At 69.9% G+C, this 455,662-nt stretch carries 415 protein-coding genes, 6 tRNA genes, 7 pseudogenes and 2 riboswitches (1 of these 430 running past the window's edge); of the genes and pseudogenes, 147 read left to right on the top strand and 281 right to left on the bottom strand.

Annotated elements, in window-relative coordinates; translation table 11 throughout:
* The 3 genes from C8E87_RS11310 to mca form a co-directional block, all read right to left on the bottom strand.
* A protein-coding gene (locus C8E87_RS11310; RefSeq protein ID WP_133873054.1) for a putative bifunctional diguanylate cyclase/phosphodiesterase crosses the window boundary here: on the bottom strand, positions 1-1,647 show its 5' portion. The gene continues 897 nt to the left of window position 1, outside the view; 1,647 of the gene's 2,544 nt are visible here — the first part of the coding sequence; the start codon lies at positions 1,645-1,647; its stop codon lies beyond the left edge, outside the window.
* 249 nt (positions 1,648-1,896) lie between these two features.
* Entirely contained in the window at positions 1,897-2,250 is a 354-nt protein-coding gene (locus C8E87_RS11315; RefSeq protein ID WP_133873055.1) for a hypothetical protein, read from the bottom strand.
* Positions 2,251-2,310: 60 nt separating this feature from the next.
* Positions 2,311-3,192: a mycothiol conjugate amidase Mca gene (gene mca, locus C8E87_RS11320; RefSeq protein WP_133873056.1), complete on the bottom strand. Its 882-nt coding sequence runs from the start codon at positions 3,190-3,192 to the stop codon at positions 2,311-2,313.
* 110 nt (positions 3,193-3,302) lie between these two features.
* Between mca and C8E87_RS11325 the strand changes: the two genes are divergently transcribed.
* Positions 3,303-3,722, top strand: a complete 420-nt coding sequence (locus C8E87_RS11325; RefSeq protein ID WP_239079950.1) for a DUF4307 domain-containing protein — start codon at positions 3,303-3,305, stop codon at positions 3,720-3,722.
* Positions 3,723-3,828: 106 nt separating this feature from the next.
* Complete coding sequence (gene greA, locus C8E87_RS11330; RefSeq protein WP_438866045.1) at positions 3,829-4,377, top strand: transcription elongation factor GreA; 549 nt, start codon at positions 3,829-3,831, stop codon at positions 4,375-4,377.
* 44 nt (positions 4,378-4,421) lie between these two features.
* On the opposite strand, the gene ilvA is transcribed toward greA, so the two are convergent.
* The 3 genes from ilvA to C8E87_RS11345 are packed head-to-tail and all read right to left on the bottom strand — an operon-like array spanning position 4,422 to position 8,210.
* Positions 4,422-5,669: a threonine ammonia-lyase gene (gene ilvA, locus C8E87_RS11335; RefSeq protein ID WP_133873059.1), complete on the bottom strand. Its 1,248-nt coding sequence runs from the start codon at positions 5,667-5,669 to the stop codon at positions 4,422-4,424.
* Between the two features lie 15 nt (positions 5,670-5,684).
* Positions 5,685-7,043 carry an amidase gene (locus C8E87_RS11340; RefSeq protein ID WP_133873060.1) on the bottom strand — a complete coding sequence of 453 codons (1,359 nt, stop codon included), beginning with the start codon at positions 7,041-7,043 and terminating at the stop codon, positions 5,685-5,687.
* A 15-nt stretch (positions 7,044-7,058) separates the two neighbouring features.
* A complete protein-coding gene (locus C8E87_RS11345; protein ID WP_133873061.1) occupies positions 7,059-8,210 on the bottom strand; it encodes a cystathionine gamma-synthase in 1,152 nt (383 codons plus the stop codon).
* A gap of 24 nt (positions 8,211-8,234) precedes the next feature.
* Between C8E87_RS11345 and C8E87_RS11350 the strand changes: the two genes are divergently transcribed.
* The 5 genes from C8E87_RS11350 to C8E87_RS11370 all read left to right on the top strand — a co-directional run bounded on the left by C8E87_RS11350 (position 8,235) and on the right by C8E87_RS11370 (position 10,467).
* Positions 8,235-8,648, top strand: a complete 414-nt coding sequence (locus tag C8E87_RS11350) for an HIT family protein (RefSeq protein ID WP_133873062.1) — start codon at positions 8,235-8,237, stop codon at positions 8,646-8,648.
* Positions 8,649-8,695: 47 nt separating this feature from the next.
* Positions 8,696-9,355: a peptide-methionine (S)-S-oxide reductase MsrA gene (gene msrA, locus C8E87_RS11355; RefSeq protein ID WP_133876765.1), complete on the top strand. Its 660-nt coding sequence runs from the start codon at positions 8,696-8,698 to the stop codon at positions 9,353-9,355.
* A gap of 44 nt (positions 9,356-9,399) precedes the next feature.
* Positions 9,400-9,600 (top strand): hypothetical protein, encoded by a 201-nt coding sequence (locus C8E87_RS11360; protein WP_133873063.1) that lies wholly within the window; start codon positions 9,400-9,402, stop codon positions 9,598-9,600.
* Entirely contained in the window at positions 9,597-10,001 is a 405-nt protein-coding gene (locus C8E87_RS11365; protein ID WP_133873064.1) for a type II toxin-antitoxin system VapC family toxin, read from the top strand. Before C8E87_RS11360 ends, C8E87_RS11365 begins: the two co-directional genes overlap by 4 nt.
* A 136-nt stretch (positions 10,002-10,137) precedes the next feature.
* Entirely contained in the window at positions 10,138-10,467 is a 330-nt protein-coding gene (locus C8E87_RS11370; RefSeq protein WP_133873065.1) for a hypothetical protein, read from the top strand.
* Here the strand turns inward: C8E87_RS11370 and C8E87_RS43650 are convergent.
* Positions 10,464-10,631 (bottom strand): hypothetical protein, encoded by a 168-nt coding sequence (locus tag C8E87_RS43650; protein ID WP_166661150.1) that lies wholly within the window; start codon positions 10,629-10,631, stop codon positions 10,464-10,466. The genes C8E87_RS11370 and C8E87_RS43650 overlap by 4 nt on opposite strands.
* 118 nt (positions 10,632-10,749) lie before the next feature.
* Here C8E87_RS43650 and C8E87_RS11375 point away from each other — a divergent pair, with 118 nt between their 5' ends.
* The 4 genes from C8E87_RS11375 (at position 10,750) to C8E87_RS11390 (ending at position 14,866) form a co-directional block, all read left to right on the top strand.
* On the top strand, positions 10,750-12,162 hold the full coding sequence (locus C8E87_RS11375) for a CYTH and CHAD domain-containing protein (protein WP_133873066.1): 1,413 nt from the start codon (positions 10,750-10,752) through the stop codon (positions 12,160-12,162).
* A 30-nt stretch (positions 12,163-12,192) separates the two neighbouring features.
* Positions 12,193-13,158, top strand: coding sequence for a polyphosphate kinase 2 (gene ppk2, locus C8E87_RS11380; protein WP_133873067.1), 966 nt, complete (start codon positions 12,193-12,195; stop codon positions 13,156-13,158).
* 281 nt (positions 13,159-13,439) lie between these two features.
* Positions 13,440-14,351, top strand: a complete 912-nt coding sequence (locus tag C8E87_RS11385) for a ribonuclease Z (protein ID WP_133873068.1) — start codon at positions 13,440-13,442, stop codon at positions 14,349-14,351.
* Positions 14,351-14,866 carry a GNAT family N-acetyltransferase gene (locus tag C8E87_RS11390; protein WP_133873069.1) on the top strand — a complete coding sequence of 172 codons (516 nt, stop codon included), beginning with the start codon at positions 14,351-14,353 and terminating at the stop codon, positions 14,864-14,866. Before C8E87_RS11385 ends, C8E87_RS11390 begins: the two co-directional genes overlap by 1 nt.
* Positions 14,867-15,179: 313 nt before the next feature.
* On the opposite strand, the gene C8E87_RS11395 is transcribed toward C8E87_RS11390, so the two are convergent.
* Entirely contained in the window at positions 15,180-15,461 is a 282-nt protein-coding gene (locus C8E87_RS11395) for a hypothetical protein (protein WP_239079949.1), read from the bottom strand.
* A 244-nt stretch (positions 15,462-15,705) separates the two neighbouring features.
* Between C8E87_RS11395 and C8E87_RS11400 the strand changes: the two genes are divergently transcribed.
* Together C8E87_RS11400 and C8E87_RS11405 are read left to right on the top strand one after the other, a co-directional pair.
* Positions 15,706-16,650 carry a S1C family serine protease gene (locus tag C8E87_RS11400; RefSeq protein ID WP_133873071.1) on the top strand — a complete coding sequence of 315 codons (945 nt, stop codon included), beginning with the start codon at positions 15,706-15,708 and terminating at the stop codon, positions 16,648-16,650.
* A 172-nt stretch (positions 16,651-16,822) separates the two neighbouring features.
* Positions 16,823-17,128, top strand: a complete 306-nt coding sequence (locus C8E87_RS11405; RefSeq protein WP_133873072.1) for a DUF1330 domain-containing protein — start codon at positions 16,823-16,825, stop codon at positions 17,126-17,128.
* A gap of 3 nt (positions 17,129-17,131) precedes the next feature.
* Here the strand turns inward: C8E87_RS11405 and C8E87_RS11410 are convergent, their stop codons facing one another.
* The 3 genes from C8E87_RS11410 to C8E87_RS11420 all read right to left on the bottom strand — a co-directional run bounded on the left by C8E87_RS11410 (position 17,132) and on the right by C8E87_RS11420 (position 21,603).
* The gene (locus tag C8E87_RS11410) at positions 17,132-19,360 is read right to left on the bottom strand and encodes a TPM domain-containing protein (RefSeq protein ID WP_275408970.1); all 2,229 of its coding nucleotides are present in this window, start codon (positions 19,358-19,360) and stop codon (positions 17,132-17,134) included.
* 535 nt (positions 19,361-19,895) lie between these two features.
* A complete protein-coding gene (locus tag C8E87_RS11415; RefSeq protein ID WP_133873073.1) occupies positions 19,896-21,254 on the bottom strand; it encodes a cystathionine beta-synthase in 1,359 nt (452 codons plus the stop codon).
* A 4-nt stretch (positions 21,255-21,258) separates the two neighbouring features.
* A complete protein-coding gene (locus C8E87_RS11420) occupies positions 21,259-21,603 on the bottom strand; it encodes a YkvA family protein (protein WP_133873074.1) in 345 nt (114 codons plus the stop codon).
* Between the two features lie 142 nt (positions 21,604-21,745).
* On the opposite strand from C8E87_RS11420, the gene C8E87_RS11425 reads away from it, so the two are divergent.
* The 3 genes from C8E87_RS11425 to C8E87_RS11435 all read left to right on the top strand — a co-directional run bounded on the left by C8E87_RS11425 (position 21,746) and on the right by C8E87_RS11435 (position 24,951).
* Positions 21,746-22,819, top strand: coding sequence for an SGNH/GDSL hydrolase family protein (locus C8E87_RS11425; RefSeq protein WP_438866046.1), 1,074 nt, complete (start codon positions 21,746-21,748; stop codon positions 22,817-22,819).
* An 18-nt stretch (positions 22,820-22,837) separates the two neighbouring features.
* Positions 22,838-23,629, top strand: coding sequence for an SGNH/GDSL hydrolase family protein (locus tag C8E87_RS11430; protein WP_133873075.1), 792 nt, complete (start codon positions 22,838-22,840; stop codon positions 23,627-23,629).
* 77 nt (positions 23,630-23,706) lie between these two features.
* Entirely contained in the window at positions 23,707-24,951 is a 1,245-nt protein-coding gene (locus C8E87_RS11435) for an acetyl-CoA C-acetyltransferase (RefSeq protein ID WP_133873076.1), read from the top strand.
* Between the two features lie 63 nt (positions 24,952-25,014).
* On the opposite strand, the gene C8E87_RS11440 is transcribed toward C8E87_RS11435, so the two are convergent.
* The 19 genes and pseudogenes from C8E87_RS11440 to eno all read right to left on the bottom strand — a co-directional run bounded on the left by C8E87_RS11440 (position 25,015) and on the right by eno (position 39,816).
* The gene (locus C8E87_RS11440; RefSeq protein WP_133873077.1) at positions 25,015-25,311 is read right to left on the bottom strand and encodes a hypothetical protein; all 297 of its coding nucleotides are present in this window, start codon (positions 25,309-25,311) and stop codon (positions 25,015-25,017) included.
* Between the two features lie 68 nt (positions 25,312-25,379).
* Positions 25,380-26,204, bottom strand: coding sequence for a Bax inhibitor-1/YccA family protein (locus C8E87_RS11445; protein ID WP_133873078.1), 825 nt, complete (start codon positions 26,202-26,204; stop codon positions 25,380-25,382).
* Positions 26,205-26,333: 129 nt separating this feature from the next.
* A tRNA-Leu gene (locus tag C8E87_RS11450) sits at positions 26,334-26,417 on the bottom strand.
* A gap of 74 nt (positions 26,418-26,491) precedes the next feature.
* Positions 26,492-27,850 (bottom strand): NAD(P)/FAD-dependent oxidoreductase, encoded by a 1,359-nt coding sequence (locus tag C8E87_RS11455; RefSeq protein WP_133873079.1) that lies wholly within the window; start codon positions 27,848-27,850, stop codon positions 26,492-26,494.
* 100 nt (positions 27,851-27,950) lie between these two features.
* Positions 27,951-28,514, bottom strand: a complete 564-nt coding sequence (locus C8E87_RS11460; RefSeq protein WP_133873080.1) for a hypothetical protein — start codon at positions 28,512-28,514, stop codon at positions 27,951-27,953.
* The gene (locus C8E87_RS11465; RefSeq protein WP_133876768.1) at positions 28,514-29,845 is read right to left on the bottom strand and encodes a DUF58 domain-containing protein; all 1,332 of its coding nucleotides are present in this window, start codon (positions 29,843-29,845) and stop codon (positions 28,514-28,516) included. Before C8E87_RS11465 ends, C8E87_RS11460 begins: the two co-directional genes overlap by 1 nt.
* A 14-nt stretch (positions 29,846-29,859) precedes the next feature.
* A complete protein-coding gene (locus C8E87_RS11470) occupies positions 29,860-30,870 on the bottom strand; it encodes an AAA family ATPase (RefSeq protein ID WP_133873081.1) in 1,011 nt (336 codons plus the stop codon).
* A gap of 13 nt (positions 30,871-30,883) precedes the next feature.
* The gene (locus tag C8E87_RS11475; RefSeq protein WP_133873082.1) at positions 30,884-31,459 is read right to left on the bottom strand and encodes a hypothetical protein; all 576 of its coding nucleotides are present in this window, start codon (positions 31,457-31,459) and stop codon (positions 30,884-30,886) included.
* Positions 31,456-32,151, bottom strand: coding sequence for a DUF4129 domain-containing protein (locus C8E87_RS11480; RefSeq protein WP_133873083.1), 696 nt, complete (start codon positions 32,149-32,151; stop codon positions 31,456-31,458). Before C8E87_RS11480 ends, C8E87_RS11475 begins: the two co-directional genes overlap by 4 nt.
* Before the next feature lie 56 nt (positions 32,152-32,207).
* On the bottom strand, positions 32,208-32,948 hold the full coding sequence (locus C8E87_RS11485; protein WP_239079943.1) for a uracil-DNA glycosylase: 741 nt from the start codon (positions 32,946-32,948) through the stop codon (positions 32,208-32,210).
* Between the two features lie 10 nt (positions 32,949-32,958).
* Positions 32,959-33,345 (bottom strand): LppU/SCO3897 family protein, encoded by a 387-nt coding sequence (locus C8E87_RS11490; protein ID WP_133873085.1) that lies wholly within the window; start codon positions 33,343-33,345, stop codon positions 32,959-32,961.
* Between the two features lie 72 nt (positions 33,346-33,417).
* The gene (locus tag C8E87_RS11495) at positions 33,418-34,176 is read right to left on the bottom strand and encodes an LppU/SCO3897 family protein (RefSeq protein ID WP_133873086.1); all 759 of its coding nucleotides are present in this window, start codon (positions 34,174-34,176) and stop codon (positions 33,418-33,420) included.
* An 87-nt stretch (positions 34,177-34,263) separates the two neighbouring features.
* Positions 34,264-35,307: an HAAS signaling domain-containing protein gene (locus tag C8E87_RS11500; protein WP_133873087.1), complete on the bottom strand. Its 1,044-nt coding sequence runs from the start codon at positions 35,305-35,307 to the stop codon at positions 34,264-34,266.
* Positions 35,304-35,633: a PadR family transcriptional regulator gene (locus tag C8E87_RS11505; protein WP_133873088.1), complete on the bottom strand. Its 330-nt coding sequence runs from the start codon at positions 35,631-35,633 to the stop codon at positions 35,304-35,306. The genes C8E87_RS11500 and C8E87_RS11505 overlap by 4 nt, the downstream gene beginning before the upstream one ends.
* Before the next feature lie 70 nt (positions 35,634-35,703).
* A pseudogene (locus tag C8E87_RS11510) lies at positions 35,704-36,602 on the bottom strand (Ppx/GppA phosphatase family protein).
* 2 nt (positions 36,603-36,604) lie between these two features.
* Positions 36,605-37,099 carry an amino-acid N-acetyltransferase gene (locus C8E87_RS11515; protein WP_133873089.1) on the bottom strand — a complete coding sequence of 165 codons (495 nt, stop codon included), beginning with the start codon at positions 37,097-37,099 and terminating at the stop codon, positions 36,605-36,607.
* Positions 37,100-37,101: 2 nt separating this feature from the next.
* Positions 37,102-37,599 (bottom strand): DUF501 domain-containing protein, encoded by a 498-nt coding sequence (locus C8E87_RS11520; RefSeq protein WP_133873090.1) that lies wholly within the window; start codon positions 37,597-37,599, stop codon positions 37,102-37,104.
* A 1-nt stretch (position 37,600) separates the two neighbouring features.
* Positions 37,601-38,443 (bottom strand): FtsB family cell division protein, encoded by an 843-nt coding sequence (locus C8E87_RS44575; RefSeq protein ID WP_239079942.1) that lies wholly within the window; start codon positions 38,441-38,443, stop codon positions 37,601-37,603.
* A gap of 89 nt (positions 38,444-38,532) precedes the next feature.
* A complete protein-coding gene (gene eno, locus C8E87_RS11530; protein WP_133873091.1) occupies positions 38,533-39,816 on the bottom strand; it encodes a phosphopyruvate hydratase in 1,284 nt (427 codons plus the stop codon).
* Positions 39,817-40,014: 198 nt separating this feature from the next.
* Here eno and C8E87_RS11535 point away from each other — a divergent pair, with 198 nt between their 5' ends.
* The 4 genes from C8E87_RS11535 to C8E87_RS11550 are packed head-to-tail and all read left to right on the top strand — an operon-like array spanning position 40,015 to position 42,590.
* The gene (locus tag C8E87_RS11535; RefSeq protein WP_133873092.1) at positions 40,015-40,644 is read left to right on the top strand and encodes a PilZ domain-containing protein; all 630 of its coding nucleotides are present in this window, start codon (positions 40,015-40,017) and stop codon (positions 40,642-40,644) included.
* 42 nt (positions 40,645-40,686) lie between these two features.
* Positions 40,687-41,358 carry a hypothetical protein gene (locus C8E87_RS11540; protein WP_133873093.1) on the top strand — a complete coding sequence of 224 codons (672 nt, stop codon included), beginning with the start codon at positions 40,687-40,689 and terminating at the stop codon, positions 41,356-41,358.
* Positions 41,359-41,406: 48 nt separating this feature from the next.
* Positions 41,407-42,153, top strand: coding sequence for an RNA polymerase sigma factor (locus tag C8E87_RS11545; protein ID WP_133873094.1), 747 nt, complete (start codon positions 41,407-41,409; stop codon positions 42,151-42,153).
* On the top strand, positions 42,150-42,590 hold the full coding sequence (locus tag C8E87_RS11550; protein ID WP_133873095.1) for a hypothetical protein: 441 nt from the start codon (positions 42,150-42,152) through the stop codon (positions 42,588-42,590). Before C8E87_RS11545 ends, C8E87_RS11550 begins: the two co-directional genes overlap by 4 nt.
* A gap of 279 nt (positions 42,591-42,869) precedes the next feature.
* Here the strand turns inward: C8E87_RS11550 and C8E87_RS11555 are convergent, their stop codons facing one another.
* The 4 genes from C8E87_RS11555 to mfd all read right to left on the bottom strand — a co-directional run bounded on the left by C8E87_RS11555 (position 42,870) and on the right by mfd (position 50,012).
* On the bottom strand, positions 42,870-44,486 hold the full coding sequence (locus C8E87_RS11555) for a DUF885 domain-containing protein (protein ID WP_133873096.1): 1,617 nt from the start codon (positions 44,484-44,486) through the stop codon (positions 42,870-42,872).
* A 10-nt stretch (positions 44,487-44,496) separates the two neighbouring features.
* The gene (locus C8E87_RS11560; protein ID WP_133873097.1) at positions 44,497-45,495 is read right to left on the bottom strand and encodes a nucleoside triphosphate pyrophosphohydrolase; all 999 of its coding nucleotides are present in this window, start codon (positions 45,493-45,495) and stop codon (positions 44,497-44,499) included.
* Positions 45,496-45,574: 79 nt separating this feature from the next.
* Positions 45,575-46,321 carry a hypothetical protein gene (locus tag C8E87_RS11565; RefSeq protein ID WP_133873098.1) on the bottom strand — a complete coding sequence of 249 codons (747 nt, stop codon included), beginning with the start codon at positions 46,319-46,321 and terminating at the stop codon, positions 45,575-45,577.
* A 70-nt stretch (positions 46,322-46,391) separates the two neighbouring features.
* On the bottom strand, positions 46,392-50,012 hold the full coding sequence (gene mfd / locus C8E87_RS11570) for a transcription-repair coupling factor (RefSeq protein WP_133873099.1): 3,621 nt from the start codon (positions 50,010-50,012) through the stop codon (positions 46,392-46,394).
* A gap of 183 nt (positions 50,013-50,195) precedes the next feature.
* On the opposite strand from mfd, the gene C8E87_RS11575 reads away from it, so the two are divergent.
* The 6 genes from C8E87_RS11575 to C8E87_RS11600 all read left to right on the top strand — a co-directional run bounded on the left by C8E87_RS11575 (position 50,196) and on the right by C8E87_RS11600 (position 61,072).
* On the top strand, positions 50,196-51,950 hold the full coding sequence (locus C8E87_RS11575) for a hydrogenase maturation protein (protein WP_133873100.1): 1,755 nt from the start codon (positions 50,196-50,198) through the stop codon (positions 51,948-51,950).
* A complete protein-coding gene (locus C8E87_RS11580; protein ID WP_166661151.1) occupies positions 51,950-53,701 on the top strand; it encodes a glycosyltransferase family 2 protein in 1,752 nt (583 codons plus the stop codon). The genes C8E87_RS11575 and C8E87_RS11580 overlap by 1 nt, the downstream gene beginning before the upstream one ends.
* Positions 53,698-55,650 carry a radical copper oxidase GlxA gene (gene glxA / locus C8E87_RS11585; RefSeq protein ID WP_133873101.1) on the top strand — a complete coding sequence of 651 codons (1,953 nt, stop codon included), beginning with the start codon at positions 53,698-53,700 and terminating at the stop codon, positions 55,648-55,650. The genes C8E87_RS11580 and glxA overlap by 4 nt, the downstream gene beginning before the upstream one ends.
* The gene (locus C8E87_RS11590; RefSeq protein ID WP_133873102.1) at positions 55,650-56,657 is read left to right on the top strand and encodes a glycoside hydrolase family 6 protein; all 1,008 of its coding nucleotides are present in this window, start codon (positions 55,650-55,652) and stop codon (positions 56,655-56,657) included. The genes glxA and C8E87_RS11590 overlap by 1 nt, the downstream gene beginning before the upstream one ends.
* A 101-nt stretch (positions 56,658-56,758) precedes the next feature.
* On the top strand, positions 56,759-59,554 hold the full coding sequence (ppc, locus tag C8E87_RS11595; protein ID WP_133873103.1) for a phosphoenolpyruvate carboxylase: 2,796 nt from the start codon (positions 56,759-56,761) through the stop codon (positions 59,552-59,554).
* 141 nt (positions 59,555-59,695) lie between these two features.
* Positions 59,696-61,072, top strand: a complete 1,377-nt coding sequence (locus C8E87_RS11600) for a cellulase family glycosylhydrolase (RefSeq protein ID WP_133873104.1) — start codon at positions 59,696-59,698, stop codon at positions 61,070-61,072.
* Between the two features lie 64 nt (positions 61,073-61,136).
* Here C8E87_RS11600 and C8E87_RS11605 read toward each other — a convergent pair whose 3' ends face one another.
* Both C8E87_RS11605 and C8E87_RS11610 read right to left on the bottom strand, forming a co-directional pair.
* A complete protein-coding gene (locus tag C8E87_RS11605) occupies positions 61,137-62,852 on the bottom strand; it encodes an ATP-binding protein (RefSeq protein WP_133873105.1) in 1,716 nt (571 codons plus the stop codon).
* 115 nt (positions 62,853-62,967) lie between these two features.
* Positions 62,968-63,735, bottom strand: coding sequence for a hypothetical protein (locus C8E87_RS11610; RefSeq protein ID WP_133873106.1), 768 nt, complete (start codon positions 63,733-63,735; stop codon positions 62,968-62,970).
* 119 nt (positions 63,736-63,854) lie between these two features.
* Here C8E87_RS11610 and C8E87_RS11615 point away from each other — a divergent pair, with 119 nt between their 5' ends.
* From C8E87_RS11615 to C8E87_RS11635, 5 genes are all read left to right on the top strand, one after another.
* Positions 63,855-64,769: an ABC transporter ATP-binding protein gene (locus C8E87_RS11615; RefSeq protein WP_133873107.1), complete on the top strand. Its 915-nt coding sequence runs from the start codon at positions 63,855-63,857 to the stop codon at positions 64,767-64,769.
* Positions 64,762-65,625 (top strand): ABC transporter permease, encoded by an 864-nt coding sequence (locus C8E87_RS11620; protein ID WP_133873108.1) that lies wholly within the window; start codon positions 64,762-64,764, stop codon positions 65,623-65,625. The genes C8E87_RS11615 and C8E87_RS11620 overlap by 8 nt, the downstream gene beginning before the upstream one ends.
* Positions 65,622-66,533 carry an ABC transporter ATP-binding protein gene (locus tag C8E87_RS11625; protein WP_133873109.1) on the top strand — a complete coding sequence of 304 codons (912 nt, stop codon included), beginning with the start codon at positions 65,622-65,624 and terminating at the stop codon, positions 66,531-66,533. The genes C8E87_RS11620 and C8E87_RS11625 overlap by 4 nt, the downstream gene beginning before the upstream one ends.
* Positions 66,533-67,243 carry an ABC transporter permease gene (locus tag C8E87_RS11630; protein WP_133873110.1) on the top strand — a complete coding sequence of 237 codons (711 nt, stop codon included), beginning with the start codon at positions 66,533-66,535 and terminating at the stop codon, positions 67,241-67,243. Before C8E87_RS11625 ends, C8E87_RS11630 begins: the two co-directional genes overlap by 1 nt.
* Positions 67,244-67,306: 63 nt before the next feature.
* Positions 67,307-67,867: a DUF4352 domain-containing protein gene (locus C8E87_RS11635; protein WP_133873111.1), complete on the top strand. Its 561-nt coding sequence runs from the start codon at positions 67,307-67,309 to the stop codon at positions 67,865-67,867.
* A gap of 6 nt (positions 67,868-67,873) precedes the next feature.
* On the opposite strand, the gene C8E87_RS11640 is transcribed toward C8E87_RS11635, so the two are convergent.
* Positions 67,874-69,193, bottom strand: a complete 1,320-nt coding sequence (locus tag C8E87_RS11640) for a glycoside hydrolase family 26 protein (protein WP_133873112.1) — start codon at positions 69,191-69,193, stop codon at positions 67,874-67,876.
* A gap of 141 nt (positions 69,194-69,334) precedes the next feature.
* On the opposite strand from C8E87_RS11640, the gene cysC reads away from it, so the two are divergent.
* From cysC to C8E87_RS11680, 8 genes are all read left to right on the top strand, one after another.
* Positions 69,335-70,855, top strand: coding sequence for an adenylyl-sulfate kinase (gene cysC / locus C8E87_RS11645; RefSeq protein WP_133873113.1), 1,521 nt, complete (start codon positions 69,335-69,337; stop codon positions 70,853-70,855).
* Positions 70,856-70,950: 95 nt separating this feature from the next.
* Entirely contained in the window at positions 70,951-72,708 is a 1,758-nt protein-coding gene (locus C8E87_RS11650; RefSeq protein WP_133873114.1) for a Wzz/FepE/Etk N-terminal domain-containing protein, read from the top strand.
* A 5-nt stretch (positions 72,709-72,713) separates the two neighbouring features.
* On the top strand, positions 72,714-74,078 hold the full coding sequence (locus C8E87_RS11655) for an O-antigen ligase family protein (protein WP_239079941.1): 1,365 nt from the start codon (positions 72,714-72,716) through the stop codon (positions 74,076-74,078).
* The gene (locus tag C8E87_RS11660) at positions 74,075-75,304 is read left to right on the top strand and encodes a hypothetical protein (protein ID WP_133873116.1); all 1,230 of its coding nucleotides are present in this window, start codon (positions 74,075-74,077) and stop codon (positions 75,302-75,304) included. Before C8E87_RS11655 ends, C8E87_RS11660 begins: the two co-directional genes overlap by 4 nt.
* 11 nt (positions 75,305-75,315) lie before the next feature.
* Positions 75,316-76,191 (top strand): sulfotransferase domain-containing protein, encoded by an 876-nt coding sequence (locus C8E87_RS11665; protein ID WP_133873117.1) that lies wholly within the window; start codon positions 75,316-75,318, stop codon positions 76,189-76,191.
* A complete protein-coding gene (locus C8E87_RS11670) occupies positions 76,179-77,711 on the top strand; it encodes a lipopolysaccharide biosynthesis protein (RefSeq protein WP_133873118.1) in 1,533 nt (510 codons plus the stop codon). The genes C8E87_RS11665 and C8E87_RS11670 overlap by 13 nt, the downstream gene beginning before the upstream one ends.
* Positions 77,708-78,442 carry a methyltransferase domain-containing protein gene (locus C8E87_RS11675; RefSeq protein ID WP_133873119.1) on the top strand — a complete coding sequence of 245 codons (735 nt, stop codon included), beginning with the start codon at positions 77,708-77,710 and terminating at the stop codon, positions 78,440-78,442. Before C8E87_RS11670 ends, C8E87_RS11675 begins: the two co-directional genes overlap by 4 nt.
* The gene (locus tag C8E87_RS11680; RefSeq protein WP_133873120.1) at positions 78,435-79,430 is read left to right on the top strand and encodes a glycosyl hydrolase; all 996 of its coding nucleotides are present in this window, start codon (positions 78,435-78,437) and stop codon (positions 79,428-79,430) included. Before C8E87_RS11675 ends, C8E87_RS11680 begins: the two co-directional genes overlap by 8 nt.
* A 126-nt stretch (positions 79,431-79,556) precedes the next feature.
* Here C8E87_RS11680 and C8E87_RS11685 read toward each other — a convergent pair whose 3' ends face one another.
* Positions 79,557-80,354 carry a WecB/TagA/CpsF family glycosyltransferase gene (locus C8E87_RS11685; protein ID WP_133873121.1) on the bottom strand — a complete coding sequence of 266 codons (798 nt, stop codon included), beginning with the start codon at positions 80,352-80,354 and terminating at the stop codon, positions 79,557-79,559.
* Between the two features lie 62 nt (positions 80,355-80,416).
* Here C8E87_RS11685 and C8E87_RS11690 point away from each other — a divergent pair, with 62 nt between their 5' ends.
* From C8E87_RS11690 to C8E87_RS11710, 5 genes are all read left to right on the top strand, one after another.
* Entirely contained in the window at positions 80,417-81,349 is a 933-nt protein-coding gene (locus C8E87_RS11690) for a sulfotransferase (RefSeq protein WP_133873122.1), read from the top strand.
* Positions 81,346-82,260: a glycosyltransferase family A protein gene (locus C8E87_RS11695; protein ID WP_133873123.1), complete on the top strand. Its 915-nt coding sequence runs from the start codon at positions 81,346-81,348 to the stop codon at positions 82,258-82,260. The genes C8E87_RS11690 and C8E87_RS11695 overlap by 4 nt, the downstream gene beginning before the upstream one ends.
* Positions 82,261-82,341: 81 nt before the next feature.
* Positions 82,342-83,118, top strand: a complete 777-nt coding sequence (locus C8E87_RS11700; RefSeq protein WP_133873124.1) for a DeoR/GlpR family DNA-binding transcription regulator — start codon at positions 82,342-82,344, stop codon at positions 83,116-83,118.
* Positions 83,115-84,203 (top strand): galactose-1-phosphate uridylyltransferase, encoded by a 1,089-nt coding sequence (galT, locus tag C8E87_RS11705; RefSeq protein ID WP_133873125.1) that lies wholly within the window; start codon positions 83,115-83,117, stop codon positions 84,201-84,203. The genes C8E87_RS11700 and galT overlap by 4 nt, the downstream gene beginning before the upstream one ends.
* Positions 84,203-84,541: a TraR/DksA family transcriptional regulator gene (locus C8E87_RS11710; RefSeq protein ID WP_133873126.1), complete on the top strand. Its 339-nt coding sequence runs from the start codon at positions 84,203-84,205 to the stop codon at positions 84,539-84,541. The genes galT and C8E87_RS11710 overlap by 1 nt, the downstream gene beginning before the upstream one ends.
* Positions 84,542-84,974: 433 nt before the next feature.
* Here C8E87_RS11710 and C8E87_RS11715 read toward each other — a convergent pair whose 3' ends face one another.
* On the bottom strand, positions 84,975-86,192 hold the full coding sequence (locus C8E87_RS11715) for an NADP-dependent isocitrate dehydrogenase (RefSeq protein ID WP_133873127.1): 1,218 nt from the start codon (positions 86,190-86,192) through the stop codon (positions 84,975-84,977).
* A gap of 482 nt (positions 86,193-86,674) precedes the next feature.
* Here C8E87_RS11715 and C8E87_RS11720 point away from each other — a divergent pair, with 482 nt between their 5' ends.
* Positions 86,675-87,472 (top strand): MBL fold metallo-hydrolase, encoded by a 798-nt coding sequence (locus tag C8E87_RS11720; RefSeq protein ID WP_133873128.1) that lies wholly within the window; start codon positions 86,675-86,677, stop codon positions 87,470-87,472.
* Positions 87,473-87,589: 117 nt separating this feature from the next.
* Here C8E87_RS11720 and mdh read toward each other — a convergent pair whose 3' ends face one another.
* The 4 genes from mdh to purN form a co-directional block, all read right to left on the bottom strand.
* The gene (gene mdh, locus C8E87_RS11725; RefSeq protein ID WP_133873129.1) at positions 87,590-88,540 is read right to left on the bottom strand and encodes a malate dehydrogenase; all 951 of its coding nucleotides are present in this window, start codon (positions 88,538-88,540) and stop codon (positions 87,590-87,592) included.
* 90 nt (positions 88,541-88,630) lie between these two features.
* Positions 88,631-89,224 carry a pentapeptide repeat-containing protein gene (locus C8E87_RS11730; protein ID WP_133873130.1) on the bottom strand — a complete coding sequence of 198 codons (594 nt, stop codon included), beginning with the start codon at positions 89,222-89,224 and terminating at the stop codon, positions 88,631-88,633.
* Positions 89,224-90,792 carry a bifunctional phosphoribosylaminoimidazolecarboxamide formyltransferase/IMP cyclohydrolase gene (purH, locus tag C8E87_RS11735; protein WP_133873131.1) on the bottom strand — a complete coding sequence of 523 codons (1,569 nt, stop codon included), beginning with the start codon at positions 90,790-90,792 and terminating at the stop codon, positions 89,224-89,226. The genes C8E87_RS11730 and purH overlap by 1 nt, the downstream gene beginning before the upstream one ends.
* Positions 90,789-91,406 carry a phosphoribosylglycinamide formyltransferase gene (gene purN, locus C8E87_RS11740; RefSeq protein WP_133873132.1) on the bottom strand — a complete coding sequence of 206 codons (618 nt, stop codon included), beginning with the start codon at positions 91,404-91,406 and terminating at the stop codon, positions 90,789-90,791. Before purN ends, purH begins: the two co-directional genes overlap by 4 nt.
* A gap of 148 nt (positions 91,407-91,554) precedes the next feature.
* Between purN and C8E87_RS11745 the strand changes: the two genes are divergently transcribed.
* Positions 91,555-91,899, top strand: coding sequence for a DUF4190 domain-containing protein (locus tag C8E87_RS11745; protein ID WP_203720487.1), 345 nt, complete (start codon positions 91,555-91,557; stop codon positions 91,897-91,899).
* Between the two features lie 43 nt (positions 91,900-91,942).
* Here the strand turns inward: C8E87_RS11745 and C8E87_RS11750 are convergent, their stop codons facing one another.
* The 4 genes from C8E87_RS11750 to icmB form a co-directional block, all read right to left on the bottom strand.
* Entirely contained in the window at positions 91,943-93,376 is a 1,434-nt protein-coding gene (locus C8E87_RS11750; RefSeq protein ID WP_133873133.1) for a cell division protein PerM, read from the bottom strand.
* 113 nt (positions 93,377-93,489) lie between these two features.
* Complete coding sequence (gene sucD / locus C8E87_RS11755; RefSeq protein ID WP_133873134.1) at positions 93,490-94,371, bottom strand: succinate--CoA ligase subunit alpha; 882 nt, start codon at positions 94,369-94,371, stop codon at positions 93,490-93,492.
* Between the two features lie 5 nt (positions 94,372-94,376).
* Complete coding sequence (gene sucC / locus C8E87_RS11760) at positions 94,377-95,555, bottom strand: ADP-forming succinate--CoA ligase subunit beta (protein ID WP_133873135.1); 1,179 nt, start codon at positions 95,553-95,555, stop codon at positions 94,377-94,379.
* Positions 95,556-96,090: 535 nt separating this feature from the next.
* Positions 96,091-96,495 (bottom strand): coenzyme B12-dependent isobutyryl CoA mutase small subunit, encoded by a 405-nt coding sequence (gene icmB, locus C8E87_RS11765; protein WP_133873136.1) that lies wholly within the window; start codon positions 96,493-96,495, stop codon positions 96,091-96,093.
* Positions 96,496-96,883: 388 nt separating this feature from the next.
* On the opposite strand from icmB, the gene C8E87_RS11770 reads away from it, so the two are divergent.
* Both C8E87_RS11770 and C8E87_RS46320 read left to right on the top strand, forming a co-directional pair.
* Complete coding sequence (locus C8E87_RS11770; RefSeq protein WP_133873137.1) at positions 96,884-97,621, top strand: M23 family metallopeptidase; 738 nt, start codon at positions 96,884-96,886, stop codon at positions 97,619-97,621.
* 166 nt (positions 97,622-97,787) lie between these two features.
* The gene (locus tag C8E87_RS46320; RefSeq protein ID WP_275408964.1) at positions 97,788-98,699 is read left to right on the top strand and encodes a M23 family metallopeptidase; all 912 of its coding nucleotides are present in this window, start codon (positions 97,788-97,790) and stop codon (positions 98,697-98,699) included.
* Positions 98,700-98,891: 192 nt separating this feature from the next.
* On the opposite strand, the gene pcrA is transcribed toward C8E87_RS46320, so the two are convergent.
* Positions 98,892-101,315, bottom strand: coding sequence for a DNA helicase PcrA (gene pcrA, locus C8E87_RS11780; protein WP_203720486.1), 2,424 nt, complete (start codon positions 101,313-101,315; stop codon positions 98,892-98,894).
* Positions 101,316-101,450: 135 nt separating this feature from the next.
* Here pcrA and C8E87_RS11785 point away from each other — a divergent pair, with 135 nt between their 5' ends.
* Complete coding sequence (locus tag C8E87_RS11785; RefSeq protein ID WP_133873138.1) at positions 101,451-103,298, top strand: bifunctional metallophosphatase/5'-nucleotidase; 1,848 nt, start codon at positions 101,451-101,453, stop codon at positions 103,296-103,298.
* 225 nt (positions 103,299-103,523) lie between these two features.
* Positions 103,524-103,814, top strand: a complete 291-nt coding sequence (locus tag C8E87_RS11790) for a chorismate mutase (protein ID WP_133873139.1) — start codon at positions 103,524-103,526, stop codon at positions 103,812-103,814.
* 275 nt (positions 103,815-104,089) lie between these two features.
* Here the strand turns inward: C8E87_RS11790 and C8E87_RS11795 are convergent, their stop codons facing one another.
* From C8E87_RS11795 to C8E87_RS11825, 7 genes are all read right to left on the bottom strand, one after another.
* A complete protein-coding gene (locus C8E87_RS11795; RefSeq protein WP_133873140.1) occupies positions 104,090-105,073 on the bottom strand; it encodes an ABC transporter ATP-binding protein in 984 nt (327 codons plus the stop codon).
* A complete protein-coding gene (locus tag C8E87_RS11800) occupies positions 105,066-106,094 on the bottom strand; it encodes an ABC transporter ATP-binding protein (protein ID WP_133873141.1) in 1,029 nt (342 codons plus the stop codon). Before C8E87_RS11800 ends, C8E87_RS11795 begins: the two co-directional genes overlap by 8 nt.
* Positions 106,095-106,101: 7 nt before the next feature.
* Positions 106,102-107,040, bottom strand: coding sequence for an ABC transporter permease (locus C8E87_RS11805; RefSeq protein WP_133873142.1), 939 nt, complete (start codon positions 107,038-107,040; stop codon positions 106,102-106,104).
* Positions 107,033-107,959, bottom strand: a complete 927-nt coding sequence (locus tag C8E87_RS11810) for an ABC transporter permease (RefSeq protein ID WP_133873143.1) — start codon at positions 107,957-107,959, stop codon at positions 107,033-107,035. The genes C8E87_RS11805 and C8E87_RS11810 overlap by 8 nt, the downstream gene beginning before the upstream one ends.
* 104 nt (positions 107,960-108,063) lie before the next feature.
* On the bottom strand, positions 108,064-109,698 hold the full coding sequence (locus tag C8E87_RS11815) for a peptide ABC transporter substrate-binding protein (protein ID WP_166661152.1): 1,635 nt from the start codon (positions 109,696-109,698) through the stop codon (positions 108,064-108,066).
* 215 nt (positions 109,699-109,913) lie between these two features.
* Positions 109,914-110,582, bottom strand: coding sequence for a response regulator (locus C8E87_RS11820; RefSeq protein WP_133873144.1), 669 nt, complete (start codon positions 110,580-110,582; stop codon positions 109,914-109,916).
* Positions 110,579-111,835 (bottom strand): PspC domain-containing protein, encoded by a 1,257-nt coding sequence (locus C8E87_RS11825; RefSeq protein WP_133873145.1) that lies wholly within the window; start codon positions 111,833-111,835, stop codon positions 110,579-110,581. The genes C8E87_RS11820 and C8E87_RS11825 overlap by 4 nt, the downstream gene beginning before the upstream one ends.
* Positions 111,836-111,989: 154 nt before the next feature.
* Here C8E87_RS11825 and C8E87_RS11830 point away from each other — a divergent pair, with 154 nt between their 5' ends.
* Genes C8E87_RS11830 through C8E87_RS11840 form a run of 3 tightly spaced genes read left to right on the top strand, consistent with a single transcriptional unit; the run spans position 111,990 to position 115,405 of the window.
* A complete protein-coding gene (locus C8E87_RS11830; RefSeq protein ID WP_133873146.1) occupies positions 111,990-113,774 on the top strand; it encodes a PspC domain-containing protein in 1,785 nt (594 codons plus the stop codon).
* Positions 113,771-114,133 carry a phage holin family protein gene (locus C8E87_RS11835; protein WP_133873147.1) on the top strand — a complete coding sequence of 121 codons (363 nt, stop codon included), beginning with the start codon at positions 113,771-113,773 and terminating at the stop codon, positions 114,131-114,133. The genes C8E87_RS11830 and C8E87_RS11835 overlap by 4 nt, the downstream gene beginning before the upstream one ends.
* A gap of 27 nt (positions 114,134-114,160) precedes the next feature.
* Positions 114,161-115,405: a phosphatidylserine decarboxylase gene (locus tag C8E87_RS11840; RefSeq protein WP_133873148.1), complete on the top strand. Its 1,245-nt coding sequence runs from the start codon at positions 114,161-114,163 to the stop codon at positions 115,403-115,405.
* A gap of 49 nt (positions 115,406-115,454) precedes the next feature.
* On the opposite strand, the gene C8E87_RS11845 is transcribed toward C8E87_RS11840, so the two are convergent.
* The 3 genes from C8E87_RS11845 to C8E87_RS11855 all read right to left on the bottom strand — a co-directional run bounded on the left by C8E87_RS11845 (position 115,455) and on the right by C8E87_RS11855 (position 118,451).
* On the bottom strand, positions 115,455-116,327 hold the full coding sequence (locus C8E87_RS11845; RefSeq protein WP_133876774.1) for a CDP-alcohol phosphatidyltransferase family protein: 873 nt from the start codon (positions 116,325-116,327) through the stop codon (positions 115,455-115,457).
* Between the two features lie 265 nt (positions 116,328-116,592).
* Positions 116,593-117,495, bottom strand: coding sequence for an NUDIX domain-containing protein (locus C8E87_RS11850; RefSeq protein ID WP_133873149.1), 903 nt, complete (start codon positions 117,493-117,495; stop codon positions 116,593-116,595).
* Complete coding sequence (locus tag C8E87_RS11855) at positions 117,492-118,451, bottom strand: NUDIX domain-containing protein (RefSeq protein WP_133873150.1); 960 nt, start codon at positions 118,449-118,451, stop codon at positions 117,492-117,494. Before C8E87_RS11855 ends, C8E87_RS11850 begins: the two co-directional genes overlap by 4 nt.
* Positions 118,452-118,655: 204 nt before the next feature.
* Here C8E87_RS11855 and C8E87_RS11860 point away from each other — a divergent pair, with 204 nt between their 5' ends.
* Positions 118,656-119,063 carry a PspC domain-containing protein gene (locus C8E87_RS11860; protein ID WP_133873151.1) on the top strand — a complete coding sequence of 136 codons (408 nt, stop codon included), beginning with the start codon at positions 118,656-118,658 and terminating at the stop codon, positions 119,061-119,063.
* A 70-nt stretch (positions 119,064-119,133) separates the two neighbouring features.
* On the opposite strand, the gene guaA is transcribed toward C8E87_RS11860, so the two are convergent.
* The 3 genes from guaA to C8E87_RS11875 all read right to left on the bottom strand — a co-directional run bounded on the left by guaA (position 119,134) and on the right by C8E87_RS11875 (position 123,960).
* Positions 119,134-120,681: a glutamine-hydrolyzing GMP synthase gene (guaA, locus tag C8E87_RS11865; protein WP_133873152.1), complete on the bottom strand. Its 1,548-nt coding sequence runs from the start codon at positions 120,679-120,681 to the stop codon at positions 119,134-119,136.
* A 58-nt stretch (positions 120,682-120,739) separates the two neighbouring features.
* Complete coding sequence (locus C8E87_RS11870; protein ID WP_133873153.1) at positions 120,740-122,044, bottom strand: S8 family serine peptidase; 1,305 nt, start codon at positions 122,042-122,044, stop codon at positions 120,740-120,742.
* Between the two features lie 104 nt (positions 122,045-122,148).
* Positions 122,149-123,960 (bottom strand): S8 family serine peptidase, encoded by a 1,812-nt coding sequence (locus C8E87_RS11875; protein WP_133873154.1) that lies wholly within the window; start codon positions 123,958-123,960, stop codon positions 122,149-122,151.
* A 131-nt stretch (positions 123,961-124,091) separates the two neighbouring features.
* Between C8E87_RS11875 and C8E87_RS11880 the strand changes: the two genes are divergently transcribed.
* Positions 124,092-125,159 (top strand): LCP family protein, encoded by a 1,068-nt coding sequence (locus C8E87_RS11880; RefSeq protein ID WP_133873155.1) that lies wholly within the window; start codon positions 124,092-124,094, stop codon positions 125,157-125,159.
* Positions 125,160-125,161: 2 nt separating this feature from the next.
* On the opposite strand, the gene C8E87_RS11885 is transcribed toward C8E87_RS11880, so the two are convergent.
* Genes C8E87_RS11885 through guaB form a run of 3 tightly spaced genes read right to left on the bottom strand, consistent with a single transcriptional unit; the run spans position 125,162 to position 129,262 of the window.
* Positions 125,162-126,577 carry a M1 family metallopeptidase gene (locus C8E87_RS11885; protein WP_133873156.1) on the bottom strand — a complete coding sequence of 472 codons (1,416 nt, stop codon included), beginning with the start codon at positions 126,575-126,577 and terminating at the stop codon, positions 125,162-125,164.
* Positions 126,578-126,597: 20 nt separating this feature from the next.
* On the bottom strand, positions 126,598-127,716 hold the full coding sequence (locus C8E87_RS11890; RefSeq protein ID WP_133873157.1) for a GuaB3 family IMP dehydrogenase-related protein: 1,119 nt from the start codon (positions 127,714-127,716) through the stop codon (positions 126,598-126,600).
* 58 nt (positions 127,717-127,774) lie between these two features.
* Entirely contained in the window at positions 127,775-129,262 is a 1,488-nt protein-coding gene (gene guaB, locus C8E87_RS11895; RefSeq protein ID WP_133873158.1) for an IMP dehydrogenase, read from the bottom strand.
* Positions 129,263-129,383: 121 nt separating this feature from the next.
* On the opposite strand from guaB, the gene C8E87_RS11900 reads away from it, so the two are divergent.
* Positions 129,384-129,785, top strand: coding sequence for a DUF5319 domain-containing protein (locus C8E87_RS11900; RefSeq protein ID WP_133873159.1), 402 nt, complete (start codon positions 129,384-129,386; stop codon positions 129,783-129,785).
* A 153-nt stretch (positions 129,786-129,938) separates the two neighbouring features.
* Here the strand turns inward: C8E87_RS11900 and C8E87_RS11905 are convergent, their stop codons facing one another.
* Positions 129,939-130,790 (bottom strand): response regulator transcription factor, encoded by an 852-nt coding sequence (locus tag C8E87_RS11905; protein ID WP_133873160.1) that lies wholly within the window; start codon positions 130,788-130,790, stop codon positions 129,939-129,941.
* 231 nt (positions 130,791-131,021) lie between these two features.
* Here C8E87_RS11905 and C8E87_RS11910 point away from each other — a divergent pair, with 231 nt between their 5' ends.
* Positions 131,022-131,411, top strand: a complete 390-nt coding sequence (locus C8E87_RS11910) for a WhiB family transcriptional regulator (RefSeq protein ID WP_133873161.1) — start codon at positions 131,022-131,024, stop codon at positions 131,409-131,411.
* A 166-nt stretch (positions 131,412-131,577) separates the two neighbouring features.
* Here C8E87_RS11910 and C8E87_RS11915 read toward each other — a convergent pair whose 3' ends face one another.
* The 9 genes from C8E87_RS11915 to C8E87_RS11955 all read right to left on the bottom strand — a co-directional run bounded on the left by C8E87_RS11915 (position 131,578) and on the right by C8E87_RS11955 (position 142,632).
* Positions 131,578-133,092 carry a molybdopterin-dependent oxidoreductase gene (locus C8E87_RS11915; RefSeq protein WP_438866048.1) on the bottom strand — a complete coding sequence of 505 codons (1,515 nt, stop codon included), beginning with the start codon at positions 133,090-133,092 and terminating at the stop codon, positions 131,578-131,580.
* A gap of 72 nt (positions 133,093-133,164) precedes the next feature.
* A complete protein-coding gene (locus tag C8E87_RS11920; RefSeq protein WP_133873163.1) occupies positions 133,165-134,850 on the bottom strand; it encodes a M16 family metallopeptidase in 1,686 nt (561 codons plus the stop codon).
* Positions 134,847-135,791, bottom strand: a complete 945-nt coding sequence (locus C8E87_RS11925) for a hypothetical protein (protein WP_239079940.1) — start codon at positions 135,789-135,791, stop codon at positions 134,847-134,849. The genes C8E87_RS11920 and C8E87_RS11925 overlap by 4 nt, the downstream gene beginning before the upstream one ends.
* Before the next feature lie 127 nt (positions 135,792-135,918).
* A complete protein-coding gene (locus C8E87_RS11930) occupies positions 135,919-137,097 on the bottom strand; it encodes an ROK family transcriptional regulator (RefSeq protein WP_133873165.1) in 1,179 nt (392 codons plus the stop codon).
* Between the two features lie 34 nt (positions 137,098-137,131).
* Entirely contained in the window at positions 137,132-138,385 is a 1,254-nt protein-coding gene (locus C8E87_RS11935; RefSeq protein ID WP_133873166.1) for a sugar ABC transporter permease, read from the bottom strand.
* The gene (locus C8E87_RS11940; RefSeq protein WP_133873167.1) at positions 138,382-139,197 is read right to left on the bottom strand and encodes an ATP-binding cassette domain-containing protein; all 816 of its coding nucleotides are present in this window, start codon (positions 139,195-139,197) and stop codon (positions 138,382-138,384) included. The genes C8E87_RS11935 and C8E87_RS11940 overlap by 4 nt, the downstream gene beginning before the upstream one ends.
* A gap of 160 nt (positions 139,198-139,357) precedes the next feature.
* Positions 139,358-140,464, bottom strand: a complete 1,107-nt coding sequence (locus C8E87_RS11945; protein ID WP_133876775.1) for a sugar ABC transporter substrate-binding protein — start codon at positions 140,462-140,464, stop codon at positions 139,358-139,360.
* A gap of 376 nt (positions 140,465-140,840) precedes the next feature.
* The gene (ybaK, locus tag C8E87_RS11950) at positions 140,841-141,326 is read right to left on the bottom strand and encodes a Cys-tRNA(Pro) deacylase (RefSeq protein ID WP_133873168.1); all 486 of its coding nucleotides are present in this window, start codon (positions 141,324-141,326) and stop codon (positions 140,841-140,843) included.
* A 10-nt stretch (positions 141,327-141,336) separates the two neighbouring features.
* A complete protein-coding gene (locus C8E87_RS11955) occupies positions 141,337-142,632 on the bottom strand; it encodes a class I SAM-dependent methyltransferase (protein ID WP_498368238.1) in 1,296 nt (431 codons plus the stop codon).
* Between the two features lie 234 nt (positions 142,633-142,866).
* Here C8E87_RS11955 and groES point away from each other — a divergent pair, with 234 nt between their 5' ends.
* From groES to C8E87_RS11970, 3 genes are all read left to right on the top strand, one after another.
* Positions 142,867-143,175: a co-chaperone GroES gene (gene groES / locus C8E87_RS11960; protein ID WP_498368237.1), complete on the top strand. Its 309-nt coding sequence runs from the start codon at positions 142,867-142,869 to the stop codon at positions 143,173-143,175.
* 71 nt (positions 143,176-143,246) lie between these two features.
* Positions 143,247-144,896 (top strand): chaperonin GroEL, encoded by a 1,650-nt coding sequence (gene groL, locus C8E87_RS11965; protein ID WP_133873169.1) that lies wholly within the window; start codon positions 143,247-143,249, stop codon positions 144,894-144,896.
* A 92-nt stretch (positions 144,897-144,988) separates the two neighbouring features.
* On the top strand, positions 144,989-145,285 hold the full coding sequence (locus tag C8E87_RS11970; protein WP_133873170.1) for a DUF1707 SHOCT-like domain-containing protein: 297 nt from the start codon (positions 144,989-144,991) through the stop codon (positions 145,283-145,285).
* Positions 145,286-145,291: 6 nt separating this feature from the next.
* Here the strand turns inward: C8E87_RS11970 and C8E87_RS11975 are convergent, their stop codons facing one another.
* From C8E87_RS11975 to C8E87_RS12030, 12 genes are all read right to left on the bottom strand, one after another.
* Positions 145,292-147,067: an ABC transporter ATP-binding protein gene (locus C8E87_RS11975; RefSeq protein WP_133873171.1), complete on the bottom strand. Its 1,776-nt coding sequence runs from the start codon at positions 147,065-147,067 to the stop codon at positions 145,292-145,294.
* The gene (locus C8E87_RS11980) at positions 147,064-148,755 is read right to left on the bottom strand and encodes an ABC transporter ATP-binding protein (protein ID WP_133873172.1); all 1,692 of its coding nucleotides are present in this window, start codon (positions 148,753-148,755) and stop codon (positions 147,064-147,066) included. The genes C8E87_RS11975 and C8E87_RS11980 overlap by 4 nt, the downstream gene beginning before the upstream one ends.
* Positions 148,756-148,805: 50 nt before the next feature.
* Positions 148,806-149,060 (bottom strand): hypothetical protein, encoded by a 255-nt coding sequence (locus tag C8E87_RS11985; RefSeq protein WP_133873173.1) that lies wholly within the window; start codon positions 149,058-149,060, stop codon positions 148,806-148,808.
* Between the two features lie 9 nt (positions 149,061-149,069).
* Entirely contained in the window at positions 149,070-150,122 is a 1,053-nt protein-coding gene (tsaD, locus tag C8E87_RS11990) for a tRNA (adenosine(37)-N6)-threonylcarbamoyltransferase complex transferase subunit TsaD (protein WP_133873174.1), read from the bottom strand.
* Positions 150,115-150,552, bottom strand: a complete 438-nt coding sequence (gene rimI / locus C8E87_RS11995; RefSeq protein WP_133873175.1) for a ribosomal protein S18-alanine N-acetyltransferase — start codon at positions 150,550-150,552, stop codon at positions 150,115-150,117. The genes tsaD and rimI overlap by 8 nt, the downstream gene beginning before the upstream one ends.
* Positions 150,552-151,457, bottom strand: coding sequence for a tRNA (adenosine(37)-N6)-threonylcarbamoyltransferase complex dimerization subunit type 1 TsaB (tsaB, locus tag C8E87_RS12000; RefSeq protein ID WP_133873176.1), 906 nt, complete (start codon positions 151,455-151,457; stop codon positions 150,552-150,554). Before tsaB ends, rimI begins: the two co-directional genes overlap by 1 nt.
* Positions 151,458-151,467: 10 nt before the next feature.
* Entirely contained in the window at positions 151,468-152,151 is a 684-nt protein-coding gene (gene ung, locus C8E87_RS12005) for a uracil-DNA glycosylase (protein ID WP_133873177.1), read from the bottom strand.
* Positions 152,148-152,618 carry a tRNA (adenosine(37)-N6)-threonylcarbamoyltransferase complex ATPase subunit type 1 TsaE gene (gene tsaE, locus C8E87_RS12010; protein WP_133873178.1) on the bottom strand — a complete coding sequence of 157 codons (471 nt, stop codon included), beginning with the start codon at positions 152,616-152,618 and terminating at the stop codon, positions 152,148-152,150. Before tsaE ends, ung begins: the two co-directional genes overlap by 4 nt.
* Positions 152,615-153,682, bottom strand: a complete 1,068-nt coding sequence (locus C8E87_RS12015; protein ID WP_133873179.1) for an alpha/beta fold hydrolase — start codon at positions 153,680-153,682, stop codon at positions 152,615-152,617. Before C8E87_RS12015 ends, tsaE begins: the two co-directional genes overlap by 4 nt.
* Positions 153,679-154,797 carry an alanine racemase gene (gene alr / locus C8E87_RS12020; RefSeq protein WP_133873180.1) on the bottom strand — a complete coding sequence of 373 codons (1,119 nt, stop codon included), beginning with the start codon at positions 154,795-154,797 and terminating at the stop codon, positions 153,679-153,681. Before alr ends, C8E87_RS12015 begins: the two co-directional genes overlap by 4 nt.
* 10 nt (positions 154,798-154,807) lie before the next feature.
* A complete protein-coding gene (locus C8E87_RS12025) occupies positions 154,808-156,262 on the bottom strand; it encodes an NAD(P)H-hydrate dehydratase (RefSeq protein ID WP_133873181.1) in 1,455 nt (484 codons plus the stop codon).
* A gap of 235 nt (positions 156,263-156,497) precedes the next feature.
* Entirely contained in the window at positions 156,498-156,866 is a 369-nt protein-coding gene (locus C8E87_RS12030; RefSeq protein WP_133873182.1) for a holo-ACP synthase, read from the bottom strand.
* 134 nt (positions 156,867-157,000) lie between these two features.
* Here C8E87_RS12030 and C8E87_RS12035 point away from each other — a divergent pair, with 134 nt between their 5' ends.
* Positions 157,001-157,288, top strand: coding sequence for a hypothetical protein (locus C8E87_RS12035; RefSeq protein ID WP_133873183.1), 288 nt, complete (start codon positions 157,001-157,003; stop codon positions 157,286-157,288).
* Entirely contained in the window at positions 157,285-158,874 is a 1,590-nt protein-coding gene (locus C8E87_RS12040; protein ID WP_133873184.1) for an alpha/beta hydrolase, read from the top strand. Before C8E87_RS12035 ends, C8E87_RS12040 begins: the two co-directional genes overlap by 4 nt.
* 188 nt (positions 158,875-159,062) lie before the next feature.
* Here C8E87_RS12040 and glmS read toward each other — a convergent pair whose 3' ends face one another.
* Entirely contained in the window at positions 159,063-160,946 is a 1,884-nt protein-coding gene (gene glmS / locus C8E87_RS12045) for a glutamine--fructose-6-phosphate transaminase (isomerizing) (protein WP_133873185.1), read from the bottom strand.
* 171 nt (positions 160,947-161,117) lie between these two features.
* On the opposite strand from glmS, the gene C8E87_RS12050 reads away from it, so the two are divergent.
* Together C8E87_RS12050 and C8E87_RS12055 are read left to right on the top strand one after the other, a co-directional pair.
* Complete coding sequence (locus C8E87_RS12050) at positions 161,118-161,906, top strand: MmpS family transport accessory protein (RefSeq protein WP_133873186.1); 789 nt, start codon at positions 161,118-161,120, stop codon at positions 161,904-161,906.
* Positions 161,907-161,916: 10 nt separating this feature from the next.
* Positions 161,917-163,095 (top strand): pyridoxal phosphate-dependent aminotransferase, encoded by a 1,179-nt coding sequence (locus C8E87_RS12055; RefSeq protein WP_133873187.1) that lies wholly within the window; start codon positions 161,917-161,919, stop codon positions 163,093-163,095.
* 103 nt (positions 163,096-163,198) lie between these two features.
* Here C8E87_RS12055 and glmM read toward each other — a convergent pair whose 3' ends face one another.
* From glmM to rplM, 3 genes are all read right to left on the bottom strand, one after another.
* On the bottom strand, positions 163,199-164,551 hold the full coding sequence (glmM, locus tag C8E87_RS12060; protein ID WP_133873188.1) for a phosphoglucosamine mutase: 1,353 nt from the start codon (positions 164,549-164,551) through the stop codon (positions 163,199-163,201).
* Between the two features lie 110 nt (positions 164,552-164,661).
* Complete coding sequence (gene rpsI / locus C8E87_RS12065; protein ID WP_133873189.1) at positions 164,662-165,159, bottom strand: 30S ribosomal protein S9; 498 nt, start codon at positions 165,157-165,159, stop codon at positions 164,662-164,664.
* A 20-nt stretch (positions 165,160-165,179) separates the two neighbouring features.
* Positions 165,180-165,623: a 50S ribosomal protein L13 gene (gene rplM / locus C8E87_RS12070; protein WP_133873190.1), complete on the bottom strand. Its 444-nt coding sequence runs from the start codon at positions 165,621-165,623 to the stop codon at positions 165,180-165,182.
* A gap of 637 nt (positions 165,624-166,260) precedes the next feature.
* On the opposite strand from rplM, the gene C8E87_RS12075 reads away from it, so the two are divergent.
* Entirely contained in the window at positions 166,261-167,406 is a 1,146-nt protein-coding gene (locus C8E87_RS12075) for a uroporphyrinogen-III synthase (RefSeq protein ID WP_133873191.1), read from the top strand.
* A 314-nt stretch (positions 167,407-167,720) separates the two neighbouring features.
* Here the strand turns inward: C8E87_RS12075 and C8E87_RS12080 are convergent, their stop codons facing one another.
* The 4 genes from C8E87_RS12080 to C8E87_RS12095 are packed head-to-tail and all read right to left on the bottom strand — an operon-like array spanning position 167,721 to position 172,085.
* Positions 167,721-168,341, bottom strand: a complete 621-nt coding sequence (locus tag C8E87_RS12080; protein WP_133873192.1) for a GTP-binding protein — start codon at positions 168,339-168,341, stop codon at positions 167,721-167,723.
* Positions 168,322-168,684, bottom strand: a complete 363-nt coding sequence (locus C8E87_RS12085; RefSeq protein WP_133873193.1) for a DUF742 domain-containing protein — start codon at positions 168,682-168,684, stop codon at positions 168,322-168,324. The genes C8E87_RS12080 and C8E87_RS12085 overlap by 20 nt, the downstream gene beginning before the upstream one ends.
* A 30-nt stretch (positions 168,685-168,714) precedes the next feature.
* A complete protein-coding gene (locus tag C8E87_RS12090; RefSeq protein WP_133873194.1) occupies positions 168,715-169,122 on the bottom strand; it encodes a roadblock/LC7 domain-containing protein in 408 nt (135 codons plus the stop codon).
* Positions 169,119-172,085 carry a sensor histidine kinase gene (locus tag C8E87_RS12095; protein ID WP_133873195.1) on the bottom strand — a complete coding sequence of 989 codons (2,967 nt, stop codon included), beginning with the start codon at positions 172,083-172,085 and terminating at the stop codon, positions 169,119-169,121. The genes C8E87_RS12090 and C8E87_RS12095 overlap by 4 nt, the downstream gene beginning before the upstream one ends.
* 459 nt (positions 172,086-172,544) lie before the next feature.
* Between C8E87_RS12095 and C8E87_RS12100 the strand changes: the two genes are divergently transcribed.
* From C8E87_RS12100 to C8E87_RS12110, 3 genes are all read left to right on the top strand, one after another.
* Positions 172,545-173,660: an ABC transporter substrate-binding protein gene (locus C8E87_RS12100; protein ID WP_133876777.1), complete on the top strand. Its 1,116-nt coding sequence runs from the start codon at positions 172,545-172,547 to the stop codon at positions 173,658-173,660.
* Complete coding sequence (locus C8E87_RS12105) at positions 173,657-174,406, top strand: ABC transporter ATP-binding protein (RefSeq protein WP_133873196.1); 750 nt, start codon at positions 173,657-173,659, stop codon at positions 174,404-174,406. The genes C8E87_RS12100 and C8E87_RS12105 overlap by 4 nt, the downstream gene beginning before the upstream one ends.
* A gap of 92 nt (positions 174,407-174,498) precedes the next feature.
* Positions 174,499-175,689 (top strand): hypothetical protein, encoded by a 1,191-nt coding sequence (locus tag C8E87_RS12110; RefSeq protein ID WP_133873197.1) that lies wholly within the window; start codon positions 174,499-174,501, stop codon positions 175,687-175,689.
* Between the two features lie 163 nt (positions 175,690-175,852).
* Here the strand turns inward: C8E87_RS12110 and thiC are convergent, their stop codons facing one another.
* The 9 genes and pseudogenes from thiC to C8E87_RS12155 form a co-directional block, all read right to left on the bottom strand.
* Positions 175,853-177,403, bottom strand: coding sequence for a phosphomethylpyrimidine synthase ThiC (thiC, locus tag C8E87_RS12115; RefSeq protein WP_133873198.1), 1,551 nt, complete (start codon positions 177,401-177,403; stop codon positions 175,853-175,855).
* 54 nt (positions 177,404-177,457) lie between these two features.
* Positions 177,458-178,210, bottom strand: a complete 753-nt coding sequence (gene thiD, locus C8E87_RS12120) for a bifunctional hydroxymethylpyrimidine kinase/phosphomethylpyrimidine kinase (protein ID WP_133873199.1) — start codon at positions 178,208-178,210, stop codon at positions 177,458-177,460.
* A complete protein-coding gene (locus C8E87_RS12125; RefSeq protein ID WP_133873200.1) occupies positions 178,207-178,899 on the bottom strand; it encodes a thiamine phosphate synthase in 693 nt (230 codons plus the stop codon). Before C8E87_RS12125 ends, thiD begins: the two co-directional genes overlap by 4 nt.
* Complete coding sequence (locus C8E87_RS12130) at positions 178,893-179,645, bottom strand: thiazole synthase (RefSeq protein WP_133873201.1); 753 nt, start codon at positions 179,643-179,645, stop codon at positions 178,893-178,895. Before C8E87_RS12130 ends, C8E87_RS12125 begins: the two co-directional genes overlap by 7 nt.
* A complete protein-coding gene (gene thiS, locus C8E87_RS12135; RefSeq protein ID WP_133873202.1) occupies positions 179,642-179,839 on the bottom strand; it encodes a sulfur carrier protein ThiS in 198 nt (65 codons plus the stop codon). The genes C8E87_RS12130 and thiS overlap by 4 nt, the downstream gene beginning before the upstream one ends.
* A gap of 87 nt (positions 179,840-179,926) precedes the next feature.
* Entirely contained in the window at positions 179,927-180,931 is a 1,005-nt protein-coding gene (gene thiO, locus C8E87_RS12140; protein ID WP_133873203.1) for a glycine oxidase ThiO, read from the bottom strand.
* A gap of 167 nt (positions 180,932-181,098) precedes the next feature.
* Positions 181,099-181,671, bottom strand: a pseudogene (locus tag C8E87_RS12145) (thiamine phosphate synthase); the annotation flags it as partial.
* Positions 181,665-181,776: riboswitch (TPP riboswitch) on the bottom strand. Its footprint overlaps the pseudogene before it by 7 nt.
* A gap of 35 nt (positions 181,777-181,811) precedes the next feature.
* On the bottom strand, positions 181,812-183,458 hold the full coding sequence (locus C8E87_RS12150; RefSeq protein WP_133873204.1) for an ABC-F family ATP-binding cassette domain-containing protein: 1,647 nt from the start codon (positions 183,456-183,458) through the stop codon (positions 181,812-181,814).
* Positions 183,459-183,490: 32 nt separating this feature from the next.
* On the bottom strand, positions 183,491-184,105 hold the full coding sequence (locus tag C8E87_RS12155; RefSeq protein WP_133873205.1) for a class I SAM-dependent methyltransferase: 615 nt from the start codon (positions 184,103-184,105) through the stop codon (positions 183,491-183,493).
* 96 nt (positions 184,106-184,201) lie between these two features.
* Between C8E87_RS12155 and C8E87_RS12160 the strand changes: the two genes are divergently transcribed.
* On the top strand, positions 184,202-185,050 hold the full coding sequence (locus tag C8E87_RS12160) for a hypothetical protein (RefSeq protein WP_133873206.1): 849 nt from the start codon (positions 184,202-184,204) through the stop codon (positions 185,048-185,050).
* Here C8E87_RS12160 and truA read toward each other — a convergent pair.
* From truA to C8E87_RS43655, 57 genes are all read right to left on the bottom strand, one after another.
* On the bottom strand, positions 185,047-185,859 hold the full coding sequence (gene truA / locus C8E87_RS12165) for a tRNA pseudouridine(38-40) synthase TruA (RefSeq protein ID WP_133873207.1): 813 nt from the start codon (positions 185,857-185,859) through the stop codon (positions 185,047-185,049). The two genes, C8E87_RS12160 and truA, sit on opposite strands and share 4 nt — an antisense overlap.
* Before the next feature lie 135 nt (positions 185,860-185,994).
* Positions 185,995-186,576: a 50S ribosomal protein L17 gene (gene rplQ / locus C8E87_RS12170; protein WP_133873208.1), complete on the bottom strand. Its 582-nt coding sequence runs from the start codon at positions 186,574-186,576 to the stop codon at positions 185,995-185,997.
* Positions 186,577-186,609: 33 nt separating this feature from the next.
* On the bottom strand, positions 186,610-187,632 hold the full coding sequence (locus tag C8E87_RS12175) for a DNA-directed RNA polymerase subunit alpha (protein WP_127499772.1): 1,023 nt from the start codon (positions 187,630-187,632) through the stop codon (positions 186,610-186,612).
* Positions 187,633-187,721: 89 nt separating this feature from the next.
* Positions 187,722-188,348 carry a 30S ribosomal protein S4 gene (gene rpsD / locus C8E87_RS12180; protein WP_133873209.1) on the bottom strand — a complete coding sequence of 209 codons (627 nt, stop codon included), beginning with the start codon at positions 188,346-188,348 and terminating at the stop codon, positions 187,722-187,724.
* 17 nt (positions 188,349-188,365) lie between these two features.
* Positions 188,366-188,773: a 30S ribosomal protein S11 gene (gene rpsK / locus C8E87_RS12185; RefSeq protein WP_014440747.1), complete on the bottom strand. Its 408-nt coding sequence runs from the start codon at positions 188,771-188,773 to the stop codon at positions 188,366-188,368.
* 17 nt (positions 188,774-188,790) lie between these two features.
* Positions 188,791-189,171, bottom strand: a complete 381-nt coding sequence (gene rpsM / locus C8E87_RS12190) for a 30S ribosomal protein S13 (protein ID WP_133873210.1) — start codon at positions 189,169-189,171, stop codon at positions 188,791-188,793.
* A 153-nt stretch (positions 189,172-189,324) separates the two neighbouring features.
* Positions 189,325-189,441 carry a 50S ribosomal protein L36 gene (gene rpmJ / locus C8E87_RS12195; protein ID WP_015619018.1) on the bottom strand — a complete coding sequence of 39 codons (117 nt, stop codon included), beginning with the start codon at positions 189,439-189,441 and terminating at the stop codon, positions 189,325-189,327.
* 55 nt (positions 189,442-189,496) lie between these two features.
* Positions 189,497-189,718: a translation initiation factor IF-1 gene (infA, locus tag C8E87_RS12200; protein ID WP_007073013.1), complete on the bottom strand. Its 222-nt coding sequence runs from the start codon at positions 189,716-189,718 to the stop codon at positions 189,497-189,499.
* Positions 189,719-189,959: 241 nt separating this feature from the next.
* Positions 189,960-190,601: a DUF1707 SHOCT-like domain-containing protein gene (locus C8E87_RS12205; protein WP_239079938.1), complete on the bottom strand. Its 642-nt coding sequence runs from the start codon at positions 190,599-190,601 to the stop codon at positions 189,960-189,962.
* A gap of 30 nt (positions 190,602-190,631) precedes the next feature.
* Positions 190,632-191,048: a DUF1707 SHOCT-like domain-containing protein gene (locus C8E87_RS12210; protein WP_239079937.1), complete on the bottom strand. Its 417-nt coding sequence runs from the start codon at positions 191,046-191,048 to the stop codon at positions 190,632-190,634.
* Positions 191,049-191,085: 37 nt separating this feature from the next.
* The gene (gene map / locus C8E87_RS12215) at positions 191,086-191,919 is read right to left on the bottom strand and encodes a type I methionyl aminopeptidase (protein WP_133873211.1); all 834 of its coding nucleotides are present in this window, start codon (positions 191,917-191,919) and stop codon (positions 191,086-191,088) included.
* Between the two features lies 1 nt (position 191,920).
* On the bottom strand, positions 191,921-192,574 hold the full coding sequence (locus tag C8E87_RS12220) for an adenylate kinase (RefSeq protein ID WP_030436520.1): 654 nt from the start codon (positions 192,572-192,574) through the stop codon (positions 191,921-191,923).
* Between the two features lie 65 nt (positions 192,575-192,639).
* The gene (secY, locus tag C8E87_RS12225) at positions 192,640-193,986 is read right to left on the bottom strand and encodes a preprotein translocase subunit SecY (RefSeq protein ID WP_133873212.1); all 1,347 of its coding nucleotides are present in this window, start codon (positions 193,984-193,986) and stop codon (positions 192,640-192,642) included.
* 404 nt (positions 193,987-194,390) lie between these two features.
* On the bottom strand, positions 194,391-194,840 hold the full coding sequence (rplO, locus tag C8E87_RS12230; RefSeq protein WP_133873213.1) for a 50S ribosomal protein L15: 450 nt from the start codon (positions 194,838-194,840) through the stop codon (positions 194,391-194,393).
* The gene (gene rpmD / locus C8E87_RS12235) at positions 194,840-195,022 is read right to left on the bottom strand and encodes a 50S ribosomal protein L30 (protein ID WP_014687772.1); all 183 of its coding nucleotides are present in this window, start codon (positions 195,020-195,022) and stop codon (positions 194,840-194,842) included. Before rpmD ends, rplO begins: the two co-directional genes overlap by 1 nt.
* Positions 195,022-195,645 (bottom strand): 30S ribosomal protein S5, encoded by a 624-nt coding sequence (gene rpsE / locus C8E87_RS12240; protein ID WP_133873214.1) that lies wholly within the window; start codon positions 195,643-195,645, stop codon positions 195,022-195,024. Before rpsE ends, rpmD begins: the two co-directional genes overlap by 1 nt.
* A 13-nt stretch (positions 195,646-195,658) precedes the next feature.
* Entirely contained in the window at positions 195,659-196,054 is a 396-nt protein-coding gene (rplR, locus tag C8E87_RS12245; protein ID WP_133873215.1) for a 50S ribosomal protein L18, read from the bottom strand.
* A 64-nt stretch (positions 196,055-196,118) separates the two neighbouring features.
* Positions 196,119-196,658: a 50S ribosomal protein L6 gene (rplF, locus tag C8E87_RS12250; RefSeq protein ID WP_133873216.1), complete on the bottom strand. Its 540-nt coding sequence runs from the start codon at positions 196,656-196,658 to the stop codon at positions 196,119-196,121.
* 17 nt (positions 196,659-196,675) lie between these two features.
* Positions 196,676-197,083 carry a 30S ribosomal protein S8 gene (gene rpsH / locus C8E87_RS12255; RefSeq protein ID WP_133873217.1) on the bottom strand — a complete coding sequence of 136 codons (408 nt, stop codon included), beginning with the start codon at positions 197,081-197,083 and terminating at the stop codon, positions 196,676-196,678.
* A gap of 71 nt (positions 197,084-197,154) precedes the next feature.
* A complete protein-coding gene (locus C8E87_RS12260) occupies positions 197,155-197,340 on the bottom strand; it encodes a type Z 30S ribosomal protein S14 (protein WP_014440734.1) in 186 nt (61 codons plus the stop codon).
* A 2-nt stretch (positions 197,341-197,342) separates the two neighbouring features.
* Positions 197,343-197,912 (bottom strand): 50S ribosomal protein L5, encoded by a 570-nt coding sequence (gene rplE / locus C8E87_RS12265; RefSeq protein WP_133873218.1) that lies wholly within the window; start codon positions 197,910-197,912, stop codon positions 197,343-197,345.
* Positions 197,912-198,232, bottom strand: a complete 321-nt coding sequence (gene rplX, locus C8E87_RS12270) for a 50S ribosomal protein L24 (RefSeq protein ID WP_133873219.1) — start codon at positions 198,230-198,232, stop codon at positions 197,912-197,914. The genes rplE and rplX overlap by 1 nt, the downstream gene beginning before the upstream one ends.
* On the bottom strand, positions 198,229-198,597 hold the full coding sequence (gene rplN / locus C8E87_RS12275; protein WP_015619002.1) for a 50S ribosomal protein L14: 369 nt from the start codon (positions 198,595-198,597) through the stop codon (positions 198,229-198,231). The genes rplX and rplN overlap by 4 nt, the downstream gene beginning before the upstream one ends.
* Before the next feature lie 93 nt (positions 198,598-198,690).
* Positions 198,691-198,966 (bottom strand): 30S ribosomal protein S17, encoded by a 276-nt coding sequence (gene rpsQ, locus C8E87_RS12280; RefSeq protein ID WP_133873220.1) that lies wholly within the window; start codon positions 198,964-198,966, stop codon positions 198,691-198,693.
* On the bottom strand, positions 198,963-199,196 hold the full coding sequence (gene rpmC / locus C8E87_RS12285) for a 50S ribosomal protein L29 (protein ID WP_133873221.1): 234 nt from the start codon (positions 199,194-199,196) through the stop codon (positions 198,963-198,965). The genes rpsQ and rpmC overlap by 4 nt, the downstream gene beginning before the upstream one ends.
* A complete protein-coding gene (rplP, locus tag C8E87_RS12290) occupies positions 199,196-199,621 on the bottom strand; it encodes a 50S ribosomal protein L16 (protein ID WP_097322770.1) in 426 nt (141 codons plus the stop codon). The genes rpmC and rplP overlap by 1 nt, the downstream gene beginning before the upstream one ends.
* A 3-nt stretch (positions 199,622-199,624) precedes the next feature.
* Entirely contained in the window at positions 199,625-200,482 is an 858-nt protein-coding gene (rpsC, locus tag C8E87_RS12295) for a 30S ribosomal protein S3 (protein WP_133873222.1), read from the bottom strand.
* Positions 200,482-200,946 (bottom strand): 50S ribosomal protein L22, encoded by a 465-nt coding sequence (rplV, locus tag C8E87_RS12300; protein WP_133873223.1) that lies wholly within the window; start codon positions 200,944-200,946, stop codon positions 200,482-200,484. Before rplV ends, rpsC begins: the two co-directional genes overlap by 1 nt.
* 31 nt (positions 200,947-200,977) lie before the next feature.
* Complete coding sequence (gene rpsS / locus C8E87_RS12305; protein WP_014440726.1) at positions 200,978-201,259, bottom strand: 30S ribosomal protein S19; 282 nt, start codon at positions 201,257-201,259, stop codon at positions 200,978-200,980.
* Positions 201,260-201,272: 13 nt separating this feature from the next.
* The gene (gene rplB, locus C8E87_RS12310) at positions 201,273-202,112 is read right to left on the bottom strand and encodes a 50S ribosomal protein L2 (RefSeq protein ID WP_097322774.1); all 840 of its coding nucleotides are present in this window, start codon (positions 202,110-202,112) and stop codon (positions 201,273-201,275) included.
* Between the two features lie 14 nt (positions 202,113-202,126).
* Entirely contained in the window at positions 202,127-202,429 is a 303-nt protein-coding gene (gene rplW, locus C8E87_RS12315; protein WP_133873224.1) for a 50S ribosomal protein L23, read from the bottom strand.
* Positions 202,426-203,076 (bottom strand): 50S ribosomal protein L4, encoded by a 651-nt coding sequence (gene rplD, locus C8E87_RS12320; protein ID WP_133873225.1) that lies wholly within the window; start codon positions 203,074-203,076, stop codon positions 202,426-202,428. The genes rplW and rplD overlap by 4 nt, the downstream gene beginning before the upstream one ends.
* Positions 203,073-203,726, bottom strand: a complete 654-nt coding sequence (rplC, locus tag C8E87_RS12325) for a 50S ribosomal protein L3 (protein ID WP_133873226.1) — start codon at positions 203,724-203,726, stop codon at positions 203,073-203,075. The genes rplD and rplC overlap by 4 nt, the downstream gene beginning before the upstream one ends.
* Before the next feature lie 13 nt (positions 203,727-203,739).
* Positions 203,740-204,048: a 30S ribosomal protein S10 gene (gene rpsJ, locus C8E87_RS12330; RefSeq protein WP_007073037.1), complete on the bottom strand. Its 309-nt coding sequence runs from the start codon at positions 204,046-204,048 to the stop codon at positions 203,740-203,742.
* A gap of 326 nt (positions 204,049-204,374) precedes the next feature.
* Positions 204,375-205,568, bottom strand: a complete 1,194-nt coding sequence (gene tuf / locus C8E87_RS12335; protein ID WP_133873227.1) for an elongation factor Tu — start codon at positions 205,566-205,568, stop codon at positions 204,375-204,377.
* Positions 205,569-205,699: 131 nt separating this feature from the next.
* Positions 205,700-207,796: an elongation factor G gene (gene fusA / locus C8E87_RS12340; RefSeq protein WP_133873228.1), complete on the bottom strand. Its 2,097-nt coding sequence runs from the start codon at positions 207,794-207,796 to the stop codon at positions 205,700-205,702.
* Between the two features lie 84 nt (positions 207,797-207,880).
* Positions 207,881-208,351 (bottom strand): 30S ribosomal protein S7, encoded by a 471-nt coding sequence (rpsG, locus tag C8E87_RS12345; protein ID WP_133873229.1) that lies wholly within the window; start codon positions 208,349-208,351, stop codon positions 207,881-207,883.
* Between the two features lies 1 nt (position 208,352).
* Positions 208,353-208,727, bottom strand: a complete 375-nt coding sequence (gene rpsL / locus C8E87_RS12350; protein ID WP_014440718.1) for a 30S ribosomal protein S12 — start codon at positions 208,725-208,727, stop codon at positions 208,353-208,355.
* 410 nt (positions 208,728-209,137) lie between these two features.
* On the bottom strand, positions 209,138-209,599 hold the full coding sequence (locus C8E87_RS12355; RefSeq protein WP_133873230.1) for a hypothetical protein: 462 nt from the start codon (positions 209,597-209,599) through the stop codon (positions 209,138-209,140).
* A gap of 42 nt (positions 209,600-209,641) precedes the next feature.
* On the bottom strand, positions 209,642-209,953 hold the full coding sequence (locus tag C8E87_RS12360; RefSeq protein ID WP_133876781.1) for a hypothetical protein: 312 nt from the start codon (positions 209,951-209,953) through the stop codon (positions 209,642-209,644).
* 103 nt (positions 209,954-210,056) lie between these two features.
* A complete protein-coding gene (locus C8E87_RS12365; RefSeq protein ID WP_133873231.1) occupies positions 210,057-213,947 on the bottom strand; it encodes a DNA-directed RNA polymerase subunit beta' in 3,891 nt (1,296 codons plus the stop codon).
* Positions 213,948-214,035: 88 nt separating this feature from the next.
* Positions 214,036-217,476: a DNA-directed RNA polymerase subunit beta gene (gene rpoB / locus C8E87_RS12370; protein ID WP_133873232.1), complete on the bottom strand. Its 3,441-nt coding sequence runs from the start codon at positions 217,474-217,476 to the stop codon at positions 214,036-214,038.
* A 572-nt stretch (positions 217,477-218,048) separates the two neighbouring features.
* A complete protein-coding gene (rplL, locus tag C8E87_RS12375) occupies positions 218,049-218,432 on the bottom strand; it encodes a 50S ribosomal protein L7/L12 (protein WP_133873233.1) in 384 nt (127 codons plus the stop codon).
* Between the two features lie 54 nt (positions 218,433-218,486).
* Complete coding sequence (gene rplJ / locus C8E87_RS12380; protein ID WP_133873234.1) at positions 218,487-219,032, bottom strand: 50S ribosomal protein L10; 546 nt, start codon at positions 219,030-219,032, stop codon at positions 218,487-218,489.
* Positions 219,033-219,482: 450 nt separating this feature from the next.
* Positions 219,483-220,163 (bottom strand): hypothetical protein, encoded by a 681-nt coding sequence (locus C8E87_RS12385; protein WP_133873235.1) that lies wholly within the window; start codon positions 220,161-220,163, stop codon positions 219,483-219,485.
* Positions 220,160-220,912, bottom strand: coding sequence for an ATP-binding cassette domain-containing protein (locus C8E87_RS12390; RefSeq protein ID WP_133873236.1), 753 nt, complete (start codon positions 220,910-220,912; stop codon positions 220,160-220,162). Before C8E87_RS12390 ends, C8E87_RS12385 begins: the two co-directional genes overlap by 4 nt.
* Positions 220,913-220,974: 62 nt before the next feature.
* Entirely contained in the window at positions 220,975-221,685 is a 711-nt protein-coding gene (gene rplA / locus C8E87_RS12395; RefSeq protein ID WP_133873237.1) for a 50S ribosomal protein L1, read from the bottom strand.
* Between the two features lie 65 nt (positions 221,686-221,750).
* Entirely contained in the window at positions 221,751-222,512 is a 762-nt protein-coding gene (gene nusG, locus C8E87_RS12400; RefSeq protein WP_133873238.1) for a transcription termination/antitermination protein NusG, read from the bottom strand.
* Positions 222,513-222,550: 38 nt separating this feature from the next.
* Positions 222,551-222,916 carry a preprotein translocase subunit SecE gene (secE, locus tag C8E87_RS12405; protein ID WP_133873239.1) on the bottom strand — a complete coding sequence of 122 codons (366 nt, stop codon included), beginning with the start codon at positions 222,914-222,916 and terminating at the stop codon, positions 222,551-222,553.
* Between the two features lie 109 nt (positions 222,917-223,025).
* Positions 223,026-223,098, bottom strand: a tRNA-Trp gene (locus C8E87_RS12410).
* Between the two features lie 119 nt (positions 223,099-223,217).
* Positions 223,218-223,613 carry a MaoC family dehydratase gene (locus C8E87_RS12415; protein WP_133873240.1) on the bottom strand — a complete coding sequence of 132 codons (396 nt, stop codon included), beginning with the start codon at positions 223,611-223,613 and terminating at the stop codon, positions 223,218-223,220.
* A 64-nt stretch (positions 223,614-223,677) separates the two neighbouring features.
* The gene (locus tag C8E87_RS12420; RefSeq protein WP_133873241.1) at positions 223,678-224,124 is read right to left on the bottom strand and encodes a MaoC family dehydratase N-terminal domain-containing protein; all 447 of its coding nucleotides are present in this window, start codon (positions 224,122-224,124) and stop codon (positions 223,678-223,680) included.
* Positions 224,125-224,199: 75 nt separating this feature from the next.
* The gene (rpmG, locus tag C8E87_RS12425; protein ID WP_133873242.1) at positions 224,200-224,367 is read right to left on the bottom strand and encodes a 50S ribosomal protein L33; all 168 of its coding nucleotides are present in this window, start codon (positions 224,365-224,367) and stop codon (positions 224,200-224,202) included.
* 103 nt (positions 224,368-224,470) lie between these two features.
* Positions 224,471-224,543 (bottom strand) — tRNA-Met (locus tag C8E87_RS12430).
* 47 nt (positions 224,544-224,590) lie between these two features.
* Positions 224,591-224,663, bottom strand: a tRNA-Thr gene (locus C8E87_RS12435).
* Positions 224,664-224,757: 94 nt separating this feature from the next.
* Positions 224,758-227,295 carry a putative bifunctional diguanylate cyclase/phosphodiesterase gene (locus C8E87_RS12440; protein ID WP_133873243.1) on the bottom strand — a complete coding sequence of 846 codons (2,538 nt, stop codon included), beginning with the start codon at positions 227,293-227,295 and terminating at the stop codon, positions 224,758-224,760.
* 56 nt (positions 227,296-227,351) lie between these two features.
* Positions 227,352-227,495 (bottom strand): hypothetical protein, encoded by a 144-nt coding sequence (locus C8E87_RS43655; RefSeq protein ID WP_166661154.1) that lies wholly within the window; start codon positions 227,493-227,495, stop codon positions 227,352-227,354.
* A gap of 260 nt (positions 227,496-227,755) precedes the next feature.
* Between C8E87_RS43655 and C8E87_RS12445 the strand changes: the two genes are divergently transcribed.
* Positions 227,756-228,073: a hypothetical protein gene (locus C8E87_RS12445; RefSeq protein ID WP_133873244.1), complete on the top strand. Its 318-nt coding sequence runs from the start codon at positions 227,756-227,758 to the stop codon at positions 228,071-228,073.
* A 34-nt stretch (positions 228,074-228,107) separates the two neighbouring features.
* Here the strand turns inward: C8E87_RS12445 and C8E87_RS12450 are convergent, their stop codons facing one another.
* From C8E87_RS12450 to C8E87_RS12460, 3 genes are read right to left on the bottom strand one after another with little or no spacing between them, the layout of a single operon-like run.
* The gene (locus C8E87_RS12450; RefSeq protein WP_133873245.1) at positions 228,108-228,917 is read right to left on the bottom strand and encodes a sulfurtransferase; all 810 of its coding nucleotides are present in this window, start codon (positions 228,915-228,917) and stop codon (positions 228,108-228,110) included.
* A 10-nt stretch (positions 228,918-228,927) separates the two neighbouring features.
* Entirely contained in the window at positions 228,928-229,230 is a 303-nt protein-coding gene (locus C8E87_RS12455; RefSeq protein WP_133873246.1) for a hypothetical protein, read from the bottom strand.
* 30 nt (positions 229,231-229,260) lie between these two features.
* The gene (locus tag C8E87_RS12460; RefSeq protein ID WP_133873247.1) at positions 229,261-229,755 is read right to left on the bottom strand and encodes a YajQ family cyclic di-GMP-binding protein; all 495 of its coding nucleotides are present in this window, start codon (positions 229,753-229,755) and stop codon (positions 229,261-229,263) included.
* 148 nt (positions 229,756-229,903) lie between these two features.
* Between C8E87_RS12460 and C8E87_RS12465 the strand changes: the two genes are divergently transcribed.
* Positions 229,904-229,987: transfer RNA gene (locus C8E87_RS12465), tRNA-Tyr, on the top strand.
* A 46-nt stretch (positions 229,988-230,033) separates the two neighbouring features.
* Here the strand turns inward: C8E87_RS12465 and C8E87_RS12470 are convergent.
* On the bottom strand, positions 230,034-230,702 hold the full coding sequence (locus C8E87_RS12470; RefSeq protein ID WP_133873248.1) for an MOSC domain-containing protein: 669 nt from the start codon (positions 230,700-230,702) through the stop codon (positions 230,034-230,036).
* A 380-nt stretch (positions 230,703-231,082) separates the two neighbouring features.
* Here C8E87_RS12470 and C8E87_RS12475 point away from each other — a divergent pair, with 380 nt between their 5' ends.
* Entirely contained in the window at positions 231,083-233,248 is a 2,166-nt protein-coding gene (locus C8E87_RS12475; RefSeq protein ID WP_133873249.1) for an acyltransferase family protein, read from the top strand.
* Here the strand turns inward: C8E87_RS12475 and C8E87_RS12480 are convergent, their stop codons facing one another.
* From C8E87_RS12480 to htpX, 3 genes are all read right to left on the bottom strand, one after another.
* Positions 233,249-233,698 (bottom strand): DUF1707 SHOCT-like domain-containing protein, encoded by a 450-nt coding sequence (locus tag C8E87_RS12480; RefSeq protein WP_133873250.1) that lies wholly within the window; start codon positions 233,696-233,698, stop codon positions 233,249-233,251.
* Positions 233,699-233,818: 120 nt separating this feature from the next.
* Positions 233,819-235,075 (bottom strand): MFS transporter, encoded by a 1,257-nt coding sequence (locus tag C8E87_RS12485; RefSeq protein WP_133873251.1) that lies wholly within the window; start codon positions 235,073-235,075, stop codon positions 233,819-233,821.
* A gap of 141 nt (positions 235,076-235,216) precedes the next feature.
* On the bottom strand, positions 235,217-236,107 hold the full coding sequence (htpX, locus tag C8E87_RS12490; protein WP_133873252.1) for a zinc metalloprotease HtpX: 891 nt from the start codon (positions 236,105-236,107) through the stop codon (positions 235,217-235,219).
* A 94-nt stretch (positions 236,108-236,201) separates the two neighbouring features.
* Here htpX and C8E87_RS12495 point away from each other — a divergent pair, with 94 nt between their 5' ends.
* The gene (locus tag C8E87_RS12495) at positions 236,202-237,362 is read left to right on the top strand and encodes an MFS transporter (RefSeq protein WP_239079936.1); all 1,161 of its coding nucleotides are present in this window, start codon (positions 236,202-236,204) and stop codon (positions 237,360-237,362) included.
* Between the two features lie 55 nt (positions 237,363-237,417).
* Here C8E87_RS12495 and C8E87_RS12500 read toward each other — a convergent pair whose 3' ends face one another.
* From C8E87_RS12500 to C8E87_RS12560, 13 genes and pseudogenes are all read right to left on the bottom strand, one after another.
* Positions 237,418-238,881: an NADH-quinone oxidoreductase subunit N gene (locus C8E87_RS12500; RefSeq protein ID WP_133873253.1), complete on the bottom strand. Its 1,464-nt coding sequence runs from the start codon at positions 238,879-238,881 to the stop codon at positions 237,418-237,420.
* On the bottom strand, positions 238,878-240,338 hold the full coding sequence (locus C8E87_RS12505; RefSeq protein ID WP_133873254.1) for a complex I subunit 4 family protein: 1,461 nt from the start codon (positions 240,336-240,338) through the stop codon (positions 238,878-238,880). The genes C8E87_RS12500 and C8E87_RS12505 overlap by 4 nt, the downstream gene beginning before the upstream one ends.
* Positions 240,335-242,224 (bottom strand): NADH-quinone oxidoreductase subunit 5 family protein, encoded by a 1,890-nt coding sequence (locus tag C8E87_RS12510; protein WP_133873255.1) that lies wholly within the window; start codon positions 242,222-242,224, stop codon positions 240,335-240,337. Before C8E87_RS12510 ends, C8E87_RS12505 begins: the two co-directional genes overlap by 4 nt.
* A complete protein-coding gene (gene nuoK, locus C8E87_RS12515) occupies positions 242,221-242,595 on the bottom strand; it encodes an NADH-quinone oxidoreductase subunit NuoK (RefSeq protein WP_133873256.1) in 375 nt (124 codons plus the stop codon). Before nuoK ends, C8E87_RS12510 begins: the two co-directional genes overlap by 4 nt.
* 569 nt (positions 242,596-243,164) lie before the next feature.
* A pseudogene (locus C8E87_RS12520) lies at positions 243,165-243,722 on the bottom strand (NADH-quinone oxidoreductase subunit J family protein); the annotation flags it as partial.
* A gap of 113 nt (positions 243,723-243,835) precedes the next feature.
* Positions 243,836-244,546 (bottom strand): annotated as a pseudogene (locus tag C8E87_RS12525) (NuoI/complex I 23 kDa subunit family protein); the annotation flags it as partial.
* 38 nt (positions 244,547-244,584) lie between these two features.
* Entirely contained in the window at positions 244,585-245,544 is a 960-nt protein-coding gene (locus C8E87_RS12530) for a complex I subunit 1/NuoH family protein (RefSeq protein WP_133873258.1), read from the bottom strand.
* Entirely contained in the window at positions 245,544-246,161 is a 618-nt protein-coding gene (locus C8E87_RS12535; RefSeq protein ID WP_133873259.1) for an NADH-quinone oxidoreductase subunit C, read from the bottom strand. The genes C8E87_RS12530 and C8E87_RS12535 overlap by 1 nt, the downstream gene beginning before the upstream one ends.
* A gap of 24 nt (positions 246,162-246,185) precedes the next feature.
* Positions 246,186-247,487, bottom strand: a complete 1,302-nt coding sequence (locus C8E87_RS12540) for a DUF2252 domain-containing protein (RefSeq protein ID WP_133873260.1) — start codon at positions 247,485-247,487, stop codon at positions 246,186-246,188.
* Between the two features lie 10 nt (positions 247,488-247,497).
* Complete coding sequence (locus C8E87_RS12545; RefSeq protein WP_203720484.1) at positions 247,498-248,034, bottom strand: NADH-quinone oxidoreductase subunit B; 537 nt, start codon at positions 248,032-248,034, stop codon at positions 247,498-247,500.
* 192 nt (positions 248,035-248,226) lie between these two features.
* Positions 248,227-248,619 (bottom strand): annotated as a pseudogene (locus tag C8E87_RS47090) (aspartate aminotransferase family protein); the annotation flags it as partial.
* A gap of 330 nt (positions 248,620-248,949) precedes the next feature.
* Positions 248,950-249,993, bottom strand: a pseudogene (locus tag C8E87_RS12555) (pyridoxal phosphate-dependent decarboxylase family protein); the annotation flags it as partial.
* 88 nt (positions 249,994-250,081) lie between these two features.
* Positions 250,082-251,416, bottom strand: coding sequence for an MFS transporter (locus C8E87_RS12560; protein WP_133873261.1), 1,335 nt, complete (start codon positions 251,414-251,416; stop codon positions 250,082-250,084).
* A gap of 49 nt (positions 251,417-251,465) precedes the next feature.
* Here C8E87_RS12560 and C8E87_RS12565 point away from each other — a divergent pair, with 49 nt between their 5' ends.
* Positions 251,466-252,857 (top strand): gamma-glutamyltransferase, encoded by a 1,392-nt coding sequence (locus C8E87_RS12565; RefSeq protein WP_133873262.1) that lies wholly within the window; start codon positions 251,466-251,468, stop codon positions 252,855-252,857.
* A 215-nt stretch (positions 252,858-253,072) separates the two neighbouring features.
* On the opposite strand, the gene C8E87_RS12570 is transcribed toward C8E87_RS12565, so the two are convergent.
* On the bottom strand, positions 253,073-254,002 hold the full coding sequence (locus C8E87_RS12570; RefSeq protein ID WP_133873263.1) for a Rossmann-fold NAD(P)-binding domain-containing protein: 930 nt from the start codon (positions 254,000-254,002) through the stop codon (positions 253,073-253,075).
* 101 nt (positions 254,003-254,103) lie between these two features.
* Here C8E87_RS12570 and C8E87_RS12575 point away from each other — a divergent pair, with 101 nt between their 5' ends.
* Complete coding sequence (locus C8E87_RS12575; protein WP_133873264.1) at positions 254,104-254,793, top strand: TetR/AcrR family transcriptional regulator; 690 nt, start codon at positions 254,104-254,106, stop codon at positions 254,791-254,793.
* A gap of 6 nt (positions 254,794-254,799) precedes the next feature.
* Here C8E87_RS12575 and C8E87_RS12580 read toward each other — a convergent pair whose 3' ends face one another.
* Complete coding sequence (locus C8E87_RS12580; protein ID WP_133873265.1) at positions 254,800-255,102, bottom strand: MGMT family protein; 303 nt, start codon at positions 255,100-255,102, stop codon at positions 254,800-254,802.
* A 12-nt stretch (positions 255,103-255,114) separates the two neighbouring features.
* On the opposite strand from C8E87_RS12580, the gene proB reads away from it, so the two are divergent.
* Entirely contained in the window at positions 255,115-256,275 is a 1,161-nt protein-coding gene (proB, locus tag C8E87_RS12585) for a glutamate 5-kinase (RefSeq protein WP_133873266.1), read from the top strand.
* Positions 256,276-256,286: 11 nt separating this feature from the next.
* Complete coding sequence (locus C8E87_RS12590; protein ID WP_133873267.1) at positions 256,287-257,534, top strand: glutamate-5-semialdehyde dehydrogenase; 1,248 nt, start codon at positions 256,287-256,289, stop codon at positions 257,532-257,534.
* Positions 257,535-257,582: 48 nt separating this feature from the next.
* Here the strand turns inward: C8E87_RS12590 and C8E87_RS12595 are convergent, their stop codons facing one another.
* From C8E87_RS12595 to C8E87_RS12615, 5 genes are all read right to left on the bottom strand, one after another.
* The gene (locus C8E87_RS12595) at positions 257,583-258,389 is read right to left on the bottom strand and encodes a prenyltransferase/squalene oxidase repeat-containing protein (protein ID WP_133873268.1); all 807 of its coding nucleotides are present in this window, start codon (positions 258,387-258,389) and stop codon (positions 257,583-257,585) included.
* Positions 258,390-258,479: 90 nt separating this feature from the next.
* On the bottom strand, positions 258,480-259,661 hold the full coding sequence (gene moeZ / locus C8E87_RS12600) for an adenylyltransferase/sulfurtransferase MoeZ (protein WP_133873269.1): 1,182 nt from the start codon (positions 259,659-259,661) through the stop codon (positions 258,480-258,482).
* Positions 259,662-259,767: 106 nt separating this feature from the next.
* Positions 259,768-260,622, bottom strand: coding sequence for a DUF3152 domain-containing protein (locus tag C8E87_RS12605; RefSeq protein ID WP_133873270.1), 855 nt, complete (start codon positions 260,620-260,622; stop codon positions 259,768-259,770).
* A gap of 70 nt (positions 260,623-260,692) precedes the next feature.
* Positions 260,693-261,655 carry an alpha/beta hydrolase gene (locus C8E87_RS12610; protein WP_133873271.1) on the bottom strand — a complete coding sequence of 321 codons (963 nt, stop codon included), beginning with the start codon at positions 261,653-261,655 and terminating at the stop codon, positions 260,693-260,695.
* The gene (locus C8E87_RS12615; protein ID WP_133873272.1) at positions 261,652-263,946 is read right to left on the bottom strand and encodes a hypothetical protein; all 2,295 of its coding nucleotides are present in this window, start codon (positions 263,944-263,946) and stop codon (positions 261,652-261,654) included. Before C8E87_RS12615 ends, C8E87_RS12610 begins: the two co-directional genes overlap by 4 nt.
* Positions 263,947-264,100: 154 nt before the next feature.
* On the opposite strand from C8E87_RS12615, the gene C8E87_RS12620 reads away from it, so the two are divergent.
* The 3 genes from C8E87_RS12620 to C8E87_RS12630 all read left to right on the top strand — a co-directional run bounded on the left by C8E87_RS12620 (position 264,101) and on the right by C8E87_RS12630 (position 267,145).
* Positions 264,101-264,760 carry a TetR/AcrR family transcriptional regulator gene (locus tag C8E87_RS12620; protein ID WP_133873273.1) on the top strand — a complete coding sequence of 220 codons (660 nt, stop codon included), beginning with the start codon at positions 264,101-264,103 and terminating at the stop codon, positions 264,758-264,760.
* A 37-nt stretch (positions 264,761-264,797) separates the two neighbouring features.
* Positions 264,798-265,025 (top strand): DUF3107 domain-containing protein, encoded by a 228-nt coding sequence (locus C8E87_RS12625; protein ID WP_133873274.1) that lies wholly within the window; start codon positions 264,798-264,800, stop codon positions 265,023-265,025.
* Between the two features lie 263 nt (positions 265,026-265,288).
* Positions 265,289-267,145, top strand: coding sequence for a DEAD/DEAH box helicase (locus C8E87_RS12630; RefSeq protein WP_133873275.1), 1,857 nt, complete (start codon positions 265,289-265,291; stop codon positions 267,143-267,145).
* A gap of 56 nt (positions 267,146-267,201) precedes the next feature.
* Here C8E87_RS12630 and C8E87_RS12635 read toward each other — a convergent pair whose 3' ends face one another.
* Both C8E87_RS12635 and C8E87_RS12640 read right to left on the bottom strand, forming a co-directional pair.
* Positions 267,202-267,501 (bottom strand): DUF2470 domain-containing protein, encoded by a 300-nt coding sequence (locus C8E87_RS12635; RefSeq protein WP_133873276.1) that lies wholly within the window; start codon positions 267,499-267,501, stop codon positions 267,202-267,204.
* Positions 267,498-268,163, bottom strand: a complete 666-nt coding sequence (locus C8E87_RS12640) for a biliverdin-producing heme oxygenase (RefSeq protein WP_133873277.1) — start codon at positions 268,161-268,163, stop codon at positions 267,498-267,500. The genes C8E87_RS12635 and C8E87_RS12640 overlap by 4 nt, the downstream gene beginning before the upstream one ends.
* A 135-nt stretch (positions 268,164-268,298) precedes the next feature.
* Here C8E87_RS12640 and C8E87_RS12645 point away from each other — a divergent pair, with 135 nt between their 5' ends.
* Positions 268,299-269,435: a class I SAM-dependent methyltransferase gene (locus tag C8E87_RS12645; RefSeq protein ID WP_133873278.1), complete on the top strand. Its 1,137-nt coding sequence runs from the start codon at positions 268,299-268,301 to the stop codon at positions 269,433-269,435.
* 3 nt (positions 269,436-269,438) lie between these two features.
* Here the strand turns inward: C8E87_RS12645 and C8E87_RS12650 are convergent, their stop codons facing one another.
* The 4 genes from C8E87_RS12650 to C8E87_RS12665 form a co-directional block, all read right to left on the bottom strand.
* Entirely contained in the window at positions 269,439-270,419 is a 981-nt protein-coding gene (locus tag C8E87_RS12650; protein ID WP_239079933.1) for a DUF8832 domain-containing protein, read from the bottom strand.
* Between the two features lie 130 nt (positions 270,420-270,549).
* Positions 270,550-270,762: a heavy-metal-associated domain-containing protein gene (locus tag C8E87_RS12655; RefSeq protein ID WP_133873279.1), complete on the bottom strand. Its 213-nt coding sequence runs from the start codon at positions 270,760-270,762 to the stop codon at positions 270,550-270,552.
* A 49-nt stretch (positions 270,763-270,811) separates the two neighbouring features.
* Positions 270,812-271,117: a metal-sensitive transcriptional regulator gene (locus tag C8E87_RS12660; protein WP_127499846.1), complete on the bottom strand. Its 306-nt coding sequence runs from the start codon at positions 271,115-271,117 to the stop codon at positions 270,812-270,814.
* Positions 271,118-271,164: 47 nt separating this feature from the next.
* Entirely contained in the window at positions 271,165-273,354 is a 2,190-nt protein-coding gene (locus C8E87_RS12665; protein WP_133873280.1) for a RecQ family ATP-dependent DNA helicase, read from the bottom strand.
* Positions 273,355-273,503: 149 nt separating this feature from the next.
* Here C8E87_RS12665 and C8E87_RS45460 point away from each other — a divergent pair, with 149 nt between their 5' ends.
* On the top strand, positions 273,504-274,361 hold the full coding sequence (locus C8E87_RS45460; RefSeq protein WP_239079932.1) for a hypothetical protein: 858 nt from the start codon (positions 273,504-273,506) through the stop codon (positions 274,359-274,361).
* Positions 274,362-274,413: 52 nt separating this feature from the next.
* On the opposite strand, the gene C8E87_RS12675 is transcribed toward C8E87_RS45460, so the two are convergent.
* Entirely contained in the window at positions 274,414-275,139 is a 726-nt protein-coding gene (locus C8E87_RS12675) for an SDR family NAD(P)-dependent oxidoreductase (RefSeq protein WP_133873281.1), read from the bottom strand.
* A 186-nt stretch (positions 275,140-275,325) separates the two neighbouring features.
* Complete coding sequence (locus C8E87_RS12680; protein WP_133873282.1) at positions 275,326-276,864, bottom strand: MFS transporter; 1,539 nt, start codon at positions 276,862-276,864, stop codon at positions 275,326-275,328.
* A 272-nt stretch (positions 276,865-277,136) separates the two neighbouring features.
* On the opposite strand from C8E87_RS12680, the gene C8E87_RS12685 reads away from it, so the two are divergent.
* Positions 277,137-278,921 (top strand): serine/threonine-protein kinase, encoded by a 1,785-nt coding sequence (locus C8E87_RS12685; RefSeq protein WP_133873283.1) that lies wholly within the window; start codon positions 277,137-277,139, stop codon positions 278,919-278,921.
* Between the two features lie 201 nt (positions 278,922-279,122).
* On the opposite strand, the gene C8E87_RS12690 is transcribed toward C8E87_RS12685, so the two are convergent.
* The 8 genes from C8E87_RS12690 to C8E87_RS12725 all read right to left on the bottom strand — a co-directional run bounded on the left by C8E87_RS12690 (position 279,123) and on the right by C8E87_RS12725 (position 286,977).
* Positions 279,123-280,613, bottom strand: a complete 1,491-nt coding sequence (locus C8E87_RS12690; protein WP_166661155.1) for a fused MFS/spermidine synthase — start codon at positions 280,611-280,613, stop codon at positions 279,123-279,125.
* Positions 280,614-280,648: 35 nt separating this feature from the next.
* Positions 280,649-281,677 (bottom strand): VldE C-terminal domain-containing protein, encoded by a 1,029-nt coding sequence (locus C8E87_RS12695; protein WP_133873285.1) that lies wholly within the window; start codon positions 281,675-281,677, stop codon positions 280,649-280,651.
* Positions 281,678-281,727: 50 nt separating this feature from the next.
* Entirely contained in the window at positions 281,728-282,501 is a 774-nt protein-coding gene (locus tag C8E87_RS12700; RefSeq protein WP_133873286.1) for an SDR family NAD(P)-dependent oxidoreductase, read from the bottom strand.
* Positions 282,502-282,505: 4 nt separating this feature from the next.
* Entirely contained in the window at positions 282,506-283,315 is an 810-nt protein-coding gene (locus tag C8E87_RS12705) for an inositol monophosphatase family protein (RefSeq protein ID WP_133873287.1), read from the bottom strand.
* On the bottom strand, positions 283,308-283,763 hold the full coding sequence (locus tag C8E87_RS12710; protein ID WP_133873288.1) for a response regulator: 456 nt from the start codon (positions 283,761-283,763) through the stop codon (positions 283,308-283,310). Before C8E87_RS12710 ends, C8E87_RS12705 begins: the two co-directional genes overlap by 8 nt.
* On the bottom strand, positions 283,760-285,367 hold the full coding sequence (locus C8E87_RS12715) for a sensor histidine kinase (RefSeq protein WP_133873289.1): 1,608 nt from the start codon (positions 285,365-285,367) through the stop codon (positions 283,760-283,762). The genes C8E87_RS12710 and C8E87_RS12715 overlap by 4 nt, the downstream gene beginning before the upstream one ends.
* Positions 285,364-286,566, bottom strand: coding sequence for a PP2C family protein-serine/threonine phosphatase (locus tag C8E87_RS12720; protein ID WP_133873290.1), 1,203 nt, complete (start codon positions 286,564-286,566; stop codon positions 285,364-285,366). The genes C8E87_RS12715 and C8E87_RS12720 overlap by 4 nt, the downstream gene beginning before the upstream one ends.
* A 75-nt stretch (positions 286,567-286,641) precedes the next feature.
* A complete protein-coding gene (locus tag C8E87_RS12725) occupies positions 286,642-286,977 on the bottom strand; it encodes a hypothetical protein (protein WP_133873291.1) in 336 nt (111 codons plus the stop codon).
* A 74-nt stretch (positions 286,978-287,051) separates the two neighbouring features.
* Here C8E87_RS12725 and C8E87_RS12730 point away from each other — a divergent pair, with 74 nt between their 5' ends.
* Positions 287,052-289,409 carry a M28 family peptidase gene (locus C8E87_RS12730; RefSeq protein ID WP_133873292.1) on the top strand — a complete coding sequence of 786 codons (2,358 nt, stop codon included), beginning with the start codon at positions 287,052-287,054 and terminating at the stop codon, positions 289,407-289,409.
* 22 nt (positions 289,410-289,431) lie between these two features.
* Here the strand turns inward: C8E87_RS12730 and C8E87_RS12735 are convergent, their stop codons facing one another.
* Positions 289,432-289,716, bottom strand: coding sequence for a Smr/MutS family protein (locus C8E87_RS12735; protein ID WP_133873293.1), 285 nt, complete (start codon positions 289,714-289,716; stop codon positions 289,432-289,434).
* On the bottom strand, positions 289,713-290,087 hold the full coding sequence (locus tag C8E87_RS12740; protein ID WP_133873294.1) for a tetratricopeptide repeat protein: 375 nt from the start codon (positions 290,085-290,087) through the stop codon (positions 289,713-289,715). The genes C8E87_RS12735 and C8E87_RS12740 overlap by 4 nt, the downstream gene beginning before the upstream one ends.
* Positions 290,088-290,217: 130 nt before the next feature.
* On the opposite strand from C8E87_RS12740, the gene C8E87_RS12745 reads away from it, so the two are divergent.
* Positions 290,218-292,401: a hypothetical protein gene (locus C8E87_RS12745; RefSeq protein ID WP_133873295.1), complete on the top strand. Its 2,184-nt coding sequence runs from the start codon at positions 290,218-290,220 to the stop codon at positions 292,399-292,401.
* On the opposite strand, the gene C8E87_RS12750 is transcribed toward C8E87_RS12745, so the two are convergent.
* Positions 292,379-292,681 (bottom strand): RCC1 domain-containing protein, encoded by a 303-nt coding sequence (locus C8E87_RS12750; RefSeq protein WP_133873296.1) that lies wholly within the window; start codon positions 292,679-292,681, stop codon positions 292,379-292,381. The two genes, C8E87_RS12745 and C8E87_RS12750, sit on opposite strands and share 23 nt — an antisense overlap.
* Before the next feature lie 131 nt (positions 292,682-292,812).
* Between C8E87_RS12750 and C8E87_RS12755 the strand changes: the two genes are divergently transcribed.
* The 5 genes from C8E87_RS12755 to C8E87_RS12775 all read left to right on the top strand — a co-directional run bounded on the left by C8E87_RS12755 (position 292,813) and on the right by C8E87_RS12775 (position 299,812).
* Positions 292,813-293,550: a response regulator transcription factor gene (locus tag C8E87_RS12755; protein WP_133873297.1), complete on the top strand. Its 738-nt coding sequence runs from the start codon at positions 292,813-292,815 to the stop codon at positions 293,548-293,550.
* A 1-nt stretch (position 293,551) separates the two neighbouring features.
* Positions 293,552-295,078 carry a sensor histidine kinase gene (locus tag C8E87_RS12760; protein ID WP_133873298.1) on the top strand — a complete coding sequence of 509 codons (1,527 nt, stop codon included), beginning with the start codon at positions 293,552-293,554 and terminating at the stop codon, positions 295,076-295,078.
* A 184-nt stretch (positions 295,079-295,262) separates the two neighbouring features.
* Positions 295,263-296,333, top strand: a complete 1,071-nt coding sequence (locus C8E87_RS12765) for a 3-deoxy-7-phosphoheptulonate synthase (protein WP_133873299.1) — start codon at positions 295,263-295,265, stop codon at positions 296,331-296,333.
* Between the two features lie 85 nt (positions 296,334-296,418).
* Positions 296,419-298,434, top strand: coding sequence for a glycosyltransferase family 39 protein (locus tag C8E87_RS12770; RefSeq protein ID WP_133873300.1), 2,016 nt, complete (start codon positions 296,419-296,421; stop codon positions 298,432-298,434).
* 142 nt (positions 298,435-298,576) lie between these two features.
* Positions 298,577-299,812 (top strand): bifunctional glycosyltransferase family 2/GtrA family protein, encoded by a 1,236-nt coding sequence (locus C8E87_RS12775; protein ID WP_133873301.1) that lies wholly within the window; start codon positions 298,577-298,579, stop codon positions 299,810-299,812.
* Between the two features lie 66 nt (positions 299,813-299,878).
* Here the strand turns inward: C8E87_RS12775 and C8E87_RS12780 are convergent, their stop codons facing one another.
* The 3 genes from C8E87_RS12780 to C8E87_RS12790 form a co-directional block, all read right to left on the bottom strand.
* Complete coding sequence (locus tag C8E87_RS12780) at positions 299,879-300,190, bottom strand: DUF3040 domain-containing protein (RefSeq protein ID WP_133873302.1); 312 nt, start codon at positions 300,188-300,190, stop codon at positions 299,879-299,881.
* Positions 300,191-300,576: 386 nt separating this feature from the next.
* Entirely contained in the window at positions 300,577-301,647 is a 1,071-nt protein-coding gene (locus C8E87_RS12785) for a DNA glycosylase AlkZ-like family protein (protein ID WP_133873303.1), read from the bottom strand.
* A 44-nt stretch (positions 301,648-301,691) separates the two neighbouring features.
* Positions 301,692-302,300 carry a GNAT family N-acetyltransferase gene (locus C8E87_RS12790; protein ID WP_133873304.1) on the bottom strand — a complete coding sequence of 203 codons (609 nt, stop codon included), beginning with the start codon at positions 302,298-302,300 and terminating at the stop codon, positions 301,692-301,694.
* 206 nt (positions 302,301-302,506) lie between these two features.
* Between C8E87_RS12790 and C8E87_RS12795 the strand changes: the two genes are divergently transcribed.
* Positions 302,507-303,142, top strand: a complete 636-nt coding sequence (locus C8E87_RS12795) for a TetR/AcrR family transcriptional regulator (protein WP_239079928.1) — start codon at positions 302,507-302,509, stop codon at positions 303,140-303,142.
* A 13-nt stretch (positions 303,143-303,155) separates the two neighbouring features.
* Here C8E87_RS12795 and C8E87_RS12800 read toward each other — a convergent pair whose 3' ends face one another.
* A complete protein-coding gene (locus C8E87_RS12800; RefSeq protein ID WP_133873306.1) occupies positions 303,156-304,394 on the bottom strand; it encodes a saccharopine dehydrogenase family protein in 1,239 nt (412 codons plus the stop codon).
* A 166-nt stretch (positions 304,395-304,560) separates the two neighbouring features.
* Positions 304,561-304,706, top strand: a riboswitch (cyclic di-AMP (ydaO/yuaA leader).
* A gap of 1 nt (position 304,707) precedes the next feature.
* Here C8E87_RS12800 and C8E87_RS12805 point away from each other — a divergent pair.
* Positions 304,708-305,283: a LysM peptidoglycan-binding domain-containing protein gene (locus tag C8E87_RS12805; protein WP_133873307.1), complete on the top strand. Its 576-nt coding sequence runs from the start codon at positions 304,708-304,710 to the stop codon at positions 305,281-305,283.
* Between the two features lie 24 nt (positions 305,284-305,307).
* Here the strand turns inward: C8E87_RS12805 and C8E87_RS12810 are convergent, their stop codons facing one another.
* Positions 305,308-305,988 carry an FAD-binding oxidoreductase gene (locus C8E87_RS12810; protein WP_133873308.1) on the bottom strand — a complete coding sequence of 227 codons (681 nt, stop codon included), beginning with the start codon at positions 305,986-305,988 and terminating at the stop codon, positions 305,308-305,310.
* A gap of 121 nt (positions 305,989-306,109) precedes the next feature.
* A complete protein-coding gene (locus C8E87_RS12815; RefSeq protein ID WP_133873309.1) occupies positions 306,110-307,114 on the bottom strand; it encodes a zinc-dependent alcohol dehydrogenase in 1,005 nt (334 codons plus the stop codon).
* Between the two features lie 24 nt (positions 307,115-307,138).
* Here C8E87_RS12815 and C8E87_RS46790 point away from each other — a divergent pair, with 24 nt between their 5' ends.
* The gene (locus C8E87_RS46790) at positions 307,139-307,651 is read left to right on the top strand and encodes a class I SAM-dependent methyltransferase (RefSeq protein ID WP_369077058.1); all 513 of its coding nucleotides are present in this window, start codon (positions 307,139-307,141) and stop codon (positions 307,649-307,651) included.
* Between the two features lie 152 nt (positions 307,652-307,803).
* Here C8E87_RS46790 and C8E87_RS12825 read toward each other — a convergent pair whose 3' ends face one another.
* Positions 307,804-308,991, bottom strand: coding sequence for an MFS transporter (locus C8E87_RS12825; protein ID WP_133873310.1), 1,188 nt, complete (start codon positions 308,989-308,991; stop codon positions 307,804-307,806).
* A gap of 83 nt (positions 308,992-309,074) precedes the next feature.
* Between C8E87_RS12825 and C8E87_RS12830 the strand changes: the two genes are divergently transcribed.
* Positions 309,075-310,997 carry a hypothetical protein gene (locus C8E87_RS12830; protein WP_133873311.1) on the top strand — a complete coding sequence of 641 codons (1,923 nt, stop codon included), beginning with the start codon at positions 309,075-309,077 and terminating at the stop codon, positions 310,995-310,997.
* On the opposite strand, the gene C8E87_RS12835 is transcribed toward C8E87_RS12830, so the two are convergent.
* Positions 310,987-311,658 carry a TetR family transcriptional regulator gene (locus C8E87_RS12835; RefSeq protein WP_239079927.1) on the bottom strand — a complete coding sequence of 224 codons (672 nt, stop codon included), beginning with the start codon at positions 311,656-311,658 and terminating at the stop codon, positions 310,987-310,989. The two genes, C8E87_RS12830 and C8E87_RS12835, sit on opposite strands and share 11 nt — an antisense overlap.
* Positions 311,659-311,739: 81 nt before the next feature.
* Between C8E87_RS12835 and C8E87_RS12840 the strand changes: the two genes are divergently transcribed.
* Both C8E87_RS12840 and C8E87_RS12845 read left to right on the top strand, forming a co-directional pair.
* Complete coding sequence (locus C8E87_RS12840; protein ID WP_133873313.1) at positions 311,740-313,170, top strand: MFS transporter; 1,431 nt, start codon at positions 311,740-311,742, stop codon at positions 313,168-313,170.
* 18 nt (positions 313,171-313,188) lie between these two features.
* Positions 313,189-313,482: an Rdx family protein gene (locus C8E87_RS12845; RefSeq protein ID WP_133873314.1), complete on the top strand. Its 294-nt coding sequence runs from the start codon at positions 313,189-313,191 to the stop codon at positions 313,480-313,482.
* 4 nt (positions 313,483-313,486) lie between these two features.
* Here C8E87_RS12845 and C8E87_RS12850 read toward each other — a convergent pair whose 3' ends face one another.
* From C8E87_RS12850 to C8E87_RS12900, 11 genes are all read right to left on the bottom strand, one after another.
* Positions 313,487-314,263: a DinB family protein gene (locus tag C8E87_RS12850; RefSeq protein ID WP_133873315.1), complete on the bottom strand. Its 777-nt coding sequence runs from the start codon at positions 314,261-314,263 to the stop codon at positions 313,487-313,489.
* Between the two features lie 28 nt (positions 314,264-314,291).
* Positions 314,292-315,104 (bottom strand): ABC transporter ATP-binding protein, encoded by an 813-nt coding sequence (locus C8E87_RS12855; protein ID WP_133873316.1) that lies wholly within the window; start codon positions 315,102-315,104, stop codon positions 314,292-314,294.
* Complete coding sequence (locus C8E87_RS12860) at positions 315,101-316,132, bottom strand: FecCD family ABC transporter permease (protein WP_239079926.1); 1,032 nt, start codon at positions 316,130-316,132, stop codon at positions 315,101-315,103. Before C8E87_RS12860 ends, C8E87_RS12855 begins: the two co-directional genes overlap by 4 nt.
* A 109-nt stretch (positions 316,133-316,241) precedes the next feature.
* Positions 316,242-317,261 (bottom strand): FecCD family ABC transporter permease, encoded by a 1,020-nt coding sequence (locus tag C8E87_RS12865; RefSeq protein WP_133873317.1) that lies wholly within the window; start codon positions 317,259-317,261, stop codon positions 316,242-316,244.
* Between the two features lie 6 nt (positions 317,262-317,267).
* Positions 317,268-318,278: an iron-siderophore ABC transporter substrate-binding protein gene (locus C8E87_RS12870; RefSeq protein WP_133873318.1), complete on the bottom strand. Its 1,011-nt coding sequence runs from the start codon at positions 318,276-318,278 to the stop codon at positions 317,268-317,270.
* Between the two features lie 75 nt (positions 318,279-318,353).
* Positions 318,354-319,733, bottom strand: coding sequence for a M14 family zinc carboxypeptidase (locus C8E87_RS12875; RefSeq protein ID WP_133873319.1), 1,380 nt, complete (start codon positions 319,731-319,733; stop codon positions 318,354-318,356).
* A gap of 16 nt (positions 319,734-319,749) precedes the next feature.
* Positions 319,750-321,885, bottom strand: a complete 2,136-nt coding sequence (locus tag C8E87_RS12880) for an FtsX-like permease family protein (RefSeq protein WP_133873320.1) — start codon at positions 321,883-321,885, stop codon at positions 319,750-319,752.
* A gap of 14 nt (positions 321,886-321,899) precedes the next feature.
* On the bottom strand, positions 321,900-322,616 hold the full coding sequence (locus tag C8E87_RS12885; protein ID WP_133876787.1) for an ABC transporter ATP-binding protein: 717 nt from the start codon (positions 322,614-322,616) through the stop codon (positions 321,900-321,902).
* A gap of 114 nt (positions 322,617-322,730) precedes the next feature.
* Positions 322,731-323,375 (bottom strand): response regulator, encoded by a 645-nt coding sequence (locus C8E87_RS12890; protein WP_133873321.1) that lies wholly within the window; start codon positions 323,373-323,375, stop codon positions 322,731-322,733.
* Positions 323,363-324,562, bottom strand: coding sequence for a sensor histidine kinase (locus C8E87_RS12895; protein ID WP_133873322.1), 1,200 nt, complete (start codon positions 324,560-324,562; stop codon positions 323,363-323,365). Before C8E87_RS12895 ends, C8E87_RS12890 begins: the two co-directional genes overlap by 13 nt.
* Before the next feature lie 6 nt (positions 324,563-324,568).
* Positions 324,569-325,789, bottom strand: a complete 1,221-nt coding sequence (locus C8E87_RS12900) for a VTT domain-containing protein (protein ID WP_133873323.1) — start codon at positions 325,787-325,789, stop codon at positions 324,569-324,571.
* Positions 325,790-325,911: 122 nt separating this feature from the next.
* On the opposite strand from C8E87_RS12900, the gene C8E87_RS12905 reads away from it, so the two are divergent.
* The 4 genes from C8E87_RS12905 (at position 325,912) to C8E87_RS12920 (ending at position 329,317) form a co-directional block, all read left to right on the top strand.
* Complete coding sequence (locus C8E87_RS12905) at positions 325,912-326,487, top strand: copper resistance CopC family protein (protein WP_133873324.1); 576 nt, start codon at positions 325,912-325,914, stop codon at positions 326,485-326,487.
* Between the two features lie 187 nt (positions 326,488-326,674).
* The gene (locus tag C8E87_RS12910; protein WP_133873325.1) at positions 326,675-327,802 is read left to right on the top strand and encodes a Gfo/Idh/MocA family protein; all 1,128 of its coding nucleotides are present in this window, start codon (positions 326,675-326,677) and stop codon (positions 327,800-327,802) included.
* 58 nt (positions 327,803-327,860) lie between these two features.
* Complete coding sequence (locus C8E87_RS12915; RefSeq protein ID WP_133873326.1) at positions 327,861-328,643, top strand: polysaccharide lyase family 7 protein; 783 nt, start codon at positions 327,861-327,863, stop codon at positions 328,641-328,643.
* A 98-nt stretch (positions 328,644-328,741) separates the two neighbouring features.
* A complete protein-coding gene (locus C8E87_RS12920) occupies positions 328,742-329,317 on the top strand; it encodes a hypothetical protein (RefSeq protein ID WP_133873327.1) in 576 nt (191 codons plus the stop codon).
* Positions 329,318-329,319: 2 nt separating this feature from the next.
* Here the strand turns inward: C8E87_RS12920 and C8E87_RS12925 are convergent, their stop codons facing one another.
* The 3 genes from C8E87_RS12925 to C8E87_RS12935 are packed head-to-tail and all read right to left on the bottom strand — an operon-like array spanning position 329,320 to position 332,188.
* Positions 329,320-330,483 (bottom strand): ABC transporter permease, encoded by a 1,164-nt coding sequence (locus C8E87_RS12925; RefSeq protein ID WP_133873328.1) that lies wholly within the window; start codon positions 330,481-330,483, stop codon positions 329,320-329,322.
* The gene (locus tag C8E87_RS12930; RefSeq protein ID WP_133876788.1) at positions 330,480-331,112 is read right to left on the bottom strand and encodes an ABC transporter ATP-binding protein; all 633 of its coding nucleotides are present in this window, start codon (positions 331,110-331,112) and stop codon (positions 330,480-330,482) included. The genes C8E87_RS12925 and C8E87_RS12930 overlap by 4 nt, the downstream gene beginning before the upstream one ends.
* Before the next feature lie 26 nt (positions 331,113-331,138).
* Positions 331,139-332,188: an RND family efflux transporter gene (locus C8E87_RS12935; RefSeq protein WP_133873329.1), complete on the bottom strand. Its 1,050-nt coding sequence runs from the start codon at positions 332,186-332,188 to the stop codon at positions 331,139-331,141.
* A gap of 92 nt (positions 332,189-332,280) precedes the next feature.
* Here C8E87_RS12935 and C8E87_RS12940 point away from each other — a divergent pair, with 92 nt between their 5' ends.
* Positions 332,281-332,973: a response regulator transcription factor gene (locus tag C8E87_RS12940; RefSeq protein ID WP_133873330.1), complete on the top strand. Its 693-nt coding sequence runs from the start codon at positions 332,281-332,283 to the stop codon at positions 332,971-332,973.
* Positions 332,970-334,757: a sensor histidine kinase gene (locus C8E87_RS12945; RefSeq protein WP_133873331.1), complete on the top strand. Its 1,788-nt coding sequence runs from the start codon at positions 332,970-332,972 to the stop codon at positions 334,755-334,757. The genes C8E87_RS12940 and C8E87_RS12945 overlap by 4 nt, the downstream gene beginning before the upstream one ends.
* Positions 334,758-334,797: 40 nt before the next feature.
* Here the strand turns inward: C8E87_RS12945 and C8E87_RS12950 are convergent, their stop codons facing one another.
* The gene (locus C8E87_RS12950; protein ID WP_239079925.1) at positions 334,798-335,367 is read right to left on the bottom strand and encodes a TetR/AcrR family transcriptional regulator; all 570 of its coding nucleotides are present in this window, start codon (positions 335,365-335,367) and stop codon (positions 334,798-334,800) included.
* Positions 335,368-335,428: 61 nt separating this feature from the next.
* Here C8E87_RS12950 and C8E87_RS12955 point away from each other — a divergent pair, with 61 nt between their 5' ends.
* The 10 genes from C8E87_RS12955 (at position 335,429) to C8E87_RS45465 (ending at position 345,090) form a co-directional block, all read left to right on the top strand.
* The gene (locus C8E87_RS12955; protein WP_133873333.1) at positions 335,429-337,150 is read left to right on the top strand and encodes an ABC transporter ATP-binding protein; all 1,722 of its coding nucleotides are present in this window, start codon (positions 335,429-335,431) and stop codon (positions 337,148-337,150) included.
* Between the two features lie 750 nt (positions 337,151-337,900).
* On the top strand, positions 337,901-338,299 hold the full coding sequence (locus C8E87_RS12960) for a YbaB/EbfC family nucleoid-associated protein (protein ID WP_133873334.1): 399 nt from the start codon (positions 337,901-337,903) through the stop codon (positions 338,297-338,299).
* Complete coding sequence (locus C8E87_RS12965; protein WP_133873335.1) at positions 338,296-338,604, top strand: type VII secretion target; 309 nt, start codon at positions 338,296-338,298, stop codon at positions 338,602-338,604. The genes C8E87_RS12960 and C8E87_RS12965 overlap by 4 nt, the downstream gene beginning before the upstream one ends.
* Positions 338,601-339,641 (top strand): WXG100-like domain-containing protein, encoded by a 1,041-nt coding sequence (locus C8E87_RS12970; RefSeq protein WP_133873336.1) that lies wholly within the window; start codon positions 338,601-338,603, stop codon positions 339,639-339,641. Before C8E87_RS12965 ends, C8E87_RS12970 begins: the two co-directional genes overlap by 4 nt.
* 68 nt (positions 339,642-339,709) lie before the next feature.
* Positions 339,710-340,048, top strand: coding sequence for a DUF6444 domain-containing protein (locus C8E87_RS44580; protein WP_203720477.1), 339 nt, complete (start codon positions 339,710-339,712; stop codon positions 340,046-340,048).
* Between the two features lie 11 nt (positions 340,049-340,059).
* The gene (tnpC, locus tag C8E87_RS12975) at positions 340,060-341,070 is read left to right on the top strand and encodes an IS66 family transposase (protein WP_203720476.1); all 1,011 of its coding nucleotides are present in this window, start codon (positions 340,060-340,062) and stop codon (positions 341,068-341,070) included.
* A 357-nt stretch (positions 341,071-341,427) separates the two neighbouring features.
* Positions 341,428-342,468, top strand: coding sequence for an IS630 family transposase (locus C8E87_RS12980; protein ID WP_133873337.1), 1,041 nt, complete (start codon positions 341,428-341,430; stop codon positions 342,466-342,468).
* Positions 342,469-342,473: 5 nt separating this feature from the next.
* Positions 342,474-342,815: a SitI3 family protein gene (locus C8E87_RS12985; protein ID WP_133873338.1), complete on the top strand. Its 342-nt coding sequence runs from the start codon at positions 342,474-342,476 to the stop codon at positions 342,813-342,815.
* Between the two features lie 450 nt (positions 342,816-343,265).
* Positions 343,266-344,552 (top strand): group II intron reverse transcriptase/maturase, encoded by a 1,287-nt coding sequence (ltrA, locus tag C8E87_RS12995; protein WP_133873339.1) that lies wholly within the window; start codon positions 343,266-343,268, stop codon positions 344,550-344,552.
* Positions 344,553-344,730: 178 nt separating this feature from the next.
* Positions 344,731-345,090 (top strand): hypothetical protein, encoded by a 360-nt coding sequence (locus C8E87_RS45465; protein ID WP_243755183.1) that lies wholly within the window; start codon positions 344,731-344,733, stop codon positions 345,088-345,090.
* A 360-nt stretch (positions 345,091-345,450) separates the two neighbouring features.
* On the opposite strand, the pseudogene C8E87_RS45470 reads toward C8E87_RS45465, so the two are convergent.
* Together C8E87_RS45470 and C8E87_RS13005 are read right to left on the bottom strand one after the other, a co-directional pair.
* A pseudogene (locus tag C8E87_RS45470) lies at positions 345,451-345,939 on the bottom strand (site-specific integrase); the annotation flags it as partial.
* Between the two features lie 354 nt (positions 345,940-346,293).
* A complete protein-coding gene (locus C8E87_RS13005) occupies positions 346,294-347,187 on the bottom strand; it encodes a replication-relaxation family protein (RefSeq protein WP_133873340.1) in 894 nt (297 codons plus the stop codon).
* 2,019 nt (positions 347,188-349,206) lie between these two features.
* On the opposite strand from C8E87_RS13005, the gene C8E87_RS13010 reads away from it, so the two are divergent.
* Positions 349,207-349,503 carry a helix-turn-helix domain-containing protein gene (locus tag C8E87_RS13010; protein WP_133873341.1) on the top strand — a complete coding sequence of 99 codons (297 nt, stop codon included), beginning with the start codon at positions 349,207-349,209 and terminating at the stop codon, positions 349,501-349,503.
* A gap of 127 nt (positions 349,504-349,630) precedes the next feature.
* Here C8E87_RS13010 and C8E87_RS13015 read toward each other — a convergent pair whose 3' ends face one another.
* The 10 genes from C8E87_RS13015 to C8E87_RS13055 form a co-directional block, all read right to left on the bottom strand.
* The gene (locus C8E87_RS13015; RefSeq protein ID WP_133873342.1) at positions 349,631-349,879 is read right to left on the bottom strand and encodes a hypothetical protein; all 249 of its coding nucleotides are present in this window, start codon (positions 349,877-349,879) and stop codon (positions 349,631-349,633) included.
* 433 nt (positions 349,880-350,312) lie between these two features.
* Positions 350,313-351,119, bottom strand: coding sequence for a protein kinase family protein (locus C8E87_RS13020; protein ID WP_133873343.1), 807 nt, complete (start codon positions 351,117-351,119; stop codon positions 350,313-350,315).
* Between the two features lie 77 nt (positions 351,120-351,196).
* Entirely contained in the window at positions 351,197-351,358 is a 162-nt protein-coding gene (locus tag C8E87_RS43660) for a hypothetical protein (protein WP_166661156.1), read from the bottom strand.
* The gene (locus C8E87_RS13025) at positions 351,355-352,476 is read right to left on the bottom strand and encodes a radical SAM protein (RefSeq protein WP_133873344.1); all 1,122 of its coding nucleotides are present in this window, start codon (positions 352,474-352,476) and stop codon (positions 351,355-351,357) included. The genes C8E87_RS43660 and C8E87_RS13025 overlap by 4 nt, the downstream gene beginning before the upstream one ends.
* A 71-nt stretch (positions 352,477-352,547) precedes the next feature.
* A complete protein-coding gene (locus tag C8E87_RS13030; RefSeq protein WP_166661157.1) occupies positions 352,548-353,180 on the bottom strand; it encodes an SAM-dependent methyltransferase in 633 nt (210 codons plus the stop codon).
* Positions 353,114-353,356 (bottom strand): SAM-dependent methyltransferase, encoded by a 243-nt coding sequence (locus tag C8E87_RS46795; protein ID WP_133873346.1) that lies wholly within the window; start codon positions 353,354-353,356, stop codon positions 353,114-353,116. The genes C8E87_RS13030 and C8E87_RS46795 overlap by 67 nt, the downstream gene beginning before the upstream one ends.
* Positions 353,357-353,561: 205 nt before the next feature.
* On the bottom strand, positions 353,562-354,077 hold the full coding sequence (locus tag C8E87_RS13040; RefSeq protein ID WP_133873347.1) for a hypothetical protein: 516 nt from the start codon (positions 354,075-354,077) through the stop codon (positions 353,562-353,564).
* Between the two features lie 370 nt (positions 354,078-354,447).
* Positions 354,448-355,062, bottom strand: coding sequence for a GNAT family N-acetyltransferase (locus C8E87_RS13045; RefSeq protein ID WP_133873348.1), 615 nt, complete (start codon positions 355,060-355,062; stop codon positions 354,448-354,450).
* A gap of 15 nt (positions 355,063-355,077) precedes the next feature.
* Positions 355,078-356,565 (bottom strand): APC family permease, encoded by a 1,488-nt coding sequence (locus C8E87_RS13050; protein WP_239080757.1) that lies wholly within the window; start codon positions 356,563-356,565, stop codon positions 355,078-355,080.
* A 73-nt stretch (positions 356,566-356,638) separates the two neighbouring features.
* On the bottom strand, positions 356,639-357,460 hold the full coding sequence (locus tag C8E87_RS13055; RefSeq protein WP_133873349.1) for a GPP34 family phosphoprotein: 822 nt from the start codon (positions 357,458-357,460) through the stop codon (positions 356,639-356,641).
* A 469-nt stretch (positions 357,461-357,929) separates the two neighbouring features.
* On the opposite strand from C8E87_RS13055, the gene C8E87_RS13060 reads away from it, so the two are divergent.
* Entirely contained in the window at positions 357,930-359,282 is a 1,353-nt protein-coding gene (locus C8E87_RS13060; RefSeq protein ID WP_498371094.1) for an NsdA family TPR-like regulatory protein, read from the top strand.
* On the opposite strand, the gene C8E87_RS13065 is transcribed toward C8E87_RS13060, so the two are convergent.
* From C8E87_RS13065 to C8E87_RS13080, 4 genes are all read right to left on the bottom strand, one after another.
* Positions 359,236-360,671, bottom strand: a protein-coding gene (locus C8E87_RS13065; protein ID WP_438866173.1) for an IS3 family transposase whose coding sequence is annotated in 2 segments (ribosomal slippage) — positions 359,236-360,314 and positions 360,314-360,671 — 1,437 coding nt in all. Because the reading frame shifts where the segments join, the coding sequence is not laid out codon by codon here. The genes C8E87_RS13060 and C8E87_RS13065 overlap by 47 nt on opposite strands.
* A 218-nt stretch (positions 360,672-360,889) precedes the next feature.
* Positions 360,890-361,873: an ISAs1 family transposase gene (locus C8E87_RS13070; RefSeq protein ID WP_133873351.1), complete on the bottom strand. Its 984-nt coding sequence runs from the start codon at positions 361,871-361,873 to the stop codon at positions 360,890-360,892.
* Positions 361,764-362,102, bottom strand: a complete 339-nt coding sequence (locus C8E87_RS13075; protein ID WP_133873352.1) for a transposase family protein — start codon at positions 362,100-362,102, stop codon at positions 361,764-361,766. Before C8E87_RS13075 ends, C8E87_RS13070 begins: the two co-directional genes overlap by 110 nt.
* A 495-nt stretch (positions 362,103-362,597) precedes the next feature.
* Complete coding sequence (locus tag C8E87_RS13080; protein WP_133873353.1) at positions 362,598-362,921, bottom strand: hypothetical protein; 324 nt, start codon at positions 362,919-362,921, stop codon at positions 362,598-362,600.
* 262 nt (positions 362,922-363,183) lie between these two features.
* Here C8E87_RS13080 and C8E87_RS13085 point away from each other — a divergent pair, with 262 nt between their 5' ends.
* Both C8E87_RS13085 and C8E87_RS13090 read left to right on the top strand, forming a co-directional pair.
* On the top strand, positions 363,184-363,621 hold the full coding sequence (locus C8E87_RS13085) for a hypothetical protein (RefSeq protein ID WP_133873354.1): 438 nt from the start codon (positions 363,184-363,186) through the stop codon (positions 363,619-363,621).
* Positions 363,622-363,918: 297 nt separating this feature from the next.
* On the top strand, positions 363,919-365,619 hold the full coding sequence (locus tag C8E87_RS13090; RefSeq protein ID WP_133873355.1) for a DUF262 domain-containing protein: 1,701 nt from the start codon (positions 363,919-363,921) through the stop codon (positions 365,617-365,619).
* Positions 365,620-366,174: 555 nt separating this feature from the next.
* On the opposite strand, the gene C8E87_RS13095 is transcribed toward C8E87_RS13090, so the two are convergent.
* The 5 genes from C8E87_RS13095 to C8E87_RS13115 form a co-directional block, all read right to left on the bottom strand.
* Complete coding sequence (locus C8E87_RS13095; protein WP_203721013.1) at positions 366,175-367,083, bottom strand: pentapeptide repeat-containing protein; 909 nt, start codon at positions 367,081-367,083, stop codon at positions 366,175-366,177.
* Positions 367,080-368,075 carry a hypothetical protein gene (locus tag C8E87_RS13100; protein WP_133873356.1) on the bottom strand — a complete coding sequence of 332 codons (996 nt, stop codon included), beginning with the start codon at positions 368,073-368,075 and terminating at the stop codon, positions 367,080-367,082. Before C8E87_RS13100 ends, C8E87_RS13095 begins: the two co-directional genes overlap by 4 nt.
* Positions 368,076-369,041: 966 nt before the next feature.
* Entirely contained in the window at positions 369,042-369,287 is a 246-nt protein-coding gene (locus C8E87_RS13105; protein WP_133873357.1) for a hypothetical protein, read from the bottom strand.
* A gap of 423 nt (positions 369,288-369,710) precedes the next feature.
* Complete coding sequence (locus C8E87_RS13110; RefSeq protein WP_133873358.1) at positions 369,711-369,890, bottom strand: hypothetical protein; 180 nt, start codon at positions 369,888-369,890, stop codon at positions 369,711-369,713.
* Positions 369,891-369,900: 10 nt separating this feature from the next.
* Complete coding sequence (locus C8E87_RS13115) at positions 369,901-370,785, bottom strand: hypothetical protein (RefSeq protein WP_133873359.1); 885 nt, start codon at positions 370,783-370,785, stop codon at positions 369,901-369,903.
* Positions 370,786-371,304: 519 nt separating this feature from the next.
* Between C8E87_RS13115 and C8E87_RS13120 the strand changes: the two genes are divergently transcribed.
* The 4 genes from C8E87_RS13120 (at position 371,305) to C8E87_RS13135 (ending at position 374,305) form a co-directional block, all read left to right on the top strand.
* Complete coding sequence (locus C8E87_RS13120) at positions 371,305-371,868, top strand: hypothetical protein (protein WP_133873360.1); 564 nt, start codon at positions 371,305-371,307, stop codon at positions 371,866-371,868.
* A 1,117-nt stretch (positions 371,869-372,985) separates the two neighbouring features.
* Positions 372,986-373,061: transfer RNA gene (locus C8E87_RS13125), tRNA-Arg, on the top strand.
* 15 nt (positions 373,062-373,076) lie between these two features.
* Positions 373,077-373,661, top strand: a complete 585-nt coding sequence (locus C8E87_RS13130) for a SigE family RNA polymerase sigma factor (RefSeq protein WP_133873361.1) — start codon at positions 373,077-373,079, stop codon at positions 373,659-373,661.
* Positions 373,658-374,305 (top strand): hypothetical protein, encoded by a 648-nt coding sequence (locus tag C8E87_RS13135; protein ID WP_133873362.1) that lies wholly within the window; start codon positions 373,658-373,660, stop codon positions 374,303-374,305. Before C8E87_RS13130 ends, C8E87_RS13135 begins: the two co-directional genes overlap by 4 nt.
* Positions 374,306-374,348: 43 nt before the next feature.
* Here the strand turns inward: C8E87_RS13135 and C8E87_RS13140 are convergent, their stop codons facing one another.
* The 3 genes from C8E87_RS13140 to C8E87_RS13150 all read right to left on the bottom strand — a co-directional run bounded on the left by C8E87_RS13140 (position 374,349) and on the right by C8E87_RS13150 (position 382,129).
* Positions 374,349-374,777 (bottom strand): hypothetical protein, encoded by a 429-nt coding sequence (locus tag C8E87_RS13140; RefSeq protein ID WP_133873363.1) that lies wholly within the window; start codon positions 374,775-374,777, stop codon positions 374,349-374,351.
* A 13-nt stretch (positions 374,778-374,790) separates the two neighbouring features.
* The gene (locus C8E87_RS45475) at positions 374,791-378,858 is read right to left on the bottom strand and encodes a polymorphic toxin-type HINT domain-containing protein (protein WP_133873364.1); all 4,068 of its coding nucleotides are present in this window, start codon (positions 378,856-378,858) and stop codon (positions 374,791-374,793) included.
* A 394-nt stretch (positions 378,859-379,252) separates the two neighbouring features.
* The gene (locus C8E87_RS13150) at positions 379,253-382,129 is read right to left on the bottom strand and encodes an EAL domain-containing protein (RefSeq protein ID WP_239080715.1); all 2,877 of its coding nucleotides are present in this window, start codon (positions 382,127-382,129) and stop codon (positions 379,253-379,255) included.
* 343 nt (positions 382,130-382,472) lie between these two features.
* On the opposite strand from C8E87_RS13150, the gene C8E87_RS13155 reads away from it, so the two are divergent.
* Positions 382,473-384,089 (top strand): chitinase, encoded by a 1,617-nt coding sequence (locus C8E87_RS13155; RefSeq protein ID WP_166661158.1) that lies wholly within the window; start codon positions 382,473-382,475, stop codon positions 384,087-384,089.
* Positions 384,090-384,159: 70 nt separating this feature from the next.
* On the opposite strand, the gene C8E87_RS13160 is transcribed toward C8E87_RS13155, so the two are convergent.
* On the bottom strand, positions 384,160-384,975 hold the full coding sequence (locus C8E87_RS13160) for an ATP-binding cassette domain-containing protein (protein WP_133873366.1): 816 nt from the start codon (positions 384,973-384,975) through the stop codon (positions 384,160-384,162).
* Positions 384,965-387,727, bottom strand: a complete 2,763-nt coding sequence (locus tag C8E87_RS13165) for an FtsX-like permease family protein (RefSeq protein WP_133873367.1) — start codon at positions 387,725-387,727, stop codon at positions 384,965-384,967. The genes C8E87_RS13160 and C8E87_RS13165 overlap by 11 nt, the downstream gene beginning before the upstream one ends.
* A gap of 249 nt (positions 387,728-387,976) precedes the next feature.
* On the opposite strand from C8E87_RS13165, the gene C8E87_RS13170 reads away from it, so the two are divergent.
* Complete coding sequence (locus tag C8E87_RS13170; RefSeq protein WP_133873368.1) at positions 387,977-391,192, top strand: DEAD/DEAH box helicase; 3,216 nt, start codon at positions 387,977-387,979, stop codon at positions 391,190-391,192.
* On the opposite strand, the gene C8E87_RS13175 is transcribed toward C8E87_RS13170, so the two are convergent.
* From C8E87_RS13175 to C8E87_RS13185, 3 genes are all read right to left on the bottom strand, one after another.
* Positions 391,189-392,712 (bottom strand): plasmid pRiA4b ORF-3 family protein, encoded by a 1,524-nt coding sequence (locus C8E87_RS13175; RefSeq protein ID WP_203721012.1) that lies wholly within the window; start codon positions 392,710-392,712, stop codon positions 391,189-391,191. The two genes, C8E87_RS13170 and C8E87_RS13175, sit on opposite strands and share 4 nt — an antisense overlap.
* A gap of 240 nt (positions 392,713-392,952) precedes the next feature.
* On the bottom strand, positions 392,953-393,843 hold the full coding sequence (locus C8E87_RS13180) for an NAD-dependent epimerase/dehydratase family protein (protein ID WP_239080714.1): 891 nt from the start codon (positions 393,841-393,843) through the stop codon (positions 392,953-392,955).
* A 94-nt stretch (positions 393,844-393,937) separates the two neighbouring features.
* Positions 393,938-395,914 (bottom strand): glycosyl hydrolase family 28-related protein, encoded by a 1,977-nt coding sequence (locus C8E87_RS13185; RefSeq protein WP_133873370.1) that lies wholly within the window; start codon positions 395,912-395,914, stop codon positions 393,938-393,940.
* Between the two features lie 278 nt (positions 395,915-396,192).
* Between C8E87_RS13185 and C8E87_RS13190 the strand changes: the two genes are divergently transcribed.
* Positions 396,193-397,386 (top strand): CehA/McbA family metallohydrolase, encoded by a 1,194-nt coding sequence (locus C8E87_RS13190; RefSeq protein ID WP_133873371.1) that lies wholly within the window; start codon positions 396,193-396,195, stop codon positions 397,384-397,386.
* A gap of 7 nt (positions 397,387-397,393) precedes the next feature.
* Positions 397,394-398,614 (top strand): EAL and HDOD domain-containing protein, encoded by a 1,221-nt coding sequence (locus C8E87_RS13195; protein ID WP_239080713.1) that lies wholly within the window; start codon positions 397,394-397,396, stop codon positions 398,612-398,614.
* Between the two features lie 186 nt (positions 398,615-398,800).
* Here the strand turns inward: C8E87_RS13195 and C8E87_RS13200 are convergent, their stop codons facing one another.
* The 4 genes from C8E87_RS13200 to C8E87_RS13215 all read right to left on the bottom strand — a co-directional run bounded on the left by C8E87_RS13200 (position 398,801) and on the right by C8E87_RS13215 (position 403,221).
* The gene (locus C8E87_RS13200; protein ID WP_133873372.1) at positions 398,801-399,943 is read right to left on the bottom strand and encodes an RNA polymerase sigma factor; all 1,143 of its coding nucleotides are present in this window, start codon (positions 399,941-399,943) and stop codon (positions 398,801-398,803) included.
* A gap of 1 nt (position 399,944) precedes the next feature.
* Positions 399,945-400,274 carry a YciI family protein gene (locus C8E87_RS13205; protein ID WP_133873373.1) on the bottom strand — a complete coding sequence of 110 codons (330 nt, stop codon included), beginning with the start codon at positions 400,272-400,274 and terminating at the stop codon, positions 399,945-399,947.
* A 142-nt stretch (positions 400,275-400,416) separates the two neighbouring features.
* Positions 400,417-401,436 carry a LacI family DNA-binding transcriptional regulator gene (locus tag C8E87_RS13210; protein ID WP_133873374.1) on the bottom strand — a complete coding sequence of 340 codons (1,020 nt, stop codon included), beginning with the start codon at positions 401,434-401,436 and terminating at the stop codon, positions 400,417-400,419.
* A 276-nt stretch (positions 401,437-401,712) separates the two neighbouring features.
* A complete protein-coding gene (locus tag C8E87_RS13215; RefSeq protein ID WP_133873375.1) occupies positions 401,713-403,221 on the bottom strand; it encodes a HAMP domain-containing protein in 1,509 nt (502 codons plus the stop codon).
* A gap of 819 nt (positions 403,222-404,040) precedes the next feature.
* Here C8E87_RS13215 and ahcY point away from each other — a divergent pair.
* The 3 genes from ahcY to C8E87_RS13230 all read left to right on the top strand — a co-directional run bounded on the left by ahcY (position 404,041) and on the right by C8E87_RS13230 (position 408,237).
* Complete coding sequence (gene ahcY, locus C8E87_RS13220) at positions 404,041-405,516, top strand: adenosylhomocysteinase (RefSeq protein ID WP_133873376.1); 1,476 nt, start codon at positions 404,041-404,043, stop codon at positions 405,514-405,516.
* 56 nt (positions 405,517-405,572) lie between these two features.
* Positions 405,573-407,246: a cation:proton antiporter gene (locus C8E87_RS13225; RefSeq protein WP_133873377.1), complete on the top strand. Its 1,674-nt coding sequence runs from the start codon at positions 405,573-405,575 to the stop codon at positions 407,244-407,246.
* Positions 407,247-407,343: 97 nt separating this feature from the next.
* Positions 407,344-408,237 carry an ABC transporter ATP-binding protein gene (locus C8E87_RS13230; protein WP_133873378.1) on the top strand — a complete coding sequence of 298 codons (894 nt, stop codon included), beginning with the start codon at positions 407,344-407,346 and terminating at the stop codon, positions 408,235-408,237.
* Positions 408,238-408,250: 13 nt separating this feature from the next.
* On the opposite strand, the gene C8E87_RS13235 is transcribed toward C8E87_RS13230, so the two are convergent.
* Positions 408,251-409,117, bottom strand: coding sequence for an ABC transporter substrate-binding protein (locus C8E87_RS13235; protein WP_239080712.1), 867 nt, complete (start codon positions 409,115-409,117; stop codon positions 408,251-408,253).
* Complete coding sequence (locus C8E87_RS13240) at positions 409,114-411,066, bottom strand: putative bifunctional diguanylate cyclase/phosphodiesterase (protein ID WP_239080711.1); 1,953 nt, start codon at positions 411,064-411,066, stop codon at positions 409,114-409,116. The genes C8E87_RS13235 and C8E87_RS13240 overlap by 4 nt, the downstream gene beginning before the upstream one ends.
* 141 nt (positions 411,067-411,207) lie before the next feature.
* Between C8E87_RS13240 and C8E87_RS13245 the strand changes: the two genes are divergently transcribed.
* Both C8E87_RS13245 and C8E87_RS13250 read left to right on the top strand, forming a co-directional pair.
* Positions 411,208-411,762, top strand: a complete 555-nt coding sequence (locus tag C8E87_RS13245; RefSeq protein WP_133873379.1) for a hypothetical protein — start codon at positions 411,208-411,210, stop codon at positions 411,760-411,762.
* 4 nt (positions 411,763-411,766) lie between these two features.
* On the top strand, positions 411,767-412,495 hold the full coding sequence (locus tag C8E87_RS13250; protein WP_239080710.1) for a LamG domain-containing protein: 729 nt from the start codon (positions 411,767-411,769) through the stop codon (positions 412,493-412,495).
* Here the strand turns inward: C8E87_RS13250 and C8E87_RS13255 are convergent.
* From C8E87_RS13255 to C8E87_RS13265, 3 genes are all read right to left on the bottom strand, one after another.
* Entirely contained in the window at positions 412,474-413,037 is a 564-nt protein-coding gene (locus tag C8E87_RS13255; protein WP_239080709.1) for a DUF1707 SHOCT-like domain-containing protein, read from the bottom strand. The genes C8E87_RS13250 and C8E87_RS13255 overlap by 22 nt on opposite strands.
* Before the next feature lie 111 nt (positions 413,038-413,148).
* Complete coding sequence (locus C8E87_RS13260) at positions 413,149-413,796, bottom strand: LutC/YkgG family protein (protein ID WP_133873380.1); 648 nt, start codon at positions 413,794-413,796, stop codon at positions 413,149-413,151.
* Positions 413,793-415,223 (bottom strand): LutB/LldF family L-lactate oxidation iron-sulfur protein, encoded by a 1,431-nt coding sequence (locus tag C8E87_RS13265; protein WP_133873381.1) that lies wholly within the window; start codon positions 415,221-415,223, stop codon positions 413,793-413,795. The genes C8E87_RS13260 and C8E87_RS13265 overlap by 4 nt, the downstream gene beginning before the upstream one ends.
* A gap of 179 nt (positions 415,224-415,402) precedes the next feature.
* Between C8E87_RS13265 and C8E87_RS13270 the strand changes: the two genes are divergently transcribed.
* On the top strand, positions 415,403-416,671 hold the full coding sequence (locus tag C8E87_RS13270) for an IS110 family transposase (RefSeq protein ID WP_133872118.1): 1,269 nt from the start codon (positions 415,403-415,405) through the stop codon (positions 416,669-416,671).
* Between the two features lie 17 nt (positions 416,672-416,688).
* On the opposite strand, the gene C8E87_RS13275 is transcribed toward C8E87_RS13270, so the two are convergent.
* From C8E87_RS13275 to C8E87_RS13290, 4 genes are all read right to left on the bottom strand, one after another.
* Positions 416,689-417,426, bottom strand: coding sequence for a (Fe-S)-binding protein (locus tag C8E87_RS13275; RefSeq protein WP_133873382.1), 738 nt, complete (start codon positions 417,424-417,426; stop codon positions 416,689-416,691).
* A gap of 3 nt (positions 417,427-417,429) precedes the next feature.
* The gene (locus C8E87_RS13280; protein ID WP_133873383.1) at positions 417,430-418,755 is read right to left on the bottom strand and encodes a rhamnulokinase; all 1,326 of its coding nucleotides are present in this window, start codon (positions 418,753-418,755) and stop codon (positions 417,430-417,432) included.
* The gene (locus C8E87_RS13285; RefSeq protein ID WP_133873384.1) at positions 418,755-420,773 is read right to left on the bottom strand and encodes a bifunctional aldolase/short-chain dehydrogenase; all 2,019 of its coding nucleotides are present in this window, start codon (positions 420,771-420,773) and stop codon (positions 418,755-418,757) included. The genes C8E87_RS13280 and C8E87_RS13285 overlap by 1 nt, the downstream gene beginning before the upstream one ends.
* 486 nt (positions 420,774-421,259) lie before the next feature.
* Positions 421,260-422,294 carry a LacI family DNA-binding transcriptional regulator gene (locus C8E87_RS13290; RefSeq protein ID WP_133873385.1) on the bottom strand — a complete coding sequence of 345 codons (1,035 nt, stop codon included), beginning with the start codon at positions 422,292-422,294 and terminating at the stop codon, positions 421,260-421,262.
* Between the two features lie 329 nt (positions 422,295-422,623).
* On the opposite strand from C8E87_RS13290, the gene C8E87_RS13295 reads away from it, so the two are divergent.
* The 5 genes from C8E87_RS13295 (at position 422,624) to rhaI (ending at position 428,642) form a co-directional block, all read left to right on the top strand.
* On the top strand, positions 422,624-424,294 hold the full coding sequence (locus tag C8E87_RS13295; RefSeq protein ID WP_239080726.1) for a sugar ABC transporter ATP-binding protein: 1,671 nt from the start codon (positions 422,624-422,626) through the stop codon (positions 424,292-424,294).
* A gap of 40 nt (positions 424,295-424,334) precedes the next feature.
* Positions 424,335-425,336: an ABC transporter permease gene (locus C8E87_RS13300; protein ID WP_133873386.1), complete on the top strand. Its 1,002-nt coding sequence runs from the start codon at positions 424,335-424,337 to the stop codon at positions 425,334-425,336.
* The gene (locus tag C8E87_RS13305; protein WP_133873387.1) at positions 425,329-426,360 is read left to right on the top strand and encodes an ABC transporter permease; all 1,032 of its coding nucleotides are present in this window, start codon (positions 425,329-425,331) and stop codon (positions 426,358-426,360) included. Before C8E87_RS13300 ends, C8E87_RS13305 begins: the two co-directional genes overlap by 8 nt.
* Before the next feature lie 79 nt (positions 426,361-426,439).
* Positions 426,440-427,456: a rhamnose ABC transporter substrate-binding protein gene (gene rhaS / locus C8E87_RS13310; RefSeq protein ID WP_239080727.1), complete on the top strand. Its 1,017-nt coding sequence runs from the start codon at positions 426,440-426,442 to the stop codon at positions 427,454-427,456.
* Positions 427,457-427,475: 19 nt separating this feature from the next.
* Positions 427,476-428,642, top strand: a complete 1,167-nt coding sequence (rhaI, locus tag C8E87_RS13315) for an L-rhamnose isomerase (protein ID WP_133873389.1) — start codon at positions 427,476-427,478, stop codon at positions 428,640-428,642.
* Between the two features lie 82 nt (positions 428,643-428,724).
* Here the strand turns inward: rhaI and C8E87_RS13320 are convergent, their stop codons facing one another.
* A complete protein-coding gene (locus C8E87_RS13320; protein WP_133873390.1) occupies positions 428,725-429,957 on the bottom strand; it encodes a L,D-transpeptidase in 1,233 nt (410 codons plus the stop codon).
* 612 nt (positions 429,958-430,569) lie between these two features.
* Here C8E87_RS13320 and C8E87_RS13325 point away from each other — a divergent pair.
* The gene (locus C8E87_RS13325; protein WP_133873391.1) at positions 430,570-432,774 is read left to right on the top strand and encodes a discoidin domain-containing protein; all 2,205 of its coding nucleotides are present in this window, start codon (positions 430,570-430,572) and stop codon (positions 432,772-432,774) included.
* 52 nt (positions 432,775-432,826) lie between these two features.
* On the opposite strand, the gene C8E87_RS13330 is transcribed toward C8E87_RS13325, so the two are convergent.
* Positions 432,827-434,077 carry an ATP-binding protein gene (locus C8E87_RS13330; protein ID WP_438866174.1) on the bottom strand — a complete coding sequence of 417 codons (1,251 nt, stop codon included), beginning with the start codon at positions 434,075-434,077 and terminating at the stop codon, positions 432,827-432,829.
* A gap of 283 nt (positions 434,078-434,360) precedes the next feature.
* Between C8E87_RS13330 and C8E87_RS13335 the strand changes: the two genes are divergently transcribed.
* From C8E87_RS13335 to C8E87_RS13345, 3 genes are read left to right on the top strand one after another with little or no spacing between them, the layout of a single operon-like run.
* Positions 434,361-435,395 carry a sugar ABC transporter substrate-binding protein gene (locus C8E87_RS13335; RefSeq protein WP_133873392.1) on the top strand — a complete coding sequence of 345 codons (1,035 nt, stop codon included), beginning with the start codon at positions 434,361-434,363 and terminating at the stop codon, positions 435,393-435,395.
* Between the two features lies 1 nt (position 435,396).
* Entirely contained in the window at positions 435,397-436,410 is a 1,014-nt protein-coding gene (locus tag C8E87_RS13340; protein WP_133873393.1) for an ABC transporter permease, read from the top strand.
* Positions 436,407-437,183 (top strand): ATP-binding cassette domain-containing protein, encoded by a 777-nt coding sequence (locus C8E87_RS13345; protein ID WP_133873394.1) that lies wholly within the window; start codon positions 436,407-436,409, stop codon positions 437,181-437,183. The genes C8E87_RS13340 and C8E87_RS13345 overlap by 4 nt, the downstream gene beginning before the upstream one ends.
* Before the next feature lie 10 nt (positions 437,184-437,193).
* Here the strand turns inward: C8E87_RS13345 and C8E87_RS13350 are convergent, their stop codons facing one another.
* From C8E87_RS13350 to C8E87_RS46325, 3 genes are all read right to left on the bottom strand, one after another.
* Positions 437,194-437,415, bottom strand: coding sequence for a hypothetical protein (locus tag C8E87_RS13350; RefSeq protein WP_133873395.1), 222 nt, complete (start codon positions 437,413-437,415; stop codon positions 437,194-437,196).
* A gap of 80 nt (positions 437,416-437,495) precedes the next feature.
* Positions 437,496-439,040: an integrase gene (locus tag C8E87_RS13355; protein ID WP_133873396.1), complete on the bottom strand. Its 1,545-nt coding sequence runs from the start codon at positions 439,038-439,040 to the stop codon at positions 437,496-437,498.
* 248 nt (positions 439,041-439,288) lie between these two features.
* Positions 439,289-441,961: a DEAD/DEAH box helicase gene (locus C8E87_RS46325; protein ID WP_133873397.1), complete on the bottom strand. Its 2,673-nt coding sequence runs from the start codon at positions 441,959-441,961 to the stop codon at positions 439,289-439,291.
* A gap of 95 nt (positions 441,962-442,056) precedes the next feature.
* Here C8E87_RS46325 and C8E87_RS13365 point away from each other — a divergent pair, with 95 nt between their 5' ends.
* Entirely contained in the window at positions 442,057-442,788 is a 732-nt protein-coding gene (locus C8E87_RS13365) for a hypothetical protein (protein WP_133873398.1), read from the top strand.
* On the opposite strand, the gene C8E87_RS13370 is transcribed toward C8E87_RS13365, so the two are convergent.
* Together C8E87_RS13370 and C8E87_RS13375 are read right to left on the bottom strand one after the other, a co-directional pair.
* Entirely contained in the window at positions 442,760-443,431 is a 672-nt protein-coding gene (locus tag C8E87_RS13370; protein WP_341771733.1) for a phosphotransferase, read from the bottom strand. The two genes, C8E87_RS13365 and C8E87_RS13370, sit on opposite strands and share 29 nt — an antisense overlap.
* 245 nt (positions 443,432-443,676) lie before the next feature.
* Positions 443,677-444,261: an HD domain-containing protein gene (locus C8E87_RS13375; protein ID WP_133873400.1), complete on the bottom strand. Its 585-nt coding sequence runs from the start codon at positions 444,259-444,261 to the stop codon at positions 443,677-443,679.
* Positions 444,262-444,355: 94 nt separating this feature from the next.
* Between C8E87_RS13375 and C8E87_RS13380 the strand changes: the two genes are divergently transcribed.
* Positions 444,356-444,754 (top strand): hypothetical protein, encoded by a 399-nt coding sequence (locus C8E87_RS13380; protein WP_307870884.1) that lies wholly within the window; start codon positions 444,356-444,358, stop codon positions 444,752-444,754.
* On the opposite strand, the gene C8E87_RS13385 is transcribed toward C8E87_RS13380, so the two are convergent.
* Entirely contained in the window at positions 444,755-445,357 is a 603-nt protein-coding gene (locus C8E87_RS13385; protein ID WP_133873401.1) for a hypothetical protein, read from the bottom strand.
* A 255-nt stretch (positions 445,358-445,612) separates the two neighbouring features.
* Here C8E87_RS13385 and C8E87_RS13390 point away from each other — a divergent pair, with 255 nt between their 5' ends.
* Together C8E87_RS13390 and C8E87_RS13395 are read left to right on the top strand one after the other, a co-directional pair.
* Entirely contained in the window at positions 445,613-447,022 is a 1,410-nt protein-coding gene (locus C8E87_RS13390; RefSeq protein WP_133873402.1) for an NsdA family TPR-like regulatory protein, read from the top strand.
* Entirely contained in the window at positions 447,019-447,576 is a 558-nt protein-coding gene (locus tag C8E87_RS13395; RefSeq protein ID WP_239080729.1) for a GNAT family N-acetyltransferase, read from the top strand. Before C8E87_RS13390 ends, C8E87_RS13395 begins: the two co-directional genes overlap by 4 nt.
* Here C8E87_RS13395 and C8E87_RS13400 read toward each other — a convergent pair.
* Positions 447,542-448,624 carry an NAD-dependent epimerase/dehydratase family protein gene (locus C8E87_RS13400; protein ID WP_239080730.1) on the bottom strand — a complete coding sequence of 361 codons (1,083 nt, stop codon included), beginning with the start codon at positions 448,622-448,624 and terminating at the stop codon, positions 447,542-447,544. The genes C8E87_RS13395 and C8E87_RS13400 overlap by 35 nt on opposite strands.
* A gap of 812 nt (positions 448,625-449,436) precedes the next feature.
* Positions 449,437-450,606 carry an ISAs1 family transposase gene (locus C8E87_RS13405; RefSeq protein WP_166661159.1) on the bottom strand — a complete coding sequence of 390 codons (1,170 nt, stop codon included), beginning with the start codon at positions 450,604-450,606 and terminating at the stop codon, positions 449,437-449,439.
* 193 nt (positions 450,607-450,799) lie between these two features.
* On the opposite strand from C8E87_RS13405, the gene C8E87_RS13410 reads away from it, so the two are divergent.
* From C8E87_RS13410 to C8E87_RS13425, 4 genes are read left to right on the top strand one after another with little or no spacing between them, the layout of a single operon-like run.
* Positions 450,800-452,149, top strand: a complete 1,350-nt coding sequence (locus tag C8E87_RS13410) for an APC family permease (RefSeq protein ID WP_133873404.1) — start codon at positions 450,800-450,802, stop codon at positions 452,147-452,149.
* Positions 452,142-453,143 carry an acetamidase/formamidase family protein gene (locus tag C8E87_RS13415; protein WP_133873405.1) on the top strand — a complete coding sequence of 334 codons (1,002 nt, stop codon included), beginning with the start codon at positions 452,142-452,144 and terminating at the stop codon, positions 453,141-453,143. The genes C8E87_RS13410 and C8E87_RS13415 overlap by 8 nt, the downstream gene beginning before the upstream one ends.
* 5 nt (positions 453,144-453,148) lie before the next feature.
* Positions 453,149-453,853, top strand: coding sequence for a GPP34 family phosphoprotein (locus C8E87_RS13420; protein WP_133873406.1), 705 nt, complete (start codon positions 453,149-453,151; stop codon positions 453,851-453,853).
* Positions 453,854-453,907: 54 nt separating this feature from the next.
* Positions 453,908-455,599 (top strand): ISAzo13 family transposase, encoded by a 1,692-nt coding sequence (locus tag C8E87_RS13425; protein WP_133873407.1) that lies wholly within the window; start codon positions 453,908-453,910, stop codon positions 455,597-455,599.
* The last annotated feature ends 63 nt before the right edge of the window (positions 455,600-455,662 follow it).

Below are 455,662 nucleotides of genomic sequence, written 5' to 3' on the forward strand. Positions count from 1 at the left end.
CGACGCCCGCCGCACCATCTCCGCCAGGTCGACCCGCCCGGCCGCCCCGGCCGCGACTCCGACAGCCACCTCGACAGCCAGCCGTACGCCGGACACCTCCATCGGCGCCATCAGGTGCTCGACCACGTCGCGCGCCCGCCGCAGCGCCATCGGGATCCCGGAGGGCGTGGACCCGGCCGAGCCCGCCCCGGCCAGCGTGGTGACGGTCGGGATGAGCAGCGCGAACTCGTCGTCGCCGGTACGGGCGACCAGCTCGTCGGCGCGGGCCAGCTCGGTCAGACGTTCCGCCACCGTACGCAGCACCTCGTCGCCGTGCCGGTGGCCGAGGGTGCCGTTGACCTCACGGAAGTCGTTGATGTCGAGCAGCAGCAGCGCAACCGGGCGGCGCCGGTCGAACGAGCGCAGCAGCCTGTCCCCTTCGGTCAGCAGCGTGCCTCGGTTGAGCAAACCGGTCAGCCTGTCCTGGGTGAGGTCTCGGGTGATCCGTTCCTCCAGTTCGGCCAGCCGGGTGCGGGCCGCCGCGTCGTGCAGCGCGCCGGCCAGGGCGTCGCCGAAGGCCGAGATGGCGGCCTCGTCGCGCGGCACGGGCAGGGTCGGGTCGGCCAGCCAGACGGTGAGCTCGCCGACCGCGTCCCCGGCGACCGCCATCGTCCGGGTGATCGCCGGGCCGGGCAGGCCGGCCACCACGTTGTCCTGGCCGGGGCCGTCCTGGGCGTAGCGGCGTTCGCCGTCGCGCCCGCGGACCTCGATCTCGACCCGGCGGGCGCCGAACACGTCGAGCGCGGCACCCAGCCCGGCCCGTACGACCTCGGCCTCGGTGCCGGCCGGCAGGGTCGCCGTGGCCGCCGAGAACGCCTCCCACATGCGGCGTTCCTCCTCGGCCCGCAGGTGGAACCGGTAGGTGCGCTGGAGCAGCCAGAGCGCGGGGGCGAACGCGAGGAGCCACAGCGGGCCGTCGACCAGCGCGTGCACGGCGCCCAGGCCGACCGCCACGTTGCCGACGAACATCGGGATCTTCGCGTACGAGGCCCGGACCAGGATCTGCCGGGCCGGCGCGTCCCGGTGCAGCGTGAGGGTCAGCGTGGCCAGGCCGAACGTGATGAGCTGATAGGTCAGGGCGCCGGCGATCAGTCCGATCGCCGTCACGGTGCTCAGCACGGGCGCGTTCCCGGCGACCAGGGTTGCCACCAGCGCGGCGCCGGCCGAGCCCAGGCTGAGCGAGGCGGCAAGGTGTGCCATCTCGGCCAGGTTGCGCTGCGAGTCCCACCAGGACAGCAGCGCCCAGCCGGCGAGCGCGCCGGCCAGTGTCGCGGCGGGCAGCCAGCCGGGCGGCGTCGTCACGAAGCCGATGATGAAGGCCGCCTCGCCCCAGCTCACGGACACGAAGCCGCGGCCCAGCCGGAACCGCAGCCGGGCCAGCTGACCGGCCATGACAAGCGTCACGGCGAGCGCGACCCCGGTGACGGGGGTGAGTGGACGGTCGGCCGGCAGGCCCGCGGGAAGCAGCAGCCCGGCGACGGCGACCAGGAGGGCCGCGCCGGAGACCGCGGCGGTCAGCGCGCGGACCCCTCGGGAACGGCCGGCCAGGCCCGCCGCGTCGAGCAAGGAACGGCGGACACGGGCGCCGGCGACCGGCGGGGCGCTCATGCGGAACCCCATCGGAACAGCGGCACTCGCGGATGCACGTGCATCTGCAGTGGAGAAATACGCGGGCGGGGAATGGTCATTTTCGGCGCCCCCTTCCGCGCAGGGATCGGGGGCGGTTAAGCCCCCGGCGGAAGGCTAAATCAATACCGATGAACGCAACAGGGCTTGACGCACGACGCGTGTGGCCCTTACGTCAGACCAATACGGTGAGTGCTGTCGCCCATCGTGACGACACCGCCCACCACGTGGTCAAACGCGGCGGTTGTCGCCGTCCGCCGAGCCGCCGTCACGTTGCGTAGTAACGCCCGTGACCTCGTCGTCCACACCGGCGGCGGGTTCGTCGGATCGATCCGCGTCAACGTCGTGCGTGGCCTCCCGATTGCCGGAACGCTCGAGATCGGCATTCAGCCGGGCAATCTCAGCCTCACGCTGCGTCTGCTTCGCGTCAGGAAAACTGTCGGGAAGCCGACGCAAGCGCTTGTTCATGTTGCGGATCAGCAGAACAGTCGCTATGGACATGAGCACGATGACGAACAACCCCATCGGGCCGGCCAGGCCGCCCGACCGGGTGTCGCCGAAGTTGTTGACCGCGATGAGGTCCATACCCACGAGAGTACTGACCTGCGGTCCGCTCATGGACGGGCGGGCAGGGGCTCGAGGAGGTCAGCGAGCCTCGACCGACTCGCGGATGCCCGCGAACAGGTCGGACTCGGGCACCGGGCTGTCGACCAGCGAGCGGGCCAGCTCGAAGTCTTCCGTCGGCCACACCTTCTGCTGGAGGTCGAGCGGGATCTTGAACCAGAACCCGTCGGGGTCGACCTGGGTGGCGTGGGCGCGCAACGCCTCGTCGCGGGTCTCGAAGTACTCGCCGCACTCGACGCGCGTGGTGATCTTGTCGCCTCGGTCGTCGCGGTCGGACCACTTCTCGAGCCACTCGGTGTACGGCGACTCCAGCCCGGCCGCCAGCATGCCCTCGTGCAGCGCGAGCATGCGGGCCCTGGTCCAGCCCGAGTTGTAGTACAGCTTGAGCGGCTGCCACGGCTCCCCCAGCTCGGGAAAACGCTCGGGATCGCCGGCGGCCTCGAATGCCACAACGGAGACGTTGTGGCACATGATGTGGTCGGGGTGGGGATAACCGCCGTTCTCGTCGTAGGTGGTCATGACGTGGGGGCGGAACTCGCGGATCAGCTTGATCAGCGGGATCGCGGCGGTCTCGGGGTCCTGCAGGCCGAAACAGCCCTCGGGCAGCGGGGGCAGCGGGTCACCCTCGGGCAGACCCGAGTCGACGAAGCCGAGCCACGACTGCTCGACGCCGAGGATCTCGCGCGCCCTGTCCATCTCGGCGCGGCGGATGGCGGAGATGTTCTCCAGGACGTCGGGGCGGTCCATCTTCGGGTTGAGGATGCTGCCGCGTTCGCCGCCTGTGCACGTCGCAACCATCACCCGGACACCCTCGGCGACATAGCGCGCCATCGTTGCGGCGCCCTTGCTGGACTCGTCGTCGGGGTGGGCGTGAACCGCCATGAGACGCAACTGCTCGGCCACTGAAGTCTCCTCGGACCTGACCCGCGACGAGCGAGCCGGTGTCGACTGCGAAGATGGACCCTGCCATTCTTGCGGATCCCCCCGACAAGAAACGCACGAGAGGTGCTCAGGTGAGCGAGACGCGCACCACAACCCCGGTGTTCCCGCCGGGACGCTACGGCAGGCGCCGCTCCGGCCGACGCCGGCCGGTGCTGCCGGTCCTCGTGCTCGTGGTCGTCGTGGCCGCCTCGCTCGTGCTCTCGGTCCGCCTCTTCCAGCAGTTCGGCCAGACCGACTACGACCCGCAGATCGTCGGCTGGTCCGAGCCGTCCGACACCGTCATGACCATCAAGTTCAAGGTGCGGGTGCCCGCGGGCGGGGCCGCCGAGTGCATCCTGCGCGCCCGCGACTACGACGGGTTCGAGGTCGGGCGGCGTACGGTGGTGGTTCGGGCGACCGGCGACGCGAGGTCGATCGACGCCGAGGAAGACGTGCCCACCACGTCCCGGGCCAGCGTCGGCGACGTGCTGAAGTGCCGCGAGGCCGCATAAATACCGCGCACGACCCGTCGTCATCGGTGCAAGATCGTGCAAAACCGGCCCCACGCACACCGCTGGTAAGCTAAGTAATTCGCTCCGTTCAGCATCCCCGCCAGAGATGTTGGGCGATTTTCCTTTTTGTCTCGTGCCCGTTCCAGCAAGGAGATCGACCGTGACCAGTTCAGAAGCGCCCAAGACCTGGCTATCTCAGGACGCTTACGACCGGCTGCAGGCCGAGCTCGACGAGCTGATCGCCGGTCGCCCCGCCATCGCGGCGGAGATCAACGCGCGTCGCGAGGAGGGCGACCTTCGTGAGAACGGTGGGTATCACGCCGCCCGCGAGGAGCAGAGCCGCCAGGAAGGCCGGATCCTGTACTTGAAGGAGTTCCTGCGCAACGCCGAGGTCGGCGAGGCGCAGACGGCCAACGAGGTCACTCCCGGCTCGGTCGTGACGATCTACTTCGACGACGACCAGAGCGACACCGAGACCTTCCTGCTCGGGTCGCGTGAGATCGCCTCCACCACCGACCTCACGGTCTACAGCCCCGAGTCGGCCCTGGGCACCGCCATCCTCGGCGCGCGCGAGGGCCAGACCGTCACCTACACGGCCCCCAGCGGCGCCGACATCAAGGTGACCGTGGTGAAGTTCGGCCCGTTCGAGGGCTGACCCGGCCAGGAAGGCCCGCGGCACCCCGCGGGCCTTTTCCACATCTAGGGCGTGGTGTCGGCCAGCAACGACACCCGGTAGCCCGAGTCGCGCAGCGTGCTGATCAGTGCGGCCGAGTGGTCAGGCCCGCGGGTCTCGACGGAGAGCGCCACCTCGGCCTCGCCGAAGCTGAGCCGCGGGCTCTGCCGTGAATGCGCCACGTCGACCACGTTGGCCCGCTGCTCGGCGATCTCGCTCAGCAGCCGGGCCAGCTCGCCGGGCCGGTCGGTGCAGCGCACCGCCAGCCGCAGGAACCGGCCCGCCGAGGCCAGCCCGTGCTCGATGACCCGCAGCAGCAGCATCGGGTCGATGTTGCCGCCGGACAGGATCGCCACCACCGGGCCGTCCGCCGGCGGACTGTACGCGCCGGTCAGCAGCGCCGCCACGGCCGCTCCCCCGGCCGGCTCGACCACCATCTTGTGCCGCTCCAGCAGCACCAGGAGAGCGGCGGAGAGATCCTCGTCGGTGACCGTGACGATCTCGTCGACCAGCTTGCTGACGTGGGCGAAGGGCAGCTCGCCGGGGCGCAGCACGGCGATGCCGTCGGCGATCGTGACGGCCCGGTCGAGCTTGGCCGGCGCACCGGCGGCCAGCGAGGGCGGGTACGCCGCCGCGCCCGCCGCCTGCACCCCCACGACCCGGATGCCGGGCCGCAGAGCCTTGGCCGCCACCGCGACGCCCGAGATCAGCCCGCCGCCGCCGACCGCGGTGACGATCGTGGTGGCCTCGGGGCACTGTTCCAGGATCTCGAGCGCGACGGTGCCCTGGCCGGCGATCACGTCGGGATGGTCGAACGGGTGGATCAGCACGGCCCCGGTCTGCTCGGCGAAGCTCTGCGCCGCCTCGAGGGAGTCGTCGACGCTGGTGCCGGCGTACTCGATGGCCGCTCCGTAACCCCGGGTGGCGGTGACCTTGGGCAGCGGCGCGCCCTCGGGCATGAACACCGTGGCGCGGATGCCCAGCAGCCCGGCGGCCAGCGCGACCCCCTGCGCGTGGTTGCCGGCGCTGGCCGCGACCACCCCGCGGGCGCGCTCGGCCGGCGAGAGGCGAGCGATCCGCGTGTACGCGCCGCGGACCTTGTAGGAGCCGGCGCGCTGCTGGTTCTCGCACTTGAGCCAGGCCTCGGCGCCGGTGATCTCGGTGAGCGGGCGCGACGGGATCAGCGGGGTCGTCTTGACCACGTCGCCCAGCAGCTCGCGGGCGGCCCGGATGTCGGCCAGCCCGAGCAGATCGAGCGGGTAGGGGGTGTGCATGCCTGAATACTGCCCCTACACGAAGGCGTGCCGCTGCCAGGGGTTGAGAACCTCGAACTGCCCGGCCACGGCCAGCAGCAGCGCCTCGGAGTCGGGCGGGCCGACGAACTGCACGGCCAGGGGCAGGCCGTCCGGGCGCAGGCCGACCGGCACCACGATCGCCGGCAGGCCCGCGACGTTCCACGGGCCCGCGAACGGGGCGTACTTCATGCTCACCGACATGTTGTGCCGCCACGACCCGCCCGCGTGCCCGTCGGCGAGCGGGGGCGCCGAGGCCAGCGCGGGCATGAGCAGCAGGTCGATCGAGTTGTCGGCGAAGAACTGGATAGACGCCTCGCGGAACGCGTCGCGCTGCGACTGCCGGACCAGGCCGCTGCGCAGCGCCCACTTGCCCAGGCGGATGTGCTGCCGGGTGCGCGGCTGCAGGTCGGCCAGGTGATAGTGCTCGGCCTCGCGATACGCCGACGCGAACCAGGTGGCCAGGGTGCCCAGCCCCAGCGCCGGCGGGTACTTCGGGTCGGCCGTACGGGTGTCGTGGCCCGCCTGCACCAGCAGCTTGGCCGCCGAGCTCACCGCGCTCATGTTGGGCTCGTCGGCGCGTACGCCGGGAAGGGGTGACCGGGTCGAGACACCGACCCGCAGCCGGCTCGGCTGCACCAGCTTGATCGGATCGCGGCCGGCCAGCACCGAGAAGCCCAGCGCCGCGTCCGCCACCGTGGTCGTGAGCACGCCGTGCTCGACCAGGCCGTACCAGTTGGTCAGGCCCAGCTCGGGCGGGACCACGCCGCGGCCGGGTTTGAGGCCGACCAGCCCGCAGCAGGCGGCCGGGATGCGGATCGAGCCGAGCCCGTCGTTGCAGTGGGCGATCGGCACCAGTCCGGCGGCCACGGCGGCGGCCGCACCCCCGGAGGAGCCGCCCGGGGTGCGGTCGCGGTCCCACGGGTTACGGGTCGGCGCGTCGGAGGCGTCGGTGACCGCCCACAGCCCCATCTCGGGCATGCGGGTCGTTCCTACGACCACCGCCCCGGCCCCGCGCAGACGGCGGACGACCTCGTGATCCTCCTCCGCCACGCCGGTGCGTGCCGCCGCCGACCCGTTCCAGGTCGGCAACCCGGCGACCGGCGTGTTCTCCTTCACCGCCACCGGCACGCCCGCGAGCGGCAGGTTCGACAGGTCTTCCTGGTCGTCGACCTTCTCGGCCTCGGTGATCGCCTCGCCGGCCCGGATCACCCGGAACGCGTCCAGCGACGGGTCGGTGATGGCGATCTGTTCCAGGTGGTCGGCGACGACCTGGGTGGCGGTGATGTCGCCGCGCCGCACCGCGCGCGAGATCTGCTTGGCGGTGGCGCCGACCCAGGTCGTCCCGTCCGTCATTTCGTGCTCCGTAGCTCAGCCGAGTGCCTGCTCCAGGTCCGCGAGCAGATCGTCAACGGTTTCGATGCCGACAGACAGTCGCACGAGATCGGCGGGGACTTCAAGCGCGGAGCCCGCAGCGGACAGGTGTGTCATCTGCCCGGGGTGCTCGATCAGCGATTCGATGCCGCCCAGCGACTCCGCGAGCACGAAGAGCTTTGTCCGGTTGCAGATCTCGACGGCCTTTTCCATGCCCCCGTTCGCCCGGAACGACACCATCCCGCCGAATCGCTGCATCTGCTTGGCCGCGACCTCGTGCCCGGGGTGCGAATCGAGACCGGGATAAAGGACGTCGGACACGGCCCGGTGCTCGCGAAGATAAGAGACGATGCGCTCGGCGTTGTCACAGTGCCTTTCCATCCGTACGCCCAAGGTCTTGACGCCCCGCAGGGTGAGCCACGCGTCGAAAGGACCGTTGACCGCGCCCATCGCGTTCTGGTGGAAGGCCAGCGTGTCGCCGAGCTCGTCGGACGCCGCGACCAGGGCCCCGCCGACCACATCGGAGTGACCGCCCAGGTATTTGGTGGTCGAGTGCACGACCACGTCGGCCCCCAGCGCGAGCGGCTGCTGCAGGTAGGGCGAGGCGAACGTGTTGTCCACCACCAGCAGCGCGTCGTACTCGTGGGCCAGCCCGCCCAGCGCCGCGATGTCGGCGATGTTGAGCAGCGGGTTCGTCGGCGTCTCGGCCCAGATCATCTTCGTCACGCCGGGCCGGAACGCGGCGCGCACCTGGTCGAGGTCGTCGAGGGGCACTGCCGTCCACGACAGCCCCCAGTTCTCGGCCACCTTGGCGAAAAGGCGATAAGTTCCCCCGTACGCGTCCCCGGGGATCACCACGTGGTCGCCCGGACGGCAGACGGCTCGGAGCAGCGTGTCCTCGGCGGCCAGACCGCTCGCGAAGGCCAGGCCACGGCGGCCGCCCTCGATCGCGGCCAGGCATTCCTGCAGCGCGTCGCGGGTGGGGTTGCCGGAGCGGCTGTATTCGTAACCCAGCCGGGGCGCGCCGACGGCGTCCTGGGCGTACGTGCTCGTCTGATAGATCGGTGGCACGACCGCGCCGGTCCGGGGGTCCGGATCCTGGCCGGCGTGGATGGCAAGGGTGTCGAACCCGTAGTCGTAAGCCGTCATGTTGCGCAAGGCTAGTCTCGCCAGGTGGCATCGTGCGTGTTCTGCGACATCGTGGCGGGATCGGTGCCCGCCTTCAAGGTCATCGACTCGCCCGACGGCGTGGGGTTCCTCGACGTGCGGCCCGTGTTCAAGGGGCACGTGCTGGTCGTGCCCCGGGCCCACGTGGTGACCCTGCCTTCATTGCCCCTTACCGATCTGCCCGGATATTTCAACCTCGTGCAGCGGGTCACGGCGGCGGTTCCCGAAGCTTTGGGGGCGCAGGGGACATTTGTGGCGAACAACAACATCGTCTCGCAGTCGGTGGCCCACCTGCATTTCCACGTGGTGCCGCGGACAAAAGGTGACGGTTTGCGCGGTTTCTTCTGGCCCCGGCACAAGTACGCGAGCGACGACGAGGCCCGGGACTACGCGAGCCGCATCGCCGCGAAACTCGGGTAAGGATCAGGCCGTCCCCGGTGTTACATCACCGGATGAAGGGAGTGACCGTGTTCCTGCGGCACAAGAAGCTCGAGCTGATTACCCCCGACCAGGCCCTGCCCGGCCGGCTCCTGGAGATGCCGGTCGCCGCCGAGCACACCGTTCTCGGCACCCCGCTGAAGGGCCCGTGGCCGGCCGGCCTCGAGGTCGCCGTGTTCGGGATGGGCTGTTTCTGGGGCGCCGAGCGGATCTTCTGGCAGCTGCCGGGTGTCTACTCGACCTCGGTCGGCTACGCCGGCGGGTTCACCAGGAACCCGACGTACGAGGAGACCTGCTCCGGCGCGACCGGCCACGCCGAGGTGGTCCAGGTCGTCTACGACCCCACCAAGATCCAGTACGAGGACCTGCTGAAGGCCTTCTGGGAGAACCACGACCCGACCCAGGGCATGCGCCAGGGCAACGACGTCGGCACCCAGTACCGCTCCGCGATCTACACGACCACGGACGCGCAGGCCGCCACCGCCGAGGCCAGCTTGGAGGCGTTCCAGCCGGTGGTCACCAAGGCCGGCCACGGCCCCATCACCACCGAGATCCGGCCGCTCGGCACGTACTACTACGCCGAGGACTACCACCAGCAGTACCTGTCCGACGCCAAGAACCCGTACGGCTACTGCAACCACGGCCCCAACGGCATGACCTGCCCGGTCGGGGTCGCCCGCACCAACTGACGCACGTGCGAGAATGGCGGTGACCGACCGACCGGAGGTGAAGGATGTCCAGCAACGCTGAACCGATGCCCGCGTGGCCCCCGGCTGCCGAGCACGTGCCGGCCGCGGAACTGGCCCGTCGCCAGGGTGTTCAGCCGGTCGCCGCCATCGATGACCTCGCCCGGCCCGAGTTGTTCCAGTCGGACGACGAGTTGGACGAGTTCCTCACCGACCTGTATGCCTCTCGGCGGGCGGGGCTCGCTTGAGCCTGGTCGTCCTGGACACCGACGTCGCGTCGGCCATCCTGCGCGGCAGGTTGCACGACCGGCTCAGGGCCCGGCTAGCCGGTAAGACCTTGTGCATCACGTTCGTCACTCTTGGCGAACTGACCAAGTGGACCGTTTTGCGCAGCTGGGGCCCGAGAAAGCTGGCAGACCTGGCGGATTGGCGCTCCAACGTCGTGGTCTTGCCGTTCGACGAGGCGGTCGCGACCACTTGGGGTCATCTGCAGGCACGCGCACAGCACCGTGGGCGCCCCCGTCCCATGAACGATTCGTGGATCGCGGCCTGCTGCCTGGTGGACCGGCTGCCCTTGGCAACGTTCAACGGCAAGGATTTCGCCGACTTCGCCGAGTACGACGGCCTGCGCCTCTTCGACGTGTCCTAGGCAACCGTCCCGATTCGGGCCGTGCAATCGCGGCAACCGCCGGGGGTGGTTTTCATGCCTGGGGGTGGAAAAGATCGACATGTCCCGACATCGTCCGCACACTGGGGATCGACAGCGGTACAGCGGGAGGTGTGACGTGCGGACCTTTTACAACGACGACGAGCGCCAGGCCTGGAACCTCGCGGAGTCGCTCACCGAGCAGGCCGAGGAGTCGATGCGGGAGGCCGAGGAGGCCCTCGAGACGTGGAAGACCGGCAAGGAGATGAACCGGCTGCGCTGCATCCGTAAGGGCATCAGCGAGTCGGACGCGGAGATCCGCTGGTCGGCGTCGACGAATGCGAAGAACGCGATCACCAACAACGGTTTCTACGTCGGGCTGGCGACCATGTATTACGGCGCGGCCGCCGCCAATTACACCCGGGCGCTCTATCTGCGCAGCCTGGGCGGCCGGCCGATGGCGGCCTAACTGCCCTCTTCGTCGGCCGTCGCGGCCTGCGCGGACTGCGGGCGGGGCTGCGGGTCGGCCGGCGCCGCCGAGGCGGGATTGGCCAGGGCCAGGCCCAGCACGGCGCCGGCGCTGATCAGACCGAGGCCGGCCAGCGAAACCGGGCGGCGTTCGGACTTGTCCATGCGTACCTCCATCGCGGGATGGCTTCCCACGGTGACAGCGCTTCCTGTGACGCCCCTGTGCAGAACCTGCCAAAGACTTGGTCTGTGTCAGGGTCATCCGTTCGGGCACTATTAACCGATGGAGATCGCCAGCGAGACAGAGCGTAAATACGACGTGGCCGCCGAGTTTCAGCTGCCCGATCTCGCCGGCCGGGCGGGGATCAGCAGCACCGACGGCGCGCAGACCCACGAGCTCGACGCCACGTACTTCGACACCGACGATCTGGCGCTGATGAAGAACCGGCGGACGCTGCGGCGCCGTACGGGCGGAGAGGACGCCGGCTGGCACCTCAAGACCCCGGGTGACGGCGGCAGTCGTACGGAACACCGGATGCCCCTCGACGGTGAGCTGGTCCCGGCCCAGCTCACCGGCCTGGTCCGCGCGATCATCAGGCGGGAGCCGCTCAAGCCGGTCGCGCGCCTGCGCACCCACCGGGTCGAGACGCCGTTGCGCGACGCCGCCGGCAACACGCTGGCCCTCATCGCCCAGGACCAGGTGATCGCCGAGCGCGACGGGCGTGAGCAGCGCTGGCAGGAGGTCGAGGTCGAGCTCGTCGAGGGCGGCCCGAAACTGCTCGCCGCGATCGAGAAGCTGCTGCTCAAGGCCGGCGCCACGCCCGCGTCGGGGCCCTCCAAGGTCGCTCGCGCCTTCGGCAACCCGCCCCCTGCCGCGCCGGCGCCCACCCCGCAGAACCCCGTTCTCCGGTACGTCCGGGACCAGCGCGACGCGATCACCGGGTTCGACCCGGGGGTGCGGCAGGGTGATCCGGAAGCGGTGCACAAGATGCGCGTCGGCACGCGACGTCTGCGCAGCACCCTGAAGACGTTCAAGCGTTCCTTCCCGGAGGCGGCCGACCTGAACGGCGAGCTGAAGTGGCTGGCCGACCTGCTGGGCCAGGTACGCGACGGTCAGGTGCAGGAGGCCAAGCTGCTCGCCGGGCTCGACGACGCCGGGCCGCAGTTCGTGCCGGTGGCCGCCCGGATCCGCGAGCACCTGGACAGGCAGGTGGCCGACGGCCGGGCCGCGCTCGACGACGCGCTGGAGAGCGAGCGCTATCTGACCCTGCTCGACCGCATCGACCAGCTGGCCCGGCAGACCACCGCCGAGAAGGACCCGATCAACCGGGCCCGTAAGAGCCTGGCCAAGGCCGACGGGCTGCTCGACGAGGCGCTGGCCCACGGCGAGGACCACGAGCTGCACGACGCCCGCAAGGCCTACAAGCGGGCCCGGTACGCCGTCGAGGTGTTCGAGCCGCAGGCCGGCAAGCCCGCCAAGCGGCTGGTCAAGGCGCTGACCACCCTGCAGGACGGGCTCGGCGCGCATCAGGACTCGGTGGTCGCCCGCGAGCTGCTGCTCGAGCTCGGCGAGGACAGCTTCTGGTTCGGCGTCCTGTGGGCCCGGCAGGAGCAGGTCGGCCGGGACACGTACGCGGAACTGCCCCCGGTGGTGAAGAAGTCGCGCAAGACGAAACTTCGCCGGTGGTTGGCCTGATTGTCACCCGGCGCGGGTATGTAGTCCGGCATGCAGGCGGAGGCAGAGCAGAACGGTCACGTCGAGGACACCGATTCCACGACCGAGCCGTATTCGGGACCGGTCGCCGAACTGGGTGGATACCGGGTCGCGGACGATGACGACGACGACCCGGTGCTGCTCAACGCCGACGGCTCGCCGGTCGACACGTGGCGCGAGGACTACCCGTACGACGAACGCATGCCCCGGCAGGAGTACGACCACCACAAGCGGCTGCTGCAGATCGAGTTGCTGAAGCTGCAGAACTGGTGCAAGAGCACCGGTGAGCGCCTGGTGATCCTCTTCGAGGGGCGCGACGCGGCCGGCAAGGGCGGCACGATCAAGCGCTTCATGGAGCATCTGAACCCGCGCGGCTCGAAGGTCGTGGCGCTGGAGAAACCGAGCGAGCGGGAAAGCACGCAGTGGTATTTCCAGCGCTACATCAGCCACCTGCCGGCCGCCGGTGAGATCGTGCTGTTCGACCGGTCCTGGTACAACCGGGCCGGCGTCGAGCGGGTGATGGGCTACTGCACCCGCCAGGAATACCTCGAGTTCATGCGGCAGGCCCCCGAGCTGGAGCGCATGCTCGTACGCTCCGGCATCAACCTGGTCAAGTTCTGGTTCTCGGTGACCCAGGGCGAGCAGCGCACCCGCTTCGCCATTCGCCAGGTCGACCCCGTACGGCAATGGAAGCTCTCCCCCAACGACCTCGCGTCGCTCGACAAGTGGGGCGACTACACCGAGGCCAAGGAGGCGATGTTCTTCTACACCGACACCGCCGACGCGCCGTGGACCGTGGTGAAGAGCAACGACAAGAAACGCGCGCGGCTCGAGGCGATGCGGCACGTGCTCAACCGCTTCGACTACGACAACAAGGACGAGAGCGTCGTCGGCAGGCCCGACCCGCTGATCGTCGGCCCGGCGGCACTGGCCGTCGAGGGCACCGAGATGTCGCCGCGCGTATTCCCGCGTCTGTAGTGATTCAAAATTCCTTGGCGGCTCGGCCTTCGCGTAGTTAACGTAGCCGTACACGTGAAGGGAGGTGGTCCGAAGTTGTATAGCAACGGGACTCGTGAGGTGGCTGTCCGCTAGCCGCTGTCCTCGACAGCTTCGTAGTACTACGTCGAGACCGTGTGGCAGCGGTGCGGCGAATTCAAGGTAGCCACCCGACCCCTGGGGATCCGGCCTTGTCCGACCGGACCGTGCATGCGTGTGCGGAAGTCCCCAGGGGTCGCTTCATTTCCGCCGGGGGTGCTCCAGTGCGTGAATTGGTTCTGCTCGGCACGGCGAGCCAGGTGCCGACCCGGCTGCGCAACCACAACGGCTACCTGCTGCGCTGGGACGACGAGGTGATCCTCTTCGACCCGGGTGAGGGCACCCAGCGCCAGATGCTGATGGCCGGGCTCGCGGTCACCCCGATCAAGCGGATCTGCATCACCCATTTCCACGGCGATCACAGCCTCGGTCTCCCCGGCATCCTGCAGCGGATCTCGCTCGACAAGGTGCCCCACCCGGTGACGGTGCACTACCCGGCGGCCGGCCAGGAGTTCTTCGACCGGCTGCGGCACGCCACGAGCTACTGGGACAACGCCGAGATCATCCCTTCGCCCGTGTCCGGCGCGAGCACGGTGGTGGAGACCTCGGCGGGGCGCCTCACGGCGCTGCCACTCCTGCATTCCCTGCCCACGTACGGGTATCGACTGGACGAACCGGGCGGGCGCCGGATGGTTCCGGGGCTGCTGGCCGCCCACGGAATTGCCGGGCCCCTGGTCGGCGAGTTGCAGCGGGCGGGCCGGATCGGCGATGTGACGCTGGAACAGGTCAGCGTCGAACGGCCCGGGCAGAGCTTCGCCTTCATCATGGACACCGGGCTGTGCGACAACGTGCACGAGCTGGCGGCCGGCGTCGACATGCTGGTCATCGAGTCGACCTTCCTGACCGAGGACGCCGAGATGGCTGCGCAGGTCGGGCATCTGACGGCGGCGCAGGCCGGAGCGGTGGCGCGCGACGCGGGCGTACGGGCGTTGGTTCTGACGCACTTCTCGCAGCGCTACCAGGACGCGTCGCGCTTCCTCGACGAGGCAAGGGGCACGTTCGACGGCGACATCGTGGTCGGGGCGGATCTCGGGCGCGTGCCGGTGCCGCCGCGGCGGGAGGCTACGGTCGCCTGATGACGGTCTCCCTGCGTACGGCAACGGAATTTGATCTTGTCGCGGTGGGTGCGGTTCACCAGCGCTCGCGGGTCGCGGCCTACGCGGGCATTCTTCCGGAGCAGACGCTGGCCCGGCGCACCGAGGAAGCCTTCGGCGAGTGGTGGAGCGAACGGTACCGCTGGGAGAAGGACACGCATCGGATGACGGTCGCCGTCGACGACTCCGATCAGGTGGTCGGGTTCTCGTACGTGGGGCCGTCGGAGACGCCGGATGCCGTCGAGCTGTACGCGATCCACGTGCTGCCGTCGGTGATCGGCGCAGGGGTGGGGCGGCTGCTGATGATCAACGCGCTCGAGTCCCTCACGGCGCTCGGCAGGTCGCGGGCGGTGCTGTGGGTGCTCGAGGAGAACGTACGGGCTCGGGCCTTCTACGAGGCCGGCGGGTGGCGGCCCGACGGCGCGACGCGGAACGAGCCGGTGAACGGGGAACCGGTGGCTCAGCTTCGTTACACGCGGGAACTGCCTGGTCGTTGACCTGCTCCTCGTCGTGCTTCGGCTGGGCGGGAGCGCGGGACCGATATGGAACGGGGGAACCTGTGGCCCCACGCTCCCGCCAACCGTCCCGCCCGAATCGGGGTCGCGTCTGGCCGGAGACGCTGGACCGGCGGAGGCATGCCGGTCCTGTTCGATTCCAGGGCGGGTCTTGCGGCGGGTGATCGCGGCGCTGGCGGGGCGCAGCGGACTCACCGCCGGACGACGTCATCCCGGGCCGGGTAGCCATGGCCTGCCGGGGGAGGTCAAGCTGACGGGCGACGTCGGAGGCTCGATGGAGTTGTCTGGTCGTGCCTTACCGGTCGAAGGGCCCGCGGTTCGTCGGGCGGCGGGGCTCCTCACGGCCGGCTCGCATGGTCGGCATGTCCCGGATGCTGTTCAGGTCGTGACGGACGGTCCACGCCTCCCGCCACGGCCGGCGTGAAGCGGCGTCGGCCCGTTCGGCGAGCCGGCGTGGCGCGCACGGCCAGCGCCATCCACACCAGACACAGTTGTTGTCGCGGTCCGGCTCGGCGTGCCGCCCGAGCATCTGCTGAGCGTCCTCCCACAGGAGGCGATCCACAATGTCCGTCGGCATCGGCTGGGCGATGACCATTCCGTACCCCTCCGTCGGCGAATCGGGTGTCGGTCGGGTCGTCATATGTCCGTCACGAGCTATACAACCGCGAGGCGCCATCCCCCGGTCGGACTTTCTGTGCGATTAGCGCGACCCTGAGTGACTGGTTCGTGTGGCGCCTTTTGCACACACGCTCTTGGCCGCTGTTCGCCGTGGGCGGACGCCACCGGGGATTGGCGCCGGTCAGGGCCGCGTTGAAGCACTCATGGATACCGAACACACGGGTGTCGACTCAGGGGCACTCGATGCCTACAGCCGTGTGGTGACCGGCGTCGCCACCAAACTGCTCCCGTCGGTTGCGGCCCTCTCCGTGCGTACGGCGCGCGGCCAGGGCGCCGGATCGGCGGTCACCTTCACCGACGACGGTTTTCTGCTGACCAACGCACACGTGGTGGCCGGGGCGAACGGCGGAACAGCCGACTTCGCCGACGGCACCGAAACCCGCTTCGACGTGGTCGGGGCGGACCCGCTCTCCGACCTGGCCGTCGTACGGGTGCACAACCCGGGCGCGCCGGCCGCCCCACTGGGCAACGCCGACGAGCTGAAGATCGGCCAGCTGGTGGTGGCCGTGGGCAACCCGATGGGCCTCGCCGGTTCGGTCACGGCGGGCGTGGTGTCGGGGCTGGGCCGCTCGCTGCCGGCCCGCGACGGCCGCCGCTTACGCATCATCGACAGCGTCATCCAGACCGACGCCGCCCTCAACCCGGGCAACTCGGGCGGCGCTCTGGCCGACTCGACGGGCACCGTGGTCGGGATCAACACGGCGGTGGCCGGGTACGGCCTCGGCCTCGCCGTCCCGATCAACTCGACCACCCGCTCGATCATCGGCGAACTGGTCGCCAACGGGCGCGTCCGCCGGGCCTGGCTGGGTGTGGCCGGGGTACCCGCCCCGCTGCCGCCGGCCCTCGCCGAACGCCTCAACCAGAAGCTCGGCCTGCGCGTGGTCGAGGTCGTCCCCGGCAGCCCCGCCGGCAACGCGGGCATCTATCTGGGCGACATCCTGATCACGGCCGGGGGCCAGTCGACGCAGAGCGTGCAGGCGTTGCAGCGCCTCATGCTGGGCCCGGCGATCGGCGCCGACCTGCCGATCACGCTGCTGCGCAAGAACGCCCTCGTCGACGTCGTCACCGTTCCCGCCGAACTCAACTGATGCGCAAGAACGCCCCCGTCCACGACGCCATCGTTCCCGCCGAACTCAACTGATGCGCAAGAACGCCCCGTCCACGACGCCACCGTCCCCGGGCCGAACTCAACTGACACCGCCGCCGCGCTCCGGCCGCTCAGAGCCGCCTCACCGAGCGATCAAATGGGATACTCCGCGGATGATCGATTCCGGTGAGGCGGACGGCCTCCTGCTCGTGGCCGTGGTGGACATGTCGCCCGGCGATCCGGCGCGGGGCAAACAATACGAGGACGCCGTTCTCGCCTTGCTGCCGCGCCACGGGGGCACGCTGCAGCAACGCCTCCACAGCACCGACGCGCGTTCCGAGGTCCACGTGATCCGCTTCGAGTCGCGGGCGGGCTACAACACCTTCATGAGCGACCCCGACCGCTTGTCCCTGCGGGCGAGCTTCGCCGAGGCGGCACCCACCACCCGAGTGATCGAGGTCGCGGAGCCCCACATCTGATGCTCAAAAACGGCCACCTCCACCCCGTCGCCCGCCTCCCCCGCCGCCGCCGCCCGTACGGCGTCCCCGTGATCCACTGCCCCCGAAACCGCCGCCGCTGAACCCACCGGAGCGGCCGCCGTGGGTCCGCCCGCCCCCGGACAGGATCCCGCCCAGCACCGCACCCGCGAACGCGCCCGCGTCGAAACCGCCTGGGTGCCCCGGGCCGCCGCCCCATCCGGAGCCCCCACCCCAGCCGGAGCCGCCGCCCCATCCGGAGCCCTCGCCCCAGCGCTGCACGTCGAGGCGGGCCGCCTGACCGGCGTTCGCGGCAAGTCGACGGGCCTGGCGCGCCTCGGCCAGCGCGGTCGCCGGGTCGGTGGCGGCCAGGCTCTCGGCAGCCGCCAGGTGGCGCAGTGCCTCGGACAGCGTCGCCCGCGCACCGGAGTCGACCGCCCCGCGACGAGTGGTGATGAAGTCGTTGGTCGCCGCCACCTCGGCCCGCGCCACCGGCAGTTCCCGAGCGAGCAGACCGCGGTCGTGGGCCAGCCGCTCGGCCACGTCGCGCGCCTCGGCCAGCGCGGCGTCCAGAGCCGCGTCGGCCGCCTGCAACGTCGCCACGGCCTCGATCGGATCCGGCCGGGACGCGGCCAGCGCCGTCGACACCTCGGCCAGCGCCTGCTCACCGCCTTCGACAGCCGCGCCGAGCCCCGCGGGCGCCGGACCGCCGGCCGTCAGGGCCGCCCGCCCCGCCGCGATCTCCCCGGTGATCTCGGCGATCAGTGCCTCGGCAGCGGTCCGCGCAGCGGGCAGATCAGAAGCGGCTCGCCCCACCGCGGCCACCAGCTGTTCCGCCTGGTCGACCGCCTGCTCGGCGGCCCGCACTGCCAGCGCCGCCTCAGCCCTGTCGCCACCGGGCACCTGCGCCGCTCCGCCGACTGCCGCTGCCTCACCCCGCGCTGCCCCGCCAGCTGTCTGGCCCACGCCGTCACGCCCGGCCGGATCCGCCCCACCCGCCATTGTTCCCGCGACGCCGTCGGCGAGTCCAGCCGCTGGCCCGCCTCCCGCCGCCGCTGCCCCGCCTCCCGCCGCCGCTGCCCCGCCTCCCGCAGCTGCTGGGCCGCCGGCTGCGTCGGACAGGGCGGCGCGGGCCTCGGCCAGGGCTGACGCCGCGAAGGACAGCCGTTCGCGGGCCTGGTCCACATTGGTGGCGATGGAGGTGACCGTGCCGCCGGAGTAGGCGGTCAGCACCTTTTGCGCGGTGGCCTCGGTGGCCGGCAACGACGCCTCGATCGCCGCCCGGCGCTTGTCGATCTCGTCGGCGGCCTCGGCGGCCCGGCCCTCCAGGTCGCGCAACCGGTCGAAGGCCTCGGACTCGGCATCCAACCGGGCGTCGGCCCCCTGGCACAGCTCGATGATCCTGGCCAGGGTCTCGCGACGGCGGGCCTCGTCGGGCGCGGGCACTTCCTCGAGGGTCATCCGCAACCGGAACGCCTCCGCCACGTCCTGCCGGGACGTCTGCAGAGCCGCCTGGAACGGCGCTGTCGCCTCTTCGCCGTACTGTGCGGTGGCCAGCGCCAGCTCTCGTTCCCCGGCCCGCAGGTCATCGTCGAGCTCGATCAGCAGCGCGTTGGCCTGGCCGGTCAGCTCTTCCAGACTCGGACCTGCCGGGGCGTCGGGGGCCGCGCTGGGGGCGGGCCGGCGCTTCCGGCGCAGCCAGAGCCATGCCAGCGCCACGACCGCCACCAGCACGACGATCAGCCACACCCAGCCGAACCCGCCCGGGCTCGCCGCGTCGGCATAACCCTGGGCGCCGGCGATCACCGCCCCCGACCAGTCGTTGCGGCTGAGGGCGGGCTCGATGTCGTTCTCCGCGACGTCGGCAAGCTCGCGGTCGCTGAGCCGGGAGTCGTCGGGGAACGAATACGCGTACGCCCGATCTCCGACCGCCACGGCCAGCAGCGCGTCCCGATCGCCCAGGTCGCTCAGGCGGGCCGTCTCGTCCGTCCACTCCTGGGCCGGCTGACCGTCGAACGAGTCGACCATGACAACGAACAGCTGCAGCCCCGTCTTCTCTTGAAGTTCGCTCAGCGCCGCGTCGACCGCGCCCCGATCGCCGAGCACGCCGGCCTGATCGGTCACCTGGGTGGCGAGCCGCTCGGGGGCCTGAGCGGCGGCAGGACACGCCATCAGCACGACGGCGGCCGCTGCCACCAGCGGAAGGACGACGAGACGACGCAGCTTCGATGTCACCAGCCCAAACTAGGCCACTGCGCTGGGCTTCGTCCGCTCCGATCCCCTGGCCTGTGGATAACTCGAAGCGCCCGTTTCCGTTTTCCGGCATCCTGTGGACAGGCGAATCCGCGACAGCCGCCGCTGTTTTAGGGTGGGGGTCCCCCTAGGTCGGGCGGGTCAGGGCTAGTTGGGAGCCGGTTGCGACGACGGGCAAAACGCGCATACGCGGCCGGCGCAGCGCACAGCCACAGCGATCAGCTGGCACAGCGCACAGCCACAGCCAGAGCGATCAGCAGGCCAGCGCACAACCACAGCCAGAGCGATCAGCAGGCCAGCGCACAACCACAGCCAGAGCGATCAGCAGGCCAGCGCACAACCACAGCCAGAGCGATCAGCAGGCCAGCGCACAACCACAGCCAGAGCGATCAGCAGGCCAGCGCACAACCACAGCCACAGGCACAGCGGTCATCCGCAGGCCGAGCGACCCAGGCGAGCGGAGCCAAGCAAAGGGCCGGCACAGCATCAGCCGCGCCGGCCCAGAAAAGCCGCCTCTTCAGGAGAGATGCGTCAACAGATCCTGCCGGGTCAGCACCCCGGCCGGCTTCCCGTCGATCAGAACCATCGCCGCGTCGGACTTTTCGAGGAGGGTTACTGCCTCGCTCACCGGCTGGCCGCCGCCGATCATCGGGAGGGGGTCGCCCATGTGGCGCTCTATCGTGTCGTGCAGGTGCGCCTGCCCCGTGAACAGCGCGTCCAGCAGCGCCTTCTCCGCGATCGAGCCCGCCACCTCGCCGGTCACCACCGGGGGCTCGGCCTTGAGCACGGGCAGCTGCGAAACCCCGTACTCGCGCATGTAGTCGATCGCGTCGCGCACCGTCTCGGTGGGGTGGACGTGGACCAGCGGCGGCATCGCGCCGTCCTTGCCTTCGAGAGCGTCGGCCACCGTGGGGGTGCCGTCGGCCCGGTGCAGGAAGCCGTAGCGGGCCATCCAGTCGTCGTTGAAGATCTTGGACAGGTAGCCGCGGCCGCCGTCGGGGAGCAGGACCACCACGACGTCGTCGGCCGAGGCGCGGCGGGCCACTTCGAGCGCGGCCACCACGGCCATCCCGCACGAGCCGCCGACCAGCAGGCCTTCCTCGCGGGCGAGCCGGCGGGTCATCTCGAACGAGTCCGAGTCGGAGACCTCGATGATCTCGTCGCAGATGTCCCGGTCGTACGTGGTGGGCCAGAAGTCCTCACCCACGCCTTCGACCAGGTAGGGCCGTCCGGTGCCGCCGGAGTAGACCGAGCCTTCCGGGTCGGCGCCCACGACGCGTACGGGGCCTTGCTCTTTGAGGTATCGCCCGACGCCGGTGATCGTGCCGCCGGTGCCGACGCCCGCGACGAAGTGCGTGATCCGTCCGTCGGTCTGTTTCCACAGCTCGGGGCCGGTCTCCTCGTAGTGGGAGCGCGGGTTGGCGGGGTTGCTGTACTGGTCGGGCTTCCACGCGCCCGGCACCTCGCGGGCGAGGCGGTCGGAGACGTTGTAGTAGGAACGCGGGTCCTCCGGGGCGACCGCGGTGGGGCAGACCACAACTTCCGCCCCGTACGCCTTCAGCACGTTCCGCTTGTCCTCGCTGACCTTGTCGGGGCAGACGAAGATGCACTTGTAGCCGCGTTGCTGGGCCACCAGCGCCAGCCCGACCCCGGTGTTGCCGCTGGTGGGCTCGACGATCGTGCCGCCCGGCTTGAGCAGGCCGTCACGTTCGGCGTCGAGCACCATCCGCAGGGCGATCCGGTCCTTCACCGAGCCGCCGGGGTTGAAGTATTCGACCTTGGCCAGCACGGTGGCGGAGATGCCCTCGGTGACCCGGTTCAGCTTGACCAGGGGGGTGTCCCCGATGATGTCGACGACGTTGTCGTAGTAGCGCACAACCTCAGGGTACGACTATCCGATCCTGGGCCCGCTCCCACTCCAGGAAGCGCTCCGTTTCGGCGAGCACCGACCCGGCCAGCCAGGCCACCATCACGGCGTCGTCGGCCAGCCCGACGACCAGCAGAAACGCCTCCGGGATGACGTCGATCGGCGAGAGCACGTACGCCGTGGCGGCCGCCATCATCGCCAGACGCAGCCCACCGTCGTACTGGCCGCGGGTTGTCGCCTTCATCATCCGCGGGATCGCCGCGATGCGGGTGGACAACGACGGCCCTCCCCTGGCGCCCGCCATCAGCGCCTTGGCCAGCGCGGTGAACGCCGCCGTTCGTTTCAGCGTCTTCGCCATGCTGTTCCCCTTCCGATGCGGGTTCGGCCCGGTAGTTCCAGCATGACTTGTCCGCGCCATGATTGCCTCTCGCCGCCGCGCGATAGCCTCGAATTCCCCTGCCGGTTCCGGGAATCTGAGATGAGCGACAGCGAGGGAGCCCGTGAGCACCATTCAGATCACCGCGGACGACTGGCGCCGGATCAAGCTGGCCGGGCAGATTCTCGGCGGCGTGACGGGTGCGCTGGCCACAGTGACCGCCGTGTCGGTGGGGCTGCTGCTGCGACAGGCCTCACACGCCCGGCGGGTCATTCCGATGGCCGAGGCGCCCCCGCCGCGCGGCGACGGCCTGTACGGCGGGAAGTTCGGCGGCCGGCCCATCAACATGGTCATTCTGGGTGATTCGACAGCGGCCGGGTACGGCGTGCACCGTCCCCGCGAGACACCGGGCGCGCTGCTGGCCACGGGCGTGTCGCGGCGGCTGCGGCGGCCCGTACGGCTGCACCGGCTCGCCGTTGTCGGGTCGATGTCGTCCGGCCTGCCCTATCAGGTGGACGCGGCGCTGGAGTACGAGCCGGACGTGGCCGTGATCCTGATCGGCGGCAACGACGTCACGCATATCTCCGACCGGGCCGCCGCCGTACGCCACCTCGGTGACGCCGTGCGACGCCTGCGCGAGGCGGGCTGCAAGGTGGTCGTGGGCACCTGCCCCGACGTCGGGGCGATCCAGCCCATCAAGCGGCCGCTGCGCTGGCTGGCCCGCAAGTGGAGCCGTGACCTGGCCGCCGCCCAGACGGTGGCCGTCGTCGAGGCGGGCGGGCGTACGGTGTCGATCGGCGGCCTGCTCGGCCCGATGTTCGAGGCCGACCCGGTACGCATGTTCGCCTCCGACCGTTTTCATCCGTCCGCCGAGGGTTACGCGCGGGCCGCGGCTGTGGTGATGCCGACCCTCATGGCGGTGCTCGGCGAGGACGATCGCACGGTTCTTCCGGCCGCTGACGGGGTACGCAATCTCCAGGAGGCCGCGCAGGAGGCGGTCCAGGCTCCGGGCACCGAGGTCAGCGCGGCGGGCCGGTGGGCGGTGCTGCGCCGGCACCCTTGGTTCGGCGAGCCGCGCACCTGGTTCGGCCACCGCGCGGCGCAGACCCCGGCGCCGGGGTCGCCCGCTGTTCCCACCGGCCGCTCGGCGTCGAGCGCCGTAGGGTGGACTCCAGAGGATCAAGAGCAGGCAACGTGACGCAGGGAGGCGAGCGAGATGGCGGGGCTGAACGCACGGATCGGCAAGGCGGCCGCCACCGGTCTGCTCGCTGGGGCGGTCGGTGGGGCCGCGCTGCTGATCGGTGAGGTGCTGGCGGCCAAGGCGCGCCGCTACGCGAAGCCGACCATGGGCCTCGCCCTGCGCACGTCGATGGGGCCGGTGGCGGCGCCGCCGCTGCGCCTGGTGCTGCTGGGCGACTCGGCCGCGATCGGCGTGGGTGTCGAGTGGCTGAGCGAGACCGTGGGCGGGCACCTGGCCCGTCTGCTGGCAGAGGGCAGCCCCGGGACCGGCGAGCGGCACGTGCTGTTGTCCAGCGTCGGCGTGGCCGGTTCCCGCTCGTCCGACCTGGCCACCCAGGTGGCCCGGGCGCTGCTGGGCGACCGGCCCGACGTGGCCGTGGTGCTGATCGGGGCGCACGACGCGGCCGGCCTGCGCAGCCCCGAGGAGGCAGCGGCCCAGCTGGGCACGGCGGTGCGCCGGCTGCGGGAGGCGGGCGTCCGCGTGGTGGTCGGCACCTGCCCCGACCTGGGCGCACTGCGGGCCATCGCTCCGCCGCTGCGGCAGATCGCGGCCGTGCTGGGCCGCCGGATGGCGAAGGCGCAGGCCAAGGCCGTGACGGCCGCGGGCGGTGCGGTGGTCGACCTGGGTGAGAAGACCGGCGCCGTCTTCCGGGCCGACGCGGGCACCCTCTGCTACGACGGTTTCCACCCTTCGGCCGACGGCTACCGGGTGTGGGCCCACGCGTTGTATCCGGCGGTGGCCAAGGCGGCGATGACCCCGGCGGGCTGAAAAGCAGTAATCGGACATGCCACCTGTGTGACGAACTTGTACTACCGACTAAGTTACCGGCCAGTTAAATTGGGCAGATGCCGGAAGCTGTCATCGTCGCCACCGCCCGATCCCCCATCGGCCGTGCAGCCAAGGGATCCCTGCGGGACCTGCGTCCCGACGACCTCGCCACCACCATCATCGACGCCGCGCTCACCAAGGTGCCGCAGCTCGACCGCACCCTGATCGAGGATCTTTACCTCGGTTGCGGGCTGCCCGGCGGTGAGCAGGGTTTCAACATGGCCCGCGTGGTCGCCACCCAGCTCGGTCTGGACGGCCTGCCCGGCGCGACGGTCACCCGTTACTGCTCGTCCTCGCTGCAGACCACCCGCATGGCCTTCCACGCGATCAAGGCCGGCGAGGGCGACATCTTCCTCTCGGCCGGCGTCGAAACCGTTTCCCGGTACGCGCGGGGCAGCTCCGACGGTCTCCCCTCGGCGCTGCAGGCCCAGGTCGGCGGCGGCTGGGAGAACCCCAAGTTCGCCGAGGCCCAGGCCCGTACGGCGCAGTACGCCGAGGGCGGCCGCACCTGGCACGACCCGCGCGACGACGGTCAGATCCCGGACGTCTACATCCAGATGGGTCAGACCGCCGAGAACCTCGCCCAGATCAAGGGCGTGACCCGCGAGGACATGGACGAATTCGGCGTACGCAGCCAGAACCTCGCCGAGAAGGCCATCGCCGACGGCTTCTGGGAGCGCGAGATCACCCCGGTCACGCTGCCCGACGGCACTGTCGTCTCGCAGGACGACGGCCCCCGCGCCGGGGTCACGCTCGAGGCGGTTTCGCAGCTCAAGCCCGTTTTCCGCCCCGACGGCCGGGTCACCGCCGGCAACTGCTGCCCGCTCAACGACGGCGCCGCCGCTGTGGTGATCATGAGCGACACCAAGGCACGCGAGCTGGGCATCACCCCGCTGGCCCGGATCGTGTCGACCGGTGTGACCGCGCTCAGCCCCGAGATCATGGGCCTGGGCCCGGTCGAGGCGTCGCGGCAGGCGCTGCGGCGGGCCGGGATGACGATCGACGACATCGACCTGGTCGAGATCAACGAGGCGTTCGCGGCCCAGGTCATCCCGTCGGCTCGCGACCTGGGCATCCCGCTCGAGAAGCTGAACGTCAACGGCGGCGCGATCGCCGTGGGCCACCCGTTCGGCATGACCGGCGCCCGCATCACCGGCACCCTGCTCAACGCCCTGGACTGGCACGACAAGAGCATCGGCCTCGAGACGATGTGCGTCGGCGGCGGCCAGGGCATGGCGATGGTGCTGGAGCGGCTCAGCTGACACGCTGAGCACCCGAGTTACCGCCGGGTCCGGTCAGCCACGAGCGGCCGGGCTCGGCGGTTTTTACCTGTTGAGCGCGGCCCGCAGCTCGTCCACCGCCGCGGCCGCCTCCACCAGCACGGATTCCGGCCCGGCGGCGAGCAGGTCGTCGGCCAGCACCCGCACCTGGTCGGGCAGGATCATGTCGTGCTCGCGCGGCACCTCACGGCGGGGGCGGCCCTCGGCGTCGGCCCCGAGGTCGGCCAGCCTCTGCACCAACGCGAACGTACGGGCGGCGCGGTCGTCCTGGTTCCAGCGCGGCTGCTCCCACACGCGGATCTGGTTGAGCAGCCGGTCGACGGACGTCGCGAAGTCGGTCACGCGACCAGGTTAAAGAAAACGCCCGGACCACCGTACGGGGGTCCGGGCGTTCTTGATCCTGGTTGGTGTCAGTCGTCGCCTTGCAGGAAACTCAGCAGGCGCAGGACCTCGAGGTACAGCCAGATCAGGCTGACCAGGATGCCGAACGCGGCCACCCAGGAGTAGCGCTGCGGCAGGCCCATGCGGACGCCCTCTTCGACCTCGTTGAAGCTGAGGATGAAGCTGAGGGCGGCCACCACGATGCAGACGATGCTGAACAGGTAGCCCAGCGGGCCGTTGTCGCGCAGGCCGGTGCTGAAGCCGAACAGCGACAGCACCAGGTTGATCAGGATGACCGCGAACAGGCCACCCATCACGATGATCATGCCGCGCTGGAACTTCGGCGTCGCCCGGATGACCTTGGCCTTGTAGAGGAAGGCCGTCAGGAAGAAGACGCCGAACGTGGCGATGACGGCCTGCAGCACGACGCCCTGATAGCCGGCGATCACCGAGAAAACCTTGGACGCCATGCCGACGAAGACACCCTCGACGACCGCGTAACCCACGATGAGCGCGGGGTTGGCCAGGCGCATGAACGAGATGACCAGGCCCAGCACGAGGCCGATGACCGCCGCGCCGATCCAGGCGGCACCGGTCATCGATTCCGGGATCACATTCCAGGCGACAACCGCGGAGGCGCCCGTGATGCCGAGCAGTGTGACCGTCTTGACGACGACGTCGTCGACTGTCATGGGCTGAACGGCGGGCGGGGCGGCGGGATAGTCCGTCGCGCCGGGATACGGCTGACCGTAACCCGGGGCGGCACCGGCGGGGCCGTAGGCCCCGTACCCGGCCGTACGCTCCCGCTCGGCCGCCTGGCCGAGGCGCGAGAGCACCGGGTTGGAAGTCTTCACTGTGTCCAGCCTCCCTTATGAGGTTGAGGCACGTTGACGTGCCGTTCCAGAGTACGGGAGCAAGCTGATCAGGAAAGCCTCGGATTGCTGTGAACAGGCTGAATGTACGACCGTCAAAGCTTTGTGAGGTGCCCGGGGCGGGTCTCGAACCCGCACGCCTGCGTGAGGCAGCCGCTTTTAAGGCGGCCGTGTCTGCCGTTCCACCACCCGGGCAGGGTCAGGGCGTCACCGCGCGCGGTGACGCCCTAGACACCGTATACGCCCGAGCGTTCGGAGAGGAGACCGCCTCAGCGGGACCCGGCTTCCGCCTTGGGACGTTCGGCCGGGCGCTGCACCGGCGGGGTCACCCCGGTGAACTCCTCACGCGGGGCGTGCAGCTGGCGGACGGCCACCGTCTCGCGCTGGAACAGCATCGCAAGGGTCCAGTCGGCGACCACCCGGGCCTTGCGGTGGAACGACGGGATGTGGCTGACGTGGTAGGTGCGGTGCATGAACCACGCCGGCCAGCCCTTGACCTTGATGCCGTAGACGTGCGCGACGCCCTTGCCGAGGCCCAGGCCGGCCACGCTGCCGATGTACTTGTGCTTGTATTCCTTGGGCTCGCCGCCGAGGACGACCTGCCGGATGTTGTCGGCCAGCACCCGGGCCTGCCGGACGGCGTGCTGGGCGCTAGGTGAGCACCAGCCGCCGGGGTTGGTCAGGTCGGGCACCTGGGCGCTGTCGCCCGCGCTCCACGCGCCCTCGAGCACGGTGCCGTCGAGGTCGGCCACCTGCAGTGTCGGCAGGCAGTTGACGTGACCCTTGGGGCCGCGGGGCAGGTCGGTGTTGTCGAGCATCGGGGACGGCTTCACCCCGGCCGTCCAGACCAGGGTCTCGGCGCGGAACGTGTCGCCGTCGGAGAGCACGATCTCGCCGTCGACGCACGAGTTGAGGAACGTGTCGAGGCGCAGCGAGATGCCGCGCTTGGCCAGCTCGCGAGCCGCGTACGCGCCCATCTTGGGGCCGACCTCGGGCAGGATGCGGTTGGTCGCCTCGACCAGGACGAACTTGAGCTCGTTCTTGTCGAGCTCGGGGTAGTACTTCAGGGCGTCGCGGACGACGTCCTCCATCTCGGCCAGCGCCTCGATGCCGGCGAACCCGCCGCCGACGAAGACGAACGTCAGCGCGGCCTTGCGGACCTCGGGGTCGGGCGTGACGGCGGCGACGTCGAGCTGGTCGAGGATGTGGTTACGCAGGTAGGTGGCCTCGCCGATGGTCTTGAGGCCGATGCCGCGCTCGCTCAGGCCGGGGATCGGCAGCGTGCGCGAGACCGAACCCGGCGCCACGATGATGTGGTCGTAGCTCATCTCGGTGGGCGGGCCCTCGATGGGCTGGATGGTCACCGTCTTGCGCGCGTGCTCCACCTTGGTGACCTCGCCGGCCACCACGCGACACTTCTTGAGCTCGCGGCGGAGCGGCACGACGCTGTGCCGCGGGGAGATGTTGCCGGCCGCTGCCTCGGGGAGGAACGGCTGGTACGTCATGTGCGGCTGCGGGTCGATGACGACGACCTCGGCCCGGCGCCGGTTGAGCTTCTTCGACAGGCGCAGGGCGGCGTAAAGACCGACGTGCCCTGCACCAACGACGACGATGCGCTGCGGATTCACGTGAGCCATTCTCGCGCGCCCAGGGGCTCCCGCGCCTCCTGGTGTGACGTACAACAATGCCGTTTGTCAAGTGCCGTCAGGCACATATTACGGGCAGATTTCATGCACGATGCACGAGCCGTGCTATGAGCAGCGTGGCGGTTGCGGCGCCGATCAGGCCGACCACCGTGGCCACGAGGAACGGCCCGCCGGCGAGTTCGGCGGAGAGTCCCAGGGCGAACACGGTGAGCACGGCCGAGACCAGCACCACGGCCAGCGCCCGCAGCAGCCACAGGCCCACCACGTCGAAGTTCACGATCGCGTCGTACGGGAGGACAGCCGCCAGCGCCGTGAGCGAATGCCCCAGGTAGAGCGCGGTGGCGATGCTCAGAACCCGCCAGAGCGACACCTCGGCGTCCTCGAAGGCGGTGTCGGCCAGCCAGCCGCCGACCACCACCAGGGCGGCGAAGGTGGCGCCCCGGCCGCGCGGCGCGACCGCCGGATAGAGGGCGACCAGCGCCGGCAGCACGAAGAACTGCGTGCCCAGCAGCGCCGCCGGCCAGGCCACCGCCATGGCGATCAGCCCGCACAGGCCGATGGCACAGCGCACCAGGAACGGGAGGACGGTCGCGCGGGTCAGGGTGCGCCGGGCGCCGGCCAGCCGCCGGGAGATCATGTCGAGCATCAGCGCCCCCGCGGCGCCGAGGCGAGGCGGGAGACGTCCCGCAGGACCAGGTCGAGGCTGCCCGCGCCGGCCCACTCCACGACCGGGACGCCGTGCTCGCGCAGCCGGCCCAGGACGTTCTCGCGCTCCAGACGCCACAGCCGGGTCGCCAGCGGGGTCCACGGGGTGCGCGCATCGGGCGCGGCCTGCGCGGGCAGCGTGTCGACGGCCACCACGAACCGGCCGGCCTGTGCCAGGGAGGCCAGCATGTCGGCCGCCCGCGGGTCGATCAGCGGGGTGAACACCACGACCAGCGCGTCGGACGACACGTGGTGCGCGCCGAAGTCGCCCTCGTGCTCCATCGGGTCGGGCCGGACGTCGAGCAGCCACTCCAGCACGATGAGGTACTGCCGGCGGCCGGTGGCGGGGCGCAGCCGGCGGGCCGCCGCGCCGTACTCGAGCAGCGAGACCCGGTCGCCGCGCTGCAGATAGTGCTCGGCGATGGCGGCCGAGGCCCGGACCGTGGTGTCGAGCACCGACGCGCTGCCGCCGACCCCGCCCGAGAGGCCGACCTCGCCCAGCACGTCGAGCAGCAGCACCACCTCGGCGTCGCGGTCGGAGAGCGTGGAGGCGACGTGCAGGTCGCGGGTGCGCAGGGAGACCCGCCAGTCGATGCGCCGGAGCCTGTCGCCGGGTGCGAACGGGCGGACCCCGGCCAGTTCGCCGCCCTCCCCCATGCGCCGCGACCGGTGCGCGCCGACGAGACCGGCGGCCGCGGGCATGGCCTCGATGGCGTTGAACGGCTCGGTGACGGGATAGACCCGCACCCCGTACGCGGGGGTCACGACCGGACGGCACGCGAGCAGTCCCCCGCAGGCGGCAACCCGCGCGGCGGCCGGACCCACGTCTTGCCGGCCCCAGCGCAGCGCGTCGCCGGGCAGGTCGACCGCGGCCCAGCCGTCCGAGGCCACGGTGAGGCCGAACGGGCGGTCGGCGTGCTCCAGTTTGAGCCAGCGCGACGTACGGGTGCGGACCACCACCAGGTCGTACGGGATGACGTCCGGGTTGGAGACGGTGACCGAGGCCTGCACCTGACCGCCCTCGACCAGCAGTTCCTCGTCGGCGGTGACCGTGAGCTCGGGCGTCGCGCGGGGCATCCGGCGCAGGTGGACCGCCGCGCCGATCGCGAACGGCGCGGCCAGCAGCACCAGGTCGACCCGGCCCAGCGCGACCCCGAGCACCAGCAGCAGGCCGGTGAGCAGCACGGCACGGCCGAGCGCGCGGGTCGGCGCCCAGGCGGGACCGTGACCCGGATCGCCCGGCACGGCCGGCGGCACGGCTCGGCGCAGCAGCGGCTCGGGAACCGTCACGTCGCGGTGTACCCCGTCGCGTAGGTGGGCAGGGCGCCGCTGGCCGGGGCGGGAGTGTTCTGCAGGACCTCGTCGACCACAAAGGACGGATCGACGCGGCGCAGCCACATCTCGGGGCGCAGCGTGATGCGGTGGGCCAGCGCGGGCACGGCGACGTCCTTCACGTCCTCCGGCACCACGAAGTCGCGGCCGGCCATCGCCGCGCGGGCCCGGGCCAGCAGCAGCAACGCGAGCGAGCCGCGCGGGGACGAGCCGACCAGCACCGACGCGTGCTCACGGGTGGCCGCGGTGAGCGACACGATGTAGCGGCCGATCGAATCCTCCACGGTGATCGCCTCGAGCGCCGACTGCATCGACTGAAGCGCGGCCGAGTCGACCACCGGCTGCAGGAACGCCTCTTCCTGGCGGCGGGACATGCGGCGCTGCAGCACATCCCACTCCTCCTCGGCCGTGGGGTAGCCGAACGACACCCGCAGCAGGAATCTGTCGAGCTGGGCCTCGGGCAGCGGATAGGTGCCCTCGTACTCGATGGGGTTGGCCGTGGCCAGGACGTGGAACGGCGGGTCGAGACGGTACGTGACGCCCTCGACCGAGACCTGCTTTTCCTGCATGGCCTCGAGCAGCGCGGCCTGGGTCTTCGGCGGTGTCCGGTTGATCTCGTCGGCCAGCAGCATGTTGGTGAAGACCGGGCCGGCCCGGAACGCGAAGTCACCCTTGCGCTGGTCGTAGAGGAACGAGCCGGTCACGTCGGCGGGCAGCAGGTCGGGGGTGAACTGCAACCGGCGGAAGTCGAGGCCGAGCGCCTGCGCGAAACAGCGGGCGGTCAGGGTCTTGCCGAGACCGGGCAGATCCTCCAGCAGCACGTGCCCGCCGGCCAGGATCCCGGCCAGCACCAGCTCGAGCGAGTCGCGCTTGCCCACGACCACGCTGCCGACCGAGTCCAGGACGGCACCGGCCAGCCTTCCCACCTCGTACGGGGGAAGGGGCTGCACGCCTGTCTCCGTCACCACGGCACCTTTCTCACAGTCGCTCCAACACATCCACGTAGGACTCGAGATCACGCGCCTTCGGCATGCGCCGGCCGCGGTCGTGCAACGTCGCCCAGAGCGGGTCGCCGAGCAGCTGACGGGCACGCCGCGGGTCGGACGCCCGGGTGATCCCGTGACGCAGCCGCAGGCGCTCGTCGGTGAGCTCGGCCAGCACCGGCAGAACGTTACGCGAGTACAGATCGTCGTCGGCGGCGGCCCGCTCCAGAGTCTGCTCCCAGCGGCGCACGGCCGCCCGCAGCGAATCCGTGCCGCTGCCGGTGTCGGAACCGCCGCGCCGGTCGGAGCGCTTGGGCGCAGGGGGCGGGCGCACCTCGGCCACCGCCAGCAGGACCAGCCGCAACCCGGCCAGGGCGGCGACCACGAAAATGATCGAGATGTCGTAGTCGGCCGAGCGCATGACGGCCACGACGACCACGGTGGCCAGGGCGACCAGCAGCAGGTTGCGCAGCACCCAGCCGGTCCACGACCGCCGGCGCTCGGGGGCCGGCTCGTCGGCGATCACCTCGTCGCGCTCGCCGAACAGCGACTCCAGCCCGCCCGTGCTCACGCCGGGACCCCCGCGCCCAGGTCGGCGCGGAGCCGCTCAAGGGCCGAACGGGCCTGCCGGCGCATCTGGTCGTCGACCGTGTGGGTGGCGTACCGGGCCTGGCGATAGACGTCGAGCAGGGCGGCCAGCACCCGCGCGTCGACCTGCTGTTCGCTCAGCAGACGGCCGACCAGGTCGGTGGGGCTGTCGCCGGGGTGCCGGGGAGTGCCCGCGGCGGCGGCGGCCTGCTCGAGGCGCACCCAGCAGGCGATCACGGCGCGGCGCGGGTCGCGGTCGGTGTCGGACAGCTCCTCGAGGCCGGCGTCGAGGGCGGCGACCAGTTCCTCGGCCGTACGGGGCTGGTCGGCCGGGCGCTTGCGGTCACGCTTGTTCCGGCCCTTGCGGCGCCGGCGGTCCCGCAGCAGCGAAACGATCAGCAGGACCAGGACGATCACGACGACCACACCGAGCACGACCAGGGCGGCCGTGTTGATCCAGTCGGGCAGGCCGCGGGCCGGCTCGGGCGGGGGCGGCGGGCTGGTCTGCACGCCGGACGGAACCGCGGTGGGCAGCAGCGGCGCCTGGGCCGTCGGCTCGTCGCGGACGATCTGCTCGAGGCGGGGCTCGGACCTGGTCGCGGCGAGCGCGGTGCCGAAGAGCAGCACGAGGACGGCGGCCACGGGCCACCATCGTCGCACTGCCGCGAGGGTCATCTGTCCTTACCTTGAGGCTCTACGAAATACCTTGGGGCTCTACATACCTTGGGGCTCTACGAAATCTGGGCCAGCCGCTTCGCCTCGGCGAAGACGTCGTCGAGCATGGCCGGGGTGAGCTTACCGGTGAAGGTGTTCTGCTGGCTGACGTGGAAGCAGCCGAGCAGATCCGGCACACCCGGCAGGCTGACCCGGGCGCCGTGACCGAACTTCGGGCGCGGCACCGGCGGCCGGGTGCCGTAGACCGCGGTCATCGCGGGCCACCACGCCTGCCAGGCGAAAGCCCCGAGCGCGACGACCGCCTTGAGGGTCGGGCGGATCAGTTCGAGCTCGCGGTGCAGCCAGGGGGCGCAGGTGTCGCGCTCCTCCGGCAGAGGTTTGTTGTCGGGCGGGGCGCACCGGACGGCGGCGAAGATCCGCAAGTGGCGCAGCGTGAGACCGTCGTCGGCGGAGACGCTCGTCGGCTGGTTGACCAGGCCCGCGCGGTACAGCGCGGCGAACAGGACGTCACCCGAACGGTCGCCGGTGAAGATGCGGCCGGTGCGGTTGCCGCCGTGCGCGGCCGGCGCCAGGCCGAGGATGGCGATCTCGGGGTCGGCAACGCCGTAACCGGGGACCGGGCGCCCCCAGTAATCCTGGTCGCGGAACGAGGCACGCTTGGTGACGGCGACCTCCTCACGCCAGGCGACCAGGCGCGGGCAGGCGAAACAACCCGCGACCTCGGCGTCCAGCACGCTGAGTGAGGCCGCCTGGGCCGCGGCGGCTTGCGCTTCTTCGGGCGTACGAGTGGGGCTCACCCGGATCTTTCTACGCCCTGGGCTTGAGACACAGGAGGTAGCCCTCGTCATCGCGGGAGGCGTAGACGTAGAACTCCTCTTTCTCCTGGAAGAACTTGTTACAGGAATCGCTCTGGGTCGAGTTCTCGCCGTCGACCCGCGCCACGACGCTGAACCGCGCCTCGGCCGACGAGCAGTCGACCAGGTCGGCGCCGGTCTCGGTGGTGCCCTCGTCCTCGACCTTCTTGTCGGAGGCGATGCAGTCACCGGCCTTGGCGTCGCGGGCGCCGTCACCGCCGAGGAACAAACCGCTGAGCGCGTAGACCGCCGCCGCCACGACCAGCCCGGCGACGACGGCCGCGACCACCATGCCGCCCCGGCGGGACGGGGACGCTTCGGCCTTAACTGCAGTGCTCACGGGGGGTCCTCCTCCAGCGGGTGGTCGCAGCCGCGACTTTAGTGACCGGCCCGTGGTGTGGCGAGCCTGCCGTCAGCCATTCGGGCGCAGGCAGAGGACGTAACCGTCGCCCGCGGTGCTGCCGTAGACGTAGAAGGGCTCGTCGGCGGGGAAGAACCTGTCGCAGGCGGTGCTGTTCGGGGAGCTCTCGCCCTCGACGCGGGCCACCACCGTGTACTCCGCTCGCGCCGACGAGCACTCGACCACCTCGGCGGAGGTCTCGGTGGTGCCGGAGCCGGCCACCGGGCCCACGGCGGCAAGGCAGTCGCCGGCCTGGGCACCCTTGGCCGGGTCGGCCGCGGCGGCGACGATCGCGCTCACCCCGAAGACGCCGAGGCCGACCAGCAGCACCCCGGCCAGGCCGACCGCCAGCAGCACGATTTTGAGGACGCTGGTGTTCCTGGTGCCGGGCGCGCCCGGTTGCGGGTAGCCGGGGTAGGGCTGACCCGGGAAGGACTGGCCGGGATAGGGCCGGCCGGCGGATGGATAACCGGGCTGACCGAGCGGCGGGCCGGGGGGCGGGTAGCCGGTGTGGCTCGGCGGCGCACCGTAGGCAGGCTGCCAGAAGCCCGGCCCGCCGGGGTGCGGCTGACCGGGCTGCGGCACGGGCGGGCTCTGCAGGGCGCTCGGCTGCGATGCGAGCGGGCTCTGCGAAGCGCCCGGCTGCGCGTATTCCGGGGCCGGGGCCGGCGGGACGGCCAGGCCGTCGGTGGGTGGGGGTTGAACCGGAGGCGGGAAGGACGCTTGCGGCGCGAAGGTGGGGTCGGGAGGCGGCGGGGGCGCGTCGCTCACAGGGTGGTCCTTTCCGCGGCCCGGCCCTGGGGCGGCCGGATCAGCGGAGCAGACAGTAGCGACCGCGAAGAATCCTCGCGACCCCGTTCAGCGGCCGGCCGGGGTGGGCGGCGTCACGGTCGGCGCGCCGGGCGACTCGGGCGGTGCTGCGGGCGAACTCGGAGCCGACGGTGACGTCGCCGAGCCGGCCGGAGCGGGCGGCCTCGCCGAGCCGTCGTCCGTGGCGTCCGGCTCGGGAACACCGCCGCTGCCCGCGGAGGGCGCCCCGAACGGCGCCGCCTCGGGGCAGTACGGGTAGCCCATCGAGCGGGAGTGGGAACCCTCGCCGGTTTCCGGGTCCTCGCACCAGGCGTTGCCCATCTGGATCGGCGCGCCCTCCTGGTCGAACAGGCGCGCGCCAGGCACCAGCTTGCCCGTGCTGTCATAGACGAAGACGTCGGTGATGTAGTCGTACGGGTTGCCACCGGAGTAGCCCGCGTCGTCGTAGCCGGGGTTGCGCACGTCGCTGTCCGCGCTGAAGAACACGCCGATCGCGAACAGCACCAGGAACACCGCGCCGACGTTGAGCACGTAGCGCTGCCAGCCCTCGCGGCCCAGGCGGCGCTGTCCGACCAGGATCGACGCGATGACACAGCCGGCCAGCAGGATCAACGCGACCAGCGTGCTGCCGCCGATGCGGGGCAGCAGGCCGGGCCGGTTGCCGCTGGCGTCGAAGAGGTAGGCCACCGCCATCGCGCCCAGGTAGCCGCGCAGCACCCACCACGCGGGGAGCAGCAGCCGCAGGAAGTCGCTGGCCCGGGGGTAGCCGATCACCGGACCGATCCTGACGTCGGCAGGCTCGAGCACCCGCATCACCTGCGCCCGCACCTCGGCCGGGGTCACCCATGGGCTCTTGGGCGGCTCGGGGAAGCCGCCCACGTAACCTGCCGCGGTGGCGCGCAGCTCGGCCGCGTACGCCTCCGGGGTGCCCAGCCGGTCGGTCAGGGTGACCGTGTCCTCGGCGCGGATCTCGGCCAGGTGCTCCGGCAGGTCTTCGAGGAGCTCGGCGCGGGTGGCCTCGGGCAGGTCGGCCAGGGCCGCGCGGACCCGCTCGACGTACTCGGTGATCTCGTCCTGTGCCGTGGAGTTCACGCCGTCTCCCGCTCGCGAAGCAGATCGTCCATCGTGGATGCGAAGCCGTGCCACACTTTGCCCGATCGCTGCAACTCGGCGCGGCCGGCCGTGTTGAGCCCGTAGTACTTGCGGTGCGGGCCCTCGATGCTCGGAACGACGTAGCTGTTCAGATAGCCCCCGGCGAACAGGCGGCGCAGTGTGCCGTAAACCGAGGCGTCGCCGACGTCCTCGAGCCCGGCGGCGCGCAGGCGGCGCAGGATGTCGTAGCCGTAACCGTCCTCGTCGCGCAGGGCGGCGAGCACGGCCAGGTCGAGGACCCCCTTGAGCAGCTGGGTCGTATCCACGCGATGGACAGTACTTCGCAATGCGAAATACCGTCAAGACGACAGTAGTACCCGCCCGGCCACGGACAGTTCAGGCGAGGCTGAAGCAGATGCCGTCGAGGATGTCGTGCTCGGAGGCGATGACCGACTCGTGACCGGAGCGCTCCATGATCGTGCGGAGGATGAGGGCGCCGGCGCCGATCACGTCCGCCCGGCCCGGGTGCATGACGGGCAGCGCGAGGCGCTCGGCGACCGGCATGGCCAGCAGCTCGGCGGTCACGCGGGACACGTCGGCCAGGCTCACCTCGGCGTGGTGGATGCGCGAGGGATCGTAGAGGGAAGGTTTTGCGCCAGCGCCGTGACGGTGGTGACCGTGCCCGCCAGGCCCACCAGGGTCTTCGCCTCGCGACCCGGCACAGCGGTCAGCGCGATGTCGACCGCGGCGGTGATGTCCCGTACGGCGTTGTGGATCTCCGCAGCCGAGGGCGGGTCACTGTGGATGTGGCGCTCGGTCATCCGCACGCAGCCGATGTCCATCGAGATCGCGTGGTCGACGCCGTCCGAGCCGGTGACGAACTCGGTCGAGCCGCCGCCGATGTCGACCACGAGGCAGGGCCGCTCGGCGCTCAGGCCGGCGACCGCGCCCGTGAACGAGAGCCGGGCCTCCTCGTCACCGGTGATCACCTCGGGGTCGACGCCGAGCACACCGCGCACCATGTCCCGGAACTCCTGCGCGTTCTCGGCGTCGCGCGAGGCCGACGTCGCGCACATGCGCACCCGGTTCACGCCCAGCTCGGCGATCTCCGCGGCATAACCCAGCAGAGCCTTCCGCGTACGGGATATGGCGCCCTTGGACAGACGCCCGGTGCGGTCGACCCCCTCGCCCAGGCGAACGATCTCCATGCGGCGGGCGACATCGGTGAGCCCGCCGTCGCCGACGTCCGCGATGAGCAGGCGGATCGAGTTGGTGCCGCAGTCGATCCCGGCCACCCTCATAGGTGCAGCAGCATTCTCGTGTTCCCCAGCGTGTTGGGCTTGACCCGTTCCAGGTCGAGGAATTCGGCCACACCCTCGTCGTACGAGCGAAGAAGTTGCTCGTAGACGGCGTGCGGGACGGGAGCGCCGTCGATCTCGGTGAACCCGAACGAGCCGAAGAACCGGGTCTCGAACGTCAGGCAGAACACCCGCGCCACCCCCAGCTCGCGGGCCACCTCGATCAGGCGGTCGACAATGCGGTGACCGATCTTCTGCCCCCGGTGAGCCGGATCGACCGCGACCGTACGGATCTCGGCCAGGTCCTCCCACATCACGTGCAGGGCGCCGCAGCCGACCACGCGATCGCGCTCGTCGACGGCGACCCAGAACTCCTGCACCGACTCGTACAGGGTGACCGTCGCCTTGCTGAGCAGCCGCCGGTCGGCCGTGTACTCGTCGACCAGGGCGCGGATCGCCCGGATGTCCTGGGTGCGCGCGCGCCGGATCTCCACCGTCAGTCTTCCCGTTTGACGCAGGGGCCCTCGGCCCACCACGGCTCGACGACGTCGCGGACCTCGTCCCCGAAAGGATTCACGCCGCGCCCGGCCGCGAGCGCGTGCCCGAGATGGACATGCAGGCACTTCACCCGATCGGGCATGCCGCCCGCGGCGACATGTGAGATCTCCGGCACGTCCTCGATGGCCTTGCGGCGGGCCAGGTAGTCCTCGGCGGCCCGCGCGTAGTGCGCGGCCAGCTCGGGGTCGGTCGCCAGGCGGTCCTGCATGTCACGCATGACCCCGGCCGACTCCAGACGGCTGCACGCGGCGGTGGCGTGCGGACAGGTCAGGTAGTAGAGCGTCGGGAACGGGGTGCCGTCGTCGAGGCGGGGAGCCGTCTCGACCACGTCCGGATTGCCACAGGGGCAGCGGTGCGCGATCGCACGGGTGCCGCGGGGAGGGCGGCCGAGCTGGGCCTTGACGATTTCCAGATCTTCTTCGGTGGGTTCAGGCATTTCAGTCGGGGGACTCCGCGTCGGCGGCTCGGACGCTGCTCCACAGCGTGTCGTACCAGCGGTCGGGTGCGGCCGCCGGGGCTTTCTGACCGGCCTCGGCGGCGGCGCCAGCCGGGTCGGTGAACACCAGGAGAGGGGTCTCCCCCGATCGTACGTAGAACAGGATCTCGCGGGCCTGGGCCCGGATGTACTCCGGGTCCTGCCACTTCTGCAGCTCCTGCGCCTTCTGTGCGATCAGCTCCCGCTGCTCGGCCTGGTCGGCCTCGAGCTGGGCGATCTGCGACTCCTGGGCCAGGTAGACCCGCAGGGGGTAGGTGTAGGCGAGGGCCAGCGCGACGAAGATGACGATCAGAACCGTCGCGCGGCCGGTCAGTGCTCGCGGCCGCGGGGCGACGGTGCGCTTGGTGGCGCCCCGGCCTGCGTTTCCCGTACGCCGGGAGGCCGCGGGACGATTGAGCGCGGTCCGCTTGACGCTCCTGGTCGGGCCGCCCGCCCTGCCGTTGCCCGTCCGGCCGGCACCGCTTCGGGTCGCGCCGCCACGGAACCCGTCGCTCGCGCCGCTGCCGGACCTGCTACCCGCGCGGCCACCATCGCCGCCGGCGCCTCCGCGTCTCGTCTCACCGGATTTATCGCCATCCTTGGCGCTTTTACCGATTTGCCGGTTTTTTCGTGACTTATCGGTCGGCTCGGGATCGCGCTTCGAACTGTCGCGGCCCGCGTCGCTACTTCCGCCACCGCGCCGAATATTTCCGGTATTCCGGACAGGGCCGGTGGTGTGGGCGCGCGACGATCCGGGGCGGCGGGACGGACCCTGACCGCTCGGTGATCGTCGCTGTGTCGTCACCCCAACCCCTCCGTCACGTGTTGCGGCGCCCGCTGAAACCTATGCCCGTTTCCGCGGACGCCACAACTCCATGATCTAGCGGGCGTTCGTCACGCGGTGCGGTAACGCGGGAAAGCGCCCGCACCGGCGTACCGGGCCGCGCCTTCCAGCTGCTCCTCGATGCGCAGGAGCTGGTTGTACTTCGCGACCCGGTCGGACCGGGCCGGGGCGCCGGTCTTGATCTGGCCGCTGCCCACCGCGACGGCCAGGTCGGCGATCGTGGTGTCCTCGGTCTCACCGGAACGGTGGCTCATCATCGTCTTGAAACCCGCCCGGTGGGCCAGGTCGACGGCGTCGAGCGTCTCGGTCAGCGAGCCGATCTGGTTCACCTTGACGAGCACGGCGTTGGCCGCGTTCTCGGCGATGCCCCGGCCGATGCGGGTCGGGTTGGTGACGAACAGGTCGTCGCCCACGATCTGGATCTTGTCGCCCAGCTCCGTGGTCATCGCGCTCCAGCCGGCCCAGTCCTCCTCGGACAGCGGGTCCTCGATCGAGACGATCGGGTAGTCGGCGGCCAGCTTGGCGTAGTACGCGATCATCTCGTCGGTCGACTTCGGGTTGCCCTCGAAGACGTACGACCCGTCCTTGAAGAACTCGGTCGCGGCGACGTCCATGGCCAGGACGATGTCGCTGCCCAGCGAGAAGCCGGCGGCCTGCACGGCCTCGGCGATCAGGTCGAGGGCGGACGCGTTGGACGGCAGGCTCGGGGCGAAGCCGCCCTCGTCGCCCAGGCCCGTCGAGAGGCCCTTCTTCTTCAGCACCGACTTGAGCGCGTGGTAGACCTCGGCGCCGGTGCGCAGGGCCTCGCGGAAGGTCGGGGCGCCGATCGGCGCGATCATGAACTCCTGCACGTCGACGTTCGAGTCGGCGTGGGCGCCACCGTTGAGGATGTTCATCATCGGCACCGGCAGCACGGCGGCGTTGGGGCCACCGACGTAGCGGAACAGCGGCAGCTCGGCGCTCAGCGCGGCCGCCTTGGCCACCGCGAGGGACACGCCCAGGATCGCGTTGGCGCCCAGCTCGCTCTTGTCGGCGGTGCCGTCCAGGTCGAGCATCTTCTGGTCGATGAGGCGCTGCTCGCTGGCCTCGTAGCCGACGAGCTCGTCGGCGATCTTGTCTTCGACGTTCGCAACCGCCTTCTCGACGCCCTTGCCCAGGTAACGGCCCTTGTCGCCGTCCCGCAGCTCGATCGCCTCGAAAGCGCCGGTGGAGGCGCCCGAGGGCACCGCGGCGCGGCCGACCGTGCCGTCGTCGAGCCCCACCTCGACCTCGACGGTCGGGTTGCCCCGGGAGTCCAGGATCTCGCGCGCGACGATCGCTTCGATGGTGGCCATGTGTCGTGTCGCTCCCTCTGTCAAGGCAGCCATCACTGAAATGCCGGCTGCCGTTACCTCTTGCCGAGGCTGCTGTTCACCGACCGCGACCCTGCGGCCGACCACGGCACTGAGCGTATCGAGCCGTCCCCGCGCTCGTACGGTTGCCCTTGGGTTTTGTCTCAGGTCCGGCCCGGGGTCACCGATTACCCGGGCACTATGAGCACACCTACGCTTCCCGCCGACGGGTCGTTCATCGAGATGACCTCGTACGGCGAAACGCTGCCCGGAGTTCGCGTCGTGCAGACCGCCGGCCCGGTCCTCACGCTCTCGCTGGCCCTCGACAACATGCCACCGGCCGACTCGACGGTGACGCTGCGCTGGGCCACCGCCCCGCGCGGCCGCTACGCCTCCCTCGCGAACGTGACCGCGATCGACGGCAACCGGGTCGAGGTACGGCTGGCCGGGGAGGCTTCCCTGGAACAGAGCCGGGACTTCGTACGCGGCGGCGGCGGCGAGCCGGTCGTGCTGATGTTGCCGGAGGGCCCGGCCCAGGGTTTCGTCCGCGACCTCAGCGAGCGGGCCGTCCGGGCGCAGTTCACCGACGTCGAGGTGCCCCCGGGCACCGAACTGACGCTGCGCATCCAGCTCGGCGACGAGGTGGTCGAGTTCGCCGCCCAGGCTGTCAAGGTGAGCTCGATGCGCCAGCAGCTGCCGCACCGCGGCCCGATGATCGTCGAGATGGTGGCCGTCTTCGCCGGGGCCGACGAGCACTCGGCCCGCGTTGTCCGGCGCTATATCATGCGCGAGCAGTTGATGGCACGTGCACGTAGCGCAGCCTCGCAGTAACTGGTTTGCCTGGGGTTGCGGGCATGAGCCATGGTGTCAGACGTGCCCATCGTCTCGCGCCTGACCGCCGCCGGCCTGACCGCGGCGTGCCTGGCGCTGCTCGGCACGGCGGGCTGCGGTGAGGTCGGCGAGGCGAGCGCGGCCCCGCTGAGCCGCGACTCGCTGATCACCGAGACGGCCGGGCAGCTGGCGACCGGCTCCGGCCTGACATACTCCGCGAAATACCAGGTCACCGGCGGCGAGATCGCCACCGTGCACCGCGCTCAGCAGCCGTTCCGGGCGTCGTACGTCTATCCCGGCGGCCGCCTGATCGCGACCTCGACGGTGACCGTCAGGTGCGCGGGTTCGACCTGCGAGTCGACCGCCGCCGACCCGGCCGCCGCCGCCTCGCTCGACACCGGCCCCCTGATCTCGGCCGAGGCCGTCCAGGCGATGCTCGCCACAGCCGCGCTCGACCCGGTGGTCGAAACCGCCCAGCACGACACGACGATCGCCGGCCGCCACGCCACCTGCCTGTCGCTGAGCGGCGTCGACGGCGCCGCGGCCGACGCCTTCGACCTGTGCGTGACCAACGAGGGCGCGCTGGCCAGCTTCACCGCCACCATCGCCGGCAAGCGCATCGACCAGGCCCTCACGGCCTACCGCGAGGACGTGCCGGACGACGCCTTCCAAGTGCCGCCCACGGCCAGGCTGATCGACAAGTCGACGAAGTAGCGAACCTTTCGCAGGTCCCTCCCGACTGAACTCTGCAGGGAGGTGCACATGACCGACGAATTGGTGGTCGTCCGCTGTCAGCTGGGCGAACGCGACGCCTTCGCGGAACTGGTCCGCACATGGCACGGCCCGGTCGAGCGATACGTGACCCGGATGCTCGGCCGCGGTGACGACGACGTGGTGCAGGAGGTCTGGCTGGCGGTCGTCAAAGGGCTGCCCCGGCTGCGGGAACCGGGACGTTTCGCGCCCTGGCTGTTCACGATCGCCCGCCGGGCCGTGATGAACCGCCTTCGCGAGGCCTACGCGAGCCCTTCCTCGCCGTCGCTCTCGCCATCGTCGCCGCCGCGGTCATCGCCATCGTCGCCGCCGCCGTCATCGCCATCGTCGCCGCCGCCGTCATCGCCGTCATCGCCGTCACCCTCGCCGTCGTCGTCACCCTCGCCGTCGCCGTCGCCGTCCTCGTCGCCCTCGCCCTCGCGGCCGTCATCGTCGCCCTCGTCCGGGGCGGCCTTGCCGGGCACGCCCTTGCCGAGGGCGTCCTTGTCGGGGGCGCCTTCACCTGGGAGCGCTTACGACGACATCTCGGCGGTGATCGACCGGGAGGTGATCGCGGGGGCGCTGGCGGCGTTGCCGCCCCCGGAACGCGAGGTGCTGCTGCTCTTCCACCTCGAGGACCAGCCGCTGGACGTCTGCGCGCAGATCTGCGGGGTGCCGGTCGGCACGATCAAGTCGCGGCTGCACCGGGCCCGGCGGCTGCTTCGGGAGGAACTGACACGAGAGGGGTACGAGGCATGACACCGGAGGACGTGCTGGGACGACTCGACGCTCGGCTGTCGCCGGTGCGCCGGATCGCGTACGTGGTGGCGGCCCTGACCGGCTTCGTCGGCAGCGCGCTGATCGCACTGTTGTGGGCGACCGAGCCCGCGCTCCCGACCCGTACGGGCGTGGCCTTCGCCGTCCTGATCGCCATCGGGCTGAGCTGGACGGTGGTCGGCTTGTGGGCGATCACCCGCCGGACACCGCTGTACGCGCGTGACCGTGTGGTGGCGGGCATGCTGGCCCTGGCCGCGTGGGCCGTGTTCACGCTCGGCGCCGTGATCGTGGCGCCCCCCGTACGGCCGTGGTTGATCGCCGTCATCGGCGCACTCGGCCTCGCGGCGGTGACCAACCTGCTCACGGCGCTGCGCAAACGTTCCACCCTGCTGCGCCGCAAAGCCGAACTCGGCGGCTGACCGCCAGCAACCCGCCCGGCCCGGGGCACGGTCATCAGTCCCGCAGCCCTGCCCCCGGCCGGCGCGGCTCATCAGCTTCCACAGTTCCGCCCAGCTCGGCTCGTCGGCCTCACAGCCGCACCGCACAGCTCATCGGCCCTTACGCAGCCCGCCCCGTCAGCGCAGCTCGGCCAATCCGCACCCAACGCCACCCCTCCCGCGCCCCTGCCGTACGGCGCGCCGACCCCTATTGCCTACGTGGCCCGGTGGCGCACATCAGGGGTGGGCGGTGTGGGCTGGTCAGACGCCGAGGAGGGTGCGGAGGTGGCGTGGGGGTGGGGAGCCGTGGGCGAGCATGGCGTCGTGCCAGGCCTTGGGGGTGGCGCCGAAGGGGCGGGCCGCGGCGATGGCGGCGACCTCGGTGTAGCCGACGAAGTAGGTCGAGAGCTGGGTTGAGGTGAGCAGGGCGCGGCGCCACTTTCCGGCGGCCTCGCCTTCCTCCTGGAAGCCGCCGCCGGTCATCAGGGCCATGGCATCGGCCTCGGGCAGGTCGTCGCAGTGGACGAGCTGGTCGATGATCGCGTTGAGGCTCATGCGCAGCTGCATCTTGAGCTGCTGCAGACGCACCGGCAGGCCGCCGAATCCGAGGTCGGCCATCGCTTCCTCGGAGTAGACGGCCCAGCCCTCGACGAACGGGCCGGACCAGCCGAGCGCGCGCACCCTGGTCGCAGCCCGGAAACGCCGGGAGTGGGCGAGCTGCAGGAAGTGGCCGGGCATCGCCTCGTGCACGGTGAGGTCGCGAAGCATGTGGTCGTTGTACTCGCGGTAGAACGACTCGACCCGCTCGGCCGGCCAGTCGGACGGGGTCGGCGAGATGCAGTAGAACGTCGGCACGTCGGCGGTTTCGAGCGGGCCGGGCGGGTCGCAATAGGCCACGGCGACGCCGCGGGCGAACTCCGGCATCTCCTCGATCACGCACGGGTCGTCGATCAGCGACACGATGTCGTGCTTGCGGACGAACTCTGTCGCCTCCCGCATCGTGACCTGCGCCAGGCCGACGATCGTGTCGTTGGCCGGATGCTGCTCGCCGAGCATGTCGAGGGCCTGGCGGACCGTCTCGGCGGTGGCCGGACCGCCGGTCAGCTCGGCAGCCGCCTCACGCAGGCGCTCGCTGACCCGTTCGAAGTTGGCCCCGGCGCGTGACAACACCTCGGCCGCGGGCAACTCGGTGTCGAGCGTGTGCCAGAGCCGAGCCTCCCACAGGGGGCGGCCCAGACGCGGATCACGGCCGGGCTCGCCGCTGTCGATCAGGCCGCGCAGCCAGCCGTCGAACTCGTCGAGGGCCTTGAGCGCGGCCGCCGACGACGGCTCGAGGGCGCTGCGCATGCCGGGTTCCTGCTCGATGAGGGCGGGCAGGTCATCGCGGATCAGCGCGGCCGTGCCGGCGAACTGGCCGATCGCCGTCTCGGCGTGGATGCGCGGCACGTCACGCAGCACGGCCCGAGCCGTGGCCAGCGCGTCGGGAATCGCCGCGAGCCGGCCGCCGAGGCCGGCCAGGCGTTCCTCGGCGGGGGCGAACTGGCGCGAGATCAGCGCGTGCAGCAACGGGCCGGGATTGTGCTCCAGCGGATTCCACTCGTGCTCGCGGACGTCGCCCAGCTCGAACAGGCCTCGCTCGGCCATGGCACTGAGAATGGCGTGATCGACCTGATCCTCCGGCTCGAGCGCGTCGGCATCGACCCCGGACAACGCGTCGGTCGCGTCGCGCAGCATGGCCACCTGGGCGTCGACCGCGCCGGGCGACAGGTCGGGCAGACGGTCGTCGAACCGGTGATCACCCGAATAGGTGGCCAGCCCGGGGTTGCTTTCGAGCAGGGCGTCGACGATGCGCTCGGCGAGCGGTACGAACTCCGGCATGTCGTGAAACCTACTCGGCGGGTCCGACAATTCTGGGTTCTGCCGCCTTGGCTGTGCTTTCCGCCGCCCGTACGGCCTCCGCGTACTCCAGTGCCGTGCGCCGGAGTGCCTGCTCGGCGTCGCCGCCCTCGGCCACGATCCGGAACAGCCGGGCACCGACGTCGGACCCGTCGGGCAGCGGGGCGGTGAGCCCGGCCCGGCCCGTACGCTGAAGGATCTTGGCGGCCAGGGCGAGGGCCGGCTGACTGAGCGCGATGCCGTCGAGCGCCGAGTCGCGGACTTTCTCGGCCTTCTTGATGGAGTCCCAGTTGCGGGTGATCTCCTCGATGTCGGCCACCTCGACGCCCGCGAACACGTGCGGGTTGCGGCGCACCATCTTGTCGACCAGCCCGCCCGCGACGTCGTCGATGTTCCAGGCCTCGTCCTCGGGGAGTTCCTCGGCCAGGCGCGCGTGCAGGACCACCTGCAACAGCACGTCGCCCAGTTCCTCGCGCAGGGCGTCGGTGTCGTCGGACTCGATCGCGTCGTACGCCTCGTAGCTCTCCTCGAGCAGGTACGGCGCCAGCGTGCGGTGCGTCTGGGCCCGCTTCCAGGGGTCGCCGCCGGGCGAGGCCAGCCGGTCCATCACCGCGACGGCGTCGAGCAGCCGGGCCCCGGGCGGATCCCACGAGCCGTAGATCAGCTCCAGCTCGGCCAGTCCCGGCTCGCGCGCCAGCCGGAGCCCCAAGCCGCGCGCGAACGCCTCGTCGCCCGTCGGCCCCGCCAGCCACACAACCCCTCGGTCCCCGGCCCCGTGGTGGTCGTCAACCGCCGCCAGTTCGGCGATCAGCCGCTCGGGATCGCTGTCGACCACGGTGACCGGAACACCGCTTTTGCGCAGCGCCTCGGCCTGCTCGCTCTCGGCCCCGGCAAACACCGGGTGGTTCCGCACGACATCCCAGGCGGCCGCGGTGAGCAGGCCCGCAGGGAGGCGGGGTGATGTGACAAGCAGAAAGATCCGTGCGGTCATGCCCGCAACTCTGCCACCCCCGGATTGAGCCGGAACGGGCCCGGCCTTCGTGGAAGACCGGGCCCGTTTACGGAAGCCGTCAGGAGATGTCGGTGACCGGGCTGTCGGTGGCCTCGCCCAGCGGAACGTTGACCAGGGGCTTCAGCTGACCCTGCTGGGTCTGGAACTCCAGGACGGGGATGCTGAGCGGCTGATACCGCGGGTTCACCGTGATGTCCAGCGTGTCGGTCAGCTCGGCGACCTCTTTGCGCACCGCGGCGGCCGTCTTGACCAGGGCCAGGTTCTCGGCGGGCAGCTGGGTCTTGAACTGGTCGAACGTCGTGCCCGCGGGGACCTCGCCCGAGGTGATCAGGACGTTGAAGACCTGGCGCAGGTCGTCCTCGGTGGCGTCGGGCGCGCCGGCCTGCACCTTGGCGCGCAGGGCACGCAGCAGGCCGTCGGTCTCGGCGTACAGGCGGACGTATTCAGCGGTCGGGGGCAGGCGCAGCTGGGTGGCGTAGTCGGACAGCGCCAGGTCGGCCGGCGCTGTCACGCCCTCGCGCTCGGCCACGTCGGCCAGCACGTCATGGCCGACCAGCGTGCGGACGATCTCGGCACGGGTGATCGGCATGGCCGGGGCGCCGTCGCGGGCGTCGGGCTGCTCGGCCACCGCGCGGGTCAGCTCGGCCGACGCGTTGTCCCAGACCTCCTGCACCCGGGCCTCGGTGACCTTGACGCTGTCGCCGACGTACGCGGCCACGGACGGCTCGGACCGGCAGGCGGAAAGCCCGCCCACCCCGAGACACGCAACGACGACGATGGATGCCAGTCGGCGAGCACGCTGCATGACGTTGACTCTCTCACGAAGGTTATGAGACAGATCACCCGGCCCCGGCAGAAGCGCCGGCAGACTGGAGCTATGAAGCCGTGACAGGCGCCGGCACCTCCCCCAGCACGTCCTTGAGCAGCTGGGCGCACCACTCCAGCAGGGCCTGGTCGCGCAGCGGCTCGCCGCCCACGCGCCGGGTGCTGGGCCGGGGCACACTCACCTGGTCGGTGGCGTGCTTGTAGACCGAGTCGGGGTGGTAACGCTTGAGCCGCAGCTGCTTGGAGTCGGGCAGCGGCAGCGGGGAGAACCGGATGTGCTTGCCCTGCATCGACACGTCGGTCAGCCCGTACGCCCGGGCCAGCTGGCGGAACCGGGCGACCGCGATGAGGTTGGTCACCTGGGCCGGCGGCTCGCCGTACCGGTCGGTCATCTCGGCCACGACCTCGTCGAGCTTGGCGTTGTCGCGGGCCTCGGCCAGCTTGCGGTACATCTCGAGCCGCAGCCGTTCGACCGAGACGTAGTCGACCGGCAGGTGCGCGTCCACCGGCAGGTCGATCTTGACCTCGGGCTCCTCCTCGGGGCGTTCGCCCTTGAACGCCTGCACGGCCTCGCCGACCATCCGGACGTACAGGTCGAAACCAACGCCCTCGATGTGGCCGGACTGTTCGCCGCCGAGCAGGTTGCCGGCGCCGCGGATCTCGAGGTCCTTCATCGCGACGTACATGCCGGCGCCGAGCTCGGTGTGCTGGGCGATGGTGGCCAGCCGCTCGTGGGCCTGTTCGGTGAGCGGCTTCTCACGGGGGTAGAGGAAGTACGCGTACGCCCGTTCGCGCCCCCGGCCGACCCGGCCCCGGATCTGGTGCAGCTGGGCCAGGCCGAGCAGGTCGGCCCGCTCGACGATGAGCGTGTTGGCGTTGGGGATGTCGATGCCGGACTCGACGATCGTGGTGCAGACCAGGACGTCGAACTCTTTCTCCCAGAACCCGACCATGACCTTTTCGAGCTGTTCCTCGCTCATCTGGCCGTGCGCCACCGCGACCCGGGCCTCGGGCACCAGCTCGCGCAGCCTGCGGGCCGCCTTGTCGATCGACTCGACCCGGTTGTGCAGGTAGAAGACCTGTCCGTCGCGGAGCAGCTCACGGTGGATCGACGCGGCCACCTGCTTGTCGTCCTGGGCGCCGACGAACGTGAGCACCGGGTGGCGTTCCTCGGGCGGGGTGGCGATCGTCGACATCTCGCGGATGCCGGTGATGGCCATTTCCAGCGTACGGGGAATGGGGGTGGCCGACATGGTGAGCACGTCGACCGAGGCCCGCAGCGACTTGAGCTGCTCCTTGTGTTCGACGCCGAACCGCTGTTCCTCGTCCACGATGATCAGGCCGAGGTTCTTGAACCGGGTCGAGTTGGCCAGCAGCCGGTGGGTGCCGATCACGATGTCGGCCGTGCCGTTGCCGGCTTCCTCGAGGGTCAGCCGCGCCTCGGACGGGGTCTGGAAGCGCGACAGCTGCTTGATGGACACCGGGAACTGGCTCATCCGCTCGGTGAACGTGTTGTAGTGCTGCTGGGCCAGCAGCGTGGTCGGCACCAGCACGGCGACCTGCTTGCCGTCCTGCACCGCCTTGAACGCCGCCCGTACGGCGATCTCGGTCTTGCCGTAACCGACGTCGCCGCAGATCAGCCTGTCCATCGGGACCCGCAGCTCCATGTCGTGCTTGACCTCGATGATCGCCGCCATCTGGTCGGGCGTCTCGGTGTAGGGGAACGCGTCCTCCAGCTCGCGCTGCCACGGCGTGTCGGGGCCGAACGCGTGGCCCTGCGAGGCCTGGCGGGCGGCGTACAGCTGGATGAGCTGCGCGGCGATCTCTTTGACAGCCTTCTTGGCGCGGGCCTTGCTCTTCTGCCAGTCGGCCCCGCCCATCTTGTGCAGCGTGGGCGACTCGCCGCCGACGTAGCGCGAGAGCTGGTCGAGCTGGTCGGTCGGCACGTAGAGCCGGTCGCCGGGCTGGCCGCGCTTGGAGGCGGCGTACTCCAGCACGATGTACTCGCGGTCGGCGCCGTTGACCGTACGCTGCACCAGTTCGACGTAACGCCCGATGCCGTGCTGCTCGTGCACCACGAAGTCACCCGGCTTGAGCTCGAGCGGGTCGATGGTGTTGCGCCGCCGGGACGGCATCTTGCGCATGTCTTTTGTGGACGCGCCCCGGCCGCCGGTGATGTCGTTGCCGGTGATGACGGCGAGCTGCGAGGTGGCGTCGACGAAGCCGTGGTTGAGCCCGCCGCAGGTGACGAGCAGCTGACCGGGCTCGATCGGGGCCTCGATGGAGTCTGCCGGGGTGACGCCGAGCCCGGCGTCGCGCAGCAGCTCGGTGGCCCGCTGGGCGGTGCCGTGGCCCTCGAAGACCAGCGCGATGGCCCAGCCCGCGGCGGCCCAGTCGCTCAGGTCGCCGGCGAGCTTGGCGGTGTCACCGTGGTAAAGCGGCACGGGCTGCGCGGCCAGGGCCACCGCGTCACCCAGGTCGGGCGAGACCTCGACCTCGGGCTTCTCCAGCCAGGGTTGATCATCGGGTTGATCCTGACCATCCGAAGCGAGGCCGAACGGCGAGAGCGTCCACCATGGCTGCTTCAGGGTCGCCGCGTGAGCGCGTACGTCGGCCAAGGTCCTGAAGGCGACGGCGCCCACGTCGATCGGGGCCTGACCGCCGACAGCCGCCGCGGCCCAGGACGCCTCGAGGAACTCGTCGGACGTGCGGGTGAGGTCGTGCGCGCGGGTGCGGATCCGCTCGGGGTCACAGAGCAGCACGTGGGTGCCCGAAGGCATGCAGTCGATCAGCAGCTCCATGCTGTCGGTGCCGTCCAGCAGCGCCGGGGCCAGCGACTCCATGCCCTCGACGGGAATGCCCTCGGCCAGTTTGTCCAGAATCTCGGCCAGCTCCGGGTGTTCGGCGGAAAGCCGGGCAGCGCGCGACCGAACAGCCGGGGTCAGCAGCAACTCACGACAGGGCGGCGCCCACAGGGACGTGACCGGGTCGATCGTGCGCTGGTCGGCGACGGCGAAGGTGCGGATCTCCTCCACCTCGTCGCCCCAGAACTCGACACGTGACGGGTGCTCGTCGGTGGGCGGGAAGACGTCGAGGATGCCGCCGCGTACGGCGAACTCGCCGCGCTTGGTGACCAGGTCGACCCGCGCGTACGCCATGTCGGCCAGCCGGCGGGCCACCGCTTCGAGCTCGGCCTCGCCGCCCGTGGTCAGCTCGACCGGCTCGAGGTCACCCAGGCCCTTGAGCTGGGGCTGCAGCAGTGAACGGACCGGCGCGACGACGACCTGAAGCTCCTCACCGGACGCCGGGTGGGCCAGTCGGCGCAGCACGGCCAGCCGGCGGCCGACCGTGTCGGAGCGGGGGGACAGCCGCTCGTGGGGCAGCGTTTCCCACGACGGGAAGACGGCGACCCGGGACGGGCTGATCAGGCAGCCCAGCGCGTCGGCGAGGTCGTCGGCCTCACGGGTGGTGGCGGTGACGGCCAGCACCGGACGGTCGGCGCCGCCGATCTCGGCCGTCCCGGCCACGGTGGCCACGACGAACGGCCGCAGCGAGGCGGGCGCGGTGAGGTCGAGGGCGTCGGAGGAGACGAAGCCCTGGCGCGCCAGGTCGCGGGCACGCGCGAGACCGCGGTCGCGGAGCGCGGCGGGAATGAGACCGGAGAGCTGCATCTGAAAGACCCCAAGCACGTCAATTAACCCCAGCGCCCGGAGGGGGCGGGGGTACGACGACGAGTTTAGTCCGCCCCACCGACATTCACGGGCGGCGGCGCAACAACGCACAGCATGTCCGACATAGCCATTGATAACGGGGCAATAGTGGCGGCTGCAGAAAGCATTCCCTGGGGAGGAAACGTGCGGATCCTGCTGCTCGTTACGGCGTTCAACGGTCTCAGTCAGCGGGTCTGGTGCGCGCTGCGCGAGGCCGGGCACGACGTGGGCGTGCAGCTCGCGACCGGCGCGTCGGACATGACCGATGCGGTGCGGGCCGCGAATCCCGACCTGATCCTGTGCCCGTTCCTCAAGGACAGGGTGCCGGCCAAGGTCTGGCGGAACTGGCGCACGGTGATCATCCACCCGGGCCCGGTCGGCGATCGTGGCCCGTCCTCGCTGGACTGGGCGATCGCCGAGGGGCTGCCCGTGTGGGGGGTCACGGCGCTGCAGGCGGTCGAGGAGATGGACGCCGGGCCGATCTGGGCCACCCGGACGTTCGGCCTGCCGGCCACTCCGCCGCGCAAGTCGTCGCTCTACAACGGGCTGGTCGCCGACGCCGCCATGGAGTGCGTGTTCGAGGTGGTGGCCAAGGCGGCCGACCCGGGCTTCGAGCCGGCGCCGGCCGGCCAGGTCGCGGGCGGGGTGCCGGACGCGCGGCTGCGACCGTCGATGACGCAGAAGGACCGCGCCTTCGACTGGTCGGAGTCGACCGAGCGGATCCTGCGCAAGATCCGGGCCGCCGACGGTTCGCCGGGGGTGCGCACCGAGATCGCCGGGCTGCCGGTGTTCGCGTACGACGGCACGCCCGGCCCGGCCCGTGACCCGCGGCCCGGTGTGCTGCTCGGCCGCCGGCAGGGCGCGGTGCTGGTCGGCACCGGCGACGGCGCGATCTGGCTGGGCCACCTGCGCGCCGCCGAAGGGGAACGCCGGATCAAGCTGCCGGCCACCACCCTGCTCGGCGCGCGGCTCAGGGGCGTTCCGCACTCGCCGCTGCCCGTCGGCGCCGAGCCCGAGGCGCCGCAGACCTATCGCCAGGTGCGCTACCGCCGTACGGGGAAAATCGGCTGGCTGACCTTCGAGTTCTACAACGGCGCGATGTCGGCCGGGCACTGCCGGCGGATGCTGGCCGGACTGCGGCACGCGGTCGCCCAGGACACCGAGGTGCTGGTGCTGCAGGGCGGCCTGGACGCGTTCAGCAACGGCATCCACCTCAACGTCATCGAGGCCGCGTCCGACCCTGCCGCGGGCGCGTGGACCAACATCCGGGCGATCAACGACGTGTGCCGCGAGATCGTCACCTGCACGCGGCAGGTCGTCGTTTCCGCGTACACGGGCAGCGCCGGCGCCGGTGGCGTGATGCTCGGCCTCGGCGCCGACATCGTGGCCGCCCGCGAGGGAATCGTGCTCAACCCGTACTACGAGATGGGCCTGTACGGCTCCGAGCTGCACACCTTCACGCTGCCACGGCGGGTCGGCGCGGGTCAGGCGCAGCGGCTGGTCGACGACAAGCTCCCGATCAGCGCCGACCACGCGGTCTCGATCGGGCTGGTCGACGAGGTCGGGCCGCGCCACCCCGAGGCGTACACACAATGGCTGACCGATCTGGCCGAGCGCGAGGCCGACCCTCGCACAGCCCGCCGTCGTCGTCAGGCCAAGGCTCGTGGCCTGGCCGCCGAGCGCGTGCCGCTGGAGGTGTTCGAGGCCCGTGAGCTGGCCGAGATGAGCCGCGACATGTTCGGCGACCGGTCCGGTTTCGCCGCCGCCCGGCACGCCTTCGTCACCAAGGCCAAGGCCACGACCACGCCGCACCGGCTGCGGTTCGCCTCGCCGGTGACGCGCATCGGGTCCAAGGAGCGCCGTCTCGTGGTGCGCCCGGCCGTACCCCTGTCCGCCTGATGCGCAAGGTCCAGGAGAAGGTTCCCGCACCCCGCCGCCCGACCGGCCGGGTCAGCGTCAGCCCGGCGTTGCAGGCGGCCACGATGTTGCTGCCCGCGCGCTACAACTACAGCGCGTACAGCGTGCTGGCCGGCCCGGCCGATCCGGCGCCGCAGGGTCAGGAGCCCTATCGCGTACGGATGAAGCGGCTCGCCCGCCGGCGTCCGTTCCTCACCGTCCTCATCACGATGTTCGCGTTCGCGTTCGAGAGCACGTTCTTCGGCTGGCTGATCGCGTCGATCGAGCTGCCGGACCGCTCGCTCAACCCGGCGCACTACGCCGGCGCGCTGATGATGATCGGCGCGACCGCCGCGATCGAGCTGTTCCGGCTGGTCAACGTCGTGACGCTGTGCCTGTCGACGCTGTGGGCGCGCGACCCCGTGCCGGTGGTGCCGGACCCGACGCTGCGGGTGGCCTTCCTGACCACGATCGTGCCGGGCAAGGAGCCGGTGGCGATGGTCGAGCGGACCCTGCGCGCGGCCCGCAACGTGCGCTACGGCGGCACGTACGACGTGTGGCTGCTCGACGAGGGCGACGACCCCGAGGTCAAGGCCATGTGCGAGCGCCTGGGCGTCCGCCATTTCAGCCGCAAGGGCCGCGAGGAGTTCAACACCGCCTCGGGCGCGTTCAAGGCCAGGACCAAGCACGGCAACTACAACTCGTGGGTCGAGGTCAACGGCGACGACTACGACGTGTTCGTCTCGGTCGACCCCGATCACGTGCCGATGCCCAACTTCTGCGAGCGGCTGCTGGGCTACTTCCGCGACCCGGACGTCGGTTTCGTGGTCGGGCCGCAGATCTACGGCAACTATGACAACCTCGTCACCCGCTGGGCCGAGTCGCAGCAGTACCTGTTCCACTCGCTGCTGCAGCGGGCCGGCAACCGCCGCGGGATCGCCATGCTGGTGGGTACGAACAACGCCGTACGCATCAAGGCCCTGAAGTCGATCGGGGGGCTGCAGGACTCGATCACCGAGGACATGGCGACCAGCCTGGCCCTGCACGCCGGCAAGTGGCGTTCCGTCTACACGCCCGACGTGCTGGCCGTGGGCGAGGGCCCGTCCTCGTGGACCGACTACTTCACGCAGCAGCACCGCTGGTCACGCGGGACCGACGAGGTGGTGCTGCGCAAGTTCGCCCGGCTGGCGCTCAAGCTCGGCCCCGGCAGGGCGCTGCACTACGGCCTGCTGATGTCGTACTACCCGCTGACCGCCCTGGCCTGGCTGCTGGGGGCGATCAACGCGTTCTGCTATCTGGCGCTCGGCGCCCAGGGCGTGCACGTGCCGCAGGAGGTGTGGCTGATGCTCTACATCGACGCCGCGCTGTTCCAGGTCGGGCTGTACGTGTTCAACCGGCGCCACAACACCAGCCCGCACGAGGAAGCGGGCTCGTCGGGGCTGACCGGCATGGTGGCGTCCACGCTGTCCACGCCGATCTACGTCTCGTCCTTCGTCGGCGCGCTGCTGCGCCGTACGGCCGGCTTCGTGGTCACGCCCAAGGGCGACTCCACCAGCCCCGACCGGCTGGCCACCTTCGCACCCGGGCTGCGCTGGGCCGGGTTCTACGTCGTGCTGCTGGTGATCGCCGAGGTCACCGGGCACGTCGACAACGCGATGTTCGTGTGGCCCGCGCTCAACCTGCTCATCTGCCTGACCCCGCCGGCGCTGTGGTTCGCGCAACGCCGGCAACGAAAAAAGGAGCCCGCTGCATGAAGCCCCGCCCCCGCCCCAGTCTCGCGCGCCGGATGGCCAGCGGAACCGTCGCGGTGGTGGTGCTCGCCGTGGTCGCGTTCGCGAACCGCCCGGTCCTCGCGGCCGGATCCGAGGCGTTGCACAACTACAACATCAACCGCCAGTCCTACAAGGAGAAGTACGGGCACTGGGCCAAGCTGCCGGTGCCGGCCGGTTTCCGGGTCAACGCCATCCACGCCGCCCTGCTCAGCACGGGCAAGGTGCTGATCGTGGCGGGCAGCGGCAACAACCGCGAGCAGTTCGAGGCGGGCACCTTCCGGACGATCCTGTACGACCCCCGTACGGACAAGTTCAGCGAGGTCGACACGCCGACCGACGTGTTCTGCGCCGGGCACAGCTTCCTGCCCAGCGGCAACCTGCTGATCGCGGGCGGCACCAAGTCGTACGAGGTGCTCGAGTCCGACGTCAAGCGGGCCGGCGGCGTGATGAAGGTGAAGAACGAGTCGGCCGACCACGGCGCGCGCCGGTTCGCCAAGGGCACCCGGTTCCGCTCGGCCTCCGGGCACGAGTACGCCAGCCGTACGGCGTTCACGGTGCCGCCCGCGCGCAAGGTGGTGCACGGCCCGCACGTCGCCGTCACGGCCGGCGAGCAGGAGGTCTGGGTCGACGCCGTACGCGCCGGCGACGCCCCGGTCGTCCGCGAGGGCGCGCAGTACACGATCCCGTCGCTGACCGGTTCCGACCGCCGCAACCTGTACGGGGTGGCCGACAAGATCACGCGGGAGAAGCAGGAGTACGGCGGCGACAAGACCTCGTACGAGTTCGACCCGCGCACCGAGCGCTACGTCCGTACCGGCGACATGACCGACCACCGCTGGTACCCGACCCTGGTCACGATGACCGACGGCAACGTGCTCGCGGTCTCCGGCCTCGACCAGTACGGCCGGATCATCCCGGGGCGCAACGAGGTCTACGACGCGCGCACGAAGACGTGGTCGCGCGCGCCCGAGCTGCAGCGCTACTTCCCCACCTATCCGAGCCTGCACCAGCTGGCCGACGGACGGCTGTTCTACTCCGGCGCGAACAGCGGCTACGGCTCGGACCAGGAAGGGCGTACGCCGGGCATCTGGGACCTCGGCCGCAACCGCTTCCAGCCCGTGCCCGGCCTGCGGCAGCCCGAGCTCAACGAGACCGCCACCTCGCTGCTGCTGCCGCCCGCCCAGGAGCAGCAAGTGATGATCTTCGGTGGTGGCGGGGTGGGTGACTCGCCGGTCTCGACGGCCCGCACCGACATCGTCGACCTGCGCCGCAAGAAGCCGGCGTACCGCCCCGGACCGGATCTGCCCAAGCCGGCGCGTTACCTGTCCACCGTCGTGCTGCCCGACGACACCGTGTTCACCAGCGGCGGCTCGTCCGGTTACCGCGGCGGGCCGTACCGGGGGCAGCCGCGCAGCGACCTGTTCAACGCGCAGTTCTACGTGCCGTCGGCCAACTCGTTCCGCACCGCAGCCGAGTCGACGGTCGGCCGCAACTACCACTCCGAGGCCATCCTGCTGCCCGACGGCCGGATCATCACGATGGGCAGCGACCCGCTCTACGACCGTACGGGCACGGCGCCGGGCACGTTCGAGCAGCGCATCGAGGTCTACAGCCCGCCCTACCTGTTCCGTGGCGACCGGCCGGCGATCACGGACGCCCCGGCCGAGATCACCCGCGGCGGCTCCTTCCCGGTCGCGTCGCCGCAGGCCGCGCGCATCACGTCGGCCCGCCTGATCCGGCCGAGCTCGGTCACCCACGGCACCGACACCGACCAGCGCTCGGTCGCGCTCGGCCTGCGGCACGACGGCGACGGCCGCCTCGAGCTGCGGGCGCCCGCGCAGGCCGGGATCGCGCCGTCCGGCTGGTACATGCTGTTCCTCGTCGACGACCAGGGGCGCCCGTCGGTGGCCCACTGGGTCAAGGTCCGGTGATGCCCCGCCGGGCCCGGTTGTCCCTGCTCCTGGCGGGCTCCCTGATCGGCCTGGGCACGGTGGCGGTCGCCGCCGGGGCCCGGGAACTCGACCGCGAGCTGCACATCCCGCAACCGCCGCGGGCCGTGAGCCCGCACCTCTACGTCGACCCGAACGGCGCGGCGGCCGTCGCCGTACGCGCCCTGGAACGGGCCGGGCGGCGCGGCGAGGCGGCCCTCATCCGCCGCATCGCCGACCAGCCGACCTCGGTCTGGTTCACCGACGGCGCGCCCGGCTACGTCGAGCGGGCGCGCCGGCTGGTCGCCGCGGCCACCGCCGCCCGGCGCACCCCGGTGCTCACGCTCTACAACATCCCGCACCGGGACTGCTCGGGGCATTCGGCGGGCGGGGCGTCCGACGCCGCCGCCTACCGGGGCTGGGTGAACGCGCTGGCGGGGGCCCTGCGCGGGCACCGGGCCATCGTCGTGCTCGAACCGGACGCGGTGGCACAGGCCGTACGGGGGTGCCTGTCCGCGGAGCGCGCGGCCGAGCGCTTCGGTCTGCTGCGACACGCCGTGGCGGCCCTGCGGATGGCGTCCCCGGGCGTGCGCGTCTACGTCGACGCGGGCAACCCGACCTGGGTCCCGGCGGCGCAGCTCGGCCCGGCCCTGCGCTCGGCCGGTGTGGGGACGGCGGCCGGGTTCGCGCTCAACGTGGCCAACTTCGAGACCACAGCGGACAACGTCGCGTACGGGAATACGGTCTCGCGGAGTCTCGGGGGCAAACATTTCATCGTCGACACCAGCCGCAACGGCAACGGGCCGGCCCAGCGCGGCGCGGGCGACCGGCACTGGTGCAACCCGGCCGGACGCCGCCTCGGGCCGGCGCCCACACTGCGGACGGGGCACGCGCTGGTCGACGCGTACCTCTGGGTGAAACGCCCCGGGGAGTCCGACGGCGCGTGCGGGCCGGGTCACCCCCCGGCGGGGCATTGGTTCCCTGCGTACGCCCTCGCTCTGGCCAAGTGAACCTTATCCCAATTCCCCCCTTCGGCCGGTCACGCCGATACGATCGGCGCAGTCGGGACAGCGCTGTCCTGGAGCACCTTGAGGCGAAGGAGCGCCCCCCGATGACCGACCAGCACGGCCACCTCGACCCCGACGGTCCTGACGCCGCCCTGCGCGCCGACATCCGGCGGATCGGCACCCTGCTCGGGCAGACCCTGGCCCGCCAGGAAGGCCGTCCGCTGCTCGACCTGGTCGAGGAGATTCGCGCGCTCGTCCGGCAGGAGCCCGAGGCTGCCGCCGACCGGCTCGCGGCCATGGACGTCACCACCGGCACCAAACTGGCCCGCGCGTTCTCGACGTATTTCCACCTGGCCAACATCACCGAGCAGGTGCACCGCTCGCGTGACCTGCGCCGGCGCCGGGCCCGCGACGGCGGCTGGCTCGACCAGGCGGCCAAGCTGATCGCCGAGCGGGGGGTGCCGTCCGACGAGATCGCCGCGGCCGCCCGCCGCCTCGCGGTCCGCCCGGTCTTCACCGCGCACCCCACCGAGGCCGCCCGACGCTCGATCCTGTCCAAGCTGCGCCAGCTGGCCGACGCGCTCGACGCCGAGGCCGCGGCTCAGGTGCTCTACGGCCAGTCCGACACAACCGCCTCGACGCGCAAGTTCGCCGAGCTCATCGACCTGCTGTGGCAGACCGACGAGCTGCGGCTGGACAGGCCCGACCCGACCGACGAGGCCCGCAACGCGGTCTACTACCTCAAGGACCTCTACGCCGAGGCCGCGCCGCAGGTGCTGGCCGACCTGGCCGAGACGCTGCGGCAGCTGGGCGTCGAGACGGCGCCGACGGCCCGCCCGCTGACCTTCGGCTCGTGGATCGGCGGCGACCGCGACGGCAATCCGTTCGTCACTCCGGCCGTCACCCGCGACGTGCTGCTGATCCAGCACGAGCACGGCATTCAGGCCACCGAGGCCGCGATGGACCAGCTCATCGACGTGTTGTCGGTGTCGCGGCGGCTGCGCGGGGTCTCGCTCGACCTGTCCGCCTCGCTTGCCAAAGACCTGGACAACCTGCCCGAGGTCGCGCCCCGGTTCCGCCGCACCAACGCCGAGGAGCCGTACAGGCTGAAGGTCCGCGCGATCAAGGCCAAGCTCGCGAACACCCGGGCCCGGCTGCGCAACGGCACCGCGCACGTCGCCGGCCGCGACTACCTGGGCAGCGACGAGCTGATCAGCGACCTCGAGCTGATCCGGGCGTCGCTGGCCCGCAACTCCGGCCAGCTCACCGCCGTCGGTGTGGTCGCCACCGCGATCCGTACGGTGTCGGCGTTCGGCCTGCAGCTGGCCACGCTCGACGTCCGCGAGCACGCCGAGAAGCACCACGAGGTGCTGCAGCAGATGTACGCCCAGGTCGGCGAGGTGGAGGACTACGCCGCGCTCGACCGGGCCGAGCGCACCAAGCTGCTCGCCACCGAGCTCGCCGGGCGGCGCCCCCTCGCCAGCGCCGACACGCCGCTGACCGATTCGGCCCGCAAGACGTTCGACGTGTTCAACACGATCCGCGACGTGCAGGACAGGTTCGGCGCCGACGTCATCGAGACGTACATCATCTCGATGACCCTGGGTGTGGACGACGTGCTGGCGGCGGCCGTGCTGGCCCGCGAGGCCGGCCTCGTCGACATCCACACCGGGCGGGCGCGGGTCAACATCGTGCCGCTGCTGGAGACGCCGGCCGAGCTGGACGCGGGTGGCGACCTGCTCGACGAGATGCTGACGCTGCCGGCGTACCGCGAGATCGTGCGGGCCCGCGGCGACGTGCAGGAAGTGATGCTCGGCTACTCCGACTCCAACAAGGAGGGCGGCATCACCACCAGCCAGTGGGGCATCCACAAGGCACAGCGCTCACTGCGTGACGTGGCCGCCCGGCACGGCGTACGGCTGCGGCTCTTCCACGGCCGCGGTGGCACAGTGGGCCGTGGTGGCGGCCCCACGCACGAGGCGATCCTGGCCCAGCCCTACGGCACGCTCGACGGCGCGATCAAGGTGACCGAGCAGGGCGAAGTCATCTCCGACAAGTACACGCTGCCGGCCCTGGCCCGGGAAAACCTCGAGCTCACGGTGGCCGCGGTGCTGCAGGCGACCCTGCTGCACACCTCGCCGTCGGTCGACCTCGAACGGCTGGCTCGCTGGGACCGCACGATGGACACGGCCTCCGACGCGGCGTACGCGCAGTACCGCTCGCTGGTCGAGAACCCGGACCTGCCCGCGTACTTCTGGGCGGCCACCCCGACCGAGCTGCTGGGCGCGCTGAACATCGGCTCCCGCCCGGCCAAGCGCCCGAACACGGACGCCGGTCTGGGCGGCCTGCGGGCGATCCCGTGGGTGTTCGGCTGGACCCAGACGCGGCAGATCGTGCCGGGCTGGTTCGGCGTCGGCACCGGGCTCAAGGCGGCTCGCGAGGCCGGGCACGCCGAGGCGCTGCGCGAGATGCACGCCAACTGGCAGTTCTTCCAGACGTTCCTGTCCAACGTCGAGATGATGCTGAACAAGACCGACCTGACCATCGCTCACCGCTACGTCGAAACGCTGGTGCCCGAGCACCTGCACCCGATCTTCGAGACGATCCGGGCGGAGTACGAGCTGACCGTGCGCGAGGTGCTGGCGATCACCGGCACGTCGGAGCTGCTGGAGAACCAGCCCGAGCTCAAGCGCACGCTGGGCGTCCGCGACACCTATCTCGAGCCGCTGCACCACCTGCAGGTGGCGCTGCTCCGGCAGTATCGCGAGGCCGGTGAGGCGGACCGCCAGGCCATGGTGGCGCCGGGGGCGCGCCGGTCGCCGTCCGACTCGACGGCCCTGGAAAGGGCGCTGCTGACCTCGGTCAACGGCATCGCCGCCGGTATGCGCAACACGGGCTGATTCAGCCCGTTTCGGGGGCCGGGGCAATGACGCCTCGGCCCTCCTCCATGTTTGCGGCCATCGATGGTTACGGCTATGGTCCGTGGGAGCGCTCCCACGCATCCTCCCCGTTCCCCTCCCCCGATGGAGCATCGATCCCCCATGCGCAGATGGAGAATCCTCGCCGGTGTCGCCGTGGCGGCGGTCGCCGCGACGGCGGCCACGGCCATCGCCCTGCCGGCCGGCGCCGAGACGGCCGTCTTCACCGTGGCCAGCTCGTGGAGCAACGGCTATCAGGGCCAGGTCGAGGTCAGGAACAACACCTCGTCCACGATCAGCACCTGGCGGGTTCAGCTGACTTTGCCCGCCGGAACGACGGTCGTCAACTCCTGGAACACCACGCAGTCGGCCTCCGGCTCGACCTACACGTTCACGCCGGCCGGCTGGAACGCCACGCTCGCGGCGGGCGCGTCGACGTCCTTCGGGTTCATCGCCGGCGGCGCCGGTCGTCCCACGTCGTGCACGGTCAACGGCGTCTCCTGTGACGGGTCGACCACCCCGCCGACCTCTGCCCCGCCGACCACGCCGCCCACCTCGGCTCCCCCGACCGGCACCACCCCGGTCGCGATCAACGGGCAGCTGCGGGTCTGCGGCACCAAGCTGTGCAACTCCAACGGCAAGGCCATCCAGCTGCGCGGCATGAGCACCCACGGCCTGCAGTGGTTCGCCAAGTGCTACAACAAGAACTCGCTGGACGCGCTGGCCAACGACTGGAAGGCCGACCTGCTGCGCATCTCGATGTACGTGCAGGAGGGCGGCTACGAGACCAACCCGGCCGGCTTCACGTCGCAGGTCAACGGGCTGGTCGACCAGGCCGAGAGCCGCGGGCTGTACGCGCTGATCGACTTCCACACGCTGACCCCGGGCGACCCGAACTACAACCTGGCCCGCGCCAAGACGTTCTTCAACGAGGTCTCGGCCCGCAACGCGAACAAGAAGAACGTCATCTACGAGATCACCAACGAGCCCAACGGCGTCAGCTGGGCCGGCATCAAGAGCTACGCCGAGCAGGTCATTCCCGTGATCCGCGCCAACGACCCGGACGCCGTGATCATCGTCGGCACCCGCGGCTGGTCGTCGCTGGGCGTCTCCGAGGGCGGCAACTCCAGCGAGATCACCGCGAATCCGGTCAACGCGAGCAACATCATGTACGCGTTCCACTTCTACGCCGCGTCACACCTGGACAACTACCGCGCCGAGGTGCAGCGGGCGGCAGCCTCGCTCCCGCTGTTCGTCACCGAGTTCGGCACCGTCACCTACACCGGCGGCGGCCAGGTCGACCTGCAGAGCACCGGCACGTGGCTCGACCTGCTCGACCGCCTGCAGATCAGCTACGCCAACTGGACGTACTCCGACGCCGACGAGAGCAGCGCCGCCTTCCGGTCCGGCACCTGCAACGGCTCGGACTACAGCAGCGGCGTGCTGAGCGAGTCGGGCACGTACCTGAAGAGCCGCATCAGCACCCCGGACAACTTCTGACGGTGCCGCGCGGCCTTTGACCCACGTGTGCCCCCGGGTACCCACCAGCCCGGGGGCACACGTGTCACCGCGTCAGCGTCCATTTCGCGCTGGGTGAGCGCGGCTTGCCCAACATCCGGACCCGCCCGCCGTCACGAAGCCGGCGCAGTGCCCGATGCACGGGATCGGTAGCCAACCCGGACGCCATCTCTATCTCGGCCCGAGAGCGTGGCCCATCCGCGAGCGCCTTGAGTACCGCCAAGTCGGCGTTCGCCAGACCGGAATCCTTCTCGGACAAGCCACCGGGATGGTCCGCGGAGATCACACGATACGTGGTCGAGCCTCGGGTGCCGAGTTGCTCGACGACGCCGGACTCGGCGAGTTCCCTGAGCTCACGGCTCGCAGTCCGACTGTCCTGGACTCCCGTGAGCGTGCGATAGGTCGCGTTGGTCAGTACCGACCCGTCCCGCATCATCGCGAGCGCCATCATCTGGGACCGCGACAACGGCCCGATCGGCAGTGATGCGAGCCAGTCGATGGAGTCCTGGTCGAGAAGCGTGTGATTCGGGAACTCGACGGTGAACGAGGAGATCGTGTCGGTGAAGCGCGGCGGTTCCATCCCGGCCTCGGCCAGACCCATCAACATCCGCGCGATGCCGGTCCCGCGATTCTCGCAGACCATGCGACCGTCACCCAGGGGCGTGTCCTCAAGGATCTTCAGCAGAACCTTGTTGCGCGAGGCTGTGATCGTCGTCGTGCCGAGAGAGCTGACATCCACCGGACCGTAGAGACCACCGGGGTTCCGAATGACCAGACGATCGGGATACAACTCCACCTGGACTTGGGTGCCACGAGCCATCTCCGAGTAGTCGCGATGCACCAGAGCGTTCACCAGGGCTTCGCGCAGCACCTCTTCCGGGTATTCCCACTCGTCGACCCGGAAGATCCCGGACACGATGCTGCGCCGTTTCATGTTGTGTTTCAGCGCCTGGATGCACTGGGCCACCATCAGGGGAATGGGCCCATCGATGGATCGGTTGTCGATGAACCGCTCACCGAAGCGCCCGACCGCGCCGGCCTCGGCTTCTGGGTAGGCGACGAAGGTGACGTTCAACTGTGGCTCGAAGGTTTGCGGATAGATACCGAAGACCAGAAGCCCGGCAAGCGTCGGTACGGTCCGGCCCTCGTACGATGTCAAAACGTTGAGCATCCGGAGCGCCCGCTCATCGTCCACTCGTCCAAAGGTTTCCTTGGTGCTGCGAATCCGCCGGAGAAAGGCCGCCAGGAGTTCCTGATCGAGATCTTCGGGCGTCGCGCGCGGGACAGGGCTGACATCGAACCGAGGCTCAGATCGATTCGACAGCAGAATCGCTACCTCATAGTCCGTCATCTTCCGATCACCGTCGGCAACCCGGACGCGAGATCCTTGGTGAGGGCCGAGAGATCGTTTGAAGCACGGACGCTGATTGCGAGGCACCGGCGGCACTACACAGAGAACGACGTTTCGGCCCTCAAGCCGAACGGTACGGATCTCGGCGCGGACCGGGGGCTCCATCTCCGAGCAGACAGCAGCGACCTGGGCCTCCATCTGGGCCGGGTCGTCGACCCCCACAACGGTGAAGCCACTCTTCTCATCGACTCCGAGCAAGATGCATCCGCCGTCGACGTTTGCGAAGGCGCTGATTGACTCCCACAGCGTGACCGGAAGTCCGCCCCTAGCCCTCTTGACCTCGCACTCGAGATGGTCGGCGCCATGCCCGCGGAGATTTTCCAAGAGGGTGTCGAGATCGTCTTCGTTCATGCCGACCCACCTCAGCTATAGCAACCAGCCGTGCAACAGCGTGCCACAGCTGTGCAACAGTTGGCAACAGCTTGCCATAGCTGACAACAGCTGACGAGAAGTGCCGGGTCAGGGGCTATCGGCGGGGCTCAGCGGAGGTTTCGGTGAGGCGTTCGGCGATGAGCAGGGCGGGGCGGGTCCAGGCGGCGAGCAGGGCGTCGAGGTCGGGGGTCTCGCCGAGGAACCAGCCCGAGTGGAAGGTGCCGGTCGGCCACTGCAGCGTGTGGGAGAGCCGGTTCACCTGGGTCAGGCGGGGTTCCAGGGCCAGCCGCTTCGAGACGAAGATGTCGGTGCCGAGCTGGCGGCCCACGCTCAGGGCGGCCGGCGTGGGGGTCGAGCCCTCGGAGTGCAGGACGGCGTAGGCCGGGTCGAGGGCCGTACAGCACGCCTCCAGGTAGCGCAGCACCACGGCCTGGCGGGCCTCGGCGGCCGCCCGCTCGCTCTCGTCCCACAGCGGCCGCGGGATGGCGAACGCGCCGGCTTCCACGGTCACCTCGACCGGATGCCGTTCGGGTGGGACGTCCTCGCCGGGGGTTGCCTCGAACGAGATCGCCGCCGGGCCCACGCCGGGCAGGGACATCGCCACGCGGTAGCCGCCGCCGTCGCGCAGGCAGCGCCGAACCTCGCGGGCCGAGCGGACCCCCGCGTACGTGATCCCGGGCGCGCCGGGGACCCGCGAGAACGACAGGCCGGGCGGGCCGTGGAACATCGCCCCGGCGTACGTGGCGCCGTTCTCTTCCAGGACGTCCCCGACCGCGGCCAGCGCCGGCTCGTCCAGCGGATGGTCGAACCAGAGGCCGAACGACAGGAAGACCCCACCCGGCCACATTGACACCAGTCCCATGTCTGGTGAACGCGCGGACCACCGATCAGGTAATTCTGAGAGGACGCTGAGAGACCCCCGAACGCTTCTCAGGGTTTAACCGGATCCGGGCGGGTGCGCGCCCTTCCTAGGCTGATGCCGTGACCATCATCGCGACACAGTCGCTCACGAAGACGTACGGGGGCGGGGTGACCGCCCTCAGCGAACTCACCGTCGACGTCGAGGCGGGCGTGATCGGCCTCGTCGGCGCGAACGGTGCCGGTAAGAGCACCCTTATCAAGATCATGCTCGGCCTCACGGCGCCCACCAGCGGGGAGGTGCGGGTGTTCGGGCTCGACCCGGTGACCGACACCGACAAGGTGCGGGCCCGGGTCGGCTACATGCCCGAGAACGACTGCCTGCCGCCGGACGTCTCGGCCTCGGAGTTCGTGACCCACCTGGGCCGGCTCAGCGGGCTGCCGAAGACGGCGGCGCGCGAGCGGGCCTCCGAGGCGCTGCGCCACGTCGGCCTCTACGAGGAGCGTTACCGGCAGATCGGCGGCTACTCGACCGGCATGAAGCAGCGGGTCAAGCTGGCGCAGGCGCTGGTGCACGACCCCGACCTGCTGCTGCTCGACGAGCCGACCAACGGCCTCGACCCGGCCGGCCGCGACGCCATGCTCAACCTGGTGCACCGCATCGGCAACGAGTTCGGCATCTCGGTCGTCGTCTGCTCGCACCTGCTCGGCGAGGTCGAGCGCATCTGTGACTCGCTGATCGCGATCGAGGGCGGACGCCTGCTGCGGGCGGACCGGATCTCGGCGATGACGGCCGCCTCCGACGTGCTGGCCGTGGAGGTCAGCGAGGGCACCGACGAGCTGGCCGACGTCCTCGTGCAGCGTGAGCTGTCGGTGACCCGCGAGGGCCGGATGCTGCTCGTGCCGCTGACCAACGAGGCCGCGTACGACGAGATCCTGCGCGCCGTGGCCGAGCTCGACCTGCCGCTGCACCGCCTCGACCAGCGACGCCACCGCGTGGCCGAGCTCTTCACGACGAAGGAGACCGCCGATGTCTGATGCGGGCGTCATCCACGACATCGGATACCAGCGGTACGAGGGCCCACGCCTGGGCCGGGCCGCGGTGTTCGGCGCGATCTACCAGCACGGCCTGCGTGCCGCGTTCGGGCTGGGCCGCTCGGCCAAGGCGAAGATCTTCCCGTGGCTGGTGGCGGGCATCGTCCTGCTGGTCGCGGTGATCAACGCCGCGGTCAAGGCGCAGGCCAACGTCATCCTGTTCGACTACTTCTCGTTCGACGACACGATGAGCTGGCTGGTCATCTTCTTCGTCGCGATCGTCGCGCCCGAGCTGGTCTCCCGGGACATGCGCTCGGGGGTGCTGCCGTTGTACTTCAGCCGGCCGCTGCGCGCCTTCGACTACATCGGGGCCAAGTTCGCCGCGCTGGCCACGGCGGTCTTCCTGCTGCTCGGCGTGCCCCAGCTGATCATGTTCCTGGGCGGGGCGTTCACCACCAAGAAGGGCGCGAGCGGCGTCTGGAACGAGTTCCTCGACCTGCTGCCGGGCTGGGGTTACAGCGTGCTCTGGGCGCTGTTGTTCGCGTCGATCAGCCTGCTGGTCGCCTCGATCACCGGCAAGCGCGCGTTCGCGGCGGGCGGCATCGTCGCCGTCTTCCTGATGACCGCCCCGGTGGTCGGCGTGCTGAGCATCCTGCCGTCGACGACCGCCCAGCACCTGGCCGGCCTGGCCAGCCCGATGTCGCTGCTGACCGGCGTGCAGTCGTGGCTGCGCGGCAAGAACGACCTGGGCCTGGACATCGGCGAGTTCGGTGTCATCTACGGCATCGAGTTCTTCTGCCTGGTCGCCGCCTGTCTCCTGCTGTTGCTGGCCCGCTACCGGAAGGTGGCCTCGCTGTGAGCACCGTCGAACTGCAGAACGTCTCCCGCTGGTACGGCAACGTCGTCGCCGTCAACGACATCAGCATGACCTTGGAGCCGGGCGTCACCGGCCTGCTCGGCCCGAACGGCGCCGGCAAGACCACGGTGCTGCACATGATGGCCGGCTTCCTCGCCCCGTCGAAGGGCACGGTCACCATTGACGGCTCGCCGACCTGGCGCAACCCGGGCATCTACCGCTCGCTGGGCCTGGTGGCCGAACGCGAGGCGGTGCACGGCTTCCTGACCGCGTACGAGTTCGTCCTCGCCTGCGCCAAGATGCAGAAGCTGCCCGACCCGGCGGCGGCCGCCAAGCGCGCGATCGAGCTGGTCGAGATGACCCCGGCGCAGGACAGGCGGATCGACACCTTCTCCAAGGGCATGCGGCAGCGCACGCGGGTGGCCGCCGCGCTGGTGCACGAGCCGCGGGTGCTGCTGCTCGACGAGCCGTTCAACGGCATGGACCCGCGGCAGCGCATGCACATGATGGAGCTGCTGCACACGCTGGGCGACCAGGGGCACACGATCCTGTTCAGCTCGCACATCCTCGAGGAGGTCGAGCAGCTCTCCGGCCTGGTGCAGGTGATCGTGGCCGGCCGGCTGGCGGCCTCGGGGGACTACCGGCGCATCCGCCGCCTGATGACCAACCGGCCGCACGTGTTCGCCGTGCAGAGCTCGGACGACCGGCGGCTCGCGGTCGCGCTGATCGGCGAGAAGTCGGTGAGCGGCATCGAGGTCGAGGCCAACGGCTTGACCGTACGCGCGTCCGACTACGGCAGCTTCACCCGCGCGCTGCCGCGCATCGCCCTCGGCGAGGGCATCCGGCTGCGCAAGCTGCTGCCGTCCGACGAGTCGCTGGAGAGCGTCTTCTCCTACCTGCTGGAGGCCTGATGTCCACCGTCGCCTACATCACCGCACGGGGCCTGTTCGGCCGCCGGCGGGTGCTCATGCTGCTGCCTCTGCCGCTGCTGCTGATCGGCCTGGCGGCGCTCTGCCGGGCCTACGACGTGGACCCCGACCAGTGGGGCCAGGCGGTTGTCGTCGGGCTGGGCCTGGCCGTCGTCCTGCCGGTGATCTCGCTGATCGTCGGCACCGGAGTGCTCGGCTCCGAGGTCGACGACGGCACGATCGTGCACATCCTCACCAAGCCGCTGCCCCGGCGCGACATCATCCTGGCCAAGCTGCTGGTGGCGGCCGGGGTGAGCGCGCTGACCGCGGCCGTCCCGCTGTTCGTGGCGGGCCTGCTGGCCGACTCGGTGCGGTTCGGGCTGGCCCTGGTGGTCGGCGCGATGGCCGGGGCGATCGCCTACTCGGCACTGTTCCTGCTGCTCAGCCTGGTCACCCGGCGGCCCGTGCTGCTCGGCCTGGCCTACATCCTGGTGTGGGAGGGCCTGCTGGGCCGGTTCGTCAGCGGCACCCGGGTGCTCTCGATCGAGCAGTACGTCATCTCGATCGCCGACAGGATCGCGCCGACCGGCATGCTGGAGGGCAAGGTCTCGGTGCCGGTGGCCATCGTGATGAGCGCCGTTTTCGCCCTCGGTGGCACGATCTACGCGATCAACCGGCTCGGCTCGTTCAGCGTGGCCGGCGAAACCAGCTAGACCGGCGGCGCTTCTGACCGATCGGCCCGCCACCCGAGGTCGGAGCGGTGTTTTGATGGGGTCATGACCGACGCCGAGGTCGCTGACGAAGACGAGGACGCCGGCCCTCCGCAGCCCTTGTGGCCGTGGGTGGCCGGCGTCCTGGTTCTCGCCGTCGTCGCCGCGTTCAGCTGGTTCCTGGTGCTGCGCGACGACGACGGCGATCCGGAAGTGGTGAGCACGACCGGTGGCGAGATCGGCCGGCCGGTCCGCGACGGCCGGTTCGTCTTCACCGTCACCGCGCTGCGCTGCGGCGTCGGCAAGGTCGGCGACGAGTTCGTCAACGTCGAGCCCAAGGGCACGTTCTGCCTGCTGGACCTGACGGTGAAGAACGGCGGGACCACGGCCGAGCTCTTCGACAGCACGTCCCAGAAGGCGTACGACGCGAAGGGCGCCGAGTTCTCCACCGACCTGCAGGCCGAGGTGTTCGTCAACAACGAGGCGCGCAACCTCATGGACGAGATCCCGCCGGGCAGCCAGGTCAAGGGTTCGCTGGTCTTCGACGTCCCCGAGGGGTCCAGCCTCACGACCGTGGTGCTGCACCAGAGCTTCTCCTCGCCCGGCGCCCGGATCTCGCTGACCTGACGGCGCCTACCGCCGTGGCGTGACGGACACCTGGAACAGCGGCAGGCTGCCCAGTTTGCGGTACGCGTGCAGCGCGGCCGGCGTGCTGTCCACCGAGGAGTCCTGACCCTTCTGGTTGCTCGGCGTCTCGAACTGCACCATCGCCTTGATCCGGGGGAACTCGCGGATCTCGCGGCCCAGCCGGCGATAGAACTCGGCCTTGTACTGCGGGTTGCGCTTCGACGACCAGACCCCCCACTCGGCCAGCATGAGCGGCTTGCTGGGGTGCCTCGTCCTGGCCCAGTTGTAGAAGCCGGGCCAGCCGGGTTTGCCCTCCAGGCGCCGGTTGAAGACCTCGGAGAACTGGCCGTGGCCGTAACCGGGGTCGCTGTACGCGTAGGTGTCGAGCCCGATCCAGTCGACCACGTCGTCGCCCGGGTACATCCTGTTGAACCAGGGCTTCTGGGCGTGCGGCACGTACGCCATGTGCACGAGCACGCTGACGATGTTGTCGGCGCCCTTGGCCCGGAGCCGCTTGATCACGTGCCGGTACATGGCGGCGTAGTCGCGCGCGGTGTACCCGGAGCCGGCCTTCTCGCGTACGTCGTTCTCGCCCTCGTGATGCACGGCGAAGAAGAACTGCTCGGGGAAGTTCTTCTTGATGTGCTTGGCCAGCCGGTCGAGGTACGCGTCGGTCCGCTTGTCCCCCTTGGCGATCTTGGCCCAGGACGCCGACTCGGGTTTCCAGTTGAGGAACAGGATGCGCCGCTTGCCGCGCTCGTGCGCGATCGCGATCTCCTGTTCGGTCGGGAACAGCTGCCGGATCCCGCCGTGGTACGCGTGGTAGATGGCCTGATGGCGGCCGGTCTTGCGCTCGAAGCGGGCGAGGGCCGAGGCGCCCCGGCTCTCGGTGTGCGCACCCGGCGCCACACCCCACAGCACGCCGCAGGTGGGCACGAGCTTGTGACCCGTACGGCAATGTTCCTGGCGCCGCTGCTGGGTGACGTTGACGCTGCCGGCCTGCGCCCGCCGTCCCTGCGGCACGGGAGTCGTGGGCGTGGCGGCGGGGCTTGTCGCCGTGGTGACCGCGGCCGAAGGCGAAGCGGCGGCGGGCGCTGAGGAGGGACGACGCGCCGGGGCGAGCGCGTCCGGGATGCCGGGTTGCTGGGCGGTGGGCGAGAGCACGGGCACCGAGACGGTCGGGTCGCCGAGTGCCCCCACCGGGAGTCCGATCTGGTCGACCCCGCCGGTCCAGGCCCACGCGAGCGTGGTGGCGACGGAAAGTGCGAAGGCGGTGGGAACGGCAGCTATCTGAACGAGCCGGAAACGGCGAGGACGACGATTCACGATCAGCCAGTATTGTGACTTTTATCCGTTTTGTCTATTACCGGACGACCGGGAACGGGAAACCGGGGCGGGATACCCGTCTCGACCACGATCAGCGAGGCTGAGAAACTGTCTCCTAATCGGCCTCAGGGGGATACGGAAGTGAATGGTTCGGTGCTGCCCGAGGACGTGCTGCGCGACGCTCCGTCGTACACACCGCACCCGCATGAGCTGGCAGATCTGGAACTCCTGCTGTCCGGCGCGTACGCGCCGCTGACCGGTTTCCTGGGCCGCGACGACCTGAACGCGTTGCGCCGCCGGGGCCGGCTCGCGGACGGCACGCCGTGGCCCGTGGCGGTCACATTGGAGCTGCCGCGCGAGCTCGCCGAGCGGCTGACGGTGGGTGACCCGCTGCGCCGCGCGATCATCCTCACCGACCCCGAGGGCGCGCCGGTCGCCGCGCTCGAGGTGAGCGATCTGTGGCCGACAAGCGAGCGCACGTTCGCCGCCGGCGGCACGGTCCGCCGGATGGGTGACGGCGGGCACGGCCCGTTCCAGCGGCTCAAACGCACCCCCGAGGAGGTGCGGGCGCTGCTGCCACCGGGCCGGGTGCTGGGCGTGATCGCCGACCGCCCGCTGCACCGGCCGCAGCTGGCCCAGATCGCCCACGCCGCCCGCACCCTCGGCGCCCATCTGCTGATCATGATTCCGGTCAGCGGACCCGGGCCCGACGGCCTGCCGCCCGAGGCGCTGGTCCGCGCGGTGTTCGCCGCCCGCGACCGGATGCCCCCGGCCACGATCGTCGCCGTCCCGCTGCTGACCCGCGGCGACGAGATACGTGACGCCCTGCTGCGGGCGCGCGTCCTGGGGTCGTACGGGGTCACCCATGTGCTCTCCACCGGCGAGATGCTCTCCGGCGGCAACCTGCGGGTGCTCGTCCCGCGCGAGCTGGCCTACGACAACCGGGACGGGCAGTGGCGCTGGCGCGACGACATCCCGCTGCGCAACCGCCGCCTCGCGATGACCCCGGCCGAGATCGACGACCTGCTCGACCGCGGCTTCCCGCTGCCCGAGTGGCACACTCCCCCGGCCGTGGCCAAGGAGCTGGTCCGGGCCCGCCCGCCACGCCGGCACCGGGGCCTGGTCGTCTTCTTCACCGGCTTCTCCGGTTCGGGCAAGTCGACGATCGCCCGTGGCCTGGCCGACTCGCTGCGGGAAACCGGCGAGCGCACGATCACGCTGCTCGACGGCGATGTGGTGCGCCGCGAGCTCTCGGCCGGTCTGGGCTTCAGCAAGGCCGACCGTGACGCCAACGTGCGCCGGATCGGCTGGGTCGCCGCCGAGGTGGGCCGGCACCGGGGTATGGCGGTCGCCTGTCCCATCGCGCCCTACGAGAAGGCCCGGGCCGCCGTACGCGCGATGGCCGTCGAGGCCGGGGCGGGCTTCGTGCTCGTGCACGTCAACACCCCGCTCGAGGTGTGCGAGCAGCGCGACCGCAAGGGCCTGTACGCGCGGGCACGCGCCGGGCAGCTGCGCGGCATGACCGGCATCGACGACCCGTACGAGGAGCCGGCCGACGCCGAGCTGACCATCGACACGACAACCATCACCGTGCCCGAGGCGATCGAGCTCGTGGTCGCCTATCTCGTGGACAACGGCTGGGTGGAGCCGAAAATGCAATAAACCCATTACGCAGGCGGGAGTGAGACGTTTACCCCTCCGGGGGCGAAACGCCCGATTGCCACTTCTCACTCCACCCCCGAAAGGGCCGCCAGCCGATGGAAGCCTCACGCCCTGCCGATGTCTCGCACTATCTCGGCGTGTTCCGCCGGCACTGGTGGATCGCGCTGATCGCGACGGGGGCCGGGCTGGGCGGCGGCGCGGCGCTGACCTCGGCCATGCCGAAGGTCTACCAGTCCTCCACCGCCGTGCTCGTCCAGGCCGTCGACCAGGACACCAACGTCCAGGGCGGCCGGACCAAGGGCATGGTCAACCTCGACACCGAGGCGCAGCTGGTCGGCTCGGGCGCTGTCGCGGCCAGGGCCACGGCCCTGCTGCGCAGCTCCCGTTCGCCGATCGAGCTGGCCCGCGACGTCTCGGTCGAGGTGCCCGCCAACACGACCGTCCTCATGGTCACCTTCAAGGCCGGCACCCCCGAGGAGGCCCAGGCCGGGTCGCACGCGTTCGCCGAGGCGTACCTGCGCAACCGCGAGGAGACCGCGCAGAACAGCCTCAACCAGCAGATCAAGACGCTCACCGCAAAGATCAAGCAGCTCACCACCACGCTGGCCGGGATCAACGCCCGGCTGGCGCGGTCGGCCAAGGGCAGCTCGGACGAGAGCAACCTGCTGAGCCTGCGGTCGAACTCGCAGAATCAGCTCAACGGCATGACCGGCAAGCTCAACGAGCTGACCACGACCACGATCGGCGCGGGCAGCATCATCAGCGACGCCCGCCTGCCCGAGACCCCGACCAGCCCGAACCCGATGGTCAACCTGGCCACCGGCGGCATGCTGGGCCTGCTCCTCGGGCTGGGGCTGGGCTTCGTCCGGGAACGGTACGACCGCCGCCTGCGCTCGGCCGCCGACGTGCGCGACCGCGGGCGCATGCACGTGCTGGCCGCCCTCGACGAGCGCACCACCCCGCACTTCGAGGACATCCTCCAGCCTTACGGCGCAGGTGGCCGGGTCTTCAACCGGCTGCGCAACGAGGTGCTGGCCACCATGCCGCCGGGCGACCAGGTCATCGTGGTCACCGGCGCCAGCCGCGGTTCGGCCAGCACGCTGGTGGCGGCCAACCTGGCGGCGGCCCTCGCCCGTACGGGCAGCGACGTCGTGCTGATCGGCGCGCACCTGCCCGACAGCGTCGTGGACGCCGCCCCGATCGCCCGCATGCTCGGGGTGGCGGCCGTCCCGGGCCTGTCCGACCTGCTCGCCGGGCGCGTCGAGCTGGCCCGGGTGCTGCAGCGCACCCCGCGGATCCCGTCGCTGCGGGTCGTCACCACGGGCGGCGCGGCAACGGCGGCCGGTCTCATGCAGTCGCAGCGGCTCAAGGACACCCTGCAGACGCTGCGCGGCCAGGGCGGGTACATCGTGATCGAGGCGCCCTCGACGTCCAGCAGCGCCGACGCGCAGAGCCTGGCCAGCCTGGCCGACGCCGCGATCGTGGCCGTCGAGCTGCGCCGCGCCCACCGCCCGGCCCTGCTCGACGCGGCCGAGCAGCTGCGGCGGGTCGGAACCCCGCTGCTGGGCGCCGTCGTGATGCCGCGCCTGTCGCAGATGCGTGCGGCCGAATCGGCGGGCCCGGCGGTCACGCTGACCCCGCCGGTTCCGTCGTCCGGCCCGCGACCGGACGAGACCGCCGTGCTCGATCGTGACCTGATGCCGCCCAAGCGCTTCCCGACCAACACGATGTCGGCCGCCGACAAGGCCGCCCAGCAGGTGCGCCCGAGGGTCGCCGACAGCGCGGAGGAGATCACCGCGGTGATCGACATGTCCGGCGTGGACGTCAAGACGCAGGACGGCGACAAGCAGTGACCCAGGTGTCTGCGGCCGCGGTGCCCAGCACCGCCGGCCCGGCCCACGGCGTACGAGCGAAGACGGGCCTGCCGGCCTGGCCGGTGGCGAGCATCCTCGCGTTCTATCCGATCTGGTGGGCGCTCGGCCTCGGCGTGCTGATCTTCGCCGTGATGGCCGTGCCGATGCTGTTCCTGCTGCTCAGGCGGCGCGCGGCCGGACGCCCGCTGCTCCTGCCGCCCGGGTTCGTGTGGTGGGCCGTCTTTCTGATCGCCGTAGTGGTCAGCATGGGCGCGCTCGGGGCCGACCCGGCGGGCACGGTGGCCGGGCACGCGACGGGCCGCCTGCTGCCGGCCGGTTACAAGGCGCTCATGTACGCCTCCCTGACCGTCCTGCTGGTCTACGCGGGCAACCTGACCGAGGCCGAGCTGCCCCGTAGACGCCTGGTCAAGCTGCTGGGCTGGCTGTTCGTGGTGACCGTGCTGGGCGGCCTGCTGGGCATGGTGGCGGGCACCTTCGAGTTCACCTCGCCGGTCGAGTGGCTGCTGCCCTCGGGGGTGCGCAACAAGGGCTTCGTGCAGTCGCTCGTGCACCCGTACGCGGCTCAGATCATGGACATCGTCGGCGACAGCAAACCCCGCCCGGCCGCGCCGTGGGGTTACACCAACACCTGGGGCAACAACTTCTGCCTGCTGGCCGGCTGGCTCGTGGTCGCCGCGTGGCAGAGCGGAAGCGGCAAGGCCAAGTTCTGGACCGTCGTGTGCCTGGTCGTCTCGGTCGTGCCCGCCGTGGTGTCGCTCAACCGCGGCCTGTGGATCGGCATCGGCGTGCTCGTCGTCTACGTTGCCACCCGCTACGTGCTGGCCGGCAAGCTCTGGATCATCGGGGCGGTGGTGATGGCGGCAGCCCTGCTCGGGGTCGCGCTGATCGCCACCCCGCTCGGCGAGGTGGTCGGGGCCCGGCTCGACAACGGCAAGTCCAACGGCGTGCGCTCGTTCCTGATCGAGCGGGCGCTCGACGGCTTCCAGGACTCACCGGTGATCGGCTACGGCGGCACGCGCAGCACGCTCGGCGGCCGCAACTCGATCACGGTCGGCGAGAGCGCCGGCTGCGAGCGGTGCGGCAACTTCACGGTCGGCGGCAACGGGCAGCTGTGGCAGTTGCTCTACGCACACGGCGCGGCCGGCGCCGTGGGTTATCTCGGCTTCTTCGCGTACGGGCTGTGGCGGTTCCGGCGTGACCGCAGCGCCATCGGGGTGGCGGCCGGGGGTGCGATCGTCACGTCGTTCTCGGCCATGCTCTGGTACAACTCGCTGGTCACCCCCCTGGCCTTCATGGTTCTGGCCTTCGCGCTGCTCTGGCGCAATTCGATCGAGGGGGAAACCACATGAGTCCGGTCCGGACAGCGCCCGCCGAACTGACCGCCGGGGACGCGGAGCTGCGCACCCGTTACCTGAACGAAGTGCTCGGCCTCCTCTACCCGTCACCGTGCCGCACCGACGGCTCGCCCGGCACCCCGATCGCCGAGTACCTGGTGGTGCCGGACGCCCGCCGCCCCAAGCTGCTGGTGCCCTCGGGTTCACGCCGGGTGGCCGCGGCCGCCGTACGCCGGTACGCCGAGCCGCAGTCACGTTCGGCCAAGCTCAAGCGGGAGGCCGTCGTCGCCGCCGTGCGCACCGGCGCGTCCGGCGTGCTGCTGCGCGACCGGATCCGGGTCACCGGCCCGTTCTCGCACAGCATCGACGGGCACCTGAGCGAGGCGCTCGGCCGTGAGCTGTCGGTCAGTGTGCACATCGGTCCGGCGCGAGCCAACCGCAAGCCGGTGCTGCAGCTGATCGGGCCGGACGGTGACACCTTCGGTTTCGGCAAACTCGGCGCCGGCCCGCTCACCCAGGCCCTCGTACGGGCCGAGACCGCGGCCCTGACCTCGCTGGCCCACAGCGGCCTGACCAAGCTGATCGTGCCCCGGGTGCTGCACGCCGGGCAGTGGCGCGGCCTCGAGGTGCTGGTGCAGTCGGCGCTGCCGGTGTGGCTGCCCCGCGCTCCGCTCAGCCAACGGCGCCTGGTCGCGGCCATGCTGGACATCGCCGGGTGCTGCGGTTACACCACCGGCGCGCTCTCCGGCAGCCTGTACTGGCACGACCTGCGCGCGCGGCTGGCCGAGCTGGCCGACCGGCCCGAGGGGGTCGCGCTCGCGTCGGCGGCCGAGCTGCTGGTCCAGCGGTCCGGCGACATCGTCTTCCGGTACGGCGCGTGGCACGGCGACTGGGCCCCCTGGAACATGGCGAACATCGCCGACGGGCTGCTGGTCTGGGACTGGGAGCGGTTCGCCTCCGGGGTGCCGCTGGGCTTCGACGCCGTGCACCACGAGCTGCAACGGCGCATCCAGTCCACCGACGACGCCAAGGACGCCGTCGAGGCCACCGTCAAGCGCTCGGCCGAGCTGCTGGCGCCGTTCGGCGTGCCGGTGGCCGGGCGTGACGTCACCGCGCTGCTCTACCTGGTCGACCTGGCCACCCGCTATCTGACCGATCGCCAGGCCGAGGCCGGCGCCCGCCTGGGAGTGCTCGGCACGTGGCTGCTGCCGGTGCTGATCCGGCGGGTCGAGGAGCTCTGAGGAGACCAACCATGGACGTACGCAAGCTGCCGGCGCCGATGAAGCGCGTCGTGCACCTGGGGTCCCGCTCCTACGGCCGGTTGACCGCGCCGGGCCGGATGACGCCCACCTTCCTGATCTGCGGCGGGCAGCGCTGCGGCACGACGTCGCTGTACCGCGCGCTGGCCGGGCACCCGGTCGTGCTCAAGGCCGTCCTGCACAAGGGCGTGCACTACTTCGACGTCTCGTACGACCGCGGGATGGCCTGGTACAAGGCGCACTTCCCGCTGGTGCGCAGCGGCGAGAAGATCGGCGAGCGCTACGGCGTGCCGCCGCAGACCTTCGAGTCGAGTCCGTATTACATGTACCACCCGCAGGCGGCCGCCCGGATCGCCCGCGATCTGCCCGACACCAAGCTGCTCGTGCTCGTGCGTGACCCCGTCGAGCGCGCGTACTCGCAGCACCACCACGAGGTGGCCCGCGGTTTCGAGACCGAACGGGACTTCGGGGCCGCGCTGGCCCTCGAACCGGCCCGCCTGCACAAGCAGGAGGAACGGCTGGCCGAGGACCCGGGGTTCTACAGCTTCAGCCACCAGCACCACGCCTACCGGGCGCGCGGGGAGTACGCCCGCTACCTGAGCGTGATGGCGCAGCATGTGGGCCGGGAACGGATCCACGTGATGGAGAGCGAGCGCTTCTTCAGCCACCCCGAGGACGTCTACGACGAGGTGTGCGAGTTCCTCGGCCTGCCCAGCTATCTCGAACGGCCGGTCTTCGAACGGCACAACGCCCGCCCCCGCCAGAGCGACATGGACCCGGCCTTGCGGCGCGAGCTGACCGACTACTACCTGCCGCACGACGAGGCCCTCGCCCGCTGGCTGGGACGCAAGCCGGTATGGCGGTCCTAGACAAGCCGGCCGCCGGCGCGCGCGGGGCGGCCCGGGGCGGGCTGGCCAACATGGCCGGCTCGGCGCTGGCCGGCGGCACCGGGGTGGCGGTCACCTGGATCGTGGCCCGTTCGCTGGGAGCCGAGCAGGCGGGCGCCTTCTTCGCCGCCACCGCCGCGTTCGTGCTGGCCGGCGGGCTGGCCAAGCTGGGCACCCAGACCGGGCTGGTCTACTGGCCGGCCCGCCTGCGCGCCACCGGCCGTACCCACCTGCTCGGCGCCTGCCTGCGTACCGGCCTGATGCCGGTCATGGTGCTGTCGGTGGTGCTCGCGGTGGCGATGTGGCTCGCCGCGCCCGCGATCGCCCGGCTGACCGCGGGCGAGTCCGCACACGTGGTCGGCGCGCACACCGCAGGTCTGCGGGTGCTGGCGCTGTTCCTGCCGTTGCAGGCGATGACCGACGCCCTGCTCACGGCCACGCGCGGTTACCGGGCGATGCGACCCACCGTGACCCTCGACCGGCTGCTGCGCAGCGGCATGCAGCTCGGGCTCGTCGGCCTCGCCGGTGTCACGGCACTGTGGACGGCCGCCTCACTCCCGATGTTCGCGCTGGCCTGGGCCGCCCCCTACCTGCCGGTGACAATCCTTTCCGCGTACGCCCTCAGACGCCTCTACCGCGAGGCCAAGGCGCCCGGCGTGACCACTCGGCGGGCCGAACGGTCCGCGTTGCGTCGCGAGTTCTGGCGGTTCACCGGGCCCCGCGCGATCGCCAGCGTGGCGCAACTGGCCCTGCAGCGCATCGACGTGCTGCTCGTGGCGGCGTTCGGCGGCCTGGTCGCGGCGGCCGTCTACGCGGTGGCGGGCCGGTTCGTGGTGCTGATCCAGTTCGCCAACCAGGGCATCTCGCAGTCCGTGCAGCCGCGACTGGCCGAGGCACTGGCCGTGGGTGACCGGCGGGCCGCGAACGACCTCTACCAGACCGCGACCGGCTGGTTGGTGCTGGTCACGTGGCCGGTCAACCTGCTGGTGATCTTCTTCGCGCCGGTGTGGCTGCGTCTCTTCGGCGACCGGTACGCCGCCGAAGGTGTCGCGGTGGTGGCCGTGCTGGCCGGCGCGATGCTGGTCGCCACCGGCTGCGGGATGGTCGACATGGTGCTGGCGATGGCCGGGCGTACGTCGTGGAACCTGGTCAACGTGCTCGTCGCGCTGGCCGTCACGGTGGTTCTCGACGTGCTGCTCATCCCCCGGTACGGCGCCCTCGGCGCGGCGATCGGGCTGGCCTGCTCGATGGTCGTCAACAACCTGCTGCCGCTGATCCAGGTGGGGCGGTCGGCCGGGCTGCACCCGTTCGGCCGCGGCACCCGGGCGGCCGGACTGCTCGCGGTCGCCTGTTTCGGCGTACTGCCGTGGTGCCTGACCGCCGTGTCCCTCGGCCGGACCTCGGCCGTGCTTGTCGCCGTGCCCGTTTTCCTGGCCGGCGCCTGGCTGTTGCGCGTCCCGCTCGCTCTGGACGCGTTCAAACCCATGAGGAGGACGAGTTGACCACCGACTACACCAAGGTGTTCCAGGACACGGACGCCGTCGAGAAGTACGAGAACATCACCTACGCGCCCGACAGCTACGCCTCGCAGATCAACGAACGGCAGCAGGACTACCTGCGTACGCTGGTGCGCCGCGAATTCGGCGACCTGGCCCCGGTGCAGCACGACTTCGCCTGCGGCACCGGCCGGGCCATCCGCACCCTGCACGGGCTGGTCCGCGAGGCGCACGGCTACGACACGTCGGCCGAGATGATGGCCAAGGCGGCCGAGGTCGGGTCGCGGGCCAACTGGCATCAGGTGGCCGCCGACGGGCCCGTGCCGCACCCCGCGCCGGCCGGCTTCCCCGCCATCGTGACCATGTTCCGCCTGCTCCTCAACGTCGACGAGGCCGTCCGCGACCGGGCGCTCGCCTTCGCGGCCAAGGCCCTGCCCAGCGCCGACTCCGGCATCCTGGTCGTCGAGAACCACGGCAACGCGGGCTCGGTGCGGCACCTGCGGGCCCGTCGCCACCGGGGTGAGCGCTGGTTCGCCGAGCTGTCCCACGAGCAGGTCGCGACCCTGCTCGACCGGCACGGCTTCGTGATCGTCGAACGCCGTGGCTTCTCGATGATCACGCCGTCGCTGCACGGCAACCCGGTCGCGCGGGCCGCCGACGCCGCCGTGCGCCGGCTGCCGGGCAGCGACGCGTACGCGGTGAACGTCCTCTACACCGCCCGGCGAGTCCATGCGTAGGCTCCTCGTCATCCTCCTGGCCCTGGCGCTGCTGGGCGGCTGCTCGTTCGGCAAGAAGGACGAGAAGCCGCCGCAGCCACCGGCCCCCGACCTGACCAGCGCGCCCCGGGCCGTGGCGGTGAACAAAGGACCCTTCAGGTCGGGGCCGGTGCGGGCGCCCGCCCGTGGCGCGCTGTTCGGGGCGTGGATCAAGCCGGACGCGCTGACCCACGTGGGCCGGCTGGCCGCGGTCGAGAGCCTGCAGTCCGACCTGGGCCGCCCGCTGCACATCGTGAACACGTACCGGCGCTTCGAGCAGATGGTCGGGACGCCGTCGGACAAGGAGTTCCTGGCCCGCGGCGCCACGCTGATGGTCAGCTGGGCCACCGGCGACAACCGGTCCATCCTGGACGGCGAGCACGACGACCTGATCCGCAAACAGGCCAAGGCCGTACGGAAGATCAAGGTGCCGGTGCTGCTGCGGATGCGCTGGGAAATGGACCGGCCCAACCTGCGCGCGACGATGTGGTCCGGCGCCGACTACATCGCGGCGTGGAAGTACGTACGGGCGATCTTCGAACGGGAACGGGCGACCAACGTGTCATGGGTGTGGTGCCCGACCGCCGAAGGCTTCATGCGCGGCGACGCCCCGGACTTCTACCCCGGCGACGACCAGGTCGACTGGACGTGCGTCGACGTCTACGCCGGCGAACGGTTCGAACCGATCGGCACGTTGATGGGCCCGTTCCTGACGTGGGCCGCGCAACGCCCCAAGCCCATCGTCATCGGCGAGTTCGGCGTGGCCAAGGCGTGGGGCTCGGCTGGCCGGGCCGCGTGGCTCAAGGACGCGCGGCGCACGTTCAAGGCGAACCCGCAGATCAAGGCGATCGCCTACTTCGAGTCGAACCCGGAGGGCAACGGCCCGAAGAAACAGTTCCAGCTGACCGGCGACAACCCCGCGTTTCAGGAGTTCCACCGGATGGCGAAGGACCCCTACTTCACTCCCTGACGGGCTCCAGGAATTCGAGCCGGTTGCCCGGGAAGTGGGGATCCCACCGCACCGGGCGACCGGCGGCCTCCAGTCCGGCGGCCAGCCCGTCGAGGTCGTCGACGAGGACCCCCGGATGCGTCCGGCTCAGCGGACGCGTGTGCGCTGGACCGGGGCCTGGGCGAGCAGCCGCAACGCGTACGGGGCGTCGTGTTTCAAGTAGCGCCCCGCCAGCCGCCGGGGTTCGGTGCCGAGGCGGTGGGCCCACTCGAGGCCCGTGCGTTGCATCCAGCGCGGCGCGCGTTCGATGTCGCCGGCTACGAAGTTGACCGCGGCGCCGCAGCCGATGAACCAGGTGCCGGGCAGGTCGGGGCGCAGCCGCGAGATGAGGCGTTCCTGCTTGGGGTAGCCCAGCCCGACGAAGACCAGGTCGGGCCGCGCGTCGACGACCTTCGCGCAGTGGTCGGCGTACGTCTGCGGGTCGTTGTCGAAGCCGTAGGGCGGGCAGGACGTTCCGGCCAGGCGCAGCCCGGGGCAGGCGGCCAGCAACCGGTCGGCGGCCCGGGTCGCGCCGTCGGCGGTGGCGTCGTCGGCCGCGGGAGTGCCGCCCAGCACGAAGATCGAGCGCTGGTCGCGGCCCAGCCCGGCCGAGAGCGACCAGATCAGGCTGCTGCCCGCCACCCGTTCGGGCAGCGGCGCGCCGCGGAGCTTGCTCGCCCACACCAGCGGCATGCCGTCGGCCACGATCAGGTCGGCGTCGTCGAGGTGGCGGCGGCATTCGTCGTCGCGTTGCGCCCGCCGGAGGATGTCGACGTTCGGGGTGAAGATCCGCCCCCCGCGTCCGTGCGCGAGGGCGTCGCGGACGACGGCCACCACCTCGGCCTCGGTGATCCGATCGATGCCGGTTCCGTCCAGCTCGACCCGGTCGAAAGCCTCGACTGACACGCAACGCCTCCTTCACGGTTGTTGGCTCGTTATACGAGCGAAACGAGCGAAGGTAGGCCAAAGTGGCACGTGTGCTTTTTCTGGGTGGATTAGGGCGAAGTGGGACAACACTCGTCGAACGCCTGCTAGGCGAACTGCCCGGAGTCTGCGCACTGGGCGAGGTGGTCCACCTCTGGCAGCGCGACATCCGTGACGACGAGCGTTGCGGCTGCGGCGCCCGGTTCTCGGCCTGCACGTTCTGGCAGCGGGTCGGGCGGCACGCCTTCGGCGGCTGGCACAACGTGGACGTCGACCGGGTGCACGCGCTCCGCGACGCCGTCGAGCGCACCCGGCACATCCCCCGGCTCGCGACCGCGGTCGAGGCGCCCGACGAAGTGCACGAGTACGCGCATTTCTACGCGCGTGTCTACAAAGCAGCCGCCGAGGTCTCCGGGGCCCGGGTCGTCGTGGACTCGTCGAAGCATTCGGCGCTGGCCCACGTGCTGCGCTGGGCGCCCGAGATCGACCTGCGCGTGGTGCACGTCGTCCGGGACGCGCGCGGGGTGGCGTACTCATGGACCAAAAAGGTGTCGCGACCCGAGACGGACGGCGCCGAGGAGATGACCCGCTACTCCCCCGGACGTTCGGCCCTGTTGTGGAACGCTCACAACGCCGCCTTCGGACTGCTCGGAAAACGAGGAGTGTCGATGCACCGGCTGCGGTACGAGGAGTTCCTCCACGACCCCCGGTCGCGCCTGTCCGCGATCAGCGACTTCGCCGGTCTGCGCCTGATGCCCGAGGACCTCGACTTCGTCGGCGACGGCTACGCCGACCTGCGGGTGGGGCACAGCGCCGCCGGCAACCCGATGCGCTTCACCGTCGGCCGGGTGCCGCTGCGCCGCGACGACGCCTGGAAACGCTCGCTCCCCCGCAACCAGAGGCGCCTGGTCGGAACGGTCTGCGGGCCGATGCTGCGCGCGTACGGATACCCGCTCTCACTGGAGGAGACCCGATGAACTGGCCGTCCGTAGGCGTCGTCATCCCCACCCGCAACCGCCCAGAGCTGGTGCGCAAGGCGATCGGCGCGGTCCGGGACCAGCGCTATCCGGGCGAGATCAAGGTGCTGGTGGTCTACGACCAGACCGAGCCGGACTACCTGCTCGCCTCGACCGAGGGCGTACAGGTGCTGGTGCTGACCAACTGGCGGACCTCGGGGCTGGCCGGGGCGCGCAACACCGGGATCCTCGCGCTGGACACCGAGTTCGTGGCGTTCTGCGACGACGACGACGTGTGGCAGCCGGACAAGCTGCGCCGCCAGGTCGCGGCCGTGCTGGCCGAGCCGGAGGCGGAGTTCGCCACCTGCGCCATCGAGGTCGAGTACGAGGGCAAGTGCACCCCGCGGCTGGCCGGGCGCAGCCGCGTCACGGTCGACGAGCTGGCCCGTTCCCGGATGGCGATGCTGCACTCGTCGTCGTTCCTGATCCGCCGCTCGGCGCTGGCGCCGGAGGCGATCGGGCTGGTCGCCGAGGACGCCCCGGGCAGCCAGAACGAGGACTGGGACCTGCTGCTGCGCGCCGCCCGGCGGGCGCCCGTCGTGCATGTCGACGAGCCCCTCGTACGGGTCCTGTGGGGCCGCACGTCGCACTACGCCTACGAGTACGCGACCAAGATCAGCTCCCTGCGCTGGATGATGCAACGGCACCCGGAGATCAGCGGCTGCCGGCCCGGTGCGGCCCGCGTCTACGGGCAGCTGGCGTGCTGGTCGGCGGCCACGGGCAACCGCAGTCAGGCGTGGCAGTTCAGCAAGGAGGCCGTACGGGCGAACTGGAAAGAACCCCGTACGGCGATTGCTCTTGCGGCAATGACCGGAGCAGTGAAGGTTGAGAACGTTCTCTCCGCGTTGCACAAGCGAGGGCGAGGTATCTAACTTACTCTTTCGCTCACGCCCATACGCCAGGTAGTGTTCGGGCGTGTTCGATTTAGTGCGGTTCCCGGCGGAGGTCCGCTGATGCTTGCTCAGCAGCGCCAGGCAGCCATTCTCGACCGGGTCCGGGCCGCCGGCGGCGTCCGGGTCAGCGAGCTCGCCGCAGAATACGGCGTCTCCGACATGACCATCCGCCGCGACCTCGAGTCGCTGGCCGACCGCGGCCTGCTGGCGAAGGTACACGGCGGGGCGACAACGGTCAGCCCGGGCTCGGCCCACGAGCCCGGTTTCGCGGCGAAGAGCGTGCGCCAGCGTACTGAGAAAGCGGCCATGGCCATGCGGGCCGCCTCGCTGGTCTCCCCCGGCGACGCGATCGCGCTCTCCGCGGGCACCACCACTGCCGGCCTCGCCCAGCGCCTGGTCGACGTCCCCGCGCTGACCGTGGTCACCAACTCGATCCCGGTCGCCGACGTCTTCTACCGCGCCGGCCGCCCCGACCAGACCGTGGTGCTGACCGGCGGCACCCGTACGCCCTCGGACGCGCTGGTCGGCCCGGTGGCGGTCGCCGCGATCGGCACGCTCCACCTCGACATGCTGTTCCTCGGCGTGCACGGGATGAGCGAGCGGGCCGGCTACACCACGCCCAACCTGATGGAGGCCGACGTCAATCGTGCCCTCGTCGAGGCGGCCGAACGCCTCGTCGTGCTGGCCGACCACACCAAGTGGGGCACGGTGGGCATCTCCTCGATCGTCCCGCTCGAACGAGCCGACGTGCTGATCACCGACGACGGGCTCGACGACGCCGCCCGCACCCTGCTGTCCGAGACGGTCCCCGAGCTTGTGGTTGTGAGCGCGCAGTGAGTTTCAAAAGCCGTACGGCGATCCGTCTGTCCGACGGTCGTGAGCTGATCTACTTCAACGAGGAGGCGCAGACCCACCGGGCCGACCACCCGGACACCCGGCAGCTGCCGCCCCCGCCGCCGACGTCGCAGCTGCGGTACGACCCGCTGGTCGACGAGTGGGTGGCCGTCGCCGCGCACCGGCAGACCCGTACGTTCCTGCCGCCGAGCGACGCCTGCCCGCTGTGCCCGACCACCGAGCGGTTCGCCAGTGAGATCCCCGCGCCCGACTACGACGTCGTCGTCTTCGAAAACCAGTTCCCGTCGTTCAGCGACCGGGTGGCCGCCGACGAGATCACCGAGGTCACTCCCCTCGTGCCGGTGCGTCCCGGCGTCGGGCGGTGCGAGGTCGTGTGCTTCACGAGCGATCACAACAGCTCGTTCGGCGCCTTGACCCCTTCCCGCGTACGGACGGTGGTCGACGCCCTGGCCGACCGGACAGCTGAGCTGTCCACGCTGGAGGGTGTGGCGCAGGTCTTCCCGTTCGAGAACAGGGGCGTCGAGATCGGCGTGACGCTGCACCACCCGCACGGCCAGATCTACGCGTTCCCGACAGTGCCGTCGCGCACCCGGGCCATGCTGGCCGCATCGCGGGCCTACCTGGCGCGCACCGGCCGTGATCTGTACACCGATGTGCTGGCGGCCGAACGGGCCGACGGCGTACGGGTCGTCGCGGCCAACGAGCACTGGACGGCGTACGTGCCGGCGGCCGCGCGCTGGCCGTTCGAGGTGCAGCTGGCCCCGCACCGCAAGGTCGCCGACCTCCCGGCGCTGTCCGACGCCGAGCGGGACGCGTTCGGGCCGCTCTACCTCGACGTGCTGCGCCGCTTCGACGGCTTGTTCGGCCGGCCCATGCCGTACATCTCGGCCTGGCACCAGGCGGTCGTCGGGGAGGGCCGCGAGCTGGGTTACCTGCACCTGCAGCTGTTCAGCATCCGCCGGGCCGCCGACAAGTTGAAATACCTGGCCGGCTCGGAGTCGGCGATGGGCTTCTTCGTCAACGACATCGTGCCCGAGCGAGCCGCCCAGCTGCTGCGCGAGATCTGATGGACCACCGCGCAGCCCTGCTCGGCCTGCGCAGCCGCGCGGTAGCCGAGATCGCGACCCTCGACGCCGATCTGCACGCGCTGTTCGAGGCGTCGCGGTCCGACAACGCCGACGACGAGCACGACCCCGAGGGCGCGACCATCGCGTACGAACGGGCCCAGCTGACGTCCGTCCTCAGCGCCGCCCGCGCCCAGCTGTCCGCGGTCGAGGAGGCGCTGTCCCGCCTGGACGCCGGCACGTACGGGGTCTGCGAGTCGTGCGGGCGGCCGATCCCGGACGAGCGCCTGGAGATCCGGCCGTTCGCGACCACCTGCGTTTCCTGCGCGAGCCGTCGCTGACCTGCTTCGTTTCCAGCAGTGGCCATCGTCGGCCCATGGTCGGCGCATCGCTGGCGCATCGTCGGCGCGTCGCTGGCGCGTCGCTGGCACATCGTCGGCGCATCGTCGGCACATCGTCGGCGCATCGTCGGCGCATCGTCGGCGCGGAGTTTTCCACAGGCTGTGGACAGAGGGGCGGGGGGCCCGGGACAGGACCCCCCGCAGGAAGGGACGGCAGGCGCGTGCGGGCGCCTACGCAGGTCACGAGCGCCGCAGGGAACCGGTCGGCGCCCGGGACAAGGCGGCCGGACCGGTGGGCGACCCCTCGGCGTCGCGATCGTCATCCGTTCTGTCATGAGAAACGACGCGTATAACCACAGGTTACGCAAATAAACATGCGATTCGCCGCATGAAAAGGGCCGCCGAGGGTGTTCCCGGCGGCCCTTCACGGTGCTCAGGCGCCGAGCTTGCGCGCCAGGTTCTCGTCGAGCGCGTTCATGAACTCGTCGGTCGACAGCCACGGGGCGTCGCGCGAGATCAGCAGCGCGAGGTCCTTGGTCATCTGGCCGCCCTCGACCGTCTCGACGCAGACCTTCTCGAGCGTCTCGGCGAACTCGGTCACCGCGGGGGTGCCGTCGAGGACACCGCGGTGCTTGAGGCCACCGGTCCAGGCGAAGATCGACGCGATCGGGTTGGTCGACGTCTTCTCGCCCTTCTGCCACTGGCGGTAGTGCCGGGTGACAGTGCCGTGCGCGGCCTCGGCCTCGACGGTCTTGCCGTCCGGCGTCATCAGCACCGAGGTCATCAGGCCGAGCGAGCCGAAGCCCTGGGCCACCGTGTCGGACTGCACGTCACCGTCGTAGTTCTTGCAGGCCCAGACGTAGCCGCCCTCCCACTTGAGCGCGGCGGCGACCATGTCGTCGATCAGCCGGTGCTCGTAGGTGAGGCCGGCCGCCTTGAACTGGTCGGCGAACTCGGTCTCGAAGATCTCGGCGAACAGGTCCTTGAACCGGCCGTCGTACGCCTTGAGGATCGTGTTCTTCGTCGACAGGTAGACCGGGTAGTTGCGGGCCAGGCCGTAGCGGAACGAGGCGCGCGCGAAGTCGCGGATCGACTCGTCGTAGTTGTACATCGCCATCGCGACGCCGCCACCCGGGTAGTCGGCGACGTGGAACTCCATCGGCGCCGAGCCGTCCTCGGGGGTGAACGTGACGGTCAGCTTGCCCGCGCTCGGCACCACGAAGTCGGTGGCCTTGTACTGGTCGCCGTGGGCGTGACGGCCGATGATGATCGGCTTCGTCCAGCCCGGCACCAGCCGCGGCACGTTCTGCATGATGATCGGCTCGCGGAAGACGACGCCGCCGAGGATGTTGCGGATCGTGCCGTTGGGCGACCGCCACATCTTCTTGAGGCCGAACTCCTCGACGCGGGCCTCGTCCGGGGTGATCGTGGCGCACTTGACGCCGACGCCGTGCCGCTTGATGGCGTTGGCCGCGTCGATCGTCACCTGGTCGTCGGTCTCGTCGCGGTACTGGATCGACAGGTCGTAATACTCGAGCGGGACGTCCAGGTAGGGCAGGATCAGCTGCTCCCGGATCTGCTTCCAGATGATGCGGGTCATCTCGTCGCCGTCGAGCTCCACGACCGGGTTTGTGACCTTGATTTTCGCCATGCGGCCGGCGCTCCTCTCCCGAAAACCGTGCTTAGCAGTACGAGCGTACTGCAGGACCCTTCGCGTTCGCCGGGCGACCCCGGCCCGGTTCCCCGGCGGCCGGAGCACCAGTCCCAGTCTGGCCTCTCCCGGACGCGCTGTGACCAGAACGCGGCCGCATCGACCAATGCCACTCCCGGAATGGCCGTTCGCCTGCGCGTCAGGACCGCTGTTGCGCCGACCGCGGCCGCCCCCGCGCGCCGAGGCGGGTGCTCCCGTTCAGGAGCACGCGGCCATGGTTGTCCACAACCCCCGCCACGCCCCCTTGACAGGGGATAGTCTCTCCATCACCCCCAGGGTGGGGGTTTGGGATGGCTGCTCCGCATGGGAAAACCGACAAAACCGGCTGCAGGGGGTGGCGATCTGGCCCTGGTCGTGGTCAGCGCGGGAAGTCTGACGGTTGCCTGCTGCGGACGGGCTGATCGCCCGCCCAGAATGGTGGGATGGCGCTGACCCGATCGATCGGACCCATCACTGTCATCGCTGTCGAGGATGCCGCTGGGCCATACTTCGGGCCGCGCTCGGAGGCCTTTCCGACGGCGACCGCCGAGCAGTGGGCCGTAGCCGACGCGCTCGACCCGGCAGCGCGTACGGGGGATGGCGAGTGGCTGCTGCGGTTCCGGAGTTATGCCGTACGCGTCGGAAACGGCCCCGTGATTCTCGTCGACGCGGGTATCGGGCCGGCAGGCTCACTGGCCGCCGACTGGGCGCCGGTGCCGGGGCGCCTCCCCGAAGCGCTGGCCGAGGCGGGCATCGAGCCGGGTGACGTGTCGGCCATCGTGCTGACCCACCTGCACAACGATCACATGGGGTGGGCGGTGCCGCGCGATTCGCCGTTCACCGAGGCGCGCGTGGTGGCGCATCAGGACGACCTCGACCTGTACGCCGCCAACCGTGAGCATGCCGGGCAGCACGACCTGCTCGTCGAGCCCTTGCGTGCGGCCGGGCGGCTCGAGGCGCTCGACGGCGAGCGGCTGCTGGCTCCGGGCGTACGGGTGGTGCCGACTCCCGGTCACACTCCGGGGCATCAGTCGGTGTGGGTCGAGGCGGGTGGCGATTCGCTGTTGGTCACCGGCGATCTCCTGGTCCACGCCATCCAACTGGTCAATCCCGATCTGCCGTACGCCGGTGACACCGACCCGGCGCGGGCCGGCGCAACCCGGGAGGCGGCACTCGCCGAGGCGCGGAGGCGGGGAGCGACGCTGGCCGTCTCGCACGTCGGGCCGGAGTTCATCTCATGAGCGTGAGATGGACGGGCGCGAAGGGCCCATAACGCGCTGCATGCGTCTGCCGCTCGGCCGGGTCGTGTACGAGGAAAGGCCGGAACCGAAGTCCCGGCCTTTCCTCACGACGGCGAATCAGAGGTTCGCGACGTCCGCCTGCTTGGCGCGCACGGCCTCGGCGGCCTCCTTGAGACCGGCCAGCTCGGTGTCGGTCAGCTTGTCCTCGACGACCTTCTTGATGCCCTCGGCGCCGATCTGGGCCTCGACACCCAGGTAGACGCCGGAGATGCCGTACTCGCCCTCGACCCAGGCGCACACCGGCAGCACGGCGCCGGAGTCCTCGACCACGGCCTTGGCCATGCGGGCGGCGGCGGCCGACGGGGCGTAGTAGGCAGAACCGGTCTTGAGCAGCGCGACGACCTCGGCGCCACCGTTGCGGGTGCGGACGACGAGCTCCTCGATCTTGTCGGCCGGGAGCAGGTCGGACAGCGGCTTGCCGTCGACGGTGCAGCGCGACGGCACCGGCACCATGGTGTCGCCGTGCGAGCCCAGCGTGAGCGCCTTGACGCTCTTGACCGGCACGCCCAGGGTCTCGGCGATCGAGTTGGTGAAGCGGGCCGTGTCGAGCACGCCGGCCTGGCCGAACACCCTGTTCTTGGGGAACTGGGTGGCGAGCTGGGCGAGCGCGGTCATCTCGTCGACCGGGTTCGAGACCACGATGACGACGGCGTTGGGGGCGTACTTGGCGATGTTCTCGGCGACCTGGCGCACGATCTTGGCGTTGACCTCGAGCAGGTCCATGCGGCTCATGCCCGGCTTGCGCGGCAGGCCCGCGGTGACCACGACGACGTCCGAGCCCTCGATGGCCTCGTAGCCCTCGCCGTTGGGGCCGGTGGTGACGCCGACGACCTTGGTCTCGAAGCCCTCGATCGGCCGGGACTGGTTCATGTCGAGCGCCAGACCGGCCGGCTTGCCGTCGATGATGTCGGTGAGCACAACGGTGGAGAAGATGTCGTACTCGGCCAGACGCTGCGCGGTCGTCGAGCCGTAGAAACCGGCGCCTACGACGGTTACCTTCTTGCCCATAGCTCTTCCACTCCCAGCTTCCAGGGACGATTTTTCCGGACGCTATCAGTCGGTTACCGGCGTATTACCGGCCGGTCGCCGTAACGCGAGTTAAGCCACTGTCGCGCCGTACGCGACGGCGAACTGCACCGCCTGCCCCATGTCGATCTTCGCGCCGGCGATGTCGACCCCGCGCAGCTCGACCCCGTCGAGGTCGGCGCCGCGCAGGTCCGCGCCCTTGAGGATCACGTCGGTGAGCCGGGCGTTGGACAGGTCGGCCCCGCGCAGGTCGGCCCGGCTCAGGTCGGCGCCGGCCAGGTCGGCCTCCCGCAACCGTAGTCCGCCGAGCCCGACACCGGTCAGGTTCTGGCGGCTCAGCGAGACGAAACCCCAATCGCCGCCGGTGATCCGGATCGGTCGCAGCCCGCACTCGACGAACCGCGAGCCGGTCAGCTTGCAGTCGGTCAGCTCGGCGTCGAAGAAGGAGCAGCGCTGCAGGGTGGACTGCAGGATCGCCACCCGTTCGAGCACGGCCGCGTTGAACCGGACGTTGCCGAACGTGCAGTTGGTGAAGACGCAGCCGGTCAGCCGCGCCTCCGACCAGTCGACGTCGTGGAACGCGCAGTCCTCGTACCGGACACCGGCCACCTCCTCCAGCGCCCAGTCCTGGCCGCGGAAGGTGGTGTCCTGGACGAGATCGGTCATCAGCCGTGGTAGAAGTGCCGGGTGCCGGTGAGGTAGACGGTGATGCCTGCCTTCGCCGCCGCCTCGATCACCACGTCGTCGCGGATCGAGCCGCCGGGCTGCACGACGGCCTTGACACCCGCCGCGATCAGCACCTCGAGCCCGTCGGGGAACGGGAAGAACGCGTCGGACGCGGCCACGCTGCCCTTGGCCCGGTCGGCGCCGGCCCGGTTGACCGCCAGGTGCGCCGAGTCGACCCGGTTGACCTGGCCCATACCGACACCCACGGTCGCGCCGTCACGCGCCAGCAGGATCGCGTTGCTCTTGACGCTGCGGATGGCCCGCCAGGCGAACGCGAGGTCGGCCAGGTCGTCGGCCGTGGCGGGTTCGCCGGTCGCCAGCGTCCAGTTGGCCGGGTCGTCGCCGGGCGCGTCGATCCGGTCGGCCGTCTGCACCAGCATGCCGCCACCGACCTGCTTGACCTCGGCCGCGGCCGGGGCCCAGGCGGGGGCGATGAGCACGCGCAGCTTCTTCTTGGCGCGGAAGATGTCGAGCGCGGCCTCCTCGTAGGCCGGGGCGACGATCACCTCGGTGAAGATGCCGTCGAGCTGCTTGGCCAGGGCCTCGGTGACCACGCGGTTGGCCGCGATGACCCCGCCGAACGCCGAGACCGGGTCGCAGTCGTTGGCCTTGCGGTGCGCGTCGGCGATGTCGGCGCCGACCGCGATGCCGCACGGGTTGGCGTGCTTGATGATGGCCACGCAGGGCTCGTCGAAGTCGTTGGCGCTGCGCCAGGCGGCGTCCGCGTCGACGTAGTTGTTGAACGACAGCTCGCCGCCGTGCACCAGTTCGGCCTGGGCCAGCCCGGCCGGAGCGTTCGGGTCGACGTAGAGCGCGGCTTGCTGGTGCGGGTTCTCGCCGTAGCGCAGGGTGTTCTGCTTCTTGAGGGCGACACCGGCGAACGCGGCGAAGCCGGCTTCCTCGACGAGGGTGCTCGCCGTCCAGTTGGCCACGGCCACGTCGTACTCGGCGATGTCGGCGAAGGCCCGGGCCGCGAGCGCCTTCCGCTGGGTCAGCGTGAAGCCGCCGTTCTCCAGAGCTTCCAGGATCAGCCCGTACGCCTCCACGGACGTGACCACGGCGACCGAGGGGTGATTTTTCGCGGCCGCGCGCACCATGGCCGGGCCGCCGATGTCGATCTGCTCGACGCACTCGTCGACGCTCGCGCCCGACGCCACCGTCTGCGTGAACGGGTAGAGGTTGCTGACCAGCAGCTCGAACGGCTGGACGTCGAGCTCGGCCAGCTGCGTGGCGTGGCTGTCGAGCCGCAGGTCGGCCAGCAGGCCGGCGTGCACGCGGGGGTGCAGCGTCTTGACCCGGCCGTCGAGGGTCTCGGGGAAGCCGGTGAGCTGCTCGACCCGGGTGACAGGGACGCCGGCCGCCTCGACGGTGGAGGCGGTCGAGCCGGTGGAGACGATCTCGACACCGGCGGCGGCGAGCGCCTGGGCCAGCTCGACGAGGCCGGTCTTGTCGTACACGCTCAGCAGCGCCCGCTTGATCGGCCGGCGGCCCTCGTCAAGGGTCGTCATGGAATGCGTACCTTTCTGTTCTCGATGGTCCAGCCCTCGCGCACCAGACGGCCGACGTACTCGACCAGCTGGGCCCGCTCGGCCACCTTGATCCGCTCGGTCAGCGTGTCCTCGGTGTCGTCGTCGAGCACGGGAACAGCGACCTGGGCGATGATCGGTCCGGTGTCGACACCGGCGTCGACGAAGAAGAGCGTCGCGCCGGCGATCTTGACGCCGTAGGCGAGCGCGTCACGCGGGCCGTGGATGCCGGGGAACGACGGCAGCAGCGCGTTGTGCGTGTTGATGTAGCGGTCGCCGAACGCGGCCAGGAACCGCGGCCCGACCAGCTTGAGAAAGCCGGCCGAGACGACCAGGTCGGGCTTGAACTCGGAGACGTGGGCGGCGAGGGCGGCGTCCCAGTCGTCACGCGTCTCGTAGGCCTTCACCGAGTCGACGAAGGTCGGCACACCGGCGGCCGCGGCCCGGTCGAGACCGGCGATGCCGTCACGGTCGGCGCCCACGGCCACGACCTGGGCGCCGTAGGCGGGCTCGGCGGAGGCGTCGAGCAGTGCCTGCAGGTTGCTGCCCGAACCCGAGACGAGGACGACCAGGCGGGCGGGCGCGGGGTCGGTCACCTGAGCACCCTATCGCCGTGCCCCCGAAAGGCCGACAACGGGTGGGCCGATGGGCAGGCGAAACAGCTGATCATCGGTTACGCTGCCGGTCCTCAGAGATTCGATTCGCACGCATGGCTGGTCGCCATATCCACAGGAGGAACAGCTCTTGACTACCCCACCCCCGTACTACGGTCCCCCTGGCGGCGAGCCGGGCGGGGCGCCGGCAACTCCGGAGAACACCCAGGGCCTCGTCGGCATGATCCTCGGCATCGTCGCGATCCCGCTGGTCTGCTGCTTCTACCTCGGCATTCCGCTGGGCATCGCGGGCGCGATCGTCAGCTGGCTCGGCCTGCAGAAGGCGAACGCGGGCCGCGCCACCAACCGCAGCCAGGCCATGGCCGGTCTCATCTGCGGCGCGATCGCCGCGGTGCTCGGCATCGCCCTGCTGATCTGGGCGGTCACCGCGGGCAGCAGCATCAACTGGGAAGACTTCCAGAACTCGAACAACTGAGTTCCGTTCATCGGGAAAGGGCGTCCGGCCGGGCGCCCTTTTCTCATGCCTTCGGCACCGGGCGTAACGCTTTCGCGGCGGACGCGCCCACGGCCGCCGAGACTCCGAGCACGGCGGCCGCCACGAGGCCGACCGCCCACGGGTCGGGCCCGATGGTGGCCATCCGGCCGTCGCCGAGCGGCCCGCCGGAGAATTCGGCTAGCAGGCCCAGCACCAGGCCGGCGACAGGACCGGCGAGCAGACCGCCGCCGATGACGATCGGCCACCTGGGAGCGGCCTTCCCGTCGTGTGCCTCGCGGCTGAGGCGCAACATCATCAGCCACCCCGCGGCCAGGCCGGCCAGCACGGGCAGCGCCAGCAGCAGGGCGCCGGTCGCCCCCATCGGGCCGTTGGGCAACCCGGCCAGCAGCGGCAGGGTGGGCAGCGGGCCGACGGTCACCTCGGTGAGGCGGACGACCGAGCCCGTGCCGAGCGCGAAGCCGGGCCCGAGCAGGTAGGCCGCCGCCCAGATCGCGCCGTTCACCCCGTACGCGAGGCTGACGAGGGTGATGCCGGCCTGCCCGGCCACGCCGGTGCGATACGCCGAGATCATGTCGGCCGCCTGTCCGCCGCCGAACGCGACCGAGAGCCCGGCGACCCCCGCGCCCGCGGCCACCACGAACAGGGCCACCACCATTCCCGTACGCAAGCCGTGGCGCAGCGGTGTGGGCAGGCGCGCCGCCCACACGCTGAGCGCGTCGGTGCCACGCAGCGAGCCGACGAGCGAGCCGAGCCCGCCGATCAGGAAGAAGTTGAGCGCCGCCCGGCCCGCGGTGACCTCGGTGCCCCGCCCGTCGACCAGCAGCGCGCAGATCGAGCCGAGCAGCGAATAGCCCAGGGCGATCGCGAACGCCACGGACAGCGCCCGCGCCGTCGAGCCGGAGCGGCGGGCGCCGACGGCCCGGGTGACATGCAGGCCGGCCCGGTTGAGCCGCCAGGCGACGAGCATGCTGAGCAGCAGCGGGGGCAGGCCGAGGGAGCCGATCGAGGTGCCGATGGGCACCCCGTGGCCGAGCAACCAGCTGGCCAGACCCGCGTGGGCGGCGCCGGCCAGGCCCCCGCTGCCCTCGAGCGTACGGGCGAGGCCGATGACGGCCGCGACCGGAAGATAGGACAGCAGGGCGGCCCAGAGCGTGGCGAAGGCGGCCGCCACCGGCAGCGGGGCACGGCTCGTACGCTGCGGCGGGCGGCGCTGCGCGGGCAGCTTGACCGTCTCGCGGCCGGCCTGCACCTTGTCGTCGACCAGGACGGTGCGCTGTTCCCTGGCCTCGGCCGCGTCGACGGCCTCGGTGGGCCGGTCGACAGCCTCGGTGGGCCGGTCGATGCCCTCGGCCGGGCGCTCGACGTCGACCGGCACGGTCTCGTGGGCGACCTGCGCCGCCTCGGCGACCGCGAAGGGGTCGTCCGAGTCCACGGGACGGTCGGGAGTGGTCGGCATCGGCGCCTACTTTTCCACGCCGGAGGCGGGCGGGCGACGCAGATACAACGGCGCGCCGTCATTCGGGTCGCGGGGACCCGGACGACGACGCGCCGATCGCATGGCGTGCAGCGTCAGCTCATGATCTCGCGCATGAGCCGGGCGGTCTCGCTCGGCGTCTTGCCGACCTTGACGCCCGCGGCCTCGAGGGCCTCCTTCTTGGCGTCCGCGGTGCCCGCGGAGCCCGAGATGATCGCGCCGGCGTGGCCCATGGTCTTGCCGGGCGGGGCGGTGAAGCCGGCGATGTAACCGATCACCGGCTTGGTGACGTTGGCCTTGATGAACTCGGCGGCCCGCTCCTCGGCGTCGCCGCCGATCTCACCGATCATGACGATGGCGTCGGTGTCCGGGTCGTCCTGGAACGCCTTGAGCGCATCGATGTGGGTGGTGCCGATGATCGGGTCGCCACCGATGCCGACGGCCGTCGAGAAGCCGAAGTCACGCAGCTCGTACATGAGCTGGTAGGTCAGCGTGCCGCTCTTGCTGACCAGGCCGATGCGCCCGCCCGGGGTGATGTCGGCCGGGATGATGCCGGCGTTGCTGGCGCCCGGCGACGCGATGCCCGGGCAGTTCGGGCCGATGATCCGGGTCTTCTGACCACGGTCCAGGTTGTAGGCCCAGAAGGCGGCCGAGTCCTGCACCGGCACGCCCTCGGTGATGACCACGGCGAGCGGGATCTCGGCGTCGATGGCCTCGACGACCGCGGCCTTGGTGAACGCGGGCGGCACGAAGATGACCGACACGTCGGCGCCGGTCTCCTTGATGGCCTCGGCCACCGACGCGAACACCGGGAGCGCCGTGCCGTCGAAGTCGACGGTCGTTCCGGCCTTGCGCGGGTTCACGCCGCCGACCACGTTGGTGCCCGCGGCGAGCATGCGCCGGGTGTGCTTCGAGCCTTCCGAGCCGGTCATGCCCTGAACGATGACCTTGGAGTCCTTGGTGAGCCAGATTGCCATGAAAGTCACTTCCCCGCAGCCGCGAGCTCGGCGGCCCGCGCGGCCGCTCCATCCATCGTGTCTACTCGCTCGACCAGCGGGTTGTTCGCGCGATCGAGGATGGCCCGGCCGGCCTCGGCGTTGTTGCCGTCGAGACGCACCACGAGCGGCTTGGTGACCTGCTCGCCGCGCTCGCCCAGCAGGGCGAGGGCCTGGACGATGCCGTTGGCGACCTCGTCACAAGCGGTGATGCCGCCGAAGACGTTGACGAAGACCGACTTCACGGCGGGGTCGCCGAGCACGATCTCGAGGCCGTTCGCCATCACCTGGGCGCTGGCGCCGCCGCCGATGTCGAGGAAGTTGGCCGGCTTGACGTTGCCGTGCTGCTCACCCGCGTACGCCACCACGTCGAGGGTGGACATGACCAGGCCGGCGCCGTTGCCGATGATGCCGACCTCGCCGTCCAGCTTCACGTAGTTCAGGTTCTTGGCCTTCGCGGCCTGCTCCAGCGGGTCGACCGCGGACTGGTCGATCAACGCCTCGTGGTCGGGGTGCCGGAACGACGCGTTCTCGTCCAGGGTGACCTTGGCGTCGAGCGCGAGCACGCGGCCGTCGCCCACCTTGGCCAGCGGGTTGACCTCGACCAGGGTGGCGTCCTCGGCGACGAACGCCTGCCACAGCTTGACCGCGATGTCGGCGACCTGGTCGGCCACCTCGGCCGGGAACTTCGCCTGGGCGACGATCTCGCGGGCCTTGGCCTCGTCGACACCCTTGCTGGCGTCGATGGCGACCTTGGCCACCCGGTCCGGGTCCTCCTCGGCGACCTGCTCGATCTCCATACCGCCGGCGACGCTGGCGATGCAGAGGAACGTGCGGTTGGCGCGGTCGAGCAGGTAGGAGAAGTAGTACTCCTCCTTGATGTCGGCCGTCTCGGCCAGCATCACCTTGTGAACGGTGTGGCCCTTGATGTCCATGCCCAGGATGTCGGTCGCACGGGCCTCGGCCTCGTCGGGACCGCCGGCCAGCTTGACGCCGCCCGCCTTGCCCCGGCCGCCCACCTTGACCTGGGCCTTGACGACGACCTTGCCGCCGAGCCGCTCGGCGATCGCCCGGGCCTCCTGCGGGGTCTCAGCGACGCCACCGCCCAGCACGGGCAGCCCGTGCCGTTCGAAGAGGTCGCGCCCCTGATACTCGAACAGGTCCACGTGTCTCCTTTCGCTCGCGACGCCAAGCGCCGGCAAGCCGCACCATTGCGTCCCGACCTGTGTGCGCGGCGGCCTCTTGAGCGGCATCGCCGGCGTGAAGAATGAGGGTTGTTCAGGGCCAACCGTGACCAACAACGAGCCGCAGCCCTGCTGCCGAGGTCTCCACCGCCCTGAACAATCCTCACTGTCCGGCCCTGCGGGCCTTCATTCGCAGACTAGCGACCTGGGCACCCGCTACGGAGGCGCGGGTACGCGGTGTGCAAGACCGCACACCAGGTGCGCCCGGGACCGGCGTGACCGGAGTTGTCCCAGTGGTCCCTGAAATTTCCGCAGAAGCCGCGTAACCAGCCTGTCAGGGCCTCGTTGAGTGTGATGTCGGAGCGCTACGGCGCGGCGGCACGAAGGCGGCCGATGCCCTGTCGGTCGAGGGGTGGCGGCGGGGCATCGTGCATGGAGAGGCCGGACGTGTGAGGGGTGCGTCCGGCCTCTCCCCTTGCCTTGCCCTTTACCTACCCGGCTGACCAGTAACGGCTGGTCAGGCCACCGGTGAACTCACATTGGCGCGTACCCATTCGATGATGGACGCGGTAGTGGCGCCGGGAGTGAATATGCGGGCGACCCCGAGCTTTTCCAATTCGGCGATGTCGTCGGCCGGAATGATGCCGCCGCCGAATACGACGATGTCGGCTGCGTCACGTTCCGCCAACAGTTCAATTACTCGGCGGAACAACGTCATGTGCGCGCCGGACAAGACGGACAAACCGATCGCGTCGGCGTCCTCCTGAATAGCGGTCTCGACGATCTGTTCGGGCGTCTGATGCAGGCCGGTGTAGACGACCTCCATGCCGGCGTCCCGCAGCGCCCGGGCCACTACTTTCGCCCCGCGATCGTGCCCGTCCAGCCCCGGCTTCGCCACGACGACCCTGATCCGTGCCTGCATCCTGCCCCTCCGAGCGCTGACCGCGATGCCACCTGAACCAACGTTAACCCGAGCGGGGCCCAGGGGGTAGCAGGCCCGCCGAACACGTGATCACCTGCCGTGACGAGAAATGTATTCTGCGTCACCTCACTATCTGTTTTATAGGCCATTACTCCGCGTGCGCGAACAACTGCGCGAGGAAAGGTGACCAATTCGGACATTCGCTGCGCAATGCGGACCCGGAAGTGTCAGCGATTTGGCGCTTCGACTTGTGGGCCTGGGGCCATTTCGTTACCGTGGCTCCCGGCTGTCAACCAGTTAACGCTGATCTGACAGCCCCGACGAGCAGGGTCCACCGGAATTCCGGCGCCACGCTCGTCGCCGATTTGCCACCGACGGAGGGTTGTTCGTGCGCCAGCGCTTGTCGTCTGAGCCCGATCGCTATCGGGGTCGTCGTCGCGTACCCACCCCTCCGCGCAGCCGCTACGCCGTCGCTGTCACCGCGGCGTTCGCCGGCGCCGGTGTCGTCGCCATCGGAGCGGCCTCCAACTTCCCCGACCAGAAGAACGTCGACCCTCAGGCACTGCAGTCCCACGGCGCGGTTCAGTCGATCGACGACGCCATCGCCGATCGCGCCGCCGACGATGCCGCCTCCCGTGGCGACAGCCGCACCGAGACCGCCAAGACCAAGGTCAGCGCGGAAGAGGCCGCCGCCGACGTCTGGCTCCTCCCGATGGAGGACTACCAGTTCACTTCGGCGTACGGGGTTCGCTGGGGCAAGCTGCACGCCGGCATCGACCTGGCCGGTCCCGAGGGACTGCCCTACAAGGCGATCCACGCGGGCAAGGTCACCAAGGCCGGTTACTACGGCGGCTACGGCAACTCGATCACGATCGAGGACACCGAGGGCAACGAGGTCATCTACGCCCACTCGCGGCGACTGCTCGTCAAGGTGGGCGACGAGGTCAAGGCGGGCCAGGTGATCGGCCTGGTCGGCAACACGGGCGCCTCGTACGGCACCCACCTGCACCTCGAGATCCACGTCAACGGCACCCCGACCGACCCGATCCCGTTCCTGCGCGATCGCGGCGTCGACATCAAGCTTCGGGTCGAGTCGGTGTTCGCCGGCGTCGCCGCCGCTTCTTGATCACTGTGGTACCCGCCCGCGGGCGGTGAAATCCGCCGGGTGATGTGACCCCGGACACTCCCCTGGTTGCAACTCGGTTGAACCGGGCCACACCTTTCTCACAAACCGTTCAGGCAGGCCGACAGGCAGATGTCGGTGATCAGTTCTGCCTGGGAGGTCGTGCCGCGTGGCGCATCGAGACGAGACCCGTTCCGCCGGTCGCCACCGCCGGAACCAGGTCGGCCGTCACCGCGCGCCCAGCGCCGTCCCCACCCCGCTCGTGCCCTCCACAACGGCCGCCAGCACGCGCTCCGACGCGTTCTCCAACACCTTCCCCCGTACGGTCGTCCCCGGCGCGCGCTCCAGCACGTCCTCCAGCACCTTCACCCGTACGGTCGTCTCGGGCGTCTTGTCCAGCGGCCGGGGCCGGGCGGCGCTGCTGACGGCCGCGTTGAGCGCCGCCCTGGCCACGGGGATCGCCGGTGGCTCGGCCGCGGCGGCCGCCGACAAGCAGGTCGTGCCCGCGGCCGGCCTCGCGCCCGTCGAGACCATGGCCGTTCCCGCCCCGATCGTGGACGCCGGCCCGTGGAAGCCGCCGGCCGCCGGCGAGGCCGCGGCCGCGCGCGGCCGGCTCAAGGCCAAGCCGCGCGTGGTCGTCACCAAGGCCCCGGCCGCCGCCGGCTGGGTCAACCCGAACCCGTCCGGCCGCGTCACCTCGTGTTTCGGCCCCCGCTGGGGACGACTGCACGCGGGCGTCGACATGGCCGGGCCGAACGGCTCACCCATCCTCGCCGCGGGCGCCGGGGTGGTGGTCCGCGCCGGCGCGGCTCAGGGCTACGGCAACGCCGTGCTGATCGACCACGGCAACGGCTACCTCACCCATTACGGGCACATGTCGGCCATCGCCGTTCACGAGGGGCAGCGCGTCGAACCCGGCGAGCAGATCGGCGACGAGGGCTCGACAGGCCACTCCACCGGGCCGCACCTGCACTTCGAGGTGCATCAGGGCTTCTACAAGAACCCGGTCGAGCCGGTGCGCTGGCTCCACGACCGCGGTGTAACCCTGAACGGCTGCGAGGCCGCCCTCACCCCGCGCTGACCGCACACGCCCCCACCGTCGGCCGCCCAACCCGCCCGGCACCGCCGAGAGCAGGGCAGCACCGGCCAGAAAGACCACGCCGCACCGCACGACCCTCCCGGCGCCGCGCCCGAGCCGGAGCACGACCCTCCCGACCCGGCGCAACCCTCCCGGCTAGCGCATCCCAGCCCCGCACCGCGTACGGGGAAGGGGTTAGATCTTTTCGATCGGGGCGTGGCGCAGGACCAGCCACATCACCTGGTCGCCGAAGTCGATCTGGGCTCTCGCGCCGGGGCCCTGGCCCTCGACGGTGATCACGCGGCCGAGGCCGTAGCGCTGATGGTTGACCCTGTCGCCGGCCGAGACCTTGGGGGCCTGGGGCAGCTCGCTGGCCGTCGACAACCGGCTGCCGTCGATGCCCAGCCGGCTCGCCAGCTGCTGCGCCTTGGGTGTGCCGCCGGAGAAGCCACCGCCCCGGTAACGGTCTCCCCCGCCTCGCCCGCCCACACCGCCTCCGGTGCCCGACCACGACGTGTAGGAGCCGGCCGTACGCTCCCAGCGGATCAGCTCGGGCGGCAGCTCGTCGGTGAAACGCGAGGGCGGGTTGTATTGCGGCTGGCCCCACGCACCCCGGGTGACCGCGCGGGAAAGGTAGAGCCGCTGACGGGCGCGGGTGATGCCCACGTAGGCCAGGCGGCGTTCCTCTTCGAGCTCGTTGTTGTCGCCCAGCGCGCGGGTGTGCGGGAAGACGCCGTCCTCCAGGCCGGTGAGGAAGACGACCGGGAACTCCAGCCCCTTGGCCGTGTGCAGCGTCATCAGCGTGACCACACCCTGGTGGTCGGGGTCGTCGTCGGGCAGCTGATCGGCGTCGGCGACCAGCGCGACCTGCTCCAGGAAACCGGCCAGCGTGGCGACGGGGGCCTCGTCCTCGTCGGCCTGGGCCTCGACGCGTTCGGTGTACTCGCGGGCGACGCTGACCAGTTCCTGCAGGTTCTCGACCCGGCCCTGATCCTGGGGGTCGAGGCTTTCCTCCAGCTCGGAGAGCAGGCCCGAACGCTGCAGGGCCAGCTCGAGCACCTCTTCGGGAGGGGCGCCCTGGGCCAGCTCGCGCAGGTCGTCGAGCAACTGCACGAAATCGGCGATGCTGTTGGCCGACCGGGCGGCGATGCCGGGCGCGTCCTTGGCGTGGCGCAGCGCCTGGCCGAACGAGATGCGGTCGCGCGCCGAGAGCGCCTCGATGCAGGCCTCGGCCCTGTCGCCGATGCCGCGCTTGGGGGTGTTGAGCACGCGGCGGATACTCACCGTGTCGTCGTCGTTGACCACGGCTCGCAGGTAGGCCAGCGCGTCGCGCACCTCTTTGCGCTCGTAGAACCGGACACCGCCGACAACCTTGTACGGAAGGCCGACGCGGATGAACACTTCTTCGAAGACACGCGACTGCGCGTTGGTGCGATAGAAGACGGCCACGTCACCCGGGCGGATGCCCTCGCGGTCGCTCAGCCTGTCGATCTCGCGGGCGACCCAGTCGGCCTCGGCGTGCTCGGTGTCGGCGACATAACCCACGATCTGCTCGCCGGCGCCCTGATCGCTCCAGAGGCGCTTGGGCTTGCGCGAGGTGTTGCGGTCGATCACCGCGTTGGCCGCCGACAGGATCGTCTGGGTGGAGCGGTAGTTCTGCTCGAGCAGGATCGTGCGGGCGTCGGGATAGTCGCGCTCGAACTCCAGGATGTTGCGGATCGTGGCGCCGCGGAACGCGTAGATCGACTGGTCGGCGTCGCCCACCACGCACAGCTCGGCCGGGGGGACCTCGCCGCCCTTCTCGCCCACCAGTTCCTTGACCAGCATGTACTGCGCGTGGTTGGTGTCCTGGTATTCGTCGACCATGACGTGGCGGAAACGGCGACGATAGGTCTCGGCGACGTGGGGATGCGACTGGAAGAGGTGGACCGTGGTCATGATGATGTCGTCGAAATCGAGCGCGTGCGCTTCCCGGAGGCGGCGCTGATAGAGCTCGTACGCCTCGGCGACCGCACGCTCCTGCGGGCCCTTGGCCTTTTCCTTGAACTCCTCGGGCTCGACCAGCTCGTTCTTCAGGTTCGACACCTGGGCCGCCAGGCCGCGCGCGGAGTACCGCTTCGGGTCGAGGTCGAGCTCGCGGATCACCAGCGTCATGAGGCGGCGCGAGTCGTCGGCGTCGTAGATCGAGAAGGTGCTCTTGAGGCCGGCGTGCTCGTGTTCGGCCCGCAGGATCCGCACGCACGCCGAGTGGAACGTCGAGACCCACATGAGCCGGGCCCGCGGGCCGACGAGCTGGGCGACGCGCTCCTTCATCTCACCGGCGGCCTTGTTGGTGAAGGTGATCGCGATGATCTGGCCGGGGTGCACGTCGCGTTCGGCCAGCAGGTAGGCGATGCGATGGGTGAGCACACGGGTCTTGCCCGAACCGGCGCCGGCCACGATCAGCAGCGGCGAACCCGCATGGGTGACCGCGTCACGCTGCGGGCCGTTGAGGCCGGTGAGCAGCGATTCCGGATCGATCCGGGGCTGGGGGCGCCGGGGCTGCGCCGCCTCGGCCGGAGGGCGCGTGGCGGGCACGGCGAACAGGGCGCCGTCGGGGGTCTCAGAAGAAGGTCGCATCGCGGGGTGAAGTCTATGCCGACCCCCCGACAAGAATTCCGCCCCTTGCTGACCGCACGGCGGTAGCGCTCACGAGCGTCGATCCACCAGTCTGTCGTAGTTGACATCACACCGCTGATCGGGAGACCGAACAACATGGACCGTCCCCGCTTCCGCCGCCGGGCGGCGCTGCGTCACCTCGCCGCGCCCGCCCTGGCGCTGGCCATCATCGCCGGGTTGCCCCTGGGCAATTCCGCCGCCGCGGCCCCGCCGCCCGAGTTCGCGCCCGTCAGCGTCAGCTACGGGCTGCCCAAGGGCGCGACCGCCAAGGGCCAGTTCCTCAGCTACAACGACTTCCACGGCGCCATCGACCCGCCGGCAGGCAGCGGCGCGGTCGTCAACGCGTCCGGCACGTCGACCCCCGCGGGCGGCGTCGAATACCTCGCGACCTATCTGAAGAAGCTGCGCGCCCAGGCCAAGACCGAGAGCCGGACGACGCTGACCGTCGGCGCCGGCGACCTCATCGGCGCGACCCCGCTGGTCAGCGCCGCCTTCCACGACGAGCCGACGATCGAGCTGATGAACCAGGTCGGCCTGCAGATCAGCTCGGTCGGCAACCACGAGTTCGACGAAGGCGTCATCGAGCTGCTGCGCATGCAGCGCGGCGGATGCCACCCGGTCGACGGCTGCCAGGACGGCGACGGCTTCGGCGGCGCCAAGTTCACCTATCTGGCGGCGAACACCATCGACAACCGCACCAAGCTGCCGATCCTCCCGCCGATCGACATCCGGCTGGTCAACGGCGTGCCGGTCGGCTTCGTCGGCATGACGCTGGAGGGCACGGCGGGCATCGTCAACCCGGCCGGCATCAAGAACGTGCACTTCACCGACGAGATCACCACGGCCAACAAGTGGAGCAAGGTCCTCAGCGGGCTGGGCGTCAAGGCACAGGTGCTGCTCATCCACGAGGGCGGAACGCAGGCCACGGCCACGCCGACGCCGGGTGTCTCCGACTGCGCCGGCTTCACCGGGCCCATCGTGCCGATCGTGGCCGGGCTCAACCCCGAGTTCGGGGTGGTCGTCTCGGGGCACACGCACAGGTTCTACACGTGCAAGCTGCCCAACAAGAAGGGCACCTCGGTGGTCACCAGCGCCGGCACCAACGGCCAGCTGATCACCGACATCGACTGGGCGGTCGACAAGCGTACGGGTCGCTTCTCGGAGATCACCGCGAAGAACGTGGTCGTCGAGAACGGCGTGCCCGACGGCAACGGCGGCTGGAAGAGGGATGCGAACGGCGTCTACCTCAAGAACCCGGAAACCGTCGACGCGGGCGCCAAAAAGATCGCCGACAAATACCGTACGGCCGTCGCGCCGATCGCCAATCGCGTGGTGGGCCGCATCGCGGCTGACATCACCCGTACGGCGACCCCGGCCGGGGAAAGTCCGCTCGGCGACGTGATCGCGGACGCCCAATTGGCCCGTACGACCGGGGACGGCGCACAAATCGCGCTGATGAACCCGGGCGGCATCCGGGCCGACTTCGACGCCGAGGCCTCCGCCGGTGGGGAAGCGAACGGCGAGGTCACGTACGGGGAAGCCTTCACCGTGCAGCCGTTCAACAACCTCGTGGTCACCCAGACCTTCACCGGCACGCAGCTCAAGGCCGTGCTGGAACAGCAGTTCGCCGGGCACGAGGGGCAGACCACCACCAAGATCCTGCAGGTGTCGAACGGCTTCACCTACACGTGGAGCGCCTCGGCCCCGCTCGGCTCGAAGGTCTCGAACCTGGCGCTGAACGGGACGCCGATCGACCCCGCCGCCTCGTACAAGGTGACGACGAACGACTTCCTGGCCAACGGCGGCGACGGCTTCACGACGCTCACGGCGGGCACGGGACGGACCACCGCGCCAGGCTTCGACGTCGACGCGCTCGTGGCGTACCTGGGCGCGGGTGAACCGGTCGCACCCGGGCCGGCCAACCGCATCACCACGGTTTCGTGACGTCGATGTCGTCCCACGGATCGGGCGGTTTTCTTGCGGAGCCGCTCGTGACGGGGGCATACTCGGCCTCGTGATCCAGCAGACGCGATTTTTCTATGGCACCGGGAGTCCGGCTGCCGTAGGCGTCTGAACGTCAGACCTACATCGAGCCCCGGGCTTCCCAGCCCGGGGCTCGATGCTGCCCGGGCCGGGCCGACCGGGGCGCAAGCACCCGAGGAGCACGACATGACCGCCGACGTGATGGACCAGAACACCGGCGCTGGCGAGCCGCTGGCCGCCGACGAGATCCGCGCCATGCGCGAGCGGATCGACGAGATCGACCAGGCGATCATCGACCTGTGGCTGGAACGCGCCCGCCTGTCGCAAACCGTGGGCAAGACCCGCATGGCCAGCGGCGGCACCCGCTTGGTGCTGTCCCGCGAGCGCGAGATCGTCGAACGCTTCCGTCAGGCCCTGGGCGCCGACGGAGCCCAGGTCGCCCTGATGATCCTGCGCGCGGGCCGCGGCCCGCTCTAGGCGAACAACTCCTCGGGGAAAGGCACACCGAGGATCTCGAACTCCTGCCGCAGCCGGCGATCCCGACTCGGCACGGCGGGCCCGAGCCCGCGGGTTGACATAGAGGTCGGCAGTGGACGGTAGCGTCACGCCGTCGGGCAGGTCGCCGAGCGAGAGGAGGTCGAAACGGCTGAGGCCCGCGCGGCGCTCACGCAACGACCGCAGGGCCGACTGTCCCCATGCGACCAACTCGTTGCGGGCCGCGAGCAGGTCGACCGAGCTCAAAGTCTGGCAGGTCAGAACCGGCGCATGACGTCCCGGACTTCGGCGTAGTGGCAGGCGCTCGGGTGGGGTGAGCGCTGGCGGATCTCCAGCAGCGGCTCGTGTTCGGCGCAGCCGGGCTGGGCCTTCCAGCAGCGTGTGCGGAATCGGCAGCCGGACGGCGGGTCGGCCGGGGAGGGCACGTCGCCGGTGAGCATGATGTGGTCGCGGCGGCCGCGCAGGCGGGGATCGGGCACCGGGACGGCCGAGAGCAGCGCCTGCGTGTACGGGTGGGTCGGCTGGTCGTAGATCGCCACGTGGTTGCCGATCTCGACGACCTTGCCGAGGTACATGACGGCGACCCGGTCGGAGATGTGGCGTACCACCGACAGGTCGTGCGCGATGAAGATGTAGGACAGGCCGAGTTGCCGCTGCAGGCCCTCGAGCAGGTTGATCACCTGGGCCTGGATCGACACGTCGAGGGCCGAGACGGGCTCGTCGCACACGATGATCTCGGGGCGCAGGGCGAGCGCGCGGGCGATGCCGATGCGCTGGCGCTGGCCGCCGGAGAACTGGTGCGGGTAGCGGTTGATGTGGTCGGGGTTGAGGCCGACGAGGTCGAGCAGTTCCTGGACGGCGCGCTGCTTGCCGGTGTGCGGCACCGCGTCGGGGTGGATGTCGTACGGCTCGCCGATGATGTCCCCGACGGTCATCCGCGGGTTGAGCGACGTGTACGGGTCCTGCATCACCATCTGGATGTTGCGCCGGGCCCGCCGCAAGCTGCCGCCGCGGAGCGTGGCCAGGTTGTCGCCGCGCACCCGGATCTCGCCGCTGGTCGGCCGTTCCAGCCCCACCAGCAGTTTGGCCAGCGTCGATTTCCCGCAACCGGACTCCCCGACGACGCCCAGGGTCTCACCGCGGCGCAGGCTCAGATCGACCCCGTCGACCGCCCGCACCGCGCCGGTCCGGCTCTTGAAGTGTTTGATCAGTCCCCGGGTCTCCAGCACAACATCAGACACCGAGGACCTCCCGTACGAAGTGACAGCTCGCGATCCGCTGCGGCGCGATCTGATACGCGGGTGGCGGTTCCAGCCGGCAGATCTCCCGCGCGTACGCGCATCGCGGGTGGAAGGCACAGCCCCGCGGGATGTCCGTGAGCGCCGGTGGCAGGCCGCTGATCACGTTGAGCGCCCGCCCCTTGTGGTCGAGCCGCGGGATCGATTCGAGCAGGGCCTTCGTGTACGCGTGGGCCGGCCGGGCGTAGATGTCGTAGACCGGCGCCTCCTCGACGACCTTCCCGGCGTACATGATCGCGATCCGGTCGGCGACGTCGGCCACCACGCCCATGTCGTGCGTGATCAGCATCAGGCCCATGTTGCGCTGGCGCTGCAGCTCGGCCAGCAGGCTCATGATCTGGGCCTGCACCGTCACGTCGAGGGCCGTGGTGGGCTCGTCGGCGATCAGCACCTCGGGGTCGAGGGCGAGCGCCATCGCGATCATGACGCGTTGCCGCATGCCGCCGGAGAACTGGTGCGGGTAGTCGCCGACGCGGCGCCGGGCGTCCGGGATGCGTACCTGGTCGAGCAGGTCGACGGCCCGGCGCTTGGCCTCGCCGCGGGACGTGCCGCGATGCACCCGGAACAGCTCGGCCAGCTGGAACCCGACCGTGTAGACCGGGTTCAGCGCGCTCAGGGCGTCCTGGAAGATCATCGCGATGCGGTTGGCGCGCACCTTGCGCCGGTCGCTCTCGGGCAGCCGCAGCAGGTCGACGCCGCGATAGAGCACCTGCCCGCCGGTCACGTGCGCGGGCGGGGTGTCCAGGATGCCCATGATCGCTTGGGCGGTCACCGACTTCCCGCAGCCGGACTCGCCCAGCACGGCAAGCGTCTCGCCCGGGTGCAACCGCAGGTTGACGCCGTTGACCGCGCGGGCGACGCCGTCCCGGGTGCGGAACTCGACCTGCAGGTCGCGCACGTCGAGCAGCGGGGCATACGGGTCGACGCCGGGGACAGCGTCCATCCGTGCCGTGATGTCGGTCATCGGCGTCTCACCGCAGCCTCGGGTCGAAGGCGTCGCGGATGGCGTCGCCGAGCATGATGAAGGCGAGCACGGTGGCCGCCAGGAACAGCGAGGGCCACACCAGGGGGGCCGCCGCCGTACGGGCGTACGGGCCGTTCTCGGCGATCGCGAGGCCCCAGCTCACGGCGTCGCCCTTGAGGCCGACGCCGAGGTAGGACAGGGTGGCCTCGCCGGCGATGTTGACGCCGAGCAGGATGGTCAGCACGACGACGAACGGGCTGATCGCGTTGGGCAGGATGTGCCGGAGCATCAGTCGCCCGGGGCCGGCGCCGAGCATCCGCGCGGCGGCCACGTAGTCCTGGTTCTTCGCGGTCAGCACGGCCGAACGCAGGACGCGGGCGGCCGTCGTCCAGCCCAGCACCCCGAGCGTGATGGTCACCGCGAGCACGCCGTTGCTCTCCGGGTCGGCCGACAGCCTCTTGGCCAGCACGATCGCGCCGAGCAGGAACGGGATGCCGAGCACGACGTCGATGAAGCGGGACAGCAGCGCGTCGAGCCAGCCGCCGAAGTAGCCGGCGGCGAGCCCGACGACCAGCGCGATCACGCCGGCGATCAGGGTGGCGCCGACCGCGACCAGGACGGAGTCACGGGCGCCGTACACGGTCTTGGCGTAGACGTCGCAGCCCTGGAAGTCGAACCCGAAGATGGCGCCGCCGTCGGCCCCGGCGTTCTTGCGGGCGAGCAGGCAGTCGCGCGGGTCGGCCGAAGTGAACAGCGACGGCCAGGCCGCCATCGCGAGCACCACCACGACCAGCGCGGCGGCAGCCCAAAAGATCTTGCTCGTACGCAGGTCGAGCCAGGCGTCGGCGGCCAGGCTGCGCGGCCGGTCGGAGCGGCCGGCCCGGTGCGGGCGGTCGGGTGACTGTCCCGGCGCTTCAGCCGTGGTCACCGCGTTGAGGTCACTCATAGCGGATCCTGGGGTCGAGGGCGGCGTAGAGCAGGTCGACGATCAGGTTGATCACCAGGAAGACGATCACCAGAACGCTGACGAAGCCGATCACCAGCGGGCCGTCCTCACTCCGGATGGCGCGGAACAGGTTGAAGCCGACGCCGGGGATGTTGAACACGCCCTCGGTCACGATCGCGCCGGACATCAGCACGCCGATGTCAACGCCGATCAGGGTGATCACCGGGATCATCGAGTTGCGCAGCACGTGCACGCCGATCACCCGCTTGGGGGCGAGGCCCTTCGCCCGGGCCGTACGCACGTAGTCGGCCCGCAGGTTCTCGGCCACCGACGAACGGGTCACCCGCAGCTCGGTCGCGACCACCAGGCTGCCCAGCACCAGGGCCGGCAGCAGCAGCTCGTACAGGCCGGCGTCGCGTCCGGAGGTCACCGGGAACCAGCCGAGCTGGATGCCGAGGACGAGCTGGGCCATCGGGGCGAGGACCACGATCGGCAGGGCCAGCACGACCAGGGTCAGCACCAGGGTGACGGTGTCGAACGCGCCGCCGCGCCTGATGCCGGAGAGCACACCGGCCCCGACGGCGATCACGGCCGCGATGACGATCGAGAGCAGCGCCAGCTTGATGGTGACGGGCCAGGCCTGCGCCAGCATGTCGCCGATCGGGCGGCCGGTCATCGACTCGCCGAGGTCGCCGGTGAGCAGGCCTTTCAGGTAATGCCAGTACTGCGTGAAGAAACCGTCGCCGAGGTGGAAACGGGCCTCGAGCGTGGCGCGCTGGATGTCGGAGATGGGACGGTCACCGACCAGCACCTGATAGGGATCGTCGACGTAGGCGAACAGCAGGGCGTAGACGACGAACGTCGCTCCGAAGAAGGTGATGACCATCTGGAGCAGACGCCGCACGATGTAGCGGAACATGTGGTGAAGCCTTTTGGGCGAGGGGCACGAGGACGGGCACGAAGCGGTGGCGCCACGGTTTCACCTTCAACCGTGGCGCCACCAGTGTTCGAGTGGTCAGAAATCTAGGACGCGATGTCGACGGAATAGATGTCGACCTTCGAGTAGAGGTCCATCGTCACGTCGGTGACCCGCTCCGACCAGCCGAAGACGTTCTGCCCGAACCGCAGCGGCAGCACCGGCATGTCCCGTACGAGCTGGTTCTCGGCCTCGTTCCAGAGCTGTTCGGCCTGCTTGGTGTTGTTCGCGACCGAGCCCTGACGCACCAGGCTGTCGAACGTGCTGTTCTTGTAGCCGTAGTAGTTCGACGAGCCGTCGCTGGTGTAGAGCGGGCCGAGGTAGTTCTCCATCAGCGGGTAGTCCATCGACCAGCCCAGCCGGATCAGGCCGATGTCCTCGCCCGCCGACGCCTTGGCGATCACGTCACGCAGCTTGGGCAGGCCCGAGCCGGTGCAGTTGATCGCGAGGGACGCCTTGATCTGGTTGCACATCGCGTCGATCCAGGCCTTGTGCCCGCCGTCCACGTTGTACGTGATCTTGATGTCGCGGGGCCCGTTGGCCGCGGTGTAGAGCTGCTTGGCCCGGGTCGGGTTGTACTCGCACCACTGGCCGCAGCTGTTGGACCGGGCGCCCTCGACGGCCGGCGACACGAACGAGGTGGCCGGTTTCTCGGACCCCAGGAAGATCTGGTCGGTCATCTCCTCGCGGTTGATCGCCATGGAGATCGCGCGCCGGACGTTCACGTTCTTGTACTTGTCGAGGTACATCGGGAAGCCGACGAAGGAGAACGACGAGCTGTCGGAACGGCCGAGACGGTCGCCGAGGTCGCCGGAGGCCGACGCCAGGTTCTCGATCGGGATCGTCGTCTGAATGTCGAGGTTACCCGCGATCAGGTCGGCGTACTGGGCGCCGAGCTCCTGATAGATCTTCCAAGTGATGCCGTTGACCTTGGGGATCGTGCCCTTGAAGTCGGCGACCTTCTCTACGACGATCTTGTCGTCGTGCTGCCAGGTGCCCTTCATCTTGAACGGGCCGTTGCCGATCGGTGCCTCGCCGAAGTCCTTGTTGAGCACGCCGTCGCTGGAGAAGGCTGCCTTGGGCAGCGGGTAGAAGGCGTCGTAGCCCATCACGGCCATCCAGCCCGCGAACGGCTCCGACAGCGTCACGGTGAAGGTCAGGTTGTTGACCTTCTTGAGCCCGCGCAGCTTGTCGGCCTGGGGTTGGGGCGCCTTTTCGGGGCCGTCGCCGTCGGGGTCCTCCGACTGCAGCTCGGCGAAGCCGTCGATGCGGCTGTAGAAGTAGGAGGCGGCCTGCCCGTTCGGGCCGTACGCACCGTAGTTCCAGGCGTCGATGTAGTTGTCCGCGGTGACCGGCTCACCGTTGCTGAAGGTGAAACCCGGTTTGAGGCGTACGGTCCAGACCTTGTTCGACTTGTCGTGCGTGATCGACTGGGCGGCGACCATGTACGGCTTGTTGGTCGGGTCGAACCGGACAAGCGGGTAGAACAGCGACGCCAGCACCTGAGAGGCGTTCACCTGGACCGCGTTCGACGGGATCAGACTCGGAGGCTCGCCGATACCGATGCTGATGCTGTTGGGCAGGACCTCGGTGTCATCCGAGCTGCTGCCACTGCAACCGGCCGCCAGCAAGGCGATGACAGCCGTTATGGCCACCATCTTCCACGGGCTTTTCCCAGGCATGTGGGGGGTGCCTCCTTCAGGGCGCTCACGGGGGTCGTGTGAGACGCCAGCAACTGTGACACAGAGCCAACGACAGCCCGAGCCCCGTTATCAAGCCGATACTCGCCGGTAAGCGGTTGGACGCTTTTTCCTCGGCGTGTTTTATGGCCCTGAGCAGCAACGATGTCGGTGAGTGCAGGAGTCGCGACCCACCGCAGCGTTGGGATTAGGGCCGATCAGACGAGGCGTCGATCAGCCGCCCATCGTGACAATTCGTAACGGTTGCTCATCTGCAGTTTGCGCAGGACGTTGGAGACGTGGGTCTCCACGGTCTTGATCGAGATGAACAGTTCCTTCGCGATTTCCTTGTACGCGTAACCGCGCGCGAGCAGGCGCAACACCTCGCGCTCGCGATTGGTGAGCTGGTCGAGCTCGGGGTCGGCCACCGGCACGTCGGGGCGGGAGGCGAACGCGTCGAGCACGAAGCCGGCAAGCCGGGGGCTGAACACCGCATCGCCGTCGGCCACCCGGCGGATCGCCGCGGCCAGCTCGTCGGGCGAGATGGTCTTGGTCACGTAGCCCCGGGCGCCCGCCCGGATCAGGCCGATGACGTCCTCGGCGGCGTCGGAGACCGAGAGCGCCAGGAACTTCACGTGCGGGTGGCTGCGGCGCATCGCGTCGAGCACCGCACGGCCGCCGCCGTCGGGCATGTGCACGTCGAGGAGCACGACGTCCGGCTCGATGGCGGCGATCTTGCTGACCGCCTCGGCCACCGAGCTCGCCTCGCCCACGACCTCGACATGGGCCCCCAGCTCGGCGCGGACGCCGGCCCGGAACATCGCGTGGTCGTCGACCAGGAAGACGGTGAGCCGCCGCTCGGTCTCGGTGCCCTGTGGCTCGGTCATCGTGCTGCCTCCTTAGCGGCCGACACGCTCTCCCGGGACGCGGGGAGGGTCAGCCGTACCTCCGTGCCGTCGCCGGGAGCGCTGCGGATCTCCGCCTTGCCTCCGTGACGCTGCATACGCCCGATGATGGAGCCTCGCACGCCGTGCCGGGACTCCTTCACACCGGCCATCTCGAAACCGGCGCCGCGGTCACGCACGAACACGCTCAGCTCGCTCTCCTCGACCTCGGCGTAGAGCGAAACGGTCGACACCCCGGCGTGACGGGCCGCGTTGACCAGCGCCTCACGGGCTGCCGCGACCAGGGCCGCCACCCGCTCGTCGCACTCGGTGTCGCCCACCACGACCGTCTCGACACTGATCGCGTACGTGTCCTCGACCTCGGCCGCCGCCTGCTCGAGGGCCGCGGCGAAACGCTCGGTCGGCGAGGCGGCCGGCTTGTAGAGCCAGTTGCGCAGGCTGCGCTCCTGGCCCCGGGCGAGCCGCTGCACCTCTTTGATGTCGGCCGAGTTGCGCTGGATCAGGGCGAGCGTGTGCAGCACCTGGTCGTGGATCATGGCGGCAAGCTCGGCGCGTTCCTGCTCGCGGATGCGGCCCTCACGCTCGGCCCGCAGCTGGTTGAACATGCGCCACAGCAGCGGCGCGGCCACCACCCCGACACCGAGCAGGCCGACCAGCGCGAAGATCACCCCGTTGATCACGGCGGTCAGGCTGCCGGCCGGGGCGTAGACGGCGACGACGCCGATGATGCCGGTGGCGACCAGCACCCCGCCGCCGATGAAGCGGAACAGGAAGAAGCGGCGGTCGCTCTCGGCCACCACGGCGGCCAGCCAGGGCTGCTGTGGCACGGCGCCGCCGAGGTGACGGCGCGTGGGGTCGGACTGATGCCAGATGATGCCGGCGCCGACCGCGACCACCGCGATGAGCCAGCCGACCGTTCCGGCGACGCTGTCCTGGAAGACCAGCGACTGCAGCAGCACGACACCCAGGCCGATGGCGCCGAACGGCAACAGCATGGCCAGGTCGCGGCGCTGGGGCGGGTCGGCCGTGACGACCTGCTGCGGGAGCACGGCCCAGAAGGCGGCGTACAGGAGCAGGCCGAGGCCGTTGAAGCCGAGCAGCACCACCAGCGCGATGCGCACGACCAGCACGGGAACGCCCAGGTGCTGTGCCAGGCCGGAGGCGACGCCCGCGACGATGCGGTGGTCGCGCGGCCGGTACAGCCGGCGTGGCGGCGGGTTGACGGCGGTGGTGATGGCTCCTCCTCGGTTGTGTCCCCCCGATCGTCACACGTTCGGGCGGCTCGGACCACGGGGAACAACCCCCGGTATCCGGGTGCCAGGATCTCAGGGTGGTCTCAGGGTCGCCGCCCGAGGCGGTTCGGGTGTCCGCACGACGAGGATCGGTGTCATGAACGACGAAGCTGCCGAGTCGCGGGGCCCGTCCCGTCCTTCGCAGGACGTGCCGGCGTCCGCCGCCGACGCACCCACCCCGCCGGCGACTTCAACGCCGGCTCCAGACGAGACCCAGGCCACCCCGGAGGCCCCGGCCACCGCGGAAATGCCGGCGCCGGTGGAGACGCCGGCCACCGTGGAAATGCCGGCCACGGAAACGGCGCCGGCCACCGTGGAAATGTCGGACAGGGAAACGGCGCAGGCTGCGGAAACGGCGCAGGCTGCGGAAACGGCGGCCTCGGCCGGGACGGCGGCCGGCTCCGACGAGCCGCCCACGGCCGACCTGCGCACCGAGGCCGTGCCGGACGACCCCCAGCCCGAGACCGGCCCGAGGGCACAGCCCGGCGCCGGTGATCCGCCGCCGTGGTTCCCGCCGGCCGGCGACCCCCACGCGGGTCCCTTCTTCTCCCGCGACGCCTTCTCCCGCGAAAAGCTGGTGCGCCCCCGCCAGGGCCGCTACGTCGCCGGCGTCTGCGGCGCCCTGGCCCGGGCCACCAACACCGACCCGGTCCTGTGGCGGGTGCTGCTGGCCGTGCTGGGCCTGCTCAGCGGGGTCGGCGTGCTGCTCTACCTGATCGGCTGGCTGGTCATGCCGGCCGAGGGCGACACCGCCTCGCCGATCGAGTCGCTGCTCGGCAAGGGTCGCGCCGGGATGGCGCCGGCCTCGGTGGTGCTGCTCGGCGGCGCGGCCGTGCTCACCTTCGCCTTCATCGTGCAGGACGGGGTGCGCGCGAGCCTGCTGGCCTGCGCGGTCATCGTCGGCGCGATCCTGCTGATCAAGCGCACCGGGACACCGCAGCAAGGGGGGCCGGCCGGCACGTTTCCGGGCGCCGGGCAGCCCCCGACCGCCCCGCCCGCGACCCCGCCCGGCCCGTTCGAGCCGACCGCGTTCGACAAGACAGCCCAGTTCGGGGCGGTTCCCCCTCCGCCCGGTCCGGCGCCCGCGACCGCACCGCCCACGCAGCCGGTAGGCACGCCCTCGGCGCCCCCGCCGCCCCCGCCGTACGCGCCGCCCACCAGCGGTTACCGGCCTCCGTTCGCGCCGCACGGCCCGTACGCCCGGCCCACGCCGGTCACATACCCGCCGGCGCCCCCGGCCCCGCCCGTCCCGCCGCTGCGGGTCAAGCCGCCGAAGCCGCCGCGCGAACGTTCCAAGCTGGGGCGGCTCACGTTCTTCGCCGCGCTCATGGTGATCGGCGTGATCGCCGCGATCGACACGGCCGGCGCGAGTGTCGCCGTCTCGGTGTACTTCGCGGGCGCCCTGATCACCGTGGCGCTCGGCTTGATCGTCGGCGCCTGGCTGGGCCGGGCCCGCGGGCTGATCGCGCTGGGCATCCTGCTCTCGATCGGCCTGATGATCTCGACCGGCGCCGAGCGCTGGGGCGGTGAGGTCGGCAACAGCGTCTACCGTCCGGTGTCCCCGGCCGCCGTGGCCGACCGGTACGACTTCACCGCCGGCAGCGCCACGCTCGACCTCCGTCAGGTGAACTTCACCGGGCAGGAGCAGAACGTGGTCGTCACCATGAAGTTCGGGCAGATCCGCGTGCTGCTGCCCGAGAACGTCGACACCACGGCGCTGATGCAGGTCAAGAACGGCCGGGCCGTGATCTTCGGCAAGGAGTTCCAGGACGGCGAGATCAACGGCGAGAGCCTGACCGACCTCGGGCGCGACGGCGCCGGCGGTGGCACCCTGAAGCTGGACCTGCAGATGGACACGGGCAACGTGGAGGTCATCCGATGAAGCCGCATCGCATGGACGGCGTCTCGCTCAGCTTCGGCGTCCTGTTCCTGCTGGTCGCCGCATGGTGGGCGGTGTCACAGGTGATCACCGTCCACCTGCCCGCGGTGGGCTGGCTGGTCGCCGGGGGCCTGATCGTCTTCGGGGTGATCGGGCTGCTGGGCGCCCTGCGTTCGGCCCGCACCCCGGCCGAGCCGGTCTCGGTCCCGGCGACCGTCGAGCGTCCGGCCGAGCCGGAGCTGCCCGGCGACCTGACCCCCGAGATGCACGCCTCGATCGTTCAGGAGCTGATGGACAACTCGGTGGACCGGATCACCAAGGAGCATCCGAACCTGGCATCGGAGCAGCCCCGCAAGGATTGACCGGGGCGGCGCAATAAACTCGTCGTCATGACTCCGTTCCCCGCCGTGTCCCAAGCACCGATCGTCGGAGTCGGCGCCACGGCCGCCCGCGCCCTCACCGCCGAGTTCGCCCGCCACAACGCGGCCACCACCGCGATCGTGGCGGGCGCCGACCATTCCTCGCCCGTGGTGGCGAGCGCGGTCGAGGCCCTGCTGCCCGGCGACCGGCTCACCCTGGTCGCCGGCGAGCGCAGCACGGCCGATCTGCTGCGTGATCACATCTCCGGGCTGGGCAGCTGGATCGCCGACCGGGTGCAGGTGGTCGAGACGCTCGACGAGGCCGGCCAGGCCGACGTGGTGATCGTCGGCGAGCCGCTCACCGGCACCGCCTCCGACGTGCGTGACCTGCTCGATCGGATGGGCAAGCACCTCACCGACGGCGGCGTGGTCACGCTGGCCGTCCCGGCCACCCCGGGTCGCACCGGCGGGGCCGCGGCCGAGATGTTCCGGCAGAGCGCGCTCTTCGGCGTCGGCTCCGACCTGGTGGTTCGCAACCAGCCGCCGCTGCGCGTGCACAAGCTGCGGTTCACCGCGGCCGATGTACGGGTTGCGGCCACGCTGGCCCCGGCCTATCGCCCGTCCAGCGTGCCGTTGACGCGGACCATGCACATCGACTCCAACGGCGTGGCCGCCGCCGGCATCGCGCTGGGCCTGGCCGCCGCGGCCCGCATCGCCCGGCCCAAGTCGAAGCTCTGGCTGCTGCCCGCGCTGGCCGCGGCCCCGGTCGCCGCGTTCTTCCGCGACCCCGAGCGGGACCTGCCGGACGACCCGCGGGCCGTGGTGGCGGCGGCCGACGGGCGGGTGCTGTCGATCGAGCGGATGACCGACGAGCGGTTCGGCCCGGGCGAGTTCCTGCGCATCGCCGTGTTCCTGTCGGTGCTCGACGTGCACGTCAACCGGGTGCCGGTGGCCGGGCGCGTCACCGACTACTTCGTCGAGGACGGCGGCTACGCGAACGCGATGACCGCCGCCGCCGAACACAACGTCGCCGCGTACACGGTCCTCGACACCGACCACGGCACGGTGGCAGTCGCCCAGCGCACGGGGTTGATCGCCCGCCGCATCGTCCAGCGGGTCCCGGTCGGCACCCTGGTGGCCCGCGGCGAACGCATGGGCCTGATCCGCTTCGGCTCCCGCACCGACGTCTACCTCCCCGCCGACAAGGCGGACCCCCAGGTCAGCGTCAACGAAAAGGTAGTAGGCGGCTCCTCGGTAATCGCCCGCTGGCGCTGACCGACGTCGAACGGCCGCCCCTTCGGGGACGGCCGTTCGACAGGCAGAACTAGACGCGCTTGGCGCGGGCCCACATGATCGGGCCGCTCACCAGGTAGACCGCGACCAGCATGACGAAGGTCAGCCGGGCGTCGACCAGGGCGCCGACCACCGGGAGCAGCCAGAACCAGGCCGGCAGCTTGACCAGGCGAGCGAGTTTCGCGTACGGGAAGCTTGAGACCATCGCGAACGCCAGCAGCGCCACCCCGCCCAGGATGACCACGCCGGGCAGCGGCAGGTCGATCAGCACGGTGAGCGCGAGCACGGCCGCGACCAGTGTCGTCGGCACGCCGCTGAAGAACCGGCCGTCCTTGGGCGAGACGTTGAAGCGGGCCAGGCGGATCGCGGCACAGCCGGCGACCAGCATGCACGCCACCGCGGCGGCCGGGGTCGGCACGGTGTGGGCCAGCGAGGCGTAGACCACCACGGGCGCGGCCAGGCCGAACGAGCACATGTCGGCCAGCGAGTCCATCTGGGCGCCGAACGGGCTGGACACGCCCAGTTTGCGGGCGAGAGCGCCGTCGAGACCGTCGAAGGCCACGCAGGCGACCAGGAAGGCGGCGGCGAGGCGAACCTCGTCGTGCATCGCCAGCACGATGGCCAGCATGCCCAGGGCCAGGCTGGCCAGGGTGCACGCGTTGACGACGGCGAAGCGGAACCGGCGGGCCGCGGTGTGCTCGCCGGGAAGAAGCGAGGAGCTCTCGGCGGCCGGCTCGGCGGGCGCCGGGATGGCCAGGTGGGGAGCGACGGGAACGAGGGACCGGCCTGGGTCGACTCCGGTGTAGATGACCTCGGCACGGGTCGCGGTGGCGGCGCGGCCGGAGTTCCGGCCACCCACCCGCACCATCAGGGCCTGCCGCGCGATGGTTCCGCTGCGGCGCAGACGACCTGCCCAACGACGACCAGCGGGACGGGGGCTGTCCGTCGTCCGACGCCGGCGCCAAGGGGTTCTCGGCACGTGCTTCCTCCATGGGATCGGTGGGCCACCGACTGTCGCGGTGGGTTGTGGCCCGGTAGCCCGCCGCACATGCGGAGCCGGGAAAATTGCGGCTTACACCTTCGCATACCCGAACGATGTTGGCGAGCAGTCAATTCCGACGGCCCACCCCGCGGGACAGGCCACCTGATCACCTCTCCCCGGCCCGATTTTACCTCGCCTGTTCCGCACCGACGCGAGCTACGGCGTCGGCGGCCAGCTCCGTGAGACGCAGCCGCCTCGCCTCGGCCGGCGTGAACCAGCGCGCCTCCGCGGTCGATCCGCCCGCCTCCTCGGTCACCACAGGTACCGTCGGCAGGTCCACCTGGACCCTGAACAGCACCCGGATGACGTGCCAGTCGATCGGCACCCCTTCCGGCCCCAGAGCTGCGGGATCGTGCCGATGGGAGATGCCCAGCAGGCCGGTCGCGCGGCCACGCTGAGCGGTTTCCTCGAACAGTTCGCGGGTCAGCGCCGCCTCGGGTGTCTCGCCGTGGTCGGTGCCGCCGCCGGGCAGATGCCAGCGGCCGGCGCCGGGGTATCCCTCGGCGATCCGGGTGAGCAAGATCCGCCCGTTCGGGTCCGTCGCCACCCCGTACGCGCCGAAACGCTGCACCCGCGACGGACGTGACAGTTCCTCGTCTTCGTCCGGTTTGTCGGAGACGGCCGCGGAGCCGCCCAGCATGGCCGATGTGAACGACATCAGCGGAAGCTCGGCGATACGGGCGGAAGTCACCCATTCGACCGACTCGGTAGTGCCGCCGACCTCGGGCCGCAGGGCTCCTCCGGTCACCGAGACGTCGTAGACGATGCGATCCGTGTGCTCGAGGTCGCCACCGGGTAGCCGGAAGACGTCCGCGGTGACGGCGTGCAGTGCCTCGATCCGTACGGACAGACCGGTCTCCTCACCGAATTCGCGCACCACCGCGGCATCCGGGTGCTCCCCCTGCTCGACGCCGCCGCCGGGCAGGGTCCAGAGGCCGGGGAACTCGCTCAGCGGCGAGTTCCGGGCGAGCAGCACCCGCCCAGAATCGTCGCGACAGATCCCGTACGCCCCGACTCGCCTGATCTTCACCGGGACCAGATTAGTCCCGCCTTGCGCAGCGCCTCGGCCGTCACCTCGGTGAGCTCGTCCTCGGGCAGGTCGGCGACCTGCTTGACCGGAACCCAACGGGCCTCGGAGGTGGAGCCGCCGACATCCCTGATCTCGACGTCGGTGGGCCTGTCGACGATCACCCGGTAGAAGGCGCGTACGCCGTGCCAGTCGATCGGGTAGCCCTCGGGGCCGAGCGAGGCGGCGTCGCGGTGGCTGGCCACGCCGAGCAGTTCGACCAGCCGGCCCTCCTGCCCCGTCTCCTCGACCAGCTCGCGGATCAGGGCGGTGCCGGGTTGCTCGCCGTAGTCCGTGCCGCCGCCGGGCAGGTGCCAGCGGCCCTCGCCGGGATAACCCGGGGCGATCCGGGTCAGCAGCAGGCTGGCGTCGTGCGGGTCGGTGGCGATGGCGTACGCCGCGAAGCGCTGAGCGCGGTGCAGCCCGTCCGGCCCGGGATGGGCGTAGAACGACGGGAAGGTCGGCGCCGTGTCGGGGCGCAGGTCGGCCGAGGCGCTGCCGAGCCCGAGCGCGTCCGCCGTGAACTGCCGGAGCTTGAGGCGCTCGGCCTCGGCGAGCGTGTGCCACCGGGCCAGGTCGGTGGGGTGGCCGACCCGGTCCACGATCGTTCCACCGCGGATCGACACCGAGTAGATGAGCCGGTCGGTGTGGATGGTGACGCCACGGTGCGGCAGCGAACGCATGTCGGCCAGCACGTCGCGCAGCCCGGTGACGGCGACCGAGAGCCCGGTCTCGGCGGCCGTCTCGCGGACGACGGTGTGATTCGGGTCCTCGCCGTGATCGACGGCGCCACCGGGCAACGACCAGACGCCCGGCGTACCGGACTTGCTGGAGGCGCGCACGAGCAGCACCCGGCCGTCGTCATCAGTGGCGACGGCGTAGGCAGCGATCCGGCGGAGCGGTTCCAGTGCGGGGGTCACGGGCGGCATTCTGCCCGGAATATGTTAAGTCCAGAAAACGTCTGTCGGATTCCTGACAGGTGGTTCGCGCTGCGTAATCGCTGATCAGAGCAGCATTAGGCACATTCGGCCCTCGATCCACTACAATGCGTAATGGGCATCTCAGGGTCGGTATCCGGGGGCTCACCGAGGTCGCCGGGGCCCTTCCGGGGCCACCATGGGGACATGACACAGCTCCCCGACGGCGGCCTCCAGACCCCGTACAAGCAACTCCGCCGGCCTCTCGACGACCGCCTCGCCGCGGGCGTCTGCAGCGGTGTCGGGCGCTACTTCGGCGTCGACCCGGTGCTCGTGCGCGTCGGCTTCGTGCTGCTCGCCGTGATCACCGCGGGCGCGGCGCTGCTCGCCTATCCCATCATGTGGTTCCTGATGCCCGAGGACTCGGTGGGCGCCTGGAACGCCGCCACCACGACCCCATGGAACGAGAGCACCCCGGACGCCTGGAACCCGAGCACCCCCGGCACCTCGGCCGAGGGCACCTCGAACGCCTGGAACCCGAGCGCTCCGGGCAGCCCGGACGCTTCGAACCCCGGCGCCCCGGGCACATCCAACGACGGCACCCCGAACGCCTGAAACATCAGCGCCCCGGCGCCTCACAAAAGAGGCGCCCCGAACGACGGCACCACCGAGATCCGAGACCGCGTCACTCCCACTCGATGGTGCCCGGCGGCTTGCTCGTGACGTCGAGGACGACCCGGTTGACCTCGCGCACCTCGTTGGTGATCCGGGTCGAGATCTTCGCGATCACGTCGTAGGGCAGGCGCGACCAGTCGGCGGTCATCGCGTCCTCGCTGGAGACCGGCCGCAGCACGACCGGGTGCCCGTACGTCCGGCCGTCGCCCTGCACGCCGACGCTGCGCACGTCGGCCAGCAGGACCACCGGGAACTGCCACACGTCACGGTCGAGGCCGGCGGCGGTCAGTTCCTCGCGCGCGATCAGGTCCGCCGCACGCAGCAGGTCGAGGCGTTCCCGGTCGACCGCGCCGATGATGCGGATGGCCAGGCCGGGACCTGGGAACGGGTGCCGGTGGACCATCTCGTCGGGCAGGCCCAGCGCCGAGCCGAGGGCACGCACCTCGTCCTTGAACAGGGTGCGAAGCGGCTCGATGAGCGCGAACTGCAGGTCGTCGGGGAGGCCGCCCACGTTGTGGTGGGACTTGATGTTGGCCGTGCCGGTGCCGCCGCCGGACTCGACGACGTCGGGATAGAGCGTGCCCTGCACCAGGAACTCGATGTGCCGCTCGGCGTCGAGCTCGCGGGCAGCGCCCTCGAACGCGCGGATGAACTCGCGTCCGATGATCTTGCGCTTCTGTTCCGGGTCGGTGACGCCGGCCAGGTGCCCCAGGAACGTGTCGGCCGCGTCGACCACCTTGAGCCGGATGCCGGTGGCGGCGACGTAGTCCTTTTCCACCTGCTCGGCCTCGCCCGCGCGCAGGAGGCCGTGGTCGACGAAGACACAGGTCAGCTGGTCGCCGATCGCCTTGTGAACGAGCGCGGCGGCCACCGCCGAGTCGACGCCGCCGGACAGCCCGCAGATCACCTGCTTGTCGCCGACCTGCTCGCGGATCGCGGCCACCTGGTCGTCGATGATGTTGCCCGGCGTCCAGGTCGGCTCGATGCCGGCGATGTCGTACAGGAAACGCTTGAGCATTTCCTGACCCTGCTCGGTATGCGCCACCTCGGGGTGGAACTGCACGCCGGCGCGACGGGCCGTGAGGTCCTCGAAAGCGGCCACGGGCGCGCCCGGCGTCGAAGCGGTGACCGCGAAGCCCTGCGGCGCCACGGCCACGCTGTCGCCGTGGCTCATCCAGACCGGCAGGTCGTCGGGCAGCTCGCGCAGCAGCGTGCCGCCCTGGGCGGTCAGGTGGGTGCGCCCGTACTCCCGCGAGCCGGTGTGCGCGACAGTGCCGCCGAGCGCCTGAGCCATCGCCTGGAAGCCGTAACAGATGCCGAAGACCGGCACCTCGTTGTCGAACAGCTTGGCGTCGAGCACGGGCGCGCCGGGCTCGTAGACGCTGGACGGGCCGCCGGACAGGATGATGGCGGCCGGGTCCTTGGCCAGCATCTCGGCGACGGGCATCGAGTGCGGGACAATCTCGGAATAGACCCGCGCCTCACGGACACGGCGGGCGATCAGCTGGGCGTACTGGGCGCCGAAGTCGACGACGAGAACCGGGCGGGGAGTACTCACCCGCCGAGTTTACCGTTGACGACCCGTACGTTCCCGGCCCGGTCGACCGCTCGAACCTTCACCGTACGTGCTCGTCCGGGCACCGTGAACTTGCGGACGCAGCCGCCGTACGGGCAGTGACCCTGCCGTTCACGACCAGCTCGAGCCGAGCCACGCCGGACTGGTCGGCGGCACGCGCGGTGAAGGTCCGGCCCTTCCTGACCAGCCGGAGCGTGGGCGCGGTGTTGTCGGCGCGCACGTTCCGGCGTACGACGGTCAGGTTGCCCTTGCGGTCGTAGGCGCGCAGCTCCAGCGGCACCAGGCCCGTACGGGGTGCTGACTGCCATGTGAACGAGTACGGCGCGGTGGTGTCGGTGGCGATCAGGCGGCCGCCGGCGAACAACTGCACCCGGGAGACGCCGTGCTGGTCGGCCGCCGTGGCGGGAATCGTGACCCGGCCGCGCATGATCGAGCGGAGGGCGCCGAACGCGGCCGCGGGACGGGTGACGTCGCCGTCGTACGGCAGGGCCCGCAGCGCCGCAGCCGCGTCGACACGACCCGAGGGCCGGGACCGGGTCGAGATCAACGCGGTGCGGATCCGGGCCGCCGTGGGCGCCGGGTCGGTCGACGCGAGCAATGCTGCCACCCCTGCGACGAACGGCGTCGCCGACGAGGTGCCGCAGTACTGCCCGATGGCGCCCGAGGGGCCCTGGGCGGGGTTGCAGCCGGGCGCGGTGACGCCGACCCAGCTGCCGTGGTTGGACCAGCTGTAGCGCGCGCCGGTTGCCGTGACACCGCCGACCGCGAGCACGCCCGGAATCGCCGCCGGATAGTGCGCTACCGAGACGCCGCTGTTGCCGGCGGCGGCCACCACCAGGGCGCCCTTGCTCTCGGCGTAGGCGACAGCGTCGCGCAGCAGCGGGCTGTCGTCCGCCCCGCCCAGCGAGAGGCTGATCACCGCCGCGCCCCGGTCGGCGGCGTAGCGGATGCCCAGGGCGATGTCGGTGTAGCTCCCGCCGCCCTTGGCGTTGAGCACCTTGACCGGCAGGATCCGGCAGTTCCCGCAGACACCGTCGACGCCTGCGCGGTTTCCGGCGGCCGCGGCGACCACGGTGGCGGCCATCGTGCCGTGCCCGTTGTCGTCGGCCGCGTTGTCGTCGTGGTTGACGAAGTCGCGCCCGGGCAGCAGGCGGCCGGCCAGGTCGGGCAGCGGGCTCACGCCGGTGTCGACCACCGCGACGATCACCCGGGAGGCGCCGCGGGTGGCCTTCCAGGCCTCGGTGACGCGGGCCTGGGCCAGGCCGGGCTGCGCGACGGCGGCCTCGGCGGGCGCCCCGACGAGCATCGAGCCGGCCGCGACCAGACCGGCGAGCAGCGTACGCATGCTGACGACCTCACAAAACGAAGGAGCCGGCCCATGTGGCCGGCTCCTTCACGTTCGGTCTTCTGCTCGATCACCCGGTTGGTTCGCCGGTGCGATCCGGTTGTTCAGCGGGTGTAGCTGTACTTGCTGGACAGGGCCGAGTTGCCGGCCTTGTCGTACACGCGCACCTGCACCGTGAACTTCTTCGGCACCGCCGAGGTGGCGAACACGAAGGCCGCGGTGTTCGTGTGCTTCTGGGCCACCTTGCCGTTGATCAGCAGCTCGAAGCGGTTGAGGCCGATCGCGTCGGCACCGGTGTACTTGATCGTCACCTTGCCGCTGAGCTTCTTGCCGCTCTTGGGCGCCGAGGTGATCCGTACGGTCGGCTTCACGTTGTCGATCGTGATGTTGTGCGCGATGACCTTGCTGTTGCCGGCCCGGTCGAACATGCGCAGCTCGATCTTGGTCGAGCCCTTGAGCGTGCCGAAGTTGTAGCTGACGCCGAACGGGGCGACCCGGCTGGAGCCGACGAACTTGTTGTTGACCCAGAGCGTCACCGCCCGGATGCCGGAACGGTCGTCCTTGAGGTTCACCGGGGTGACCGAGAAGGTGCCCCGCTTGTATGAGCCCTTGGGCGGGGTGATGCCGGTGGCCGTCGGCGCCTTGACGTCGGTCGGCACGTGCAGCGAGGCCGGGATGTCGACCAGGCCGTAGTTGACCCCGCCGTTGGCGAGCTTCCGCTTGGAGGCGCCGTTGTAGATCGCGTTGGCCAGCGACCAGCCGCTGTAGCTGGGGTTGAGCGATTTGATCAGGGCGGCCGCGCCGGCCACGATCGGCGACGAGAACGACGTGCCCTGGATCCCGGTGCTGTAGTTGCCGAACCGGTCCATGCTCAGCACGGTGCCCGGGGCGGCCACGTCGACCCACTTGTCGCCCGCCTTGTTGTACGACGAGAACGCCGAACGGGTCGTGGTGCCGGAGGTGCAGTCGGGGTCGGAGGCGAACGCCGGGCAGCGGTTGGTCGCGGCAACGGTGAGCACATCGCCGTAGGCGGCCGGGTACTGCTTCACGGTGTTGCCCGCGTTGCCCGCGGCCGCCACCACGAGGGCGCCGTTCATGTTCGCGTAGGCCACCGCGTCGGACAGCACCTTGGTCGACTGCGGCGAGCCGAGCGACAGGTTCAGGATGCGCGCGCCCTTCTGGACGGCGTAGATGATGCCCTGCGCGACGTCGCTGTCCCAGCCGCTGCCGTCGGAGTCGAGCACCTTGACCGGCAGGATCTTGCAGGTCCAGCAGACGCCGGCCATGCCCTCGCCGTTGTTGCCACGAGCGGCGATCAGGGCGGCGACGGCCGTGCCGTGGCCCTCGTCGTCGGCCGGGTTGGCGTCGCCGTTGACGAAGTCGTAGCCGGGCACGGTCACGCCGGCCAGGTCCTCGACGGCGGCCACGCCCGTGTCGATCACGGCAACGGTGACCGGGCTTCCGCCGCCGGTCGTCTCGTCCCAGGCCAGCGGGGCCTTGACCGTGTACATCTCGTTCTGCAGCCTGAACGACGGGTCGTTCGGCGTCGTGTCGAACGCCTTGACCTGCACGTCCTGCTGGACATAAGCCACGTTCGGGTCGTTGCGCAGCGCCGAGATGGTCGCTTCGCTGCGGGCCGACGGCACAGACACGCGGGAGGCATTGATGGCGGACAGGGCCGCGGTGGCTTCACCGGCGGTGGTCACGCGCGCACCCGCGGCAGACAGGGTCTGACTCGCGGCGCTGCGGTCGGCGCCGAGCTTGTACCCGACGACGAGGCGGACGGCCGACGGTGACGATGAGGCCGTGACCTTCTCGTTGTCGGCAGCCAGCGCCCAGGTGGTCACGCTCGTCATGGAAACGACGACCGCGGTGGAGATGAGACCGACGGTGATCCGTCGCTTGGTGAGCTTCATTGAAGCGTTTGCCTCCCCCGTTGATTCGCGGCGGTCAGCGTACGGGCGAACACACGGAAAGCAATGACCAGTTTCACATTGCGAGATCAGCAGAGATTGAGCTGCGGATCATGCTCGCCTACTGTTCCGGCATGCGGAACAAGAGGCTCGGACCCGTGATCGGCGCGGCGGTCGTCGTGGCGCTCGCCGCCGGAGGTGGCATCGCGTGGGCCGTCAGGTCGGGATCGGACAAGCCCGCGGCGACGCCGATCGTGCCGGCCCCGCCCTCGGCCTCGACCGTGCCCACCAGCCCGCCGCCCCCGCCGGGAGCCGACATCACCGGGCCGCTCGACCTGGTGCTCGTCGGCGTCGACACCCGCGTCTCGATCCCGGGCTGGGAACCGCACGCCGACGCCATCATGCTGCTGCACGTCGAGCCGGGGCTCGACGCGGCGTACCTCTATTCGATTCCAAGGGACACCCGGGTGCCGGTCCCCGGGCACGGCACCCGCAAGATCACCGAAGCGATGAGCCTGGGCTCCCGGGTCGCGGGCAGCAAGGAGCCGGACGTCGGAAAGGGTTACGAGCTGCTGACCCGGGCCCTCAGCGGCTACACCGGCATCAAGGAGTTCCAGGCCGGCGCGATCCTCAACTTCGGCGGGTTGGCCCGGCTGACCGACCAGCTCGGCGGGGTCGACCTGGTGATCGATCAGACGGTCAAGTCACGGCACCGCAAGCCGGACGGCTCGCTCCGGCCGCTGCGCGGTGGCGACTACATCGGTCCGCAGGCCGTCTATCAAAAGGGTCGCCGGCACCTCGTCGGCTGGCAGGCGATCGACTACGCCCGGCAGCGCTACGGCCTGCCGGACGGCGACTACGACCGGCAACGGCATCAGCGCCAGCTCGTCACGGCGCTGCTGGCCAAGGCGCTCGAGCAGGGACTGCCCACCGACCCGGACAAGGTGGATCAGCTGATCGGGGCGCTCGGGGACACGTTGGTGTACCTCGGCGGGCGCGAACCGGTCGAATACGCGTACGCGTTGCGCGATCTGTCGCCCGAGAAGATCACCCGCGTCAGCCTGCCCGGCAACGGGGTCGGCCGGGGCAGCGGCTACCTCGGCGAGCGGCTCACCGCCGAGGGGCGTGGTTTCCTCAAGGCCGTCGCGCAGGACAAGGCCGCCGCCTATCTGGCGAGCCACCCCAAGCTCGTGGACAAATAGCGTCAGGGCCTGGCCGGCTTCTCCGTCGAGAACAGCCAGGCCTGGAACAGGTCGTCGAGCTGCTTGCCGGAGATCTCCTCGGCCATCGCGATCAGGTCGTCGGTGTCGGCGTTGCCGTCCTTGTGCTCGCTGGTCCAGCGCTGGAGCAGCTGGTCGAACGCCTGATCGCCGATGGCCTTACGCAGCGCGAACACCGTCATGCCGCCACGTTGATAGACGGCGTGGCTGAAGATGCGGCTCGCCCCCGGGTTGCCGGCCTCACCGGGCTGGTTCCACGGGTACGAGTTGTAGACGTTGTCGAAGCTCGCCTGCACACTGGCGCGGCCCGAGTGCTCGGCCCACAGCCACTCCGCGTACGTCGCGAAGCCCTCGTTGAGCCAGATGTCCTGCCACTTCTCGAGGGCCACGCTGTCGCCGAACCACTGGTGGGCCAGCTCGTGGGCGACCACACCCTCGTTGGCGCCGCCGGTGAAGAAGGCGGGACCGTAGACCGGGCGGCTCTGCGTCTCGAGCGCGTACCCGATGCGCTGGTCGTCCACCGCGACCCCGCCGTTGGCGTCGAACGGGTAGGGACCGAACTTCGTGGCCAGGAAGTCGGTGATCTCGGCCGTCCTGGCCAGCGACTGTGCGGCGGGACCGTTCACGGGCAGCTTCTCGGAGACCGCGACGACCATCGGCTTGCCGTTGTGCGTGCTGGTGGTCACCCGGTACTGCCCGATCACCACCATCGCCAGGTAACTCGCCATCGGCGCGCTCTCCGACCAGGTCCACGTCGTCCAGCCGCCGGTGGAGCGCCGCGGGCCGGGCACGCCGTTGCTGATCGCCTCGACGCCCTCGGGCACGGTCATCTCGAGCTTGAAGGTGGCCTTGTCACGCGGGTGGTCGTTGACCGGGAACCACGTGCTGGCCGACTCGGGCTGCCCCAGCGCGACGGCGCCCTGCGGGTTCTTGAGCCAGCCGCCGTCGCCGAGCACCGCGTTGTGGAACTGGCTGGGCTCGCCGCCGTACTCGATCACGGTGGTGAACGCCTGCCCGGTGCGGATGCCGGCGGCCGGGGTGACGGTCAGCTCGGCGCCCGCGGCCGACGAGCTCGCCCGTACGCCGTCGACCGTCACGTTCCGGACGGCCAGCTTGGACAGGTCGAGGTTGAACCGGGACAGGTCCTGCTTCGCGGTGGCGGTGATCGTCGCCGTGCCGGTGAGCTTGCCGTCGCGCGGGTCGTACCGCAGCTTCAGGTCGTAACCGGCGACGTCGTAACCGCCGTTGCCGTACTTCGGAAAGTACGGGTCGCCGATGCCCTCCGCGCCGGGGCCGAAAGCCGGCGCGGAGGACGTGGCCGGCGCCGGCTCGTCGTCGGTGGAACAGCCGGTCACCGCCAGCACGACACACAGAACACCGGCCACACCCGTACGCCTCATGGCGCGAGGTTAGCTCGGGGTCACTTGTCGAGAACGAGCGCTACCTTCTGGAACTCCTTGAGGTCGCGATAGCCGCACTTGGCCATCGCCCGCCGCAGCCCGCCGAAGAGGTTGAGCTGGCCGTCGGGCCGGTCGGCCGGGCCGTAGAGCAGTTCCTCGAGCGTGCCGTCGGGCTCGCCGGCGATGCAGAACCCGCCGCGCGGAAGCTGCGGGTGGCTCGCTGAGGAGTGCCACCAGGCGCCACCGGCGGGCGCGCCCTCGGCCAGCGAGAGCGGCTCGCCGAGCATCACCGCGTCGGCGCCGCAGCCGATCGCCTTCGCGATGTCACCCGACGTCGAGATGCCGCCGTCGGCGATCAGGTGCACATACCGGCCGCCGGTCTCGTCGAGGTAGTCGCGGCGGGCGGCCGCGGCGTCGGCGATCGCGCTGGCCATCGGCACCCGGATGCCGAGCACGGTGTCGGTGGTCGACCACTCGTCGGCGCCGACCCCGACGATCACCCCGGCCGCACCCGTTCGCATGAGGTGCAGCGCGGTCTTGTAATCGGTGCAGCCGCCGACGATGACCGGCAGGTCGAGGTCGGCGATGAACTCCTTGAGGTTCAGCGGCTCGTCCGTCGTGGACACGTGCTCGGCGCTGACCAGGGTGCCCTGGATGACGAGCAGGTCGACCCCGGCGTCGAGAACCACCGGCGCGAGCGCGAGGGTGTGCTGCGGCGACACCCGGACGGCGACAGTTACGCCGCCCTCGCGCATCGCCCGCACCCGCTCGGCGATCAGCTCCGGCTTGATCGGTTCGGAGTAGACCTCCTGCAGGCGCCGGGTGGCGTCGGCGTCCTCGTCGAGCGAGGCCAGTTCCTCCAGGATCTTGGTCGGGTCCTCGTAGCGCGTCCACAGGCCCTCGGCGTTGAGCACGCCCAGGCCGCCGAGGCGGCCCAGGGCGATCGCGGACTCCGGGCTCATGGTCGCGTCGGACGGGTGTGCGACGCAGGGGATCTTGAAGGGGTAGGCGTCGACGCGCCACTCGGTGGACACGTCGTCCACGTCGCGGGTGCGGCGGCTCGGGACGATGGCGATGTCGTCCAGGTGGTATCCGCGCTGAGCGGTCTTGCCGAGACCGATCTCCACGACGTCACGCATAATGTTTCAGCCCTTCAGGTCGTTCTATGGGCGGGGGGTGGGGAGGTGGACGTCTTCTCTAGCGGGAGTGGTAGTTCGGGGCCTCGACCGTCATCTGGATGTCGTGCGGGTGGCTTTCCTTCAGACCCGCAGCGGTAATCCTGATGAGCTGCCCGCGCTGCTGCAAGTCGGGGATGGTCTCGGCTCCGGCGTAACCCATCGCGAGCCGGACACCACCGACGAGCTGGGCCACCACGCGCGAGAGCGGGCCGCGGTAGGGAACCTGGCCCTCGACGCCCTCGGGAACGAGTTTCTCCTCCGGCACATCATGCTGGAAGTAGCGGTCCTTCGAGTACGACTTGGCCTGACCGCGTGACTGCATGGCGCCGAGCGAGCCCATGCCCCGGTACGACTTGTACTGCTTGCCGTTCACGAAGATGAGGTCGCCGGGGCTCTCTTCCGAGCCGGCCAGCAGGCCGCCCAGCATCACGGTCTCGGCGCCGGCCACGATCGCCTTGGCGATGTCGCCGCTGTACTGGATGCCGCCGTCGGCGATCACCGGAACGCCGAACGGCGCGCACGCGCGCTGCGCCTCCATCACCGCGGTGATCTGCGGGACGCCGACACCGGCCACGATGCGGGTCGTGCAGATGGCACCCGGACCGACACCCACCTTGACCGCGTCGGCGCCGGCCTCGGCCATCGCCTTGGCCCCGGCGTAGGTCGCGACGTTGCCGCCCACGATGTCGGTGGTGGTGTCGCGCTTGAGCCGGGCGATCATGTCGAGCACCTGGCGCTGGTGACCGTGCGAGGTGTCCACGATGATCACGTCGACACCCGCGTCGATCAGGCCGCGGGCCCGCTTGTAGGACTCGTCGCCGACACCCACCGCGGCGGCGACCCGCAGGCGGCCCTGCGCATCCTTCGTCGCGTTGGGGAACTGCTCGCTCTTGGTGAAGTCCTTCACCGTGATCAGGCCGCAGAGCTTGCCGCTGTCGTCGATCAACGGCAGCTTCTCGATCTTGTGCTGCTGGAGCAGAGCGAGCGCCTGGTCCTTGCTGACCCCGACCGGCGCCGTGATCAGCGGCATCTTGGTCATGACATCGCGGACCTTGGCCTCGGAGTCGGTCACGAAGCGCATGTCGCGGTTGGTCACGATGCCGACCAGGGTGCCGTCGGCGTCGGTGACCGGCACGCCCGAGATGCGGTAGCGGCCGCACAGCTGGTCGACCTGGCGCAGCGTGTCGTCGGGGCTGCAGGTGACCGGGTTGGTGATCATGCCGGACTCGGAGCGCTTCACCAGGTCGACCTGGGCCGCCTGGTCCTCCGGGGAGAGGTTGCGGTGCAGCACGCCGATGCCGCCCTCGCGGGCCATGGCGATCGCCATGCGGGCCTCGGTGACGGTGTCCATCGCGGCCGACAGCAGCGGGATCGTCAGGTCGATATTGCGGGTGAGCCGTGTGTTCGTGTTGACCCGGCTCGGCACGATGTCCGATTCGCCGGGCTGGAGGAGCACGTCGTCGAAGGTCAGACCGAGCGGAACCGTGCGGGCCGAGTCAGTTTCCACGGAGCATCCCTTAAGCCGGAAGACGGATGGTTCATCGTACCCATCCGTCGTCGGCCGCCCCGCGGGACGGACAGGACGTGCGGGCCAGCACACATCCGCCCGGGGTGAGTACGGTAAGGGGGTGCAAGAAGAGCCGATCGACCCGTTCAACGGCGACCCCACCGACCCGGCCGCCGGCCTCGACGACCTCAGCGAAGACGCCGAGGCCGAGCCGCTGACCGACGCCGAACGGCAGGATGTCCTCGAGGATCTCTCCGACCTGGAGATCTATCAGGCGCTTCTGAGCCCGACCGGCATCCGCGGCCTCGTCATCGAGTGTGAGGACTGCCACGAGCCGCACTATTTCGACTGGGATCTGCTCCGCGGCAATCTGCGGCATCTGCTCAGCAGCGGGCGTCCCCGGGTGCACGAGCCGGCCTACGACCCGGATCCCGATCACTACGTCACGTGGGAGTACGCGCGGGGCTACGCCGACGGCGTCCACGACACGCTGACCGAGGGCAACGAGGACGAAAAGGAATAAAAAAGGGGCTGAGCTGCTGGCTCCGCTTCGCTCCGCGGGCGACCGCCTTGAGAGGCCGGTGAGTTGGCAGTCGGTTTTCCGCCACCCGCAAACCCCGCGGGCGTCGAAAAACCGAGTGCCAACTCACCGGCGGCGGCCGCCGGGGGTCAGGCGTTACGCAACCAGCCCGGCCCGGAAGCCGGCCGCGACCGCGTGGGCGCGGTCACGGGCCCCGAGCTTCCGGAAGAGCCGCCGGGCGTGGGTCTTGACGGTGTCCTCCGAGACGAAGAGCTCCCGGCCGATCTCGGCGTTGCTCTTGCCGTCGGCCATCCCCCGCAGCACCTGCAGCTCGCGCTCGGTGAGCGTGAGCCGCCGCCCGGCGGGCGCCGGGTCGGCCACCCCGACCTGGGACTCGTTCCCGGGCCAGGCCACCATCGGCCGGCCGGTCGCCGGGTCGATCGGGGCGTCGCCACGCTGCGACGGCACCATCGGAGCGTTCGGTCCGAGCACGGCCGGCACCGCGGCGGCGTTCGGCGCCCCCATGGCGAGGCCGTTCTGATAGGCGGCGCGGGCCGCGGTCGAGTTGTTGTTGCGGGCACCGCCGGCCACCGCGGCCGGCTGGGCATTCGCTCCGTTGATCGGCATGCCCTGCGGGCGCACCGGGAGCAGCAGCAGGAGCAGCGCCTTGGCCACGACGCTGACCAGGTCGTGCTCGACGCCGCGGATGACACCACGGGCGCCGGCAGCGACGGCCGCCGCGGCCACCCGGGGGTCTTCGGCGCCGAAGAGCACCACCTGCGCCTGCGGCGCACGGGCGAGCACACGCCGGGTGAAGCCGACGCTGTCGGGACGAGTTACGGCGGTGTCAGCCAGGACCACTTCAGCCGGCCGTTCAGCCAGGCGGATCATGGCCTCGGTCTCGCTGACCGCTGTCCGGACGACGCCGGTCATGCCGAGCCGGGCCGCGGTGGACGCGACGGTCTGGGCCGCCAGCGGGGTACGGACGCACACGAGGACGGTACGCACAGTGATCCTCCTTCTCTCTCAGAGGAGATCACGCGAGGGCCGCAGCATTACGCGCTTTAGATGGAAAAAATGGGAAAGATCGGTATCAGTTGGTTGCCCGATGTCATGCGGCCTCAGAAGACATCGACATGTTGCGTGTGAGCCGGGGATCACCGGGGTAACACCGCGGCAGGCCTGAGCAAGGGCCCTCATGACGACACTCCGCGGTGCCGCGCGGGAGGAGGGTTTTTCATGTCGAACGTACGCAGACTGCCCGGGCCCATCGCCGACCTGTGGGACTGGCAGCGACTGGGCTTGTGCCGGGGCCGGGACAGTGCGCAGTTCTTCCACCCGGACGGCGAGCGCGGTTCGTCCCGCAACCGCCGCGAGGCCAAGGCCAAGAGCGTCTGCGGCGCGTGCCCGGTTCGGGCCGAATGCGCCGCGCACGCCCTCGCCGTCCGGGAGCCGTACGGGGTCTGGGGAGGTTTCAGCGAAGCGGAGCGGCTGCGGCTGCTCGCCGTCGGCTGGGAGGACCTCGCCGACCGTCATCACGGACGTGTCGACCTTGCTCGTCTCGAGGCCCGGCTGGGCCGGCCCCACAAGTCCGCCGTTCCCGCACAGCGGCAGGCGCCGGCGGCCTGACGCCGCCGGCCCGGCATCACCGTGACGATCCGGTCCCCTGTCGGGGGCCGGGCAACGTTGTCAGACGGCTCTTCTTCAACCGCATTGGTGGACATGCAAGCCACCGTATGAGCGACTTGCGCACGAACGACGGACCACTGGTGCGGCCTTCAAGCAACCGGCACGTTCACTCGACGGTGACGCTGATCTGATGCCATCCCGACGCCCCGTCGGGCGCGGGCGGGGCCGGCGTGCTGGTCTGCACGGCCCCCGCGCCGTCGGTCGCGCGTACCCGGAGTGTGTGCTCGCCCGCAGTCGCCGGCCACGACCAGCTCCACTGGCGCCAGGTGTCGCTGGAGACGGTGTCGGCCAGGCTCGCCTCGGACCAGGCCCCGCCGTCCACCTGAACTTCGACCTTGGTGATCCCGCGGTGCTGGGCCCACGCCACGCCGCCCACGACGACCGTGCCCGCCGGACGTCTGCCACCGTCGCGCGGCGTGTCGATCCGCGACTCGGTCTTGATCGGCCCCTGCGCCGACCAGCCCCGCGGCACCCAGTAGGCGTCGAAGTCGGAGAACCGCGTCAGCTCGATCTCCGTGATCCACTTGCAGGCGCTGACATAGCCATACAATCCCGGCACGACCATGCGTACGGGGAAACCGTGGGCGACCGGCAGCGGCTCACCGTTCATGCCGACCGCGAGCAGCGCATCCCGCCCGTCCATGAGCGCCGCGGTCGGGCTTCCGCAGGTCCAGCCGTCGATCGAGCGCTGCACCACCTGGTCGGCCCCCGGCAGCGGCCCCGCCTCCTCCAGCAGCTCGCGGATCGGGGCGCCCAGCCAGAGCGCGTTGCCGATCAGGTCGCCGCCGACCTCGTTCGAGACGCAGGCCAGCGTCACGTAGCGCTCGATCATCGGGCGTTGCAGCAGCTGTTCCCAGGTGATCGTGAACGGGTTGCGGACCATGCCGTGGATCCGCAGTTCCCAGGTCGCGGGGTCGACACGCGGCGGGATGAGCGCGGTGTCGATCCGATAGAAGTCCCTGTTGGGCGAGACGTACGGCGTCACCCCCGGCACCTGCACCCCCGCGGGCAGGGGCGGCGCGGTCTGACGGGCCGCGGGCAGCACCACCTCGCCACGGGCCGCGTTCACCGCCTGCCGTGAGGTCAGCCAGCGTCCGGCGAGCCCGGGGACAGCCGCCACGCCGGCCGCGATGCCCAGCCCCTTGAGAAAACCCCGACGGCCTTCCCCGTACGCGTCCTGACCGGCCCCCTGCTCCTCGGCCGCTCGGGTCAGCAGCAGCCGCAAGGTCCACACGGCGAGGGCCGCCCCTGCCACCGTGGGCAGCCAGGCGAACACCCCCGCGTCGTGCCGGGTCACCGCCGCCGCCACACCGACCGCCGCGAACAGCGCAATCCCGCCCACGGCCAGCCGCCACGACCGCAGCGCCACCACTCCGACGCCGTATGCGTACGCCGCGAGCAGCACCGACGTCCCCACGATCAGCGCCGTCTTGTCGTGCACGCCGAACACCCGTACGCCGAAATCCTTTACCGGCCCCGGCACGTTGTCGACCACCACGCCACCGACGGCGATCAGCGGTGCCGAGAGCGGCCCGGTAAGCACCGCCACCACTTCGGCCACACCCACGGCCACCGCGGCCGCCGCCACACCGGCCAGGCCCCCACGTACGGAAAGCTTCACGCCTCTCATCGTGCTCCGGGCGCGCGCGAACGACGACGGCCGAGGCCCTGACGTGAGGAAATCGAAAGAACTTCAGCGGATCCGGGCGACGTTGCGGTAGACGGTGATGCCGCCGTACACGGCGAGCGCGGCGAGGGTCACCACGGTGCCGACGGTAACGGCGAGGTCGGCGCCGCCTTCGGTCGGCGCCATCGCCAGCAGCACCGCGATACCCACCGCGACAAGCGTCAACGGAACCTGGAAGATCAGCTTGAGGTAGGTCCATGACCGCTCGCCACTCGCGGCCGCCTGAACCGTGGCCACCCCCGCGGGCTCCGGCTGAGGAATCCGTTCGGAGTCGCGGGCCGGCTGCTCGACCCGGACGGCGTCAGGAATCAGCGGTTCGAGCCGGCGCCGGGCGGCGGGGCCGTCGGTCAGCAGGGTGGGTTCGAACGAGACCCCGATGCCGTCGTTCCCGATGAACCGGCGGCCGCCGTCGGGCCAGGCCAGCACGATGGCGCAATCGGCCCAGCGCACGGTCGCGCGACCGTGCTCCGAGACGTGGCTGATCCCCTCGGCGCCGATGATCAACCGCTCGGCCCGGTTGTCCTGCGTCCCGTACTCGACGCCCTCGGCCACGCTGCCGGACTCGGTCGGGGCCTCTGCCGCACCGGTCCAATCGCCCCGCACCCGCGGCGTCATGAGCAGGCCCGTTCCACACGCCTCGGCGGCGGTCGCGGCCACCTCGGCCGCGGCGACCTCGCGCAGTTCGGTGAGCATGTCCTCGGCCTCGCGCACCGGGCGGCCCGACAACAGCCCCAGGGCCTGACCCGGCAGGCGTCCGCCGTGCTCCTCGGCGTGCGTGATCGCCTCGGCCTGCTTCTTGATCACGCTGGCCACGTCGGCCTCGTCGACCCGGCCCACCCGCAGCGCGTTCAGCACGTCGACGAAGCCGCCGAGCACCGCGCCGTGCTTCCCGGACGCCGCGTCGGCGACCGCGGTGACCAACGCCTGATCGGCGCCGACGAGGTCGTAGCCTGCGTGCACGGTGTAGGAGAGCCCGCCTTCCTGCCGCAGTTCGCGGAACATGGCCCGCTCGAGCACCCCGGCGAAGACCGACGTACGCGCGGCCCGGGGCACCAGGGCGTCCCAGACGAGCGACCCGTGCCCGCCCGCGAACCAGGCCGGGGTGACCGGCAACGTCGAGGTCAGCTCGGGCGACGGCCGGCGGACGCCGCTGGGCAGGTCGAGCCGCAGCCCGGCCGGCACGTCGTCGCCGACCACCCAGAGCACGGCGTTCTCGCGGGTGAAGAACCGGGCCACCCAGGCGCGCAGGTCGTCCTCCGTGATCGCGGGCAGCCCCCACTCGGGATAGCTGGGGGTGCCGTAACCGGTCGCGCCGTGCCGCCACATCGGCATCTGATCGGCCGGCCGGCGGTTGCGCCCGTTCTCCTCCGCGCGCAACAGGTCCTTCTCGATGCCGAGCCGGTGCAGGGGCAGGTCGCGCAGCGAGGCGCAGACCCCCGTGAGGAAGTCGGCGATCTCGTCGCCCGAGCCCTGCATGTGGAAGTACGTGTGCTCGACCCCGGTCGCGCCGTTGTAGTGGTAGTCGGCGCCGCCGGTGGAATGCAGCGCGAGATGCTCCACCAGGTGGGTGATGCCGCGCCGGTACAGCGGCTCGTCGGCGAACCCGACCCGGAAGGCCAGCCCCGCGTGCGCCGGGCCGCTGGTCGGCGAGAGCAGCGCCGGGACCCCGTCCACCTCGAACTGCTTGATCATTGCGCTCCTCCCCCGAGCATGCGGCGACGGTGCCGCTCGAAGTGCTCGGCCGGGTCGCCGGGCAGGTAGTGCCACGGGTGTTCGGCGGCGAAGTCGCCCAGCAGGGTGAAGAGCCGGGCCGCGTGGCGGCGGTCGCCGGTGAGGCTGAAGACGAAGGCGAACGCGCTGACCGCCACCACCCAGCCGTGGACGCGGCCGAAATCGGGGTGCAGCACCGAACGCTCGGCGGCCTCCCGCAGCTCCTGGCGCACCGCGGGACTGTTGAGGTAGGCGGTATCGGAACCCTGGGGCAGATCGAACCAGTGCTCGATGTGCGCCTCGGCCACCAGCGAGCCCTGCACGGAACCGGGTGGGGCGGCCAGCATCGCCTCCCGGGCGAACGGGTGCAGCAGCTCCCAGCTGCCGCTCCACTTGGGGCAGAGCGACTGCAGCAGCTGCCACTGAGCGGGCAGATGGTGCGGGTCGAGCGCGGCAACCTTGTCGTAACGGCGGCGCACCTCGGCCAGCCCCAGCTCGAGTCCACGGGCCGTCATCAGGCGGGCCGTCCAGAGAGCGGGGTCACGCGGGCTGCGGGCCACCGCGTCGATCAGCACCGCCTCGGCCCGGCACAGCCACTCCCGGAAACTCGCGAACTGTTTGCTGCTGACGTGCTCGGCCCGATGTCCCGTACGGATCTCCCAGCCGATGTCGATGAGCCGGTACGCGAGGGCGGCTGCAGCGGCCGAATCGGCTGGGTCACGGTCGACCACCTCACGCAGGAAGTCCTCGCACCCGTCCAGCTCGCCGGCGAACCGCAACGCGTACGTCCGCCCGGCCGGCGGCAGGCCGTCGACCACCTGACGCGCACCGCCCCAGTCCCGTGCGGCCACCCGTTCCCGCGCCGCCGCGTACGGGGGATAGGCGGTCGTCTCGTTGAACGTCACCGACGCCTGCGCATTCACGGCAGGCAGCATAGATGATGTTGATCATTGGCGAAGCCCCATGCCGCCGTCGGTGGCCGGGGCCGTTCCGCAGCGGCGGAACGACCCCGTGTGCACATGAGGGCGGGCGGAACCCCGTACGGCGAAATCAGGTGATCAAAGGGTCTTCGAGGAGGCGCTCGAAGGCGAGCTCGGCCGCCCCGATCAGGGCCGCGTTGTTGCCCAGCTCCGGGGTGCGCAGGCGGATGTGCTCGCGGCAGGCCGGCAGGGCGATCGCGTTCAGGCGGCTGCGAATCTGCGCCGCGGCCACCAGGTACACGTCGCGCAGGGTGCCGCCGAAGATCACCGCCTCCGGGTTGAAGATGTTGACCAGGTTGCCGACGCCGAAGCCGATCCACTCGCCGACCTGGCGCACGGCGAACTGGGCCTGGCTGTCGCCGCGCATGGCCGCGTCGACGACCTCCAGCACCGCCTCGCGACCGCTCCGCTCGGCCCGCCCGGCGTGCTTGAGCAGCGCGTACTCGCCGATCTCGGTCTCCCAGCAGCCGCGCGAGCCGCAACTGCACTCCCGGCCGTACGGGTTGACGACCATGTGCCCGACCTCGCCGCCGTACCCGCCGTGCCCGGCGACGCGCCGGCCGTCGGCGATGATGCCGGCGCCCACCCCGACGTCGCCGTACAGGTAGATGACGTTGTCGCAGCCGGCGGCGGCGCCCCGGCTGTGTTCGACCAGGGCCGACACGTCGGCGTGGTTGCCCAGGGTGAGTTCGCCGAGTTCACCGAGCTCGCCGCGGAGGGCCGCACCGACCGGTTCCTCGACCCAGCCGATGGTGGGGGCCAGGCGCACCACGCCGTCGGTGCGGCGCACCAGGCCCGCGACGGCCACGCCGGTGCCGACGCAGCGCGTGTCCTCGGGCACGTCCGCACGCATCTCGCGGACGAACTTCGCCAGCGGCTGCACCGCGTCGAGCACCTGCATGCCGCGCGGCCTCGAGGTCTCCCGGCGGTCCAGGATCCGCCCGCCCAGCCCGACGCGGGCCGCCCGCAGACGGTCCACCTCGATGCTGAGCGCGTACGCGTACACGCGGGACGACTCGGGCCGGACAACCAGTGACGGTCGCCCGGCCCGGCCGGTTTCGCGTGGTGCCGCTTCGGTGACCAGTCCAGCGGTGGTCAGGTCGGCGGTCAGGGCCCCGATGGTGCTTCGGTTCAGGCCGAGCCGGCTGGCGAGTTCCGCCCGGGAGGTGGCGCCGTGCACGTGCACGTAACGCAGCAGTGTCCCGAGGTTGTGCCGGCGGACCTCCTCCTGGCTGGGGCCGGCCCGCATCAGCGTGCCGTCCCCGGAACCAGGTGGATGTCGTTCATCGGTTGCCGGTTGCGGCCGCTCTACGCCGGGCCAGGGCGTCGACGCTAGCGGCGATCAGCAGGATGACGCCGGTGAAGATGAACTTCTGACCGGAGCTGAAGCCGAGCAGACCCATGCCGTTGTCGATGACAGCGATCACCGCGCCACCGACGACGGCGTTGATGACCTTGCCCTTGCCGCCGAAGAGGCTGGTGCCGCCGATGACGGCCGCGCCCACCGAGTACAGCAGCACGTTGCTGCCACCGGTGTTCGGGTCGACCGAGCTGGCCCGGCTGACGGCCATGAGACCGCCGATCGAGGCCATGAACGAGCCGATCACGAAGACCGAGATGCGGATCCGGTCGACCGGGATGCCGGCGCGGCGGGCCGCCTCGGTGTTGCCGCCGACCGCGTAGATGTGCCGGCCGTAGCTGGTGCGGCCGAGCACGAACGTCCACAGCACCAGGAAGAACCCGATGATCGGGACGACGATCGGCACACCCTTGAGCGAGTTGATCGCCGGGTTGATCGCGCGCTCCTGGGTCAGGATCGCCGTCGCCACGATCAGCAGCACGGCCAGGCCGCCGATGCGCATCAGCACGATGCCCATCGGGTCGGTGACCAGGCCGCGCGCGGCCCGGCTGCGGACGCGGCTGAACTGCGCGGCCGCGTAGCCGAGGATCGCGACGATCGTCAGGATCCAGCTCCACGACACCGAAAGGTTGTCGTTGTTGAGCGAGTTGAAGAACTCGTTGCGCGTCGAGATGTTCGTGCCGCCGCCGAGCAGCACCAGCAGGACGCCCTGGAAACCGAGGAACGCGGCCAGCGTGACGACGAACGACGGGATGCCGATCTTCGCCACCAGGAAGCCCAGCCCGAAGCCGATCACGATGCCCGTGAGCAGGGCCACCGGGATGGCGGTGTACCAGTCCCAGCCGTGGTTGGTCAGCAGGATGGCGACGACGGCGCCGCACACGCCCGAGGTGTAACCCGCGGACAGGTCGATCTCGCCCAGCAGCAGGACGAAGACCAGGCCCATCGCGATGAAGATGTAGATGGCGCCCTGGTTGAACAGGTTCGCGAAGTTGAGCCCGCTGAAGAACGTGTCCCGGGCGACGCCGAAGATCAGGCTCAGCACGACGAGGCCGAGGATGGCCGGCAGGCCACCGAGGTCACCGCCGCGGACCCGGCCCCAGTAGTCGTTGATGTAGCTGGTGACGGTCGGCTTGACGACCTTGACGCCGCCGGCCGTAGTGGTCGTGGTGGTCACTTGTCGCCTCCCGGCGTGATGTCGACGACGTCCCCGCCGAAGTCAGCCGGCTTCTCGGGAGGCAGGCCGATGTTGCCGCTGCGGCCGCCGGTGATGAGCTCGACCACCTGGGAGTGGGTCACGTCGGTGGTCTTGACCTGGGCCGCCATCCGGCCGAGGTAGAGCGCCGCGATGCGGTCGGAGACCGCGAACACGTCGTTCATGTTGTGCGAGATGAGCACGACGCCGAGACCGTTGTCGGCCAGGCGGCGGACGAGCTCGAGGACCTGGGCGGTCTGGGCCACACCGAGGGCGGCGGTCGGCTCGTCGAGGATGACCACCTTCGAGTTCCACAGCACGGCCTTGGCGATCGCCACGGTCTGTCGCTGCCCACCGGAAAGGCTGGCGACAAGCTGCCGCAGCGACTTCAAGGTGCGCACCGAGAGGCTGGCGAGGGCGTCGCCGGCCATCTGTTCCATGGTCGGCTCGTCAAGCACGATGCCGCGCTTCTTCTCGCGGCCGAGGAACATGTTCTGGACGACGTCCAGGTTGTCGCAGAGCGCGAGGTCCTGGTAGACGACCTCGATGCCCAGGGCGGAGGCATCGCTGGGGGCGTGGATCGCGACCTGGTTACCTTCGAAGGTCACCGTGCCGGAGTCGATCTGGTAGATGCCACTGATGCACTTGACCATCGTCGACTTGCCGGCGCCGTTGTCGCCCACGAGGGCGGTGACTTCACCGGGATAAACGCTCAAGCTGACGTCGTGCAGGACCTGAACGGGGCCGAAGGCCTTGTTGATCCCGTTCAGCTCCAAGAGGGGTGTCGCGGCCACGGTGGTTCTCCTTCGCTAAGTGACCGGGTTGCCGCCCGCGGCACGGCCGTGGGCGGCGGATTGGGGGGAAACCCAACTCCGGCGCCGCCCCCGTCCCCGTACGGGGAGGTGGGCGACGCCGTCGTCAGTTCGGGTCCAGCCCGTGATCAGTTGAGGATTCTCAGCTGATTCCCGCCTCCGTGCAGAACTTGGCGAAGTCGGCGGTGCAGACCGCGTCCTTGGTCACGAAGCCGTCGGCGATGACGTCCTTGACGGTCTCCTTGGTGATCGACTGCGGGTCGAGCAGCACCGAGGGGACGTCGGCGCCCGACTCCGGGTCCTTGGTGGTGCCGGTGGCCGTGGTCGGCTTCTGCTTCTTGGCCAGGGCAACCGCGAGCTCGGCGGCCGCGTCCGCCTCCTTCTTGATCGCCTTGTAGACCGTCATGCACTGGTCGCCGGCGAGGATGTTCTGCAGGCCCTGAACGGTGGCGTCCTGGCCGGTCACCGGGACCTGGCCGTTCAGCTTGTTCTTCTTCAGCACGGTGATGGCCGCGTTGCCGAGGCCGTCGTTCGCCGCGAGAACGCCCTTGATGTTCTTGTTCGACGTCAGCATCTGCTCGAAGATCGTGGCGGCCTGCGCGTTGTCCCAGTCCGGAACGTCCTGGTTCGGGCCCTTCTGGAAGGTGCCGTCGGCGTACTTGGGGTCAAGCACGCCGTCGTAACCCTCGGCGAACAGGGTGGCGTTGTTGTCGGTCGGCGAGCCGTTGAGCTCGGCCACGACCGGCTTGACGTACTTCTTGTCCTCGAGGCACTTGACCAGGCCCTCGCCCTGCAGCTTGCCGACCTTCACGTTGTCGAAGGACACGTAGTAGTCGGCGCCGCCGCTCAGGGTCAGACGGTCGTAGTCGATCGTCGCGATACCGGCCTTCTTGGCCTTCTCGAGGACGGCCTTACCGGTGCCGGAGTCGAGGTTGACGATCATGAGGACCGCGACGCCGCTCGAGATCATGCCGTCGGCGATGGTCTGGAACTGCGTCTTGTCGCCCTGCGCGTTCTGAATCTCGACCGGAACGCCGGCCGCGTCGAACGCCGCCTTCAGGAACTTCGGGTCGTCGGTGCCCCAGCGCTGCGAGCTCTTGGTGTCGGGCAGGATGATGCCGACCTTGCCGGCGGCGGTGCTGCCGCCGCCCGAGCTGCCGGAGTCGCTGCCACTGTCGTCGCCACAGGCGGCGATGCTGCCGGTCGCCAGGAGGCTGACCGCGGCAAGGGCGAACATTCCCTTACGCATTCCTAGTAGTCCTTTCGGGTAAATCCGGGCCTTCATCGGATTCGATGGTGTGCGCTGCGGGAGTGTCGCTCCCCGAGACGCCGAATGATCAAAGTGATCAGGAGCTAGTTTGTTGTGCCCGGCAACGTATTCCTGTTGCGGCCGGATACACAAGCCGTGCCGCCAGCCGATCTCGTAACCCGGCATAACAATCCGGCAACACGGCAGTGATAGAAGGCGTACGGCCCTGGCAACGGCCCACCAAGCGCTCTCCATCGATCGCTGACATGACTCACGATGTGACGCTAAGTCAGGTCGCTGCCCGAATCGCCCCGTTCTAGAGATAAAGATCCCCCACGCGCGTAACGTTGTCGTAACGGCTCGCGATCGCCGGGGCTTATGTCCGGATTGTCGCCGTAACCGCTTCCGTGAGGCGGATGAGATCACCCGGCGCCAAGGCCACCTGAAAACCACGGCGTCCGGCCGAGACGTACATCCGGTCGAGATCGAGCGCCGAGTCGTCGACCACCGTGGGCAGTTTCCGGCGCTGCCCGAGCGGACTGATCCCCCCGCGTACGTAGCCACTGCTGCGCTCGGCGGCGGCGCGATCGGCCAGGTTTGCCCGTTTGCCCCCGGCGGCGTGCGCGAGCGCCTTGAGATCCAGGTCGCCGGTCACCGGCACGACGCCCACCACGAGGCCGCCGTCGACCTCGGCGATCAGCGTCTTGAAGACCCGCTCGGCCCCGACCCCGAGAGCCTCGGCCACGAGCGCGCCGTAGTTCGGCGAGTCGGGCGAGACCTCGTACGGGTGCAGGGTGTGCTCGACCCTCTGTGCGGTGAGCAGCGCGGTGGCCGGGGTGCCGGCCGCGGCCTTCTTAGCCATGGCGCGCAGGCTACCGGCACAGGAGCACAGTCGGCGCGCCCATTACCCGGGTCAGCACCATCGAGGCCGATTCCGGGCCGGAGAGGCGCAGATCGCGACGCAGTTGCTCCGGTTCCAGGGCCGAGCCGCGCTTACGGATCTCCAGCCGTCCCACGCCACGCTCCCGCAGCAGCGCGCGCACCCGCTTCAGCGAGAAGCCCAGCACATCCGTGACCTCCAACCTCCGCCCGTACGGGGTCACGTGCGGCTCGTCGGTGTAGACGTACGCGATGTCGGGGTCGGCCAGGCGGCCGTTCACGATCTCGGCGAACTCGGCCACCAGGTGCGACCGCACCACGGCCGGATCGGGGTCGTAGAGATACGCCCCGACGGGCCCGACGGGCGCCTTGCGTGTCCCGCTGCCGGTCAGCTCGGCTCCCCCGCCCGCGTCTTCCCGCTCCGCACCCTCCCCCCGTACGCCGTACCCGCTCTTTTCGTCCGTACCCTCCCCGGGCGCGCTGTTCCGCTCACCGCTCTTTTCGCCCGCGCCCCGACCCGGCTCGCCCTTCGCGGGCAGCAGCGTCGCGCGGCGGGGGGCCTCGGCCAGCGGGCCGCACCAGAACGCGGCCTCGACCAGATCGCCCCCGACGCTCACCCACTCCCCCTCGGCTCCGGGCGGCAGCAGCTCGTGGTCGATCCCCGGAGCCAGCTTGAGCACCGTCCGCGGCACCCGCTCGGGCAGCCCGGCGACGAAGTCCCACGGCGGCGAATAGGACCGGGGGTCGAACACCCGGCCACGACCGGCCCGGCGGCGGGCCGGATCCGCGAAGACCGCGTCGTACCCCTCCACCGCGACCGTGGTGGCGTCGGCACACTCGACCTTGATCATCTGGTCGAGCCCCAGGGCGGCCACGTTGGCCGCAGCGGTCTCGGCGGTGACCGGGTCGGCATCGACCGCGTACACCTCGATCCCGGCGCGGGCGGCGGCGATCGCGTCGGAACCGAGCCCGCAGCCGAGATCGGCCAGGGTCCGCACCCCGGCCGCGGCCAGCCGGGCCGCCCGCCGCCGCGACACGACCGACCGGGTCGCCTGCTCCAGACCCGCCCGGGTGAAGAACATCAACTCCGCGTCCGGGCCGAATTTCGCGGCCGCCCTGCGGCGCAGATCGACCTGCGTCAGCGCCGCGGCGGCCAGGGCGGGCGGCACCCCGCGCGAGCGCAGCGCCGAGGCGGCGGCGAGCGGGTCCCCGGCGGCGATCTCGCTCGCCATGGCCAGGGCGTTCACCCCTTCGGGCGTACGCAACGAGGTGGTCGGCTCGGCAGTCACCCGGGCATTGTCCACGGCCCGACTTCACCTAGCACTCTGGTTGACGGAGTGCTAGTTCCGGCCTAATCTCCGATTAGCACTCTCAACATGAGGGTGCCAGCCGCGAGCCCATCCGGGCCCGCGGCTTGGCACCAGGCGGACCGGCACCCGCGACGACGGCCCCGCCCGGTGGCATGAGGCATCAGCCCGGCCAGATTCTCTGGTCGGCAAACCTGTACCCAGGAGGGTATGCCCGTGACTACCGCGACCAAGGTTGCGATCAAGCCGCTCGAGGACCGCATCGTGGTCCAGGCGAACGAGGCTGAGACGACCACGGCGTCGGGCATCGTGATCCCCGACACCGCCAAGGAGAAGCCGCAGGAGGGCACCGTCCTCGCTGTCGGCCCCGGCCGCATCGACGACAAGGGCAACCGCATCCCGGTTGACGTCCAGGTCGGCGAGACGGTTCTTTACTCGAAGTACGGCGGCACCGAGGTCAAGTACGCCGGCGAGGAGTACCTGGTGCTCTCCGCCCGCGACGTCCTCGCGGTCATCGAGAAGTGACCTACTGACAGTGCTGACCGCCCTGGCTCGTTGTTGACGGGCCAGGGCGTTGGTGCGTGAAGGGACCACATATGGCGAAGATTCTCAGCTTCTCTGACGACGCCCGCCACCTGCTCGAGCACGGCGTCAACTCGCTCGCCGACACGGTCAAGGTCACCCTCGGCCCGCGTGGCCGCAACGTCGTCCTGGACAAGAAGTTCGGCGCGCCCACGATCACCAACGACGGCGTCACCATCGCCAAGGAGATCGAGCTCACCGACCCGTACGAGAACCTCGGCGCGCAACTGGTCAAGGAGGTGGCGACCAAGACCAACGACGTCGCCGGCGACGGGACCACGACCGCAACGGTGCTCGCCCAGGCGCTCGTGCGCGAGGGTTTGCGCAACGTGACCGCGGGCGCCAACCCGATCGGCCTCAAGCGCGGCATGGACCAGGCCGCCGAGACCGTGTCGAAGGCGCTGCTGGCCAAGGCGGTTGAGGTCGCCGACCACAAGGCGATCGCGAACGTGGCCACCATCTCGGCCCAGGACGCCACGATCGGCGAGCTGATCGCCGAGGCGATGGACCGGGTCGGCCGTGACGGTGTCATCACCGTCGAGGAGGGCTCGGCCATGGCGACCGAGCTCGACGTCACCGAGGGTCTGCAGTTCGACAAGGGCTTCATCTCGCCGAACTTCGTGACCGACGCCGAGTCGCAGGAGGCCGTCCTGGAGGACGCGCACATCCTGATCACGACGCAGAAGATCTCCAGCATCGAGGAAATGCTCCCGCTGCTGGAAAAGGTTCTGCAGGACGGCAAGCCGCTGCTGATCATCGCGGAGGACGTCGAGGGCCAGGCCCTGTCCACGCTGGTGGTCAACTCGCTGCGCAAGACGCTGAAGGTCGCCGCCGTCAAGGCGCCCGGCTTCGGCGACCGGCGCAAGGCGATGCTGCAGGACCTGGCGATCGCCACCGGTGGCGAGCTGATCGCCCCCGAGCTCGGTTACAAGCTCGACCAGGTCACCCTCGACATGCTGGGCACCGCCCGGCGGATCGTGGTCGACAAGGAGAACACCACCATCGTCGACGGTGGCGGCAAGTCCTCCGAGATCACCGACCGGGTCGCGCAGATCCGCAAGGAGATCGAGGCCTCCGACTCCGACTGGGACCGCGAGAAGCTGCAGGAGCGGCTGGCCAAGCTGTCCGGCGGCATCGCGGTGATCAAGGTCGGAGCCGCGACCGAGGTCGAGATGAAGGAGCGCAAGCACCGCATCGAGGACGCCATCGCGGCGACCAAGGCGGCGGTCGAGGAAGGCACCGTCCCCGGCGGCGGTGCCGCCCTGGCCCAGGTGGCCACGGAGCTCGACGGCAACCTCGGCCTGACCGGCGAGGAGGCGATCGGCGTCACCATCGTCCGCAAGGCGCTGGTGGAGCCGCTGCGCTGGATCGCGCAGAACGCCGGCCACGACGGCTACGTCGTGGTGGGCAAGGTCGCCGAGCTGGGTTGGGGCCACGGCCTCAACGCGGCCACCGACGAGTACGTCGACCTGGCCGCGGCCGGCATCATCGACCCGGTCAAGGTGACCCGCAACGCGGTCTCCAACGCCGTCTCGATCGCCGGCCTGCTCCTGACCACGGAAAGCCTCGTGGTCGACAAGCCGGCCGAGCCTGAGCCCGCCGCCGCGGGCGGCCACGGCCACAGCCACGGCGGCCACGGCCACCAGCACGGCCCCGGCTTCTGATCCACGGCAGCACCGAAAGGCGCGTCCCCCGGGGGCGCGCCTTTTCGCATTCGTCCGTTCCGGGGGTCGCGTGGCGGCGGTAGAGTGCGGCCGTGGAAATCCGGGCTTCCGACGAAGATCGCGAGCGCACGGTCGCCGACCTCGAACGGCACGCGGGCGCGGGACGCCTCACGCTCGACGAGTTCGCCGAGCGCGCCAAGCTGGCCCACGGCGCGCGCACCCTCGACGAGTTGGCCGCCGTCGTCCACGACCTGCCCGCCGACGCTCAGCCGGCCGGATCAGTCGCCGCCCAGCCCGAGGAGCCCAGCCGCGACCTGCTCATCCTCTTCGCCGTCGCCGCCGCCACCCTCGTGCTGCTCGGCTTCTTCATCGCCCTGATCCGCTCCTGACCCACGTCAGCGGGCCGCGGCCGGCTCGCCCGGGTCGGGGATGCGTTCGCCGTGCCAGGAGCGCCACAGGGCCGCGTACGGGCCGTTGGCCGCGACCAGCTCGTCGTGCGAGCCCAGCTCGGTGATCCGGCCGTCCTCGACCACGGCCACCCGGTCGGCGTCGTGGGCCGAGAACAGCCGGTGCGCGATCGCCACCACCGTACGGCCGTGCAGCACAGCAGCCAGCGACCGTTCGAGGTCGCGCGCCGCCCGCGGGTCGAGCAGCGACGTCGCCTCGTCGAGCACCAGCGTGTGCGGGTCGGCCAGCACCAGCCGGGCCAGCGCCAGCTGCTGGGCCTGCGCCGCCGTCAGCGGATGGCCACCCGCCCCGACCACGGTCTCCAGCCCCTCGGGCAGCGCCCGGACCCACTCCAGCGCGTGCACCGCCGCCAGCGCCGCCCGTACGTCCACCTCCGCCGCGCCCGGCCGCACCATGGCGATGTTGTCGCGGACCGAGCCGATGAAGACGTGATGTTCCTGGGTCACCAGCGCCACCTCGGTGCGCAGCCGGTCGAGCGGCAGGTCGTGCAGCGGCACTCCGCCCACCGTGATCGTGCCGCCGGTCGGCTCGTGCACCCCGGCCAGCAACCGGCCCAGCGTCGACTTGCCCGCGCCCGACGGCCCGACGACTGCCAGCCGCTCCCCCGGCTCCAGGGTCAGGTTGAGGCCGTGCAGCACCTCACGGCCGGGCACGTAGGAGAAGCGCACATCACGCACCTCGATACGGGAACCGTCGGGCTCGGCCGCCGCCACGGCCGGCGGCTCCTCATCGGTCGCCACCCCCAGCAGCCGGGCCAGCGAAGCCGCGCCGACCTGCACCTCGTCGAGCCAGCCGAGCAGCCGGTCGAGCGGGTCGATCAGCAACTGCACGTAGATGACCGCCGCGGTGAGCTGCCCCAGCGACACCGTGCCGCGCAGATAGAGCCAGCCGCCCACCAGCAGCGTCGCGACCACGGGCAGCACATAGCTCACCTCGATGACCGGGAACCACACCGTACGGAGGAAGAGGGTGTATTTCTCGGCGATCCAGGAGTGGCGCAGGTCGGCGTCGGACCGTTCGATCCGTTGCTGCCGGCGGCGTAGCGCGTCCACCGTCCGCGCACCCTCGACCGTCTCTGCCAGGCCGTCGGTCACTGTGGAATAGGCCGCGTTCTCACGCAGATATCCCGCCGGAGCTCGGCGCAGATACCACCGGGTGCCGACCACGATGATCGGCACGGCGACGAACAACGGCAGCGCCAGCAGCGGTCCGGTGAGGACAAGAGCGCCGATCACCAGTGCCACCGTGATCAGGGCGATCACCGTCTCGGGCACCGCGAGGCGGACACAACGGGACAGGGCGTCGACGTCCCGGGTGGTACGGGTCAGCAGGTCTCCGGACCCCGCGCGTTCCACCGTGGACAGCGGCAGCGCGAGCACCCGATCGACGAACTCCTCCCGGAGACTCGCCAGCACCCGTTCGCCGAACCGCGCCGACGCCAGGTATGCGAACCGGATGAGAATCGCCTGCAGCACCACAAACCCGGCGATGGCCGCGGCCAGCCGGTCGATGACGCCGACGCCCTCGCCGTGCCGGATCGCCTCGACCAGATCACCCAGCAACCGGGGTCCGACGAGACCGGCCACGGCGGCGAGCACATGCAGCCCGAGCGTCAGGCCGAGGGCTCGCGGATAGCGGCGCATCAGGTCACGGGCGTACCGCCGGACCTGCGCGCTGTCGGCGACCGGCAGCAGACTGCTCACGCGTCCTCCTCTCGCAACACCGTGCGGGCGTAGCGCGGCTCGTCGTCGAGCAGGGCACGATGGGTGCCGGACGCCACCGCCCGGCCCTGGTCGACGAAGATCACCCAGTCGACGCGGTCGAGCACGAGGGGGCTGGAGGTGCAGATCACCGTCGTGCGGCCGGCCCGGGTGGCCGCCAGCCGGTCGGCTATGCGGGCCTCGGTGTGGGCGTCGACCGCGCTCGTCGGCTCGACCAGGATCAGCGTCTCGGGGTCGGCCACCAGCGCCCGCGCCAGCCGCAACCGCTGCTGCTGGCCGCCGGAGAAGGTGCGGCCACGCTCGGCGACCTCGCTGTCGAGGCCGTCGGGCAGCGCCTCGACGATGTCGGTGGCGGCCGCCGTGTGCAGCGCCTCGGCCAGCCGGCCGTCGCCGCCCGGGTCGAGGTCGGCGCGCAGGGGACCGGTGAACAGGCGGGCGTCGTTGTCGGCGACCAGGATCCGCTCGCGGACGGTGGCCAGCTCGAACTCGCCGAGCGGCACCCCGTCGATCATCGCGCCGTCGGCGTACCGGCCGAGCCGGTCGGCGATCGCGGTGGCCTCGGCGGGCACGGTGGCGACGATCGCCGTTGTCCCGCCGGGAAGGATCGTCACGCCCGACGTCGGGTCGGTCAGCGGGCCGCGGAACCGGGCGGGGTTGACGGGGGAGGCGGGATCGGGCAGGTCTGTCCGCGAGCGCAGCATCGACACCACCCGGCGGGCCGAGACGTGGCCGCGGGTCAGCTTGTCGATCGCCTCGGTGAGCTGCCGCAACGGCATGACCAGGAAGGCCGCGTACGCGTAGAAGGAGACCAGCTGCCCCACGGTGATCTGCCCGTCGAGCGCGAACCGGGCGCCCAGCCACGTGACCAGCACGAGGAAGCTGCCCGGCAGCAGCACCTGGGCCGCCTCGAGCAGCGACTCGACCCGAGCCGTCCGCACCCCGGCCTCCCGCAGCCGTTGCGAGTCCTCCCGATAGCGCTCGCCCATGACCGCCTCGCCGCCGATGCCCCGCAGCACCCGCAGGCCACCCACCAGATCGGCCGCGCGCCCGGTGAGCAGGCCCTGCTGCTCGCGGGAGGCCTGCTGACGGCGGTGCAGCGGGCGGATGAGCAGCCCGACGATCGCCATCAGCAGCGGCACGCCGAGCACCACGACCAGGCCGAGCTGCACCGACGTGGTGAGCAGGATGATCGACACGGCGACGACGGCGATCAGCGAGCCGGTGCCCCGGGCGGTGATGTCGATCGCGGCGCCGATCTGGCGGATGTCGGACGTTCCGATCGCCACCACCTCGCCGGTGTCGAGCCGCCGCGACAGCGCCGAGCCGAGCCGGCCCACCTGGCGCACGGTGACCTGGATGGTGGTGAACATGCCGCCCAGAAAGTTGACTACCGCGAACCGATGCCGGCTGACGCCGAAGACCGCCTGGCCGACGCCGGCCGCGAGCAGCGCCAGGCTCCACGTCAGCAACCCCGCACGGTCACCCCGGGTGGCGGCGTCGATCGCCTTGCCGACGATGGCGGGGACGAACGCCTGGCAGAGCATCCACAGCACGGCGAGCACGATCGCCGCATACACCGGACGCCAGGCGCGGCGGATCAGCCAGCGGAGATATCGGACGGGTGAACGGTCGTCGGGGGTGCCGGGATCGGCATCGGGCAGCTTCTTCATCGCAGGCCCGACGTTACGGCCGGGGTACGACGTTCGCGACGCGATTTTGCCTAGCGGTCGACCGGTGTGAAGTCCCACACGTGCGCGGCTCGGGCGATCAGGTGGGGCGGCGGCGCGGGCAGGCTTTCCGGGCTGTGCCGCCACTTGGTGATGACCACGATGCGGTTGTCGGTGGACGAGTAGACGTCGCTCGACACGTGCTGCGGCAGCACCTCGACCCGCGGCACGGCCACGTCGCACACCCACGACAGCAACTCGTCGAAGCCGCTGAGCGAGGCGCGTATCTCCCACATCCGCGCGATCATGATGGCTTCCTACCCCGTCACGCTGACCGCGGTCAATGGCATCACCGAGTCTGCCGGCAGATCGAGACGACTCGGCGCCACCCCGGCCGCCACCAGCCGCGAGCCGAGCGCCGCCACCATCGCGCCGTTGTCGGTGCACAGCGCGGGGCGGGGCACCCGCACCTCGATGCCGTGCTTGGCCGCGCGCTCCTCGGCCAGCGCCCGCAGGCGCGAGTTCGCCGCCACGCCACCGCCGATCACCAGGGTTCGGACGCCGTTCACCCGGCAGGCCTCGATCGCCTTGGCGGTGAGCACATCGCAGACCGCTTCCTGGAACGAGGCCGAGACGTCGGCGATCGGCACCGGCTCGCCGGCGCGCTCGCGGGCCTCGACCCAGCGGGCGACGGCGGTCTTGAGCCCCGAGAACGAGAAGTCGAACCGGTGGGCGGCCAGGTCTTTCGGGGCGGTGAGCCCGCGCGGGAACCCGATCGACGCCGGGTCGCCTTCCTTGGCCGTACGGTCGATGACCGGTCCCCCGGGGAAGCCGAGCCCCAGCAGGCGCGCCACCTTGTCGAACGCCTCTCCGGCGGCGTCGTCGATGGTGGCCCCGAGCGGCGTGACCCCGTTGGTGAGGTCGTCGACCAGCAGCAGCGAGGAGTGGCCGCCCGAGACCAGCATGGCGACCGCCGGCTCGGGCAGCGGGCCGTGCTCGAGCGTGTCGACCGCCACGTGCGCCGCCAGGTGGTTGACGCCGTAGATCGGCTTGTCGGCGGCCAGGGCGTACCCCTTGGCCGCGGCGACCCCGACGAGCAGCGCCCCGGCCAGACCGGGCCCGCTGGTCACCGCGATCGCGTCGATGTCGGCCAGGGTGACCTTGGCCTCGTCGAGCGCGCGCTGCATGGTCGGCACGAGCGCTTCGAGATGGGCGCGGCTGGCCACCTCGGGCACGACACCGCCGAACCGGGCATGCTGATCCACGCTGGACGCCAGCGCGTCGGCCAGCAAGGTGTGCCCCCGGACGATGCCGACGCCGGTCTCGTCACAGGAGGTCTCGATCCCGAGGACCAGGGGCTCGTCAGCCATTGCGCATCATCACCAGGGCATCCGTGTTGCTCGGTTGGTAGTAGCCGCGCCGGATGCCGACGGGCTCGAAATCGTACCCGGCGTACAGGCGCTGGGCGGGCTCGTTGTCGACCGCCACCTCGAGCAGAGTCTGCTTGATGCCGAGCCGGTGAGCCTCGTCGAGCAGCGCTTCGAGCAGCTTGCGCCCGGTGCCGCGGCGCTGCCCGGACCGGCGTACGGCGATGTTCTGCACCCATGCCTCGTCGAGGGTGGCCGCCAGCCCGCCGTAACCGAGCACCTCGTCGTGGTCGTCCAGCGCCACCACGTAGAAGTTGCGCTGCGCGAGCTCGTTCCAGAACATGGCGGCCGTCCATTTCTCGTCGCCGAACAGATCCGCCTCCATCGGGACCACCTCGGCGATGTGCCACCAGCGGAAACGCTCGACCCGCATCAGGTCAGCACCGGTTTGCGACCGGCCGGCTCGACGGCGTCCGGCCGGCGCAGGTAAAGCGGGGTCAAGATCTCGGACGGGGCGCCCGCACGGACACGGTCGGCGGCGAGCGCGACCAGGGCGGCGCCGGGCGGATAGAGCAGGTGCTCCTCGACAGGCACGCCGAACACGTCGCCGTACTTGAGGGCGCCCTCGCCCGCGACCCGGTCGACCAGGCCCTGCACACCGGCGCCAGGAGTTTCGGGCTGCCGGCCGGTCAGGTCGACGCCGTCGTCGCGGGCGGTGGCCTGCCCGATGAGGTCGGCCGCCTCTGCTCGGGCCAGCGCCGAGGCGACCCGCGCGGCGTCCACGCCGGCCAACGAGATCGCGGCCTCCAGGGTCTCGGACTCGGCGAGGGCGGCGGCGTCGGTGGCGGCGCTGTTGCGGGCGCGGCTGCGGGCCGGGGTGCCGGCGCGGACGATCGCGGCGGCCACGTCACCCGGCCGGGCGACGTCAGGCCCCAGCACGCGTACGCCGTCGGAGTACGTCGCGAAGTAGACCTCGCGCCGCCGGGCGTCGGTCGCGATCAGCACCCGGCCCGGACCGGCCGCCCGCCCCAGACCGTCGAGCGAGCAGACCCCGTACGTCGCAATGCCGAGCGCCTGGCCCATGCTCGCCGCCGTGACCAGGCCGACCCGCAGGCCGGTGAACGGGCCCGGCCCGAGCCCGGCGACGATCGCCCCCAGGTCACGCGGACGCACCCCCGCGTCGGCGAGGGTGGCCTCGATCTCGGGGGCCAGCTTCTCGCCGTGCGCGCGGGGGTCGACCGTACGCCGTTCGGCGATGCCGCGCAGGCCGTCGGCGGTCACCTCCACCAGCGCGGCGGTCGACGCGGGCGTTGCGGTGTCCAGAGCCAGTACGAGCACGTTGCAGACCCTAACCCGCGGCGCGCGGATCCCAGTCGACGACCGGGCGACCGCCGTCGGCCAGGGCCTTGTTGGTCGCGCTGAACGGACGTGCGCCGCGGAAACCCTCACGGTTGAGCGGGCTGGGGTGCCCGGCCTCGAGCACCACGTGGGCCGGGTTGGTGATCAGAGCCGCCTTCTTGCGCGCGTAACCGCCCCAGAGCAGGAACACCACGCGCTCGTCGCGAGCGTTCAGCGCCCGGATCGTGGCGTCGGTGAACGCCTCCCAGCCCTTGCCCGCGTGGGACGCGGCCGCTCCCGCACGCACGGTCAGGACCGCGTTGAGCAGCAGGACGCCCTGTTTCGCCCAGCCGGTGAGGTCGCCCGCCGCGGGCGGGACGACCCCGACGTCCTCGGCCAGCTCCTTGAACACGTTGCGCAGCGACGGCGGGATGCGTACCCCCTCACGCACGCTGAAGCTGAGCCCGTGCGCCTGGCCGGGACCGTGATACGGGTCCTGCCCCAGGATCAGCACCCGGGTCTGCTCGGGAAGGCACAGCCGGTACGCCGTGAAGAGGTCCTCGATCGGCGGATAGATCGTGTGCGCCGCGTACTCGGAGGCGACGAACTCGCCCAGCGCGGCTGTGGCCTTCTCGTCGAGAAAACCAGCCAGCTCGGCCTGCCATGCGGCCGGCAGCAACTCCGCCAGGTTCAAGGTCGCTCCTCCATGTCGGTAAGGTCCGCGATGCGTGCGGCCCAGTCTCCGCCGTACGGGATCAGCTCGGCGACCCGGGTGTCGTCGTCGAGCCGGTCGAGCCGCACCAGCAGGTATTCGTCGTTCAGCTGCTCGACCAGGCCGGCGCCCCACTCGACGACGGTCACCGCGTCCTCGGCGGAGGCGTCCAGGTCGAGGTCGTCGATCTCGGCGCGCGGGTCGGGGCTGTCCCCCAGCCGGTACGCGTCCGCGTGCACCAGCGGAATCCGTCCCCGATGGACCCGCGCGATCACGAACGTCGGCGACGTGATCGAGTCCGTCACGCCGAGCCCAGCCCCGATGCCCTGCACCAGCGCTGTCTTGCCGGCGCCGAGCGGCCCGGTCAGCAGCACCAGGTCACCCGGGCGCAGGATCGAGGCGAGCCGTCGGCCGAACGCGCGGGTGTCGTCCACGGTGGGCAGCTTCACGAGATCTTCTCCAGGAACGGCATCAGGGCGGCGTTGACCTCGTCGGCCTTCTCCAGCATCACGACGTGCCCGCTGTTGGCGACCTTGACGAGCTCGGCGTCGGGCAGGTACCGCAGGATCTCCTCGGAGTGGGTCACCGGGGTCAGGTAGTCGCGGGTGCCGACGATCACCAGCACGGGCGTGCCGCGCAGGGCCGACAGGGCCGGGAAACGGTTGTGGGTGTAGAGCGTGCGCAGGTATTTCGTCAACGTCTCGACCGACGTCCGGGAGTTCATGTTCTCCACGAACGTGACCAACGACGGACTGGGCTTGGGCTCACCGAAGCCGTACCGGCGGGTGAGCAGCCAGGCCAGGTCGGACGAGACCACGCGGGCCCGGTCGATCCGGCTGCCGCCCAGGTGGGCCGCCTTGCCCCAGAGCGGGAAGAAGGGCGCGCTGGCCCGCGCCACCAGCGAGGGGATGCCGAGCTTGGTCTTGTCGATCAGGCCGGCCGAGGTGGACATGAGGACCACGCCGGTGACGCGTTCGCCGAACCACTCCGGGTACTCCTCGGCGAACGCCATGATCGTCATGCCGCCCATCGAGTGACCGACCAGGAGGATGTGGCCGTCGGGCACGGCGGCGTCGAGCACCGCGGCCAGCGACTTCCCGAGCGCCGCGATGTCGTAGTCGCCGGACTGCAGCCGGCTCGAGCGACCGTGGCCGGGCTGGTCGTAGAAGACCAGACGGTGGTCGCCACGCTCTGTCAGGGCCTGGCGCTGGAAATAGAAGGTCCCCATGTCGAGCGCGAAGCCGTGCACGAAGACGATCGTGGGCCTGGGTTCCTCCGGCTCGGACCGGGGCTCGACGATCTCGACGTGCAGCTCGGTGCCGTCGGCCGCCGTGACCGTCATCTCGTGGTCGAACGGCTGGTCGCCGAACGGCTCGTCCGCGTACGGGTCGCCGGGCGCGCTGATCGATCGCCGCACCAGCACCCGCTCGACGGCGAACGCGGTGGCCAGCCCCGCGGCGACCACACCGACGGCCGCGCCGGCGATCCCGACCTGTTTGGCCCGCTTGCTCACGCAGCACCCCCCTGATAGACGCGGGGCACCCGGGAACTGCCGAAACGGGTCACGATCTCGTAGTTGATCGTGCCGATGACCGCGGCCCAGTCGTCGGCAGTGGGGCCGCCGTCGTCGCCCGCCCCGAACAGCGTGGCCACGTCACCGGCGACGACCGGGTCATCGCCGACGTCGAGGACGATCTGGTCCATGCAGACCCGCCCGGCCACCGTACGGCGTTTGCCGCCGAGCTGGACCGGGCCTGCGTTGGACGCCGCGCGGGGCACCCCGTCCGCGTAGCCCAGCGGCACCAGCGCCAGGGTCGTGTCGCGCTCGGTGAAGTAGGTGTGGCCGTAGGACACGCCCTGACCGGCCGGCACCCGCTTGGTCAACGCGACCCGCGCCCGCGCCGTCATGGCCGGCCGCAACCCGTACGACTCGCCGGCCACCGGGGACAGCCCGTAGACCGCGATGCCGGGGCGTACGAGGTCGTAATGCGCGTCGGGGCGGGTCAGCGTCGCCGCCGAGTTCGCGATGTGCCGGTAACGCGGGGTGATACCGGCGCGCTCGGCCGTCGCCAGCCCCTCGGCGAAGAGGGCCAGCTGGTGGTCGATGGTCTCGTGACCGGGCTCGTCGGCGTAGACGAAGTGGCTCCAGACGCCGACCACGTCGATGTCGCCGTCGGCCTGCGCCTTGGCCGCCGCCTCGAGCAGCGCCGGCCACTCCGCCGGGGTGGCGCCGCCACGGGACAGACCGGTGTCGAGCTTCAGGTGGACCCGAGCCGTCCGCTCGGCCCGCCGGGCGGCCGTGACCAGCTCGCCGAGCAGCTGCACGCTGCCAGCGTTGAGGTCGATGCCGGCCGCCACACCCTCGTGCAACGGCATTCCGGGCGAGTGCAGCCAGGCCAGCACGGGCACCTCGAACCCGGCCCGGCGCAGCGCCAGGCCCTCGCCGAGCGTCGCCACGCCCAGCCACGTCGCCCCGCCCGCCAGCGCGGCCCGGGCCGAGGGCAGCATGCCGTGCCCGTAGCCGTCGCCCTTGACGACGGCCATGACCTCGGCGGTCGTCCTGGCGCGCAGCAACGCGACGTTGTCCCGGATAGCGTCCAGATCGACCCGGACCTCGGCCTGCCACATGATTCCCAGCCTACTGACCGGTCAGGTCACGAACGGTGGGGCGCAGAGCGGCGGCTATGTCGGGGGCGGTCACCGGGCCGTCCTCGGCGGCTCGGCGGCCGGCCAGGCCATGCGCGTACGCCGCCGCGACCGCCGCCCGCTCGGCCGGCACACCCGAGGCCAGCAGCGACCCCAGCAGCCCGGCCAGCACGTCGCCGCTGCCCGCCGTGGCCAGCGCGGACGTGCCCGTCGGATTGGCCCAGACCTCGCCGCCCGGGGTGGCCACGATGGTCCGGTCGCCCTTGAGCAGCACCACCGCGTTCATCCACGAGGCGAGTTTGAGCGCCGCGCCGGCACGGTCGTGACCGGGCGCCTCCCCGGCCAGGCGCTTGAACTCGCCGTCGTGCGGCGTGACCACCATCGGAGCGTCACGGCGCAGGTCCTCCGCGTGCTTGCCGTCGATCAGCAGGGTCAGCGCGTCGGCGTCGAGCACGACCGGCAGCGCGGTGGCGAGCACGCTGCGCAGCGTCGTGCGGGCCTGATCGTCGGTGCCCAGTCCGGAACCGCACACCCAGGCCTGCACCCGCCCGGCAACGGCCACGCGGGGCGAGGCGACCACCGACGGGTGCGCACGCACGACCTCCTCATGGGCGCTGCCCGCATAGCGGACCATGCCGGTGGGGCCGGCCAGGGCGCCGCTCACACCGAGCAGGGCGGCCCCCGGATAGGTCGCCGAGCCGGTGGCGATGCCGACCACGCCCCGGGTGTACTTGTCGGAGGCCGGCCCTGGATGCGGCCACCAGGAGGCGACGTCGGCCGCGTCGGGCACGGAGACGGCCGGGCCGGCACGCAGCACCGGGCCCAGCCCGATGTCGACCAGCTCGATCTGACCGCAGCGCACCGCGGCGGGGCCGAGCACGTGGGCCGGCTTGAGGCAGCCGAACGTCACCGTGACATCGGCCGTGACGGCCGCGCCGGGCACGTCACCGGTGTCGACGGCCACGCCGCTCGGCACGTCGACCGCCACCACGACGGCCCGCGCCCCGGATCGCCCGCGCAGCTCGCCCAGCCTCTCGGCCACGGCCGCCGCGGGCTTGCGCAGGCCGCCGCTGGCCCCGATGCCGACGATGCCGTCGAGCACGAGGTCGGCCCGCTCGGGCAGCTCGGCGACGGTGAAGCCGCCCGCCGCGCGCAGCGCCCGCAACCCGGCCAGGTGAACGCGGTCGGGCCGCATGAGCAGGGCACGCACCTGGGCGCCGCGCCGGGCCAGCGCGGCCCCGGCGTAGAGCGTGTCGCCACCGTTGTCACCGCTGCCCACCAGCAGAACGACACGCGCGCCGTAGACACCGCCCGCGTCCTGCAGCAACAGCGCGCAGCGCCTCGCCAGCCCGGCCGCGGCCCGCTGCATCAGCGTGCCCTCGGGCAGAGCCGCCATCAGCGTCTGCTCGGCCGCGCGCACATCCGCAACCCGCCATGCCTGCCGCATCGGTCCTCCAGCCATCTCGGTGTTGCCGACGGTTCTAGCGCACCCCTGCGACATTTTCCCGCCGCGCCACCCGGATGCCGCTTCCCCACAACGCCGCCGGCACACCGTTGTCAGCCGGCGCCGCCCACGTCCCGGCGTGCCGGCGCCGCCCACGTCCCGGCGTGCCGGCGCCGCCCACGTCCCGGCGTGCCGGCGCCGCCCACGTCCGGTGTGCCGGCGCCGCCGGGCTTCCCGGTCAGGATTCGGCGACCACCATGGCCGAGGCGATGCCACCGTCGTGCGAGAGCGACAAATGCCACCTGTTGACCCCGCGCTCGGCGGCGACCGCGGCCACCGTGCCCGACACGGTCAGCCAGGGGCGGCCATCGGGATCGGCCACGATCTCGCAGTCGTGCCAGAGCATGCCCGCGGGAGCGCCCAGAGCCTTGGCCACCGCCTCTTTGGCCGCGAACCGGGCAGCCAGCGACTCGGCCGACCGCGGGTTGCCCGTGGAGCTCACTCGCTCGCCCTCGGTGAAGAGCCGGGTCGCCAGCAGAGGCGTCCGGTCGAGAGCACGGGCGAAGCGCTCCACCAGAACAACATCGATGCCGACAGCCACGATCACGGCCCAACCTTATCGGTAGTCGCCCCTGCACACCCGGCCTGTGGACAACCGCCGGCGTTGTCCACAGGCCACTCCGTGGCCGCCTTGCGACCCCTAAATTCCTCGCATCCGTTCGCCCCATCCGGAGGTTGCTGATGAATCCCGATCTCGAGGCCGACATCGAGGCCCTGCGACGCGCGGCCTCAGGCGTGGCGGCCACCGGCGCCCGGGTGACCGCCGCAGCCGCCGACGAGCCGGCCCCGCCACAGGTCCCGCGCTGGGCCACCGTCGACGCGGCCCAGCTGGCCGCTGATGCCGCCCGCCGGCAGCTGACGATGATCGGCGCCGAGATCGAAGAGACCGCCCGCCGCATCACCGCGGCCGCCGAGGCTTATGAGCTGGCCGACGCCCGTGCCGCCACCCGCCTGCGGCTGACCCGATGACCACCGCCGTGCAAGCTCGCCTGCAGGCGACCGACCCGGCACGATGGCTAGCGCTGGCGCTTTCCTGGCGCCGCTGGGCCGAGCTGGCCGGTCACCTGATCGCCGAGCTGGTTCCCCGCCTGGCCGCACTGCCTTCGGCGTGGCGTGGCACCACGGCGACCGCCGCCTCGCACCGTCTGCACGAGTTGCGCCGCCGGCTGATTCTGTTCCGCCTGCACTGCTGGCGTGCCGACCAGACCGCCGGTGAGTTCGCGGCCGCCCTGATCAGGGCGAAAGCGCTGCTGGCGCGGGCCCTCGCCGCCGCATCCCGGGCCGATTCGCTGACGCCGCGGCCGAATTCGGAGGCCGCGGCCGGGCAGGCTGCCCACGGGCCGGTCGCGAAAGCCCGTGCTTTCGGGCCGGCGTGGGGTTTCCATCCGGACTTGACCGCGGCGCTCGCGCTGGCGGCCCGGTCCGACACCGAGGCCGCCGAGCGGCTGCGCAGCCTGGCCACGGCGATACACACCCCGGCCGAGCCGCCCGGCCCGGATCCCGGCCGGCCCGACTGCACCACCTCCCCCGCCGGGGTGCGGCGCTGGTGGGGCGGGCTTCCGGCGGGGCAGCGCAACTGGCTGCTCGCCACCGAGGCGGCGTGGCTGGCCCGGCTCGACGGCCTCCCCGCGGCCGACCGCGACATCGCGAACCGTCTGCTGCTCGACGAGCGGCTGGCCGAGGTGGACAGGGCGATCGCCGGAGCAAGTGGCAGAGAGCGCGACAAGCTGCGGAAACTCCGTAACGGGTTGTTCGCGCTCGACCGCCGGCTCGCCGACGGGGCCGGCCCGCGCGCCTACCTGCTGCGGCTCGACGTGGCCGAGGAGGGCCGTGCGGTGGTGGCGCTCGGCGATCCCGACCGGGCCGGCAACGTGCTCACTCACGTTCCGGGGATGACCGCCGACCTGGCCTCGTTCGGCGGGGAGCTGGCCCGGTCCGAACGGGTCGCCGTGCGCGCCGCCGAGGTACGGCCGGCCGTCTCAACCAGCGCGATCATGTGGCTCGACTACGACGCACCCGACTTCGTCGACGAGGCGGCGAGCGCCCGCCGGGCCGAGGCCGGCGCACCTGCGCTGCGGCATTTCCAGGAGGGTCTGCGGGCCGCGCACGAGGGCCCGCCGGCCCGGCAGGTGGTGCTCGGCCACAGCTACGGCTCGCTGGTCGTGGGCAAGGCGGCTGCCGGGGGTCTCGACGCCGACAGCGTGGTCTTCGTCGGCTCACCGGGTGTCGGCGTCGACTCGGCCCGTGACCTGCGGGTGCCCTCGGGTGAGGTCTGGTCGAGCACGTCCCGCAGCGACGTCATCCAGTACGTGGCGGTGTCCCCGGCAAGCCTGGTCCGCGATGTGGGCACAGCCGCCGCCGTGCCGGGCATCGGCGCGCTCATGGCTTTCGGCCGCCCGGAAAGCGACCTGTGGTTCGGTCACAACCCGAGCGACCCGGCGTTCGGCGCGCACGCCTTCGCCGGCGCACCCGGCGGTGGTCACGTCGGTTACTGGGAGCCCGGCTCCCCGTCCTTGGAGACCCTCACCGCGATCACCCTGGGGACAGCCCGATGAGACCACCGTGACACGCCAACGGCCGTCACCGACGCCGCCAAGCGACGCGGTGACGGCCGGACAATCCGGGCGACGCCGTAAAGCGGTGACCGCCGGGCAGATCGCGCGACGCCGTAAAAGCGGTGACCGCCAGGCAGGTCGCGCGACACCGTGATGCGGTGACGCCCGGACAGGATGGGCAGCGTTGCTTACTCGACGGTGACGGACTTGGCCAGGTTGCGGGGCTGGTCGACGTCGTGCCCGCGGGCGGCTGCGATCTCGCACGCGAGCACCTGCAGGGGCACGGTGGTCATCAGGGGAGCCAGCAGCGTCGGGGTCGCGGGCACCGGGATCAGGTGGTCGGCGTAGGCGCGGACGTCCTCGTCGCCCTCCTCAGCGATCACGATGGTGCGGGCGCCGCGGGCGCGGACCTCCTGGATGTTGGAGACGACCTTGTCGCGCATGACACCGCGGCCGGCCGGGGAAGGCACCACGCAGACGACCGGCGTGCCCTCGTCGATCAGGGCGATCGGCCCGTGCTTGAGCTCACCGGCGGCGAAGCCCTCGGCGTGCATGTAGGCGAGCTCCTTGAGCTTGAGCGCGCCCTCCAGGGCCACCGGGAAGCCGACGTGCCGGCCGATGAACAGCACCGTCGAGGCGGTCTTGAGGTCACGGGCGAGCTCGCGCACCTCCTCCATGCGGCCGAGCAGCGTACGCAGGCTGTCGGGGGTCTGCTGCAGCTTCTCGACCACGGCGGCGACCTCGTCGGCGTACATGACGCCGCGGATCTGGGCCAGGTGCAGGCCGATCAGATAGCAGGCGACCAGCTGGGTCAGGAACGCCTTGGTCGACGCCACCGCGACCTCGGGCCCGCCGTGGGTGTAGAGCACCGCGTCGGACTCGCGCGGGATCGTCGAGCCGTTGGTGTTGCAGATCGCCAGGACGCGGGCCTTCTGCTCCTTGGCGTGACGCAGCGCCATCAGCGTGTCCATCGACTCGCCGGACTGGCTGATGGCGACCACCAGCGTCGAACGGTCGAGGATCGGGTCGCGGTAGCGGAACTCGCTGGCCAGCTCGACCTCGCACGGGATGCGCACCCAGTGCTCGATGGCGTACTTGGCGACCATGCCCGCGTGGTACGACGTGCCGCAGGCCACGATGAAGATCTTGTCGACGTCGCGGAGGTCCTGGTCGGTCAGGCGCACCTCGTCGAGCACGATCTCGCCGCGGTCGGAGAGACGGCCGAGCAGGGTGTCGGCGATCGCCTGCGGCTGCTCGGCGATCTCCTTGAGCATGAAGTAGTCGTGGCCCCCCTTCTCGGCGGCCGAGGCGTCCCAGTTGATGTGGAACTCGTGGCCCTCCTGGGCCGAGCCGTCGAAACCGGTGATCTCGATGCCGGCCGGGGTGATCAGGACGACCTGGTCCTGGCCGAGCTCGATCGCCTCGCGGGTGTGCTCGATGAACGCCGAGACGTCGCTGGCCAGGAAGTTCTCGCCGTCGCCGCGGCCCACGACCAGCGGCGAGTTGCGGCGGGCGGCGACCACCGCGTCGGGCACCTCGACGTCGACGGCGAGCAGCGTGAACGCGCCCTCGAGCCGGCGGACGGTGCGGCGCATGCCCTCGGCGAGCAGCTGCGGGCCGTCGGCCTGACCGGACTCGCGGAGCCGGCGCATCTCGGCCGCGAGCAGGTGGGCGGCGCACTCGGTGTCGGTGTCGCTGCTGAACTCGACGCCGGTCGCCTCGAGCTCGGCGCGCAGCCGGGCGAAGTTCTCGATGATGCCGTTGTGGATGACCGCGACCCGGCCGTCCTGCGAGATGTGCGGGTGCGCGTTGCGGTCGGTCGGGCCGCCGTGCGTCGCCCAGCGGGTGTGCCCGATGCCGGTGAGACCGGCGGCGATGCGCGATTCGCCGGACTCGGCCAGCGCCTTTTCCAGGTTGGCCAGCTTGCCGGCCTTCTTCTCGGTCAGAACGGTGCCGTCGTCCACGACAGCCACACCGGCGGAGTCGTACCCGCGGTATTCCAGCCTGCGCAGTCCGTCAAGAACGATGCTGAGCGCCGGACGACCGCCGACGTACCCCACGATGCCACACATAGCCCTGAGCCTAGCGGACTTCCGCTCATCCGTCATGCTCGAGAAGCACCCTTTCGAGCACACCGGCTGCGCAAAAAGAGCCGAACAGCCGACCGGGCCATCCCACGGCTGGCGTCGCCGGCGTACCGTCGGCTACCGCGCCACAACAGCGCGCTCGCACCGGGAGAAACGTTGAGCAATCAGCAGCCGGACGGCACCTCTGAGCCGACCACCCCCCTGCCGCCCGCCCCGCCGTCGTTCAGGCCCGGCTCCGCGCCGCTGCCGCAGCCGCCCAACCCGGACTATCCGCCGACCTCCGAGTTCCCGGCCGCGCCGACGGAGCACTATCGGGTGCAGTCGTACGAGCCCCCACCCGACTACGGGCCGCCGCAGGCTTACGAGCCCCCACCGGGATACGGTCCGCCGCCCGGATACGCCCAGCCCAGTTACCAGCAACCTCCGCCGCCGCCCCGCCGGAGCAAGATCCCCATGGTCCTGCTTGTCCTGGCGATCACGCTCCTGCTCTGCGGCGGCGTCGCCACCGCGGGCGTGCTCTTCGTGCGCAATGTGACGGATCGGGCCAAGGAGGCCCTGCCCGAGCTGCCCCAGCTGCCCTCGGCCGCCCCGCAGATCCCCGACCTGCCCACCGAGCTCCCCAGCCTGCCGGGAAACGTGCCCGACGTCACCGGCCGCAAGATCACGGTCACGTACGAGGTGAAAGGCACCGGCCAGGCCTCCCAGATCCTGTACACGGAGAAGCTCGGCGCCCCGCCCAAGCGGCTGCAGGACGTCAACCTGCCGTGGAAGATCACCACCGAGATGGACACACCGGCTCTCGTGTCGGTCGTCGCGATGCGCGTCGGCACCTCGGAGGGGACGATCGAGTGCCGGGCCCTGGTCGACGGCGCCGAGGTGAAACAGCGCACCTCCAGCCCGTCGAACGTGGCCACCGCGACCTGCACCCACTTCGCCATCGAGTGAGACTGATCCCGTGACAAGTGATCCCTTGGTCGAACGCATGCGCCCGTTCGGCACCACGATCTTCACCGAGATGTCCGCCCTCGCCCTGCGCACCGGCTCGATCAACCTGGGCCAGGGCTTCCCCGACACCGACGGCCCGCCCGAGATGCTCGAGGCGGCCGCCAAGGCTCTGCGCGACGGCGCGAACCAGTATCCGCCGTTGCCCGGCATCCCGGCCCTGCGTGCCGCCATCGCCGAGCACGAGCAGCGCTTCTGGTCCCTGCCCCGCGACCCCGGCACCGAGGTGGTCGTGACGGCGGGAGCCACCGAGGCGGTCGCCGCGGCGATCCTGGCCCTGTGCGAGCGCGGCGACGAGGTCGTCACCTTCGAGCCCTACTACGACTCGTACGCGGCCTCGATCACGCTGGCCGGCGCCGTCCGCCGGCCCGTCACGCTACGCCCCGGCCCCGACAGGCGGTACGGGTTCGACGAGGGTGAGCTGCGGGCGGCGTTCGGGCCCCGCACCCGCCTGGTGCTGCTGAACTCGCCGCACAACCCGACCGGCAAGGTCTTCACCCGCGCCGAGCTCGACCTGATCGCGCGGCTCTGCCAGGAGTTCGACACCTACGCCGTCACCGACGAGGTCTACGAGCACCTGGCCTTCACCGACGCCGCCGAGCCGCACGTACCGCTCGCGACCCTGCCCGGCATGCACGAGCGCACCCTGCGGATCTCGTCGGCCGGCAAGACGTTCTCGTGCACCGGCTGGAAGGTGGGGTGGGCGACCGGCCCGGCGCGGCTGGTCTCGGCCGTGACCCGGGTCAAGCAGTTCCTCACGTTCGTCAACGCCGGGCCGCTGCAACCCGCCGTGGCCGTGGCGCTCGGACTGCCCGACTCGTACTTCACCGGTTTCCGCGCGGAACTGCAAGCCCGCCGTGACCACCTGACAGCCGGGCTGACCGAGGCCGGGTTCGCCGTCCAGCCGTCCGAGGGCACGTACTTCGTGACGGCCGACATCACCCCGCTGGGCGGCGCCGACGGCATCGAGTTCTGCCGCGAGCTGCCGGAGCGCTGCGGTGTCGTGGCCGTCCCGACCCAGGTCTTCTACGACCACCAGGAGGCGGGCCGGCACCTGATCCGGTTCGCCTTCTGCAAACGCGAGTCCGTGATGGAGGAAGCGGCCCAGCGCCTGTCGAAGCTGGGCCGCTGAAAAAGACCGACGAAGCGGACAAGTCCCCTAAAGCCGCCTGTCGAAGCTGGGCCGCTGAAAGAGACCGACGAAGCGGACAAGTCCCTCAAATACGGCTGAGGAACTAGGCGGGAGAGGCGGAGCGCACCTCGTCGGCGATCCGCTCGGCGACCGTACGGGCCTGCTCCTCGGTGGCCGCCTCGACCATCACCCGGACGAGCGGCTCCGTGCCCGAGGGACGCAGCAGCACCCGGCCGGTCTCGCCCAGCTCGTTCTCGGCCAGCGCCACCGCGGCCTGCACGGCGGGAGCCGCCGCACCCGCGTCCCGGTCGCCGACGCGTACGTTGATCAAAACCTGGGGCAGCGGGTGCACGACCGACGCCAGGTCGGCCAGCGACTTGCCGGACGCGGCCAGCTGCGCCATCAGGTGCAGGCCGGTCAGCACGCCGTCGCCGGTGGTCGCGTAGGCCGGCATCACGATGTGCCCGCTCTGCTCGCCGCCCAGCGCCAGCCCGCCCGCGTTGAGCTCCTCGAGCACGTAGCGGTCGCCCACCTTGGTCTCGAGCAGCTTGATCCCGGACTGCTTCATGGCGATGCGCAGCCCGAGGTTGCTCATCACGGTCGCGACCAGCGTGTTGTCGGTCAGCGTGCCCGCGTCGCGCATGGCCAGGGCCAGGATCGCCATGATCTGGTCGCCGTCCACCACGTCACCGGAGGCGGTCACCGCGAGGCAGCGGTCGGCGTCGCCGTCGTGGGCCAGCCCCAGGTCGGCCCCCTCGGCCAGCACGGCGTCGCGCACCTTGTCGAGGTGGGTCGAGCCGCATCCGTCGTTGATGTTCAGCCCGTCCGGGTCGGCGTGGATCGCGATGACCTCGGCGCCGGCCTCCTCGTACGCCACCGGGCCGACCTCGCTGGCCGCGCCGTTCGCGCAGTCGACCACGACCTTGATGCCGGCCAGGCTGTGCGGGGTGGAGCCGACCAGGTGCTTCACGTAGTGCTCGGCGCCGTCGAGGAGGTCGTGCACCCGGCCGATGCCGGCGCCGGTGGGGCGGCCGACCAGCCCGTGGCCGTCCTCGATGGCCTGCTCGATGCGCTCCTCCAGCTCGTCGGGAAGCTTGGTGCCCCCGGCGGCGAAGAGCTTGATCCCGTTGTCGGGCATCGGGTTGTGTGACGCCGACAGCATCACGCCGAGGTCGGCGTTGGTCTGCCCGACCAGGAAGGCCACCGCGGGCGTCGGCAGCACCCCGACCCGTACGACGTTGGCGCCCGCGCTGGTCAGGCCGGCGACGACGGCCGCCTCCAGCATCTCGCCGCTGGCCCGCGGGTCACGGCCGACGATGGCCAGCGGCTGGTGGCTGCTGTCGCTCTCGACCAGGACGCGTGCGGCCGCGACCGCCACTTTGAGGGCCAGTTCCGGGGTGAGCAGCTCGCCGTTCGCGAGCCCCCGTACGCCGTCGGTGCCGAACAGTCGCCCCATGGCGGTTTCCTTTGCGGTGCGTCGTAAAAGGGGAGGGAACGCAAACGGCCGGGCCGGCCCCCAGGGAAACCCAGGGGCACAACCCGGCCGTTGTCAGACTCGGCGCAAAATCAGCGCTTCGAGTACTGCGGAGCCTTACGGGCCTTCTTGAGGCCGTACTTCTTGCTCTCCTTGACGCGGGCGTCCCGGGTGAGGAAGCCGGCCTTCTTAAGAGCGGGGCGGTCGTCGGGCTCGTTCGTGATGAGCGCCCGCGCGATGCCGAGGCGCAGCGCACCGGCCTGGCCGGTGATGCCGCCGCCGCGCAGGTTCGCGATCACGTCGAACTGCTCTTCCTTCTCAGCCGTGACGAGCGGCTCACGGATGAGCTGCTGGTGCACCTTGCTGGGGAAGTAGGCCTCGAGGTCACGGCCGTTGCAAACGATCTTGCCGCTGCCGGGCACGAGACGCACTCGGACGATGGCCTCCTTGCGGCGGCCGACGGTCTGGATCGGACGGTCACCGGGACGCGGGGCGCGGACCGGGGCCGGCGCGGGCGTCTCGACGACGACGACCGTCTCAGCGGGCTCCTCGACGGTCTCGACGACCTCGGGCTCGATGATGTCGGACATGCTGCTGCCTTCTCCCGCGCTCACTGCGCGATCTGGGTGATTTCGAACGGCTGGGGCTGCTGGGCCGCGTGCGGGTGCTCGGCGCCCGGGTAGACCTTCAGCTTCTTGATGATCTGCCGCGCGAGCTTGTTGTGCGGGAGCATGCCCTTGACGGCCAGCTCGATCGCCTTCTCGGGGCGCTTGCTCAGCAGCTCCTCGTAGCCGACCTGCTTCAGACCGCCCGGGTAGCCCGAGTGGCGGTAAGCGACCTTGGTCTGCCGCTTGTTGCCGGTCAGGGCGACCTTGCCGGCGTTGATGATCACCACGAAGTCGCCGGTGTCGACGTGCGGGGCGAAGGTCGGCTTGTGCTTACCGCGCAGAAGGTTCGCGGTGTGGGTGGCCAGGCGGCCCAGAACGACGTCGGAAGCGTCGATAATGTGCCACTGACGCTCGATCTCACCCGGCTTCGGGCTGTACGTACGCACAGAATTACCTTGTCTTGTCGTCGGTCTGGGGTCGCGCGCTGGTCGCGGTGAACGCGAACATCAAGCCTACCCGGAGGGCGGGCTCGCAGCTGTCGCACAACAGCAGGCAACAATACCCGGCTGCGCGGCGCGTGGTCAAAACGTGCGTGGAGCGACACGATCGGTGGCCCCGTCGTAGGAACTGACGCGACCTCCAAACATAACCTCGACCAGCATACCCGGCCCTCCGACGCGCCCGGCAGCGGGATCCAAGGTCACCACCGCCCGTAGCGAAGGTCACAGCTCGATGCCTCTTAGCAGGCTCGAAACAAACGGGACGCGAGGGCGAAATTCCCCGACGGCACGCTTCCGATATGAGCAATGGTGCTGACACCTCGACGACGCGGGCCCGGCGTGGCCCGCACGTGCGGGGACAACGCACTATTGAGAAGCCACCGTCAGGGTTGAGGACGGACCTGACGGTGACCGCTGGACCGGCTTCCTGGTTCGGCGAGGAGGAGTCGTGGCGCGCGCCGGGCGGAGGTACGGCGGAGAACGCAGGCGTGACATGGGAGCGGGTCGACGCTGAGGACGGCGGACTCCGAGCGTGCCCTTCGGTGGACCGTTCGGCCGCGCCGCGACTTCTCGAAATACCGATATGACCGACCGCACGGGGGGAACGCGCCGGACGGTGATCACGGCGGCCGCACTGGCCGAGCCGGCCGCTTCGCTGTCCGGTTACACGATCGGGGTGACCGCCGACCGTCGCCGCGACGAGCTGGCCACCCTGCTGGAGAGCCGGGGCGCCCGGGTGGTGCTGGCCCCGGCGCTGCGGATAGTCCCGATCGCCGACGATGCCGAGCTGCGGGCGGCAACCCGGGCCTGCCTCGACACCCCACCCGACATCGTGCTGGTCAACACCGGCATCGGCATGCGCGGCTGGCTCGAGGCGGCCGAGGGGTGGGGGCTGGCCGAGCCGCTGCGCGCGGTGCTGTCCCAGGCCTATCTGGTCGCCCGGGGGCCCAAGGCGCGCGCCGCTGTCCGCTCGGCCGGGCTGCACGACCAGTGGTCCCCCGAGGGCGAAAGCTACGACGAGGTGGTCGACCACCTCAAGGCCCGCGGGATAGCCGGCCTGACCGTGGCGGTGCAGCTGCACGGCGAGAGCCAGCCCGAATACACCGAGGCCCTGGAGCGGGCGGGCGCCCGGGTGATAGAGGTCCCGGTCTATCGCTGGGCCCCGCCGACCGACCCGGCCCCCCTGCACCGGCTGGTCGACCTGATCACCGCGCGCCTGGTCGACGCGGTCACGTTCACCGCCGCCCCCGCCGTTCAGGCGCTGCTGCGGGCCGCCGGCCCCAGCTCCGACGCCGTCCTGGAGGCCCTGCGCGGCGACGTGCTGGCGGCCTGCGTCGGCCCCGTCACAGCCGCCCCGCTGCGCCGCCACAATGTTCCGGTGGTCGCGCCGTCCCGCGCCCGGTTGAGCGCGCTGGTCCGCACGATCGTCGACGAACTCCCCAAACGAGCCGTCTCTCTCGAGGTGGCCGGCCACTCGCTGACCCTGCGCGGCCACGCCGCCATAGTCGACGGCGAGCTTCGTCCCCTGGCCCCCGCCCCGATGGCCGTGCTGCGCGCGCTGGCTGCCACCCCCGGCCGCGTCCTCTCCCGGGCGGCCTTGCTGCACGCCCTCCCCCGAGGCGCCGACGAACACGCCGTAGAAATGGCCGTGGCCCGCCTCCGAGCCGGCCTCAGCGCCCCCGGCGTCATCCAAACCGTCGTCAAACGTGGCTACCGCTTACCCGTCTGAAACCGAAGAAGACGTACGCCTCGTCGCCTCGAACAACCGCACCAGCCCCGTCCCGGGGGCTCCTCGCGGCCTCCCTGCAACTCAAGGCCGCAGCCGCGCCTCTCGCGTGACCGGGCACTCCCGGTTTTGGGCGCAACCACTTACGCACGTCGCCCGGGTGGGTTGAGCGTTCTGGGCGCGCCGGCGCCCTGCTCAGCCCACCCGGGCCCTCGGCGGGAGCGACGGTCTGAACCCACCACCCCGCTACGACATCTGGTTTTGAAGTTTCGGGATCCGCGGTCACCCACCGCCCCGATACGACATCTGCCTTTGACTTATCCAACCGTTGCCGGGTAGCCGCCTGACTGCTCCGCCACCAGTGTCGCCATGGCGTGTTCGACGACCGCCACCAGCACCTGCTTGACCGATTCGCGGTGGCGGGCGTCACACATGACCAGCGGCACGTGCGGCGGAATGGCGAGCGCTTCCCGCACCTCGTCCGGCTCGTAACGCGGAGCGCCGTCGAAGCAGTTCAGCGCCACCAGGTACGGCAGGTGGCGGTTCTCGAAGTAGTCGAGGGGGGCGAACGCGTCGGCTATCCGGCGGGTGTCGACGAGCACTGCCGCGCCGACCGCGCCGCGGATGAGCTCGTCCCACATGAACCAGAAACGAGTTTGTCCGGGGGTGCCGAAAAGGTAGAGGATCAGGTCGTCGGCCATCGTGATGCGGCCGAAGTCCATCGCCACCGTGGTGGTCCCCTTGCCGGGCACCTTGGAGGCGTCGTCGACCCCTTGACCGGCCGAGGTCATGACGGCCTCGGTCGTCAGCGGCTCGATCTCGGAGACCGCCCCGACCAGCGTCGTCTTGCCCACGCCGAAACCGCCGGCGACGACGATCTTGGCGGAGGTGATCTCTTTGGGTTGCGCCCCCGCCCGCTCAGAGCTTGCGAAGTCCACTCAACACCCTTTCCAGCAGGTTCATCCGCTCCGAGAACCCAGTCTTGGGAGCGGCGCTGTGCAACGAGAGCAGTCCGTCGGCCACCATGTCGGCGACCAGGACCCGCGCCACACCCAGCGGTAGCCGGGAAAGCGCTGCGAGCTCGGCCAGCGATTGCGCCTTCGCCTCGCACAGCACGGCGATGCGGTACTTGTCATGCCCGGCGAACCGGGCCTCTTGCAGACCGGCCTGGCTGGCGACCAGGACTGCCTCGATCGGGATGTCTCGGCGCGGCTCGGTGCGTCCACGGGTGACCGCGTAGGGACGCACCAGGTTGCCTCTCGGATCCTGCGGCTGGCCCATCGCGATCACCCCCTTCCGTCGAACCGGCGACTAGTGATTGACAGTTTCCCGGGGTGCGGGCGACAGCGACGCGCCGACCCGTTCCACCAGCAGCGCCATCTCGTAACCGACCTGGCCCACGTCGCAGCTGCGCGCGGCCAGCACGGCCATCGAGGACCCGTCGCTGATGGTCATGAGGAACAGGTACCCGGAGTCCATCTCGATGATCGTCTGCTGGACCTCGCCCGCGTTGAACATGCGGGACGCGCCGTCGGTCAGGCTGACCACACCGGACGTGATGGCCGCGAGCTGGTCGGCCCGGTCGGTCGGCAGGTCTCGCGACGCGGCGAGCAGCAGGCCGTCCGCGGACACCGCCACGACGTGCGCGATGCCGGCGACGCTGTTGGCGAAGTTGTTGAGCAGCCAGCCCATGTCCTGCATGGTGGGGGGCCTGGTCACGGTTGGTTCTCCTTAGCCTGGGAGGCGGCGGACTCGGCGGTGCCGTCCGTCCGCCCGCGTTGCACTCCACGGTGATACGCGGAAAGCAGTCCGCGGACCTCATCGGGGCTGCGACGGTTTTGGTTTTTGGGCCCGGGCTGCACGCCTCCGGGCACGAGCTGCGCTTGGGGAACACGCTTGGGCAGGCCCGACCGTGTCGTGCCGGCGTCAACCGGCTCGGCCGCTGCCATCGCCTTCTGCCACCCCTCGTCGGCCGACGTCTTCCACCTGTCCTCGGCCGCAGCGCGGGGCTTCGGAACCGACGGTCCATTGTGCCCTTTCGACGCGGCGGACGGCGTCGGGGGTGGCGGTGCGGCCACCGGTGCGGGCGCCGCCTTGGCGGGCGCGGGAGCGGGAGCCGGTGAGGCCTGCGCGGCCGCAGCCGGCTTCGCGGGGGAACCGTTGGGCGGCGGGGCGTAACCGGCGGTCGGCATGCCCCACTCCTCGCTCGTGTTCTCGTGGTTGCGGAACCAGCTCTGCTGCATCTGCACGAAGATCGGCGCGTCGCTGCGGTCCTCGGCCGACGGGGCCACCGGCGGCGGGGGCGGTGGCGGCATCGCGGCCAGGGCGGCGCCCCAGCCGTTGCCGGTGGGGGCGGGCGGCGCGGAGGCGGGCTGCGCGGAGACCGGCTGCGCGGAGGCGGGCGACGCCGGGGTGGCCGCCGCGAACCCGTTCATCGTGGTCGACGAGTTGGTCGCGTCGATCGTCTTGGTGACCCGGGTCGGCAGCGGTGGCCGGTTCGGCGTGGGCTGGGTGTCCGGATCGGACGGTGGCCGCTGCGACGGGAACATCGGCAGCTGCGGGTGTGCCGCGGGCGGCGGCGGGGTCGGTTCGCGCCACGCCGGCTCGGGCGCGGACGAGATCGTCGGCAGCGTCGCCGTGGCCGCGCGGGAGGACCGCGCGTCCCAGCCATCACTCCCGTACGGGGCGGTGCCCAGTTCCTGCGGCCGGACCGGCGCGTCGAGGCGGCGGCTCGGCAGCACGACGATGCTGCTCGGCAGCGTGACCTGGGCGACCGTGCCGCCTTCGAGGTTCGCCCGCAGCTCGACGCGGATGCCGTAGCGGGAGGCGAGACGGCCGACCACGGCCAGACCCATCAGGCGGAACGCGGCCACGTCGACGTTCGGCGGCTCGGCCAGCCGGCGGTTGAGCTGGTCCATCTGCTCCTCGGACATGCCGAGGCCGCGGTCCTCCACCTGGATCACGACGTAGTCGCGGATCCGCCGGCCGTCGGCGACCACGATCGTCGTCGGCGGCGAGAAGCGGGTGGCGTTGTCGAGCAGCTCGGCGACCAGGCGCACCACGTCGTTGACGGCGAGCGCGGCGATCGAGATGTCGGTGTCGACGGTGCCGAACTCGATGCGGTTGTAGAGCTCCACCTCGGACTGTGCGGCGCGCAGCGCGTCGACCAGCAGCGCGTCCTCGCGGCGGGGGGCGCTGGAGTCGGCGCCGGCCAGCACGAGCAGGTTCTCGTCGTTGCGGCGCATCCGGGTGGCGAGGTGGTCGAGCTCGAACAGCTGGGCCAGGCGCTTCGGGTCCTCCTCGGTGCGCTCGATCTGGTCGAGCTCGCCGATCATCCGGTCGACCAGCGACTGACTGCGGCGGGCCAGGTTGAGGAACATCGTCGACACGCTGGTGCGCAGGGCGGCCTGCTCGGCGGCGATGCGGACCGCCTCGCGGTGGACCACGTTGAACGCCTGGGCGACCTGGCCGACCTCGTCCCGGTTGGGCAGCTGGATCGGGTCACGGACCTGCCGGACCAGCTCGTCGGCACCGCCCTCACCGAGGTTGCGGGCGTCGCGCAGCATGGCCACGGCGTCGGGCAGGTCGCGGTTGGCCACCGCCAGGGCGCCCTCACGCAGCCGGCGCAGCGACATGTTGAGCGAGCGGGCCAGGATGACGGCCAGCGCGATGGCGACGATCAGCACGAGCAGGACCAGCGCGGCCTCGATCGCGGTCTGGCGCACGACGGCGTCGCGTTCGGACGAGGCCAGATCGACCACGTCGGACTCGAGTTCCTGTTCGGCCCAGCGCATCAGGTCGACCACGGACCCGAAGGTGCGGGTGACCTCGTCGGGGTCGGTCACCCCGCCGTTGCCGGCCCGGCTGAGCTGTGCCGACACGCCGTCGACCAGGTTGACCGCGTCGCCGGAGACGACGTTGTCGACCAGGGTGGTTTGCTCGGGGCTGGCCACCAGCGAGAAGGCGAGCAACGCCTCCTGCTGGGCGGTCTGGGTGGCGATGAAGGTGACGCGTTGCTCGGCGCTGAGGTCGCGGGTGACCACGGCGGCGTACGAGACGGCTTCCTGATCGGCGGTGCCGGCCTTGGCCCGGGCGAACGCGGCGATCGCCCGCAGGCGGTCGGCGATGTCGCCGTCACCGGCGAACTGGCTGACGGCCTCGCCGTACGAGACCAGGTCGGTGATCACGACGGTGTAGCGGGAGACGGCCTCGGCGACGGCGATGCCGTTGCGGTCGCCGACCGCCGACCTGGTGGCGTCCATCGTGTTCAGGTGGTCGTCGATGCGTACGAGCCGGGCCTTCACGGTGGCCGGCGGCTCGCCGATGTCGTTGCGGTGGGCTCGGTAGACCTGGATCTGCGCGTCGCTCGCCCGGACGGCGGCCCGATAGGCCTGGGTGCGCTCGTCGCTCACCCGGTTGCCCAGGAAGGCGGCGGCGGCCATCCGCTCGATGTGCAGCAGCTGGGTGAGGGCGGAGACGTCGGTCTCCAGTTTGGTCAGTTCCTCCACTTGCCCGGCGTCGGCAGCGCGCTGTCCGACGTCGACCAGACGCGTGGTCGCCAGGGCGATGACCGCGACCAGCGGAACCACCAGAATGAGACCCAGTTTGGCGCGGATCCGGGCGTCTCGCAGTCGGGGAAAGACACCACGGCGCGTCACCTGGGTCGAAGATCCGGTGCTCACGACTTCTCCTCCGTGGTCGTCCCCGTGGCTCTTCGCCCGCAGAACCTCGCGCGGCCCGGGAATTTCATCAGAACGGACATCGCTTTGGGAAGTCTGGAAACACCCGGAAACGAACTGCGTGTCCGGGTGCAAGGATTCCTGGCAGTTCCACTTTCGACAAAGAATGCGCTTTGACGTGCGCGAATATGTCGACCGACACATCCGGTAACCACGCAGTCACTCGAAACCCCCAAGATTCCAACCAATATATGGGACAACCGTCCCGATCCATCGATGACGACCCGCTTGACCAGGGGGCTTCACGTTGGCAAGGTTTGGCGCGATCGAACGGACACATTGTCCGTGTCGGAGCGCCCGGCGGCGGACCACGATGCTGCGGGCACCCCAGCCTTCCCGCCCCCCATAGGAGGCACCGCAGTGCGGCACCCCCGCATCACCGCGGCCACGGCCGTGGCATCGATGCTCCTCGCCGGCGCGGCCGGATGCACCTCCGACGACGACGCCCCCTCGGGCGCCGAAGTCGTGGTCATCGCGGCCGACCTCAACAACTCGTCGGTCGACACCGCGTACGCCCGGGCCCTGCAGTTGCGGGTCGACCAGATCAACGCCTCGGGCCGGCTCGGCAACCGCGAGCTGCGGCTGGTGACGAAGGACAACCGGAACGACCCGGCGTCGTCGCTGCGCAACATCACCTCGTTCGCCGACGACCCGGCCGTGGCCGCGGTGGTCACCGGCTCGTGCGACCAGTGCGTGGTCCAGGCGGCGAAGACGATCAACGACAAGGCCGTCCCGACCATCGCGCTGGCCGCGTCGGACGAGGTCTCGTCGCCCGTCGCCGACCGGCAGTACGTCTTCAAGCTCGGCCCGAACGCCGCCGACAGCACCGCGGCGCTGGTGGCGGAGCTGGTGCGGGCGCGCACCCGTTCGATCTCGGTGCTCTACACGGCCGACCTCTACGGCAAGGGCGCCAACACCGCGCTCAACGACGCGCTGCGCAACCTGAACATCAACGTGAAGGCGGCCCGCGCGGTCAACCCGGGCGCGTCCGACATCGCGCAGTCCGTCGGCACGCTGACCGACGCCGAGCCGGACGCCCTGATCGTGCTCGCGCCGCCCGAGCTGTCGCTGCTGGCCGCCCAGGACGCGCGCAACGCGGGCTTCGGCAAGAAGATCTACTTCGACGCCGCGGCCGCGGGCGACCTGTTCATCGCCCAGGAGGCGGCCGCCGCCACCAACAACGCCACCATGGTGTTCACCCAGATCCTGGCGATCGACGACGTGATCGCGACCACCCCGGCCAAGTCGTCGCGCAAGCAGTGGTTCCGGGACTACACCTCCCGGTACGGCAGCTACTCGGGCGTGGCCTCGTTCGCCGCGGACGCCGCCGACCTGATCGCCGAAGCGGTGGCGCGGGTCGGCACGGACCGCCCGCGGATCCGCGAGATCATCGAGACGTCGCAGGTCGACGGCCTGTCCGGCCCGATCCGCATGACCCCCGACAACCACTCGGGCCTGATGCCGCAGGCGCTCACCCTGCTGGTGGCGCGCAGCGGCCGGTGGCGACTCTCCTCATGATCAAGATCGATCGGGTCTCCCGGACCTTCACCGGCCGTTCGGGCACGGTCGAGGCGTTGCACGAGGTCAGCCTGCAGGTCGCCGACGGCGAGTTCGTGGCCGTGGTGGGCCGCTCGGGCTGCGGCAAGTCGACGCTGCTGCGGATGATCGCCGGGCTGCTCCCGCCGACAGGGGGCGTCATCGAGGTGGGTGGCGCCGCGGTGGCCAAGCCGCGCCGCGACGTGTCGATGATGTTCCAGCGGCCGGCCCTGCTGCCCTGGCGCTCGGTGCTCGACAACGTGCTGCTGCCGGTGCAGTTCTTCGGCAAGCGCAAGTCGGACTACCGCGAGCGCGCCCAGGAGCTGCTGGTCATGACCGGGCTGAACGGCTTCGAGAAGAGGCTGCCGCACGAGCTCTCCGGTGGCATGCAGCAGCGGGTTGCGCTCTGCCGGGCGTTGATCGCGAAGCCGCAGGTCATGCTCATGGACGAGCCGTTCTCGGCGCTCGACCCGCTGATCCGCGAGGAGCTCTCCGGCGAGCTGCAGCGCATTCACATGGAGCAAAGAGCGACCACGGTCTTCGTCACCCATTCGATCGACGAGGCGGTGCTGCTCGCCGACCGGGTCGTGGTGCTCAGCCCGCGGCCGGGCCGGGTCCGCGAGATCGTCGACGTCCGGATCCCGCGTCCGCGCACGCTGGGGCGTACGGCGCACTCCGACGAGGTGGCCCGCTGCAGTGGCCTACTCCATGATCTTCTGATGGCCTAAGCTGTCACTCTCCGTACAAATAACTAAGCGGGATTTTAAGAATCGAGTCCCGCTGTTGAGCGCGCAGGCGAGGGAACCGTAACGTGCCGGGCATGGCTTTTCGGACCTGGGTGAAGTTGTTGGGGGCCGCGTTCGGCGCCGCGGCGCTGGTCGGCGCCGGTCAGCTGGGGCTCGCCTACGGGCTGGGCATCCTCAACTTCACCCGTGTCGTGGACGCTACCGCCCGTGATCAATGGACCGCTCAGCTGGGCTGGGTCGCGTGGTTCGCGCTCACCGCGGCAGCCGCCGGTGGGCTGGCCGGCCGGACCCGGCTGCCCCTGACGGCGGGCGCTGGCACCCGGATGATCGGCGCGATCGCGGCCGGTGTGGGCGCGGCGGCGATCGTGCCGCTGACCATGCAGCCGGCCCGCAGCGCCGAGATCGCGGGGGTCAACGCGGTCTTCGTGATCGGTTCGTGTGCCCTGATCGGCGCGGCCGGGGGCATCTTCGCCGCGTACGCCGCCCTGGGCCGTTCCGTGTCGCACTGGAGCCTGGTGACCCTGTCCGGCGCGGTCTGGCTCGTCGCGCTCACATCGGTGGCGCCTTCCCTGCGTTCGGGTGAGACCCTTCCCCCCGTACGCCTCGGCGTGCTCGACGCCGATTTTGTGCCCGACAGCCTCATCGAGCGGGCCGCCCTGTTCACCATGCCGGTGCTCGCCCTGCTCAGTGGCTTGGTCATCGGTCTTGCGGCCCGCCGCCGCGGACTGTCCACGACGGCGATCGCCCTGGCCGGCCTGCCCGGTCCGGCCCTGCTCACGGTGGCCTACCTGATCGCCGGGCCGGGCGCGACCCGCTTCCAGGAGGTGCCGTACTACGGCGCCATGACCGCGGCCGGCGCCGGCGTGTTCGGCTCGGTGATCGCCGCCATGCTGCGTCGCGGTCCTGCTTCCGACCAGCCCGGCTCCCCGCTCGACCCGGAACCCACCGCCGACCGTCCGCCGCTGCCGCAGCGCGACGCCCAGCCCGACTCGGCGATCGCTCAGGCCGGCGGCGGCCCGCTGCCCGGCACGGGCGCCGCCCAGGCCATCACCGGACGGGCGTCCGTCGCGGCCCGGTCCACCGTGGCCGCCCGTGCGGCGGTCGCCGCCCAGCGCCCGGAGCACGAGCTGAAACCGTCCGACACCGGCGTGATCACGATGCCCCCGTTCGACGGTTTCACCCCGCCCTCGCAGCAGCAGCGACCCGCCCGGCCGGACAATCCGGACGGCGAGATCGCCGATTGGGTGAGCGGGCTCGGCCGCTAATTCCGTCGTCCTCGATATCTGGCACAACGAGGATCGGAAGCACGGAGCCGCCATTTCCCGTGAATCCGCAATCGGAGCCGATCACGGATTCACGGAAATCGAACTCCCTATTGGCGTTCGGCCAAGAGGTTCGTTTCCTGGAATGGCTCCAGGAACCGCGCCACTAGGTGATCTCGCCTTTACCGGAGTGCGCGGGAACGACGGGCAACGGAACATAGACCCGGCCGCCGGAGGCGACGAACTCCTGCGACTTCTGGCCCATCCCCTGCGCCTTGAGCTCGTGGCTGATCTTCATCGAGCAGAACTTGGGCCCGCACATCGAGCAGAAGTGCGCAGTCTTCGCGGCCGAGGCCGGCAGCGTCTCGTCGTGGTAGGCCCGCGCGGTCTCCGGGTCGAGGGCGAGCTCGAACTGGTCCTCCCAGCGGAACTCGAACCGGGCCTTGGACAGCGCGTCGTCCCACTCCTGCGCGCCCGGGTGCCCCTTGGCCAGGTCGGCCGCGTGCGCCGCGATCTTGTAGGCGATCATCCCGGCCTTGACGTCGTCCTTGTCCGGCAGCCCCAGGTGCTCCTTGGGCGTCACGTAACAGAGCATCGCCGTGCCGAACATCCCGATCATCGCCGCCCCGATCGCCGACGTGATGTGGTCGTACGCGGGAGCGATGTCGGTCGTCAGCGGCCCGAGCGTGTAGAAGGGTGCGCCGCCGCACAGCTCGACCTGCAGGTCCACGTTCTCCTTGATCTTGTGCATCGGCACGTGGCCCGGCCCCTCGACCATCACCTGCACGTCGTGCTCCCAGGCGCGGTGGGTCAACTCCCCCAGCGTGCGCAGCTCGGCGAACTGCGCCTCGTCGTTGGCGTCGGCGATCGAGCCCGGGCGCAGGCCGTCGCCGAGCGAGAACGTGATGTCGTAGTCGGCGAAGATCCGGCACATCTCGTCGAAGTTCGTGTAGAGGAAGTTCTCCTCGTGGTGGGCGAGACACCAGGCCGCCATGATCGAGCCGCCGCGGGACACGATGCCGGTCACCCGGTCGGCCGCCAGTGGCACGTACGGCAGCAGGACCCCGGCGTGGATCGTCATGTAGTCGACACCCTGCTCGGCCTGCTCGATGATGGTGTCGCGGAACAACTCCCAGGTCAGCTTGACCGGGTCGCCCTTGACCTTCTCGAGCGCCTGATAGATCGGCACGGTCCCGATCGGTACCGGTGAGTTCCGGATGATCGCCTCGCGGGTCTCGTGGATGCGCGGACCGGTCGACAGGTCCATCACCGTGTCGGCGCCCCACCGCGTGGCCCAGGTCAGCTTCTCGACCTCCTCGGCCACCGACGACGTCACGGCCGAGGTGCCGATGTTCGCGTTGACCTTCACCAGGAACCGCGACCCGATGATCATCGGCTCGGACTCGGGATGGTTGCGGTTCGCCGGCAGCACGGCCCGGCCGGCGGCGATCTCCGCGCGAACCAGTTCGGCCGGCACGTTCTCGCGGATCGCCACGAACTCCATCTCGGGCGTCACGACGCCGGCCCGCGCCGACGCGAGCTGGGTGCGGCCGCTCACCCAGGGCGCGCGCAGCGGCGGCAGGCCCTTCTCGGGTTCGCTGCCCGGCCCGGAGGTGTCGTAGAGCCGTACGGGGTCGTTGCCGTCACTCAGCTCGACCGACGCGAACGGCACCCGGATGTCCGAGCTCGACCCCTCGACGTACACTTTGCGCCTCATATCCCATTCCTCCCCTTCGGAGGACGCACTGATCCCCTGTGGACGGCGCCCTCGTTAAATCGCGAAGTGGTTCAGCGGCCCGGGGCCGGCGCCCAGCTGCCAGTCGCGCCCACCGGCGAGCGCGGCGGTCACGTACTTCTTGGCCGCCCGTACGGCCTCCGGCACCCGATCACCCAGGGCCAGCCGCACGGCGATCGCCGACGAGAAAGTGCAGCCCGAGCCGTGGTTGTTGACCGTCGCCACCGGCTCGCCCGCGATCGTCTCGGTCACGCCGCCGAAATGCAGCACGTCAACGGCCAGCTCGCTGCCGGTCACCACGACGGCTCGTCCGCCCAGCTTCTGCGCCGCGGCGGCCATCTGCGGCACGGTCTCCACCGGCTCCCCGACGAGAGCCGCGGCCTCCTGCCTGTTCGGGGTCAGCACACACGGGCTCTTCAGAAGCGGCGCAACCGAGGCGGTCTCGGCCAGCCGGGCCCCCGAGGTGGCAACCAGCACCGGATCGACGACCAGGTTGGGCAGCCGGTCGGCCCACGACGCGAGCAACTCGCCCACGGCCGGGTCACCGATCATGCCGACCTTGACCGCGGCGACCGGCAGATCCGCCAGCACCGCCTCCAGCTGCGCCGCCACCACATCAACCGGGATCGGATGGATCGCGGTCACGCCCAGGGTGTTCTGCGCGGTGACGGCGGTCAGGACCGAGGTCCCGTACGCCCCCAGCGCCGCGAACGTCTTGAGATCGGCCTGGATGCCGGCCCCACCCCCGGAGTCCGACCCCGCGATGGTCAACACCACCGGCGGCGTCATGACCGCCACACCCCGCCTCGGCCCGCAGCCTGTGGATAATCCGCCCCACCCGCTTGACAGGGTGTACTTTCATCCCTCTCCCCAGGGAGGGTGGGGGCTGGGGATGGCATTACAGCACCCAGACGATCTTGGAAGGCCGTGATCAGCTCGGCGGCCACGCCCGCCGGATCAGCGGCGCCCATGATCGCGCCCATCACGGCGATCCCCCTGGCTCCAGCGGCCGCACACTCCGCGGCCCGCGAAGCGGAATCCACCCCACCGAGCGCCAGCCACGGCACGTCCCCCGCCACCCCAGCCGCCGCAGCGGGCCCCAGCGGCGGCCCATACCCCGGCTTCGAGCGGGTCGGATAGATCGGCGACAACGTCACGTAGTCCGCAGCCGACATATCCGAGAAGTCGTGGCAAGACCGCCCCACCAGGGTCACCCGCCCGGAAGGCAACGGATCCACCGCCGCCAGATGCACAGCGTCCCCATCGAGCGGGTCGGGCCCGGCCACGATCAGCCGCCCCGCCGGCAGCAGCGCCCGCAAGGAAGCCGCCAGCGCAGACCTTTCCCCGTACGGCAGATCCCGCTCCCGCAGAATCACCCACGAGGCGCCACCGCGAACCGCCTCCCGCACCACCCAGGTCAGCGGCCGGCGAGCCATCCGCCGGTCGGTCAGCACCACGAGCCCGCCCGGCGTCACCACTCCGCGATCCCCTCGTCCGATGTGGACGCCAGCGCGTGGAACCGCCGCGGTATCCGACCGGCCGTGAAGGCGAGCCGCCCGGCGATCACCGCATGACGCATCGCGGAAGCCATGGCGGCCGGCGATTCGGCCCGGGTGATGGCGCTGGCGATCAGCACGGCGTCGCAGCCCAGCTCCATCGCCAGCGCCGCGTCCGAGGCCGTCCCGATGCCCGCGTCGAGCACCACCGGCACGTCCACGCTCTGCCGGATCAGCCGGATGTGGTGCGGGTTCGAGATGCCCAGACCGGAACCGATCGGCGACCCGGCCGGCATCACCGCCGCACAGCCCACGTCGGCCAGCCGCCGGGCCAGGATCGGGTCGTCGCTGGTGTACGGCAACACCCGGAACCCGTCCGCCACCAGCGTCTCGGCCGCCTTCAGCAACTCCACCCCGTCGGGCAGCAAGGTTCGCTCGTCGCCGATCACCTCGAGCTTGACGAGGTCGGTCTCGAACGCGTCGCGGGCCAGGTGGGCCGTCTTGACCGCGTCCCCCGCGGTGTAGCAACCGGCCGTGTTCGGCAGCACCGCCACCCCGAGCCTGTCGAGCATCGGCAGCAGGCCCGGCCCGGCCGCGTCGACCCGGCGCAGCGCCACGGTGACCAGCGCGGTCTCGGACGCGGCGATCGCCTCCTCCAGCGCGGCCAGGCTGTTCGCCCCGCCGGTGCCGAGGATGAGCCGCGACTTCTCGAACAGGTCCACAGTCATCCTCCCTGCGCCGCGGTCAGCACTTCGACCCGGTCGCCGTCCGCCAGTTCGGTCTCCACCCACGTCGAGCGGGGCACGACCTCGCCGTTGACCGCGACCGCGACTCCCCGCCGGGCCTCGGTGATCGTCTGAACGAGCGCCTGCACAGTTCCGGCGTCGCTCTCGATCGCCGTCCCGTTGACCGTCAAACGCATCAGACCCTCCGGATCTCGTCGCCGAACATCCCGGTCACCAGCAGCATCAGAACCTCCGGACCTGGTCGCCGAACACCCCGGTCAGCATCAGAACCTCCGGGGCGAGAAGTCGGCCGACATCGGATCGTCCGCGCCGTCCAGCACCAGCCCGGCGACGATGTCGGCGGTCACCGGCGCCAGCAGCACCCCGTTGCGGAAATGCCCCGCCGCCACCACCACACGGTCGTCAAGCCGCCCGAGCAGCGGCGCGTTGTCGGGTGTGCCGGGCCGGTGCCCGACCGTGGTCTCGGTGAGTTCGAGTTCGGCCAACCCCGGCACCAGGTCGAGCGCCGCGCGCAGCAGCTCGTGCACTCCACCCGCCGTGACCAGCCGGTCGGTCCGCTCCTCCTGGGTCGCGCCCACCACCACTTCGCCGTCCGCGCGCGGCACGATGTAGACCTCACGCCCGTCGACAGATGCGTTGAGCACGTGCCGCAGCAGCCCCGGCTCGCCGCGCAGCCGCAGCACCTGGCCCTTGACCGGCCGGATCGGCAGCCCGGTCAGCGCCGCCGTGCCACATCCGGCAGCCACCACAACAGTCGCCGAATCCACATCGGACAGCGCCTCGACCCGTTTGGGCACCACCCGCGGCCCGAGCTTTTCCCGCAGCGCGCTCACCACCTTGCGCGGGTCGACCTGGGTTTCCCGAGGATCAAAGACCCCAGCCCGTACGCGGGGAGACAGTGCCGGCTCGAGGTCACGCAACTCGGAGGGCCGCAGCAGGGCCAGCTCCTGCCGTTTCCAGACGCGCGCCCGCTGAGCCAGGTCGTCCGCCGTCATCGCCAGGCTGAGGGTGCCGGCGTCGTCATAGCCGACATCAACCCCCAGTTCCTTCGCGTACGCGGGCCACAGCTGGGCCGATCGCTCCAGTAACCGGATCAGGGCCGGGTCCTCGTGCTCGGATTCCCCGCCCGGCGCGAGCATCCCCGCCGCGACGTGCCAGGCGCCGTCGTCCCCGCCGTCCAGCACGGTCACGTCCGCACCACGCTGCACGAGCCGCCACGCAACAGAAAGCCCGACGATCCCGCCCCCGACCACCGTGACGTCGCTCATTGGCGATCCCCGGCCCGCGAAGCCGAAGCAGACGCACCAGCCGCCGAATCCGATACGCCCGATGAATCCGACTCGCCAAGGGCGGCGGCCCACGAGTCCGACCCGCCAAGACCCGGATGCGACGCGCCAAGAGACAAATCCGACACACCGAGGCCCGGATGGGCGGCCAGCGCCCGCAGGAACTCGACCGTCGCCCCCGCCGGATCCGCCGCGACAGCCGAGATCACGGCCACCCCGTAACAGTCCAGCTCCGAGACCCGACCCGCTGTGATGCCCGCGATGGCGATCACCGGCGTACCCGGCACGGCCCGGCTCACCGCCGCGATCCCGTCCGGCCCGATCGGATCCGGCAACCCGCTCTTGCTGCCGGTGGCGAACGCCGGCCCGACACCGAGGTACGACGCCCCGTCGGCCACAGCGGCCCGGGCGGCGGACGGGTTCCGGCAGGTGGCGCCGATCACCGGTCCGGGCCCGAGCACCCGGCGCGCGGCCGCCACCGGCAGGTCGTCGGCGCCCACGTGCACGCCGTCCGCCCCCGCCGCGAGGGCCACCCCGATCCGATCGTCGACCAGGCACAACGCCCCCGCCGGCCGGCACAGCTCAAGCGCCGCGCAGGTCAGGGCGTACGCCTCGCGGTCGTTGGTCTTGACTCTGATCTGGACAGCCACGGGACCGTGCCCGAGGACGCCCCGCACGATGTCGAGCGAGTCGGTGACGATGTGCAGACGCGGCAACAACAACGGTGGCTCCTCCCTGCGCCGGCATGATCCGGATCAGGTTCGACGGTCGGGGGCCGCGTCAGCCCCCCTCTCAGCCCGGTGCACCGGACTCCCGTGGGGTTGTGTTGCCTCGGACCATAACCCGGCCGAGGACGAAAAAACTAGCGCACGTCCCAAACCGGCTCCGGCGTCTCCACCACCTCGCCGTCGCCCTGGAACAGCACGAAGCGATCGAACGACCGGGTGAACCACCGGTCATGCGTGACCGCGATCACCGTACCCTCGAACTTGTTGAGGCCCTCTTCGAGAGCTTCGGCCGAGGCCAGGTCGAGGTTGTCGGTCGGCTCGTCGAGCAGCAGCACCGTCGCCCCCGACAGCTCCAGCAGCAGCACCAGGAACCGAGCCTGCTGCCCGCCGGAGAGCGTGCCGAACCGCTGGTCGCCCTGCGCCGACAACTCGTACCGGTTGAGCGCCTTCATCGCCCCCGCCCGGTCCATTCCGGAGCGGTGGTCGTCGCCGCGCCACAGGATCTCGACCAGGGTGCGGTCGACCAGCTCGGGCCGGTCGTGCGTCTGCGAGAAATGCCCAGGCCGCACCCGCGCGCCCAGCCGGGCCACGCCGTTGTGCGCCACGTGCGCCAGCGGGGCGCCGTCAACCGGTTTGTTCTCCGGCGCCGGGTCGCTGCCACCGGCCGCGAGCAGCCGCAGGAAGTGTGACTTCCCGGTGCCGTTGGCGCCCAGCACGGCGACCCGATCGCCGTACCAGATCTCCAGGTCGAACGGGAATGTCAGGTCTTCCATCTCGAGCTGTTCGCAGATCACCGCGCGTTTGGCCGTACGCCCGCCGCGCAGGTTCATCCGCAGCGACTGCTCCTTGGGCGGCAGCGGTGGCGGACCGGCTTCCTCGAACTTGCGCAGCCGGGTCTGTGCGGCCTGGTAGCGCGAGGCCATGCCGTCGTTGAAGGTCGCCTTCTGCTTGAGCGACAGCACCAGATCCTTGAGTTTCTGGTGCTCCTCGTCCCAGCGCCGGCGGTTCTCCTCCATCCGGTCGTGACGGTGCACGCGGGCCTCGTGCCACGACGCGAACCCGCCCGGATGCGTCCAGGCCGTGCCGCCCTCGACAGCGACCACCCGGTCGGCCGTCTGGGCCAGCAGCTCACGGTCGTGGGAGACGTACAGCACGGATTTCGGCGACTCGCGCAGCCGGGCCTCCAGCCAGCGCTTGCCGGGCACGTCGAGGAAGTTGTCCGGCTCGTCGAGCAGCAGCACCTCGTCGTCGCCGCGCAGCAGCAGGTCGAGCGCGAACCTTTTCTGCTGGCCGCCCGAGAGGGTCCGGACCGGACGGTGGCGCACCTCGTCCCACGGCTTGCCCAGGATGGCCACGGCCACCGTGTCGAACAGCACCTCGGCGTCGTAGCCACCGGCCTCGCCCCAGTGGGCCAGAGCATTGGCGTACGCCAGCTGGCTGCGCTCGGTGTCGTCGAGCCCGGCGGCTGCCTTGGCGAGGCGCTCACCGGCCGCCCCGAGTTCGGGTTTCACCAGCGAAAGAGCCAGGTCCTCCAGCGTACGGTCGTCGCCGATCATGCCGATGAACTGGCGCATCACGCCCAGGCCGCCGGATCGTGCGATCGACCCCTCGGGCAGCGCGAGGTCACCGGCGACCATGCGCAGCAGCGTCGTCTTGCCCGCGCCGTTCGGCCCGACCAGCGCGACCTTGGCCCCCTCGCCGACCCGGAACGCGACGTCGGCGAACAGCCGGCGCCCGTCGGGCAGCACGAAACCGGCGCCGGCGACATCCACGTAACCCATGCCGGTCATCATCCCGGCCCGGACCGGGATCGTCAGTCGGTTTTCCGGGCCACCCGTAGCACCCGGAAGCCCTTCTGGCTGGCCGTACGCTCCACGTCCCAGCCGTTCTCGACCAGCCAGGTGTGCAGCGAATCACCGCCGAGATGCCGGTTGATCACCAGCCAGGCCACGCCGCCGGGCGCGAGCCGCGGCAGCCACCGTTGCATGAGCGCCCGCAGCTCGCTCTTGCCGACGTGGGTGGGCGGGTTGCTCCAGATCTGGTCGAACGTCACCTCCTCCGGGACCTCGCCGGGCTCGGCCACCCGCACCCGGCCGGCCAGCCCCAGCGTCTCGGCGTTCAGGGCGGTCAGCTCCCTGGCCCGCGCGTTCACGTCCACCGCGTAGACCGTCGCCCCGGGCGCCTCGCTCGCGAGCACGCAGGCGATCGGCCCGTAGCCGCAGCCGAGGTCGAGGAACGTGCCTCCGGCATCGGCCACGGGCAGGTCGCCCTTGCGCAGCAGCACGGCGGTGCCCGGGTCGAGCCGGCCCGCGCTGAAGATGCCGGACGCGACGGCCAGCCGGTAGCCGCGTCCGGCGACGCTGAACTCGATCTCGCCGCGGCGGTCCGGCGTGGTCGGCTCGGCGCTGAAGTAATGATCGGCGCTCACCGGACCAGTCTGCCGCCGGTCAACGCGCGAGCGCGCACGGGGGTGCCGCACAGAATGTGCGTTCATTGATCACGGTGCGCTCCTAGCCTGGTCGGCATGCGGTACGGCACCCCTTCCCGAGCAGCCCACCGCGCGACCGCCGACGGCGGCCTGATGCTCCTGGTTCGCGGCATCGGATCGGGCGGACAGCATCGGCCGCCGCCGGCGTCACCCCTCCCGCGCATCCCTCAGCAACGCGGCCGGCGGCGAGCCCCCGTCACCCGGCCCTCCGTCGAGCCGCAGCGCGCCGTGCAGTGGCTCACCCAGGGCCTGGCCGGGGTCATCCTGCTCGGCCTGGTCCTGATGATCGGCTTCATGATGACCGCCTCGGACAGGCGTCAGAGCTCACCGACCACTGTCGCACCGGGTGAGCCGGCCACAGTGCCGCTGGGTGACGTCTTCGGGCAGCAGGACGTGTTGCGACCGGTGGGCGCCACGGGGGCGTACCGGATCGAGATGCGGCACTACGGCACGGACTGCGCCGAGGCGACCAACGGAAGTCTGGGAGCGCTGCTCACCGGCAACGGCTGCAGCGAGGTGGTCCGGGCCGGTCTCCTTTCCCCGTACGAGGGTTATCAGGTCACCGCCGGCGTCTTCACCCTCGCCGACGCGGAGGCCGCCGCAACGGTCGACGGCCTGGTCCGAGGGCAGGTAGTGAGCGGCAACGGGGGGTTCCGCACCCTGCCCGAGGCGACCGGCGGCGACCCGGCTTCCGCCTCGGTGGGCTGGCACGTACGCGGTAACTACCTGCTCTACTGCGTGATCACCCGACCGGACGGGGCGTTGGTGCCCGACGACGACCCGTACGCGGAAAGAATCACCGCCGAGATCGTGGACGACCACCTCGGCGCGGCGGTCCTGGGCGGCAGGACGGCTCCGCCACAGCCGCCCGGCGCGCTCCCCTAAGCCCTCAGCCTGCGGGTCGCCTCGGCCCGGCTGGCATAGGCCGCCTCGTCCGGGTACCCGACCGCGATCAGCGTGAGCCCGTGCGCGGGCGCCACGGTGACCTCGCTCGACCGTTCCGTACGCGTGAGCAACGTCGACGGCCAGCCCGGGTCCCGCCGCCCGTCCCCCACGGCCAGCAGCGCCCCCACCAGGCTGCGCACCATCGACTGGCAGAACGCGTCCGCCTCGACCGTGGCCACGACCACGCCGTCCGGGTCACGTCGCCAGTCGAACCGCGTGATCGCCCGGACCGTGGTCGCGTGCTCCTTGCGCTTGCAGTACGCGGCGTAGTCGTGCTCGCCGGTCAGCCCGGCCGCGGCCACGGTGAGCCGGTCCACATCGAGCGGCCGCACCCACCCGATCGTGTCGTGCCGCCGCAGTGGTTCCGGCCCCCACAGCGTGTCTGCCACCCGGTATTCGTAGCGCCGGAAGGTGGCCGAGAACCGCGCGTCAAAGGTTTCCGGCACCGGCGTGATCGCCTTGACCCGCGCGTCCGCCGGCATCAGCGCCGCGAGCCGCCGCAGCAGCGACGACTCGAGTTCCGCATAGGTGTCGGCGGGGAGGTCGATGTGGCATACCTGCCCCGAGGCGTGCACCCCGGCGTCCGTACGTCCGGCGACCGTCAGGCCGAGCGGTGTGTCCACACCGGCCAGCCGTCCCAGCGCCTCCAGCAGTACGCCCGCCACGGTGCGGCGACCCGGTTGCACGGCCCACCCCGAGAAATCCGCGCCGTCGTACGAGACGTCCAGTCGCAAGCGGATGGATCTCATGAGCGCAATCGCCCCTCCTCGGCCCGAACCACCCACGGCGCCGGGGAACACTCCGACGTACTCGTGAGCACCAGAACTCGTACATGAAAGGAGCCCGGCACCCCACTGAGGGTGCCGGGCTCGATTCAGGGAAAGCTACGCCTTGGCGTCGGTGTCTTCGCCCTCGGCCTGGTCGCCGGGACCCTCGGCGCCCTTGTCACCGGAGGCGTTCACCGGCGGCTCGGCGTCCTGGTCGTCGGCAGCGTCGGCCTTGGAAGAGGCGGGCGCCTCGTCCTCGCGGGCCAGCGCCTCGACCTTGTCCTGCTGAGCGGCGGCCTTGCGGGCCGTCTTCTTGGCCGGGGCGGTGGTCGCCGCGACCTGCAGCTCCTCGACCAGCTCGATGACGGCCATGGGAGCGGCGTCACCCTTGCGCGGGCCGGTCTTGGTGATCCGGGTGTAGCCACCCGGCCGGTTGCCGTAACGCGGAGCGATCTGCTCGAACAGGGCGTACACGACGTCCTTGTCCTTCACCGTGGCCAGCACCCGGCGACGGTTGTGCAGGTCGCCGCGCTTGGCCTTGGTGATGAGCTGCTCAGCCAGGGGGCGCAGCCGGCGCGCCTTGGCCTCGGTGGTCTTGATCTTCCCGTGCCGGAAAAGCTCGGTGGCCAGGTTGGCCAGGATGAGCTTCTCGTGCGCCGGGCTGCCGCCGAGGCGGGCTCCCTTGGTGGGCGTGGGCATTTCCAATGCTCCTTGTAAAAGGCGGCCGGGCTCTTAGAGCTGCTCGGTCTCGCGGTAGTCGTCGGTGTCGTAGTCCACGTCGCCGAACGAGTCCACGACGTGCGCGGGGTCGAAGGACGGCGCGCTGTCCTTGAGGCCCAGGCCCATACCGGCGAGCTTCATCTTGACCTCGTCGATGCTCTTCTGACCGAAATTCCTTATATCCAGAAGGTCGGCCTCCGTCCGCCCGATGAGTTCACCAACGCTGTTGATGCCCTCACGCTTGAGACAGTTGTACGACCGGACGGTCAGGTCGAGCTCCTCGATCGGCAGAGCCAGGTCGGCCGCGAGCTGCGCGTCCTGCGGCGACGGGCCGATGTCGATGCCCTCGGCGGTCTCGTCCAGCTCCCGGCACAGGCCGAACAGCTCAACCAGGGTCGAACCGGCCGAGGCCAGAGCGGTACGGGGTGAGATGGACGCCTTGGACTCGACGTCGATGATGAGGCGGTCGAAGTCGGTGCGCTGCTCGACACGGGTCGCCTCGACGCGGTAGGTCACCTTCATGACCGGCGAGTAGATCGAGTCGACCGGGATGCGGCCGATCTCGGCGCCGGCGCTCTTGTTCTGCGCCGCCGTGACGTAGCCACGGCCCCGCTCGACGGTGAGCTCCATGTCGAGCCGGCCCTTGCTGTTGAGCGTGGCCAGCTTGAGGTCGGGGTTGTGCACGGAGACACCGGCCGGGGGCTGGATGTCGCCTGCGGTGACGTCGCCGGGGCCCTGCTTGCGCAGGTACATGCTGACCGGCTCGTCGTGCTCGGAGCTGACGGTGAGCTCCTTGACGTTCATGACGAGCTCGACCACGTCCTCCTTGACACCGGGGATCGTGGTGAACTCGTGCAGGACACCGTCAATCTTGATGCTGGTGACCGCCGCGCCGGGGATGGACGACAGCAGGGTACGCCGCAGCGAGTTGCCGAGGGTGTACCCGAAACCCGGCTCCAGGGGCTCGATGGTGAACCGGGAGCGGGTCTCGCTGATCGACTCCTCGGAGAGGGAGGGCCGCTGGCTGATGAGCACGCTGTTCTTCTTTCTGTCAGGCCACCCACTATTTGATGGCCGTCCGGATGGTGCAGCCGGGGCGCCGGCGAGGCGCCCCGGCGAGAGCGCTACTTGGAGTAGAGCTCGACGATCAGCTGCTCCTGGACCTGGGTGTCGATGACAGCCCGGGCCGGGAGCGAGTGAACGAGAACCTTCATCTCGCTCGGGATGGGCTCCAGCCACGCCGGCACGGGCCGCTGACCGGCCTGGGCCTGGGCGACGACGAAGGGGGTCATCTCCTTCGACTTCTCCCGCGTGGTGATGATGTCGTGCTCCTTGACGCGGTACGACGGGATGTCGACCTTCACGCCGTTGACCAGGAAGTGGCCGTGCTTGACCAGCTGCCGGGCCATGTCCCGGGACTGCGCGAGGCCGGCCCGGTAGATGACGTTGTCGAGACGCGACTCGAGGATCTGCAGCAGCACCTCACCGGTCTTGCCGGGCTTGGTGACAGCCTCCTCGTAGTAACCGCGGAACTGCTTCTCGAGCACGCCGTAGACGCGGCGGGCCTTCTGCTTCTCGCGGTGCTGGAGCAGGTACTCGGTCTCCTTGGTCCGGCCACGGCCGTGCTGGCCGGGCGGGAAGGGACGCGACTCGAACGGGCACTTGGGCCCGTCGCACTTGCTGCCCTTGAGGAACAGCTTCATCTTCTCGCGGCGGCAGCGCTTGCAGTCCGCACCTGTGTAACGAGCCATTGCTTCCTGTCTCTCCCTTAGACCCGGCGGCGCTTCGGCGGACGGCATCCGTTGTGCGGCTGCGGCGTGACGTCACTGATCTGCCCGACCTCGAGGCCGGCGGCCTGCAGCGAGCGGATCGCGGTCTCGCGGCCGGAGCCGGGACCCTTGACGAAGACGTCGACCTTGCGCATGCCGTGCTCCATCGCCCGGCGAGCGGCGGCCTCGGCGGCCAGCTGCGCGGCGAACGGGGTCGACTTGCGGGAGCCCTTGAAGCCCACCTGGCCGGAAGAAGCCCAGGAGATGACCGCACCGGTCGGGTCGGTGATCGACACGATGGTGTTGTTGAAGGTGCTCTTGATGTGCGCCTGCCCGTGGGCGACGTTCTTGCGTTCCTTGCGCCGGACCTTCTTGACTGCGGCCCCTGCGCGTGCCTTCGGTGGCATAAGTCAGTGCGCTCCTATTACTTCCGACCCGGCTTCTTCTTACCAGCGACCGTGCGCTTCGGGCCCTTGCGCGTACGCGCGTTGGTCCGGGTGCGCTGACCCCGCACGGGGAGACCCCGGCGGTGGCGGATGCCGGCGTAGCAGCCGATCTCGACCTTGCGGCGGATGTCCGCGGCGACCTCGCGGCGAAGGTCACCCTCAACCTTGAAATTGCCCTCGATGTAGTCGCGGAGCTGAACCAGCTCCTCGTCCGTGAGGTCCTTGGCGCGCTTGTTCAGGTCAATCGCGGTAGCGGTCAGTGCCTCGACGGCACGGGTGCGACCGATCCCGTAGATGTAGGTGAGCGCGATCTCCATCCGCTTCTCGCGGGGAAGATCGACGCCGACGAGTCGTGCCATAAGTGGGCTAACTCCTGTCGATTCCTTCGGAGGTCTGTGCCCCTCCCACCCCGTCTGCCCGGACGGGCCCCGGCCTCCGCGCCGGGGGTGTGGCCACTGACGTGGCTGGGACGAGCTTGTTCAGGTGCCGGATCTGGCAGCTTTACCGGGGACTCAGCCCTGGCGCTGCTTGTGGCGCGCGTCGGTCTTGCAGATGACCATGACGCGCCCGTGCCGCCGGATGACCCGGCAGTTGTTGCAGATCCGCTTGACGCTCGGCTTGACCTTCACGGTTTGCCTTAACTCTCAGTCGGACGGGAACTTAGTTGCCCCCGGCTCCCGCAACTCACTTGTAGCGGTAGACGATGCGCCCACGGGTGAGGTCGTACGGCGAGAGCTCGACGACGACTCTGTCCTCGGGAAGGATGCGGATGTAGTGCTGCCGCATCTTGCCGGAGATGTGTGCAAGAACCTTGTGACCATTGGCGAGCTCAACGCGGAACATGGCGTTCGGCAGGGGCTCGATCACACGGCCCTCGATCTCGATGGCTCCGTCTTTCTTAGGCATGTCCTCCGCTACCTGACATTGGGGTTCGGGGCTGGCTGTGCAACGTCTTACCCGAGTACGTTGACCGGACTCGGACCAGCCGCGGCTCCCACCGCCTTCGAAGCGCTGAAGACATGCGGGAGTGGACGCTGCGCGCCAGCTAGCCAGTGTACGCGCGCCTTACGGGCCACGCCAAACCGAGGTCGCCCTGACCCGGAGTCGGGTGTGTCGCCCCGTCAGAAAACGGACAAACATCTACTTTTCACTCGCCGACGGCCGGTCGGCGGGGCTTCGGCGGCAGCTCGCCCCTCGCGATGGCCTCCGCGATGAACGCCTTGCGCTGCTCCTTGGTCGGTTTCGCGGGCAGCTCCCCGGCCGCGATCGCCCGGCGGTACAGCGTCTTGCGTTCCTGCTTGTGCTCGCGCAGGCGGCGCCGGTGCTCCGACTCGGCCGCGTACTTGCGGGGCTCCCCCTGAGCCAGGCCGGCCGCCGTACGCAGCAGGAGCACCACACCCCAGGGGCCGAGCACCCAGACCGGCCAGTAGAAGACCAGATCGTTGCTCGCCAGCGACGTGACGCCCCAGATCAGCGTGAAGAACACCAGCGCCTTGGGCCACGAACCCCACACGTGGGCGAGCCAGACCCGGGTGGCCTTCTCCGCCTGCTTGTCGTCGACCAGCAGCTCGCCGGGCGGCGGGACCGGCACGACCGGCGCGGCGTTGGGCAGGTCGGTCAGCAGCCCGTCGAGGTCGGCGTACGTCTTGGCCGAGTACGCCTGCTGCACGCGCTCGTCGTACTCGTTGAGGTCGAGACGGCCCTCCTCGAGAGCCAGCCGCAACTGCTCAGCCACGTTGCGACGGTCCTCGTCCGCCGCGCGCATCTGCTCCCGGCCCATACCGTCCATGGTGACAACCCTCGTCCAGTACGGGCCGGGTCAGCGCCGGCGGCTGAAGAAGCCCAGAATCAGCGGGATCAACGTCCAGACGGGCCACGGATAGATCCAGTGTCCCGAGGCGACCATGGTGAAGAGCCAGATCAGCGTGCAGACGACCACGACGCCCGCGTAACCGCCCATCCAATGCCGGGGGTCCGGGGCCTTCGGCGTGCCGACCGGCGTCATCGAGGCAGCCGGGGGCGCGGCGGGCTGGATCTGCGAGTGCTGCACGGGCACCGTGCCGGGCAGGTCGTCGAGCAGGCCGTCGAGTTCGCCGTAGGTCTTGGCCGCGTAGGTTCGCTGCAGCCGCTCGTCGTACTCGTCCAGGTCGAGACGTCCCTCGTCGAGCGCGGCCTTCAACTGGTCCGCGACCTGTTTGCGGTCACCGTCCCCGGCGCGCATGTCTTCCCGCCCCATGCGTCCCAGCATGCCTGAGAGAAATACTCGTGTGTAGTCAGGACTGCCGTGACGTGACCAGATCGCCCAGCCGGGCCCGGCCGCCGTCGACGGCCGTGGTCACCCAGACGCCGTCCTCGAGCAGGCACATCGTGTGCTCGACGTGCGCCGCCATCGAGCCGTCGCGCGTCACGACCGTCCAGCCGTCGGACAGCTCGGCCGTCCGCGGCGAGCCCAACGTGATCATGGGCTCGATCGCCAGGCACAAACCGGGCTGCAGGCGCGGACCCTTGCCGGGCTTGCCGTGGTTGAGCACGTGCGGGTCCTGGTGCATCTCGGTGCCGATGCCGTGCCCGCCGTACCCGTCGACGATGCCGTAGCGGCCCGCCTTGCGAACGGTCTTTTCGACGTTGAACGAGATGTCGGTCAGCCGGCCCCGGCCGTTGGCCGAGCCCCGCGCGGCCGCCGCGATGCCGGCCCACATCGCGTCCTCGGCGACCTGGGACATCTTGAGCAGCGCCGGATCGGTATCGCCGACACCGACGGTGATCGCCGAGTCGCCGTGCCAGCCGTCGAGGATCGCGCCGCAGTCGAGCGAGATCAGGTCGCCCTCGCGCAGCACCTGCTCGGCGCTGGGGATGCCGTGCACGACCTGCTCGTTGACCGAGGCGCAGATGGAGGCCGGGAAGCCGTGGTAGCCCTTGAACGACGGGATCGCCCCCGCGTCGCGGATGACCTTCTCGGCGATCGCGTCGAGGTCGGCCGTCGAGACGCCGGGCGCCACCGCGTCCCGCATCGCGTCGAGCGCGGCGGCGACGACCAGGCCGGCACCGCGCATCTTCTCGATCTGATCGGGTGTCTTCAGCTGGATGTCCAGCTGCTGGCGCCGCATGTCAGCCCCCGTACGACCGCAAGGCGTCTATGGCGCGCACGGTGACGTCCTCGACCGGCCCGGTCGCGTCGATCCCGACCAGCTTGCCCTGAGCGCCGTAGAAGTCGACCAGCGGAGCGGTCTTCTCGGCGTACTCGACCAGCCGGTTGGCGATCGTCTCGGCCTTGTCGTCGTCCCGCTGGAACAGCTCCGACCCACAGCGGTCGCAGATGTTCTCCTTGCTGGTCGGGTCGAACTCGACGTGCCAGATCTTGCCGCAGCCACGGCAGGTCCGGCGGCCCGAAAGCCGCCGGATGACCTCGTCGTCGTCGACCACGAGCTCCATCACCAGGTCGAGCGCCGTGCCCAGGTCGGCCAGCAGCTTGTCGAGCGCCGAGGCCTGCGGCACCGTCCGCGGGAAGCCGTCGAGCAGGAAGCCGTCACCGGCGTCCGGCTCGGCCAGCCTGTCCCGGACCATGTTGATGGTCACCTCGTCCGGAACCAGTTGCCCCGCGTCCATGTACCGCTTGGCCTCGACGCCCAGCGGCGTGCCCTGGGAGACGTTCGCCCGGAAGATGTCGCCGGTCGAGATCTTCGGTACGGCCAGATGGGCGGCGATGAACTCAGCCTGGGTCCCCTTGCCGGCCCCCGGAGGGCCCACCAGCACCAGCCGCACCTACATCGCCTCGCTTAGGTGAGTTGAGATCCTCGACGCAAGAGCCCCCCGGCTCCGCGGCGCCACTACCGGAGGAACCCTTCGTAGTTGCGCTGCATGAGCTGGCTCTCGATCTGCTTCACCGTCTCCAGACCCACACCCACCATGATCAGCACTGCCGTACCGCCGAACGGGAAGTTCTGGTACTGCTGCGCATTCAGCCAGATGAAGAAGAAGTTCGGCAGGACCGAGATCAGACCAAGGTACAACGCGCCCGGCAGCGTGATCCGGCTGAGGATGAAGTCCAGGTAGTCGGCGGTGGGCTTGCCCGGACGGATGCCCGGCACGAATCCACCGTACTTCTTCATGTTGTCCGCGACCTCGGTCGGGTTGAACGTGATCGAGACGTAGAAGTACGTGAAGAAGATGATCAGCAGGAAGTAGACGCCGATGTACAGCGCGCTCGTCGGGTCGGCGAGCCACTTCTGGATCCACAACTGGTAGCCGTTGAGGTTGTTCGGGTCGAAGAACTGCAGGTAAAGCTGCGGCAGGTACAGCAGCGACGATCCGAAGATGACCGGGACGACACCGGCCTGGTTGACCTTCAGCGGGATGTAGGTCGACGTCCCGCCGTACATCCGGCGGCCGATCATGCGCTTGGCGTACTGCACGGGGATGCGCCGCTGCGCCTGCTCGATGAAGACGACCAGGGCGATGATGACCAGGACCAGGGCGATCACCAGCGAGAACTTGCCCCAGTTGGTCGACTCCTTGATCGTCCAGCCCTCACCGGGAAGGCGGGCGGCGATCGAGGTGAAGATCAGGACCGACATGCCGTTGCCGACGCCGCGGTCGGTGATGAGCTCGCCGAGCCACATCACCATGCCGGTGCCGGCGGTCATGGTCAGCACCAGGACCGAGAGCGTGAGCCACATCGGCAGCCCGGTGTTCTCCGGGATGATCTGCAGCGTGGGGTCGTTCTGGTCACAGGCGTTGCCGAAGAGCTGGCCCGTCCGCGCCAGGGCGACGAACGCCGAGGACTGCAGGACGGCGAGGCCCAGCGTGAGGTAGCGGGTGTACTGCGTGATCTTTGCCTGGCCGGACTGGCCCTCCTTGCGAAGCTGCTCGAGGCGGGGAATGACCACGGTCAGCAGCTGCAAAATGATGGAGGCCGTGATGTACGGCATGATGCCCAGCGCGAACACCGACAACTGGAGCAGCGCGCCACCCGAGAACAGGTTCAACAGGTTGAGCACGCCGGCATCGGCGTTCTGAGAGTTCACGATGTCAAGGCACTTCTGCACGTTGGTGTAGGACACACCAGGACTGGGCAAGGTGGCGCCCAGCCGGTACAGCGCGATGATGAAGATCGTGAACAGCAGTTTCTTGCGCAGGTCAGGCGTCCGGAACGCACTGGTAAAGGCGGAGAGCAACTTCTTCCTCCTGCGCGAGGTTACCGCCGCAATCGGCGGATGGGGGAAGGCATCGGTCCGGACGACCGATATCCCTAGCTGGGAACGGACTCTAACAGTCTTGCCGGACCGCGGTGAGTCACGGTAGCGCTCACCGCGGGTGAGCATCTGACCTGCCGATAAAAGAGCAGGTCAGACGCCACAAAGGGGATGCTGCCCGAGCTACGCCGTCGCGGCGCCAGGGCAGGCACCCCCATAAGCCTCATGACCTGGCAGCGACAACAATCGACACACAGGCCACCAGCGGAGCAGTGTATCAGCTCGACCGCGTGGAGCGACGATCGACCCCGAATCTCCGCCGTAAAGGGGCGAAACAGGCAATGGCCCGGCACTCGTCGAGTCCCGGGCCACCCCATTGTCGAAACTTACAGCTCGCTGACCGAACCACCGGCTGCGGCGATCTTCTCCTTGGCCGACTCGCTGAACGCGTGCGCCTTGACAGTCAGCGACACGCCGCCCAGCTCGCCCGAGCCGAGGACCTTGACCGGCTGGTTCTTGCGGACAGCGCCCGCCTCCACCAGCTCGTCCGGTCCGACCTCGCCGCCGTTCGGGAACAGCTCGGCGAGACGGTCCAGGTTCACGACCTGGAAGACGACCTTGTTGCGGGGCTTGTTCTTGAGCCCCTTCATCTTCGGCAGACGCATGTGGAGGGGCATCTGCCCACCCTCGAACGCCGCCGAGGTGTTCTTGCGGGCGCCGGTGCCCTTGGTGCCGCGGCCAGCGGTCTTGCCCTTGGAGCCCTCACCACGACCCACGCGGGTCTTGGGGGTCTTGGCTCCGGGCGCCGGACGCAGGTGGTGGACCTTGATCGCCATTACTCGACCTCCTCAACAGTCACGAGGTGGTTCACGGCGAAGATCATGCCCCGAATCTCGGGACGGTCCTCCTTGACCACCACATCGTTGATCCGCTTCAGGCCGAGCGACCGCAGGGAGTCCCGCTGGTTCTGCTTACGGCCGATCTCGGACCGGATCTGGGTGACCTTCAAACGCGCCATCAGTGCACCGCCGCTTCCGCACGCGCCGCCAGCATGGCCGCCGGCGCCACGTCCTCGACCGGCAGGCCACGACGGGACGCGACCTGCTCGGGCGACTCGAGACCCCGCAGGGCCGCGACGGTCGCGTGCACGATGTTGATCGGGTTCGACGAGCCCAGGCTCTTCGAGAGCACGTCGTGGATGCCCGCGCACTCGAGCACGGCACGCACCGGGCCACCGGCGATGACGCCGGTACCGGCGGAGGCCGGCTTGAGGAGCACGACGCCCGCGGCAGCCTCACCCGTGATCGGGTGCGGGATGGTGGCGCCGATCCGCGGAACCTTGAAGAAGTGCTTCTTGGCCTCCTCGACGCCCTTGGCGATGGCCGCGGGCACCTCCTTGGCCTTTCCGTAGCCGATGCCGACGGTGCCGTCGCCGTCGCCCACGATCACCAGAGCGGTGAAGCTGAAGCGACGACCGCCCTTGACGACCTTGGCGACACGGTTGATCGCGACGACCCGCTCGAGATGCGGGGTCTTGTCGACGGGCGCGTTGCCGCGGCCGCCCTCACGGCGGTTGTCCCGGCGGTTGCCACCCTCGGTGTTACCGCCGGACCCGCCGCCTCGGCGCTGCTGACCAGGCATTGGTCAATTCCTCCTAGAACTCGAGTCCGGCTTCGCGAGCGGCATCGGCAAGCGCGGCGATACGCCCCGCGTACTTGTTGCCACCGCGGTCGAAGACGACCTTGGACACGCCCGCGGCCTTGGCCCGCTCGGCGAGGAGCGAGCCGACCTTGCCGGCCAGGGCGCTCTTGTCACCCTCGGTGCCCCGCAGGGACGAGTCGAGGGTCGAGGCCGAGGCCAGCGTGTGGCCCTTGAGGTCGTCGATGATCTGCGCGGTGATGTGCCGCGTGGAACGGGTGACGACCAGACGGGGGCGCTCGGCGGTACCGCGAAGGTTCCGACGGACCCGGAAGTGCCGACGCGCCTTTCCGACAGCCCGCTTGGCGGCGGCACCCGCGCCGTTGCGACGCTTGAGCAGCGTGGCGGTCACTTCTTACCTGCCTTTCGTGCCTTGTTACGGCCGGCGGATGACCTCGCCCAAATGTCGGCGGCGATCACTTCTTGCCCGCCTTTCCAGCCTTACGGCGGATGACCTCGCCCTGGTACTTCACGCCCTTGCCCTTGTAGGGCTCCGGCGGGCGGATCTTCCGGATGTTGGCGGCGACCTCGCCGACCAGCTGCTTGTCGATGCCCGCGACCGTGAACTGGGTCGGCTTCTCGACGGAGAACGTGATACCGGCCGGCGGCACGACGTTGACCGGGTGCGAGAAGCCCAGGGCGAACTCGAGGTCCTTGCCCTTGGCCGTGACCCGGTAACCGGTGCCGTTGATCTCCAGCGTCTTCTTGTAGCCCTCGGTGACGCCGACGATCATGTTGGCGACCAGGGTACGGGAGAGGCCGTGGAGCTCCTTGGCCTTGCGCTCGTCATTGGGGCGGTTGACGTGCAGCTCGCCACCCTCCTGCTCGACCGTGATCGGCTCGGAGACGGTGTGCGACAGCTCGCCCTTGGGGCCCTTGACCTTGATGGTCTGGCCCGTGATGGTGACATCGACGCCGGCCGGGACCGGGATCGACTTACGTCCGATTCGCGACATGGTTTCTCAGTCTCCAGTTACCAGACGAAGGCGAGGACTTCCCCGCCAACGCTCCGCTTGCGGGCCTGCCGGTCGGTCAGCAGCCCCTGGGACGTCGAAATGATCGCGACGCCCAGGCCGCCGAGCACCCGCGGGAGCTCGTCGGACTTGGCGTACACCCGGAGGCCGGGCTTGGAAACGCGCTTGATGCCGGCGAGGCTGCGCTCGCGGTTCTGGCCGTACTTGAGCTCAACGACCAGACGCTTGCCGACAGCGCCTTCCTCGGGCTCCTCAGCCGTCCAGGAGGCGATGTAACCCTCGGCCTTGAGGACCTCGGCGATGTTCGCCTTGATCTTCGAGAAGGGCATGGTCACCTTGTCGTGGTACGCCTGGTTGGCGTTACGCAGACGCGTCAGCATGTCTGCGATCGGGTCCGTCATCGTCATGGGTGTTCGTCAACCTTTCTCGCCGGGGTTCCCGCAGGCGGGCCTACGGCGAAGCGGTGTTGCTGTAAGGGTTACCAAGAGGCCTTCGACACGCCGGGCAGCTCACCGCGGTGAGCCATGTCCCGCACGCAAACGCGGCACAGGCCGAACTTGCGGTAGACCGAGTGCGGGCGACCGCACTTCTGGCAGCGGGTGTATGCACGCACGGCGAACTTCGGCTTCGCGGCCGCCTTGATGATCAGCGCCTTCTTGGCCATGCTCAGTTCTCCTTGAACGGGAAGCCCAGGAGCTTGAGCAGCGCCCGGCCCTCGTCGTCGGTCTTGGCGGTCGTGACCACCGTGATGTCCATGCCCCGCGGACGATCGATCCGGTCCTGGTCGATCTCGTGGAACACCGACTGCTCGGTCAGACCGAACGTGTAGTTGCCGTGGCCGTCGAGCTTGCGACCGTCCAGACCGCGGAAGTCACGGATACGCGGCAGCGCGATCGAGAGCAGCCGGTCCAGGAACTCCCACATCCGGTCGCCGCGGAGGGTGACCTTCGCGCCGATCGGCATGCCCTCGCGCAGCTTGAACTGCGCGATGGACTTGGTCGCCCGCCGCACCAGCGGCTTCTGACCGGTGATGGTGGTGAGGTCACGGACGGCGCCGTCGATCAGCTTCGCGTCCCGCGCGGCCTCGCCGACACCCATGTTCACGACGACCTTGACCAGGCCGGGGATCTGCATGGGGTTGGCGTAGTTGTACTGCTCCTTCAGGCCCGCGACAACCTCGTTGCGGTACTTGTCCTTGAGACGGGGCAGCGTCTTGGTCTCGGTGGCGGCAGTCATCAGAGTTCCTTACCGGTCGTACGCGCGATACGGATCTTGTTGCCGTTCTCGTCGACCTTGTATCCGATGCGCGTCGGCTTGCCCTGGTCGTCCACGATCTGCACATTGGAGATGTGGATCGGGGCTTCCTGGGTGACGATGCCACCGGTCTTCGAACCACGCTGGGTGGTGCGGATGCGTTCGTGCTTCTTGACGCGGTTGACGCCCTCGACCAGGATCTTGTCCTGCCTCGGGTAGGCCGCGATGACCTTGCCCTTGGCGCCCTTGTCCTTGCCGGCGATGACGACGACCGTGTCGCCCTTCTTGATCTTCACGGTCAGAGCACCTCCGGCGCCAGGCTGATGATCTTCATGAACCGCTTGTCGCGCAGCTCGCGCCCGACCGGGCCGAAGATGCGGGTACCGCGGGGGTCCCCGCCGTCCTTGATGATGACGGCGGCGTTCTCGTCGAACCGGATGTACGAGCCGTCGGGACGACGCTTCTCCTTGGCGGTGCGAACGATGACCGCCTTGACGACGTCACCCTTCTTCACACCGGCGCCCGGGATGGCGTCCTTGACCGTGGCCACGATGACGTCGCCGATGCTCGCGTAACGGCGACCGGAGCCGCCGAGCACGCGGATGCACAGGATCTCCCGCGCACCCGTGTTGTCAGCGACGCGCAGTCGCGACTCCTGCTGAATCACGTCTGTCTCCTATGTCTGCCAGTTCTCCGGTCAGCGACCGAAGCTTGGCGGAACGCTGGTGGGCTGGGCCGGCATGAGCCGGCCCAGCCGCACTCACTTGGCCTTTTCGAGGATCTCCACGACACGCCACCGCTTGGTGGCCGACAGCGGACGGGTCTCCATGAGCAGAACCCGGTCGCCGACGCCGCACGCGTTCTGCTCGTCGTGCACCTTGAGCTTGCGGGTGCGGCGCAGAACCTTGCCGTAGAGGGCGTGCTTCACACGGTCCTCGACCTCGACGACGACGGTCTTGTCCATCTTGTCGCTGACCACGAGACCCTCGCGCACCTTGCGGTTCGCGCGGACCGTGGCCGTGCTCTCGTCACTCATGCTGTCACCTCATCCGGCGCAACCGAGAGCCCCAGCTCGCGCTCACGCATGATCGTGTAGATCTTCGCGATGTCCTTGCGGACCACCTGCAGCCGACGGTGATTGTCGAGCTGGCCGGTCGCGCCCTGCACGCGAAGGTTGAACAGCTCCGCCTTGGCCTCCCGCAGCCGCGAAACCAGCTCCTCGCCGGAGAGTTCGCGCAGCTCGGATGCCTTAACGCCCGCTGCCATCAGCTTTCACCCACTTCGCGTGTCACGATGCGGCACTTCATCGGGAGCTTGTGGATCGCGCGGCGCATCGCCTCGCGCGCAATCGTCTCGTTCGGGAACGACATCTCGAAGAGGATGCGTCCCGGCTTGACGTTCGCCACCCACCACTCGGGAGAACCCTTACCGGAACCCATGCGGGTCTCGGCCGGCTTCTTGGTCAGAGCGTTGTCGGGGAACACCGAGATCCAGACCTTGCCACCACGCTTGATGTGACGGGTCATCGCGATACGGGCCGACTCGATCTGCCGGTTGGTCACGTACGCGGGCTCCAGCGCCTGGATACCGAACTCGCCGAAGACGACCCGGTTGCCGCCCTTGGACGCGCCGTGGCGGTCCGGGTGGTGCGGCTTGCGGAAGCCCTTCGGGGGCTTACGCGGCATCAGCATCTGTCAGCCCTCCTGCTGCGTTTCGGCCTGCGCCGGAGCCGCGGCAACCGCGGCGTCGTTCGTGTTCTCACCGGTCGGGGTGTCCCCGGTCCGGGCCTGGGCGGCCGCACGGCCGGCCTCGGTGCCACCCGCGGTCGTGCCGGACGAGCCGGAACGGCCACGGCGCGGACGCTCGGGACGGTCACCACGGTCACGGCGCGGACGCGCGGGCGCCTCCTGCACGGCCTCGCGGCCGGGCACGGCGTCGCCCTTGTAGATCCAGACCTTCACGCCGATGCGGCCGAACGTCGTACGGGCCTCGAAGAAGCCGTACTCGATGTTGGCGCGCAGCGTGTGCAGCGGAACGCGACCCTCACGGTAGAACTCCGTGCGGCTCATCTCCGCGCCGCCGAGGCGGCCGGAGACCTGCACCCGGATGCCCTTGCAGACCGGGTTCTTCATCGCCGACTGCATGGCCTTGCGCATCGCCCGGCGGAAGCTCACCCGGGAGGACAGCTGCTCGGCGACGCCCTGCGCCACCAGCTGAGCGTCCGACTCCGGGCTCTTCACCTCGAGGATGTTGAGCTGGACCTGCTTGCCGGTGAGCTTCTCGAGCTCGCCGCGGATCCGGTCGGCCTCCGCGCCCTTACGGCCGATGACGATGCCCGGCCGGGCGGTGTGGATGTCGACCCGGACCCGGTCACGGGTCCGCTCGATGTCCACCTTGGAGATGCCGGCACGCTCGAGGCCCTTGGACATCATGCGGCGGATCTTGACGTCCTCGCCGATGTAGTCCTTGTAGAGCTTGTCGGCGAACCACCGGGACTTCCAGTCGGTCGAGATACCGAGGCGGAATCCGGTGGGGTGAACTTTCTGGCCCATTACTCGGACTCCTCCGTCGTCTGGGTCTCGGCGGCCGGCTCAGCCTTCTTGGCCGGCGTCGCCTTCTTCGCCGCGGCAGCCTTCTTGGCCGGCCGGGCGACCTGGACCGCCTCGACGGCGATCGTGATGTGGCTGGTGCGCTTGCGGATCCGATACGCCCGGCCCTGCGCCCGCGGACGGAACCGCTTGAGCGTCGGGCCCTCGTCGACGAACGCCTCGCTGACCAGGAGCGCGTCCGGGTCGAGCCGCTCGTTGTTCTCCGCGTTCGCGATAGCGCTCGCGAGCACCTTGTAGACCTGCTCGCTCGCGGCCTGCGGCGCGAACTGCAGCACGGTCAGAGCCTCCTTCGCGGGCAGACCGCGGACGAGGTTGACCACACGGCGTGCCTTGTTCGGCGAGATGCGGACGTGCTTCGCAACCGCGCGACTACCCGGCAGAGCCGGAGCGTCGTTCTTCGTTGGCATCGCTGTGACCCCTTTCTTGTCCGTGGACTGACTAGCGACGACGGCTCTTGCGGTCGTCCTTCTCGTGACCCTTGAACGTGCGGGTCAGAGCGAACTCCCCGAGCTTGTGACCGACCATGGCCTCGGTGATGAACACCGGGACGTGCTTGCGCCCGTCGTGCACGGCGATCGTGTGCCCGAGCATGTCGGGGATGATCGTCGAGCGCCGCGACCAGGTCTTGATGACGTTCTTCGAGTTCTTCTCGTTCTGGACTTCCACCTTCTTGATCAGGTGGTCGTCGACGAACGGGCCCTTCTTCAGGCTGCGTGGCATCTTCTAACTCCCGTTACCCGCGCTTGCGGGTGGCGTAGCGGCGGCGAACGATCAGCTTGTCGCTCTCCTGGCCCTTGCGGCGGGTACGGCCCTCGGGCTTACCAGCCGGGTTGACCGGGTGGCGACCACCGGAGGTCTTGCCCTCACCACCACCGTGCGGGTGGTCGATCGGGTTCATGGCGACACCGCGGACGGTCGGGCGCTTGCCCTTCCAGCGCATGCGGCCGGCCTTGCCCCAGTTGATGTTCGACTGTTCGGCATTGCCGATCTCGCCGACCGTGGCGCGGCAACGGATGTCGACCCGCCGGATCTCACCGGAGGGCATACGCAGCGTGGCGTACGCGCCCTCACGGCCGAGCAGCTGGATACCGACACCGGCCGAACGGGCCAGCTTGGCGCCACCGCCGGGACGAAGCTCCACACCGTGGACCGTCGTACCGACCGGGATGTTGCGCAGGGGAAGGTTGTTCCCCGGCTTGATGTCCGCGCCCGGGCCGCTCTCGACGCGGTCGCCCTGCTTCAGGTCCTTCGGCGCGAGGATGTAGCGCTTCTCGCCGTCGGCGTAGTGCAGCAGTGCGATGCGGGAGGTGCGGTTCGGGTCGTACTCGATGTGAGCGACCTTGGCCGGCACGCCGTCCTTGTCGACCCGCTTGAAGTCGATCAGCCGGTACTGCCGCTTGTGGCCGCCGCCCTGGTGCCGCGTGGTGATGCGGCCGTGGACGTTGCGACCACCCTTCTTGGGCAGCGGAACCAGCAGAGACTTCTCCGGGGTGGACCGGGTGAGCTCGGCGAAGTCGGCGACGCTCGAGCCGCGACGGCCCGGCGTGGTCGGCTTGTACTTACGGATAGCCATTGTTCACAAACCCCTTAGCTGACCGGGCCGCCGAAGGCCTCGATACGGTCGCCGTCAGCCAGCTTGACCATCGCGCGCTTGGTCGCCTTGCGCTGACCGAAGCCGGTGCGGGTGCGCTTACGCTTGCCCTCGCGGTTCGCGGTGTTCACCGTCAGCACGCGGACGTTGAAGATCTGCTGGATCGCGATCTTGATCTCGGTCTTGTTCGCGTCCGGGTGCACGAGGAACGTGTACCAGTTCTGGTCGAGAACGCTGTAGCTCTTCTCGGAGACGACCGGCTTGATGATGATGTCGCGCGGGTCGGCGATGGTGCTCACTTGTTCTCCCCCTCGGCGGTCGCCGGAGCAGCGCCCAGGAACTCGTCGAGCGCGTCCTTGGTGAAGACCACCTCGTCGGCCACCAGCACGTCGTACGTGTTGAGCTGGCCGGCCTCGAGCAGGTGCACGGTCGCCTCGTTGCGCAGCGAGAGCCAGTTCAGCTCGTCGGTGCTGCTCAGCACGACCAGGACCTTGGTGGACTCGGTGGCCTTGCGCAGCGTGGCGATCGCGGCCTTGGTCGACGGCTTGTCGCCGCTGACGAACGCCTCGACCACGTGCACGCGGCCGTCGCGGGCCCGGTCCGAGAGGGCCCCACGCAGGGCGGCGGCCTTCATCTTCTTGGGGGTCCGCTGCGAGTAGTCGCGCGGCACGGGACCGTGCACGACGCCACCACCGGTGAACTGCGGCGCGCGGATCGAGCCCTGGCGGGCGCGACCGGTGCCCTTCTGCTTGTACGGCTTCTTGCCGCCACCGGCGACCTCGCCGCGGGTCTTGGCCTTGGCCGTGCCCTGACGGGCGGCGGCGAGCTGGGCCACGACGACCTGGTGCATCAGCGGGATGTTGGCCTGGACGTCGAACACCGAGTCCGGCAGCTCGACCGAGCCGGCCTTGTTGCCCTCAACGTTGATCACGTCAACCGAGCTCACTTGGCGCCGCCCTTCTTCTTCGCCGCGGTGCGGACGAGAACGAGCGCGCCCTTGGGTCCGGGCACAGCGCCCTTGACCAGGATCAGGTTGTTCTCGGTGTCGACCGCCTGCACGGTGAGGTTCTGCACGGTGAAGCGCTGGCTACCCATGCGACCGGCCATCCGGACGCCCTTGAAGACGCGACCCGGGGTCGCGCAGGCGCCGATGGAGCCGGGCGAGCGGTGCTTGCGCTCGACACCGTGGCTGCTCTTGAGACCGTGGAAGCCGTGCCGCTTCATGACACCGGCGTAACCCTTACCGCGGGTCTTGCCCGTGACGTCGATCGAGGTGCCGACGGCGAACGTGTCAACCGTCACCTCCTGACCGAGCTCGTACTCGCCGGCATCGGTCGTGCGGAGCTCGACGACGTGCCGCCGGGGCGAGACACCGGCCTTCGCGAAGTGGCCGCCCTCGGGCTTGTTGACCTTCCGAGGGTCGATCGCACCGTACGCCAGCTGGACGGCGGCGTAGCCGTCCTTCTCATCTGTGCGGACCTGGGTCACGACGCAAGGGCCGGCCTGCACCACGGTCACCGGGACGACTTTGTTGTTGTCCCAGACCTGGGTCATGCCGAGCTTGGCGCCCAGGATCCCCTTAACTTGCCTGTCCATCAGTCGCAGATCCCTACAGCTTGATCTCGATGTCGACGCCAGCCGGCAGGTCGAGGCGCATGAGCGAGTCGACCGTCTTGGGAGTCGGGTCGATGATGTCGATCAGCCGCTTGTGCGTGCGCATCTCGAAGTGCTCGCGCGAGTCCTTGTACTTGTGCGGCGAGCGGATGACGCAGAAACGGTTGATCTCCGTGGGCAGCGGCACCGGGCCAGCAACCTGCGCCCCGGTACGCGTCACCGTCTCGACGATCTTCCGAGCCGAGGAGTCGACGACCTCGTGGTCATAGGCCTTGAGCCGGATGCGGATCTTCTGTCCCGCCATGGTGGCTTCTGTTTCCTTCTCTCGATGCCGCTACGTGCGAGAGCGGTGGCTCTCGCATGCCCGCAGGACCGTTGATCCTGCGTTGTCCGACCCCCGCGGTCGGGCGTGTCGCGTTGTACCTCAGAGAACTGCGCACAGCAGCTATCCAGATCGCGGGGATCTTGAGGTGCCCCGGGCTCTTCACAGCCCGAACGGGTGGCTCGTAAACACACCCAGACACCCGGCGAGGGTGGTCACCTGCACAAGGCAGCTGACCACCCCGCTCGGACGCAACCTGACTAGTATGCCGGATTGAGGCCGGCAATGCTAATCGGGGTCAGCGGCCCCTAGGCGTTGATCTTCGTGACCGTGCCGGCGCCGACGGTGCGGCCACCCTCACGGATCGCGAACTTCAGGCCCTGCTCCATGGCGATCGGCTGGATCAGCTTGACCGACATGCTGGTGGAGTCGCCCGGCATGACCATCTCGGTGCCCTCGGGCAGCGTGACGACGCCGGTGACGTCCGTGGTGCGGAAGTAGAACTGCGGGCGGTAGTTCTGGAAGAACGGCGTGTGACGGCCGCCCTCCTCCTTCGAGAGGATGTAGACCTGGCCCTCGAACTCCGTGTGGGGAGTCGTGGTGCCCGGCTTCACAACGACCATGCCGCGCTCGACGTCCTCGCGCTTGATACCGCGGAGCAGCAGACCGACGTTCTCGCCCGCGCGGGCCTCGTCGAGCAGCTTGCGGAACATCTCGATGCCGGTGCAGACGGTCTTCGTCGACTTCTCGCGGATGCCGACGATCTCGACCTCCTCGTTCGGCTTGAGGATGCCGCGCTCGGCGCGACCCGTGACCACGGTGCCGCGGCCGGTGATCGTGAAGACGTCCTCGATGGGCATGAGGAACGGCTTCTCGGTCTCGCGCTCGGGCTGCGGGATCGCGGTGTCGACCGCGTTCATCAGCTCGAGGAGCTTGCCGGTCCACTCCTTGTCACCCTCGAGCGCCTTGAGCGCCGAGACCCGCACGACCGGCAGGTCGTCACCCGGGAACTCGTAGGTGCTGAGCAGCTCGCGGACCTCGAGCTCGACGAGCTCGAGCAGCTCCTCGTCGTCCACCATGTCGCTCTTGTTCAGGGCGACGACGATGTACGGAACGCCGACCTGGCGGGCCAGGAGCACGTGCTCCTTGGTCTGCGGCATCGGGCCGTCGGTCGCGGCGACCACCAGGATCGCGCCGTCCATCTGGGCGGCACCGGTGATCATGTTCTTGATGTAGTCAGCGTGGCCGGGGCAGTCCACGTGCGCGTAGTGCCGCGCCGCGGTCTGGTACTCGACGTGTGCGATCGAGATCGTGATGCCGCGGGCCTTCTCCTCCGGCGCCTTGTCGATCTCGTCGAACGGGGTGTACGGGTTGAGGTCCGGGTACTCGTCGTGCAGGACCTTCGTGATGGCCGCAGTCAGCGTCGTCTTACCGTGGTCGATGTGACCAATGGTGCCGATGTTGACGTGCGGCTTAGTCCGCTCGAACTTCGCCTTCGCCACTTGTGTCCTCCTGTGGACTGTGGAATTACTTGCGCCCGGCACGCCCGATAAGGCGATGGGGACTCTGTCGACTGCTCGTGCGCGTGCGGCCCTCGACGGACCGCACGCGCCTCATCGATCAAGCGCAGGTATCAGGCACCTGTTGCCTTGGCGATGATCTCCTTCGCGACGCCCTGCGGGACCTCGGCGTAGGAGTCGAACTGCATGCTGTAGCTGGCCCGGCCGGCGGTCTTGGACCGCAGGTCGCCGACGTAGCCGAACATCTCCGACAGCGGCACCAGAGCCTTGACGACGCGGGCGCCGGAGCGCTCCTCCATCGACTGGATGATGCCACGGCGGGAGTTGAGGTCGCCGATCACGTCGCCCATGTTGTCCTCGGGCGTCGTGACCTCGACGGACATCATCGGCTCGAGCAGCGCGGGGTCGGCCTTGCGAGCCGCCTCCTTCATTGCCATCGAACCGGCGATCTTGAACGCCATCTCGGACGAGTCGACCTCGTGGTACTGACCGTCGACCAGCGTGAACTTCACGCCGACCAGCGGGTAGCCCGCGAGAACGCCGTACTGCAGGGAGTCCTGCGCGCCCGCGTCCACCGAGGGGATGAACTCCTTGGGGATGCGGCCACCGGTCACGGCGTTGACGAACTCGTAGGTCGGGCCGTCCGCCTGGAGCGGCAGCGGCTCGATCGTGACGACGACCTTCGCGTACTGGCCGGAGCCACCGGTCTGCTTCTTGTGGACGTACGTGTACTTCTCCACGGTGCCGCGGATCGTCTCACGGTACGCCACCTGCGGCTTACCGATGTTCGCCTCGACGTTGAACTCGCGGCGCATGCGGTCCACCAGGATGTCCAGGTGGAGCTCGCCCATGCCGGCGATGATCGTCTGCCCGGTCTCCTCGTCGTTGAAGACGCGGAAGGTCGGGTCCTCCTCGGCCAGACGCTGGATCGCGGTGCCCAGCTTCTCCTGGTCCGACTTGGTCTTCGGCTCGATGGCGACCTGGATGACCGGCTCCGGGAAGGTCATCGACTCCAGGATGACCGGGTTCGCCGGGTCGCTGAGCGTGTCACCGGTCGTGGTCTGCTTGAGACCCTGGACGGCGATGATGTCGCCGGCCTGCGCGGTGGCGCGCTCCTCACGCTTGTTCGCGTGCATCTGGTAGATCTTGCCGATCCGCTCCTTGCGGTCCTTGGTGGAGTTGACCACCTGGGAACCGGAGTCGAGCGTGCCGGAGTAGACCCGGACGTACGTGAGCTTGCCGAGGTGCTTGTCCGTCTGGATCTTGAACGCCAGGCCGGAGAACGGCTCGGAGTTCGACGGCTTGCGCTGGATCGGGGTCTCACCGTCGGTCGCGGTGCCCTCGATGGCCGGGATGTCCAGCGGCGACGGCAGGTAGTCGACCACGGCGTCGAGCATGGGCTGAACGCCCTTGTTCTTGAACGCCGAGCCGCACAGCACCGGGTTGGCCTTGCTGGCGATCGTGGCACGCCGGATGGCGGCCTTGATCTCGCCCACCGAGAGCTCCTCGCCCTCGAGGTACTTCTCCATGACCGCGTCGTCGACATCGGCCAGGGTCTCGATCAGCTTCTCGCGCCACTCGGCCGCGGAGTCGGCCAGGTCGGCCGGAATCTCCTCGATCGCGTAGTCCTCGCCCTTCTGGGTCTCGCCGCGCCAGGTGAGGGCACGCATCTCGACCAGGTCGACGACGCCGATGTGGTCGCCCTCGAGCCCGATCGGGATCTGCAGAACCAGGGGGGTGGCGTTCAGCCGGTCGATCATCATCTGCACGCAGCGGAAGAAGTCGGCGCCGGTCCGGTCGAGCTTGTTGACGAAGCACATCCGGGGGACGTGGTACTTGTCCGCCTGGCGCCACACGTTCTCGGTCTGGGGCTCCACGCCGGCCACGCCGTCGTAGACCGCCACCGCACCGTCCAGCACACGCAGCGACCGCTCCACCTCGACCGTGAAGTCGACGTGGCCGGGCGTGTCGATGATCTGGATCGTGTGGCCCTTCCACTCGCACTTGGTGGCGGCGGAAGTGATCGTGATACCGCGCTCCTGCTCCTGCTCCATCCAGTCCATGGTGGCGGCGCCATCGTGGACTTCACCGATCTTGTACGTGATGCCGGTGTAGAAGAGGATTCGCTCAGTAGTCGTGGTCTTACCAGCATCGATGTGCGCCATGATGCCGATGTTGCGTACGTTGGCGAGCGCGTCTGCGGCGGCCACTTCAATCCCTACTTTTCTTCGTCGTCGTCTCGTGGACCGGTACGACTTGCACCGCGGCCCGGCGGCTGCCGGGCCGAGCGGGTCTTACCAGCGGTAGTGCGCGAAGGCCTTGTTGGACTCCGCCATCTTGTGGGTGTCCTCGCGCCGCTTGACAGCAGCGCCGAGGCCATTGCTGGCGTCGAGCAGCTCGTTCTGGAGGCGCTCGATCATGGTCTTCTCGCGGCGGGCCTTGGAGTACTGGACCAGCCAGCGCAGACCGAGGGTGGTCTGACGCGGCGTGCGGACCTCGACCGGAACCTGGTAGGTCGCGCCACCGACGCGGCGGCTGCGGACCTCGAGGGTCGGCTTGACGTTGTCCATGGCGCGCTTGAGCGTGACCACGGGGTCGGTGCCGTTCTTCTCACGGCAGCCCTCGAGGGCTCCGTACACGATGCGCTCAGCGAGCTGACGCTTGCCGCCGACCAGGATCTTGTTGACCAGCTGGGTCACCAGCGGCGAGTTGTAAACCGGGTCCGCGACCACTGGGTGGCGCGGAGCGGGGCCCTTGCGCGGCATGTCAGCTCTTCTCCTTCTTCGCGCCGTAACGGCTGCGAGCCTGCTTGCGGTTGCGGACACCCTGGGTGTCCAGCGAACCACGGACGATCTTGTAGCGGACGCCCGGCAGGTCCTTCACACGGCCGCCACGCACGAGCACGATCGAGTGCTCCTGCAGGTTGTGGCCGACGCCGGGGATGTACGCCGTCACCTCGATCTGGCTGCTGAGCTTCACACGAGCGACCTTGCGCAGCGCAGAGTTCGGCTTCTTGGGGGTGGTGGTGTACACGCGCGTGCACACGCCGCGCCGCTGAGGGCTACCCTTCAGCGCCGGCGTCTTGGTCTTGCTCGTTTTAGCCTGACGGCCCTTTCGGACCAGCTGCTGGATCGTGGGCACCGGGTTTCTCCGCTCCCTTCGGCCGCTTCCTAGGCGGCCGCACCGTCTTGAGTCTGCCTATGTGCTGGTCAATCCCCCCGCCCGGGAGGACTGTCCGGCACCCGCGGTCGGGCGTGTCGTCCGGCTCACGGTCCCGCCGCGCGTCTGTCAACGCGCACCGGGTCTTGTCTTGGTCGACACCCCGAGGGGGGTGCCGGCTCGGCGTAGCGCCGCCGAGTCGCTTGACGCGGACTCGGGCGCACGCACGAGTTGCCCGGGCAAGCCCGGGCACGAAGGGAAAGATTACCCACCCCGAGCACCCAGGTCAAAATGAGCACTGGGATCGCGCGACGGATATCTCCGATGCAAGTGTACCGGGTGCCCTGCGGCAGCAACGCCGCGGTGCCGTATCGGCAGGTGAACAGCGTGGCTCAAGCCGAGATCTGCAACACCAGAGTCAACGCAAGAGACAGCAGAGCAATTCCCGCGCCACACGCGCCGCAGACAATCCCCGACATCCCCAGGCCGGCGCCGGTGAACCGCACCTGCCCGGTCTGGCCGGACGTGCGGATCTGTCGGCGGGCCACCGCGCCGAGCGCGATCGCTCCCCCGCCCACCAGCACGCTGAGCAGTGTGAAGGCGCCCGAGACCCAGCCGCCCCAGCCGGCCGCCGAACCGGCCACGCCGAAGCAGAGCACGAGCAGTGCAGCCAGGATCGACCCGATCCCGGCGATCAGCGAACCGATGGCCAGGCCCGAGGTGATCGGCTCGACCCGCAGCTGGACCAGGCTGAACTCGGTGCCCGGGAGCACGTCGACCCGTTCCGGGCGCCAGCGGCCCGAGGGCGGCGGCGGGGGCACGGCCTGCTGGTAGGGCGAGGGCGGGACCGTCATGACAAGAGCATGTCACCCGTACGGGACCGGCCGCACCCCGCCTCAGTCGGTGCCTGGCGAGAAGTCGGCGCCCGCCGGGCCGGCCAGGTGCAGCAGGCCGGCGATCGACGCGATGACCAGTGACGTGAGCGCCAGCACTATGCCCGCCCAGGCCAGCCGACGGCCCCGCCTGATCCACGCCGAGCCGGTCAGAAAGCCCTTCGCCTCGTACGCCTGCCGAGCCGCCTGCCGAGCAAGGAGAAGCGCGATCGTGGCGGGAATCACACCACCCACAAAAGCACCGGTCAGGAAGCCCAGCAGGCCCAGCGCGAAAACCGCGCGCGCCTTCGACGAGGGCTCCGGATCGGGGTCCATCGGGTGGCGGGCCGGCACGGCCGCGGGAAGCGTCACCCGACCATCTTAGAAAGCCCGAAGGGCGGCCGCGCAGTGCGCGGCCGCCCTTCGGTTTGTCACAACCTCAGCGGTACGACCCGAAGTCGAAGTCGTCCAGCGGCACAGCCTGCCCGCTGGCCGGCCCGAAGCCGTAGTCGGTCTCCGGGTACCCGGTCATCGAGTACACCTTGGCCTTGGCCTCCTCGGTCGGCTCGACCCGGATGTTGCGGTACTTGGAGATACCGGTACCGGCCGGGATGAGCTTACCGATGATCACGTTCTCCTTGAGGCCGACGAGCGAGTCGCTGCGCGAGTTGATCGCCGCGTCGGTCAGGACCCGCGTGGTCTCCTGGAAGGAGGCCGCGGAGAGCCAGGAGTCGGTGGCCAGCGAGGCCTTGGTGATACCCATGAGCACCGGGCGACCGGCGGCGGGCTCGCCACCCTCGCCGACGAGCCGGCGGTTCTCCGACTCGAACAGCGCCCGGTCGACCAGCACGCCCGGCAGGAACTCCGCCGCGCCCGAGTCGATGACCGTCACCCGCTTGAGCATCTGGCGAATGATGATCTCGATGTGCTTGTCGTGGATGAGCACACCCTGCGAGCGGTAGACCTCCTGGACCTCAGAGGTCAGGTGGACCTGGACCGCCCGCGGACCCATGATCCGCAGAAGCTCGTGCGGGTCGATGGTGCCCTCGGTCAGCTTCTCGCCGACGCCGACGTGGTCGCCGTCGTGAGCACGGAGCTTGACGCGCTTGGAGATCTTGTCGTAGACGATCTCCTCGCTGCCGTCGTCCGGCACCACGATGATCTTGCGCGAACGCTCGCCGTCCTCGATGCGGATGCGTCCCGGGGTGTCGGCGATGGGCGCCTTGCCCTTGGGAACGCGGGCCTCGAAGATCTCCTGCACACGCGGCAGACCCTGGGTGATGTCCTCACCCGCGACGCCACCGGTGTGGAAGGTGCGCATCGTCAGCTGCGTGCCCGGCTCACCGATGGACTGGGCGGCGATGATGCCGACCGCCTCACCGATGTCCACGCCCTTACCGGTCGGCAGCGAACGGCCGTAGCAGGCCGCGCACACGCCGAGCTTCGACTCACAGGTCAGCACCGAGCGCACCCGGACGTTCTCGACACCTGCCGCGACGAGCTTGTCGACCAGGATCGAGTTGAGGTCCGAGCCACGGGCGACGACCAGGTTGCCGTTGGCGTCCTTGATGTCGTCGGCCAGCGTACGGGCGTGCACACCGGTCTCGGCGTGCACGTGGACGTGCAGCTTGCCCTCGGCGTCGCGCTCGCCCACCTGCATCGGGATCGCGCGGTCGGTGCCGCAGTCCTCCTCGCGGATGATGACGTCCTGCGAGACGTCCACCAGACGACGGGTCAGGTAACCCGAGTCGGCGGTACGCAGCGCGGTGTCGGCCAGACCCTTACGAGCACCGTGCGTGGAGATGAAGTACTCCAGCACGGTCAGACCCTCGCGGTAGGACGAGGTGATCGGCCGCGGGATGATCTCACCCTTGGGGTTGGCCACCAGGCCACGGATAGCGGCGATCTGCCGCAGCTGCAGCAAGTTGCCGCGAGCACCCGAGTTGATCATGACCCAGAGCGGGTTCTCGTGCGGGAGCGAGTTCTCCATCTCCTTGGAGATCTCGTTCGTCGCCTTGGTCCAGATCTCGATGAGCTCGCCGCGACGCTCCTCGGCGGTCATGAGACCACGCTGGTACTGGTTGTCGATCCGGTCGGCCTCGACCTGGTAGCGCTGCAGGATCTCCGGCTTGCGCTCCGGGCCGATGACGTCGCCCATGCCGATCGTCACACCGGACCAGGTGGCCCAGTGGAAGCCGGCCTCCTTGAGCGCGTCCAGGGTCGCCGCGAGGCTGACCTTGGGGAAGCGCTCGGCGAGGTCGTTGACGATCGCCGACAGCTGACCCTTACGGATCTCGTAGTTCACGAAGCGGTAGCCCGGAGGCAGCGTCTCGTTGAAGATGACCCGGCCGAGCGTGGTCTCGACGAGCAGCGGCTCGCCCTCGGTCCAGCCCTCCGGCGCGGTCCACGCGGCGCTCTTGGCGCCGTTGTCCACGCCGATGACCTCGCGGAGCCGGATCTTCACCGGCGCCTGCAGGTGCAGTTCGCCGTTGTCGAAGGCCATCCGCGCCTCGGCGTCCGAGCTGAACACCCGTCCCTCGCCCTTGGTGCCGGGCGTCTCGTGGGTCAGGTAGTACAGACCGATGACCATGTCCTGGGTCGGCATGGTGACCGGCTTGCCGTCGGCCGGCTTGAGGATGTTGTTCGACGAGAGCATCAGGATCCGGGCCTCGGCCTGCGCCTCGGCCGACAGCGGCACGTGCACCGCCATCTGGTCACCGTCGAAGTCGGCGTTGAACGCCGTACACACGAGCGGGTGGATCTGGATCGCCTTGCCCTCGACCAGCTGCGGCTCGAAGGCCTGGATGCCCAGGCGGTGCAGGGTCGGCGCGCGGTTCAGCAGCACCGGGTGCTCGCTGATGACCTCTTCGAGGACGTCCCACACGACCGGCCGCTGACGCTCGACCATGCGCTTGGCCGACTTGATGTTCTGCGCGTGGTTCAGATCGACCAGGCGCTTCATCACGAACGGCTTGAACAGCTCCAGCGCCATCTGCTTGGGCAGACCGCACTGGTGCAGCTTCAGGCGCGGGCCGACGACGATGACCGAACGGCCGGAGTAGTCGACGCGCTTGCCGAGCAGGTTCTGACGGAACCGGCCCTGCTTGCCCTTGAGCATGTCGGACAGCGACTTGAGCGGGCGGTTACCCGGACCGGTGACCGGCCGGCCGCGGCGGCCGTTGTCGAACAGCGCGTCGACGGCCTCCTGCAGCATCCGCTTCTCGTTGTTCACGATGATCTCGGGCGCGCCGAGGTCGATGAGCCGCTTGAGGCGGTTGTTGCGGTTGATCACGCGGCGGTACAGGTCGTTCAGGTCGCTGGTGGCGAAACGGCCGCCGTCGAGCTGCACCATCGGGCGCAGGTCCGGCGGGATGACCGGGACGCAGTCCAGCACCATGCCGAGCGGCGAGTTGCGCGTGTTCAGGAACGCGGCGACGACCTTGAGGCGCTTGAGCGCACGGATCTTACGCTGGCCCTTACCGGTGCGAATGATCTCGCGCAGGTTCTCGGCCTCAGCGTCCAGGTCCATGTTCTGCAGCAGCGCCTTGATCGCCTCGGCGCCCATGCCACCGGTGAAGTACTCACCGAAACGGTCCCGCAGCTCGCGGTAGAGCAGCTCGTCGGTGACCAGCTGCTTGGAGTCGAGCTTGCGGAAGGTGTCGAGCACCTCGTCGAGCCGGTCGATCTCGCGCTGCGCCTTGTCACGGATCTGGCGCATCTCGCGCTCGCCGGCCTCCTTGACCTTGCGGCGCACGTCCGCCTTCGCGCCCTCGGCCTCGAGCTCCGAGAGGTCCTGCTCCAGCTTCGCGGCCCGCTTCTCGATCTCGGAGTCACGGCTGTTCTCGGACTGACGCTTCTCGGCGAAGATCTCGTTCTCGATGGTGGACAGGTCGCGGTGACGCGCCTCGGCGTCAACGCTCGTGACCACGTACGAGGCGAAGTAGATGATCTTCTCGAGATCCTTGGGCGCCAGGTCGAGCAGGTAGCCCAGGCGGCTCGGCACACCCTTGAAGTACCAGATGTGCGTGACCGAGGCGGCCAGCTCGATGTGGCCCATGCGCTCACGGCGGACCTTGGACCGGGTCACCTCGACGCCGCAGCGCTCACAGATGATGCCCTTGAACCGGACCCGCTTGTACTTGCCGCAGTAGCACTCCCAGTCCCGCTGAGGGCCGAAGATCTTCTCGCAGAAGAGTCCGTCCTTCTCGGGCTTGAGCGTGCGGTAGTTGATCGTCTCGGGCTTCTTGACCTCGCCGTGCGACCACTGCCGGATGTCGTCAGCGGTGGCCAGGCCGATGCGCAACTCGTCGAAGAAGTTGACGTCGAGCACTTGGTCTATCCCTCGTATTTCGTTGCTCGAATGGGTTCCAGGCCGGCGGTGGCGTTCCCCGGCTCACATGAGCCGGGGAACGCTTCCGTCAGATCTCTTCGACGCTGCTGACGCCCTCGTTCGGGCGTCGGGACAGGTCGATACCGAGTTCCTCCGCGGCCCGGAAGACCTCGTCGTCCGTCTCGCGCATCTCGAGGGCCACACCGTCGCTGGAAAGCACCTCGACGTTCAGGCACAGCGACTGCAGCTCCTTGAGGAGCACCTTGAAGGACTCGGGGATTCCCGGCTCCGGGATGTTCTCGCCCTTGACGATGGCCTCGTAGACCTTCACGCGACCGAGGACGTCGTCGGACTTGATGGTGAGCAGTTCCTGCAGCGCGTAAGCGGCGCCGTAGGCCTGCATCGCCCAGCACTCCATCTCGCCGAACCGCTGGCCACCGAACTGCGCCTTACCACCCAGCGGCTGCTGCGTGATCATCGAGTACGGGCCGGTCGACCGAGCGTGAATCTTGTCGTCGACCAGGTGGTTCAGCTTGAGGATGTAGACGTACCCGACCGAGACCGGGTCCGGCAGCGGCTCGCCGGAGCGGCCGTCGAACAGCTGCGCCTTGCCGTCGCCGTTGACCAGCCGCTTACCGTCGCGGTTGACCAGCGTCGACTCGAGGAGGCCCTTGATCTCCTCCTCCTGCGCACCGTCGAAGACGGGGGTCGCGACGTTCGAGTCCTTGGGGGACTCGTGCGCCTCGATCGCGCGCAGCTGGCGCTTCCACTCGGCGTCCTCGCCCTCGACCTCCCAGCCCGTCTTGGCGATCCACCCGAGGTGGGTCTCCAGGACCTGGCCGATGTTCATACGCGAGGGCACACCGAGCGGGTTGAGCACGATGTCGACCGGGGTGCCGTCCTCGAGGAACGGCATGTCCTCGACCGGCAGGATCTTGGAGATGACGCCCTTGTTGCCGTGGCGGCCCGCGAGCTTGTCACCGTCCTGGATCTTGCGCTTCTGGGCCACGTAGACCCGGACGAGCTCGTTGACACCGGGGGGCAGCTCGTCGCCGTCCTCACGCGAGAACGTGCGGACGCCGATGACCGTGCCGGTCTCACCGTGCGGCACCTTCAGCGAGGTGTCCCGGACCTCCCGGGCCTTCTCACCGAAGATCGCGCGGAGCAGCCGCTCCTCGGGGGTCAGCTCGGTCTCGCCCTTCGGCGTGACCTTGCCGACCAGGATGTCGCCGGGGACGACCTCGGCGCCGATCCGGATGATGCCGCGCTCGTCCAGGTCGGCGAGCATTTCCTCGCTGACGTTGGGGATGTCGCGGGTGATCTCCTCCGGGCCGAGCTTGGTGTCCCGGGCGTCGACCTCGTGCTCCTCGATGTGGATCGAGGTGAGGACGTCCTGCTGCACGAGGCGCTGCGACAGGATGATCGCGTCCTCGTAGTTGTGGCCCTCCCAGCACATGAACGCGACGAGCAGGTTGCGGCCGAGGGCCATCTCCCCCTCGTCGGTGCACGGGCCGTCGGCGATGACCTGGCCGGCCTCGACCCGGTCACCCTCGAACACGACCGGCTTCTGGTTGACGCAGGAGCCGGCGTTGGAGCGGCGGAACTTGTGCAGCAGGTACGTACGGCGGTGGCCGTCGTCCTGGTGAACCGTCACGTAGTCGGCGCACAGGTCCTCGACCACGCCACCGACCTCGGCGACGACCACGTCACCGGCGTCGACCGCGGCGCGGTACTCCATGCCGGTGCCGACCAGCGGCGCCTCGGCCTTGACCAGCGGCACGGCCTGACGCTGCATGTTCGCGCCCATGAGGGCACGGTTGGCGTCGTCGTGCTCGAGGAACGGGATCATCGCGGTCGCGACCGAGGTCATCTGACGCGGCGACACGTCCATGTAGTCGACCTCCGCGCCGGGCACGTAGTCGACCTCACCGCCCTTACGGCGGACCAGGACGCGGTCGTCGGCGAAGGTGCCGTCGCTCTTCAGCGTGGCGTTCGCCTGCGCCTTGATGTACCTGTCCTCCTCGTCAGCCGTGAGGTAGTGCACCTCGTCGGTGACGATGCCGTTCTCGACCTTCCGGTACGGCGTCTCGATGAAGCCGAACGGGTTGACCCGGGCGAACGTGGACAGGGCGCCGATCAGGCCGATGTTCGGGCCCTCGGGCGTCTCGATCGGGCACATCCGGCCGTAGTGGGACGGGTGCACGTCGCGGACCTCGAAGCCGGCCCGCTCACGCGAGAGGCCACCGGGGCCGAGCGCGGACAGACGACGCCGGTGGGTCAGGCCCGCCAGCGGGTTCGTCTGGTCCATGAACTGCGACAGCTGCGACGTGCCGAAGAACTCCTTGATCGCCGCCACGACGGGACGGATGTTGATCAGGGTCTGCGGCGTGATCGCCTCGACGTCCTGGGTCGTCATGCGCTCACGGACGACGCGCTCCATCCGGGACAGGCCGACACGCACCTGGTTCTGGATGAGCTCGCCGACAGTGCGCAGACGACGGTTGCCGAAGTGGTCGATGTCGTCGGGCTCGTAGCCATCCTCACCGGCGTGCAGCCGGCACAGGTAGTCAACGGTCTTGACGATGTCTTCCTCGGTCAACGTGCCCCGGACGATCGGGACGTCGATGTCGAGCTTCTTGTTGAACTTGTAGCGGCCGACCTTGGCGACGTCGTACCTCTTCGGGTTGAAGAAGAGGTTGTCGAGCAGGGTCTGCGCGTTCTCCCGGGTCGGGGGCTCGCCGGGGCGGAGCTTGCGGTAGATGTCGAGCAGGGCCTCGTCCTGCCCGGCGATGTGGTCCTTCTCGAGCGTGGTCATGAGCAGCTCGGACCAGCCGAACCGCTCACGGATCTGGTCGGCCGACCAGCCGATCGCCTTGAGCAGGACGGTGACGGCCTGCCGGCGCTTGCGGTCGATCCGGACACCGACGGTGTCGCGCTTGTCGATGTCGAACTCCAGCCAGGCGCCCCGGCTGGGGATGACCTTGACGCTGGAGAGGTCGCGGTCGGAGGTCTTGTCCGGCTCCTTGGTGAAGTACACGCCCGGCGAGCGGACGAGCTGGCTCACCACGACGCGCTCCGTGCCGTTGATGACGAACGTCCCCTTGGGGGTCATCATCGGGAAGTCACCCATGAACACGGTCTGGCTCTTGATCTCGCCAGTCGTGTTGTTGGTGAACTCCGCGGTCACGAACAGCGGCGCGCAGTAGGTCAGATCCTTCTCCTTGCACTCCTCGATCGAGGCCTTGACCTCGTCGAATCGGGGAGACGAGAAGGACAGCGACATTGTGCCGGAGAAGTCCTCAATGGGACTGATCTCTTCGAGGATCTCTGCGAGGCCCGAGTGGGCGTGCGGGTCGTCCGTCGACCGGGCCTGCCAAGCCTCGTTCCCGACCAGCCAGTCGAAGGACTCCGTCTGGAGGGCGAGGAGGTTGGGGACCTCAAGTTGCTCGGTGATCCTGCCGAAAGAGACACGGCGGGGTGCGTAAGCGCTCGACGTACGGCTGGTCTTCGCAGGGCGGGAAGCTGCCAAGATGCGTCCTTCCGAGGACCGGTGCTGCTGATGCGGCTGCAGCTGCGGTATGCAACTGTCTGCGTGCACTCCAACGAGCCCTCGGGAATTCATCCGGGTGGATGTCCCGACAGGGCTCAAGACAGAAGGCAGCGCAAACTAGCAGTGTAGCCGCTCGGCTAACCGCTGTCCAGCCCACACCTGAGGGGGCCTGCGGAACGTGTCCCCGCGGCCTCTGACCTGCGCCTCCAAGGGGCCAGGGCCAACAGCGGGGCCGCTCGGAACGCGGCAACTCTCCCTCTGGCGCCTCGCCGCGGGAGCCGGTAAAACCGGACTACCCACCGCTCGGCTGTCGCAAGCGCGGAAACTTGCTGTCATCAGCGTGCCTGTCAGCGGACACACAGTCAAGGGTTGCGACGCGGGTCGCCCCTTCGCCGTCGCCCGCCCGGCGCGCTGTAGCGACCATACTCCACGGCTTGCCCGGTTGGACCCGCTTTGTACGTCGGCACCCGGACAGCCCCCGGACGACGGATGGCGAGGACCCCACGTACGGGGTCCTCGCCATCCGGGAGGTGAAACGGTGGAGCGTCAGGTCACTTGAGGGTGACCTTGGCGCCCTCGCCCTCGAGCTTGGCCTTGGCAGCCTCGGCCTTCTCCTTGTTGACACCCTCGAGGATCGCCTTGGGGGCGGACTCGACGGCGTCCTTGGCCTCCTTGAGGCCCAGGCCGGTCAGCTCACGCACGACCTTGATGACCTGGATCTTCTTGCCGCCGTCGCCCTCGAGGACAACGTCGAAGGAGTCCTTCTCGGCCTCGGCCTCGGCCGGAGCCGCACCCGGGGCAGCGGCCGCGACGGCGACCGGAGCAGCGGCGGTGACCTCGAAGGTCGACTCGAACTGCTTCACGAACTCCGACAGCTCGATCAGCGTCATCTCCTTGAACGCGTCGAGCAGCTCGTCGGTGCTGAGCTTCGCCATGTCTGGCAACCTTTCCTAGCTTCTGATCAAAAAGTCTTGCTGGTGCGCGGTGGCTCAGGCCTCCGCGGGACCGTCCTTCTCGCGCTTCTCCTGAAGAGCGGCCGCGAGGCGCGCCACCTGCGACAGCGGGGCCTGGAAGAGGCCGGCCGCCTTGGTCAGGTTGCCCTTCATGGCGCCGGCCAGCTTGGCCAGCAGAACCTCACGCGACTCGAGGTCAGCGATCTTGTTGACCTCGTCAGCCGTGATCGCCTTGCCCTCGAAGACACCGCCCTTGATGACCAGGACGGGGTTGGCCTTGGCGAAGGCACGAAGGCCCTTGGCCGCCTCGACCGGGTCGCCGTTGATGAAGGCGAGCGCGGTAGGACCGGTGAACAGCGTGTCGAGGCCCTCAATGCCCGCGTCGCTCGCGGCGCGCTTCGCCAGGGTGTTCTTCGACACCGCGTACTTGGTGTCGCCGCCCAGCGAACGGCGCAGCTCGGTGAGCTGCTTGACCGTGAGACCGCGGTACTCGGTCAGCACGGCGGCCGACGAGTTACGGAAGTTGTCCGTCAGCTCCGCGACGGCACTGGCCTTGTCGGCCCGGACCGGCTTGTCCGCCATGTCCCTCCTCTCTCAGTGCTCGAGCCACTGGCCGAACTCGAAGGAGGGGCAAAATGAGAAACGCCCCGGCGCAGGGCGCACGGGGCGGAGCGGGCGCGGCTCTCACCGGCCTGATCACGAACCGTTCTCCCCTGCGCGGGCCGCCCGCATCATGCGGGGCCTTCGACCATGGCCTGAGCGATCAGGCATGGCGACCAGCGGTCTATGGGTGGAACTTCGATTGGCAAGAGTACGCGACCCGGCACCAACCGCCAAATCGCCCCTCGTCTACGCGCGCTTACTTCTCCCAGCCCAGACCCCACCCACCCGGGGTGGCCACCCACTTCTCAGCCTACGGGCTCGTCCGAGTGGGGTTGGAGTTGTCCACAGTTGCGGGTTTTCCACAGGGCTCGAGCGGGATCTTGGCCTCCTGAGGCACGATCGCCGCTTCAGGAGAGGGTCGGGCCGGCATCAGGAACGAGAGCGGCGGAGGTGGGCGTAGACGGCCAGCGCGACGGTGCACCAGACGGCGGCCCAGCCGGTGAGCAAGGCCAGCGTGGCGGCGGGTGGCGGGTCGACGTCGTTGAGGGCGCGTGCCGTGGCCATGACCGGCGGGACGAGCCACGGCGCGAACGAACCCCGCAGACCGAGCACGACCACGAGGACGGCCGCCACGACGAGCACCGCTACGCCGTTGCGGGTGCCACGGGTGACGGACCGGCTGGCCAGGGCGCCGACCGCCACGGCGGCGGGGATGGCGAGCAGGTGGGCCAGGGTGCCGAGCAGGACGCCGGACAGGACGGGCTTGCCGGTGTCGATGCCCTGGAACAGCCAGGGGGCGCCCATGGCGAGGGCGCAGACGATCAGCGCGAGCACCCCCGCGGCCGCCAGGCCGGCCACTGCTTCGGCGGGGGCGCCGACCGCCACGCGGGCCAGGCGGCGCTGCACGTCGGGTTCGGTGTCGAGCAGCAGCTTGCTCTGCCAGGCCAACACGGGGAAGAGGGCCGCCGCTGAGTAGCCGTAGGCCACGGAGGCGGGTGACGCTCCTCCGCCGTAGATGATGCCGAGCACGACCAGCACGGCGATCGCGGGCGGGAGGATGCGGCCGCCGCGCACGAAGCCGGCCAGGCGCATGCGGACGAGCGCGCTCATCGGGAATCTCCGCTTCGGGGACCTTTCACGTCGCGTACGCCCAAGACGGCGTGACCGGAAGCACGCAGCCGGACCACCGCTTCGTCGGCGGAGGCGCGGGGGACGGAGATCTCGATGACGACCTCGTCGCGGGAGGGAGCGGGCGGGGCCGCGGTTGGCTGCACCGTCGCGTCGGTAACAGACCAGTGGATCGCGCCGGGAAGGTGGGCTGTCTCGCCACGGTGGTCGCTGAGCAGGGCCATGCCGCCGGTTGCGGTCACCTCGGCGACGATCTCGGGAATCAGGGTGCGCGCGACGGCGTCAAGGCCCTCCCACGGCTCGTCCAGGATGAGCAGCCCGGGGCGGCCGGTCAGGGCCTGAGCGAGGCCGACCTTTTGGGCGGTGCCCTTGGAGAGGTCGCTCAGCCGGGTGCCGGTGTGGCCGGTGAGCAGCAGACGCTCGATCCACTCGTCGGCCTCGGCGGGGTCGTGACCGCGCACGGAGGCCATGCGGTGCAGATAGTCGCCCGCAGTGAACGGCTGGTCGGCCGGGAAACGCTCGGGCACCCACCCGACGGTGGGCGGGCGGTCACGGACGGCGCCGCGTCCCGGGCGGAGGACACCGGCGGCGAGCTGGAGGAGCGTCGACTTGCCGGCGCCGTTGCGGCCCAGCACGACGACCGTCTGGCCGGGCTCGACGACGGCGTCGACCGCGCGCAGCGTCCAGTCGGCGCGGCGGGCGTAGCGGAACCAGACCCCGTCGAAACGCACGACGGAACTTTGCCACAGAAAAACCCCCGGGGATGTCCCCCGGGGGCCGTCCTGATGCGGGATCAGGCCTCGGTGCTGGTGAAGCCCTTGACCACGTTCGGGTCGACCGGCACACCGGGGCCCATGGTGGTGGTGACCGTGACCTTCTTGAGGTACTTGCCCTTGGCTGCGGACGGCTTGGCCCGCAGCACCTCGTCGAGCACGGCGGCGTAGTTGTCGGTCAGCTGCTCCGGCGTGAACGACGCCTTGCCGATGATCAGGTGCAGGTTCGAGTGCTTGTCCACCCGGAACGTGATCTTGCCGCCCTTGATCTCGTTGACCGCCTTGGCCACGTCCATGGTGACGGTGCCGGTCTTCGGGTTGGGCATGAGACCACGCGGGCCGAGGATGCGGGCGATACGTCCGATCTTGGCCATCTGGTCGGGGGTGGCGATCGCGGCGTCGAAGTCGAGCCAACCACCCTGGATGCGGGCGACGAGCTCGTCGGTGCCCACCTCGTCGGCGCCGGCCGCGACGGCCTCCTCAGCCTTCGCGCCCTGGGCGAAAACGATCACGCGGGCGGTCTTGCCGGTGCCGTGGGGCAGGTTGACCGTGCCGCGGACCATCTGGTCGGCCTTGCGCGGGTCGACGCCCAGACGCATCGCGACCTCGACGGTGGCGTCGAACTTGGTCGGGCTGGCCTCCTTGGCGAGCTTGATCGCCTCGGCCGGCTCGTAGAGCTTGTTCGCGTCGATCTGCTCGGCGCCCTTGCGGTAGCCCTTGCTGCGCTGCATGTTCACTTACTCCTGTTGTGGTAGATGGCGGACCTGTTCATCAGGCCCTCCCACTGACGTGCTTGTCAGATCTTGGCGACCTGGTTGAAGTTCAGCTCCACCGGCGTCTCGCGGCCGAAGATGGAGACCAGAACCTTCAACTTCTGCTGGTCGGCATTAATTTCGCTGATCGAGGCGGGCAGCGAGGCGAACGCGCCGTCGGTGACCGTGACCGAGTCGCCGACCTCGAAGTCGAGCACCTTGACCTCCGGCTTGGCCTTCTTTTCCTCCTGCTCGACCGCCGGCGCCAGCCACTTCAGCACCTCGTCGAGCGAGAGCGGGGCGGGCCGGTCGACGCGGTCGGTCGCACCCACGAAACCGGTCACACCGGGCGTGTTCCGGACACAGGAGTACGACTCGGGCGTCAGGTCCATCCGGACGAGGATGTAGCCCGGGAAGACCTTGTTGTTGACCTGGACGCGCTTGCCGCCCTTGACCTCGACCTCTTCGCGGGTCGGCACCTCGACCTGGAAGATGAAGTCCTCCATGTCGAGGCTCGTGATGCGGGTCTCGAGGTTGGTCTTGACCTTGTTCTCGTAGCCCGCGTAGGAGTGCACGACATACCAGTCGCCCGGCGCGTACCGCAGCTTCTGCCGAAGCTCCTGCACCGGGTCGAAGTCCTCATCGTCCTCGACGGCCGGCGCGGGGGCGGCCGTCGCCTCGACCGCGTCCTGCGGCTCGGCGGACTCCTGCGGCTCGGCGGCCTCGACCGACTCGTCGTTGTCCGCCGTGGCCACCGACGACTGCTCGTCGACGGACTGCGCGGTCTCGTCGTCGTACTCAGGCACGCTCGCTCACTTCCAGCTATGTCTTCTCAACGGCGGGGTCAGCCGCCGAACGCCCAGAGGATGGCCTTGCCCAGGCCGAGGTCCAGCAGGCCGACGATGGTGGTCACGACCGTCACGAAGACGATCACGATCGTCGTGTAGGTCAGGAGCTCCTTGCGCGTGGGCCAGATGACCTTACGCAGCTCGCTGACGACCTCACGGAAGAAACCGCCGATCCGCCCGAAGAAGCCTGTCCGGCGGACCTCTTTCTTCGGCCGGGCCGAACGCTCCGCGACGGCGGTGCCGCCGCGGCCTACGGGCTCGTCGCCGTCGGCGGCGTCCTTGTCGTCCTCGACGGCGTCGTCGAACACCTCGTCGTCGGCAGGGTCGCCGGCGTCACCGGGTCGTTTCCTGTCGTCGGCCATGGCGCCCTACTTCCGTCATCGGTGGTGGGGATTTCCCCTGTCGGCGCTCGCCACGGGCGCGGAGGTCGTGCGGACCGCGCACCGGGCGGGCACGTCTAGGAGGATTGCGCAGGGGTGACAGGACTTGAACCTGCAGCCTGCGGTTTTGGAGACCGCTGCTCTGCCAATTGAGCTACACCCCTGTGCGAGGCAACTGAAACCCCGGTCCAGGCAGCCTGGTCCGGGGGGTCATTGCCCCACGGCGCACCAGTGTACGGGTTCACACCGGGTTCGCCCAACCCGGGCTCGCCCGAACTGGGAGCTAGCGCTTACGGATCGTCGCCTGAGCCAGGGAGAGCACCTTTTCGCCCTGGCAGGTGGCCGTGAGCGCCAGCTTGGTCAGGCCCTCGTCGGTGGTCCCCTTGACCGTGCCGGTGACGACCACCTCGGTGCCCTCGTCGGTGTCGGGGACGGGAACCGGGCGGGCGAACCGCACGCTGTATTCCACGACGGCGTCGGGCGCGCCGGCCCAGGCGGTGACCGCCCGGCCGACCAGGGCCATGGTCAGCATGCCGTGGGCGATGACCCCGGGCAGGCCGACGCTCGTGGCGATCCGGTCGCTCCAGTGGATGGTGTTGAAGTCGCCCGAGGCGCCCGCGTAACGCACCAGGTCGGCCCGGGTGACCCGAAAGGTCTGCGGTTCCAGCGTCTCGCTCACTCCGTGCCTCCGTGGTCGTGCTCTCCTGGCCCTACGCCTGCTTCGCTCGCTCCGGTGCAGTCGATCACTCCGTACCTCTTTGCACCAGCTTGGACCAGACCGTGACGACGGGCTCGCCGGCCACGGTGGTGACCTCGGTGCGGGTGGTCAGGAAGTCGTGACCGCCGCGCGAGGTGATGTCGTCGACCGAGTTGACGCAGACCAGCTCGTCGCCGGCCACGACCGGGCGCTTGTACGCGAACCTCTGGTCGCCGTGCACGACGCGGCTGTAGTCGAGCCCGAGCGCCGGGTCCTCAATGATCTGCCGGTTCGCCGCCATCGTGATCACGACCGGGAACGTGGGCGGGGCCACGACGTCGGCGTAGCCGATGGCCCGGGCCGCCTCGGGATCGTGATATTCGGCGTCGGCGGCGCCGATCGCGCGAGCGAACTCGCGGATCTTTTCGCGTCCGACCTGGTAGGGCTCGGTGGCCGGCCAGCTGCGGCCGACGAAGGACGGGTCCAGGGGCATACCCAAGAACTTACTTCGGCCGAAACGACTCTGCGCCGCCCGGTCCAGGACCGAACGGCGCAGAAGTACGGAAGATCAGCGGGTCTCGCGGTGCAGGGTGTGCTTGCCGTCACGCGGGCAGAACTTCTTCAGCTCGACCCGGTCGGGGTCGTTACGCCGGTTCTTCCGGGTGATGTAGTTCCGGTCCTTGCACTCCGTACAAGCCAAAGTGATCTTCGGACGGACGTCGGTCGCCTTGGCCACGACGGGTTGCCTTCCTGCTAACGGGGTTGAACGACGCTCCAGATTACTCCGGAGGAGCGCCGACATGCAAAGCGGGACCCCGGGAGGGATCCCTATTGCAAAGTAGCGGTGGCCGGACTTGAACCGGCGACACAGCGATTATGAGCCGCTTGCTCTGCCATCTGAGCTACACCGCCAGAGCCAGGCTCAAGTCCGACGCCTGTGGCGGGAACGAACCCGGTAGAGCCCCCTTACGGAATCGAACCGTAGACCTTCTCCTTACCATGGAGACGCTCTGCCGACTGAGCTAAGGGGGCTTGCGCACGATCTCTCGCTTGTTGCGCAGACAGAAGCTTACACGGCCCGGGGCAGGGGGTGAAATCGCCTCCCCGATACCCGTGTCGGCGCAGGTCAGATCACCGCGCGGAGCCTTCTGACCTCGCCCGCGTCGGTGGTCGCAGGCTCGGTCTGGGCGCTGAACCAGGCCTCCAGCCGCTCGTACGGCAGAGGGCGGCTGAACAGGTAGCCCTGGCCGATCTCGCAGCCCATCTCCTCGAGCAGGTCGAGGGTGAGCTCGCTCTCCACCCCCTCGGCCACCACGGTGAGACCGAACTCACGAGCCAGGCTGATCACGGCGCGCACGATCGCGAGGTCACCGGTGTCGGTCGCCATGCCCTGGACGAAGCTGTCGTCGATCTTCACCTCGTGCACCGGCCACTGCCGCAGATACGACAGTGACGACGCGCCAGTGCCGAAGTCGTCGACACTGAGCCGGACCCCGAGGTCGCGCAGGCGGTAAAGCGTGGGCAGCACGCGCTCGATGTCGTTGAGCATGCCGGGCTCGGAGATCTCGAACGTGACCTGGGCCGCGGCCACGCCGTACTGCTCGAGCAGCGCGGCGACCTGACCGGGGAAGCGGGAGTCGAGCAGCGTACGGACCGACAGGTTCACCGCGATCGAGAGCGGGCGCTCCTGGTCGGCCCACTCACGGCAGCGCCGCAGCCCCTCGGTCAGCACGACCTCGGTCAGGCGGGAGAGCTGGCCGGTGTGCTCGGCGACGGCCACGAAGTCTTCCGGCGCCACCTCGCCCTGGGCCGGGTGCTGCCACCGGGCCAGGCACTCGACGCCGACGAGGTGACGGTCACCCAGCGTGACCTTGGGCTGGAAGTAGACGTCGAGCGCGCCGCTGTCGAGGGCCGTGCGCAGATCGGCCGCGATGCCCAGACGACGGACGGCGCGCGACTCGAGCGCGGGGTGGAACAACTGCACCCCGTACGGGAGGACCTTGGCCGCATTGCCCGCGAGCTCGGCCCGTTGGAGCAACATCTCGGGGTCGCCGCCGTGGTCGGGATAGACGGACACGCCCACGGCGGTGTCGACGTCGAGGGTGAGCGTGCCGACCGTCATCGGGCCGCGCAGCTGTTCGCGCATGTCGGTGGCGAGCTGGACGGTGGCGTCGGTGCTCTCGGCGCGCATCGTCACCACGAACTCGTCACCGCCGATGCGGCCGACCAGGGCGCCCGGCCCGGCGATCGAGCGCAGCCGCCCGGCCACCTCGGCCAGGAGCTTGTCGCCGGCGGCGTGGCCCATCGACTCGTTGACGTCCCGCTGACCGTCCACGTCGAAGAGCAGGACCGCGACCACCTCGTCCTCGGCGCGCACCTTGACCGACTCGGCCAGCGCGTCGGTGATCCGGCGCCGGTTGGGCAGGCCGGTCAGGCGGTCGTGATACGCGTCGTAGCGCAGCCGTTCGACCAGCCGGGCGTTCTCGACCGCGACCGCGACGTGTGCGGCGATCGTCTCGAGCACCTGCACGTCGGCCGAGCGGAAGGTGCGGGAGTCGCCGAGCCGGTTGACCACCTCGAGAGTGCCGATCGGGGTCTGACCCGACCGCAGCGGCACGACGATGACGTCCTTGACCTTGGAGTCGCGCAGGGTGGGGCGCAGCGACTCGTGCTCGGCGAACTGGGGACCGACGGCGGCCGTGTGCCCGTCGGCGACCGCGCCCTCGCGGACCGCCGCGGGTGTCGGGGAGATGTCGAGCAGGCCCTTGTTCTCGACGCGCGCGGTGAGCAGCACCTCGGGGTGCAGTCCCTGCGGCGCTATCCAGAGGGTGGCGTACTCCGAGCGCATCAACGCCTGCACCCGGCCGAGCATGACGTCGGGCAGGGCGGTGCTGCTGCCCTCGTCACGGACCGCCCGGGTGAGCTCGTAGACGTCGGCCAGCGTGCGATGCTGCCGGAAGAACTCGGCGAACGAGCGCAACATGAGGATCAGCGCGACCACCAGCACGGCCAGCAGCAGCGCCGACCAGCGGGTGGCGACCAGCGCGACCAGGAAGACCAGGCCGATCACGGCGTTGACCCCGGCCATCGCCCAGACCGGCAGGGAGCCGCGCAACACTTCCTGACCGGCCCGGGGCCCCTGCACCACGGCCATCACAGCCGCCATGCTCAGGACCTCGACCAGCACGAAAACGCCGACAGCGGCGAACAGGATGGCCCAGGTGCCGGGCCCCGCGCCGCGCATCCGGGGGGCCGCCTCGATCACCAGGACGGCCGCAGCGGCGCCGGCGGCCGATTTCGCGACGTTGAACCAGAGCTTGCTCGCCACCACCGGGGCGCGCCGGGTGAGCTGGACGATCAGCACCGCCAGGGTCACCACGAGGATGACCACGGTCGGCGGGAGGTAATAGAGCGCGAGGAGGAACGGCACCTCGGTGATGTAGATGCTGAACGTGCTCCGCCGGATCACGACGTTGATCACGCCGATGTACGCGACGATGATTCCTACGAGCGCGACAAGGCCACCGAGCCAGGAGTCTGTCCACCACCTCGGGTCATGGACCCAGAAGGCGATGACGCAGACGAGCGCGAAGAGACCGAGCGGGTTGGTGATCAACCAGGCGTACTGCGCGGAACGCTTTGCTCGCCGCGGTTGCCCGCCCATCGCGCTCCCTCGTCAACCGACGCGAACCGATGCCGTGTGGTCGGTCAGCCGAATCGTCAGTCCCACTCGATGATGATGTTGGTGCTGTTGACGGCGCCCGACTCCGACGGGTGCGCACCACTGAAACCTGCGATGCCGCCGATTGCGACGACAACCGCGAAAACCAAGCCTGCATAACGGCCCAGCTTCCTACCGAACATGTTTGGCTCCTGCGTTGGTTACGCGCTGCGGTGGGGGGTCACATGATGGTGCCACACGCGGTGTGCGACTGGCAGTGTCCATCGGCGGGTCGAAACCGCACATTCCGAAATCCTGACCGAACGGCTGAGTTCCGTCCCCCTCGGTTACGCGCAGAATTGACGACTTTACGTCCGAAATAACGGGAGAAGTGAGGGCAATTCGCGTGTCCGACGTCAGGTGATCTTGACGTCAAGCGGTCCTGACGCCATGCTGGCTCGCCGTGAACGCCTCACCGGACGATCTCGAGCGGCAGCACACGCTGTCCACGGCTACAACGCGGTACGACGAGCTGAGGATGCGCGACGCCCTCGCGGCGGTGGCCGGGGAAGGCGGCGCGAACGCTGTCCCGCTCACCCGCGAGGAGACGCTGGAGATGCTGGCGCTCAGCGAGGTCGTCATCCGCAAGGCCGGTTACGCCCGGCAGTCGATGGTGCGGGTGGCCCGCGACGCCGGCGCCTCGTGGGCGCAGATCGGCGCCGCCCTCGGCACCACCAAGCAAGCCGCCTGGGAGGCGCACAACCGGCGCCCGGAGGCCTAGCCCCGTCCGGCCTTCCCCGTCGCGGCCGGCAGGCCTACTCTCCCGTCGCGGCGGGCAGAGCGGTCGAGCTGTACTGCGACCAGGATCCGGGATAGAGGCGGCCGGGGGCGAACCCGGCGCGCTCCAGGGCCAGCAGGTTGTGGCAGGCGGTGACGCCCGAGCCGCAGTACGACACCACGTCCACACCGTCGCCGACGCCGGCCGCGAGGAACCGCTCGCGCAGGATCTCGGCCGGGTGGAAACGGCCCTCGGCGTCGACGTTCTCGCGGCAGGGGACGTTGCGGGCGCCGGGAATGTGGCCGGGCCGGGGGTCGATCGGCTCGCTCTCGCCCCGGAAGCGCTCGGGCTGGCGTGCGTCGAGCACGACGAAGTCGCCGGACGTCGCGTCGGTCAGGCTCGCCAGGCGGTCGGCGGGCCACGGGCGTACGGGGAAATCCGCACGCGGACGCCGGGGGGTGCGGGTCTCGCGTTCCTCCCCGTACGCGTTGATCCCGCCGTCGAGCAGGGCGGCGTCCTGCCCCAGCGCACGCAGCATCCAGACGAGCCGGGCCGCCATCACACCGCCCGCGTCGTCGTACGCGATCACGGTGTCGTTCACCCCGATGCCCAGCGCCGACATCCGCTCGGCGAAGCGCGCGGGGTCCGGCAGCGGATGGCGCCCGTCGGACGCGGTGGGCGGGGCCGCGAGATCCGTGTCCAGGTCGACGAAGACAGCGCCGGGCAGGTGCCCCCGGGCGTACGCGTCGGCGCCCTTGCGCCCGTCGAGGTAGGCGCGGACGTCGGCCAGGATCACCCGGTCGTGATGACTGCGAACCCACTCGGGGCTGACGACCGGCTCGATCACGGCTACCTCTTTATCTGTTGACGGGTCTCTGCCGGGGGCGCGGGCGGAACCGGACCAGGGCCGTGCCCGCCATGATGACCGCGAGCACGGTGATCGTCGTGGTCACGACGGGACTGTTGATGCCCGTGGCGATCACCACCAGGCCCAGGGCCACGCCGAACAGGAAGTGGTAGAAACCGGCGTCGCGTACCGAACGGAAGGCCCGAGCGGTGGGCGCCGGCGCTCGGCCGGTCACCAGGATGACCAGGCCGAACACCGCGAGCCCGGCCCCGGCCACCCCACCGGCCACCATGGTCCAGAAACTGGTGCTCATGGCCCCAGTCTGGGGCCACGAGCGGCACGATCAGCGGTAATTGGTGAACTGGAGCGCGACTCCGAAGTCCTCGGCCTTGAGCAGGGCGATCACGGCCTGCAGGTCGTCCCGCTTCTTGCCGGTGACCCGCAGCTGGTCGCCCTGGATCTGGGCCTGCACGCCCTTGGGGCCCTCGTCGCGGATCTTCTTGCTGATCGCCTTGGCCTTGTCGGTCTCGATGCCCTCGACGATCTTGCAGTCGATCTTGTACGTCTTGCCGGACTGCCGGGGCTCCCCCGCGTCCAGGGACTTGAGCGAGATGTTGCGCTTGACCAGCTTCTCCTTGAAGACGTCGAGCGCGGCGCTCGCCCTTTCCTCGGTCTCCGAGGTGATGGTGACCCCGGAGTCACCCGACTTGGCGAGGCTGGTGCCGGTGCCCCGGAAGTCGAACCGGGTGCCGAGCTCCTTCTCCGCCTGGTGGAACGCGTTGTCCACCTCCTGCTGGTCGACCTTGCTCACGATGTCGAAGGACGGGCTGGCTGCCATGATCAGGACTCCTGCGATGCTGGCTTCGTCGATGAAGGCGGGCCCGCGGAACGGACGCCGACATGCCGACCGTACCCGGTTGCGAATCCGCTCCGCGGTACGGCTAAGCTGTTCTCCGCTGCCACGGGCGACCGTGGTGGTGTGCCCAGGCGGGTTGCCCGAGCGGCCAATGGGAGCGGACTGTAAATCCGTCGCGAAAGCTTCGAAGGTTCGAATCCTTCACCCGCCACCAGGCGCACGAGAGGCCCCTGACCAGTCGGTCGGGGGCCTTCTTCGTGTCAGCCCCGGGCCACTCGGCGCTCGATCTCGTCACGCAGGTCGGCCGGCAGCGCCTCGGCGACCAGCAACCGCTCGAGCTCCTCGGAGCGGTGCATGTAGATGTCGAAGGCCTCGGAGACGCCGATGCTCGTCGCCGGGCGGTGGACGATCTCGATCGGGTCACCGGCGCGCAGCGGGCCGGGCGTGACCACCCGCAGGTAGGTGCCGGTGCGGGCCTCGCGGGCGAACCTTTTCAACCACTGCTTCTCACCCATCTTGGTCTGGAACGTGGCGCACGGGATCCGCCCGAACGTGGGCTGCAGCTCGAGCACGTCGCCGACCCGCCAGACCTCGCCGATCAGCGTCCGGTTGAGGTCGAGGCCGGCGGTGGTCATGTTCTCGCCGAACATGCCGGCGGGCAGCGACCGGCCCAGCGACGCCTCCCACCAGTCGTAGTCCTCGCGGGAGTACGCGTACACGGCCTGGTCGTCGCCGCCGTGGTGGCGGATGTCGCCGATCGGGTCGCCGACCACGCCGCTGTGCAGGCCGGTCGTCTTGGGACCGGGGGCGCGCACGTCGACAGCGTGGTCGACCGGCAGTTTGTCGATGCCGGTCAGGCCGGTGTCGCGCTTGGCCGGGTTGGGGCGGGCGACGCCCACGTTCACCGAAAGCACCTTGCCGTCTGTCATCCCGCACTCCCCGATCGCTCGATCCACCCGGCGGAGCCGGGGCGTTGGTTAGAAGCATGACCGGTCGGGCACGTCAGGGTCAGCGGGCGGCCTCCGTGACGCCCCGCGAGCGGAACGTCCCGGGATGGAGTGCTTGGCGAATGGCGAACAGGCCGGTAGGCCCGAATGGCCGGGTATCGGGGTATCACGCGACCCGATCGCGACCGAATCGTTCTTTTTGTGCGGCCACCGAATCAACCCGGGCAGGAGCGCCCTGTACGTACCGTGACTCGGTCGGGAACAGACAGTTGATCGACAGCGACCAAGGTCACACTCCCCGCGTAGCGCGAGCCGGTTCCGGTCGACCCGTCCTCGCCTCCTGAGTATCTTTGTGCGGCGACATGAATTCTTCAGTCCACACGCCCCTCGTCAGCCGGCAGCCTCCGCTGCCGCGCCCCGACGGCGCAGGCTCCGGGGCTTCCCCGGCGTCCTCGCCCGCTTCGGGTCCGCACATCGGGTTCCGGCCGGACATCGAAGGACTGCGGGCCATCGCGGTCGTGCTCGTGGTGCTCAGCCATGCGGGGATCCACGTCTTCGCCGGCGGCTACGTCGGTGTGGACGTCTTCTTCGTGATCTCCGGCTTCCTGATCACGACGTTGCTGCTCAAGGAACTGGGCAAGACCGGCACGATCTCGCTCCCCCGCTTCTATGCCCGGCGCGCGATCCGGTTGCTGCCGGTCTCCACCGTGGTGCTGGTGGCCACGGTCGTCGGGGCGTGGCTCTGGCTGCCCGCGACCCGGTTCCCGTCGATCTCGCTCGACGCCCTGTTCAGCACGTTCTACGGCATCAACTGGCGGCTCGCGTACGAGGGGACCGACTACCTCAACGCCACCGCCGCGCCCTCGCCGCTGCAGCACCTGTGGTCGCTCGCGGTCGAGGAGCAGTTCTATCTGATCTGGCCGCTGCTGCTGCTCGTCGTCTGGGCCGGGCGCCGGGCCAATCGGCGGGCCCTCTTCGCGCTGAGCGCCCTGGTCGTGGTCTCGCTCGCGGTCAGCGTGCAGCAGACGACCAGCGCCGCGCCGTGGGCCTACTTCGGCTCGCACACCCGTGCCTGGGAGCTGGGCATCGGAGCGCTGGTCGCGGTGGGTGGCAGCTTCCTTCGCCGTACGCCGAAAGCCTTGGCCGCCGTGCTCACATGGGGCGGCCTCGCGGCTGTCGTCATCGCCGCCGTCACCTACGACGAGGCGACCGCTTTCCCCGGCTATCACGCCCTGCTGCCCGTGCTCGGCACCGCCGCGGTGATCGCCGGGGGCACGAGCGCCGAGGGATGGGGCGCCGGCAAGCTGATCGGCACCGCCCCGTTCCGGTTCGTCGGCAAGCTGTCGTACGGCTGGTACCTGTGGCACTGGCCGGTCCTGATGATCTGGCCGGCCGCGTTCACGCGCGACCCCGGCGTCAGGAGCAATCTGATCTTCGCGGTCGCTGCCCTCGGCCTGGCGTGGGTGACCTACCACACGGTGGAGAACCCGATCAGGACGCGGCCGGCGCTGCGCAGGCGCGCTCGCAACGGTTTGACGCTGGGCGTGATCCTGTCCGCCTCGGCAGCGATCTTCGCAGTGCTCGTCAGCCAGTTCCCGCCGTCGCTGCCGACCGGCCCGGTCGCCGCCGACACCCGAGCCGAGGTGGCCGCCGCGGCCGACCCGCAGGCCCGCCTGACCGAGCTGATCACCGCCTCGGTCGGCGGCGCCACACTGCCCCGGAATCTGAACCCGAAGGTCACGGACGCCGGGGCGGAGAGCCCGCGGATCTACGACGACCAGTGCCACTTCAACTACACGCAGGTCAAGCAGAACAGGAAGTGCGTGTACGGCGACCCGGCGGGCACCCGGACGATGTACCTGATCGGTGACTCGCACGCCGCCCACTGGTTCCCGGCGATGGACGACGTGGCCCGCGACAACGGCTGGAAGCTGGTCGCGCTGACCAAGGCGGCCTGTCAGTTGCCGCAGGTGCTGACCTACAACTCGGCCCTCAAGCGGAACTACACCGAGTGCGTGAAATGGCGCAACCAGATCCTGGAGCGGGTCGTCGCGGCCAAACCCGACCTGCTGGTGATGGCCTCCAACGATCTCGACAACGGCGGCATCGTCGGCGACGACGGCCGCATCATCGACATCGCCGGCTTCGAGGACGACCCGGTCTGGGTGCAGCGGTGGGAGCAGACCTGGGCCAAGCTCGACGGCATTCCGAAGGTGCTGCTGCAGGACACGCCGTGGCCCAGCCAGGACGCTCCCGAGTGCGCGGCCGAGAACGCGCGCCGGCTCGCCAAGTGCGACCGGTCGCTGACCAAGGCGATCGCCGAGCAGAACCGCCGTACGCTGGTGGCCGAGGCGGCCCGGGGAGCCGGGGTCCGCGTGATCGACCCGACGCCGTGGTTCTGCAGCGACACGAAATGCCCGGTCGTGGTCGGCAACGTCCTGGTCTACAAGGACAACAGCCACATGACGCCGGCTTACGCCCACGCGATCGCGCCGCTGCTCGACCGGGCGTTGTTCCCGCCTCGCTGATCAGCGCTGCTGGTGGCGGATGACCTGCACTCCGACGGTCACCGCCGCCAGCGCGGCGCCGGGGACGAGCATCCAGACCGGCCACGGATAGACGTCGTCGGCGCCGAGCGCGACCAGGGCGTAGACGACCAGGTTGACCACCGTCAGTGAGGCCCAGATCGTCCACAGCACCAGCATGGCGGTGGGCAGGCGGCGGGCGGCCCGGCGTTGCTCGGCCTCGTGGCGGGCGCGCACCTCGCTCGCGCTCAGACCCGGCCGGGGCAGATCGGTCAGAAGCATCAGCAGCTCCTGATACGTCTTGGACGAATAGGCCAGCGCGACTCGCTCGTCATATTCGTGCAGCGTGAGCCTGCCCTCGTCGAGCGCCGTCTTGAGCTGATCGGCAACCTTTTGACGATCAGCATCGGCGGCCCGCATCGTCTCGATGTCGGCCCGGACCTCTTTCGCCATGGTCGCTCCTTCACACCCCCGACCGGGTCAGGCTATCCGAGTGACCCTTTCGATCGGCAGGGGGAAAACCATGAGTTTCCCCCTGCGATCACGCGGCCCTTCTTGCGAGCGCGGGACGGGTCAGCGGCTCAGGGCCTCGGTCAGGCGAGCCGTGGCCAGGCGGTCGGCGCGGGCGATCGAGCCGTGCGGGACGGCCGCGACCAGGGCAGCCACCATCAGGACCGCCGCGGCGAAGGCGAACGCCCAGCCCAGACCGCCCGGCTGGTCGACGATCGCGCCGGCCAGGGCGCCACCGGCGGCGCTGCCGGCCACCGAGACGGTGACGACCCAGGTGTACGCCTCGTTCAACATCGCCGGCGGGGTCAGGCGGCCGACGAGGTTGGTCTCGACGGTCAGGGCCGGGGCGATGACCGCACCGCCCAGCACCAGAGCCACGCCGAGCCAGAGCGGGCTCGGCATGAAGGCCAGCACCAGGAAGCTGAGCGAAACCGCGCCCAGCAGCCACGCGAACTGCCGCGGCAGCTCCATGGCGGGGCGCCGGGTGCCGAACCAGATGCCACCGATCGCGCTGCCCACACCCCAGATGCCGAGCAGGACGCCGCCCAGGCCGTCGCCGCCACCGTGCTGGCCGGCGTACGCCGGGACGATGACGCCGGCCGCGCCGAACGCGATGCCGAGCGCGATCACGCAGATCAGCAGGGCCGGGAAGCCCGACACCTTCAGCGGGCCGAGGCCTCGGGCCGCGTCGTCGGCGACGGACCGGTGCGGGCGACGCATGACCGGCAACCGCGAGATCCACAGCGTGCCGATCAGGGTCGCCACGGCCGCGCCGAGCAGGGCCGTCGCCGGGCTGGTGACCACGACGAACGCCGCCACCAGGATCGGGCCGAGCACGAAGACCAGCTCGAACAGCGAGGTCTCGGCGGCGATCGCGGCGCCGCGCAGGTGATGCTGCCCGCTGCCGGGTTCGGTCATGTCTGTCCAGGCACGCCGGATGGCCGCGGAGAGCGGCGGGTAGGTGGCGCCCGCGACGGCCGCGATCACGAAGATCCAGGGCAGGACGCCGGCCCCGCCCCGGCTCGTCAGGACCAGGGCCACGAGGGCGAGCGGATGCAGGACCGCGGTGACGGCGAGGATCGGCGCCGGGCCGATGCGGTCGGCCAGCCGGCCCGCGACCGGGCTCAGGGCCGCGCCGGCCAGCGCGTAGACCCCACCCGCGAGGCCGGCCGCTGCGTAGCGGCCGGTGGCCTGCTGCACCAGCAGGAGCAGGGCCAATGGGGTCATGCCGATGCCGAGCCGGGCCAGGATGCCCACGCTGAGCAAGACCCGCCCGCCCGGCAGTTGCCAAACGCCCAGGTACTGACGCAACGCGGCCACTTTCCGTCTCCCCACTCAATCGGTAACGCTTGTTACGGACCCTAACCTCAGGAGCCTCACAACACATCCGAAATATCAGTGGTGGTGTCCGGAAACACAGCAGGGCCGCCCGGTTCCGGGCGGCCCTGCGGGTTCGGTGGATCAGCGGGCGTACTGGATGGCGCCGGCCTGCTGGCGCAGCCGGGCGACACGCTCCGCCATCGGCGGGTGCGTCGAGAACAGCTTGGCCAGACCGCCGCCCGAGAAGGGGTTGGCGATCATCAGGTGGGCGGCGCTGGTGAGCCGGCCGTCGGCCGGCAGCGGCATCCGCTGCGCCCCGTAGTGAATCTTTTCGAGGGCGCCGGCCAGGGCCAGCGGGTCACGGGTCAGCGTGGCGCCGTCCGCGTCCGCCTGGAACTCCCGGTTACGGCTGATCGCCAGCTGGATGACCGACGCGGCCAGCGGGCCGAGGATCAGCATCAGCAGCAGGCTCGCCGGGTTGGGGCCGTCCTCGTCGTCCGAACCGCCGAGCGGCAGGAAGATCGCCAGCTGGGCGAACATCGTGATGATGCCGGCCAGCGCGGCGGCCACGCTCGAGATCAGAATGTCGCGGTTGTAGACGTGCGACAGCTCGTGCCCGATCACGGCGCGCAGCTCGCGCGGGCTGAGCAGGCGGACGATCCCCTCGGTCACGGCCACCGCCGCGTGCTGCGGGTTACGGCCGGTCGCGAAGGCGTTGGGCTGCGGCGTCGGCGAGACGTAGAGCCGGGGCATCGGCTGCCGCGCGGCCTGCGACAACTCCCGGACCATCGCGTACAGCTCAGGGAACTGCGCCTCGCTGACCGGCTGCGCGCGCATCGCCCGCAGGGCCAGCTTGTCCGAGAAGAAGTAGCTGCCGGCGTTCATGGCCAGCGAGATGAGAACCGCGAAGACCAGACCGCCACTGCCACCGAGCCAATAGCCGGCGCCCAGGATCAGGGCGGTCAGCAGGCCCAGCAGAGCGGCCGTCTTGAGGCCGTTGTGATGGCTGTGCAACTTGGGCTCCTTAGACATGTGACCCGGTCGGGCCACACCTGCCACAACTCCTCCGGCCAGGCGTTTCATCCCCACCGAGCTGTGAGTTCGCTGAACCGGTACGGTCGTTCACGTGAGGACTTGGCCCCTGTACGCGGCCGGTTTCACGACGGCCTTCGGCGCGCACGCCGTCGCCGCCAACCTCGGCGGGGCCACCTCGCTGATGGTTCTCGGCGCGCTGCTCGCCCTCTACGACGGCGCTGAGGTGCTGCTCAAGCCGATCTTCGGCAGCCTGGCCGACCGGGTCGGCCCGCGTCCCGTCCTGCTCGGCGGGCTGATCGCGTTCGCCGCCGCCTCGGCCGTCTATGTGATCGCCGACAGCCCGGGGTGGCTGTGGGCCGCCCGCCTGGGCCAGGGCGCGGCTGCCTCGGCGTTCTCCCCGGCAGCGTCGGCGCTGGTGGCCCGGCTCAGCCCGGCGACACAGCACGGGCGGGCGTTCGGCTCGTACGGGTTCTTCAAGTCGATCGGATACACGCTCGGCCCCCTGCTCGGCGGGGTGCTGGTGTATGCCGGCGGCCTGCGGCTGTTGTTCCTGGTCATGACGGTGCTGGGGGCTGCGGTCGCCGTCTGGGTAGCTGCGGTCGTGCCGCGGGTGCCGCCGCTGCCCAGGACTCGGCAGACGGTGGCCGGCCTGGCCCGGCGACTGGCCGACCAGGCATTCCTCGGGCCGACGAGCGCGCTGGCGGCGGCGACCGCGGCCCTGTCTGTGAGCGTCGGCTTCCTGCCTGTCCTGGGCCGCGAGGCGGGCCTTGGCCCGATCGCCACCGGCGCCGCGGTCTCGGTGCTGGCCCTGTGCGCCGCGCTGGTGCAGCCGCGGACCGGGCGGGCGCTCGACTCGGGGCGCCTCACGACCCGTACGGGATTGTTCGTGGGTCTGCTGCTGACCACGGTGGGTCTGGCCGCGGTGGTTCTGCCGGGTCCGGTCGGCATCCTGCTCTCGGCTGTCCTGACCGGGGCCGGAACTGGGCTGATCACGCCGCCGGCTTTCGCCGCCCTGGCCGCCTCGACCCCCGAGGCCCGGCTGGGGCAGACCATGGGCTCGGCCGAAGTGGGCCGGGAACTGGGCGACGCAGGCGGGCCGCTGCTGGTGGCGGGGGTGGCTTCGCTGACCACCCTGACGGCCGGGTTCGGGGCTTTGGCGCTGCTGATCGCGGGGCGGGCCGCCCTCAGCCGACCGGCCCGCCGCCAGAAAAGCACATCTCCGGAACGCGAGCCTCGGGGCGGTGCGTCCTAGAACAACGGATCTCCGGCCGGCGCGGAGCACCGGGGCACGTCCAGGGACGGCGGGGTCAGGACAGGGCGTCGAAGAGGAACTGGGGGGCGAAGCCCAGGGCCACGGCCGCGGCGGCTGCGGTGATCAGGGCTGCGGCTACCGGGCGGGTCACGGGGAGGCGTGGGTGGGTGGCGGCCTCGAGCAGCTCGGGGTCGGCCACGGCGAGGCCGACGCGGGGCGGGGCGGAGTAGAGCAGGGCGGCGACCCGGACGTAATAGGCCAGCGCGATCACGGCGTTGAGGGCCACGATCACGGCCAGCCACGTCTGGCCGCCGTCGATCAGCGCGTCGACGACGGTGACCTTGGCGAACAGGCCCGCCAGGCCCGGGGGAAGGCCGGCCAGACCGGCCAGGGCGAGCACGAGCGCGGCGCCCAGCCAGGGGGAACGACGGGCGGCGCCCCGGTAGGCCGTGATGTCGCCGCCGTCGGCGCGGGGCGGGCGCAGGGCCACCACCACGCCGAACGCGATGAACTCCAGGATCACGAAGAAGACCGCGTACGCGATCGCGGCTTCGACGCCGTCCGCACCCAGGGCCAGCGGGGCCAGGATGTAGCCGGCCTGGGCGATCGACGACCAGGCGAGCAGGCGGACCATGCGGGTCTGGCGCAGCGCGACCAGGTTGCCGACCGTCATCGTCAGCAGGGCCAGCAGCGCGGTCAGGGTGGCGGCGTCGAGGCGGGTCACGACCGCGGCCAGCGCGAGCACGCCGCCCAGCTTCGAGGCCGTGGACAGGTAGGCGGCGACCGGGAGCGGCGCACCCTCGTACGTGGGTGGGGCCCAGGCATGCAGCGGGACGGCGGCCACCTTGAACGCGAGACCGATAACGAGCAGGGCCACGCCGGCCTGGGCGACCGGCTCGGCAGGACCGGCCCCGTTGATCAGGCGGTCGAAGTGCAGCGCGCCGGTGGCGGCGTAGTTGAGGGCCGCGCCGAGCAGGGCGATCGTCGTGGACAGGACGCTGATCAGGAAGAACGTGACCGAGGCGGACGCGGCCGAGGTGGTCACCGGCTCCCCCGGCGCGAACCGGCGCAGGCCGACGAGCAGGTAGAGCGGCAGGGTCAGCGTCTCCAGGCCGACAATCAGCGTGATCAGGTCGCCGGAGTAGCCGACCACCACGCCACCCGTCATCGAGGCGGCCAGCAGGAAACAGAACTCGCCGGCGGGCGCCGTGCCCAGACGCAGCGACGGGATCGAGAGGGCGAGCACGCCGACGGTCAGGGCGGCGAAGACGACCGCGGCGGTGGCGGCCACCGGGCTGGGCACCCACGAGCAGGCGCCGCCGGTGGGATCGCAGAACGTGCCGGCCCGCGAACCGGTGACGATCGCGGCGACGACGGTGGCCGCCCCGCCCACGAACAGGGTGCCGAAGACGGCCGTACGGCGGGACAGCAGCAGATCGGCCAGCAGGACGAGCACCGCTGTGCCGGCCGCGGCGTACAGGGGAAGCAAGGAGACGTGGTCGACGGACTGAGCCCTCATCGAAGTGCCTCCGTCAGGGCTCGCACGGGCGCGCTCGTCGCGGCCAGCACCAGGAGCGGCGCGACGCCCACGGCCAGGGTCAGGGCGGCCAGCGGCGACCAGGCCAGCCACTCGACGCCGGTGATCGCCGACGGCACGGGTCTGGTGGACGGGCCGTGCGTGACCTTGCGGAGCAGCCGCAGGAAGTAGGCGGCGGTGAGGGCCCCGCCGATCGCGGCCAGCACGGCCAGCGTCACCCACAGGCCGCCGCCCCGCTCGACCGCGGCGACCACGGCGAACGCCTCACCCCAGAAGCCGGCCAGACCGGGCAGGCCGAGCGAGGCGATGGCGGCGAAACCGAGCAGGCCGGCCAGCCGGGGCGCCGACTCGCGCAGGCCACCCAGGTCGGCCAGCTCGCCGGTGTGCGCCCTGTCCTTGATCGCGCCCGCCAGGAAGAACAGCAGTCCGGTGATGACCCCGTGCGCGACGTTGCCGAGCAGCGCCGCCTGGATTCCGGTGGCGGTCAGCGTGGCGATGCCGAGCAGCACGAACCCCATGTGACCGACGCTCGAGTAGGCGATCAGGCGCTTCAGCTCGGTCTGTCGCAGGCAGATCAGCGAGCCGGCCAAGACGGCGGTCACGGCCAGAATGCCGAGCACAGGAGCGGCCCACTCGGCGCCCAGCGGTGTGACACCGACACCGATCCGGATCAGGCCGTACGTGCCCATCTTCAGCAGCACGCCGGCCAGGATCACCGAGCCCACCGTCGGGGCCTGGGTGTGCGCGTCGGGCAGCCAGGTGTGCAGCGGCCAGAGCGGGGCCTTCACCGCGAACGCGATGGCGAACAGGGCGAACGCGCCGTACTGGGTGGATCGGCTCAGGCCGGAGCCGCCGGTGAGCTGGACGATGTCGCCGGTGCCCGCCTCGACGGCGACCAGCACCACGCCGAGCAGCAGCAACACCGAGCCGAACAGCGTGTACAGGACGAACTTGCGGGCGGCGCGACGTCTGTCCTCGCCACCCCAGCCCACGATCACCGCGTACATGGGGAGCAGGACGACCTCGAAGAAGAGGAAGAAAAGGATCAGGTCGAGGGCCAGGAACGTGCCGAGGATGCCCGTCTCGAGGACCAGGAGCAGGGCCACGAGCGTACGGCCGGAGCCGCCGTCGGGAACCTTGCGAACGGTGTACGCGCAGCAGAGCAGGGTGAGCAGGCCGGTGAGCGCGATGAGGGGGTAGGACACCCCGTCGACGCCGAGGTGGAAGTCCAGGTGCAGGGCGGGAACCCAGGACCGGTCGACCTCGGCCCACGTTCCGGTGGTGCGGGCGAAGGCCAGCATGACGATCGGGACCATGGCGGCCGCGGCGAAGATCGTGCCGGTGATGCGGGCCGCGTGGTCCTTGTCCCGGGGGAACAGCGCGAGCACGCTGGCGCCAAGGGCCGGGATGAGGAGAAGAACGACAAGGGCCGCGTTCATGCGGCGGCTCCGAACAGGACGACGGCGACGCCGAGCAGCAGGGCGCCGGCGAGGACGACGGCGGCCGCCACGGGCAGGGGGATGCGATGGGCGTACGCGAGGGCGGTGCCGACGGTCGAGGTGGTGGCGCCAGTGCCTTCGACGGCCGCGTCCACGACCTTGTCGTCGACCGTGGTCACCGCCCGGGCGAGTGCGCGTGTCGGGCGTACGAGGAAACGGTCTTGAATGTCGTCGAGGCGGAACCCGGCCGCCAGCAGGGGACGAGCGCGCCTGAGAGCCGCCGCCGGATCGACCCCGGGCACCTCGCGCCACAGCCACCAGGCGGCCGTCGCCCCGGCCGCCAGCAAGATCAAGGGCAGCACGACGGCGACGCTGAGATGAGGCTCGTCGAGCTCGAGGGCGGTGCGGAAACCGGGCGCGTACGCGATCAGGCCGAGCAACGCCGACGGAACCGCGAGCAACAGGATCGGCCAGCGCATCAGCCCCGGCGGGTCGTGCGGCGCGGCGGGTTCGGTGTACCGCGCGTCGTCGAAACCGACCTCCCAGTCCGGGCCGTCGGGGCCGTGTGCCCGGGAGACGCCGAGGAACGCCCAGAGCAGCAGACGGGTGGCGTACCAGGCGGTGATGCCCACGGCGAGCAGCGCGACGATCCAGACCAGCCAGCCGACCCAGACCGGCGTCGCCTGACCGGCCTCGGTGGCGTGCGTGGCGGCGGTGACCACGTTCTCCTTCGACCAGAACCCGGCGAGCGGTGGCAGACCGGCCAGCGCGCCGAGGCCGACGACGAACGACCAGAACGTGACGGGCATGTGTTCACGCAGGCCACCCATGCGGGACAGGTAGTTGGTGCCGACGGCGTGGATCACCGCGCCCGCCGCGAGGAACAGCAGGGCCTTGAATGCGGCGTGCGTGAGCAGGTGGAACAGCGCGGCGGCGGGTGAGCCGACGGCCAGGGCGCCGGTCATGTAGCCGATCTGACTCACCGTCGACCAGGCCAGAACCCGCTTCAGGTCGTCCTGGGCCATGGCGCTGAGCGCGCCGAGCAGGATCGTGATCGCGGCCATGACCCCGAGCACGGCCAGGGCGGCCGGCGACTGCTGATAGAGCGGGTAGAGCCGGAACACGACGTAGACACCGGCGGCGACCATCGTGGCCGCGTGGATCAACGCCGAGATCGGGGTCGGGCCGGCCATCGCGTCGGGCAGCCACGTGTGCAGCGGGAACTGGGCGCTCTTGCCGGCCACCCCGGCCAGGATCAGGATCAGCGCGGCGGTGTGCGGCGGCTCGGCCAGCACGGCGGAGATCTGGCTGGTTCCGGTGTCGACGATCAGGATCGCCACGCCGAGCAGGAAACCGACGTCGCCGACCCGGGTGACCAGGAACGCCTTGACCGCGGCGGCCGGGGCCTCGGGCAGCCGGCGGTCGTGGCCGATCAGCAGGTAGGAACAGGCGCCCATCACCTCCCAGCCGATCAGCAGCGTGATCAGGTCGCCGCTGGTGACCACCAGGAGCATCGCGCCGGTGAAGAGGCTGATCTGGGCGGCGTACGGGGCGTACCGGGGGTCGTCGTGCAGGTAGGCGACCGAATAGACCTGGACGGCGAGGGCCACGGCGCAGACAGCCAGGGCGACGTAGAGGGCCGCGTGGCCGGCGCTGATGCCGAGCGTGAGCCGGATGTCGCCGAAGCTCACCCAGTGTGTTGTCCACTCGACGGGCTTGGTCGCTGTCAGTAGGACGCCGAGAGTCACCAGGAGTGAGACGGCGGCGCCGGTGATGCCGAGGACTGCGGCGGGGCGGCGGCGGGCCCGGTTGTCATCGGGGGGCAGCAGAAGACCCAGAAGGCCCAAGAGCAGCGGTACGCCGGGAATCAGCGCGGCGGCGGTCATGGGGTCACCCGCCGCTCGTGGTCGTGCTCGTGCAACGCCACCTCGTCGAGCACCACGGAGCGGTGCAGCCGGTAGTACTGCAGCACGATGGCCAGACCCACACCAACCTCGGCGGCGGCCAGGACGATCACGAACAACGCGAAGATCGCACCGGCCCGGGGCTCGGGAACGGCGTTGGCCCAGGCCTCGGGCTGCACGTCGGTGAGGGTGGACTTGATCGTGCTGTCGGCCGCGACCAGGATCAGGTTGACGGCGTTCAACATGAGCTCGACGGCCATCAGGACGAGGATGGCGTTGCGCCGGCGGAGGACGCCGTAGACCCCCAGGGCGAAGAGCAGGGCGGCTACGACGTACGGGATGACCGCGTGCATCAGGTCCCCTCGCCCTCGGCCGTGGGGTCCTCGGCCGTGGGGTCCTCGCCGCTGGACAGTGCGCGATCTGGTTCCCGCTTGGGCAGCGCTCGGGTTTCGTTTTTGGGCAGCGCTCGGGTTTCCTCTTGAGGCAGCGCTCGGGCTTCCTTCTGAGGTAGCGCTCGGGCTTCCTTCTGAGGTAGCGCTCGGGCTTCCTTCTGAGGCAGCGCTGGTGTGGACGGCTCTCCGCTTGGGAGGGCGGGGCCGCCACGGCTTGTCTCGGTGCTGGTGCCCTCGATGATCCCGGGCTCGCTGCCTCTCTCTTTCGACCTGCCGCCCTTCCCGCTGCCCACTCCCCCCGAATCCGACATTTCCGATTCATCCGGCACGCCGAGTTTAGGGGCGGACTCGCGAGCGCCGAAAACGACGTCACGGGCCTGATCCTTGAGGACGTCCTCGCGGGTGGGTTCGCTCTTCGGCGTGGGCTCACCGGCCCGATCTTCGGCTGCCCGTTCGGCGGCATGCTGGGCTCGCACTCGCGCCTGGGCGGCGGCCTGACGAGCGGCGATCCGCTCCAACCGGGCGACCACCTCGGGCGACTCCGCGACCGGGTCGGGCGGTGGCGGCTCGGCGCCGGCGTTGGGGTCGGGCCGGGCGCCGATGTCGGGGCGCGACAGCACGATCGCGCCGACGAGGGCGGCGAGCAGCAGGATCGACAGCACCTCGAACGGCAGCACCCAGGCGCCGAAGATCTGCTCCCCGACCCGGCGGCCGTCCCCGGGCGGGGGCAGCTCGAACTCCGTCCAGCGGAACGCGTCGACCAGCAGAACCGTGAGACCGAGCCCGACACCGGCGCCGATGATCGCGGCGGGCAGGGCGGGCCGGTCGAGATCCTTGGACGGCCCGATCGGCGCCCGGGTCAGCATGACGGCGAAGAGCAGCAGCACCACGACCGCGCCGACGTACACGAGGATCTGCACCCAGGCCACCAGCTCGGCCCCGAGCACCAGATAGAGCCCGGCGACCGCCCCCAGGCTGACCACCAGATAGAAGCCGGCACGGACCAGGTGCGCGCTGGTGACGACGAGCGCGCCGGACCCGACCGCGATCGCGCCGAGAGCCAGCATCAGCGCGTCCGCGACCGTCACCGCTCCCGCTCCGCTTCACCGGCGGACGGGTCGGCCGGCGGGGTCGCCTTCGCGGGCGGCGTCGTCTTCGTAGGTCGCGTTGCCTCTGCCTCTGCCGGCATTGTCGGTGCTATCGGTGCTGTCGCCTCCGCCGGTGCTGTCGGCGCTGCTGGCGCTGTCGGCGCTGCTGGCGCTGTCGATGCGGTCGGTGCTGTCGCTTTTGTCGGCCGGGTCCCTGCGGGGGACGCGCCAGGACGGCGGGCGGTCTTGGCCGCCGTGGCCGCACCCGGGCCGGCCGCCTTTCGAGCCGCCGTGGCCTCTTCCTTGGACGGCTCGCCCAGCACGTCGTGGGCGGGCGGCGGAGGCACCGTACGCATCCAGTCGCCCAGGCGGTCCTTGGAGTGCAGCAGGTCGAGGACGTCGGTCTCGGCGTACTCGAATTCCGGGGTCCAGTGCAGCGCGTCGAAGGGACAGACCTCGATGCAGATGCCGCAGTACATGCAGAGCGAGAAGTCGATGTCGAACCGGTCGAGCACGTTGCGCTGCCGCGAGCGCGCGGCCCCCGGGACCACGACCTCTTCCTTGTGCGAGTCGATGTAGATGCACCAGTCGGGGCACTCCCGGGCGCACAGCATGCAGACCGTGCAGTTCTCTTCCAGGAGCGCGATCACGCCGCGGCTGCGCGGGGGCAGCTCGGGTTCGACGTCCGGATACTGCTGGGTGATCGACCGCTGGGTCATCGTCTTGAGCGTGACCGCGAGCCCCTGCACAAGGCCCTTCCCAGGCGTGCTCCGCTCCCCGTCGTCACTCACAAACGCATATCCTGCCCCGTCGCCCCCTTTCATGCGAGCACACCCCCAACAGATCTTCCGCCGGGTTGTGCCTAGAGGAGCACCTTGACCGCGGCGGTCAGCACCAGCTGGGCCAGCGCCAGCGGGACAAGGATCAGCCAGCAGAGCCGTTGCAGTTGGTCCTCGCGCAGGCGGGGGAAGCTGACGCGCAGCCAGATGATCACGAAGGAGACGGCGAAGATCTTCGCCAGCGTCCACAGCCAGCCGAGCTGGTCGGCGAACGGGCCGTGCCAGCCGCCGAGGAAGAGGACGGTGGTCAGGGCGGCGATCACGATGATGCCGACGTACTCGGCGAGCAGGAAGAACGCGAACCGCAGGCCGGTGTACTCGGTCATGTAGCCGAAAACCAGCTCCGAGTCGGCGATCGGCATGTCGAACGGCGGGCGGCGGATCTCGGCCAGGCCGGCCACGAAGAACACGACTGCGGCGGGGGCCTGCCAGAGCAACCACCACGGGCGCCAGGCCTCGACGATGCCGGGCAGGCTGAGCGTGCCCGCGGCCATGGCGACGCTGGCCGCGGCGAGCACCAGCGGCAGTTCGTAACCGAGCAGCTGAGCGGCGCCGCGCAGGCCGCCGAGCAGGCTGTACTTGTTGGCCGAGGCCCAGGCGGACATGAGGACGGCGAGCACGCCGACACCGAGAACGGCGAGCACGAAGAACAGGCCGACGTCGAGCGCCTGGGCGACGAGACCGTTCGGGCCGAGCGGGATGACGAGCAGGACCAGCAGATACGGGAAGAGGGCGACGATCGGGGCGAGCCGGAACACCCGGCTGTCGGCCGCGCCGGGCGCGACGTCCTCCTTCTGCACGAACTTGACGCCGTCGGCGACGAGCTGCGCCCAGCCGTGGAACGCGCCCGCGTACATCGGGCCGAGGCGACCCTGCATGTGGGCCATGACCTTGTGCTCGGCCTGGCCGACAACCAACGGGAGCAGCAGGAACGCGACGACGACGGCGACCACCCGGACGACGAGGTCGAGCCAGATCGGCATCAGGCGCCCTCCCCCGCCCGAGGACCCCACTCTTTCGGGTCGGGAACGCCGGGCGGGCGCATCGGGGCGCGTTTCGTCGTGCCGGCCTCGGACTCGCCGGGTTCCTTGGCGCCGGGCCACGCCTTGGCGACCCGGGAGGCCAGCACGAACTCCTTGCGCAGCGGGTGACCCTCGAAGCCGGGCGGCAGCAGCAGGGGACGCAGGTCGGGATGCCGGGCGAAGGTGATGCCGAACATCTCGTACGTCTCCCGCTCGTGCCACGAGGCGCCCGGGAAGAGCTCGACAACCGACTCGATCACCGGGTTGTCACGGGCCACAAGCGTGCGCAGCAGCAGCGCGTGCCGGCGCCGGGTCGACCACAGGTGCGCGACCAGGCGGAAACCGTCGTCGAGTTCGTCGACGGCGGACAGCCAGTCGAAATAGTCGCAGCCGAGGGCGCCGTTGTGCTTGGCCGTGCCCACCGCCTCCCACCAGCGGGCGACCGGCACGTCGACCACCGCGCGCTCGTGCCCGGGGCCGCCGCCCGAGAGGCCGGCCACGATCTCGCCCGGAGGCGCGTCCGGCGAGTCGTCCGTCAGCAGCGCGACGAGGCGCTCGCCGACCTCTTCAGGCGTCATGGGGTCATCCTAGGGTTTCTCCGGTCACAGCCCGGGGAGTCGGCCGTTGCGGAAGACGTCGACGAAGTCCTGGTGGTCCTCACGCGCCTGATCGCCGTAGCGGTGGGCGAACTCGACCAGGTGCTGCACGAAACCGGCCTCGTCCTTGTCGATCGCGGCCACGATCGTTTCCTCGGTGGAGAAGTCGACCAGGTCGTGACTGGACTCGTCGTCGGCCACCGAGTGCATGCGGGCGACGGCCCGGCCCAGGTCGGCGATCACCCCGGCCAGCTCGTCGGGTTCGTTGACATCGGACCAGTCCAGGTCGGCCGCGTACGGCGAGACCTCGGCGACGAGCTGCCCCACGCCGTTCAGCGTCGTGTAGCCCACCCACGGGTCGGCGTGGGCCTGCAACGCGTGCTGTGACTCGGCCGTACGGTGGCCCTGGTGCTCGAAATAGCCCCGGACCCGCTCGTCGTCGATCCAACGGGCGACCGCCGGGACCTGCGCCTGCTTCATGTAGATGATCACGTCGTTCTCGAGCGCCTGGGTGTGCCCCTCGAGCAGCATGTTGTACGACGGCAGGCCGGCCGAACCGATCCCGACGCCCTTGCGCAGCTTGATGTCCTTGATGTGACTGGCCACCGGCCGGGTCTGCTCGGGCAGGGTCGGCAGATATCGCTCGTACGCCTCGAGCACCGCCGCCCGGGTGGCCTCGTCGACCTCGTAGACGCCGTCGGCCAGAGCGAACCGGCGCTCGTAGTCGTCAATCGTGGTCTGGGAGTTGAGCAGGTCGATGCGGGTGCTGAGGCGGGCCCGCTGCAACACGCGGCGCAGTACGCCGTCCGCGTTCTCCAGGGTGATCGAGCCGATGGCGTCGTCGCCACCGTGCGCGAGCGCGCGAAGTTCGGTCAGGTAGGACTGCGCGAACCCGGTGACCAGCGCGGTGATGAGCTCGTCGGAGAGGGCTTTGGAGTAACCGATCAGGGCGACGCTGGCCGAGAAGCGCTTGAGATCCCACGAGAAGGGACCCACGTACGCCTCGTCGAAGTCGTTGACGTTGAAGACGAGCTGCCCGGACGCGTTCATGTAGGTGCCGAAGTTCTCGGCGTGCAGATCGCCGTGGATCCACACCCGGCTGGTGTGCTCGTCGAGGAAGCTGTTGTCGGCGTACGCCCCGGACAGGTCGGCGTAGAACAGCGAGGCGCTGCCGCGGTAGAAGGCGAAGGGCGACGCCGCCATCTTGCGGAACTTCCGCCGGAAAGCGGCCGGATCAATGGCGATCAGCTCGCCGAATTCCCTGTTCAGAACGTCGATGATGAAGTCGGCACGCGACTGGTCCGTCATGGTGCGGACACTAGTCCCCACTTGATCGCGGCGGAGTCACCAAAGGGGCAGTCAACGCCAGCGGATCGGGTCGCGACACACCACCCGGACCGGCCTGCTCGGCGGCGATCTTTTCCTGCAGGCGGAGGATGCCGTGCAGCAGGGCCTCGGGCCGGGGCGGGCAGCCGGGGACGTAGACGTCGACGGGGATGATCTGGTCGACGCCCTTGGTCACCGAGTAGGAATCCCAGTAGGGACCCCCGCAGTTGGCGCAGGAACCGAACGAGATCACGTATTTCGGCTCGGGCATCTGGTCGTAGAGCCGCTTGATCGCGGGGGCCATCTTGTCGGTCACCGTGCCCGAGACAACCATGAGGTCGGCCTGGCGCGGGCCGTGCGCGAACGGGATGACGCCCATGCGCATGAAGTCGTGGCGGCTCATGCTGGACGCGATGAACTCGATCGCGCAGCACGCCAGCCCGAAGTTGAACACCCAGAGGGAGTAGCGCCGCCCCCAGTTCAGCACGAACCGGATGGGTTCCCCGAGCACTCCTGGCAGACCGGACACGACGTCAACCTACTCCGTCTCACGAGCCGACGCGTCCGGACCAACCCCGCTCGCGGCGGCCGGACCATCCGGGCCGGGCCTGCTCGCACTAGCCGGACCACCCGGACCGAGCCCGCTCGTGGCGGCCGGACCACCCGGACCGGGCCCGCTCGCACCGGCCGGACCACCGGGACCGGGCCCAGTTGGGTCAGCCGGGCGTTGGAGCAGGCTCAGGAAGCCGGTGAGCAGGGCCTCGCGCAGCGCCGGCGGGGCGACATTGAGCAGCGAGTTGACCGCTGCCATGCGGGTGAAGTCGCCCCCGCCCAGCCCGAGGCCCTGAGCCAGACCGGCGATCAGCTCGGGCGTGACCATCTCGGGGGTGAGCGCGCCTGCCGCCTCCAGGAGGACGGGTGGGATGTCGGCAGGGCCGGCCGCGCGGGCTGCGGCCACGGCCACGGCGAGATCGGGTGCGAACTCGGCGACGGTCGATGCCACGGCGGCGGTCACGGTGAGGTGGATGGTGGCGGGCATTTCCCCGTACGCCATCTGGGGCTGGGTGTGCCAGCCACGCGCCGCAAGCTCATCGGCCAGGACGAACAGGTCCACGGCGGCCGCTGTCACGGCACGGGTGTCGCCGGCGTTGTCGGAGCGGGGCTCAACCGCTCCGGCGTCGGGACGGGGCTCAACGGCTCCGGCGGCGGGACGGGGCTCGACGGCTGCGGCGGCGGGACGAGTTTCGGCGGGACGAGTTTCGGCTGCTGCGGGACGCGTGTCGGCGGCTGCGGCGGCGTGACGGGTGTCGGCTGCTGCGGGACGCGTGTCGGCGGCGTGACGGGTGTCGGCTGCTGCGGGACGCGTGTCGGCGGCGTGACGGGTGTCGGCTGCTGCGGGACGCGTGTCGGCGGCGTGACGGGTGTCGGCTGCTGCGGGACGCGTGTCGGTGGCTGTGGTGTCGGCGGCCAGGCAGACGACGCTGGTCTCGGGTGGGGCGAACAGGCGTACGCCATCGGTCTGGCTCACCGCCTCGGCCAGTGTGGCGACCGCCTCGCGGGTGCGGGCGGCCAGCTCGAGGTAACCAGCGTCGCCGATGTGGCGCAGGGTGGCCAGAGCCGCGGCGATCGGGCCGCCGGAGCGCGTCGACGAGATGACCGGGTTGATCATCGTGTAGCCCGGCCAGCCCGCGTACGCGAAATACTGCGGGAGGCGCAGCCCTTCGTCGCGGTGGAGCAGGATCGAGACACCCTTCGGCGCGTACGCGTATTTGTGCAGGTCAACCGAGATGCTGGTGACCCCGGGGACGGCGAAGTCGAACGCGGGCAGGTCGGCCCCGAGCCGGCGGAGGTAGGGCAGCACCCAACCGCCGAAGCACGCGTCCACATGGAAGCGGACGCCCCGCTCGGCGGCGATCGCGGCGAGCTCGGGAATGGGGTCGACGACGCCGTGGGCGTAGGAGGGCGCCGACGCGGCGACGAGAACGGTGTCGGAGGCGATGCGCTCGGCGATCGCGGCCGGGTCAGCGCGCAGATCGGCCCCGACGGGCACCACGTCGAGAGCGACCCGCAGATAGTGGGCGGCCTTGGCGAACGCGGCGTGGGCCGTCGACGGGATCACGAGACGCGGGGTGACCAGCTCGGGCCGGGAGTCGCGGGCGGCCTTGACCGCCAGGATCAGCGACTCGGTGCCGCCGCTGGTGACGCTGCCGACCGTGCCACCGTCACCGTTGAGCAGGCGAGCGGCCGCGCCGACGAGAGCGTTTTCCATCGCCAGCAGGGACGGGAACGCAGTCGGGTCGAGGCCGTTGACGTGCGCGGAGATCGCATAGGCCTGCCGGGCCAGCTCGTCGAGCCCGTCGAGCGCGGGGTCGTAGACATAGGCGAAGAGCCGGCCGCCGTGAGTGGGCAGGTCGGCGGACCGCAGCTCGCTCAGCTCGGCGAGGATCTGCTCCCCCGGAACACCCTTCTCGGGCAGCGCCTCCAACATGCCGATCACGCTATCCCAGGGCGGGAGCGGTGAGGACCGCCGGAAGTAGGGCCTCGCACCAGTACCGAAGTAGCTGTTCCGGCCACGCTCACGGGTGTCGAATGACGTCGCGATAAGCCCGCAGCAGCACAACCGCGACGCCGACGAGAAGGGCGGGGACGACAGTGAAACCGAGCAGCACACCCAGACGAGCGGTGTCGTCCTGGCGTGCCGCCTCGCCGGTCGACGATGAGACGTATCCGAAAAGCTGGAGGATCAGGGCGTACAGACCGGGTCCGAGGGCGAGTCCGAGGGTCTCCCCAGCGGTCCACAGGCCGGTGAAGACCCCGGCCTGACGACGGCCGGTGCGCTCGGTGTCGTAGGCGATGCAGTCCGGCAGCATCGCCATTGCGAAGACCTGCTGGCCGGCGTACCCGACGCCGATCACCGCGACGACCAGATAGACGGCCACCGGGGGCAGCGCGGGCGCGGAGAGCAGGGCGAGGGCGCCCGCCGCAAAGAGCAGCGACCCGACCGCCAGCGACGCGGGCTTGCCGAGCCGGCGGCCGACACGGGTCCAGAGCGGCATGACCAGCAGCGCCGGCCCGACGAAGGCGGCGAACAGGAAGGTGGCACCGGAGTCGCGCTCGACGACGTGGTCGGCGAAGTACTGCACGCCGGCGAGCATCGTGCCGATCCCGACGGCCTGGATGATCCAGAGGAGAAGCAATGCCCGGAACGGCCGGTTGGCGACGGCAACACGTATCTGCGCGCGCAGGTCCGGCTCGATCGCCTCGACCGAGCGGGAGTCGGCCGAGCGTGTTCCGAGGTAGACACCCAGCGTGCCGACGGCGATGAGCGCGCCGACGAACAGGCCCGCCCAGCGGTGCCCGGTCAACCCGTCGCCGGTTTGCTCCACGACCAGCGGGGCGAGGGCGCCCGAGATCAGAATGGCCAAGGCCAGCACGGCGACACGCCAGGTCATCAGGCGGGTGCGCTCGCCGTAGCCGTCAGTGAGCTCGGCCGGCATCGCGACATAGGGGACCTGGAAGAAGGCGTACGCGGTGGCGGCGGCGAGGAAGGCGAGAGCGACATAGAGGCCCGCGCCCGCCCCGCTGCGTACGGGCCCGGCGAAGATTGCCGTGAACAAGACGGCAAGCAGCAGGCCTGCGCCAAGCAGGAAGGGCCGCCGGTCGCCTCGGCGGTCGGAGATCCGGCCGGCGACGGGGTTGACCAACACGTCCCACGCCTTCGGCAACAGCACCAGCAGACCCGCGACGCCAGCCGCCACACCTAACGTATCGGTCAGATAGGGCAGGAGGAGCAATCCCGGCACGGTTCCGAAGGCGCCCGTGACCAGCGAACCCAATGAATATCCGGCCAAAACCCGACGAGGCAGCACGGCCGTCTGCCGTACATCGGGAGTGGGATCAGCCGTCGCCATGAACGCGGATGGTAACCACGATCATGAGTTCGCGCCTACGCTTCGCCAGATGAAAAAGGTTGCGGCCGGGGTCGCCGCCAGCCATCCGGCCACGGCCGCGACCGCGCTGCGAATCCTGCGGGACGGCGGAACGGCGGCGGACGCGGCGGTCGCTGCCGTGCTGGCCTGCTGCGCGGCCGAGACGATCTACACCGGGCTGGGCGGCGGAGGCTTCGCCACCTACTTCGACGCTGCTCGGGGCGAGGTCACCTGTCTCGACTTCTTTGTAGCGGTGCCAGGCACCGACGGCGATCGCGAGGCCGGGCCGATGGTCGCGGTCGACGTGTTCTTCGGCGGCATGCCGCAGGTCTATTCGATCGGCGGCGCGAGCGTCGCGGTGCCCGGCGTTCCGGCGGGCTGCGGCGAGGTGCACCGGCGCTGGGGCCGGCTGCCGTGGTCCGAGGTCGTGGCGCCCGCGGTCGAACTGGCGACCGAGGGCGTGCCGGTGCCGGCCGCGCACGCCGAGACGCTCGAATCGTGCGCGCCCGCGCTGGCCTGGGGCGAGGGGGCCGAGGTCTACACGCCGAACGGCCGGCGGCTGCGAGGCGGCGACCGGCTGTTCCACCATGGACTCGGCACGGCGATGGCCCGCCTGGCCGAGGCAGGGCCGGACGTCTTCTACACCGGCGAGTACGCGACAGTCATGGTCGACGCGGTGCGCGCGGCCGGCGGTTCGCTGGGCCCACGTGACCTGGCCGGCTATCGGGTGCTCGAGACACCGGTCGACCAGGCGACACTGGCCGGGCACCGGGTCCTCGCCCGCCACGACATGAACCGCACGGTCGACACGATCGCGGCTCTGCCCGCCGACCTGTCCCGCCCCGGCCGGGCCGTTGCCGTGGCCACGGCGTTGCGCGACCGGGGCCGGCAGAAGATCGGCGACACGACCAACGTCTCGGTGGTGGACGCGGACGGCAACGCCTGTGTGATCACGACGACGCTGGGGCTGGGATCCGGGGTGTGGTTGCCCGGGCTCGGCATCAACCTGAACTCCATGCTGGGCGAGGGCGAGCTGGTCACCGGCGACATGCAGCCCGGCCGGCGGATGTCGTCGAACATGTGCCCGCTCGTGGTGATCGACCCGGACGGCGACCTCGCCGTGGCGGCCGGGTCGGCCGGGGCCAGCCGGATCCGGACGGCCCTGGTCGACACGCTGCTCGGGACGCTCGTCGACGGCCTGGACATGACTTCGGCGATCGCGCGGCCCCGGTTCCACGTCGTCGACGACACCGTGCACGTCGAACCGGGTTACCCCCGTGACGAACTCGGCGCCCTGGCCATGGCGGGCTGGCCGATCAGGCAGTGGCCGGAGCTGAACCACTACTTCGGCGGGGTGACCGCGGTCGGCCAGGCCGGCGCGGCGGGGGATCCTCGCCGCGCGGGCGTCGGCCTGTTGCTGTGAACCGTCTGCTCGCCTGTGGACAACCCGGTTCCGGGGCTTGACACGGCGTAGCCTCTACGGCATTTCCCAGGGCGGGTGGGGGAGGCGGCGGCTGCTCCCGACAATGATCACTGCCGGCGGGATGCAGGCGCCAGTTCAGGCGATCACACGCGGCGGGATGCAGGCGCCCGATCAAGCGATCACACGCGGCGGGATGCGGGTGCCGGATCAAGCGATCACATGCGCCGGGCGGCGATGGCTTCGGCGTCTCCGGCTGTCTCGCGGATGCCGACCTCGATCGGGGTGGGCCGCAGGTCGAAGGTGCGCTCGGTCAGCGAGCTGTCCAGGTGGAACGGCCGGTAGAACTGGTAGTCCATCTCGGCCAACTCGCGGGCCATCGGCGCGACCAGCCCGGCCGTACGCATCACGAAGCGCGGCATCTTGTGCATCGTCAGGTGCGGCCGGCCGATCAGGTCGCAGTAGCGGGCGGCCAGTTCGCGGATCGTGATGGCGGGCGCGGTCGGCGCGTGCCAGGCCTTGCCCCAGGCCCGCTCGTCGTGGGCCAGCGCGACCATCGTCCGAGCCATGTCGCCGGTGTAGGTGAAGCTGTGCGGCAGGTCGGGGTCGCCGGGCACCCACGCCGCGCGGCCGGAGGCGATCGCGGGCAGGATGCTGTACGAGAAGACGCCCACAGCGCCCGCGCCGATGTAGTCGGAGCCGCGGACCTCGACCGTGCGGACACCGCCGGCCAGGGCGTCGCGCCACATCTTGGTGCGTACCTGGCCCTTGCGGCCGACGGCGGCCAGCGGGCTGTTCTCGGTCATGTGCCCGCCGGGCTGGGGGCCGTAGCCGTACAGGTTCCCGGTGATCATGTAGACGGCGCCGGCCGCCTTGGCCGCTGCGATCATGGCGTCGTTCATTGGGAACCAGAGCTTCTCCCACTCGGTGTAGCGCGGGTTGGCGCTGTTGTAGAGGGTCTCGGCGCCCTGGGTGAGCTCGGTGAGGCGCCGGGTGTCGGCAGCGTCCGCGGCCACGAGCTCGATCAGCGGGTGCGACGGACCCCGGCCGCTCCGGGTGATCATGCGGACCCGGTCGCCGCGCTCGGTGTGGAGACGGGCGATGGAGGCGCCGATGGGACCGGAACCGACGATGACATGAGTCGACATTGCTGTTCTCCCTTGCGATCAGTGCTCTCTAACAAGAACAACGATTCCACGCCGTCACGCGAAATGCAAGAGCAGTGCTCTCGGTATGGCACACTGGCCGCATGAGCGCCTCCGGAGTACGCGCCCGAGTGCGGGCCGAGATGACCGAAGAGATCAAGACCGTGGCCCGCCGGCACCTCGCCACCGACGGTGCCAACCTGTCGCTGCGAGCGGTCGCCCGCGACCTGGGGATGGCCTCGTCGGCGGTCTACCGGTACTTCGCGAGCCGCGACGAGCTGCTGACCGCGCTGATCATCGACGCGTACAACTCGGTCGGTGAGAGGGCGGAGCAGGCCGCGGCCACCAAGACCGACGAGCTCGGCAAATTCCTCGCGCTGACCCACGCCGTACGGGAATGGGCCCTGACCGACCCGCACCAGTGGGCGCTGATCTACGGCAGCCCGGTGCCCGGCTATCAGGCGCCGCAGGACACGGTCGGCCCCGCCACCCGGGTGATCCTGCTGATCGCGAGCCTGGTCGAGTCCGCGTACCGCAACGGCCGGATCGCCGAGCGGGCGCCGGTCACCGGGCGCTACGCCGAGGAGCTGGCCGTGGTCGCCGAGCAGTTCACCGCGGGCGCTCCCCCGCGCCTGGTCGCGGCGGCGATGTCGGCCTTCCTGCACATGAGCGGCGCGATCAGCGGCGAGCTGTTCGGGCAGCTCAACAAGTCGGTCGACGAGGACCGGAGGGGCTTTTTCGAGTTCCAGATGCGCGGGGCGGCGTACCTCATCGGGCTGACCGACGCGCTCTGAGCCAGGTCAGGGCTGCCAGCCCGCGCGCGACATGTCCACCTTTTCGCCTTTCAGCGGCACGCCCTCGGACAGCAACCGCTGACGGGCCTCCTGCTCGTGGCCCGGGGGCAGACGACCCGAGCTGTTCACCACCCGGTGCCAGGGGACGCCGCCACCGTGCCGGGCCATGATCGTGCCGACCTGCCGGGCGGAGTTACGGCCCGACACGTCGGCCAGCGCGTCGGCGATCGCGCCGTACGACATCACGCGGCCCTCAGGGATGCGCTCCACGAGGGAAAGCACCTCTTCGACGTACTCCTGTGGTGTCACGCGGGCCACGATATGGGATCTCGGCCCGGTTCCGCCGGTCCACCCGAGCACAATTGGCCGGTGCGTGAACTGGTGACCGGAGCGCGCCGGATCGTGGTCAAGGTGGGCTCGTCCTCACTGACCACGGCGTCCGGCGGGATCGACGAGCAGCGCGTCGACGAGTTGGTCGACGTGCTCGGCGGCCTGGCCGCGGGCGGACGTGAGGTGGTGCTGGTCTCGAGCGGCGCGATCGCGGCGGGCCTGTCCCCGCTCAACCTGCCCAGCCGGCCGCGCGACCTGGCCACTCAGCAGGCGGCCGCTTCGGTCGGACAGGGCCTGCTCATCGGGCGGTACGCGGCGGGTTTCGCGCGGCACGGCCTGCAGGTCGGCCAGGTGCTGCTCACCGCCGACGACGTGACCCGCCGCGCGCACTATCGCAACGCGTACCGGACGCTGCGAAAACTGCTCGATCTGGGCGCGCTGCCGATCGTCAACGAGAACGACACGGTGGCCACCGACGAGATCCGTTTCGGCGACAACGACCGGCTCGCGGCCCTGGTCGCCGCCCTGGTCGACGCCGAACTGCTCGTGCTGCTCTCCGACGTGGACGCCCTCTACACGGGCAGCCCGTCCGATCCGTCGTCCCGTCGCATCGCGTACGTGGGAACCGATCTTGACCTTGAGGGCATCAACATCGCGTCGCCGAGCAAGTCCAAGGTCGGCACGGGCGGCATGGTGACCAAGGTCGAGGCGGCCCGGATAGCCACCGGTTTCGGGATCCCGGTCGTGCTCACCGCCGCTCCCCTCGCCGGCGCGGCGCTGGCCGGTGACGAGGTGGGCACGCTGTTCCGCCCGGCCGACAGCCGTCCCGCGGCCCGGCTCTTCTGGCTCGCGCACGCCACCGCCCCGCGCGGACGCCTCCATCTTGACCCGGGCGCGGTCGCGGCGGTGGTCGCGCGTCGCAAGTCGCTGCTGCCCGCCGGCATCACCGCGGTCGACGGCTCGTTCGCCGCGGGTGACCCGGTCGACCTGGTCGACGCCGGTTCGGGCGCACCGGTCGCCCGCGGCCTGGTCAATTACGATGCGATCGAGCTGCCCGCCCTGCTCGGCCGCACCACCGGGGAACTGGCCGCCGCCCTCGGGCCGGGATATGAACGAGAGGTCGTGCACCGCGACGACCTCGTCCTCCTATGAAGGAATTCGTCATGACGACCGTCCTCCAGCAGGCCGCCGACGCACGGGTGGCCGCCATCGAACTGGCCGCCGCCACCCGCACCGACAAGGACAACGCCCTCCTGCTGATGGCCGAGCGCCTGGTCGAGCGCTCGCCCGACATCGTGACGGCGAACGAGGTCGACGTGCACAACGCGCGCGCGGCCGGGCTGACCGAGGCGATGATCGACCGGCTCACGCTCACGCCCGCGCGGGTCGAGGCGATGGCCGAGGGGCTGCGTGAGCTGGCGGCGCTGCCCGACCCGGTGGGTGACGTGGTGCGCGGCTCGACGCTGGCCAACGGGCTCGAGCTGCGGCAGGTCCGGGTGCCGTTCGGCGTGGTCGGCATCATCTACGAGGGCCGGCCCAACGTGACGGCCGACGCCGCGGGCATCTGCCTCAAGTCCGGCAACGCGGCGCTGCTGCGGGGTTCGGGGTCGGCGCTCAGCTCCAACGCGGCGATCGTCTCGGTGCTGCGCAAGGCGGTGGCCGACAGCGGGCTCCCGGCCGACACGATCCAGCTGCTCGACGCGACCACGCGCGACTCGGTGAAGGAGCTGATGCGTGCCCGGGGTCTGGTCGATGTGCTGATCCCGCGAGGTGGCGCTTCCCTCATCCGTACGGTCGTGGAGGAATCGACAGTGCCGGTGATCGAGACCGGGGTCGGGAACTGTCACGTCTATGTGGACGAATACGCCGACCTCGAGAAGGCGCTGGCGGTCACCGTCAACTCGAAGACGCAGCGTCTGTCCACGTGCAACACGGCCGAGTCGCTGCTGGTGCACGTGTCGATCGCCGACCGGTTCCTGCCGCTGGTCCTGCCGTCGCTGGCCGAGGCGGGCGTGACAGTGCACGGCGATCCGCAGGTGATGGCGTACGACTCGGCGGTTGTGCCCGCCACCGAGGAGGACTGGGGCACCGAGTACCTGTCGGCCGATCTTTCGGTCGCCGTCGTCGACTCGCTGGACGACGCGCTCGACCACATCCGCCGGTACGGCAGCGGGCACACCGAGGCCATCGTGAGCGAGTCGGTGACGGCGACGCGCCGGTTCGCCGCTCGGGTGGACGCGGCCGCGGTGATGGTGAACGCGTCGACCCGGTTCACCGACGGGGGCGAGTTCGGTTTCGGCGCCGAGATCGGCATCAGCACGCAGAAGCTGCACGCCCGTGGTCCGATGGGCCTGCCCGAACTGACGTCGACGAAGTACATCGTGACGGGCAACGGCCACATTCGGCAGTGAGCCCGCCCACCTGGTGGGTGGGGGCTGATCATGGGTGCGAGTTGGCTGTCAGCGACAGGCGCGCAGAACCGTGAGCGTGGTGTTCACGTCGAAGTTCGGCCCCTCGGCGCTGTCCCACCCGCCGTCGGTGCGCTGAGTCTCGCCGAGTCGTTTGCGTGCGCTCTGCAGCAGCCAGTCGTCACCGAGGTTGACCCGGCGCAGCGCGGCGGCCATCGAGGCGATATCGGCCGGTTCCATGTCCGGCAGCCGGTCACCCAGCACGAGCTGCACGCGGGCCGACTCGTAGAAGTACTGCTGGCCGTAGAGCAGACCAGCGGCGTGCCAACCGGCGGCGAGGAACGACGGCCAGGTGCCGTCCGGCCGGAGCTGACCCACGACCCACTGGGCGGCCGCACCGAGCGTGTGACCGTAGCGAGCCGGGACGTCGAACTGGGGGTGCGCCTCGAATTCGGCGACGGTCATCCAGAAGCCGGCCACCGCGGTGAGATAGAGCGTCGCCTCGGGATCGCCCGGCATCGCCCAGGCGGGCGCCTCGGCCGCCAACGTCTCGGATTCCTGCCACGTGCCGTCGCGGCGCTGCACGCTGGCCAGCCAGGCCAGGGCCCGGTCGACCGGCTCGCCGTGCAGGCCGCCCAGGTCGTCGAGCTCGTTGAGCCGGAAGCAGGTGGCATCGACCGAGTCGACCGGGCCGTCGTGGGTGGCGGGCCAGCCACCGGCCTCGGACTGGCCGGCGGTGATGCGGTCGATCACCTGCGGATCGGGCGCTTGACCGGTGCGCAGATATGACAGGCGGGCCCGTTCGACGGGGTCGCCGTGCGCGACCACATAGCCGATCGCAGCGTCGATATCTACCACGACGGTGACGCTACAACCAGTGCGGGAAAAGCGCTGCTGGGAAGCCACGGAAGCGACTCCCCAGCAGGTGTGGAACAGCGTGAAACGGGATCAGTAGGACGGCTGCGAGGGGTCGATGGTGTTGACCCACGAGACGATGCCGCCCTGGAGGTGCACGGCGTCCTTGAAGCCGGCCGCCTTGAGGGCCGCCAGCGCCTCGGCCGAGCGCACGCCCGACTTGCAGTGCAGCACGATCTGACGGTCCTGCGGGAAACGCGACAGCGCCTCGCCCGAGAGGATCTCGCCCTTGGGGATCAGGGTCGCGCCCGGGATCCGGTTGATCTCCCACTCGGCCGGCTCGCGGACGTCGACCAGGAACAGGTCCTTGCCGGCATCCTGCCAGTCCTTGAGCTCACGGGCCGTGATCGTGGCGTTCAGTGTCGCCTCCTCGGCCTCGGCCGAGACCGCGCCGCAGAAGTCCTCGTAGTCCTCGAGCAGGTCGGTGACGGTCGGGTTGTCGCCGCAGAGCGCGCAGTTCGGGTCCTTCCGGACCTTGATCTTGCGGTACTCCATCTCGAGGGCGTCGTAGACCATCAGGCGGCCGACCAGCGGCTCGCCGATGCCGGTGAGCAGCTTGATCGCCTCGTTGACCTGGATCGAGCCGATCGAGGCGCAGAGCACGCCCAGGACGCCTCCCTCGGCGCAGCTCGGGACCATGCCGGGCGGCGGGGGCTCGGGGTAGAGGCAGCGGTAGCAGGGGCCGTGCTCCTCCCAGAAGACGGAGGCCTGGCCGTCGAAGCGATAGATCGAACCCCAGACGTACGGCTTGCCGAGCAGCACCGCGGCGTCGTTGACCATGTAACGCGTCGCGAAGTTGTCGGTGCCGTCGACGATCAGGTCGTACTGGCTGAAGATCTCTTTGACGTTGTCGCGGTCGAGCGCGGTGTTGTGAATGACCACGTTCACCAGCGGGTTGACCTCGGCGATGCTCTCGGCGGCCGACTGCGCCTTGGGCTTGTCGATGTCGGAGACGCCGTGAATGATCTGGCGCTGAAGGTTCGACTCGTCGACCGTGTCGAAGTCGACGATGCCCAGCGTGCCCACACCGGCGGCGGCCAGATAGAGCAGCGCCGGCGAGCCGAGGCCGCCCGCGCCGACAACCAGGACCTTCGAGTTCTTCAGTCGCTTCTGACCGTCCATCCCGACATCCGGGATGATCAGGTGCCGCGAGTAACGGCGGATCTCATCGACGGTCAGCTCTGCGGCCGGCTCGACGAGCGGGGGCAGTGCCACGTTAACTCCCCGGGTTGAGGTAAGGATCGGTCACCATTGTCACTCGCGACCGCGGTGAACGGCCATGACGTTGAACACCGGCCCGGCATGCGGGACACGGGAATAGTCACAGACGCGGGCCGCTCAACATCTTCCCATTCCACCGGGGCCACGCGTACGCCTTACAGCCGCGCAACGTGAGGGTTTGCTGCACCATCACCGGGGCCGGTCCGCCCGCCCGCGGGCACCCCTCGTGCCGATGCCCCAGTTCGTGGCCGACCTCGTGGTTCACCACGTACTGCCGGTACGTGCTGAGCGGAACCTTCGCGCTCACGAACGGCGTGGCCGACAGCCGCCACCGGTCCAGGTTGATGATCGCCTTCCCGATCGTCCGGCACGACGTGTACGGGCGGCCTCCGACACTGACGTTGGTTCCACCCCGTAGGCACAACTTCCCGGTGGTCTCCCGCGTGGCCAGGTAGACCGTGAAGTCGGCCGCGTCGGAGCCGCTCACCAGCTGCAGGCGCACCCGGCCGCTCCCGGTCCAGCCGCGCGGGTCCCCGAGCGTGCCGGCGACCTGCGTGGCGAAGTCCTCGGCGTTCTCGTTGCTGCCCTTCTCGACGGCCACGCGGAAACGCCGCAGCTGACCTTTGCTTCCGAACACCGGGCCGCGGGAGGCGGCGTACGTGAATTGGCCGGAACCCCTCGCGGGCACCGGGCCGGGCATTTGCAGGATGATCTTGGCCGGGGTTTTGGACGGCGTCGGCGTCGGGCTGGGACTCGGCTCCGGCGGCGTGGAGGCAGCCGACGGGGAGGGCACGACCGGTGGCGCGGCGTTGTTGCCCTGCTCGATGCGCCGGCCCACCGCGAAGCCTCCGCCGACGAGGATGACCAGCGCGAATGTGGCAAGCCACCACTGGCGCCACCGGTCCTGACCGGCCGTTGGCGGCGTTGCGGGCGGCGCCGTGACCTCGTCGATCATCGTTCGTAAGCGTCGCACACGCCGCTGAACACTGTCTGCCCTAACGGATCTTGTGAGATCCGCGTCGCGGTCACCCCCGTACGGGTGAACCGAGCTCGTCCAGCATGCCCACCACCGCGCGGGCAACCAGGCGCGGCACTTCCATCTGGGCGACGTGGCCGACGCCGGGCAGCATCAACAGCCGCGAGTCGGGGATCGTGCGGGCCACCACGGCCGGCACTCGCGCGTCGACGAGCTTGTCGTTGAGACCGCCGATGACCAGGGTCGGCGCCTGCACCCGCGCGGCCAGCCGCCACTGCGAGTTCTCCCCCGGCAGGTAGGCCCGCAGGAAGCTCGACACCAGACCACGCAGAGTTCCCAGGTACGCCTTCGGGTAGTGCTCCACCGTGTAACGCAGCCGGATCTCTTCCATCGCCTCGGCCCGGCGCTGCGGGGTGACCTTGCGGGTGTCGCCGAAACACGCGGCTAGCACCTGCTCGGCCATCTCCTCGGCGGTCAGACGGGCGAACGCCCACCCGAGCACCCGGTCGGCCCGGGGCAACGCGAGCAGCGGCAAGGCCCGGGCCTGAGCCGTACGCCGGACGTCCAGGAACGGCATCGCCGGGGAGATCAGCGTCAGCGTGCGGACGAGGTCGGGGCGCAGGGCGGCCGTACGCACCGCGATCGACCCGCCGAGCGAGTTGCCGACCAGGTGCACCGGCCCACGCCCGGCATGCTCCAGGTAGCCGATCAACGTGGACGCGAAGGCCGGGATCGAATAGCGCGGGCTGGGATCGCTGTAGCCGAAGCCGGGCAGGTCGACTGCCTGGGCGTCGAACCGGTCGGCGAGCAGGCCCGCGACGTCGGTGAAGTTCTGCGACGACCCGCCCAGCCCGTGCACGTAGACGGCCGGCTCGGCGCCGGGCAGGGTCGCGGGGGTGTCGCGGACGTGCAGCATCGCCCCGCCGATGGTGACCCGCCGCGCGGGCCACGGTGCTGGTGCTTCGCCCTCCGGCAGCAGCTCGCTGTCGGCGGCCAGTTTGGCGCCTCTCATCGGGTCAAGAGTGCCTCAAGCCGCCGGTTGACCGCGGCCAGTGTGGCGCGCACCATGGCGTGCCGGTCGTCGCTGGTCACCACAGCCGAGCCGGCCAGCTGCTCGACCCAGCCACCGCACGAGAGCAGCAGCACGACAACCGCGACCTGGGCGGCCCCGAACGGGACGGCGGCCGCGTGCTCGACGAAGCAACGGGCCGGGCCGTCCGGGTGCTCGGAGTGCGACAGCAACTCGTCGACCGCGCCGGCCGTCGCCATCGCGCACAGCCGCAGCAGATAGCCGTCGACCGCCGGTCCGCTGGCCGTTCCGGACGCCGTACGGCCGCCCACGGCCAGCTTGACCTCCACCGTGGCGTCGGCGCCGAACGTGTTGACGTGCACGTTCTCGATGACGACACGCGGGCCGGGGTGCTCGTTGGGATAAAGCGGGCGGGGCGGTCCGCAGTCGACCTCGGTCGGCACGACCTCGGCCGACTCGTCGACCTCGGGAATGAGCCGGGCCGCGGCGGCATGCCGATCACGAGCCTCACGCTCCCGGGCCTCACGTTCCCGGTTCTCCCGCTCGCGGTGCTCCCTTTCCCGGGTCTCGCGCTCGCGCGTTTCACGTTCCCTGGTCTCGCGTTCCCGTTCCGGGGCGATGCTGTCGGCCAGTGGGGTCTCCGACGCAGGCGGGGCCGAGATCTGCGTGGCCGACCGAACCCGCGGCGCGAGGGGTGACGGCGAGACCGGTGCGGGGGCGTCGGCGGGCGGCGCCTCGCCGGGCATGGCCGCGTCCAGACCCATGCGATCCTGCAGCAGGCGGGCCACCTGGCGGCTCACCTCGGCCGGGTCGGCGCCCTCCGCGAGGTCCAGCCGCAGGCTGTGAGCGCCGGTCGGGGTCGAGCGCAGCGAGGCGTCGCGCACGCCGTCGACCTCACGCACGGCGGCCAGGATCGCCTTGACGTCGAAGCCCTCCTCGCGTTCCTGTGCGGGCAGCACGTCGCCGCGGCGCAGGTGGGTCGCTATCCGGGCGAGGGCGGGGGTCTCGGCGGTGGCTTCCACGAGAGGCGGCTCCGGAACGCCCTTGGGCACGTCGGGTTGCGCGGGGACACGCTGCGGCAGACCGCCCTCGGCGGCGGGGTCGACGCGCGCGGTGGCCGCGCCGAAACCCGGGTACGCCGGCTGTTGCGGCGGGGCCGGGGGTTCGTACGGCTTCGGGGCGTCGTACGGCGCCGGGGGCTCGTACGGCGCGGGGGGCTCGTACGCGAGGCGGCGCGGGAAGCTCGACGGGTCGTAGGCCGGGCGGGCCGGGCCGGGCTCGTCGGAGGCAACCCGGGGCACGCCCTGGACGGGGGCGCCGCGGTTGAGCGCGTGCCGGGGGTCGGCGGTGCTGTGCTCGGCGGTGCCCCAATCGGCGCGGCGGCCACCCCCGGGCGTGGCCGGGCGCACCAGCGGGACGGCGGTGCGTTGCTGCACGATCGACGGGGGCGGGGACGGCGGCTGATCGTCGTCGAGATCACCCTCGTACGGGTAGGGGGGTGCGCTGTTGGGGGTGGGCACGTCGAAGGCGCGCACCGGCGCCGGGCGGGGCACGCTGCCGCTGGCGGCGCCGGGTTCGCGCAGCTCACCGAGGCCGGGGCGGCGATCGCCGGTGCCGAGGCCGGGCTCGCGTTCGGACTGACGGGCGCCGGTGCCGAGGCCGGGCTCACGCTCGGGTTGCCGAGCGCCGGTCCCCAGCCCAGGTTCACGATCGGGCTGCCGAGCGCCGGTGCCCAGCCCGGGCTCACGCAGGCCGGGGTCACGCAGGCTCGGGTCGCGAGTGGGCGGCTGGGCCGGCGAGGCCGGTGCGGCATGCGGGCGGGGCAGGTCGGGGCTGTCCCCACGGGACTGTTCGGGCCGGGTCTGTTCCGGCGGCGTCAAAGGGCTCAGCAGCTCGGAGAAGCGCGATCTGTCCCAGCGGGACCCCGGCGACGACTCCCCGGACGGGGGAATTTCGCCGCCCGGCTTCGCGTCGACGAAACCCGGCGGGACCGGCGCGGGGGCGGGGATGCTCGAGGCGGGCTGAGGCGAGACGGGCGGGGCCGACGCCGGTATGCCCGATGACGGAAATGCCGGATTACGCGGAAACGAGCGCGTCTCGGCCCCCGTACGCCGCCAGGACGGCACGTCGCTGTCGGTCTCGGCCCCTGTCCCCTGATAGGACCATGGGCTGTCGGACGTCGCCCAGCCGTTCACCCGGGCACGCTCACGCGAATCGGCGCCGTCGCCGCCCTCTGCGGCTCCGGTGTCGCCGGAATGCCCTGATTCATCCACCGCGCGCTCCTTGCTATTCCCCGCTGAGGCTACCGTGTGCTTGCAGTGGCGATAAGTTGCAGCGTCGCGACAATTGCTCAAGGAAGCAACACTCGCCGATACGGGCAATCCACGCCGGCAAGACGGGGTAACGACCCCCTGGAGGTTCTCAGACATGACCGCTGCGTCCGGCGGAGCTCAGACGGCCCGACCCACCCGGCTGCCTCGCTCCGCGCGCCGCAAGCAGCTGCTGGCCGCCGCCCAGCAGGTCTTTGTGGCGCACGGTTACCACGCCGCCGCGATGGATGACATCGCCGAGCGCGCCGGGGTTTCCAAGCCCGTGCTCTACCAGCACTTCCCGGGCAAGCTGGAGCTTTATCTCGCGCTGCTGGACACCCACTGCGACGCGATAATCGCCAAGGTTCGAGACGCCATGCTCGCCACCACAGACAACAAGGAGCGGGTCAAGGGCGCCGTCCGGGCGTACTTCGACTTCATGGATCACGAGAGCGAGGCGTTCCGGCTCGTCTTCGAGAGCGACCTGCGCAACGATCCCCAGGTGCGCCAGCGCGTCGAACGGGTCGAGCAGGGCTGCATCGCCGCCGTCACCGACACGATCATCTCGGACACGAACCTCAGCTCCGACGCCGCCCAGTTGCTCGCGTCGGGTCTGGTCGGGGCGGCCGGGCAGTCCGCGCAGTACTGGCTGGCCAACGGCCGGCGTACGCCCAAAGCTGAAGCGGAAGCGCTCGTAGCTGCGCTTATCTGGCGCGGGATCGCCAGCTTCCCGCTCCAGGGCGGCGCATCCGGCGGAACACCGGCCGAAATCGGATAACCTTTCGACGGTAAGAGCCACGAAAAGGGAGGGCCCCGTGGAGGTCAAGATCGGCGTGCAGCACACGCCGCGTGAGCTGGTGCTCGAGAGCGCTCAGACCCCGGCGGAGGTTGAGCAGGCCGTGGCCGAGGCGATGGCCAAGGACAGCGTGCTGTCGCTCACGGATGAGAAGGGCCGCAAGGTGATCATCCCGATCGCCAAGGTGGCATACGTGGAGATCGCCGAGTCGAGCGGTCGTCCGTTCGGTTTCACCGCGGTTCGATAGTTCTCCAGTCGCCGAGGGCGCCCCTGTTCACGGGGACGCCCTCGGCGTGCTTCGGGGCTGAAGTCCGCTCTGAGGTGCGCGATCGTCCTGTCGGGTAGAATGGCGCTGTTGCCGTCGACGTCGATCTTCACCGATCGCCGCGGCGACCCGCGCGTGCGGCCCGCTGCGCTTGAGAGAGCTCAGCAGCGTGTGGCCCGCGCCCTACCCACACCGCGCCCCAAGACTTCCCACGGGCGCACCACGAGAGGCACCCGTAAAACTTCATGACCGACATCGAAAACAACAACGAACCCGCTCTGGTACCAGTGACCAACCGCGCGCCCGTCCGGCCGGACAGCCCCACCTTTGCCGAGCTGGGTGTCCGCGCCGAGACCGTCGAGGCGCTGGCCAAGGCCGGGATCACCCGCGCCTTCGCCATCCAGGAGTACGCCCTTCCGATCGCCCTGCGGGGCACCGACCTGATCGGTCAGGCGCCCACCGGCACGGGCAAGACCCTGGGCTTCGGCCTGCCCATCCTCGAACGGCTCACGTCGCCCGGTGAGGGCGCCGACGGCCGCCCTCAGGCACTCATCGTCGTCCCCACCCGCGAGCTGGGCCTGCAGGTCGCCCGTGACCTGGCCGCCGCGGGCAGCACCCGGGGCGTCCGCGTGCTGCCGATCTACGGCGGCGTGGCGTACGAGCCGCAGGTCGACGCCCTCAAGAAGGGCGTCGAGATCCTCGTCGGCACCCCCGGCCGCCTGCTCGACCTGGCCAAGCAGAAGCAGCTCAAGCTCGACTCGGTGCAGGCGCTGGTGCTCGACGAGGCCGACCGCATGCTCGACCTGGGCTTCCTCGAGGACGTCGAGAAGATCCTGGCGATGCTCCCCGAGCAGCGGCAGACCATGCTCTTCTCGGCCACCATGCCCGACCCGATCGTCGCCCTGTCCCGCCGCTTCCTGCGCCACCCGGTGACGATCCACGCCGGCCACACCGCCGACAGCGGCCCGTCGCCGCTCACCAAGCAGGTCGTCTACCGCACCCACCCGCTCAACAAGGTCGAGATGGTGGCGCGCATCCTGCAGGCGCGCGCCCGGGGCCTGACGATGATCTTCACGCGGACCAAGCGGGCCGCCGACCGCCTCGCCGAGGATCTCGACTTCCGCGGGTTCGCGGTGGCGGCGGTGCACGGCGACCTCAACCAGGGCGCCCGTGAGCGGGCCCTGCGCGCGTTCCGCAGCGGCAAGATCGACGTGCTGGTGGCCACCGACGTCGCGGCCCGCGGCCTGGACGTCTCCGGCGTCACCCACGTGATCAACTTCGACTGCCCGGAGGACCCGGAGACCTACACGCACCGCATCGGCCGCACCGGCCGGGCGGGCGCGACCGGCGTCGCGGTCACCTTCGTCGACTGGGAGGACATGCCGCGCTGGGTCCTCATCGACAAGTCGATGGGGCTGAGCATGCCGCAACCCCCCGAGACGTACCACACGAGCCCGGCGCTCTACAGCGACCTGGACATCCCCAGCGACGTGTCGGGCACGCTGCCCACCGCCGACCGCAGCCGGGCCGGCCTGTCCGCCGAGGTCGAGGAAGACCTGGGCGGTGGCGGCCGTCGCCGTCGTGAGCCGAGCGGACGCGGCGGGCGGGGCAGCCGGTCGCGGGGCGGCTCCGACTCGCCGGCTCCGTCCTCCGAGGGCGGCGACACCGAGCGTCCCAAGCGGCAGCGTCGCCGGCGGCGGGTCGAGGGCGACTCGCCGTCCGAGGTGGTGGCCGGGTCCCCCGTCGAGGAGTCTTCCGCCGACACGGGTGAGGAACGCCCCGCCCGTACGCGGAGCCGCCGTCGCGTGGCTACGCCGGTGTTCTCGGACGGTGACTCCGGTCCCGCCCTTGCCTCGGTGTCCACCGACGTCGACGCCCCAGCCGAATCGGGCTCCGCCGCCGGCTCCGGATCAGCCGGCGACGACGAGGGCGACTCCGACCGTCCTCGCCGCCGACGTCGTCGCGGGGGTCGCGGAAGTCGTGGATCCGGCTCCGGGCCCGCCTCCGAGGACGCCGGAGACGCGGCGCGTTCGGCCTCCGGGGACGTCGCGCCCGTCGACATGAGCGGCGGGTCGGAAGCCGGCGTCGGCACCACCGCCTGACCCCGTACGCGGGACGCCCCTCGGTCTTCGCTCGATGGCTGAGGGGCTTTCGCGTGTCAGTGGCGGGGCTCGACCCCCAGGGCCCGGCACGCCTCGTGATACATGCGGACGGCCTCCGCGCGCACCTGACGGCGCTCGGTGAGCCGCTCGGAGAACGGCACACGAACAGGCACCTCGATGCCGTCGACCACGGCCCGGAACTCCATCGCGTCGGCGTCGAGGCCGGACATGCGGGCGGCGCTCGCCATGGGCACCCCGCCGAGCGCGCGGACGATCAGCACGTTGTCGTCCGCGTGATCATCGTTCATGTGCCGGGCGATCTGCTCGACCACCTCGGGCGGAAAGGGATCGGTCACCGCCGCCCCCAGCGACTCTGCAGCTCGCTGAGCATGGCGATGTTGAGCCTGTACGCCTGGGCCACCTCGGCGATGAACGCTTCCTGCTCGGCGAACGACCAGGGGACGGTGTCGAGCAGGCCACGATAGTGATTCTTGAAGGCCCGCGGGTCGACGCCGTTGAAGATGAAGAAGCGGTGCCCCTCGGCCTCGGGCAGCCCGTACGCCTGGGCGATCGCGGGGCCGAGGTATTGCCCGCCGGACAGGTCGCCGATGTAACGCGTGTACTGATGGGCGACGAACCCGGTGGATCCGCGGTGAGCAACGTCACGCAGGCGGGTGCAGTAGACAGTGGTGGCGGGCAGGGCGAACAGATGGTCGGCCCACCTCGGCCCGTACAGGAAGCGCAGGTCGGACTCGATCGACGGGAGCCGGCGCAACTCGGGGAAGAGGAACGTGCCGACCACCGGGTCGTCGGCCATCGTGGTGGCGGCCGACTCGAGAGCCTCGTAGACGAACCAGTGCTGCGCGGACAGGTCTGCGTAGGCCTCCCAGGGCAGCCGACCGGCCGCGAGCGCGTCGAGGAAGCCGCTGCGCTGGGCCTCGTCGTGGTCGCCGACTGTGTTACGGCGCACACGGACGGAGAGCCGGTCAGCACCCGGCGGGTCGGCCATCAACGACATCGGCACGGCACCTCGCTTCCCGGCCCGTCAGCCTATCCATAGATCGACTTGGCACCGACGGCGGTCCTCACGCCGCGTGTGGGGCGGGATCTTACGCCGCGATCGTTACGGGAGGACGCGGGGCAGAATGGAGGCATGCCGCAACCGCTTGATTCCGCTTTGGCCGATGTCCGAGAACTGCTGCTGAGCCCCGAATTGACCCGGGCCGTGGCGGCCGGGCGCCGACGCGGTTTCACCCCTTCGGTGACCAGGGCCGAGGTGCGGCCGGTGACGCTCAAGGCGGGCGCCCGCTTGCAGATCGTGACCGACGACGGCTCACGGCCTCTGACCCGGAACGTCACCCCGGGCGCCGAGGCCGCAGCCGCGATCGACGAGCTGCTGGCTCAGCCGTTCGGCAACTGGCACGTGGAGACCACCGCCGTGACGCTGCAACTGCGAGTGACCAAGAAGGGCGACGCCCAGCTCCACCGAGCCCCCGTCGCCTCCTCCGCCACGCCACAAGATCACGACAGGGAGAAGCAGTGGCTGCTCGATCCCGGTGATCCGCTGTTCCAGGTGATCGGGGGCAACGCGGCCAAGCGCCGGCAGATCGACGCCTTCCTGCGGGCGCTTGCCGCCACGCTGCCCAAGGCGCTGCCCTCGTCGTTGCGCGTGGTCGATCTCGGCTGCGGCAACGCGTACCTCACGTTCGCCGCCTACCGCTATCTGGCCGAGCGGGTCCCTTCGGTGCAGGTCGTGGGCGTCGACGTCCGAGAGGATCAGCGCGTACGCAACACCGCCGTCGCCGCCTCGCTGGGCTGCGCCGACGACGTCACGTTCGTGGCGGGCACGATCGAGGACGCGCAGCTGCCGTTCGAGCCCGACCTGGTGCTCGCGCTGCATGCCTGCGACACCGCGACCGATCAGGCGCTGGCCCGTGCGGTGGGCTGGCAGGCGCAGTGGGTACTGGCCGCGCCCTGCTGCCACCACGACGTCGCCGCCCAGCTCAAGAGCCGTCCCGCGCCGGCGCCGTTCGGTGAGCTGACCCGGCACGCGATCATGCGGGAACGTTTCGCGGACGTCCTGACGGACTCGTTGCGGGCTGCGCTGCTGCGCCTGAACGGTTACAAGGTCGACGTCGTCGAGTTCATCGACTCGGCCCACACCCCGCGCAACCTGCTGCTGCGGTCGCGCCGCACCGCCGCTCCGCCCACCGAGGCGCAGCGGGCGGAGTACGAGGCGCTCACCTCCGAGTGGGGCGTGACCCCGGCTCTGGAGAAGATGCTTCCGTAGCCGCTATTCGATCCTGGAGGTCCAGGCCGCGGTGTGCACCTGGCCGGCCACCTGGAAGTCGAAGAACATGCGGTACGTGCCGGGGCTGGGCGCGGTCAGCCAGAACTTGACCTTGCCGTCGACCAGGGTTTCCTCCGGGTGGACGTGCACGTAGGCGAGATCGCCCTCGCGCATCACGACCAGGTGGCCGAACGCGCCCAGGTACGGGTCGAGCTTCGCCGTCCTGCCGTCGGGGCCGGTCACAGTCATCAGCAGCGGCTGAGTGGCCTGGATGTTCGGCGTCCCCTCGTACGACACCGTGAACGTGTCCGGTTTGTCGGTGCGGGCCGGTTCGGGCAGTGCCCGGGGCGCGTAGTCGCCGGCCACGGTCAGGTCGCCGCCGAGCGTGGTGGCGATCTGCTGCCCGCCGACGACCGCGGTGAAGTCGGCGATCATGCGGTAGATCCCGGGTTCTGCCAGCGTGAGGTCGATTTCCCAGGTGCCGTCCGCGGCCATGACGGGGTGCAGATGCTGGAAGCCGGACAGATCCCGCCGCACGATGATCAAGTGCAGCGGTTTGTCGTGCACCACCGCATACGTGGTGACCGGCGCCCCACCGGCCCCGGCAACCCGGAACGCGAGCCGCTGTTCCCGGCCGGCCGGGAAAGTTGTCGTCTCGGGCACCAGCGTGAGCCCGTCGGAACTCAGCGAGAGCCCACCGACAGTCGCACCCCGCGGCTGTGCCGGGTCGGCCGTCTCGCCGGAGGTGTGCTCGTGCGGCCGGCTCTCGTCGATGGACATGCCCGGCATCGCGGCCGCGCTCGGCACGGCCGTCAGGGGCGGCGCCGAAGCCGAGGCCGTCGAGTCGTCGTTCAACCGCCCCAGCCCGTACCCCGCGAACAACACCACCACGAGCACCGCCCCGAACGCGGCCAGCCGGAACCCGGCCCGATCTCCCGCCGGCGTCTCCCCGGCCGCCGCCAGGTCAGCCGCGTCAACGCCCACGGGTCCTGCCTCGCCGGCACCTACGGCGCCGGCGGGATCAGCGCCCGTCTGGTCAGCGCCCGCCGGGTCAGCGCCCGCCTGGCCGGCCGCGTCCGCCGCGTCGGTCGCCCGATTGTCGTGGTGTTGGCCGTCAGGCATTCGAGAGCTCGTAGCCGGCCTCGTCCACCGCGGCCCGCACGGCCTCGTCCTCGAGCGGAGCCTCACTGGTGACGGTGACCGCGCCCGAGGCGAGGTCGACCTGCACGCCGTCCACCCCCGGAAGGGCGGACAGTTCCCCGGTCACCGCTTGCACGCAGTGTCCACAGGTCATGCCGGTCACGGTGTAGGTGCTGGTCACAGCCATGGCCAAAAATCCTTTCGGGCCGAATCTCGCAGCGACGGAACGCAAAGCCTCAGGAACGGACGAGCCGGGCGATCGCGTCCGACGCCTCTTTCACCTTGGCGCTCGGGTCACCCGCACGCGCCGCGTCGACGACGCAGTGGGCCAGGTGGTCCTCGAGCAACCCGACCGCCACCGCCTGCAGAGCGCTCTTGGCGGCCGAGATCTGCGTCAGGACATCGATGCAGTATGTGTCCTCGTCGACCATCCGCTGAAGCCCGCGGATCTGCCCCTCGATGCGCCTGAGGCGACCGAGCAGCGCCGCCTTGTCACCGGAATAGCCATGCGGACCGTGCTGCGGCGTCGACTCATCGGACATGACGCCAGCATACCCCCTCCCCGTATACGACTCGTAGCACCCGGCGTTCAGCCGGCCACCGCCAAGGCCAGCGGCAGCACCCCCTCGGCACCGGCTCGGCGCAGAGCGCGGCCGGCCAGCGTCATCGTCCAGCCGGAGTCGACCAGGTCGTCGACGAGCAGGACGGGACCGGACAGCCCTGGCAGCGCGGCGGCGACCTCGGCCGGAACCATGAACGCGTCGTGCAGCACCCGGACCCGCTGGGCGCTGTTCCCCCGCCCGTCGGACTCGGCACTCGGGGTCACCTCGACCGTTCCCAGCAGGGGGAGCCGGCCGATCTTCGCGATGTGCCCGGCCAGGGTGCTGATCAGGGTGGGGCGGCGGCGCGACGAGACCGCGACCACGGCCGCCGGGCGCTGCGCCCAGGCATCGTCGCCGTGCGCCCAGTCCTTGAGGATTTCGACGACGGCGCCCGCGAGATCGTCGGGGACGGGCGCGTCGGGCGACTCGGGGCTGACCAGCCCGCGCAACCGGCTGCCCCAGCCCAGGTCGGACAGGCGTCCCACCGCGCGGCCGGGCTCGATCTGCTCCCCCGCGGCGATCTTGCCCTTGAGCCCGACGCCGACGACGGCCAGACCGGTGGGCCACATCTTTTTGGGAGCGATCACGACGCCCGGATGGCCCAGGAACGCGTCGGCCGCGGCCACCGAGGCGGCGGACACCTCGGCGTCGAACAGCGGACCGGCGCAGTTGTCGCAGCGCCCGCACGTGGTGGCCCCGGCGTCGTCCAGACAACGTCGAAGGAACTCCATCCGGCAGTCGCTCGTGGCGGCGTACTCGATCATGGTCTTTTGCTCGGAGGCCCGGGCCTCGGCGACGCGACGCAGCCGGGCGGCGTCGTAGGTCCACGGCTCGCCCGTCGCCAGCCAGCCGCCGCGCGCCCGGCGGACCGCGCCGTCGACGTCGAGCACCTTGAGCATCATCTCGAGACGGTTGCGGCGCAGATCGACCAGCGGCTCGAGCGCCTGGGTGGACGTCGGGCGGTCGGCGTGAAGGTTGGCCAGCACCGAGCGCACCTGATCCTCCGGCGGGAAGGCCAGCGAGGCGAAGTAACGCCAGATCGCGACGTCCTCCTTACCGGGCAGCAGCACCACCTCGGCGTGTTCGACGGCTCGGCCCGCCCGGCCGACCTGTTGGTAATACGCGATCGGTGACGGCGGCGCGCCAAGATGCACCACGAAGCCGAGGTCGGGCTTGTCGAAGCCCATGCCCAGCGCGGACGTGGCGACCAAGGCCTTGATCTTGTTGTCGAGCAGATCCTGCTCGGCGGCTCGGCGGTCGGCGTCCTCCACCTGCCCGGTGTACGACGCCACGGCGAACCCGCGCGACCGTAGGAAGTCGGCCGTCTCGGTCGCCGCGGCGACGGTGAGGGTGTAGACGATGCCCGAGCCGGGCAGCCGATCGAGATTGTCGGCCAGCCAGGCCAGCCGATGCGCCGGGCCGGGCAGGTCGAGCACTGCCAGGCGCAACGAGTCACGGTCGAGCGGGCCGCGCAGCACCAGCGCATCGCCCAGCTGGTCGGCCACATCGGCGGTCACGCGAGCGTTGGCCGTCGCGGTGGTGGCGAGCACCGGCGTCCGACCGGGAAGGCCGGCCAGGAAGGTGCGGAGCCGGCGATAGTCGGGACGGAAGTCGTGACCCCAGTCGGAGACACAGTGCGCCTCGTCGACCACGAGCAAGCCGGTCTCGGCGGCCAGGCCGGGCAGCACGTTGTCACGGAAGTCGGGGTTGTTGAGCCGCTCGGGGCTGATCAGAAGCACATCGACCTCGCCGGCGCGGATCTCGTGCTCGATCTCGGACCACTCGTCGAGATTCGCCGAGTTGATCGTGCGGGCCCGGATGCCGGCGCGAGCCGCGGCGTCGACCTGGTTGCGCATGAGAGCGAGCAGCGGGGAGACGATGACCGTCGGGCCGGCGGCAGGGGTCTCGCCACCGGGCACGGCTCCGCCGCCCGTCGCCCGGAGCAGGGCGGTCGCCACGAAATAGACGGCGGACTTGCCCCACCCTGTACGTTGCACGCACAGCACCCGCCTGCGGTCGACGGTGAGCGCCTCGATCGCCCGCCACTGATCCTCGCGGAGTGTCGCGTGGTCACCGGCGAGCCGGCGCAGCACCGCCTCGGCCCGCTCACGCACGGCGGCGCGGTCGGCTGCGGTGGCTTGCTCGGCGGAAACGGCTGACGCTCGGGTCTCGGTCACCCGGCATGTCTATCAGCCCGGTCCGACAGAACTCCGAGTTATCCACAGGCCGTCTGGTTGTCCACAGGCAGCGAAGAAGGATGCACGGCACCGGGACGGTTCAGCCCACAATCGGGCTCGCCCTCGCACCCGCGCTCAAGGAGCAAGCCGTGACACCTCAGCTCGGTTCTTCCAGGTCAGCCCGCCAGGTGACCGCTGGAAAGGGTCCCGCCCTGGGCCGCCGTCGTCGTCGCCGGGCCCGGGCGCTGGGCCGTGCGCAAGCCGGCCCTGCCCTCTTCGACAACGTGGGCGAGCCGCTGCCGCTGTGGCCGCACACAGCGCCGCTCGCCGCCGCACGCCCGCTCCGCCTCGTCGATCGGGACGACGGCAATTCGCCCGAGAAAGCCGGCAGTCGGCAGCCGCCACACGGCTCCGGGCCCGAGCCCTCGACGGTCGCCGTGCCTCGAAACCTTGCGCTGCGGCGCAGCCGAGATGGCGCCCGGCTCGGGTCCCTCGGCTTCCCCGAGCCGCCGCGGCGGGTGGGGCCGGCCCGCCGGGCCCCTGCTGTGAACTGGCCGGATGCCTGGCGAGTCCTTGACAACTTTTCTTGTCGGTGCGAGTCTCGGGGCATGTCGAAGACGATTGCCGAGAAGCTGCTGATCAAGCCGAACACCACCGTCTGGCTGTCGGACCCCGCGCACGTGGCGCTCCTGACGCCCATGCCGGAAGGGGTTCGCGAGGCCGGCGCGCTGGCGACGGCGAGCACGGCGGTGCTCTTCGTGGAGGACGCCGCGAGCGCCCGCAAAAAGCTCGACGAACACCGCGCCGACCTGACAAAACCCGCGGCTTTCTGGGTGGCCTACCCCAAGGGCAACAAGGCCGACATCAACCGGGACACGTTGTGGCCGATCGTCGCCGATTTCGACATGCGCCCCTGCGGGCAGGTCGCGATCGACGATCGCTGGTCCGGCCTGCGCTTCCGGCCCAACCGTGAAGGCGAGGAGCGCTTCACCGGCGGCGCGAAGTAGGCGTCGGCCGACGACAGCGCCGGCGGTCAGCGGGTGCCCTCGGCGCGGCGCGTCAGCGGCCGAGGACCGAGCCGCCGTTGACGTTGACGATCTGGCCGGTCACGTAACGGCCGCCGGGGCCGGCCAGCCAGCGGACGGCCTCGGCGATGTCGTCGGGCACGCCGGGGCGCTTGAGCAGGGTCGCATCGACCCGGGCACGGTGACCTTCGGGGGTCATGCGGCCGGCGAAGAACTCGCTGTCGGTGACGTAACCGGGGGCGATGACGTTGGCCGTGATGCCGTCCTCGCCCAGTTGGGTGGCCAGGTCGAGGGCGTAGCCGTGCAGCGCGGCCTTGGCGGCGGAGTAGGGGCCGCCACCGCCACGCTGGGCGGCGATGGAACTGGTCAGGATGATCCGGCCGCCGGGGCGACGCAGACGAGGCAGGAGGGAGGTGGTCAGCAGCACCGCGGTGAGGACGTTCGAGTCGAAGTTGGCTCGCCACTGTGCGGCGATGTCGTCGAGAGTGGAACCGGCGCCGGAGACGAACGCCCCGGCGTTGTTGACCAGGACGTCGACCGGGCGGTCGCCGACGGCGGTGACCACCGTCGCGACCTGGGCCGGGTCGGAGACGTCGGCGGTAACCGCCGAAGCCTGCGGACCGATCCAGGCAACGGCCTCGTCCAGCACCTCGGGACGACGGCCGACGATGATCACGTCGTAGCCCTCGCCCGCGAGCATTCCGGCCGTCGAGCGCCCGATTCCGGTACCGCCACCGCTGACCACCGCAAGCCTTGACATGCCGTAACCCTATCGACGTCCGCGGGCAATGGGCTCCTCGTTGAGGTCGAAGCCCCACGCCGTCGGGTGGGTGAACAGCCAGTACAGCCCGTAGCGTCGATCCACGGCCCGTCAGCCCCGCTTCCGGCATCAGTGAAGGGGAGTGGCGGGGCACCGGTTGCCGGCCGGCACCCCGCCGATGAGTTGTCAGGCGGCCGTGAGTTCGCGGGTGAGGGTGGCGGAACGCAGCGGTCGCCAAGCGAAGACGACGACCAGGGCCATGGCGATCGCGGCGGCCCAATACGTGGCGACCAGGCCGAAAGCGGTGGCCACCACCCCGCCCAGCAGGGAACCGAGGGCGGCGCCGCCCAGGTCCAGGAAGGCGTAGACGCTGGTCACCCGGCCGAACATCGTGGAGGGAACGTCGCGCTGGCGGATGGTGGTTACCACTACGCCCCAGACAGTGGTGTGGACGCCGAAGATGACGATCATCGCGGCGGCGGCCCAGGGTTCCCGGGTCAGGGCCAGGGTGGCGTGCAGGGCCACCTCGATCAGCAGGCCCAGCCTGAGCAGCGGGGAGGCGTCGAAGCGACGGATCAGGCCGGGTGCGACCAGCGTGCCCAGGAAGCCGCCGGCCGCGAACGACAAGAGCAGGGTTCCGTAGCCGACCTCGCCCAGGCCCAGGCGCTGAGCGGCGTAGAGAACAAAGACCGCGAAGGCGGCGCAGAAGACAAGGTTGCCGATCGCCATCGTGAGGGCCAAGGTGCGGAGCAAGCGGTGTCTTGACAGCCAGCGCACGCCTTCGGCGATCTCGGCCCGCAGTCCGGGGCGGTCCGAGGCGTCCGGGGGAACCGTTCCGGCGGGAGGCCAAGCATCAGCCGGAGACACCGCGAGGCCGGTCGGCGGGGAAGAGTCGGCCGGTAGAGAAGGATCGGCCCGCACTGATAGGTCCGTCGGCGCCGATGTGTCCGGCGGCACGGAAAGGTCCCCGCGCGCCGATGTGTCCGGCGGCACGGAAAGGTCCCCGCGCGCCGATGTGTCCGGCGGCACGGAAAGGTCCCCGCGCGCCGATGTGTCCGGCGGCACGGAAAGGTCCCCGCGCGCCGATGTGTCGGGCCGCACGGAAACGCCAGCCGACCTGGAAGGGCCGGCCGGCGGGATTGTGGATACGGCTCGGATGGTGGCGATCAGGGCCGCCGAGACGGCGAACGTGACGGCGTTGACGGCGAACGGCACCGCCGCGGCCAGGACGAACAGCCAACCGCCGACCGGCTTGGCGGCGAACTGGTTGAGGACGTTGAAATTGGCGTACATGAGGGAATTGGCTTGTGGCCGCGATGCCTCGGGAACGATCACCGGGACGAAGGCGGCCGATGCGGTGTCGGCCAGCGTCTCGCCGGCGCCGAGCAGGAAGAAGACGGTCAGGATCAGCGGGACGCCGGCCACGTCGGCGGCCACCGCCAGAGCCAGAACGGCCAGGGCCGCGGCACGCATGACGTTGACCGACACCACCAGGCGGCGACGGTCGAGGCGGTCCGCCCAAGCGCCGCTGATCAGGGCGAACAGGAGCCAGGGCAGCTGCTGGGCAAAAATCGCGCCGGCCACCGCGGCGGGGTTGGACGTGATCGAGGCGACCAGCAGGGGGCCGGCCACCATGGTGATGCCGTCGCCCAGGTTGGTGACGGCGGAAGCGGTCCAGAGTTTCCAGAAATCCGCACCCAGCGGTGCGGCGAAAAGGGCACGCAAAAGGAGCTCCTCGAGCGAGGGAAGCAGTCGAAGGCGACTGCCCCGAGGCGAGGAGTGACGGCGACTCGCGCCCGATCAGCGGGCGGTGGCGCGTCCTCGCGTCGAGGCGAAGACCTTCACCGAGTTGCGTTGCATGCGAACCCCCGACGTAGCCGAAAGCCGAAGCCGGCCGGACGCCGCCAGAGTAGCGGCAATCCCGGCATCTGGGCACGAGCGTTACGGGTTTCCCGGGACGGCTCCGGGCGGCCCGTCCCTCGGGTCACAATCGGCACATGGGGCGGACGGAGCGAAAAGGGCAGATCGCATCGCTCCGTATCGGGCGGTACCGGCTCGTCGAAAAGCTCGGCACCGGCGGCATGTCCGAGGTCTGGCGCGGTTACGACGAGACCCTCGGCCGAGCCGTCGCGGTCAAGGTCCTCTCGCCACGCCTCGCCGGCGATCAGATGTTCCGCGACCGCATGCGGCAGGAGGCGCTGGCCGCCGCGCGCCTCGCCCACCCCCACATCACGGGCATTTTCGACTTCGGCGAGTCCCCTCTCGACGAGCGATTTTCCCTCCCGTACGTCGTCATGGAGCTCAACGACGGCGAATCGGTCGCTTCACGGATCGCACGGCAGGGGCCGCTGCCCTGGCGGGACGCGGTCACGGTGGCCGTGGAGGTCGCGTCCGCCCTGGCCACGGCCCATGCGCGCGGCGTGGTGCACCGGGACGTCACCCCGGCCAACGTGATGCTGACAGGCGGCGGCGCCAAGGTCGTCGACTTCGGGATCTCGGCGATCGTCGGCCAGCGCGACGCCGCACCCGACGGCAGCCTGCTCGGCACCCCGGCCTACCTCGCGCCCGAACGCCTCAGCGGCGCGCAGGTCTCCGCGACGGCCGACGTCTACGCGCTCGGGTTGCTCCTCTACCGCTCACTCTGCGGCCGGCTGCCCTGGCAGGCCGACACCACGTCGGAGGCGCTTCGCGCTCACCTGTACGCCGCGCCGGAGCCGCTGCCGTCGATCTCGGGTCTGCCCGCGGCGGTCGCGGATCTGTGCCTGCGCTGCCTCACCAAGGATCCGGCCGACCGTCCCACGGCCGCCGAGGTGGCCCGCGACCTGGCCGTCGTCGTCGGCATGCAACCGGTCGTCCCGCCGGTGATCGAGCGAGCGGCCGACGCCCCCGACCCCGTACGCGGCACCGCCTACCCACCAGCGGTGAAACCGCAACGCCGTGCCGGAGCTGGCCGAGTCCTGCTCGCCTGTCTCGGCTTGCCCGGCGGCATACCGGGTCCCCGCCCACCCGCCCGGGTGCTGCGCTTACGGGCCGGCTTGAAGATCGGAGCAGTGTTGCGACTCGCCGGTCCGCAGCCACTGGGCGGGGGCTTGTTCCTGGCCGGCAGCTCCTTCGGGGGCGGGCGCGCCAACACCGCCGCGGCGGCGGTTTCCCCGCGCCGGCGGCCTCGGGTGCAGACCGCGCTGATGACGCTGGCGGTGGTGGCCACGGCCGGAATCAGCTGGGCGGCCACCCGCGACAACCCGGACTTGAAAGAGGCCCAGGCTGCCGGTTCCGGAGTGGTGGCGGCCGGACCGGGCGACGACCTCGGGTGCGCGGTGCGCTATCAGCTGCGGCGAGACTCGGGCCGGGTTTACGAGGCCCGGCTGACCGTGGTCACCACCGAGGAACTGGCGCACAACACGTGGCGGGTGCAGTTCGTCTACCCCGGCACTCAGCAGCTCACCGGATTGTCGAAGGCGGTCACCCAGAAGGGCCGCAAAGTGACCGCGAAGGGTCACGGCAAACTCGCGTCCTTCACGCTCCGTGGCGAGTATCGCGACTACAACCCGTTGCCCCTGGCGTTCGCGGTCGACGGCGTGAAGTGCCGTGCGGAGGTGCTGGCCAACGTCCCGGTGAGCCGCCACTCGCGGAAAAGCCCGCCCTTGACCGCCACCGCGGAAATCAGCGAAGACGGCGCCCACCATCCGCCTCGCAGAAACGGCACCCCACAGAAGCGGGTCGGCACCCCGAGCACTACCGCACCCCCGACAGACACCCCGGGCCTCTCCCTCGCCATGTAGCCCCGACAAAACCTCCGTCGTAAGTAAGTACTCACATCACGCGGCCTGCAACGGGGCTCGGAGGCAGGAAGTGCTGGGCGCGAGGCAGGAAGCGGAGGACGCGGGACGAGGACCGCGAAACGGGAGTCGCGAGACGGCGCAAGACTTGGAAGACGACGCAAGCAGCGAGAGCTGGGGAACGCTAGGTACAAGGGGCGGGGGTCAGCCGGCCAGGAGCTGGTCGACGGGGGCGTAGTCGTCGGTCAGGATGCGGGCGTTGTCGACGAAGTCGGACAGGGCCGCGCCGGTCAGCATCACTGCGGGGTCGTTCAGCTCGGGCAAGCGGCGGCTCACCTCGTCAACGGGGAGCGGGCTCGCCGACGCCATGATGACGAAGTTGGCGCCCACCTCGCCGTCCAGGGCTTCTTGGCTGCTGATCAACGCGACGTGCGGGAACGCCGCCGCGACCGTGGCCACCTCGGCACGGAGGAAGCGGCCGGGGGGATAGTCGATCACGTTCTGCACGTAGATGCCGGTGGGGCGCAGCACGCGGGCGATCTCCTGCGCCATCTCGCGGGTGGCCAGGTGCCATGGCACGGTCAGGTGGCCGAAAGCGTCGCCGACCACGAAGTCGTAGGAGCCGGTCGGCTGGTCCGTCACCCCGACGCGCGCATCCCCCACCCGTACGCGGAGATCAGGCCCCGTCCGCAGGCCGAGCTTCCGCCGATCCAGGTCGACCAGACCGCCGTCCAGTTCGATCACCAGCTGGTCGCTGCCGGGGCGGGTGGCTCGGACGTACGCGGGCATCGTGAACCCGCCGCCGCCCAGGTGCAGCGCGTCCACCGGCCCGCCCGGCAGCACGTCGGCCACCGCGCCGATCCACTGGATGTACGCGAACTCCAGGTTGCGCGGGTTGTCGAGGTCGACGTACGAGTGCCGCGCCGAGTTGAGGATCAGCTCGCGTCCCCCGGGCTCGGACGGGTCTTCCTGCACCCGCGCGCAGTGGTACGCCGTCTCGACGTCGCACGGGTTCGGCGACGCCACCCCGAGCCCCGCCCCGACCAGGCCCACCGTCACCAGGACCGCCCGGGTGCGCGGCTTGCCGGGCAGAGAGGTCCCGCGCAGCCACCAGGCCAGCCCGCCGCCGGAGAGGGCGAGCAGCACCGCCAGCGAGATGATGATCCAGCTCGACGGCACCGCGGCCACGAAGACGAACCCGGTCGCCAGCGTCGCCGTGATCGCTCCCAGCGTGCCCATGCTGGACAGCCGCCCGACCACCGACCCCGTCCTGTTCAGGTCGCTGAGCTGAAGTTTCACCACCAGCGGGGTCACCGCGGAGAGGATGAACGCGGGCAGGAAGACGGCCAGGGCGGCGAGCAGCAGCACGGCCGGCGCGGCCCCGCCCCGCAGAATCTCGCCGCCGAACCGGACCAGGGGCAGGGTCACGGCCGTGAAGATCGCCCCGAGCAGCAGCGCCGGCACGAGCAGCACGCGCGGGTCGTACCGGTCCGCGAGGCGGCCACCGAGCCACGTCCCGTACGCGATGGCGGCCAGCGCGATCCCGATCACGGAGCTGCTGACCTGCAGCGTCACGCCCACGTACGGACCGACGAGGCGCAGCGCGACGATCTCGAGGACGAGGACCGCCCCGCTTGCGCCGAAGACCAGGGCGGTGGCAAGACCGGACGGAAGGGCACGCGGCGGGGTTTCCACCCGACGGATGCTAGCCGCACCAACCTGGGAAAAACCTACAGCATCGAGACGTGTACGTGGTTGGTGTGCTCCGCCGACGCCCCGCCGCTGCCGCTGTACTTGCGCCAGCCGTCACCCGGCAGCCAGATCTGACGGAACCAGATCACATACATCACGCCGAGCCGGTCCGCGTTCTTCACGAAGTAGGCGGCGAGCCTGTCCCCGTACGTCCGGTCGTCGCCGGTCGCTGCCGAGTTCTTGAAGGTGGACTCGTTGGACGACATGTCGCAGGCCCGGCCCTTGGGGTGCTCGCCGGAGTTTCGCTGGCTCCAGCACACCGTGTAGCGCTTGAACCCGTCCGACTTCGCCTCCTGATAGGCGTGCAGGGTTCGCGGCGTCAGGCAACCACCGCTGGTCGGGTCGTCGATCGTGCACTTCTCGTTGGGCCAGGAGCCGTCGGAGTTGCGCGGGGCCGGCTTGGCCAGCGGCGAGTTGACCGAGACGAAACCGCCGGCGACCTGGCCACCGCCCACACTGGCCAGCGCGCGCTCAGCCTCTTTCTTCTTCTTGCCGAGCGCGGCGACCTGCTTGGTCTGCTCGGCGATCTCGCGGTCGATGGCCGCCTTGGCCGCCTTGGCCTTGTCGAGCTCGGCCCGGTACTGCCCGAGGATCTGGCCGTCGAGCTGGGCCATCATGTCGAGCTGCTGGATGCGTTCGAGGAAGACGTCGGGCGAGGTCGAGTCGAGCAGCATCGAGGCGGTGCTGGGCCGGCCGAGCCGGTAGGACCGGGCCGCGATCTCGTTGACCTGGCCTTCCATGGCTTTCGCCCCGGCCGTCGCCTGCTTGACCGTGTTCTGCAGCGCCACGGCCCGCTTCTTCGACGCGTTCAGCTTCTGGATCGCGACCGCCTGGCCCTTGGCCGCGGACTCGAGCGCGCTGCGCAGCGTCTTGTCGTCGCCCTCGTCGGGGTCGGCGTAGGCCGCCCCCGTCGTGGCCGTCAGCAAAAGCGCGCACGCCGCCACGATCAGCACGAGCACACCACGGAGCCGGCGCTGGAAAACCGCCGCCACGGATACCTCCCCCATCGTCAGCGCGGGCAGACTCTACCGTGATACGTAAGGGAGCGGCAGATCGATCAACCGGCCGAGTAACCGCCGTCGACGAAGAGTGTCTGGCCTGTCACGGCGACGGCGGCATCGCTTGCCAGAAAGACCGCGCACGCCCCGAAATCATCCGGTACGCCGTTTCTGCCGATCATCGTGCGCGCCGCGTGCTTGGCGACCACCACCGGATCCGCGAACACCGGTTCGGTCAGCGGGGTGTGCACCACTCCGGGCGCGATCGCGTTGCAGCACACGCCGTGCGGTGACCAGGCCTCGGCCTGTGACCTGGTCAGACCCACCAGGCCGGCCTTGGAGGCGCCGTAGGCCCCGCTGTTCCCGTACGCGCGGAACGCCTGTTGCGACACCACGTTGATGATCCGTCCCCAGCCGCGCTCGGCCATCCGCGGCCCGAAGGCCTGACCGAGCAGGAACGGGGCGGTGAGGTTGGCCGCCAGGGTGACGTCCCAGTCGTCCTCGGTGAGGTCGTTCATGGGCGGGCGACGGTTCACCGCGGCCGAGTTGACCAGGACGTCCGGAGCCCCGTACGCCTGCAGGGTCTGTTCGATGAGGACGGTCACGGCCTTGCGATCGGCCAGGTCGGCCGCTATGGCGTGCGCCTCGGCGCCGAATCCGCGCAGCTCCCCGGCCACCTCGGCCAGCGGCCCCGGACGGCGGGCGACCAGCAGCACGCGCGCGCCGGCCCGCCCCAGCGCGATCGCCATGGCCCGGCCGATGCCCGAGCTGCCGCCGGTCACCATTGCCGTGCGGCCGCCAAGGCCGAAAAGGCTTTCCAGGTACGCCGACATCGCTCTACAAAATCGAGGTGTCGGGGAAGAGCGTGTCGCGGACCGTACGCCAGATGTCGTCGTTCGCCGCGACCAGCAGGCCGCGCTCGCTGTCCGTCGGGCGGTAGGGCTCGCCGTCCAGATGCAGCGCAGTGCCGCCGGCCTCCTGGACGATCAGCGAGCCGGGCACGTGGTCCCATGGCAGGATCCGCCAGAACAGCGCGAACTGCTGCTCGTCGAGGGCGACCGCGGGGTATTCGTAGCCGGCGCAGTGGCGGCCCTTGGTGACCTCGCCGAACGCGCCGGTGTGCGAAGCCGCCACCTTGCGCAGCTCTTCCGGCAGGTAATGGGTGGCCACGACGCCTCGCAGCGTGTCCGCGCCGGGGTCGTCGGTGCGGGTTTTCACCCGTACGCCGTCGCGGTAGGCGCCCGAGCCCAGTTCGGCGACCGTGAGGTGATCATCCACCACGTCGAGGATCCACGAGGCCGTGGGCTCGCCGTCACGCAGCAGGGCCACCATCACGGCGAACGGGGTTTTGCCGGCCGCGAAGTTGTTGGTGCCGTCGACCGGGTCGACGATCCAGACCGCGCCCGCGTCGCCGAGCCGGTCGAGCACCCGGGGGTCGGCCGCCACCGATTCCTCGCCGACCACGGCCGAACCGGGCAGCAGGGCGGTCAGGCCGCGGGTCAGCGCCTGCTCGGACTCCTTGTCGGCGATGGTTACCAGGTCACCGGGCGACTTCTGGGCGATCTCGTCGGTGGACAGGTGACGGAAGCGCGGCAGCACGACGGTGGCCGCGACCTCCCGGATGAGCTCGCCGACCTGATCAAGCACGCGGCGGCAGCTTCACGACGCTGACGAAGAACTCGTCGATCTGGCGGATGACCGTGATGAACCGCTCGAAGTCGACCGGCTTGGTCACGTACGCGTTCGCGTGCAACTGGTAGCTGCGCAGGATGTCCTCGTCGGCGGACGAGGTGGTGAGCACGACGACCGGGATACGGCCCAGTTCCTGGTCCTTCTTGATCTCTTCGAGCACCTCACGGCCGTCCCGCTTGGGCAGGTTGAGGTCGAGCAGGATCAGGTCGGGGCGTACGGCGTCGGCGTAGTCGCCCTCGCGCCGCAGGTAGGCCAGCGCCTCGGCGCCGTCGGAGACGACGTTGAGCCGGTTACGAACCTTGTGTTCCTCGAACGCCTCCTGGGTCATCAGCACGTCGCCCGGATCGTCCTCGACCAGCAGCACCTCGATGGGGGTGCCGTCGGCCCGTGTCGCAGCCGTCATGCGGTGACCTCTTTCTGTGTTTCCTGCGCCGGCGCCGTGGGCTTTTCGTCCGCGAAGCCCGGCAGCACCGGAAGGGTGAACCAGATCGACGTGCCTTCCTCGACATCGAGGTCGAGCCAGATCCGTCCGCCATGATATTCGACGATCTTCTTGACGATGGCCAGGCCGATGCCGGTGCCCTCGTACGCGTCCCGGGCGTGCAGCCGCTGGAAGATGACGAAGACCTTGTCGGCGAACTCGGTCTCGATGCCGATGCCGTTGTCCCGGACGTTGACCCGCCACTCGTCGCCGTCGCGCTCGGCGCTGACCCGGATCACGGGCGGCACGTCGGGGCGGCGGAACTTCAGCGAGTTGCCGATCAGGTTGACGAACAGCGTGGTGAGCAGCGGCTCCTCACCCTCGACGGTCGGCAGCCCGGTCCAGCTGATCTCGGCGTCCTCCCCGGCTCGGGGCTCGAGCTGCGACTTCACGTCGGTCAGCACCTGATCGAGCGGCACCTCGGTGAACCCGGCCGTGAGCCGCCCGATCCGGGAGAACGCGAGCAGGTCGTTGATCAGGCGTTGCATGCGCTGGGCGCCGTCGACGGCGAACGCGATGTACTGGTCGGCGCGCTCGTCGAGCTTGCCCGCGTACCGGCGTTGCAGCAGCTGGCAGAAGCTGGCCACCTTGCGCAGCGGCTCCTGCAGGTCGTGCGAGGCGACGTAGGCGAACTGCTCGAGGTCGCGATTGGACCGGGTCAGTTCCTCGGTCTGCGCCTTGAGCTGGTCGTTGACCCACTCGATCTGGGCGCGGGCCTCGCGGACCTCGTTCAGCTCGGCCGAGATCTTGCGACGCATGCCGTCGACGTCGTCGGCCAGGCCGGCGAGCTCGGGCGAACCGCTGCTCACGATGCGCTTGCCGTAGTCGCCGTCGGCCACACCCCGCACCTGCTCGGCGAGCTCGGTCACCGGGCGGCTGACCATCCGGTCGAGCAACAGCAGCAGCGCCGACCCGGCCAGGATGATGATCGCGGCGGCGGCGATCTGGATGGCCACCATCGTGCGGCTGCCGGCCTTGGCCGCGTCCGCCGACTCCGTCCGCAGCACCTGGATGTCGCCCTGCATGGCCGCGATGGCGTTGCGCAGCGCGTCGAACTGGGCGGTCGAGGTGCCCTTGATCTCCTGCTGCGCGGCTTGGGTGCCCTCGGAGCGGACGGTCGCGATGACTGGCTCGGCGACCTCGCGGCGCCACTCGTCGGCTCGCTGCCGCACGACGTCGAGCGCCTGACGGACCTCGGTGTCCTCCGGGTGGATCAGCCTGTCGAGAGTGGTGATCAGCCGGGCCTCGTCCGCCAGGCCCCGCGTGTACGGCTCGAGGTTGGCCTCTTCCCCCGTGATCGCGAAGCCCCGGACGCCGGTTTCCTGATCGACGTACGCCGTGTTGAGCATCTCGCCGTTGGCCCGCATCGGGCTGGCCCGGTCGAGCACGTCGTCGAGCTGGCGGTTGTTCTGCGCGGCAGTGATCGCGGCGAGGACGCCGAGCGCGCTGAGCAGCACCCCGACCGTGACGCAGAGGGCCAGGATGCGCCGCCGCAGGGTCCAGCTGTGCAGGTTGAGCAGCCTCATCGCCCATTCCCTCGCGAGATCAGCAGCATGGCCACGTCGTCGGCCAGCGGTCCGCCGTTGGCGTGCTCCGCCCGGCCGACCAGCCAGGCCGGCAGGGCGGGCAACGGCACCGTACGGGCGGCGGGCTCGTCGAGCAGGGCACAGAGGCCGGACACGTCGAGCCGCTCGTTGCCGGCGCCGGTGTGCCCCTCGATCAGGCCGTCGGTGTACATCAGCAAAGACCAGTCATCTCGGGAGAACTCGACCTCGGTGGCGGGAGTGGGCCGGGGACGGACCCCGAGCACGATCCCGGTGCGGGCCTGGACGGGACCGACCCGGCCGTCCCGGAGCAACACCGGAGGGGGATGCCCGGCCAGCCGGACCACCGCCTTGTTCCCGTCGAGGTCGATGGTCACCGCGGCGACGGTCGCGAAGACCTCGCGGGCCCGGCGCTCGCTCATCAGCACCTGTTCGAGCGAGGGCAGGATCTGCTCGTCGGCCACGCCGGCCAGGACCAGCGCGCGCCAGGCGACCCGGAGCTCGACGCCGAGCGCGGCCTCGTCGACCCCGTGGCCGCAGACGTCGCCGACGATCACCTGCAGCTTGTTGTCACCCACCTGCACGACGTCGAAGAAGTCACCGCCCAGCAGCCCCAAGGCCCGGCCGGAACGGTAGAACGTGTGCACCGCCACCCGATCGGTGGACATCAGGGGCTGCGGCAGCAGGCCGCGCTCGAGGCGGGCCGACTCGGCCTGGCGCAGCTCGACCTCCCGCAGCCGCTGAGCGTTCTCGTCGGCCCGCTTGCGCTCGACCGCGTACCGCAGCGCCCGGGTCAGCAGAACGCCGTCGACCTGGCCCTTGACCAGGTAGTCCTGCGCGCCCTCGGCCACCGCGGCGACGCCCAGGTGCTCGTCGGAGCGGCCGGTGAGCACGCAGACCGCGGCGCTGCCTGCCATCGCGAGCAGCTTGCGCAGCCCGTCGATGCCCTCGGCGTCGGGCAGGCCGAGGTCGAGCAGCACGCACTGAATGCCGGTGAGCAGGCCGCGGGCCTCACGCAGGCTGGTCGCCACGCGCAGGTCGAACGGCGCGTCGGCCTCGTGCAGCAGCTCGCGGACGAGGAACGCGTCACCCTCGTCGTCCTCGACGAGCAGCACACGCAGGCGCTCCTGGTAGGCCGGGACGACGGGGCGGGCACGGGGCGCGACCGAGTGCTCAGTCATGCCGCCCCCCACCTCGTCCGACTCTCGGCCCCTGCCCGCTGATCGTGTACCACCGGGTGCGGGCGCACAACACTCTCACGTGGCCTCCTCGGCGGCCACACGACGGGCGTGCTGCGCGATGACCTCCCCGAGAATGCCGTGCAGCCGCCCGCACTCCTGGCAGTGCAGATTTTCGTCGAGGTGACGTCCGCCGCACTCGACACAGGTGCCTCGGTCGGCCGGGTCGCGGTAGGCCGCGAGCGCCTTGCACATGGCTCGGATGACGTGGTCGCTGACCGGGAAGACGCCCTCGCCCATGGCGGTGCGCACGCCCACCATGGCGACCGGCGCGGCCTCGGGATGGGGGTCGTAGGGCGCGACAGCGTCGATGAACGCGGCCACCACGGCGGCGGGGTCGAACGGCGTGCTCACCCCGACAACGCTAGGCCACGCCCTGAACGATCTTCCGGCTACCCGGTGTCGTACCCAACCGCTTAGATACACCCATGCGTGTTCCCGCGATCACCGACCCGGCCCACCGCGCCCTGGCTGCCCTCGTCGCCGTGGTGGTGCTGGCGCTGGCCGGTGTGGCCGGTCTCGCGGCGATCCGGCCGCCGTCGGCCCGGCCCGCCTCGGCGCCGGCCGCCGAGTTCAGCGCCGGCCGCGCGTTCGAACAGGTCGAGGCGATCGCCCGGCGGCCGCACCCGGTCGGCAGCCCGGCCAACGACGAGGTGCGCGAACACCTGCTGACCACGCTGCGGGGCCTGGGCCTGAGCCCCGAGGTGCAGGACACGGTGTCGATCGAGGGCGCCCGGCTGTCGGCCGGCGCGGGCGGCGCCGGTCTGGCCCGGGTACGCAACGTCGTCGCCCGCATCCCCGGCACCGGCTCGACCGGCCGGATCTTCCTGGTTGCGCACTACGACTCGGCCCAGGTCGCCCCGGGCGGCAACGACGACGCGGCCGGCACTTCGACGATCCTTGAGGTGGCCCGGGCCCTGCTGGCCGGGCCGCGCCCGCGCAACGACGTGGTGCTCGTGCTGACCGACGGGGAGGAGGCCTGCGTCTGCGGCGCCAAGGCGTTCGTCGATCAGCACCCGCTGGCCCGTGACGGCGGGGTCGTGCTCAACATCGAGGCCCGGGGCAGCAGCGGCCCGGCCATCATGTTCGAGACCTCGGCCGGCAACGGTGGGCTGGTCGGGGCCTACGCGCACGCCGCCAGGCCGGTGGGCACGTCGTTCGCGGTCGAGATCTATCGGCTGATGCCCAACGACACCGACTTCACCCCGTTCCGCGAGTCGGGCTTCGCCGGCATGAATTCGGCCTACATCGACGGCGCGGCGGTCTATCACGCGCCGACCGACGTGCCCGCCGCGATGAACCGCGACAGCCTGCAGCATCACGGCGACAACACGCTGGCCGTGACACGGGAGCTGGCCGGCCGCGACCTGGCCACGCTCAAGGACACCGACGGCGGGGACGCCACCTACTTCCCCGTGCCGGGCCTGCTGGTGCGCCACCCCGGCTCGCTGGTCTGGCCGATCGCCGTGCTGGCCCTGGTCGCCGTGGCCGCGCTGGCCTGGGCGGCCCGCCGCCGTGAACTGATCACCACCCGGCGGGCCCTGGTGGCCGGCGCGCTGGCCCTGGCGCCGATCGTGCTGGCCCCGGTGCTGGCCCAGGCTCTGTGGCTGTTCCTGGCAACCATCAGGCCCGCGTACGCCGGCATGCCCATCGACCCGTATCAGCCGGGGCTCTATCGGCTGGCCGTCATCCTCATGTCCGCGGCCGTTGTCCTGGCCTGGTTCGCGTTGCTGCGCCGCCGGCTCGGCCCCGCCGCCCTGGCCATCGCGGGCCTGGCCTGGCTCGCTGTGCTCGGCCTGGTGCTGGCCGCGGTGGTGCCCGGCGGTTCCTACCTGGCCGCCGTGCCCGCCCTCGCCGGGGCGCTGACCGGCCTGGTCGCCGTGCTGACCCGCGGCTGGGTGCCGGTGCTCGCCGTGGCCCTGGGCGGCGCCGTGGCCACGGTCATCCTGCTCCCGACGGTGATCATGCTGTTTCCGGCGCTGGGCCTGGGACTGGGCGCGGCCGGGGCGTTCCTCACGGTCCTGCTCGGCCTGGCCCTGGTGCCGGCGCTCGACCTGATCCACCCGCGGGCCGGTGGTCAGCGCGGTCTCGAGGCCCTGCGCAGCCGCCGCCGGGGCGCCCTGCCCGCGCTGGTCGCCGCCGTGGCCGCGCTGGCCTGCGCAGTGGCCGGGCTGGCGGTCGACCGGTTCGACGCCGAGCACCCGGCCCTGACCCACCTGATGTACGCGCTCGACGCCGACAACGGCACCGCCCGCTGGGTCAGCGCCGAGTCGAGGGTGCAGGGGTGGACCGGTCAGTTCGTGCACGGCGACCCGCATCGGGTGGACGACACGCTGCCGTCGTTCGGCCCCGAGCAGGTGCGCACCGGCGACGCCCCCGCCGCGAATCTGCCCGCGCCGCAGCTCACCGTCGAGTCGGACACCCGTACGGGGGAATCCCGGGCGCTCGTGCTCCGGCTGAAACCGCAGCGTCCGGCCCGCCTGGTCACCCTGCACGTGGCGGCCGGGACGCAGGTGGAGTCGGCGACCGTGGGCGGCCGCCCGATGCCCGCCCGCGAGCCGATCGACGGCGCCTGGGCGTGGGGGTTCATCTTCCACGCCCCGCCCGCCGACGGCATCGAGATCAAGCTGACCGTCCGCGGCACGGGCCAGGTCAAGTTCCGGGCCATGGACGGCAGCGACGGCCTGACCGAGCTGCCCGGCTTCAGGCCCCGCCCGCCCGCGATCGGCGTCGTCGGCTCCCACACGAGCGAACTGCTCGGCGTGGCCAAGACCTACACGTTCTGAGCGAAGGGCCGATGACCGCGATCTATCGACCGCGGCCGCGGCGGCCGGTGGACTCGTTGTGGCGGAAGTGCACGAAGAGGCGGCCCCAGTTGTCGCCGTCCTTCTCGACCCGGTGGTAGAGCTGCTTGATCTCCTTCTGGTCGAGGAAACGCAGCACCTTCTTCTTCAACGCGCCGCTGCCCTTGCCCGGGATGATCTCGACAGTGCTGGCCTTCTTCTGTACGGCCTCGTCGATGATCCCGCGCAGCGCACGGTCGATCTCTTGCCCCTTGTTGAAGATGTCGTGCAGGTCGAGCTTCAGCTTCACTGGGAGTCCTCTGCTTTGCCGAGCCACTGCTCGACCCGGTGCAATGCGTCCTGGTAGTCGGAATGATGCTTCATCGCCGCGGCCAGCCTCAGGTGGGGCAGCGCCTCGCGGAAGCGACCGTCCCGTTCCAGTGTGCGACCCAGCACGTGGTGCGCGTAGTGGTCGGACGGATCATGCGCGACGAGCGCCCGCAGATGAGCCTCGGCCCGGCCGAGCTGGGCCGAGTTGAAGTAGGCGCGGGCCAGCAGCTGCCGCACGGCGGTGTTGCGCGGCTCGGCCTCGACTATCGGCTCGAGCAGCTTGGCCGCCCCGAGCGGGTCGCCGGACTCGAAGAAGAAGGTGGCCCTGCGGTACTCCTCGAGAAGGTCCACGTGTCACTCCCCACGCTCGCGCCGGCTACCCAACGCTGGCACAACAAAGGGCCGACGGCGAGTGTTCCGATGATCCAAGCTTCCCGACAAAACGGCCCATAGGCCAACGCAGTCGTCAGACAATGCCTGCGTGGGCGACTTTCCGAGCCATCTCGTGACCGAACCGGCCCGGCGCAGATCCGGGCGATTCAAGGCGTCCGCGATCGGGGTCTTCGTGCTGGGCCTTTGCGCGCTGCTGGCCGGCGGCGCAGCGTCACCCGCGCTCGACACACCGGCCTTCCTGATCTCGGGGATGAGCGAGATCCCGTCGCCGCCACGGGGCACGTCGTGGGCGCCGGCGCCACGCGAGGCCGGCGGCCTGCGGATGGTCGCCCGCTCGGTCGGGCAGGACTTCAACCTCTACACGGCCGGGGGCGACCGCACCTTTCTGCCCGGCGTCGACCTCGGCGACACCACTCCGGGTGGCCTGCCGCGCGAGGGCTCGATCTCGGCCGCCCAGTACCGGGCGTGGTTCGCCGGGATGAGCTGGCTGGGGCTGCGCGTGGTGCGGATCTACCGGATCCACCCGCCCGCTTTCTACGAGCAGCTGGCCGCGTGGAACGAGGCGAACCCGGACACCCCGCTGTACCTCGTGCAGGGGGTGGCACTGCCGGATCAGACGTACGTGGCCAAGAAGAACCTCTTCGACCAGCGCGTCACCACCGCGTTCCGCCAGGAGCTGCAGGCGGCCGCCCGGGTGGTGGCGGGCGACTACCGCCGGACCACGGTGCCCGGCCGGATCGGCGGCACGTACACCACCGACGTCACGCCGTGGCTGGCCGGCTGGATCGTGGGCGACGAGATCGACCCTGCCGCGGCGGTCGCCTCGGACAAGCGCAACGCCGGTGTGCCGCGGTTCGCCGGCAAGTACTTCCGCAACACGCCCCGGTCGACACCCACCGAGCGCTGGCTCGCCGCGCGGATGAACGACCTGGCCGGGTTCGTCGCCGAGCACGGGGTCAGCCAGCCGATCGCCTTCGTGAACTGGCCCACCACCGATCCGCTGCGCCACCCCGGGGAACCCCTCGAGCAGGAGGACCTGATCGGGATCGACGCCAACCACGTGCTGCCCACGGCGGAGTGGCCGGCCGGGACGTTCGCCAGCTATCACGCGTACCCGTTCTATCCGGACTTCCTGCGCCACGAGCCGGATCTGGTCGCGTACGAGTACGGCGGGCGCGCCGACCCGTACGCGGGATACGTGGCAGGCCTGCGCCGGCACCACTCGTCGATACCCACCCTGATCACCGAGTTCGGGGTGCCGTCGTCGATCGGCTCGGCCCACAACGCTCCCCTGGGCCGCACCCAGGGCGACCACAGCGAGCAGGACGCGATGCGGATCAACGCCGAGTTGCTGCGCCTGATTCGCGACCAGGGCCTGAGCGCCGGGTTCGTGTTCAGCTGGGCCGACGAGTGGTGGCGTTACACGTGGAACACGGAGGGCGTGCAGGACCCGCGGCGCCGGCAGCTCTGGCACGACCCGATGACCAACGAGCAGAACTTCGGCGTGCTCGCGATGGACGCGCAGGGGCAGCCTGACACCGCCGAGCAGCACCTGCTCAACGGCGGCGGGTGGCCGGCCACCGACGTCGACGCGTGGGTGGACGAGACGTACCTGCATCTGGAGATCGGACTCGGGGACTCGCCGCCGGGAACCATGATGGTCAACTTCGACGTGCTGCCGGGGGTGACCGGCCCGCCGATGCCGGGCAGCTCCGACCGGCGGCCGGACGCCGTCTTCGCGCTCAACCTGGTCGGGCGCAACGGGCAGGCGTACGTGCGCAATCAGATCGACCCGATGCGGGTGGACTTCTCGGTGCCGGCCGCCGAGCGTGGGCAGTCCCCGACCGGCTGGAAGCCCTTCGAGTTGATCGTGAACCGGGCGCTCACCGTGCCGCCGAGCGGCGTCAAGCTCCCGGTCGAGCTGCAGAACGCCGGGTGGCTGCGGCACGGGACGTGGGACACCGGCGACGCCGCCGCGGACAGCCGGGCGCTGTGGCGTCTCGACGGCGACAACCTGACCGTACGGGTGCCGTGGGCGATGCTGGGTTTTGCCGACCCGTCGGCCCACCGGGTCGCCGTGCCGAAGGACGGGAAGCTGACCATGCAGGTCAGCCCGGGTGTGACGGTGTCGCTCACCGCATCGGGAACCGACCAGGTGATCGGGCAGGTGCGGTGGTCGGACTGGTTGCGCCCGCACTACTCGGAGCGGATCAAGCAGGGGGCCGCGAGCCTGCGGGACGCCGCGCTGGCTACTGCCGCCGGCTCAGCTTGAGCAGACCGGCGCCGGCGGCGATCAGCAGGACTCCGGCCACGACCAGCAGCAGCGGGTTCCGGGCGGGCCGGTACGGCCGGGGGTAGCCGGCGCCCCAGCAGTACACCTCGCCGTCCTCCGTCAGCGCGCAGGTGCTGTCCCCGTCGGCGACCAGTTGCACCACCTTGCCGTCGAGACCGACCTCGACCAGACCGCCCCGGTCGGCGTTCGCGGGCGTCCCGGCCAGGGACAACGCCACCACGACGGCCAAGATCGCCAATACCCGTCGCGTGATCGTCATGCAAGCATTATGGGCGTTTTGTACGCTTTAGTGGGGTTTCGACACACCGGCGATCAGCCTCGCGCGGCCCTCACAGGTGGTACACAGGAACGCGAAAGGAAGCGCATAGCGTGGCCCGCGACAGTAGGGGCATGACGATGGCGAACTCAGACTCGAGCACCGATCTCCGCCGGTCCGACGGGAGCCCCGTACGGGTCCTCGTGGTCGACGACGAGCCGACGCTGGCCGAGTTGCTGAGCATGGCGCTGCGCTACGAGGGCTGGGAGGTTCGCAGCGCGGGCGACGGGCAGACCGCCGTACGGACCGCTCGTGAGTTCCGCCCCGACGCCGTCGTCCTCGACATGATGCTTCCCGACATCGACGGGCTCGAGGTGCTGCGCCGGTTGCGCGGCGAGTCGCCCGAGGTGCCGGTGCTGTTCCTGACGGCCAAGGACTCGGTGGAGGACCGGATCACCGGCCTCACCGCGGGCGGCGACGACTACGTGACCAAGCCGTTCAGCCTGGAAGAGGTGGTGGCCCGGCTCCGCGGCCTGATGCGCCGGATGGGCCGCTCCCACCTGCGGGCAGAGTCGCAGCTGATCGTCGGCGACCTCACGCTCGACGAGGACAGCCACGAGGTGCGCCGCGGCGGCGATCTGGTCACGCTGACCGCCACCGAGTTCGAACTGCTGCGTTACCTCATGCGCAACCCCCGCCGGGTGCTGAGCAAGAGCCAGATCCTCGACCGGGTGTGGAACTACGACTTCGGCGGGCAGGCCAACGTGGTCGAGCTCTACATCTCGTACCTGCGCAAGAAGATCGACGCGGGCCGCACCCCGATGATCCACACGATGCGCGGGGCGGGTTATGTCCTCAAACCGGCCGACTGAGATGACCTGGACGCACCCGTCGCGTTGGCGCAGCCCCGCCGGGTGGCCCCTGCGTACGCGGATCGTGGCCATCATCATGGTGCTGCTCACGGTGCTGGGCCTGGTCGTCGGCGGCACCGCGTACGTTTTCCTCCGCGACACCCTCTACACCCAGGTCGACGCGAAGCTCGACACGGCCGGGCGGCCCGGTCCCGGCGGCGGCAAGTTCACGTTCCCGTTCGACGACACCCACCCGTTCCGCGGCGCCGAGATCGGGTCGATCACTATCACCTACACCGGTGTGAGCGACGTCGAGGGCGGGCTGGTCGAGGGCTTCACCAACACCGACGGCTTTCCCGACACCCGCTACAAGCCGCTCGGCGACGTCGCCACCGCGCAACTGCTGGCGGTTCCGGTCAACGGCGAGAAGTCGACGGTCGGGCTGGACGGCTACGGGTCGTACCGGGTGGTCTCCGAGACGACCAACGAGGGCACGATCCGGGTCACCGCGATCTCGCTCAAGAACACCAACTTCACGCTGTTGCGGATCGCCCTGGTCACCGGCGGCGCGGTGCTGATCGCCCTGGGCATCGCCGGGTGGGCCGGCGCCCTGATCGTGCGCCGCACCCTGGCCCCGCTCGACCGGGTCGCCACCACCGCCACCCGGGTCTCCGAGCTGCGGCTCGACCGCGGCGAGGTCAGGCTGGCCCAGCGCGTGCCCGACCGCGACACCGACCCGCGCACCGAGGTGGGCCAGGTCGGCGCCGCCCTCAACCAGATGCTGGACCACGTCGGCAACGCGCTCGAGGCCCGGCACGCCAGCGAGATGCAGGTACGCCAGTTCGTCGCCGACGCCAGCCACGAGCTGCGCACGCCGCTGGCCGCCATCCGCGGGTACGCCGAGCTCAGCCGGCGCAGCCCGGTTCCGGTCCCGGGCGAGATCGCTCACGTGCTCAACCGCGTCGAGTCCGAGGCCAAGCGGATGACCGGCCTGGTGGAGGACCTGCTCCTGCTCGCCCGCATCGACGCCGGCCGTCCGCTCGCGCAGGACCCGGTCGACCTGACCATGCTCGTCGTCGACTCGGTCAGCGACGCCCACGCGGCCGGTCCGCGCCACCTGTGGCAGCTCGACCTGCCCGAGGAGCCGGTGACCGTCATCGGCGACGGCGCGCGGCTGCACCAGGTGCTTGCGAACCTGCTCGCCAACGCCCGCACCCACACCCCTGAGGGCACCACCGTCACGGTCTCGGTCGCCTCGACGCCCGCCTCGGCCGTGCTGCGCGTCGCCGACAACGGACCCGGCATCCCGTACGAGCTGCAGCCGAACATCTTCGAGCGGTTCGCGCGCGGTGACAGCTCACGCTCGCGCGCCGCCGGCAGCACCGGCCTCGGCCTGTCCATCGTCGCCGCCGTCGTGCAGTCCCACGGCGGGCAGGTCTCGGTCGAGAGCAATCCCGGCCGTACGGTCTTCACGGTCGTGCTGCCACTGGGGCCGGCCTCCGTCTCACCAGCTGAGCAGTTGGCGCAAATAGCGCCCCGCGGGAACTGAGGCGCTATGCTGTCCGACGTGACTCAGGCGTTTTATTGGTTTACGAGGCCGGCTCCCGCCGGTGCCTCAGCCATGACCATCGTCTGAGACACCACGCCAGAGCCGGCCCGGGCAGCGACACGACGTCGCTGCCTTTTTGTTTGCCGGCTCTCAGGGTGAGGCCGGCGGAGAAGTGGAGACCACCGTGACTGCCCCCGAGGTTCAGCGCGTTCGTGACCAGCGCATCGAGGCCGTCGTCCCGCTGATGAGCCCCGCGCTGCTGCACCACGAGCTGCCGCTGACGAGCGAGTTGCACGACACCGTGCTGGAGGGCCGCCGCCAGGTCGAGGACGTGCTGAACGGACGAGATCCGCGACTGCTCGTCGTCGTCGGCCCGTGTTCCGTGCACGATCCCGTCGCCGCCGGCGAGTACGCCTCACTGCTGGCCAAGGCGGCCGACCGGTTCTCCGACGACCTGCTGGTCGTCATGCGGGTCTACTTCGAGAAGCCGCGCTCCACGGTCGGCTGGAAGGGCCTGATCAACGACCCGGCGCTCGACGGCACCGGGGACGTCGGCGCCGGCCTGCGGATCGCCCGGCGGCTCCTGCTCGACATCGTCGGCCGAGGGCTGCCGACCGCCGTCGAGTTCCTCGACCCGATCACCCCGCAGTACATCGCCGACACCGTGAGCTGGGGCGCGATCGGAGCCCGTACGGTGGAATCGCAGGTGCACCGGCAGCTCTCGTCGGGTCTGTCGATGCCGATCGGCATGAAGAACCGCCCCGACGGCAGCATCTCCACCGCCATCGACGCGATCCACGCCGCCGCCGTGCCGCACGTCTTCCCCGGCATCGACTACTCCGGCACCCCGGCGATCCTGCACACCACCGGCAACCCCGACACCCACCTGGTTCTGCGCGGCGGCGGAGGCAAACCCAACTACAGCGCCGCCGACGTCGCCCACGCGCTGACCCTGCTCCGCGAGGCCTCCCTTCCCGAGCGCCTGGTGATCGACTGCTCGCACGGCAACAGCGGCAAGGATCACCGCCGCCAGCCCGCGGTGGCCGACGACGTGGCCCAGCAGATGGAGGCCGGGCAGCGCGGCATCAGCGGCGTCATGCTGGAGAGCTTCCTCGTGCCCGGCCGGCAGGACCTGGGCGGGGAACTCACGTACGGCCAGTCGGTGACCGACGCGTGCATGGGCTGGGACCCGACCGTCGAGGTCCTCGAGCGCCTCGCCGTGGCCTCGGCCAAGCGGCGCGCAACTCACAGTTAGCGCACAGGTTCGGCATAACGGCGGGACAGGGCGCACGCCGAATCTAGTCGAGGTAAATATCCGCTTTTCTGTGGAGAGAGCCTCGATGACCACGACGTTGCCCGTCCCGCTGCCTGACCGTCCCCGAGTGTGGGTGCGGCCCGCCCTGGCGGCGTTGCTGCTGGCCACCGGCGTTCTTTACCTCTGGGGGCTCAGCAGGAACGGCTGGGCCAATGCCTTCTACTCGGCCGCCGTGCAGGCCGGGTCGGAGAGCTGGAAGGCCTTCTTCTTCGGCTCCTCCGACGCCGCCAACTCGATCACGGTCGACAAGACACCGGCCTCGCTCTGGGTGATGGCCCTGTCGGCCCGGGTCTTCGGCGTCAACTCGTGGAGCATCCTGGTGCCGCAGGCACTGATGGGCGTCGCGAGCGTCGCCCTCCTCTTCGCCACGGTACGGCGCTGGTACGGCCCGGCCGCGGGTCTGCTCGCGGGCGCGGTGCTGGCGCTCACCCCGATCGCGGTGCTGATGTTCCGGTTCAACAACCCGGACGCGCTGCTCGTGCTGCTCATGGTGGCCGGGGCCTACGCGACCGTACGGGCCGTCGAGAACGGCTCCACCAAATGGATCGTCCTGGCCGGGGTCTTCGTCGGGTTCGGCTTCCTGGCCAAGATGCTGCAGGCGCTGCTGGTGGTGCCGGCGTTCGCCCTGGCCTACCTGATCGCGGGGCCGCCCAAGCTTGCCAAGCGCGTCGGGCAGCTGCTGCTCTCGGGGCTGGCCGTGGTCGTGTCGGCCGGCTGGTACATCGCGATCGTCGAGCTGGTGCCGGCGTCGATGCGGCCCTACATCGGCGGCTCGCAGAACAACAGCATCCTGGAGCTGACCCTCGGCTACAACGGGCTGGGCCGGCTCAACGGCAACGAGACCGGCAGCGTCGGCGGGGGCGGCGGCTTCGGCGGCGGGGGGACGTGGGGGTCGAGCGGCCTGACCCGCATGTTCGACAGCGCTCAGGGCGGGCAGATCTCCTGGCTGCTGCCGGCGGCGCTGATCCTGCTGGTCGCGGGACTGGTGATCACCGTACGGCGGGAGCGGACCGACCGGCAGCGAGCCGGCCTGATCCTGTGGGGCGGCTGGCTGCTCATCACCGGCCTGGTCTTCAGCTTCATGCAGGGAATCTTCCATGCGTACTACACCGTGGCGCTGGCGCCGGCGGTCGGTGCGGTGGTCGCCATGGGGGTGTCGCTGCTCTGGCGGCGGGGCCTCGTGGCGTCGGTGACGCTGGCGGTGACGGTGGCGATCACCGCGTGGTGGTCGTGGCACCTGCTGGGGCTGAGCGCCGACTTCCTGCCCTGGCTGCGGTGGGTGGTGCTGATCGGCGGGCTCGTCGGGGCGGTGGCACTGCTGCTGCCGGCTCGGCTGGTCGCGGTGGCGGCAGGGGTTTCGCTCGTCGCTGTGCTGGCGGGGCCGGCCGCTTATGCGGTGCAGACCGCCTCCGAGGGGCACAGCGGGTCGATTCCTTCGGCCGGGCCTGCTGTCGCCGGCGGATTCGGGGGCGGCCCTGGTCGGGGCGGTTTCCGCGGGACGCGCGACGACGGCGGCGGGCCGGGCTTCCCCGACGGCGGGGGACAGGGTTCGCCGAACGGAGGCCAGGGCCTCCCCGGCGGCGGTCAGAGCCTCCCCGGCGGTGGTCAAGGCTTCCCCGGCGGCGGCGACGGCGGCAACGGTGGCGGCGGGATGCGTGGCGGCGGCATGGGCGGCCTGCTCGACGCCGCAACGGTCAGCGACGAGATGAAGACCCTGCTGGAGGCGAACGCCGACCAATACACCTGGGTGGCGGCCGCGGTCGGGTCGCAGAACGCGTCCGGCTACCAGTTGGCGACCGGCGAACCGGTCATGGCAATCGGCGGTTTCAACGGAAGCGATCCCTCCCCCACGTTGGCCCAGTTCCAGCAGTACGTGGCCGAGGGCAAAATCCACTACTTCATCGGCGGCGGCGGCTTCGGCGGCCGCGGCTCGGGCGGCAGCAACGCCAGCTCGGAGATCGCCTCCTGGGTGGCCGAACACTTCACCGCCCAGACCGTCGGCAACACCACGCTCTACGACCTGACCCAACCCACCGCCTGACCACACCAAAACCGACAAACGGCCGATTTCCCGTACGGGGAACCGGCCGTTGTCCTTTGCGGACAGTAAAGCCCGGCGGGTTCACAGGGTAGGCACAGGGCCGCCATAAATCGCCCTCAGGCGGCGCGATCATCGTGTCGGCATGAGCCTTTCGACGCAGCCCTCGCCCGCCGCTGACCCGGTCCGCCTGGACGCCCCGGTGCTCGACGTGGTCGTGCCCGTCCACAACGAGGAGGTCGACCTCGAGCCGAGCGTGCGCCGGCTGCACGAATACCTCAGAACACATTTCCCGTACGGGTTCCGCATCACGATCGCCGACAACGCCAGCACCGATTCGACGGCAGCGGTGGCGGAGCGGCTGACCGGCGAGCTGACCGGGGTCGCCTGGGTGCACCTGCCCGAGAAGGGACGCGGGCGCGCCCTGAAGCAGGTGTGGACGCGCTCCGACGCTGCCGTTCTGGCGTACATGGACGTCGACCTGTCAACCGACCTCGACGCGCTGTTCCCGCTGGTCGCACCGCTGATCAGCGGCCACTCCGACCTGGCCGTCGGCTCGCGGCTGGCTCGGGGCTCCCGGGTTGTGCGGGGCGCCAAGCGGGAGTTCATCTCGCGCGGCTACAACCTGATCCTGCGCGGCACCCTGGCCGCCCGCTTCTCCGACGCGCAGTGCGGCTTCAAGGCGATCCGTTCCGAGGTGGCGGCGCAGCTGCTGCCGATGGTCGAGGACACGGGCTGGTTCTTCGACACCGAGATGCTGGTGCTGGCCGAACGGGCCGGCCTGCGCATCCACGAGGTGCCGGTCGACTGGGTCGACGACCCCGACAGCCGCGTCGACATCCTTTCGACAGCGGTGGCCGACCTGCGCGGCATCGCCCGTTTGCTGCGCGCCTTCGCCTCGGGCCGGCTCCCCCTGGCCACGCTGCGCGAACAGCTCGGCCGCAACCCCCTGCCGGTGGCGGGGGTGCCGACCGGCCTGACCGGGCAGTTGATCCGCTTCGCCGCCGTGGGAGTGATCAGCACGCTGGCCTACCTGGCCCTTTACGCCCTGCTTCGCCAGGGAATGAACCCGCAGCCCGCCAACCTGCTGGCCCTGCTGGCCACGGCCCTGGCCAACACAGCTGCCAACCGCCGGCTGACCTTCAACGTACGGGGGTCCGCCGGCGCCTGGCGTCACCAGGCCCAAGGCTTGATCGTCTTCGCCGTCGGTTTGGGCTTGACCAGCGGATCCCTGGCAATGCTGGACGCCCTGCACTCGGCGCCCGCGAAGCCGGTCGAACTGGCTGTCCTCATCCTGGCCAACCTGCTGGCCACCGCGGTCCGCTTCCTGCTGCTCCGGAGCTGGGTCTTCCGTACCCACCGAGCCCGGGCCACGTCGTAACCACACTGCACGTCCACCGCCGGTCCGGATGGCAGCACACCCGACAAGCCCACTACGGAAACGGAGTCAGTGTTCCGGGGGAAGCTGGTCGGGCGTGATGCGACGGGGGCGGCCCGGTGGGCGACGCAGCACGGCGACGGCGATCACCAACATGGCCATGAACGCGGCCGCCGCCGCGGCGACCCACCAGCCGAGCACGCCGAGAATGACGGCGGCGGTCCAGATGACCACGGCGGTGAGGATCAGCGACAGGGACGGGCGTTTCCGGCGGGGCGGCTCGAGCCGGCCGCTGGTCATGCGGGCGCAGAACTCGGGGTCGTCACGCCTCAGCTGACGCTCCAACTGCGCCAGACGTCGGCTGTCTTCCCTGCTCAACATGTCGCCACCTCCGGTCGGGCCGCGGCCACACTCGATCGAACGGCACGCACTCCGATCGATGCCATTGTTACTCACGTGTTGCCTTTCGGATACCTCCAGAATTCCGTCCGGCCCACTGACCGGGATACCGACCGCCTCGCCGATCCCAGAATCGCCGAACCTGTCCCAACCAGTGGACCCCGGCCACCGCCGGCCGGGATCGGGCCACCGCTCGGCCGGAAAGTACGCCGGATCCGCGACCGGTCGGCCGGAAAGGAAGATCAGGGCGAGACGTTCCGGTGTGGTGACGGGTGGGTGTGTCCCCCGGATCGGCGGTTCGCATCCCGCCGGATCCCGCTGCCGATCGGCCGGGGCACCCGCCTGAAGCCGCCTGTCGCGGGCAGCCCTCAGTCGAAGGCGACCGTCGCCTCAGGGACCCCGCGGGCTCGCGCCACCTCGGCCGATTCCTGTTCGACCTGTTTTCGGCGGGTACCGGGCAGCGACCGGAAAAGCGTGACACTCAGGTCGACCCTTTTCTTGCCGGCCATCTTGGCCCGCCAGACCCCGGCCACCTCACCGTCGACCAGGAGCACCCCGGGGTTGCCGAGGATGCGCCACACCTCTTTCTGCTGCTCACGGTCGGGCACCAGGACGTCACGATCACGCGCCTGGAGCAGCGGATCCATCGGTGGGACGAACCGGACACCCGACGGGCTCGACGCGGCCCGCAGGTCGTCGACGGCGTCGAGGGGAAGCCAAGCCTTACGACCCTCCACACTCACCTGTGCCAGCCGATCCTCCGGCCAGACGGTCTTGAGCACGGCGGCCGAACTGCCCAGATATTTCCCTGCCTCGAGCGGACCGGCCGGCCCCAGCAAACGCAGACAGGTCAGGATCAAGTCGTCGATTCCCCTGTTCGCGGAAGGGATCGGCGGCGCGTCGGGCAGCGGGCCGAGCATCGCGTCGCGCCCGCGGGACTGGACCTCGACGCCACCGGCCAGGCCGGCGTGCTGCCAGACAGTGCCCGCGATGTGCCGCGCCCGGCAACTGCGGCACTCGTACGTCAGAGCCGCCGGCACCCGCTTGGTCACCTCGGTGCTCACGTCACCGCGAAGCATCGGCTCGCGCACCACTTCGCGGAACGCCTCGGCGGTGACGCGGAAGGCCTCGACGCCGAGTTTCGCGGCATCGGGAATCTGGCCGCTCTTGATGCGTACGGAGGCATCGGCGTCGCTGACCGGCCAGAGCTGCTGGACGAGCGCCGCCAGATCGGCGCGCCGGTGCAGGTGCGGCGCCCCGCGCGTGGCCCAGACGGTGATCAGCCGCGCGTCGGCCAGGTCGGCGCTGGTGCGGGCGGCCAGCGCGACCCGGGCCGAGCCGGGCGTGTACTCCTGCACGCCGAGATCGAGGACGGGCAGGTCGGAGGGCAGGTCGGAGCCACGCTCGGCGAGACCGAGCGCGTCGACCCGATAGGCCATGACTTGTGCACGATCAACGTTGACCACGGCACCCCCTGAGACGGCTAGGTGCGACGACCGTACCGCCGGGCTGCGACATTTCTCAGACGGTCACGGCGGCTGTCGGCCTGGCGTTCGACCAGCTCCCACGTGTCGAGGCGGCTCGAGCCGTACGGGCCTTCCTGCAGGATGGGCGGCTCGCCGGTGAGCCGATAACCACAGTGCCGGGCGACGGCCGTGCTGCCGACGTTGCGCGAATCGATGCGCAGCAGCAGACGGCCCAGCTGGAGACTGCTTTGCGCGTACGCCGAGAGAAGTGACAACGCGCTGGACGCGAGCCCCCGCCGCCGTTCGCGCGCGTCGACCAGATAGCCCAGCTCGGCTTCCTTGAGCCCGTGGTCGACGCCGAACAGAGTGACCTCGCCGAGGGGCCGCGAGCCGTCGGTCGTGATCGCGAGCTGGATCCGCCGGCCGCCGACCCGGTTCTGATAACAGCGTTTGAGGTACGCGATGCCGGCCTCGACGTCGAACGGCGACGGCATCGGCGACCACCGGGCGATCTCGGGTTCGTCGAGCATGCTGACCAGGTCGTCGAGGTCGTCCGACCGCCACTCGCGCAGGATGATGCCGTCCCCCGTCAGTGTGAGCGGATAGGGCAGACGGCTGGCGGCCATGATTGAATCCTGCCCGTAAGGACCGGTTGCGGCCAGTAGCGCTGGATATGAAGCCGATGAGGGATTGGTCATGCCGGCAGCGTCGGATTGCCGCTATCGCTCCCGGCACGTTCGCGAGATGATGCACGGATCTTGACACACCCGACTTTTGCCCAATGTGGAGGGTTTTCGGGTGGCGTGATCGAGGAAGTCGTAACGTTGACACCGTGGAGAAACAAACCACGACGACCGGGCGCGGCGAAACGTACGCCGGACGATCCCGCGAGCAGCGGTCCGCCGAGCGGCGCGCGCGGATCATGACGTCGGCGGTCCACCTGTTCGGCACCCGCGACTACGACGATGTCACGGTCGCCGACGTCTGCACCGCCGCGAAGGTCTCCAAACGGTACTTCTACGAGCATTTCGACGACCGCGCCGACCTGCTGGTCAAGGTCAATCGCGAACAGAACGAGTGGCTGCTGCGAGGTGTGGCCAAGGCTGTCCCCGAGCGGCCGGCCACGCTCGGCGAGGTCTTCCGGCCCGCGCTGCACACCCTCGTCGACATGTTGCGCAACAACCCCGAGAGCGCCCGCGTGATCTACGTGAACGCGCCCCGGATGGAAACGCGCCGCCGCGGGGTGCTGCGTGAGGACGCCCAGTTCGTCGCCGCCATGCTCAGCCGCGCGGTGGGCAAACCCAAAGACCAGAGAGGCTTCGACCGTACGCTTCTCGCGCTCGTCGCCGGCCTCAGCGAGGTGATCATCGACTGGATCTCGCACGACATGGACGGCGACCCCGACCAGCTCGCCGAGCACCTGACCGGAATCGCCCTCGCCCTCGCCACCAGCGCCGCCGCCCTGTAGCCACGCGGGAGCGTCAGAGGCGGCGGGCTGTGATCTCCACTCCCGCCGCTCGCAGGCGCTCGACGAGGGCGTCGCCCAGCCCGGTGGCCGGGGTCAGCACACCGCCGTCCGAGGGCGGCAGGACGTCGCGATCGTGGACCAAGGCCAGCGCCGACTCGGCGAGCATGAGGGCGGTCGCCGCGTACCCGGGGTCGCCCTTGGCCCGGAACCGCGCGGTGTAACGGGCGCCGGTCGTCGTCGTGGTGAAGAAGTCCATCGTGAAGTGGCCGTCCCGCTGCGCGCGCTCGGTCGGGCCGCTGCCCGGTTTGGGGAGCAGCCGGTCGAGGACGAACCGGGTCGGCGGCAGCATCATGCCCGCGACCAGGGCGCCGAGGCCGAGCTTGACCCCGTTCGCCACGAGCGGCGACAACGGGGAGGCGCCGACGCTCATCAGCTCGCGATAACGGAAGCGACGACCGTACCGCCAGTTGTGCAGCGCGTTGCTGCGGCGGACCACCCGGGTGTTGTAGGACGCCATGAAGAACGGAGCGAGGGTGCCCCGCAGCGTGGGATGCACGTCGGCGCCGGCAACGGTGGCCGCGTCGCCCTGCCGGCCCAGGTCGGGCTCGCCGGCGCGATCGGGACTGAGCGAATAGGGGCCGGCGGCGAGCCGGCGCAGGCCACGATCGTTCTTGACCGCGTCGAGTTGCTGGCGCATCGAGTCGATCGTGCCGCCGCTGATGCCACCACGCATGCTGGTCACGACCATCGTGGTGTCGGTGAGCTCGCCGGCGCCGTCGGCCGCGACCTGCTGGGCCAGGACGTGCACGCCCAGGTCGGACGGGATCGAGTCGAACCCGCACGAGTGAACGATCCGGGCCCCCGTACGGGCGGCCGGCTCGTGATTGGTGTCGATGCTCTGCCGGGCAAAGATCACTTCACCGGTCAGGTCGACGTAGTCGGTGCCGGACTCGGCGCACGCCCGGACCAGTGCCTTGCCGTACTTGAGGTAGGGCCCGACGGTGGTCAGCACCACGCGGGTCGAGGCGGCCAGCCGGGCCAGCGCCTCGGTGTCGGCGGCGTCGGCCACCAGGATCGGCCAGTCGACGCCGAGCTTGTCGCGGATCGCGGCCACCCGGGACTCGGACCGGCCGGCCAGGGCGAGACGGGTACCCGCCGGGGCGTGTCCGGCGAGGTAGCGAGCGGTCACCGCGCCGACGAACCCGGAGGCGCCGTAGACGACGATATCGTGATCCCTGGCTTGATCGGTCATGGTTCTGGATTCTGCATCAGCGCTCCGGAAACCGCTCGGGCGGTTTAGTCTCAAGCCGCTTGTTCCCTTACCGATTCGGCTGGTCACGGGCTTTCCAGGCGCCGGAACCGGCCCTGTCCGCGCTCGCGGACACCGCGGGCGGAACGCCGAGTCCTGCCGCCGCCCGACGGGACGAACACCCACGGCATGGAGCGGGGGACCCACGTTCCTCGGCGCGTCCGCGCGCCTCGGGGTGAAGCCGCCACACTCGCGCGGCCGGGCGCCTCAGCCCGAACCCGACAGCTGACCTCGCAGGCGTGGAGGGTTCTCTGTCATGACACGAGTCTGCAAACCTGCCCGCACAGCGCTTGTTCTCGCCACGGCGGGCATCACCGGCATCACCTCCCTCATCGGCCCGGCCGCTGCCGCACCCTCGCCCACGGCCGACGTCAACTGGGACGCCATCGCCGCATGCGAGTCGGGCGGAAACTGGAGCATCAACACCGGCAACGGCTACTACGGCGGCCTCCAGTTCAGCCGCAGCACCTGGCGTGCCTACGGCGGGTCCCGTTTCGCCCGTACAGCCGACCGGGCCAGCCGTGCCGAGCAGATCGCCATCGCCGAACGGGTGCGCGACGGCCAGGGCCTGGGCGCCTGGCCCACGTGCGGCCGCCGGGCCTCGTCGACCAAGCAGTACCGAGCCGCCCAGGCAGCGAGAACAGCCGGCGTACGCACCGAGCCGGAACGCTCGTCCCAGCGCGTCTACATCGTGCGAGCCGGGGACACGCTCGCCGTGATCGCACAGCGGACGAGATTCCCCGGCGGCTGGCGCGCCCTGCACCGCCTCAACCGCGACGTGCTCCCCAGCCCGCACCGGATCTACCCCGGCCAGCCGCTCGCGCTCGCATAGGTGGCGCGATGCCGCAAGAGGTGGTCACGGCCGGCGGGCCGCCGGGGCGTCGAAGTGGATCCGTGAAAGCGGCACCAGCGCGCCCTCCAACCGGCGCAGTGCCGTGGCCACCATGGTGGGCGGCCCGCTCAGATAGAAGTCGTGGTCGGGCCAGGGCCCACGAGCGGCCACGAGCGCGGCGACGTCGCCCACGGCCCGCGTGACGGTCAGCCACGGGTGCCGCTGGGCCAGCAGGTCGACGGCCTCGCGGTCGTAGAAGGCGGCCTCGTCCGGTTCGCCGCGGAAGAGGTGGATCCAGCGGGTCCGGTTGAATCGGGACAACTCGTCGATCAGCGCCTTCGCGGGGGCGAGCCCGGTGCCCGCCGTGACGAAGACAAGGTCACGGCGGGAGTACGGGTCGAGCGTCAGGGAGCCTCGTGGGGAGCCGATCCGCAGGGTGTCACCCGGTTTGAGGCGCTCGACGAGCGCGGCCGACACACCGTCCGGCCTGACCGTGCGTACGTGGAACTCGAGCCGGCCGTCGGGGCGGGGCGCGTTGGCCACCGAGTAGTCCGCCCAGCGCCACGGCACGTACGGGCATTCGATGGCGACATGCTGGCCGGCCCGGAACGGCAACGGTCGCGGTGTGCGGCAGGTGAACACCGCGACGTCGGGGCCGCGCCGGTCATGATGCAGAACCTCGGCGGGCCAGAAGTCGGTCAGCACCGTACGCGCCTCGATGTCGGGTCGTCAGAGAGCTTTTACCCGATCAGCGTCACCGACATGATCGGCGGGCAACGGACAACCGGTGCGAACCTGCAGTTCGCCACCCGGATCGGCAGACCGGTCAGAACCGCGGATCGATGTGGATCTTCGGTGCGGACCCGTGACGCTTCCCGACGAGCACGTCGGCCGCCTCCGCCAGCCCGACCGTCTCGGCGATCAACGGCCGAGGATCAACGGCGCCTGAGGCGTACGTCTCGATGGTCTCGCCGAGTCCGCCCGACGCGCTCAAAATGCCGGCGACGGTGACGTCCTTGAGCACGGCCTGCCGAGTGTCCACCAGCGACGGCTCGCCCGAGATGCCGATGCAGACGACCCGTCCGCCGGGCTCCACCCGGTTGACAGCGAACGCCGGCAGGTCGTACGCGTTGGTGGCGTCGATGATCGCGTCGAACGGCACGGACGGCAGGTCGGTCCGGGTCCACGCCTCGGTGAACCCGAGCCCCCGCGCGAAAGCGAGCGATTCGGCGGTGGCGCCGAGCAGGTGGACGACCGCGCCGTGGGCCCGAGCGAACATGGCAGCGAGCAGCCCGATCGTGCCCGGGCCCATGACCAGCACCGTCTTGCCCGGGGCGGGGCCGGCGGCCCGGACCGCACGCAGGGCATTGCCGCCCGGCTCGACCAGCGCGCCGAGGGCCGGGTCGACGGAATCGGGCAGCTCGAACAGCGCCTTCGCCGGCACGGGCAGGCTCTCGGCCAGTGCGCCCGGCCAGCCGTTCCGGATCCCGATCTCGTAGCGGTCGGCGCACAGGTGCTGGCGACCGTTCCGGCAGCGGGCGCAGCGACCACAGCCCAGCATCGTGTCGCCGGTGACTCGCTTGCCCACCCACGAAGGGTCGACCCCGGCGCCGGCAGCGGAGACGACACCGCTCCACTCGTGGCCGATGCGGACCGGGTACGCGGCGTCGCCGCTCGCCAAGTAGGCCATGTCGCCGCTGAAGAACTCCATGTCGGTGCCGCACACCCCGGCGCGCTCGACGTCGACAACCACCTCACCGGGCCCGGCCACGGGCGGGTCGACCTCGACGACCTCGGAACGTCCCGGCCCGGTGATCACGAATGCGCGCATGCCGACAGTCTGCCGCCTGAATCGATCACACAACCGGGATGCCCCGGTAGCGGGGTCAGGGATGCGGCCTTCGACCTGATCGTGTCGTCGTTGAGTCAGCATCACCGGTCTGATGCGGAGGATGGAATTCGCGATCTGCGGCGAGTTCTGCGTCCCGGGGGAATGTTGTGGATTTATGACCTTCGGTGGGTTTCGGGGCGGGCTCGGAGAGCGGCTGAGCGGGAGTTCGAGGAGGTCCGGCGGGGAGGGGGTTCGGGGATTGGGGTGGGTGATCGGGCGGTTGTGGGCTCGATAGGGGTGTGGCGCCGGCCCGTTACGGTCGCGCGGCGGCTCGGGGCGGGATTCGGCCTGCATCTGTTGTGGGTGGGCTCGCTGCGGCCCGTGACGGTTCCATGGCGGTTGAGGAGGGTGCCGGGCGGGCGTCGTGGCCGGTCTTGCTGCCGCCGGTCACTGTCGCGTCGTGGTTGCGCAGGGTGCCAGGCCCGCACCCGTCGTGGGCCGGCTTGCTGCCGCCCGTCGCCCTCGCGCTGCGGTTGAGCAGGGTTGCAGGCCCGCATCCGTCGTGGGCCCGCTTGCTGCCGCCCGTCGCCCTCGCGCTGCGGTTGAGCAGAGTTGCAGGCCCGCATCCGTCGTGGCTGGGGCCCGTCACGGTTTCGCGGGGAAAGGTGGACGTGGCGGCTGTGGTGTGGTCAGCGGGCCGGCTCTGGGAGGGGGCGGGAGCGGCGGGTGGTTGCCAAGCGGGGTTCGGCCAGGACGACCAGGACGGCTGCCGTCGTGAGGAGGGCGCCGGCCAGTGTGGGGGCCTCGGGGCCGACGGCGGTGAGGAGCCCGCTTCCCAGCAAAGCGCCCGCTGTGATGCCGATGTTGAAGGCCGTGGAGGTGCCCGCGGCGGCCATGTCTGTGCTGCCAGGGGCGACCTCGAGGACTCGGGTGCTGAGGATGGACGCTGTGCCGGAGAGGGCGAAACCGGCCACCGCGGTGGTGATGACGGCGGTGAGCGGGCTGGCGCCGAAGGTGAACTGGACGGCCAGCGTCACGGCCTGCAGCGCGGTGGCGGCCAGGAAGCTCGGCCAGCCCCACCCGCCCACGACCAGGCCGGCCACGACCACGCCGAGCAGGCCGGCGATGCCGCGCAGGGCGAGGATCGGGCCCAGGGCCGCAGGGTCGAGGCCGCTCACACGGGTCAGGAAAGGGTCGATGTAGGTGAAAGCGGCGAATGCCCCGGCGACCGCGAGCGCGCTGGCGACCACGAGCGTGCGGTAGCGGCCACGGTCGGGAGCGGTGCCGCGGTCGGCGTCGCTCGCGCCGCGTGGGGTTTCGGGGAGGAGGGCCAGCACGACGACCAGGACGAGCACGCCCAGCAGGCCCAGGAACAAAAACGGCAGCCGCCAGCTGGACTGCTGGCCCAGCCACGTGCCCAGGGGGACGCCGACCAGCGGCGCGGTGGAGGCCCCTGCGAACACCATGGACAGTGCCCGGCCGCGCAGGCGTTGCGGGAACAGGCCGGCCGCTGCGGGGGTGACCACGGCCCAGAAGACGGACTGGCTCAGGGCGATCACGACCCGGGCCGCCAGCAGGGACAGATAGTTCACGGCCAGGGCGGACAGCGACGTCGACACCACGAAGACCGCCAGGAGCAGGACGAGCAGGCGGCGGCGCGGCCAGGTGGCGGTCAGCCGGACCAGTGGCAGCGTGGCGATCACGACCACGAGCCCGTACGCCGTGACGAGCAGGCCGATCGAGGACTCGCCGACGCCGAGGTCGCCGGCCATGGCAGCGAGCAGGCCGATCGGCAGGGTCTCGACCGTCACGAAGAGGAAGGCGCCGATCGACAACGCCGCCAGGGTGACCCAGGCACGCGTACGGCTCGCTTCCACGTGGACGACGTTACCGACGGGGTGTGACAGAGAGCCCGTTCGGATGAGCAGAAGTCCCTGGCCCGGCCCTTACGATGCCCTCCGTGTCGCATCGGATGGTTCGCGCAGCGTTGACGGCCGCCCTGGTCGCGGGATCGACCGCGGCCGTCCTCGGCGTGCCGGGCCCGGCCCGTGCCGTTGACCTCACCACCACGCTACCGATCGCGTCTTTCGGCGACATCGTGGTCAACCCCGAGAGCCGGCTGATCTTCATCAGCGACCCGGTCGGCGGCAAGCTGATCACCACCGACTACGCCGGTGTCGTGAAGAAAACCACCATCAATCTGCCGGGCATCGCCGGTCTGGCGTTCGACGCGGACGGCGGCGAGGTCTACGCCGCGCGCCCCGATGCCAAAGAGATCAGCGTCTTCAAGAAGGACGGCTCTCCGACTCAGAACTTCACGGCGTCGGGCAACGCCAAGCCGGTCTCGTTGGCCGTCGCGGGCGGCCGCGTCTGGTTCGGCGAGGCGGACGGCGGGATCGGCCGCCTCGACCCGGGCGGCGACGAGCCCGATCTCACGCCCGACGTCGTCACCACCGGCCTCGACGCCACCCCGGTGCTCATCGGGGAGGGCGACCTGCTGGCTGCCGCCGACCCGTCCGCGACCCCGGGCGCCGTCGCCGTCGTGAACGTCGCGGCAGGCACCCCGGCCGTCGTCTCCGCGCCGGTCGGGGCGGGGCAGGCGAAGGCCCTGGCGTTCAGCCCCGACGGCGACCGGCTGCTGGTGGCCGGCAGCGAGGGCCTGGCCCGCGCGCTGAAACCGGCCGACGTGAGCACGCTGCAGAACTACACGGCCGCCGCCGACAACAATGCGGTCGCCGTCGGCTCGACCGGCGCCGTGGCGGTCGGCACGAGCAAGGCCGTGTCCGTGTTCGCGCCGGGGTCGGCCACCGCGACCAAGCAGTTCACCGTCAAGACCCCGGGCGTCCTGCAGCCGGGCAGCCTGGCCTGGGAGCCCGGCGGCCCGCGCCTGTTCGGCGTCTCCGGCGAGGCCGGTCGTTTCGACCTGCAGATCTTCGGCGACCCGGCCAAGCTGGTCACGAAGGTCACGCTCACCGCGCCGGCCAAGCTGGAGCTGGGCAGGACGGCCACGCTCGCGGGCTCGTTCGCGGCGCCGATCCCGGCCGGCCTGCCGGTGGTGATCACCCGTAAGGACGCGGCCGGCAGCCGTCGCGTGTCGCCGAACGTTGTCCCGGCGAACGGCCAGTTCACGATCACCGACAAGCCGGCCCGGAGCGGCACGGTGACCTACACCGTCGCGTTCGCGGGCAACGCCGACTACTCCCCCGCCACGGTCACCAAGTCGTTCGCCGTCGGCACGACCAAACCCACGACGCTCGCGCTGGCCCGCGGTGGCAGCGGGGTTCTCGCGTACGGGAAAACGGTCTCTCTCACGGCGAGACTGGGCTCGACCCATTCGAACCGCGTCGTCGAGATCTGGGCCGACCCGTTCGGCGGCGACCAGGTGAACCGGCTGGTGCGCAGGGCCACGGCGAACAAGCAGGGCGTGGTCACGGCCACCTTCAAGGTCACCCGCAACACCACGTTCTCGGCGGTCTTCGCGGGCGACGCGTTCACCCCCGCGCGCACGGTCAAGACGACCGTTCCGGTCAGGACGAGCGTGACGACATCGATCAGCCGGTCCTACAAGGTCGCCAAGATCGGCGGGGTGTCGTATCACCACCTGCGCAAGACGGTGGACCCGTACATCACCACCAAGAGCCCCGCTGTGCCGGGGCGGAGCGTCTATCTGCAGCTCGAATACTTCAACGGCCAGAAATGGAAGGTGTGGCAGGCCGGCTATTTCGGGATCAACGAGTACGGCAACCTGTACAACGAGCTGTCGGGCACGCACACGGCCGGCGTCAGATATCGGATCCGGGCGATTTACCTGTACGCCAAGTCGGGCGACACGTTCAACGCCACGACCTACGGCAACTACCAGTACTTCACATTCACGAAGTAGCCGAGCGGGCCGCCGCCATCGCCTCGACGCCGGCCATCAGCAGCTCGATGCCGAACATGTAATACCGCTCGGGGTCGGGCTCGTCGGCGTACAGGGAACCGATCTGGACCATCATCGGGAACTTGTCGGCGGGCAGGCACTCGAGTTCGATCCGTCGCATACGGCGCCACTCGCCGACCTCCAGCCCTTCGGTGGGCGTGGGGGTCTCGACCTGGGCGTGGACCAGGCCGATCACGCCGTGCAGCAGATAACTGCCCACCCAGTACGCCTCCTGCGGGGTGAAGCCGGCCTCGGTGAGCAGCACGAGGGCGTCTTCGGTGGCGCGGTTGAAGCTGGTGGCCCGCGCCTTGTCGGACTGGTGCAGCAGGTCGGGCAGGATCGGGTGCCGCCGCATGGCCTGAACCAGCGACTCGACCATCGCGCGCAGCTGTTTCTGCCACGGGTCGGACACGCTGCGGTCGGCCCGGACGTCGGCCAGCCCGTGGTCGATCACGCCCAGGAACAGCTCGTCCTTGTTCTTGAAGTGCCAGTACAGCGCCATCGGGGTGACCCCGAGCTCCTGCGCGAGCCGGCGGATCGTCACCGCGCCGAGGCCGTGCTCGTCCCCCAGGCGTAACGCCGTCTCGGCGACCGTCGCTCGGCTGAGTCGTTCTGCTGCCACTTGACAACCATACAACGTACAGGTGTCATGTACGCGGTACATGTACGTTGTACACGGACGCCGTACAGGAGGGTGACCCGCATGAGGGCACAGACAAATCGCAGGTGGTGGGCGCTCGCCGCGGTGGCGCTGGCCACCTTCATGACCTATCTCGACAACAACGTGGTCAACGTGGCCCTCCCGTCGATCCAGCGCGATCTGCAGCTGAGCATCGAGGGCCTGGAGTGGATCGCCAGCTCGTACATCCTGGTCTTCGCCGGCCTGCTGCTGGCCGGCGGCCGCATCGCCGACGTGCTCGGCATGCGGGGCGTGTTCTTCGGCGGCCTCGCCGTCTTCACGGTGGCCTCGGTGGTCGCCGGCCTCGCGCAGAACCAGGAGATGCTGATCGGCGCGCGGGCCGTGCAGGGCGTGGGCGCGGCCCTGCTCACCCCGGCTTCGCTGGCGCTGCTGACGCAGTTGTTCCCTGACGCTCGCGAACGCGCCACGGCGGTCGGCATCTGGGGTGGGGTCGGCGCGCTGGCGCTGGCGTTCGGCCCGTTGACCGGCGGGTGGCTCAGCGAGAACGTGTCCTGGGGCTGGATCTTCCTGATCAACGCGCCGATCGGTGTGGCGACCGCCGTGGTCGGCGCCCTGAGCATCCCGGCCGGACGCCGGGGCACGAGCCGCGGTCTCGACCTGCCCGGCCTCGTCGCGTCCTCGCTGGCGCTGTTCGCCCTGACCTTCGCGCTGATCGAGGGTGAGTCGCGCGGCTGGACCAGCGGCTGGATCCTGGCCGGTTTCGCCGTCGCGGCGGCGGGGGCGATCGCTTTCGTCGTCATCGAGTCGCGTTCGGCCAACCCGATGATGGACCTCAGCTTCTTCCGGCTGAGGGTCTTCACCGGCGGCCTGCTCGCGATGGGCCTGTGGGCGTTCGGCGTGTTCGGCATCTACTTCTACACGGCGATCTACATGCAGAACGTGCTCGGTTTCACGCCCACTGAGGCGGGGGCCGCGTTCGTGCCGATGGCGCTGGTCATGGCCGTGCTGGCGACTGTCGCGCCGAGGCTGGAGGCCCGGTTCGGCGCGGGCAGCACGGTGGCGGCGGCGCTCGCGCTCATGGCCGTCTCGGTCGCGGGCATCTCCTCGTACGGGGAAGGAACCACGTATCTCGACCTGCTGCCGTGGTTCCTGGTTTACGGCGTCGGCGGCGGCATGCTCGTCCCGCTGAACAACGTCGTCCTCGGGGCGCTGCCGGCCGCCCGCGCCGGGATCGCGTCGGGCATGCTCAACGTCTCGCGTGAGGTGTTCGGCCTGCTCGGCATCACGATCCTCGGCGCGATCCTGACCAACCGCTCGAACGCGGCCACCGGCTCCGAGCTGCACCGCTACCTCGAGGGCTACCAGGTGTCACTGGTGGTCGCGGCGGCCCTGGTCGCGGCGGGCATCCCCATCGCGCTGTGGGCGCTGCGCTCGGTCAAGGCGGCCGGGCCGTCCCGGGCCGAGCAAGAGGAGCCGGTGCTGGAGCCGGCCTGACCGGCATACTGAACAGCTGTGAGAACCCCTCGGTTGGAGATCGAGTACTGCACGCAGTGCCGCTGGCTGTTGCGGGCCGCGTGGACGGCGCAGGAACTGCTCACCACGTTCCAGAAGGAGCTGGGCGAGGTGGCGCTGGCGCCGGGCACCGGTGGCGTGTTCGAGATCCGTCTCGACGACGAGTTGCTCTGGTCCCGCAAGGAACAGGGCGGGTTCCCGGAGCTGCCCGAGCTGAAGCGGCTGGTGCGCGATCGCGTCGCGCCCGGCCGTTCCCTCGGCCACACCGACCGGGCCGGCACGACTCCGGCCTGAGCGGTCAGGCGCCGCGCTGCTCGAGGACGGCCAGGTCGCGCTCGGCGTACAGACGGTGATGCCACTCCTCGTTCAAGACGGTCAACAGGCATTCCCGTACGGGGTAAGCCCGCGGCCGTGGCCAGCCCGGCGCCTCGACCGGCGCGGTGGCGGCCGCCAGCGACTCGTCGGTCAGCTCGTCGATCACGCGGCGTACGGTGGCCATCCGGTCGAGCCGTAACGCGAGCGCCTCGTCCAGCGACGGACGGACCTCCCGGTCGCGCGGCACCCCCGGCGTGTCCGGCATCCCGTCCCACGGCAGGCTCAGCGGATGCCACGGGGACGGGTCGCCGAGGATCGCCCGCGACACCCACGACTCGGTCGCGAACGCGAGATGCCGCAGCGTCTCGATGAACGACCACTCCCCGTCGACCGACTCGTACAGCCGCTCAGCCGGCAGTTTGCGGGCCCGCTCGACCGTCTGCGACCAGAGCCGCTCGACGATGTCCCACGCCTCGCGGAAACCGGCCGGATCGGACGGGCGCATCTTCACCCGCAACGGCTCGCGCCGGTCGAGCTCGGCCTCGATCAGCGGCGCCACGTCGACCCCGTTGATCACCAGGTTCCCGATGTCGCCGTCGATGGTGACATCCCACATCTCGACGCCGCGCATGGTCGACCTGGAGATGTCGACGTCGCGGAACACCGAGCCCGAGAGGTCGACGTCGCGGAAAACCGAGCCGGTGAGGCCGGTGGACGTGAAGTGCGAGCCGCGCAGGTCTTCGCGGTTGGTCTCAGCCATGAGCGCACGGTAGACCCGGAACCGGACGTTACGCTTCCCCATCCCGCACGCGATGCCGTCCGATCGGGACGATCATCGGGGTGTTCGAGATCGGGTCGTCGACCAGCCGGCAGCGCATGCCGAACACGTCCGCGATGATCTGCTCGGTGAGCACCTCGTTGGGGTCACCCGCCGTCACCACCGCGCCGTCCTTCATCACCACGACGTGGTCGGCGTAACGGAAGGCCAGGTTGAGCTCGTGCAGCACGATCACCACCGTCGTGCCCTCGGCCTCGTTCAGGTCGGTGAGCAGGTCGAGCACCTCGACCTGGTGGCTGATGTCGAGATAGGTGGTGGGCTCGTCGAGCAGCAGGATCCCGGTGCGCTGGGCCAGCGCCATCGCGATCCACACGCGCTGCCGCTGCCCGCCGGAGAGCTCGTCGACCGGCCGCGCCGCCAGCGCCAGCGTGCCGGTGGCGGTCAGGGCGGCGGTCACGGCGACGTCGTCCTCGCTGCTCCACCGCCGGAACCAGCCCTGATGCACGTGCCGGCCCCGGCTGACCAGATCGGTGACCGTGATGCCGTCGGGCGCGATCGGCCCCTGCGGCAGGATGCCGAGCCGCAGCGCGACCTCGCGGCTGGGCGTCGAGTGGATCGATTTGCCGTCGAGCAGCACCTCACCCGACGCCGGCGCCAGCAGGCGGGCCAGGCCCCGCAGATAGGTCGACTTCCCGCATGCGTTGGGCCCGACGATGATGGTGACCTTGCCGGTGGGCACGTGCAGGCTCAGGTCACGGACGACGATCCGCTCGCCGTACCCCAGCGAGAGCCGTTCGGATTTCAGGTCCAGGGGCACGGTCATCCTCCTCGGCCGGAGCGGTTGGCGGTGGCGAGCAACCACAGCAGATAGGGGGCGCCGATCACACCGGTGACGACGCCGACCGGGAACTGGCGCGGGCCCAGCAGGTGCGCGCCGATGAAGTCGCTGACCAGCACCAGCAACGCGCCGACGAGGGCCGCCTGCAACAGGACGGGGCGTCCCCCGCCGACCATGCGGACGGCGATCGGGCCCGACATGAAGGCGACGAACGCGATCGGACCGGCCGCCGAGGTCGCCGTCCCGGCCAGCACGACGGCCACGAGCAGCAGGGCGAAACGGCTCGCCTGCACGCGTACGCCGAAAGCGGTGGCCAGGTCGTCGCCGAGCTGCATGCCGGTGAGCGCCCGGCCCAGGGTCAGCGCGAGCGGCAGCAGGATCAGCACGGCGACAGCGAGCGGGACGATCTGCGACCAGGTACGCCCGTTGACGCTGCCGGTCAGCCAGATCATCGCCTCGGCCGCGATCTTCACATCCGAGCGGGTGAGCACGTACGAGGTGATGCTGGTCAGCACCGTGCCGACGCCGATGCCGACCAGGATGAAACGGTAACCGCCCACCCCCTTGCGCCACGACAGCGTGTAGATCAGCAGGGCCGTCAGCACCGCGCCGGCCAGCGCGGTCGCCGCGACGAAGCTGCCGTCGACCCCGAACACGAGCACGGTCACCACGGCCGCGGTGGTGGCGCCCTGGCTCACGCCGATCACGTCGGGGCTGGCCAGCGGGTTGCGCAGCAGCTGCTGGAAGATCGCTCCGGCCAGCCCGAACGCCAGCCCGGCCAGCACTGAGACCGACGCCCGGGGCAGGCGCAGCTCGTGCATGACGTAGTCGACGCCGGCCGGTGCCGGGCGGCCCAGCAGCGAACGCACCACGTCGGGCAGCGAGATTTGGAAGTCGCCGTAGGACAGGCTCAGCGCGACCATTGCGATCAGCGCCACGAGCAGCGCGCCGGCCACCCGGCGGGCGCGGGCCGTCTCGCGGCGGCGGGCCTGCTCGACCACCCCGGCCTTCACCGCTCGGCCGCCCTTTCCCGGCGGGCCGGCGTCAAAAGGATCAGCGCGCCGGTCACGGTTCCGCCAGCCTCTCCCCGGCCGGCCGGCGTCAGAAAGATCAGCGCGCCGGTCACAGTTCCGCCAGCCTCTCGCGGCGGGCCAGCGCCACGAAGATCGGGGCTCCGATGATCGCCGTGACGATGCCGACCTGCACCTCGCCGGGGCGGGCCACGACCCGGCCGATCACGTCGGCGATCAGCAGCAGCAGCGGGGCCAGCAGCATCGAGTACGGCATCAGCCACCGGTGGTCGGGGCCGGTGACGGCACGGGCGATGTGCGGGATGACCAGGCCGATGAAGACGAGCGGGCCGGCCATCGAGGTGGCCGTGCCGCACAGCAGCACCACGGCGCCGGCCGCGATCAGCCGGGCCACGATCACGTTCTGGCCGAACGAGGTGGCCACGTCGTCGCCGAGGGCGAGCGCGTTGAGCGAGCGGGCCGAATACAGGGCGAGCGCGGTTCCGGCGATCAGGAACGGCGCGCTCTGCACGGCGACGTCGGCGCCGCGCCCGGCCAGCGAGCCGACCTGCCAGAACCGGAACTGCTCGTACGCGTCCACGTCGGTGATCAGCACGGCGGTGGTGAACGAGGTCAGTGCCGCCGTGACCGCCGCCCCGGCCAGCGCGAGTTTCACGGGCGCCGCGCCGCCGCGGCCGACCGACCCGATCGTGTAGACGAGGACTGAGGTGATCGCCGCGCCGAGGAAGCCGAACCAGACGTACCCGGTCAGGCCGGTGATGCCGAGGAAGCTGATCGCGATGACGATGAACAGGCCCGCGCCCGCGTTGACGCCGAGGATGCCCGGGTCGGCCAGCGGGTTGCGGGTGACACCCTGGATCACCGCCCCGGCCAGGCCGAACGCGGCCCCGGCAAGCAGGCCGACGATCGTACGGGGAATGCGGCTCTCGGTGATGATCAGGTGTTCGGTCGAGTTCGGATCGGGGTTCGTGAGGGCGTGCAGCACCGCGCCGAGGGGGATGTCGCGGGCGCCGACGGCCAGGCTGAGCAGCACGGCACCGCCGAGGGCCGCCGCGATCACCACCAGTCCGGTGGTGAGCACGACGGCCCTGCGGCGACGGGGGTCCGGCACCGGTCGTCAGCCGGCGGCAGCGGCCAGCAGCGGGGTGACCTTGTCCACGGCGTAGGACAGGCCGGCGACGGACGAGCTCGAGAACGCGTTCGAGATGTCCTGGTTGTCCATGTAGGCGACATGCCCGGCCTTGACCGACGGCACCGCCTGGAACAGCTTGTCGCCCTTGACCTGGTCGAGCGTGGCCTGGATGAGGAAGACGACGGTGACGTCGGCGTCGGCCAGGTCGAGCTGCTCGTTGGAGAGCGTGATGTAGAACGAGTCCTTCTTGAGCGCCTCGATCGCCGGGGCGTTCTTGAAGCCGAGCTTGGTCAGGAAGTCGACCCGGCCGTCACCGGAGACGTAGGCGCCCCAGCCCTCGCCGGTGCGGGCGACCGCCGCGACGGTCTTGTCCTTGAAGCCCGGGTTGGCCGCCGCGGCCGCGGTGAACTTGGCGTCCAGCTCGCTCTTGAGCGCGGCCGCCTCGGACTGCTTGCCGAGCGCCTTGCCGATCATGTCGAGCTGCTGCTCCCACGTGGTCAGGTACATCTCGCCGCCCTTGGGGACGTCGACCACGGGCACGCCGAGCTTGGCCAGCGAGTCGTGCCGGGCCTTGTCGCCGCTGGAGCGGGTGTCGAGGATCAGGTCGGGCTTGAGGGCCGCCACCTTCTCCATGTCGAGCTCGAGGGTGCCGAGGATCGCGGGCGGGGTGGTGTACTTGCCGGCGTTCCACGGGCCCTGACCGTCGCCGCCGAAGGCCAGCCAGTCGGACGCGCCCACGGGCTGCACCCCGAGCGAGAGCGCCACGTCGGCGTCGCTCCACCCCAGAGCGACAACCCGCTCGGGCTGCTTGCTGACGGTGACGTCACCGAAGGCCGTCGTGATGGTGACCGGGAAGGCGGAGGCGGCCGACGAACCCGTTGCGGGGGCGGCGTTGTCGTCCTCCGTGCCGGTGGTCGAGCAGCCGGTGAGGGCAACCACGGCGCTCAGAAGGGCGACCGGCAGCAACCGGCCGGCGCGGGAAAACGGAAGTCGCATCAGAGGCTCCATGATTCGCAAAGGTGAGCCTAACCTAACGGCGTTCACCCTATCCGCAAGTCAGAGCCGCGAAGGTCACAATTGCAGACGACCAGCCAGATGAGCGGCTGCGGCGACGGTCGCCGCGTACTGCACCCCGACGAGACGACGGATCTCGATCGGGTCGAGCTCGGCGACACGGGCGTCCTCGGCCAGCCAGGCGGCGTACCGCTGCTCCACCTCGGCCAGCGCGGAACGGACCGAAGCCCGTACGTTGCCCACGGCGGCCTCGCCCCGCAGCGCCCGGAACAGGATCCCGCCGTACCGAAGACGCCACTCGTGGATGTTCAGCTCCAGCGAGCTCGCCTCGGCCACGGTGGCCGGCCGCTCCGACGCCGGATCCTTGCTGCGCGCGAGCCTTTCCTGCCCGGCGGCCTCGACGACCGTGGCATAGAAGCGGGCCGCCCGCCAGAACGGGGAGGCCGGCGCGATCAGATGGTTCTCGACGGAGGCGAGCGTACGGGTGAGCAGCTCCCCCAGATCGGCCAGCGCGACGGCATTGGCGGCCAGGGCCTCCGCGTACGTCACCCCGGCCTCGGCCGTGTCCCCCGCTCGCGGGTCGAGCCAGTACGGCAGCTCGCTGACCAGCACCAACGCGCCCCACCGTTCGGCGTACCAGGTGGTGCTGCCGCCCTCGAAGATCCACGGCTGCCGGCGGGCCATCGTCCGCTCGTAGACCGTCGCCAGGGGCGTGGCCTCGAAGATGGCGTCGTCGAGCAGCTCGAGGTCGGGCGCCTCGGGTTCGCCGCGGTCGAGCGGGATGCCCAGATGCTCGGGCACCCGTTGCAGGACGGGGTGCAGGGCCGGCTCGGCACGGCTCAGCCAGTAGTACGCCCCGCCCAGCTCACTGTTGTGCAGCGACGCGACCAGGGCCGGCCGGTGCGCGTCGATCAGCCGCATCAGCGCCTGCGTCTCGGGGATCGGCTCGTCGAAGTACGCGTCCCCGTGGTTCACCGGGAAGGTCCACTCGACCTGGTCGCGGCCGGCCGGGCGATAGAAGTGCCGGGCGTAGTGGCTGCGGGTGAACGGCCCGCGCAGCCAGCCCTCGTTGAGCCGCAGCCCGTCCGGGTCGGCGCAGTCCACGATCCGCCACCGGTGCCCGAGCCGGGCCCTCAGCTCACGGTCGGCGCAAAGGCGTTCGGCCAGGTGCAGCGCGGTGAGCCCGCCGATCGGCTCGTTGGGATGCGGCAGGCCGAAGGCGAGGGCCTCAGGCGCGTCCGGGGCGTCGGCGTCGATGGTCAGACACCAGAGCGGGTTGCCCTGCCGGGAACTGCCGCACCGGCGCAACGACGCGACGCCGGGGTGACGATCCGCGATCCGCCGCAGTCCGGCGTGCAGTTCGTCGACCCCGGCGAAGGCGTCGTACGCCGGCACGGTGTCGATCTCGGCCAGGAGCCAGGCGGGAAGGGTGTCCATCCCGCCATCCTGCCCGCTATTCCTTGGTTCCCGCTGCTCTGACCGGCGGGATCCGGAGCAGACGGCTCACCGGCAGGACCGTCGTGACCAGGGCAAGCACGATCGCGCCGCCCAGCACGACCACCCCGCCCATCGGTGGCACGTAGGGCACCAGCGTTCCGGTCAGGGCCCGGACCACGGCCGTCAGCGTCAGCGCGGCGATCACCACACCGACCGTCAGCGCGGCCCCGAGCAGACCCACCTGCTCGGCGTTGACCATCCGCCGCACCTGGCGCGGGGTGACCCCGGCCAGCCGCAGCACCGCCAGTTCCCGGCCGCGGGCCAGGGCCGCCATCACCATCGTGTTGCCGGCCGCGAGCGCCGCGTACGCCACCATCACCGTGATCAGCATCTTGTTGAGCCAGGCGCTGATGGCCATGTCACGCCCGAGCTGCCCGGTGAGGTCGTCGGTCGTACGCACCTGCCCCAGGGCCGCGAGAGCCTGGTCGGCGCTTCCGTCGGTGCGCACCAGAATCTCGTCGTACGGGCCGGACACGTACGGCAGCAGCACATCGCCGAAGCCCAGCCCGCGGTCGTAGACGGCGACCACCTTGCGCTTGACCGGGGTGCCGTCGCCCAGCCACATCTCGGCCTCGTCACCGACCTTCCAGCCCGCCGACGACGAGACAGCGATCGTGTCGCCGGTCAGCGCGGACAGGCTGCCCTCCCGTACGCCCAGGTCCATCGTGGACGACAGTTGGGCCGGCTCGACGGCTCGGGCCTCGGCCTGCTCGGCCCCGTCGAAGACCCGCACCACGATCGACGTGTGCTGCACACCCGTCACGGCCCGCACTCCGGCAATCCCCCGTACGCGGTCGGCCGTCGACGCCGGCAAACCCTCGGGCGCCGCCACGACCCGATCGGCCAGCATGCCCTCCCGGCTCTGCGTGACAGTCTGCCGCTCCAGGTTGTCCTGCAGGAACCAGACCGAGCCGCCGAACCCGACCGACAGCACGAGCGCGCTCAGCACGGCGGCCATGCCCCGGGCGTTGGCCCGCAGGTTGGCCACGGCCAGATCGCCCGAGACTCCCCAGACCTTCCGCAGGACGGGCGCGACCACCCGGGCGGCGTACGTGTTGATCCACGGGGCCAGCAGCGCGACCGCGATCACGTACAGGTAGAGCATGCCGAGCGCGGCGGCCACCGCGGTCATGCCCGAGGTGCCCGCGGCGAAGAACGTGGCCATGCCGGCCGCGGCCAACGTGAGCAGCCCGGACGCACCCCGGACACGGCCACCGTGGGCGGGCTCGACGGCGATCTCACCCAGCGCCTCGGCCGGGCGGATGCGGGCGACCCGGCGGGCCGCGATCCGGGCGGCGCCCACGGCGATCAGCAGGGTGATCAGGGTGCCGAAAACGGCCGCGGTAGCGGGGTTGGTGACCGGGAAGCTCTCCGGCAGGAACCCGCGGGCGATCAACTGGTCGTGCACCCAGGCGGTCGACCACAGCCCGGCGGGGATGCCGATCGCGGCCGAGGCCAGAGCGACCACCGCCGCCTCGGCGACCACCAGCGCACGCACCTGACGCGGGGTGGCGGCGACGGCTCGCAACAGGGCCAGGTCACGCCGGCGGTGCCGGACGGAGAGGCCAACGGTGCCGGCCACCACGAAGACGATCAGCAGCACCACGTACCCGCCGAACGCGCCGCCCACCTCCAGCAGCAGCGAACGGGCCTCGATCGAGGCGGACCCCTCGGCCCAGCCCCGTTCCTTCCCCGCGTACGCCTCGACCCCGGCCTCCTCGGCAAGGCCCTCGATGGTCTTGACGGCGTCGGGGGAAGCCTTGATCGCGATGGCCTGAGCGTCGGCCTGGACGTCGGTCACCCCGGGAACGGCGCGGATCCGGTCGGCGAGCGCGGGCGGCACCTTGCCCTCGGGCAGCGGCACCTTCGTGACGCTGACCTCGCCGAACTCCTTCGTGGACACTTCGATGTAGCGGTGGGCGACCACGACGTCGGCCGCCGCATAGCGCTGCGGCTCGGGCTGGTACCGCAGGCCCGACTCGACGAACACGGCCAGGGTCATCAGGATCATCACGCCGCCGGCCAGGGCGACCAGGGTGGCAATCGACGTGCCGGGGCGCTGCCGCAGCAGGCGCAGGGCGAGCTTGAACATGGGGGTCGGTCCTCTCACCTGGTCACGAGCAGTTCGGCGATCTTTTCCGCGCCCAGCTGGGGCAGGTCGCGGACGATCCGGCCGTCGGCCAGCACGAGCACCCGGTCGGCGTACGAGGCGGCGACCGGGTCGTGCGTCACCATCACCACGGTCTGGCCGAACTCGTCGACCATCGAGCGCAGCAGGGCCAGCACCTCACCCGCGGTCTCGGTGTCCAGCGCGCCGGTCGGCTCGTCGGCGAAGACCACGTCGGGGCGTACGGAGAGGGCGCGGGCGATCGCGACGCGCTGCTGCTGACCGCCGGAGAGCTGGGCCGGGCGGTGCGAGAGCCGCTGGGTCAGGCCGACCCGCTCGACCACGCTCGCCACCCACTGCCGATCGGGCCGCACCCCGGACAGCCTCGAGGGCAGCAGGATGTTCTCCTCGACGGTGAGCGCGCCGATCAGGTTGAACGCCTGAAAGACGAAGCCGATGCGGTCCCGCCGCAGCTCGGTCAGCCGGGTCTCGGAGAGCTGCGACAACTCGGTGTCGCCGACCCAGACCCGGCCCCCGGTGGGACGGTCGAGCCCGGCCGCGGTCTGCAGCAGCGTGCTCTTGCCGGAACCGGACGGGCCCATCACGGCGGTGAACGTGCCGCGGGCGAACTCGGCGTCCACCCCGGCCAGGGCGACGACCCGCTGGCCGTCGGTGGCGTACGTGCGGGTGAGTCCCTCGACCCGGACCGCGACCATGTCGTTCATGACTGCGCCTCTCGGTGTGTTAGCTCGTTGGCTGACACCGGAAACGCTATTTCGCGCAGTGGTCAAGATCGATGAAGCCTGCGGGCCTCTTCGCGGTACAGCTGGCTATACCTCCAGGTAGCGCAGCACCGCTGTCACCCGGCGGTCGGCCCGGTCACTCGGCGCCAGGTCGAGCTTGGCGAAGATGCTGCGGATGTGTTTGTGCACGGCGCCCTCGGTGACGACCAGGCGTTCGGCGATCGCCGTGTTGCCCAGCCCCTCGGCCATCAGCGCGAGCACGTCCCGCTCGCGGGGGCTGAGCCGGTCGAGGCCGTTGTCGGCGCGGTTGCGCGAGAGCAGGAGGCCCACCACCTCGGGGTCGACGGCCGTGCCGCCCTCGGCCACGCGGTGCAGCGCCTCCAGGAACTCCTCGACCCGGCCCACCCGCTCCTTGAGCAGATAGCCGAGCCCCGCCGCGCCGCCGCTGAGCAGGTCGGTGGCAAAAGCCTGTTCCACGTACGCCGAGAGCACGAGCACGGCCAGGCCAGGCAACCGCCTGCGCGCCTCCACCGCGGCAACGATCCCCTCATCGGTGTGCGTGGGCGGCATCCGCACGTCGACGATCGCCACGTCCGGTTTGTGCTCGTCGACGGCTGCCAGGAACGCGGCCGGGCCGTCGGTGGTGGCGACCACGTCGATCCCCTCGGCCCGCAGCAGCAACGCCAGGCCCTCCCGCAGCAGCGCGTCGTCCTCGGCGATCACGATCCGCACGGCAGCTCCACTCGCATGGTCGTCGGCCCACCGGCCGGGCTGGTCAAGGTCAAGTTCCCGTCGTACGCCTCGACGCGGCGCCGGATCCCGACGATCCCCGACCCGCCGTGCTCGTCGGCGCCGCCACGGCCGTTGTCCTCGATCGTCACCTCGAGCCGGTCACCGTCGAGGCGCGCGGTGACCGAGGCCGTGGTCGCGCCGCTGTGCTTGTTGATGTTCGTGAGCGCCTCGGCCACCACGAAGTAGGCCGTCGCCTCGACCGAGGCCGCGCAGCGGCGGGGCAGCCGGACGTCGAGCCGGCACGGCACCCCCGAGTCCCCGGCCAGGCCGGCCAGGGCGCCGTCGAGCCCACGGCCGTCGAGCACCGGCGGGAGGATGCCGCGCACCACCGTCCGCAGCTCGGACAGGGCCTGCTCGGCGGCGTCCTGGGCCCGGTCCAGCATCTCGCCCGCCGCCGCCGGGTCGCGAGCCACCGCCCGCCGGGCCGCGCCGAGCAGCACGCTGACCGCGACCAGGCGGTTCTGCGCGCCGTCGTGCAGCGAACGCTCGATCCGGCGCAGCTCGGCGGCGTGCGCGTCGAGGGCCGCGGCCCGGGTCGCGGTGAGCTCGGCGATACGCAGCGACATGTCGGTGCCCGGCGGCGGGGCCAGCAGCCGGCGGCCGGGCCAGGCCTGCGCCCGCGACAGCAGCGGCGCCAGATAGAGACCGAGCACCACCCAGGCGAGGCCGTACAGGCCGACGAGCAGCGCGTCGACCTGATTGTGCACCGGCCAGAAGACCAGGCCGGGCGCCGACTCGGGCGAGACCAGCGACCACCACAGCGGGTACGTGATGTCCTGTATCGCCGAGACCGGAACGAGCAGGCCGAACGCGCTGATGAAGAACCCGGCCGTGCCGTGCACGACCAGCCACAGCAGCTCGCGCCGGCTGAACTTCTCGGACACCGGGCCCAGGATCTCGGGACCCCAGCGGGACAGGCGGGCCCGTTCCCGGTCGGCGGCGGCGCGCACGGCACTGCGGGCGTACGGGATCAGCAGCACGCCGATGCCGACCGGGCACAACAACGCCACGATGAACAGCCAGAACAGGGTGGCCAGCGCGAGGGCCGACGTGCCGAGGCCACCGAGCAGCCGTTGCAGGGCGTCAACGGTGGCGTGCCCCCGGCGGCGCAGACCATCGACGCTCATAGCCCGTCACACTAGGACATGCGCGGGCCGGGGTGTCCGGGACGCCCAGATCGCCGCGTTCAGCACCACCCAGGCCCCGCCGAGCAGCACGGCGGCGATCGTCTCGCTGAGGTTGCTCCAGCCGAGATAGACCCACGAGCCGGCGCAGCACACCACCAGCGCGGCGGCCACGGTGCCCGTCGTGACCCGATGCGGCCAGGGCAGACGCCTCGACACCAGCCAGGCCACCAGGCCCACCACCGCCGCCAGCTGAGCGGTCGGCGCGGCGTCGCCGCCCGGCTCCCAGGGCGGCGGATCGATGATGAACAGCACCACCGACAGGACGGCCAAGGGCATCAGCAGCGCCAGCCCGTCAAGCAGCCCGGCGCGCCGCCACCAGGCCCGAGCCAGGACGACCGTAGCGGCCATCCCGAGCAGCAGCTCCGGGTTGATCGAGGTGGCCAGATCGAGCGCGAACCGGTAACCGTCGGACGTCCACTGCCCGCGCGCCCAGGTGGCGACCGCGTGGTCCGCCGCGGCCAGCCCGCTCATTCTGACGATCAGCGGCATCGCGAACACCAGCAGCAGGGCGAACAGCACAAGCGCGCCCAGGCTGGTCAGCACCCGGGCGACACGGTTGTCGGAGGAGACCGGCCAGTCGGGCAGCCGCATCGGGTGCGCGCCCAGCCAGCGGCCGGCCAGCACCAGCGCCACGAGCAGTGCGGTCAGCACCGCCAAAGCACCCCCGGCCCGGCCCGCACGGGCGGCCAGCACGTCGTACGAGGCGCCGGCCAGATAACTCCCGAGCACCAGCCACAACGACCACCCGGCCGCGGCGGGGGTATGGAAGGCCACGAACCGGCGGTACGCCACCCCGTTCATCCCGGCCAGCCGGGGCACGATCGTACGGGCTCCCGCCACCCACTGTCCGAAGAAGACGGACCGCCCGCCGTAGCGCTCGAAGATCCGCTCGGCCCGCCGCCAATGCCTCTCCTTGACCCACCGCGACCGCGGACCGCGGCGCCGCCCGGCGAAGTAACCCCCATTACCCCCGAGCAGCGCCGCCGCCACAGCCACCAGCGCGGCCGGGACGATGCCCACCACCTGTTCGTTGGCGAGCAGCCCCAGCGCGACCAGTGCGGTCGCCGACGGCAGGACCAGGCCGGCGAGCACGGCCCCCTCGGTCGCCACCAGCGCCGCCACCACCACGAGGGCCAGCCAGGCGGGCAGGTCGTCGAGGAAGGCCACGCCCGAAGACTATGAACGCGCACACCCCAGGCGGATCGGTGGAATTCCCCTAAGCTCGTCCGGGAACTTTCTCGCCCGCGGGAGCGACCAACCACTCCCCGGCCCCGGACAGAAGGACCCCCATGACCAAGCCCATGACCCGCCTGCTCGTCGCCCTGGCCGCGATGACGGCGGTGCTGCTGCCCGGCGTGCCGGCCCTCGCCCACAACGCGCTGGCCGAGGCCACCCCGGCCAAGGGCTCGACGGTCAAGAAGGCCCCGACCAGCGTCAAGCTGAAGTTCCTGCAGAAGCTGAACCCTTCGTACACGACGCTGACGGTGTCGGGCGTCGAGGCTTCCGACCCGAAGGTCGACGGCGCGACCGCCTCGGTCACCTTCGACCCCCTGCCCAACGGCGCCTACACGGTGGCCTATCAGGTGGTCTCGCAGGACGGCCACACGGTCAAGGGCTCCTACAAGTTCACCGTGGCCGACCCGTCCGCCACCTCGGCCCCGGCCCCCGAGCCCGCTCCCGACGAGTCGCTGGTGGTCGCCGACCCGCCCAGCAGCGCCCCGGCCCCCACCGCCCCGGCCGCCGACCTGGCCTCCGCCGAGCCCGACGACAGCAACACCAGCACTTACCTGATCCTCGGCGCGATCGTCGTCGCCCTGCTCGCCTTCGCCGGCTTCCTCTTCGCCCGCCACCGCAGAACAAACTAAGCGATCATTCCCCGGAACTGCGCCCACCGGCCGCACCAGGTGGCAAGGTCGTGTATCCACGGCAGGTCGCTCACCTGAGCCTTGGCCGACGGCCCGGTCACCGCGCATCGGTCAGGTGGTTCTTTCAGACGCCGGGTTCCTCTCTTCGCCAGAACACCGTAAGCGAGCTGCGCGCTACGCTCCGGCGATGGGTGTTGGGGTTGCGGTGGTGGGGTTCGGGTGGATGGGGCGGGCGCACACGCAGGCGTACGCGCGGGTCCATCACCACTACTCGGACGTCGAGCCCGTGCGGCTGGTGGCGGTGGCCGATGACGTGCCGGGAAGGGCCGAGCAGGCCGCCCGGCGGTACGGGTTCGAGGAGCCGGCCGTTGACTGGCGGCCGCTCGTGGGAGATCCAAGGGTGCAGGCTGTCAGCATCACCGCGCCCAACTTCCTGCATCGGGAGATGGGTAGCGCGTTCGCGGCGGCCGGGCAGCACATCTGGATCGAGAAACCGGTCGGGCTCACCGCGGACGACGCGCGCGCCATCGTCGGGGATGTGCAGGTTGCCGTGGGGTTCAACTATCGCAACGCGCCGGCCGTTGAGAAGGCGCGGGAGCTGGTCGCGAACGGCGGGATCGGGGCGGTGACGCACGCCCGGTTCCGGTTCCTGAGTGATTATGCGGCCCACCCGGACGGCGCGTTGAGCTGGCGCTTCGAGCGGGCGCGAGGGGGCAACGGCGTACTGGGTGACCTCGGCGCGCACGGTGTCGACCTGATCCGCTTCCTGCTCGGCGAGATCGGCTCGTTGGTCGCCGACACCGCGGTGTTCGTGCCGTTCAGGCCCCGCCCGACGACCGCGACGGCCGGGCATGAAAGGGGTAGCGGGGAGCCGGGGCCGGTGGAGAACGACGACTACTTCGGCTGCCTGCTGCGGATGGTTTCGGGCGCGCGGGTGGTGCTCGACTGCAGCCGGGTGGCTGTGGGTGAACAGAACAGCTACGGATTCGAGATACACGGCACCCGGGGCGCGTTGTTCTGGGATTTCCGCCGCATGGGCGAGCTGGGCGTCGCCGGCGGTCCGGACTATCAGGACGAACCGGTGCGCACGGTTTTCGCCGGGCCGCGGGACGGGGACTTCGGAGCGTTCCAGCCGGGGGCCGGCATTCCGCTGAGTTACGACGACCTCAAGGTGATCGAGGCGGCCCGGTTCCTGCGGTCGGTGAGCGACGGGACCCCGTACGGGGCGACCCTGGTCGACGCGATCCGCGCGGCCGAGGCGTTGGACGCGATGGAGGAGTCGGCCGCTTCACGGTCCTGGGTTGCCCTTCATTGACAGTTTTATTTACTGTTAATCGTCTTGCCAATCCCCCTAGGGCAAACGAGGTCATCTCATGAAGAAGCGCACGCTGCTCGCCGCCGCCCTGTCCACAGTGGTCGTGGGCGGTCTCGGCCTGGTGGGCGTCACCACCGCTCACGCCGCCGCTCTCAACCCCGCCGTCGCCCCGGGCGGCAACTTCAACCTGTCCGTGTGGTCGCTGCAGCTGCCCATCGGCTCGCCCGGCAGCCCCGAGACGATTCCGCCGTCCCGGCTCAAGGGCGCCAACGGCTACTCCAACCCGGCCTACTTCTGGACCGACAAGAACGACGGCTCGATGACCTTCTGGGCGCCGGAGAAGGGCGTGACCACGCCGAACTCCAAGTACGCGCGCTCGGAACTGCGCGAGATGAACGCCAACGGCTCGGCCGCCGACTGGCCGCTCGCGGGCAACCACACGCTCAGCGCCGACCTGCGGATCGTGTCGGTGACCAAGAACGTCGCGGTCGGCCAGGTCAAGCTGGGCACCGGCGGAACCTCGACCAAGCCGCTGCTGGAGCTCTACTACCGGGCCAACGGCGACATCTACCTCGGCCAGCAGCGCAGCCCCACCGACGGCCAGACGCTGCACAAGCTCGGCAACGTGCCGCTCGGCCAGCGGTGGACGTACGTCATCAACGTCACCGGCAACAAGGCGACGCTGACCGTCAACGGGAGCCGGACCACCTACACGATTCCGTCGTCGTTCAACCCGTACAAGCAGTACTTCAAGGCCGGCTCGTACAACCAGTCGTCCTCCGACAGCACCACCAACGGGGCGAAGGTGAAGTTCTACGCCCTCACCGTCAACCACAGCTGACCGTACGAACCTGACAGCTTCCTCACTTCCGGCCGCAAGGCTGGCCGTCGCTGCGGGCGCGACACGGCGTCCGCGCGTACGGGCGAGGAGGTTGTTCGATGCGGAGAAGGCACGCGCTGGTGGTCGCGGCGGTCGCGGTGACGATGGTGACGGCGTGCGGGGGCAACGAGGCCAAGGACGAGGGCGGCGACGCCAAGGTGGCTACGCTGACCAGCACAGCGCCGGGGAAGGCGACACCGTCGAAGACCGCCGCGCAGCGTCCGCGGGAGCGCCTCGACACGACGCCGGAGGAGTTCGAGGCGATGCTCGGGCCGTACCACAAATGCCTCAAGGAGCGCGGGTACGCCCCGGACGAGCTGAAACGCAAACTGGCCGAGGACGCGAAGCCGGCGGTCGATGCCGCGTCGAAGGAGATGGACGAGGCGTACCGGATCTGCGAGGCGCAGTTCTATCCGCTGCCGCCGTGGGAGAAGGACCCGGCCAACCCGGAGGCGCGGGACTTCGCCGTCGCGGTGGTGAAGTGCCTGAAGAACAAGGGTGTCAAGTACGTCGAGGTCGCCGAGGACGGGCTCAGCTACGCGCTGGGCGGCGAGAAGAACGACAAGCGCTCGATCAGCATGGGCCTCGACCTCGCGCCCGAGTGTGAGCGCGAGGTCGCGGCGAAGAACAAGTAGGGCTACACGGTGGCGAGCGCCTGGGTCGGGGTGAGCCGGGCGGCGCGCACGCTGGGATACAACCCGGCCAGCACGCCGATCACGACCGCTCCCCCGGCCCCGGCCAGGGCCGCGTCCACCGGCACGACCAGCGGCCACTGCTGCCACGAGGCGTAACCCACGGTCGCGGCCAGCCCCAGACCCGCGCCGGCCAGGCCGCCGATCGTTGCCAGCACCACCGACTCGGTCAGGAACTGCAGACGGATCTGGCCGCGGGTGGCGCCCAGCGCCCGGCGCAGGCCGATCTCGGAGCGGCGTTCCAGCACGGCGACGACCATGGTGTTGGCCACCCCGATGCCGCCGACGACCAGGGCGACCGCGGCCAGGGCCAGGAACAGCACCGAGAAGCTGCTCTCGGTGGCCCGTTTGGCGGCCAGCGCGTCGGAGGGGCGGGTCACGTTCACCCGCCCCGGACGCTCGGGATGGATCGTCTCGGCGAGCACGCCGCGCACCTGTTCGATCTGCGACTCCTCCGCCTGCACATAGAGGACGGTCGGGTGCCCGTCGAAGCCGAGCGAGTCACGCGCCGCCTCCCAGCCCACCATGACCGAACGGTCGATGTCGGGGGTGAGCGGCGTGGTGGCGAGGATCCCGACGACGGTGAACCCGATGTCGCCCAGGACGACCTGCGGGCCGGGGGCGGTGATGCCGAGCCGGGCCGCGGCGACCGAACCGAGCACCGCGGCCGGGAAGCGGGCGGTGGCCGGGTTGAGCCACGAGCCCGACTGGACCCGGGCGTTGATCGTCGGTAGCAGGTCGAGCCGGCTCGCCAGGACGGTCAGGCCCGAGCCGTTCTCGACCGGCATACGGTCGTTACGGCGTACGAGGGAATGGGTGTTCGCCACCGCGCTGACTGCTGTCACCGGGCCGATGCGCCGGACCATCGCGACCGCCGACTCGGGGATGCGGGTCGGCGGCTCCTGGTCGGGCACGGCCGTGGCCTGCAGCGTGTTGGTGCCGAGCGCGGTCAGCTCGTCGAGCAGCGCGGCCTGGCTGGACGCCGGGATGCCGGTCACCACGATCATCGTGGCGATGCCGAGCGCGATGCCGAGCGCGGACAACGCGGCGCGGGCCGGCCGGGTGCGCAACCCGAGAAAGCCGAGGTCGAGCACGTCGAGGACGTTCATGAGCGCACCACCCGCCCGTCACGGATCTCGATCCGGCGAGGCATCGACGCGGCGATGTCCCGGTCGTGTGTGATCACCACGATCGTCGTGCCCTCGTCGTTGAGCCGGCGCAGCAGAGCCAGCACGGCCTGCCCGTTCGCGGTGTCCAGGGCGCCGGTCGGCTCGTCGGCGAGCACCAGCGACGGCTCGTTGACCAGGGCACGGGCGATCGCGACACGCTGCCGTTCACCGCCGGACAGCTGCTGCGGCTTGTGGCCGGCGCGATGCTCGAGGCCGACCCGGGACAGCGCCTGCCGGGCCAGCTCGCGGCGATGGCGACGCGGTGTCCCGCCGTACAGGAGGCCGGTTGTCACGTTGTCGAGGGCGCTCAGCCCGTCGGTCAGGTGGAACTGCTGGAAGACGAAGCCGATCTCGCGGGCCCGCAGGCGCGACAACTGCCGGTCCCGCAACCGGGCCACGTCCTGACCGGCGATCGCCACGCTGCCCGAGGTGGGCCGGTCGAGCGTGCCGATGATGTTGAGCAGCGTCGACTTGCCCGAGCCGGACGGCCCGACCACCGCCACCAGCTCCCCGGCCTCGATGTCGAGGGTGACGCCGGCGAGGGCGGTCACGCCGCCGGGATAGACCATGCTCGCGTCGCGGACCGACAGCACACTCACGACGCCACCACCACGTCGGCGCCCTCGGCGAGACCCTCGCCGGTGATCTCGACCCGGCCGTCGGCGAACATGCCGGTCTCCACGGCGACCAGCCCGGTCGGCCCCTGCACGGCGTAGCCACCCTCGCTGAGGGCGATGAGCGCCTCGATCGGCGCGGTGAGGACATCCTTGCGCGTACGCCCGGGGAAGTTGACCGTGACCTCGGCGGTGTCCAGCTTGGCCAGGCTCGCCGGGTCGTCCACGGTGATCGTGACGGTCAGCTTCGGCGTGCCACCCGTCGGGCCCTCGTCGGACGATGTGACATTCCGGCCCACGGCGAGGATCCGGGCTTTCACCGTACGGTCGTCGGGCAGGCTCACGGTGACACGGCCACCCCTGCGTACGGTAGCGGCTTCGGCCGGCTCGGCCGCCACGGTGATCACCTTGCGGGTCGAGGTCACGGTCATGAGCTGCGCGTTCGCGGGCGAACCGGGCTGCACGGCGATGGATTCGACACGTACGGCCCCGGACTGCACCTCGACGTCGCCGACCGCGATCGTGCCGGTGACCGGTCGTTCCAGGTCCTTCTGCCAGCGCTTGACCGCGGCGATCAGGCCGGGGGTGAGCTCGCCCTCCTCGCGGCTGCGCTGCGGGCCGGTGCGGTAGCCGAGGGCGCGCAGGTTGTCGACGATGATGCGGACGTCACGCCCCTTCATCCCGGGGGTCGCGATCGGCCGGAACAGCGGCAGGCCGCCGTAGAAGAGCGTCACCGGCTGGTCGTTCGCGCGGAACAGCTGACCGCCGCGGCGGATCGTCGCGCCCGCGGCCGGCAACCACGTCACGACGGCCTCGGTGTGCCCGGACAATGGACGGGCGGCGCCGAACCCGAGAGCGCCCGGCATCGACGTGACCGTGGACAGGGTCCGCCGTTCCAGCTTGGCCGTCTCGACCGCCACCGTCTCGGGGGTCACCGGTTCCCCGCCGGCGCCGTGCCGGGTCGCCACGAAAGTCGCGCCGGCGGCCAGGCCGGCCACCACGAGGCACGTGATCAGCCATCGTTTCCACATGGCGAACGAGAGTGGCCGGGAATCGTCAGGAAATCGTCAGGTATCACGAGAAGTGACGATCGCGGGTGCGCCCCGGTCCTATCATCGCCGCCATGTGTGCTCAGGTGCTGGTCGCGGATGACGACCCCCGCCAGGCCGAGGTGGTCCGCCGCTACCTGACCGCGGAGGGTCACGAGGCCGTAGTGGTGCACGACGGGCGTACGGCGCTGGACACGGCCCGCCGGCTGCGGCCCGACCTGCTGGTTCTCGACGTGATGATGCCGGGGATGGACGGGCTGCAGGTCTGCCGCACGCTGCGTCAGGAGTCGGACGTGCTGGTGCTGATGCTCACGGCCCGGACGACCGAGGACGACCTGCTGCTCGGCTTGGAACTGGGCGCCGACGACTACCTGACCAAGCCGTACAGCCCTCGTGAGCTGATGGCCCGGGTGCGGACGCTGCTGCGGCGGGCGCCGTCCCGTTCCGTCCCGGCCGAGCAACTGCGGCAGATCGGACGGATCGCGGTGGACGCGGGCCGCCACCTGGTGACCGTCGACGGCGAGCCGATCGAGTGCACCCGCGGCGAGTTCGCGATCCTGGCCGCGATGTCGGAACAACCCGACCGGGTCTTCACCCGCGCGCAACTGCTGCACCACACCCGCGGCATCGACCGCAGCTCGACCGAGCGCACGATCGACGTGCACGTGATGAACCTGCGCCGCAAGATCGAGATCGACTCGCGCCGGCCCGCGCACCTGCTGACCGTGCACGGCGTCGGCTACAAACTGGCCCCGGGCGCCCCGTGAACGGCGGCCGGGTCCCGCTGCGGCACAGCCTGGTCACCCGGCTGCTGGCCACGTCGGTGCTGATCGCGATCGCGGGCATCGCGTCGACCGCGTGGCTGGCCGTCCGCACCGCCACCCGGGCGATCAGCCAGGAACAGGGCCGCGCGCTCGCCGACGACAAGGGCGTGTACGACATGCTCGTCGCGTACGCGGCCACCCACGCCGACTGGACGGGCGCGCCGGCCCTGATCCAGGAACGGGCGCAGAAACTGGGCCGGCGGATCACGCTGATGACCGAGGACCGCGCCGTGATCGTCGACTCGGTCCCCGGTCCGTCACTGCAGACGGCTCGCCCCTCGGCCGTGGTCGACCCGCTCAACCTGGACCTGAGCCTGACCGGGGGCAGCAGCCGCATCGACCGGCGGGTGGTCGGGCCGTTCCGGGTGGCGACGGCCCGGGAACGGCAGGCGCTGCGCAAAGCGGCCGAGGACGACCTCACCTGCTGGCGGCGGCGCGGGACGGACGGCACGATCAGCCAGGCCCCGAACGGGCGGCCGGTGCTCACCCTGCGTACGCCCGAGGTGCTCGACTCGGGGTGCTCGTCGCTGGACTCGGTCATCACCCCGAGCGAGGACAAGGCATTGCGTTCCCTGGGCCAGGCGATTTCCCGCTGCGTCAGGCTCGACGAACGCCTCTACCAGCTGCTCGTGCGGCCGGACTTCACCACGTACGTCATGAAGGCCCAGCTGCCGAGGCCGGTCGAACCGACCGCAGGGCTGCTGGCGCCGGCCAAAGGGTTCCTGCCGGAGAAGCAGGCGGCCCGCGTCGACGGATGTGTCGAGAAGTCACGGCGGGCCGTTCTGCAACCGTACGTGGCCCCACCCGCGCTGCTGTTCGTGACCGACCCGCGTTCCGACCCCGACCCGTTCACGCTCTCGACCGCCAATTCCGTACGGATCGTGGCCGTGACCGGCGCCGTCCTGCTGGCCACGATCTTCGTCACCGTGCTCGTCGGGCGGCGCCTGGTCCGGCCGTTGCGGGCGCTCACCGACTCGGCCGACCGCCACGTGCCGGCCACCGTGTCCACGAAGGACGAGATCGGCCGTCTGGCCCGCGCCCTCAACGAAAGCACCGAACGCCGGGACCGCGCCGAAGCTCAACGCCGCGCGATGGTCAGCGACGTCGCGCACGAGCTGCGCACCCCGCTCACCAACATCCGCAGCTGGCTGGAGGCCGCACAGGACGACCTGGCCCCCACCGACGCGCAGCTGCTCACGCTGCTGCACGAGGAGGCGGTGCTGCTGCAGCACATCATCGACGACCTGAGCGACCTGTCCGCCGCCGACGCGGGCACGCTGCGCATCCACCCCGAGCCCATCTATCTGCGCGACGTCCTGACCCAGGTCGTCGACAGCCACCGCGGGGCGGCCAACGGCGTGCACCTCACGATCGAGGCCGACGGCGATCCGGTGGTGACAGCCGACCCCGTACGCCTGCGTCAGCTCGTCGGCAACCTGGTCTCCAACGCGGTCCGGCACACCCCGGCGGGCGGCACGGTCACAGTCGGCGCCTCGGCGGCTGCGATCACCGTACGGGACACCGGGGTGGGGATCGCGCCCGAGAACCTGCCGCGCATCTTCGACCGGTTCTGGCGGGCCGACGAGTCACGCAGCCGGGCCACCGGGGGTAGTGGGCTGGGGCTGGCCATCGCCCGCAAACTGGCCGACGCGCACCACTTCACGATCGGCGTCGACAGCACCGTCGGCGTGGGCACCACGTTCACGATCAGGCTGGACGGGGGCTGATCGAGGCGGCGCTTGGGGCGGGGGCTTCAGAGCGCGGGTGTCACCCCGTACGGGCTTGGTCTGGGGTTTCGGGGCGCAGGGCGTTGGCGAGCGTGCGGGTGAGCAGGTCGAGCACGTGGTGGCGGGACGAACCGGGCCGCTCGCCCAGGTAGGACCACGCCGCGTAGAGCTGGGACCAGAGCAGGTTGAGCACCCAGTCGGCCGGCAGGACCGGGTCGATCGAGCCGTCCCGCCGCCCGCGCTCGATCACCCGGGCCAGCGACGCCTCGTCCTGCGACTCCCAGCACTCGCCGCCGCCCTGCTCGGTGAAGATCAGCGAGAGGAGCGGGCCGAGGTCGAAATACTCCCGGCAGAGCCGAAGGAGCGCCTCGCCGCCGGTGCCCCGCTCGAGATCGGCCAGGCGTGCCGCGCGGACGAGCCGCTGACCGCCCTCGACGGCGACGGCGGCCAGCAGGTCGGCCCGTTCGGCGAAGTATCGGTGCAGCGTCGTGCGCCCGACCTGGGCCGCCGACGCGATCTCACCGAGCGAACAGGCCGGGTTGTCGGCCAGCAGCTCGATCGCGGCATCGATGATCGCCTGCCGCGTGCGGTTCTTTATGCCGGAGGTCACGGCCATACTGTACGGGAATTGGCATTGCCCGCAATGGAACACATGTGTTCCACTACGAATCATGCGGATTCTGCTGCGTCTCCTCCGCCCACACCTCCGGGTGCTGGCCCTCGGGCTGGTGCTCGGCCTGATCGCCAACGCCGCCAACCTGGCCGCGCCGCTCGCCACCAAACGCATCATCGACACGCTCGGCACCGGCGACGCGCTGGCCGGCCCGATCACGCTGCTGCTCGTCCTGGTCGTGATCGGCTCGGTGATCGGGCTCTGGCAGTGGATCCTGATGGGCACCCTGGCCGAGCAGGTAGTCCTCGACGCGCGGCTCTCGGTGATCCAGCGCTACTTCAAGGCGCGACTGGCCGAACTGACCGGCCGCCCCACCGGCGAACTGGTCACCCGCGTCACCGCCGACCCCGGCCTGCTGCACCAGGCCTCGTCCAGCATCGTCGGCCTGATCAACGCGTCGCTGGCCTTCGTCGCGACGCTGGTGCTGATGGGCACGCTCGACGTCGTCCTGCTGCTCTGCACGCTGACCGCCGTCGCCATCGTCGGCGCCGTCATGGCCGTGCTGCTCCCCACGATCAGCAAATCTCAGAAGGCGGCGCAGGACGCGGTCGGCGACCTCGGCGGCGAGCTCGAAGGAACACTGCGGGCCATGCGTACGGTGAAGGCCAGCCGCGCCGAACAACGCCAAGGTGACCGCATCGAGTCGGACGCCCGCCGGGCCGCCACCTTCAACATCCGCGCCGCCCGCCGCGCGGCCTGGGTGTGGACGGTCTCGTGGAGCGGCGTCTCGCTGGCCATCATCGCCGTCCTCGGCGTCGGCGCGTGGCGGGCCGACGCGGGCTTGCTCGAGGTGAGCAGCCTGATCGCGTTCCTGCTGTACGCGTTCCAGCTGATGGGTCCGATCGGCGAGCTGACCTCCAACGTGACCGCGTTGCAGTCGGGCATCGCCGCCGCCCGCCGGATCAGCGAGGTCTACGCCATGGATTTGGAGACCTCCGACCCGCAACCCGGCCAGGCGCTGCCCGAAGCCCCCGCCCTGTCCGTCGACGGCGTCACCCTGCGCTACACACCCGACGGCCCGCCCGCCCTCGACGGCGTCACCCTGCAGATCCCCGCGCGCGGCCACACCGCGATCGTCGGCCCGTCGGGCGCGGGAAAAACGTCGCTGTTCTCGCTGCTGCTGCGCTTCCTCGACCCCGACTCGGGCGAGATCTACCTGCACGGGCGGCCCTACCGGTCACTCACCCACAGCGAGATCCGGGGCGAGCTGGCGTACGTGGAACAGGAAGCCCCCGTCGTGCCCGGCACCATCCGCGAGAACATCCTGTTCAGCCACCCCACGGCCGCATCGGAGGAACTGGAGTCGGTGCTCGCCCGGGTCCACCTGGCCGACAAGGTTTCTGAATTGCCGCAGGGCGTCGACACCCCCATCTCCGGCGCCGAACTCTCCGGCGGCGAACGCCAGCGGATCGCCCTGGCCCGCGCCTTGATCCGGACGCCGGCTCTTTTGTTGCTCGACGAGGCCACGGCCCAGATGGACGCCCTGACGGAGGCCGCGGTCCAGCAATCCGTACGCGACCGCGCCGCCACGGGGGCCGTGGTAACCATCGCCCACCGCCTGTCCACAGTGATCGACGCCGACCGCATCATCGTCCTCGACCACGGCCGCGTACGGGCGGTCGGCACCCACGACTCCCTGATGGCCTCCGACGACCTGTACCGAGGCCTGGTCGAGGCGCTACGCATCGCCATCCCGTCCGCGGCGGGCTCGGTCAGCTGAGTGCTGCCCGCCCCGCCAGGGGCGATCACCCGTGTCGCCGGAGCCATTACTGCCACAGACGCCGCAGCACCGGAAGGTCAAGCCGCCCGCAGGAAACTCGGAGCTCTCGGTCCGCGCTGGTGTGGCGACGACAGAGCGGGCTGCAGGGCGTCGCGGCCAGCCACTTGGCCAGCCCCAGCAGGTTGAGATGGAGTCGATTCTGACCCTGGTGCCAAGTGCGGCTGCTGTCGCCGGCAGCGTCGCTATCCTCGCGGTCTTGCGCCGCCCCTGTTCAGCCGCCGGATGACGTCGACAGACACCCGAGCGCGCTCGGCCAACGGGTCAGCGGACGCCACCCGGTCGCTGACGAGTTGGCCTCACGCTCGTCCGCTGCAGCCGGCGGCCCAGCGAACACCCACATGGAGGGTTCGTACCAATAGTGCGACGAACGCTCCAGTCGTCGCGGGTGTCGGCACGCCGTCGTAACGCAAAGCCACGCGCCGGGCACCCGTGCGCGAGGTGTCCGGCGCCGCTGCCGCAGGAGGCGCACCCCGCAGCACCGGCGGCACGAACCATCGCCTGGCCCGCGCGAACATCAAGTCGTCCGCCGAAGACGTTTCTCCAGCTCAAAGGTCGCCAAGAGTGCCCGGACGTGCTCGGGGAGCGAACAGCACCCGACGCAGGTATCGCTGGGCCGATGACTTCGCGGGAGTCACCGAGGGTCATTGGACGAACGCGGATGGTGTGCGTGGCCTCGCTAGCATGCGAGGAATGTTCGGCGATGACACGCTCGACAGCGCGCTGGCACGGATTGACGATTGGGAGCGGTCCATAGCCGACCGCGCCGAACGAGCGCGCGCGTTGGCACTGCGGACATCGGATCTGTCGGCGACTGCGCGGAGCCGTGACGGACTGGTTGAGGTGACCGTCGGCGCGGAGGGACAACTCCTCCAACTGCGTCTCGACGAGCGGACTCGTCAGCAGTCCTCGGCCACGACAGCGAACTCCATCATGGAGACCTTGCAGGCGGCCAAAGACCAATTGCTCAGAGAGTTCGAGGAAGCTACGGCCGAGACGGTCGGCCCGGACAGCGAGACCGGCCGAGCCCTGACCGAGGCGCTACGCCGGCGACTCGGGCCGCCCGCCGAACCAACCAACGGGCACCGATGAGCGGGCCGGCGTTCCAGGTCGACTCGACCGCCCTCACCGCGCACGCCAACATGGTCGACTCCATCGGTGACGAGCTCACCACGGCGGCCGACGCCGGGCACACGGTCCAGACCGACACCGGTGCCTACGGGCAGTTGTGCCAGTTCGTGCCCGCCCTTCTCAACCAGCTTCAGCAGGCGGTGGTGGACGGCATGGCCACCGCGGCCACCTCGGCCCACGAGACCGCCAACGCCCTGCGGTCGGTCGCCGCCGCGTACGACAGAACCGACCGCGCCACAGCCGACAGGCTCCGGAATACCCGATGAGCCCGCTCCGGCCGCCGCTCGTCGCCGTCGCCGACCACGGCACGTTCAACGATCCGTGGGCCGGAATCTGGATCGCCGAGGACATCGACACGATCCTCGCCGGTGTCCGAAGCGGCAGTTGGATCGACGGCACACTCGGCGCCGTCTCGGCCGGACTCGACACCCTGGCCTTCGTCTCCGATCCGATCGGCGGCCTCCTGCAATACGGCGTCGCCTGGATGCTCGAGCACGTCAAGCCGCTGACCGAGGCGCTGGACTGGCTGGCCGGCGATCCGGGACAGATCTCCGCCCACGCGCAGACGTGGCGCAACATCTCCGCCACCTTGGACGATCAGGCCGCAGACCTCGATCGCGGGATGCGTTCGGACACTACCGACTGGGTCGGTGACGCCGCCGACGCGTACCGGACCTGGTCCGGTCAGCAACGCGACGCCGTCGGCGCGCTGGCGACCGCAGCCGAGACGATGGCCGCGATTACCGAAGGCGCCGGAACGCTGGTGGCCGCAGTACGGATGATGGTCCGCGACGCCATCGCCGTCCTCGTGTCCCGGCTGATCACGTACGCCTCCGAACTGATCTTCACGGCCGGACTGGCCACACCGTTGGTCGTTGAGCAGGTCAGCACCCTGTGCGCTTCCTGGGCCGCCCGGATCGCCGGCTGGCTACGCGGACTCGTGCACAGCCTTGAGCGTCTACGCGGGCTGGCCGGGCGGATGGGCGACGCGATCGAAGCCATCAAGAAGCTTCTCACCCGTCTCCGCAGCCGAGGTGACGGTCTCACCACACCATCCGGGGCACCGGACCCGGGCCGCAAGCCGCGCGGGGACCGTACCGCCGCACATCCGACGAGGGTCAAAGACAAGCCGCTGCGCCGAGAGAACGAATCAGCCGACGCCTTGGCCCAGAATGGTTACGACGTCCACATGCTTCGCCGCAAACCGATCGCCGACCTCAAACAGATTCTCGTGGTCAAGGACGGTACGGTCGTCCGGTTCTTTCCTTTTGGTGACTGGATAGGTCGTCGGGCGGGTGTCTGATGTGGAGGCTGGTAGGTTGACTGGCTGTGTCCGCTCAACCGCCGCCGTCGTATGACGACCTGGCGGCGATGGTGGTGGACCTGACGGCCCGGCTGGAGCAGGCGATGAGCCGGATCGCAGATCTTGAAGGCCGGTTGAAACAGTCGTCGTCGAACTCCTCGAAGCCGCCGTCGTCGGACGGTTTGGCCAAACCGGCGCCGAAGTCGTTGCGAGGCCGTTCGGGTCGAGGCCCGGGGCGGCCGAGCGGGCAGGATGGGGTGACCCTTGAGCGGGTCGCGGATCCGGACGTGGTGCTGAGGCACGTCCCTGCGGTGTGCGGCGGGTGCGGTAACGGTCTGGCCGGCGCGGCCGAGGTCGGTATGGCCTGGCGGCAGGTGGTCGAGGTCCCGCCGGTGCGGCGCAGGTGACCGAGCATCAGATGTTCACTCTGGCGTGCGGGTGCGGGCATCAGACCACCGCGGCCGCACCGGCGGAAGCGACGGCCCCGATCGTGTACGGGCCTCGGCTGGCCGGGATCGGCGTGTATCTGTTGCACGGGCAGTTCCTGTCGGTGTCGCGGACCGCTGCCGCGGTCAGGGACCTGTTCGGGGTGCCGGTCGCGGCCGGCACGGTGGCCGGCTGGGTGAAACGCACCGCGCTGGGCATCATCGAGAAGGTGTTGCCGGTGATCGCCGGCCGGATCGCGGGTGCGCCGGTCGCCGGGTTCGACGAGACCGGGATGCGGGTCGCCGGCCGCCTGGCCTGGCTGCACTCGGCGTCTACGGCCACGGACGTGCTGCTCGCGGTGCATCCGAAACGTGGCACGAAGGCGATGGACGCGATCGGGGTCCTGCCGAAGTTCGCCGGGGTCGCGGTGCATGACGCGTGGGCGCCGTACGACACCTACACGAGCGCGATCCACGCTCTGTGCAACGCGCACGCGTTGCGTGAGTTGATCTATGTGACCGACACCGCGACCGGTCCGGTTGCCGAGCACGCCGAGCAGGCGGCCACCGCGCTGTGCCGGTTGAACCGGTTGACCGCCGACGCCCACGCCGCCGGGCAGGCCCACGACCCCGAGAAAGTCGCCTTCTACCAGCACGTCCTGCACAGCGCGGTCGTGTTCGGCGTCGACGCCACCACCGCGCGGGCCAGCAAACTCGAACGCAAATACCATGCACTGTTCGTCCGGCTCCGCGACCGCCGTGACGACTACCTGCGCTTCGTCACCGACCCGGCCGCGCCGTTCGACAACAACGGCAGCGAGCAGACGATCCGAATGCCGAAACTGCGGATCAAGGTCTCCGGCAGCATGCGCACCATGACCGGCGCCGAACACTTCGCCGCGATCCGCAGCTACATCGCCACCGCTGCCCGGCAAGGCATCGACACCCTCGACGCCCTCATCCAAGCCGCCACCGGCAACCCCTGGATCCCCACGCCGACCTGACCGGCAACCACCACCGGGCCTGCGATATGGCCAGGTACGCCTACGTGCCCAAATCAGATACCTATCCAGTCACTCCTTTTGAAGGGTGATGAGAGTGGCCCTCGAGTACGACTGGTCCGGTGACGCGGAGGTGGAGACCACAGCGCTACGGACCTTCATCGCGACCGCGACCGGTGGCCAACAGGCTCCGGACGGCACCGTCTTCCTAAGCGTGTAGTCAGAAGTGCGGTACGTAACTAGTGACGGGCTGTCCGCGAACACGCTCAGCGAGAGGGACATACCAACGTAAAGACCCCGCCGTGGGTTCGGATCAGGTTTCCACACAAGAGCCTGAACCCCGACGAGGTCACCGCCAGTATGCGCCCCGCGCACGTGTATGCCAGCATGTCCGAACAGCAACACACCGAACTGATTACGGCCCTGCACGGCCCGTGGCGTAACGCCACCCGGATCATGATGGTGGTGCTGTCCGCGGCCGGCTGGTCCGCCAGCGAGATCGCGGATCTGCTGCACTACGACCCGAAAACCGTTCGCGGCTGGATCGCCCGCCACCACGCTGAAGGCCTCGCGGGGTTACCCGACCGGCCCCGACCGGGACGGCCCCGTAAAGGCAGCCGGCGTCTCGGCGACCGCATCCACACCCTGCTGCAGACACCCCGGTCCTGGACCACCTCCCGGATCTGGAAAGCGCTGGGCCGGCCCCAGCTGAGCATGTCCACGATGCGCCGCCGCATCAAAGAGCAAGCCCGCTGGGCCCGGCCCCGCTTGATCGCCAAAAGCGACCCGAACCGCGACACCATCTGCGCCCAGATCCGCGAACGCATCACCGCCCTACCAGCCGGCAGCGTGGTCCTGGCCGAGGACGAGACCCACCTCGACCTGCTCGCCCGGGTCCGCGCCTGCTGGATGCCCACCGGCCTGCGACACCGGATCCTGACCCCAGGTACCAACGTGCGCCGCACGGTGCACGGCGCGGTCAACCTGCTCACCGGCACCGTGCACCACCACATCAGCGTCAAGAACGTCTCGGTCGTCTTCTGCTACTTCCTGCAGCAACTACTCGACGCCTACCCCAACGCCCCGGTCATCGCCGTGATCTGCGACAACGGCAGCACCCACCACTCCAAAATCACTCAACGGTGGCTCGCCGAGCATCCCCGCATCCAGGTCATCGAAGGCGCGAAATACAGCCCCCAAGACAATCCAGTCGAACGACTCTGGGCCGCGATGAAACGACAGATCGCCAATACCGCGACCGCGACCATCACCGACCGCGTCCAGCAAGCCCACGCGTTCTTCCGCCACCGCACCGACGCCCAGAACTTGGCCACCGCGGCACCCTGGACCTCGCCCTGGCTACCCCAGGGTTACGGGAAGGAGTTCTGGCCAGGGGCTTAGATGGCATGTACGTGACGGCCAGCGCGGACTCCGCAGACGACGTCAACGAGGCGATGAAGCTCTTCGGCTTCGAGGACCGCTTCTGGGCCACGTTCCGGTTCGCGAACCTCGCGGACGAGGCGACCAGCGATCACAACACGACCCTGATGGTCCATGTGCTCATAGCGTTCGCCCAAACCCACGGCGGAAGCGGAGTGCTACTGCACAACGGCGAGCGAGCAGTCCTGCAATACGGAAAAGAGGGGATCGTCTTCGACGCCGGGTGGGAGGACTGGACCGAGAATAGCGAAATCGCCCCGCTGCTCACCCAATTCGCCAGCCGAACGCTTCCGCAACCCCTGCTGTAGCGGGTTGAGCATCGATCCAGGCACGGCGACCGTCGAAGACCTGATCGTCCTCCGGACTGCCAGCCCGTAGGGGCACTACGGTCCACCGGATGTAGCGCCTCACGGAGAGAGGCCGACAGGCCGTGACGCCGGCCAGACAAGACCCGCCCAGGAATGCCTGGTCGTATCATCGGCTCAGGAGGTGGAGCAGATGGCAACGATCGATCACCCGCCGCGCGGTTCGCGGTATGTGGACCAACGGCATTACGTCGTGCCGTCGCGTCTTGCCGATCTGCACGGGCCAACCAGCGGCCAAGTCACTCTCGATCGATCATTGGATTGGTCCGGCGACAGCACCTATGACCTCGATGATCCCGGCGACCTCCAGGTGATGTATCAGACCGTCCTGAACCAAGCGGCCAGCGCCGAGGACCTCAATCGCTGGCTCGATGCCGATGTTCTGCGCCGGGTATGGCCGTCTCTGTGGCTTCCTGCCCGATTGAGGGCGCTGTGGCAGGCCCGCTTCTCGGAGCTGGTCGCGCCGCCGTGCCCGGATTCCTGGACGACCTGCGAGCCGCCGTCAAGGACGGCTCGTTCCGGCCACTGCCGGTGCGGGAACGCAAGATCCCGAAACCTGGCGGGTCGGGCAAGGTTCGCAAGCTCGGGATACCGACGGTCGCGGACCGGGTCGTTCAGGCGGCGCTGAAGCTGGTACTGGAACCGATCTTTGAGGCCGACTTCTTACCGGTCTCCTATGGGTTCCGGCCCAAGCGGCGTGCTCATGACGCGATCGCTGAGATTCATCACTTCGGCACCCGTGGTTACCGCTGGGTGCTGGACGCTGATATCGAGGCGTGTTTCGATTCGATCTCGCACACGGCCCTGCTGGACCGGGTGCGGGCGAGGGTCAAGGACAAACGCGTCCTGGCGCTGGTCAAGGCGTTCCTCAAGGCCGGGGTCCTCACCGAGTTGGGTGAGCGGCGGGACACCACGACCGGCACACCGCAAGGCGGCATCCTCTCGCCGTTGCTGGCTAACATCGCTTTGTCCGCGCTCGATGAGCACGTGATGCAGCCATGGCAGCCAGGCGGGCCGATGTCGACCGCGGGCAAACGCGGCTACCGACGCTCCAAGGGACGGCCGACGTGGCGGATTGTTCGTTACGCCGACGACTTCGTGATCTTGGTGCACGGGACGCGTGAGCACACCGAAGCGCTACGCCAAGACGTCGCTACTGTGCTGGCACCGCTGGGTTTACGCCTCTCGGAGGCCAAGACCCAGATAGTGCACATGGGCGACGGGTTCGACTTCCTCGGCTTCCGCATCCGGTGGAAACGCAAGAGGGGTACGAACAAGTGGTACGTCTACACCTTCATCGCGGCCCGGCCGTTGTTCACGGTGAAGGCGAAGATCCGTGCCCTGACACACAAGACATCGCAGTGGAGCCTCGCATCAGTGCTGACCAAACTCGGACAGCTCATGCGCGGCTGGGCCAACTACTTCAAACACGCCGTGGCGAAATGGACCTTCAGCAAACTGGACGCCTTCACCTGGTGGAGACTCGCCCACATGCTACGGGCCCGGCACGGCTGGAACTGGGGTCAACTCCGCCGTCACCTACGCGGCCCTGACGGGCGGTGGCGGATCGCGGCGGACGGGGTCGAGTACTACCGGATCTCCTTGAGTGTGGCGGTCTCTCGTTACACCTACCGGGGCAACAAGATCCCAACCCCATGGCCCACCACGAATCCCGCCTGACGGCAGCAACCGTGGAGAGCCCGTTGCCGAGAGATCGGCACGGCGGGTTCGGCGAGCGGTCCGGGGAAACGGACCGGTGGCAACACCGGGACCGCGCCCCGGGCCGACTCAACAGGCGGATGGGTGGGAATCCGCCGCGTTGGATGAGTCGGCGGAAGCGCTGGGACACCGAGGCGGGATGCCAGGCCCGACCGTCACGGCGTACGAAGAACAAGCCGGTGTCGGGCCAGGCGGGGCCGGCGGCCAGCTGCCACTTCGCTCGCTGGGCTTTGTAACTGGTGAACAGAGCGACGGTGTCAGGGTCGAGGATGACGTCGCGGTTACCGGCTTCGCTCTTGGGCTTCTTGTGGCGGATGTTTCCGCCGCCGTACGTGGTGATCTGGTTGATGATGCCGATCTCGGCTTTGCGGAGGCGTACTTCGGCGTCGAGCAGGCCGCAGGTCTCGCCGCGGCGGGTGCCGCGGTAGGCCATGAGGTGCAGCATCGGGTGGATGTCGGGCGCTTCGGCGGCGGCGTAGTCGAGGAAGTCGGCGAGTAGTTCGTCGGTCCAGACCATGACGGGGCTGGGGACTTCGCCGGTGGCTTGCCAGCGTTCGACGCGTTCGGGTTCCCAGACGATCGGCCTGGACCGTTTGTTTCGGGTCTTCACCAGGGCGGCGGGGTTGGCTACGCCGGCGATGATGCTTTCGCGGAGGGCGTCGTTGAAGGCCTTGCGCAGGGTGGCGCGGATACGGGAGCGGGTTGCTTCCCCGGTGGGCCGTTTACCGGCGACGCTTTTGCGTACGGCGGGGTCGGGGTCGTTGCGCTTGGCGAGGATCTCCTCGTTGCGTTCTTTGATTTTGCGGATGAGTGTGTGGATGTGGTGGGGGCGGAGTTGGTCGAGGGCGACGTCGCCGAGGTGCGGGATCAGGTGGGTGGTGATGTGGTTGGCGTAGCTGCGGCGGGTGTTCTCGTCGATCTCGATGTCGTTGACCCAGCCGGTCAGGTATTGGGCGAGGGTGGGGATGCCGCCGAGAGCGCTGTCGGTCTTCAGGCGGAACCGGACCGTGTCGAGGTCGGGCAGGTCACCGGTGGCGCGGCGGGAGGCCTGTATGAGGTCGGCGACCTCAGTCAGCCGTTTCGGGTCTTTGCCGGCGAGGTCGAGCAGTCGGCGGACCTGGTCGATTTCGTCCTGTGCGGCGTCGCGGTTCTCGAAGCCGGTGCTGGGCCGTAGTTGGCGTCGTTTCCCGTCGGCGGTCGGCGGGAGTTCGAGTTGGTATGCCCATTGACCGTGGGTGAGGCTCCAGGATCGGTTGGCACGGCGGAGTTTCGGGCATTTGTTGCGCAGTGGTCGGCCGGTGTCAGGGTCCTTGCAACGGCAGACTTTGAACGGGGTATCGGTGGCCACGAGGTGGACGCTCCCAGCGTGCGAGGGGTTGGTGTGCAACGGTTTTTCGGTGCTCGCTCGTCATTCACGCTCTGCTCCTAACATTGATCAAGTCGTCTTGGTGGGTGGCTATAGCGCTCCGAGGCCGCCGGATGCCGGCCTCGGAGCTGCGGTGGGCGATGACCCGGATGATGCCGAGGTCGCGGACGAATCGAGACACTTGTCGTGGTCGTAGCAGCGGTCGGCGTAGACCGTCTGGACCCGGCTGCCCCGTTCGCCGTGGACGGCTCGAGTGCCCGGGGCTTCGTCGTGGGCCGATACGTGAGGTGGTTCCCGGCGTGTTCGTTATTCAGGTGCGCATCGAGCAAGGATGAGTCAGTCGCTGGGGCGCGGTGGGGTCTCCAGGTCGGGGATGACGTCGGCGAGTTCGGCCAGCGTGATCAGCTCGGGGTGTCGATGTAGCCACCAGGATCGTCCGGCCGGACCGGCAGTGCCTTCGCCTGTGGTGGTGAGGACGGCGGTGGCGATGGGAATCTGGGTGGCGGTGTCGGCGAGCAGGTTGTGCAGGTTGGTCTGACGTTCGGTGGAGTGCAGGCGAAATAGGACTGGCCAGCGTGGTCCGTCGTGGAGGGCGAGGCGTTCGTAGCCGGCGATTTTGCGCAGCAGCTCGGTGAGGGGTTCCCCGCCGGGTCCCCCGGTGTCGTACTCGAAGAAGAACGGCACCTGCCGGTCGTGATGGGCCCAGATGCCGTGGCCGTCGGGCCGGATCGGGGTCTTGAATGTCTGGGCTGAGGTGGTCTGGCCGGGGCGGGTGAATGCTCCGTACTTGCTGCTTCGGCTTTCTGACCACCAGCGCAGGAGACGGTGATCGGGGTGGGTGCGGGCGTGTCCGGCGAGCTGGGTGAAGAACTGGTTGACGCCGAGGCGATGCGCCAGGATGCGGGTGGAAGTCCACCGTCGGCGGTTGTCGCGGGCGTAGCCGGGCCGCGGGTGGGGGTCGCCGCGTTGCGCGGCGACGACTTCGGCGCCGAGTTGGTCGATGACGTAGTGGTAGGGGTAGGAGCCGCCGCCTTGCCGTAGCGGCCGGAACCGGTCGACGACCTCGTGGGCGATGAGGCGTTGCAGGCGGCGTTGGGCGAAGTCCAGCGACGGGAACAGGGCATAAGCGATCTGCGGGGTAGTCAGCACCCCGTGGTCACGCAGCCACTGCAGAAGCAGGTGGTCGCGGGGGCTGAGGGCGGATTGGACCCGCAGGACACGGTCAGACACGGGACGCACCTTCCGTAGGTAGGGAAGTGGGGAACACCGAGTTGGTGTTCCTGAGCTGCGCCGGGTTCTGGCACCTGGCGCGTGCGCTGCGCACACAGGGCCCAGCGGTGTCCGTTTCCGGGTCCGCCTGAAGACGGCCCCGGCAACTGACCCGCACATGGCCACCTGCACTGGCCCCAAGACGAGACGGTCTCGGGCAATCGAGGTGCAGTTGTCGGCCTCGTCGTCCGGTCGGCACGGCTTACCGCTGACCGACACACCTAGGACAGGGCATGCTGCCGTCACCGCGTCGTCGGGCACGGGCGAACCGGGGCTCTTCCGGCGGTCGGTGGGTGGGCTGCCACCTGCGGGTTGGGTACGGCAGCCCGGGCCCTGGTGCGGCGACATGGTGATCGAGGCTGTCTCCCGTTCGGGGAGCAGGAAGAGCGGATGCGTGGGCGGAACTCGCAGAGCCAGCACCGCCCCCGGTCCCGCACCTACCAAACTCCGAGTGTCAGAGCTGACGAACACCTCCCGCTATGACACCGCAATGACACCAACTCTGACACCACGCTGAGCAGGACGAACTCCCGCAGAACCGATTCGTGATGCCCGACGTCCACCGCATCTGTCGTCGATGAACCTGACAGTGGGAACGACAAAGGCGGCGGTGACACTGCCGTGACCGGTGACATCGATGCTCTGACACCTGAGCCATCAAGGCCGTGACACGCGGGCCGCGGCCAGTCGCTACCCAAGGCCAAAGGCCAGCCACCCGCGCCCGGCCACCCCCTCAGCCGCGGTCACGGCTCCGAGCCGGTGTCATCGCCGCGTGGCCGACGTCGCGCCCTGATACGTGGGCGCCGGCGTGGATGGCCGTCATTGCTGAGATGGTCAACCTGGTGCGTCAGGCGACGTTAGCGACCACAACTTCGTTCGGCCGGCAGATGTCAGCCCGCCGATGAGCGGGCCTGCACAGTGGCCGCTGTCATCGGTCGCAGCGGCCGAGGGCACCCAGCTGGAGCGTGGGGCTGGCCACGTCGCTCTGACACCGCCATGACCTGCAGGTAATGGCCCTGCCCATCGATCCGCCCGACAGGAGGTGCTCTGCGGCCGTCGATGGCCTCGGCCGAGGCCTACCTGCAGCCGGCACAGGCCGCTTGTTCGGCGAGCCGCCCTTCTGACCTGCGGTGTCACGCATTTCCGGCCGCTGTGGACGACAGGGACACGTAGATCCGGCGACATCGCTGACACGACGAGGCAGCTCTGACAGCGCCCGGCATCAGGAGCGGCGCACTGCTTCTCCACGACCAGTCGCGTACCAGAGGACTACCCCGCAATGGCCATCGAGCACTCGATGCGCGGCCGCGGAACAGGCATGGCCACCAGGTTCCCTCCCCCGAGTGCACGTCGTGGCCATGCAGTCATGGCCACGACCGGAACGATGGCCATCATGATCATGGCCATCGCGATGGCCAGCTGGCCACTGATGGCCGTGGCCAGGTGGCCACAGCTACGGTGACGGCCAAGGACGGGATGTCCTTGACTGTCCCGCCGCTCTCAGTACAGGCCCGTTCACGCAGCTCGTAAACACCAACGAGTACGCGGGCAGGTGGACCGCCAGCAAGCCGTCCTCGTCGTACCCAGGGACTGACCACAGAAGGTGTGGCCATGCCGATCGGAAGACCGCCCTCTGCGTGTTCGACTGGTGTCATTGGATCTTGGGCGCTGGGCGCTGGCCTCGCCATGGCAGTAGGCAATGACAGCAAATTGCTGATCATGGGCTGACCTGCGGTGTCATAGCCTCGACCACCGGTGTCATCGGCGGAGGTGTTCGTCAGCGCTGACACAACGCGTTTGGTGTACGTCGGCACCTGACGGCTGGTCGTACGGTTGGGCCAATTTGTGTGCCACCGTGTCACCCCGGACGGAAGATAGCCGCCAGCGCCGAGGAGGTAGCGATCTTGCCGCCGACGAGGCGCTCACGCCGTTCAGCGCGGACCTGCCGTCATCTCGACATCACTGTGAAGGAGCGCCCTCATGTCCGACCATCGCCGTACCCGCACCCCACGCCGCCCGGACACCAGTGAAGCCCACCGGTGGAGCCTGCAGGAGATCACCGCGCTGGGCGTCACGACCGACGTGGTCACCGCCGGGCAGATCCTCGGAATGTCCCGTAACACCGCCTACGCCCACGCCCGCTCCGGCACCTTCCCCATACCGGTCATCAAGGCCGGGCGACAGTACCGCGTCGCTGTCGCCGCCCTGCTGGCCGTGTTGCAACCGGCCGCCCCCGGTGCAGCCCCGGGCAATGCCACCGGCGATATGCCGCCCTGAACCACACCTTGTCCCCGGACCGCCGAACGCCCGCGACGACCTCATCGTCGCGGGCGTTCGAGCCTCCATGTCGATCTGGTCGGTGCGGCTGCTGGCTAATCCCCTGACCCGGACGGGCCGCTGCCGGCTATTGGGGGCGCTTGCGCTGCGCGGTCACTTGGACCCAGTCGTTCTGGCCCTCGGGTACCTCCTCGCGCATGCGGCGCAGCATGTCACGGGCCTCGTCCTCGTCATCGAAGTAATGCGGGACGCTGCGACCTTCGGCACCACCGACGCGTCCGACGACCTGCCAACCAACGCCGGTGCTGATCAGATAGAGGTCACGCCGGTTGCTGCCGTAACGGCGGTTGAACCAGTGTTCTACCTGCTTGGCCATGACCACCATCGTGGAACATACGTTCGAATGACGTGGAGTCCGGCAAACACACGCAGTTCGGCGCGACGGATCCGCGTGGTAGAGGCCATATGCGGCACCGGGGACTTCTCGCTAACCCGTGCCGGAAGCGACCCAGGTAGGGCGACCAAGTCCACGGGCGATGTAGGCGTACACGCGCCGACGTTGACGATTGCGCGGCTCATGGCGACGTGCTCGACGGTGTATAGCGCCAGAGTCACCTGACGCAGGTGGCCAGAGTGATGCCGTCGATGCCGGTAGCGCGTGGGGAAAAAGGTCCGCTGGCTGACCATAGCCAAAAGGCATCTGGGTGCAGCCTTCTGCGATTGAGCTGCGCGTTTGCTGTGCTTGAGTTGTCGTTGCAGGTCGCTGGGCAGCACGAAAGCCCCGTCCGAGGAACGAGGCGGGGCCTTGCTCACATGCAGCTGGCGCGGTACTCGTTCCATCGGTCGGCAGCGACCACCATGCGTCTGGTCCAGGCGTCAGGCCGTGGTCCGGCGATTTGGTTCCACATCCGGGCGTTGGCGGCGGCGAAAGCTGCCAGCCCGCCGCTGGTAGCCGTCTGCCACCCGGGTATCCGTTGTGCCCAGAGTTCGGCATCGACCGGTTCATGACCGGCGCTGATGAGCCAGATCGTCCAGTACGCCGCGTCCAGCCAGGCGGCCCCTCGGGTAGCCCAACCCCAGTCGACCATGCTGGCGCGACCGTCGGTGACGATCACATTGGCGTTGTTCAAGTCGGTGTGCAGCAGGCAACGCCCTGCAAAATGGTGAAGTTCGTCGGGCGCGGCGTAGTGCTGAAGCCTTAGCGGCGCCTCGCGGAGGGTGATATCTGGGCACGGGATCTCACCGAGGCGAGTCAGCAGGTCCACGACCGGTTTGAGGTCGCCGGACTCGGGTCTGTAGTCAGCCTGATGCCCGGCGATGGCCTCGAAGATCAGAACGTCCCACCCGTCGGTATCGATCCGGGCGAGTAGCGGGGGCGCGATCGCACGGACGAACGGAGCGACGGCCGCTTCGGCAGCTTGGGTCCACACCCAGCGATGGTCGCTGGGCAGCGCTTTGACGAAGTAGTTCCCACCGACGGCCATGAGCACAGCGGCAACGGAGCTGTTGAGTCCTGCTCCCACGCTTTCGGCATGGTGAACGTCGCCGGTGTATTGCTCGACCTGGCGCCGGACGTTCTCCGGCAGGTCCCCGTAGGGAATGCGGGTGGGCGGCATATGAGCTTCTCGATCTCGACCAGGCCCCGGGGCCGCCCCGTCCATGGCACGGCGGCGACCCCGAGTGTTGGGTTGGGTCAGTTGTACGGGTTGTCGTTGCCGCAGCCGCGCTGGTTGGTGGCCGTCAGCGTTTCGACGTTGCTGACGATGACGATCTCGGCCGGGTCGGAGTTGGTGACGGGGCGGCGTACGGGCGTGGGTGCCGGGCGGCGGGTGATCTCGACAGCGGTGACGGTCATGATTTGTTCCTTTCGCCGTGCTGACAGTAGTGATCCAGTGGTGCCTTCGCCTCCTGGTACACGCGCGCCATGGGTCGGCATACCCGGCACGTGGACGACAGCGTGCAGTCGGTACATCCACCTGTGCGAAGCATTTGGGCGTCTGCGATCGCGGGCAGACGCATCAGCCCCTCGGGTCCTTCGGCGATCAGGCTGATCGGGTGGTCGCGGCCGACCTTGCACATGGTGGCCATGCCGTGCGGGTCGACATGGAACGAGGTGTGCCCGGCTGGACAGCCGCCGAAGACGGCACTCTTGTCGAGGTAGCCGGGCGCCTGAGCCTGCAAGGTCGATCCGTCGCCGGTGTAGGTCGGCGAGATGGAGCCGTACTCGTTACGCGGGAAGCCGAGCTGGTCGACCAAGGAGCGCATGGCTTCCAACTCGTCGACGTTGTGCTTGGTAATGATGATCGTGACCTCGACCGGCAGTCCGACCTCAGCCGCCGCGAGCAGGCCGGCATACGTCCGCTTGAACGCGCCCCGGGTCTGGGTCAAAGCGTCGGCAGTTTCCGGGCTTGCCCCGTACATCGACACGGTGATCTTGTGCGGGCGAGCCGCAGTGAACAGGGCCAGATGCTCTGGCCGCGCGAGTCGTGAGCCGTTGGTCAGAATCTCCAGCATCATCCCTGCGTCGTGGGCGCGCTGGTAGGCAGGCGGAAAGTCGGGATCGATCAGCGGTTCGCCGCCGGTGATCTGAAACCACAGCACGCCCATGCCGGCCAACATGTCGATCAGCCGGAGCTTGTCGGGTAGCGCCAGTCCGGCGAAGGGCCGCTGCTCCAAGTAGCAGTGTTCGCACGAAAAGTTACAGCCTTTGTTGATCTCCCACGAGGCGCGGCTGTAGACGACGGGTCCAGCCGGCCGCGGACGCACTTTTACTGCGCTCGTTACCGGCCGCCCGCGCAGCTCAATCTGCCAGGCCTGCCGAGCAGCGTTCGCGAACCATCCGGGGATCGTCTCGCCATTCGCTGCCGCCTCGGCCAGCTCGTCGTAACGGTTGGTAGGCAGCTGCATGCCCGCATCAGAGCCGGGACGAACGGCGAGAAAGACAGCTTCTTGAGGACTGACGATGACGGACATCTCTTGCCTCGATCCTTTGCGACGACCGGATACTTCGGCGGAAGGCCTGCGCCCCTCTGCCTGGGAGATGGTTATGGGACCTTGCCGACGGCGGCGTAGGTGATGGCTTCGTGTTCCTCGCCGTCGGCGCGCGGGTCGTGTTCGGGGTGCCAGGCGATCGTGGAGACCAGGCCGGGTGGTTCAAGATCCAGGCCGTCGAGGAATTTCGCGACCTCGTCTCGGGTGCGGGCCTGAAACGGGCCGTGCTGGGCGGAGTCGACCAGCTTGGTGAGCCGTACACGTACCTGGTCGTCGACCGGATCGAACGTGGCGTGTGAGCAGAGCACGTAGCTGCCGGATGGCAGAGCCTCGATGAGGGTTCGCACGGCGGTGTACGGATCGTCTTTGTCGGTGCAGAAATGCAGAACCGCGGCGAGGATGAGCGCGACGGGCTTGCTCATGTCGAGGGTGTCGGCCAGTTGGGGACTGGTCAGGATCCGCTGGGGCTGCCGCAGATCCCCGTCGAGGAACGCGATCTTGCCTTCGTCGGTGCTGACCGCCAGGGCGCGGATGTGAGCGGCGACCAACTCGCTGTGATCGACATACAGCACCCTCGCGGTCGGGTCGACCCGTTGGGCGATTTCATGTCCGCCGGGGCTCATTGGCATCCCGCCGCCGATGTCGAGGAACTGCCGGATCCCTTTCTTCGCCGCCAGGTACCGCACCGCGCGAAGCTGAACCTGGGATTCTCCCGGGCGGCGACATGAACTGCCGGGAACTCTTTCGCGATCTCCGCACAGGAGGCCCGATCAGCAGCGAAGTTGTCCTTACCGCCCAGCAGATCGTTGTAGCGGCGGGCCGGATCCGGCCATTGTGGGTCAAGGCCGCGCGGGTCGCTCATGGTGATTCTGCTTTCCAAGATCGTACGAACGGCCGGACCGGGAGCCCTCGGCACTGTCGCAGGCAGGCGGGCAGGGTCAGTGGTGTGCCAACGTCCAGGCCGGGTCGGGACGTAGGCACTCCACTGCGGAACCGGCTGGCATGAGTGACGGAGAAGAGCGGGCCGGTAAGCCAGATGAGGCGAGAGCCCAACGACGACCAGGCAGTCATCGCGCGCACCCCGCCGGGGAGCTGGTGCAGACGTGGATACCCGGCCAGCGCAGCAGCCGGTCGATGGTGAACATCGGCGTCAAAGCGGGCTGGATCAGTCCGCCCGCGGTGACCAACGGCCGCCGGCGGCCGGGCAGATGCGTCTGGGCGCGGCGGGCGCAGCAGTCCTCGAGCGTGCGCTGTGCGGCGACGAACGCTGCCGCCCGACCTGACTCGGCGGTGATCCGGTCGAGCATGCCGACCGCGTCGCGGCAGCTGTGTTGCTGGTACACGGCCACGGCGTGCAGGAAGCCGCCGATGATCGTGCGGGGCCGGTCGCCGAACTCTTGGGCGAGCCGGATCAGGTCGGCGCAGGAGTCGACGGCGTCCGGGGCACCGGCGACCACGGCCGCGTCGCTCAGCACGGTCGCGGCGGCCAGCAGTAACTTCGGACTTTCCAACCCCTGCCCGGCGGCTGTGGCGACGGCAGTGCTGGCGAGGGTCATCGCTTCCCGGGGTCGATCGAGGCGCATGGCCGTCTCCGCCCGCAACGTGTGGCGAAGGGCCGCGTCCGGGACTCGATCGGCTGTCAGAACCCGATGCGCGGTTTGGGGGAAGGCGAGCACCATTCCGTACAACCGCTCCTCTTCGGTGCGGCCGAATACCCGGGCCAGCCCCGGACTCAGCACCCCGGACGCCACCGCACCCGCGTATCGCCGGTCGCCGCGATTCCTATCAGCCGCGCCGGCTCCCTCGTACGGACGTCTGGTAGAGCCTGCGGCCGGGGAGCTGTGTCCGCTCGGATCAGCATCGGTCCGCGTAATCGGGGCGCATGGCTGCCCGTCTGAGGTGGCGCCTAGTCCGAAGCTGGTCATGGTCCCTCCCGAGTCAGAACGTGCGATATCAGTCGGTGCCGGCGGGTCGCCACATGCGGTAGAGCGGGATGTTGTCCGCGACGTCGATCGTCGGTGGGTTCATGTCGGTGTAGCCGTGGCGGTGGTAGAGGCCTTGGTTCTGCGGGCTGGTGGCTTCCAGGTAGGCCGGGATGCCGTCGGCGTCGAGCCGGGTGTGGGTGTGGGTGAGCAGGCGGCTGCCGAGGCCGTGGTTCTGCATGGGCGGGCGCACGGCGAGGAACAGCAGGTGCCAATGCGGGTCGGCCGGGTGGTGGGCGTCCATCTGCTCGTCGAGGTGCTGGAACCGGGGCAGGGCGTCACCGGCCAGCTCGGCCAGCCGCTCGGCATAGCGGTCCGGTTCGGTGACCGTGCCGGTGCGGTCGAACCAGACGGCGGCCGCGCTGTGGTCCTCGGTGACCACGACCTGCCCGGCCCCGTCGATCGCATGGGCGATGTAAACGCGGTACCACGAGCGGGTGACCTGCCACCGGTGCTCTTGCTCGGGGACGAGGAAGCGGATCACATCGAGGTCTTCGAACGCGTCCGCGACGATGTCGGCAACCAGTTCGATGTCGTCGTTTCCGGCGACACGCAGGGCGGGGATGGTGTTGGCAGGCGAGCTCAACGGGGTTCCCTTTCGTCAGAGGATGGTCTGCAGGCCGGACGCGCTGGCGGTGGCGCTTCGGGTGCCGCGCCCGATGCCCTGGTAGACCGCCGGTCGGGTGTGTTTGAGGATCAGCCCCCACACCGTCCCGCCGACGAAGATGGCGAGCAGGACGATCGGCACCCAACGGGCGGGGCCGGCGCCCGGGTCGACACCGAACAGCAGGTGCAGGTTGTCGACGGCCAGGTAGGCCAGGAACAGCAGGATCACCGTGGACAGCAGCGGAGCGAGCAGCCGCTGCCACAGGCCTTCGCCGCGTGCGTCGCGGGCGAAGAACGCGATGACGGCGATGCTGGTCAGGGCGTACAGGATCAGGACGGCGAACCCGCCGGTGGTGGAGCCGAGATAAAACAGCTGGACCAGCGGATCCCACCCGGCTACCGCGTACACGCTCAGCACGGCGGCGGCGAACGCGCTCAGGGCCAGTGACGCCGCCCTTGGTGCTCCCTTGAGCGTGCAGTGACCGAACAGCCGCAGCAGGACTCCTTCGCGGCCCAGCGCGAACCCGTACCGGGTGGCGGCGTTGTGGAAGGCGATCGCCGCTGCGATCAGCCCGGTGCCCAGAAACAGCCGTCCGACGATGACCGCGGTGTGACCGAGTGTGCCGGCGGCTTGGTTGAAGAACAGGTCACCGCCTTGGGCGGTGGCTTGCTCGATGATGGTCGGCCCGCCGGCCGAGATCTGCACCAGCGACGCGTACGCATACACCGCGGCGATGATGGACACGGTGGCGTACGTGGCGATCCGGATCGTCCGCTTCGGGTTCTTCGACTCCTCGATATAGACAACCGACTGCTCAACCCCGGCGAACGCGGTCATCCCGATCACGACCAGAACACCCGCGCTGGGACTCCACAGATTGTCCAGCGACAACGCGCCGGTGTTGAAGGTGAACCCGACGGTGAGCATGATGGCCAGGCTGTAGACCAGCACCAGCAGGGTTTCGGTGACGACCAGCACCACCAGGACTTTCTCCGACAGGCTGATCTCGTTGGCGCCGAGCACGGCTGCCAAGATCAAGGCGGCGAAGGAGAGGACCCACCAGGGGACGCCCAAGCCGATCCAGTCCGAGACCAGGGGTTCCACCAGTGCCCCGAAGCCGCCGAAGCAGCACATCAGGAAGCTGGTGTAGGTGGCCAGGGCGAACCAGGAGGTGCCGACCCCGAGCGGCCGACCGAGGCCTTGCGAGACGTAGGCGTAGAAGGCTCCGGCGTTGGGGATGTGCCGGGCCATCGCCAGATAACCGACCACAAACAGCATCAGGATCGCGGCGACCGTGATAACGGCGATCGGGAAGCCGAGCAGGCCGGTGACCGCGATCGCCGTGCTGACTACCAAGGTGACCACGGTCAACGGCGCCACCGACGACGCGATGGCGGCGCCGATCGCGAACGGGCCGAGCCGGTTCGCGGCCAAGGCATGCGACACGCTGCCCGGCGCGGTGAGAGATGGTGAAGCGGACACGTAGGTGTTCCTCCAGCCAAAAGACAGGGAATGGATGTGCTCGCGCAAAACGGGGGTGTGCGAGAAAAGGGGATCAGCGCATCGCGGCCTCACCAACGGCAGCGTCCGCAGCCCGTAATAGCTCTCGGCTCGGTTCGTCCAGGCCGCGTTGGAGTTCGTCCGAAAGATACGAGCGATCGGCCGGGTTCAAGGTGGCGAACGCGTGATGGTGCAGGCCGGTGGCCAGAATCAGAGCGGCTAGACACAACTGCGACCGGCCGAGACGTTCTCTCCCTTGCAGCGCGATGCTGAGCCTGTTCGCCGGAGTACCGGAGGCCACCGAGTCATGCGGCACAAATGTCGTCGTCGGCGCGCGCAGCAGCCGACGCTCTTGCTTCGGTCTGGCCAGCCCCACCCGGGCAAGTCGGTCAACGACGAGCGTTTCAGCCCGGCCTTGATACGCCAGGTACGACAGCCACTCCGCGTGCCGATGGCCACGCCGCCGATTCCACGTCTCCTCCGGCCTTGAACTTTCATCAGGGCTGACCGGTGGGTACGGGAACTGGGCGGAGCGGTCCGCAGCTAAGGCGTGCCCGTGCCGGCCGTGCGACCCGTCGGCTGGCCAGGTGAAGCCCTCGTGCGGACGGGCAGGCGCACGGCCCGGCAGCTCGGCCGGAGCCCAGCTCAGCTCCTCGGTCTGCATTTTGCGCAGCAAGGTCCTCAACGCCGGATCGTCGGACAGGTCATGCCTGGTGCGGAAGAAGTCGCCGTCGCACAGCTGGACATAGCCGTTGTAGACGAGTTCCGCGAGCAACGCGGTTCCCAGCCCGACCCCCAGCGCCCACGGGCCTAGCCGAGCCTTACCGTTGACGCCATCGTGCGCTGCCAGCCACAACTCATCAGCAAGACTCGTCACAGCCGAGCCCCCACCGCGCCCGAGGTGACACCGGGTCGGCCCGCTGGCCCAGCTGCACGTACGAGTCGATGAGGGCAGTGCCCAATGTCGATCGTTACACCGCAGCCGGGGCACCACTGCCGCGTTCGAGTCGCCAGGAGAAAGCCGCCGAGGAAGCCGACCAGCAGCCCTGCGCAGGCCGTGATCGCCGCTATCAAGCCCACCATGTCTCCCTTCGCCAACCACAGAGCGTGGCCGGCCCCGTGCGTCGAGTTGGTCAATTGGGAGTCTGGCCCTGTGGACAATGCCGTCAGAAGCGCATAACAGAGCCGCTTACTTGCCGTTGGGCGGACATAAGGCGGACATAGGACAGCCATTTCTCCCCGTGGGGCGAACGCGGGCTGGCGCCCCGGCGAGAGTCCGCCCTACCGTCGACCTAGATCCAGCTAGGAGGCCCGGGATGCCGGAACGACGCTCGACGTTGCTGGCGATGCTTATCGGCCGTGACGACCGCACGCTCAGCGAGGTCATCGCCCAATTCGAACGGTGCGCCCGCGAGAACGGAGAAGACGCCACGCTCAGCGTCCGGACGTTACGCCGGTGGCTGTCAGGCGACGTGCGGACAGAGCCAAGGCCGTCCCAGCGGCGGGTCGCCCGGTCTATGTGGGGCTTCCCCATGTCGGACCTGCTCGCGCCGGCCCCTCCGGAGATGCTGATATCTCCGACCACCGGCGCACCGGTGAGCAACCTCGCCGGCACGGTGGCTACGGCCAGCGGAGTTCCATCGGAAAACACTGGCGAGTACGACAGCGCCGCCAGCACCCTGGAAAGGCAGATCGCAATGGCAACTCGGCGTGCGGCACGCTTCACCACGTTCGCCGAGATCGACAATGTCGGACCAGAGGCAATAGCTCAGCTTCAGGACGACGTGGTCCATCTCGCCAACGCCTACATCCACGACCCGCTCGTCTTGATCATGGGCGATATCATCGACACTCAAGAGACGGTGTTCCAACTCCTCGAAGGCAGCCAGAAGCCGACCTTTGCTCGCGATCTCTACATGCTCGCGGGCGTCGTCTCCGGGATGATCGCCAAGGCGAGCCACGACCTCGGTCGAACACACGAGGCCATGACCCACGCCCGCACGCTTTACGTGTGCGCCGAAAACGCCGACCACCAGGGACTTCGGGCCTGGGCGCGCGGTCTTCAAAGCCTCATCGCCTACTGGGCCGGCCGACCAGTTCAAGCCGTACGGTATGCACGATCCGGCATCGACACGGCACATAACTTGCGCGGGTCGGTCGGGGCTTGGTTGCCCGCCCTGGAAGCTCGCGCCTGGGCTGCTATGTCACATGACCAAGAAGCGATAGCCGCCCTGAATGCGGCGTCCGACAGTCGCACGGCACACGAGCCGGACGATCTCGATTCCATCGGTGGCATCCTTGGCTTCCCAGCGGCCAAGCAGCACTACTACGCCGCCGGAGCGTACGTGCACCTCAACGGCAGTCAGGATCAAGCCGAGACCGCAGCGTTGGCCTCCCTGAGCATGTACGAGAACGGAAACCCGCAGGACAGGTCGTTCAGCGACGAAGCCGGAGCACGCGCCGAACTAGCCCTCGCGCGCGTACATGGCGGAGAGCTTGAGGGCGCCCGCGAAGCACTCGCACCGCTTCTTGCCCTCGCACCCGACCGTCGCATCGGAGGAATCGTGGCAAGCGCCGAACGCGTACACCAGGCACTAGGCGCCAAGCACCACGTCAGAGCGGAACGTGTCAAGGGAATGAGGCCAACGGGAGTTAAGCGGCTTGGCGTTCGGGCTGGGTTTGCAGGTCGGGCCGGTTGATCCAGACCTGGTCGGGCAGGTCGAGGATCTTGGGCAGTGGCCGGTCGGTGCCGAACCGTTCCGGGTGGGCGGTGCGGGCCGCGGCGAGGGTGTCCTCGCGGCCGGCGCGGATCTGGTGGTGGCGGCTGTGGTGGACGTCGGCGGGGGTGTGCAGGCCGATCCCGGAATGCCGGTGGGCGTGGTTGTACCAGGTCACGAACTGGGCCATGAAGGTCCGGGCGTCCGCGAGGGTCGCGAAGCGGTGCGGGAAGACCGGCGCGTATTTGAGCGTCTTGAACCAGGCCTCGCTGTACGGGTTGTCGTTCGAGGTCTTCGGCCGTGAGTGTGAGCGGGTCACTTGAAGGTCTTCGAGCAGGTCAGCCACCGATTTCGAGGTCATCGAGGTGCCCCGGTCGGCGTGGACCACGTGCGGGACGCCGTGGGCGCCGAATACCTCACGCATCATGCTCTCGGCCAGCGGACCCGATTCGCGGGCGTGCACCCGTGCGCCGACGATGTACCGGGAGTAGATGTCGATCATCACGTACGCGTCGAAGTAGACGCCCTTGACCGGTCCGGCGAGTTTCGTGATGTCCCAGCTGTAGACCTGCCGGGGTGCGTCGGCGACCAGCTCGGGACGTGTCCGGGCCGGGTGCCGGGCCTGCCGGCGCCGCTCCCGGACCTGCTCGTGCTCACGCATGATCCGGTACATGGTGGCGATCGAGCCCACGTAGACACCCTGGTCCAGCAGTGCCGCGTAGATCTGCGCCGGGGCGGCATCGACGAACTCCGGACTGTTCAACAACCGCAGCACCCGCTCGCGCTCGGCCGTAGTGAGCGCGTTCGCCGGTGCCTGCCGGGCCGGCCCGACCGGTGTCGGGCGGCGCCGGTCGCGGTCCGCGCTGGACCGGGCGATCCCGGTCAGCCGTTCCGCCTCCCGCGTCGTGATCTTCACACTGGTCAGCTGGTGGTAGGTGTCCATCAGCGCTTGCCGAGCCCGAACACGTCCGGACCGTCCGGCTCGCTCCTGGAGATGTCCTCCAAGAGCTCGCGCGCTTTTCCCATGATCGTCAACGCCGTCTCCGTCCGCGCCAGCTTCGCCTGCGCCAACTCCAGCTCCCGCCGCAGCCGGGCGATCTCGGCCTGCTCCGCCGACGGCCGCCCGACGGTCTCACCAGCGGGTTTACCCTGCAACAGCCCGGCGTCACGAGCCCGGCGCCACTCCGACATCAACGACGAGTACAAGCCCTCCCGCCGCAGGAACGCCCCGCCCTCACCGGCCTCCACGGCCTGCTCGTAGCGGGTCAGCAGGTCCAGCTTCTGTCCCGGCGTGAAGTTCCGGCGGGCCCGCGGCCCGCCCGCACGCGGTCCCTTCTTGCGACTCATGACCCCATCCTGGGCCACGACCATGTCAACAGCAGTAGTCAACGCTCTCAATCCTGAACTCGCCCTGTCCGGCGGACTTGCTATGAACCGCTGGCCTCAACTCACCCTGACAGACAGGGAGACGGTCCGCGAGGTCGGCCAGCTCGACGTGGTCACGACGGGGGGTGGGGCCGCTTCCAGCGAGCCCGATGGTGCGGCCGATGTCGAGGGCTACCTGGCAGAGCCAAAGCAAAGTCGGATGGTTATCGGATGGCTGCGTTGAGTAGCGTCGGGATGAGCATCTTGTTGGCGTGATGCCGTTCCATGAGCTGTTTGATTCGGGTGTGCCCGGCGAGGCGGATCAGGGCGAGGGCGAGGTTGCGCAGGGCGGCCATGGCGTGGGCGACGGTGCCGAGGTAGGCGTGGTGGTGGTCTTCGCCGAGCAGGACGTCGCGGATCCAGTGGATCTTGTTTTCGATTCCCCAGTGGCTGCGGACGTGAGCGGCGATCTCGGTTGCGGTGCAGGTCAGGCTGGTGATGCCGTGCAGGAGGTGTTTGCTGACGCGTTGGCCGTCGGGGGCGTAGGTGTCGCGGCGGATCCGGAAGACCTGGACCGCGCCGGGGAAGTCCACGCCGTCGGCGGGTGCGGTCCAGATGGTGCGGGTGACCCGGTGGCCGTTTCGGTGCTCGGTGTGCGTTGCGGCAGCCAGAGCGGGGACGGCTGCGGGCAGCCGGTCAGTGATCGCGGTGAGCAGGCCGGGCCGGTTGCCTTTGACGGTGAAGGCGTAACCGGCATCGCGCTTGAGTAGGTAGGTGGCGGTGTCGTGGCTGGGATGGGCGGCGTCGGCGGTGATCGTCATGCCGGTGATGTCGACCGGGTCGAGCAGGGCGGCGATCTGGGTGACTTCGGTGGTGTCGGCCGGGACCTGGACCTGGGCGATGACCACGGCGGTGTCGTGGCGCATCGCGGAGAACAGTTGCACGTCCACGCCGGTGCCGGGGCGGGTGTTGCGGACGGTCTTGCCGTCCAGGGCCAGCCCGACACCGGTGCGAACCTCGAGCAGGGTGGTCAGCCAGGCGCAGATCAGCCGGTCCAAGACCGCGGCGTCGACGGCCTCGGCCAGCCGGCGCAGGGTGTCACGGCCGGGCGGGATCCGGATGCAGGACGGGGTGCGTGCGGGCGCCCGCTGCGCCGAGCAGGGGTTGCGGGAGTTCCGCGACCCGGTCGGCGGCTTGCCGGCAATCACGTGCCCCGCACAGCAGTGCCATGGTCAGCACCGTCAGTACCGCGGTGAGAGGATGCCGCACGCCCTTGGGCTTACGCGGATCTTTGACCGGCGCGAACACCGCGGCCAGCGCGGTTACCCGGCCGAGGTCGGCCTGGCTGGCCTTGTTCATGACGACATCGGCGACCGCATGCGAGACTGGCACGAGCGGCCTTTCTGGTAGACGACGGTTGGCGTAGAGAACCGCCATCGTCTACTGAGGAAGGCCGCGTCCGTTCACCGGGTCGTCATCACCAGGAACAACGAAGATCAACTAACTTTGCTTTGGCTCTGGGCTACCTGGGGTGCCGCTACATCAGCCAGCCGAACCACGGTTATCGGACGTGCGGAGACCGGCGCCGGCGGGGTCAAAATCAGGCTATCGGCGGGTCCGCTCGTGGCGTAGGCGACATCGGCAAGCAGCCTGCGCAGGTCACGAATGAATTGTTGCGAGGGGGAGGCGGCGGGTAGGCAGAACGCAATTTCCGTCAACCGGGCCATGCCCGCAACTTAACAAAAGACGATTGGGCCGACGTACTCACATCGGCATGTGCGGGTGCCTGATCTCGTGTGGTGCCTACGGACCGTGACGGCCGGGCTGGGTGCCGAGCGCGATCGGCGGCAGATGAGGACGTCGGTCACCGTGGGTCGATGACCTCGGGAACAACGGCGCCGTGGCACAACTTCCTGTCTGCGCGTCGCAGAGTCAGGCGATCGGCAGGTCGACGCGTCGCCCCATACCGAACTCTTCAGCTTCGTCATCAGTCACCATTGCAGAGGCACCCGGCGGCACCCCCTCCAAGGTCGCGACTCGAGATGCTGCCCTCAGCAGTGTCGACTCGTCCGCACCGGCGATGAAGAAGACGTAGACGTCGCCGTACTCCTCACCGTCGTCAAACTCCTCACCTTCTTCCAGCTCTGCGAGGAAATCCTGCACCTCGTCGATCCAGTCGACTGGATGCGGCTGCCGGCCGGACTCCATTTCTTCAAGGCTCGGCAGCGGTACGTGAATCTCCACAAGAAGCGCCATGCCGACATCATCGGTTGACCGCCGCGCATTCAGCGGTAGACATGCCGTCGTCCCAACTGCCACGCGTGCGCAGAACGGGTGGTCCTCTCGTTCGTGAGGTTGTCGTCGAGCCGGACGCCGTCGTCACGCAACCGTTCGCGCTTTGCTCGCCCAGCGCACCTTGTCTGCGGCTGAACAGTGTGCGCTGACCGCAAAGGAGGGATCGGGTGGCGATGACGAGGACCGCCCGGCCACGTCGGAGAGCACGACCTAGCCTTGAGCCATGGAACACTTGGAGTTCCGCACGGTCGAGGAAGAGCTCGGTGTCGGGGTGCGGCCGACACTTGTGCCGTACCTCAGCGGTGTTTCTTTGCTCGACTTGGTGCGCAAGGCTGAGCTGCCTTTTGCCCGACGCGAGGGAAGCCGTGGCCTCGCGGGCAGTTACGCGGGCCTGCTGGGCGAGGAGGTGCGCTGGCAGAGTCGGCACTACCTCGGCAATCCAGTCCTCTCCTGGTTCGGCGACGGTGACACTGTCCTGCTCGGGTGTGGCTGCGGTGACTGGGGCTGCTGGCCGTTCACCGCGCTGGTCACGGTCGACGAGGACACGGTCACCTGGTTTGGCTACCGCACCGGACATCGCGATTGGGACTACCGCGAACTGCGTGACTTCACCTTCGATCGTCACCAGTACGAAGAGGCGTTGCGGTCGACAGCTCGCTAAGCAGGCAAAAAGGCTTCTTCACCCCGAGCTCCGCGGCGGTTCCATGAGGGACGAGTACGGCCATCGGTCACTAATTGTGACGACGTGCACCGTCCCCCGCACGCGGACGGCGGCCAGATGAGGGCGTCACGATTTCGTCCGTGTTCAGCACGGTAACTGACGAGGCGCAGGCTACTGTCGGCATCCGCCGTACCTTGATAGCCTGCTTGGCTATCGCCGCCTGGCGCTTCAGGTTCGCAACGTTCTGATTTCGTTGTTCGAAGCCCGCTTAAACCGACAATCCCAAGGTGAACCGAAATGCTCGTGACAAGCAATGGCCGGACGGTGGGCACACTACTGAGCGCGGGATTCTACAAGATTCCGCGGTTTCAGCGGCCGTATTCATGGGATCGCGCGAATGTAGAAGAGTTCTGGACCGATGTCGTCGACAGCCAAGGTGACTACTTCATCGGTTCCATGGTGGTATACGGCAGCGGTGGCACCTTCGGGCTCGTAGACGGCCAACAGCGGCTCACCACGATCACACTCCTTCTGGCAGCCGTTCGGAACAGCTTTCTTGCTTTGAACTCAGAAAAGGAGGCAAAAGGCATACAGACAATGATTGAACGCGTTGACGCGCAAGGTAATACTCGTTTCGTCCTTCAGGCAGAAACGTCTCACCCATTTCTTCAATCTCACGTCCAGTCCGTTCCAGGAGAGGCTCGGAGGGAGGCATCGACAACACCGGAGGAACGTGCAATCGAGCAGGCCTTTAACGTACTGAGCGGTAAGATTCGTTCAGCCCTGTCGGCCATTGAAGCCAATCCAGCAGAGTCGCTTGAATCCAAACCAAAGGCGAAGATAGCGCAACTCATAGCGCTGCGGGACAAGGTGCTGAGCCTGGTCGTGGTCCTAGTCGAGGTCGATAACGAAGACGACGCCACCATGATCTTCCAAACCTTGAATAGCAGGGGGAAGGACCTAGAGGTCTCCGATCTGGTAAAGTCGCACCTCCTTTCACTGCTGAAGGCCACGAACGTTGATCTAGACCAGGCTCGGGATAGGTGGAACAGTATCCTTGAGAGCTTCGCCGAAAGTTCAGCCGACCTAAGTATGAACCGCTTCCTCCTACACTCATGGCTGTCGCGCCATGACTATGTGGGAGAGAAGGAGCTCTTCAAGGCAATTAAGTCCTACGTCCGGGCTAATAACGCTCAGAATTTTCTCGACACTCTCTCCGACGAGGCGAAACTCTACCGCACGGCCCAAGAACCAAACTCTGGGGATTGGAAGAAGCCGCAACTGCCGGTCAAGTACGCTCTTGGTGCCCTCATGCTGTTTCGGATGCGCCAGCCACTACCGATGGTCTTATCCCTTCTGCGCGCATATGAGAGCGGAGCGATAAAATTGGCCATCCTTATAAAGGCAATGCGCGGCATTGAGTGCTATCACTTCATTGCAACGGCTGTGACGAATCAACCAAGCTCCGGCGGAGTAAGCAGGATGTATTCAGCGTCCGCTCGATCGTTGCTGAACGCCCGAACGCCGGACGGCCGCATCAGGGTCATTAACGAGCTCCTGGGGAAGTTGCGGGACCGGCTCCCATCGTACGCGGAGTTCGAAGCCTCATTTCTCGAGCTTCGCAGCAGTAGAATGTTCGCCAGTCAGGTTCCGCTTGTGCGGTATGCGCTGATTCGGCTCTACATTGAACAGCATGGCGGAGAGGATGCTCCCCCTGTTGACTTCAGTCAGATGACTATCGAGCACCTAGCGCCCCAAAGTTTTCGGAAGAGCGGTGTGCGCGCCGGCGACGTTGCGCGGATTGGAAACCTTACTCTTGTGAGCCAGCAGTTGAACGAGGAACTAGGCGACAAGTCCTTCGCCGCAAAGAGGCCCATCTTGGCTCGAGCTGGTGTAGAACCGGAGATTGTCGCAGAGGGAAAGTGGACGGCGCGAGAGATTGAAGCTCGTGGAAAACGACTCGCAAAGCTCGCGTTCGACAACGTTTGGACCTTCTAGAATTGGAATTCTGCTAGCATGCATCACGCGTTTGAAGGAAGGACCCGAGAAAGAAATTCGACGAGGTGCAGTCGCACGCTCAATTCGGGAGATCCGGATGGCAGCAGCCTTCCTTCGATATCTCGGTGAGGCCGACTGCCGCGCTCCGGCCAAAGGGTCCGCCCGGGTGCGAGGCGCCAGTCCCTGCGCCCGGCTGGGCGTGACGCGGCAGCCCTCGGCCAACAAGCCGATAGCCTGCCGGCCCAGCGGCCTCAGTTGTACATGGGGACGTGATGCGAGAGGGCGTTGGTCCGCCCTCGACGCTGGTTGCTGCAGATTGGAACTGGTCGTTTCGCATTCTGCTGGTCGACGGGTCGAGTCTTGCCAGGTCATCCCGCCGGTTCCGCTCAGCAATGTGTCGAACAGTGCACGATCGTCTGCGTCCTCCGCCCGGGAACCCGCCTAGAACACTCCGACGTCCACGACCACCTGTCCAGTGCGAAGGTCAGGCTCGGGTGCCCGAGACCCGTTCACCGACTTGGTGATCTACGTGATCTCGACGATGTTGGGTGGCCATCAGGGACATCCCGTCGCGGGGCTGCGATCGGCCGGCGGCCACGTCGCTTGCCGGGTCTGCTGAGGATCGACGGCTGCTCCTGCAACTGCGGCATCCGTCGCCTGCGCCTGAGCTAGCAACGCCCCGGTCAGGTCGGCACCGATGAGGCAAGCAACAGAAAGGTCGGCGTACCGCAGGTCAGCGCCACGCAAATTCGCCGCGCGCAGGTCTGCGCCATGCAGATGAGCACCCCAGAGATCGGCGCCGCGCAGATCGGCGCCCGCCAATCGGGCGCCCTCTAGCCAAGTTCCGCGCATCGACGAGCCCGGGGCGGTAAGGCCGGTCAATTCCCAGTCTTGGATGACTTCACGGTCCAGGATCACGCCGGGCCAGATCGCACCCTGTCGCGGAGCTGAACGGACGAAGTCAGCGGAGAGACGACGCCCGGCCTGCGTAGACGGCTCCGCCGGGACGGGCTGGCCCTGGATGCGAAGAGCAAGGATTCCGGCAGCGGCGAAGACCGCGACGACGAAAACCACTAGGAGTGCACGGGCAGGAACAATCGCATAGCCAGCGAACAGAATAATACCCGCGGTCAGGACGACGGCTGCAAGCAGCGCCCCGAACTGGCCCCAGAGGGTGCCGGCTGCGGCCATCGACGCGACAGTGATTACGAACCATAACCAGAGCAGGGAATCGCGGACGCGGCTGCCGGGCGGTGCCTTGGTCGCGGGCTCAGCGAGGCCGTGGTGGTCGACGCCATCTGGATCGGGTGGATCTGTTGGAGTGATCGGCGTGATTGTCGTGGTGTCTGCGGCGTGGTCGTTCGCGGGTGTCACCGTGGCGAAGGACGGGTCCGGCGGCCGGGATCCGGGAGGGTTCGCCGTCTCCGGTTCGGATGCCGGTCTGCGACGGGTCTGCCGCCTCATGGTGCTACCTCCTCAGTGGCCGCCGGGTCGGCCGGGCCGGGCTCGGTGGCCGACCGGTAAACGACCGGGTCCATGTTGATCTCGGCGCGGAACAAGCGCATGAGATCCCGGTTGTGTTGGCGTTCCTCATCGATGGATCGAGGGTCGCCGAGGCCCACGCGGCGGTACAGCGTGAACCGGCCCAGATCGACGAGGACGGCCAGGCTGGCGCCGTACTCGTGTGCGACCGCCACCGCCCCGCGGTAGGCAAGGTAGGCGATGGCGTACGGAACGAGGGCAAGCAGAAGCCAGGGCCCATGACGCCACATGAAGCCGATAGTCACCGGCGCGGCGATCAGCGCGAGTAACGAGGTGCGCAGGGCGAGTTCGAGTTGGATGCGCTGATTGGTAACGTAAGCGATCTCTCGCTCGCCGCCGACCATCGCAAGCCGCGGAACAACAGTCAGCAGGTCCAGTCCGTACTGTCGGCCGATCGAGGTCTCGTAGTGCCGCAGTACGTTACCCAGGCGTGTCGGCAAGATGTCTCGTTCTTGATCAGGGTATGAGCTGTAGGCGTGCAAAGACTCGTCCCGACGAATCTGATCTCGCAGTTTGGCAGTGGGAACGCGTGTTTGCCGCGGCACGTCCTCAGCAGTCCGGCCCGATTTGTACAGGTGTCGTTTGCGGTGCCGGTGATAGGCCACCCTGGACACGGCCAGGTGTTCAGCTGGCGCTGACGTGCCCCAATAGCCTTCGAATAGCTGAATAAGCGCAAACTGCAACGGATTCATCGTCAACGCGATCAAGAACGATGCCACACCGAGGACGGCCACATCGGCCAAGTTCACCGCGACCGCAGCGTGCCAATTGACCGATCCGGACAAGGCGCCCGTTCGGATCAGCAGATAGATGTACACGACGAAAACGGCCGCTGGTAGAGCGCTGACGACGGTAAAGTACCGGCCGATCCGGCCCGATCCGGCCCCTGCGGCGCCCAGGATGTCAGTGCTCACTTTGCGTCTTCCCAGAAGCCGCAGGCTGGGCACACCCAGCGATGGCCGCCAGCGACGAAGACGGGGGTGCCGAAGCGGCATCGATCGCAGTTTCGCCGCGCTGTCCAGAAGAACTGCTGGTCGAAGCTGCACCGCCAGCTGTCGTCATCCTGGCGGGCACCCAGAGACCAACATGCGGGACACAGCCTCGCGTCGAAGAGGTGAGTGTCATCGATGTTGCATCGCCATGTGCTGCCGGAATCGCTGGCGACGAGATGTTCGCCTAGGGGGCACCTGGTCCACAAGAACCAGCCCTGCGGGCAGTCGTCACACCGAGCGCTGTGGTCGGTCTGCCTGTCTCGCCAGCCATGACCGTAGGGACACCGGACGCTCCGGACGTCGGCGATCGGATTACCCGGGACACGCCAGCCAGGAAGTGAGAGTAGAACGACCGACAGCCACAGACGCATGACGGGCGGGCCACGGAGAGGTTTTGGCCCGTCCTGATCAGCCGATCGATGCCACGCCATGCTGGCCCCCTCGGAACCACTTCAGGCTAAGCCGTTGCCAGGGCGCAACGGAACGGCGGCGTCCATGAACGTCTTCAGGGACCAGAATCAGCGCGTCGGCCCTGACATCATTCGATTGCTGTTGATCATTCGGCCTGGCCGATCGAAGCCGGCCGCCGCGAGCGCTCCCAAGCCTCACGGCTCAGGAGTTCTTCAACATCACTTCTCGGCCGTTCCACCTACTCTCCGAGAGCCTGGCGGCGGTCAAATCGCCAGGCCCCCCGAGCGACACCGACGCCCGGCCATCTGCGCTTCGTCGGGTGACAGGATGCGTACGCGAGCCAAGTGGACGAAAAGGGCAATTCCCCCTTGTTCACGACGAGAGGCGCCGGCAGAGGCGAGCGCCGCGAAGTTCTTGCGGATGGCGGAGATGGTGAACAGCCATGGTCCAGCCGTGAAGTGTTTCGCATTCTGCGGGTCAGTTGTCGAGTCCGACGTACCGGTATAGCGAAACAACCGCATCCGGTGTCCACGGCAGTCGCCGCAGCAGCAACTCGAGCTCGGTCTCGGATGCCGCCGGCCCCAACAAATGGTCGCCCGCCTCGAACGGAAACGCCGACACCACATCTTGGAGCGCCCGCTGGCTCGCGGTCCGCAGCCGCGTCGCCCACTCACCTAGCGGACCCTCAATCAGCACAAATGCCTCTCGCTCACCCTGGTCCACGGACCTTCTCACGGCTCACAGCCTCGGGTCTGAGCGCTGAACGCGGCATGACAGTAAGCCGCCAAAGCTATTTCTTTCGTCCTAATTCCCTCTTCATAAAGCAAGAGAGTGGACCTACGTCGGATGTTTTGCAGCACGCCGATCTGGTGCTTGCGGCTGGTGTTGAAGCTTCTATTCCAGCCTGGGTGCTACGGCCGGTGTTTCGATGGCTGCCATTCTAGCTCCAGGCTCTGTATGCGTTTTTCTTACCGTGTGCAGTGAGTTTATTGCCCGAACGAGACCTTAAGCGAAATCTTTAGCGCAGTCGGCCAGCCTCCGCCTCGCGCGGTCTGCCCAACAGCGCGCGAACCGCTCGAACTCTCCGGTACTTCGATTCAATTCTATCCGGCTCGCCGCTGGCGGGTCCGGTTCGTACTCGGTCATTCACGTTCGTTCCGTTCCGCCGTCGGCCGGATCGTCGAATGGCGGCTCAAACTCATCCATATCTGAGAAAGCCGCCTCGTCCCAACTCCGGTGGCGAAACTTGCCGGGGCCCGGAAAATAGAAGTCTCGGGATTCGCGGGCCGCCGCAAACGCCTCGATGCCGGGATACGGCATCGCCAACTCTCGCTCGTCAGTCGAGTATTCGGGAACGACGGTCGTGGTCCCTAACCCCTTGTGGAACATGAATCAGCAACTTGCCTTGCATCACCCTAAATTGACCGTCTACCTCGGTTCGGACCTCATCAAAGACGAAGTTGGCCGCGCGCGTTAGCTCCACTACCAGATCACCAACCGTGCGCGTCTCGCCCTCGAATAGCGCCAGAGCGCGGCGGTACAGCGACGGATCCCATACATCAATCTCGTGGTGATACTTGCGGACGATTAGATCGTCTCCGTCAACATGGCCGATGTAAGAGAAGTACCTATAGAAGTCACCGTGGATCCTTAGGTAGTTCTTCATGGCTTTCTTGGTGCCAGGGAACGATTCCGGCCAGTATCTCGCCAAAAGCCACTCACCGGATGACCGGAGCCTACTAAACCGATCCATACTAATGCGCGGCTGAACGTCGAGCATCCAGCCTGTCCAAACGGGCCAATCATCAAAGTCAACGCGCGTGGCCCACTCGTCGACGAGTGTGGACATGTTCTGTCGCGTGATGCCGTGCTCTGTCTTGGCTTGGCCAGCCGACACCAACGCCTCGTGTTCACGCTTCATCTTGTGGAGGTATTCCGCCGAGTAGTGGGCACCTTCTTCTTTGTCGACAAACGTATGGTGCGTCGGGCATAGAAGAACGATGTTCCCATAAGAGTTGCGTTCCGACAATGGCATGTTTGGATCGGCGCGCGGTCCGTCATCAGCCTCGGAGATGATGTGCGCCTCCTCTCCGATGATTAAGCCGTGTGGAGCCGTCCCGACGTTGCCCGCCACAACTTCCTGACGGCACGCGGGCCATGCACACTGGTTGCCTGCCCGCGACCAAAGCCGCTTACGGTCCGCATCGGTCATCTTCGCCACGGGTAGAGGCTACGCGGCGGGTACGTAACGCGGCGCGATCAACATCGGACTGAGATTAAGAGGACGGCTGACGCTGCCGATGCGGTTGCTTGTTGTGCGGACCGAGGTCAGGCATTGGCCCCGAGACGCAACCAAGAGCAGCCACTACGCCCGACAAGCCCTCACGGAAACCTGAAACGGACCTCCTGCTGGGGCACTAGACCCGTGCGGCAAGGCCGACCCCTCACCCGGAAGAGGACAGAGGTGCGGGGCAGCGTGCCAGTACCGCCGCCGAGCAGGCGATCGAGAAGGCGCCGAAGAGGCAGCCTCAGCCAAGGTCATCAGCCTTCGCCATTTGTCACCTCCCGGGATCGACCTATTGGATCAAGCCAATATCAGAAGCGGAAGTCATCGGGTTCGCGTACCGAGAAAGATCGAATCGCGGCTACCATCAAGATCGCTTATCCGGACCGCGGCGCGGCCGTGAGCTAATTGCACCGACCAGATACAATGGCTCGCCCTGCGAATGAATGGATCTCCATGCCAAGCAACACGGTCAAAGTGGCCATGGTTACCACTGCCGGAGTCATCATCGTTGCGGCGATTACCGGCGGCTTCATATACCTTGGACAGAAGGAAGATGTCGCGAAGGCCAAGCCCCAGGTCACGGCCTCCGCGACATCGAGCGCTGCGCCTGCGGGCGGCCAGCCCGCCAGTGGTGGCACCTTGGAGCTAGTACTTCCCGGAAACGGCATATTGCCCTGGACCCACTACTTTGAGGTCCAAGTAAAGAACGTGTCGAAGCAGCCATTCGACGAGGTTCAGGTGGGTGTACACAACAAGCAAGACAAACGCGACAATTGGAACTTTTACAATTGCAATGCCACGTCAATGCCGACAGAATTTCTGTGCCCGGAAGTCGTCGCAGGCGATTACAAGGACCCCAAGTCCAAGGGGCCATGGGTGATCGCTGCTGTCGTTGTTGACCCTGACGGAAAGAAAATCATCACCGACAATAGGCCCGCCCTTGCTGCACCTAACCTCCTGGATAGGTTCGGTTCCACCGTCAAAGCCTCTGGCGCCCGGGACGCGCGGCGTGAATAGGGCTCATTATGCCACGACACCCTAAGAGGGCATCTGATCCTCTAAAGGCTTGAGATTCACAGCGATACGCCAATGGTCACAAAAGCTAACGCCCCGCGGTGCCGGAGAGAGTTGTGACGCTCCGGGGCGCACCCTTGCACCCGCTGGGCCGGGCCAGGTCGACCCGGACCTGCTGATCGTGTGGATCAGCCGCCATGTCGCCTCGGACGCGTTGCCGCTCCGCAATACCGTCATCGCGTTCCGGCTCGACGGGCCCCGGCTCGGACAGCTGTGGCTCGTCCTGGAACGTTCCGGCGTATCGATATGCCATGCCGATCCCGGCTTTGACCGGGCAAGGTCCACGGCCAAGTGGCGGCGCTCTACCGCGTCTGCACGGGTCGCTGCGACCTCAACGAAGAAGTCGCCGCGGGACAACTCGTCCTGGCCCGCAACCGGACGTTGATCTGAGCCTTCCCCGCCTGGTTCACCTGGAGAAATTTCTCACCGACCGTCCGCGCTGCCAGAGCAGCAGCATAATCGCAGAACCGAAACACAACTCCATCTAATTCGCTGGCATCTATTTATTAACTTACTATCATCGGCAGATCCGGATGGGGGCAAGGGCGACGTCGGCCACTCTACGCAGTCGTTTTCTGCGTTGTCGTCGGCTCCAGCCCGACGCCAGGATGTCTTGGCAGGGGGCTGGGATCGCCGAGGTCCACTAGCAAGAGCCAAAGGTTCTGAGATGCGGGTGACACTGCGTGGAAGCCACGCGCCGGGCACCTCGTGCGCGAGGTGCCCGGCGACGCTGCCGCAGGAGGCGCACCCGCGGTACCGGTGGCCCGAACCATCGCGTGACCCCGCGCGAACATCAAGTCGACCGCCGAAGACGATTCTCCAGCTCAAGGTCGCCACGAGTGCTCCGGACGTGCTCGGGGAGGGAATAGCACCCGACGTCAGCGCTGGGCACCCATGGTCACCGCCGGGCACGGCAGGTCGCGTGTGCCCGGGGTTTGCTCCGGACGCGCTCCGACCAGCGACGGAACCCCCACCGGGCGACCAACTGGCACCGGTGGGCATCCGATGGGACGCCCGGGCACTCCCGGGAACGCCCTGGTAGGTACGATATGGGCCGCAGGCCCTCGTAGCTCAGGGGATAGAGCATCGGTTTCCTAAACCGTGTGTCGTAGGTTCGATTCCTACCGGGGGCACCAAGTCATGATGGGTTCATGCAACCCGGCCGCAACCGCGATCGTCATCGGGGTGTGAGACGAGACAGCGGCTCGGGCGCGACCGAGCGAGACGAGCAGTTCCACGCGTTTGTGGTCAGTCGGCGACCTCGCCTTCTGCACACGGCGACCCTGCTGACGGCGGGTGACACCCACCTGGCCGAGGATCTCGTTCAGGCGGCGCTGACCAAGCTCTATGTGGCTTGGCCGGCGTTCAAGCGGGCGGACAACCCGGACGGGTATGTGCGTCGCGTGCTGGTCAACGCGTTGATTGATGAGAAGCGGCGGATCTGGCGGCGCCGGGAGCAGACCATGGCTGTGCTTCCCGACGTCGCCGGGGATACGCCTTCCGGCGCTGGCCCCGCCGGTGAGGCCGTGAAGCAGGCGCTTCGCGAGCTGCCGCCCCGGATGCGGGCGGCGGTTGTGTTCCGGTACTTCTACGACCTCGATGTGGCGGCGACGGCGGACGCGCTGAGCTGCTCGGAGGGCAACGTCAAGAGTCAGACCGCCCGGGGTCTGGATCGTCTCCGTGCCGCGCTGCACCAGGCGCAACCCACTTTTCTCAGCCAGGGAGCCACCCCATGAACGACCTGCGTGACCACTTCGAGGAGATTGCCGGGCCGATGCACGCCGTTGACAGCAAGCAGGTCGAGGCCGACCTGACCCGTGGCCGCCGGGCGCTGCGCCGCCGCCGTACGGTGCAGGCCGTGGCCGGGTCGGCGTTCGGTGTTGCCGCGCTGGCCGCCGCGATCGCGGTCGCCACCAGCAGCACGGAGGCGCCGAGCGAGCGGGTCACCGCCGGTGCGCCGGCCGTGCAGCTTGTCGCGTACCAGGGTGAGCAGCCCAAGGGTTTCACCGTCGACAAGGTGCCCGACGGCTGGTACATCCAGGCCAGCGAACAGGGTTACCTGACGGTGGCCCCGAAGGGCGCCGGCACCGACGACTCGTTCGTCGGCAAGATCGCCATCATGCTCGAGTCGAAGGACCAGAGCGGTCCCGGCCGTGAGGGCAAGACGGTCAAGGTCGGCGACACCGAGGGTCTCCTCGTCGAGAGCCTGAGCGAGCCGGACGCCTCCGGTGACCGCGGCTCCTCGCTCTGGATCAAGCAGCCGTCGGGCGTCTACCTGATCGTCCAGGTCTGGCAGGGCCTGGGCCTGACCGAAGCCCAGATCGTGGAGCTGGCCGCCGGGGTGCACGTGCACAAGGACGCCGTTCAGGGCGTCGGCTGACCCCCAAGCACCCCAAGCACCCCAAGCACCCCGACCACTACGGCTACCGCTGACTGCTGCGGTAGCCGTAGTGCGTTCGCAGGTCGCGGACCAGTTCCTCACCCGCGTACGCCGGGAAGTGTTGCCAGTACCAGGCGTCGCCGTCGTCGAGGCCCGGCCGGTCGATGCCGGCACGCTGCTCCAGGTCGAGGCAGGAACGGAACGTGACGTCGGCGCGGGCGACGCCGGCCACGAAGTCGACCATCTCGGGGTGACGCAGGAGTTCCCGGCCGCACATCACCTGCTGGATGACGCTGCGCACCCCGAGCCGCCCGTAGTACTCCTCGATCGTGCCCTGGTAGGAGGCCACGCAGGCGTCGGCGAAGCCGGACCACAGGGCCAGCAGCGACTCGGGGGTGTGCGTGCGGTGGCGGATGCCGGCCGCCCGTACGGTCGCGGCGAAGGCAACCGCGAAGTCACCTTCGCCGCTCAAGGTCGAGCTCCTGTCAATAGTTCACGGGGACCCCGGGCATCCCGTCGAACGAGTTTATGCCACCTTCGAGGATGTAGTAGGTGTCGATCCCGTTGGGGTAGGTGACCGCGAACTCACCGGTTTCCGGGTCGTAGAAGTACGACTTCCCGGTCACCGAGTCCTTCTTGTGCTTGACCCCCGGGCGATATCCGTCGCACGTGCAGGCCAGGTCGAGGGCGGCTTCCCGATACTCGATCTCGCTCTCGAAGCCCATCTCCGCGCCGTGCTTCTCGTAGTGCTCGTTCAACCGTTTCGGGCTGGTCCACGAGTCGGCGCCACATCCCGCGTTGTGCACCAGCAGCGAGGTCGAACCGGCCAGCACGTAGTACGTGTGCAGGTCGGCGACGGTCAGGTTGTGAACCCGTACGTAGTCCTTGTGATGCCGTACGGCCGAAACCTGCACCGCTGTTCCGGCGCTGGTCCGCAGCCACTGACCCGCTGACAGTTCCGCCGCGTCGACCCATTCGGCGAGCGCGGGCACCCAGAACGGGTGGTTGCCGGTCGCGGTGATGGTGCCGGTGGTGACCGTGACGTCGACAAGGTCCTTGTCCCCGGCTCCGACGATCGTCTCGGTCACCGGCTTGGCCACGGTGGCGCCGGTGGCCGGGTCGGTGGCCAGCACCTCGTCGCCGACGCGCAGGTCCTCGATGGGCCGGCTTCCGCCGCTGGCCAGCAGCACCGGGGTGCCGGGCAGGAAGCTGTTCTTCTTGGGCGTGAACGGGCAGGCCGCGTTCTTCAGCTTGTCCTTGGCCTTGTCGATCAGGCCGTCGACCTTCTTGCGGGCGTCGTTGACCCGGTCGAGGAACTTGGCGATCTTCGGCAGGAGCCGGGCCAGGTCGGCGGTGGCGCCGAGGATCTTGCCGACCGGCAGGAGGCCGACCAGCGTCCACAGGCAGGCCTCGATGTTGCCTTCCATGAAGCACTTCTTGATGTCGCCCAGACCCGACAGGTCCATGAACAGGTCGTAGGCGTTCTCCTTGAGGAAGTCGAGGATGCCCTGCGCGGAGAGCTCCTGCGCCGCGCGCAGCTCCTCGAGCTCCTCCGGGGTGAGGAACTGGAGCAGCTCCGGGTCGACCGGCGCCGACCCGCCGTCCGACGCGAGCGCTTCCGCGTTCTTCCGGCGTTCGGCCTCCTCGGCACGGGCCGCCGCCTGCTCGGCCGCGACCGCGCTTTCGAGGGCCTTCCCGGCCGCGGTCGCGGCGCTGTCGGCGTGCCGTTGCGCGCTTTCGGCCGCTGTCTGGGCCTTGGCCGCGTCGGCTTCGGCCCGGTCGGCGGCGCCGCGGGCGGCGGCCGCGTCGTTCTCGGCGGCGGTGGCCGCACGGCCGGCCGCGTCGGCGTCGTCCTGCGCGGCCTGGGCGCTGCGTTCCGCGATCGCCGCGTCGCTGGCGGCCTCGTTGGCAGCCTTGCGAGCGGCGGCGGCGTCGGCCTTGGCCTGCGCGTCGGCGCGGGCGGCACTGGCGGCGGCGGCTCGGGCGGCGGCGCCGTCGGCGGCTGCCTGCGCGGCTGCCTCCTTGGCCTCGGCGGCCGAGCGTGCCGCGTCGGCGGCGGATCGGGCCGCCTGCGCCGCGGCCGTGTAGGCCGGCTTGACCTGTTCCTGCGCCCGTTCGGCAGCCGCCTCGGCCTGCTGCGCCGCGGTGACGGCCTCGGCCGCGCGGGCCTTGGCCGCCGCGGCCTGTTCGGCCCCGATCACCTTGGCCTGCTCCGCGACGAGCTGAACGAAGTCGGCGTCGATGTCGGCGCCGGCGAACGGGTTGACCATGCCGATCGCGGTGTTGGCCGGTTCGGCGATCCCCGCCGCCGAGGTGCGCGCCGCGGCCGCCGCGCTGACGGCGATCTCGGCCTGCGCGGCCGCGGCCACCGACTCGGTGACGGCCGCGTCGGCTTCGTTCTTCGTGCGGTCGGCGGCCCAGAGCGACCGCATCGCCTCGTCGGCAGCCTGCAGGGCGAGCCGGTCCGCCGTCCGCGCGGCCTCGGCCGCCTTCGCCTCCTGCGCGGTGGCTACCGCGGCCTGCGCGTCGGCGCGCATCCGCGCCGCGTGGGTGGCTTTCGCTGTGGCTTCGGCCTTGTCGGCCGCGGCGTCCGCGGCGTCGGCGGCGGCTCGCGCCTTCTGCGCGGCTGCCCAGGCCCGTTGCGCGGCTTGCTGGGCCTGTGTCGCGGCGGCGCGGGCGTTGGCCGCCGCCCCGGACGCGGTGTTGGCCGACCCGCGCGCCGACCGGGCCGCGGTGCCGGCCACGCCGGCCTGCCGGTCGGCCTCGTCGGCCTGGCGCTGTGCCTCCTCCTTCTGCTCGCCGCTGCCGGTGGCGGCGGCGCGGGACCGCAGCGCCGCGGCCTTGGCCTTGGCCGTCTGCTCGGCCCGCTCGGCGGCGATGGCCTCGTCACGGGCCCGGCGGGCGGTGCCCTCGTACTCCCAGGCCTTGTCGTCGGCCCGGCCCGCTGCGCTGTCAGCGGCCTCGGCCTTGACCCGGGCGCCCCGGGCCACACCGGCCTGCGCTTCGGCGTTGGCGCGCGCCGACCGGGCGATGGCGGCCTGCTGCTCGGCCTCGGCGCGGTGCCGGGCGGCGTTGGCCCGCTCGGCCTCGGCGATCTGCCGCTGCCGCTTGGCCTCGGCCGCCTGCGCCTCGGCGGTCTCGCGGTGCCGGCGGGTCTTCTCGGCCTCGGCCCACGCCTTGGCCTCGGCCGCCTCGGCCTGCTCACGGGCCTTCTTCACCCGAGCGGCGGCGGTCTTGGCCGCTGCTGCCTGCTTGGCGGCGGCCGCGGCGAGCTTGGCCGCCGACCGGGCGTGCTGCTCGGCGTGCTCACGCCACTTGACCGCCTGGGCGGCGTGCGCCTCGGCCTGCTGCTGGGCGCCCTGGGCGTTGTTGGTCGCGATCGTCGCGTCGACCGCGTACGCCGCCGTCTGCGTCGCCCCGGCAGCGGCCGTCGCCGCCTCGTGCATGCCCTGGGCGATGAGCGACCATTCGACCCCGTACGTGAGTCCGGTCTCGACCAGGGTGTCGGCGGCCGTGGTTGCCGTCGCGGCGGCGGCCCGGGCCTGTTCGACCGCCAGTTGAGCGGCCCGCAGGTCGTTGGCCGTCTGCGTCCGGGCGGCGTTCAGCTCCGCGGCCTTGCCTGCCACGGTTCCGCCACCGGCGAGAATCCGCTGCGCGTTGCGGGCCGCGTTGGCCGCACCGCCCATGGCGTTCGCCGCGCGCTGCAGAGCCCGTACGCCCTCACCGTGCGCGATCAGCAGCTGCTGCCGGGCCGCGTTCGCACGGGCCGAGCGCTGCGCCAGGTCGGTGAGCTCCTCGGCCGCCTTGTTCCGCGCCTCGAGGTCTTTGAGGTACTGCTCGCGCTCGGCCGCGTCGGCCCGCGCCGCCTCCAGATATCCGCTGGTCAGGAACGCGTTGATCGCCGCGTCGTCACCGGCCAGAGCAGCCGTGGCTGCCCGTTTGACGTTCGACTCGGCCGGAGCGGCCGCGGCCACCAGCCGGACCCTTTCCCGCAGCGTCGCGGCGCGCTCGGCCGCGTCGGCAGCCACCTTGGCGTCGCGGTCACGGGCGATGCCGGCGCCATAAGCGAGGAAGAGCGCGCGGTCCACGTCGGCGCCCGCGAGCACCCGGTCGACCTCGGCGTTGAAGTAGGCGCCGCCGGTGCCCTTCATCGCCTTGATCACGGCCAGGTTGTCGGCCGCCTCCTGCTTCTTGCGCGCGGCGATCTGCTTGTCGAGCGCTGGCTTGTCGACCGTCGCGAACTTCAGGATCTTCGCCGGGTCACCGGTGGCCAGGGCAGCCAGCGCGGCGTCACGCACCTCGGGCTCGGTCGTGAACTCGGCGACGTCGGCGACCGCCTTGCGCCACCGCTCGTCGGTCGCGGAGACCCCGGTGGTCCCGTTCCACGTCTCGGTGACCAGCGGCGGAACCGGGACCGGAGCCGGTGACCCCTCGGTGGCCGCCGGGGTCGGGGCAGGCTCGGCGGCCGACGCCGGCGGGACGTGCAGGATCGTGCCGACCACCAGCGCGGCCAGCGACGACATCACCGCGGCGCGCACTTGTCTGGATTTCACGTGGAGGTGCCCTTCGACCAGAAGACGGGCGAAGGCGCGGTCAGGCGGGAGCGACCGCCGAAAACCGGTCCAGCGGTGAAATGGGCAGACTGGTGCCCTTCAACGTGCCCCCGTGTTCGACGCGCGCCGTCGAACCGGCCAACGCATCGACGGCAATGAGATCACACGTTGTCCGGCCGCGTTGTCCCGTCGCCAGGCCGGGCCACCGGTGAGCCGGCCCACAACCCTTCCCTCGTACGGGAAACCGACGGTGCCGCCACATCGAGCAACACCCGAACCCCCCTACGGGAGAGCGACGGTGCTGCCACATCGAGCAAGACCCGATTCCCGTACGGGAGAACGACGGCGCCGCCACAGAGCGCAGCCTGACCCCGTACGGGGAAAAGGGCTGCTGCTACCAACCGCCGACGCCCGCCAGCACGCGCTCGACCGGCACCGGTTTGCCAAGGTAGAAGCCCTGCCCGAACGGGACTCCACAAGCGACCAGGGCGTCACGCTGAGCGGCCGACTCGATGCCCTCGGCGATCACCGTGCACCCGTGCTGGTCGGCGAACTGCACCAGCGCGCGGATCGCGGCCTGCCGGGCGCCCGAGTACTCGATGCCGGCGATCGAGTTCAGGCCCAGCTTGAGGAAGGCTGGGCGCACCTGTTCGATCAGGGACAACGTCTCGTAACCGGCGTCCAGGTCGTCGACGGCCACCCGTACGCCGCCGCCCAGGCGCGCCACCTCGGCGGCCTCGGCGTCACCGGTTTCGAGAACCAGCGGGCGGCGCGACCCGGCCAGCAGCCGCGCCAGCTCGTGCGGGTGGCGCAGCAGGTCAGCGGTGGTGTTGAGCGACAGCCAGGTGCCGTTGGGCAGGGCCGCCGCCGACGTGATGGCCGCCTGGATCAGGGCGGCGTCGAGCGCGATGTGCACCCCGCGGGCGGCGGCCGACGACAGGGCCTCGCGCGGGTTGCTGCCGTCGGCGAAGCGGGTGAGCGCCTCGTACCCGGAGACATGGCCGTTGATCATGTTGTAGATCGGCTGGAACACCGTGAAGAAGCTGAACTCCTCGAACGCGTGCGCCTGTGAGGACGACGTCGCCGAGGACTGCCATTCCCCGGTTTGACCGCGTTGCAGCCGTACCGTGGTGTGCCCGGCGGCCGAACCGGTTTCGTGCCGGTAATGCAGCACCTGCGCCCAATCGCCGGCCGGAGCCGCGGTGGTGATGGCCTGCTTCTTGCTCGTACGGCGTTTGCGGCTCCGCTTCGGCGCGACCGGACGGATCAGCCAGTTGCGCAGATGCGTGAACAGGTCGACCGCCGTGTTGCCGAGACCGACGAACGCGACCATCGCGTACAGGGAAAGGGTCAGGTTGGCCACGGCGAACACCATGTTGTTCCACAGCTGGTGCTCGATGTCGACCCAGATCGTGTAGACACAGAGCGCGATCAGGGCCAGCGGGAGGATCAGGAAGCTGCTCGCCGCCGTCGTGCGGTTGCGGACCTTCGGCGTACGTTTGAACGCGCTCTTCTCGCCGGTGAGCAACTGCAGCAGCGAGGCGATGCTGCCGGAGAGGTTGACCGGCAGCAGGATCAGGTTGAAACCGTAGATGCGCAACATGTCCGACCGCTTGTAGCCCAGCTGCTTCAGGTCGGCCGCCATCATGAAGAAGTACGGCACCGAGATGAGCAGCAGGATCGGGTTGAGCAGCTCGTTGTTGAACGGATAGGCCAGCATCACGATCAGGCACACGGAGCTCCAGAAGATGGAGGCCATGTAGTTGACGCGCAGGAAGTACTCGCCGAAGCGGTTCTTGTCCTCGCGTTTCGACTTCGCCCGGAACTGGTCCTTCAGGCGCGACAGGATGAGCAGGCCGCCGTTGGCCCAGCGCTGCCGCTGAATGCAGAGCGAGCCGAAATCCGGCGGGGTGGCGCTGTAGGCCAGGCGCTCCGGGTAATTGTGCAGAAGCCAGCCCCGTACGCCGAGGTCGATTGTCGACTCGGTGTCCTCGATGACCGTACGGTCCTGGATGTACCGCTTGATCTCCCAGTCGCCCTCGTACGAGACCTCGCAGATCTCGTCCAGGGCCTTCTTGCGGAGCACGGCGTTCGCGCCCACCCAGAACGTGGCGCCGTAATGCGTCATGCCCTGGTGCACGATGTATTGAATGTCGGTCGTGGCGCCCGAAATGCGCTCGATGCGGGTGGCCGAGCCCGGATAGGCGGAATACGGCGTCTGCGCGACCGCGTGATGCGCGAACGCGCCCTGCTCGAGCAGATGAACGAGCCGCAGCGCGTACTCGGGCAGGAGCACACTGTCCGCGTCGAGTGTGAGCACGTAGTCGGGGTTCGGAACGACCAGGTCGGCGCGGTTGGGACCGGCCGTCACCAGCGCCGTTCCCAGCGGGGTGCTCACCTCCTGATAGGCGCCGCCCATGAGCCCGATGTAGCTGTTGAGGTTCATCGCCTTGTTGGGCTCGTGCGACAACGACACGTACTTCTTGCGCTCGAAACTGCTCATCTGCACGTCGAAGATGGCCAGCAGCCGCCGGTAGAACTGGTTCATCCGCGCGATCGGCAGGGCGACCTGCTCGTCGGCGCCCTTGTGCAGCGCGTTCGCGATCTGGCCGAGCTCGGTGGCGAGCGGGTTGACGATGTGCTCGACGAAGAACGTGTCGGTGTGGTCGACGATCTCCTGCCGCGCGCCCAGGTCGAACAGCCAGCCCGAGGCGTACCGGTATTCCTCGGCGAGCCGGCGCATGTCCTCGATCATGACCAGGTAGCCGCCGCGCACGCGTACCTGCTCGTCGAAATACGCATAGGCGTTCGACACCCGGTGGAACGGGACGCGGAGTTCGCCCTCGATCTTGCCGGGCAGCGCCCGCGCGGCGAGCAGCATGTCCCGCGCCGCGCGGGTTCTCGGCTGTCGCGGGTCGTCGATCAGCAGGGTCACCCGCAGGCCCGGGTATTCCTGCAGCGCCGCCGAGAGCAGGGTCGTACGGTTGGTCCGCTCGTCCTCCTGATAGGACGGCACGAGCACAGTCATCGACGGCACCTTCCCGCCGATGAATTCGTCGAGCATGACCCGCGGCGCCCGCTGATGGCCGCGCGCCCGATAGAAATAACCGATTCGCGTAATGAGGTACGCGGTGGCCGATGCGGCCAGCCCGGTGACCACCGACATGTACACGATCGCCTCGATGGCGAGCCGTACGGAATAGGCGTGGCCGGCGATGAACTGCTGAATGATTGTGTATGTGACGTAGCACGCCCAAACGGTGATCGTCACCACGATCGCCAGGCGGCCACGGGTAATCCGGCCTTCGGAGACCGGTGGCGGAACGATCGGATGAGGGTCCGTCCGCCGGTCGGCCCCCCATTGACGCTGGGCGTCCCGTTTGCGCTGGTCCGCCGGTGTGCGTGGCATGCGTGTGTGGGCCTTTCGGTGCGATTTGCGGCGACACCACAAGGCGATGTCCGCGGAATTGTGAACCCACCGTCCTCATGTGCAGCTCCGGATTACGGGCGAAAGAAAAACCCCTCGCGCCCCACCTGTCTCGTCCTTTCACCCGATCGCTAAAACCGTCGCCGTACGCCAGCGTGTCTCGACTCGAAAAATCGAAAGGGACCCCATGACGGACCGCGCCACACACGTAGCCGTGCGGCCCGATTACGACCCGTCAGCCGATCCGCTGGCCGACCCGAACTGGCAGGAGCCGGAGCAGCCGCGGTACAAGCTGTCGTGGACGCGGCTGATCCTGCTGCTGCTCGTGCTCGGCCTGGCCGGCGCGGGCGGAACGTTCGGCGTGATCCACCTGCGGAACACCGCGGGCCCCACCGCGAAGTCGTGGGCGGTGCCGTACGTCGACGTCACGCTGACCCCGACGTTCCCGTTCCAGGACCCCACCGCGAACCCGGCCAACGACGTGGCGCTGGGCTTCGTGGTCGCCGACCCCAAGAACCCCTGCCGGCCGAGCTGGGGTGGCGCGTACACGCTCGACGGCGCCGGCTCGCTGCTCGAACTCGACCGCCGGATCGCCCAGCTGCGGCAGGCCGGCGGCGACATCACGCTCAGCCTGGGCGGGCTCAACAACTCCGAGCTGGCCGTGGCCTGCACCGACGACACGAGGCTCACCTCCGCGTACCGGCAATTGGTCAAGAGGTACGACGTACGGACGCTCGACCTCGACATCGAGGGCACCGCCGTCGCCGACCAGGCCTCCCTGCAGCGCCGCGTGGCCGCGGTGGCCGCCGTGCAGCAGGAACGGGAAGACGCGGGCAAGCCGCTGGCCGTGTGGCTGACCCTGCCGGTGAGCCCGAGCGGCCTGACCGACGACGGCGTCGCGGTGGTGCGCGGCATGCTCGAAGGCGGCGTGCAGCTGCGCGGCGTGAACGTCATGACGATGGACTTCAACAACGGCGAGGCCCGCCCGGACATGCTCGCGTTGAGCACCAGCGCGCTCAACGGCACCCACAAACAGCTGTCCGACCTGTACCTGCGCCTCGGCCGGAAACTGACGTCGCCGCAGGTCTGGTCACGGATCGGCGCCACCCCGATGATCGGCCAGAACGACATCGACGCGGAACGTTTCACCCTCGACGACGCCGAGGGCCTGGCCCGCTTCGCCGTCGACCACGGCCTGGGCCGGGTGTCCATGTGGTCGATCAACCGGGACGCCCCCTGCCGCGGCACGTTCGCCAACGTCGTCGTCCACTCGAACACGTGCAGCGGCGTCGAGCAGGAGGCGCTCGCCTTCACCAAGGTCTTCGCCGGCCTCCCCGGCAAGGCCGCGGGCGGCGCCGACTACGAATCCGTCGAGATCCCCGACCAGGCCACCGCGGTCGACGACCCCAAGACCAGCCCCTACCCCGTCTGGCGCATGACGGCCCTGTACGTGGGCGGCTACAAGGTGGTCTGGAAAGGCGTCGTCTACGAGGCCAAATGGGCCAACTCGGGCCAGGACCCGGCGGCCGCCCCACCCGCAGGCGCCCAGAGCGCCTGGTCGGTGATCGGCCCGGTCAGCCCGGTCGAGAAGGCGCCCCGCCCCGTTCCGGTGGTCACCGACGTGTCCGACCCATGGACCCCCGGAGACGTCTACCGCCGCGGCGACCGGGTGCTGTTCGGTGGCCTCCCCTACGAGGCAAAGTGGACAACAAAGGACGAGTCCCCCTCGACCGAGTTCCCCATCGACGCCGACGACCCGTGGAAGCCCCTGTTCACCATCCCCGGCGAACCCAAAACCAACTGAACCCCCTTCCCCGTACGCCCGGAGCCCGCGACCCGTTCGTCGCGGGCTTCCCGGCTGAGTCGCGCTCCGCCTAGTTCGGCCGCGGTGGGTGGAGTTCGATGTGGTTGTCGGCGACGGTGACGATTGCCCGGCCCGTGGGGAACAGAGGCAGCGCCTCCTCGGGGAGTTGCAGGCGGCCCAAACCATCGATGGTGACCGTGCGGTCCTGGCCCGTCTCGTGTTCGCCGGAGAGGACGCCGTGGCGTAGGCGCAGGACCGTGTCCGAGGCGGCTGTCGCGCGGGCGTCGTGGGTGGCGATCACGACCGCGCTTCCGGCGGCGGCTCGGGCTTGCAAGAGGCGCAGGACCAGGGCGGCCGACTCGTCGTCGAGTTCGGCGGTGGGCTCGTCGGCGATCAGCAGGGAGGGCGGGCCCACGGCTGCCGCGGCCACGGCCAGGCGCTGCTGTTCGCCGCCGGACATGGTGCCGGGGCGGGCCGTCGCGCGGGACGTGAGGGCGACCTCGGCCAGGGCGGCGTCGACGTCCACGGCGACGCGGCGCAGGCGAGCGACCTGAGCGATCTGGCCCCGCGCGTCCAGCTGGGGGAACAGGCTGTGCGTGGGGCGCTGGGCCACCCAGCCGATCTCGCGCCGGCGCAGCCTCTGCAGGTCGCGCCGGGTCAGAGAGGACACCAGGCGGCCGCGGTGGCGCAGTTCGCCGCCGGCGGGGCGTTCCCGCAGGGCGAGGACGGCGAGCAGGGTGGATTTGCCGCTGCCGGACGGGCCGGTGATGGCGCTGACCCGGCCCGCGACAACCGACACGTCGACGCCGCGCAGGGCCTGGGTGGGGCCGGTGCGGGCGGCGTACAGCTGAAGCAGCTCACGGCCCACGAGCAGGTCAGTTGTCACGGTAGGCCTCCTCCTCGACGCCGGGGGAACGGGCCGCGGTGACCACGACCGCCAGGATGGTGGCCACCGCGGCGGCCCCGGCGGTGATGGCGAGGCCGGGCAGGGACAGCTGGAACGAGAACGCGGGGAACAGGCCGGGCTGGTCGTCGAGCAGCCGGGCGCCCAGCGGCATCAGAGCGGCCACGCCGGCGGTGGCGAAAGCCAGCGAAAGCGCGGAGAGCAGCACGAACTCCAGCGAACGGGCGCGCCGGACACGGGCCGGGCCCAGGCCGATCCGCGCGAGCATGAGATCCGACGGGCGGCGCAGCACCGCGGTTCGCTGGGCATAGACACACAGTGTCAGGACGGCCAGCAACGCCAGGTAACCGGCGATGGCGAGCTGATAGCCGCGGGCACGGCTGGTGGCGATGTACGCGGCGTCCTCCCGCAGCTGGGCCGCGGTGCTGATCCGTTCCGGCTGCAACCCCTTCGGCTGGGTGATCGCCAGCACGCCCGGTTCGCCGGCCGAGCTCCACAGGAACGTCTGGACGAAGAGCGCGTTGCCGCCCAGCGCGCTGCGTGGCCGCAGCCGGGGGTCGTCGATGCCGAGCTGCCCGAACGTGGGGTCGGCGGCGACCACGTACATGGCGCGGCCTCGCATGCCCGGGAACGCGCTGACACGCTCGGCAATCGTCAGGTCCTGCGTGTTGTAGCCCAGACTGACCCGTACGAGATCGACCTGGTCGGCCGCCGGGTCGGCGACGACGATGGCGCGCGGGGTGCCGTCCGGGTCCGACGGGCGGGCCGCCAGCGACGACACGGCGGCCCGGGCGGCGGCGAGGTCGGGACCGCTGCCCCACGACGCGACGTCACGGAACCGCGCGGGGTCGATCGCCAGCAGGTCCCGCCGGCCGTCGTCGAGCGGCGTCGTGATTTCCAGGTGCCACACCGCCGTGTTTCCCGGGGGCAGAGGCGGAACCCGTACGCCGGGAACGGGCCCCTCGGGCGGCAACTGATTCGGCACCTCGGGCGGGGGTGGAGGCGCTTGGTCGTCGAGTTCCCACGAGCCGTTCAGCTTGGCGACGGCTTCGGCGCCGGAGGCCACGGCGATCCTGTCCTCGGCCGACACGTCGGTGGAGCGCACTGCGGACAGCGCGAAGAGCAGCATGCCCAGCCCGGCCGTCACCACGAGCACGGTGAGCCGCCGTTCCGAGCCGCCCGAACCGAGCCGCCTGCGGGCCAGCCACACGACGACCCGCGACGACGGCGGAATCGTCCCGCCACCGCGTCCCAGCAGCGCCGGCACCCATCCTGCGAGCACCCCGGCGGCGACGAGCACAAGCAGAGGAACGAGCAGATCCACACCCCGTACGCCGTCCGCCTGTGCCAGCCCGGCGGCGGCGACCAGGGCCACGACGATGAGCACCGGCCCCCAGGGGATCGAGCGTTTCGCCGTGGCGGGAGGCGCCGGGCGTACGCGTCGTGCTGTTGCCGCCGCACCGGCCAGCCCGACGAGAATCAGGCCGGCGCCGGTCGCCCCCGCCGCGGTCAGCGCGGCCGGTCGCAGCGACTCCTCGATCGCGCCCGGTGGACCGAACCGTCCGACGAGCTGCCACCCTGCCAGCCATCCGAGGCCCGCCCCGACCACCGCCGGCAGCACGTTCTCCACCAGCCACAGGCCGCCGACGGTCACCGGCGACATGCCGACGGCCGCCATGTGCCGCAGTTCCCGTTCGCGGCGGCGCGCCGACAGAAGCGCCACCGCCAGCACCGAGGCGAGACCGACACCGGTGGCGGCCCATTCCACGGGCCGGGTGCGCACCCGTACGGTCTCGGTCGTGGCCTGCGCCGTCGCCACGATCCGGCCGATGCCACTGGCGAAGTCGAGCGCCAGCGGATCGTCGCCGTTCGACGGCCCCACGGTCGCGAAATGCCGCCGCTTGTCCTCGATACCCGCGGCCGTGCGCCGGGCCTCGTCGAGTGTCGCGCCCGGCACGAGCGCGGCCTCGACCGCCCACAGCAGCCGATCGTCGACGGTCGTGGCCAGCCGCTCGGCCGTGGCGACATCACCGATCAGCAGGTACGCCGGGAGGGTGCGGTACTCGGTGTCGCCGGGCGTGTCGCCGGTACGCAACGCCCACCTGTTGCCGCCCCTGACGTCGGCCGGGAGCCGCCCGCCGAGGTCGACGGCGTAGATGCCGCTCACCTTGGCCGTCGCCCGCTTCGGTGTGCCCCGGTTGCCTGTGACCACGGCGAGCACGATCTCGTCGCCGGGCCCCGCGCCGAGCTCCTGGGCCACCGGTTCGGGCAGCCACACTCCGCCGTTGCCGGTTGCCCGGCCCACCGCGACGAGTTCCTCGGCAGGGTCGCCGACGGCGAACAGCCGGGCCCGCTCGGTCTTGCCGTGGGCGCTGACGGTGGAGCCCCAGAACCGTGGTTTGGCCAGCTCGGCCCCGATCGACCCGCCGGTGAGGTCCGGTTCGGTCAGGCCCTCGACCTCCCGGAGTTCGTCGATGACCTCCCGCTGGTCGACGCTGCTGGGCCCGGCATCAGCCGACAGCCGCACGACGGCCGCGTCGTTCTGCCGCGCGGTGGCCGGAACCTGATCACGCCGTACCTGGAAGGCCGCGTTGCCCGCGGCCTCGGCGAACATCGGGCCGGCGGCCGCGGACGCGGCCAGCACGAGGAACGCACACAACGTCAGAACTGTCCAGGCCCGCTGCCGCACGCCACCCGCAACCGCCGCAACGGCGAGCCGGCCACCGGGAGTCATGGGCCTCCTCGACCACTACTTCACAGGTCCGATGACGCTATCCGATTGGGCGCGCTCCCACGACCCCGAGACCGCCCTGGTCCCACGCCTACCTGTCCGCCGGCTCGACCGGATCCGGAGCGCGGGCCGAGGGGACGCTCGCCCCGGTGACGTCGCACCGCACCCACGTCCCTCTTGACGGGTACACGATGTGCGGCGCGGGGTGGGGCGCGTCTAGAGTTGGGCCGCTCGCGCGGCGGAAAGGCGACGATGGCGAAGCTGATCCTCACCCCTGAAGAAGCAGTGCTCTGCGACGCGGTCGGAGTTCGCACCTTCCTCCAGGCGCGCGCGGTGCTGGCCGATGAGGAAGTCGTCGTGCAGGCCGTCGGCCCCACCGGTCAGGCGGTCGGCCAGGTTCGCCGCGGCGGCGTGGTCACCGGCGAGCTCGTTCCTGGAGCGACGCCCACCCTGACCGGCGTGTGCACCTGTTCCGACGCGGACTGCGTGCATGTCGTCGCGCTGCTCCTCGCCGCTCAGCAGGAGCCCTCGCCGACGAAGGCTGTAGCGCCGGTTCAGCGGCGGCCGGCTACCCGCCGGTGGGAGTCTCAGCTGTCCGCGTGGATGCGGGACGTGGCCGGGCCGCCGCCCGCTTCCGAGGCCGTGGAACCCGAGATCGGCCTGCAGTTCGAGCTGGTCGACGCGTACCTTCCGCGGAGTCGCAGGACCAGGCAGCGGATCTCGATGCGCCCGGTGCTGCCGGGCCGCCGGGGTGGCTGGGTCCGCAGCGGGATCAGCTGGCACTCGCTCGGATATGCCGGAGGCCGTTCGGTGGAGCAGCATCGTCAGCTGCTCTACGAGATCGTCAAGCTGTCCGGCTCGCACACTCCCTACTACTACGGCGGCAGCGCCACCAGCCTCTTCCTCGACGAGTTCGGCAGCCGCCGGATCTGGGACCTGCTGGCCGAGGCGCAGGAGTCGGGTCTGCCGCTGGTGCAGTACGGCAAGGACGCCGTGCCGGTGGTCGTGGCACGCCGCCCGGCGCGGGTGTCGATGCAGGTGGGCCGGGTCGACGGTGATCTGTCGCTGCAAACAGTGGTGCAGGACGACGGGGTACCGGTCGACCTCGAGCACGCGATCTTCGTCGGCGAGCCGGCGCACGGCATGGCCTCGTGGGGCGCCCGAACCAATGGGATCCTGCGGCTGGCTCCGCTGGACCGTCCGCTGCCGAAACCGGCCCGCAAGGTCCTGACCGCGCCGAGCATCCGAGTCCCCGCCGATCAGGAGGAGCGGTTCTTCGCCGAGTTCTTCCCGGGCCTGGCCCGGCAGCTCGAGGTGGTGCCCGGTGGGCCGGGTGTGCACCTGCCCGAGGTGGGTGCTCCGACGCTGACGGTGACTTTGAGCCCCGTACGGGATCATCAGCTGCGACTGCGGTGGGAGTGGACGGCCGAAGTGGGTCGCGGCCGGCACAGTGAGCCGCTCTGGTTGCCCACGCTCACCGAGGAACAAGCTGATCTCGTACGCCGGGTGACCGATGCCGTTGTGCCAGGTCTGCTCGAGCCCGGTCCGCTCGGCGCCCGTCTCGCCGCCGAATCCGTGCTCGGCGGCGACGAGATGATCCATTTCCTCCGTACGGTGGTCCCGGCGCTCGCCGATCTCGGCGTGTCCGTTGTCGAGCCGGACGAGGACTGGCTCCTTCAGCCGAGCGAGGCGCCGCCGGTCATCACGTTCTCGAGCGCCGCCCAGGGCAGCGAGCAGGACTGGTTCGACCTGTCGGTTCGTGTGGACGTGGGTGACGAGCGGGTCGACTTCGAGGCGCTGTTCGTCGCGCTCGCCCGGGAGCAGGAGTTCCTGATCCTGCCCAGCGGCGTCTACTTCAGCCTGGACCGGCCCGAGTTCCGGCAGCTCCGCGAGCTGATCGCCGAGTCCCGTGCGCTCACCGACAGCCCGCCCGGTGTGCTGCGGGTCGGGCGGTTCCAGGCCGGCGTGTGGGACGAGCTGGCCGAGGTGGGCGAGCTGGCCGGTCAGGCGGCGGATTGGCAGCGTACGGTGGCCACGCTCAGCGAGGCGGGCGTGGAGCTCGACCAGGCGGTGCCCGCCGACGTGCGGGCCGACCTCCGCCCGTACCAGCTGGAAGGTTTTCGCTGGCTGGCGGCGCTGCACGACAACGGGCTCGGCGGCATCCTGGCCGACGACATGGGGCTCGGCAAGACGCTGCAAGCCCTGGCGCTGCTCTGCCACGCCCGCAAACACGGCCGGTTCCTGGTCGTCGCGCCGGCCAGCGTCGTGCACAACTGGGCCGCCGAGGCTGCCCGGTTCACCCCGGATCTGGACGTACGGGCGATCACGTCGACGGCGGCGCGGCGCGGAGCCGGCCTGGCCGAGGCGGTCGAGGAGGCCGACGTCGTGGTCACGTCGTACACGCTGTTCCGGCTGGAGTACGACGATTACGCCGCGCTGGAGTGGGCCGGCCTGGTGCTCGACGAGGCGCAGTTCGTCAAGAACCCGCAGTCACAGGCGTACAGGTGCGCCCGCCGGCTCCCGGCCCCCTTCAAGGTCGCCATCACCGGCACCCCGATGGAGAACAACCTGACCGAGCTCTGGGCGCTCTGTTCGATCGCGGCGCCCGGCCTCTTCCCCCGGCTCGACCTGTTCACCGAGTACTACCGCCGTCCGATCGAACGCGAGCAGGACAAGGACAGGCTCGCCCAGTTACGCCGCCGGATCCGCCCGCTGGTGCTGCGCCGCCGCAAGGGCGAGGTCGCCGCCGACCTGCCGCCCAAGCAGGAACAGGTGGTCGAGGTCGACCTTTCACCCGGGCATCGCAAGGTCTACCAGCGGTACCTGCAACGGGAGCGGCAGAAGGTGCTCGGCCTGCTGGGCGACCTGGAACAGAACCGGTTCGAGATCTTCCGGTCGCTCACGCTGTTGCGCCAGGCCAGCTTGGACGTGGCGCTGGTCGACGAGCAGCACCGGGCGGTGTCCTCCACCAAGCTCGACCTGCTGGTGGAACAGCTCACCGACATCGTCGCCGAGGGCCACCGTACGCTGGTCTTCAGCCAGTTCACCCGGTTCCTCGGCGCGGCCCGCGATCGGCTGGAACGGGCCGGCATCGCCTGCGCCTACCTGGACGGCGCCACCCGCAACCGCAAGCGGGTGATCGAGGAGTTCAAGACCGGCGCCGCGCCCGTCTTCCTGATCAGTTTGAAGGCGGGCGGGTTCGGCCTGAACCTGACCGAGGCGGACTACTGCATCCTGCTCGATCCCTGGTGGAATCCCGCCACCGAGGCTCAGGCCGTGGACAGGACCCACCGCATCGGACAGACCCGCAACGTGATGGTCTACCGCCTGGTGGCACGTGACACGATCGAGGAAAAGGTGATGGCCTTGCAGGCGCGCAAGGCCGAACTGTTCGCCGGTGTGATGGACGGCGGCGACTTCACCTCCGCCGGGCTCACCGCCGCCGACATCCGCGAACTTCTCGGCTAAGACCTTCGCAGGCGCTCGTTCACCTCGGCCGGGTTGAAGGCTTCGGGGGTGAATTGGCCGGCGTCGGTCAGGCCGAGCCATTCCAGCCGTTCCTCGTGTTCCGGGTGGGTGGGGTCGGCGAGGATCTCGACCAGTTCCTGGTAGCCCCAGATGCCGCCGCAGTCGTCGGGTGGGGCGGCGCGGCGGCCGGCGGTGCAGAGCGGGTATTCGCGGGTGGGATCGGCGGGGGTCGCCTTCTCGATCAGGATTTCGTGTTCCCAGTCGTCGCCGAAGTCGTACGTGTAGCGGATCTTGTCTTTCGGCGAGGGCGCGACCTGTTCCAGGGTCACCGGGGTGTCGGAGCGGTGCCCGAGTTCACGGTCGGCGCGCCCGAATTGCCCGTACGGGGTGTCGAAGACGTACATGTGGTCGCCGTGCCAACCGAACGCCACCAGCAATGCGTGGTGCAGCCGGTTCAAGGTGATGTCGCCGGGCACCAGCAGCCGGCGCCAGATCGGCGGTTTCGCGCCCTTCAGGCTGACCTTGATCTGGTAGACGGGAGCCGGTCCGTTCGACTTCTTCCGTTTGGCCGGCAGTTTCGCCGGCTGGGGCCGGCGCTGTCCGGGCAGGTTCAGGCCGAACATCCCCGGCCCGCCGGCCTGGTCGATCAACGCGGCGAACTGCTGCAGCACGTCCAGCGAGGTGCGGTCGTCGGTGTGCGGGGACGTGACGGCTCCGCGCGGCCGGCGAGGCGACGGCAGCGTGGCCAGACGATTGCGGGCGAGCACAGCGAGTGGCGCGTACCCGGGACCGTCCTCGTTGACCAGATCCGCATCCTCCGGGTCAGCGTCCGGATCGTCCTCCGCGTCGTGGTCAGCGCGAATTTCCAGCGCCTGCTCGGCGTACCAGCGGAACTCCGGCGCACCCAGCTTCTTGGTCTTGATGGTCACCCCGTCGGCCCGCGCACCCTGGTGCAACCCCGCCACCAGAGTGGGGAGTTCCTCCTCGCCGAGCACGTAGATCTGGTCCGCGGCGCCACAGTTCTCGTGGTCGACCACGATGACGAGGGCGTGTCCCCGGCCCGCCCGCTCAAAGACGCCGACCAGGACCGACATCGTGCCCTCGTCGTCGTACATCCTGGTGAAAGGCCCGGCGCTCAGGGGCGCCGCCAGATGGCCCGCCCAGACCGGGGCCGCGACACCGGCTTCGGTCAGCCGCCCGGCCGCCGCCCGGGCGGACGCACCAGCGGGGGTCGGCTCGTCGCCGGACATCGCGCTGATCGCGGTGAGAATGGTCAGGGCCGCCCGGGTGCCGCGAGCCTCGATGGCCGGGACGAAACCGCCGGCGAAGGCCTCCATGGTTTCTTCCCCGCCGGACTGCGCCATCGCCACGAAGAGGGCGCCGGCCATCTCGGCCTCCAGCGGGTCCTCGGCCTCCGCCAGGGTGGCGGCGTCATCGACGAATGCGGCCAGGATCTGCCCGGGGTCGACGCCGTCGCCGGAACAGGCGGGGCAGTCGCAGGGCTGTTCCGCTTCGGACACGACGGTGAGGTTGGTGCGCCGTGAGGATCGGGCGGCTGCACGGTTCCGAGGGCGTCGGCTACCAGAACTCATCGCAATAGTCTGCACCGGTGCCCGACGGCGCCCGCATCCACCCTCCGGGGGCCGGCGCCCCGGATCGGCAGGGTTACACCGCGAGTCCGGGCCGTCGCGGACGCGCGTTCGAGTGTTCCGGAGGAGCCTCGGCACCACGGTCCGAGGGTCGGCGGGAACGGGCCGGGACTACCCGCGGGGGTGCGCGGCGACGAACGAGGCGATGTAGTCGTCCAGGCGGCGCGAAACCGTCCAGCCCAGCTCGGCCGCCTTGCTGTTGTCGGCCTGGCCCCGGGTGCGCTCGCCACGCAGGGCGGGGATCAGCTCGTACGGCGCGCCGAACATCTTGGCGACCTCGAGGATGGGCCACTCGTGACCGGCGCCGAGCAGGTAGCCGTCGCCCTGCCCCTTCTGGGCCACCAGCACGATGCCGCGCACGATGTCGTCGATGTGGGTGAAGTCGCGCGTCTGCGTGCCCGGCGACACCACCGGAAGCGGCTCGCCCTTGAGGTACTTGTCCTCGAAGATGCCGATGACCGTGGCGTACTTGCCGCTGGTGATCTGGCCGGGGCCGTACACGTTGTAGAAGTACGTGATCGCGTGGTCCAGCCCGTACCAGCTCGAGTAGTTCTTGATGTACTCGATGTTCTTGGCCTTGGTCCACGCGTACGGGTTGAGGTTTTCGTCCTGCCCGTCGTTGCCGAACTTCGAGCTGGAGCCCGCGTAGATCAGCTTGGCGCCGTTGGCCGAGGCGAACTTGACGACCTCTTTGGTGCCGAGCAGGTTGAAGTCCCACGTCAGGTCGTGGTCCTCGAACGAGGTGACGATCCGTGAGTACTCACCGAGGTGGAAGACGATCTCGGGGCTGGGCAGGCCGCGGTCGGCCCAGATCTTGGCCAGGTCGACGGTGGAGCCGTCGATGTAGGTCACCCGGGGGTCGTTGACGTGGTTTTCCGGCACGCCGGTGAAGTAGTTGTCCAGGGACACCACGGCAGCGGCGGGAAAGTCCGTGAGCAGGGACTTGATCAGGGCAGAACCGACAAATCCGGCGCCACCGGTGACCAGCAGTGTTTGACTCAACGTACTTCCTCCGACCGAAGACTCCAGCGGTAAAGGCTACCAAGGGCGGGCCGCCCGGCCCGAATCGTTCGAGCCGGGCGACCGGGACCGGCGACTACCAGGGAGAGGGCGCGGGCGGCGCGACCACCGGGGGCCGGTCGTCACAGGTGATCGTGTTGGGCAGCATCCACGGCGCCAGCCAGCCGCCGTCGTTGCCGCCACGGTCGGTGACGGTGAACTCGGAGCCGGCCGGGGTGAAACCGAAGCTGCCGCAGTTGTTGACGCCGACGGCTCCGACGTTGCGGGCATCGACGTTCTCGAACGACGCGCCGCCGGCAACCCGGGCGCTGAGCACACTCGTACCGGCGCCGTCGATCCTGATGTTCTTGAAGTGGACGTCGGTGATCGAGTACAGGTCCTTCACCGACCACTCGGAGACCAGCATGATCGCGTTGTAGGTGCTGTCGAGGTAGTGGTCGCCGGTGACCTCCACGGTGGCGCCGATGCTCTTGTCGAGCGCGTAGAGCCAGATCGCGCCGAGGCCGATGTTCCAGTTCAGGTCGAGCGTCCCCGCCCGTACGGTGGTGTTGTTGTTAATCTTGAGGGTGCCGGTGAACGGCTCGGCGCCGAAGCGCGAACCGGCGTGGATCGCGCTGCCCTCGCGGATCGGGTCGGCGATCAGGTTGTTCGAGACGGTGATGTCCCGGCCGCCGTAGATCGCGATCCCGTTGGCCAGCACCGGGGTCTGCACGGTGTTGCGGTCGAACGTGTTGCCCGCGTTGGTGGTCTTCTCGGACCACATGGCCAGCGCGTCGTCGCCGCTGTTGCGGATGAAGTTGTTGCGCGCGACCGACTTCGTGACCCCGGTGTGGAAGTTCAGGCCGTCGGCGATCTGGTCGACGATGATGTTGTTCTCGACCCGGGTGCCGGTCATCGGGCCGTCGAACCACAGGCCGACCTTGGTGTGCCGGATGTGCAGGCCCTTGACGCTCGAGTCGCTCATCGCCCCGCCGATCGCGTTGACCTGGTCGGTGTCGATTCTTTCCCGTACGTCGCCCTGGATCGCGAAACCGGACAGGTGCACGTTGCGGCTGCCGCCGTCGGCCGCGTCCTTGCCGTAGAAGCCGACCCCGGTGTGCACCGACCCGTCGGGCGCCGGGCTGCTCAGCGCCACCTCGCGGCCCTTGATGATTGTGTACCAGTTGCCGGCGCCCTCGATCGTCACGTCGTCGACCAGGATGTGCCGGTTGACCTGGAAGACGCCCGGCGGGACGTACACCTTGAGCCGGGCCTTCCTGGCGAACGCGATGGCCTTGTCGAACGCGGGTGCGGAGTCCCGTCTGCCGGTCGGGTCGGCGCCGAAAGCCAGCACGTTGGCCGCGATCAGATTCACGTACGGGAGTCCGGCCAGCTCGGAGTCGAGCAGGTCGATCACCGTCCACGGCACGGCCGACGAGGCGGTCAGGCGCACCTTCTCCCCCGCCGCGAAGGTGCGGCCCAGCAGCAGGCGCTCCTCGTCGTAGAAGTGGCTCGGCCGGAACGGCTTGCTGATCACGGGCGTCGGCGTGGTCTCGGCCGGGACGCAGGCGCACTCGGCGAGCCACCAGTCCGGGTGCAGCAGGCCGGCCTTGGGGTCGTTGCTGAACGGGTACTGGTTGTACAGCCAGGAGTACTGCGAGGTCAGCGTCATCGTGCGGGTGGTGTTGCCGGCCTTGACGGCAAGCGGGGCGGTCAGGCCGCCACCGTCCGGGGCGTCGGGGATGCTGTAGCGCACGGTGAGGGCGTTGGCGGCCTTGGGCAGGGTGAACTCGACGTACTGGCCCGGGGTGAGGCGCACGGCGGAGCGGCCGGAGGCCTCGGCGGGCAGTGTGTAGGCCGTACGGTCGGGGCCGATCACCGTGCCGGTGGTCCTGGCGCGCTCGGCCTCCTGTTCCAGGAAGTTCACCGAGGCGCCACGGCCGGCCACGAGGGACGGGTCGAGGCCGGCCCGGGTGACCGCGACCGTGGGGACGGGCGCGGCCACGGCCGGGCTGGGAAGGAGCGAGATCGCGGCGACGGCCACCAGGGCCGGGAGCATGCGGGACGGACGCATCTATGTGGCTCTTTCTCCAGGGGCGGGGTGGAGTGACCATAAGATTGCTGTGACGTAGTCCACAAGGTTTAGTCGCAAGTTTTCGTCAGATTGCTCAGCGCTTACATGGGCCGTTCAGTTTCTTGCATCGCCGTCGTGCTGCTGATCGCCGCTTGCAGCGGACCGGCTGAACGGACGACCTCATACGGGCAAACCTCCGGCGGCGGTTGCGCGATTCGCCTGAACCGCGCGGGAGGCCTTGGCATGCTCCACAGGTGACCTCAGGCCACCATCACCGCGTGTCCCGCCGTTCCCTGCTGGCCGGTGCGGGCGCCCTCCTCATGCTGGGCGGCGCGGCCGGAACCGCGCGGGCAGCCACAACGGGCGCCTCTCGGGCGTCACGCGTCACCCGCGGCACCACGCTGGTGCACGCCGACCTGCACAATCACACGCTGCTGTCGGACGGGATGGGCGAACCCGAACTGGCGCACGCCTCGCTGCGCGCGGCCGGGATGGACGTCGCCGCGCTGACCGACCACGCCACCGACTCGGGCTTCACCGGGCTCACCACCCGCAAGTGGCGGCAGCTCGGGGAGCTGACCGACGAGGCCGAGCACTCGGGTGTCTACACCTCGCTGCGCGGCTTCGAGTGGTCGCACTCCCACCTCGGGCACGTCAACATCTGGGGCACCGACGACTTCCTCGGGTCGGGCGGCATCGAAACCATGCAGCCCGTGTACGACTGGCTGCTGGAAAGCGGGGGCCTGGCCAGCTTCAACCATCCGGGCCGGCAACGGGAACGGTTCAACGAGTTCGCGTACGACCCGCGGGTGGCCCGGCAGATGGTCGCGCTGGAGATCTTCAACAACGAGGACGACTACCTGTTCGAGGGCTGGCCCAAGTTCAGCTCGCCGCTGGTGGCCTGCCTCAACGCGGGGTGGCGTTCGGGCCTGAGCGGGGTGGCCGACGAGCACGGGTTCGACTGGGGGCACGACGAAGGCAAGGGCCGTACGGGTCTCTGGGTCACCGAGAACTCGCGGGCCGGGGTGCTGTCCGCCTTGAAGGCACGCCGGTTCTTCGCCAGCCGGGTGAGCGGTCTGCGCCTGGACGCCACAGCCGACGGCGTACGCATGGGCCGGCGCCTGCCCGTCGCCAAGCGGGACGTCACCTTCCGCGTCGACCTCGACCGGGGTCCCGAGTACGCGGGTCAGCCGCTCCACCTCCAGGTGCTGCGGCCCGGACCGGCAGCGCCCGAGGTGGTCGAACTGCGGCACCTGGAGGCGGGCGACGTCGACACGTTCACCGTGCCGCTCGACGTGGACGACGGGGACTGGGTCGTGCTGCGGGTGTCGGACCCCACTCGCGACAACCCTGCGCCCGGCCCCGACGGGCACCCGTGCAACGATTTCGGCCTCGCGTACTCCAGTCCGTGGTGGTTGACCAGCGGATCCGTCCCGGCCAAAGCATCAACTCGGCACCCGTCCGGCCGATAGGCAGCGCGTGAAACCATCGGAGTCCGCGGACGGCACCCAGCTGGTGCACGTAGGTCGTCAGCCGATCTTCGATGTGCACGGCGACGTCGTGGCGTACGAACTGCTCTTCCGCGGCAGCATGGACGCGGTCGCGGCGGGACGCCAGGACACGTACGCGACCAGCTCGGTCATGGTCAACGCCTTCACGGAGTTCGGTATCCGCGAGGTCGCCGGCGACCGTCTCTGCTTCATCAACCTGACCCGCGAGTTCCTCTCCGGCGAGCTGGCCCTGCCGTTCGCGCCGTCGCAGGTGGTGCTGGAGGTGCTGGAGACGGTCGAGATGGACGACGAGGTGATCGCCGGGATCACGCGCCTGGCCGAGGCCGGTTACCGGATCGCCCTCGACGACTTCGTCTGGGGCTCCGGGCAGGAGCAGCTGTTCGGCCTGGCCTCGTACGTGAAACTCGACCTGCTCGACGGCGACCTGAGCCACCTCGACGAGGTGGTCGCTGCCGTGCGCCGGTTCCCGGACATCCAGATCATCGCCGAGCGGCTGGAGACCGACGAGCAGGTCGCGCTGGCCGACCGCTACGGCATGGAACTGCGCCAGGGGTACGCGTTGAGCCGCCCCCAGGTGCTCACGGTGGCCAGCCTCTCCCCCTCGCGTCTGCGCCGTCTCGAACTGCTCACCGCGCTCAGCGCCGCCGACGCCGACATGCCACGCATCGTCTCGATCATCGCCAGCGATCCGGCCCTGTCCCTGCGTGTGCTGCGGGCCAGCAACTCGGTCGCCGCCGGCCATGCCAACCGCGTTTCCTCCGTACGCCAGGCCGTCGTGATGGTCGGCCTCAAGCACATCCGGCAGTGGGCGACGCTCATGGTGCTGGACGACGTGGGCGGGGCCACCGAGGAGCACATGCTCGGCGTGCTGACCCGGGCCCGGCTGTGCGAGAACGTGGCCCAATGGTTCGGGGCCGCCCCCGACGCGGCCTTCATGACCGGGGTGATCACGGGGGTGGCGTCGCTGCTGGGCATCCCGCCGTCCACCATGACCGACCAGTTCCCGCTGGCGCCGGCCGTGGCTGCCGCGCTCACCAACGGCAGCGGCCGGCTCGGGCAGGTGCTGCGGGCGGTCGACTCGTACGAACGGGGCGAGCTGGGCACGTTCGACCTGGCGCCGCAATACATGGACGCCGTCCGCTGGTCGACCCGCACCCTGGACGCCTCGAACCGCCTCACCGCGGCCTGACGGCCCTCATCGGCTCGCGCGCCACGAACCGCCCCACCCCGGCCCCAACGGCCCTCGTCGGCTCGCGCGCCACGAACCGCCCACCCCGGCCCCAACGGCCCTCGTCGGCTCGCGCGCTTCGAACCGCCCCACCGCGCCCCAACGGGCCTCATCGGCTCGCGCGCCACGAACCGCCCCACCGCGGCCCTAACGGGTCTCGTCGGCTCGTGCCAGCAGGGCCCGGCGCTCGGGCCCCTCCGGCGTCGCCGCGGCGGCCTCGCGGAACAGCTCGGCGGCCAGTTCGCTGTCGCCCGCGCGAGCCCGCAGGTCCGCCTCGACGGCGATCGCCATCGGGTAGTTGCCCAGCTCACCCCTGATCTCGCCGACCAGGATCAAACCCGCGTGCGGCCCGTACGCGTACCCGTGCGCCACGGCGCGGTTGAGCTTGACGACCGCAGTCGGCTGGACCCGGGCCAGCTCGTCGTACCAGAGCGCGATCGACCGCCAGTCCGTGTCGTCGGCCACGTGACATGCGGCGATCCGCGCCTGCAACGCGTACGGGCCCTCGATGGGTGTCCGCAGCAGGATGTCCAGCGCCTCGGCGATGGCCGCGCGGTCCCACCTCGTACGGTCCTGGCGGTCGAGCGTCACCAACTCGCCCCGCTCGTCGCGCCGGGCGTCCCGCCGCGAGTGCTGCAGCAGGAACAGCGCGAGCAGCGAGGACACCTCGGACTCGCCCGGCATCAGCGCGGCCAGCGTCCGGGCCAGGCGGATCGCCTCGTCCGCGATCAGCGGCTCCCCGTCGTACCCCCGGTTGAACAGCAGGTAGAGCACCGCCAGCACACCCGGCAGCCGCTCACCCAGCGCATCACCCTCGGGCACCCGGTACGGGATCCCCGCCTGCGCGATCTTGGACTTGGCCCGCGTGATGCGCCTGGTCATCGCACCCTCACCGACCAGGAAGGCGCGCGCGATGTCGGCCGTCGAAACCCCCGCCACCGTACGCAGGGTGAGCGCGACCCGGGACTCGAGCGCGAGCGCCGGATGGCAGCAGGTGAAGATCAAGCTGAGCAGGTCCTGGTGCGGGCCCGGCTCGTCCATGGCCGCCTCCCGAAGTTTGCGCTGTTCGACGGCGGCGCGGCGCAGAGCGTCAAGGGCCCTGTGCCGGGCGACCGTCATCAGCCAGCCGCCCGGATTGGCGGGAACCCCGTCACGCGGCCACCGTTCGAGCGCCACGGCCAGCGCGTCCTGCGCACAGTCCTCGGCCAGCGTCCAGTCGCCGGTCACCCGGATCAGCGTGGCGACGATCCGGCCCCAGTGCTCCCGGTGGGCCTGCGCGACGGCGTCCATCTCAGAGGCCGGCGTACGGGCGCAGCTCGATCCGCCCCTCATGGGCCATCGGATGCGCCGCCGCGACCGCGATCGCCTCGTCCAGGTCAGCACACTCCAGGATGTCGAACCCGACGATGACTTCCTTGGTCTCGGTGAACGGCCCATCGGTCAGCATCGTCTCGCCACCCCGCACCCGTACGGTCGTGGCCGCGCTCGGCGGCGCCAGCACGTTCCCGGTGACCCGCCGCCCGGCGGCGTCGTTCTCGGCCACCCAGACCTCGATGTCAGGCACGCGCGACTCGTCCGTCTCGGGCTCGGGATCACTGCAGACGAACATCATGTACTTCATGGCGGTCTCCTCGATTCGCTCGTTCAGCGTGTCACCCAGGTGACGAACAGCCGACCCCCGTTCCGGACACCCCACCCGGATTTTCTTCGCCGAACGATCCGCCGCGTGCTCGCCCCGCGCTGAGTCCCGTTCCGAGCCGGGTTCATGCGGCCGGGATGTTCAGCGGAGTGATCACCTGGACACTTGCCGGAGCCGACCGCGGTGGTCCTGGCAGCGCGCCCAGCCCCTGCAGCACTGCCAAGCAGGCCAGCCGCACGTCGGCCCGCAGGTCGTGGTGCAACACCGCCGACAGCTTGCCCGCGCGCAGAAGTTCCGCGGACACGTCATCAAGCTCGCTCGCCACGTAGACGTCATAGTTGCGCCTCAGCTCCGCGAACGCCTCGACCACAGCCGCCGCGCCTCCACTGCCCGGGTCGTAGACCGCCCGCACCGACGGACAAGCCGCCAGCTCCCGCCGCACCATGCCCGGCGCCGCGACAAGCACCCGCCGGTGGGGTGCCCGCACACGCAACTCGGCCCGAAACCCAGCCAGCCGAGCCCGTAAACTCGCCCCCACCCCAACACTCGCGGCGACCAGGTCGCTCTGTCCCGCCGCGGTGCCGCCCCTGGCCACCTCGTCGGCGATGACCACCAGGACCGTTCCGGCGCGGTCGGCGAGCCACTGCTCGATCAAGTAGGCGGCCGTGGCCCCCGCCTCGTGCTCGTCGAGCCCGACATGCGCGACGCGCTTGCTCGCCGGCAGGTCAGCCCCGAGCGTGACCACCGGAATGCCGAGCCGCCCGACCGCCTCCACCACGTCGGGCGTCTCCGCCGCCTGCAGGATCACTCCCTGTGACCGTGACCGTGCCACCCGGGCCAGCGCCGCCAACGGATCGCCGGCCGAATGGAAGCGGGGCCGGATCACGGCCGGCCGCAGCCCACCCGACTCGGCCCGGAGCGCCGCCTCGACCCGCGAGCGGTCGTGCACCACCAGATCGATCGGGAACAGCCGGGACGGCACCGGGTCCTCCGCATGCTTCCGGTCGAGCGCGGCGATGGCCTGCCGCACCTGCCGAACGGTGCTTTCCCGAACCCCACCGCGCCCGTGCAGCACCCGATCGACGGTGGCCTGGCTGAGTCCCGCTTGCGCCGCGATCTCCCGAATCCGGTACGGATGCCTCACGTCAGCCACCTCCCATCGCGCTCCAAGCTCAGGACGGGGGCGACCCTACGCCTCGGCGCGAGTTCCCGGTTCGAGTTATCCACAGGGTCACGCCAGTTATCCACAGGGCCAAAATCCGTGGCTTTCGAGCGGTAGCTTCTTCCCACGCGTCGGAACCGCCCCACGAGGACGGCGAGGACGACGGTCGAGAAGAGCTGCCCTCGCCCGTACAGGATGAGGGGTTTCTGAGGTCTTATGGAAGGACTTTGATGTCTCGTCAGCCCATCGCGCGACTGGTCACGCGTCACCGTCGAGCAGAGCGCTCATGCGGCGGTGCTCGTCCGCCATGATCGCCAGGATGAGGTGGCGCTGCGTGGCCGGCATGTCCGGATTGTCGAGCAGCTGATCGAGCTGGGCGCCCATGTCGATCAGGCTCGGCCGCAGTTCCGCCACCGCCGGCGACACGGCGCCGGCCGCCGGAGCGAGGCCCGCCGCGCCAGGCTGTTGGTCCTGCGCCCCGGAGCCCGGCACGCCCGAAGCGCTGTCCAGCGCGAACGAAGCGGAATCCTGCGCGGCGAAAGCCGAGCCCGGCGCGGCCGAAGTGGGATCCACCGCGGCCGAATCCGAACCCTGCGCGGCGGAGGCTGAACCGGGCTCGGCCGACGCGAAATCCTGCGCGGTCGGACCTGGACCCTGCGCGGTCGAAGCCGAACTCTGCGCGGTCGAAGCCGAGCCGTTCGCCGTCGGAGCTGGACCCTGCGCGGTCGAAGCCGAGCCGTTCGCGGTCGCAGGTCCGGCATTCGCGGACGAAGCCGTTGCGTCGGCGGGCGCTCCGGGATGGCCAGCTGGCACTCCGGGATGGTCAGCGGGCTTCGCGGAGGAGGCATGACCCGACTCGGCCTCGGTCGAAGACGGTGCTGCCGTGCTGTCCGCGTGCGTCGAGGACCCGGCCCCGTTGACCGCCGACTCGGCCGCGTTCGTCGACGGCGCCGAGGTGGCGGCTGGGGAGTCGCGGGAGGGGCGGCCGCGCTTGGAGTCGACTGCGCGCATCTCCACGGTCGGGGCGGACGCCGCCGAGGACGGGGAAGCGAGCGTAGACGAATCGGACCCATCCGACAGATCGGAGCGAGCAGACGATCCGGACAGGTCCGCGGAACGGGAGGTGGAGGCGGGGGCGGCGGGAGACAGGGAACGCGCCCGGGCCAGCAAGTCGTTGATGGTGGCGGTCAGCTCGGCGACCTCGCGCGGGCTCTTCACCTCGGGCAGCCGCTGGTCGGGGTCGGCCGGGTCGAGCTCTCGAGCCGCCGCCAGCAACCTCTGGAACGGGCGTAGCACCAGCCCGGTCGCGAACCAGACCCCGGCCGCGCTCAGGACGGCGGCGAGCAGCACCAGCAGATCCACGATCAGCACGTTATCGGTGTGCTGCTCGGCCAGGTCGTCCAGGCTCACCAAAATTTGCAGCTGAGCGCCGGTCGGCAGTGTCTGAGCGAGGGAACGCCATTCGTCATCACCCGAGTTGACTGTTGAGAAGCCGTCTTTCGCCGGCAAGGGGAAGCCCGCCGATGATCCGACCTGTTTGAGCATTTCGCCGCCCTGGATGAGGCGGATCGCGTAGCTGCCGTCGGTGGGCAGGGAGCCGTTCTTCTGGGCGGCGGTCTTGACCTGCTCGGCGCGGGCGGTGAGGACGCGGTCGAGGTCGGCCCGGTCGCGGTGGTCGATGCGTACGACGATGACGAGTCCGGCAAGCGCGACCACAAGCGCGACGAGTGCGGTGACGGTGAGCGTCAGCTGGGTGCGAAGCCTCATGGCCGGGGCGGGTTCCTCGAGACGCGGTGGAGCAGGACGGGACAGGAGCCGAACAAAAGCACTGCGGTGGAGCAGGACGGGACAGGAGCCGAGCAAAGTACTGCGGTGGAGCAGGACGGGACAAGAACCGTTCAGCGGCACGGTGGCGGGAGCGGGACAGGACAGGACAGGACAGGACAGGACGGGAGCCGATCAGAAGCACGGCAGAAAAGCAGAATGGATCAAGGGTAGGCGGGATCGGGGCAGGCAGGGCAGGACGCGGCAGAACGTGAGACGGGCCGGACGCCGGTTGAGCGACGACGCGGAACGAATCACGTAGGCGAAGGGAGGCTAATCGAGCGGATGGGTCCCCGGGAAGGGACAGCAGCCCGCCGCCGGAAAGATCGCAGCCAAACAGGCGCGCAAGCGGACAAAGGCCAATCAACCGACGGGCAAGACTCGAGACGCGGGGCGCTGGCGCCGGAGAGGCGAGAGGCAAGGGCCGCCGGTGGCCGCCGCGGGACAAGAGAGGCCGTCGCAGAGGGAGAGAGGCCACCGCGGGACAAGAGAGACCGCCGCAGGGCAAGAGAAGCCGCCGCAAAACGAGAGAGACCGGCGCAGAGCGAGAGAAGCCGCCACGGGACGAAGAGAACGGACCGCGTGTCAGATCCAATGGCATGGATCATCGGCTGTCGGTCGAATCGAACCGCGCCTCCCGCTAAACTGGAGCGGCCCGCGTCGAGAGGCGCTGCGACGGAACCGGACTTGACCGGTCTCCGCCACGCTCGGCTCGGGTTTCTGAAGTCAAGGGCGCCTCCTGATGAGGGAGGAGACCCTCGCGTGAGCACCGATCTTGCAAATAGCCGCCTGACCTCTGTGAACGGGGTCGAGTTCGCGGTTGCTGACATCTCGCTGGCCGAGGCCGGCCGCCACCAGCTGCGCCTGGCCGAGCACGAGATGCCGGGCCTGATGTCGCTGCGCGCCGAGTTCGGCGACAGCAAGCCGCTGTCGGGCGCCCGGATCGCCGGTTCGCTGCACATGACCGTGCAGACCGCCGTGCTGATCGAGACCCTGGTCGCCCTGGGCGCACAGGTCCGCTGGGTGTCCTGCAACATCTTCTCGACGCAGGACGAGGCGGCCGCCGCGGTTGTCGTCGGCCCCAACGGCTCGGTCGACAAGCCCGCCGGTGTCCCGGTGTTCGCCTGGAAGGGCGAGACGCTGGAGGAGTACTGGTGGGCCACCATGCGGCTGTTCGACTTCGGCGACGGCCTCGGCCCCAACATGATCCTCGACGACGGCGGCGACGCCACCCTGCTCGTGCACAAGGGTGTCGAGTTCGAGGCGGCCGGCGCGGTTCCGCAGGCCACCGAGGACGACAACCACGAGTACACGATCATCCTCGAGACGCTGCGGGCGAGCCTCGCGCAGGACCCGCAGCGGTTCACGCGTATCGCGGGCGAGATCCGTGGCGTGACCGAGGAGACGACGACCGGTGTGGCCCGGCTCTACAAGCTGGCCAAGGAGGGCACGCTGCTCTTCCCGGCGATCAACGTCAACGACGCGGTCACCAAGAGCAAGTTCGACAACAAGTACGGCATCCGGCACTCGCTGGTCGACGGCCTCAACCGGGCGACCGATGTGATGCTGGGCGGCAAGCTGGCCGTGGTCTGCGGTTACGGCGACGTCGGCAAGGGCGCGGCCGAGACTCTGCGCGGCCAGGGCGCCCGCGTGGTCGTCACCGAGATCGACCCCATCTGCGCACTGCAGGCCGCCATGGACGGCATGCAGGTCGCGACGCTCGAGGATGTGGTCGCGACGGGTGACATCTTCATCACCACGACCGGCGGCACCGACATCATCACCGCCGAGCACCTCGCGGCGATGAAGCACAACGCGATCGTCGGCAACGTCGGTCACTTCGACGACGAGATCGACATGGCGGGTCTGGCCAGGGTGCCGGGCATCGAGAAGGTCGAGATCAAGCCGCAGGTGCACGAGTGGCGCTTCCCGGACGGTCACTCGGTGATCGTGCTTTCCGAGGGCCGTCTGATGAACCTGGGCAACGCGACCGGTCACCCCAGCTTCGTGATGTCGAACTCCTTCACCAACCAGGTGATGGCGCAGATCGAGCTGTGGACCAAGCCTGGTGAGTACGCCAAGCAGGTGTTCGTTCTTCCGAAACATCTGGATGAGAAGGTGGCCCGGCTGCACCTTGATGCCCTGGGCGTCCGTCTGACCACGCTCACCAAGAAGCAGGCGGAGTACTTGGGGGTCGACATCGAGGGCCCCTACAAGCCTGAGCACTACCGCTACTGACAACTGCTTTCCCCGCCCGGCCTCATCGGCGGGGCCGGGCGGGGAAAGATGTAAACGTGCACGTCGAGGAAAGCCTGCTCTTCATCCTGGCCGGCGTGGGTGTCATCGTGGCCATCCGGATGATCGCCGAGAGGACGGGGTTGCCGGCCGCCGCGTTGCTCACGATCGTGGGCATTACGTACGCCGTGCTGCCGGGGCCGAACGTCGAGCTCGAACCTGAGCTGATCATGACGTACGTGATCCCGCCGTTGCTCTACAGCGCGGCGCTCGACGCGTCACTGCTCGACATCCGCCGGCACATCCGTACGGTCGTCAGTTTGTCCGTGTTGCTGGTGCTGGCGACGGCGCTGCTCATCGGCGTGGGCCTGAATCTGTGGGTGACCGGGGCGACACTGGCTGCCGGTATCGCTCTCGGCGCCGCTGTGGCCCCGCCCGACCCGGTCGCCGCGCTGGCCGTGGGCCGCCGCGCCGGGCTCCCACCCAAGATCATCACCTTGATCCAGGGTGAGGGCCTGCTCAACGACGCGACCGCGTTGACCATTCTGACCGTGGCGATCGCGGCCACCGAGGGCGACGGGTTCTCGTTCCCGGGCGCTACGTGGAAGTTCTTCGTCATGGCGACGGGCGGTGTCGTCGCCGGCGTCGTGGTCGCGTACGTGGTCCGTTACCTGCGTCATCTGCGGCACGACCCGCTGACCGCGAACGCGATCTCGCTGGCCACCCCGCTCGCGGCGTACGTGCTGGCCGAGTCGGTGCACGTCTCGGGTGTGCTCGCCGTCGTCGTCGCCGGTCTGATCATCGGGCACGACTCGTCGCGGCACAGCGTCGCGGCCAGCCGGCTGCAGACCACCGCCGTCTGGCGCCTGGTCGACTTCCTGCTCGAGGGCCTGGTCTTCCTGCTGATCGGCCAGCAGTTGCCGAACGTGGTCGAGGGTCTGAGCGATTACGACACCTCGACCGTCGTGATCGCGGTGGCGGTGACGGTCGGTGTGACCCTGTTGCTGCGCCCGCTGTGGCTGATCCTCACCCAGTTGCTGCCCCGCTCGCTGCACATGCGCCTGGGCGGCGACCCCGCCCCGGTCGGCGAGGGTGAGGAATCAGCGGCCGATGCGGCGCGCCTTGAACGCATTCGCGAGAAGGCGCTGACCGGCAAAGAGGTGACCGCGCTGAGCTGGGCCGGCACCCGCGGCGTGATCAGCCTGGCCGCCATCTTCACCCTGCCCGAGACGGTGCCGCAGCGCGACCTGCTGCACTTCTGCGCGTTCGTGGTGGTGCTGGTGACGCTGCTGGGCCAGGGTCTGACGTTCGCACCGCTGGTGCAGTGGCTGGGGTTGCGGGCCAACAAGGCCGACGAGGCCCGTGAGCGCAACGAGGCCCGTTCGGCGTCGGTGCAGGCGGCGCTGGCCCGGCTCGACGAGATCCAGAGGGAGCAGCACGACCACGTCGAGGATGTCGCCATCGAGCACATGCGTAAGCAGCTCGAGGTGCGGCTGGAGCGGTACCGCCGCCGGCTCGACATGCTCGAGAAGGCCGAGTCGGACGAGGTGCCGGTCTCACCGCAGTACGAGGCGGCACTGGTGGTGCGGCGCAAGGTGATCGAGGCGCAGCGCGAGGAACTGCTGCGCTGGCGCGACGCCGGCAACCTGAACGACGAGGGCCTACGGATCTTGGAACGGGAACTCGACCACGAGGAGAGGCTGCTTCCCGAACGGGGTGCGCGTGCGAAGTAGAACTGTGCGCCTGTGAAGTAGGCTGAACATGTGCGCAGTGATCTGACCGCGCATGCCCGGATCCGCGACGCCTCCTGATCGCCGGAGAGGACGCATCATGACCGATGCCATCGAAGCCACGGGTCTCGTCAAACGATTCGGCAAGGTCACCGCGCTCGACGGGCTCGACCTGCACGTCCGTACGGGCGAGGTGCACGGGTTTCTCGGTCCCAACGGCGCCGGCAAGACCACGACCATCCGTATCCTGCTCGGGCTCCTGCGGCACAACGGCGGGGACGTGCGGCTGCTCGGCGGCAACCCGTGGACCGACGCGACCGCCCTGCACAAGCGCCTGGCGTACGTTCCGGGTGACGTCACCCTCTGGCCCTCGCTCACCGGCGGCGAGGTGATCGACCTGCTCGGCCGGCTGCGCGGCGGGCTCGATCCCGCGCGCAAGGCGGAGCTGCTCGAACGTTTCCAGCTCGACCCGCGGAAGAAGGGCCGCACCTATTCCAAGGGCAACCGGCAGAAGGTCGCCCTGATCGCCGGGCTGGCGTCCGATGTCGAGCTGCTGATCCTCGACGAGCCGACCTCCGGACTCGACCCGCTGATGGAAGAGGTGTTCCGCGAGGTCGTCCTCGAGGAGAAGAGCCGCGGCGACCGTACGGTGTTGTTGTCCAGCCACATCCTGGCCGAGGTCGAGGCGCTGTGCGACCGGCTGACGATCATCCGGGACGGCCGTACGGTCGAGACCGGCACCCTGGCCGACATGCGGCACCTGACCCGCACCACGATCCAGGCCGAGCTGGCCGGGCCCCCCGACGGGCTCGCCGGGCTGGCCGGGGTGCACGACTTCCAGCTCGACCACGACCGCGTACGGTTCGATGTGGACACCGACGCGCTCGAGCCGGCGCTGCGAAAACTGGTGCAGGTCGGCGTGAAGAGCCTGGTCAGCCAGCCGCCGTCGTTGGAGGAGCTGTTCCTGCGGCAGTATCAGGACGACCGGCGATAACCCGCACGGAGCGTCACGAGGCGATGGCGCCGCTCTCCAGGCCCCAGCGTTGCAGCAGTTCGGTGTAGACGCCGGTGCGGACCAGCTCGTCGAAGGCGGCCTGGATGGCGTCGCGCAGCTCGGTCGAGTCCTTGGCGATGGCGATGCCGAAGCGGCCCGGCTCGTACTGGGTCTCCGACGCCAGCTGATAGAAGGCCTTGGTGCGGGTGTTGGAGGCCAGGTAGGCGGCGGGCGGGTAGTCGTTGAGCACGGCGCCGGCCCGGCCGGTCCGCAGCTCGACCAGGGCGTCCGCGTTGGTCTTGTACAGCTTGATCGTCATGGGCTTGCTGCCGCAGGCCTTCTGGGAACGCTTGAGCAGGTCGGCCTGCACGGTGCCGCGCTCGGCCGACACGACCAGCCCGCACAGCGACGGGAAGCCGGTGACGCCCCGCGGGTTGCCGCGCTGCACGATGATTGCCGTGCCGGTGGTGAAGTAGTCGACGAAGTCGGCCTTCTTGCGCCGTTCCGGGGTGTTGTTCATCGAGGACAGCACCCCGTCGTACTCGCCGGCGACCATGTCGTCGAGCGCGGTGAGGAACTCGCCCTGCACCATCTCGGCCTGCACGCCCAGCACCGATCCGAGCGCGCTGGCCAGGTCGGGTGAGAAGCCGATGATCGTACGGCCGTCCGCCGCGAACTGTTCCATCGGCGCGTAACTGGCGTCGGTCATGAAGCGGATCGTCCCGCGGGCCCGGATGCTCTCGGGGAGGCTGTCGTGCAGTTTCCGGTTGACCTGGATGCCCCCGTCGCCCGAGGAGGTGGTCTCCATGGCGGCCGGCGCGGCGCACCCGGTCACGGCGGTGACGAGCAGGACGGCGGTGGCGAGCAGGGCACGCTTCACGATGCGGCTCCGGTGATCTCGTACGTGGGAACCTCGGCCCAGGGAACCGGGCGCGAGTACAGATAGCCCTGGGCCTCGTCGCAGCCGGCCCGGCGCAGCCACTCGGCGACGTCGGCGGACTCGATACCCTCGGCGGTGACGCGGCTGCCCAGGCCATGGGCGAGCGCGATGATCGAGCGGACGATGGCCTGGCTCTGCGGCGCCTCGGTCACGTCCCGGACGAACGTACGGTCGATCTTGATCTCGGCGATGAGCAGGCCACGCAGCTGCGACATGCTGGTGTAGCCGGTGCCGAAGTCGTCGACCGAGATGCCGACGCCGACGGCGGTCAGGTCGATCACGGTCTGGGTGGCGCGGCGGGTGTCGGCCGCCAGCGCGGTCTCGGTGACCTCCAGCAGCAGCCGGTGCGGCGCGGTGCCGTGCGCGGCCAGCAGCCCCGAGACGTAGTCGGCGAAACCCGGTTTCTCCAGGTTGCGGGCCGAGACGTTGACCGACACACCCCAGGAGCGTCCGGTGGCCGTCCACGCCGCCTGGTCGGCCAGCGCGCGCCTGAGCACCCAGGCGGTCAGCGGCTCGATCAGCCCGGACTGCTCGGCGGCGGGCAGGAACTCCGACGGCGGGAGCAGCCCGCGGTGCGGGTGCTGCCAGCGCACCAGCGCCTCGACCCCGACCACCTCACCCGACCGCAGGTCGACCTTGGGCTGGTAGTGCAGCACGAGCTCGTCGCGGGCCAGCGCGTGCCGCAGCTCGGCCTGCACCATCAGCCACTTGGTGGGGTGCGACATGTCCTCGCCGGCGTAGACGACGACGTCGGACGAGCCCCGCTTGCCGTGGTACATCGCGGCGTCGGCCCGGCGCAGCAGCTCGTCGATCTCGCGGCCGTGCTCGGGGTAGAGCGCGGCGCCGAAGCTGGCCTCGATGCTCAGCGGCACGCCGTCCAGCACCAGCTCGGTGGCGAGCGTGGCGCTCAGCTCGTCGAGCAGGGCGCGGACGGTCACGATGTCGCTGTGCGGCAGGATCAGCGCGAACTCGTCGCCGCCGAGCCGGGCCAGGGTGTCGCCGGGGCGCAGCCCGGTCCGCAGCCGGTCGGCCACGACCACGAGCAGCTCGTCGCCGGCGTGGTGGCCGAGGGTGTCGTTGACTTCCTTGAACCGGTCGAGGTCGATGAGCACGATGGCGCCGGGCTCGTCGGCCTGGGCCACGGCCGTGCGGGCCCGCTCGTGGAACGCGGCCCGGTTGGGCAGCCCGGTCAGCGCGTCGTGCATAGCCTCGTACGCCTGGTCCTGGGCGTATCGGCGCAGCGAGCGGGTGGTCGACCACGAGATCAGGCCGAGCACCAGATAGAGGACGCTGAGGCCGCCGCCGAGACGCCAGTACGTGACCGTGGTCCGCTCGTGCAGGCGGGCCGCGATCTGCTCGTACGGGAGATAGAGCTCGAGCACGCCCACGGACTGCCCGGAGGCGTTGGGCACGATCGGCTGCAGCACCCGGACGACCTGGCCGCCGCGCGTGTCGGGGGCGGCCAGCATGCCGACCTCGGTGTGCCCGTCGGCGGCCGACCGGAAAGCGGGGTCGTTGATCGAGACGCCGCCCGCGGTCGTGCCGTCATCGGAGAACACGACCTGCCCGCTGAACGAGCGGACCCGCAGACGGCGTACGGAGTTGTTGTAGATGGCCAGGTCGGTCGCGTGCTGCAGCCGGTCCCGCTGCTCGGCGGTCAGGCCCTCGCTCAGCTTCGCCTCGGCCAGCGCGGGCGAGACGGCCATCTCGGCGATCACCGCGGCCTGGGCGCGGCCCTGGTCCCGGCCCCACGCGGCGGCGTCCTCGGCGATGCCGTGCAGCATCACCGCGCCCAGCGCGCCGATCGGCACGAGGCTGGCGACGGCGTACGTGACGAACAGGCGCGCACTGGTCCGCGCCCCCGTCTTGGTCTTTCCGCGTCGCCACACGGCGAGCTAATCGACGGCGTCCCGGGCGTCTTGAGTGTTCCGGTAGTGCCGGTCGCGGGAGCGGGGCGGCACGGTTCCCCGAGGGCGCCGATCAGCAAGCCGGGCGGCGTCGCCTTTCGCCGGGTGGCGCGTTGACACGGCGTGCGTATCTCTCAGCATGTACGCCGCGCCGCTGCTGCCGGCGCCGTGGCGATCGCGGTGACGGTGGCCGCCCAGCCCGCCGTCGCGAGCCCGGCCCGGCCGGGGCCCTCGTTCAACGGCTCGGTCCACGTGATCGCGTTCCGTGGCGACACCGTCTACGTCGGCGGCGCCTTCACCCGCATGACGATCGAGGGCCGCACGGTGACCCGCAACCACCTGGCCGCGTACTCGGGACGCACCGGCGAGCTGCTCGACTGGGCGCCCTCGGCCGACGACACCGTACGAGCCCTGGCCGTCGTGCCCGGCTGGGTGTACGCGGGTGGCGACTTCGACGAGGTCAACGGCGTGCGGCGCGACTCGATCGCCCAGATCGACGCGGGCACCGGCGCCACCGGCGAGTTCAACCGCCGCGTCGAGGGCAGCGTGCGGGCGCTCGCCGTCCGGCACGGCCGCCTGTACGCCGGGACGATCAGCAAGGCCGGAGCGCACGTCGCCGTGTTTCCCCTGGCCGACGAGGGCGGGCGGGCCCCGGGGCGCTTCGCGTCGTACGGGTGATCCGGTGTCGCGACGCACGCTCCTCTGCGCCCTGGTGCTGCTGCTGGTCACGGGCACGTCCGCCGCGGCCGCGCCCCAGCCGGCGAGCACAATCACGGTCCGCTACAGCTTCGACGGCCCGTCGCTGCTGGCCGACGTGAGCGGGCACGGCCACGACCTCTACCCGGTGAGCCGGTACGGGGGCACCCTGGGCACGGTTCCCCACAACGGCGGGAGGGCGCTGGTTTTCCCGCCGCCGTGCCACGACGAGCCCTGCCCGCGGATCGCCCTGCGCGCGCCGACCACCTCCGAGCTCAACCCGGGACGGCGGCCGATCCGGTACGGCGCGTCGGTGCGGCTGGCTGCGGACCAGACCACCAAGGGCGAGAACGTGATGCAGAAAGGCTTCTCCGTACGGGGCAGCCAGTACAAGCTGCAGATCGACGGGCTGGCCGGCCGCCCCAGTTGCGTGCTGGTCGACGACCGCCGGCCGCGCATCCACGCCGCGATCAGCAGCGTCGGGGTGGCCGACGACCGCTGGCACACGCTGGAGTGCCGGCGCAGCGGGCCCTACCTGACGATCCTGGTCGACGACGTGCCTCGCGGGCGGGCGATCCTGCCGTCCGACCTGTCGGTCAGCAACCACATCCCGTTCAGCCTCGGCGGCAAGGGCTCGTTCGCCGACAACGACCAGTTCCAGGGCATGCTGGACGAGGTCTGGGTCGAGATCGCTCAGGCCGGAGGCAACGTGTAGGGCAGCGAAACGACCTCGACGTTGCTGAACCAGCTGGTCAGGTGGATGCGGATCTCGGGGGTGCCGGCCACCCGCGGGACGGCGGCCAGGTGCATGGTGCGGCTCGAGAAGACGACCGTGCCGCTCAGGTCGACCTCCACCCCCTCGGGCACGATCACCTTGAACTCGCCGAACGTGCTGGTGCCCTCGATCTCGATGACGTCCGCGCCGGTCAGCACCTCGCGCAGGTCGAGCGTGGTCGAGCCGAACAGCGTGAACACCTTGAGCCGGGGCGAGCGCAGCCGCCAGCGGCCGCGGCGCTTGTTGTCGCTGAAGACGGTGACGACCTTGTCGACCGTGCTGGCCGAACCGACGATCGGGGCCTGACCGAGGCCCTCGGTCGCCTTGACGAGCTCGTCGGCGCTCTCGGCGGCCCAGACGGCGCCGACCCGCACGCTGAACTGCTCGAGGGTCAGCTGCCCGTCGCCGGCCGCCTTCTGCAGCAGCTCGGCGGCGCGCTCACGGTCGGGCTCGGACGGCGGCACGCGCATCGGTGTGGTCACCGCGTGATCGTAGGGCTTGCGGGGTGCCCGAGCGAGATCGACCGGTGGTGGCCGACGTGCCGAGCCGCCGGCGACGAGCCCGGTGCGTGGCTTCCGGCGGGTTTCGGCGGGTCAGGATCGTGCTGCTGCTTCTTCGACCAGGACGATGTGGAGGTTGCGGGGGCCGTGCACCCCCTCGACGCGGTTGAGTTCGATGTCGCTGGTCGCTGAGGGGCCGCTGATCCAGGTCAGCGGGCGGCCCGGGGTGAGACGGGCGACAGCCTCGGGCACCGAGGCCACCACCTGGCCGGGGCGCAGCACGCAGATGTGCAGGTCGGGCAGGAGGGAGAGGATGCGGCGGCCCTGGTCCTCGCCGGCGTCCAGCACGATCGTGCCGGTCTCGGCCACCGCCACGGCGGCCGCGGTGATCACGGCGTCGGCCGCGGCGATCTCGGCGGGGGTCAACCCGTCGTCGCGGACGAACCGGGCTGGCGACCCCTCGGCCGGCGAACGCTCGGCCGGCAGCCACTCAGCGGGCAGCCACTCGACCGGCACGCCCGGGGGCAGGACGACCTTGCCGTTGCCGACAATGCGGCGGATCGCGTCCGAAATATCGGATACGCGATGAACGATGGCCTTGTAATCCACCAGCCGCTCGACCAGCAGATCAAGGTCGGCAGGCGCCGGCCCGCGCCGGTAGTCCCGCGGGATGTCAGGCTGCGCCGGATCGTCCCCGAGCGCCTCCCGGATCCGGCGCAGGATCAGGTTCTTGCTGCTCATCGTCCCCGCCACCAATCCCGGAACGACTCCGCCGGCGGTTCCGGAAGATCACGGCTCGACGCCCACCCGTTCAGCGGCGGCGGCAACCCCCGTCCCCGCTTGCCGAGCAGCTTCGCCAGCCGGGCCGCCCGCTGGGCACGTTCGTACAGCTTGGGGTGGTCCATCGTGTACGCCGCCGCCGCCATCGCCGCTCTCTCCGACCGCGGATGCGGGGCCTCGTTGCGCAGGTGCACGAGGATCGACGGGATATCGATCTTGACCGGGCAGGCGTCGAAGCAGGCGCCGCAGAGCGACGACGCGTACGGGAGCGAAGCGTTGTCCTCGACGCCCGTGAGCTGCGGCGAGAGCACCGCGCCGATCGGGCCGGGATAGACCGAGCCGTACGCGTGCCCGCCCGTCCGCTCGTAGACCGGGCACACGTTGAGGCAGGCCGAGCAGCGGATGCAGTGCAGCGCCTGGCGTCCCACCTCGTCGGCCAGCACCGCCGTACGCCCGTTGTCGAGCAGCACCAGGTGGAAGTTCTGCGGTCCGTCGCCAGGCGTCACCCCGGTCCACATCGACGTGTACGGGTTCATCCGCTCGCCGGTCGACGCCCGCGGCAACAGCTGCAGGAAGACTTCCAGGTCTTGCCACGCCGGCACGACCTTCTCGATGCCCATCACGGTGATCAGCGTGTCGGGCAGCGTCAGGCACATCCGCCCGTTGCCCTCGCTCTCGACCACGGCCAGCGTCCCGGTCTCGGCGATCCCGAAGTTCGCGCCGGACACCGCCACCTTCGTCGACAGGAACGTCTCGCGCAGGTAGCGGCGTGCCGCCCCGGCCAGCTCGGACGGCTCGTCGGTGAGCGCCGGGTCGGCCCCGGGCATCTCGCGCAGGAAGATCTCGCGGATCTCCGAGCGGTTGCGGTGGATCGCCGGCACCAGGATGTGCGAGGGCTTGTCGTGGCCCAGCTGCACGATGAGCTCGGCCAGGTCGGTCTCGACCGGGGTGATGCCGTCGGCCTCCAGGGCCTCGTTCAGCCCGATCTCCTGGGTCGCCATCGACTTGACCTTGATGACGCGCCGTTCGCCGGTCTGCCGTACGAGGTCGGTGACGATCCGGTTGGCCTCGAACGCGTCCGCCGCCCAGTGCACCACCCCACCGGCCGCTGTCACCTTCTCTTCCAGCTGTTCGAGCAGGCCGGGCAGATTCGCCATCGTGTACGCCTTGAGGGCCGAACCCGCCGACCGCAGCTCCTGCCAGTCCGGCAGTTCCGCGATCACCCGCCCCGATTTGCCCCGGATCGTCGTCGTGGCGTGCTGCAGGTTGCGCCGCAGCTGCGGATCCGCCAGCGCGACCTTTGCCGCCGCCGGGAACGGCTGGTCGCCGCGCAGGTGCCCGACGCCTCTGGGTGCGTGGGTGCTGATGGCAGTACCTTCTTTCGTCATCGGGAGCCTCCGAGGAACGCTTTGGGTGCTTGTCCCTCGAGGACTGACATGAGACGGCGTCCTCGGAGGTGACCGGTGGAGGTCTGACGCCTTCGAGGATGTTGTCCCGTGAGGACTGGTCCATCAGCACGACGCCGCGCCTCCACCGCACCTGACCTGCGAGTTGGAAGGAGGTTGCCGTGCTGGGAGTCGGTCTGGACTGGGCCGAGGACCACCATGACGTCGCGTTGGGCGTGCCGGGCAAGGGGGTAATCGAACAGTTCCGCATCGACCACGGCCCCGAAGGGGTGGCCCGGCTGGTCGCCCGCTGCCTGGCCCTGGAAACCGACCCGGCCGAGGTCCGGGTCGTGCTGGAAACCCGGCACGGGCTGCTGGTCGAGGCCCTGCTCGATGCCGGGTTCACCGTGCTGCCGGTCAACCCGGACCTGGTCGCCCGCCGCCGCGGCCCGGCCAAGAAGAAAGACGACGCCGAAGACGCACGGATCTGCTGCCTGCTGGCCCTCGACCCCTTTGTCGAGCTGCGCAAACTGATCCCGCACGGCGAGCTCGGCGCGGAGCTGCGGGCCATTGCTCGTGACGACGACCGGGCCGCCCGCGACGAACGGCGCCTGGGTAACCGGCTGCGCGCCGACCTGCTCGCGGTGTTCCCCGCCGCGATCGACATCGCCGACGGCGACCTGGGCGCGGCAGTGTTCCTGCGCCTGCTCGAGCGCTGGCCCAGCCACACCGAGCTGGCCGCCGCCGGCCGTGACGCCGTCGAAGCCCTGGCCCGCGCCAACCGGCACGGCTGGCCCGACCGGTTCGCCGAACGGGTCATAGCTGCCCTGAACAGCCCGCGGCTTGCGGTGCGCCCGGAGCTGGCCCGGGCGAAGGCCGGCAGCATCCGGCTGGCCGCCGCGCAACTGTTGCTGCTGCGCGAGCAACGCCGGGTCTGGCAGCGGCGGATGGGTGAGCTGCTTCTGGGAAGCCCGCGTGTCGGCCGGGCGAAGCAGCCGAAGGAGCCCCGGCCGGGGAACGCGTTCCCTGGCGGCGAGATCTACCTGAGCATGCCTGGCCTGGGTGATCGTCTCGCCGCCAGGGTCGCCGGTGAAATCGGCGAACACGTCGAGCAGTTCACCACACCCAACGCCCTGCAATGCTATGCCGGGACCGCCCCGGTCACGAGACGCTCCGGACGCAGCGAGTTCGTCATCGCCCGCCGCCTGGCCTACAACCGCTACCTCGGCAACGCCGTACATCAATGGGCCTTCTGCAGCCTGCAGCAATCCGGCTGGGCCCGCGCCTTCTACGACGCCAAGATCGCCAAAGGCAAGAGTCACAACGCTGCCCTGCGTGCCCTCGGCAACCGCTGGCTGGAGATCCTCTGGCACTGCCTGCGCCTGAACGTGCGCTACGACGAAGCCGTCCATACCGCCCACCGCACCCACGCCCTCAAACAGGCTGCTTGAGGTTGACAGAGGATGTCTCATGCCGTCGCCTCCGTGCTCGCCAGGATCTCCGCCAGGTGGACCGTCCGTACGCCCGTACGCAACCGGGACAGGCCACCGCCGATGTGCATGAGGCACGACGCGTCGCCCGCCGTGCAGACGTCGGCCCCGGTGCTGAGCACGTGCCGCATCTTGTCGGCGAGCATGGCCGTCGACGTGTCGGCGTTCTTCACCGCGAACGTGCCGCCGAACCCGCAGCACTGCTCGGCCTGGGGCAGCTCGACCAGATCGAGACCGCGTACGTGGCGCAGCAGCCGCAACGGGCGGTCACCGACCCGCAGGATACGCAGCGAGTGGCAGGTCGGGTGGTAGGTGACCCGGTGCGGGTAGTACGCACCCACGTCCTCGACCTCGAGCACGTCGACGAGCAGCTCGGACAACTCGTACGTGCGGCTCGCGACCGCCTCCGCGCGGGCGGCCAGGCCTTCCTGCCCGGCGTGGCGCGCGACCGTCGCGTGCTGGTGACGGATCGATCCCACGCAACTGCCCGAGGGCGCCACCACCACGTCACACGCCTCGAAGGTGCGCACGTGCCGGCGTACGAGGGGAAGGGCTTGATCCTGATACCCCGTGTTGACGTGCATCTGGCCGCAACAGGTCTGCTCGGGCGGGAAAACCACCTCGTGACCGAGCCGTTCGAGCAACTGGACGGTCGCCTTGGCCGCCGCGGGGAACATCGTGTCGGCGAGGCAGGTGGCGAACAACGCTATGCGCATGAGCTACCTCCGTACGGGGTCGTAGCGCACCACCTGCTGAGTCTCGCGCAGAACCGACCGCAGCGCCGCGAGGTCGCCCCCGATCACCCCGGCCGCGCGCGCCTGCACCAGCACGTTGCCGAGCGCGGTGGCCTCGACCGGACCGGCCAGCACGGGCAGCCCGCACGCGTCGGCGGTCAGTTGGCAGAGCAGTTCGTTCCGGGCGCCGCCGCCGACGATGTGCACCGCGTCGACGTGCCGTCCGGACAGCTCCTGCGCCTGCTCGATCGCCCTCTTGTGGGCCAGCGCCAGACTGTCCACGATGCACCTGGTCACCTGGGCCGGGCTCGCGTCGGCGGGCAGCCCGGCCGCCTTCGCGACCCGCTGGGCCATGGCGCCGGGCGGCAGGAAGGCGGGGTCGTCGATGTCGACGAGAACGGGCTTCTCGCGGGACGCCTTTCGCAACAGCTCCCCGATGTCGGGCGAACCCCATTCCCGCATGCATTCCTGCAACGGCCAGAGCCCCATCACGTTGCGCAGAAAACGAATGGTGCCGTCGACGCCGCCCTCGTTGGTGAAGTTGGCCTTCCGCGATTGCGGGCCGAGCACCGGGCCGGCCAGTTCCAGGCCGACCAGCGACCAGGTGCCGCACGAGATGTACGCGAAATTCGCGCCCTCCGCCGGCACCCCGACCACGGCCGACGCGGTGTCGTGCGAACCGACCGCCACCACTTTGGTTCCGTGGTGCTCCCCGATCGTCTCGCCGGGCCGGCGGATCGGCGGCAGGCTGAACGGCAGCGCCGAGGTCAAAGGCACAGACCATTCCCCCGTACGCACGTCGAGCAGGCCGGTCGTCGACGCGTTGGTGTATTCGGCGCCGATCTCGCCGGTCAGCCAGTAGGCCAGCAGATCGGGGATGAGCAGCAAGTGCCGCGCGATCCCGAATTGCGGCGTGCGCCGGGCGGCGGCCAGCTGGTAGATCGTGTTGAACGGCAGTTTCTGCAGACCGTTGATCTCGTAGAGCCGCTCGTCGGAGATGTCGAGCCGTACGCCGTCGGTGCGACTGTCCCGATAGTGCACGGGATTGCCGATCAGGGCGCCGGACGCGTCGAGCAGGCCGTAGTCGACCGCCCACGCGTCGATGCCGACGCTGTCGACCGGACCGGCCTTTTCCAGCCCTCTTCGCATCTCGCGATAGAGGCCCAGAATGTCCCAGTGCAGGTGGTGGGTGCGCACCGGCTCGTTGGCGAACCGGTGCGTTTCTTCCAGCTCGATGTCACCGTCCCGGACCCGGCCGACCATGACCCGCCCGCTGGACGCGCCGAGGTCGACCGCGGCGAAACTTCTCATCACCGCAGGAAGGCCGCCGCCACCCCGGCGTCGACCGGGATGTGCAGGCCCGTCGTGTGGGTGAGGTCGCCCCCGGTCAGCGCGAACACCGCGTTGGCCACGTGCTCGGGCAGCACCTCACGCTTGAGCAGGGTGCGCTGCGCGTAGTACTCGCCCAGCCTCTCTTCCGGCACGCCGTAGACCGCGGCTCGTTGGGCGCCCCAGCCGGAGGCGAAGATCCCGGACCCCCGTACGACGCCGTCGGGGTTGATGCCGTTGACGCGTACGCCGTGCGGCCCCAGCTCGGCGGCGAGGAGGCGCACCTGATGGGCCTGGTCGGCCTTGGCAGCGCCGTACGCGACGTTGTTGGGCCCGGCGAAGACCGCGTTCTTGCTGGAGATGTAGACGATGTCGCCGCCCAGGCCCTGCGCGAGGAGGACGCGGGCGGCCTCGCGGGACACCAGGAACGACCCCTTCGCCATCACGTCGTGCTGCAGGTCCCAGTCCTGCTCGGTCGTCTCGAGCAGCGGCTTCGAGATCGACAGGCCGGCGTTGTTGACGACCAGGTCGACGCCGCCATAGGTCAGCACGGCCTCCCGCAGCGACTTCCTTATCGCGTCGGCGTTGGTCACATCGGCGGTGACGGCGCTCCCGCCGATCTCGTCGGCTGTCCGTTGCGCGGCTTCCGCGTCACGGTCGGCCACCACCACGCAGGCGCCCTCCGCCGCGAGCCGCAGGGCGATCGCGCGCCCGATCCCCGAGCCGCCGCCGGTCACGTACGCGATCCGGGTGGCCAGCGGCTTCGGCTCGGGCAGGCGCTGCAGCTTGGCCTCCTCGAGCGCCCAGTACTCGATGCGGAACTTCTCGGCCTCGTCGATCGGCGCGTACGTGGAAACCGACTCGGCGCCGCGCATCACGTTGATCGCGTTGACGTAGAACTCGCCGGCCACCCGCGCGGTCTGCTTGTTGGCGCCGAACGAGAACATGCCCACGCCGGGCGCCAGCACGATGGCCGGGTCGGCGCCGCGGATGGCCGGGCTGGCGGCGGTGGCATGCCGGTCGTAGTAGGCGCGATAGTCCTCGCGGTACGCCGCGTGCAACTCCCGTGCCCGTGCCACCACCTCGTCGAGCGGCGCGTCGGGCGCGGTGTCGAGCACCATCGGCTTGACCTTCGTACGCAGGAAGTGGTCGGGGCAGCTCGTGCCCTTCCCGGCCAGTTCGTGGACGCGCTCGCTGTTGACGAAATCGAGCACGACGTCGCTGTCGGTGTAGTGGCCTATGTGGACGCGGTCGGTCGAGACGAGGCCCCGCAGAACCGGGAAGAGGGCCGCCGCCCTGGCCTTCCGCGCCTCCTCCGGCAGGCTCGCCGTACGCGGCGCCCCGAACGGCTGCGCTTTGCCGTTCTTGCTCAGGTAATTCGCGGCACGCTCGATGATCTCGACCGAGTTGCGCTCGCACTCCTCGCTGGTGGCGCCCCACGCGGTGATCCCGTGCCCGCCCAGAATGACCCCGATGGCCTGCGGGTTCGCCTTCTGCGCGGCGGCGATGTCGAGACCCAGCTGGAAACCGGGACGCCGCCACGGCACCCACAGCACCCGATCGCCGAAGATCTCCTCGGTCAGCGCCGGCCCGTCGGCCGCGGTGGCGATCGCGATGCCGGAGTCGGGATGCAGGTGGTCGACGTGCGCGACGTCGACGAGCCCGTGCATGGCGGTGTCGATCGACGGCGCCGCTGCGTTTTTGCCGTGCAGGCAGTAATCGAACGCTGCGACCATCTGGTCCTCGCGCTCGACACCCGGGTAGGTGCGGGTCAGCGCCCGCAGCCGGTCGAGGCGGAGCACTGCCAGGCCGTTCTCGGTGAGGGTGCCGAGGTCGCCGCCGGAGCCCTTGACCCACAGCAGGTCGACCGGCTCGCCGGTGACGGGGTCGGCCGCCGTGCCCTTGGCCGAGGTGTTGCCGCCGGCGTAGTTGGTGTTGCGCGGGTCGGCCCCGAGCCGGTTGCTGCGTTCCAGGAGGTCACGGACTGCTTGGTTGGTCATGGTGTCCTCCGTGCTTTGTTGAACGACACGCCCTGAAACGTTTCATAGATTGCCGTCAGATTACGGGGCGGCGCCACCGCCGGTCAAGAGACGAACGTTGATCACGGGTCGCGGGGGCCTACAGACCCACCCTCCACGGGGGACCCCCGCCACCGACAATTATCCCGCAACAACCCGATCATCAGGGGCCGACCGCGATCAACCTGTGGACAACCACGGCCCTGTGGACAACGCTTCAACGTGTCAGCCCAGGTGGAGGCATTCCCGCTTATCGGCACAGCCCCGACTCAGCCGACGCAGCCCCGACTCAGCGAGCCCAGCCCCCGCTCAGCGGGCGCAACCCCGACTCAGCAAGCCCAGCCTCCGCTCAGCGAGCCCAGCCCCAACCCAGCAAGCCCAGCCCCAACCCAGCAAGCGCAACCCCAACCCAGCAAGCGCAACCCCGGCTCAGCAAGCCCAGCCCCGCTCAGCAAGCCCAGCCCCCGCTCAGCGAGCCCAGCCCCGGCTCACCGTCGAGGCGCGAGCCACCAACTCCGGCGTGAACTGCAGCTGCTGGTGGCGGTGGTCCCGGTTGGTGGCCTCGTCGAGCACCAGCTGGGCCGCCGCGCGGCCGAGTTCCTGGCGGGGCTGGCGTACGGAGGTCAGCGGCACCGCAGCCGCCGCCGCGAACTCGATGTCGTCGAAACCGACGATGGCCAGGTCGTCCGGCACGCGCAGGCCGGCGCCGATGCTCTGCTGCAGCAGACCCAGCGCGAGCAGGTCGTTGGCGCAGAACGCGGCCGTGGGGCGTCGCCGCGCGGGCAGGCCGGCCAGCCGCTCCCCCGCCGAACGTCCCTCGGCCACGGTCAGCGCCTCGGTCGGCAGATAGATCAGATCCTCGGGGTCACGGCCGAGCGACTCCCACATCTCACGGGCGCCCTGCAACCGCTCGCTCACCTGGCCCAGTGACTCGGGCCCGCCGACCACGGCGACCCGGGTGTGTCCCTGCTCGGCCAGATGCTCCACCGCGATGCGGCCGCCGAGAACGTCGTCGACGGAGACCGAGCAGCAGCTGTCGGCGCCACGCACCCGGTCGACGATCACCAGCGGTACGCCACGGCGGGCCAGCTCGTCGAGGTGCGGCGCGGACGGGTCGACCGGGGTGATCAGGATGCCCTGCACCCGCTGCTGGAGCAGCCGGTCGAGGTGCACCGCCTCGCGGGCCGCGCGGCTGTTGCTGTTGCAGATGAACAGCGAGAGGTCGGCGTCCTCGGCGGCGAGCTCGATGCCCTGGGCCACGTCGTGGAAGAACGGGTTGGTGCCGTCGAGCATCACGTACGCCAGGGTGCGGCTGGTGCCGGCGCGCAGTTGCCGGGCCGACTCGTTACGCACGAAGCCCAGCTCGGACATGGCCCGCTCGACCCGCTCGCGGGTGCGCGCGCTGACCACCTCGGGCCGGTTCATCACGTTGGAGACGGTGCCCAGGGAGACGCCGGCGGCAGCCGCCACGTCCTTGACCGACGGCGTCTTGCCGTTCCGCACCACGACCTCCTGAGCTGGCGTTACGGGCAGCACACACCCGAGTGGACCGTGGACGACGCCGACCCGCAACCTGGTCTGCGATCGGCGTCTGCCGGTTCGGCCACCGCCCCGGGTACGGCGTGGTGATCGAGCGACCGGGCTTTGAAACGTTGAATTCGCATCTTACGGCACCGGGTCGGTAAACGACGGTCGTGTTTCCACAACGTTTCCGCCCAGCGCTTGACATGTGTGATCGGGGCCACCTACGTTCGTCGTACCGCACTCGTGAAACATTTCAACGGTAATTGAAACATTTCAAGAATCGTTCCCCAGCGACGTGGAGGTGGCCCGTGGCGGAGTCGAACGCCCGGCCCGAGGACCAGCCCGCGCGGCGTGCGGTCCAGCCCGCGCAGCCCAGAACCCCACCCGACCAGCAACCCCCGCAACCCGAGGTCGGGCGCGCCCGGCCCGTGCAGTCGTACGCCCAGGCCGTACCACTCGACGAGCCGGTTGTGGAGGGTGGGCGACCGGCGTTGCTTGAGGTTCGGGGCGTCAGTAAGTCGTTCGGGGCCGTGGCCGCCGTGCAAGGGGTCAGTTTTCCCCTTCATCGCGGTGAGGCGCATGCGCTCGTCGGCGAGAACGGGGCCGGTAAGTCCACCATCGTGAAGATGCTGGCCGGGGTCCACCGTCCGGACACCGGCACCCTGCGGGTCGACGGCGTCGATGTGGACTTCGCCGGCCCCGCGGACGCCAAGGCGGCCGGCATCGCCGTCATCTATCAGGAGCCGACGCTTTTCCCCGACCTGTCTGTGGCCGAGAACATCGCCATGGGTAATCAGCCGCTGACCCGGTTGCGGCAGATCGACCGTAAGCAGATGCACGTCAACGCCGAGCGCCTGTTCCGGCGTCTGGGGGTGCCGCTCGACCCGGCCCGTCCGGCCCGTGGGCTCTCGATCGCCGATCAGCAGCTGGTCGAGATCGCCAAGGCGTTGTCGGTCGAGGCCCGGGTTCTGATCATGGATGAGCCGACCGCCGCGTTGTCCGCCGTCGAGGTGGAGCGGCTGTTCGCCGTGGTGCGGTCGCTGCGCGACGAGGGTGCGGCGATCATGTTCATCTCGCACCGCTTCGAGGAGATCACCGCCCTGTGCGAGCGGGTCACGATCATGCGGGACGGCAAGCACGTCGCCACCGAGCTGGTCGCGGATCTGAGCGTCGACGACATGATCCGCCGCATGGTGGGGCGTGACCTGAGCGCGCTCTTCCCGAAGCTGGACGTCGAGCCGGGCGAGGTCGTGCTCGAGGTCGAGGGCCTGTCCCGCGCCGGCGTTTTCAAGGACATTTCCTTCTCCGTACGGGCGGGGGAGATCGTCGCTCTGGCAGGGCTGGTCGGCGCGGGCCGTTCCGAGGTCATGCAGGCCGTGTTCGGTGTGGACCCGTACGACAGCGGGGTTGTGAAGGTGCACGGCAAGCGCCTCCGGAAGAACGAGCCGCGCGCCGCGATGGCGGCCGGGATGGCGCTCGTGCCCGAGGACCGCCGGCAGCAGGGCCTGGTGATGGACCTGTCGATCGAGCGGAACGTCACCCTGCCCCGCGCGCGCAAACTGGCTCGGCTGGGTCTGCTCTTCGGGGGCGCCGAGCGTACGGCGGCCGAGACGTGGACCCGCAGACTGCAGACCAAGCTGGGCCGGTTGTCCGACGCCGTCGGCACGCTCTCGGGCGGCAACCAGCAGAAGGTCGTGCTGGCCAAGTGGCTGGCGACCGGCCCGCAGTTGCTGATCGTCGACGAGCCGACCCGCGGCATCGACGTCGGCACCAAGGCCGAGGTGCACCGGCTGATGTCGTCGCTGGCCGCCGACGGTCTCGCGGTCGTCATGGTCTCGTCGGAGCTGCCCGAGGTGCTGGGCATGGCCGACCGGGTCGTCGTGCTGCGCGAGGGCCGGGTCGCCGCCCAGTTGTCCCGTTCCGAGGCCACCGAGGAGTCCGTCATGTACGCGGCCATGGGTCAGAAGGTGGCCATGTGACCGGCCGCAGCGAGACGCGCGCCGGGGCAGGAGGGCTCGCATGACCACGCTGTCGCTCAACGCCCCCGCCAAGCTGTTCAAGACGCGCGAGCTGGGCATCGTCCTGGCCCTCGCGCTGCTGGTCGCGTACACGGCGATCGACAACCCGCGGTTCCTGAGCGGCCAGAGCATCCGCGACAACCTGCTCAACACGGCGATCCTCGCCGTCATGGCCACCGGCCAGGCGGTCGTGGTGATCACCCGGAACATCGACCTCAGCGTCGGCTCGGTGCTCGGCCTCAGCGCCTTCACCGTGGCCACGATGACGAGCGCCAACCCGGGCCTGCCGATGATCGTGGCGATCCTGGCCGGCCTGACTCTCGGCGCGGTGGCCGGCCTGGTCAACGGCGTGCTGGTGCGGTTCGGCAAGGTGCCCGCGCTGGTTGTCACGCTGGGCACGCTCTACATCTTCCGAGGCATCACGTACTCGTGGGCCGGCGGGTCGCAGGTCAACGCCGACGAGCTGCCCCGCCACTTCCTGACGTTCGCCAACGACAACCTGCTGGGCATCCCCTGGCTGGTGCTGATCGCGCTGATCGTGGTGGGCGCCGCCTCGCTGATGATGCGCAACTACCGGGTCGGCCGGGAGCTGTACGCGATGGGGTCGAGCCCCGCCGCCGCCGAACTGGCAGGCATCAAGGTCGCTCGGAACCTGCTCGGCGCGTTCGTCCTCAGCGGTGCGCTGGCCGGCCTGGCCGGGGTGCTGTACGCGGCCCGCTTCGGCACGGTCGACGCCGCCGCCGGCACGGGTTACGAGCTCAACGTCGTGGCCGCGGTTGTGGTCGGTGGCGTGGCGGTCTTCGGCGGCAGCGGCTCGGTCTGGGGTGCGGCCCTGGGCGCCCTGCTGCTCACGGTGATCGGCAGCGCTCTCGCGGTGCTCGACATCAACCAGTTCTGGCAGCAGGCCATCGTCGGCGCGCTGATCATCCTGGCCATCTGCGCCGACCGCCTGGTCGCGGTGCGGATCGCTCGATCGCTGCGGAAGAGGGACGCGCATGTCTGACACCCCGCGGAAGAGCAGCGCGATCGACCTCGGCAGTGCGATCAAGAGCAGGCTGACCAGCTGGGACAGCATCATCCTGGTGCTCACCGTGCTCGTGCTGGTTGTCGCGTCGTTCTCGGTGGACAACTTCGGCACCAGCCGGAACTTCACATTCATGGTGCTCGACCTGCTCCCGATCATCCTGATCGCGCTGCCGATGACGATGATCATCGTGACCGGCGAGATCGACCTGTCGGTGGCCAGCACCCTGGGCCTGACCAGCTCGTTGATGGGCTGGCTGTGGAACCAGGGCCTCTCGATCGAGACGATCATCCCGCTGTGCGTCGTGATCGGCGCGATCTGCGGCGTGGTCAACGGCTTCCTGATCACCGGCCTGGGCCTGCCCTCGCTGGCGGTCACCATCGGCACGCTGGCCCTTTACCGCGGCCTCGCGTTCGTGGTGCTGGGCGACGGCGCGGTGGCCGACTTCCCCTGGAACTACACCGGCTGGGTCACCGGCACGATCGGTGGCGGCGCCGTACCCAACGACCTGATCCTGATCGTGGCGCTCGCCCTGATTTTCGGAATCGTGCAGCACGCCACCCCGTTCGGCCGCTCCCTGTACGCCATCGGCGCCAACGCGCAGGCCGCGCACTTCTCCGGCATCCGAGTGGCCCGTACGAAGTTCTGGCTCTACGTCGTGAGCGGCGCGGTCGCCGGCCTGGTCGGCGTGCTGTGGACGCTGCGCTACTCCAGCGCCCGGGCCGACAACGGCTCGGGACTCGAACTCGCCGTGGTCGCGGCCGTCCTGCTGGGCGGCGTCTCGATCTTCGGTGGAAAGGGCAGCCTGCCGGGTGTGCTGGCCGGTGTCGTGCTGCTGACCGCGCTGCAGAACGCGTTGCGCCTGGAAGACGTCTCCGGGCAGGCGCTCAACATCGTCACGGGCTCCCTGCTCGTGCTCTCCGTCCTGCTTCCCAACATCACCACCGCCATACGCGGTCATTGGCGCCGCCGGAAAGTGCGGCAGGCCGCGGCCGCGCGATAAGAATCCGATTGGAGTACGCCGTGCTTCGCTCCCCCGCGCACTACTTTCCGTTACTTCAGCCGCACTGCTCGTCACTGGGTTGACTGCCTGCGGCGGCACCACCAAGGACAGCAACACCAACACCGGTTCCGGTGCGCAGGCCCCCGCGGCCGCCGACCCGAACGCGGCGCTCAAGGAAGGCCTCAAGATCGCCTTCCTGCCGAAGCAGCTCAACAACCCGTACTCGGATGTCGAGACCGGCGGCGGCAAGGTGGCCGTCGAGGAGCTCAAGGGCGAGTACAAGCTGGTCGGCCCCAACGACGCGTCGGCCTCGTCGCAGGTGTCGTACATCAACACGCTGATCCAGCAGCAGCAGGACGTCATCGTGGTGGCGGCCAACGACCCGAACGCGGTCTGCCCCTCGCTCAACCAGGCCCGCGCCGCCAAGATCAAGGTCATCACGTTCGACTCGGACGCCTCCAAGGACTGCCGCGACGCGTTCATCAACCAGGCCACCACCGAGGGCATCGGCCAGTCGCTGGCCAAGATGGCGCTCGAGCAGGCCGGCGGCAACGGCGGTGAGATCGCCGTCCTCTCGGCCACGCCGAACGCCACGAACCAGAACGCCTGGATCGAGGTCATGAAGGAAGAGCTCAAGAAGCCCGAGTACGCCAAGCTCAAGCTGGTCAAGGTCGCGTACGGCAACGACGACGACCAGAAGAGCTTCCAGGAGGCCCAGGGTCTGCTGCAGTCGTACCCGAACCTCAAGGTCATCGTGGCCCCGACCACTGTCGGCATCGCCGCGGGCGCGCGCTACATCAGCTCCTCCAGCTACAAGGGCAAGGTCGCGGTGACCGGGCTGGGCCTGCCCAACCAGATGCGCGAGTACGTCAAGGACGGCACCGTCACCAAGTTCGCGCTCTGGAACCCGGCCGACATCGGCTACCTGGCCGCGTACGCGGGTGCGGCGATGGCCTCGGGTCAGATCATCGGCGCCGAGGGCGAGAAGTTCAAGGCGGGCAAGCTCGGCGAGTACACGATCGGCAAGGACGGCGAGATCGTGCTCGGCCCGCCGACCGAATTCACCAAGGACAACATCGACCAGTTCAACTTCTGAGCAGACGTACGGAGTTCCCATGACCGACCTCGCCGCCGTCAAGCGCGCCCTGACGGCACAGCGCATCGAGACCCCGTCGTGGGCCTACGCCAACTCGGGTACGCGCTTCAAGGTCTTCGCCCAGCCGGGCGTGCCGCGCACCCCCGAGGAGAAGATCGCCGACGCCGCCACGGTGCACCGGTTCACCGGCGTCGCCCCCGCGGTGGCGCTGCACATCCCGTGGGACAGAGTGGACGACTATGCGGCCCTGACCGCGTACGCCCGGGATCTGGGGGTGGAGATCGGCGCGATCAACACCAACGTCTTCCAGGACGACGACTACAAGCTGGGCTCGGTCACCAACCCCGACGCGCGGATCCGCCGCAAGGCCACCGATCACCTGCTCGAGGCCGTCGAGATCATGAACCAGACCGGGTCGCGCGACCTGAAACTGTGGTTCTCCGACGGCATCAACTATCCCGGGCAGGACGACCTGCGCGACCGTCAGGACAGGCTGGCGGCGGCGCTGCGCGAGGCGTACGACCGGCTCACCGGCAACCAGCGTCTGCTGCTGGAGTACAAGCTGTTCGAGCCGGCCTTCTACGCCACCGACGTGCCGGACTGGGGGACGTCGTACGCGCACTGCCTGGAACTGGGCGAACGCGCGACGGTCTGCATCGACACCGGCCACCACGCCCCCGGCACCAACATCGAGTTCATCGTCGCGTTCCTGCTACGCCAGGGGAAGCTCGGCGCGTTCGACTTCAACAGCCGCTTCTACGCCGACGACGACCTCATGGTGGGCGCGGCCGACCCGTTCCAGCTGTTCCGCATCATGTACGAGATCGTCCGCGGCGACGCCCTGGACCCGGCGTACGGGATCGCTTTCATGCTCGACCAGTGCCACAACATCGAGCGCAAGATCCCCGCGATCATCCGCTCGGTCATGAACGTGCAGGAGGCGACGGCCAAGGCCCTGCTGGTCGACCGTGAAGCCCTGACCAAGGCCCAGCAGTCCGGCGACGTCCTGGAGGCGAATGCGGTCTTCATGGACGCCTACAACACCGACGTACGCCCGCTGCTGGCCGACGTCCGAGCCGACGCCGGCCTCGACCCCGACCCGATCGCCGCCTACCGCGCCAGCGGCCACGACGAAAAAATCATCGCCGACCGAGTAGGCGGAACCCAGGCCGGCTGGGGCGCCTGACCACCCGCACGCCGGCCCTGCGAGTCCGTCGTGGACCGCGGGGCCGCACGGTCGGGTGGCATCCGGCCCGGCTCGACGGGAGTCAGTCGCGGCCGTACTTGTCGAACGGGACCGTCCAGTCGCCGAGGCCGTTCCAGATGGGCAGCTTGCGCGGGCTGTTCGTGACGTCGACGATGTCGCCGGGCAGGAACGTGTTGTAGACCCACTTGGCGTCGGCAGTGCTCAGATTGATGCAGCCGTGCGACTTGTTGGCCCGGCCCAGCGAGTTGTTCCACGGCGCGGCGTGCAGGTATTCACCCGAGTACGAGATGCGCGTGCAGAACTCGATGTTCTCCGACACGTAGTAGTTCGGGTCCTTCGGGTCGGTGACGCCGTACGTGGCCGAGCTCATCGTGTGCTTGCGCTTCTTCCCCAGCACGACGTGGGGGCCGCCCGCCGTCCAGTAGCTGATGCGTTCGCCGTTCGCACCGGTCGTGCCGCCGCCCTTGCCGAGGCTGCTCTTCATCGTGCGGACCAGTTTGCCGTCGATGTAGACCTTCGTCATGTGGGTGCGGTTGTCGCTGACCGCGATCAGCGCACGGCCGATCCGGAAGTGCGTCGAGGCGTTCTTGCCCCCGTACGTCGTCTTGCCGAGCTTGACCCCGTACATGTTGACGTTGACCTTGATCGTGGTGCCGGCGGCCCAGTACTTCGCCGGTCGCCAGTGAACCGTCCGGTCGTCGCGCCAGTAGAACTTGCCCGGCACGGCGGGCGAGGTCTTGATCTCGATGGCTTTCTCGGCCGCTTCCTTGTTGACGGCCTTGCTGAACCGGACGATCACCGGCTGCCCGACGCCGTACGTCCTGCCCTCCTTGAGGGCGAGCATGGCGTTGGCCTGGAAGGTGACCGTGGCGGTCTTCTCCGGCTTCAGGGTGGTGAAGCTGGTCTTCTCGGTGGTCTTCACGCCCGCGCTGTCGGTGGCGGTGACCGTGACGGTGTACTTCTTGCCGTACGCCAGGTCGCTGGTCGAACGCCAGGTGCCGTCTTCCTGCAGCGTGCCCTCGACCTTGGCCTTGGCCGCCGTGACCACTACCGACTCGAGCTTGCCGTCGGCCGCGCTGACCACGATCGGCGCCGTCGGCAACGCACCGGTGTCCCCATCGGCGGGCGTCACCGTCAGCTTCACCGGCGTGGCCACCGTCTGGGTGAGCTCATCCGCCGTGCCGACCCAGTTCGCCGCTCCGCTGCCGCCCTTGCCGGACGGGGAGCACCCGGCCACGGCAGCTCCAGCGGCTATCCCCGCCGCGCCAATGATCACCTTGCGTCGCTGAACCATGACTCTCACATTCGAGGAATGCCCGCGGGCGCCGTCCAGGCCCTGCTACTTCAGACGCGAGCAGGACGCGAAAACGTTGCACCTTCGTCAGAAGGGAGATCATGGTGACAGATTTGAATCCCGCCCGGTAGACCAAATCGGGCCGAGACGCCATCAGCCGTACGGTCGCCGGTGACGCTCTGCTACCTGCTGGGCGGCAGGTTGTGCAGGGTCACGGCGGTCAGCTCACCGCGGCGGATCCCGGCGGCCTGACGGGTCCGGGGAAGCGCTTTCCGATCCGTACGCGGAAGGGGCACCCGATATGGCGGGTTCGAGAGTTTAATCAAGTCGCGCCGGAACCGGTTCCGCGATCTCGGTTATCGATCTTGCATGGGTGCGAACAGGCAACCAACGTACGGGATTGAACTGGGGCTTTGCCCGAAAGGGCAGCGCCTTTACGAAGATGTCGGGCACAAGACCGGCCAGGTTCCGGAACCGTGTTCATCTATGGACAGGTGATGAACGCGTCCCTAGCGTCGGACCGGGGGAGCGCTTTCCAAGCACGTCGAGGAGAGTCCTGTCTTCCCTAGGGCGCAAGAGTCCCCCTTGCGCATCCCCGCCCAAGGAGAAGCAATGACCATCCCCATCTCCTCCGCGCCCGAGCGGAGGCGCTCCCCCTGGCGACTGGCCGCGATCAGCGGTCTCATCGCCACCGTCGTCGCGGGCTACGCCGCGGCCACAGCAGGCGGCGCGAGCGCCGCCGAAACGCTGCTCTCACAGGGCAAACTGGCCACCGCATCGTCCACCGAGGCGGCCGGCGCGTACGCCGCTTCCGAAGCCGTCGACGGCAACGCCGGCACCCGCTGGTCGTCGGCGTTCAGCGACCCGCAGTGGCTGCAGGTCGACCTGGGCAGCTCGCAGGCGATCAGCCGGGTCGAGCTGAACTGGGAGACGGCCGCGGCCAAGGCCTTCCAGATCCAGGTGTCGGACAACGCGAGCACCTGGACCAGCGTCTATTCGACCACGACGTCGACCGGCGGCACCCAGAACCTCACGGTCGACGGCACCGGCCGGTACGTGCGGATGTACGGCACCCAGCGCACAACCGGCTACGGCTACTCCCTGTGGGAGTTCAAGGTCTACGGCGGAACAACGACCACTCCCCCTCCCACCGGGGATCCGATTCCCGGTGGTGGCAGCCTCGGCGCCAACGTGGTCGTCTTCGACCCGTCGATGTCGAGCGCCAGCATCCAGGCACGGGCCGACCAGATCTTCGCGCAGCAGGAAAGCGCGCAGTTCGGCACCGGACGCTACGTGCTGGCGTTCAAGCCGGGCACCTACAACAACCTCAACATCCAGGTCGGCTTCTACACCTCGATCGTCGGTCTCGGGCAGAACCCCCAGGACGTACGGATCAACGGCGACATCACCGTCGACGCCGGCTGGTTCCAGGGCAACGCGACCCAGAACTTCTGGCGCAGCACCGAGAACGTGTCGGTCTACCCGGTCAACGGCACCAACCGCTGGGCCGTCTCGCAGGCCGCCCCGTTCCGCCGCATGGACATCCACGGCAACCTCAACCTGGCCCCCAACGGGTACGGGTGGGCCTCAGGCGGTTACATCTCGGACTCGCGGATCAGCGGTAGCGAGGGGCAGTACTCGCAGCAGCAGTGGTTCACCCGCGACAGCCAGATCGGCTCGAACACCAACGCGGTGTGGAACCAGACGTTCGTCGGCGTGCAGGGCGCCCCGCCGGCCAGCTACCCGACCCCGCCGTACACGGTCATCCCGCAGACCCCGGTGATCCGCGAGAAGCCGTACCTGTACCAGACCGGCGGCGACTACGCGGTGTTCGTGCCCGGCCTGCGCACCAACACCTCCGGCGCGACCTGGGTCAACGGCAACACCCCGGGCTCGTCGATCCCGCTCTCGCAGTTCTATGTGGCGAAGCCCGGTGACACCGCCGCCCGCATCAACCAGGCGCTGGCCCAGGGCCTGAACCTGATCTTCCAGCCCGGCATCTACCACATCGACCAGACGATCAACGTGAACCGGGCCAACACCGTGGTGCTCGGCCTCGGCTACGCGACGATCATCCCGGACAACGGCGTCACCGCCATGCAGGTGGCCGATGTGGACGGTGTGAAGATCGCCGGCGTGCTCTTCGACGCGGGCACCACCAACTCGCCCAACCTGCTGGTCGTGGGCCCGTCCGGCTCCTCGGCCAACCACGCGGCCAACCCGACGACGGTCCAGGACGTGTTCTTCCGAATCGGCGGCTACATCGCGGGCAAGGCCACCAACAGCCTGCTGGTCAACAGCAACAACGTGATCATCGACCACATCTGGGCCTGGCGCGCCGACCACGGCAACGCCGGCACGTACGGGTGGACGGTCAACACGGCCGACAGCGGCCTGATCGTCAACGGAAACAACGTGACGGCTTACGGGTTGTTCGTCGAGCACTACCAGAAGACCGAGGTGCTCTGGAACGGCAACGGCGGCCGCACCTACTTCCTGCAGAACGAGCAGCCGTACGACCCGCCGTCCAACGCCGCGTGGCGCAGCGACGGGGTGCTCGGCTACCCGGCGTACAAGGTGGCCGACAGCGTGCAGACCCACGAAGCCTGGGCGATGGGCAGCTACGCCGTGTTCCTCGACAACCCGGCCATCCACTCGGCGAACGGTTTCCAGGCCCCCACCCACGGCGGCGTGAAGTTCCACAACATCTTCACGATCTCGCTGGCCGCCGGCACGATCGACCACGTCGTCAACAACCTCGGCGCGCCGGCCCAGGCCAGCAACGTCGTCCCCTCCACGATCACCAACTTCCCCTGACAGCCCCTCCGACAGTCGCGACGCCGCGGGTCCGTCCCGCGGCGTCGCCCTTTCACGGGGCCTCCACCTGCCAGAGAGCGCTGACCGGCATGGCTCGCATCTTGTCGCCGAACGGCAGAGTCGAGTCGCCGGTGTAGAGGACGACTCCGGCGACGAAGTCATCACCCAGCCGATCCGCGAGCCTGCGCAATCCTCGGAAGTCGTCGGACCGAACTGTCGACGCTGCCTTCACCTCGATGCCGACGACCTGACCCGACCGGTTCTCGAGCACGGCGTCCACCTCGTATTGCTTCTGGTCGCGGTAGTGATACAGGTCGGCGCGCTGCCGAGACCACGTGAGCTGGCGGGCCAGCTCTGAAATCACGAAGGACTCAAGCAGCGGCCCGAACGGCGCGCCTGGCCGAAGCAGCGACCGCGCTTCTACCGATATCTCGTTGGAGGCAATGCCCGAGTCGACGAAGATCAGTTTCGGCGCTGCGGTCGTACGCGTGCCCAGATTGCGCGACCAGCCGGGGATCCGCTTGATCAGGAAGATTTCCTCAAGGACGCGCAGATATCGCGCGACAGTCGGCCGGCTCAGCCCCAGCGTCGACTCGAGCGCATTGGCAGCGATGACCGTCGATGATCTGCCGGCCAGCAGGCGAACGAGCTTGCGCAGTTCGCCCTTGTGCTGAATGTCGGACAGCTGCCGGACGTCGCGGTCGACGAGCGCTTGTACGTAGGCGTCGAGGAACCGCTGACGACGCCGCGGGTCTTCGCGGGTAACGGCCTCGGGAAGGCCACCCCGTACGATTCTGGCGGCGTAGTCGGCGCGCGTCACCGCCGATCGGTGCCGCAGTTCGGGACCGGACGCGAAGACGGCGTCGACGAAGCCATCCGGCTGACCGTCCATCTCGCCTTGGGAAAACGGCCACAGTTCGACGGTTTCCATCCTGCCGGGCAGGGCGTCGGGCGCAGCGATCATCCCGAACAGACGCGACGAGCCGGTAAGAAGATACCGTCCGGGGCGGGGATCCTCGTCCACCGATACTTTGATTGCGAGCAGCAGATCGGGGACTCGTTGGATCTCATCGATGGCCAGCAGATCCATGGAATCGACGAACCCGGTGGGGTCTGCCAAGGCCGCATTTCGATCCCGTTCCCGGTCGAGGTCTCGCCAGGCGGCCAGCCGATCACCCGCCACGATCCGGACGAGTGTGCTCTTGCCGGTCTGGCGCGCACCGTTGATCAGGACAACGCGCGTGTCGGCGAGGGCCGCGTCGACCTGGGCGGCGACCCGGCGTGGCGTCAAGGGCACAGGCACAACCCAGCTTATCACCGAACCTTCGATCTGCACCCCTCTTCGCTTTCGATCTGCACCGTAGCCCGTTTTCGTTCTGCACCCCATCGCGCTTTCGATCTGCGCGGCGAGGCGCGTTCGACCTGCCCCCGGGAGACCGAACACTTCATTCCGAATCGTCGATACAGTTACCAGCCGTAACAGAGGAGATACCTGCTGTTGACAGGGCGTCCGGGCGGGCGTCTACTGCGAGACAACGGCGCCTCTCGATGCGGCAGATCCCCGGCTGGGTCGGTTTGGAGGAGACATGCGCGATCCCGGAAGGTTGCTGGCCCTCGGCTGCGTGGTCACCCTCCTGACCGGCACGGCGACCGCCTGCAATCGGGGCAGTGGTGAGGACGTCGTCGGCCTCATCACCAAGACCGACACCAACCCGTTCTTCGTCCAGATGCGCAAGGGCGCCCAGAGCGCAGCCGAGCAGCAGGGGGTCGAGCTGCAGACCTTCGCCGGCAAGCAGGACGGCGACAACGAGGCCCAGGTGCAGGCGATCGAGAACCTGATGTCGTTCGGCGCCAAGGGCTTCCTGATCACCCCGAACGACTCGAAGGCGATCGTGCCCTCGATCGACAAGGCACACGAGGTCGACATGCTGGTCATCGCGCTCGACACGCCCGTCGACCCGCCCAACGCGGCCGACGCCACCTTCGCCACCGACAACTATCAGGCCGGCAAGCTGATCGGGCAGTGGGCCAGGGCGAAGTTCGAAAAGGACGGCAAAGAGGCGAGGATCGCGATGCTCGACCTCAACGCCAACCAGGTCTCCGTCGACGTCAAACGCGACCAGGGCTTCCTCGACGGCTTCGGCATCGACATCGGCGACCCCAACCGGATCGGCGACGAGAACGACCCGCGCATCGCCGGCCACGACGTCACCGACGGCGCCGAGGAGGGCGGCCGTACGGCGATGGAGAACCTGCTGCAGAAGGACTCGTCGATCAACCTGGTGTACACGATCAACGAGCCCGCGGCGGCCGGCGCCCACCTGGCTCTGCAAGCGGCCGGCAAGGACAAGGACACCGTCATCGTCTCGATCGACGGCGGCTGCCCCGGGGTCGACAACGTCGCCAAAGGGATCATCGGGGCCACCTCGATGCAGTTCCCGCTCAAGATGGCGCAGCTGGGCGTCGACGCCATCGCCGCGTACGCGAAAGACGGAACCCGCCCGCAGGTGACACCGGGCAAGGACTTCTACGACACCGGAACCGAACTGATCACCGACGACCCGCAGGCCGGCGTGGAGGCCAAGGACTCCACGTGGGGCAAGCAGAACTGCTGGGGTTGACATGTCCTCCACGACAGCCGATTTCGACGTACGCAAGGACGACTCGCTCGGCCTGCGCATCCAGCACCTGTTGCACTCCAACCCCGTACTGGGACCGCTGGCCGTTCTCGTCGTGGCGATCATCGCGTTCTCGATCGTCAACGGCCGGTTCCTGACCGCGACCAACCTCTCGCTCGTGCTTCAGCAGGTAACGGTCATCGCCACGCTCGCGCTGGGCCAGACGCTGATCATCCTGACCGCGGGCATCGACCTGTCGGCCGGCGCGATCGCGGTCTTCTCGTCGATCCTGATGGCCACGTTCTGCGTCGACGCCGGGATGCCCGGAATCGTCGCGCTGCTGCTCGGCTTCGCCTGCGGCACGGCGATGGGCGCCATCAACGGTTTCCTGGTGACTCGGATGAAACTGCCACCCTTCATCGTCACCCTGGGCACGCTGACCATTTTCTTCTCGCTGAACTCGGTCGTGAGCAACAGCGAGACCGTACGGGGAACCGACATGCCCGGCTTGATGACGTGGACGGGCAACTCCATCCCGATCGGCGACTTCCGATTGACGTACGGGTCGATCATCATGCTCCTGCTTTTCGGGTTCTTCTTCTACGCGCTCGGCAACACCGCATGGGGCAAACACGTGTACGCCACCGGTGACGACTCGGAGGCCGCGCGGCTGGCCGGCATCCAGACCAACCGGGTGCTGTTCTCGGTCTACACCGTGGCGGGCCTGCTCTACGCGATCGGCGGCTGGATCCTCATCGGCCGGCTCGCCTCGGCCAGCCCCAACGTGGGCGTCGAATACAACCTCGACTCGATCACCGCGGTTGTGCTCGGCGGCACCAGCCTCTTCGGCGGACGCGGCAGCGTGATCGGCACCCTGATCGGCGCGCTGATCGTCGGTGTGTTCCGCAACGGCCTGCAGCTCGGCGGCGTCGAAGTGGTCTGGCAGGGCTTCGCGATCGGCCTGTTGGTGCTGGTCGCGGTCTCGCTCGACCAGTGGATCAGGAAGGTGCGGACATGACCACCGACGGCACCCCGGTTCTGCGGGCGAAAGGCCTCACCAAGCGGTACGGCCGGGTCGTGGCGATCAACGGCAGCGACCTCGAGCTGTATCCCGGCGAGATCCTCGCGGTCATCGGCGACAACGGCGCCGGCAAATCCAGCCTGATCAAGGCCCTGTCCGGCGCGCTGGTCCCGGACGAGGGCGAGATCTTCCTCGACGGGCGACAGGTCCGCTTCCGCACGCCCATGGACGCGCGCGCCGCAGGCATCGAGACCGTGTATCAGACGCTCGCGGTGGCGCCCGGCCTCGACATCGCCGACAACCTGTTCCTCGGTCGTGAGGAGCGCAAACCCGGCCTCCTGGGCTCGGTGTTCCGGATGCTCGACCGTGGGCACATGCGGTCGGAGGCCAAACGGCACATGAGCGACCTCGGCGTCGCCACGCTGCAGAACATCGGCCAGGCCGTGGAGTCGCTTTCCGGCGGGCAGCGGCAGGCCGTCGCGGTGGCCCGGTCGGCCGCGTTCGGCAGCAAGGTGGTGATCCTCGACGAGCCGACGGCGGCGCTCGGCGTCAAGGAGGGCAACCGGGTGCTGCAGCTGATCCGCGACGTGCGTGACCGCGGGCTACCGGTCATCCTGATCAGCCACAACATGCCACACGTGTACGAGGTGGCCGACCGCATCCACATCCAGCGGCTCGGCCGCCGCGTCGCCGTGATCACCCCTGAGTCGCACTCGATGAGCGAGGCGGTGGCCATCATGACCGGCGCCGCCGAACCCCCACCGAACTGACGGCCTTCGGCTACTTCTTTTTCTTCTTGCCCTTCTTGTCGTCGCCGAACATCGCGCCGAGCATGACGCTGTCCCGCTCGCCGGCGGCCTCACGCGCGTTCTTCGGCTCCCGAACGGCAACCTTCCAGAACACAGCGACGATCACAACCAACCAGGCCCACCAGGGAATACCCGATTCCGGCCCGAAAAGCGCATCCGTCACAGCCGACGCAGTGTCGAGGTATTGCTCCATCCGTGGCTCCTCGCTCGCTCCTGGAAAGTCGGCTCTGTGATCGGCCGCGGAGCGCCCAGCTTGAGCAATATTTCGTACTGTCAGTCCAAGAGCCCGGTCAAGGGCGGCCCGAGTGGATCACCGACCAACGCCAGCGAATTCTCGGCCCGAGCGGCCAAGTCCAGCGGCTCGATCCCCAGGGTCAACGCCGCGTGCAGCAGGCGGTCCAGGCCGGCGCCCACAAGAGGTGCCGCAGTGCGAAGCGCTGCGTCGAGCGCCACTGCGGCGGTGGTGCCGCCGTGGGCAACGATGTTTCGCTGTCGATACAGGCGTCGAAGTGCCGCCTCGAACACCACCCTTACGTCACTCAGCTCCTTCTGCGGATCCGCGAGCAGCCGCGCCATCCGTTGACAGGCCGCCACATCGCCTGGACTCGACACGGCGGGTTTGACTCCCTTGGAAAGCGCTTCGGCCACCAATTGGCACCGCTGCGCATTGGTCCGTGTCCGCTGAAGTGCCTCGCTGAGGTCGTCCGGCTGGGCCGGACGATGCCGGTACGACAAAGCAGTCAGCTCCGCGCGCGGCCAGGAGCAGGCCACGAGTGCTGCCAACCGGTCGGCCGCCACGGCTCGGTCGGCGTCCGGGTCGGCCTTGTCGCCGGGGTGATGCAACAGCGACTCGATCGCGGCCCATGCACCAGACACCGCGGGGGCCGGCGGCCCTTCGTTCAGCGGAGCGGCAAGTTCCAGCGCGTCATCAAGGCGATCGGACGCAGTGACCGAATACATCGTGCGTTCCCGCTTCAGCGACAGCACATCGGCGCCTCGAGCCGGCGGCTGTACCGGCAATGAGTCGGGATGAGACGCCACCCACGCACGGCCAACGGGCTCCAGCCGGCCTCGGCCGGTTCGCGCGTACGAGCTGCGTGCTTGCAGCCGCAGGACGAGACCTCCTGCGGCGCGTACCGCGGCAACCGGATCTTTCGCTCGCAGATAATAGATGAACCCGCCGTTGTGCCGCGGCGGCTGCATGACGCCTTGCTTTCTGAACCACGCGGCCGTGGCCTGCGCGGATCGCCATTCCGGCAGCGGCTCGGCGAGCGTTTGATAGCTCGGCACGGACACGAACGGCACCATCACCTCAAATTCGCTGTCACTGGTAGCCGCCAGATCCGTGGCAACTTCCAGAAGATGACGAAGCGTTACACCGGGCGCTTGGCTGGTGTCGTGCACCCATCGGTGCAAGCGGCCGGAACTCCAGCCTCGATCAAGCAGATGCGTGGCGATGGCACGCGCAAGCCGTTCAGGCGACGGTGGCCTCGTACTCTCGACCGTCTCGGCCCACCGATCGAGATAGCCGTCATTCACCAACGGCATGAGCTGCCGCAGACGTCGACGTTGCTGGCTGTCGGGTGCCAAGCCTGAGCGCAACAGGTCTGTCAACTCTTTGCGCAACCGGCTGTCACCCAGACCACGGTCAGGCCCGAGCAGGCGTTCGAGGGTCCGGAGATACCAGGACACCGCCCCAGGACTCAGTACTTGTTGACGCTGCCAGTCGCCGGTCTCCCACGCCTCTTCCAGCGCCAGCGCGCTGCTGACGTCCCACAGCCGCCGCGGCCACGGCGACGTGTCGGCGAAGAAGTCCATGAGCCTCGCGGTCACGTGCGCGGCGTACGGGGAAGTCAGGAGCGCGTCCAGTTGAGCAGGTTGCCTCGTCACGGTGTGTTATGCTTCCACCAGAGCTGCACGCTCGAAGTCTAAAGTTGGGGAGCCGCCTCCAAAGGGCCGCTCCCCACTTTCTTTCCGCAGCTCACCTGCGTTCTGCTCACCTCAAATTCCCCACCGCGGCGGGCGTGTCACGCGACTAGGTCAACGGCCTCACTGCAGGGCCTGGCCTAATCGGCTGTGTCGCCGGGCAGGGGTGGGGAACACGTGGCAACGCCGCCGGCCAGTTCGAGGGCGGCTCGGCGGGGGTCGCCGTGCCAGCGGCTCGCGAAGACGTCGCGCAACTGCCAGCCCGCCAAGGTCAGGGCTCGGCGCCGGGCCAGGTGGGCGTCGGGGCCGTCAGGATGGGGGCCGCAGAGGACGCCGATGGGGCTCTCGGCCGGGCCCAGGCAGAGATCTATCGTCCAGCGGCCGACCCCGTACGCGGGGCGGGTGGGCACGTCCAGTCGGGCCAGCTCGGTGGCCAGGTCAGCCGCCCACCCGGCCGGCGCGGGCGGGCTCGGATCGCGGGCGGTGGGGCCGGCTTGCGCGTACGCGAAGAACTCGCCGATCAGGCCGCCCGGCTTGGTCAAGGCCGTCGCCACGACGAGTTTGCGCCGGGCCCGGGTGACCATCACGTTGAACAGGTTCGGGTCGGCGGCGAACCGGCGGCGGGCCGGTGGATCGCCGGGCGCCAGGCCCAGCGACACGATCACGACCTCGGCCTCGCTGCCTTGGAAGGCGTGCACCGTCCCCACGCGCAGGCCGAGCTCCTCGATCCGTTCGACCGGGTAGGCCTCGACCAGCGCCGCCTCCAGGGCGTCGGCCTGCGCGCGGAACGGTGAGATCACCCCGATCCCCCGGGTGCCGGACGCCGCCTCCTTCTCGACCGCCGCGAGCACAGCCTCGACCTCGTCCGGCGTGTGCAGCACGTCGATCGCGCCGGTGTTCTCGCCCGCCGGCGTACGGGTCAGGATGTCCAGCTTGTCGCCGTAGAAGCGCCGGGCCGAGAAGCCGATCAGGTGCGGCACGCTGCGGTGATGCTCGGCCAGCCAGGTCGCCGGGGCAGCGCCCGCCGCGACGTCGTAGGCGCTCATCCGGCGTACGTCCAAACGCTCGTCCGCCTCGTGCCGCGCCAGCACCTCGACCACGTCGACGTCGCTCACGAACGAGACGAACCGCAGCTGGCGTGGATCACCCACCACCAGCGCGCGGCGGGCCCGGGCCAGCACCGGAGCCGCCCGTACCTGATCCACATGGGACGCCTCGTCGAGCACCACCAGGTCGAACATCCCGGGCGCGGCGGGCAGCAAATCCTCGACGTCGGCCACCGTGCCGATCCACAGCGGGAGCGCGCGTGTCAGCGGCCCGGCCTCGATCGTGGCCAGCAGCTCGCGGCGGCGGTTACGCCCGGCTCGCAGCGCGGCGGCCAGTTCGGCGGCGCAACGACGGGCGGACCGGTCCCAGCGGCGCTCGCTGCGGGCACTGCGGCGCATCGCGTCCCCGATCGCCTGGGCCAGCGCGTTCTCGGCCTCGTGCAGGGCGGCCCACTGCGGTTCGAGATCGGTGCCACCGGTCGCGGCGAGGTGAGCGGCGGCGCGCTGGGCGGTCGCCGCGGCCAGGGCATCCCGTACGCGCTCGGGCGAACCCATCCGTCGCAGTGTCCACCAGCGGGCCAGGCCACCACGGTCGAGCCGGGCAGCGGCCCGTTCCAGGTCGACGCCGTCGCGGAAGGCGCCGGGCACGTCCGCGGTCAGTCCCGGAAGCAGCGGTTGCCATTCCGGCAGCTCGGCCGCCCGCAATTCGATCTCGAGCGCCGCCTTCAAGGTCGACCGCATTTCCCGTACGCGGGCAAGAGCGCGACGGACCCGATCAGCGTCCGCCCGCAACTCGCTCTCGGTCGCCCCGTCGCCGAAGCCCGCGGTCAGCTCGGCGACCAGGCTCTCCCGCCGGGCCGCATCGCCGAAGAGCACCGGAACCGGGCCCGGATACCGTTCGAGCAGCCCGGCCAGCACCTCGGCGGCGTGCGGCGACTGGGTGGCCACCAGCACCGACCCGCCGCGGTGCACAACCTCGAGCGCGGCCGCGACCACGGTGTGGCTCTTGCCGTTGCCCGGCGCCCCCGAGACGACGGTGATCGGGGCCGTGCGCACCCGGCGAACCACTTCGGCCTGAGCCTCGCTCAAGGGCAGGGGCGAAACCACCTCCGTACGGTCCTTTTCGGACTCGCCGCACGTGTCGTAGATCGAGGCCAGGGCCGTGCCCGCCAGCTCGCGCCCCGCCCAGCTGCGCAAACTGTCGGCGAGACCGGCTCCGAAGACGTCCCGTACCACGAACAGCGCGGGCTCGGAAACGAGCACCACCCGATCGTCGGGGGCACGGCGCCCGGTCGCGTGCGCGTCCACCGGCAGCCCCGTCGCCTCGGCGGCCGACCACAGCCAGGCCTTGCTGCCGGTCGCCTCCAGCCACCCCGGCCCGGCCAGCCCCGGCGCCGCCTCCAGCGCGGCCGCGAGCGTCCGGTCCGCGATCAGCGGCGTGATCTCGATGTCGCCGGCCGGGACGACCCGATAACCCAGCAGCCCACGCTCAAGCCGTACGGGCTGGCTGAGCAACGGCACCCGGATCTTGCGAAGCTTGCCGTCGATCTCCGTCCGCCCGACCAGGAAACCCCAGCCTCGCCGCAGCGGCCGCTCCTCGCGGTGCAGAGCCCCGATCGCGGCGAGCCGGTTGGCCTGTTTCGTGCGGCCCACCTTTTCCGCGTCGTCCAGCCACACCAGCGGACCGCCACGGCTGACGTCCAGCTCGCGGTCGTTGTTCGCCGGAGCCAGCTCGGCCAGCACCTCAAGCACACGGGACGGCAACATCGAGCCCGAGGCTACCGTGACCAGGCACGCCGGCCCCGCTCACGCCGGGCCCAGGTGGCGGCCGTGTCCACGCCGAACAGGCCGGTCAGGGGCACATGTTCCCGCTGTCCGTCGACGGGATCGAGATCGTCGCGTCGCTGGTGCTGCTGGCTGACAAGCGGGCGGGGCGTTCGTCGGGCTGGTTGCCATGGGCGGCTCTGGTGGCCGGCACCGGGACCAGCTTCGCGGCGAACATGGCTGTGGGCGGCGCGGACTGGATCGGCCGGGCGGTATCGGGCTGGCCCGCGTTCGCGCTCTTGGTAGCGGTCAAATTGCTGTTCGGTCTCCTGGACCACCCCGCTGCCGCCTCTGACCGTGACAGCGGGGCGGGACAGCTTTCCGCGCCAGGGACCGTCCCGTCGTCCTCTGGTCCGGCGGGCGTCGATGTGGGTGACGGCCGACGGGCGGACGGGCCGGGGACCGTCCCGAAATTCGCGGACGACGGGCGGGACGGACTGCAGGAACCGGAATCAGCCGTGGTCACGTCGTCGCCTCAGCCGGTGTCAGCCGCTCTCGATGTCGCGGAGCTGATGCCGGTTGCCCGTGAGGCGCGAGAACGGCTGGCGATGTCCGGCACAGCCTTGACCCGTGAGGCATTGGCTCGACAGATGCGGGCCGACGGGTATGCCGCGTCCAACGCCCGGGTGTCCGCACTTTTGAAGGGCCTGATCGCGGAGTCGGCTGGCGAGGTCTCTGCCGTCGGCCGTGGTGGGACTGCCCGACTGGTTCTGGTGTGTTGTTTGCTTGCGACGTTGATATTCAACGAAGTAGGTCGATGGCAGTGCTGATTTGGCGGCGGAGGATTTGCTTGGTTGTGGAGGGGTCGAATCCGTCCGAGCCGGTTGCGGTGAGTTGGAGTAGCCAGGCGGCGCTGTGCAGGCGGTGCCAGCCGAGTGCCCAGACTTCGGGTGCGAGTCCTCCGCGTTGCCGCAGGATTTGGGTTGTACCACCAGCTGTGACGTAGGCGTGGAGTTGGGCTGCGAGGCGTTTGGGGTCCGGCGGCTGCCGGGTTCCTTGCCAGGTCGCTAGGTCGAGGATTCCGGGGCCGATGAAGGTCATGCCGAAGTCGATGAGGTGTTGGCCGCGCATGCCTCGGTGCAGGGAGGTCGGATGAAATTCGCCGTGAACGAGGCCGAACGGTGGTCGTTGAGTCCCTTCGGCTCGCCGCGTGCTGCTGCGGGCGAGGCCGGCCAGTGAGAGAAGAATGTCCTTTCCGGCCCGGAGTTGGCCTGAGCGACTGAGCCTTCCGATAGCGTCGAGCATGGTTTCCGGTAGCGCGGCGAGCGTGTCGGTGTCCCAGACATCGAGGCTCGGGCAGGTGGGATCGGCGCGGTGCAGGCGAGCGGTGGCTGCGGCGGCATGCAGGTCGGTCGGGGTTTCGGTGGAGTCGCCAAGGTCTTCGAGCAGCATCACGAGGCGGTCATCCGTCACGCGGTGCGCCAAGAGTCTGGGGACGGGCAGACCGGCTCGGGCGGCGGCTTGTAGGACGGTGGCTTCGCCGGTGAAGGGCGGCCGAGCGTGTTTGCAGATGGCCGTAGTTCTGTCCGGGAATCGGACGCGTTCGACAGCGGACAGCGGCCATATCCGGATCGGCTCACGGACGAGTGGTTCTGGAAGGCCGGCCTCTCCGCACAATGTGGTGATCGTGGCGTGAAGGCCGTCAGGGCTCACGGGTTTCATCCGCTGGTGCGCAGGCTCGATGTGGCGGTGTCCAGGGTGTTCAGAATGTCGGCGAGTGCGGTGCTCATGGTGGGGGGAACCGCGCCGAGGGTGGCTTGCTGGCATGCCCGGAAGTGGTCGAGCAGGTCGATTAACGGCTTGCGGACGGCGAAGAAATTGAGGACGTCGCCTGCGAGGTGGGCGCGGCGTAGCAGAGAATTGAGCGCGACGATCTTGTCTGCGGTGGACAGGAGCACCAGGGGTGCGTCGCGGGTGTCGAGCAGGATGGGTTCCATGCGATCGAGGGCGTCGTGTTCGGTCTGCATGCCGCGGATGAGCCGGCGCACTTCGTCGCCGAATCGTGCGGTGAGGAATCGGTCGAGATCACGCGGCGCGGGGGCGAACTCGGGGGCGTCGTGCAGCAGGGCAGCGGCGATCACTCGTGGTCCTGCAGCGGGGTGGTGTTCGCCGATGGTGACGGCGACGCGGGCGGCGTGAGCCAGCGCGGGGCGGTCGTCGATGATCTTGCCGGAGCACCAGTGCCGAGCCGTTGTCAGAGCGCGTTCCACGAGTGGGTGACGCGGCGGGGTGAGGCTGGTCATCGGCGGGATCCTTCTGGTTGGCCACTACGATGGCGGGGTGGCGGGTCCTTTGGAGCGTTGGTGCGACGACACGTGCGGGATCTGCCCTGGGCAGATGCTGGGGCCTGGGGAGTTCGACGTGGTCGCGCGTCCGCGCACGGAGTTGGCGTACCGGCCGGATCTGGGATGGCGGGCCACGCCGGATGGTGTGCCGGTGTGTGTGCACCCGTTCAGGGTGGGGATGGCGCCGGGGGCGTACGCGTCGGCCGGCACGCCGCTGCCGCCGCTCGAGACTGACGATGCGGAGCTGGCGCCGCCTCCGGAGGCGCTGGTGTTGCCGGAGTTGCTGGACGATCTGAGTGGCTGGATGGTGGCGCATCTGCGTGTCGCTGATCGGGACGAGATGTTCTCGGTTGTTGCTCGGCTTGAACGGCAGGCCGGTGAGCGGTTCGCACCCGGCGAGGTCGTTGCCGTCCTGCGCCGGGTGCTGTCCGTGGAGCTGGCGCGTTCCTGATCAGGCGGCGGGTGCGGCGAACATCGTGTCGAAGTCGATGTCGTGGCTGCGCCCGCCCGCGGTGATGCCGACGCTGCCGTACAGCTCGTTGAGGTGGGCGATGCGCTTGTCGACCTCGGCAGTGTCGAGCCAATAGCGCAGCGGCTGTTCGCCCCAGCCGGCGGCGGCGTAGTAGGCGTCGGTGTCGCAGCCGCGGAAATAGGCGAAGTCTTCCAGGGCGGTGTCGTGCGGGAACAGCACGCCCAAGTCGCGCTCGATGTGGCTCATCACCGTGTGCTGGGCCAGCACGGCGTGGACCATGTCGTCGACCGGCAGCGGCAGCAGCAACTCGGACGCCTGCTCGTCGCCGCCGGTCAGGTCGTACACTGCGGCCTTGAGCGCGAGCGACCGCATGGCCTCGACCAGCAGCGGCTGTCCGTCGCGGTCCAGGTCGAACCGCGAGATCGCCGGCATCCCGGTGTAGGTCGCCCAGCACGGGCTGTACTTCATGCTGGAGGTCGTGAACCGCTCCCACAGCGGGTGGGCCTGCATCTGGTCCAGGATCTCCGCAGCACGCTTGCCGACGGCGGCGGGGTCGAGCGTCGAGCTCTTGGTGGTGGTCATTGAGGTCTCCTCACGTGTGACGGTCCGGCCCTGGCATCAGCCTCGTCCCAAGCTCCGGGGACGAGGGCCATGTCCGCGCCGTATTCGAGTGGACCAATGTCGTGGGTGTGACGGGTAGTGGCGCCGACCGCGAGGTGCGGGAAGTCTTGGGATGTCCCGTGAATTGCGTGAAATCAACGATGTGCCGCTTTCGGAACGTCCGCACCCGGGGTTGTTTCGCTACTGTCGGTGTGGCTGCCAACGCGCGGAGGGGCCATGACCGAAGCACCGTCAACGCTGGCCGACCTTCTACGGTTGGCGACGTGGAGCCCGCGCGACCTGGTGGCCGCGGTCAATACTCGGCTGTCGCGACAGGGACGTGATCGTCTTCGGATCGATGCCACGGCCGGCTACTTCTGGCTGCGTGGCGGCCAGCCCCGACCGCATATGCGGTGGCTCGTGGCGGCCGTGCTGTCCGAGCGCCTCGGTTTCAAGGTCGACACCGGTCAGCTATGGCCGGGAACGCAAGGCAGTGAGATAGCCGCAGCCAGCGGGTTCGAGTCCGTGTCGCACGTGGATGACTTGGTGCGCGAACTCGGCCACCTGTCCACCGTTGCGGCCACCCCGCTGAGCCCAGTTGGAGACGCCTCCGGCCTCGACCTCGTCGCGGCCGTCCTGGACCAGTTCGGCGGCATCTCCGTGCCCGCGCGACTGCGACCAGATCACGAGAAGGTTCACCCCGAGCAGGTTGACCTCGTCGCGGCGCACGTCGCCGATCTACGGCGTCTCGACGACCGGCACGGCGGTGGCGCGTTAAGCGTGCGATATGTGACCGCGCAGCTGCGGAGCACCATGGACATGGTCGAATACGCCAGCTACGACGCCGTCACCGGCCGGCGCCTGCTGGCCATCATCGCTGACCTGGCGCAACTCTTGGGCTGGTTGCATTTCGACTCCAGTCATTACGGCGCGGCCGAACGATATCTGCTGCTCAGCGTCGGCGTGTGCCGCGCGTTGCACGACACCGAACGCGCCGCGAATGTGATCGGCATGCTCAGCTACGTGTCCGCTTTCGCCGGCCACGGCCGCCAAGCCCAGCATCTCGCCGAGGCCGCCCACGCCGAGTCCCGGTCGGCCGACCCGATCATGCGAGCGAGGCTCCTGGGCCGTGAAGCGACCGCCGCCGCCGCTGACGGCGACATCACCGGATTCCGCCGCTGCGCCGAAGAAGCCACCGCCTTGCTCAGCGACGGCGACAAGAGGCAACCCCGGCCGGCGTTCCTCTATTACCTCAGTCCGCTTCAGCTGGCGGCGGAAACCGGCCAAGCCCTGGTAACGCTCGCCAACCAGTCGACCGCGCATCGCACCCGGCTGCTCGACGAGGGAATCGAGGTGCTCAGCGCGGCGGTCACCGAGATGACGGCGTCCGACGACGCCAACGGTCCGGCCTACGCCCGATCGGGGCTGCTGCACAGCACCTTCCTCGCGCGAGCGCTCGTGCAGCGCGGCCGAACCAGCGACGCGATCGGCGTAATCAGGGCAGACCTGCCTCTGCTGCCCACGGTCCAATCGCCACGCGGCCGCAGCTACCTGAAATCTCTGCGCCCGACGCTCGGCCGTCACGCACGATCGGCCGAGGTCAAAGCCTTCCTACCAGAGTTTGATGCCGCACTATTGAATGCATGACCATCGGCAACCCCGATCTTCCTCACCGCGGTGATATGCACCGTGATGTCATCTTCGCTGCACGCCGGGTCGATCACCCGGACGCGGCAACGATGCTCAACGTCTTCTACCGGGAGCAGGTCGGACGATACGGGTGGGCCGAGTCGGTCGATCTCGATCCTGGCAACTATGAAGCACCAGACGGGCTGTTCATCGTCATCTACCGCGACGGTGTGCCAGTTGGCTGCGGTGGTTGCCGCAGGTTCGAACCAGGCAGTGCCACCTTCGAGATCAAAAAGACGTACCTAGTACCCCAAGCACGTGGACATGGACTCGGGCAACGACTCCTCGACGTACTGGAGGACACCGCCGAACGCGGCGGCGCGCGCAGGATCATCCTGGAGACCGGCGTCCGCAATGATGCAGCTCTGCGCCTGTTCACCCGCAACGGCTACACGCCCACAGCACGGTACGTCGCCGGCCGTGACCCGGCGATCAACCGGGCTTTCGAGAAGATGATGACCCGCTCGCCGCGAACGGTCACGACTGAGGATGCTCAGTCAGCCATCGCCTGATCAACTCCTGCTCACGGTCAGGTGCGATCCCGTGTTCACCGAAGCGCTCATGATCTACAGGTCTCCCACCGCTGTGCAGCCACGCCCACGTGTCGGCAACGGTTTCAGCAATCGGGCGGCAGCGCAGCCCTGCCGCCCGAGCGCGCTCGGCGCTCATGCTCCATGGCGCAGCCGCGTTGCGCCACAACGGCAATTCCGTCCATTGCGTCACGCCCTGCTCCACCAGCCAGTCCTCGTCGGCCCAGACGAACCTAACCCGCTTGTCCGCGGGCCCAACCACGTCAGCGCACGCCGTCAGCATGTCGCCGAAAGTTGCTTCGTCGTTGTTCGGCGCGACGTTATAGACCCCGGCGTCACCGTCTCGCACTCGTTCCAGGAGAAAATCGGATAGATCCCGGACGTCAACCGGTTGTATTCCGCGGTCGGGAGCCGGTACCAGAATGCGTCCTCCCCGACGAACACGATCCAGCCACCATTGCAGACGTCCCACGTACTCGTAAGGCCCGAGAACAACATGGGGCCGAAGAACAAGCAGCCTGTCCGACCCGAAAGCGTTCCCGCAGGCAATCTCGCACCCCACCTTCAGCGGGCCGTAAGTGTCCGGATCCCACCGCCGCGTCCCAGGATCGAGACCGGGATCGCCATCCCACAACGCTGAACCCTCATCGACCGCAGCATGCGGCCAGTCCCGGTAAGCGGAAATCGTCGAAACAAACGTGTAGTGCCCCACCGCCGGCGCCAATATCTTGGCCGACCGCGCAACCACCGCAGGGACGCTTCCAGACACATCGATCGCAGCGTCCCATGGCCCCTCTTTGGCGAGTGCGACCAGATCTGACGGACTCTCACGATCGCCCACCACCCGACGGACGCCGGTCGGCAAATCGACGGGCGAGCGCCCCCTGTTGAAGACGGTGACGTCGAGGCCCTGACCGACAGCTCTCTCGACCAGCACCCGGCCGACGAACCACGATCCCCCGAGAACTAAAACCCGCACGACCTCAGGCGCCCCTTCCCGAGTTGGTGAACCGCCGACAACTTCACGCAATTAACGCCTACATCGCCAATATTCTCATCATCCACTCCAAGGCTGCCTTCCGACAACAGCGGACGTTGGTAATGCTGGTCCAGCAAGCACGGCCTTGGTCCGCACATCAGAGGATCCCAGTCAGTGCGCAGTTAAGATATTCGCAGTGTGGAATTGGCAAGAACTCAATACTACAGTCCCGCCGGCGGAAACGCCTCGCCACTGTCGATCTCCTTGGCGACCCGGACTGCAATATCGAAATAATGAATTGAGGAGGGTGGTGATGAAAGGTGCTGATAGCGGGATTCGGAATCGCGGGGATTCTGTTAGGATTTTTCGCGGGATTCACTTTCGCCAAACGAACGCAAAGATGGTGTCCAGGATGCGGCATCACCATGACGGCGGAGCATTGCCCTCGCCCCATCTCCACGAGCCGACACTCCGCTTCTGCTGACGCGTTCACAGCACCCTCAGCATCGATCGGCACAGGGTGACCTGACGGCACTCTCATCACCGATTGCGGCTGACTTGTTCGCCCCGCTCGCCTCAATGCCAACGAAGTCGGCGCCGCTTGCGTGCGGTCGATTCGTGCGCTCGTGGGACATGGACCACCCGGCCCTTCCTGGCCTGACACGCCCGTGGCCGGGTTTCACGGGCTGGGCGCGTAGCGAACTGTCCCCCAGTCATCGAACGCGCCCAGCCCGCCTTTCCTCGGCTTCCGTTTTGTTGACCCGTCGATAGGAAGAGTTTCTGATGACTGCGGTCGGTCTCGACGACGTCGAACGGTTGCGACGGCTCGGATACACGCCCAGAGCCAAAGCAAAGTCGGATGGTTATCGGATGGCTGCGTTGAGTAGCGTCGGGATGAGCATCTTGTTGGCGTGATGCCGTTCCATGAGCTGTTTGATTCGGGTGTGCCCGGCGAGGCGGATCAGGGCGAGGGCGAGGTTGCGCAGGGCGGCCATGGCGTGGGCGACGGTGCCGAGGTAGGCGTGGTGGTGGTCTTCGCCGAGCAGGACGTCGCGGATCCAGTGGATCTTGTTTTCGATTCCCCAGTGGCTGCGGACGTGAGCGGCGATCTCGGTTGCGGTGCAGGTCAGGCTGGTGATGCCGTGCAGGAGGTGTTTGCTGACGCGTTGGCCGTCGGGGGCGTAGGTGTCGCGGCGGATCCGGAAGACCTGGACCGCGCCGGGGAAGTCCACGCCGTCGGCGGGTGCGGTCCAGATGGTGCGGGTGACCCGGTGGCCGTTTCGGTGCTCGGTGTGCGTTGCGGCAGCCAGAGCGGGGACGGCTGCGGGCAGCCGGTCAGTGATCGCGGTGAGCAGGCCGGGCCGGTTGCCTTTGACGGTGAAGGCGTAACCGGCATCGCGCTTGAGTAGGTAGGTGGCGGTGTCGTGGCTGGGATGGGCGGCGTCGGCGGTGATCGTCATGCCGGTGATGTCGACCGGGTCGAGCAGGGCGGCGATCTGGGTGACTTCGGTGGTGTCGGCCGGGACCTGGACCTGGGCGATGACCACGGCGGTGTCGTGGCGCATCGCGGAGAACAGTTGCACGTCCACGCCGGTGCCGGGGCGGGTGTTGCGGACGGTCTTGCCGTCCAGGGCCAGCCCGACACCGGTGCGAACCTCGAGCAGGGTGGTCAGCCAGGCGCAGATCAGCCGGTCCAAGACCGCGGCGTCGACGGCCTCGGCCAGCCGGCGCAGGGTGTCACGGCCGGGCGGGATCCGGATGCCCAGGACGGGGTGCGTGCGGGCGCCCGCTGCGCCGAGCAGGGGTTGCGGGAGTTCCGCGACCCGGTCGGCGGCTTGCCGGCAATCACGTGCCCCGCACAGCAGTGCCATGGTCAGCACCGTCAGTACCGCGGTGAGAGGATGCCGCACGCCCTTGGGCTTACGCGGATCTTTGACCGGCGCGAACACCGCGGCCAGCGCGGTTACCCGGCCGAGGTCGGCCTGGCTGGCCTTGTTCATGACGACATCGGCGACCGCATGCGAGACTGGCACGAGCGGCCTTTCTGGTAGACGACGGTTGGCGTAGAGAACCGCCATCGTCTACTGAGGAAGGCCGCGTCCGTTCACCGGGTCGTCATCACCAGGAACAACGAAGATCAACTAACTTTGCTTTGGCTCTGGATACACGCCCGAGCTTCAACGGTCGCTGAGCTTCGGTGACCTGCTCGTTTACGGGCTGATCTACATGGTGGCGATCGCCCCGTTCGGGATCTTCGGCAGCGTCTTCCAAGCGTCGGAGGGCATGGTTGCTCTCGCCTACGCGGTGGGGATGGTCGCAATGATGGTGACCGCCTCGGCGTACGGCGTGATGACGCGTGCCTATCCGAGCGCCGGTTCGGTGTACGCATATGCGGGCCGGGCGATCTCGCCGTCGGCGGGTTTCTTGTCCGGGTGGACGGTGCTGCTCGACTACATCCTCGTGCCTGGCTTGTTGTCGCTGGTCGCGGCGGCGAGCATGACGGCGGTCTGGCCCGGCGTGCCGCTGTGGGTGTGGGTCGTGGTGTTCGTGGTAGTCAATGCCGGGTTGAACCTGCGCGGCATCAAGACCACCCGCCTGGTCAACAAGATCTTCCTGGTTGGGCAGCTGGCCGTGCTGGGCGTCTACCTGGCCGCCGGCCTTCTCGCCCTCGCCGCGGGGGCAGGTCGCGGGTTCTCGTGGGAGCCGCTTTACTCCAGCAGCCACTTTCAAATCGGGGTGGTGGCTGCGGCGGTGTCGGTGGGCATGCTGTCGTTTCTGGGCTTCGACGCCCTGTCCACCCTGGCGGAGGACGCGCGTGGCGGGGCGCGGCAGGTGTCGCGGGCGCAGATCGCCGCGCTCGGGTTGACCGGGGTGTTGTTCATCGCGCAGACGTTCGTGGCGGGTCTGCTGGTCGAGGACCCCACGAAGCTGATCACGGATGGGGATCCGGCCGGGACCGCCTTCTATGACACGGCTCGGGTAGCGGCGGGGCCGTGGCTGGCCACCCTGACCGCTCTCGCCACCGCCCTGTCGTGGGGTCTGGCGAACAACATGGTGGCTCAGGTTGCCACGAGTCGTCTGTTGTATGCGATGGCCCGTGACCGGCAGCTGCCTGCGTTCCTCGCGAAGATCAGCCCGTCACGGTCGGTGCCGACCAACGGGATTCTGCTCACGGCCGCGATCTCCCTCGTGCTGGGCCTGTTCATGGCGTCGCGGGCTGACGGGATCAGTTTGATGGCTAGCTTGGTGAACTTCGGGGCGATCCTGTCGTTCATCGTGGTGAACCTGTCGGTTCTGGCCCGCAACCTGCGCCGCAGCGAGGAGAAGGTGGCGGGCTGGTGGCGCTCCTGGGTGCTACCGGTGGCCGGGATCGCGATCCTGAGCGTGGTGATCGTGAACGCCAACGTCCTCGCCCAACGGCTCGGGTTCGTGTGGCTGGGCCTGGGCGTGCTGATCCTGCTGGGTATGACTCTCGCGGGGCGGCGGCCTCGCCTGGCCGGCCTCACCGACACCGACGAGGTTGGTGTCGCGAACGGACAGACAGCCGTCGAGTACGGGGCGGTGCACCGTGCCTGAGCCGATCTTCATCGACGCGACCCCTGGCACGGTCGGCTACACCTTCGGTGGCCGGGACCCGATCGCGACCATCCGGCCCGGAGAGCTGGTCCACCTGCGCACCTTCGACTGCTTCGGCGGGAAGGTCACCTCGGTCAGTGATCTGCCGTCGAAGGTGTGCCAGTTCCCGTACTTGAATCCGGTCACCGGCCCGTTGTGGGTGGAGGGCGCCCGACCGGGTGACACCCTCGCCGTGCACGTGGTCGACCTGGCCCCGGCGGCCGAGGTGGGCTGGTCGGCGACCTTCCCGCACTTCGGCGCGCTGACGGGTACGCCGACCACGGCGATGCTGCACCCCGCCCTCGAAGAACGGGTCTGGCAGTACGCGATCGACGTCGACGCCGGGACAGTCGGCTACACGGCCCGTGGCGGCGACTACACCGCCGACCTGAGCCTCGAACCGATGCTCGGCACCATCGGGGTGGCCCCGGCCGCCGGTGAGGTCCGCCTGTCCATCGTCCCCGGCCCGCACGGCGGGAACCTCGACACCCCGTTGATCGCGGCCGGCACGACGGTGTATCTGCCGGTCGGGGCTGAGGGGGCGCTGCTGGCGGTCGGGGACGGGCACGCCCGGCAGGGCGACGGCGAGTTGTGCGGGGTGGCGGTTGAGGTACCGATGGACGTTGTCCTGTGCGTCGAGGTCATTCCGGATGTGGTGACCCGGCTGCCGAGGCTGGAGACCGACACCCGCCTCATCTCCATCGGCATCGCCCGGCCGTTGGATGACGCCTACCGCAGCGCCCACGCGGACCTCATCGCCCACCTGTGTGAGTTGACCGGTCTGGACCTGCTCGACGCCTACCAGCTGGTGTCGCAGGACGGCATGGCACGGATCGGGAACATGGTCGACGCCCAGTACACGATCACCGCCGACCTGGACAAGCGCCTCCTGAAAGGTGTGCAGGCGTATCGGGGTGCGCACGAGCGGTTGAGCTTGGTCGGGGGGTTGTGGTGAGCCGGATGGAGATCGGGACGGTGCGAGAGCGGCTGTGGCTGCTGGCCCACGACGACCGCGCCGACCTGCAACCCCTGCTCAACCCGGGGGCTTTGGCGATCGGGTTGATGGCCGCGACCCTGGTCGACCTGCTGCTCGATGACCGGATCGTCTGCCGGGGCGGCTTCCTGAAACCGCACCTCCAGAGCGGGCGGCGGGCCGCTTCCCGTGAGCTGGATCCGATCACCGCCGGTGTACTGCACGAGCTCACCGGGGAGACCTCGCGGTTGTCCGACGTGCTGCGGGCGGCGCGTGCCGAGCTGCCCGCCGACCAGCACCACCCGTACGTGCGCTTGTATCAGCGCACTCTCGCGGCGTTGCTCGCGGCTGGGGTGGTCACCGAGCAGCGCCGCACGTTGCGTGCGACCCGCTTCTACCTCGCCGACGCGGGCGGGCTGAGCTGGAACCGGGGTCAGCTCAACACAAGGCTCGTCTACCACGACCGGCCATCCGATCCGGTGACCGACTGCCTCGCCGCGCTGGTGTGGTGCTTGAACCTGCACACCATGCTGGCCACCCCCTACACGCCGGGCGAGGCCGCGACGATCCTGCGGCAGATCACCGAGGCGATACCCCGCAACGCGGGACCTAGCTCGCCGCTGACCGTTGTGCCGCACCTCGCCGCCTGTGTGCGTACCGCCGTCGGCGACCTCGCCACCGCCGCCTTCTAAGGCGTCGCAGAGAAACAAGCCGTAGCTTGCGGGATTGCTGCTCGTTGATCTGTTATGTCGGTGACGGATGAGACGCGGTCGATGTTGGCCGCGAAGTTCGAGGTGATCTTCCCGCACCTGGATGAGCGGCAGCGCCGACTCCTGATGGCGGCTGAGGCCCGGATACTCGGTCATGGAGGCATTCGGGCGGTGGCCCGGGCTGCCGGGGTCCGCGAGGCGACGGTATCGGCCGGCGTTGACGAGCTCGACGCCGGTGCGCAGCCGTTGGGGCGGGTCCGCCGGCCCGGCGGCGGCCGGAAACGAGCCGCTGAGCTGGATCCGGGTCTGCGGCCGGCGTTGCTCGCGCTGGTCGAGCCGGACGAGCGCGGTGATCCGATGTCACCGCTGCGGTGGACCACCAAATCGACCCGAAAACTCGCCGACGAACTCACCCGAGAGGGCCACCGGGTCAGCGCGGACACCGTCGCCGACTTACTGCGCGACGAGGGATTCAGCCTGCAATCCAACGTCAAGACCATCGAGGGCCGGCAACATCCGGACCGGGATGCACAGTTCAACTACATCAACGAGCAGGTCACCGAGCACCAGCAGGCCGGCGACCCGGTGATCAGCGTCGACACCAAGAAGAAGGAACTGGTCGGACAGTTCACCAACGCCGGCCGGCAATGGCGCCCTACCGGCGAGCCGGTCGCCACCCTGACCCACGACTTCCCCGGCGACAGCGACGGCAAAGCAGTGCCTTACGGCGTCTACGACGTGGCCGCCAACACCGGCTGGGTCAACGTCGGCACCGACCACGACACCGCCACGTTCGCCGTCGAATCGATCCGCCGCTGGTGGACCGCGACCGGCCGCGACGACTATCCGCAGGCCTCCCGGCTGTTGATCACCGCGGACGCGGGCGGCTCCAACGGCTACCGCACCCGGGCATGGAAAGCCGATCTCGCTGCCCTCGCCGCCGAGACCGGACTACAGATCACGGTATGTCACTTTCCGCCCGGCACATCGAAGTGGAACAAGATCGAGCACCGGCTGTTCTGCCACATCACCATGAAATGGCGCGGCCGGCCGCTGACCAGCCACGAAGTCATCGTGCAGTCCATCGCCGCGACCACCACCAGCACCGGTCTGCGCGTTCACGCCCAGCTTGACACCGGCACCTATCCCACCGGCCGCACCGTCACCGATGCCGACATGACCGCCCTGCCACTGGCCCGGCACACCTTCCACGGCGACTGGAACTACACCCTGCACCCGCCAGCCATCCCGGCCGACCCAGCCAGCCGGGAACAGCATCCCGCCAGCTCAGAAACCGAGATCATCGCTCTGTCGGATCCACTGCTGACCGGAATGAGCCAGCACCAACTCGGCGAACTGACCGATCACCTCGACGCGCTCCACAACCAGAACGACCAGGAGAAACACCAACATCGCCGACAACAGGCACTCGCCGCCGGCAAGAAGCCACACCTTCCGAGATCCGGACGCCCACTCCAACTCGGCTTCCCGGACCGGGTCCTGGCCACCGTCCTGCACCTACGACTACAACAACCCCACGACGTCCTTGCCGTGCTGTTCGACTCCCACCGCAGCACCATCCGCCGAGCCGTCACCGAGATCCGGCAACTCCTCCACCAACACGGCACCATGATCACCCCAGCTGCGCTACCAGCAGCCGCCACAGCACTTCTCCGCACCGCAGCCAACCAGCACCAGACAGTCATGGAGATCAAAGCAGCGAGTTAAAAACCCGCACCGCCTAAGCACGTGGGCAAAGGTTCTGTACGTAACGGCCTGGGCTAAGACTTG

Source organism: Paractinoplanes brasiliensis (assembly GCF_004362215.1).
GTDB lineage: Bacteria > Actinomycetota > Actinomycetes > Mycobacteriales > Micromonosporaceae > Actinoplanes > Actinoplanes brasiliensis.

What these genes read in the sequence shown, in the direction of transcription:
- C8E87_RS11315 (WP_133873055.1), bottom strand. Translation starts at nt 2,250, where the DNA reads ATGGACCTCATCGCGGTCAACAACTTCGGCGACACCCGGTCGGGCGGC.
- greA (WP_438866045.1), top strand. Translation starts at nt 3,829, where the DNA reads ATGTTGGGCGATTTTCCTTTTTGTCTCGTGCCCGTTCCAGCAAGGAGA.
- ilvA (WP_133873059.1), bottom strand. Translation starts at nt 5,669, where the DNA reads ATGCACACCCCCTACCCGCTCGATCTGCTCGGGCTGGCCGACATCCGG.
- C8E87_RS11340 (WP_133873060.1), bottom strand. Translation starts at nt 7,043, where the DNA reads ATGACGGACGGGACGACCTGGGTCGGCGCCACCGCCAAGCAGATCTCG.
- C8E87_RS11345 (WP_133873061.1), bottom strand. Translation starts at nt 8,210, where the DNA reads ATGACGGCTTACGACTACGGGTTCGACACCCTTGCCATCCACGCCGGC.
- C8E87_RS11360 (WP_133873063.1), top strand. Translation starts at nt 9,400, where the DNA reads ATGTCCAGCAACGCTGAACCGATGCCCGCGTGGCCCCCGGCTGCCGAG.
- C8E87_RS43650 (WP_166661150.1), bottom strand. Translation starts at nt 10,631, where the DNA reads ATGGACAAGTCCGAACGCCGCCCGGTTTCGCTGGCCGGCCTCGGTCTG.
- C8E87_RS11375 (WP_133873066.1), top strand. Translation starts at nt 10,750, where the DNA reads ATGGAGATCGCCAGCGAGACAGAGCGTAAATACGACGTGGCCGCCGAG.
- ppk2 (WP_133873067.1), top strand. Translation starts at nt 12,193, where the DNA reads ATGCAGGCGGAGGCAGAGCAGAACGGTCACGTCGAGGACACCGATTCC.
- C8E87_RS11390 (WP_133873069.1), top strand. Translation starts at nt 14,351, where the DNA reads ATGACGGTCTCCCTGCGTACGGCAACGGAATTTGATCTTGTCGCGGTG.
- C8E87_RS11395 (WP_239079949.1), bottom strand. Translation starts at nt 15,461, where the DNA reads ATGCCGACGGACATTGTGGATCGCCTCCTGTGGGAGGACGCTCAGCAG.
- C8E87_RS11400 (WP_133873071.1), top strand. Translation starts at nt 15,706, where the DNA reads ATGGATACCGAACACACGGGTGTCGACTCAGGGGCACTCGATGCCTAC.
- C8E87_RS11405 (WP_133873072.1), top strand. Translation starts at nt 16,823, where the DNA reads ATGATCGATTCCGGTGAGGCGGACGGCCTCCTGCTCGTGGCCGTGGTG.
- C8E87_RS11420 (WP_133873074.1), bottom strand. Translation starts at nt 21,603, where the DNA reads ATGGCGAAGACGCTGAAACGAACGGCGGCGTTCACCGCGCTGGCCAAG.
- C8E87_RS11430 (WP_133873075.1), top strand. Translation starts at nt 22,838, where the DNA reads ATGGCGGGGCTGAACGCACGGATCGGCAAGGCGGCCGCCACCGGTCTG.
- C8E87_RS11435 (WP_133873076.1), top strand. Translation starts at nt 23,707, where the DNA reads ATGCCGGAAGCTGTCATCGTCGCCACCGCCCGATCCCCCATCGGCCGT.
- C8E87_RS11460 (WP_133873080.1), bottom strand. Translation starts at nt 28,514, where the DNA reads ATGCTCGACATGATCTCCCGGCGGCTGGCCGGCGCCCGGCGCACCCTG.
- C8E87_RS11480 (WP_133873083.1), bottom strand. Translation starts at nt 32,151, where the DNA reads ATGACCCTCGCGGCAGTGCGACGATGGTGGCCCGTGGCCGCCGTCCTC.
- C8E87_RS11520 (WP_133873090.1), bottom strand. Translation starts at nt 37,599, where the DNA reads ATGCCTGAACCCACCGAAGAAGATCTGGAAATCGTCAAGGCCCAGCTC.
- eno (WP_133873091.1), bottom strand. Translation starts at nt 39,816, where the DNA reads ATGGCCACCATCGAAGCGATCGTCGCGCGCGAGATCCTGGACTCCCGG.
- C8E87_RS11535 (WP_133873092.1), top strand. Translation starts at nt 40,015, where the DNA reads ATGAGCACACCTACGCTTCCCGCCGACGGGTCGTTCATCGAGATGACC.
- C8E87_RS11545 (WP_133873094.1), top strand. Translation starts at nt 41,407, where the DNA reads ATGACCGACGAATTGGTGGTCGTCCGCTGTCAGCTGGGCGAACGCGAC.
- C8E87_RS11550 (WP_133873095.1), top strand. Translation starts at nt 42,150, where the DNA reads ATGACACCGGAGGACGTGCTGGGACGACTCGACGCTCGGCTGTCGCCG.
- C8E87_RS11555 (WP_133873096.1), bottom strand. Translation starts at nt 44,486, where the DNA reads ATGCCGGAGTTCGTACCGCTCGCCGAGCGCATCGTCGACGCCCTGCTC.
- C8E87_RS11560 (WP_133873097.1), bottom strand. Translation starts at nt 45,495, where the DNA reads ATGACCGCACGGATCTTTCTGCTTGTCACATCACCCCGCCTCCCTGCG.
- C8E87_RS11565 (WP_133873098.1), bottom strand. Translation starts at nt 46,321, where the DNA reads ATGCAGCGTGCTCGCCGACTGGCATCCATCGTCGTCGTTGCGTGTCTC.
- mfd (WP_133873099.1), bottom strand. Translation starts at nt 50,012, where the DNA reads ATGCAGCTCTCCGGTCTCATTCCCGCCGCGCTCCGCGACCGCGGTCTC.
- C8E87_RS11580 (WP_166661151.1), top strand. Translation starts at nt 51,950, where the DNA reads ATGCGCAAGGTCCAGGAGAAGGTTCCCGCACCCCGCCGCCCGACCGGC.
- glxA (WP_133873101.1), top strand. Translation starts at nt 53,698, where the DNA reads ATGAAGCCCCGCCCCCGCCCCAGTCTCGCGCGCCGGATGGCCAGCGGA.
- C8E87_RS11590 (WP_133873102.1), top strand. Translation starts at nt 55,650, where the DNA reads ATGCCCCGCCGGGCCCGGTTGTCCCTGCTCCTGGCGGGCTCCCTGATC.
- ppc (WP_133873103.1), top strand. Translation starts at nt 56,759, where the DNA reads ATGACCGACCAGCACGGCCACCTCGACCCCGACGGTCCTGACGCCGCC.
- C8E87_RS11600 (WP_133873104.1), top strand. Translation starts at nt 59,696, where the DNA reads ATGCGCAGATGGAGAATCCTCGCCGGTGTCGCCGTGGCGGCGGTCGCC.
- C8E87_RS11605 (WP_133873105.1), bottom strand. Translation starts at nt 62,852, where the DNA reads ATGAACGAAGACGATCTCGACACCCTCTTGGAAAATCTCCGCGGGCAT.
- C8E87_RS11610 (WP_133873106.1), bottom strand. Translation starts at nt 63,735, where the DNA reads ATGGGACTGGTGTCAATGTGGCCGGGTGGGGTCTTCCTGTCGTTCGGC.
- C8E87_RS11620 (WP_133873108.1), top strand. Translation starts at nt 64,762, where the DNA reads ATGTCTGATGCGGGCGTCATCCACGACATCGGATACCAGCGGTACGAG.
- C8E87_RS11630 (WP_133873110.1), top strand. Translation starts at nt 66,533, where the DNA reads ATGTCCACCGTCGCCTACATCACCGCACGGGGCCTGTTCGGCCGCCGG.
- C8E87_RS11635 (WP_133873111.1), top strand. Translation starts at nt 67,307, where the DNA reads ATGACCGACGCCGAGGTCGCTGACGAAGACGAGGACGCCGGCCCTCCG.
- C8E87_RS11650 (WP_133873114.1), top strand. Translation starts at nt 70,951, where the DNA reads ATGGAAGCCTCACGCCCTGCCGATGTCTCGCACTATCTCGGCGTGTTC.
- C8E87_RS11660 (WP_133873116.1), top strand. Translation starts at nt 74,075, where the DNA reads ATGAGTCCGGTCCGGACAGCGCCCGCCGAACTGACCGCCGGGGACGCG.
- C8E87_RS11665 (WP_133873117.1), top strand. Translation starts at nt 75,316, where the DNA reads ATGGACGTACGCAAGCTGCCGGCGCCGATGAAGCGCGTCGTGCACCTG.
- C8E87_RS11670 (WP_133873118.1), top strand. Translation starts at nt 76,179, where the DNA reads ATGGCGGTCCTAGACAAGCCGGCCGCCGGCGCGCGCGGGGCGGCCCGG.
- C8E87_RS11680 (WP_133873120.1), top strand. Translation starts at nt 78,435, where the DNA reads ATGCGTAGGCTCCTCGTCATCCTCCTGGCCCTGGCGCTGCTGGGCGGC.
- C8E87_RS11695 (WP_133873123.1), top strand. Translation starts at nt 81,346, where the DNA reads ATGAACTGGCCGTCCGTAGGCGTCGTCATCCCCACCCGCAACCGCCCA.
- C8E87_RS11700 (WP_133873124.1), top strand. Translation starts at nt 82,342, where the DNA reads ATGCTTGCTCAGCAGCGCCAGGCAGCCATTCTCGACCGGGTCCGGGCC.
- C8E87_RS11710 (WP_133873126.1), top strand. Translation starts at nt 84,203, where the DNA reads ATGGACCACCGCGCAGCCCTGCTCGGCCTGCGCAGCCGCGCGGTAGCC.
- C8E87_RS11715 (WP_133873127.1), bottom strand. Translation starts at nt 86,192, where the DNA reads ATGGCGAAAATCAAGGTCACAAACCCGGTCGTGGAGCTCGACGGCGAC.
- C8E87_RS11720 (WP_133873128.1), top strand. Translation starts at nt 86,675, where the DNA reads ATGGCGCTGACCCGATCGATCGGACCCATCACTGTCATCGCTGTCGAG.
- mdh (WP_133873129.1), bottom strand. Translation starts at nt 88,540, where the DNA reads ATGGGCAAGAAGGTAACCGTCGTAGGCGCCGGTTTCTACGGCTCGACG.
- C8E87_RS11730 (WP_133873130.1), bottom strand. Translation starts at nt 89,224, where the DNA reads ATGACCGATCTCGTCCAGGACACCACCTTCCGCGGCCAGGACTGGGCG.
- purH (WP_133873131.1), bottom strand. Translation starts at nt 90,792, where the DNA reads ATGACGACCCTTGACGAGGGCCGCCGGCCGATCAAGCGGGCGCTGCTG.
- C8E87_RS11750 (WP_133873133.1), bottom strand. Translation starts at nt 93,376, where the DNA reads ATGCCGACCACTCCCGACCGTCCCGTGGACTCGGACGACCCCTTCGCG.
- sucD (WP_133873134.1), bottom strand. Translation starts at nt 94,371, where the DNA reads ATGGCAATCTGGCTCACCAAGGACTCCAAGGTCATCGTTCAGGGCATG.
- icmB (WP_133873136.1), bottom strand. Translation starts at nt 96,495, where the DNA reads ATGCAGGCACGGATCAGGGTCGTCGTGGCGAAGCCGGGGCTGGACGGG.
- pcrA (WP_203720486.1), bottom strand. Translation starts at nt 101,315, where the DNA reads ATGCGACCTTCTTCTGAGACCCCCGACGGCGCCCTGTTCGCCGTGCCC.
- C8E87_RS11785 (WP_133873138.1), top strand. Translation starts at nt 101,451, where the DNA reads ATGGACCGTCCCCGCTTCCGCCGCCGGGCGGCGCTGCGTCACCTCGCC.
- C8E87_RS11790 (WP_133873139.1), top strand. Translation starts at nt 103,524, where the DNA reads ATGACCGCCGACGTGATGGACCAGAACACCGGCGCTGGCGAGCCGCTG.
- C8E87_RS11800 (WP_133873141.1), bottom strand. Translation starts at nt 106,094, where the DNA reads ATGACCGACATCACGGCACGGATGGACGCTGTCCCCGGCGTCGACCCG.
- C8E87_RS11805 (WP_133873142.1), bottom strand. Translation starts at nt 107,040, where the DNA reads ATGAGTGACCTCAACGCGGTGACCACGGCTGAAGCGCCGGGACAGTCA.
- C8E87_RS11810 (WP_133873143.1), bottom strand. Translation starts at nt 107,959, where the DNA reads ATGTTCCGCTACATCGTGCGGCGTCTGCTCCAGATGGTCATCACCTTC.
- C8E87_RS11815 (WP_166661152.1), bottom strand. Translation starts at nt 109,698, where the DNA reads ATGCCTGGGAAAAGCCCGTGGAAGATGGTGGCCATAACGGCTGTCATC.
- C8E87_RS11820 (WP_133873144.1), bottom strand. Translation starts at nt 110,582, where the DNA reads ATGACCGAGCCACAGGGCACCGAGACCGAGCGGCGGCTCACCGTCTTC.
- C8E87_RS11830 (WP_133873146.1), top strand. Translation starts at nt 111,990, where the DNA reads ATGAACGACGAAGCTGCCGAGTCGCGGGGCCCGTCCCGTCCTTCGCAG.
- C8E87_RS11835 (WP_133873147.1), top strand. Translation starts at nt 113,771, where the DNA reads ATGAAGCCGCATCGCATGGACGGCGTCTCGCTCAGCTTCGGCGTCCTG.
- C8E87_RS11840 (WP_133873148.1), top strand. Translation starts at nt 114,161, where the DNA reads ATGACTCCGTTCCCCGCCGTGTCCCAAGCACCGATCGTCGGAGTCGGC.
- C8E87_RS11860 (WP_133873151.1), top strand. Translation starts at nt 118,656, where the DNA reads ATGACACAGCTCCCCGACGGCGGCCTCCAGACCCCGTACAAGCAACTC.
- C8E87_RS11870 (WP_133873153.1), bottom strand. Translation starts at nt 122,044, where the DNA reads ATGCGTACGCTGCTCGCCGGTCTGGTCGCGGCCGGCTCGATGCTCGTC.
- C8E87_RS11875 (WP_133873154.1), bottom strand. Translation starts at nt 123,960, where the DNA reads ATGAAGCTCACCAAGCGACGGATCACCGTCGGTCTCATCTCCACCGCG.
- C8E87_RS11880 (WP_133873155.1), top strand. Translation starts at nt 124,092, where the DNA reads ATGCGGAACAAGAGGCTCGGACCCGTGATCGGCGCGGCGGTCGTCGTG.
- C8E87_RS11885 (WP_133873156.1), bottom strand. Translation starts at nt 126,577, where the DNA reads ATGAGGCGTACGGGTGTGGCCGGTGTTCTGTGTGTCGTGCTGGCGGTG.
- C8E87_RS11890 (WP_133873157.1), bottom strand. Translation starts at nt 127,716, where the DNA reads ATGCGTGACGTCGTGGAGATCGGTCTCGGCAAGACCGCTCAGCGCGGA.
- C8E87_RS11910 (WP_133873161.1), top strand. Translation starts at nt 131,022, where the DNA reads ATGTCGAACGTACGCAGACTGCCCGGGCCCATCGCCGACCTGTGGGAC.
- C8E87_RS11920 (WP_133873163.1), bottom strand. Translation starts at nt 134,850, where the DNA reads ATGATCAAGCAGTTCGAGGTGGACGGGGTCCCGGCGCTGCTCTCGCCG.
- C8E87_RS11930 (WP_133873165.1), bottom strand. Translation starts at nt 137,097, where the DNA reads ATGCGGGCCGGCCCCAGCCAGGAGGAGGTCCGCCGGCACAACCTCGGG.
- C8E87_RS11945 (WP_133876775.1), bottom strand. Translation starts at nt 140,464, where the DNA reads ATGCGTAAGGGAATGTTCGCCCTTGCCGCGGTCAGCCTCCTGGCGACC.
- ybaK (WP_133873168.1), bottom strand. Translation starts at nt 141,326, where the DNA reads ATGGCTAAGAAGGCCGCGGCCGGCACCCCGGCCACCGCGCTGCTCACC.
- groL (WP_133873169.1), top strand. Translation starts at nt 143,247, where the DNA reads ATGGCGAAGATTCTCAGCTTCTCTGACGACGCCCGCCACCTGCTCGAG.
- C8E87_RS11980 (WP_133873172.1), bottom strand. Translation starts at nt 148,755, where the DNA reads ATGAAGAAGCTGCCCGATGCCGATCCCGGCACCCCCGACGACCGTTCA.
- C8E87_RS11985 (WP_133873173.1), bottom strand. Translation starts at nt 149,060, where the DNA reads ATGATCGCGCGGATGTGGGAGATACGCGCCTCGCTCAGCGGCTTCGAC.
- tsaD (WP_133873174.1), bottom strand. Translation starts at nt 150,122, where the DNA reads ATGGCTGACGAGCCCCTGGTCCTCGGGATCGAGACCTCCTGTGACGAG.
- rimI (WP_133873175.1), bottom strand. Translation starts at nt 150,552, where the DNA reads ATGCGGGTCGAGCGTTTCCGCTGGTGGCACATCGCCGAGGTGGTCCCG.
- alr (WP_133873180.1), bottom strand. Translation starts at nt 154,797, where the DNA reads ATGTGGCAGGCCGAGGTCCGGGTCGATCTGGACGCTATCCGGGACAAC.
- C8E87_RS12025 (WP_133873181.1), bottom strand. Translation starts at nt 156,262, where the DNA reads ATGCGGCAGGCATGGCGGGTTGCGGATGTGCGCGCGGCCGAGCAGACG.
- C8E87_RS12035 (WP_133873183.1), top strand. Translation starts at nt 157,001, where the DNA reads ATGAATCCCGATCTCGAGGCCGACATCGAGGCCCTGCGACGCGCGGCC.
- C8E87_RS12040 (WP_133873184.1), top strand. Translation starts at nt 157,285, where the DNA reads ATGACCACCGCCGTGCAAGCTCGCCTGCAGGCGACCGACCCGGCACGA.
- glmS (WP_133873185.1), bottom strand. Translation starts at nt 160,946, where the DNA reads ATGTGTGGCATCGTGGGGTACGTCGGCGGTCGTCCGGCGCTCAGCATC.
- glmM (WP_133873188.1), bottom strand. Translation starts at nt 164,551, where the DNA reads ATGGGGCGACTGTTCGGCACCGACGGCGTACGGGGGCTCGCGAACGGC.
- rpsI (WP_133873189.1), bottom strand. Translation starts at nt 165,159, where the DNA reads ATGTCCGACATCATCGAGCCCGAGGTCGTCGAGACCGTCGAGGAGCCC.
- C8E87_RS12075 (WP_133873191.1), top strand. Translation starts at nt 166,261, where the DNA reads ATGACCGACCGCACGGGGGGAACGCGCCGGACGGTGATCACGGCGGCC.
- C8E87_RS12085 (WP_133873193.1), bottom strand. Translation starts at nt 168,684, where the DNA reads ATGGGCCAGCCGCAGGATCCGAGAGGCAACCTGGTGCGTCCCTACGCG.
- C8E87_RS12100 (WP_133876777.1), top strand. Translation starts at nt 172,545, where the DNA reads ATGCTCCTCGCCGGCGCGGCCGGATGCACCTCCGACGACGACGCCCCC.
- C8E87_RS12105 (WP_133873196.1), top strand. Translation starts at nt 173,657, where the DNA reads ATGATCAAGATCGATCGGGTCTCCCGGACCTTCACCGGCCGTTCGGGC.
- C8E87_RS12110 (WP_133873197.1), top strand. Translation starts at nt 174,499, where the DNA reads ATGGCTTTTCGGACCTGGGTGAAGTTGTTGGGGGCCGCGTTCGGCGCC.
- thiC (WP_133873198.1), bottom strand. Translation starts at nt 177,403, where the DNA reads ATGAGGCGCAAAGTGTACGTCGAGGGGTCGAGCTCGGACATCCGGGTG.
- thiD (WP_133873199.1), bottom strand. Translation starts at nt 178,210, where the DNA reads ATGACGCCGCCGGTGGTGTTGACCATCGCGGGGTCGGACTCCGGGGGT.
- C8E87_RS12130 (WP_133873201.1), bottom strand. Translation starts at nt 179,645, where the DNA reads ATGACTGTGGACCTGTTCGAGAAGTCGCGGCTCATCCTCGGCACCGGC.
- thiS (WP_133873202.1), bottom strand. Translation starts at nt 179,839, where the DNA reads ATGCGTTTGACGGTCAACGGGACGGCGATCGAGAGCGACGCCGGAACT.
- thiO (WP_133873203.1), bottom strand. Translation starts at nt 180,931, where the DNA reads ATGAGCGACGTCACGGTGGTCGGGGGCGGGATCGTCGGGCTTTCTGTT.
- C8E87_RS12150 (WP_133873204.1), bottom strand. Translation starts at nt 183,458, where the DNA reads ATGGGTTACGTGGATGTCGCCGGCGCCGGTTTCGTGCTGCCCGACGGG.
- C8E87_RS12160 (WP_133873206.1), top strand. Translation starts at nt 184,202, where the DNA reads ATGCGGTACGGCACCCCTTCCCGAGCAGCCCACCGCGCGACCGCCGAC.
- truA (WP_133873207.1), bottom strand. Translation starts at nt 185,859, where the DNA reads ATGAGATCCATCCGCTTGCGACTGGACGTCTCGTACGACGGCGCGGAT.
- rplQ (WP_133873208.1), bottom strand. Translation starts at nt 186,576, where the DNA reads ATGCCCACGCCCACCAAGGGAGCCCGCCTCGGCGGCAGCCCGGCGCAC.
- rpsD (WP_133873209.1), bottom strand. Translation starts at nt 188,348, where the DNA reads ATGGCTCGTTACACAGGTGCGGACTGCAAGCGCTGCCGCCGCGAGAAG.
- rpsK (WP_014440747.1), bottom strand. Translation starts at nt 188,773, where the DNA reads ATGCCACCGAAGGCACGCGCAGGGGCCGCAGTCAAGAAGGTCCGGCGC.
- rpsM (WP_133873210.1), bottom strand. Translation starts at nt 189,171, where the DNA reads ATGGCACGACTCGTCGGCGTCGATCTTCCCCGCGAGAAGCGGATGGAG.
- infA (WP_007073013.1), bottom strand. Translation starts at nt 189,718, where the DNA reads ATGCCTAAGAAAGACGGAGCCATCGAGATCGAGGGCCGTGTGATCGAG.
- C8E87_RS12205 (WP_239079938.1), bottom strand. Translation starts at nt 190,601, where the DNA reads ATGGACGGTATGGGCCGGGAGCAGATGCGCGCGGCGGACGAGGACCGT.
- C8E87_RS12210 (WP_239079937.1), bottom strand. Translation starts at nt 191,048, where the DNA reads ATGGGGCGGGAAGACATGCGCGCCGGGGACGGTGACCGCAAACAGGTC.
- map (WP_133873211.1), bottom strand. Translation starts at nt 191,919, where the DNA reads ATGCGGCGCCAGCAGCTGGACATCCAGCTGAAGACACCCGATCAGATC.
- rplO (WP_133873213.1), bottom strand. Translation starts at nt 194,840, where the DNA reads ATGGCGATCAAGGTCCACCACCTGCGTCCGGCGCCCGGAGCCAAGACC.
- rpmD (WP_014687772.1), bottom strand. Translation starts at nt 195,022, where the DNA reads ATGGCGCGTTTGAAGGTCACCCAGATCCGGTCCGAGATCGGCCGTAAG.
- rpsE (WP_133873214.1), bottom strand. Translation starts at nt 195,645, where the DNA reads ATGCCTGGTCAGCAGCGCCGAGGCGGCGGGTCCGGCGGTAACACCGAG.
- rplF (WP_133873216.1), bottom strand. Translation starts at nt 196,658, where the DNA reads ATGTCGCGAATCGGACGTAAGTCGATCCCGGTCCCGGCCGGCGTCGAT.
- rpsH (WP_133873217.1), bottom strand. Translation starts at nt 197,083, where the DNA reads ATGACGATGACGGACCCGATCGCAGACATGCTGACGCGTCTGCGTAAC.
- C8E87_RS12260 (WP_014440734.1), bottom strand. Translation starts at nt 197,340, where the DNA reads ATGGCCAAGAAGGCGCTGATCATCAAGGCGGCCGCGAAGCCGAAGTTC.
- rplE (WP_133873218.1), bottom strand. Translation starts at nt 197,912, where the DNA reads ATGACTGCCGCCACCGAGACCAAGACGCTGCCCCGTCTCAAGGACAAG.
- rpsQ (WP_133873220.1), bottom strand. Translation starts at nt 198,966, where the DNA reads ATGAGTGACGAGAGCACGGCCACGGTCCGCGCGAACCGCAAGGTGCGC.
- rpmC (WP_133873221.1), bottom strand. Translation starts at nt 199,196, where the DNA reads ATGGCAGCGGGCGTTAAGGCATCCGAGCTGCGCGAACTCTCCGGCGAG.
- rplP (WP_097322770.1), bottom strand. Translation starts at nt 199,621, where the DNA reads ATGCTGATGCCGCGTAAGCCCCCGAAGGGCTTCCGCAAGCCGCACCAC.
- rpsC (WP_133873222.1), bottom strand. Translation starts at nt 200,482, where the DNA reads ATGGGCCAGAAAGTTCACCCCACCGGATTCCGCCTCGGTATCTCGACC.
- rplV (WP_133873223.1), bottom strand. Translation starts at nt 200,946, where the DNA reads ATGCCAACGAAGAACGACGCTCCGGCTCTGCCGGGTAGTCGCGCGGTT.
- rpsS (WP_014440726.1), bottom strand. Translation starts at nt 201,259, where the DNA reads ATGCCACGCAGCCTGAAGAAGGGCCCGTTCGTCGACGACCACCTGATC.
- rplB (WP_097322774.1), bottom strand. Translation starts at nt 202,112, where the DNA reads ATGGCTATCCGTAAGTACAAGCCGACCACGCCGGGCCGTCGCGGCTCG.
- rplC (WP_133873226.1), bottom strand. Translation starts at nt 203,726, where the DNA reads ATGGACAGGCAAGTTAAGGGGATCCTGGGCGCCAAGCTCGGCATGACC.
- rpsJ (WP_007073037.1), bottom strand. Translation starts at nt 204,048, where the DNA reads ATGGCGGGACAGAAGATCCGCATCCGGCTCAAGGCCTATGACCACGAG.
- rpsG (WP_133873229.1), bottom strand. Translation starts at nt 208,351, where the DNA reads ATGCCGCGCAAGGGCCCCGCTCCGCGCCACCCAGTGGTCGCGGACCCG.
- C8E87_RS12355 (WP_133873230.1), bottom strand. Translation starts at nt 209,599, where the DNA reads ATGACGGTCCCGCCCTCGCCCTACCAGCAGGCCGTGCCCCCGCCGCCG.
- C8E87_RS12360 (WP_133876781.1), bottom strand. Translation starts at nt 209,953, where the DNA reads ATGGACCCCGATCCGGAGCCCTCGTCGAAGGCGCGCGCGGTTTTCGCG.
- rplL (WP_133873233.1), bottom strand. Translation starts at nt 218,432, where the DNA reads ATGGCGAAGCTCAGCACCGACGAGCTGCTCGACGCGTTCAAGGAGATG.
- rplJ (WP_133873234.1), bottom strand. Translation starts at nt 219,032, where the DNA reads ATGGCGGACAAGCCGGTCCGGGCCGACAAGGCCAGTGCCGTCGCGGAG.
- C8E87_RS12385 (WP_133873235.1), bottom strand. Translation starts at nt 220,163, where the DNA reads ATGAGCGCGCTCGTCCGCATGCGCCTGGCCGGCTTCGTGCGCGGCGGC.
- rplA (WP_133873237.1), bottom strand. Translation starts at nt 221,685, where the DNA reads ATGCAGCGCAGCAAGGGCTACCGCAAGGGCGCCGAGCAGATCGACGCG.
- secE (WP_133873239.1), bottom strand. Translation starts at nt 222,916, where the DNA reads ATGGCCGACGACAGGAAACGACCCGGTGACGCCGGCGACCCTGCCGAC.
- C8E87_RS12420 (WP_133873241.1), bottom strand. Translation starts at nt 224,124, where the DNA reads ATGCCCCTGGACCCGTCCTTCGTCGGCCGCAGCTGGCCGGCCACCGAG.
- C8E87_RS12440 (WP_133873243.1), bottom strand. Translation starts at nt 227,295, where the DNA reads ATGGGCGGGCAACCGCGGCGAGCAAAGCGTTCCGCGCAGTACGCCTGG.
- C8E87_RS43655 (WP_166661154.1), bottom strand. Translation starts at nt 227,495, where the DNA reads ATGTTCGGTAGGAAGCTGGGCCGTTATGCAGGCTTGGTTTTCGCGGTT.
- C8E87_RS12455 (WP_133873246.1), bottom strand. Translation starts at nt 229,230, where the DNA reads ATGAGCACCAGTTTCTGGACCATGGTGGCCGGTGGGGTGGCCGGGGCC.
- C8E87_RS12460 (WP_133873247.1), bottom strand. Translation starts at nt 229,755, where the DNA reads ATGGCAGCCAGCCCGTCCTTCGACATCGTGAGCAAGGTCGACCAGCAG.
- C8E87_RS12470 (WP_133873248.1), bottom strand. Translation starts at nt 230,702, where the DNA reads ATGACAGACGGCAAGGTGCTTTCGGTGAACGTGGGCGTCGCCCGCCCC.
- C8E87_RS12475 (WP_133873249.1), top strand. Translation starts at nt 231,083, where the DNA reads ATGAATTCTTCAGTCCACACGCCCCTCGTCAGCCGGCAGCCTCCGCTG.
- C8E87_RS12480 (WP_133873250.1), bottom strand. Translation starts at nt 233,698, where the DNA reads ATGGCGAAAGAGGTCCGGGCCGACATCGAGACGATGCGGGCCGCCGAT.
- htpX (WP_133873252.1), bottom strand. Translation starts at nt 236,107, where the DNA reads ATGTCTAAGGAGCCCAAGTTGCACAGCCATCACAACGGCCTCAAGACG.
- C8E87_RS12500 (WP_133873253.1), bottom strand. Translation starts at nt 238,881, where the DNA reads ATGAGGGCTCAGTCCGTCGACCACGTCTCCTTGCTTCCCCTGTACGCC.
- C8E87_RS12505 (WP_133873254.1), bottom strand. Translation starts at nt 240,338, where the DNA reads ATGAACGCGGCCCTTGTCGTTCTTCTCCTCATCCCGGCCCTTGGCGCC.
- C8E87_RS12510 (WP_133873255.1), bottom strand. Translation starts at nt 242,224, where the DNA reads ATGACCGCCGCCGCGCTGATTCCCGGCGTACCGCTGCTCTTGGGCCTT.
- nuoK (WP_133873256.1), bottom strand. Translation starts at nt 242,595, where the DNA reads ATGCACGCGGTCATCCCGTACGTCGTAGCCGCCCTGCTCTTCGCCCTG.
- C8E87_RS12530 (WP_133873258.1), bottom strand. Translation starts at nt 245,544, where the DNA reads ATGCCGATCTGGCTCGACCTCGTCGTCCGGGTGGTCGCCGTCGTCGTC.
- C8E87_RS12535 (WP_133873259.1), bottom strand. Translation starts at nt 246,161, where the DNA reads ATGACGCCTGAAGAGGTCGGCGAGCGCCTCGTCGCGCTGCTGACGGAC.
- C8E87_RS12540 (WP_133873260.1), bottom strand. Translation starts at nt 247,487, where the DNA reads ATGACGGACCAGTCGCGTGCCGACTTCATCATCGACGTTCTGAACAGG.
- C8E87_RS12560 (WP_133873261.1), bottom strand. Translation starts at nt 251,416, where the DNA reads ATGGCGACGGCTGATCCCACTCCCGATGTACGGCAGACGGCCGTGCTG.
- C8E87_RS12565 (WP_133873262.1), top strand. Translation starts at nt 251,466, where the DNA reads ATGAAAAAGGTTGCGGCCGGGGTCGCCGCCAGCCATCCGGCCACGGCC.
- C8E87_RS12570 (WP_133873263.1), bottom strand. Translation starts at nt 254,002, where the DNA reads ATGTCGACTCATGTCATCGTCGGTTCCGGTCCCATCGGCGCCTCCATC.
- C8E87_RS12575 (WP_133873264.1), top strand. Translation starts at nt 254,104, where the DNA reads ATGAGCGCCTCCGGAGTACGCGCCCGAGTGCGGGCCGAGATGACCGAA.
- proB (WP_133873266.1), top strand. Translation starts at nt 255,115, where the DNA reads ATGGGATCTCGGCCCGGTTCCGCCGGTCCACCCGAGCACAATTGGCCG.
- C8E87_RS12590 (WP_133873267.1), top strand. Translation starts at nt 256,287, where the DNA reads ATGACGACCGTCCTCCAGCAGGCCGCCGACGCACGGGTGGCCGCCATC.
- C8E87_RS12605 (WP_133873270.1), bottom strand. Translation starts at nt 260,622, where the DNA reads ATGATCGACGAGGTCACGGCGCCGCCCGCAACGCCGCCAACGGCCGGT.
- C8E87_RS12610 (WP_133873271.1), bottom strand. Translation starts at nt 261,655, where the DNA reads ATGAGAGGCGCCAAACTGGCCGCCGACAGCGAGCTGCTGCCGGAGGGC.
- C8E87_RS12620 (WP_133873273.1), top strand. Translation starts at nt 264,101, where the DNA reads ATGACCGCTGCGTCCGGCGGAGCTCAGACGGCCCGACCCACCCGGCTG.
- C8E87_RS12630 (WP_133873275.1), top strand. Translation starts at nt 265,289, where the DNA reads ATGACCGACATCGAAAACAACAACGAACCCGCTCTGGTACCAGTGACC.
- C8E87_RS12640 (WP_133873277.1), bottom strand. Translation starts at nt 268,163, where the DNA reads ATGTCGTTGATGGCCGACCCGCCGGGTGCTGACCGGCTCTCCGTCCGT.
- C8E87_RS12645 (WP_133873278.1), top strand. Translation starts at nt 268,299, where the DNA reads ATGCCGCAACCGCTTGATTCCGCTTTGGCCGATGTCCGAGAACTGCTG.
- C8E87_RS12655 (WP_133873279.1), bottom strand. Translation starts at nt 270,762, where the DNA reads ATGGCTGTGACCAGCACCTACACCGTGACCGGCATGACCTGTGGACAC.
- C8E87_RS12660 (WP_127499846.1), bottom strand. Translation starts at nt 271,117, where the DNA reads ATGTCCGATGAGTCGACGCCGCAGCACGGTCCGCATGGCTATTCCGGT.
- C8E87_RS12675 (WP_133873281.1), bottom strand. Translation starts at nt 275,139, where the DNA reads ATGTCAAGGCTTGCGGTGGTCAGCGGTGGCGGTACCGGAATCGGGCGC.
- C8E87_RS12685 (WP_133873283.1), top strand. Translation starts at nt 277,137, where the DNA reads ATGGGGCGGACGGAGCGAAAAGGGCAGATCGCATCGCTCCGTATCGGG.
- C8E87_RS12695 (WP_133873285.1), bottom strand. Translation starts at nt 281,677, where the DNA reads ATGGGGGAGGTATCCGTGGCGGCGGTTTTCCAGCGCCGGCTCCGTGGT.
- C8E87_RS12700 (WP_133873286.1), bottom strand. Translation starts at nt 282,501, where the DNA reads ATGTCGGCGTACCTGGAAAGCCTTTTCGGCCTTGGCGGCCGCACGGCA.
- C8E87_RS12710 (WP_133873288.1), bottom strand. Translation starts at nt 283,763, where the DNA reads ATGACGGCTGCGACACGGGCCGACGGCACCCCCATCGAGGTGCTGCTG.
- C8E87_RS12715 (WP_133873289.1), bottom strand. Translation starts at nt 285,367, where the DNA reads ATGAGGCTGCTCAACCTGCACAGCTGGACCCTGCGGCGGCGCATCCTG.
- C8E87_RS12720 (WP_133873290.1), bottom strand. Translation starts at nt 286,566, where the DNA reads ATGACTGAGCACTCGGTCGCGCCCCGTGCCCGCCCCGTCGTCCCGGCC.
- C8E87_RS12730 (WP_133873292.1), top strand. Translation starts at nt 287,052, where the DNA reads ATGCGTGTTCCCGCGATCACCGACCCGGCCCACCGCGCCCTGGCTGCC.
- C8E87_RS12750 (WP_133873296.1), bottom strand. Translation starts at nt 292,681, where the DNA reads ATGACGATCACGCGACGGGTATTGGCGATCTTGGCCGTCGTGGTGGCG.
- C8E87_RS12755 (WP_133873297.1), top strand. Translation starts at nt 292,813, where the DNA reads ATGACGATGGCGAACTCAGACTCGAGCACCGATCTCCGCCGGTCCGAC.
- C8E87_RS12760 (WP_133873298.1), top strand. Translation starts at nt 293,552, where the DNA reads ATGACCTGGACGCACCCGTCGCGTTGGCGCAGCCCCGCCGGGTGGCCC.
- C8E87_RS12770 (WP_133873300.1), top strand. Translation starts at nt 296,419, where the DNA reads ATGACCACGACGTTGCCCGTCCCGCTGCCTGACCGTCCCCGAGTGTGG.
- C8E87_RS12775 (WP_133873301.1), top strand. Translation starts at nt 298,577, where the DNA reads ATGAGCCTTTCGACGCAGCCCTCGCCCGCCGCTGACCCGGTCCGCCTG.
- C8E87_RS12780 (WP_133873302.1), bottom strand. Translation starts at nt 300,190, where the DNA reads ATGTTGAGCAGGGAAGACAGCCGACGTCTGGCGCAGTTGGAGCGTCAG.
- C8E87_RS12785 (WP_133873303.1), bottom strand. Translation starts at nt 301,647, where the DNA reads ATGGCCTATCGGGTCGACGCGCTCGGTCTCGCCGAGCGTGGCTCCGAC.
- C8E87_RS12790 (WP_133873304.1), bottom strand. Translation starts at nt 302,300, where the DNA reads ATGGCCGCCAGCCGTCTGCCCTATCCGCTCACACTGACGGGGGACGGC.
- C8E87_RS12800 (WP_133873306.1), bottom strand. Translation starts at nt 304,394, where the DNA reads ATGACCGATCAAGCCAGGGATCACGATATCGTCGTCTACGGCGCCTCC.
- C8E87_RS12805 (WP_133873307.1), top strand. Translation starts at nt 304,708, where the DNA reads ATGACACGAGTCTGCAAACCTGCCCGCACAGCGCTTGTTCTCGCCACG.
- C8E87_RS12815 (WP_133873309.1), bottom strand. Translation starts at nt 307,114, where the DNA reads ATGCGCGCATTCGTGATCACCGGGCCGGGACGTTCCGAGGTCGTCGAG.
- C8E87_RS12840 (WP_133873313.1), top strand. Translation starts at nt 311,740, where the DNA reads ATGAGGGCACAGACAAATCGCAGGTGGTGGGCGCTCGCCGCGGTGGCG.
- C8E87_RS12850 (WP_133873315.1), bottom strand. Translation starts at nt 314,263, where the DNA reads ATGGCTGAGACCAACCGCGAAGACCTGCGCGGCTCGCACTTCACGTCC.
- C8E87_RS12855 (WP_133873316.1), bottom strand. Translation starts at nt 315,104, where the DNA reads ATGACCGTGCCCCTGGACCTGAAATCCGAACGGCTCTCGCTGGGGTAC.
- C8E87_RS12870 (WP_133873318.1), bottom strand. Translation starts at nt 318,278, where the DNA reads ATGCGACTTCCGTTTTCCCGCGCCGGCCGGTTGCTGCCGGTCGCCCTT.
- C8E87_RS12875 (WP_133873319.1), bottom strand. Translation starts at nt 319,733, where the DNA reads ATGGACACCCTTCCCGCCTGGCTCCTGGCCGAGATCGACACCGTGCCG.
- C8E87_RS12880 (WP_133873320.1), bottom strand. Translation starts at nt 321,885, where the DNA reads ATGTTCAAGCTCGCCCTGCGCCTGCTGCGGCAGCGCCCCGGCACGTCG.
- C8E87_RS12885 (WP_133876787.1), bottom strand. Translation starts at nt 322,616, where the DNA reads ATGGTCGCGGTCCGGGTCGAGGGACTCACCCGCACGTACGCCACCGAC.
- C8E87_RS12895 (WP_133873322.1), bottom strand. Translation starts at nt 324,562, where the DNA reads ATGAGCGTCGATGGTCTGCGCCGCCGGGGGCACGCCACCGTTGACGCC.
- C8E87_RS12905 (WP_133873324.1), top strand. Translation starts at nt 325,912, where the DNA reads ATGACCAAGCCCATGACCCGCCTGCTCGTCGCCCTGGCCGCGATGACG.
- C8E87_RS12910 (WP_133873325.1), top strand. Translation starts at nt 326,675, where the DNA reads ATGGGTGTTGGGGTTGCGGTGGTGGGGTTCGGGTGGATGGGGCGGGCG.
- C8E87_RS12915 (WP_133873326.1), top strand. Translation starts at nt 327,861, where the DNA reads ATGAAGAAGCGCACGCTGCTCGCCGCCGCCCTGTCCACAGTGGTCGTG.
- C8E87_RS12920 (WP_133873327.1), top strand. Translation starts at nt 328,742, where the DNA reads ATGCGGAGAAGGCACGCGCTGGTGGTCGCGGCGGTCGCGGTGACGATG.
- C8E87_RS12925 (WP_133873328.1), bottom strand. Translation starts at nt 330,483, where the DNA reads ATGAACGTCCTCGACGTGCTCGACCTCGGCTTTCTCGGGTTGCGCACC.
- C8E87_RS12930 (WP_133876788.1), bottom strand. Translation starts at nt 331,112, where the DNA reads ATGGTCTATCCCGGCGGCGTGACCGCCCTCGCCGGCGTCACCCTCGAC.
- C8E87_RS12935 (WP_133873329.1), bottom strand. Translation starts at nt 332,188, where the DNA reads ATGTGGAAACGATGGCTGATCACGTGCCTCGTGGTGGCCGGCCTGGCC.
- C8E87_RS12940 (WP_133873330.1), top strand. Translation starts at nt 332,281, where the DNA reads ATGTGTGCTCAGGTGCTGGTCGCGGATGACGACCCCCGCCAGGCCGAG.
- C8E87_RS12955 (WP_133873333.1), top strand. Translation starts at nt 335,429, where the DNA reads ATGCGGATTCTGCTGCGTCTCCTCCGCCCACACCTCCGGGTGCTGGCC.
- C8E87_RS12960 (WP_133873334.1), top strand. Translation starts at nt 337,901, where the DNA reads ATGTTCGGCGATGACACGCTCGACAGCGCGCTGGCACGGATTGACGAT.
- C8E87_RS12965 (WP_133873335.1), top strand. Translation starts at nt 338,296, where the DNA reads ATGAGCGGGCCGGCGTTCCAGGTCGACTCGACCGCCCTCACCGCGCAC.
- C8E87_RS12970 (WP_133873336.1), top strand. Translation starts at nt 338,601, where the DNA reads ATGAGCCCGCTCCGGCCGCCGCTCGTCGCCGTCGCCGACCACGGCACG.
- C8E87_RS44580 (WP_203720477.1), top strand. Translation starts at nt 339,710, where the DNA reads ATGGTGGTGGACCTGACGGCCCGGCTGGAGCAGGCGATGAGCCGGATC.
- tnpC (WP_203720476.1), top strand. Translation starts at nt 340,060, where the DNA reads ATGTTCACTCTGGCGTGCGGGTGCGGGCATCAGACCACCGCGGCCGCA.
- C8E87_RS12980 (WP_133873337.1), top strand. Translation starts at nt 341,428, where the DNA reads ATGCGCCCCGCGCACGTGTATGCCAGCATGTCCGAACAGCAACACACC.
- C8E87_RS12985 (WP_133873338.1), top strand. Translation starts at nt 342,474, where the DNA reads ATGTACGTGACGGCCAGCGCGGACTCCGCAGACGACGTCAACGAGGCG.
- ltrA (WP_133873339.1), top strand. Translation starts at nt 343,266, where the DNA reads ATGGCCGTCTCTGTGGCTTCCTGCCCGATTGAGGGCGCTGTGGCAGGC.
- C8E87_RS45465 (WP_243755183.1), top strand. Translation starts at nt 344,731, where the DNA reads ATGCCAGGCCCGACCGTCACGGCGTACGAAGAACAAGCCGGTGTCGGG.
- C8E87_RS13010 (WP_133873341.1), top strand. Translation starts at nt 349,207, where the DNA reads ATGTCCGACCATCGCCGTACCCGCACCCCACGCCGCCCGGACACCAGT.
- C8E87_RS13015 (WP_133873342.1), bottom strand. Translation starts at nt 349,879, where the DNA reads ATGGCCAAGCAGGTAGAACACTGGTTCAACCGCCGTTACGGCAGCAAC.
- C8E87_RS13020 (WP_133873343.1), bottom strand. Translation starts at nt 351,119, where the DNA reads ATGCCGCCCACCCGCATTCCCTACGGGGACCTGCCGGAGAACGTCCGG.
- C8E87_RS43660 (WP_166661156.1), bottom strand. Translation starts at nt 351,358, where the DNA reads ATGACCGTCACCGCTGTCGAGATCACCCGCCGCCCGGCACCCACGCCC.
- C8E87_RS13025 (WP_133873344.1), bottom strand. Translation starts at nt 352,476, where the DNA reads ATGTCCGTCATCGTCAGTCCTCAAGAAGCTGTCTTTCTCGCCGTTCGT.
- C8E87_RS46795 (WP_133873346.1), bottom strand. Translation starts at nt 353,356, where the DNA reads ATGAGCGACCCGCGCGGCCTTGACCCACAATGGCCGGATCCGGCCCGC.
- C8E87_RS13040 (WP_133873347.1), bottom strand. Translation starts at nt 354,077, where the DNA reads ATGCGCCTCGATCGACCCCGGGAAGCGATGACCCTCGCCAGCACTGCC.
- C8E87_RS13060 (WP_498371094.1), top strand. Translation starts at nt 357,930, where the DNA reads ATGCTTATCGGCCGTGACGACCGCACGCTCAGCGAGGTCATCGCCCAA.
- C8E87_RS13075 (WP_133873352.1), bottom strand. Translation starts at nt 362,102, where the DNA reads ATGGCGGTTCTCTACGCCAACCGTCGTCTACCAGAAAGGCCGCTCGTG.
- C8E87_RS13080 (WP_133873353.1), bottom strand. Translation starts at nt 362,921, where the DNA reads ATGGCGCTTCTTGTGGAGATTCACGTACCGCTGCCGAGCCTTGAAGAA.
- C8E87_RS13085 (WP_133873354.1), top strand. Translation starts at nt 363,184, where the DNA reads ATGGAACACTTGGAGTTCCGCACGGTCGAGGAAGAGCTCGGTGTCGGG.
- C8E87_RS13090 (WP_133873355.1), top strand. Translation starts at nt 363,919, where the DNA reads ATGCTCGTGACAAGCAATGGCCGGACGGTGGGCACACTACTGAGCGCG.
- C8E87_RS13095 (WP_203721013.1), bottom strand. Translation starts at nt 367,083, where the DNA reads ATGAGGCGGCAGACCCGTCGCAGACCGGCATCCGAACCGGAGACGGCG.
- C8E87_RS13120 (WP_133873360.1), top strand. Translation starts at nt 371,305, where the DNA reads ATGCCAAGCAACACGGTCAAAGTGGCCATGGTTACCACTGCCGGAGTC.
- C8E87_RS13130 (WP_133873361.1), top strand. Translation starts at nt 373,077, where the DNA reads ATGCAACCCGGCCGCAACCGCGATCGTCATCGGGGTGTGAGACGAGAC.
- C8E87_RS13135 (WP_133873362.1), top strand. Translation starts at nt 373,658, where the DNA reads ATGAACGACCTGCGTGACCACTTCGAGGAGATTGCCGGGCCGATGCAC.
- C8E87_RS13155 (WP_166661158.1), top strand. Translation starts at nt 382,473, where the DNA reads ATGACGGACCGCGCCACACACGTAGCCGTGCGGCCCGATTACGACCCG.
- C8E87_RS13165 (WP_133873367.1), bottom strand. Translation starts at nt 387,727, where the DNA reads ATGACTCCCGGTGGCCGGCTCGCCGTTGCGGCGGTTGCGGGTGGCGTG.
- C8E87_RS13170 (WP_133873368.1), top strand. Translation starts at nt 387,977, where the DNA reads ATGGCGAAGCTGATCCTCACCCCTGAAGAAGCAGTGCTCTGCGACGCG.
- C8E87_RS13185 (WP_133873370.1), bottom strand. Translation starts at nt 395,914, where the DNA reads ATGCGTCCGTCCCGCATGCTCCCGGCCCTGGTGGCCGTCGCCGCGATC.
- C8E87_RS13200 (WP_133873372.1), bottom strand. Translation starts at nt 399,943, where the DNA reads ATGGACGCCGTCGCGCAGGCCCACCGGGAGCACTGGGGCCGGATCGTC.
- C8E87_RS13205 (WP_133873373.1), bottom strand. Translation starts at nt 400,274, where the DNA reads ATGAAGTACATGATGTTCGTCTGCAGTGATCCCGAGCCCGAGACGGAC.
- C8E87_RS13215 (WP_133873375.1), bottom strand. Translation starts at nt 403,221, where the DNA reads ATGAGGCTTCGCACCCAGCTGACGCTCACCGTCACCGCACTCGTCGCG.
- C8E87_RS13230 (WP_133873378.1), top strand. Translation starts at nt 407,344, where the DNA reads ATGACCGATGCCATCGAAGCCACGGGTCTCGTCAAACGATTCGGCAAG.
- C8E87_RS13260 (WP_133873380.1), bottom strand. Translation starts at nt 413,796, where the DNA reads ATGAGCAGCAAGAACCTGATCCTGCGCCGGATCCGGGAGGCGCTCGGG.
- C8E87_RS13265 (WP_133873381.1), bottom strand. Translation starts at nt 415,223, where the DNA reads ATGACGAAAGAAGGTACTGCCATCAGCACCCACGCACCCAGAGGCGTC.
- C8E87_RS13275 (WP_133873382.1), bottom strand. Translation starts at nt 417,426, where the DNA reads ATGCGCATAGCGTTGTTCGCCACCTGCCTCGCCGACACGATGTTCCCC.
- C8E87_RS13280 (WP_133873383.1), bottom strand. Translation starts at nt 418,755, where the DNA reads ATGAGAAGTTTCGCCGCGGTCGACCTCGGCGCGTCCAGCGGGCGGGTC.
- C8E87_RS13285 (WP_133873384.1), bottom strand. Translation starts at nt 420,773, where the DNA reads ATGACCAACCAAGCAGTCCGTGACCTCCTGGAACGCAGCAACCGGCTC.
- C8E87_RS13300 (WP_133873386.1), top strand. Translation starts at nt 424,335, where the DNA reads ATGACCACGCTGTCGCTCAACGCCCCCGCCAAGCTGTTCAAGACGCGC.
- C8E87_RS13305 (WP_133873387.1), top strand. Translation starts at nt 425,329, where the DNA reads ATGTCTGACACCCCGCGGAAGAGCAGCGCGATCGACCTCGGCAGTGCG.
- rhaI (WP_133873389.1), top strand. Translation starts at nt 427,476, where the DNA reads ATGACCGACCTCGCCGCCGTCAAGCGCGCCCTGACGGCACAGCGCATC.
- C8E87_RS13320 (WP_133873390.1), bottom strand. Translation starts at nt 429,957, where the DNA reads ATGGTTCAGCGACGCAAGGTGATCATTGGCGCGGCGGGGATAGCCGCT.
- C8E87_RS13325 (WP_133873391.1), top strand. Translation starts at nt 430,570, where the DNA reads ATGACCATCCCCATCTCCTCCGCGCCCGAGCGGAGGCGCTCCCCCTGG.
- C8E87_RS13335 (WP_133873392.1), top strand. Translation starts at nt 434,361, where the DNA reads ATGCGCGATCCCGGAAGGTTGCTGGCCCTCGGCTGCGTGGTCACCCTC.
- C8E87_RS13340 (WP_133873393.1), top strand. Translation starts at nt 435,397, where the DNA reads ATGTCCTCCACGACAGCCGATTTCGACGTACGCAAGGACGACTCGCTC.
- C8E87_RS13345 (WP_133873394.1), top strand. Translation starts at nt 436,407, where the DNA reads ATGACCACCGACGGCACCCCGGTTCTGCGGGCGAAAGGCCTCACCAAG.
- C8E87_RS13350 (WP_133873395.1), bottom strand. Translation starts at nt 437,415, where the DNA reads ATGGAGCAATACCTCGACACTGCGTCGGCTGTGACGGATGCGCTTTTC.
- C8E87_RS13355 (WP_133873396.1), bottom strand. Translation starts at nt 439,040, where the DNA reads ATGGACTTCTTCGCCGACACGTCGCCGTGGCCGCGGCGGCTGTGGGAC.
- C8E87_RS46325 (WP_133873397.1), bottom strand. Translation starts at nt 441,961, where the DNA reads ATGTTGCCGTCCCGTGTGCTTGAGGTGCTGGCCGAGCTGGCTCCGGCG.
- C8E87_RS13365 (WP_133873398.1), top strand. Translation starts at nt 442,057, where the DNA reads ATGTTCCCGCTGTCCGTCGACGGGATCGAGATCGTCGCGTCGCTGGTG.
- C8E87_RS13375 (WP_133873400.1), bottom strand. Translation starts at nt 444,261, where the DNA reads ATGACCAGCCTCACCCCGCCGCGTCACCCACTCGTGGAACGCGCTCTG.
- C8E87_RS13380 (WP_307870884.1), top strand. Translation starts at nt 444,356, where the DNA reads ATGCTGGGGCCTGGGGAGTTCGACGTGGTCGCGCGTCCGCGCACGGAG.
- C8E87_RS13385 (WP_133873401.1), bottom strand. Translation starts at nt 445,357, where the DNA reads ATGACCACCACCAAGAGCTCGACGCTCGACCCCGCCGCCGTCGGCAAG.
- C8E87_RS13390 (WP_133873402.1), top strand. Translation starts at nt 445,613, where the DNA reads ATGACCGAAGCACCGTCAACGCTGGCCGACCTTCTACGGTTGGCGACG.
- C8E87_RS13395 (WP_239080729.1), top strand. Translation starts at nt 447,019, where the DNA reads ATGACCATCGGCAACCCCGATCTTCCTCACCGCGGTGATATGCACCGT.
- C8E87_RS13410 (WP_133873404.1), top strand. Translation starts at nt 450,800, where the DNA reads ATGGTGGCGATCGCCCCGTTCGGGATCTTCGGCAGCGTCTTCCAAGCG.
- C8E87_RS13420 (WP_133873406.1), top strand. Translation starts at nt 453,149, where the DNA reads ATGGAGATCGGGACGGTGCGAGAGCGGCTGTGGCTGCTGGCCCACGAC.
- C8E87_RS13425 (WP_133873407.1), top strand. Translation starts at nt 453,908, where the DNA reads ATGTCGGTGACGGATGAGACGCGGTCGATGTTGGCCGCGAAGTTCGAG.